At 61.6% G+C, this 451,654-nt stretch carries 422 protein-coding genes, 3 tRNA genes and 1 other RNA gene (2 of these 426 running past the window's edge); 211 read left to right on the forward strand and 215 right to left on the reverse strand.

Annotated elements, in window-relative coordinates:
• A protein-coding gene (locus PH603_RS03785) for a flagellin (protein ID WP_289504608.1) crosses the window boundary here: on the forward strand, positions 1-1,069 show its 3' portion. 89 nt of this gene lie to the left of the window's left edge; 1,069 of the gene's 1,158 nt are visible here — the last part of the coding sequence; the start codon falls outside the window, past its left edge; its stop codon occupies positions 1,067-1,069.
• A gap of 3 nt (positions 1,070-1,072) precedes the next feature.
• Here PH603_RS03785 and PH603_RS03790 read toward each other — a convergent pair whose 3' ends face one another.
• From PH603_RS03790 to PH603_RS03845, 12 genes are all read right to left on the reverse strand, one after another.
• The gene (locus PH603_RS03790; RefSeq protein ID WP_289504609.1) at positions 1,073-2,392 is read right to left on the reverse strand and encodes a bifunctional folylpolyglutamate synthase/dihydrofolate synthase; all 1,320 of its coding nucleotides are present in this window, start codon (positions 2,390-2,392) and stop codon (positions 1,073-1,075) included.
• A gap of 44 nt (positions 2,393-2,436) precedes the next feature.
• A complete protein-coding gene (gene accD, locus PH603_RS03795; RefSeq protein ID WP_289504610.1) occupies positions 2,437-3,312 on the reverse strand; it encodes an acetyl-CoA carboxylase, carboxyltransferase subunit beta in 876 nt (291 codons plus the stop codon).
• 44 nt (positions 3,313-3,356) lie between these two features.
• Complete coding sequence (trpA, locus tag PH603_RS03800) at positions 3,357-4,184, reverse strand: tryptophan synthase subunit alpha (protein WP_289504611.1); 828 nt, start codon at positions 4,182-4,184, stop codon at positions 3,357-3,359.
• A 9-nt stretch (positions 4,185-4,193) separates the two neighbouring features.
• Positions 4,194-5,411: a tryptophan synthase subunit beta gene (gene trpB, locus PH603_RS03805; protein ID WP_289504612.1), complete on the reverse strand. Its 1,218-nt coding sequence runs from the start codon at positions 5,409-5,411 to the stop codon at positions 4,194-4,196.
• Between the two features lie 47 nt (positions 5,412-5,458).
• A complete protein-coding gene (locus PH603_RS03810; protein ID WP_289504613.1) occupies positions 5,459-6,106 on the reverse strand; it encodes a phosphoribosylanthranilate isomerase in 648 nt (215 codons plus the stop codon).
• A gap of 97 nt (positions 6,107-6,203) precedes the next feature.
• Positions 6,204-6,638, reverse strand: a complete 435-nt coding sequence (locus tag PH603_RS03815; RefSeq protein WP_289504615.1) for a YqaA family protein — start codon at positions 6,636-6,638, stop codon at positions 6,204-6,206.
• Between the two features lie 2 nt (positions 6,639-6,640).
• On the reverse strand, positions 6,641-7,462 hold the full coding sequence (locus tag PH603_RS03820; protein ID WP_289504616.1) for a crotonase/enoyl-CoA hydratase family protein: 822 nt from the start codon (positions 7,460-7,462) through the stop codon (positions 6,641-6,643).
• 5 nt (positions 7,463-7,467) lie between these two features.
• Complete coding sequence (locus PH603_RS03825) at positions 7,468-8,121, reverse strand: B3/B4 domain-containing protein (protein WP_289504617.1); 654 nt, start codon at positions 8,119-8,121, stop codon at positions 7,468-7,470.
• A gap of 93 nt (positions 8,122-8,214) precedes the next feature.
• Complete coding sequence (locus PH603_RS03830) at positions 8,215-10,425, reverse strand: 3-hydroxyacyl-CoA dehydrogenase NAD-binding domain-containing protein (protein ID WP_289504618.1); 2,211 nt, start codon at positions 10,423-10,425, stop codon at positions 8,215-8,217.
• A 20-nt stretch (positions 10,426-10,445) separates the two neighbouring features.
• Positions 10,446-11,651 carry an acetyl-CoA C-acetyltransferase gene (locus tag PH603_RS03835; protein ID WP_289504619.1) on the reverse strand — a complete coding sequence of 402 codons (1,206 nt, stop codon included), beginning with the start codon at positions 11,649-11,651 and terminating at the stop codon, positions 10,446-10,448.
• 32 nt (positions 11,652-11,683) lie between these two features.
• Positions 11,684-13,477, reverse strand: coding sequence for an acyl-CoA dehydrogenase C-terminal domain-containing protein (locus PH603_RS03840; RefSeq protein WP_289504620.1), 1,794 nt, complete (start codon positions 13,475-13,477; stop codon positions 11,684-11,686).
• A 66-nt stretch (positions 13,478-13,543) separates the two neighbouring features.
• Complete coding sequence (locus PH603_RS03845; protein WP_289504621.1) at positions 13,544-13,984, reverse strand: MerR family transcriptional regulator; 441 nt, start codon at positions 13,982-13,984, stop codon at positions 13,544-13,546.
• A gap of 184 nt (positions 13,985-14,168) precedes the next feature.
• Between PH603_RS03845 and PH603_RS03850 the strand changes: the two genes are divergently transcribed.
• Together PH603_RS03850 and PH603_RS03855 are read left to right on the forward strand one after the other, a co-directional pair.
• On the forward strand, positions 14,169-14,534 hold the full coding sequence (locus PH603_RS03850; RefSeq protein ID WP_289504622.1) for an Mpo1-like protein: 366 nt from the start codon (positions 14,169-14,171) through the stop codon (positions 14,532-14,534).
• Positions 14,535-14,630: 96 nt separating this feature from the next.
• Positions 14,631-15,791 carry a PQQ-dependent sugar dehydrogenase gene (locus PH603_RS03855; protein WP_289504623.1) on the forward strand — a complete coding sequence of 387 codons (1,161 nt, stop codon included), beginning with the start codon at positions 14,631-14,633 and terminating at the stop codon, positions 15,789-15,791.
• Here the strand turns inward: PH603_RS03855 and PH603_RS03860 are convergent.
• Positions 15,757-16,605, reverse strand: a complete 849-nt coding sequence (locus PH603_RS03860) for a hypothetical protein (protein ID WP_289504624.1) — start codon at positions 16,603-16,605, stop codon at positions 15,757-15,759. The genes PH603_RS03855 and PH603_RS03860 overlap by 35 nt on opposite strands.
• 190 nt (positions 16,606-16,795) lie before the next feature.
• On the opposite strand from PH603_RS03860, the gene PH603_RS03865 reads away from it, so the two are divergent.
• Positions 16,796-18,700 carry an ankyrin repeat domain-containing protein gene (locus PH603_RS03865; protein ID WP_289504625.1) on the forward strand — a complete coding sequence of 635 codons (1,905 nt, stop codon included), beginning with the start codon at positions 16,796-16,798 and terminating at the stop codon, positions 18,698-18,700.
• Between the two features lie 54 nt (positions 18,701-18,754).
• Here the strand turns inward: PH603_RS03865 and PH603_RS03870 are convergent, their stop codons facing one another.
• The gene (locus PH603_RS03870; protein WP_289504626.1) at positions 18,755-20,305 is read right to left on the reverse strand and encodes a hypothetical protein; all 1,551 of its coding nucleotides are present in this window, start codon (positions 20,303-20,305) and stop codon (positions 18,755-18,757) included.
• A 213-nt stretch (positions 20,306-20,518) separates the two neighbouring features.
• On the opposite strand from PH603_RS03870, the gene PH603_RS03875 reads away from it, so the two are divergent.
• On the forward strand, positions 20,519-21,460 hold the full coding sequence (locus PH603_RS03875) for a sulfite exporter TauE/SafE family protein (RefSeq protein WP_289504627.1): 942 nt from the start codon (positions 20,519-20,521) through the stop codon (positions 21,458-21,460).
• A complete protein-coding gene (locus PH603_RS03880; RefSeq protein ID WP_289504628.1) occupies positions 21,457-22,206 on the forward strand; it encodes a TIGR02186 family protein in 750 nt (249 codons plus the stop codon). The genes PH603_RS03875 and PH603_RS03880 overlap by 4 nt, the downstream gene beginning before the upstream one ends.
• Here the strand turns inward: PH603_RS03880 and PH603_RS03885 are convergent.
• The 4 genes from PH603_RS03885 to PH603_RS03900 all read right to left on the reverse strand — a co-directional run bounded on the left by PH603_RS03885 (position 22,203) and on the right by PH603_RS03900 (position 24,925).
• Positions 22,203-22,439 (reverse strand): sulfurtransferase TusA family protein, encoded by a 237-nt coding sequence (locus tag PH603_RS03885; protein WP_289504629.1) that lies wholly within the window; start codon positions 22,437-22,439, stop codon positions 22,203-22,205. The two genes, PH603_RS03880 and PH603_RS03885, sit on opposite strands and share 4 nt — an antisense overlap.
• A 223-nt stretch (positions 22,440-22,662) precedes the next feature.
• Positions 22,663-22,887 carry a hypothetical protein gene (locus PH603_RS03890; protein WP_289504630.1) on the reverse strand — a complete coding sequence of 75 codons (225 nt, stop codon included), beginning with the start codon at positions 22,885-22,887 and terminating at the stop codon, positions 22,663-22,665.
• 179 nt (positions 22,888-23,066) lie between these two features.
• Positions 23,067-23,741 (reverse strand): dethiobiotin synthase, encoded by a 675-nt coding sequence (gene bioD / locus PH603_RS03895; RefSeq protein WP_289504631.1) that lies wholly within the window; start codon positions 23,739-23,741, stop codon positions 23,067-23,069.
• The gene (locus PH603_RS03900) at positions 23,738-24,925 is read right to left on the reverse strand and encodes an aminotransferase class I/II-fold pyridoxal phosphate-dependent enzyme (protein WP_289504632.1); all 1,188 of its coding nucleotides are present in this window, start codon (positions 24,923-24,925) and stop codon (positions 23,738-23,740) included. Before PH603_RS03900 ends, bioD begins: the two co-directional genes overlap by 4 nt.
• Positions 24,926-25,038: 113 nt before the next feature.
• Here PH603_RS03900 and bioB point away from each other — a divergent pair, with 113 nt between their 5' ends.
• Positions 25,039-26,019, forward strand: coding sequence for a biotin synthase BioB (gene bioB / locus PH603_RS03905; RefSeq protein WP_353507363.1), 981 nt, complete (start codon positions 25,039-25,041; stop codon positions 26,017-26,019).
• A 1-nt stretch (position 26,020) separates the two neighbouring features.
• On the forward strand, positions 26,021-27,277 hold the full coding sequence (locus tag PH603_RS03910; RefSeq protein ID WP_289504633.1) for an adenosylmethionine--8-amino-7-oxononanoate transaminase: 1,257 nt from the start codon (positions 26,021-26,023) through the stop codon (positions 27,275-27,277).
• Here the strand turns inward: PH603_RS03910 and PH603_RS03915 are convergent.
• From PH603_RS03915 to PH603_RS03930, 4 genes are all read right to left on the reverse strand, one after another.
• Positions 27,274-28,368, reverse strand: coding sequence for an acyltransferase family protein (locus PH603_RS03915; protein ID WP_289504634.1), 1,095 nt, complete (start codon positions 28,366-28,368; stop codon positions 27,274-27,276). The two genes, PH603_RS03910 and PH603_RS03915, sit on opposite strands and share 4 nt — an antisense overlap.
• 133 nt (positions 28,369-28,501) lie before the next feature.
• Positions 28,502-29,224 carry a Bax inhibitor-1/YccA family protein gene (locus PH603_RS03920; RefSeq protein WP_289504635.1) on the reverse strand — a complete coding sequence of 241 codons (723 nt, stop codon included), beginning with the start codon at positions 29,222-29,224 and terminating at the stop codon, positions 28,502-28,504.
• A 99-nt stretch (positions 29,225-29,323) separates the two neighbouring features.
• Entirely contained in the window at positions 29,324-31,855 is a 2,532-nt protein-coding gene (locus tag PH603_RS03925) for an ABC transporter permease (RefSeq protein WP_289504636.1), read from the reverse strand.
• Positions 31,852-32,595 carry an ABC transporter ATP-binding protein gene (locus PH603_RS03930; protein WP_289504637.1) on the reverse strand — a complete coding sequence of 248 codons (744 nt, stop codon included), beginning with the start codon at positions 32,593-32,595 and terminating at the stop codon, positions 31,852-31,854. Before PH603_RS03930 ends, PH603_RS03925 begins: the two co-directional genes overlap by 4 nt.
• A 131-nt stretch (positions 32,596-32,726) precedes the next feature.
• On the opposite strand from PH603_RS03930, the gene PH603_RS03935 reads away from it, so the two are divergent.
• The 4 genes from PH603_RS03935 to PH603_RS03950 are packed head-to-tail and all read left to right on the forward strand — an operon-like array spanning position 32,727 to position 34,916.
• Positions 32,727-33,347, forward strand: coding sequence for an arylesterase (locus PH603_RS03935; protein ID WP_434783316.1), 621 nt, complete (start codon positions 32,727-32,729; stop codon positions 33,345-33,347).
• A complete protein-coding gene (thpR, locus tag PH603_RS03940; RefSeq protein ID WP_289504639.1) occupies positions 33,344-33,904 on the forward strand; it encodes an RNA 2',3'-cyclic phosphodiesterase in 561 nt (186 codons plus the stop codon). The genes PH603_RS03935 and thpR overlap by 4 nt, the downstream gene beginning before the upstream one ends.
• Positions 33,901-34,623, forward strand: coding sequence for a Sir2 family NAD+-dependent deacetylase (gene cobB, locus PH603_RS03945; RefSeq protein WP_289504640.1), 723 nt, complete (start codon positions 33,901-33,903; stop codon positions 34,621-34,623). The genes thpR and cobB overlap by 4 nt, the downstream gene beginning before the upstream one ends.
• Positions 34,620-34,916 (forward strand): 4a-hydroxytetrahydrobiopterin dehydratase, encoded by a 297-nt coding sequence (locus PH603_RS03950; RefSeq protein WP_289504642.1) that lies wholly within the window; start codon positions 34,620-34,622, stop codon positions 34,914-34,916. The genes cobB and PH603_RS03950 overlap by 4 nt, the downstream gene beginning before the upstream one ends.
• On the opposite strand, the gene PH603_RS03955 is transcribed toward PH603_RS03950, so the two are convergent.
• Entirely contained in the window at positions 34,917-35,690 is a 774-nt protein-coding gene (locus PH603_RS03955; RefSeq protein ID WP_289504643.1) for a glutaredoxin family protein, read from the reverse strand.
• 59 nt (positions 35,691-35,749) lie between these two features.
• Between PH603_RS03955 and PH603_RS03960 the strand changes: the two genes are divergently transcribed.
• Together PH603_RS03960 and PH603_RS03965 are read left to right on the forward strand one after the other, a co-directional pair.
• Positions 35,750-36,151 carry a MerR family transcriptional regulator gene (locus tag PH603_RS03960; protein WP_353507364.1) on the forward strand — a complete coding sequence of 134 codons (402 nt, stop codon included), beginning with the start codon at positions 35,750-35,752 and terminating at the stop codon, positions 36,149-36,151.
• Between the two features lie 128 nt (positions 36,152-36,279).
• Positions 36,280-37,287 (forward strand): hypothetical protein, encoded by a 1,008-nt coding sequence (locus tag PH603_RS03965; RefSeq protein ID WP_289504646.1) that lies wholly within the window; start codon positions 36,280-36,282, stop codon positions 37,285-37,287.
• Positions 37,288-37,298: 11 nt separating this feature from the next.
• On the opposite strand, the gene nudC is transcribed toward PH603_RS03965, so the two are convergent.
• Positions 37,299-38,213, reverse strand: a complete 915-nt coding sequence (gene nudC, locus PH603_RS03970) for an NAD(+) diphosphatase (RefSeq protein ID WP_289504647.1) — start codon at positions 38,211-38,213, stop codon at positions 37,299-37,301.
• 101 nt (positions 38,214-38,314) lie between these two features.
• Between nudC and ffs the strand changes: the two genes are divergently transcribed.
• From ffs to recR, 5 genes are all read left to right on the forward strand, one after another.
• Positions 38,315-38,412, forward strand: an RNA gene (gene ffs, locus PH603_RS03975) — signal recognition particle sRNA small type.
• A 119-nt stretch (positions 38,413-38,531) separates the two neighbouring features.
• Entirely contained in the window at positions 38,532-40,295 is a 1,764-nt protein-coding gene (locus tag PH603_RS03980) for a DNA polymerase III subunit gamma/tau (protein WP_289504648.1), read from the forward strand.
• 11 nt (positions 40,296-40,306) lie between these two features.
• Complete coding sequence (locus tag PH603_RS03985; RefSeq protein WP_289504649.1) at positions 40,307-40,630, forward strand: YbaB/EbfC family nucleoid-associated protein; 324 nt, start codon at positions 40,307-40,309, stop codon at positions 40,628-40,630.
• Between the two features lie 27 nt (positions 40,631-40,657).
• The gene (locus PH603_RS03990) at positions 40,658-41,128 is read left to right on the forward strand and encodes an ABZJ_00895 family protein (RefSeq protein ID WP_289504650.1); all 471 of its coding nucleotides are present in this window, start codon (positions 40,658-40,660) and stop codon (positions 41,126-41,128) included.
• 7 nt (positions 41,129-41,135) lie between these two features.
• A complete protein-coding gene (gene recR, locus PH603_RS03995; protein WP_289504652.1) occupies positions 41,136-41,741 on the forward strand; it encodes a recombination mediator RecR in 606 nt (201 codons plus the stop codon).
• 155 nt (positions 41,742-41,896) lie between these two features.
• On the opposite strand, the gene hemH is transcribed toward recR, so the two are convergent.
• Positions 41,897-42,919, reverse strand: a complete 1,023-nt coding sequence (gene hemH / locus PH603_RS04000) for a ferrochelatase (RefSeq protein ID WP_289504653.1) — start codon at positions 42,917-42,919, stop codon at positions 41,897-41,899.
• Between the two features lie 156 nt (positions 42,920-43,075).
• Here hemH and PH603_RS04005 point away from each other — a divergent pair, with 156 nt between their 5' ends.
• Positions 43,076-43,267, forward strand: coding sequence for a hypothetical protein (locus PH603_RS04005; protein WP_289504654.1), 192 nt, complete (start codon positions 43,076-43,078; stop codon positions 43,265-43,267).
• A gap of 11 nt (positions 43,268-43,278) precedes the next feature.
• On the opposite strand, the gene PH603_RS04010 is transcribed toward PH603_RS04005, so the two are convergent.
• Positions 43,279-44,328 carry a succinylglutamate desuccinylase/aspartoacylase family protein gene (locus PH603_RS04010; protein WP_289504655.1) on the reverse strand — a complete coding sequence of 350 codons (1,050 nt, stop codon included), beginning with the start codon at positions 44,326-44,328 and terminating at the stop codon, positions 43,279-43,281.
• 138 nt (positions 44,329-44,466) lie between these two features.
• Between PH603_RS04010 and PH603_RS04015 the strand changes: the two genes are divergently transcribed.
• From PH603_RS04015 to argB, 4 genes are all read left to right on the forward strand, one after another.
• Positions 44,467-45,156 carry a cation efflux transmembrane domain-containing protein gene (locus tag PH603_RS04015; protein WP_289504656.1) on the forward strand — a complete coding sequence of 230 codons (690 nt, stop codon included), beginning with the start codon at positions 44,467-44,469 and terminating at the stop codon, positions 45,154-45,156.
• Positions 45,157-45,168: 12 nt separating this feature from the next.
• The gene (locus PH603_RS04020) at positions 45,169-46,458 is read left to right on the forward strand and encodes an MFS transporter (protein WP_289504658.1); all 1,290 of its coding nucleotides are present in this window, start codon (positions 45,169-45,171) and stop codon (positions 46,456-46,458) included.
• A gap of 100 nt (positions 46,459-46,558) precedes the next feature.
• Entirely contained in the window at positions 46,559-47,269 is a 711-nt protein-coding gene (locus PH603_RS04025; protein WP_289504660.1) for a lysoplasmalogenase, read from the forward strand.
• Positions 47,270-47,326: 57 nt separating this feature from the next.
• Positions 47,327-48,229 carry an acetylglutamate kinase gene (gene argB, locus PH603_RS04030; RefSeq protein ID WP_289504661.1) on the forward strand — a complete coding sequence of 301 codons (903 nt, stop codon included), beginning with the start codon at positions 47,327-47,329 and terminating at the stop codon, positions 48,227-48,229.
• Positions 48,230-48,239: 10 nt separating this feature from the next.
• Here argB and PH603_RS04035 read toward each other — a convergent pair whose 3' ends face one another.
• Together PH603_RS04035 and PH603_RS04040 are read right to left on the reverse strand one after the other, a co-directional pair.
• Positions 48,240-49,538: a DUF2336 domain-containing protein gene (locus PH603_RS04035; RefSeq protein ID WP_289504662.1), complete on the reverse strand. Its 1,299-nt coding sequence runs from the start codon at positions 49,536-49,538 to the stop codon at positions 48,240-48,242.
• Between the two features lie 17 nt (positions 49,539-49,555).
• On the reverse strand, positions 49,556-51,187 hold the full coding sequence (locus tag PH603_RS04040; RefSeq protein ID WP_289504663.1) for a sensor domain-containing diguanylate cyclase: 1,632 nt from the start codon (positions 51,185-51,187) through the stop codon (positions 49,556-49,558).
• Between the two features lie 115 nt (positions 51,188-51,302).
• On the opposite strand from PH603_RS04040, the gene PH603_RS04045 reads away from it, so the two are divergent.
• The 3 genes from PH603_RS04045 to dapE all read left to right on the forward strand — a co-directional run bounded on the left by PH603_RS04045 (position 51,303) and on the right by dapE (position 54,110).
• Complete coding sequence (locus tag PH603_RS04045) at positions 51,303-52,001, forward strand: pyrimidine 5'-nucleotidase (RefSeq protein ID WP_289504664.1); 699 nt, start codon at positions 51,303-51,305, stop codon at positions 51,999-52,001.
• A 118-nt stretch (positions 52,002-52,119) separates the two neighbouring features.
• Positions 52,120-52,965, forward strand: a complete 846-nt coding sequence (dapD, locus tag PH603_RS04050; RefSeq protein WP_289504665.1) for a 2,3,4,5-tetrahydropyridine-2,6-dicarboxylate N-succinyltransferase — start codon at positions 52,120-52,122, stop codon at positions 52,963-52,965.
• A gap of 8 nt (positions 52,966-52,973) precedes the next feature.
• Positions 52,974-54,110 carry a succinyl-diaminopimelate desuccinylase gene (dapE, locus tag PH603_RS04055; protein WP_289504667.1) on the forward strand — a complete coding sequence of 379 codons (1,137 nt, stop codon included), beginning with the start codon at positions 52,974-52,976 and terminating at the stop codon, positions 54,108-54,110.
• A gap of 54 nt (positions 54,111-54,164) precedes the next feature.
• Here the strand turns inward: dapE and PH603_RS04060 are convergent, their stop codons facing one another.
• The 6 genes from PH603_RS04060 to PH603_RS04085 form a co-directional block, all read right to left on the reverse strand.
• Positions 54,165-54,899 carry a hypothetical protein gene (locus PH603_RS04060; RefSeq protein WP_289504669.1) on the reverse strand — a complete coding sequence of 245 codons (735 nt, stop codon included), beginning with the start codon at positions 54,897-54,899 and terminating at the stop codon, positions 54,165-54,167.
• An 8-nt stretch (positions 54,900-54,907) separates the two neighbouring features.
• Positions 54,908-55,690: a cupin domain-containing protein gene (locus PH603_RS04065; RefSeq protein ID WP_289504670.1), complete on the reverse strand. Its 783-nt coding sequence runs from the start codon at positions 55,688-55,690 to the stop codon at positions 54,908-54,910.
• Positions 55,691-55,895: 205 nt separating this feature from the next.
• Positions 55,896-56,276, reverse strand: coding sequence for a GFA family protein (locus PH603_RS04070; RefSeq protein WP_289504671.1), 381 nt, complete (start codon positions 56,274-56,276; stop codon positions 55,896-55,898).
• 11 nt (positions 56,277-56,287) lie between these two features.
• A complete protein-coding gene (locus PH603_RS04075) occupies positions 56,288-56,776 on the reverse strand; it encodes a copper chaperone PCu(A)C (protein ID WP_289504673.1) in 489 nt (162 codons plus the stop codon).
• Between the two features lie 24 nt (positions 56,777-56,800).
• Entirely contained in the window at positions 56,801-57,775 is a 975-nt protein-coding gene (gene pip, locus PH603_RS04080; RefSeq protein ID WP_289504674.1) for a prolyl aminopeptidase, read from the reverse strand.
• A 172-nt stretch (positions 57,776-57,947) separates the two neighbouring features.
• Complete coding sequence (locus tag PH603_RS04085; protein ID WP_289504675.1) at positions 57,948-58,784, reverse strand: NTP transferase domain-containing protein; 837 nt, start codon at positions 58,782-58,784, stop codon at positions 57,948-57,950.
• 150 nt (positions 58,785-58,934) lie between these two features.
• Between PH603_RS04085 and PH603_RS04090 the strand changes: the two genes are divergently transcribed.
• On the forward strand, positions 58,935-59,996 hold the full coding sequence (locus PH603_RS04090) for an ATP-grasp domain-containing protein (RefSeq protein WP_289504676.1): 1,062 nt from the start codon (positions 58,935-58,937) through the stop codon (positions 59,994-59,996).
• A gap of 4 nt (positions 59,997-60,000) precedes the next feature.
• Here PH603_RS04090 and PH603_RS04095 read toward each other — a convergent pair whose 3' ends face one another.
• The gene (locus PH603_RS04095) at positions 60,001-60,813 is read right to left on the reverse strand and encodes a nucleotidyltransferase family protein (protein ID WP_289504677.1); all 813 of its coding nucleotides are present in this window, start codon (positions 60,811-60,813) and stop codon (positions 60,001-60,003) included.
• 27 nt (positions 60,814-60,840) lie between these two features.
• A complete protein-coding gene (locus PH603_RS04100) occupies positions 60,841-62,238 on the reverse strand; it encodes an MmgE/PrpD family protein (RefSeq protein ID WP_289504679.1) in 1,398 nt (465 codons plus the stop codon).
• A 151-nt stretch (positions 62,239-62,389) separates the two neighbouring features.
• On the opposite strand from PH603_RS04100, the gene PH603_RS04105 reads away from it, so the two are divergent.
• The 4 genes from PH603_RS04105 to PH603_RS04120 are packed head-to-tail and all read left to right on the forward strand — an operon-like array spanning position 62,390 to position 66,014.
• The gene (locus PH603_RS04105; RefSeq protein WP_289504680.1) at positions 62,390-63,565 is read left to right on the forward strand and encodes an ABC transporter permease; all 1,176 of its coding nucleotides are present in this window, start codon (positions 62,390-62,392) and stop codon (positions 63,563-63,565) included.
• Between the two features lie 10 nt (positions 63,566-63,575).
• Positions 63,576-64,400 (forward strand): ABC transporter ATP-binding protein, encoded by an 825-nt coding sequence (locus PH603_RS04110; RefSeq protein WP_289504681.1) that lies wholly within the window; start codon positions 63,576-63,578, stop codon positions 64,398-64,400.
• 4 nt (positions 64,401-64,404) lie between these two features.
• Positions 64,405-65,379 (forward strand): MlaD family protein, encoded by a 975-nt coding sequence (locus PH603_RS04115; protein ID WP_289504682.1) that lies wholly within the window; start codon positions 64,405-64,407, stop codon positions 65,377-65,379.
• Complete coding sequence (locus PH603_RS04120; RefSeq protein WP_289504683.1) at positions 65,376-66,014, forward strand: ABC-type transport auxiliary lipoprotein family protein; 639 nt, start codon at positions 65,376-65,378, stop codon at positions 66,012-66,014. The genes PH603_RS04115 and PH603_RS04120 overlap by 4 nt, the downstream gene beginning before the upstream one ends.
• A 22-nt stretch (positions 66,015-66,036) precedes the next feature.
• Here PH603_RS04120 and PH603_RS04125 read toward each other — a convergent pair whose 3' ends face one another.
• From PH603_RS04125 to phaR, 3 genes are all read right to left on the reverse strand, one after another.
• Positions 66,037-67,083: a hypothetical protein gene (locus tag PH603_RS04125; protein WP_289504684.1), complete on the reverse strand. Its 1,047-nt coding sequence runs from the start codon at positions 67,081-67,083 to the stop codon at positions 66,037-66,039.
• A 12-nt stretch (positions 67,084-67,095) separates the two neighbouring features.
• A complete protein-coding gene (locus tag PH603_RS04130; protein ID WP_289504685.1) occupies positions 67,096-68,292 on the reverse strand; it encodes an MFS transporter in 1,197 nt (398 codons plus the stop codon).
• 61 nt (positions 68,293-68,353) lie between these two features.
• Entirely contained in the window at positions 68,354-68,968 is a 615-nt protein-coding gene (gene phaR, locus PH603_RS04135) for a polyhydroxyalkanoate synthesis repressor PhaR (protein WP_289504686.1), read from the reverse strand.
• A gap of 179 nt (positions 68,969-69,147) precedes the next feature.
• On the opposite strand from phaR, the gene PH603_RS04140 reads away from it, so the two are divergent.
• The 5 genes from PH603_RS04140 to rraA all read left to right on the forward strand — a co-directional run bounded on the left by PH603_RS04140 (position 69,148) and on the right by rraA (position 72,119).
• Positions 69,148-69,324 (forward strand): hypothetical protein, encoded by a 177-nt coding sequence (locus PH603_RS04140; RefSeq protein WP_289504687.1) that lies wholly within the window; start codon positions 69,148-69,150, stop codon positions 69,322-69,324.
• Complete coding sequence (locus tag PH603_RS04145; protein WP_289504688.1) at positions 69,321-70,556, forward strand: alpha/beta fold hydrolase; 1,236 nt, start codon at positions 69,321-69,323, stop codon at positions 70,554-70,556. The genes PH603_RS04140 and PH603_RS04145 overlap by 4 nt, the downstream gene beginning before the upstream one ends.
• A 3-nt stretch (positions 70,557-70,559) precedes the next feature.
• Positions 70,560-71,270: a methyltransferase domain-containing protein gene (locus PH603_RS04150; RefSeq protein WP_289504689.1), complete on the forward strand. Its 711-nt coding sequence runs from the start codon at positions 70,560-70,562 to the stop codon at positions 71,268-71,270.
• A gap of 108 nt (positions 71,271-71,378) precedes the next feature.
• Positions 71,379-71,594, forward strand: coding sequence for an SMc00767 family acetate metabolism repressor (locus PH603_RS04155; RefSeq protein WP_289504690.1), 216 nt, complete (start codon positions 71,379-71,381; stop codon positions 71,592-71,594).
• 3 nt (positions 71,595-71,597) lie between these two features.
• Positions 71,598-72,119 carry a ribonuclease E activity regulator RraA gene (rraA, locus tag PH603_RS04160; RefSeq protein ID WP_289504692.1) on the forward strand — a complete coding sequence of 174 codons (522 nt, stop codon included), beginning with the start codon at positions 71,598-71,600 and terminating at the stop codon, positions 72,117-72,119.
• A gap of 9 nt (positions 72,120-72,128) precedes the next feature.
• On the opposite strand, the gene metW is transcribed toward rraA, so the two are convergent.
• Together metW and metX are read right to left on the reverse strand one after the other, a co-directional pair.
• On the reverse strand, positions 72,129-72,725 hold the full coding sequence (gene metW / locus PH603_RS04165) for a methionine biosynthesis protein MetW (protein WP_289504693.1): 597 nt from the start codon (positions 72,723-72,725) through the stop codon (positions 72,129-72,131).
• Entirely contained in the window at positions 72,722-73,870 is a 1,149-nt protein-coding gene (metX, locus tag PH603_RS04170; protein ID WP_289504694.1) for a homoserine O-acetyltransferase MetX, read from the reverse strand. Before metX ends, metW begins: the two co-directional genes overlap by 4 nt.
• Positions 73,871-74,026: 156 nt before the next feature.
• Here metX and hisC point away from each other — a divergent pair, with 156 nt between their 5' ends.
• Both hisC and PH603_RS04180 read left to right on the forward strand, forming a co-directional pair.
• Complete coding sequence (gene hisC, locus PH603_RS04175) at positions 74,027-75,127, forward strand: histidinol-phosphate transaminase (protein WP_289504695.1); 1,101 nt, start codon at positions 74,027-74,029, stop codon at positions 75,125-75,127.
• Positions 75,124-76,044 (forward strand): prephenate/arogenate dehydrogenase family protein, encoded by a 921-nt coding sequence (locus PH603_RS04180; protein ID WP_289504696.1) that lies wholly within the window; start codon positions 75,124-75,126, stop codon positions 76,042-76,044. Before hisC ends, PH603_RS04180 begins: the two co-directional genes overlap by 4 nt.
• Before the next feature lie 3 nt (positions 76,045-76,047).
• On the opposite strand, the gene PH603_RS04185 is transcribed toward PH603_RS04180, so the two are convergent.
• Genes PH603_RS04185 through ftsE form a run of 4 tightly spaced genes read right to left on the reverse strand, consistent with a single transcriptional unit; the run spans position 76,048 to position 79,253 of the window.
• Positions 76,048-77,007, reverse strand: coding sequence for a DUF2125 domain-containing protein (locus tag PH603_RS04185; RefSeq protein WP_289504697.1), 960 nt, complete (start codon positions 77,005-77,007; stop codon positions 76,048-76,050).
• 23 nt (positions 77,008-77,030) lie between these two features.
• Positions 77,031-77,594, reverse strand: a complete 564-nt coding sequence (locus PH603_RS04190; RefSeq protein ID WP_289504698.1) for a YdcF family protein — start codon at positions 77,592-77,594, stop codon at positions 77,031-77,033.
• A 10-nt stretch (positions 77,595-77,604) separates the two neighbouring features.
• Positions 77,605-78,495, reverse strand: a complete 891-nt coding sequence (locus PH603_RS04195; protein ID WP_289504699.1) for a cell division protein FtsX — start codon at positions 78,493-78,495, stop codon at positions 77,605-77,607.
• On the reverse strand, positions 78,492-79,253 hold the full coding sequence (ftsE, locus tag PH603_RS04200; protein WP_353507365.1) for a cell division ATP-binding protein FtsE: 762 nt from the start codon (positions 79,251-79,253) through the stop codon (positions 78,492-78,494). Before ftsE ends, PH603_RS04195 begins: the two co-directional genes overlap by 4 nt.
• Positions 79,254-79,431: 178 nt before the next feature.
• Here ftsE and PH603_RS04205 point away from each other — a divergent pair, with 178 nt between their 5' ends.
• A complete protein-coding gene (locus PH603_RS04205; protein ID WP_289504702.1) occupies positions 79,432-80,553 on the forward strand; it encodes an MJ0042-type zinc finger domain-containing protein in 1,122 nt (373 codons plus the stop codon).
• Positions 80,554-80,573: 20 nt separating this feature from the next.
• On the forward strand, positions 80,574-81,152 hold the full coding sequence (locus PH603_RS04210; RefSeq protein WP_289504703.1) for a phosphoribosyltransferase: 579 nt from the start codon (positions 80,574-80,576) through the stop codon (positions 81,150-81,152).
• 111 nt (positions 81,153-81,263) lie between these two features.
• Here PH603_RS04210 and lysA (PH603_RS04215) read toward each other — a convergent pair whose 3' ends face one another.
• Genes lysA (PH603_RS04215) through argH form a run of 3 tightly spaced genes read right to left on the reverse strand, consistent with a single transcriptional unit; the run spans position 81,264 to position 84,084 of the window.
• The gene (gene lysA, locus PH603_RS04215; RefSeq protein WP_289504704.1) at positions 81,264-82,523 is read right to left on the reverse strand and encodes a diaminopimelate decarboxylase; all 1,260 of its coding nucleotides are present in this window, start codon (positions 82,521-82,523) and stop codon (positions 81,264-81,266) included.
• 2 nt (positions 82,524-82,525) lie between these two features.
• Positions 82,526-82,639 (reverse strand): LPS translocon maturation chaperone LptM, encoded by a 114-nt coding sequence (gene lptM, locus PH603_RS04220; protein WP_289504705.1) that lies wholly within the window; start codon positions 82,637-82,639, stop codon positions 82,526-82,528.
• On the reverse strand, positions 82,636-84,084 hold the full coding sequence (gene argH, locus PH603_RS04225) for an argininosuccinate lyase (RefSeq protein WP_289504706.1): 1,449 nt from the start codon (positions 84,082-84,084) through the stop codon (positions 82,636-82,638). Before argH ends, lptM begins: the two co-directional genes overlap by 4 nt.
• 28 nt (positions 84,085-84,112) lie before the next feature.
• On the opposite strand from argH, the gene PH603_RS04230 reads away from it, so the two are divergent.
• The gene (locus tag PH603_RS04230) at positions 84,113-84,703 is read left to right on the forward strand and encodes a TlpA disulfide reductase family protein (protein ID WP_289504707.1); all 591 of its coding nucleotides are present in this window, start codon (positions 84,113-84,115) and stop codon (positions 84,701-84,703) included.
• Positions 84,704-84,805: 102 nt separating this feature from the next.
• Here the strand turns inward: PH603_RS04230 and PH603_RS04235 are convergent, their stop codons facing one another.
• The 7 genes from PH603_RS04235 to gluQRS form a co-directional block, all read right to left on the reverse strand.
• Positions 84,806-85,489 carry a glutathione S-transferase family protein gene (locus PH603_RS04235; protein ID WP_289504708.1) on the reverse strand — a complete coding sequence of 228 codons (684 nt, stop codon included), beginning with the start codon at positions 85,487-85,489 and terminating at the stop codon, positions 84,806-84,808.
• A 67-nt stretch (positions 85,490-85,556) separates the two neighbouring features.
• Complete coding sequence (locus PH603_RS04240) at positions 85,557-86,432, reverse strand: 3-hydroxybutyryl-CoA dehydrogenase (protein ID WP_289504710.1); 876 nt, start codon at positions 86,430-86,432, stop codon at positions 85,557-85,559.
• Between the two features lie 82 nt (positions 86,433-86,514).
• A complete protein-coding gene (locus tag PH603_RS04245; RefSeq protein ID WP_289504711.1) occupies positions 86,515-87,441 on the reverse strand; it encodes an electron transfer flavoprotein subunit alpha/FixB family protein in 927 nt (308 codons plus the stop codon).
• Positions 87,438-88,187 carry an electron transfer flavoprotein subunit beta/FixA family protein gene (locus tag PH603_RS04250; protein WP_289504712.1) on the reverse strand — a complete coding sequence of 250 codons (750 nt, stop codon included), beginning with the start codon at positions 88,185-88,187 and terminating at the stop codon, positions 87,438-87,440. The genes PH603_RS04245 and PH603_RS04250 overlap by 4 nt, the downstream gene beginning before the upstream one ends.
• Positions 88,188-88,356: 169 nt before the next feature.
• Complete coding sequence (locus PH603_RS04255) at positions 88,357-88,938, reverse strand: cob(I)yrinic acid a,c-diamide adenosyltransferase (protein WP_289504713.1); 582 nt, start codon at positions 88,936-88,938, stop codon at positions 88,357-88,359.
• 6 nt (positions 88,939-88,944) lie between these two features.
• Positions 88,945-89,142 carry an HIG1 domain-containing protein gene (locus PH603_RS04260; protein WP_289504714.1) on the reverse strand — a complete coding sequence of 66 codons (198 nt, stop codon included), beginning with the start codon at positions 89,140-89,142 and terminating at the stop codon, positions 88,945-88,947.
• 68 nt (positions 89,143-89,210) lie between these two features.
• Positions 89,211-90,068 carry a tRNA glutamyl-Q(34) synthetase GluQRS gene (gluQRS, locus tag PH603_RS04265; RefSeq protein ID WP_289504715.1) on the reverse strand — a complete coding sequence of 286 codons (858 nt, stop codon included), beginning with the start codon at positions 90,066-90,068 and terminating at the stop codon, positions 89,211-89,213.
• A 175-nt stretch (positions 90,069-90,243) separates the two neighbouring features.
• Between gluQRS and PH603_RS04270 the strand changes: the two genes are divergently transcribed.
• Together PH603_RS04270 and PH603_RS04275 are read left to right on the forward strand one after the other, a co-directional pair.
• Positions 90,244-90,816 carry an HNH endonuclease gene (locus tag PH603_RS04270; protein WP_289504716.1) on the forward strand — a complete coding sequence of 191 codons (573 nt, stop codon included), beginning with the start codon at positions 90,244-90,246 and terminating at the stop codon, positions 90,814-90,816.
• Between the two features lie 99 nt (positions 90,817-90,915).
• Positions 90,916-91,395: a hypothetical protein gene (locus PH603_RS04275; protein WP_289504717.1), complete on the forward strand. Its 480-nt coding sequence runs from the start codon at positions 90,916-90,918 to the stop codon at positions 91,393-91,395.
• 30 nt (positions 91,396-91,425) lie between these two features.
• Here the strand turns inward: PH603_RS04275 and PH603_RS04280 are convergent, their stop codons facing one another.
• The 3 genes from PH603_RS04280 to PH603_RS04290 are packed head-to-tail and all read right to left on the reverse strand — an operon-like array spanning position 91,426 to position 93,086.
• On the reverse strand, positions 91,426-92,019 hold the full coding sequence (locus PH603_RS04280; RefSeq protein WP_289504718.1) for a demethoxyubiquinone hydroxylase family protein: 594 nt from the start codon (positions 92,017-92,019) through the stop codon (positions 91,426-91,428).
• 3 nt (positions 92,020-92,022) lie between these two features.
• Positions 92,023-92,499: a disulfide bond formation protein B gene (locus PH603_RS04285; protein ID WP_289504719.1), complete on the reverse strand. Its 477-nt coding sequence runs from the start codon at positions 92,497-92,499 to the stop codon at positions 92,023-92,025.
• A gap of 8 nt (positions 92,500-92,507) precedes the next feature.
• Positions 92,508-93,086 (reverse strand): YqaA family protein, encoded by a 579-nt coding sequence (locus PH603_RS04290; protein ID WP_289504720.1) that lies wholly within the window; start codon positions 93,084-93,086, stop codon positions 92,508-92,510.
• 136 nt (positions 93,087-93,222) lie between these two features.
• Here PH603_RS04290 and PH603_RS04295 point away from each other — a divergent pair, with 136 nt between their 5' ends.
• The 3 genes from PH603_RS04295 to PH603_RS04305 all read left to right on the forward strand — a co-directional run bounded on the left by PH603_RS04295 (position 93,223) and on the right by PH603_RS04305 (position 96,001).
• Entirely contained in the window at positions 93,223-94,476 is a 1,254-nt protein-coding gene (locus PH603_RS04295) for a serine hydrolase domain-containing protein (RefSeq protein ID WP_289504721.1), read from the forward strand.
• Positions 94,477-94,774: 298 nt separating this feature from the next.
• Positions 94,775-94,859: transfer RNA gene (locus tag PH603_RS04300), tRNA-Leu, on the forward strand.
• A 494-nt stretch (positions 94,860-95,353) separates the two neighbouring features.
• A complete protein-coding gene (locus PH603_RS04305) occupies positions 95,354-96,001 on the forward strand; it encodes a PEPxxWA-CTERM sorting domain-containing protein (protein ID WP_289504722.1) in 648 nt (215 codons plus the stop codon).
• Positions 96,002-96,103: 102 nt separating this feature from the next.
• On the opposite strand, the gene PH603_RS04310 is transcribed toward PH603_RS04305, so the two are convergent.
• From PH603_RS04310 to pabB, 10 genes are all read right to left on the reverse strand, one after another.
• Positions 96,104-96,721 carry an energy transducer TonB gene (locus PH603_RS04310; protein WP_289504725.1) on the reverse strand — a complete coding sequence of 206 codons (618 nt, stop codon included), beginning with the start codon at positions 96,719-96,721 and terminating at the stop codon, positions 96,104-96,106.
• A 210-nt stretch (positions 96,722-96,931) separates the two neighbouring features.
• Positions 96,932-98,290 carry a tetratricopeptide repeat protein gene (locus PH603_RS04315; RefSeq protein ID WP_289504726.1) on the reverse strand — a complete coding sequence of 453 codons (1,359 nt, stop codon included), beginning with the start codon at positions 98,288-98,290 and terminating at the stop codon, positions 96,932-96,934.
• 16 nt (positions 98,291-98,306) lie between these two features.
• A complete protein-coding gene (locus tag PH603_RS04320; RefSeq protein ID WP_289504727.1) occupies positions 98,307-98,927 on the reverse strand; it encodes a TonB family protein in 621 nt (206 codons plus the stop codon).
• Positions 98,924-99,325, reverse strand: coding sequence for an ExbD/TolR family protein (locus PH603_RS04325; RefSeq protein ID WP_289504728.1), 402 nt, complete (start codon positions 99,323-99,325; stop codon positions 98,924-98,926). Before PH603_RS04325 ends, PH603_RS04320 begins: the two co-directional genes overlap by 4 nt.
• 58 nt (positions 99,326-99,383) lie before the next feature.
• A complete protein-coding gene (locus PH603_RS04330; RefSeq protein ID WP_289504729.1) occupies positions 99,384-99,803 on the reverse strand; it encodes an ExbD/TolR family protein in 420 nt (139 codons plus the stop codon).
• 21 nt (positions 99,804-99,824) lie between these two features.
• Entirely contained in the window at positions 99,825-100,349 is a 525-nt protein-coding gene (locus tag PH603_RS04335) for a MotA/TolQ/ExbB proton channel family protein (protein WP_289504730.1), read from the reverse strand.
• Positions 100,339-101,697, reverse strand: a complete 1,359-nt coding sequence (locus PH603_RS04340) for a MotA/TolQ/ExbB proton channel family protein (protein ID WP_289504732.1) — start codon at positions 101,695-101,697, stop codon at positions 100,339-100,341. The genes PH603_RS04335 and PH603_RS04340 overlap by 11 nt, the downstream gene beginning before the upstream one ends.
• Positions 101,698-101,699: 2 nt before the next feature.
• A complete protein-coding gene (locus PH603_RS04345; protein WP_289504733.1) occupies positions 101,700-102,464 on the reverse strand; it encodes a DUF3450 domain-containing protein in 765 nt (254 codons plus the stop codon).
• Positions 102,465-103,064: 600 nt separating this feature from the next.
• Positions 103,065-103,259, reverse strand: a complete 195-nt coding sequence (locus PH603_RS04350) for a hypothetical protein (protein ID WP_289504734.1) — start codon at positions 103,257-103,259, stop codon at positions 103,065-103,067.
• Positions 103,260-103,431: 172 nt separating this feature from the next.
• Positions 103,432-105,300: an aminodeoxychorismate synthase component I gene (gene pabB, locus PH603_RS04355; protein WP_289504735.1), complete on the reverse strand. Its 1,869-nt coding sequence runs from the start codon at positions 105,298-105,300 to the stop codon at positions 103,432-103,434.
• Between the two features lie 164 nt (positions 105,301-105,464).
• On the opposite strand from pabB, the gene PH603_RS04360 reads away from it, so the two are divergent.
• Entirely contained in the window at positions 105,465-107,837 is a 2,373-nt protein-coding gene (locus tag PH603_RS04360; RefSeq protein ID WP_353507366.1) for a thiamine pyrophosphate-binding protein, read from the forward strand.
• Here PH603_RS04360 and PH603_RS04365 read toward each other — a convergent pair.
• The gene (locus PH603_RS04365) at positions 107,830-108,219 is read right to left on the reverse strand and encodes an MAPEG family protein (protein ID WP_289504737.1); all 390 of its coding nucleotides are present in this window, start codon (positions 108,217-108,219) and stop codon (positions 107,830-107,832) included. The genes PH603_RS04360 and PH603_RS04365 overlap by 8 nt on opposite strands.
• 92 nt (positions 108,220-108,311) lie before the next feature.
• On the opposite strand from PH603_RS04365, the gene PH603_RS04370 reads away from it, so the two are divergent.
• Positions 108,312-108,905 carry an SRPBCC family protein gene (locus tag PH603_RS04370; protein WP_289504738.1) on the forward strand — a complete coding sequence of 198 codons (594 nt, stop codon included), beginning with the start codon at positions 108,312-108,314 and terminating at the stop codon, positions 108,903-108,905.
• On the opposite strand, the gene PH603_RS04375 is transcribed toward PH603_RS04370, so the two are convergent.
• The 3 genes from PH603_RS04375 to PH603_RS04385 form a co-directional block, all read right to left on the reverse strand.
• Positions 108,884-109,063, reverse strand: a complete 180-nt coding sequence (locus PH603_RS04375) for a hypothetical protein (protein ID WP_289504739.1) — start codon at positions 109,061-109,063, stop codon at positions 108,884-108,886. The two genes, PH603_RS04370 and PH603_RS04375, sit on opposite strands and share 22 nt — an antisense overlap.
• 100 nt (positions 109,064-109,163) lie before the next feature.
• Complete coding sequence (locus PH603_RS04380; RefSeq protein ID WP_289504740.1) at positions 109,164-109,517, reverse strand: hypothetical protein; 354 nt, start codon at positions 109,515-109,517, stop codon at positions 109,164-109,166.
• Positions 109,518-109,626: 109 nt separating this feature from the next.
• Positions 109,627-110,286 carry a hypothetical protein gene (locus tag PH603_RS04385; RefSeq protein ID WP_289504741.1) on the reverse strand — a complete coding sequence of 220 codons (660 nt, stop codon included), beginning with the start codon at positions 110,284-110,286 and terminating at the stop codon, positions 109,627-109,629.
• A gap of 229 nt (positions 110,287-110,515) precedes the next feature.
• Between PH603_RS04385 and PH603_RS04390 the strand changes: the two genes are divergently transcribed.
• Positions 110,516-110,965, forward strand: coding sequence for a hypothetical protein (locus PH603_RS04390; protein ID WP_289504743.1), 450 nt, complete (start codon positions 110,516-110,518; stop codon positions 110,963-110,965).
• 5 nt (positions 110,966-110,970) lie between these two features.
• Here the strand turns inward: PH603_RS04390 and PH603_RS04395 are convergent, their stop codons facing one another.
• The 3 genes from PH603_RS04395 to PH603_RS04405 all read right to left on the reverse strand — a co-directional run bounded on the left by PH603_RS04395 (position 110,971) and on the right by PH603_RS04405 (position 112,710).
• Positions 110,971-111,498, reverse strand: a complete 528-nt coding sequence (locus PH603_RS04395) for a hypothetical protein (protein ID WP_289504744.1) — start codon at positions 111,496-111,498, stop codon at positions 110,971-110,973.
• A gap of 74 nt (positions 111,499-111,572) precedes the next feature.
• Positions 111,573-111,872, reverse strand: a complete 300-nt coding sequence (locus PH603_RS04400; protein ID WP_289504745.1) for an SCP2 sterol-binding domain-containing protein — start codon at positions 111,870-111,872, stop codon at positions 111,573-111,575.
• Positions 111,873-111,942: 70 nt separating this feature from the next.
• Positions 111,943-112,710: a DUF748 domain-containing protein gene (locus PH603_RS04405; RefSeq protein WP_289504746.1), complete on the reverse strand. Its 768-nt coding sequence runs from the start codon at positions 112,708-112,710 to the stop codon at positions 111,943-111,945.
• 181 nt (positions 112,711-112,891) lie between these two features.
• Between PH603_RS04405 and PH603_RS04410 the strand changes: the two genes are divergently transcribed.
• Positions 112,892-114,232 (forward strand): EAL domain-containing protein, encoded by a 1,341-nt coding sequence (locus tag PH603_RS04410; RefSeq protein ID WP_289504747.1) that lies wholly within the window; start codon positions 112,892-112,894, stop codon positions 114,230-114,232.
• Between the two features lie 10 nt (positions 114,233-114,242).
• A complete protein-coding gene (locus PH603_RS04415) occupies positions 114,243-115,133 on the forward strand; it encodes a TIGR01459 family HAD-type hydrolase (RefSeq protein WP_289504748.1) in 891 nt (296 codons plus the stop codon).
• Positions 115,134-115,166: 33 nt separating this feature from the next.
• On the opposite strand, the gene PH603_RS04420 is transcribed toward PH603_RS04415, so the two are convergent.
• Both PH603_RS04420 and PH603_RS04425 read right to left on the reverse strand, forming a co-directional pair.
• Entirely contained in the window at positions 115,167-116,132 is a 966-nt protein-coding gene (locus PH603_RS04420) for a protein phosphatase CheZ (protein ID WP_289504749.1), read from the reverse strand.
• Positions 116,132-116,518, reverse strand: a complete 387-nt coding sequence (locus PH603_RS04425) for a response regulator (protein WP_289504750.1) — start codon at positions 116,516-116,518, stop codon at positions 116,132-116,134. Before PH603_RS04425 ends, PH603_RS04420 begins: the two co-directional genes overlap by 1 nt.
• 224 nt (positions 116,519-116,742) lie before the next feature.
• On the opposite strand from PH603_RS04425, the gene PH603_RS04430 reads away from it, so the two are divergent.
• Both PH603_RS04430 and PH603_RS04435 read left to right on the forward strand, forming a co-directional pair.
• Positions 116,743-117,171: a MaoC family dehydratase gene (locus PH603_RS04430; protein WP_289504751.1), complete on the forward strand. Its 429-nt coding sequence runs from the start codon at positions 116,743-116,745 to the stop codon at positions 117,169-117,171.
• A 15-nt stretch (positions 117,172-117,186) separates the two neighbouring features.
• The gene (locus tag PH603_RS04435) at positions 117,187-118,197 is read left to right on the forward strand and encodes a bifunctional riboflavin kinase/FAD synthetase (RefSeq protein ID WP_289504752.1); all 1,011 of its coding nucleotides are present in this window, start codon (positions 117,187-117,189) and stop codon (positions 118,195-118,197) included.
• Here PH603_RS04435 and PH603_RS04440 read toward each other — a convergent pair whose 3' ends face one another.
• Together PH603_RS04440 and PH603_RS04445 are read right to left on the reverse strand one after the other, a co-directional pair.
• Positions 118,198-119,307: a sensor histidine kinase gene (locus tag PH603_RS04440; RefSeq protein WP_289504754.1), complete on the reverse strand. Its 1,110-nt coding sequence runs from the start codon at positions 119,305-119,307 to the stop codon at positions 118,198-118,200.
• 133 nt (positions 119,308-119,440) lie between these two features.
• Complete coding sequence (locus PH603_RS04445) at positions 119,441-120,094, reverse strand: MliC family protein (protein ID WP_289504755.1); 654 nt, start codon at positions 120,092-120,094, stop codon at positions 119,441-119,443.
• Positions 120,095-120,428: 334 nt separating this feature from the next.
• Between PH603_RS04445 and ileS the strand changes: the two genes are divergently transcribed.
• The 4 genes from ileS (at position 120,429) to mutL (ending at position 126,245) form a co-directional block, all read left to right on the forward strand.
• On the forward strand, positions 120,429-123,266 hold the full coding sequence (gene ileS / locus PH603_RS04450) for an isoleucine--tRNA ligase (protein WP_289504756.1): 2,838 nt from the start codon (positions 120,429-120,431) through the stop codon (positions 123,264-123,266).
• The gene (lspA, locus tag PH603_RS04455; RefSeq protein WP_289504757.1) at positions 123,263-123,778 is read left to right on the forward strand and encodes a signal peptidase II; all 516 of its coding nucleotides are present in this window, start codon (positions 123,263-123,265) and stop codon (positions 123,776-123,778) included. Before ileS ends, lspA begins: the two co-directional genes overlap by 4 nt.
• A gap of 46 nt (positions 123,779-123,824) precedes the next feature.
• Positions 123,825-124,259 carry a DUF3035 domain-containing protein gene (locus PH603_RS04460; protein ID WP_289504758.1) on the forward strand — a complete coding sequence of 145 codons (435 nt, stop codon included), beginning with the start codon at positions 123,825-123,827 and terminating at the stop codon, positions 124,257-124,259.
• A gap of 111 nt (positions 124,260-124,370) precedes the next feature.
• Positions 124,371-126,245, forward strand: a complete 1,875-nt coding sequence (gene mutL, locus PH603_RS04465) for a DNA mismatch repair endonuclease MutL (protein ID WP_289504759.1) — start codon at positions 124,371-124,373, stop codon at positions 126,243-126,245.
• Here mutL and rsmD read toward each other — a convergent pair.
• Both rsmD and PH603_RS04475 read right to left on the reverse strand, forming a co-directional pair.
• Positions 126,242-126,793 carry a 16S rRNA (guanine(966)-N(2))-methyltransferase RsmD gene (gene rsmD, locus PH603_RS04470; protein ID WP_289504761.1) on the reverse strand — a complete coding sequence of 184 codons (552 nt, stop codon included), beginning with the start codon at positions 126,791-126,793 and terminating at the stop codon, positions 126,242-126,244. The two genes, mutL and rsmD, sit on opposite strands and share 4 nt — an antisense overlap.
• Positions 126,790-127,863, reverse strand: a complete 1,074-nt coding sequence (locus tag PH603_RS04475) for a pseudouridine synthase (RefSeq protein ID WP_289504764.1) — start codon at positions 127,861-127,863, stop codon at positions 126,790-126,792. The genes rsmD and PH603_RS04475 overlap by 4 nt, the downstream gene beginning before the upstream one ends.
• Before the next feature lie 82 nt (positions 127,864-127,945).
• Between PH603_RS04475 and PH603_RS04480 the strand changes: the two genes are divergently transcribed.
• The 3 genes from PH603_RS04480 to PH603_RS04490 are packed head-to-tail and all read left to right on the forward strand — an operon-like array spanning position 127,946 to position 130,180.
• Complete coding sequence (locus PH603_RS04480; protein ID WP_353507381.1) at positions 127,946-128,398, forward strand: nucleoside deaminase; 453 nt, start codon at positions 127,946-127,948, stop codon at positions 128,396-128,398.
• 51 nt (positions 128,399-128,449) lie between these two features.
• Entirely contained in the window at positions 128,450-129,721 is a 1,272-nt protein-coding gene (locus tag PH603_RS04485; RefSeq protein WP_289504766.1) for a mechanosensitive ion channel family protein, read from the forward strand.
• A 54-nt stretch (positions 129,722-129,775) separates the two neighbouring features.
• Positions 129,776-130,180 (forward strand): hypothetical protein, encoded by a 405-nt coding sequence (locus tag PH603_RS04490; protein ID WP_289504767.1) that lies wholly within the window; start codon positions 129,776-129,778, stop codon positions 130,178-130,180.
• A 5-nt stretch (positions 130,181-130,185) separates the two neighbouring features.
• On the opposite strand, the gene PH603_RS04495 is transcribed toward PH603_RS04490, so the two are convergent.
• The 13 genes from PH603_RS04495 to gloB all read right to left on the reverse strand — a co-directional run bounded on the left by PH603_RS04495 (position 130,186) and on the right by gloB (position 143,987).
• Positions 130,186-131,064, reverse strand: coding sequence for an alpha/beta fold hydrolase (locus PH603_RS04495; protein ID WP_289504768.1), 879 nt, complete (start codon positions 131,062-131,064; stop codon positions 130,186-130,188).
• Between the two features lie 24 nt (positions 131,065-131,088).
• Positions 131,089-131,382 carry an HNH endonuclease gene (locus PH603_RS16505; RefSeq protein WP_434783317.1) on the reverse strand — a complete coding sequence of 98 codons (294 nt, stop codon included), beginning with the start codon at positions 131,380-131,382 and terminating at the stop codon, positions 131,089-131,091.
• Entirely contained in the window at positions 131,379-132,149 is a 771-nt protein-coding gene (locus tag PH603_RS04500) for a hypothetical protein (protein WP_289504770.1), read from the reverse strand. The genes PH603_RS16505 and PH603_RS04500 overlap by 4 nt, the downstream gene beginning before the upstream one ends.
• Positions 132,124-133,053, reverse strand: a complete 930-nt coding sequence (gene gcvA / locus PH603_RS04505) for a transcriptional regulator GcvA (RefSeq protein ID WP_289504771.1) — start codon at positions 133,051-133,053, stop codon at positions 132,124-132,126. The genes PH603_RS04500 and gcvA overlap by 26 nt, the downstream gene beginning before the upstream one ends.
• A 137-nt stretch (positions 133,054-133,190) precedes the next feature.
• Positions 133,191-133,952: a phosphoadenylyl-sulfate reductase gene (locus PH603_RS04510; protein WP_289504772.1), complete on the reverse strand. Its 762-nt coding sequence runs from the start codon at positions 133,950-133,952 to the stop codon at positions 133,191-133,193.
• Positions 133,949-134,464, reverse strand: a complete 516-nt coding sequence (locus PH603_RS04515) for a DUF934 domain-containing protein (protein ID WP_289504773.1) — start codon at positions 134,462-134,464, stop codon at positions 133,949-133,951. The genes PH603_RS04510 and PH603_RS04515 overlap by 4 nt, the downstream gene beginning before the upstream one ends.
• Positions 134,451-136,106: a nitrite/sulfite reductase gene (locus PH603_RS04520; RefSeq protein WP_289504774.1), complete on the reverse strand. Its 1,656-nt coding sequence runs from the start codon at positions 136,104-136,106 to the stop codon at positions 134,451-134,453. The genes PH603_RS04515 and PH603_RS04520 overlap by 14 nt, the downstream gene beginning before the upstream one ends.
• Before the next feature lies 1 nt (position 136,107).
• On the reverse strand, positions 136,108-136,428 hold the full coding sequence (locus tag PH603_RS04525) for a DUF2849 domain-containing protein (RefSeq protein WP_289504775.1): 321 nt from the start codon (positions 136,426-136,428) through the stop codon (positions 136,108-136,110).
• A gap of 14 nt (positions 136,429-136,442) precedes the next feature.
• Positions 136,443-137,873, reverse strand: coding sequence for a siroheme synthase CysG (gene cysG / locus PH603_RS04530; RefSeq protein ID WP_289504776.1), 1,431 nt, complete (start codon positions 137,871-137,873; stop codon positions 136,443-136,445).
• Between the two features lie 386 nt (positions 137,874-138,259).
• Positions 138,260-139,648: a M20/M25/M40 family metallo-hydrolase gene (locus PH603_RS04535; RefSeq protein WP_289504777.1), complete on the reverse strand. Its 1,389-nt coding sequence runs from the start codon at positions 139,646-139,648 to the stop codon at positions 138,260-138,262.
• Between the two features lie 9 nt (positions 139,649-139,657).
• Complete coding sequence (locus tag PH603_RS04540; protein ID WP_289504778.1) at positions 139,658-141,055, reverse strand: M20/M25/M40 family metallo-hydrolase; 1,398 nt, start codon at positions 141,053-141,055, stop codon at positions 139,658-139,660.
• A 3-nt stretch (positions 141,056-141,058) separates the two neighbouring features.
• Positions 141,059-143,188 (reverse strand): prolyl oligopeptidase family serine peptidase, encoded by a 2,130-nt coding sequence (locus PH603_RS04545; RefSeq protein WP_289504779.1) that lies wholly within the window; start codon positions 143,186-143,188, stop codon positions 141,059-141,061.
• Positions 143,189-143,222: 34 nt separating this feature from the next.
• Positions 143,223-143,987 carry a hydroxyacylglutathione hydrolase gene (gene gloB / locus PH603_RS04550; protein WP_289504780.1) on the reverse strand — a complete coding sequence of 255 codons (765 nt, stop codon included), beginning with the start codon at positions 143,985-143,987 and terminating at the stop codon, positions 143,223-143,225.
• Between the two features lie 190 nt (positions 143,988-144,177).
• On the opposite strand from gloB, the gene PH603_RS04555 reads away from it, so the two are divergent.
• From PH603_RS04555 to PH603_RS04565, 3 genes are read left to right on the forward strand one after another with little or no spacing between them, the layout of a single operon-like run.
• Positions 144,178-145,146 (forward strand): glycosyltransferase family 2 protein, encoded by a 969-nt coding sequence (locus PH603_RS04555; protein WP_289504781.1) that lies wholly within the window; start codon positions 144,178-144,180, stop codon positions 145,144-145,146.
• Positions 145,143-145,538 carry a GtrA family protein gene (locus tag PH603_RS04560; protein ID WP_289504782.1) on the forward strand — a complete coding sequence of 132 codons (396 nt, stop codon included), beginning with the start codon at positions 145,143-145,145 and terminating at the stop codon, positions 145,536-145,538. Before PH603_RS04555 ends, PH603_RS04560 begins: the two co-directional genes overlap by 4 nt.
• Positions 145,528-146,937: a hypothetical protein gene (locus tag PH603_RS04565; protein ID WP_289504784.1), complete on the forward strand. Its 1,410-nt coding sequence runs from the start codon at positions 145,528-145,530 to the stop codon at positions 146,935-146,937. Before PH603_RS04560 ends, PH603_RS04565 begins: the two co-directional genes overlap by 11 nt.
• Here the strand turns inward: PH603_RS04565 and PH603_RS04570 are convergent.
• The 3 genes from PH603_RS04570 to folE are packed head-to-tail and all read right to left on the reverse strand — an operon-like array spanning position 146,927 to position 148,813.
• The gene (locus tag PH603_RS04570) at positions 146,927-147,709 is read right to left on the reverse strand and encodes a hypothetical protein (RefSeq protein ID WP_289504785.1); all 783 of its coding nucleotides are present in this window, start codon (positions 147,707-147,709) and stop codon (positions 146,927-146,929) included. The two genes, PH603_RS04565 and PH603_RS04570, sit on opposite strands and share 11 nt — an antisense overlap.
• A gap of 28 nt (positions 147,710-147,737) precedes the next feature.
• A complete protein-coding gene (gene hisI / locus PH603_RS04575) occupies positions 147,738-148,157 on the reverse strand; it encodes a phosphoribosyl-AMP cyclohydrolase (protein WP_289504786.1) in 420 nt (139 codons plus the stop codon).
• An 8-nt stretch (positions 148,158-148,165) separates the two neighbouring features.
• Entirely contained in the window at positions 148,166-148,813 is a 648-nt protein-coding gene (folE, locus tag PH603_RS04580) for a GTP cyclohydrolase I FolE (RefSeq protein WP_289504787.1), read from the reverse strand.
• 273 nt (positions 148,814-149,086) lie between these two features.
• Between folE and PH603_RS04585 the strand changes: the two genes are divergently transcribed.
• Positions 149,087-149,500 (forward strand): iron-sulfur cluster assembly scaffold protein, encoded by a 414-nt coding sequence (locus PH603_RS04585; protein ID WP_289504788.1) that lies wholly within the window; start codon positions 149,087-149,089, stop codon positions 149,498-149,500.
• A 57-nt stretch (positions 149,501-149,557) separates the two neighbouring features.
• Here the strand turns inward: PH603_RS04585 and PH603_RS04590 are convergent, their stop codons facing one another.
• The 4 genes from PH603_RS04590 to PH603_RS04605 are packed head-to-tail and all read right to left on the reverse strand — an operon-like array spanning position 149,558 to position 152,938.
• Positions 149,558-150,100: a DUF6680 family protein gene (locus tag PH603_RS04590; RefSeq protein WP_289504789.1), complete on the reverse strand. Its 543-nt coding sequence runs from the start codon at positions 150,098-150,100 to the stop codon at positions 149,558-149,560.
• A gap of 58 nt (positions 150,101-150,158) precedes the next feature.
• Positions 150,159-150,920: an alpha/beta hydrolase family protein gene (locus PH603_RS04595; protein ID WP_289504790.1), complete on the reverse strand. Its 762-nt coding sequence runs from the start codon at positions 150,918-150,920 to the stop codon at positions 150,159-150,161.
• A gap of 21 nt (positions 150,921-150,941) precedes the next feature.
• Complete coding sequence (locus PH603_RS04600) at positions 150,942-152,351, reverse strand: protein adenylyltransferase SelO family protein (protein ID WP_289504791.1); 1,410 nt, start codon at positions 152,349-152,351, stop codon at positions 150,942-150,944.
• Positions 152,348-152,938, reverse strand: a complete 591-nt coding sequence (locus PH603_RS04605) for a nitroreductase family protein (RefSeq protein ID WP_289504793.1) — start codon at positions 152,936-152,938, stop codon at positions 152,348-152,350. Before PH603_RS04605 ends, PH603_RS04600 begins: the two co-directional genes overlap by 4 nt.
• Positions 152,939-153,106: 168 nt before the next feature.
• On the opposite strand from PH603_RS04605, the gene PH603_RS04610 reads away from it, so the two are divergent.
• Both PH603_RS04610 and PH603_RS04615 read left to right on the forward strand, forming a co-directional pair.
• Positions 153,107-155,152 (forward strand): TonB-dependent receptor, encoded by a 2,046-nt coding sequence (locus PH603_RS04610; protein ID WP_289504794.1) that lies wholly within the window; start codon positions 153,107-153,109, stop codon positions 155,150-155,152.
• 91 nt (positions 155,153-155,243) lie between these two features.
• On the forward strand, positions 155,244-155,507 hold the full coding sequence (locus PH603_RS04615) for a hypothetical protein (protein WP_289504795.1): 264 nt from the start codon (positions 155,244-155,246) through the stop codon (positions 155,505-155,507).
• Between the two features lie 35 nt (positions 155,508-155,542).
• Here PH603_RS04615 and PH603_RS04620 read toward each other — a convergent pair whose 3' ends face one another.
• Entirely contained in the window at positions 155,543-156,478 is a 936-nt protein-coding gene (locus tag PH603_RS04620) for a fatty acid desaturase family protein (protein WP_289504797.1), read from the reverse strand.
• A gap of 87 nt (positions 156,479-156,565) precedes the next feature.
• Between PH603_RS04620 and PH603_RS04625 the strand changes: the two genes are divergently transcribed.
• The 5 genes from PH603_RS04625 (at position 156,566) to PH603_RS04645 (ending at position 162,513) form a co-directional block, all read left to right on the forward strand.
• The gene (locus PH603_RS04625; protein ID WP_289504798.1) at positions 156,566-157,159 is read left to right on the forward strand and encodes a GNAT family N-acetyltransferase; all 594 of its coding nucleotides are present in this window, start codon (positions 156,566-156,568) and stop codon (positions 157,157-157,159) included.
• Between the two features lie 150 nt (positions 157,160-157,309).
• A complete protein-coding gene (locus PH603_RS04630) occupies positions 157,310-159,052 on the forward strand; it encodes a peptide MFS transporter (protein WP_289504799.1) in 1,743 nt (580 codons plus the stop codon).
• Positions 159,053-159,235: 183 nt separating this feature from the next.
• Positions 159,236-160,672, forward strand: coding sequence for an amidohydrolase (locus tag PH603_RS04635; RefSeq protein WP_289504801.1), 1,437 nt, complete (start codon positions 159,236-159,238; stop codon positions 160,670-160,672).
• Positions 160,669-161,928: an amidohydrolase family protein gene (locus tag PH603_RS04640; protein ID WP_289504802.1), complete on the forward strand. Its 1,260-nt coding sequence runs from the start codon at positions 160,669-160,671 to the stop codon at positions 161,926-161,928. Before PH603_RS04635 ends, PH603_RS04640 begins: the two co-directional genes overlap by 4 nt.
• A gap of 72 nt (positions 161,929-162,000) precedes the next feature.
• Positions 162,001-162,513 carry a GNAT family N-acetyltransferase gene (locus PH603_RS04645; RefSeq protein ID WP_289504803.1) on the forward strand — a complete coding sequence of 171 codons (513 nt, stop codon included), beginning with the start codon at positions 162,001-162,003 and terminating at the stop codon, positions 162,511-162,513.
• A 15-nt stretch (positions 162,514-162,528) separates the two neighbouring features.
• Here PH603_RS04645 and PH603_RS04650 read toward each other — a convergent pair whose 3' ends face one another.
• From PH603_RS04650 to PH603_RS04730, 17 genes are all read right to left on the reverse strand, one after another.
• The gene (locus tag PH603_RS04650; protein ID WP_289504805.1) at positions 162,529-164,052 is read right to left on the reverse strand and encodes a serine hydrolase; all 1,524 of its coding nucleotides are present in this window, start codon (positions 164,050-164,052) and stop codon (positions 162,529-162,531) included.
• A 50-nt stretch (positions 164,053-164,102) separates the two neighbouring features.
• Positions 164,103-165,035 (reverse strand): hydrogen peroxide-inducible genes activator, encoded by a 933-nt coding sequence (locus tag PH603_RS04655; protein ID WP_289504806.1) that lies wholly within the window; start codon positions 165,033-165,035, stop codon positions 164,103-164,105.
• Positions 165,036-165,717: 682 nt separating this feature from the next.
• Positions 165,718-166,698, reverse strand: a complete 981-nt coding sequence (locus PH603_RS04660; protein WP_289504807.1) for a type II secretion system F family protein — start codon at positions 166,696-166,698, stop codon at positions 165,718-165,720.
• A gap of 3 nt (positions 166,699-166,701) precedes the next feature.
• The gene (locus tag PH603_RS04665) at positions 166,702-167,691 is read right to left on the reverse strand and encodes a type II secretion system F family protein (RefSeq protein WP_289504808.1); all 990 of its coding nucleotides are present in this window, start codon (positions 167,689-167,691) and stop codon (positions 166,702-166,704) included.
• Positions 167,692-167,700: 9 nt separating this feature from the next.
• Positions 167,701-169,422, reverse strand: coding sequence for a TadA family conjugal transfer-associated ATPase (locus PH603_RS04670; protein ID WP_353507368.1), 1,722 nt, complete (start codon positions 169,420-169,422; stop codon positions 167,701-167,703).
• Between the two features lie 41 nt (positions 169,423-169,463).
• A complete protein-coding gene (locus PH603_RS04675) occupies positions 169,464-170,693 on the reverse strand; it encodes a CpaE/TadZ family protein (RefSeq protein WP_289504810.1) in 1,230 nt (409 codons plus the stop codon).
• A 13-nt stretch (positions 170,694-170,706) separates the two neighbouring features.
• The gene (locus PH603_RS04680) at positions 170,707-171,366 is read right to left on the reverse strand and encodes a CpaD family pilus assembly lipoprotein (protein WP_289504811.1); all 660 of its coding nucleotides are present in this window, start codon (positions 171,364-171,366) and stop codon (positions 170,707-170,709) included.
• A 25-nt stretch (positions 171,367-171,391) separates the two neighbouring features.
• Positions 171,392-172,849 (reverse strand): type II and III secretion system protein family protein, encoded by a 1,458-nt coding sequence (locus tag PH603_RS04685; protein ID WP_289504812.1) that lies wholly within the window; start codon positions 172,847-172,849, stop codon positions 171,392-171,394.
• Complete coding sequence (cpaB, locus tag PH603_RS04690) at positions 172,849-173,901, reverse strand: Flp pilus assembly protein CpaB (RefSeq protein WP_289504813.1); 1,053 nt, start codon at positions 173,899-173,901, stop codon at positions 172,849-172,851. Before cpaB ends, PH603_RS04685 begins: the two co-directional genes overlap by 1 nt.
• A 150-nt stretch (positions 173,902-174,051) precedes the next feature.
• Positions 174,052-174,552, reverse strand: a complete 501-nt coding sequence (locus PH603_RS04695) for an A24 family peptidase (protein WP_289504814.1) — start codon at positions 174,550-174,552, stop codon at positions 174,052-174,054.
• Between the two features lie 146 nt (positions 174,553-174,698).
• Positions 174,699-174,896: a Flp family type IVb pilin gene (locus tag PH603_RS04700; protein WP_289504815.1), complete on the reverse strand. Its 198-nt coding sequence runs from the start codon at positions 174,894-174,896 to the stop codon at positions 174,699-174,701.
• A 380-nt stretch (positions 174,897-175,276) separates the two neighbouring features.
• Positions 175,277-175,846: a TadE/TadG family type IV pilus assembly protein gene (locus PH603_RS04705; RefSeq protein ID WP_289504816.1), complete on the reverse strand. Its 570-nt coding sequence runs from the start codon at positions 175,844-175,846 to the stop codon at positions 175,277-175,279.
• A complete protein-coding gene (locus PH603_RS04710; protein ID WP_289504817.1) occupies positions 175,833-176,396 on the reverse strand; it encodes a TadE/TadG family type IV pilus assembly protein in 564 nt (187 codons plus the stop codon). Before PH603_RS04710 ends, PH603_RS04705 begins: the two co-directional genes overlap by 14 nt.
• A complete protein-coding gene (locus PH603_RS04715; RefSeq protein WP_289504818.1) occupies positions 176,393-177,799 on the reverse strand; it encodes a Tad domain-containing protein in 1,407 nt (468 codons plus the stop codon). Before PH603_RS04715 ends, PH603_RS04710 begins: the two co-directional genes overlap by 4 nt.
• Positions 177,800-178,007: 208 nt before the next feature.
• Positions 178,008-178,460: a TadE/TadG family type IV pilus assembly protein gene (locus tag PH603_RS04720; protein WP_289504819.1), complete on the reverse strand. Its 453-nt coding sequence runs from the start codon at positions 178,458-178,460 to the stop codon at positions 178,008-178,010.
• Positions 178,457-178,960 (reverse strand): TadE/TadG family type IV pilus assembly protein, encoded by a 504-nt coding sequence (locus PH603_RS04725; RefSeq protein WP_289504820.1) that lies wholly within the window; start codon positions 178,958-178,960, stop codon positions 178,457-178,459. Before PH603_RS04725 ends, PH603_RS04720 begins: the two co-directional genes overlap by 4 nt.
• 5 nt (positions 178,961-178,965) lie before the next feature.
• A complete protein-coding gene (locus PH603_RS04730) occupies positions 178,966-180,276 on the reverse strand; it encodes a pilus assembly protein TadG-related protein (RefSeq protein WP_289504821.1) in 1,311 nt (436 codons plus the stop codon).
• A 154-nt stretch (positions 180,277-180,430) separates the two neighbouring features.
• On the opposite strand from PH603_RS04730, the gene PH603_RS04735 reads away from it, so the two are divergent.
• Positions 180,431-181,411: an alpha/beta fold hydrolase gene (locus tag PH603_RS04735; RefSeq protein ID WP_289504823.1), complete on the forward strand. Its 981-nt coding sequence runs from the start codon at positions 180,431-180,433 to the stop codon at positions 181,409-181,411.
• Here the strand turns inward: PH603_RS04735 and hisN are convergent.
• Positions 181,408-182,199 carry a histidinol-phosphatase gene (gene hisN, locus PH603_RS04740; RefSeq protein WP_289504824.1) on the reverse strand — a complete coding sequence of 264 codons (792 nt, stop codon included), beginning with the start codon at positions 182,197-182,199 and terminating at the stop codon, positions 181,408-181,410. The two genes, PH603_RS04735 and hisN, sit on opposite strands and share 4 nt — an antisense overlap.
• A gap of 95 nt (positions 182,200-182,294) precedes the next feature.
• Between hisN and PH603_RS04745 the strand changes: the two genes are divergently transcribed.
• Positions 182,295-183,425 (forward strand): NAD(P)/FAD-dependent oxidoreductase, encoded by a 1,131-nt coding sequence (locus tag PH603_RS04745; protein ID WP_289504825.1) that lies wholly within the window; start codon positions 182,295-182,297, stop codon positions 183,423-183,425.
• Positions 183,426-183,440: 15 nt separating this feature from the next.
• On the opposite strand, the gene PH603_RS04750 is transcribed toward PH603_RS04745, so the two are convergent.
• Together PH603_RS04750 and PH603_RS04755 are read right to left on the reverse strand one after the other, a co-directional pair.
• Positions 183,441-183,680, reverse strand: a complete 240-nt coding sequence (locus PH603_RS04750) for a GlsB/YeaQ/YmgE family stress response membrane protein (protein ID WP_289504826.1) — start codon at positions 183,678-183,680, stop codon at positions 183,441-183,443.
• A 41-nt stretch (positions 183,681-183,721) separates the two neighbouring features.
• Positions 183,722-183,913 (reverse strand): YqaE/Pmp3 family membrane protein, encoded by a 192-nt coding sequence (locus tag PH603_RS04755; RefSeq protein ID WP_289504827.1) that lies wholly within the window; start codon positions 183,911-183,913, stop codon positions 183,722-183,724.
• Between the two features lie 146 nt (positions 183,914-184,059).
• On the opposite strand from PH603_RS04755, the gene PH603_RS04760 reads away from it, so the two are divergent.
• Positions 184,060-185,466, forward strand: a complete 1,407-nt coding sequence (locus PH603_RS04760; protein ID WP_289504828.1) for a methyl-accepting chemotaxis protein — start codon at positions 184,060-184,062, stop codon at positions 185,464-185,466.
• Positions 185,467-185,529: 63 nt separating this feature from the next.
• Here the strand turns inward: PH603_RS04760 and PH603_RS04765 are convergent, their stop codons facing one another.
• Entirely contained in the window at positions 185,530-186,372 is an 843-nt protein-coding gene (locus PH603_RS04765) for a sterol desaturase family protein (protein ID WP_289504829.1), read from the reverse strand.
• Positions 186,373-186,491: 119 nt separating this feature from the next.
• Between PH603_RS04765 and PH603_RS04770 the strand changes: the two genes are divergently transcribed.
• The gene (locus PH603_RS04770; protein WP_289504830.1) at positions 186,492-187,394 is read left to right on the forward strand and encodes a LysR family transcriptional regulator; all 903 of its coding nucleotides are present in this window, start codon (positions 186,492-186,494) and stop codon (positions 187,392-187,394) included.
• A gap of 54 nt (positions 187,395-187,448) precedes the next feature.
• Here the strand turns inward: PH603_RS04770 and typA are convergent, their stop codons facing one another.
• Positions 187,449-189,278 (reverse strand): translational GTPase TypA, encoded by a 1,830-nt coding sequence (typA, locus tag PH603_RS04775; RefSeq protein WP_289504831.1) that lies wholly within the window; start codon positions 189,276-189,278, stop codon positions 187,449-187,451.
• A gap of 492 nt (positions 189,279-189,770) precedes the next feature.
• Here typA and PH603_RS04780 point away from each other — a divergent pair, with 492 nt between their 5' ends.
• Positions 189,771-190,427, forward strand: coding sequence for a PEP-CTERM sorting domain-containing protein (locus PH603_RS04780; RefSeq protein WP_289504832.1), 657 nt, complete (start codon positions 189,771-189,773; stop codon positions 190,425-190,427).
• Between the two features lie 59 nt (positions 190,428-190,486).
• Here the strand turns inward: PH603_RS04780 and PH603_RS04785 are convergent, their stop codons facing one another.
• From PH603_RS04785 to PH603_RS04795, 3 genes are all read right to left on the reverse strand, one after another.
• A complete protein-coding gene (locus PH603_RS04785; protein ID WP_289504833.1) occupies positions 190,487-191,308 on the reverse strand; it encodes a substrate-binding periplasmic protein in 822 nt (273 codons plus the stop codon).
• 105 nt (positions 191,309-191,413) lie between these two features.
• A complete protein-coding gene (locus PH603_RS04790; protein WP_289504834.1) occupies positions 191,414-193,660 on the reverse strand; it encodes a methyl-accepting chemotaxis protein in 2,247 nt (748 codons plus the stop codon).
• Between the two features lie 216 nt (positions 193,661-193,876).
• Positions 193,877-193,952 (reverse strand) — tRNA-Val (locus tag PH603_RS04795).
• Between the two features lie 253 nt (positions 193,953-194,205).
• Here PH603_RS04795 and PH603_RS04800 point away from each other — a divergent pair.
• From PH603_RS04800 to PH603_RS04815, 4 genes are all read left to right on the forward strand, one after another.
• Positions 194,206-195,135: an N-formylglutamate amidohydrolase gene (locus PH603_RS04800; protein ID WP_289504835.1), complete on the forward strand. Its 930-nt coding sequence runs from the start codon at positions 194,206-194,208 to the stop codon at positions 195,133-195,135.
• A 730-nt stretch (positions 195,136-195,865) separates the two neighbouring features.
• Positions 195,866-197,998: a proprotein convertase P-domain-containing protein gene (locus tag PH603_RS04805; RefSeq protein WP_434783318.1), complete on the forward strand. Its 2,133-nt coding sequence runs from the start codon at positions 195,866-195,868 to the stop codon at positions 197,996-197,998.
• A gap of 450 nt (positions 197,999-198,448) precedes the next feature.
• Positions 198,449-199,489 carry a UDP-2,3-diacylglucosamine diphosphatase gene (locus PH603_RS04810; RefSeq protein ID WP_289504836.1) on the forward strand — a complete coding sequence of 347 codons (1,041 nt, stop codon included), beginning with the start codon at positions 198,449-198,451 and terminating at the stop codon, positions 199,487-199,489.
• 44 nt (positions 199,490-199,533) lie between these two features.
• The gene (locus PH603_RS04815; protein ID WP_353507382.1) at positions 199,534-200,652 is read left to right on the forward strand and encodes a glycosyltransferase family 4 protein; all 1,119 of its coding nucleotides are present in this window, start codon (positions 199,534-199,536) and stop codon (positions 200,650-200,652) included.
• A 9-nt stretch (positions 200,653-200,661) separates the two neighbouring features.
• Here the strand turns inward: PH603_RS04815 and PH603_RS04820 are convergent, their stop codons facing one another.
• On the reverse strand, positions 200,662-201,351 hold the full coding sequence (locus PH603_RS04820) for a helix-turn-helix domain-containing protein (RefSeq protein ID WP_289504839.1): 690 nt from the start codon (positions 201,349-201,351) through the stop codon (positions 200,662-200,664).
• A 126-nt stretch (positions 201,352-201,477) separates the two neighbouring features.
• Between PH603_RS04820 and PH603_RS04825 the strand changes: the two genes are divergently transcribed.
• The 9 genes from PH603_RS04825 to PH603_RS04865 all read left to right on the forward strand — a co-directional run bounded on the left by PH603_RS04825 (position 201,478) and on the right by PH603_RS04865 (position 207,844).
• On the forward strand, positions 201,478-202,077 hold the full coding sequence (locus PH603_RS04825; RefSeq protein ID WP_289504840.1) for a hypothetical protein: 600 nt from the start codon (positions 201,478-201,480) through the stop codon (positions 202,075-202,077).
• Positions 202,078-202,421: 344 nt separating this feature from the next.
• Positions 202,422-202,892, forward strand: a complete 471-nt coding sequence (locus PH603_RS04830; protein ID WP_289504841.1) for a hypothetical protein — start codon at positions 202,422-202,424, stop codon at positions 202,890-202,892.
• The gene (locus PH603_RS04835) at positions 202,828-204,117 is read left to right on the forward strand and encodes a DNA-packaging protein (RefSeq protein WP_289505637.1); all 1,290 of its coding nucleotides are present in this window, start codon (positions 202,828-202,830) and stop codon (positions 204,115-204,117) included. Before PH603_RS04830 ends, PH603_RS04835 begins: the two co-directional genes overlap by 65 nt.
• On the forward strand, positions 204,117-205,274 hold the full coding sequence (locus PH603_RS04840; protein ID WP_289504842.1) for a phage portal protein: 1,158 nt from the start codon (positions 204,117-204,119) through the stop codon (positions 205,272-205,274). Before PH603_RS04835 ends, PH603_RS04840 begins: the two co-directional genes overlap by 1 nt.
• Positions 205,267-206,205 carry an HK97 family phage prohead protease gene (locus PH603_RS04845; protein WP_289504843.1) on the forward strand — a complete coding sequence of 313 codons (939 nt, stop codon included), beginning with the start codon at positions 205,267-205,269 and terminating at the stop codon, positions 206,203-206,205. Before PH603_RS04840 ends, PH603_RS04845 begins: the two co-directional genes overlap by 8 nt.
• 9 nt (positions 206,206-206,214) lie before the next feature.
• On the forward strand, positions 206,215-206,673 hold the full coding sequence (locus tag PH603_RS04850; protein ID WP_289504844.1) for a hypothetical protein: 459 nt from the start codon (positions 206,215-206,217) through the stop codon (positions 206,671-206,673).
• A gap of 171 nt (positions 206,674-206,844) precedes the next feature.
• Positions 206,845-207,087 carry a hypothetical protein gene (locus tag PH603_RS04855; RefSeq protein WP_289504846.1) on the forward strand — a complete coding sequence of 81 codons (243 nt, stop codon included), beginning with the start codon at positions 206,845-206,847 and terminating at the stop codon, positions 207,085-207,087.
• A gap of 2 nt (positions 207,088-207,089) precedes the next feature.
• Complete coding sequence (locus PH603_RS04860; RefSeq protein ID WP_289505638.1) at positions 207,090-207,461, forward strand: phage major tail protein, TP901-1 family; 372 nt, start codon at positions 207,090-207,092, stop codon at positions 207,459-207,461.
• On the forward strand, positions 207,461-207,844 hold the full coding sequence (locus tag PH603_RS04865) for a GTA-gp10 family protein (RefSeq protein WP_289504847.1): 384 nt from the start codon (positions 207,461-207,463) through the stop codon (positions 207,842-207,844). The genes PH603_RS04860 and PH603_RS04865 overlap by 1 nt, the downstream gene beginning before the upstream one ends.
• A gap of 203 nt (positions 207,845-208,047) precedes the next feature.
• On the opposite strand, the gene PH603_RS04870 is transcribed toward PH603_RS04865, so the two are convergent.
• Positions 208,048-208,416 (reverse strand): hypothetical protein, encoded by a 369-nt coding sequence (locus PH603_RS04870; RefSeq protein ID WP_289504848.1) that lies wholly within the window; start codon positions 208,414-208,416, stop codon positions 208,048-208,050.
• Between the two features lie 90 nt (positions 208,417-208,506).
• Positions 208,507-209,124: a hypothetical protein gene (locus tag PH603_RS04875; RefSeq protein WP_289504849.1), complete on the reverse strand. Its 618-nt coding sequence runs from the start codon at positions 209,122-209,124 to the stop codon at positions 208,507-208,509.
• Between the two features lie 36 nt (positions 209,125-209,160).
• On the opposite strand from PH603_RS04875, the gene PH603_RS04880 reads away from it, so the two are divergent.
• The 23 genes from PH603_RS04880 to PH603_RS04990 all read left to right on the forward strand — a co-directional run bounded on the left by PH603_RS04880 (position 209,161) and on the right by PH603_RS04990 (position 232,540).
• Complete coding sequence (locus PH603_RS04880) at positions 209,161-209,967, forward strand: hypothetical protein (protein ID WP_289504850.1); 807 nt, start codon at positions 209,161-209,163, stop codon at positions 209,965-209,967.
• Positions 209,968-209,971: 4 nt separating this feature from the next.
• Positions 209,972-210,586: a hypothetical protein gene (locus PH603_RS04885; protein ID WP_289504851.1), complete on the forward strand. Its 615-nt coding sequence runs from the start codon at positions 209,972-209,974 to the stop codon at positions 210,584-210,586.
• Positions 210,583-211,233 carry a hypothetical protein gene (locus PH603_RS04890; RefSeq protein ID WP_289504852.1) on the forward strand — a complete coding sequence of 217 codons (651 nt, stop codon included), beginning with the start codon at positions 210,583-210,585 and terminating at the stop codon, positions 211,231-211,233. The genes PH603_RS04885 and PH603_RS04890 overlap by 4 nt, the downstream gene beginning before the upstream one ends.
• A gap of 9 nt (positions 211,234-211,242) precedes the next feature.
• Positions 211,243-211,668 carry a DUF6950 family protein gene (locus PH603_RS04895; RefSeq protein ID WP_289504853.1) on the forward strand — a complete coding sequence of 142 codons (426 nt, stop codon included), beginning with the start codon at positions 211,243-211,245 and terminating at the stop codon, positions 211,666-211,668.
• Positions 211,669-211,671: 3 nt separating this feature from the next.
• Complete coding sequence (locus PH603_RS04900; protein ID WP_289504854.1) at positions 211,672-215,019, forward strand: phage tail protein; 3,348 nt, start codon at positions 211,672-211,674, stop codon at positions 215,017-215,019.
• Positions 215,016-215,618: a hypothetical protein gene (locus PH603_RS04905; protein ID WP_289504855.1), complete on the forward strand. Its 603-nt coding sequence runs from the start codon at positions 215,016-215,018 to the stop codon at positions 215,616-215,618. The genes PH603_RS04900 and PH603_RS04905 overlap by 4 nt, the downstream gene beginning before the upstream one ends.
• Positions 215,619-215,629: 11 nt before the next feature.
• Positions 215,630-215,923 (forward strand): DUF6127 family protein, encoded by a 294-nt coding sequence (locus PH603_RS04910; RefSeq protein ID WP_289504856.1) that lies wholly within the window; start codon positions 215,630-215,632, stop codon positions 215,921-215,923.
• Between the two features lies 1 nt (position 215,924).
• Positions 215,925-216,389 (forward strand): hypothetical protein, encoded by a 465-nt coding sequence (locus PH603_RS04915; RefSeq protein WP_289504858.1) that lies wholly within the window; start codon positions 215,925-215,927, stop codon positions 216,387-216,389.
• On the forward strand, positions 216,386-216,859 hold the full coding sequence (locus PH603_RS04920; RefSeq protein WP_289504860.1) for a lysozyme: 474 nt from the start codon (positions 216,386-216,388) through the stop codon (positions 216,857-216,859). The genes PH603_RS04915 and PH603_RS04920 overlap by 4 nt, the downstream gene beginning before the upstream one ends.
• Entirely contained in the window at positions 216,843-217,493 is a 651-nt protein-coding gene (locus PH603_RS04925) for a 4'-phosphopantetheinyl transferase family protein (protein ID WP_289504861.1), read from the forward strand. The genes PH603_RS04920 and PH603_RS04925 overlap by 17 nt, the downstream gene beginning before the upstream one ends.
• 63 nt (positions 217,494-217,556) lie before the next feature.
• Positions 217,557-218,399 (forward strand): 3-deoxy-8-phosphooctulonate synthase, encoded by an 843-nt coding sequence (kdsA, locus tag PH603_RS04930; protein WP_289504862.1) that lies wholly within the window; start codon positions 217,557-217,559, stop codon positions 218,397-218,399.
• A gap of 5 nt (positions 218,400-218,404) precedes the next feature.
• Positions 218,405-218,908 carry a KdsC family phosphatase gene (locus PH603_RS04935; RefSeq protein WP_289504864.1) on the forward strand — a complete coding sequence of 168 codons (504 nt, stop codon included), beginning with the start codon at positions 218,405-218,407 and terminating at the stop codon, positions 218,906-218,908.
• Between the two features lie 9 nt (positions 218,909-218,917).
• On the forward strand, positions 218,918-219,661 hold the full coding sequence (gene kdsB / locus PH603_RS04940) for a 3-deoxy-manno-octulosonate cytidylyltransferase (protein WP_289504865.1): 744 nt from the start codon (positions 218,918-218,920) through the stop codon (positions 219,659-219,661).
• A 3-nt stretch (positions 219,662-219,664) separates the two neighbouring features.
• The gene (locus PH603_RS04945; RefSeq protein WP_289504866.1) at positions 219,665-221,734 is read left to right on the forward strand and encodes a capsule polysaccharide biogenesis protein; all 2,070 of its coding nucleotides are present in this window, start codon (positions 219,665-219,667) and stop codon (positions 221,732-221,734) included.
• A gap of 15 nt (positions 221,735-221,749) precedes the next feature.
• On the forward strand, positions 221,750-222,739 hold the full coding sequence (locus PH603_RS04950; RefSeq protein ID WP_289504868.1) for a glycosyltransferase family 2 protein: 990 nt from the start codon (positions 221,750-221,752) through the stop codon (positions 222,737-222,739).
• A 128-nt stretch (positions 222,740-222,867) separates the two neighbouring features.
• Positions 222,868-223,770: a sulfate adenylyltransferase subunit CysD gene (gene cysD, locus PH603_RS04955; protein ID WP_289504869.1), complete on the forward strand. Its 903-nt coding sequence runs from the start codon at positions 222,868-222,870 to the stop codon at positions 223,768-223,770.
• On the forward strand, positions 223,770-225,689 hold the full coding sequence (gene cysN / locus PH603_RS04960) for a sulfate adenylyltransferase subunit CysN (protein WP_289504871.1): 1,920 nt from the start codon (positions 223,770-223,772) through the stop codon (positions 225,687-225,689). Before cysD ends, cysN begins: the two co-directional genes overlap by 1 nt.
• Positions 225,690-225,705: 16 nt before the next feature.
• Positions 225,706-226,917 (forward strand): capsule polysaccharide biogenesis protein, encoded by a 1,212-nt coding sequence (locus tag PH603_RS04965; RefSeq protein ID WP_289504872.1) that lies wholly within the window; start codon positions 225,706-225,708, stop codon positions 226,915-226,917.
• 271 nt (positions 226,918-227,188) lie between these two features.
• Positions 227,189-228,196, forward strand: a complete 1,008-nt coding sequence (locus PH603_RS04970; RefSeq protein WP_289504873.1) for a KpsF/GutQ family sugar-phosphate isomerase — start codon at positions 227,189-227,191, stop codon at positions 228,194-228,196.
• 46 nt (positions 228,197-228,242) lie between these two features.
• On the forward strand, positions 228,243-229,025 hold the full coding sequence (locus PH603_RS04975; protein WP_289504874.1) for an ABC transporter permease: 783 nt from the start codon (positions 228,243-228,245) through the stop codon (positions 229,023-229,025).
• A complete protein-coding gene (locus PH603_RS04980; protein WP_289504875.1) occupies positions 229,022-229,672 on the forward strand; it encodes an ABC transporter ATP-binding protein in 651 nt (216 codons plus the stop codon). Before PH603_RS04975 ends, PH603_RS04980 begins: the two co-directional genes overlap by 4 nt.
• Positions 229,673-229,722: 50 nt before the next feature.
• Entirely contained in the window at positions 229,723-230,904 is a 1,182-nt protein-coding gene (locus tag PH603_RS04985) for a KpsE/RkpR family capsule polysaccharide export protein (protein ID WP_289504877.1), read from the forward strand.
• On the forward strand, positions 230,897-232,540 hold the full coding sequence (locus PH603_RS04990; protein WP_289504878.1) for a polysaccharide biosynthesis/export family protein: 1,644 nt from the start codon (positions 230,897-230,899) through the stop codon (positions 232,538-232,540). The genes PH603_RS04985 and PH603_RS04990 overlap by 8 nt, the downstream gene beginning before the upstream one ends.
• Here PH603_RS04990 and PH603_RS04995 read toward each other — a convergent pair.
• Entirely contained in the window at positions 232,501-233,088 is a 588-nt protein-coding gene (locus PH603_RS04995) for a hypothetical protein (protein WP_289504879.1), read from the reverse strand. The genes PH603_RS04990 and PH603_RS04995 overlap by 40 nt on opposite strands.
• On the opposite strand from PH603_RS04995, the gene PH603_RS05000 reads away from it, so the two are divergent.
• A complete protein-coding gene (locus PH603_RS05000) occupies positions 233,089-233,778 on the forward strand; it encodes a sulfotransferase family protein (RefSeq protein WP_289504880.1) in 690 nt (229 codons plus the stop codon).
• Positions 233,779-233,791: 13 nt separating this feature from the next.
• Here PH603_RS05000 and PH603_RS05005 read toward each other — a convergent pair whose 3' ends face one another.
• From PH603_RS05005 to galE, 4 genes are read right to left on the reverse strand one after another with little or no spacing between them, the layout of a single operon-like run.
• The gene (locus tag PH603_RS05005) at positions 233,792-234,391 is read right to left on the reverse strand and encodes a hypothetical protein (protein ID WP_289504881.1); all 600 of its coding nucleotides are present in this window, start codon (positions 234,389-234,391) and stop codon (positions 233,792-233,794) included.
• Positions 234,388-236,112, reverse strand: coding sequence for a hypothetical protein (locus PH603_RS05010; protein WP_289504882.1), 1,725 nt, complete (start codon positions 236,110-236,112; stop codon positions 234,388-234,390). The genes PH603_RS05005 and PH603_RS05010 overlap by 4 nt, the downstream gene beginning before the upstream one ends.
• Positions 236,109-237,239, reverse strand: coding sequence for a glycosyltransferase (locus PH603_RS05015; RefSeq protein WP_289504883.1), 1,131 nt, complete (start codon positions 237,237-237,239; stop codon positions 236,109-236,111). Before PH603_RS05015 ends, PH603_RS05010 begins: the two co-directional genes overlap by 4 nt.
• A 16-nt stretch (positions 237,240-237,255) precedes the next feature.
• Positions 237,256-238,248, reverse strand: a complete 993-nt coding sequence (gene galE / locus PH603_RS05020) for a UDP-glucose 4-epimerase GalE (RefSeq protein WP_289504885.1) — start codon at positions 238,246-238,248, stop codon at positions 237,256-237,258.
• A 149-nt stretch (positions 238,249-238,397) separates the two neighbouring features.
• Between galE and PH603_RS05025 the strand changes: the two genes are divergently transcribed.
• The 6 genes from PH603_RS05025 (at position 238,398) to PH603_RS05050 (ending at position 248,530) form a co-directional block, all read left to right on the forward strand.
• The gene (locus tag PH603_RS05025; RefSeq protein ID WP_289504886.1) at positions 238,398-239,633 is read left to right on the forward strand and encodes a glycosyltransferase; all 1,236 of its coding nucleotides are present in this window, start codon (positions 238,398-238,400) and stop codon (positions 239,631-239,633) included.
• A 243-nt stretch (positions 239,634-239,876) separates the two neighbouring features.
• A complete protein-coding gene (locus PH603_RS05030) occupies positions 239,877-241,670 on the forward strand; it encodes a calcium-binding protein (RefSeq protein ID WP_289504887.1) in 1,794 nt (597 codons plus the stop codon).
• A gap of 234 nt (positions 241,671-241,904) precedes the next feature.
• Complete coding sequence (locus PH603_RS05035; RefSeq protein ID WP_289504889.1) at positions 241,905-243,617, forward strand: type I secretion system permease/ATPase; 1,713 nt, start codon at positions 241,905-241,907, stop codon at positions 243,615-243,617.
• Position 243,618: 1 nt separating this feature from the next.
• A complete protein-coding gene (locus tag PH603_RS05040; RefSeq protein ID WP_289504891.1) occupies positions 243,619-244,992 on the forward strand; it encodes an HlyD family type I secretion periplasmic adaptor subunit in 1,374 nt (457 codons plus the stop codon).
• Positions 244,993-245,017: 25 nt separating this feature from the next.
• Positions 245,018-246,544 (forward strand): DUF6212 domain-containing protein, encoded by a 1,527-nt coding sequence (locus tag PH603_RS05045; protein WP_289504892.1) that lies wholly within the window; start codon positions 245,018-245,020, stop codon positions 246,542-246,544.
• 6 nt (positions 246,545-246,550) lie between these two features.
• Complete coding sequence (locus tag PH603_RS05050; RefSeq protein WP_289504893.1) at positions 246,551-248,530, forward strand: glycosyltransferase family A protein; 1,980 nt, start codon at positions 246,551-246,553, stop codon at positions 248,528-248,530.
• Positions 248,531-248,539: 9 nt separating this feature from the next.
• On the opposite strand, the gene PH603_RS05055 is transcribed toward PH603_RS05050, so the two are convergent.
• Positions 248,540-249,319, reverse strand: a complete 780-nt coding sequence (locus tag PH603_RS05055) for a Stf0 family sulfotransferase (protein WP_289504894.1) — start codon at positions 249,317-249,319, stop codon at positions 248,540-248,542.
• Positions 249,320-249,462: 143 nt separating this feature from the next.
• Here PH603_RS05055 and PH603_RS05060 point away from each other — a divergent pair, with 143 nt between their 5' ends.
• Entirely contained in the window at positions 249,463-250,161 is a 699-nt protein-coding gene (locus PH603_RS05060; protein WP_289504895.1) for a sulfotransferase, read from the forward strand.
• A gap of 12 nt (positions 250,162-250,173) precedes the next feature.
• Here PH603_RS05060 and PH603_RS05065 read toward each other — a convergent pair whose 3' ends face one another.
• Genes PH603_RS05065 through rfbC form a run of 6 tightly spaced genes read right to left on the reverse strand, consistent with a single transcriptional unit; the run spans position 250,174 to position 259,336 of the window.
• Positions 250,174-253,518 (reverse strand): rhamnosyltransferase WsaF family glycosyltransferase, encoded by a 3,345-nt coding sequence (locus tag PH603_RS05065; RefSeq protein ID WP_289504896.1) that lies wholly within the window; start codon positions 253,516-253,518, stop codon positions 250,174-250,176.
• A gap of 10 nt (positions 253,519-253,528) precedes the next feature.
• Complete coding sequence (locus tag PH603_RS05070) at positions 253,529-255,892, reverse strand: glycosyltransferase family 2 protein (RefSeq protein WP_289504897.1); 2,364 nt, start codon at positions 255,890-255,892, stop codon at positions 253,529-253,531.
• Positions 255,893-255,908: 16 nt separating this feature from the next.
• The gene (rfbA, locus tag PH603_RS05075; protein WP_289504898.1) at positions 255,909-256,790 is read right to left on the reverse strand and encodes a glucose-1-phosphate thymidylyltransferase RfbA; all 882 of its coding nucleotides are present in this window, start codon (positions 256,788-256,790) and stop codon (positions 255,909-255,911) included.
• A gap of 34 nt (positions 256,791-256,824) precedes the next feature.
• Complete coding sequence (gene rfbD / locus PH603_RS05080; protein ID WP_289504899.1) at positions 256,825-257,712, reverse strand: dTDP-4-dehydrorhamnose reductase; 888 nt, start codon at positions 257,710-257,712, stop codon at positions 256,825-256,827.
• Positions 257,713-257,716: 4 nt separating this feature from the next.
• A complete protein-coding gene (gene rfbB, locus PH603_RS05085; protein WP_289504900.1) occupies positions 257,717-258,766 on the reverse strand; it encodes a dTDP-glucose 4,6-dehydratase in 1,050 nt (349 codons plus the stop codon).
• Positions 258,767-258,772: 6 nt separating this feature from the next.
• Positions 258,773-259,336, reverse strand: a complete 564-nt coding sequence (rfbC, locus tag PH603_RS05090) for a dTDP-4-dehydrorhamnose 3,5-epimerase (RefSeq protein WP_289504901.1) — start codon at positions 259,334-259,336, stop codon at positions 258,773-258,775.
• 137 nt (positions 259,337-259,473) lie between these two features.
• Here rfbC and PH603_RS05095 point away from each other — a divergent pair, with 137 nt between their 5' ends.
• Both PH603_RS05095 and PH603_RS05100 read left to right on the forward strand, forming a co-directional pair.
• The gene (locus PH603_RS05095; protein WP_289504902.1) at positions 259,474-260,628 is read left to right on the forward strand and encodes a glycosyltransferase; all 1,155 of its coding nucleotides are present in this window, start codon (positions 259,474-259,476) and stop codon (positions 260,626-260,628) included.
• Positions 260,625-262,076 carry a mannose-1-phosphate guanylyltransferase/mannose-6-phosphate isomerase gene (locus tag PH603_RS05100; RefSeq protein ID WP_289504903.1) on the forward strand — a complete coding sequence of 484 codons (1,452 nt, stop codon included), beginning with the start codon at positions 260,625-260,627 and terminating at the stop codon, positions 262,074-262,076. Before PH603_RS05095 ends, PH603_RS05100 begins: the two co-directional genes overlap by 4 nt.
• A 21-nt stretch (positions 262,077-262,097) precedes the next feature.
• On the opposite strand, the gene galU is transcribed toward PH603_RS05100, so the two are convergent.
• The 3 genes from galU to PH603_RS05115 form a co-directional block, all read right to left on the reverse strand.
• Complete coding sequence (gene galU, locus PH603_RS05105; protein ID WP_289504904.1) at positions 262,098-262,967, reverse strand: UTP--glucose-1-phosphate uridylyltransferase GalU; 870 nt, start codon at positions 262,965-262,967, stop codon at positions 262,098-262,100.
• Between the two features lie 3 nt (positions 262,968-262,970).
• Entirely contained in the window at positions 262,971-264,242 is a 1,272-nt protein-coding gene (locus tag PH603_RS05110; RefSeq protein WP_289504905.1) for a phosphoglucose isomerase-related protein, read from the reverse strand.
• Positions 264,243-264,411: 169 nt separating this feature from the next.
• Positions 264,412-265,341 (reverse strand): LysR family transcriptional regulator, encoded by a 930-nt coding sequence (locus tag PH603_RS05115; protein WP_289504906.1) that lies wholly within the window; start codon positions 265,339-265,341, stop codon positions 264,412-264,414.
• A gap of 112 nt (positions 265,342-265,453) precedes the next feature.
• Here PH603_RS05115 and PH603_RS05120 point away from each other — a divergent pair, with 112 nt between their 5' ends.
• Complete coding sequence (locus tag PH603_RS05120) at positions 265,454-266,071, forward strand: pyridoxamine 5'-phosphate oxidase family protein (protein WP_289504907.1); 618 nt, start codon at positions 265,454-265,456, stop codon at positions 266,069-266,071.
• 17 nt (positions 266,072-266,088) lie between these two features.
• Positions 266,089-266,571: a nuclear transport factor 2 family protein gene (locus PH603_RS05125; protein WP_289504908.1), complete on the forward strand. Its 483-nt coding sequence runs from the start codon at positions 266,089-266,091 to the stop codon at positions 266,569-266,571.
• Positions 266,572-266,608: 37 nt separating this feature from the next.
• Here PH603_RS05125 and glmS read toward each other — a convergent pair whose 3' ends face one another.
• The 4 genes from glmS to PH603_RS05145 all read right to left on the reverse strand — a co-directional run bounded on the left by glmS (position 266,609) and on the right by PH603_RS05145 (position 272,461).
• Positions 266,609-268,429, reverse strand: coding sequence for a glutamine--fructose-6-phosphate transaminase (isomerizing) (glmS, locus tag PH603_RS05130; RefSeq protein ID WP_289504909.1), 1,821 nt, complete (start codon positions 268,427-268,429; stop codon positions 266,609-266,611).
• Between the two features lie 3 nt (positions 268,430-268,432).
• Positions 268,433-269,791 (reverse strand): bifunctional UDP-N-acetylglucosamine diphosphorylase/glucosamine-1-phosphate N-acetyltransferase GlmU, encoded by a 1,359-nt coding sequence (glmU, locus tag PH603_RS05135; protein ID WP_289504910.1) that lies wholly within the window; start codon positions 269,789-269,791, stop codon positions 268,433-268,435.
• Between the two features lie 91 nt (positions 269,792-269,882).
• Positions 269,883-270,914: a phytanoyl-CoA dioxygenase family protein gene (locus PH603_RS05140; RefSeq protein ID WP_289504911.1), complete on the reverse strand. Its 1,032-nt coding sequence runs from the start codon at positions 270,912-270,914 to the stop codon at positions 269,883-269,885.
• Between the two features lie 20 nt (positions 270,915-270,934).
• Complete coding sequence (locus PH603_RS05145) at positions 270,935-272,461, reverse strand: S10 family peptidase (RefSeq protein ID WP_289504913.1); 1,527 nt, start codon at positions 272,459-272,461, stop codon at positions 270,935-270,937.
• A 205-nt stretch (positions 272,462-272,666) separates the two neighbouring features.
• Here PH603_RS05145 and PH603_RS05150 point away from each other — a divergent pair, with 205 nt between their 5' ends.
• On the forward strand, positions 272,667-273,836 hold the full coding sequence (locus tag PH603_RS05150; RefSeq protein WP_289504915.1) for a hypothetical protein: 1,170 nt from the start codon (positions 272,667-272,669) through the stop codon (positions 273,834-273,836).
• Here PH603_RS05150 and PH603_RS05155 read toward each other — a convergent pair.
• From PH603_RS05155 to PH603_RS05165, 3 genes are read right to left on the reverse strand one after another with little or no spacing between them, the layout of a single operon-like run.
• Positions 273,833-275,119, reverse strand: coding sequence for a hypothetical protein (locus PH603_RS05155; RefSeq protein WP_289504916.1), 1,287 nt, complete (start codon positions 275,117-275,119; stop codon positions 273,833-273,835). The two genes, PH603_RS05150 and PH603_RS05155, sit on opposite strands and share 4 nt — an antisense overlap.
• An 11-nt stretch (positions 275,120-275,130) precedes the next feature.
• Positions 275,131-276,675: a GSCFA domain-containing protein gene (locus PH603_RS05160; RefSeq protein ID WP_289504917.1), complete on the reverse strand. Its 1,545-nt coding sequence runs from the start codon at positions 276,673-276,675 to the stop codon at positions 275,131-275,133.
• A 56-nt stretch (positions 276,676-276,731) separates the two neighbouring features.
• A complete protein-coding gene (locus tag PH603_RS05165) occupies positions 276,732-277,643 on the reverse strand; it encodes a LysR family transcriptional regulator (protein WP_289504918.1) in 912 nt (303 codons plus the stop codon).
• A gap of 147 nt (positions 277,644-277,790) precedes the next feature.
• On the opposite strand from PH603_RS05165, the gene PH603_RS05170 reads away from it, so the two are divergent.
• The 6 genes from PH603_RS05170 (at position 277,791) to mmsB (ending at position 287,358) form a co-directional block, all read left to right on the forward strand.
• The gene (locus PH603_RS05170; protein WP_289504919.1) at positions 277,791-279,296 is read left to right on the forward strand and encodes a CoA-acylating methylmalonate-semialdehyde dehydrogenase; all 1,506 of its coding nucleotides are present in this window, start codon (positions 277,791-277,793) and stop codon (positions 279,294-279,296) included.
• 86 nt (positions 279,297-279,382) lie between these two features.
• Positions 279,383-282,208, forward strand: a complete 2,826-nt coding sequence (locus tag PH603_RS05175) for a M16 family metallopeptidase (RefSeq protein WP_289504920.1) — start codon at positions 279,383-279,385, stop codon at positions 282,206-282,208.
• Positions 282,209-282,292: 84 nt separating this feature from the next.
• Positions 282,293-284,227, forward strand: coding sequence for a S9 family peptidase (locus tag PH603_RS05180; RefSeq protein WP_289504921.1), 1,935 nt, complete (start codon positions 282,293-282,295; stop codon positions 284,225-284,227).
• Between the two features lie 9 nt (positions 284,228-284,236).
• On the forward strand, positions 284,237-285,376 hold the full coding sequence (locus tag PH603_RS05185; RefSeq protein ID WP_289504922.1) for an acyl-CoA dehydrogenase family protein: 1,140 nt from the start codon (positions 284,237-284,239) through the stop codon (positions 285,374-285,376).
• A gap of 3 nt (positions 285,377-285,379) precedes the next feature.
• Complete coding sequence (locus PH603_RS05190) at positions 285,380-286,450, forward strand: enoyl-CoA hydratase/isomerase family protein (RefSeq protein WP_289504923.1); 1,071 nt, start codon at positions 285,380-285,382, stop codon at positions 286,448-286,450.
• A gap of 17 nt (positions 286,451-286,467) precedes the next feature.
• The gene (gene mmsB / locus PH603_RS05195) at positions 286,468-287,358 is read left to right on the forward strand and encodes a 3-hydroxyisobutyrate dehydrogenase (RefSeq protein ID WP_289504924.1); all 891 of its coding nucleotides are present in this window, start codon (positions 286,468-286,470) and stop codon (positions 287,356-287,358) included.
• A gap of 4 nt (positions 287,359-287,362) precedes the next feature.
• Here the strand turns inward: mmsB and PH603_RS05200 are convergent, their stop codons facing one another.
• Positions 287,363-288,076, reverse strand: a complete 714-nt coding sequence (locus tag PH603_RS05200; RefSeq protein WP_289504925.1) for a helix-turn-helix transcriptional regulator — start codon at positions 288,074-288,076, stop codon at positions 287,363-287,365.
• A gap of 264 nt (positions 288,077-288,340) precedes the next feature.
• Here PH603_RS05200 and PH603_RS05205 point away from each other — a divergent pair, with 264 nt between their 5' ends.
• The 4 genes from PH603_RS05205 to astB are packed head-to-tail and all read left to right on the forward strand — an operon-like array spanning position 288,341 to position 293,493.
• Positions 288,341-289,597 (forward strand): hydrolase, encoded by a 1,257-nt coding sequence (locus PH603_RS05205; protein WP_289504926.1) that lies wholly within the window; start codon positions 288,341-288,343, stop codon positions 289,595-289,597.
• Between the two features lie 32 nt (positions 289,598-289,629).
• Positions 289,630-290,682 (forward strand): arginine N-succinyltransferase, encoded by a 1,053-nt coding sequence (locus PH603_RS05210; RefSeq protein ID WP_289504927.1) that lies wholly within the window; start codon positions 289,630-289,632, stop codon positions 290,680-290,682.
• Between the two features lies 1 nt (position 290,683).
• Positions 290,684-292,159 (forward strand): succinylglutamate-semialdehyde dehydrogenase, encoded by a 1,476-nt coding sequence (gene astD, locus PH603_RS05215; RefSeq protein WP_289504928.1) that lies wholly within the window; start codon positions 290,684-290,686, stop codon positions 292,157-292,159.
• Positions 292,156-293,493 (forward strand): N-succinylarginine dihydrolase, encoded by a 1,338-nt coding sequence (gene astB, locus PH603_RS05220; RefSeq protein WP_289504929.1) that lies wholly within the window; start codon positions 292,156-292,158, stop codon positions 293,491-293,493. Before astD ends, astB begins: the two co-directional genes overlap by 4 nt.
• Before the next feature lie 13 nt (positions 293,494-293,506).
• Here the strand turns inward: astB and PH603_RS05225 are convergent, their stop codons facing one another.
• Positions 293,507-294,100: a PAS domain-containing protein gene (locus PH603_RS05225; RefSeq protein WP_289504931.1), complete on the reverse strand. Its 594-nt coding sequence runs from the start codon at positions 294,098-294,100 to the stop codon at positions 293,507-293,509.
• Between the two features lie 152 nt (positions 294,101-294,252).
• Between PH603_RS05225 and msrP the strand changes: the two genes are divergently transcribed.
• On the forward strand, positions 294,253-295,203 hold the full coding sequence (gene msrP / locus PH603_RS05230) for a protein-methionine-sulfoxide reductase catalytic subunit MsrP (RefSeq protein WP_289504932.1): 951 nt from the start codon (positions 294,253-294,255) through the stop codon (positions 295,201-295,203).
• Positions 295,203-295,841: a protein-methionine-sulfoxide reductase heme-binding subunit MsrQ gene (gene msrQ / locus PH603_RS05235; protein WP_289504933.1), complete on the forward strand. Its 639-nt coding sequence runs from the start codon at positions 295,203-295,205 to the stop codon at positions 295,839-295,841. The genes msrP and msrQ overlap by 1 nt, the downstream gene beginning before the upstream one ends.
• Here the strand turns inward: msrQ and PH603_RS05240 are convergent.
• Positions 295,813-296,175 (reverse strand): hypothetical protein, encoded by a 363-nt coding sequence (locus tag PH603_RS05240; RefSeq protein ID WP_289504934.1) that lies wholly within the window; start codon positions 296,173-296,175, stop codon positions 295,813-295,815. The two genes, msrQ and PH603_RS05240, sit on opposite strands and share 29 nt — an antisense overlap.
• Positions 296,172-296,630, reverse strand: coding sequence for a MaoC family dehydratase (locus tag PH603_RS05245; protein ID WP_289504935.1), 459 nt, complete (start codon positions 296,628-296,630; stop codon positions 296,172-296,174). The genes PH603_RS05240 and PH603_RS05245 overlap by 4 nt, the downstream gene beginning before the upstream one ends.
• 69 nt (positions 296,631-296,699) lie before the next feature.
• On the opposite strand from PH603_RS05245, the gene PH603_RS05250 reads away from it, so the two are divergent.
• The 5 genes from PH603_RS05250 to PH603_RS05270 all read left to right on the forward strand — a co-directional run bounded on the left by PH603_RS05250 (position 296,700) and on the right by PH603_RS05270 (position 300,441).
• Complete coding sequence (locus tag PH603_RS05250) at positions 296,700-297,617, forward strand: DUF3108 domain-containing protein (protein WP_289504936.1); 918 nt, start codon at positions 296,700-296,702, stop codon at positions 297,615-297,617.
• 119 nt (positions 297,618-297,736) lie between these two features.
• The gene (locus PH603_RS05255; protein WP_289504937.1) at positions 297,737-299,032 is read left to right on the forward strand and encodes a metal-dependent hydrolase family protein; all 1,296 of its coding nucleotides are present in this window, start codon (positions 297,737-297,739) and stop codon (positions 299,030-299,032) included.
• A 127-nt stretch (positions 299,033-299,159) separates the two neighbouring features.
• A complete protein-coding gene (locus PH603_RS05260) occupies positions 299,160-299,525 on the forward strand; it encodes an ArsR/SmtB family transcription factor (RefSeq protein WP_289504938.1) in 366 nt (121 codons plus the stop codon).
• On the forward strand, positions 299,494-299,937 hold the full coding sequence (locus PH603_RS05265; protein ID WP_289504939.1) for an SRPBCC family protein: 444 nt from the start codon (positions 299,494-299,496) through the stop codon (positions 299,935-299,937). Before PH603_RS05260 ends, PH603_RS05265 begins: the two co-directional genes overlap by 32 nt.
• 27 nt (positions 299,938-299,964) lie before the next feature.
• Positions 299,965-300,441 carry an SRPBCC family protein gene (locus tag PH603_RS05270; RefSeq protein ID WP_289504940.1) on the forward strand — a complete coding sequence of 159 codons (477 nt, stop codon included), beginning with the start codon at positions 299,965-299,967 and terminating at the stop codon, positions 300,439-300,441.
• A 74-nt stretch (positions 300,442-300,515) separates the two neighbouring features.
• Here PH603_RS05270 and ychF read toward each other — a convergent pair whose 3' ends face one another.
• From ychF to PH603_RS05285, 3 genes are read right to left on the reverse strand one after another with little or no spacing between them, the layout of a single operon-like run.
• Entirely contained in the window at positions 300,516-301,619 is a 1,104-nt protein-coding gene (ychF, locus tag PH603_RS05275) for a redox-regulated ATPase YchF (RefSeq protein WP_289504942.1), read from the reverse strand.
• Positions 301,619-302,311: an aminoacyl-tRNA hydrolase gene (pth, locus tag PH603_RS05280; RefSeq protein WP_289504943.1), complete on the reverse strand. Its 693-nt coding sequence runs from the start codon at positions 302,309-302,311 to the stop codon at positions 301,619-301,621. Before pth ends, ychF begins: the two co-directional genes overlap by 1 nt.
• 42 nt (positions 302,312-302,353) lie before the next feature.
• Positions 302,354-302,971 (reverse strand): 50S ribosomal protein L25/general stress protein Ctc, encoded by a 618-nt coding sequence (locus PH603_RS05285; protein WP_289504944.1) that lies wholly within the window; start codon positions 302,969-302,971, stop codon positions 302,354-302,356.
• 257 nt (positions 302,972-303,228) lie between these two features.
• Here PH603_RS05285 and PH603_RS05290 point away from each other — a divergent pair, with 257 nt between their 5' ends.
• The 3 genes from PH603_RS05290 to PH603_RS05300 all read left to right on the forward strand — a co-directional run bounded on the left by PH603_RS05290 (position 303,229) and on the right by PH603_RS05300 (position 305,664).
• On the forward strand, positions 303,229-303,945 hold the full coding sequence (locus PH603_RS05290; RefSeq protein WP_289504946.1) for a hypothetical protein: 717 nt from the start codon (positions 303,229-303,231) through the stop codon (positions 303,943-303,945).
• 71 nt (positions 303,946-304,016) lie between these two features.
• Positions 304,017-304,859, forward strand: a complete 843-nt coding sequence (locus PH603_RS05295; protein WP_289504947.1) for a type 2 periplasmic-binding domain-containing protein — start codon at positions 304,017-304,019, stop codon at positions 304,857-304,859.
• An 85-nt stretch (positions 304,860-304,944) separates the two neighbouring features.
• Positions 304,945-305,664, forward strand: a complete 720-nt coding sequence (locus PH603_RS05300; protein ID WP_289504948.1) for a CPBP family intramembrane glutamic endopeptidase — start codon at positions 304,945-304,947, stop codon at positions 305,662-305,664.
• A gap of 63 nt (positions 305,665-305,727) precedes the next feature.
• Here PH603_RS05300 and PH603_RS05305 read toward each other — a convergent pair whose 3' ends face one another.
• The 4 genes from PH603_RS05305 to lgt form a co-directional block, all read right to left on the reverse strand.
• Positions 305,728-306,660 carry a ribose-phosphate pyrophosphokinase gene (locus PH603_RS05305; protein ID WP_353507383.1) on the reverse strand — a complete coding sequence of 311 codons (933 nt, stop codon included), beginning with the start codon at positions 306,658-306,660 and terminating at the stop codon, positions 305,728-305,730.
• 150 nt (positions 306,661-306,810) lie between these two features.
• Positions 306,811-307,572 (reverse strand): purine nucleoside phosphorylase YfiH/LACC1 family protein, encoded by a 762-nt coding sequence (locus tag PH603_RS05310; RefSeq protein WP_289504950.1) that lies wholly within the window; start codon positions 307,570-307,572, stop codon positions 306,811-306,813.
• A gap of 43 nt (positions 307,573-307,615) precedes the next feature.
• A complete protein-coding gene (locus PH603_RS05315; protein ID WP_289504951.1) occupies positions 307,616-308,677 on the reverse strand; it encodes a class I SAM-dependent methyltransferase in 1,062 nt (353 codons plus the stop codon).
• Positions 308,677-309,510 carry a prolipoprotein diacylglyceryl transferase gene (gene lgt / locus PH603_RS05320; RefSeq protein WP_289504952.1) on the reverse strand — a complete coding sequence of 278 codons (834 nt, stop codon included), beginning with the start codon at positions 309,508-309,510 and terminating at the stop codon, positions 308,677-308,679. Before lgt ends, PH603_RS05315 begins: the two co-directional genes overlap by 1 nt.
• A gap of 143 nt (positions 309,511-309,653) precedes the next feature.
• On the opposite strand from lgt, the gene PH603_RS05325 reads away from it, so the two are divergent.
• The 3 genes from PH603_RS05325 to proC all read left to right on the forward strand — a co-directional run bounded on the left by PH603_RS05325 (position 309,654) and on the right by proC (position 311,749).
• Positions 309,654-309,920 carry an accessory factor UbiK family protein gene (locus PH603_RS05325; RefSeq protein WP_289504953.1) on the forward strand — a complete coding sequence of 89 codons (267 nt, stop codon included), beginning with the start codon at positions 309,654-309,656 and terminating at the stop codon, positions 309,918-309,920.
• Positions 309,921-310,233: 313 nt separating this feature from the next.
• Complete coding sequence (locus PH603_RS05330; protein WP_289504954.1) at positions 310,234-310,746, forward strand: type III secretion system chaperone family protein; 513 nt, start codon at positions 310,234-310,236, stop codon at positions 310,744-310,746.
• A gap of 175 nt (positions 310,747-310,921) precedes the next feature.
• Positions 310,922-311,749: a pyrroline-5-carboxylate reductase gene (gene proC / locus PH603_RS05335; protein ID WP_289504955.1), complete on the forward strand. Its 828-nt coding sequence runs from the start codon at positions 310,922-310,924 to the stop codon at positions 311,747-311,749.
• Positions 311,750-312,134: 385 nt separating this feature from the next.
• On the opposite strand, the gene PH603_RS05340 is transcribed toward proC, so the two are convergent.
• Positions 312,135-313,028: a LysR family transcriptional regulator gene (locus tag PH603_RS05340; protein WP_289504956.1), complete on the reverse strand. Its 894-nt coding sequence runs from the start codon at positions 313,026-313,028 to the stop codon at positions 312,135-312,137.
• A gap of 137 nt (positions 313,029-313,165) precedes the next feature.
• Between PH603_RS05340 and PH603_RS05345 the strand changes: the two genes are divergently transcribed.
• Entirely contained in the window at positions 313,166-313,471 is a 306-nt protein-coding gene (locus PH603_RS05345; RefSeq protein WP_289504957.1) for a hypothetical protein, read from the forward strand.
• 58 nt (positions 313,472-313,529) lie between these two features.
• Here the strand turns inward: PH603_RS05345 and trxB are convergent, their stop codons facing one another.
• Positions 313,530-314,477, reverse strand: a complete 948-nt coding sequence (trxB, locus tag PH603_RS05350) for a thioredoxin-disulfide reductase (protein WP_289504958.1) — start codon at positions 314,475-314,477, stop codon at positions 313,530-313,532.
• A 170-nt stretch (positions 314,478-314,647) separates the two neighbouring features.
• On the opposite strand from trxB, the gene PH603_RS05355 reads away from it, so the two are divergent.
• On the forward strand, positions 314,648-316,141 hold the full coding sequence (locus PH603_RS05355; protein WP_289504960.1) for a serine hydrolase domain-containing protein: 1,494 nt from the start codon (positions 314,648-314,650) through the stop codon (positions 316,139-316,141).
• Positions 316,142-316,156: 15 nt separating this feature from the next.
• Here PH603_RS05355 and PH603_RS05360 read toward each other — a convergent pair whose 3' ends face one another.
• The 6 genes from PH603_RS05360 to PH603_RS05385 all read right to left on the reverse strand — a co-directional run bounded on the left by PH603_RS05360 (position 316,157) and on the right by PH603_RS05385 (position 320,952).
• Complete coding sequence (locus tag PH603_RS05360; protein ID WP_289504961.1) at positions 316,157-317,335, reverse strand: alpha/beta fold hydrolase; 1,179 nt, start codon at positions 317,333-317,335, stop codon at positions 316,157-316,159.
• 56 nt (positions 317,336-317,391) lie between these two features.
• Complete coding sequence (locus PH603_RS05365; RefSeq protein WP_289504962.1) at positions 317,392-317,904, reverse strand: YybH family protein; 513 nt, start codon at positions 317,902-317,904, stop codon at positions 317,392-317,394.
• Positions 317,905-317,991: 87 nt separating this feature from the next.
• Positions 317,992-319,284: a hypothetical protein gene (locus PH603_RS05370; RefSeq protein ID WP_289504963.1), complete on the reverse strand. Its 1,293-nt coding sequence runs from the start codon at positions 319,282-319,284 to the stop codon at positions 317,992-317,994.
• Positions 319,259-319,798 carry a hypothetical protein gene (locus PH603_RS05375; protein WP_289504964.1) on the reverse strand — a complete coding sequence of 180 codons (540 nt, stop codon included), beginning with the start codon at positions 319,796-319,798 and terminating at the stop codon, positions 319,259-319,261. The genes PH603_RS05370 and PH603_RS05375 overlap by 26 nt, the downstream gene beginning before the upstream one ends.
• A gap of 71 nt (positions 319,799-319,869) precedes the next feature.
• Positions 319,870-320,232, reverse strand: coding sequence for an MmcQ/YjbR family DNA-binding protein (locus PH603_RS05380; RefSeq protein ID WP_289504965.1), 363 nt, complete (start codon positions 320,230-320,232; stop codon positions 319,870-319,872).
• Between the two features lie 114 nt (positions 320,233-320,346).
• Positions 320,347-320,952, reverse strand: a complete 606-nt coding sequence (locus tag PH603_RS05385) for a peroxiredoxin (RefSeq protein WP_289504966.1) — start codon at positions 320,950-320,952, stop codon at positions 320,347-320,349.
• A 24-nt stretch (positions 320,953-320,976) separates the two neighbouring features.
• On the opposite strand from PH603_RS05385, the gene PH603_RS05390 reads away from it, so the two are divergent.
• Together PH603_RS05390 and PH603_RS05395 are read left to right on the forward strand one after the other, a co-directional pair.
• Positions 320,977-321,204, forward strand: a complete 228-nt coding sequence (locus tag PH603_RS05390; protein WP_289504967.1) for a hypothetical protein — start codon at positions 320,977-320,979, stop codon at positions 321,202-321,204.
• 9 nt (positions 321,205-321,213) lie between these two features.
• Positions 321,214-321,684 (forward strand): GNAT family N-acetyltransferase, encoded by a 471-nt coding sequence (locus PH603_RS05395; protein WP_289504968.1) that lies wholly within the window; start codon positions 321,214-321,216, stop codon positions 321,682-321,684.
• A 10-nt stretch (positions 321,685-321,694) separates the two neighbouring features.
• Here the strand turns inward: PH603_RS05395 and PH603_RS05400 are convergent, their stop codons facing one another.
• Positions 321,695-321,907, reverse strand: coding sequence for a DUF4287 domain-containing protein (locus PH603_RS05400; protein WP_289504969.1), 213 nt, complete (start codon positions 321,905-321,907; stop codon positions 321,695-321,697).
• Positions 321,908-321,943: 36 nt separating this feature from the next.
• Complete coding sequence (locus PH603_RS05405) at positions 321,944-323,512, reverse strand: PAS domain-containing protein (RefSeq protein ID WP_289504970.1); 1,569 nt, start codon at positions 323,510-323,512, stop codon at positions 321,944-321,946.
• 405 nt (positions 323,513-323,917) lie between these two features.
• Between PH603_RS05405 and PH603_RS05410 the strand changes: the two genes are divergently transcribed.
• A complete protein-coding gene (locus tag PH603_RS05410) occupies positions 323,918-324,397 on the forward strand; it encodes an Lrp/AsnC family transcriptional regulator (RefSeq protein ID WP_289504971.1) in 480 nt (159 codons plus the stop codon).
• Positions 324,398-324,470: 73 nt separating this feature from the next.
• Here PH603_RS05410 and greA read toward each other — a convergent pair whose 3' ends face one another.
• Positions 324,471-324,944 (reverse strand): transcription elongation factor GreA, encoded by a 474-nt coding sequence (gene greA, locus PH603_RS05415; protein ID WP_289504972.1) that lies wholly within the window; start codon positions 324,942-324,944, stop codon positions 324,471-324,473.
• Positions 324,945-325,143: 199 nt separating this feature from the next.
• Positions 325,144-325,839: a winged helix-turn-helix transcriptional regulator gene (locus tag PH603_RS05420; protein ID WP_289504973.1), complete on the reverse strand. Its 696-nt coding sequence runs from the start codon at positions 325,837-325,839 to the stop codon at positions 325,144-325,146.
• Positions 325,840-326,025: 186 nt separating this feature from the next.
• On the opposite strand from PH603_RS05420, the gene PH603_RS05425 reads away from it, so the two are divergent.
• The 3 genes from PH603_RS05425 to PH603_RS05435 all read left to right on the forward strand — a co-directional run bounded on the left by PH603_RS05425 (position 326,026) and on the right by PH603_RS05435 (position 328,338).
• Positions 326,026-326,247 carry a tautomerase family protein gene (locus tag PH603_RS05425; RefSeq protein ID WP_289504974.1) on the forward strand — a complete coding sequence of 74 codons (222 nt, stop codon included), beginning with the start codon at positions 326,026-326,028 and terminating at the stop codon, positions 326,245-326,247.
• Positions 326,248-326,278: 31 nt separating this feature from the next.
• Entirely contained in the window at positions 326,279-327,424 is a 1,146-nt protein-coding gene (locus tag PH603_RS05430) for an acyl-CoA dehydrogenase family protein (protein WP_289504975.1), read from the forward strand.
• 149 nt (positions 327,425-327,573) lie between these two features.
• Positions 327,574-328,338, forward strand: a complete 765-nt coding sequence (locus PH603_RS05435) for an outer membrane protein OmpK (protein ID WP_289504976.1) — start codon at positions 327,574-327,576, stop codon at positions 328,336-328,338.
• 59 nt (positions 328,339-328,397) lie between these two features.
• Here PH603_RS05435 and carB read toward each other — a convergent pair whose 3' ends face one another.
• Both carB and carA read right to left on the reverse strand, forming a co-directional pair.
• Complete coding sequence (carB, locus tag PH603_RS05440) at positions 328,398-331,649, reverse strand: carbamoyl-phosphate synthase large subunit (protein ID WP_289504977.1); 3,252 nt, start codon at positions 331,647-331,649, stop codon at positions 328,398-328,400.
• A 32-nt stretch (positions 331,650-331,681) separates the two neighbouring features.
• Complete coding sequence (carA, locus tag PH603_RS05445; protein ID WP_289504978.1) at positions 331,682-332,863, reverse strand: glutamine-hydrolyzing carbamoyl-phosphate synthase small subunit; 1,182 nt, start codon at positions 332,861-332,863, stop codon at positions 331,682-331,684.
• 287 nt (positions 332,864-333,150) lie between these two features.
• On the opposite strand from carA, the gene PH603_RS05450 reads away from it, so the two are divergent.
• The 6 genes from PH603_RS05450 (at position 333,151) to PH603_RS05475 (ending at position 341,058) form a co-directional block, all read left to right on the forward strand.
• Positions 333,151-333,606 (forward strand): GatB/YqeY domain-containing protein, encoded by a 456-nt coding sequence (locus PH603_RS05450; RefSeq protein ID WP_289504980.1) that lies wholly within the window; start codon positions 333,151-333,153, stop codon positions 333,604-333,606.
• 295 nt (positions 333,607-333,901) lie between these two features.
• Positions 333,902-334,543 carry a PEP-CTERM sorting domain-containing protein gene (locus tag PH603_RS05455; RefSeq protein WP_289504981.1) on the forward strand — a complete coding sequence of 214 codons (642 nt, stop codon included), beginning with the start codon at positions 333,902-333,904 and terminating at the stop codon, positions 334,541-334,543.
• A gap of 369 nt (positions 334,544-334,912) precedes the next feature.
• Entirely contained in the window at positions 334,913-335,818 is a 906-nt protein-coding gene (locus tag PH603_RS05460; protein ID WP_289504983.1) for a LysR substrate-binding domain-containing protein, read from the forward strand.
• 109 nt (positions 335,819-335,927) lie between these two features.
• The gene (gene dnaG / locus PH603_RS05465; protein ID WP_289504985.1) at positions 335,928-337,829 is read left to right on the forward strand and encodes a DNA primase; all 1,902 of its coding nucleotides are present in this window, start codon (positions 335,928-335,930) and stop codon (positions 337,827-337,829) included.
• A gap of 45 nt (positions 337,830-337,874) precedes the next feature.
• A complete protein-coding gene (gene rpoD, locus PH603_RS05470; protein WP_289504986.1) occupies positions 337,875-340,112 on the forward strand; it encodes an RNA polymerase sigma factor RpoD in 2,238 nt (745 codons plus the stop codon).
• Positions 340,113-340,119: 7 nt separating this feature from the next.
• Positions 340,120-341,058, forward strand: a complete 939-nt coding sequence (locus PH603_RS05475) for an aspartyl protease family protein (RefSeq protein WP_289504987.1) — start codon at positions 340,120-340,122, stop codon at positions 341,056-341,058.
• Here PH603_RS05475 and PH603_RS05480 read toward each other — a convergent pair.
• Both PH603_RS05480 and PH603_RS05485 read right to left on the reverse strand, forming a co-directional pair.
• Positions 341,055-341,897, reverse strand: coding sequence for a flagellin family protein (locus PH603_RS05480; RefSeq protein WP_289504988.1), 843 nt, complete (start codon positions 341,895-341,897; stop codon positions 341,055-341,057). The two genes, PH603_RS05475 and PH603_RS05480, sit on opposite strands and share 4 nt — an antisense overlap.
• A gap of 28 nt (positions 341,898-341,925) precedes the next feature.
• The gene (locus tag PH603_RS05485) at positions 341,926-342,756 is read right to left on the reverse strand and encodes a flagellin (RefSeq protein ID WP_289504989.1); all 831 of its coding nucleotides are present in this window, start codon (positions 342,754-342,756) and stop codon (positions 341,926-341,928) included.
• Positions 342,757-343,014: 258 nt separating this feature from the next.
• Here PH603_RS05485 and PH603_RS05490 point away from each other — a divergent pair, with 258 nt between their 5' ends.
• The 3 genes from PH603_RS05490 (at position 343,015) to PH603_RS05500 (ending at position 343,802) form a co-directional block, all read left to right on the forward strand.
• The gene (locus PH603_RS05490) at positions 343,015-343,236 is read left to right on the forward strand and encodes a hypothetical protein (protein ID WP_289504990.1); all 222 of its coding nucleotides are present in this window, start codon (positions 343,015-343,017) and stop codon (positions 343,234-343,236) included.
• Positions 343,237-343,281: 45 nt separating this feature from the next.
• Positions 343,282-343,632, forward strand: a complete 351-nt coding sequence (locus PH603_RS05495; protein ID WP_289504991.1) for a hypothetical protein — start codon at positions 343,282-343,284, stop codon at positions 343,630-343,632.
• A gap of 93 nt (positions 343,633-343,725) precedes the next feature.
• Positions 343,726-343,802 (forward strand) — tRNA-Ile (locus tag PH603_RS05500).
• A gap of 42 nt (positions 343,803-343,844) precedes the next feature.
• Here the strand turns inward: PH603_RS05500 and PH603_RS05505 are convergent.
• Positions 343,845-344,600, reverse strand: coding sequence for a type 1 glutamine amidotransferase domain-containing protein (locus tag PH603_RS05505; protein WP_289504992.1), 756 nt, complete (start codon positions 344,598-344,600; stop codon positions 343,845-343,847).
• A 302-nt stretch (positions 344,601-344,902) separates the two neighbouring features.
• Here PH603_RS05505 and PH603_RS05510 point away from each other — a divergent pair, with 302 nt between their 5' ends.
• From PH603_RS05510 to PH603_RS05520, 3 genes are read left to right on the forward strand one after another with little or no spacing between them, the layout of a single operon-like run.
• Positions 344,903-345,457, forward strand: a complete 555-nt coding sequence (locus tag PH603_RS05510) for a TetR/AcrR family transcriptional regulator (protein WP_289504993.1) — start codon at positions 344,903-344,905, stop codon at positions 345,455-345,457.
• Positions 345,458-345,508: 51 nt separating this feature from the next.
• The gene (locus PH603_RS05515) at positions 345,509-346,684 is read left to right on the forward strand and encodes an efflux RND transporter periplasmic adaptor subunit (protein ID WP_289504994.1); all 1,176 of its coding nucleotides are present in this window, start codon (positions 345,509-345,511) and stop codon (positions 346,682-346,684) included.
• Between the two features lie 6 nt (positions 346,685-346,690).
• The gene (locus PH603_RS05520; RefSeq protein WP_289504995.1) at positions 346,691-349,804 is read left to right on the forward strand and encodes a multidrug efflux RND transporter permease subunit; all 3,114 of its coding nucleotides are present in this window, start codon (positions 346,691-346,693) and stop codon (positions 349,802-349,804) included.
• A gap of 24 nt (positions 349,805-349,828) precedes the next feature.
• Here PH603_RS05520 and PH603_RS05525 read toward each other — a convergent pair whose 3' ends face one another.
• Entirely contained in the window at positions 349,829-350,443 is a 615-nt protein-coding gene (locus PH603_RS05525; protein ID WP_289504996.1) for a DUF2306 domain-containing protein, read from the reverse strand.
• A gap of 107 nt (positions 350,444-350,550) precedes the next feature.
• Positions 350,551-351,333 (reverse strand): MipA/OmpV family protein, encoded by a 783-nt coding sequence (locus PH603_RS05530; RefSeq protein WP_289504998.1) that lies wholly within the window; start codon positions 351,331-351,333, stop codon positions 350,551-350,553.
• A gap of 261 nt (positions 351,334-351,594) precedes the next feature.
• Here PH603_RS05530 and PH603_RS05535 point away from each other — a divergent pair, with 261 nt between their 5' ends.
• On the forward strand, positions 351,595-352,461 hold the full coding sequence (locus tag PH603_RS05535) for a LytTR family DNA-binding domain-containing protein (RefSeq protein ID WP_289504999.1): 867 nt from the start codon (positions 351,595-351,597) through the stop codon (positions 352,459-352,461).
• On the opposite strand, the gene PH603_RS05540 is transcribed toward PH603_RS05535, so the two are convergent.
• Positions 352,458-353,453, reverse strand: coding sequence for a LacI family DNA-binding transcriptional regulator (locus tag PH603_RS05540; RefSeq protein WP_289505000.1), 996 nt, complete (start codon positions 353,451-353,453; stop codon positions 352,458-352,460). The two genes, PH603_RS05535 and PH603_RS05540, sit on opposite strands and share 4 nt — an antisense overlap.
• Before the next feature lie 160 nt (positions 353,454-353,613).
• On the opposite strand from PH603_RS05540, the gene PH603_RS05545 reads away from it, so the two are divergent.
• From PH603_RS05545 to PH603_RS05575, 7 genes are all read left to right on the forward strand, one after another.
• Positions 353,614-354,807: a Gfo/Idh/MocA family protein gene (locus tag PH603_RS05545; protein ID WP_289505001.1), complete on the forward strand. Its 1,194-nt coding sequence runs from the start codon at positions 353,614-353,616 to the stop codon at positions 354,805-354,807.
• Positions 354,804-355,823, forward strand: coding sequence for a sugar phosphate isomerase/epimerase family protein (locus tag PH603_RS05550; RefSeq protein ID WP_353507369.1), 1,020 nt, complete (start codon positions 354,804-354,806; stop codon positions 355,821-355,823). The genes PH603_RS05545 and PH603_RS05550 overlap by 4 nt, the downstream gene beginning before the upstream one ends.
• A gap of 91 nt (positions 355,824-355,914) precedes the next feature.
• The gene (locus PH603_RS05555; protein ID WP_289505002.1) at positions 355,915-357,621 is read left to right on the forward strand and encodes a GMC oxidoreductase; all 1,707 of its coding nucleotides are present in this window, start codon (positions 355,915-355,917) and stop codon (positions 357,619-357,621) included.
• Positions 357,621-358,253, forward strand: a complete 633-nt coding sequence (locus PH603_RS05560; protein WP_289505003.1) for a gluconate 2-dehydrogenase subunit 3 family protein — start codon at positions 357,621-357,623, stop codon at positions 358,251-358,253. Before PH603_RS05555 ends, PH603_RS05560 begins: the two co-directional genes overlap by 1 nt.
• A gap of 2 nt (positions 358,254-358,255) precedes the next feature.
• Positions 358,256-358,900 (forward strand): 3-keto-disaccharide hydrolase, encoded by a 645-nt coding sequence (locus PH603_RS05565; protein WP_289505004.1) that lies wholly within the window; start codon positions 358,256-358,258, stop codon positions 358,898-358,900.
• A 56-nt stretch (positions 358,901-358,956) separates the two neighbouring features.
• Complete coding sequence (locus PH603_RS05570; RefSeq protein WP_289505005.1) at positions 358,957-360,168, forward strand: nucleoside permease; 1,212 nt, start codon at positions 358,957-358,959, stop codon at positions 360,166-360,168.
• A 138-nt stretch (positions 360,169-360,306) separates the two neighbouring features.
• On the forward strand, positions 360,307-362,004 hold the full coding sequence (locus PH603_RS05575) for an MFS transporter (protein ID WP_289505006.1): 1,698 nt from the start codon (positions 360,307-360,309) through the stop codon (positions 362,002-362,004).
• Between the two features lie 76 nt (positions 362,005-362,080).
• On the opposite strand, the gene PH603_RS05580 is transcribed toward PH603_RS05575, so the two are convergent.
• Positions 362,081-363,352: a hypothetical protein gene (locus tag PH603_RS05580; protein ID WP_289505007.1), complete on the reverse strand. Its 1,272-nt coding sequence runs from the start codon at positions 363,350-363,352 to the stop codon at positions 362,081-362,083.
• A gap of 178 nt (positions 363,353-363,530) precedes the next feature.
• Between PH603_RS05580 and PH603_RS05585 the strand changes: the two genes are divergently transcribed.
• From PH603_RS05585 to PH603_RS05625, 9 genes are all read left to right on the forward strand, one after another.
• A complete protein-coding gene (locus PH603_RS05585; protein WP_289505008.1) occupies positions 363,531-365,162 on the forward strand; it encodes a carboxylesterase/lipase family protein in 1,632 nt (543 codons plus the stop codon).
• A 152-nt stretch (positions 365,163-365,314) separates the two neighbouring features.
• The gene (locus PH603_RS05590) at positions 365,315-367,585 is read left to right on the forward strand and encodes a TonB-dependent receptor (protein ID WP_289505009.1); all 2,271 of its coding nucleotides are present in this window, start codon (positions 365,315-365,317) and stop codon (positions 367,583-367,585) included.
• Between the two features lie 8 nt (positions 367,586-367,593).
• Complete coding sequence (locus PH603_RS05595) at positions 367,594-369,345, forward strand: carboxylesterase/lipase family protein (RefSeq protein WP_289505010.1); 1,752 nt, start codon at positions 367,594-367,596, stop codon at positions 369,343-369,345.
• Positions 369,342-370,934 (forward strand): AMP-binding protein, encoded by a 1,593-nt coding sequence (locus tag PH603_RS05600; RefSeq protein WP_353507370.1) that lies wholly within the window; start codon positions 369,342-369,344, stop codon positions 370,932-370,934. Before PH603_RS05595 ends, PH603_RS05600 begins: the two co-directional genes overlap by 4 nt.
• 122 nt (positions 370,935-371,056) lie before the next feature.
• Positions 371,057-371,686 carry a TetR/AcrR family transcriptional regulator gene (locus PH603_RS05605; RefSeq protein WP_353507384.1) on the forward strand — a complete coding sequence of 210 codons (630 nt, stop codon included), beginning with the start codon at positions 371,057-371,059 and terminating at the stop codon, positions 371,684-371,686.
• A gap of 107 nt (positions 371,687-371,793) precedes the next feature.
• Positions 371,794-372,687: an SDR family NAD(P)-dependent oxidoreductase gene (locus PH603_RS05610; RefSeq protein ID WP_289505014.1), complete on the forward strand. Its 894-nt coding sequence runs from the start codon at positions 371,794-371,796 to the stop codon at positions 372,685-372,687.
• Positions 372,688-372,801: 114 nt separating this feature from the next.
• Positions 372,802-373,599 (forward strand): DODA-type extradiol aromatic ring-opening family dioxygenase, encoded by a 798-nt coding sequence (locus PH603_RS05615; protein ID WP_289505015.1) that lies wholly within the window; start codon positions 372,802-372,804, stop codon positions 373,597-373,599.
• A gap of 96 nt (positions 373,600-373,695) precedes the next feature.
• A complete protein-coding gene (locus PH603_RS05620) occupies positions 373,696-375,075 on the forward strand; it encodes a serine hydrolase domain-containing protein (protein WP_289505016.1) in 1,380 nt (459 codons plus the stop codon).
• 191 nt (positions 375,076-375,266) lie between these two features.
• Positions 375,267-376,085 (forward strand): MurR/RpiR family transcriptional regulator, encoded by an 819-nt coding sequence (locus PH603_RS05625; protein WP_434783319.1) that lies wholly within the window; start codon positions 375,267-375,269, stop codon positions 376,083-376,085.
• On the opposite strand, the gene lysA (PH603_RS05630) is transcribed toward PH603_RS05625, so the two are convergent.
• A complete protein-coding gene (gene lysA, locus PH603_RS05630) occupies positions 376,082-377,365 on the reverse strand; it encodes a diaminopimelate decarboxylase (RefSeq protein WP_289505019.1) in 1,284 nt (427 codons plus the stop codon). The genes PH603_RS05625 and lysA (PH603_RS05630) overlap by 4 nt on opposite strands.
• An 86-nt stretch (positions 377,366-377,451) precedes the next feature.
• Between lysA (PH603_RS05630) and PH603_RS05635 the strand changes: the two genes are divergently transcribed.
• Positions 377,452-379,008: a serine hydrolase gene (locus tag PH603_RS05635; protein WP_289505020.1), complete on the forward strand. Its 1,557-nt coding sequence runs from the start codon at positions 377,452-377,454 to the stop codon at positions 379,006-379,008.
• 17 nt (positions 379,009-379,025) lie between these two features.
• On the opposite strand, the gene PH603_RS05640 is transcribed toward PH603_RS05635, so the two are convergent.
• Genes PH603_RS05640 through PH603_RS05650 form a run of 3 tightly spaced genes read right to left on the reverse strand, consistent with a single transcriptional unit; the run spans position 379,026 to position 382,701 of the window.
• On the reverse strand, positions 379,026-380,120 hold the full coding sequence (locus PH603_RS05640; protein ID WP_289505021.1) for a dipeptide epimerase: 1,095 nt from the start codon (positions 380,118-380,120) through the stop codon (positions 379,026-379,028).
• A 25-nt stretch (positions 380,121-380,145) separates the two neighbouring features.
• Entirely contained in the window at positions 380,146-381,534 is a 1,389-nt protein-coding gene (locus PH603_RS05645) for an SH3 domain-containing protein (RefSeq protein ID WP_289505022.1), read from the reverse strand.
• A gap of 9 nt (positions 381,535-381,543) precedes the next feature.
• Complete coding sequence (locus tag PH603_RS05650) at positions 381,544-382,701, reverse strand: DUF819 family protein (RefSeq protein WP_289505023.1); 1,158 nt, start codon at positions 382,699-382,701, stop codon at positions 381,544-381,546.
• Between the two features lie 294 nt (positions 382,702-382,995).
• On the opposite strand from PH603_RS05650, the gene PH603_RS05655 reads away from it, so the two are divergent.
• Positions 382,996-385,920 carry a TonB-dependent receptor gene (locus PH603_RS05655; RefSeq protein ID WP_289505024.1) on the forward strand — a complete coding sequence of 975 codons (2,925 nt, stop codon included), beginning with the start codon at positions 382,996-382,998 and terminating at the stop codon, positions 385,918-385,920.
• Positions 385,921-385,998: 78 nt separating this feature from the next.
• Here the strand turns inward: PH603_RS05655 and PH603_RS05660 are convergent, their stop codons facing one another.
• A complete protein-coding gene (locus PH603_RS05660) occupies positions 385,999-387,072 on the reverse strand; it encodes a S66 peptidase family protein (protein ID WP_289505026.1) in 1,074 nt (357 codons plus the stop codon).
• A 199-nt stretch (positions 387,073-387,271) separates the two neighbouring features.
• Between PH603_RS05660 and PH603_RS05665 the strand changes: the two genes are divergently transcribed.
• Both PH603_RS05665 and PH603_RS05670 read left to right on the forward strand, forming a co-directional pair.
• Positions 387,272-388,519 carry an NAD(P)/FAD-dependent oxidoreductase gene (locus PH603_RS05665; RefSeq protein WP_289505027.1) on the forward strand — a complete coding sequence of 416 codons (1,248 nt, stop codon included), beginning with the start codon at positions 387,272-387,274 and terminating at the stop codon, positions 388,517-388,519.
• Positions 388,520-388,568: 49 nt separating this feature from the next.
• Positions 388,569-389,975, forward strand: a complete 1,407-nt coding sequence (locus tag PH603_RS05670; protein ID WP_353507371.1) for a Na+/H+ antiporter NhaC family protein — start codon at positions 388,569-388,571, stop codon at positions 389,973-389,975.
• Between the two features lies 1 nt (position 389,976).
• Here PH603_RS05670 and PH603_RS05675 read toward each other — a convergent pair whose 3' ends face one another.
• The 3 genes from PH603_RS05675 to PH603_RS05685 form a co-directional block, all read right to left on the reverse strand.
• Positions 389,977-390,441: an Lrp/AsnC family transcriptional regulator gene (locus PH603_RS05675; protein ID WP_289505028.1), complete on the reverse strand. Its 465-nt coding sequence runs from the start codon at positions 390,439-390,441 to the stop codon at positions 389,977-389,979.
• Positions 390,442-390,517: 76 nt separating this feature from the next.
• Positions 390,518-392,482: a serine hydrolase domain-containing protein gene (locus tag PH603_RS05680; protein WP_289505029.1), complete on the reverse strand. Its 1,965-nt coding sequence runs from the start codon at positions 392,480-392,482 to the stop codon at positions 390,518-390,520.
• A gap of 29 nt (positions 392,483-392,511) precedes the next feature.
• Positions 392,512-394,704 (reverse strand): TonB-dependent receptor, encoded by a 2,193-nt coding sequence (locus PH603_RS05685; RefSeq protein ID WP_289505030.1) that lies wholly within the window; start codon positions 394,702-394,704, stop codon positions 392,512-392,514.
• Positions 394,705-394,840: 136 nt separating this feature from the next.
• Here PH603_RS05685 and PH603_RS05690 point away from each other — a divergent pair, with 136 nt between their 5' ends.
• The 3 genes from PH603_RS05690 to PH603_RS05700 are packed head-to-tail and all read left to right on the forward strand — an operon-like array spanning position 394,841 to position 397,894.
• Entirely contained in the window at positions 394,841-395,506 is a 666-nt protein-coding gene (locus PH603_RS05690) for a helix-turn-helix domain-containing protein (RefSeq protein ID WP_289505031.1), read from the forward strand.
• A 55-nt stretch (positions 395,507-395,561) separates the two neighbouring features.
• Positions 395,562-396,899, forward strand: coding sequence for an MFS transporter (locus PH603_RS05695; protein ID WP_289505033.1), 1,338 nt, complete (start codon positions 395,562-395,564; stop codon positions 396,897-396,899).
• The gene (locus tag PH603_RS05700) at positions 396,896-397,894 is read left to right on the forward strand and encodes a dipeptide epimerase (protein ID WP_289505035.1); all 999 of its coding nucleotides are present in this window, start codon (positions 396,896-396,898) and stop codon (positions 397,892-397,894) included. The genes PH603_RS05695 and PH603_RS05700 overlap by 4 nt, the downstream gene beginning before the upstream one ends.
• Positions 397,895-397,906: 12 nt before the next feature.
• Here the strand turns inward: PH603_RS05700 and PH603_RS05705 are convergent, their stop codons facing one another.
• Both PH603_RS05705 and PH603_RS05710 read right to left on the reverse strand, forming a co-directional pair.
• Positions 397,907-398,488 carry a hypothetical protein gene (locus tag PH603_RS05705; protein ID WP_289505036.1) on the reverse strand — a complete coding sequence of 194 codons (582 nt, stop codon included), beginning with the start codon at positions 398,486-398,488 and terminating at the stop codon, positions 397,907-397,909.
• 74 nt (positions 398,489-398,562) lie between these two features.
• The gene (locus tag PH603_RS05710) at positions 398,563-399,639 is read right to left on the reverse strand and encodes a sensor histidine kinase (RefSeq protein WP_289505037.1); all 1,077 of its coding nucleotides are present in this window, start codon (positions 399,637-399,639) and stop codon (positions 398,563-398,565) included.
• Between the two features lie 194 nt (positions 399,640-399,833).
• On the opposite strand from PH603_RS05710, the gene PH603_RS05715 reads away from it, so the two are divergent.
• Entirely contained in the window at positions 399,834-400,346 is a 513-nt protein-coding gene (locus PH603_RS05715; RefSeq protein ID WP_289505038.1) for a nuclear transport factor 2 family protein, read from the forward strand.
• Between the two features lie 147 nt (positions 400,347-400,493).
• Here the strand turns inward: PH603_RS05715 and PH603_RS05720 are convergent, their stop codons facing one another.
• Complete coding sequence (locus PH603_RS05720; RefSeq protein ID WP_289505039.1) at positions 400,494-401,300, reverse strand: LytR/AlgR family response regulator transcription factor; 807 nt, start codon at positions 401,298-401,300, stop codon at positions 400,494-400,496.
• A gap of 292 nt (positions 401,301-401,592) precedes the next feature.
• On the opposite strand from PH603_RS05720, the gene PH603_RS05725 reads away from it, so the two are divergent.
• Positions 401,593-403,926, forward strand: a complete 2,334-nt coding sequence (locus PH603_RS05725) for a TonB-dependent receptor (RefSeq protein ID WP_289505040.1) — start codon at positions 401,593-401,595, stop codon at positions 403,924-403,926.
• 131 nt (positions 403,927-404,057) lie between these two features.
• On the opposite strand, the gene PH603_RS05730 is transcribed toward PH603_RS05725, so the two are convergent.
• Positions 404,058-405,218 carry an alkaline phosphatase family protein gene (locus tag PH603_RS05730; protein ID WP_289505041.1) on the reverse strand — a complete coding sequence of 387 codons (1,161 nt, stop codon included), beginning with the start codon at positions 405,216-405,218 and terminating at the stop codon, positions 404,058-404,060.
• Between the two features lie 183 nt (positions 405,219-405,401).
• Here PH603_RS05730 and PH603_RS05735 point away from each other — a divergent pair, with 183 nt between their 5' ends.
• Positions 405,402-405,731, forward strand: coding sequence for a DMT family transporter (locus PH603_RS05735; RefSeq protein ID WP_289505042.1), 330 nt, complete (start codon positions 405,402-405,404; stop codon positions 405,729-405,731).
• A gap of 136 nt (positions 405,732-405,867) precedes the next feature.
• Positions 405,868-406,575, forward strand: coding sequence for a pirin family protein (locus tag PH603_RS05740; RefSeq protein WP_289505043.1), 708 nt, complete (start codon positions 405,868-405,870; stop codon positions 406,573-406,575).
• An 80-nt stretch (positions 406,576-406,655) separates the two neighbouring features.
• Here PH603_RS05740 and fghA read toward each other — a convergent pair whose 3' ends face one another.
• Positions 406,656-407,492, reverse strand: a complete 837-nt coding sequence (gene fghA / locus PH603_RS05745) for an S-formylglutathione hydrolase (RefSeq protein WP_289505044.1) — start codon at positions 407,490-407,492, stop codon at positions 406,656-406,658.
• Between the two features lie 171 nt (positions 407,493-407,663).
• On the opposite strand from fghA, the gene PH603_RS05750 reads away from it, so the two are divergent.
• A complete protein-coding gene (locus PH603_RS05750) occupies positions 407,664-408,773 on the forward strand; it encodes an S-(hydroxymethyl)glutathione dehydrogenase/class III alcohol dehydrogenase (RefSeq protein WP_289505045.1) in 1,110 nt (369 codons plus the stop codon).
• Positions 408,774-408,836: 63 nt separating this feature from the next.
• On the opposite strand, the gene PH603_RS05755 is transcribed toward PH603_RS05750, so the two are convergent.
• Positions 408,837-409,400: a TetR/AcrR family transcriptional regulator gene (locus PH603_RS05755; RefSeq protein WP_289505046.1), complete on the reverse strand. Its 564-nt coding sequence runs from the start codon at positions 409,398-409,400 to the stop codon at positions 408,837-408,839.
• Positions 409,401-409,499: 99 nt separating this feature from the next.
• Between PH603_RS05755 and PH603_RS05760 the strand changes: the two genes are divergently transcribed.
• On the forward strand, positions 409,500-409,958 hold the full coding sequence (locus PH603_RS05760; RefSeq protein ID WP_289505048.1) for a (2Fe-2S)-binding protein: 459 nt from the start codon (positions 409,500-409,502) through the stop codon (positions 409,956-409,958).
• A gap of 4 nt (positions 409,959-409,962) precedes the next feature.
• A complete protein-coding gene (locus PH603_RS05765; RefSeq protein ID WP_289505049.1) occupies positions 409,963-412,200 on the forward strand; it encodes a xanthine dehydrogenase family protein molybdopterin-binding subunit in 2,238 nt (745 codons plus the stop codon).
• Positions 412,201-412,211: 11 nt separating this feature from the next.
• Here PH603_RS05765 and PH603_RS05770 read toward each other — a convergent pair whose 3' ends face one another.
• Together PH603_RS05770 and PH603_RS05775 are read right to left on the reverse strand one after the other, a co-directional pair.
• Positions 412,212-414,161, reverse strand: a complete 1,950-nt coding sequence (locus tag PH603_RS05770) for a glucosidase family protein (RefSeq protein WP_289505050.1) — start codon at positions 414,159-414,161, stop codon at positions 412,212-412,214.
• 140 nt (positions 414,162-414,301) lie between these two features.
• Entirely contained in the window at positions 414,302-416,569 is a 2,268-nt protein-coding gene (locus PH603_RS05775) for a TonB-dependent receptor (protein ID WP_289505051.1), read from the reverse strand.
• Between the two features lie 225 nt (positions 416,570-416,794).
• On the opposite strand from PH603_RS05775, the gene PH603_RS05780 reads away from it, so the two are divergent.
• Complete coding sequence (locus tag PH603_RS05780; protein ID WP_289505052.1) at positions 416,795-417,793, forward strand: LacI family DNA-binding transcriptional regulator; 999 nt, start codon at positions 416,795-416,797, stop codon at positions 417,791-417,793.
• On the opposite strand, the gene pgmB is transcribed toward PH603_RS05780, so the two are convergent.
• Positions 417,784-418,443 carry a beta-phosphoglucomutase gene (gene pgmB / locus PH603_RS05785; RefSeq protein WP_289505053.1) on the reverse strand — a complete coding sequence of 220 codons (660 nt, stop codon included), beginning with the start codon at positions 418,441-418,443 and terminating at the stop codon, positions 417,784-417,786. The genes PH603_RS05780 and pgmB overlap by 10 nt on opposite strands.
• Positions 418,444-418,449: 6 nt before the next feature.
• The gene (locus tag PH603_RS05790) at positions 418,450-420,795 is read right to left on the reverse strand and encodes a glycoside hydrolase family 65 protein (RefSeq protein ID WP_289505054.1); all 2,346 of its coding nucleotides are present in this window, start codon (positions 420,793-420,795) and stop codon (positions 418,450-418,452) included.
• A gap of 124 nt (positions 420,796-420,919) precedes the next feature.
• Here PH603_RS05790 and PH603_RS05795 point away from each other — a divergent pair, with 124 nt between their 5' ends.
• Positions 420,920-422,173, forward strand: a complete 1,254-nt coding sequence (locus PH603_RS05795; RefSeq protein ID WP_289505055.1) for an MFS transporter — start codon at positions 420,920-420,922, stop codon at positions 422,171-422,173.
• 19 nt (positions 422,174-422,192) lie between these two features.
• On the opposite strand, the gene PH603_RS05800 is transcribed toward PH603_RS05795, so the two are convergent.
• The 6 genes from PH603_RS05800 to PH603_RS05825 all read right to left on the reverse strand — a co-directional run bounded on the left by PH603_RS05800 (position 422,193) and on the right by PH603_RS05825 (position 427,458).
• Positions 422,193-423,332 carry an ABC transporter permease gene (locus tag PH603_RS05800; protein ID WP_289505056.1) on the reverse strand — a complete coding sequence of 380 codons (1,140 nt, stop codon included), beginning with the start codon at positions 423,330-423,332 and terminating at the stop codon, positions 422,193-422,195.
• Positions 423,329-424,294: an ABC transporter ATP-binding protein gene (locus PH603_RS05805; protein ID WP_353507385.1), complete on the reverse strand. Its 966-nt coding sequence runs from the start codon at positions 424,292-424,294 to the stop codon at positions 423,329-423,331. Before PH603_RS05805 ends, PH603_RS05800 begins: the two co-directional genes overlap by 4 nt.
• Positions 424,294-425,214 carry an HlyD family secretion protein gene (locus PH603_RS05810; protein ID WP_289505059.1) on the reverse strand — a complete coding sequence of 307 codons (921 nt, stop codon included), beginning with the start codon at positions 425,212-425,214 and terminating at the stop codon, positions 424,294-424,296. The genes PH603_RS05805 and PH603_RS05810 overlap by 1 nt, the downstream gene beginning before the upstream one ends.
• A 59-nt stretch (positions 425,215-425,273) precedes the next feature.
• Positions 425,274-425,957: a CerR family C-terminal domain-containing protein gene (locus PH603_RS05815; RefSeq protein ID WP_289505060.1), complete on the reverse strand. Its 684-nt coding sequence runs from the start codon at positions 425,955-425,957 to the stop codon at positions 425,274-425,276.
• A gap of 140 nt (positions 425,958-426,097) precedes the next feature.
• On the reverse strand, positions 426,098-426,709 hold the full coding sequence (locus PH603_RS05820) for a 2-hydroxychromene-2-carboxylate isomerase (RefSeq protein WP_289505061.1): 612 nt from the start codon (positions 426,707-426,709) through the stop codon (positions 426,098-426,100).
• Positions 426,710-426,714: 5 nt separating this feature from the next.
• Entirely contained in the window at positions 426,715-427,458 is a 744-nt protein-coding gene (locus PH603_RS05825) for an SDR family NAD(P)-dependent oxidoreductase (protein WP_289505063.1), read from the reverse strand.
• Positions 427,459-427,537: 79 nt separating this feature from the next.
• Here PH603_RS05825 and PH603_RS05830 point away from each other — a divergent pair, with 79 nt between their 5' ends.
• Positions 427,538-428,008: a winged helix-turn-helix transcriptional regulator gene (locus PH603_RS05830; protein ID WP_289505064.1), complete on the forward strand. Its 471-nt coding sequence runs from the start codon at positions 427,538-427,540 to the stop codon at positions 428,006-428,008.
• 6 nt (positions 428,009-428,014) lie between these two features.
• Here PH603_RS05830 and PH603_RS05835 read toward each other — a convergent pair whose 3' ends face one another.
• Positions 428,015-428,908, reverse strand: a complete 894-nt coding sequence (locus PH603_RS05835) for a LysR family transcriptional regulator (RefSeq protein WP_289505065.1) — start codon at positions 428,906-428,908, stop codon at positions 428,015-428,017.
• A 169-nt stretch (positions 428,909-429,077) separates the two neighbouring features.
• Here PH603_RS05835 and PH603_RS05840 point away from each other — a divergent pair, with 169 nt between their 5' ends.
• The 4 genes from PH603_RS05840 (at position 429,078) to PH603_RS05855 (ending at position 435,684) form a co-directional block, all read left to right on the forward strand.
• Positions 429,078-430,292 carry an efflux RND transporter periplasmic adaptor subunit gene (locus tag PH603_RS05840; RefSeq protein WP_289505067.1) on the forward strand — a complete coding sequence of 405 codons (1,215 nt, stop codon included), beginning with the start codon at positions 429,078-429,080 and terminating at the stop codon, positions 430,290-430,292.
• Positions 430,293-430,451: 159 nt separating this feature from the next.
• Positions 430,452-433,634, forward strand: coding sequence for an efflux RND transporter permease subunit (locus PH603_RS05845; protein WP_289505068.1), 3,183 nt, complete (start codon positions 430,452-430,454; stop codon positions 433,632-433,634).
• 11 nt (positions 433,635-433,645) lie between these two features.
• Positions 433,646-435,088, forward strand: coding sequence for an efflux transporter outer membrane subunit (locus PH603_RS05850; RefSeq protein WP_289505070.1), 1,443 nt, complete (start codon positions 433,646-433,648; stop codon positions 435,086-435,088).
• Between the two features lie 173 nt (positions 435,089-435,261).
• Positions 435,262-435,684: a Cif family virulence factor gene (locus PH603_RS05855; protein WP_289505071.1), complete on the forward strand. Its 423-nt coding sequence runs from the start codon at positions 435,262-435,264 to the stop codon at positions 435,682-435,684.
• A gap of 111 nt (positions 435,685-435,795) precedes the next feature.
• On the opposite strand, the gene PH603_RS05860 is transcribed toward PH603_RS05855, so the two are convergent.
• Both PH603_RS05860 and PH603_RS05865 read right to left on the reverse strand, forming a co-directional pair.
• Positions 435,796-437,361 (reverse strand): HAD-IB family hydrolase, encoded by a 1,566-nt coding sequence (locus PH603_RS05860; RefSeq protein ID WP_289505073.1) that lies wholly within the window; start codon positions 437,359-437,361, stop codon positions 435,796-435,798.
• Between the two features lie 99 nt (positions 437,362-437,460).
• Positions 437,461-438,654, reverse strand: coding sequence for a hypothetical protein (locus tag PH603_RS05865; RefSeq protein WP_289505074.1), 1,194 nt, complete (start codon positions 438,652-438,654; stop codon positions 437,461-437,463).
• Positions 438,655-438,839: 185 nt separating this feature from the next.
• Between PH603_RS05865 and PH603_RS05870 the strand changes: the two genes are divergently transcribed.
• Genes PH603_RS05870 through PH603_RS05880 form a run of 3 tightly spaced genes read left to right on the forward strand, consistent with a single transcriptional unit; the run spans position 438,840 to position 441,481 of the window.
• Positions 438,840-439,370, forward strand: a complete 531-nt coding sequence (locus tag PH603_RS05870) for a PepSY domain-containing protein (RefSeq protein ID WP_289505075.1) — start codon at positions 438,840-438,842, stop codon at positions 439,368-439,370.
• 37 nt (positions 439,371-439,407) lie between these two features.
• The gene (locus PH603_RS05875) at positions 439,408-440,085 is read left to right on the forward strand and encodes a winged helix-turn-helix domain-containing protein (RefSeq protein WP_289505076.1); all 678 of its coding nucleotides are present in this window, start codon (positions 439,408-439,410) and stop codon (positions 440,083-440,085) included.
• A 1-nt stretch (position 440,086) separates the two neighbouring features.
• The gene (locus PH603_RS05880; RefSeq protein WP_289505077.1) at positions 440,087-441,481 is read left to right on the forward strand and encodes a sensor histidine kinase; all 1,395 of its coding nucleotides are present in this window, start codon (positions 440,087-440,089) and stop codon (positions 441,479-441,481) included.
• Here the strand turns inward: PH603_RS05880 and PH603_RS05885 are convergent.
• Both PH603_RS05885 and PH603_RS05890 read right to left on the reverse strand, forming a co-directional pair.
• Positions 441,478-445,533, reverse strand: coding sequence for a translocation/assembly module TamB domain-containing protein (locus PH603_RS05885; RefSeq protein WP_289505078.1), 4,056 nt, complete (start codon positions 445,531-445,533; stop codon positions 441,478-441,480). The genes PH603_RS05880 and PH603_RS05885 overlap by 4 nt on opposite strands.
• Positions 445,530-447,311: an autotransporter assembly complex protein TamA gene (locus PH603_RS05890; RefSeq protein ID WP_289505079.1), complete on the reverse strand. Its 1,782-nt coding sequence runs from the start codon at positions 447,309-447,311 to the stop codon at positions 445,530-445,532. The genes PH603_RS05885 and PH603_RS05890 overlap by 4 nt, the downstream gene beginning before the upstream one ends.
• 165 nt (positions 447,312-447,476) lie before the next feature.
• Here PH603_RS05890 and PH603_RS05895 point away from each other — a divergent pair, with 165 nt between their 5' ends.
• The gene (locus PH603_RS05895) at positions 447,477-449,432 is read left to right on the forward strand and encodes a sialate O-acetylesterase (protein ID WP_289505080.1); all 1,956 of its coding nucleotides are present in this window, start codon (positions 447,477-447,479) and stop codon (positions 449,430-449,432) included.
• 187 nt (positions 449,433-449,619) lie between these two features.
• Here PH603_RS05895 and PH603_RS05900 read toward each other — a convergent pair whose 3' ends face one another.
• Positions 449,620-450,771, reverse strand: coding sequence for an endo-1,4-beta-xylanase (locus tag PH603_RS05900; RefSeq protein ID WP_289505081.1), 1,152 nt, complete (start codon positions 450,769-450,771; stop codon positions 449,620-449,622).
• 11 nt (positions 450,772-450,782) lie between these two features.
• On the reverse strand, positions 450,783-451,654 hold the end of the coding sequence (locus PH603_RS05905; RefSeq protein WP_289505082.1) for a glycoside hydrolase family 3 N-terminal domain-containing protein. 1,522 nt of this gene lie beyond the right edge of the window; only the last 872 of its 2,394 coding nucleotides appear in the window; its start codon lies off the right edge, out of view; its stop codon occupies positions 450,783-450,785.

Here is a 451,654-nt window from a genome sequence, read left to right on the forward strand (position 1 = left end):
CGTCAACACCGGACTGAAGGTCGCATCCTCCAAGGATAACGCGGCTGTTTTTGCTATTGCCCAAAGCATGCGTGGCAACGTCGCTGGCCTGCGCGCCGTTCAGGGGTCGCTGGACCGTGCTCTGTCCACGCTTGATGTGGCCATCGCTGGCGGCGAAGCCATTTCTGACCTTCTTATCGAAATGAAAGAAAAAGCGGTGGCTGCCAAGGACCCGGGCCTTGATGATGACAGCCGAACTTCGCTCAATGACGATTTCGCGCAGCTGCGTGACCAGATCGACAGCATTGCCAGGAATGCCAGCTTCAATGGCACCAATCTTCTGTTGGGTGACTCGCTGTCGGCGATCACCGACGAAAGCGGATCGACTGCTAATACAATTTCGGGAACCTTCGGCGACCTGAGCCTTTCGGGGCTTGGCCTGAGCGCCGCGTCGATTGCGTCGACGGGTGGCGGGGGCTCGGCCTATACGACGACCAGTATAGCCTCAAGCATCACGGGTTTTCCCTTCGCAACCTATCTTACAGGCAATACCGACGGTGCCACTCCGTATACGGATATTTTCGATCAGATTTTCATCGATGAGGGCTGGATCAGCAGCGGTACGGTACTTTCGCGGATTGATGGATCAACCAAGCCGAGCGACGTTAGTCCGGATTTGTTGGCCTGGTTTGCTGGCGACGACACGGGTTGGACTATCACGTCGTCGGTCGGCCTCAGCAAGATCGACCAGACGAATGAATATGTGATTGATGGCGGCTCCTATCTTGCGAGCCTGAGCGGCGGCTCGAGTGGCGCAGGGTCGGTTGCAGCCGCCATTGAAACAGCAATCGACACCGTGAATGCCGCGCTTTCCAAGCTTGGCTCCACGTCCAAGCGGCTTGAAATCCAGAAGGGCTTCACCACCAAGCTTTCGGACGGCTTTGAAGTGGGTATCGGCAATCTGGTGGATGCTGACCTCGCCAAGGAAAGCGCCCTGCTGCAGGCCTTCCAGACCAAGCAACAGCTGGGCTTGCAGGCGCTTGGCATTGCCAATCAGGCGCCGCAGTCGGTTCTTGGCCTCTTCCGCTAAGCCTCAGTCCGGGTAAAGCCCGGCGTGCCTGAGCACGCGACCTGCCAGATACAGCGATCCCGCAATCATCACGAACGGCGTCTCGCCCGGCTTGGTGGTGGCCGATACCATTGCAAGCGCCGCTGGCACGTCGCGCGCCACGGTGCCGCTGATGCCGATATCGGTTGCGGTGGCGGCGATATAGGCGGGGTCGACGGCGGCGGTTTCGCCTTCGATCGGCACGGCTATCACGCGGGAGACAAGCCCGGCGAGCGGCTTCAGGAAGCCTGCCACGTCCTTGGTGTTGATCATGCCCATCACGAGTGTGACCGGGCGGGTCACAGGCTCTGCGCCCTGCAGCACGGGGCGCAGAATGCCGGCAGCGGCGGGATTGTGGCCGCCGTCCAGGATGAGCGTGGCGCCCTCGGGCAACAGCTTGTGCAGGTTGCTGCCGGCAAGGTCTTGCAGGCGTGCGGGCCAGCGCACCCAGCCCATGCCGGCGCGGATCGCGGCTTCGGGCAAGCGCAGGGCCTTCTGTGTGCGGGCAATGGCGACGGCGAGTCCGGCGTTGTTGATCTGGTGCAGGCCCTTCAGGGACGGCAGCGGCAGGGTCAGCTTGCCCATCTCGTCGCGGTAATGGAAGCTGTCGCCGGTCTCCGCGGGTGCTGCGTGCCAGTCCGCCTTGAAGAATTTGACCGGTGCTTTCAGGCCCTGCGCCTTCGCCTTGATCACCTGGTTCGCGGCACCAAGCTGCGGGCCGACGAGCACTGGAACGCCAGCCTTGATGATGCCGGCTTTTTCGCCGGCGATTTCCTCGATCGTTTCACCCAGATATTGCTGGTGATCAAAGCTCACGGGCGTGATGGCGCAGGCGATGGGCTTGTCGATCACGTTGGTGGCATCAAGCCGCCCGCCAAGGCCGACCTCGAGGATGCAAAGGTCAGCCGGCACGCGCGAGAAGGCAAGGAAGGCGGCGGCGGTCGTCACCTCGAAGAAGGTGATGGGATCGCTGCCGTTCGCGGCTTCGCATTCTTCAAGAAGGGTGGTGAGGGCGTCTTCCTCGATCAGTTTGCCAGCCACGCGGATACGCTCGGCAAAGCGGACGAGATGCGGCGAGGTGTAAACATGCACACGATAACCGGCGGCTTCAGCGATGGCGCGGAGCGTGGCGGTTGTCGATCCCTTGCCGTTGGTGCCGGCAATGTGCACGACGGGCGGCAGCTTCTTTTCAGGGTTGCCAAGACGGTCCAGAAGGCAGGTCAGCCGGCCGAGCGACAGGTCGATCAGCTTCGGATGCAGATGCATGAGCCGCGCAAGCACGGCGTCGCTGCCGGTCGTATCCATCTGGGCGGGCCCCCGTTCAGGCGGAAGATCGGGCGGGAATGCCCCTATTCCGCAGCGGCGCGGCGACGATACTGGCCGCCCATGACAAGTTTGAGAAGGGTTGCAAGTTCGTCCTTCAGCGCGTGACGGTGCACCACGCGGTCGACCATGCCGTGATCCTTCAGATACTCGGCGCGCTGGAAGCCTTCAGGCAGCTTTTCGCGGATCGTCTGTTCGATCACGCGGGGGCCCGAGAAGGCGATCATGGCGCCGGGTTCAGCGATCTGGATATCGCCAAGCATGGCGTAGGAGGCCGAAACGCCGCCGGTGGTCGGGTCGGTCAGGACAACGATGTATGGCAGGCCCGCGTCGCGCAGCATCTGCAGCGCCACGGTGGTGCGCGGCATCTGCATCAGCGACAGGATGCCTTCCTGCATGCGGGCGCCGCCCGAGGCCGTGAACATCACGAAGGGCGCGTTCTGTTTCAGCGCCTGGCGGGCGCCGGCGATGATGCCATCACCCACGGCCATGCCCATCGAGCCGCCCATGAAATAGAAGTTCTGCACGGCGACAACCGCGTCGGTGCCGCCGATGGTGCCCGAGGCCACCTTGATGGCGTCGTCATCGCCGGTATCGGCGCGGGCGGCCTTCATGCGGTCGGTATATTTTTTGGAATCGCGGAATTTGAGCGGATCCTGCACCGGGCGGGGCAGGCTCATCAGCTCGAACTGGCCGTCGTCGAACAGGGCATTGAAGCGACCGGCGGGGGGCACGCGGTCATGATGATCGCAGTGGCCGCACACATACTGGTTGGCCTCGAAATCTTTCTGGAAGATCATCTGGCCGCAGGCTTTGCACTTGTGCCACAGGTTGTCCGGCGTCTCGCGGGAGCTCAGCACCCGCTGGAGTTTCGGTTTCACATAGTTGGTAAGCCAGCTCATCGACGGTACCCCTCGAATACTTTAACGCGGTATCTTTTCGGCTCTCAGGGCTTGCGGCCCCGGGCCACGCCCGCTTTCAGCCCGGAAACGAATCCGAGCACTTCGCGGACGAGACCATCTTCCGGTTTGCCCGCGGCGTCAAGTCCTGCCTCGATCCGCGATACGATGGCGGACCCCACAACGGCAGCGTCAGCATGGGCTGCCACCTCGGCCGCCTGTTCGGGCGTGCGGATGCCGAAGCCCACGGCAACCGGCAGGTCGCTTTGCGCCCGGATACGGGCAACGGCGGCGGCGATATCGGTGGAAGCCGCCGATTTCTGGCCGGTCACACCTGCAACCGATACATAATAGACGAAACCGCTGGCGCCATCGAGGATCGTGGCGAGCCGTGCGTCTGTGGAGGTCGGCGTGGCAAGGCGGATGACGCTGAGGCCGGCGGCGGTTGCGGGCTCGCGCAGTTCGGCATCTTCCTCGGGCGGCAGGTCAACGATGATCAGCCCGTCGGCGCCCGCATTCACCGCGTCCTTCACAAAGGCATCGATGCCATAGGCCATGATGGGGTTGAAATAGCCCATCAGCACGATCGGCGTCGTGATGTCGCCCTTGCGGAAATCACGAACGAGATCAAGCGTGCGGACCATGCTGGCGCCTGCCTTCAGCGCGCGACCCGCCGCTTTCTCGATGGCCGGGCCATCGGCGGACGGGTCCGAGAAGGGCATGCCGAGCTCGATAATGTCGGCGCCTGCTTCAGGCAGACCCTTCAGGATATCGAAGGTGGTGGCATGGTCGGGGTCGCCCGCCACGATGAAGGGGATAAGTGCGGCGCGATTTTCGGCCTTGAGGGCGGCAAAGCGGTCGGTCAAGCGGGTCATCGGCGGTCCTCAGGCGATATCGGCGCCAAGCGCCTTGGCGACGGTGAAGATATCCTTGTCGCCGCGGCCGGAAAGATTGAGCACGATCACATGATCCTTCGGCAGATCGGGCGCGATACGGATGATATGGGCGATGGCGTGGCTCGATTCCAGTGCCGGAATGATGCCTTCAAGCTCGGCAGTCAGGCGGAAGGCGGCGAGCGCCTCGTCGTCGGTTGCCGACACATAATTCACACGGCCCGCTTCGTGCAGCCACACATGCTCCGGCCCGATGCCGGGATAATCGAGCCCGGCAGAAATCGAGTGTGCCTCGGCGATCTGGCCGTCCGGCGTTTGCAACAGGTAGGTGCGGTTGCCGTGCAGCACGCCCGGTGTGCCGCCGGTGATGGAAGCGGCATGCTGGTCGGTATCAACCCCGTGGCCGGCGGCTTCCACGGCGTCCATGGCAACAGTCGGCTCATCAAGGAAGGGGTGGAACAGGCCCATGGCGTTCGACCCGCCGCCGACGCAGGCGACCAGCCGGTCCGGCAGGCGGCCTTCGGCTTCCATGATCTGCTCGCGCGTCTCGATGCCGATGATCGACTGGAAATCGCGGACCATCATCGGATAGGGGTGCGGCCCGGCCACGGTGCCGATGATGTAGAAAGTGTCGTGAACGTTGGTCACCCAGTTGCGGAGCGCCTCGTTCATCGCGTCCTTCAGGGTCGCGGAGCCCGAGGTCACGGGCTGCACTTCAGCGCCCAGAAGCTTCATGCGGAAGACGTTCGGCTTTTGCCGCTCGATATCCACCGCCCCCATGAAGACGGTGCATTCAAGCCCGAAGCGGGCGGCAACGGTGGCGGTGGCCACCCCGTGCTGCCCGGCACCCGTTTCGGCGATCACACGGGTCTTGCCCATGCGCTTGGCCAGAAGCACCTGCCCGATGGCATGGTTGATCTTGTGGGCGCCGGTATGGTTCAGCTCTTCGCGTTTGAAATAGACTTTGGCGCCGCCCAGATGCTCGGTCAGGCGCTCGGCATAATAAAGCGGGCTCGGGCGACCGATATAGACGCGGTTGAGCTCGGCAAGCTCCGCCAGAAACGCAGGGTCTTCCTTTGCCCTCGCATATTCCTTCTCGAGATCAAGCAGGAGAGGCATCAGGGTTTCGGAGACGTAACGGCCGCCAAACTGGCCGAAATGGCCGCGTTCGTCGGGGCCTGTCCTGTAACTGTTCGGGGCGTCCGCCATCGTTTCGTCCTTCGGGGAGAGAGGGTCGCGCTGGGTTTATGCCATGCCTAGATAGGGCTTTTGGCAGCTTTTAGGAAGGCCTCAATCTTCTCTGCCGACTTTTCGCCGGGCGCGGATTCGACGCCGGAGGAAATATCAAGCGCCGGGGCATTGCTCGCCCGGATGGCCTCGGCCACATTATCAGGCGTCAGGCCGCCCGCGAGGAACCAGGGCAGGGCGATATCCTGGCCTTTCATCAGCTCCCACGGGAAGCTTACCGCGTTGCCGCCGGGCAGCGCGTCCGGCGTGGCCGGGGGCTTGGCATCGAAGAGCAGCGCATCGGCATGGCCGTACCAGCGCCGGGCGTCGGCCACATCAGCGACTGTGGCCACCGGCAGGGCTTTGATGACATTGAGGCCGAACCGGGCGCGCACGAGGCTCGCGAATTTGGGGGTCTCGTCGCCGTGCAGCTGGATCCAGTCAAGATCGAGCGCATCGACGGCGGCACTGAGGAGCGCGAAATCAGGATCGACAAACACACCGACGCGTTCGGGCCCATGCGGCAGGCGGTCGCGCAGGCGCACGGCGTCTGTCATTGTCAGGTGGCGCGGGGAGCGCTCGAAAAACACAAAACCGAGGTAATCGGCACCTGCCCGGGCGGCGGTCAGGGCGTCTTCAGGGCGCTTCAGCCCGCAAATCTTCACACGTGGCGGCATAGGTCTCTGTCGGTGTCCAGGCTGTCAATTCTTGTTGGTTGGGGCAGAGCCTAGTGGCGGCACCGCAACCCGCGCAAGCGAATTGTGACAGTTCCGTTCAGCCCGCAGGCACAAGGGCAGCGATCACAAGATAACGCCCAAGTTTGGCGACAATGAGGAGAGGCAGCACCACATAGAAGCGTTCGCGCATCACCCCGGCCACCAGCACCAGCGGATCGCCGATGAAAGGCACCCAGCTGAGGAGAAGCGTCCAGCGGCCCCAGCGGGCATAGGTGCGCCGGGCGCGGGCAAGCGCTTCTTCCTTCACGGGGAACCAGCGGCGGTGGCGGAAATGTTCGATCCCGAGGCCAAGGCCCCATGTGGTGAGGCTGCCGAGCACATTGCCGACGGTGGCGACGGCCACAAGGGCCATGACCGGCGCGGCGCCGCCGGCGATCAGGCCGGCGAGCAGGGCTTCAGACTGGGCGGGCAGGATGGTCGCAGCCAGAAAGGCGGCCAGGAAGAGGCCGCCAAGGGCTGAAAGCTCGGTCAAGATCAGCCTGCCAGCAGGTCTTTGAAATCGGCCGGCTGTTTGGTCATGGAGGCGGCGGCCGCCTTCATCAGGTCTTCCCCGATCAGCATGCCGGCATTCCATGTGGCCACATATTCAAGCCCGTCCTCGATTGTATGGTTGCGGGCATGGTTCATCACCGCCTTGGTGCCGACCACCGCAAGCGGGCTTTTGGACGCGATAAGCGCGGCCATTTCCTGCGCGGCGGCCATCAGGGCATCGCGGCTTTCATGCAGGTGGGTCACCAGCCCGCGCGACAGGGCCTCGGCTGCTTCTACCCGGCGACCGGTGAGGGCCAGTTCACGGACAAGGCCATCCGAGAGCACATGGCGGGCGCGTTGCAGGGTGCCGAGGTCGGCGACAATGCCGACATCGACTTCCTTGATGGCGAACCAGCTGTCGGTCGTCGCGATGCGGATATCGGCCGCGGCGATAAGGTCGATCCCGCCGCCGATGCAGGCGCCGTGGACGGCGGCAATCACCGGCACGCGGCAGCGTTCCACCACGCTCATGGCGTCCTGCAGCCAGTGGATGCGGCGGCGCAGGCGGTCGCGCGCACGGGCGGGGTCGCCGCTCGTGTCGCCCATCACATTGGCGGTATCCATGAGGTCAAGCCCTGCGGTGAAATGCTTGCCGTTCGCATTCAGGATCACGGCGCGGATCGAGGGATTGTCGTCAATGGCTGCGAACACCGCCTGCATCTCGCCGAAATAGGCGGCGTTCATCGCATTCATCTTGTCCGGCCGGTTCATGGTCACGGTGGCGACGGGGCCTTCGATCGTCAGGGTCAGCGTTTCGTAGGTCATGGCGGTCAGGCTCCTTCAGGCAGGCACCAGGTTTCAATGAGATGCGCGGCCAGCTCGGTCGCGGTGCGGATATCGTCCTTCGGGCTGTTGAGGCCATAAAGGACGAACAGCATGATGTCGGTATCTCCGTCCACAGCAGTGCGGAGGCTATCCATATAGGGGCTGCCGAAGGGGCCTTTTTCATCGAAAAAGACCGGCAGGCCATCGATATTCACTTCGCTTTTGCCGACGGTTTCGTAACTCTCGCCGGCGTCGCCGACGCGCAGCATGCAGTCGCCGACGATCCATGAAATGTCATAGACCCCGGCGGAAAAGCCGGTCTTCAGCGACACGAGATTGCACACATCCACCACATTGCTGATGGACGGGATTTCAAGCGCTCCGATGGCGCGGCGGATCAGCCTTTCGGCAGAAGGGCGATAGCGGCTCGGGTCCTTGCCGCAGCCCTTGAAGGCGCGGCGCGTGGCCTGAACTACAGGGTCACTGGAGGCCGCCTCGCCAAGCATCGACTGGCGGCGCGCGTCTGCCGCTTCAGCGACAGCCGCAACCAAAGGTTCAGGCGAGGGGCGGATGGCCACAGGGGTGACGAAAGTGCCAAGGCAGACATCGACGCCGTAATCGGCAAATTCCGGATCGATCGAGTAGATGAATTTGCTCACCGGTTCGCTCCGTTCGTGCTGGCCCGGAAACAGGGCAGGGCCGCAGCATGCGGCCCTGCAGATGCTTAATCAAGGGTGTTTGCGGACACGCCCTCAGGCTGCAAGCTTGCCGCGCGGGTCGCCCTTCTTGTAGAAGGTCTCGCCCTTGGCAGCCATATCCTTCAGGAGCTTCGGCGGCGTGAAGCGGCTGCCGTAGGCTTGCGCCAGACGCTCGGCCACGGCCACGAAATTGGCCACACCCATCGTGTCGATATAGCTGAAGGGACCACCGGTCCAGGGCGCGAAGCCCCAGCCGAAGATGGCGCCGATGTCGCCGGACGACGCATCGATCAGCACACCTTCCTCGAAGCAACGGGCAGCTTCCACGGCCTGACGCACAAGAAGGCGGGTCTTCACTTCATCGACACTCGGCTGGTCAGCGGAAACCGGGAAGTGGTCGGCGAGGCCGGGCCACAGATGCTTCGGCGAACCGTCAGCCGGATATTCGTAGGAACCCTTGCTGTTCTTGCGGCCGAAACGCTCCAGTTCCACGACCATCTTCTCGACAAAGGCATCGGCCGGCGACGCAACATAGGCCGAGCCGAGGGCTTCACGGGTTGCCTTGCCGATCTTGTAGGACAGATCGAGCGCGACTTCGTCGCCAACCGCCAGGGGTCCGACCGGCATGCCGGCCATTTTGCCTGCATTGTCGATCAGTGCCGGGGTCACGCCTTCCTGCACCATGCAATAGCCTTCCATCACATAGGTCCCGAAGCAGCGGCTGGTGTAGAAGCCGCGGCTGTCGTTAACGACAATCGGGGTTTTCTTGATCTGGGCCACATAATCGAGCGCGAGGGCGCGGGTTGCATCGTCGGTTTTCTCGCCGAGGATGATTTCCACGAGCGGCATCTTGTCCACTGGCGAGAAGAAGTGAATGCCGATGAACTGGTGCGGGCGGGTGAAGTTTTTGGCCAGCCCCGAAATCGGCAGCGTCGAGGTGTTCGAGGCGAACACGATATCCTTGCCGATCACGGCTTCGGTTTTCTCGGTCACGTCTTTCTTGATCGACGGGTCTTCGAACACGGCCTCGATGATCAGGTCGCAGTCGGCGAGGTCATTATAGTCCGACGTCGTCTGGATCTTGGCGAGGAGGGCTTCGCCCTTCTCTTTCGAGACCTTGCCGCGCGACACACCTTTTTCAACGAGCTTGCGGCTATAGTCCTTGCCCTTCTCGGCAGCGGCTGCGTCGCGGTCCAGCAGGACCACGTCCATACCGGCCTTGGCGGACACGTAAGCCACGCCCGCACCCATCATGCCGGCACCGAGCATGCCGAGCTTCTTGACGGTTTTCCGCTCGAAACCAGCCGGGCGAAGCGAGCCTTTCTCGACCGCACCCTTGTTGATGAAGAGCGTGCGGATCATGTTGCCGGCTACCGGGTCTTTGAGAAGCTTCAGGAAATATTTGCTCTCGATGCGGATCGCGGTGTCGAAATCGACGACGCCGCCTTCATAGAGGCACGACAGGATCGCCTGAATGGCCGGGTAATTGTGCTGGGTCTGCTTCTGCGCCATGGCGTTGGCACCGATGAAGGTTTGCACTGCAGCCGGGTTCATGGCGCCGGCGCCACCCGGATATTTGAAGCCTTTCTTGTCCCACGCGGCAAGCGCCGACGGGGTTTTCTTGACCCAATCCTTGGCGGTTTCAACAACCTTGTCGGCGGGCACCACAGCCTGCACGATGCCAAGGCCCTGTGCGGCAACGGGGTTGAAGGGTGCACCGGTGGTGATGGCTTGTGCCGCCCCCTGAATGCCGATGATGCGCGGCAGGCGCTGTGTGCCGCCACCACCCGGCAGAAGGCCGACCTGGCTTTCCGGCAGACCCAGCTGCAGTTTCGGATCGTCGGCTACCACACGGTGGTGGCAAGCGAGGACGAGCTCGAAGCCGCCGCCGAGGGCGAGGCCGTTTACAGCTGCCGCAAAGGGCTTGGTGCCTTCAAGGGCCAGTTGCTTCTTCGGTTTGCCGCCGGTTTCCATCTTGCGGAAGATGCTGTTCAGGCGGAAAGCGTTTTCGAACTCCTGTTCCAGCGTCATCGGCTTGTCGCCCGACGAGGCCAGCATGTTGAGATCGGCGCCCGCGAGGAAAGCGGGCTTGCCCGAGGTGATCACGGCACCCTTGATGGCAGCATCGCCAAGCACCTTGTCGACGGCTTCGTCGAGGTCGGCGATCAGGTCGGCGTTGAACACATTCATGCTGGCGCCGGGCAGGTCGATGGTGAGGAGGGCGATGCCGTCGCCGTCAACCTCGAAACGGATGGTCTTGCTCATGGTCTTAAACTCCCCCGGTATCAGACGCGTTCGATGATGGTGGCGGTGCCCATGCCGGCGCCGATGCAAAGCGTGACAAGTGCGGTCGACTTGTTCGTGCGCTCCAGCTCGTCCAGCACGGTGCCGAGGATCATGGCGCCGGTGGCACCAAGCGGGTGACCCATGGCAATCGCGCCGCCGTTCACGTTCATGATCGAATGGTCGACATTCAGGGCTTCCATGAAGCGCAGGACGACCGCCGCGAAGGCCTCGTTCAGTTCGTAAAGGTCGATATCCGATGCCTTCATGCCGGCTTTCTTCAGCGCTTTTTCAGCGGCGAACGAGGGGCCTGTCAGCATGATCGTGGGCTCGGAGCCGACCGATGCCATGGCGCGGATGCGGGCGCGCGGCTTGAGGCCGGCTTTGGAGCCTGCGTCTTTGGAGCCGACAAGCACAGCAGCCGAACCATCCACGATGCCCGACGAGTTGCCCGCATGGTGCACGTGATTGATCCGCTCCACTTCCGGATAGCGCTGCAGGGCGACGTTATCGAAACCGATTTCACCCATCTGCACGAAGGACGGCTTCAGGGCGCCAAGCGACTGCATGGTGGTCTCCGGCCGCATGAATTCGTCATGGCCAAGCACGCTCATGCCGATCACGTCCTTCACGGGCACGATCGACTTGGTGAAGCGCTTTTCATCCCACGATTTCTTGGCGCGGACCTGGCTTTCAACGGCGTAGGCATCCACATCATCGCGGCTGTAGCCATATTTGGTGGCAATGAGGTCAGCCGAGATGCCCTGCGGCACGAAATAGGATTTGAAGGCCACAGACGGATCAACCGGCCATGCGCCGCCGTCCGACCCCATGGGTACGCGGCTCATACTTTCCACACCGCCGCCGATGGCGAAATCGGCTTCGCCCGACATGACCTTGGCAGCCGCGATGTTCACGGCTTCAAGGCCTGAGGCGCAGAAGCGGTTCACCTGGAAGCCTGCGGTCTGTTCCGAATAGCCGGCATTGATGGCCGAAACGCGGGCGATATCGGCGCCCTGTTCGCCCACGGGCGACACGCAGCCGAGGACCACGTCATCAACCAGCGAGGTATCGAGATTGTTGCGGTCCCGCACGGCTTCCAGCATCTGGGTCGACAGCTGGATCGGGGTGATTTCATGCAGCGCGCCATCGGCCCGCCCCTTGCCGCGCGGGGTGCGCACGGCATCATAGATGAAAGCTTCGGTCATTGGGTCTCTCCCTCCTCAAGGATTGTATCGGATCAGAACGCTTCGGCGGCGAGCGCCATCAATTCTTCCGACCCGGACTCGATTTCGGCCAGAAGCGCACGGGTTTCGGTCATGCGGCGCTTGATGTAATAGCGTGCGGTGACCAGCTTGTTCTCATGGAAGGTGGGGTCGTCCGTACCGTCTTCAAGGGCGGTTTTTGAGACCCGCGCCATCTTGAGCCACATATAGCCCAGAATGACATGACCAGCGAGGTGCATGTAGGGCGTGGAGGCAGCACCGGCATTGTCCGGGTTCGCCATCGCATTCTGCATCAGCCACAGGGTGGCGCGCTGCCAGCTGGCGAGCGCCTTTTCCATCGGCTCGATGATATCATCAAGGCCGCCGGCGGTTTTGTTGGCGGCGATTTCCTCGCCGATCAGTTTGAACAGCATCTGGATGGCCTTGCCACCTTTGGAGGGCAGCTTGCGGCCCACAAGGTCCAGCGCCTGGATGCCGTTGGCGCCTTCGTAAATCTGGCTGATGCGGGCATCGCGCACGAACTGTTCCATGCCCCATTCAGCCACATAGCCATGACCGCCGAACACCTGCTGGCAGGCCACGGACGATTCAAAGCCGCGGTCGGTGAAGACACCCTTGATGATGGGGGTCAGGAGACCGACCAGATCTTCGGCTTCGTCGCGCTCTTCCTCGGTCGGTGCATTATGCGACTGGTCCACCAGAAGGGCGGCCCAAAGCGCGATGCCGCGGGCGGCTTCGGCGAAGGAACGGGCGTTCATCAGGTTGCGGCGCACGTCGGCGTGCACGATGATCGGGTCGGCCGGCTTGTCCGGGAACTGCGGGCCCTTAAGGCTGCGGCCCTGCAGACGGTCTTTCGCGTAGGCCACGGCATTCTGGTAGGCGACCTCGGCATGGCCAAGGCCTTCCACACCCACACCAAGGCGGGCGGCGTTCATCATGATGAACATGGAGCGGAGGCCCTTGTTCGGTTCGCCGATCAGGTAGCCGGTCGCTTCGTCATAGTTCATCACGCAGGTCGAGTTGGCGTGGATGCCCATCTTGTGCTCGAGCGAGCCGCAGATGACGCCGTTGCGTTCGCCAAGGCTGCCGTCTTCCTTCACAAGGAATTTGGGCACGATGAAGAGCGAGATGCCTTTGGTGCCTTTGGGGGCATCGGGCAGGCGCGCGAGCACCAGGTGGATGATATTGTCGCTCATGTCATGTTCGCCGGCCGAGATGAAAATCTTGGTGCCGGTGATCTTGTAGGTGCCGTCGGCCTGCGGGTCGGCCTTGGTGCGCAGCATGCCGAGGTCGGTGCCGCAATGCGGCTCGGTCAGGTTCATGGTGCCGGTCCAGAGGCCTTCCACCATCTTCGGCAGATAGGTCTCTTTCTGCTCCTGCGTGCCGTCGATGCGGATCGCCGCCATGGCGCCGTTGGAGAGGCCGGGATACATGGCGAACGAGTGGTTGGCGCCAACCATCATTTCCTCAAGGCAGATGCCGAGGACGTGGGGCAAGCCCTGCCCGCCAAACTCGGGGTCGGCGGTGAGGCCGGCCCAGCCGCCTTCCACATATTTGGCGTAAGCTTCCTTGAAGCCTTTCGGCGTCGTCACGTCGCCATTGTCGGCGCGGATACAGCCTTCCTGATCGCCCGAAAGATTGAGGGGCTGAAGTTCGCGTTCGGCGAACTTGGCGGCTTCCTCGAGGATGGCCGAAACCAGGTCCGGCGTCGCATCCGCGTAGCCCGGCAGGTTCGAATAGTTGCCGACCTGCAGAACGTCGTTCAGCAGGAACATCATGTCTTTGACGGGGGCCTTGTAGCTTGGCATGGCTCTTTCCTCAGGGTCTGGTCAGTCTGTTTCGGTTCTGGAGAGGGTATCGCGGGCGGCTTTCACTCAGCCGTCCCATGGATTTCGAAGCTGCGGCGGCTCGCCCGTGTCCTTGAGGACCCATCGGCCGCCGGGGGCAGACACCAGATTTTCAAGCGTGTCGCAAAATCCGGTCAGTTCGGTGATCGTCTCGTCGATATCTGCGCGCTGGGCCTCGAGGGCGGCGATCCGCTCCCGGCATTTGGCAAGGGTCACCTGCCGCTGGGTCTCGCGCCCGTCCCCCAATTCGTAAAGCTGTAGCATATCGGCAATTTCGGAGAGGGAGAAGCCAACCCGGCGGCCGCGCAGGATCCACGCGATCCGCACACGGTCGGCAGCTGAATAGGTGCGGTTCTGGCCAACGCGCGCCGGCGCCACGAGGCCTTGTTCCTCGTAGTGCCGCAGCGTGCGGGCGGTGATACCGAACTCCGCAGCCAGATCCTTGATACTGTAGGCAAGCTCGCCCATGGGGCCTTCAATTCCCTTTCCCATCCGGCAGTGACGCTACTTTACGTTAACGTAAACGTCAACACGCGACGCAGGCGATTGCCTTGGGGCTTGAATAGGCTTATGTTTTTAGACGGGAGAGTTTGATAATCCGCGAGGCGCGGCGATGAAAACCGCGCGACTCGGACACCAAGGAGGGGTTTCGATGAGCAGCAACCGGTTCACGTCATTCAAGGAATTTTTCCCTTATTATCTGGCCGAGCATTCGGTGCCGACCTGCAGGGCGCTGCATTATACGGGCACGCTTCTTGGCACCGGCGTGGCGCTTTATGCGCTTGTCACCATGCAGTGGTGGATGCTGCTTCTGTATCCGCTGATCGGCTATGGCTTCGCCTGGGTCGGCCACTTTTTCATCGAACATAACAAGCCCGCCACCTTCACCTATCCGGGCTGGAGCTGGATGGGCGACTACAAGATGCTGTGGCTGTGGATGACCGGCCGCCTGAAACCCGCGCTTGAAGAAGCCGACAAGCTTTACGCGGGCGGCACCGGGGCCGTGAACCGGGTCTGACGTCGCTTCACCGCGCGACTGCAGCGGTCTGTCGCCAAACTGTCGTCTCCTTTGCGCCGCCGTGCGAGCGTCCTGCCTGTGGCAAAGGGGGCATTTATGCACGGATCGGTGAAAACAAGGGCTTTCAGTGGTGTGCTTGCGGCGTTGGTGTGGTTTGCTGCGCCAGCAGAGGCGGCTTGGGCGGCGGATTCCGAACCGATCGTCAGCGAGGCGGCAACTTTCAAACTGGAAACCGTCGCAGAGGGGCTCGAGGTCCCCTGGAGCTTCGCTTTCCTGCCCGATGGCCGCGCCCTGATTGGCGAGCGCGAGGTCGGACGGCTCAGTATTCTTGACCTGACGAGTGGCACACGGGAGCCCGTTGAAGGGCTGCCGGACATGCTTCGCGATGGTTCCATCAGTGCCGGGCTTTTTGACATTGTGCCGCATCCCGATTTTGCCACCAACCGGCAGATATATCTGGTGCATGCGGTGGGCAGCATCGAGGCAAGCGGCCTTGCCATTACGCGTGCTGAACTGGAAAACGACAAGCTTGTCCACTTGCAGCAACTATTTGAAACCGGGCCTCGTCTGGCGGGGAAGTGGCACTTCGGCGGGCGGCTGGTGCTGCAGGGTGGCTATATGTTCCTGACCACGGGGGACGGTTACGAGTTCAAGGCGCTGTCACAAGACCTGTCGACCCATGCGGGCAAGATCATCCGGCTTCATGATGACGGCAAGGTGCCAACCGACAATCCTTTCGTGGGCAAGCCCGATGCTCGCCCGGAAATCTGGGCCTACGGGCTGCGCAATCCCCAATCCATGACGCTTCAGCCGGCGACGGGCGCCTTGTGGACGGTTGAGCATGGTCCACAGGGTGGTGACGAGGTGAATGTCATCAAGCCCGGCCGCAATTATGGATGGCCCGTTATCACATATGGCGAGGAATATGGCGGTGGTCCCATCGGTGATGGCATCACCCACAAGGAAGGGATGGAACAACCGCTATATTATTGGCGGCCCTCAATCGCGCCGAGCGGTGCCACATTCTACACCGGGGCCAGCTTCCCGGGTTGGCAGGGCAGCCTGTTCGTCGGGGCACTGGCGCAGACCCACCTCAACCGCCTTGTCGTCGAAGATGGCCGCGTGATCCACGAGGAGCGTTTGCTGGCAGATCAGGGATGGCGCGTACGCTTCGTGGTCGAAGGACCTGACGGATGCCTTTACATCGGCAACGATGATGGACTTATCGTTCGCCTGCGCGCTGCGGCGAATGACTGACCGGGTGATTTGCGGTCGCATCGACACCATAGCGCTGGAGCAGCTTTGACCATTCCGGGCTTTCCGTGAGTGTCCTGAGGCGCGCCTCAAGGTCGGGCCGCGTGGGCGGGATCATGGCTTGCAGCATATAGCTGGAAAGCGGGGTGGTGACTTCCTGCACATATTGCAGTTCGGTGGCGATATCCGCCCGGTGCCGACGAGCAAAGCTGATGGTTGAACGCATGATGTAGGTAAATTCCGCCCGGTCGGAAAGTACGCGTTTCAGCAGGGCATGTGTGCCCTCGCCGTCCTGCCGGGCAACGAGGCCTTCTGTCACCATACGATCCAGCGGTGGTGGCAGGCGGTGCCCGCGGGTAGCCGCAATTGTCAGCCCCGTGAAACTGGAAGGCCGCGATGGATCGACCATGATCCCCGGCTTCGCCAGAAGAATGTTGGCATCGGGATACAGATCCACCCACCGGAACCGGGTGTCGGCATCCTCACCCCATCCCCATGCAGGTGTGGCCCAGAGGACGATCCAGCCATCTTCACATGAGACGCCTTCAGCCGGGCAATTTCCGGATATCCAGCTTTCGAGATTGCGATTCAGCCGTACCCGCGAAAGGACAACAGCTTCGTAGCTCAGGCCGTCGTTTTCTGCGGCCTGAAGCATCGTTGTTACGTCGGCAGTGAGGCCCGGAAGCCCCGGCAGGTCCTGCAAGACATTGAAGGGCGGCTGCTCGTGATAATCGAGAATCCGGACGATTTCAGCCCTCGCGGCAGAGGCAGCAAACAAAAGCAGGAACACAGCGAAGATCGTCGATTCTTTTCTCATAGTCCGTTTTGTCGCTGTTGCCTGATTGCGGGTCAGGGTTGGTCTTTACGGGTCGGGAGTCAAGATAAGGCGACAGTTTGAACCATAGGGCTGTGAAAATGCCTTAAATCTTCCCATTCATTGACATGAATCCGCCCTTTCAGGTAGCCATAATACAAGCATTGATCGCATTTTGCGTTGGAGCTTTCCCATGCGCATTCCGCCTATCTCCCTTGTATTGCTGGCGCTTGTTGCCGGCTGCGCGTCGATGCCGACGCACCAGCTGCCGGGCGTTGAACCCTCGGCACCGTCCCTTCTTGTCGGCGAGGAACTACCGGTTTGCCAGGCGTTCGTTCGCTCCTGGCAGACGGTCCATGCCGGGCCGGGGCTCGCTGAAGAATGGGACTTCGATCCACGCCAGATATTCGGTGACGCCAGTGTCACCTCTGTGCCGGATGCCCGGAAAGAGAATGTTCGGAGTACGCTGTATGGTGTTTCACGGACATTCCCGATCGACTTTGACGGCGATGGTGACATGGAAATCATCCATATGCAGGGTGAATCCTATGGCTGGCGGCTTCGCGGAGCCAATTTTCTGCTGTTCGAGGACTGGCCCACATTCTGGGCGACAGCTGAGGAGCGGGGAACGCTTCATTACAAGTTCCGGGACCGGGTGAGGAAAACCTATCGCGGCAGGGGAACGGGCCTGAGGCCCGAGGAAAAGGCTGAAATCGAGCGTCAGGGTGTTTGGGCCAACGGGCTTGAAATATATCCACCTAAAGAAAAGCGCGAATTTGTCCAGAATCTGCTGAGCCTGCGCGGGGCCGAACGTGCTGTGCTGATCAATGATAATGGCGTCTTATACACTATGAGCGCGCCTTACATGGGCTTCAGTCACCGTTACAATCTCTCCGAACTTCATCGGTTGAACGGTGCCGATGGGCCGATGCTTGCCTGCAGGGTTCAGGTGCTGCCGACCTATGAAAGCCTCGCTGCGTTCAAGGAGCAGTCGGCCTTCTACCATATCCTCAGTCGCATGTATGCGGCGGGAAGCGGCAGTGCATGTCAGGGGTCGATGGGCTGGACGGCGCAGCCGCTGGAGCATCCTTTCCTGATGGCGTTTCACCGGCCGCAGGCGATGCAGGCAGAACATGAACGAGAGAATGACAAGGTGGAAAGCCTTCGGCCTGACGTGCGCCAGATGCTGCTGATGACATGGGGTGCATCGGACCCGCAAAGCTGGCAGGTATATCTGAGGCTGAAAGATGCCAGCGCCGAATTCATCGCGCAGCTGGCAGCATACTACAGGCAGCATTTCCCAGCTCTCGCGGAGGGGGCAGAAGGCCACGCGGCAGAGGCCTACAGGCTGATCATCGACAGCCTGATCTATAATCCCGCAAGGATTGACGGCGCTGACTACAAGTTGCTCGGCAACAAGGCCATTCCGGCGCAGGGCGTGCGGGACGACGACAGTCCGGCCGCAATCGCACGTGCCTTCAATCACTATTACCGGACGGAACGAGGTGGCTCCAGTTCACCTGCGGCGATTGCGGCAGCGCTTTACACAAGGCAGGATGTAAAGGAAATCGAGGTGCTGGTGAAGGCAATGCGCCAAAGGTGGCTCCTGTCCGCACAGGAGAACGCACGTCGCCGCAACGAACCCGAGCCGACCGAGCTGCTGCCCTTGCCATCGGAAATTGTGCTCGCGAGTCTCGGCGACGTCGTGTTGATGGATCTGATCGCCCGCGAGGGGGGTGATTTCAAGGCACCGACCAATCATTTCGGCAAAACACCGCTGATGTATGCCGCGCAGGCAGACGATGCGGTTTCAGTGCGCTATCTGATCGCGGCGGACGCCGATATCAACGCGCGCACGAAGAGCACCGACCGCTGCAACGCCCTCAGGCAGGATCACCGTTCGGCCTTGATGTATGCCGCAGAAAACGCGGGAGAAGAGGTCATTCGTCTTCTTGTCGGGGCGGGCGCAGATACAAGCGTGAAGGATAGCCAGGGCAACGGTTTGCAGTGGTATCTCGCCCGTAACCAGATACTGGGGGATGCAGCCAAGGCCCGGATGGCTGCTGTGTTGGGGCCACCGCAGCCGCTCAGTCGTTGATCGCTGTTTCCTGCATTTTCTGCGCATCAACGTGGGCTGCGGAAAACGCGTGTCTTAGTGTTTGTTCTTGCCCCAGGCCCAGTCTTTCTGCTGGGTGAAAAAAGGTACGACTGGTGCGAAGCGCGTGTCGGGACTGGCGCTGCGCCAAGCTTGCCATAATGCGACCTGGTCGGCGAAGAAGAAGCAGAAGCGTTCCGGGTCAGCCAGCGATCGCCGCATGTGGAAATATAGTGCTTGCGCGGTAAAACGCGCAAAGTCCCGGCCTGCTGCCGTGGCATTGACGCTGAAATTGCCTGCGGAGATCGCCTCCCATGGTAGCCGCATCGGGCGCCGGGCCTTGCCCAGAACCCCGGCCACCAGCTGCACATCGGCTTCCTCCGGAGCGGAGAAGCAAGGCGCTTGCATCAACTGTCCATCGATATCTGCTACCGCGATGCGGGCGTAATGATCCAGATACCGGTGCAGGAACAGATAGCGGGCCCCGGCGAAATACCCGGTGCGGGCGTCGCGCTGCCAGCCGGACATGTCCACCGGATCGACGGTGATCCTGATCTCCATCCCTGCATGTTGTGCCAGCAGCTTTTCATCCGGCCGAAAGCCAACACAATGAAGGTGAAGGCAGGTCCGGCCCAGAACCCTTTCTGCCGAGGCAAGAAAGGTTTCTCCGTACCGCCTGAAATATTTCTCGTCTGTGGAAACCAGTACTGCGTCTTGTTCGGGTATCGCCCGGACCGGGGGCGTTTCGCAGGCCAGCCACAAATCGTCCGGCAGGGCAGCGGCCGCCAGGGTGGTCGGGGCAACCAGCATCCGGTGCGGCTGGAAGATGCCGATGCAACACCCTTGTGAAGAGGCAGCATCGGCAAAGGCTGCTTCGGCAGCGATCAGGTCCCCGGCTGACTGCGCGGCGATCGCACGGTGAAGCGGGATTGTGGTGTTGGTGGCAATGCGTTGTATCCGGCCTTGGATCCATGCCTGCAGTGTGGCAAGGCTTTCCCGGGCTCTGCGACGCAAGGCAGGGCGACTGGGCCTGCCGTGACCTGTAATATAGGGCAACAGGCGCCGATAACGGGCGAGCAAGGCAAAGTCGGCGACGGTGGAAACCTGGTGGGGCAGCAATAGCTGGCGGTCTGGACTGGCCAGCATGCGGCACGCAGTTTGTTCAAGTGGCCGCCACAATCGCATGACCCGGAGTTGCCAAGCCAACTCATATTGGAGTTGCAGGTCGAGTTTCGAGGTATGCAGAATTCGAAGTCGAGCAATAAGTGGGGCTGACCAGTCGGCTTCATACAGCCGAATTGCGACCCCCACTGCACATACAACTACCTCTAGCGGGGCTTCGGGCGTGCAGAAGCGGGCGACGAGCTGGCGTGCGATCTCGCCGACGTTCTCCTCTCCCTGATACCTTGCACTCCAGTTCGGGTAGGGAGGTCCAACCGTCACCCGTGCACCGACATCATCTGATTCGACGACGTGAAATTCCCGAAGCAGGGTTGTCAGGGCTTCCGGATCACTGATCGTGGCTGCCCGATGGAGGGCTGAACTGCAGGTATTGGCGTCGGTTGAGGACAGAGACATAAGCAAGCCCGTTTGAGTAGGGTCCGGCATAACATGCCTTCTGATTGTATGTCGAGGCACGTTCTTGGCGAGTAGCTGGAAACGAAGCAGGCCCCGGAGCGTGGCATGGAGGCCGCAGGATGTGCGAAAAGCTGGCCGGGCGGCCCGCAACCGTTTGCATCCGCGCGGTTTTTTCGGTAGGACAGAAGGACGATCCCGTTCTACCCGGCGGCCGCGATCCGGTCGCTACGCGCAGGGTCCCCGATGCCGCTTTATCTGCCCATCGCCGAGCTTTCGATGAACATCTTCCTCGTGGTTTCCATGGGGGGTGCTGTCGGCTTTCTGTCGGGCATGTTCGGGGTCGGTGGCGGCTTCCTGATGACCCCATTGCTGATGTTCGCCGGCGTGCCGCCAACCGTGGCGGTGGCAACAGGTGCGAACCAGTTAACGGCGGCGAGCGTGTCGGGTGCGATGGCGCACTGGCGGCGCGGCGGGGTTGACCTCAAGATGGGGCTGGTGCTGACGGCCGGTGGCGCGGTCGGCGCCTTTGTCGGCGCTTTCCTCTTCAAGCTTTTGCGCGCGGCCGGGCAAGTGGACCTGATGATCTCGCTTGCCTATGTCCTGTTCCTTGGCGCGGTTGGCGGGCTGATGTTTGTGGAAAGCGTGCGGGCGATCCTGCGCGCGCGGGCCGGCACCCCGCCCCCGATGAAGCCGCGCGAGGAACGCCACAAGGCCTGGATCCACAAACTGCCGTGGAAGATGCGGTTCAAGAAATCGCGGCTTTATATCTCGGCCCTTCTGCCGATCGGGATCGGCTTTCTGGTCGGTATCCTGTCCTCGATCATGGGGGTGGGCGGCGGCTTCATCATGGTGCCGGCGATGATCTATCTCCTTGGCATGCCGACGGGCGTGGTGATCGGCACCTCGCTTTTCCAGATCATTTTCGTGACAGCGCTGACCACCATCTTCCATTCGGTGAATACGCAAACGGTGGATATCCCGCTTGCCATCCTCCTGCTGATCGGTGCGGTGACAGGGGCGCAGATCGGCGCCAAGGTCGGCATGCGGCTGAAGCCCGAACAGATGCGGGCGCTGCTGGCGCTTATCGTGCTGCTCGTGGGCCTGCGCATGGCGGTCGATCTGGTGATCGAACCCGATGAGCTTTACAGCATCAGCGATATGGACGGTGCGGAGGAGCGGCCATGAAACGCTGGCTCACGCTCCTCGCCCTTCTCGCTTTCAGCGCGCCGGCATCCGCGCTGGTGACCGATATTTCGGAGCGGCGGATCGAAATCCGCTACAGCTTCAACGGCGCCGATCTCATCCTCTTTGGCGCTGTCGGCTCCACGGTGCTCGGCTCGGATACCTCCGGCATCGATATCGTCGTTGTGGTGCGCGGGCCCGAAGCCCCCACCAAGCTCCGCCGCAAGGATCGGGTTGCCGGCATATGGGTGAACCATGCCTCGCTGACCCTGCCGTCTGCCCCCGGCTATTATGCCGTGGCGGCCAACCGGCACTTGGCGGACATCGCCACCCCTGACCTGTTCACGGCCTCCGGCATCGGTTTTTCAAACCTGCGGCTCGCCTACAAGGGCGGTCCGGGGAAGGCTGAAATGGCACCTGATTTCATGAGCGCCCTGAAGCGCCTGCGGGCTGAGGACGGGCTCCTGAGGGAAGAACTGGACGCCGTGAAGATCATCGGCGAAGGGCTGTTTCGCACCAATGTGCGCCTGCCTGCCAATGCGCCCGTTGGCCAGTATCAGGTGGATGCCTTTGTCTTTCAGGACGGGCAACTGCAAGCCCGCAACCGCATCGACATGACGGTCGACAAGGAAGGCTTCGAACGCGCGGTTTATAGCTTCGCGCACGAATGGCCTTTCTTTTACGGGCTTACCGCTGTGCTGATCGCCCTGATGGCAGGGTGGGTCGCCGCGCTTGTCGGGCGGCGCTAGCCGGCGCTTTCGCCCGCGCCCTTTTCAATATCGAAATGGTAGATGCCGTCCTTCACCTCGGCCATCAGTAGCCGATGGCCGGCGATGGTGCAAAAAGCCGGGATGTCGTTCGCCGTCGCCGGATCGGAAGCGGTCAGGTGGAGCCTGTCGCCGGGCTTCAGGTCGTCAAGCGCGCGCCGCAGCCGCAGTACCGGCATCGGGCACTTCAATCCTCGCGTATCAAGTCCGTGCATTATCTTTATCTGGTCCAATCGTCCTCGTCCCTTCAGCTTAGACCCCGAAAGGTCAACAGGGGATTAATAGGCGCGGACAGATGAAGCGGAGATGAAGGGCGTTTATGCACGCCAGAAAAGGAAGAGGCCGGCATGGGTCGTGCCGGCCTCAAGGACAGGGTCATGCGGGTTCGGGTGCTGAGTGACGCCCCTGTCCAAACGGGTTGATCGGAAAACGCGAAGCCTAGTGCAGGACGGCTTCTTCGCCGACGATGGCTTCGGTGGCCTTGGCATTCAGATGCTCGTGGATCGAAAGCCAGATATCGAAACCTTCGTCGTCGCCCAGCGCCTTCATCTTCTGCAGGGCCTGATCGGACATGAAGAAGGCATGGCTGCCGAAGTTCTTGAGGAGGTTTTCAGCCACGATGCCGTAATAGATGTTCGGGTCGAAAGGCAGGGGCTGTTGCATCGTGCGTCTCCTCATGGGCGGTTGGATCGTGCCGATAGAGGAGCAACAGGCGTGCCAACTTGGCACACGGCAGAAACGCTGGATCGTTCGCGGGTCGGTACAAACCGGATTGTCAAAATCTGCCGGGCGGGCGGCAAGGATGGCGGGGCAAAGCTTGCCTTGTAGCCGGGGACCGTCCCTCAGCTGAGGAGATGGGTCAGGTCCGGCGCGTGCGTCCAGGGCTTGTCGCCCTTGAGGCGCGGCAGGGCCATCACCGGCAGGCGCACAAGCTTCGAAAGCGCTTCGGCGCTTTCGTAAAGGTCCGGATGGCCTTCACCCGCACTTTCGCTCATCACGATGGCTTTTACCGCAAGGCCGCGGGTTGCCATGGCCTCAAGCGTGGCGATCGAGTGCGACAGGGTGCCGAGATAGCTGCCGGTGACCATCAGGCTCGGCAGTTTCAGGTCAGCGATCCAGTCAGCGACAAGGGTGCGACCGGAAAGCGGTACGAAGGCCCCGCCGACGCCTTCGATGAGCCGGATGCCATCCAGCGCGAGGAAGCCGCTGCACACCTTCAGGAGGTCGCCATAATCAAGCGTGCGGCCCTCGGCTGCTGCGGCCATCGTGGGCGCGAGCGGCGCTTTGTAGCGGAAGGGCGACAGCGCATTCAGGGTATCAAGGCTGGCGGGCAGGCCGAGCGCATCAGCGATGATGCCGCTGTCGCTTGTGGCCCAGTCATCATCCGTGATGCCGCTGATGATGGGCTTCAGGGCACGGACCTTTTCACCCGCAGCGCCAAGCTGATGGCAAATCGCTGCGGTCACCAGCGTCTTGCCGATCTCCGTGCCTGTGGACGTGATGAAAAAGGCGCTCATTCGGCGGCCTTTGTGAGCGCGGAGAGCCCAAGCGCGCGAACGGCGGCGATCAGCCCCGTCACGTCCTCGTCCCTATGGCTTGCCGAGAAGCAGAAGCGCAGCCGCGAGGTGCCCTCTGGCACGGTCGGCGGGCGGAAGGCCGTGACCTTGTAGCCGGCCTCGGCAAGGGCTGCAGACGCTGCCATGGCATCCGCCTCGGCGCCGATGACCAGCGGCACGATGGGCGTTTCGGGTGCGGGCAAGCCGAGTGCTTCGGTGAAGCGACGGGCCAGCATCACGGGGCGGGCGACCATCTCGGCGTCCGCTTCGATCAGCTCCAGTGCCTTCAGCGCGGCGGCGACCGTACCGGGCGGCAGGCCGGTGGTGTAAACCAGCGAGCGGGCACGGGTCTTCATCAGGTCGATAACCACGCGGCTCGCGGCCAGATAGCCGCCATAGCCGCCGATGGCTTTGGAAAGCGTACCCATCTGTAGGTGCACAAGGCCTTCAGCGCCCATCGCCGCCACGGCACCACGGCCAGCGCCGATAGTGCCAAGCCCGTGGGCGTCGTCGCTCATCAGCCACACATCATGGCTGGCGCAAAGCTCGCCGAGCGCCTTGAGGGGGGCGATATCGCCGTCCATCGAGTAAACGCCGTCTACCACCATCAGGGCGCGGTCGAACCGGCTGCGCTCGGCGTCAAGGATTTCCGCGGCGTGGGCCACGTCATTGTGGCGGAAGAAGCGGACAGTGGCGCCCGAAAGCTTCAGCCCCGCATGGATCGAGGTATGGATCAGTTCGTCCGCGAGGATGACGTCAGATTTGCCCACGAGCGCCGGGATGATGCCGCTGTTGGCGAGATAGCCGGAGCCGAAAACGATGGCGGCTTCCATGCCCTTGAAGTCAGCAATCTTGGCTTCGAGTTCGGCATAAAGCGGATGGTTGCCAGTGACGAGCCGGCTGGCGCCGGAGCCTGCGCCGTAGCGCTGCGTGGCTTCGACGGCAGCGGCCACCACAGCCGGATGCGTTGAAAGGCCCAGATAATCGTTATCCGTGAAGCTGATCATGTCGCGCCCGCCGGCAGTCAGCGCCATGGCGGGGCCGCGGGCCGCGCTTGTCAGTTCGCGGCGGCGGTTCGTGGCTTCAAGGGCCTTCAGCTTGGCGTTCGCGAAAGCATCGAGGCTGGATGTGGGCTTGTGGGTCATGCGCACCGGCTTAGGCGCTTGTCTCCGAGCCGTCAAGCACCCCCTTTTCACTTGACTATGCGCTGGCCGAGGGGCAAGGGTGCCCCGAGTTGCCGGCCTGTCGGAGACACGAGATGAATGCACCCACCCCCATCGATCCTGCAATCGCGCCCGTTCGCCACGACTGGAAGGTCGAGGAGATCGAAGCCCTGTTCGCGCTGCCCTTCATGGAACTGATGTTTCAGGCGCAAACGGTGCACCGGCTGTATCACGATCCGAACAAGGTGCAGCTTTCGCAGCTGATCTCGATCAAGACGGGCGGCTGCGCCGAGGATTGCGGCTATTGCTCGCAGTCGGCCAAGCATTCGAAAACAACTGGCCTTTCGGCCTCCAAACTTCTGGAAGTCGAGCGCGTGATTGCGGCGGCCAAAAAGGCCAAGGAAAACGGTGCCTCGCGCTATTGCATGGGTGCGGCCTGGACCAGCCCCAAAGACCGTGACATGGATACGCTTGTCGCTATGGTCGAAGGCGTGAAAGACCTTGGCATGGAAACCTGCATGACGCTTGGCATGCTTGATGACCATCAGGTTGGTGCGCTCAAAACCGCAGGCCTCGATTACTATAACCACAATGTGGATACGTCCGAGGAATTCTACGGCGAGATCATCACGACCCGCACCTATCAGGACCGCCTTGATACGCTCGAACGCGTGCGCAACGCCGGCATCAATGTGTGCTCGGGCGGCATCGTCGGCATGGGCGAAAGCATCCGCGACCGTGCCGGTATGCTGAAGACGCTCGCGAACCTGCCGAAGCATCCCGAAAGCGTGCCGATCAACATGCTCGTCGCCGTGCCCGGCACGCCGCTCGAACATGTTGAAGCGCTTGATCCGTTCGAGTTCGTGCGCACCATCGCGGTTGCCCGGATCGTGATGCCGAAATCGGAAGTTCGCCTGTCGGCCGGTCGCCAGACCATGAGCGAAGAAACGCAGGCCCTGTGTTTCCTCGCCGGTGCCAGCTCGATCTTCTACGGGGAGCAGCTCCTGACCACGGCGAACCCGGAAAACAGCCGCGACCGCAAGCTTTTCGACAAGCTCGGCCTGCAGCCCGCCTGAAATGGCAAACCCCGGCTGGTATGATGAGGGCCGCCCGCACCTGTGGCTGCCCTATACCCAGATGAAAACGGCGGTGCCGCCGCTCGCGGTAGCTGCCACCAACGGCGTGACGCTGACGCTCGCTGACGGCCGCACCCTTGTGGACGGCATCGCCAGCTGGTGGACCGCCGCCCACGGCTATAACCATCCCCACATCATCGAGGCCGTGAAGGCCCAGTATGATGTGATGCCGCACGTGATGTTCGGCGGGCTAGTACACGCGCCTGCCGCCAAGCTTGCCACGCGGCTCGCCAATCTTTTGCCCGGCGATCTGAGCAAGGTCTTCTTCGCGGAATCGGGCTCGGTGAGCGTCGAGGTCGCCATGAAAATGGCGCTGCAGTATCACCTCAATCGCGGCGAACGCCGGCCGAAATTCGTGCATTTCCGCAAGGGCTATCACGGCGACACCTTCGCGACGATGGCGGTGTGCGATCCGACCGAAGGCATGCATGCCAAGTTCGCCGGGATGCTGGCGAACCATCTGATCGCTGACCTGCCGCGCACGGCAGCAGAGGCCGAGCGTTTTGCCGACTGGCTGAAGGCGGAAGCGCATCAGGTCGCGGCGGTCATCACCGAGCCGCTCGTTCAGGGCGCGGGCGGCATGATCTTCCATGGTGGCGAGACGCTGCGCTGGCTGCGCGAGGCCTGCGATGCGGCGGGGGTTCTCCTGATCCTCGACGAGATTTTCACAGGCTTCGGACGTACGGGCGCGATGTTCGCGTGCGAAGCCGCCGGGATCGTGCCCGAAATCGTCACACTGTCGAAAGCGCTGACCGGGGGTGTCTGCCCGCTATCGGCCACCATCGCCACGGCGCGCGTGTATGAGGCCTTCCATTCGGACGAGGGCAGCCACGCGCTGATGCACGGCCCCACCTATATGGCGCATGCGGCAGCCTGCGCGGCGGCGAACGCCAGCCTCGACCTCTTTGAGCAGCATGACCGTCTGTCTCAGGCGAAGGCCATTGAAGCGCAGCTGAAGGCCGAGCTTGAACCTTGCCATACCCTCCCGGGCGTCAAGGATGTGCGCGTGATGGGCGCCATCGGCGTGGTGGAACTGGAAGCTGGCCGCAACCTTGAAGCCCTGAAGCCGAAGTTCGTGGCAGAAGGCGTGTGGATCAGGCCCTTCGGCAATATCGTCTATCTGACCCCCGCGCTCACCATCGGTGCCGATGACCTGTCGAAATTGACGGGCGCTATTTTCAGGGTCCTGTCGGCCTAGACCTTCAATATCCAGCCCTGCCGCCGCATCACGGCCACCGGCGCCCATGTCAGCACGATCACGAGTGCATAGGGAAGAAGCGAGGCCGTGCGGTCGGGCAGGATTGTGGTGCCGAGGTCATAAAGCGCCTTGGCAGCGCCGCTCGCCAACACCGGCCCCATCAGATAGGTGTGCAGCACATAGGCGGTGATCGCATTGATGCCGTAAGCATGCGGGAAGGCGATGATGGCGGGCCGCCAGCTTTTCATGTCCAGCGCCCACAGAAGCACCGCGAATACGATCAGCGTGGCGCCGGAGGTGACGGCGACGAAGCTCGAGCTCCAGATCGATTTCACGATGGGGAAGGCGAAGGACCAGGCGATGCCGAGGACGAGAAGGGCAGTGCCCGCGAGTGCCAGCCGTGCCACACGCTGCGCGTCCGCCTCGCCCGTTTTCACATAGAGCCCGGCGAGCACGCCGATCAGCGCCTGCGCGAGCGTCGGCAGTGTGCCCATCAGGCCTTCGGGGTCATAGGGCAGCGGGGCCGTCTTGGCATAGACATGGGCGCCAAGGATCAGGCGGTCCAGATAGCTTGAAAAATCCTGGCCGGGCACATGGAGGTTCGCCGCGCCCGCATCCGGCACCGGCATGAGGCACAGGCCCCAGTAGGCGACGAGCAACCCGGTAGCGGTTGCTGCGATCTGACGGGGGCTCAGCTTGATGAAAAGGATGGCCGCCAGCACGAACGTGATGCCGATCCGCTGCAGCACGCCCATGATGCGCAGGTCATCCGGCAGGCCGACGAAGCTGATGGTAAGCAGAAGCCCGATCAGAAAAAGCAGCGCCCCGCGCTTCAAAAGGCGTAAGGCCAGTTCGCCGGTCAGCCCCTCGCTTTTCGCCGACGACAGCGCGAAGGGGATCGAGGCGCCGACCATCAGGATGAAGGCGGGGAAAACGAAGTCCGCAAGCGTGAGACCAACCCAGTCGGCATGCAGGAGGATCGGGAAGGCGGGAAAGGCCCCGGCGCCGACCGCCGCGCTGTTCACCAGCACCATGCCGATGACGGTGAGGCCCCGCAACACATCAAGGCTCATCAGGCGTTGTTTTGACATCGTTGTCTCCCCCGGTTTCCGCGGAGATTATCGCATGTGATCGGGGTTGGAAAGGGGCGTTGCGCACGAGGGCTGCCACAAACAAAAAGCCCGGCCGGAGCCGGGCTTTCGCGTAGTCTTCTGTCCGCTGTTCCTATTCGCGGCTGGTGCCAACGAAGCGCAGCAGCATCAGGAACATGTTGATGAAGTCGAGATAGAGGCTGAGGGCACCCATGATAGCGCCTTTGGCCTGCAGTTCGCCGTGGCCGGCGAGCTCGAAATAGCTGTTCTTGATGCGCTGGGTATCGTAGGCGGTGAGGCCCGCGAAGATCAGCACACCGGCAACCGAGATGATGAAGTCCATCATCGTGGATTGCATGAAGAGGTTCACGAGGCTCGCCACGATCAGGCCGATCAGGCCCATGATCAGGAACGTGCCCATGCCCGACAGCGACTTCTTGGTGGTGTAGCCATAAAGGCTGAGACCACCGAAGGCGACGGCGGTGATGAAGAAGGTGCGCGCGATGCTCTCGCCCGTGTAGGCAAGGAAGATCGTCGACAGGGACAGACCCATCACACCCGCATAAGCCCAGAAGAGCATCTGCAGGGCGCTGGCCGACAGGCGGTTCACGCCGAAGGACAGCACCATCACGAAGACGAGCGGTGCGAACATCACGATATAGGCCTGCGGGCCGCCGAAGATGGCCGTCAGCAGCGTTTCGGACTGGCTGACGAGCATGGCGACGATACCGGTCAGAAGAACGCCGGAGGCCATATAGTTATAGACCTTCAGCATGTAGGCGCGAAGGCCGGCATCAAACTCGGCTGCGCCCGTGCGGGCGCCGGTCTGATAGACAGTGTCGTAACGGTTGTTCATTTTTGCTCCCCAAATATTCAAGGACCGTTTGACGGTAATATGGGGTGGGTCCGGCCCCCCTGCAAGGGAAACCGGACACACTTCATACCGATTTTCCCTCTATTCGTCGCGCAGTACCCGGTTTGGCGGCACCGCAAGCGCCCGCGAGCTGGAGATAAGGCCGAGCCCGATGGTCACCACTAGGCCCGCCGCGAGCGTGCCAAGGACAGGCGTCCACAGCAGCTGGAACTTCATGTCCCAGACACTGGTGACAACCAGCCAGCCGGCGATGCTGCCAAGCCCTAGCGCGATGGTGGCGGTGAGAAGGCCAAGAAGCAGATATTCCATCAGATAGGCCATCAGCACCTGCCGGCGGACAGCCCCCACCATCTTCAGGATCACGCTTTCATAGACCCGCTGCCGGAACCCGGCTGCGATGGCACCGGCCAGCACCAGGATACCCGCCACGATGGCGACCACTGCAGTTACCCGGATGGCGAGCCCGATATCCTTCAGCATGGCATTGACGGTGCCGAGCACCTCTTTCATGCGGATCGCGGTGACGCCCGGATAGGCGCGGGTGAGGGTGCGGTGGGCCAGTTCCTCGGCGTCGGTCGCCGCCTTCAGCGTTGCCATATAGGTATGGGGCGCGGCTTTCAGCGTATAGGGGTCAAACAGGATCACGAAGTTGAACCCGAAGGTGCCCCAGTCGATCTGGCGCAGCGAACGGACCTTCGCCGTGATGTCCCGGCCCATGATATTGATCGTGATCGTATCGCCGATCTTGAGGCCAAGCCCGATGGCTTCCTCGCGCCCGAGGCTCACTTCCGGCTCGCCCGAATATCCATCCGGCCACCAGTCGCCTTCGACAAGCGTGGAGGTATCCGGCAGGCTGTCGCCGTAGGAAAGGCCGCGGTCGCCGCGCAGGATCCATTTGAACTCGGGATCGATGACCGCTTCTTCCGCCGGTACGCCGTTCAGGGAAACCACCTTGCCGCGCAGGTTCGGCACCAGCATCACGTCCTCGACACCCGGCACACCCTTCGCCGCCGCTTCGAACGCGTCGCGCTCGTGGCTCTGGATATCCAGCATGAAGAAGGCCGGGGCTTCGGACGGCACTTCATCCTGCAGCTGTTTCGTCAGGTTGCCTTCGATGAGCGAAAGGCTCGCGAAGAGGGTGAGCCCAAGCCCCATCGACAGGATCACGGCGCTCGTGGCCGCACCCGGCCGGTGCAGGTTGGCAATCGCCAGCCGCAGCAGGGCCTTGCGCGGACGCGGGCTGTTGGCAGCGAGTTTTTCAACCAGTTTGGCAAGGCCAAGGAGCAGGGCGAACGCGACAAGGCAGGCCGCGGCAAAGCCGGCTGCCATTGTCTTGTTGCCGGCGAAACCGACGGCAAGGGCCGCGATGCCAACGCCGGCAAGTGCGATCATCAGGACATAAACGAGCCTTGGCCGTTTGCGGTCCGGTGCCACAAGGGCCCGGAACAGGCGCACCGCCGGCAGGTCCCGCGCCTGACCGAGCGGCCATGCGGTGAAAGCTGCCGTGATCAGGAAGCCGTAAAGCCCGGCTGTCAGCAGCGGTGCCGCAAACACGCCTGCATCCGGCTTCACCGGCAGGCTTTCGGGCAGGAAGTTCGCAAGGACACCCGGCAGCATCGCGCCGACCACCAGGCCGATGGCGATGGCACCGGCGGCAATCAGCATGATCTGCCACAGATAGGTCGCGAAAATGAGCCCGCCTTCGGCACCGAGGATCTTGAAGGTGGCGATGGTGCGGGTTTTCTGGTCCATATAGCCCTTGACCGCATTGCCGACGCCGACACCGCCGACGACGAGCGCCGAAAGGCCGACAAGGGTCAGGAACATACCCATCTGGTCGACAAAGCGCCGGAGGCCCGGGGCACTCGTCGTCCGGTCAATGATCCGCCAGCCGTCAGTTTCGAACTCGTCCTTGATCTCGTCCCGAAGCGCCTTCAGGTCGGTCGCGGGGGCGACCCGCAGCTTGTAAAAGTGATCGATCAGGCTGCCCGGTACCACGAGGCCCGAAGACATCAGCGCCTCATGCGAGATGATCACGCTCGGCCCCAGCTGGAAACCGAGGTTTGCTTTATCGGGCTCGCGGGTGATCATGGCGCGGATGTCGGCGGTCAGGTTGCCGATCCGCAGCCGGTCGCCGAGCTTCACGCCCAGCCGGTCGGCCACCAGCGGATCGACCGCAATACCCCAGACATCGCCGTGGCGTTCGGTGATGGTCGGCGTTTCCAGCTGCGGGGTCGTCTCCAGCCGCCCGTAGAGCGGATAAAGCGTATCGACCGCGCGAAGCTCGATAAGCGTTGCCTCGCCCGCTTCAGACCGCGCCATGGTGCGCAGCCGCGCGGACCGGCTGAGCGAGCCCTGGGTGCCTGCCCAGTTGATGAATTCGGGGCTCGCCTCCTGTTGGAAAATGCGGACCTCAAGGTCACCCCCAAGGATCGTCTGGCCCTCGCGGGCCATGCCGTCCTCGATGGCTTTGGTCAGCGAGCCGACAGCGGCAATCACCGCGACCCCAAGGGTGAGGCAGGCCGCAAAGATGCGGAATCCGCGCACGCCGCCCCGAAGTTCGCGCAGTGCGAAGCGGAGCGAAACCGGCAGCCCGGTATGTCGCGAGATCATTTGGATTTCCCGAGCTTGAGATCGCTGGAGTCGGTCTCGCCGACGGTTGCCGTGTTGCCGGTATCGTCGACAATCTTGCCGTCACGCATCGAGATGACACGGTCGCAGCGGTCGGCGAGCTTGGCATCGTGAGTGACGAGCACCAGTGTCGTACCCCGCCGCTTGGCGAGATCGAAGAGCAGGTCGATGATGGTGCGGCCGGTGGCGCTATCGAGGTTGCCGGTCGGTTCGTCACCGAAAAGGATCGGCGGTTCGCTGACAAGGGCGCGGGCGAGCGCCACGCGCTGTTGCTCGCCCCCTGAAAGCTGGGCCGGATAATGGTCCATCCGGTGGCCGAGGCCAACCGCGTCCAGCTCCTTCGCGGCGCGGTCGAACGCGTCGTTGACGCCGGCAAGTTCCAGCGGCACCGCCACATTCTCAAGCGCTGTCATCGTCGGGATCAGGTGAAACGCCTGCATCACGATGCCGACACGGGCGAGTCGGTGCCGGGCAAGCTCGTCTTCGTCCGCGCCCGAGAAGGCAAGGCCGTCGACATCGACGTCGCCGTCCGATGCCTGCTCAAGCCCTGTCATCAGGCTCATGAGCGATGATTTGCCCGAGCCCGAAGGCCCGATGATCCCGACCGTTTCGCCGCGCGAAATGGAAAAGGATATATTTTTCAAAATATTGACGGGACCTGCGCCGGATTCGAGCGTCAGGCTCACGCCAGAGAGTTGAATGATTGGGGTTCTATCAGCCATTGTCATTTTCTTTCCTCGCTGCCACCTTTACGGAAACGAACCGCCCCCGGATCGGTTCGTCCCCTATAAAAAGGCTAGGAGTGACGCCGTTGCCGGTCAATCGACTTCCCCGATTTTTTTGTTTTCTCGTGATGACATTTCTGTGTGTCGCGCCGGTTTCTGCGGTTCGCGCCGATGCGGAGGGTCCAAAAATCATGGCGTTCGGCGACAGCCTGACTGCGGGTTATGGCCTGCCGGCGGGGCAGGGCTTCACGGATCGGCTGCAGGTATGGCTGCGCGAGAACGGCCTGCCCGAGGCGAAAGTGATCAATGCCGGTGTGTCGGGCGACACAAGCTCGGGCGGTCGGTCGCGGCTTGAATGGGCGCTCGCGGGGGTGCCGGGCGGCAAGCCGGATCTGGTGATCCTCGAGCTTGGCGCCAACGACGGCCTGCGCGGTGTGACGCCGACGATCACGCGGGAAAACCTGACGGCCATGGTCGCCGCCTTCAAGGAGAAGGAAATCCCCATCCTGCTCGCCGGCATGCTGGCCCCGCCGAACCTCGGGCCTGATTATGCCGCCGTCTTCAACCCGATCTATCCGACGCTGGCGGAGCAGGACGGCGTGACGCTCTATCCCTTCTTCCTCGACGGCGTGGCGGCGGACCCCACGCTCAACCAGTCGGATGGCATGCACCCCAACGAGGAAGGCGTAGCGATCATTGTTTCGAAAATCGGCCCCGAGGTCCTCAAGCTGCTGACGGAGGCGCCATGATCCGCCTGTTTGTCGGCCTTGAAATCCCGGCGCGCCTGCGACCCGCCCTGCAGATTGCCCGCGGCGGGGTGGAGGGCGCGCACTGGCAGCGGGACGATCAGTTCCACATGACGCTTGCCTTCATCGGCGAGGTGGAAGGCCATGTATACCGCGAGATTATCGATACGCTGAGTGGCATCAGCTTCACGCCTTTCGAGCTTGCCTTCGAAGGCGTTGGCGTGTTTGGCAAGCCCAACCAGCCGAAGGCCCTGTGGGCGGGGGTGCGTGACCCGGCACCAATCATCCATCTGCATGAAAAGATCGCCCACGCGCTGGAGCGGATCGGCGTGACGGTCGACCAGCGTCGCTACAAGCCGCACGCCACCATCGCGCGTTTCGGCAAGGGCAGCCATGCCCGTGTGGCCGAATGGCTTTCGAACAACGAGCTCCTCAGGTCCGATACCGAGCTTGTCTCGCAGTTCGTGCTTTTCTCCAGCCGGCGGACCAGCGAAGGCGGCTTCTATGCTGTCGAGGAACGGTTTGGCCACGATTATGACGATGAAGACGAGGGCGAATGAGCGTGCCACGCTACGGCCATATCGTGGTGCTTTCGGGGGCCGGGCTCAGCGCTGAATCGGGCCTTTCCACCTTCCGCGACAATGGCGGGCTCTGGGACAGTCACCGGGTCGAGGACGTGGCAACGCCCGAGGCCTATGCCCGCAACCCCGATCTGGTACAGCGCTTCTATAACGAACGCCGGGCGAAGCTCGCGGACGTGCAGCCGAATGCGGCGCATAGGGCGCTTGGCCGGTTGCAGCAGGCATTTGACGGGCAGGTCACCCTCGTGACCCAGAATGTGGATGACCTGTTGGAGCGCGGCGGTGCGCGGGACGTGATCCATATGCACGGCGAGCTGTTGAAAGTTCGCTGCGTCCCTTGCGGCACCGTGCATGGCTGGCGGGATGACTGCACCCAGGCCACGCGCTGCCCTGCGTGTGGCGCGGCACCCGGCATGCGCCCTGATATCGTCTGGTTCGGGGAAATGCCCTATCATCTGGACCGGATCTACGCAGCCCTTGGCGACTGTGACCTGTTTGTCTCCATCGGCACCAGCGGCAATGTCTATCCTGCTGCCGGCTTCGTGGCCGAGGTGCGCCGTGCGGGTTATGCCCATACGGTTGAAATCAATCTTGAACCTTCGGCGGGGGTCAGTTACTTCGCTGAACGTCGCCACGGCAAGGCGGGCGAAATTGTTCCCGACTTTGTCGAAAGCCTGCTCAAAGGAGAAGCGCCATGACCCGCCCGACCCTTCTGCCCGATGCCGCCCGCAAGGAAGCGCTCGAGGGCCTTTCCGGCTGGACCTATGACGCGCCCGCCAAGGCCATCTCCAAAACCTTCAAGTTCAAGGATTTCAGCGAGGCCTGGGGTTTTATGAACCGCGCCGCCTTGAAGGCGGAGGTGATGGATCACCATCCCGAATGGTTCAATGTCTATAACCGGGTCGAGGTGAAACTGACGACGCATGACGCCGATGGCGTCACGCGCCTTGATATCGAACTTGCGGCTGCGATGGATGCCTTTGCCGGCTGATCAGCCAGCGAGAAGGCCAATTCCCGTCCAGCGGGCCCCCATCCAGAGGGCCATGGCGACCATCATCAGGTTTTCGGTCAGCGAAATGAAGCCGAGCGGCACACTGCCCGAGCCGCCGACGCAGGCACATTTCAGGTCCCGCCGGTCGATATAGACCGCCTTGAACACCGAAGCTGCCCCGATGGTGCCGATGAAAAGCGCTACCGGCACCGACAGCCATGTCAGGACACCTGCCAGCATCAGGACACCCGCCGCCCCTTCTGCGAACGGATAGATATAGGCATAGGGCACCCAGCGCTTTGCCAGCAGGTCATAATTCAGGAACATGCTGGAGAAAGTCTCCACATTCTGCAGCTTCAGCATGGCGAGCATGATCATGCTGATCGCGATGAACCATTCCAGCGCGTGCAGGGTGAAAGGGTTGCCAAAGGCAATATGGCTGACCGCCAGCGCCATCAGTGCCGTCATGCTGAAAAGCGCGATCACGGGCGTGTAGCTTTTGGCGTCCGGGTCGGGGACATGCTTGCCGAAATGGCGGCGCAGGTCGTCATAACCGCCGATCCGCTGGCCACCGATGAAGGTTTGCGGCGTGGTCCGCACGCCGTGTTCGGCCTTGAAGGCATCTGTGGCGTCGCGGGTGGTGAGCCAGCGGTCATCGACCTCGAAGCCTTGGCTTTTCAGCAGGTGTAGGGCTTTCAGGCCGTAGGGGCAAACATGATGGTCCATCACCATGCGGTAAAGGGTGGCTGTTGGTTTCTGTGTTTTCGCTGTCATGATCTCGGCTTTCTTATGATGGCTTGAGCTTCATACGGGACGAGCGTAACATCCGTACTATGGTACGGAGTCAAGGCATGAATTTGACCATCGGAAAATTTGCGAAAACGGCAGACGTGGGCGTGGAAACGATCCGCTTCTACCAGCGCAAGGGCCTTCTGGAAACGCCGGAAGGCTTTGGTGGCATGCGCCGCTATGGCCCTGAGGACGTGCGCCGCCTGCGGTTCATCCGCAAGGCGCAGAAGGCTGGCTTCACGCTCGAGGAGATCAAGGAACTGATCGACCTCGACGCTGGCGAGGACCGCCAGCGGGCGCGGGAACTGGCGAGGGCGCGAATGGCCAAGCTGGACGAACAGATTGCGGAACTGGCGCGGGCGCGCGACAGCCTGAAGCGGCTGGCCACAGCTTGCTCGGGCAGTGACAAAGGCCCGTGCCCGATCCTCGTGGCGTTCGACGACTGAACTGCCTGTCCCTGTCGGGAAGCCGTCGCCACGCCGGGAAAAAAGAGATCCAACTTTATATGATCATTGACAGAATCTGACCCCTTGGCTTCCAATCGACTTTCGTTACAAGTGAATTGGGGGCGTGAATGTCGAACGACTGGCAGCGGAATCACGAATTTCTGGCCACACTCAGGCAATATTATTTCCTCGCGTCCATTTTTGGAGAGCAGGGCGCCTGGATCATCATCCGTATCGCGGGCTATCTTGGGGCGGGGTTCTTTGTAGGCCTGATTGGTACAACCAGCGGATACTGGGACTTCGAGGTTTTTGCGGCACTCTGGCTCGGGCTGCCGGGTAGCTACTATGTCCTCAGGATACTGTTCGATCGGGGAAGCGTGCCCCTGCCGGAACCCCACAAAAACGGTCGCACATTGGGCGACTATCATATGGCAACGCCCGTTCGCCATTTCCCGGGTGGCACCGTGCTGCGGCTTGAAGACGGGGAAGACGCAACCTTCAAGCATGGCGAATTGCCGTTTGAACCTGTGCAGGTGCGGATCGTTCTGATCAATCCCTCGGGCACCACGATGGTTGAGCCCGATCCGACGCCGAAGGAAGACCAGCTTGGGGCAACCGAAAGGCCGGCCACGTTCAAGGAACTCTACTGGTGTACGCTCCTGACGCTCGTAGCCTTCTTTTTTGTTGTCGGGGGGATCGTCGAGGCAATCGAATACGAGCGATTCATTGAAGGATGGGTGATTTTCGCAATCGTCGGCGCCCTGATCGGCGGGTATCTGACGATCGGGCTTTTCTTCGACCTCTTCAATTACCGGCGCAAAGTAGCGCTGAGAATGGATTTCGAACTTCAGCAGGCCTTGGCTGATGCGGCCACACGAACGGAAATCCTGAAGGAAACGGAGGAAGACCTGAAGGTGCAGGCCGAATGGACGGGCTTTGTTGGCGCGCTCACAGGGCTTGCCTTCCTTCTGTTCGCAATCGGCGCGGGTCTGGCGTTGACCGGAAGCAACGCAAAGGGATCGAATGGTGCCCTGATGTCGTTCTTCCTTGTGATCTTGCCTGTCTTCCTCGCCATGTATTACCGCTACCGGCAGGCCAAGGTGGCATTCGGCAAGCTGAAATCGGGCAACGACTGAAGGGCCGGTCCTCAGCCTTCCTTCACCCACGCGGTGATCAGGTCGCGGGCGATGGCGATGGTGGGGGGCAGCATGAAGGTGGGGTCCATGCCCTTGAGGCCTTCCTTGGCCTCGGCTTTCGTCACCCAGCGTGCTTCCACCAGTTCCGTCATATCGAGCGTGACTTTATCGTCCGCCACATCGGCGATGCAGCCGATCATCAGGCTTGAAGGGAAGGGCCAGGGCTGGCTCGCCACATAGCGCACGGACGTGGCTTTCACGCCGGCTTCTTCCATCAGTTCGCGGGCGACGGCCTCTTCGATCGTTTCGCCGGGCTCCACGAAGCCCGCAAGCGCCGAGAAGAAACCGGGCGGCATCTTGGCGTTGCGGGCGACAAGCGCCTTGCCGCCATGGAGTGCCAGCATGATGACGACGGGGTCGGTGCGCGGAAAATGGCTGGCGCCGCAGCCGCGGCACTGGCGTTCGTAACCTGCCTTCACCATATCGGTGGGCGCGCCGCACTGGGCGCAGGCGCGGTGGCGCTGATGCCAGTCGAGCATGGATTTGGCCTGCGCGAGGATGCCAAGCTCGGGGTCCGGCCAGCCGGCCTTGAGGCCGATGCCGCGCACGTCGCGGAACTTGAGGCCGGCGAGCGGCAGGTCAGCGTCCATCGCTTCGGTCGGCCATAGGATGGCGTAGCGTTTGGTGCCGTCTTCGGCGATGCCGAGGAACAGGGTTTCTTCCGCCGGATAAAGCCCGATGCCGATATAATCGAGCCAGGCAAGGCCGCCGGCATCGAGGGTGAGGAAACGGTCGCCCGCCATCACGGTGAACCGGCTGCCGATCTCTTTCGGCCCGTCACTCATCAGCGCAGGGTCACCGCGCAGCTGGTCCGCGCGGTCGAGCGGGTTGCCGGAATAGAGCGTCTGGATGGCGGCAAGCGACATGGGGGCACCTCGGCGGGGAGAACAGAAAATCTTGTCGGGCGCGAGCCTAGGCCCTGAAGATTCTCCTTGCAAGCGGGGTTATCAATCCCCATATAAGCCCTCGGGAGAGCCAGCGGACTGGCCCCTCGCCAATCCGGTCAGGACCGAAAGGTAGCAGCCGTAACGAGTAAGGTCGGGGTCGTTTGGCCCTCCCACCCCATCCCCCGAAATCACATCACGCGGCCACGCTGCAATCCGCCCTTTGCGGGGGCGCGATTAGCTGCTAGTCATGACCCGAACCCGTCCGTCCGATCATCAGCTTGGGGACCTCGCGACCGTATGGCCAAGGCACCGACCACCGCAGAATACCGCGTTCTGGCGCGCAAATACCGGCCAAGCGACTTCGATGCGCTGATCGGCCAGGAAGCGATGGTGCGGACCCTTTCGAACGCCATCGAAAGCGGACGCCTCGCCCATGCCTTTGTGTTGACCGGGGTGCGCGGGGTGGGCAAAACCACCACCGCCCGGATCATCGCCAAGGCGCTGAATTGCACGGCCACCGACGGCCCCTCGATCAACCCCTGCGGCAAGTGCGAATCGTGCACCGCCATCGCCGAATCGCGGCACGTTGATGTGCTGGAAATGGATGCCGCCAGCCGCACGGGCGTCGATGATATCCGCGAGATTATCGAAAGCGTTCGCTACGCGCCGGTGTCGGCCCGCTACAAGATCTACATCATCGACGAAGTCCACATGCTGTCGAAGAACGCCTTCAATGCGCTTCTGAAGACGCTCGAAGAGCCGCCGGCGCATGTGAAATTCATCTTCGCGACCACCGAAATCCGCAAGCTGCCGGTCACGGTGCTGTCCCGCTGCCAGCGGTTCGACCTGAAGCGGGTGGAATCGGATGTGCTGGTTGCCCACCTCAAAAAGCTTTCCGAAGCTGAAGGCAGCAAGATCGATGAAGGCGCGCTGAAGCTGATTGCGCGCGCCGCTGAAGGTTCGGTCCGCGACAGCCTGTCGCTCCTTGATCAGGCGATTGCGCACGGCGCGGGTGAAGTGAGCGAGGATCAGGTTCGGTCCATGCTCGGCCTTGCCGACCGCACGCTGGTGCTTGATCTCTTTGAAGCCGTCATGAAGGGCGATGTGGCAGCGGCCATCGGCCAGCTCCGCGCGCAGTATGATCGCGGCGCCGACCCGGCGGTCGTCATGTCCGATCTTCTCGAGGTCACCCACTGGCTGACCCGCCTGAAAGTGACACCAGAGGCAGGCGCCGACACACTCGTTTCGGAAGCGGAAAAATCGGTCGGTGGGCGGCTTGCCGAAGGGCTCGATATGCCGCACCTGACGCGGGCATGGACGATGCTTCTCAAGGGCCTTGGCGAAGTGAAAATGGCGCCCTCGCCGATTGCGGCGGCCGAAATGGTGCTGATCCGCCTCGCTTACGCCGCCAACCTGCCGTCGCCTGCTGACCTTGTAAAGCAGATGCAGTCGGGCGGTGGCGCCCCCGTGCGCGGCCCTCAGGCCCCGGTCGGCGGCGGCAATGTGACCGCAATGGCGGGTGCGAGCGTCGGTGGCCCTGCGAACGGCGGGCCGACCATGAGCCGCACGGCAACGATCCTTGCCTTCCAGCCGGGCAGCGACGGCGACCACCCGCAGCATCCGATGCCGATCAGCTTCGAGAAGATGATCGCGCTTTTCGAAGCGCAGCGTGAACCGGTGATCGCCGTAACGCTGAAGGATCAGGTACGGCTTGTGGACTATGCGCCAGGCAAGGTTGTCCTGAATCTAGGCCCCAATGTGCCGCCGACGCTGTTCAGCCAGATGAAGGTCTGCCTGAAGCGCTGGACGGGTAACGACTGGATGATCAGCACGTCGAGTGAAGGCGGCGCCCAGACGGTGAAAGAACAGGAGCAGGTCAAGGCTGCGATCATGAAGGACGAGGCGCTGGCCGAGCCCCTTATCCGGTCTTTCCTTGGCCTTTTCCCCGATGCCGAGCTGCTGGCTGTGCGCGAAACGCGCCTCGCGGACCTTGATGTGCTCGACGAGGAAGCAGATGATATGCCGGGGGTCGAAGACGAACCCGGCGAGTTCGATTTCTGAGGAGTAGGCAGATGAAGAACCTGTCGCAGATGATGAAAAAAGCCCAGGAAATGCAGGCCAAGATGGCCGACATGCAGGCCGGGCTTGATGACCTGACCGTTGAAGGCGTGGCCGGCGGCGGCATGGTGAAGGTCACCCTTACGGGCAAGGGCGACATGAAGGCGATCAATATTGATCCCTCGCTTTTCTCGGGCGAGGAAGCCGAAGTCCTTGAGGACCTGATCATGGCCGCCCACGCGCAGGCCAAGGCCAAGGCCGAGGAAGCGATGAAGGCCCAGATGGCGGAACTGACCGGCGGGCTCGGCCTGCCGCCGGGCTTCAAGATGCCCTTCTAAAAGGGGCGAAGACGAGGGGGAAGAACGATGGGCGTTTACACGCAGCAAACGGAACGCAAGCGGCCGCTTGTCCTGATTTATGGCGGCTGGTTCACCGGGCTTTATATCGCGCTTCTCGTCCTCGTGAATTTCCTCGCCTTCGGGCTCGGGCTTGATCTTGGGGTGCTGGGCGGCCTGCTCACCGTCATCATTGCGGCCTTCGGCACCGGGCTCGTTTTCGTGCGGCGGGAAAAGACGGCGCTCGAAAAACCCGTGCAGATGCGCATCGCCATCTTCGGGATCGTGGCGGCGACCATCTTTTCGCTCCTGATGAGCTTTATCGTGCTGCCGAAAATCTCCGGCACCGGCGCCAATCCCTTCACCCAGTTCGACGGCATGTTTGAAAGCTTCGTCTGGGTCTTCATCATGCTGCTGATCACCGGCATCAATTTCCTGCTGATCCATTATTTCCTCGGACTCGGCTCGGCGAACGCCAAGCCGGCCTCGGACAAGGCCTGACGCCAGCATGCCCCGCTCCCACGGCGCCGACATTGATGGTCTGATCCAGCTGCTCTCGCGCCTGCCGGGGCTGGGGCCGCGGTCGGCCAAGCGCGCGGCCTTGCAGATGCTGAAGAAGAAAGACAGCGTGATGGTGCCGCTGGCCCGTGCGATGGCCGATGTGGCCGAGCGGGTTGTCACGTGTGGCACCTGCGGCAATATCGATACCCACGATCCATGCCATGTGTGCGCCGACGCGCGCCGCGACCGCGCCACTATCTGCGTGGTCGAGGATGTCGCTGACCTCTGGGCGCTCGACCGCTCCGAAAGCTTCCGGGGGCTTTATCATGTGCTTGGCGGCACGCTATCGGCGCTTGACGGGGTGGGGCCGGAGGACCTGAATATTGCCGGGCTCCTCGCCCGGGTGGACGTCGGTGGGGTCAGCGAGGTTATCCTCGCGCTCAATGCCACGGTCGACGGCCAGACGACGAGCCACTATCTGGCTGAACGCCTGAAGGCGTCGGGCGTGAAGGTCACGGCCCTTGCCCACGGTGTGCCGGTTGGCGGGGAACTGGATTATCTGGACGATGGCACCCTCGCTGCAGCACTCCGCGCCCGCGGATCGGTTGGATAAAGGGGCATGGCCCCGCCAGTGATGACACAGCAAGGGTCGTCCGTCGGCTTCAGCAATTTCCGCATGACATAGCCTTCCCTTTGCCATCACCCGTTCAGGCTGAACCGGGCGTGGGGCGAAAGGAGGGCGGTTTCGGGGCAGGCTTGGCCGCCGGGTCAGATCCAGCCGGCGAGTTCTTCCCGCGTCAGCGTTTCCAGCAGCGAAATCCCGGCAGGATCGGCATTCAGGCAAGGCACATAATCGAACTTTTCGCCACCTGCCGACAGGAACGTGTGGCGCAGTTCCATATTGATTTCCTCAAGCGTTTCAAGGCAATCGGCCAGGAAGGCCGGGGCCAGCACCAGGATGCGCTTCACGCCTCTCGCGGCCAGTTCCTCCACCTTGCGGTCGGTATAGGGGCCAACCCATTCGGTGGGGCCGACGCGCGACTGGAAGGTCGAGATCAGGCCCTCGCCCTTGGCGCCGAGGGCCTCTTTCAGCAGCCGTGTTGTCTTGAAACATTGGCAGGGATAGGGGTCGCCCTTGTCCCAATAGGCCTTGGGGATCGAATGATAGGAAGCGAGGATCGCCTCGGGCTGCCAGTCGAGGCCGGCAAGCGCGGTTTCGACACTCGCTTTCAGGCCGCCGATATAGTGCGCGTGATCATGGAAGGCGGGCATGGTGCGGATCGCCGGTTGCCAGCGCATCTTTTTCAGGATGCGGAAGGCTTCGTCGTGCACAGAGGCCACCGTCGTGGCGCTATATTGCGGGTAGAGCGCGAAAATCAGGATACGGTCGCAGCCCTTGGCTTTCAGTTCTTCAAACGCCCCTTCCATCGAAGGATTGCCGTAACGCGCTGCCCATACCACATGCGCGTCGTCGCCCATGGCGGCGGCCAGCCCTTCGGCCTGTGCACGACTGATGGTGCGAAGCGGCGACTCGTCCGCTTCCCGGTTCCAGACCTTGGCGTAAGCGCGCGCCGACCGCGCCGGGCGGAAGGTCAGGATCGGGCCGTAAAGTACCGGCAGCCACAAGGGTTTCGGCATTTCCACCACGCGCGGGTCCGACAGGAACTCGGCCAGATAGCGGCGTACGGCGCCGTAGGTCGGCGCGTCCGGCGTGCCCAGATGGACAAGCAGCACACCCACCTTGCCTTGGGGGTTTGCGGGATGATCGGCAGGGCGGAGAGGGTCGGTCATGAAACTTTTCCGGGCTGAGTATCGTGCGGATTTCTTTACGGCTTTTACGGCCTGAAGGCCAGCGCCGGATCACATTTCAGGCCGCAGATTCGCGTGCCGCGTGCCGATATGATAGGCTTTATCCATCAGGACCAGCAGAAAAAAGGAGGGACCAATATGCAAGAACAGAATGCTCACACCTTCGCCCGCCGCCTGTTTGACCGGATGGGCCACCGGGCCGAAGCCTATGTCGCCCAGAAGATCGAAGAGCTCGACAAGGTATCGGACGACCAGGGCGTTGCCGACTGGCAGCGCGTGCGCCGCGCCATGCAGATCATCCGCCAGGAAGAGCTGCGCCAGATTCACTGACGCCTGACGCACTAGCGCAGGATGCGCACCAGCATCGCGCCCGGCTCGCGCCGCGGGTCGGTCGCGACCGACAACACATGCCCTTCGTGCGGCGCCCGGTAAGTCGCGATTTCACGCCCGAACGGGTCGTAAAGCGTGGCGAGCAGCTGGCCCTGTTTCACCGGGTCCAGAAGCGCCACATGGATGACCGCAAGCCCCCCCTCATCCGTCGTTACATTGCTGTAACTGGAGCCGACAATCGGTTGCCGGGCGGGCGGCATGGCGCGCCCGGTGATCATCTCGGCGCGGCGCATCAAGTTGATGATGCCATCGTGCGCACGGGTGGTAAGCGCGGGATCGAACCGTTCCGGCATGCCGATCTCGAAAGTGACGGCGGGAATGCCCGATTTCATGAAGGTGGTTTCCACCGTGCCGCCTTCGCCCGGATCGTTCTTGATCATGTCGGGCATCAGGTCGAACGCCATCTGGCGCGCCACGGCGTTTGAAAAATCGGCAAACACGAATAGCGGATAGGCGGTGCCGCGCGTCTGGGTATGCAGGTCCACCACGCGGTCGACCTGACCGGCCATCACGCCGTGCCAGAGGTCGGCGGCGTAACGCTCGGCCGCGTCGCCCTTCATCTCGCCGGGCATGGTGCGGTTCAGGTCGGTGCGGAAGCCCGATCCCGATCCCGATATGAAATGACGGTTGCCGGCCTCGAGCCCCGGCTGATTGAGCCCCGGCACCATCAGAAGCGTGCCTTTCAGTGTTTTGGGGTCGATCCCTGCGGCAAGCTCATGGATCACGCGGATGCCGGCAAGCTCGTCGCCGTGGATCGCGGCAAAGAGCCCGAGACGCAGGCCGGGCTCGGCGCCTTTCAGCACGATGACCGGCACCAGATACGGCTGGCCGGAGGCGCGCGCCGCGACGGAAAGATAGAAATCATGACGCCCGGTGGGAAGGCCCGCAGCCTCGATTTTATCGACCACGGGCACGTCCTTGCCGGGCACAGCGGCAGCGCGGGCAGGGGCGGCGAAGGCGGCGGCAAGGGCCAGAAGGGCGATCAGATATCGTATCGTCATGAAAAGGCTTTCGAGGTTTCCCGTCCATGGTAGCCCGAAAGCGCTGCATGGCAAGTATGCACGACCCACTTTGGGGTTGCCTTGGGTGCGGCCCGCGTGCCTAATGAACCATAGACACTGGATTTTCAGGAAGGACCCATGGGCGCCAACTGCTGCTCGGCCGAGGTGAAGTTCGACGGGATGAGCCCGGCCTATCGCCGTGCGCTTGTCGCCGTGATCGTCATCAATGCCGTGATGTTCGCGGTGGAGATGCCCTCTGGCTTCATCGGCAACAGCCATGCGCTGAAGGCCGACGCGCTCGATTTCGCAGCTGATACCGCGACCTACCTGATCTCCCTTCTTGTTATCGGCAAATCGCTGAAGGTGCGGGCAACCGCCGCGCTGGCCAAAGGCATCAGCATGGGCCTGATGGGGATCGGTGTGCTTGTCGCCACCGCCTGGTCGGTTTTCGTGACCCACGAACCGGTGGCCCCGGTGATGGGGTCAGTGGGGTTTGCCGCGCTCATTGCCAATGTGGCAAGCGTGCTGCTGCTCGTCCGCTTCAAGGACGGCGACAGCAATGTGCGCTCGGTGTGGCTGTGCAGCCGTAACGACGCCATCGGCAATCTGGCTGTTATCCTTGCTGCCTCGGGCGTGTGGGCGACCGGCACCGGCTGGCCGGACCTGATCGTCGCCGGCCTGATGGCGAGCCTTTTCCTGTCGGGCTCGGTCGCCGTCGTGCGCCACGCGCGGGAAGACATGGCAACCGCCCGCGCGGCCAAACAGCCGCCGCATGACGGGCACGATCATGAAGGCCATGGCCACCGCCATGGCTCCCCCGCGGAATAGGCCCGCAGCATCGTGGCGGGGAGCGCTTTCCATCTTCTGAAAGAACGGGGCTTCCTTTCGCTGTTCGTCACCCAGTTCCTGGGCGCCTTCAATGATAACCTGTTCCGGTCGGCGCTGATCATGCTGATCACCTTCCGGCTGGCGAACGATGTGGATGTGGCGCCGGCGATCCTCAACAATCTGGCGATCGGGCTTTTCATCCTGCCCTATTTCCTGTTCTCCGCCTTCGCGGGCGAACTGGCCGACAAGTTTGAAAAGGCGCGGCAGGTGCTTTTCATCAAGCTATGGGAAGTGGGGCTCGCCCTTTTCGGCGGCGTTGCTTTTCATATGGCGAACCTGCCATTCCTGATGGCGGTGCTGGCCGGCCTCGGGCTGCAGTCCACCTTCTTCGGCCCCATCAAATACGGCATCCTGCCTGATCTGGTGAAACGCGAGGACCTTCTTGCCGCCAACGCGCTGATCGAGGCGGGAACCTTCATTTCGATCCTCCTTGGCACGCTTGTGGGCGGGCTTCTGATCCTTACCGATGAAGGGATCGAATCTGTCACCACCCTCGTGCTGGTGGTTGCGGTGCTTGGCACCATCAGCGGTGCCCTTGTCCCGAAAATGGGGGCAGCAGCCCCGCATATCCGCATCACCCCGAATATCTTCGCCTCCACCCGGCGTGAGCTGAAGGCAGCGTGGGCGAGCGATATCGTGCGCCCCGCCATCATCGGCATCAGCTGGATCTGGGCGCTTGGCTCGATTTATCTGACCCAGCTTCCTGTGCTGGTGCACGACAGGCTTGGCGGGGACGAAACGGTCGTCACCCTGTTCCTTGCCGTCTTCTCGCTCGGCATCGGGGTCGGATCATTCCTTTCGAACCAGCTTCTGCGAGGCAATGTCTCGGCGAAACTCGCGTTGCCGGGCCTCGGGCTTCTGGCCGCCTTCTCGCTGCTGTTGCCGCTTGTGGTGCCCGCCATGCCGCCGCTCGGTGCCGCCCCCCTTGATTTCACCGGCTTCCTTGGGCTTCCCGAAGGCTGGATGGTGCTTGCGCTTGTCACCCTCACCTCGCTTGCGGGCGGGCTTGTGATTGTGCCCCTTTACACGCTTCTGCAGGAACGCACCCCGCGCGAAGGGCGGTCGCGGGTGATTGCGGTCAATAATATCGTCAACAGCGGCTTCATGGCGGGCTCGGCAGGCATCGCCGCGCTTCTGGCCGCTTCGGGGCTCGACAGCCTCGGAATCCTGATCGCGACGGCCGCAGGCAGCCTCCTCGCGATCCTGCCCTTGAAGCCTCTCGACAAGCGGCTTCAGGCCTGACGGGCAACCTGCGGTTGGGCTGCCTACAAATGGCCTTAAATCAAGGTCTTGCAACCGCGCGCCGTGGCTGACACAATCCGCCGCAAAAGGGGGCCTGCGAGTGACCAGGATTTTTGCCAAGAAACGTTCCGCGTTCCATTCTGTTGCCATCCAGCTGGTGCTTGGCCTGTCTCTGATCGGCGCCGTGCTTTATGGCCTTGGTACCTACCCTCTTGCCGATGATCCGCTCATCCATCTGATCATGAAAGCCACCGGTGTTGGCTTCCTTGCCGCTTATGCGGCCCTGAATGCGCGGGCGAGCGATCACTGGATACTGGCGGCGGCGCTGGTGGCTTCCACCTTCGGCGATGTGCTTCTCGAAGGATCGTTCCTGCGCGGCCTTGGCGCCTTCCTTGTCAGCCATATCATCTATGTGCTTCTTTATGCCCGCAACCTGCGCGGCAAGGGCGAGACCGGGCTTGTTCGTGTGGCGATCGTGGCGGTCGTCTGGCTCGCCAGCGGCGCGGTTGCCTATTTCCTGATGCCCTCGCTTGGCGAGATGCGCTGGCCGGTCGTTGCCTACAGCGGCGTGATCACGCTGATGGCGTCCCTTGCCATCCTCAGCCGCTATCCCTTCTGGCTCACCGGGATCGGCGCGCTTCTCTTCCTGTCGTCCGACACGATGATCGCGATGGACCGCTTCCTGCAGGTGCCGCCGCCCTTCCCGCATGCCATCTGGGTCACCTATTATGGCGGCCAGCTTCTGATGGCCATCGGCGTGCTGCGCGCGCAGGCGCCGACCGAGGTTCGTGGCGGCTACAGATTTGACTAATGCGCCACAGGGTCGCATAGTCGCCAACTTATTGGCGCCAAAATCAAGACCGGACCCATGATCACCGTGACCACCGACCAGCAAACCCTGCAGCGCAAGGCAGCAACCCTCATCGAGGCGCTGCCCTATATGAAGAAATATGCCGGCGAAACTTTCGTCATCAAGTATGGCGGCCACGCCATGGGAGATGCCGACCTCGCAAGGCAGTTTGCTGAAGATGTTGTGCTGCTTAAACAGGTGGGCATCAATCCGGTGATCGTGCATGGCGGCGGCCCACAGATCGGCAGCATGCTGAAGCGGCTCGGCGTACAGAGCGAATTCATCGATGGCCTGCGCGTGACTGACGCCGCAACCGTCGAGATCGCCGAAATGGTCCTTTGCGGCTCGATCAACAAATCGATTGTGGCGGATCTGAACGCAGCAGGCGGTCGCGCCATCGGGCTTTCCGGCAAGGACAGCGACATGGTTCTGGCGCGCAAGGTTTCGCGCACCAAGCGCGACCCGGACAGCAATATCGAACAGGTGATCGACCTTGGCTTCGTGGGCGAGCCCTGCATGGTGGACCCGACCTTCCTGAAATCGAGCATGGCGGCGGGCATCATCCCGGTGATCGCGCCGATTGCCATGGGCGAAGACGGCAAGACCTACAATATCAATGCCGACACGATGGCGGGCGCCATCGCGGGGGCGCTGAAGGCCCGTCGCTTCTTCCTGCTGACGGATGTGGCCGGTGTGATGGACAAGGAGAAAAATCTCCTGACCGAGCTTGGCCAGACCGATATCGAAGAGCTGATCGCGGACGGCACCATTTCGGGCGGCATGATCCCGAAGGTCGAGACCTGCCTGATGGCGGTTGAAGCCGGGGTGCGCGGGGCGGTCATCCTTGATGGCCGCGTGACCCACGCGATCCTTCTTGAAATCTTCACCGAACGCGGCGCCGGCACCATGATCCGCGCCTGAGGCGCGGGTTTCAGGGCTGGTCGAGGAAATAGCTGAGATGCCAATCTAGCTCGTCGGCATCGATCGGATAATTGCGTCCGTCTTTCGGATGCAGCAACTGGGCTGAAGGCACCAGCGCGAATTTCACCTGCAGTTCATAAGCCGTCCGCATCGACAGTTGGGCACGCCATGCGAGGGCGGTGACAGCGCGGCCGGATTTCGAATGGATGATGCGGCGGATGGTGGCAACCGGCAGGTCGGACGCCAGCGCTAGGCACTGGATCAGCAGTTCGCGCCGCCCGCTTTCGATCTGCTGGTGTACGAACTGGTCGTTGATCGCGCTGCGTTCATAAAGATCAAGCGCCGTTTTATAAAGCTTTGCTTCCTCGTCCTCGCCGACCCGTTCGCCGGCCAGACGCTCGCGCACGCGGTCCAGCAGGTCTTCGGCGTCGGCTTCGGTCAGCGCGCTGCCGTCCACCATCGCATGGACAAGGGCGGAGGCCACAAAGCCTGCGATGCGCTTCATGGCACGGATCGACAGCTGCGGCCGCATGGCTAGCGGCTGGTGCAGCGCCTCCACACCCTTCGCCTGATCGATGATCTGGTCGAGCGTGGCTTCGCGGATCTGGGCATTCTGGTTGGTCAGCAGTGCAGCAATCGCCGGAATATCGAGCGTGGCGGCGATATCTTCCGACACACCTTCCGACACGACGGCACGGCGCGCGATGGCAGATAGCGCCGCGCTTGATGCGCCTGCCGCGATGATCTCGCGCAGGTCATCGTCATTCAGGAGCGGCGAATATTCGAGGATCGGGGCGGCGACCATGTCTTCGATATCGCGGGCGAGCTTGTCGACCATCGGTTTCGGGACATTGGGGCTCGTCTTGATCTCGTCAGCGATGATGGCGCGGACCTTCGGCAGTTGGTCAGCCGCCAGCGCTTCGAGCACATCGATGGCGCGTTCGCGGATCGCCGTCTGCTCGCCGGGGGCAAGGCCCGGGACCAGCCGGGCAATCTTGCGGGCAAGTTCAAGCCGGACTTCGTCGTCCTCGTCGGCCACCAGTTTTTCGTCGGCATGGATCGGGGTCGAGGGGTTCGAAGCGATGATCTGACGGACCTGCGGCGAGGCATCGTCGGCGAGATAATAAAGCACTTCGGGCCGCGCATCGGTGCGTGCCGCCAGCGCCTTGCGTTCGCCAAGGCTGCCGTCCTTCAGGATCTGCTGTTCCTTTTCAGACGTCAGTGCGGGCGGCAGCACGGCGGGTGCTTCGGCCTTGCCCTTGCCGCCATCCTGCCCCATCAGTGATTTCAACCGGTCAAACAGACCCATAAACCCCAACCCCTAGCTCAATCGAGGACAGCGACGGCAACTTCGCCGCGGCCCGCCTTCTTGACCTCATATAGTGCATGATCGGCCTTTTCCGCCAGCCGGTCGAAATCGGCCCCGCCGCCCGGCTTGCTTTCGCAGACACCGATCGAGGCACCAAGCGCCAGATCGGGCTGGCCGAGCGCGGCTTTCACGCCCTTCATACAGTCGATCAGTTGCCGGCCTTTCTCGGCGCCCACGTCTGCGCCCACACCTTCAAGCCAGATGACGAACTCGTCGCCGCCGTAGCGGGCGGCAAGGTCGGTTGGCCGGATGATGGCGGTCAGCGCCTTCGAGAAGGCGACCAGCGCCTGATCGCCCGCTGCGTGGCCGAGCGTGTCGTTCACTTCCTTGAAGTGATCAAGATCGACAAAGACAAGGCACCCGTCCGATCCGGTGCGGGACTGGTTTGTCAGTCGCCGGTTCACCATGTCGCGGAAGGCGCGGCGGTTGAGAAGCCCGGTCAGCTCGTCCGAAGATGACAGCCGCGAAAGCTTCTCCACAAGGTCGGCCTTGGCGAGGGCGGCGGTCAGCATGCTGCCGATACCGGCCAGAAGCTCGCGTTCCTGATCGGCCCACGGGCTTACGCCTGTGTCGCGCGACAGAACGACCGCCCCTTGCGCATTACTGCCCTGCGACAGGTGCAGCAAAAGATGGCTGCGGCCAGGGGCATCCAGCTCGAAAACTGCTGTGTCGGGCTTGGCGGCAATCGCGGCGGCGATCCAGTTTTCGGAAAGCTCGACCTGCGTTTCACCGGCCACCCCGGCGAGGAGGAAGGTGCGGCCAACCTGTTCGAACACCCACACGGTATCGGCGCGGAAAAGATCGGCGCAGAGGCGGGCGGCGCGGTCGCGCAGTTCATCGGCGCCGACGACCTCGTTCAATAGTTCGGCAATCCGCTGCAGCATGGTGAGGCGGAGGTTGGTGACGCGCATGGCGCGGTCGGCGTCCACCCGTTCGCTGACGTTTCTTACAGTACCGCGCACACCGGCCGGGCGGCCGTCGCTGTCGGTCACCGGCTCCACCGCGAAATCGGCATAAAGCCGGTCACCGAAGGCATCAATGGGAAGTGCCTCGAACGTGCGTGCGCTGCGGCTCATGAACGGATTGTGTGCGGGGCCGGCGCTATCCGGCCAGAAGATCGGCCGTGCGTCGGCGCCGATCCAGTCGTCGGTTTCCTGCCCGAAAGCATGGGCCGGGCTCACGAAACGGAAGCGGCCATCGGTATCCACCTCGAACGACAGATCGACGGTGCGGTCAAGGAGCCCCTTGAGGAGCGCGCGGCTGTGGATGAGCGCGTCCGTTGTGCGGTCGGCGAGCGTGGTTTCGCGCGCTACCAGCAGCACGCCTTCGGCTTCGGGGATAGCAACAAGCCAATAGTTGCCGGTTGCCTCGCCGGTCAGGCGGTCCTCGGCGGGCAGGCCGGTTTCCATCGCGCGGCGGATGACCCGCATCACGGGTTCGGATTGGCTGGCATAGGCAAAAGCGAGGATATCAGCAGAGGCCGAGCGCTCGACAAGGCGGCCGTCAGCGGCGAGCCTGAGCGCGATGATGTCGGCCGATTTCAAAGCTTTCGGCCCCGGATTTTGCCTGTTTCCGGCGGTCTGGGTCATGCCTTCTGCTTCCCGTCCCATTGTTAAGTGCACCTTAATCGGCACTGCGATAGGATCAGATACTAGAGGGCAAATCAATGCCATAGAAGCCCCTGATGCGAGACGCGAGGAACTTATGAACGAATATAACGCCGCCCTGCACCCCGACCAGCGCGATACCTGGGTCTTCGATCTCGACAACACCCTGTATCCTGCCGAGTGCGATCTTTTTTCGCAGATCGACCGCAATATCGGCACCTATGTGGCGGACCTTCTGAAGCTGTCGCCCGAAGATGCCCGCAAGGTTCAAAAAGGCTATCTCCTTGAGCATGGCACCACGCTCAAGGGCCTGATGGTAAACTATAGCGTCGATCCGCATCATTATCTGGCGGCGGTGCACGATATCGATTTCTCGCCGATCCGGCCGGACCCGCACCTGAAGGCGGCGATCGACCGGCTGCCGGGCAAAAAGTATGTCTTCACCAATGCCGACCGGCCTTACGCCGAAGAGGTGCTGCAGCGCCTGGGGCTCGTTGACACCTTCAGCGGCCTTTTCGATATCCATGATGCCGAGTTGCACCCGAAGCCGGTGATCGAGACCTATCACCAGTTCCTGAAGGACCACGGTGTGAACCCGGCGCGGGCTGTGATGTTTGAGGATATGGCGCGCAACCTGATCCCCGCCCATGCGCTGGGGATGGGGACTGTCTGGATCGACACGGGCTCCCCCTGGAGCCGCGCGGATCATGACCCGGCCCTTATCCATGCGGAAACGGACGGCCTCACCGGCTGGCTTGATGCCTATAGCCGCGCGGTTGAAAAGCACCATAGCTGACCATAAGCGTAAGCTCAGCTTGCCAGCCTGAAAACCCAAGGTGACGTTGACTTGGGGGGCAGCATCGCTATTGTCGTCGCACCCTGAGAAAATCCCTGTGCGCCGAGGATAGACGCCCATGTCCCTTCACGAGCTTGAAGCCACCATCGATGCCGCGTTCGACGAGCGCGACACCATCACCTCCCACACCCGCGGCGCCGTGCGCGAAGCGGTTGAGGCTGCCCTGACGCTGCTGGATAACGGCGAAGTGCGCGTGGCCGAGAAACAGGACGGCAAATGGGTGGTCAACCAGTGGCTCAAGAAGGCGGTTCTGCTGTCGTTCCGCCTGAATGAGATGGAACTGATCAAGGGCGCGCCCGGCGAGGCCGCCTACTGGTGGGACAAGGTGCCGTCCAAATTCGATGGCTGGTCCGATCGTCACTTCACCAAGGCCGGCTTCCGGGCCGTGCCCGGTGCCATCGTCCGCCGCTCCGCCTTCATCGGCAAGGGTGCCGTCTTGATGCCCTCCTTCGTGAATCTCGGCGCCCATGTGGGCGAGGGCACGATGGTGGATACCTGGGCGACCGTCGGCTCGTGCGCGCAGATCGGCAAGCATGTGCACCTCTCTGGCGGTGCGGGCATCGGCGGCGTCTTGGAGCCCCTGCAGGCCGGCCCCGTGATCATCGAGGATAACTGCTTCATCGGTGCGCGCGCCGAAGTTGCCGAAGGTGTGGTTGTCGAGGAAGGTTCCGTCCTTTCCATGGGCGTGTATCTGGGCGCTTCCACCAAGATCGTTGACCGCAATACCGGTGAGGTCTTCATGGGCCGCGTGCCTGCCTATTCGGTCGTCGTGCCCGGCACGCTGCCCGGCAAGCCGTTGCCGGATGGCACGCCCGGCCCCAATCTTTACTGCGCGGTGATCGTGAAGCGGGTGGACGAGAAAACCCGTTCCAAAACCTCGCCGAACGAACTCCTGCGCGACTAGGCCGAAAAATGATTGATCCGGTTGCGCTCTCGCAAGCCCTGATCCGCCAGCCGAGCGTCACGCCCGATACGGGCGACGGCCTTGATGTGCTGATCCGCGCGCTGGAGCCCCTCGGCTTCACCTGCCACCGGCTGGTGTTTGAGGAAGAAGGCGAGGAAGCGGTCGCCAACCTGTATGCCCGCATCGGCGAGGGTAGCCCGCATCTATGCTTCGCCGGGCATACCGATGTGGTGCCCGTGGGTGCGCACGGCCAGTGGTCGGTCGACCCCTTCGCGGCAGACGTGAAAGACGGCCAGCTTTACGGGCGCGGGGCGGCGGATATGAAATCCGCCATCGCCGCCTTCGCCGCCGCCGTTTCGCGGCGTTTGGCGAGGGGTGACCTGAAGGGCAGCATTTCCTTCCTCATCACGGGGGACGAAGAAGGCCCGGCGATCAATGGCACCCGCAAGGTGCTGGATTGGCTCAGGGCGCGCGGCGAGGGCATCGATTTCTGCGTGGTGGGTGAACCCACAAACCCGCAGGCGCTCGGCCAGATGATCAAGATCGGGCGGCGTGGCAGCCTGCATGGCATCATCCGGGTGGCGGGCGTGCAGGGCCATGTGGCCTATCCGCATCTGGCGCACAATCCGATCCCTGATCTGGTGAAAATCCTCTCGGAGCTTACCGCCGAACCGCTCGATCAGGGCAATGCGCATTTCCAGCCCTCGAACCTCGAGGTCGTGAATGTGCATGTCGGCAACGAAAGCCACAATGTGATCCCCGCCGAGGCGACGGCGCGCTTCAACGTGCGCTTTTCGTCCGATTTCACGCCCGATGCCCTGCAGGCGGAACTGACCCGCCGCATGGACCGCGCAGGCGTGAAATATGCCATCGACTGGTGGGTTTCGGGCGACAGTTTCCTCACCGAACGCGGGCCGCTGACCGACGCCGTCGTGGCGGCGGTCGAGGCCGTGACGGGCCAGACCCCGGAGCTGTCCACCACCGGCGGCACCTCGGATGCGCGCTTCATCAAGGATATGTGCCCGGTCGTGGAATTCGGCCTCGTGGGCGCCACCATGCACAAGATCGACGAGCATGTGGCCGTCGCCGACATCGAAGCCCTCGCCAAGATTTACGAGGGCGTTATCGAGCGGCTGGTGGGGTAGTAATCGGGATCACCTATTAGCTTTCATGGTTTAGATATTGACAGAGAAGCATGTTTATCTTGCGCGAGGGGCAGGCGGCTCTTGATCGACGGCAGTTGTTAGCCGGGCAATCTCTTCGCTTACTTCATTAGGCGAGCGTCTGGGGCGTCCGTGATCTGCAAAACAGTCAAAATCATGGGCCAGCTTGAATATGGCGTCCATTAAGTCTCGATAGTTCTGTTCGACTTCAGTAATTGCCGGTTCAATGGGGTCAGGTAAAACGGGCCACATAAGCCCTCTTTCATTTGGAGGGGCTGTCAAAAACCAGTGATTAATTCTATTGTGATTTATAATTCTAAATAATTTTTCAATATTTTTCCGCATCTTATGATTAAATAGTTCATCTGATTCGGAGCTAATTTGTCTGTAGATAGGATAGTGTTTACGGATATCGTTTGCACATCTATTTAATTCGTTCAAAAGTTTGTCTGGGTCTCGGTGAAGACGGGCGGATCTGGACATTGAATAAAGTTCATCAGAAAGCCGACACGCCAAGTCAATTTTACGTTCATTTTGCTCCATGCGGCTCTTTCTGTTTAATCGAAGGTCCGCCAAACGCGCCGCGTATATGGCTAGCAATACGGTCGCGAGGACTTGTGCCCAGTCCGAAAGTGACCCTAGTTTATCGGCATCCCAAGACTGCCAAGGCCATTGGAAGCCTACGGCGCCGATCCAATGCCCAATTATCAGGGCTATGCCTATATAGAATGAAATGTCGAGTGGGCGACGGCCTAAGGGTTCATTGTCCATTCTTTTGATCACTCCTCCAAAACCAGATCGAGCTTTGTCTTGCCCCAGATCAGCAGCAGGCTGTCTTCAAGGGCCACGTTCGGGCCGTGCGGGGTGTGGTTCGCGGCGTAGCTGAAGTGGCCGGGGGCGGCGATGGTGTCGCCGAACTGCATCCGGCCCGAGATCAGGTAGGTGCCGTGGTCGCCATTGGTGTGATGGTGGCGGGGCTCGCGGAAGCCTTTCGGGAATTTCAGCAGGGCAATACCGCCCCCCGTTTCCGGGTAGCTATAGAGGCGTGCAGCCATCATGCCTTCGGGGAAGCCTTCGGCCTTCACCGGCTGCCACTCGACAGTGCTCGTATCCACCGCCACGATGGGGGCGCCCGGCGTGGCGGGGTCACCGAGATGCAGGTCCAGGGGGCCATCGGCCCAGCGCAGCAGCTCGGTTTCCTCCAATGCGTCATTCGGCCCGTGCGGGGTGCCTGCCGGGAAATAAACGAAGGCGCCGGGGCCGACGATCCTGCCGCCCGAGTTCAATTTGCCTTTCAGGATGAAGCCCGTGTGGCCGCTGGTGGTGTGATAATGCCGGGGCTCCAGATAGCCCTTCGGGAATTTCACGATGGCCACACCCGGCGTGCCGGGGGCATCCTGAAAGATGAAACGCTGGGTCAGGCCCGGCGGGAAGGCGCTGGCGCCCGCCGGCACCCACGCGAGGGTGCTTGTGTCGATCTCGACCGTGGTGGGCCAGTCGTCACTGCGTGCCGGAAACGAAAAAGCCGCCACAAAGGCGGCGGCCAGAAACAGATGTTTCATCCCTGATCCCCCTTATGCCCGTGGGGCGAGCATAGGTAATCACAGGGGTGGTGTCTATCGGGGAGAGCTTCTGGCTCCGTTCGGTCTGAGGAGGGCCGTGAGGCCCGTCTCGAAGACCGCGGCGAGTTTCCATGCCCTTCGAGACGCCCGGCGCCATGGCGCAGGGCTCCTCAGGGCGAACGGCGGAATTGCCTGCGGACGCGTGTCAACGAATGCTTTCCACATTCTGCTCCCAGTTGGCGCCGTCGAAGGGCACCACGGTCATCTCGGTTACCGTGTCGCCTTCAAGGCAGCCGGCGTGGACGCTGTAGGCGTGCGGGTGGCTTCTCGGCACATAGAAGCTTTTGATGCCGCAGGTCTTGCAGAAGAAATGGCGGGCGGTGCGGGTGCCGAAATTGTATTCCGCGATATTTTCCCACGGGGTCAGCAGGCGGAAATCGGCCTTTTCGACAAACAGGTGCAGGAAGCCCGTTTTCTTGCAGATGCTGCAGTTGCAGGCATGCACTTCCATCGTCGCGGGCGCGTCGATTTCGAACCGGACGGCGCCGCAGTGGCAGCCGCCGGTGTGGGTCACTTTATCGGTCATTTGAACTTTGCTTAGTGCTTGTGGTGGTCGCCGTGTTCGCCGTGGCCGCCCTTCATGCCGTCCATGCCGGTGACGGTGACGATAACCGGCACGTTGCCGGCCTTGTCGAAGGTCAGCGTTACGGGGAAGACATCGCCTTCCTTCAGGGGCTCGGTGAGGCCGATCAGCATCACGTGATAGCCGCCGGGTGCGAACTCGATGGTTTCGCCCGGCGCGATGGGCAGGCTTTCAAGCATGCGCATCTTCATCACGCCGCCTTCTTCGCTCGACTGGTGGATTTCAGCGGCCTTGGCGCGCTCGGTCGCCACGCCGGTCAGCGTCACCATTTCGTGGCTGCCGTTTTTCACAGTCATGTAAACGGCACCGGCGCGGGTCATGGTGCCCGTGGTGCGTGCCCAGGGATGTTCCACCATCACGCCGTCATGATGGCCGTCCTCGTGCGCGAGGGCGGGGGCGGCGAGCGAAAGGCTCATGAAAAGGGGGGCAAGGAAACGGCGCATGGGATGGCTCCTCAAAGGTGCGTATCAGGGAAGGATCAGGTTGTCGGTCGCCTTGATCAGCTCATGGCGGATGCCGGGCTCGAAGGCGGAATGGCCGGCGGCGGGCACCACTTTCAGCGTCGCCCACGGCATGGCCTGTGCCAGCTCGAAGGCGGAAACCGGCGGGCAGATGGCATCGTACCGGCCTTGCACGATGGTGGTCGGCACATGGGCCAGCCGGTCGGCATCGCGCAGGATCTGGTTGTCGGTTTCAAGGAAGCCCTTGTGGACAAAATAATGGGCCTCGATCCGCGCGAAGGCGAGGGCGAACTCGGGGTCCACCGACAGGCGCTGCTGGCCTTCGTCGGGGATCAGCGTCACCGAACTGGCCTCCCAAAGGCTCCATTCCTTCGCGGCCATCAGGCGCTGGCCGGAATAGTCGGGGTCGGTCAGGCGGCGGTGATAGGCCGCGATGATGTCATCCTGTTCGTCATCGGGGATCAGGGCGCTGAACCTTTCCCACGCCTCGGGGAAGATGGCGCGGGTGCCGTATCCGTAAAACCAGTCGAGCTCGCGCTGACGCATCAGGAAGATGCCACGGAGCACCAGATGCGTCACCCGGTCGGGGTGCGTTTCGGCGTAAAGGAGCGCGAGGGTCGAGCCCCAGCTGCCACCAAACAGCGCCCAGCGCTTGATCGCGAACTTTTCGCGGATCAGTTCCATATCCGCGACGAGATGCCAGGTCGTGTTGTTTTCAAGGCTCGCATGCGGGCGGCTGCGGCCACAGCCGCGCTGGTCAAACAGGATGATCCGGTAGCGCGCGGGATCGAAGAAGCGGCGCTGCATCGGGCTGGTGCCGCCGCCGGGGCCGCCATGCACGAAAAGGATCGGATAGCCATCCGGGTTGCCGGACTGCTCGACATAAATCTCGTGGCCATCGGGCGTGCGGATATGTTCCCGCGCGAAGGGCTCGATGGCGGGATAGAGGGGGCGTCTCTCTTCTAGCGTGAAGGCGTCCAAGCCCTGCTCCTTGTCGCTGCGGTCTATCCTGCAGCATAAAAGCGGGGAAGGCGGGGCGCAAGCGCACTTGCGACCCTTGATCTGCATGACGTGCCCCTCAATTGCCGGGCGGGCTCTAGGTGCGTTGCGCGCCCCTCAAGCGCCGGGCGGGCTGATTGGGGGCGTCGCCGCTTCAGGCTGCCACGCTGCGGTCGCCTTCGCGTTCCTTGAGGCGGGCCTCGATAAATTCGTACGAGACAAGGTCGTCAGCATCGATGGGCGCATCGGCGAACGGCAGGCGCACGCAGTGGGCCTTGATGCCGAATGCCTTGCCGGCGCGCTTCTCGAGCCCCGACAGCGTGGTGAGGCCGTAGCGATACAGAAGGAACGACCACAGGCCGACCATCGGCAGCAGCGCGCGGCGCTTCTTCTTGTTGCCGAACTGGCCGCCGGCGCGGAACAGCTCGATGGCGCCAAGCGCCCTTTCGGTGACCACTGAATAGATATTGCAGTTGGACCAGATGGCATCGCGGAGCACATGGCGGCCGGTGATCTTGCCGGTGCCGGGATAGGTTTGCTGGATGAGGGCGTCATCCGTCATGCCCCATGCGGCTTCGGCGCCGGTGTTGATGATGTCCTTCAGGAAGTAGGACACGATCTCGGCCGAATGCAGGCAGTTGTCTGCGGTCGTGATAAAGAGCGGCAGCGCCGACGGGCCGCCCAGTTCGTCAATCGCGCCCACCACGCTCTGCGACAGGGTCTGGCGGCTGGTGGTGAAAACGATCCGGCCCGCATCATGCAGCTTCTTCACGCCGGGGAGCGCGAGGGCGATGGCAGGGTCCTCGATCGAAACGGCGATGCGGTCGACCTCCGGCACATCGGCGAGATAGCCGACGACGCGGTCAAGCATCGGGGTGCCGTTGACCGGCAGGGTGCATTTGTGGCTGACGCCAAAGTGCGAAGCGAGGGCATTCACGATGCCCGGACGCTGGGCGGCAAGCACCAGCGCTGTAAAACGGAGGGTGGTCATTCTGGCTGTCCTATTGTCCCTTTTTTGGGACTTTCCTAGTGCTTGACAGGGTGAAGGGCAAGCTCTATTGCGCTTTCCTTAGCCTCCAGTGACTTATGCTTGCCAAATTTTGTGGCCTGGCTGACACACATGACACAAAGGAACGCCGATTTGTCCGGTATTGCGCTCGAGCACCTGCTTTTCGAAGGGGGTGCCCCCCTCCGTCTCAAGCCTGAAGACAAGGCACGCCTGAAGGTCCTGTTCCTGGCCAAGCATGCGCTCGCCGGCGGCCAGTTCGATAAAACCGACGGCACGCACTCGATGTATCATGATGAAATCAAGTCTTGCCTTGAGGGGCTCGGGCTCGATGTGGTGGCGTCGAACAGCTATGAAGCGCTGTTCCATTCAAAGATCGACCAGAATTACGTCTTCACGCTTTTCAACCGCGGCGGCTTCCGCAACAGCGAGATTCTGGCTTCGTGCCTGTGCGAATATCTGGGCGTGCCCTATATGGGGGCCGCTCCTTCGATGCGCGGTTTTGCCGATGACAAGCATCTGGTGAAAACCATGTACCGCGATCAGGGTATCCCGACGCCCGAGTGGCAGATTTACCGCACCGCCGACCAGTCGGCCCCGGCCCCGGATTTCAAGGCCGAACGCTATGTGGTGAAGCCGAACAACAGCTCGGCCTCCTATGGGCTCGCGCAGGGCACCGACTGGGAAGAGCTGAAACCGCAGGTGCTGGCGCTTCTCGCTGAAAACCATGATGTGATCGTCGAGGAATATGTGCCCGGCATCGATGTTTCGGTGCCTGTGGTAGCGGCTGGCAAGCCGTGGATCCTCTATCCGATGATGAACCCGGCCACCGAAGGCGAGTTCGTGGTGACCTACGAACAGAAGCGCGGCTTTGCCTCGGTGCCGCCCATCGAGTTTTTCAAGGATCATGAAAAGTACCCGGCCCTCGTCGACTATACGCAGCGGGTCAATGCGATGGTCTGGCCCTATGATTATGCCCGGTTCGACTATCGCATCGATCCGACCGGCAAGGTCTGGGGCTTCGAGTTCAACGTCTCGTGCAACCTTGGCGCCAAGCGGGCGATCTGCCAGTCGGCCAAACTGCTCGGCTATGAGCAGAGCGATATTGTCGAATCGGTGATTGCAAGCAGCCTCGAGCGTCAGCGCTTCATGTTTGAAGCTGCGCTCGAAGGCCGCAAGATCCGCTACAAGACGTAAAAGCCTATTCGGCCGCCATCCGGCGCGCTGTCAGGATTTTCTCGGCCAGCTTCACGTCACCCGGATTATCCACATCGATGGGGGCATCCGCATAAGGCATGCGTACCACTTTCACCGTGGCGTGCCAGCGGTGCGACAGAAGCTTCGCAAGGCCGTGGATGGTTGCGAGCCTGAAGCGGTACAGAAGCATGAACGACAGGCCGAACGCCTTGCGGATACGTTCCGGCCGTTTGCCGAACTGGCCGCCGCCTTCAAACACCTTGGCGGCGCCGAGCGCGCGAACCGAATTCAGCGCATAAAGATTGCAGCTCGACCAGCCGCCGTCCTTCAGTTCGTGGAAGGCGCGCTTGCCCTCGGGGTAGGCTGCCAGAATGTCTGCCGCCGGTGTCATGGCGACGCCGACGTCTGCCGGGTCCCGCGCCAGTTCAGCGCAGAAGTGATCGATCATATCCGGCGTGTGCAGCGGATTATCGCCCGTGGTGATGACAAGCGGATAGGGATTGCTGATCACGGCGACACCGGTGGTGACCGACGCGAAGAGATTGTCGGCGCTCGGCACGAAGGCGATCCGGCCTTCATCAAGCCATGCCTTCAACTGCGGCACGCTTTCCAGAAGTTCCCTGCTTTCGATGGAAACGAAGATGCGGCCGACGGACTGCGCCGCGATCAGGGTTTCGACAACCCGTTCCAGCATCACCTTGCCGTCCAGGCTGATCAGGCATTTGTGGCTGACCCCCTGCAGTTTCGCCACAGCGTCTTCCGCGCCCCGCCGGCTGGCCGCCAGCACGAGCGCGGTAACGGTACCATTTTTGCTCATTTCGGTTCTCTCCCTGCCCCTCATGGGTCAAACCAGTTGTTTGTGAAGTTCCCTCACTGGCATGTCGCTGTCCATCTCTTTCAGCATGGCCTTCACCTTGTCCCGGCGGTCGGCGTCCAGAAAACCTGCAACGCAGGCATCGAACTTGTCCCATAGTTGCGCTTCTGTGAGCGGATGGATCGTGCTGCCGACAGGGAAATCAACCTCAGTTGATACCGTGCGGCCGTCTTTGAGTGTTACATGGACCTGCGTGGAAAACTCGGATTCGAGCTTTTCGACATAATCCTTCCGGACGAGGGGCAACAGGGCCGTCACCTCGGGGCGGGCGATGGCCTCAAGCTCATAATCGCCAAGACCGGCGTTCCCGGTGAGAAGCCCGACCGCGAGGCCATACTCTAGGCTGAATTTGGCTTCGGCAGATGTCACCGGGCGCTCATACATCAGGTTGCGGAGGTGCGCGGCAGGGGCGCGGACCAGAATATGGTCCACATCCGCCGGGCCGAAGCCATGCTTGGCGCGCAGTTCCAGAAGCCCATCGAGCGCGCGGTGGACGCTGCCGCAGTTCGGGAAGCGCTTCACCTTCAGGCCGTATTTCTCGATCATCAGCGGATTGCCGATGTCCCTGGCGCTGAATTCGACCTTCTGGCCATATTCATCGATGTTTTTCATGCGCTCGCGGAGTTCAGCCACATCGGGGCCGACCATCAGCGCGCCCATCCCGTGGGGGCCATGCAGCGTGTTGGCGCCCGCTGTGATCCCGGCTTCTGCCATCAGGGCGGCTTCCACGGCGCCGCGGGCTGCGAGGCCGGCGTGCAGGGGCTTTGTCATGGTGCCGAACTGGCTCATGAAGCCGCCGGCGAGGCTGGTGGCGATGCTGACGGCGTGCGCGGCGCGCTCGGCATCAAGCCCGATCAGACGGGCGACCCCGGCGGCTGACCCGACGGCGCCGACCGTGGCGGTGGCATGCCAGCCGCGGCTGCGGTGGAACGGGTTCACCCCTTGCCCCACCCGGCCGATGATCTGCAGGCCGACGATATAGGCGTCGATGAGCGCCGCACCCGTCATGCCGCGCGCTTCGGCCACAGCGAGAAGGGCCGGGGCCAGCACGGCGGTGGCGTGTGCCTTGGCGGGATCGAAATTGTCATCGAAATCGAGCGCGTGCGCGGCTGTGCCGCCGACAAGGGCGGCCATCGGTGCCGAAAGGCCTTGCCCGTAGCCGACGGTGCGGCAATCGCCGCGGCCCCAGTCGGCCGCCAAGGGGATCAGGCGGCGGGTCACGTCTTCGTGGGCGCCGGGCACCATGCAGGCAATCACATCGATGAAAGCATCGCGGGCGCGGGTGCGGGCGAGCGGCGACCAGGCATCAGGCGTTTCTGCCGTCCAGCGGGCGATCGCGTGCAGCGGGTTATCTGGATCGAATGTCATGGAATATATAGGATTTTTCTGATTGTTCGTTATGATGCGTGAAGCAGTCCGATTTTAGTCCATTGCGGGTAAGGAATAAAGGCCGCACGCACACTGATGGCGCGTTGGCAGAAACCTTTCGAGGAGAATCATCATCGCCGCCGCACCGGAAGTGGATGCCACTAGCCCGGCCGCCGATGCCGGACCGCCGCCCGACACCTTCGTGTGCGTGGGCGATGCAGGGCCGACATGTGTCGTCGCCCTGAACGGTGCATGGACGCTCGCCAATGCGGAAGTGATCGACCGGCACGTGCGGGCAGCCCTCCGCTATGCCGCGCGGCAGGCCGGGGAGCGACCGATGATGATCGACTGCAGCGGTATCGACACGCTGGATACGACCGGCGCCGTCCTCATCCGCCGTTTCGCCGCATCGCTGGAGGAAAAAGCACCGGCGATGGTGACCGGCATTGCGGCGCGCCACAAGCGGCTTCTGGAAGTTATCAACTGCCGCCAGCCGGCTGTTGCCATCGCGCCCGACATGCTGCCGTGGCACCTGCGCCTTCTGGAGGATGTGGGCATCGCGAGCATGCGGCTTGCGAACGAAACCGCGAACCTCCTGTCCTTCATCGGCAACGTGCTTGTCCGCTTCTTTGGCCTGTTCCTCAATCCTTCCCGGCTTCGGGTCACGGCCCTTGTTCACCAGATCGATGTGGTGGGCGTGCGGGCGATGGGGATTGTGGGGCTTATTTCCTTCCTCATCGGTGCCGTGATGGTCAACCAGGGGGCGGTGCAGCTGGCCAAGTTCGGGGCCGATATTTTTGTGGTCGACATGCTGGGCATTTCGCACCTGCGCGAGCTTGGCATCCTCCTCACCGCCATCATCGTGGCCGGTCGGTCCGGCAGTGCTTTCACCGCCGAAATCGGCTCGATGCAGCTGCATGAAGAAATCGACGCGATGAAGACGATCGGCATGAACCCGATCGATGTGCTGGTGCTGCCGCGCCTGATGGCGCTGATGCTGGCCTTGCCGCTCCTCGGTTTTTACGCCGACATGGTGGGGATTGCCGGGGGCTCGCTGATGGCATGGGTGCAGCTTGGCATCAGCCCCGCCAACTTCTTCATCTATTTCCGCGAGGTGATCTCGATCGACCATTTCATCGTCGGTCTTGTGAAGGCGCCCTTCTTTGCCGCCGTGATTGTGGTCAGCGGCTGCTATCAGGGGCTGACGGTTGAAGGCAGCGCCGATTCGCTGGGCCGCCACACCACGCGGGCGGTGGTCGAATCGATCTTTCTGGTGATCGTCCTCGACGCGCTTTTCTCGATTTTCTTCACGGCTATCGATTTGTGAGGGGCAGGGCATGACAACCGAAACCGACCTGATCGAAAAACCTGAAGCGGAGAGCGACGTGCCGGCTATCCGCGTGCGCGGACTGGTCACGGGCTTCGGCCCGCAGATCGTGCATGACCATCTGGACCTTGACGTGAAACGCGGCGAAATCCTCGGCGTGGTCGGTGGCTCGGGCACTGGTAAATCGGTGCTTCTGAAGGCCATCATCGGACTGATCACGCCGATGGACGGCGAGATCGAGATCAACGGCGTGAACCAGCATCGGCTGGTGGGTGATGCGGCACAGGCGGCCCGGCGCGAATGGGGCGTGCTCTTTCAGGACGGGGCGCTTTTCACCTCGCTGACCGTTGCCCAGAATGTGCAGGTGCCGCTGCGCGAGCATTTCCGGCTGGCGGAAGACCTGATGGACGATATCGCCCGCTCCAAAATCTCGATGGCGGGCTTGCCGCTTGATGCGGCGTGCAAATATCCGTCCGACCTTTCAGGGGGCATGCGCAAGCGTGCGGCCCTTGCCCGGGCGCTGGCGCTTGATCCGTCGATCCTCTTCCTCGATGAGCCGACGGCAGGGCTTGACCCCATCGGCGCCTCGGCTTTCGACCAGCTCATTCTCGACCTCAAGGCAGCCCTTGGCCTCACCGTCTTTCTCGTGACCCATGATCTTGATACGCTGCACACGATCTGCGACCGGGTGGCGGTGATCGCCGAGAAGAAGGTGCTGACCATCGGCACGCTTGATGAGGTCGCCCGCTTCGATCATCCCTGGGTGCGGGACTATTTCTCCGGCCCCCGTGCCCGTGCCGCCGGCATCACCTCCGGCAAAGCGAAGGAAGTCTGACGTTATGGAAACACGCGCATCCCACGTTCTGGTTGGCGGCTTCGTGCTCCTTTTCATCGCGGGGCTCATCGGCTTTGCCATCTGGCTCGCCAAGGTGGATCTGGACCGGGAATATACCGATTATGACATCTATTTCGATGGCACGGTTTCGGGCCTCTACAAGCGCGGGACCGTTTACTATCTCGGTATCCCGGTCGGTGAAGTGCGCGATATCACGCTGGCGCCCAACGACCCCCGCAAGGTGCGGGTCTGGGTGCGGCTCGATGGTGACGTGCCGGTGAATGAAGGGGCGACCGCGCGGCTCGAGTTTCAGGGGCTCACGGGGGTTGCCTATGTGGAAATCAAGGGCGGGGACCCGAGCCGCCCGGTGATCGAGGCGATGGACGGCGCGCCGCGCCCGGTGATCCCGTCCGAAGCGTCGGCCTTTCAGGAGCTTTTCGAAAGCGCGCCGAACCTGATCAACGAAGCGATCATGACCGTGGTGCGCCTGCAGATGCTGCTGTCGGACGAGAATCTGGCGAGCGTGCGGGACACGCTGGCCAACCTCAACAAGGTTTCCGGCAATGTGGCCGCGGCAAGCGAGGATATCGGCGGCCTTCTGGTCGATACCCGCGCCACGCTGCAGGCCGCGGCAGTGGCGGCTGAAAACCTTGGCAAGCTGGCGGACAGCGGCAATGCGCTCCTTGAATCCGATGGCAAGCGGATGGTCGACGAGGCCGTCGCCACGATGGAAACGGCACGCGCCATGCTCGCCCGGATCGACGGGCTTGTGGCTGCCAACGAAGGCACCGTGACCCAGTTTGTGGGCGGCACGCTGCCTGAGGTATCGCGCATGGTGATGGACCTGCGCCGTGCCAGCCGCAACCTTTCGCGCCTCATCGGGCGGATCGAACAGCGGCCCGGCGATGTGCTGTTCGGACCGGGTCCGGAACAATATGACATGAAGAATCGCCCGAAACAGGAAGGGGACGATCAATGACCAGCCTCAGGACGCTTTCGCTTGTCTCCCTTCTGGCGCTGGGTGCCTGCGCCCCGCTCATCAACCTTGGTGGCAGCGAACCGGCGACGGCATACGGACTGCGCTATCCCGGCGGGCGGGCGCTGGCGGCCGAAGGGGCGCCGGTCATTTATGTCGACGAGCCGGTGATGACCGAAGGCCTTGGCGGGCGCGACATTGTGGTGCGCGGCGCCGACGGCAGCCAGAGCGTGCTGAAGGGTGGTCGCTGGACGGCACCGGCGAGCGACATGGTGCGCTATTATCTCGTTCAGGCTTTGGAAGACCACACAGGTGCCCGCATGATCGGCGAAGGCGGGCTTGATATCAATGCCGCCTGCCGCACCCATATCACCGTCTGGCATTTCGAGATGGTGCCGGGCGCGGGCGGCACGCCGGACAAGGCCGTGGTCGGCCTCGAGCTATCGCTCGTTCACCTTGATACCGGTGAGATGCTTTTCCGCAACCGGTTCGACCGCACGGCCGATATCACCGGTAACGAGCCATCTACCGTGGTTGCCGCCTTCCAGTATGCGATGGAAGGCCTCTCGGGCGAACTTGCTGAAGGCATGAAAGACAAGGTCGCGGCTTGCGGGGTGGAAACCGCACCGGCAGGCTGAATTTCTGCAGGCGGTATGGCTGTCAGCGTAGGCGGGCGGCGAGGGCGCTGATCTGGCGGTCCATCCGGTCGAGCCGCTTTTCCTGCTCCACCAAGAGGCCACCAAGCAGGTTGGTGATACTGTCGAGATCGAGCGATGCGGCGGCTTCTTCGAGGCTGATATAGGGCTTTTCCCGCGCAGGGAAGAGCGGGCCATCGATGCAAAGCTGGCGGGCGAGAGCATCGTTTTCCGCGGCAAAATGACCGGCGATTTTTGCAGTCAGGGCCGGCGGCAACAGGGTGCGCGCCGTGCCTGAAAGGCGGACATCTTCCTCAAGGGCCGCAAGCGCGCCGACGATCTGGTCCGAGAAGGATTGAGGGGGCTTTAGCCGGTTCAGGCGCAGCAGCAGCGGCAGATATTTGTGCGGCAGGCTGGCGTTGATTGTCTCCGCGGGCTGCTCGAGTGTGGCGGGGTCAACACCGAGGTAGGCCGAGGCGGTGGCAAACAGGTCGTCCGCCGGATAGCGGTGCACGCGCACATTATCTTCCCCCGCGATGGCCTGCAGGCCTTTCACGAAGGTGCCGAAATGGAGGTGCAGGAAATCCTTGTAGATAGCGCCGATATAGCTTTCGGGGTCTGCCGTCAGCGCCCGGCGTTTCACATGCTGCACATAAAGCGATTCGAGATAGGCCGCCTGGTCGCGCACATAGAGAAGGATCTTGAGCCCGTATCCTTGCGCGGCGGCGACGTCCGCCAATCGCTGCATCTCGGCGGGTTCGATATCAGAGAAGAACTCGCTTGAAAGCAGCAGGTCCCGGCCTGCGCCATTACCCAGCATCTCGGCGAAAAGCTTCAGCTGGGCGTCGCGCGTATCGGCGCGCTGCATGAAATTGCTTTTGGGCAGCAGGCTGCGCGCGAGCCACACGCCGTTGCCGGACGTGATAAGGCCGGCCTCTGCGCGCTTGCGGTTGCCCGTATCGGGGTAGCGGATGCCGGCAGCGGCAAGCTTCTCGGCGTTCCGCGCGAAATAGACCTGCAGGGCCGATGAGCCTGTCTTGAAAATGCCGATATGCAGGTAGCAGGTATTCATCGCCTTCGTCCCTTAGCCCTTCGTTTCGATGCGCTGCGCACTGCGCTTGACGGTCAGCCAGCCCCACACTGCGAGGGTGAAGGCGGCAAGGCCCACAAAGGCATAGGGAAGTGCCGGGTGCGCGTCCGAGAAAAGGAGGCCTGCCGCCAGCGGCCCGGCGACACGGCCAAGGGCCGCGACCCCGTTCGAGAAGCCGAGCGCGGTGCCCTGTGCCTCGGGCGGGGTGCTGTGCGAGATCATGCCGTTGATGCCGGGGAAAGCGACGGTGAGCCCGAAGGTGATGAGGCTGAGGCCGATGAGCGTGGCGATCACATGCGGCGGGGAGATCAGCACAACGAGCGTGCCGGTCACCGCGATCAGGGCGCCCGTCTCCACCACCTTTCGCTCGCCGTAGCGCTTGAACAGGCGGCCAAGCGTGCCCGACTGGAAGATGGCAATCGACAGGCCAAGGAACATCAGGAAGCCACCGACCTGACGCTGGGTCCAGCCGTGGGCCGCTTCCATCCAGAAGGGGCTGATCGAGAAGTTGGCGCTTTGCGCCATGGAGGCCACCAGAAAGACGGAAACAAGCAGGATGAAGCCCGGCCCCTTCAGTATGCTTGATAGCGACGGTTTGGGCGTGGGGGCGGCGTCTGCAGCCTTGGCCGGTGCGTCCTTGCGTTTGGAGGGGTGCGTTTCCGGCATCACGACAAGGGCGAGGATACCGGCAATGCCCGAAAGGGCAGCGGCAGCCAGCGCCGGCAGGAAGACCGAACCGGTGCCCCCAAGGCCCGAAAGAAGCCCGCCAAGGCCGGGGCCGAAGGCGAAGCCGAGCCCGAAGGCGGCGCCAAGCTTGCCCATGGCGGCGGCTCGGTCCTCGTGGCTCGTGATATCGGCAAGGGCCGCGGAGCCAATCCCCACGTTGCCGCCCATCGCACCCGATAGGGCGCGGGCCACAAAAACCATGGCGAGGTTCGTTGAAAAAGCCAGAAGCACATAGGCGCAAAGGCTGCCGAAGAAAGTGATGGCAAGCGCCGGGCGGCGGCCGATCCGGTCCGAGAGGTGCCCCCAGACCGGGCCCATCACGAAAGAGCAAAGCGAATAGATCGAGAGAAGGGCTGTGCCGGTGAGCGCATCGCCGCCGAATTCGAGCGTCAGGAACGGCAGGATCGGCACGATCATGCCGAAGCCGACCAGATCGACAAAGATGGCGAGAAGGATGACGATCATAAGCGCGCACGGCCCCCGGGGTTCACAAGGCCCCATGGGGCCGGATGGCCTTCTATAACCCTTAACGGGTCAGCGCGTCGACCTTGCTTTTGAGGGCAGCGAGTTCGGCCTGAAGATCCTTCAGTTCCTTGTCCTTCTCGCCGGTTTCTTCTGCGGCGGGCGGGACAGGGGCGTTGGTGTCTTCCTTCATCGAAGGGCCGGTGGTGCCATAGGCGCCGGGGGAGAACATGCGCATCGCCTGCTGGAACATCGCCATATTCTGGCGGGTCATTTCCTCGACAACCGGCATGAAGTTCGCGGAGCCGCCTTCGATGCTGAAGGCCTTGCGCATCTGTTCCTGATTCCGGGTCAGGTTTTCCATGGCATGTTGCAGATAGCCCGGCACCACAGCCTGCAGGCCATCACCATAGAAGGAGATCAGCTGGCGCAGGAACGGCAACGGCAGCATGGTGCTTTCGTCTTTCTGTTCCTTTTCGAAGATGATCTGTGTCAGTACGCTGTGGGTGATGTCTTCGCCCGATTTGGCGTCAACCACGACAAACTCTTCGTTATCCTTCACGAGATCGGCCAGATGATCGAGCGTGACATAGCTCGACGTCGCTGTGTTATACAGCCGGCGGTTCGCGTATTTCTTGATAATGATCGGGTCGCCCGGTTGCCGCCCTTTGCGTGCCATAACCATTCCTCTTCCTGTACCTTCGGCTCGATGCTGCAGCGAATGCTGCGCCCGGCCGATTAATTTGCGGCCAGTGTACCGGTCTTCGCCGCACTGCCGCAACAAAAATTGTGCGACCGCACAAATATCGCGGTGGCGGAGAGACGCTTGGCTTCCTATAGTGTTAGCCGGAGGACGCGATGGCGAAGAAAGGCGACAGGGACGAAGGGCATTCGGGCGATGCAGCTGCACCTGAAACGGTGCTGGCGACCCTTTTCCTCGACCTTTGGCAGGCCAATCTCAAGGCCTTCGCGCTGGACCAGCAACGCGATGACGATGCTGCGGGTGATGCGGCTGCGAAGGAGAGCGGGCAATGACCGACGGCCTTGAGTTTGCAGCCATCATGGCGCGGGCGTCGCGGGGGCCGCGCCCCATGCCGCTGCATCTTGCCAATGCCTTCGGGCTATGGGCCGGCGCCACGCCCGCTGCGGGTGCGCTTTCCGCAGGTGCCCTGATGATCCACCCGAGCCTCGCAGACGGTTTTGCCTCGCTGCGTGCCATGGTCGAGAAAAGCGGTGGCTGGCCGGCCTTCGTCGGGGCGGTCGCCATGGAATCGTCCACCCGCACCGCGCAGTTTCTGGAAGGGGTGAACCGCTATCTCACCCATCCCTATAACCGGCCCGAAAGCGACGTGGCGGTGGCGGCGGAAGTCGGCACCATGCAGCTTCTGGATTATGGCGGGGACGGCACCCCTGTCCTGATGATCCCGAGCCTGATCAATCCCCATTATGTGCTGGACCTGATGCCGGGCCGCAGCATGGCGGCCTATCTGAAGGAACGCGGCTTCCGGCCTTTCCTTGTTAACTGGAACGAACCGGGCGATGACGAGACCCGCTTCGATACCGGCACCTATGTGATGGCGCGGCTGATGCCGGCGCTTGGTACTGTGGCGGCGGTGGCGGGCGGACCGGTGCCGGTGATCGGCTATTGCATGGGCGGCACGCTCGCCATGGGGCTGGCCGCGCGGGCGGGCGGGATGCTGTCGAAGCTTGCGCTTCTGGCGGCGCCCTGGGATTTCGAGGTGAGCCGCGCCCACGCTGGCCGCCGCATGGCACCGACGCTGACTGCCATGGTGCAGGGCATGCCGCTGCAGGCGCCGGTGAGCGTGGATTATCTGCAGGTCTTTTTCGCGAGTCTTGACCCCACCCTTGGCGACAACAAGTTCCGCAAGTTTGCTGCGATGGATCAGGACAGCGATGCCGCCCGCTTCTTCGTGACGCTGGAGACATGGGCCAACAGCGGCGCGTCTCTCGCACGCCCGGTGGCCGAGGAATGCCTTGGCACCTGGTACGAAGGTAACGCGCCGGGGCGCGTCAACTGGATGGTGGCAGACCGGCCGGTGGACCCGGCAGAGGTAACTGCGCCTGTCTTCGTGGCCGCCCCGAAGGCCGACCGGCTGGTGCCGCAGGAAAGCGCGCTCGCGGTGGCGAAAAGCCTGCCGAACGCGGTGACGCATGATCCGGGTGCGGGGCATGTGGGCATGGTGGTGGGCTCCCGGGCCAAGGCCGGCCTCTGGGCGCCGCTCGCCGACTGGCTGAAGGAGGGCTGATCGATGGTGCGGCCTGATGTCCTCAGCCTTTCGCGGTTTTACCGCACGCCGCTTGGCCTCAGTGCTGCGCAGGTGCTGGGCGATACGATTGCCCGCCTGTCGGACGTGCCGGAAGGCGGTACTGTTGTCGGTCTCGGATTCGCGCCGCCAGTCCTTGCCCGGTTTGAGGATCATGCCCGGACCGTTGCCCTGATGCCGGCCCGCCAAGGTGTTTGCCACTGGCCGAGCCACGCGAAAAGCCGCACCGTGCTTGTCGATACCCAAAGCTGGCCGATTGCCGATTCGTCCGCCGATATGGTGATCCTGATCCATGCGCTGGAGCATGCGCAGCTGCCGACCCAGCTTCTGCGGGAGGCATGGCGGGTGCTGGTGCCGAACGGGCAGGTCGTGGTGGTGGTGCCGAACCGCCGCCGCATGTGGTCGGCGCTGGACCGCACGCCGTTCGGCTATGGGCGGCCCTATTCGAAGGGGCAGCTTTATACCCTGATGGAAGATCACATGCTGCCGCCCGATGGCTGGACAACGGCGCTGATGGTGCCGCCGCTTGCTTTGCCCGGCATCGGTCGGCTGTTGCGGCTCGGGGAAAAGCCGTTTCGCCTGATGGGAAAGAACCTTGGCGGCGCGCTGATCGTACACGCCCGCAAGCATGTTTACGGGGCGCTGCCGAAGGGCAAGGCTGTGAGGGCAGGGGTTGAGGCCGTCTCCGGCATTTAGTGGAATCACAAGTTCCGAAAGGCTCTTGCAAGCGCCTGATGCGGCCCATAAGGTCGGGACAGGAAGGGTTGCCCGGATGGTCGGGCGCCAGAGGACGAGGAGACGACGATGACAAGCGACGATCTGAATGACGGCCCCAGCATGGGCACCGATCAGGAAGCCGCAATCCGCCGCGTGGCAAACGCTCTGCACCGGCTCAATGATGCGGTGATCGGCGCGGTCCAGCAGGGTGTCACCGTCGAACTGATGCGCGCCTCGCGCTATCACAACGAGGCTGGCGCCTGGGGCGACATGCTGGTGCCCATCATCCACAAGAAGGACTGAGGCATGGCTGGCAAGCAGCAGCAAAGGCCGCTCTTGCCGGTGCCGCGCCTCGCCACGGCTGACGTGTGCGATGCGATGGGCGACGCCGTTCAGGTCGTTGCCCTGCCTTTCAGCGATTACGGCGGCCGGCTCGATTTCGCCGGCCCCGTTGCCACCGTCCGCACGCTTGATGACAACAGCTTCGTCAAATCCATGCTGGAAACACCGGGCGAGGACCGGGTTCTGGTGGTGGATGGCGGCGCCAGCCTGCGGTCGGCCCTTGTGGGCGGGAACCTTGCCGGGCTTGGCGTGAAGAACGGCTGGGCCGGGATCATCGTCAACGGCCTTGTGCGCGACGCCCATGAACTGATCGCCGCCGATATCGGCATCAAGGCGCTGGGGCTTTATCCCAAAAAGTCCGAAAAGCTCGGCCGCGGTGAAACCGGTGTAGCCATCACCATGGGCGGCGTGATCATCGAGCCCGGCATGTGGCTCACCGCCGACACGGACGGCGTGGTCGTCACGAAGTCGATCCCGTCACTCTGACGGGATCGCTTATTTTTCCAGAAGGAACAATGCCTGCTCGGCCATCAGGTTGGCGAGTTTCGGCCCCATGTCGAGCCGGCGGCCGTTGCGCATATGCGGCACAAAGGAACGCACCTTCAACCCTTCGGACTCGGCGAGGTCAAAGAGGTCGAGGATCGTGCAGAAATGGATGTTGTCGGTATTGTACCATGTTTGCGGCATGGACTTGGTGACCGGCATCCGGCCCCGGAATAGAAGGTCGGCACGGACCTTCCACTGGGCGAAGTTCGGGATGGTGACGATGGCTTGCCGGCCGATGCGCAACAGATCAAGCAGCACTTCGCGCGGGCGGTGAACCGCCTGCAGGGTGCGCGACAGGATCACCAGATCGAAGCTCTGGTCCGGATATTCCTCAAGATCATTGTCGGCGTCGCCCTGCACGACAAACAGGCCGCGCGAGACGCATTCATTGACGCCCTTCTGGCTGAGCTCGATGCCGCGCCCGTCGATGCCGCGCTCGTTGACCAGATAGTCAAGGAGCTCGCCGTCGCCGCAGCCGACATCCAGAACCCGCGCGTTGGCAGGCACCAGATCGGCGATCAGTTGCAGGTCTTTCCTGATCGTCATGCGCCTGTCCCCCCGGTCAGGCCGCGGGTGCGGGCAGCGGCGGCGATGAAGCCTTTCAGCATATGGTCCATCTCCGGCACATCGAGAAGGAAGCTGTCATGCCCGTGCGCCGCTTCGATCTCGGCGAAGCTGACGGGCACGCCGGCAGCGTTCAGTGCATGCACGATGCGCTTGTTTTCAATCGTCGGATACAGCCAGTCGCTGGTGAAGCTGATCACGCAGCAGCGCACATGGGATGCCCCCTTGAAGGCGTCGGAAAGCCGACCGCCATGCCGGCCCGCGATATCGAGATAATCAAGCGCGCGGGTGACATAAAGGTACGAGTTGGCATCGAACCGGTCCACGAAGGTCGAACCCTGATGGCGCAGATAGCTTTCCACCTGGAAGTCGGCATCGAAGCCGAAGCTGACGGCCTCACGGCCCTGCAGGTTGCGGCCGAACTTGGCGGTCAGTGCGTCTTCCGAAAGATAGGTGATATGGGCGGTCATGCGCGCAACGGCGAGGCCCTTTTCAGGCCGCGCGCCGGTATCGTAATAGCGGCCGTCCTGCCAGTTCGGGTCCGCCATGATGGCCTGACGCCCGACCTCGTGGAAGGCGATATTCTGCGCGGTATGGCGGGCGGCGGTTGCCAGCATCACGGCTGCATGCAGCCGGTCCGGGTAGGTTGCGATCCATTCCAGCACCTGCATCCCGCCCATTGATCCACCGATGACGGCCATGAGGCTTTCGACATTCAGGTGATCCAGCAGGGCGGCCTGCACGCGCACCATGTCGCGGATCGTGATCACCGGAAAATCGGTGCCCCAGGGCTTGCCGGTTGCCGGGTTTTCTTCCCACGGGCCGGTGGTGCCAAGGCAGCTGCCAAGCACGTTCGAGCAGATCACGAAATAGCGGTCGGTATCGATCAGTTTGCCGGGGCCGACGATGCGTTCCCACCAGCCGGGTTTGCCGGTGATCGGATGGTCGCTCGCCACATACTGGTCGCCGGTCAGCGCATGGCAGATGAGGATGGCGTTCGAGCGCGCCCCATTGAGCGTGCCGTAGGTCTCGTAGCCCACGGTGACAGGCGACAGCATCGCGCCGCCATCGAGCGCGAGGGGCGTGTCCTTGAAGAGTGTCGCTGTCTTGCCTGCTGCGGGTCGCACGGGGCCGGTATCCTTGATGGTGTCGAAAGCTTGCCTCCATAAAGCGGGGGCGCGGCGAAAAGTCAACGCGGAGCTTCACTTTGTCTTTGCCAAGGCTGGGTATGGCGGCTAGTTCTATTGGCGTTTTGACGCCCGGACACCTTGAGGAGACCCGACATGAGCGCCCCGAAGCCCCACAGCTGGATCATGGACCTTGCTGCCTATGTGCCCGGCCGCGCGAAGGTCGAGGGCGTCAAGGAAACCGTCAAGCTGTCGGCCAACGAATGCACGAGCGGCCCGAGCCCGAAGGCCGTGGCGGCCTACACGGCGGCGGCGAGCCAGCTGCTGCGCTACCCCGATGGCGGCTCTACCGAGCTGCGCGAGGCGATTGCGGGTGTTTACGGCCTTGATGCCAGCCGCATCATCTGCGGTGCGGGCTCGGACGATATCCTCACCGTGCTGATCCATGCCTTCGCCGGCCCCGGCGACGAGGTGATCTTCAGCCAGTATGGCTTCATGGTCTATCCGATCCAGACAAAGGCAGTGGGCGCCACCGGCGTGGCCGTGCCGAACCTGAAATGGGCGGCGGACGTTGATGGCATCCTCAAAGCCGTGACGGCGAAGACCAAGCTTGTGTTCGTCGACAACCCCAACAACCCGACCGGCGCCTATCTGCCGATGTCGGAAATCGAGCGTCTGCACGCCGGCCTGCCCGAGCATGTGGTGCTGGTGGTGGACAGCGCCTACGCCGAGTGCGTGACGGCTGAAGATTACGACGCCGGCGCCAAGCTCGTGGAGCGGTCGACCAATGTGATCATGACCCGCACCTTCTCGAAAATGTATGCGCTCGCCGGCCTCAGGGTTGGCTGGGGCTACGGCGGCCCGGCGATCATTGATGCGCTCAACCGCATCCGCATGCCCTTCAACGTCAACCTGCCGGCGCAGGTAGCGGCGGTTGAAGCCGTGAAGGATCAGGCGCATCTGGCCGAATCCGTGGCCTACAACGCTGAATGGCGCGACAAGCTGACGGCGGAACTCGTCGCCCTTGGCCTTGATGTGGTGCCGAGCCAGACAAACTTCCTGCTGCTCGGCTTCCCCGAGGAGAGCCCCTTCACGGCGGGCGAGGCGAACACATATCTGAGCGAGCGCGGCTATCTGCTGCGCTGGCTGCCCGGCATGGGCCTCCCAAATCACCTGCGCCTGACGATCGGCGCGCCGCACGAGAACCGCACGGTGGTGGAACTGCTGCGGGCGTTCCTGAACGGATCGCCTGAATGAGCGACAGCCACTTTGATACCGTCGCGATTGTCGGCATCGGCCTGATCGGCTCGTCGCTTGCCCGTGCCGTGGCGCGCGGCAAGCTTGTGGGCCGCATCGTCATCGCCGACCGCGACGTGGCGGCGCTCGCCGAAGCCGAACGGCTGGGCCTCGGCCAGGCTTATGAAAGCGATGTGGCAGACGCAGTGAAGGACGCGGACCTTGTGGTCCTGTGCGTGCCTGTGGGCGCGATGGAGGCGATCGGCAAAGCCATGGCCCCGACGCTGAAGCCGGGTGCCATTGTCTCTGACGTCGGCTCGGTGAAGGCGAGTGTCCTGAAGGCGCTCTCCGCCACGCTGCCGGCCCACGCCCATATCATCCCCGGCCACCCGGTTGCGGGAACCGAGAAATCAGGCCCCGGTGCCGGCTTCGCGAGCCTCTTTGATGGCCGCTGGTGCATCCTCACCCCGCCTGAAGGCGGGGATGCCGCGGCTGTTGCGAAACTCAAAGGCTTCTGGGCCGCCATCGGCGCCGAGGTCGAGATGATGGACGCTGCGCACCATGATCTGGTGCTTGCCATCACCAGCCACGTGCCGCACCTGATTGCCTACAATATCGTGGGCACGGCCTCGGACCTTGAAACGGTGACCGATTCCGAGGTCATCAAATATTCGGCAGGCGGCTTCCGGGATTTCACCCGGATCGCGGCATCGGACCCGACCATGTGGCGGGACGTGTTCCTGAACAACAAGGAAGCCGTGCTTGAAATGCTTGGCCGCTTCACCGAAGACCTGACAGCCCTGCAACGGGCGATCCGCTGGGGCGACGGCGATGCGCTTTTCGAGCTTTTCACCCGCACCCGCGAAATCCGCCGCCGCATCATCGATGCCGGGCAGGATAGTGCGGCGCCCGATTTCGGACGCCCGCACGAGGAATAAGGCTTATTTCGCGATTGGCGTCATCTTGCCGACGAGCACCCCGTCGGCGCTGATGCCCCCGCCTTGCAGCATCACCGAAACGGGCCGGACGGCCGGCTGGTCGGCGAAGGCGTTTTCAGCCCCCTTCATCAGGAGGCCGGCACCGGCGAGGGCTGCGGCGGCGCTACGGCCATCCGTTACCTTCAGGCTGAAGCTGCCAAGCGGCATGGCATTTTCGTCAAGCGTGATGCTGCCGCTGCCTTGAATCCGGCCTTTGGGGATGGTGAGATCGATCTCGCTGAAGTCGATGAGGCCACCGGCGTTACCCCAGCCTTCAAGATCCTTCTTCGACCAGCCTTCGGGCGGGGTGCCGGATGCGGTGCCAAGCAGAAGCAGGCGACCATTTGCGGTGTCTGCCGTGATCCGGAAATCGGTGCCTTTTTCTTCATGCAGGCCGGTGGCGGCGTCAGCTTGCGGTGCATGCAGGCGCGCCGAGATCAGCCAGTTGGTGAGGGTTGCTGGTGTTACCATATAGGGCGCTTCGACGAGGCTGAAATCGCTGGTGTCGCCGCTCGAATCGATGGCGATAATCTCGCTGCCGTCATCGTCCTTGCGCCAGCTGCCGCGGATCTTGTCATCGGTGAAAGCGATCCGCCCGCCGCCGACCGAGGCCTTCACGCCTTCGGCTTCGCCCATCCAGTGACGCGGGGTCCAGAGATGGCTGATCAGCGTCACCTTGTGCGCCCGGAAAAGGACTGCCTTGCCCTTGCGGGTGATTTCCACATCCTTGGTATCGAGGACGATGCGATAGGGGAAGCCGGTGACGACCACGTCCGAAGCCTTCACCTCGTGCCCTTCTGATGACCAGCGGTTGAAGGTGGCTTCCACCGATTTGGCGGCGCCCATGGCGCTGGTCCACCACAGGCCGCTATAGCCGAGGATGAGGAAAAAGAGGGCGCCGATAAGATATTTCAGGCGGTTCATGGGGCGGTCTCCTTGCGGCGCGATCAGATGCCGGCGGCGTCGCTCGCCAGTGTGAAGAGATACTTGTGATATTCTTTAAGCAGATAAGTTGTCGAAACTGCGGCCTGCACGGGATAGGCCTCCACGCGCACTTCCGGCATGGCGCGCCTGAGGACGATCAGACTGCGCGGCATATGATAGGCGGCGGTAACGAGCACCACCCGGTCGAACCCGTTCTTGCGCGCCCAAAGCGCAGTTTCGCGTGCGTTGCCAAGGGTGTCGGTGGAGGTGCGGTCAAGATCGACACAGCATTCATACAAGGGGGCTTCTTCGCCCGAGATAGCACTGAGTTCGGCCCGGAGGACGGCGGGGTTGACGCCCGATATCAGCAGCCGCGCGCCCGGATTGGCCTTGAGGATGGCAAGCCCCACATCGATACGGCGCGCACCGCCCGTCAGCACCACCACGGCGCGGGCGTCGGGCATGGCAGCGGGTTCGTCAACGAGCGCGCGAGAGAGGAAATAAAGGAAGCCCGAAAGCCAGGCAACCAGCGCCACGAACAGGATTGTGCCGACAAGGCGGGAGAAAACGGATCTGTTGCGGGTCATGGCGAGGGTTTCACACCAGTTCCAAAAGGGCCCGCCGCACCGTGATACGGGCCGTGCCCATGGTGACGGCACCGGCGATCACCGGCAACAGCAAAAGCCACCACAGCACACCGGAGCCCGGCAGCGATGCAGTGAGAAGGCCCTGACCCATCTCTTCCGCCAGATGCAGGAGGGCGAGGATCACAAGGATCGCCATGATGATCCCGCCAAGCCCGCCAACAAGGCCGTGAAGCAGGTAGCGCCGGTCGAAGGCACTGGCGATCATGCTGTCCTCGGCGCCCATCATATGCATGATCTCGATACTGTCTCGGTGGGTGGCAAGACCGGCCCGGCAGCCGAAAATGACAATGGCGACGGTCGACAGCACGATCAGCACCACGATCCCGACAAGCAGCAGGCGAAGGGCGGTGACAAGCTCGAGGATCGAAGCCATCCAGGCCTGATGATCATCAAGCCGCGCGCCTTTCGCGGTTGCCCGCAGGCGTTCGGCCAGCCCTGCCGTGTTCACGGCACCGGCCTTGTCGAGTTCGACATGGATCAGGGTCGGTACCGGCAGGCCGGCATCGATGGGCAGGTCACCAAGCCACGGCGAAATCAGCGCCATCACATCGGCGTCCGCCATCACTTCGGCCTTGGTCACCCCGGGCGTGGCGCGCAGCATCTTCAGCGCGTCCTCGGTCTGGCGAGCCCGGACGGCGGCATCGGCGTCCACGATCTGTACGGTCAGCGTGGTGGCCAGCCCCTCGGACCAGCGATCAAGTCCTTGGCCCAAAGCGAGGCCCATGGCGGTGGCAAGGCCGGTGAGGAAAAGCATGACGCCAATCACCCACGGCAGCAGGCCGTCGCCCGCCTGATCCTTGGGCAGGAAAACCGGGGTTTCGCCGAAGAAGGGCAGGTTCATGGCTGTGCCCCCGTTTCGTCGGGGTCGGGGTCGCGCGGTTTGCCGCCGGCGAGATAGGTCATATTGCCCTTGTCGAGCGACAGGACAGGCGCGCCGATTGTCTCCACCAGATGCTGGTCGTGGCTGGCGATCACGATGGTGGTGCCGATCTTGTTCAGTTCGACAAAGAGATGCATCAGTCGCATGGCCATTTCGGGGTCGACGTTACCGGTCGGCTCATCCGCGACCAGAAGATCGGGCTTGTTGATCACGGCGCGGGCGATAGCAACGCGCTGCTTTTCCCCGCCGGAAAGCGTGGCGGGGCGGGCGTGCATGCGGTCCTTCAGGCCAACCCATGAGAGAAGCTCTTCCACATGATCGGCAATCTGGATGCGCTTGGCGCCCTTGATCTGCAGGGGCAGGGCCACATTATCGAAGGCGGACAGGTGATCAAGCAGGCGGAAATCCTGGAACACGACACCAATACGGCGGCGGAGGCGCGGCAGTTCCTCGCGCTCGATCCGGGCAAGGTCTTTGTCGAAGAAATGGATAAGCCCGCGCGACGGGCGGCGCGCCAGATACAGGAGCTTCAGAAGCGAGGTTTTGCCAGCGCCCGAAGGCCCGACGAGAAAATGAAACGAGCCGCGCTCAAGGCGGAAGGTGATGTCCGACAAGACTTCACCGCCCATGCCATAACGCATGCCCACATTCTCGAAACTGATCACACAAGGCTCCCTTGAAGGCCCTAGGACGGCGACTTCAGACGCGGAGAATTGCATATGGGGACGCTGGCGTAAAGAGAGGTACCGAGAAGCCCCGGCTGCTGCCCTTTTTGCATGCAGTTTCTGGCAGTTGGAGCATGGACAGTATAGCCGCGAATAGGGTATGCCTAAAGGCAAGAGGCGGGTGTGTTTCGCGTTTGGCCTGCCGGTCGATTTGCCAAGGGGTAGTATCCTTATGATCCTGCAGTGTCCTTCGTGCGACGCCCGCTTCAAGGTTGGGGCCGGTGCGATTCCGGCGGCGGGACGCAAGGTACGCTGTGCGCGGTGCATGCACGAATGGCACGCCCTGCCGGGTGAACTGAAGGAAGCCCCGAAGCGCCCGGCCACGCCGCCGCAGCCCCGCCAGCCCGAAGCCCCGCGTGCCGCCGAAGCTGCGCCTGCTTCGCGCCCCGCGCCCGATGAAGCCGAAACTGCGATGGCGGCGGCCTCCTCGCCGATGGATTTCGAGGACGAGGATACAACCGACGCCGAAGTGGTGGACGATCCCAACCTGCCGCCGCCGGGTGCGCCTGTACAAGCGAACAACAAGCCGCTTTTCTCGGCTGATGCCTTCGCCGCTGCCATGAAGGAAGCGGGCGGCGAGGTTGAGGAACGGCCAAGCCTGACCAAAGAGGGCTTCGCTTCGCGCCGCAAGGATGTGCCCGAAATCCGCGATGAATATGTGGAAAGCGACGATGACGAGGATGATTTCCTCGCCCGCCGCCGGGCAGAGCAGCGCCGCCAGTCCGAAGTGGACCGTGCCGGTCGCCGCCGCCGTTTCATCCTGTTCTTGTGGGTGCTTCTTTTCCTCTTCTGGGGCGGGCTCGCCGGCGCCATCTTCCTGATGAAGGACACGGTGAAGGAAATCTGGCCCAAGTCCGCCGCGATCTATAGCTGGATCGAAGGGCAGAATGACGCGGAAGCGCTGAAGGAAAAGCTGGAGGCCGAAGGCAAGCCGCTGTCGAAGCCGATCACCGAGGCGGTGACCGTGCTCGGGGCTTTCCTCGAATCCAGCAGTGTCGAGGAAGTGAACGGCGAACAGGTCCTGATGGTGAAGGGCTATGTGGAAAACCAGGGCGCGCGGGCGGCCACGGTGCCGCAAGTTGAAATCCGCATTGCCGACGGCAGCGGGCAGGTGGTGGACCAATGGGTGGTGAACCCGCCGGGCCAGATCATTGCACGAGGCGGCAAGGTGCATTTCTCCTCGCCGCGCAGCCCGATCCCGGCCGGTGCCGCGAGCGCCGAAGTGCGGGTTCTCGATGGCACCCGGTCGACCGAGGCGGCCGATACCAGCAATCTCTACGAACGCGGCCACTGAGCCACGAAGGGGAAACGGGGATGGGTAAAAGAACAAGAAGCGGCGCCGAGTTTTTCTTCGATTGGGACCGCGCCGGTGAAGCCCACCACGGCGTGGAGCCGGTTTTCACTTCCGACGAGATCATTGAACGCGTTGAGGAGCTGGCGGCGAGCCTGCACCGCTGGTTCGAGGAAGAGCCGGTCGCACAGGTGATCATGAACGGCGCCATGATGTTCGCGGCTGACCTTACCCGCGCCATGTCGGCCCGGGGCACCGTGATGGAAATGGATTTCATCCAGGTCGCCAAGAACCGCCGGGCGGGCACGGTTGACCTTGTGGCCGCTTCGAATCTGCCGGTTGATGGCCGCGAAGTGCTGATCATCGATGACATCTACGAGACCGGCAACACGCTCGCCTTCGCGCATGCGCATTTCAAGGCGCTTGGGGCTGCCAATATCACGAGCGTGGTGCTACTGGATAAAAGCCAGGGCCGGCAGACCGTGTTCAAGCCCGATTTCGTCGGCTTCGAATGCCCGGATATCTTTGTGATCGGCTACGGGATGGACGTGGCCTACCGTTACCGCGAGCTGCCCTTCATCGGGAAAATGGGCCGGGCCTGAGCCTTTCAGGCGCCCTTCGAGACGCGCTGTCGCGCTCCTCAGGGCGAACGGTTGAGTGGCCCGTTCGGTCTGAGGAGAGGCATAGCCTCGTCTCGAAGACCGTGGCAGACGTCAAATCCAGTCCGGCACCTTGTCCATGGCGATCAGGTCTTCGACCTCGACACGTGGGCGCACCACGGCATAGGCATCACCCTTTACAAGCACTTCGGCCACAAGCGGCCGTGAGTTGTAGGTCGATGACATGACGGCGCCGTAAGCGCCTGCCGATTTGATGGCGACAAGGTCACCGGCCTTCAGGCGCTTGGTGGCGCGACCGGTGCCGAACACGTCCGAAGATTCGCAAACAGGCCCCACGAAATCGGCGGCGAAGCTGTCGCCCGCCTGATCCTCCACCGGCACGATATGATGGAAGGCATCATACATGGCGGGGCGCATCAGGTCGTTCATCGCTCCGTCGAGGATATAGAAGGTGCGGTTGTCGCCGATCTTCTCGTACAGCACGCGGGTGAGGAGGATGCCGGCATTGCCCGCGATCAGGCGGCCCGGTTCCAGAATGATGCGGCAATCGAGCCCGGCAAGCACATCGCGAATGAGGGCGCCGTAAGCTGCCGGTGCGGGCGGGGCGGCAACATCGGGGTCATAGGGGATGCCAAGGCCGCCGCCGAGGTCGATATGATGGATATCGTGGCCGGCAGCCCGCAGCGATTTGACAAGCTCGACCACGCGCGCGAAGGCGGCGCGGAAGGGTTCAAGCTCGGTCAGCTGCGAGCCGATATGCACGTCCACACCGGTTGCCTTGATGTTGGCCATCGTCCGCATGCGTTCATACAGCATGTCGACCTTCTGCCAGCTGATGCCGAACTTGTTTTCAGCCTTGCCGGTGGAGATTTTGGCGTGGGTCTTGGCGTCCACATCCGGGTTTACCCGCACTGAAACGGGGGCGACAACACCGAGGCTTGCGGCCACGGCGTTCAGGGCCTCGAGCTCCGGTTCGCTTTCGATATTGAACTGCAGGATGCCTGCCTCAAGGGCGAGGCGCATTTCATCCGCGGTTTTGCCGACGCCGGAAAAGACGATCTTTTCAGGCGCGATCCCAGCGGCCAGCGCGCGCTTCAGTTCGCCGCCCGATACAACGTCGGCGCCCGCACCGGCTTTCGCGAGGGTCGCCAGCACCGCCTGGTTGCTGTTGGCCTTGACGGCGAAGCAGACAAGCGGATCAAGCGGCGCGAAAGCCTCGTGGAAGACGTTGAAGTGGCGTTCAAGCGTCGCAGATGAATAGACATAAACGGGCGTGCCGACGGCATCCGCGATGGTGCGCAGGTCCACGTCTTCGGCGAACATGACGCCGTTCCGGCTGTTGAAATGATCCATGCTCAGCGGCCCTGCGAGATCTGCGTGCTGCGGGTTGGCGGCTCAAGGTCGCCTTTCTTGCCGCAGGCTGTGAGCATCAGGGTGGCGGCGAGCACGAGCGTGACGGTGCGGATCATTGCAGTTTCTCCCGGAAGGCCGCCACAGCCTCGCGCACGCGGGCGGGCGAGGTGCCGCCAAAGCTCATGCGGCTTGAAACCGAGGCATCAACGGACAGGACATCAAAGATGCTGGCATCGATGCGCGGATCAACCTTCTGCATATCGGCAAGCGGCAGCTGATCGAGCGTGATGCCCTTCTCCTCGGCGATCTTCACGATGGTGCCGGTGACATGATGCGCATCGCGGAACGGCATGTTCAGCACGCGGACGCACCAGTCGGCAATATCGGTCGCGGTGGAGAAGCCACCGCCCGCTGCTGCCTTCATGGCTGCAAGGTTGGGCTTCAGGTCATCGATCATGCCGGTCATGGCGGCAAGCGACAGTTCGAAATCGTCTACTGCTTTGAAAACGCGTTCCTTGTCTTCCTGCATGTCCTTCGAATAGGCGAGCGGCAGGCCCTTCATGACGATCAGAAGCCCGGTGAAGGCACCGGCCATGCGGCCGACCTTCGCACGCACCAGTTCGGCGGCGTCCGGGTTGCGTTTCTGCGGCATGATTGACGAACCGGTCGAGAAGGCGTCCGAAAGCTTCAGGAAGCCGAAGGGTGCGGTGGCCCAGAGGACGATTTCGTCCGCGAGGCGCGACAGGTGCACGCCGGCAATCGCGAGGTCCGCGAGCATTTCAAGCGCGAAATCGCGGGCCGAGACGGCATCAAGGCTGTTGGCCATCGGCCGGTCGAACCCGAGCGATGCGGCGGTCATGTGCCGGTCGATGGGGAAGCTGGTGCCGGCAAGGGCGGCTGCACCCAGCGGGCTTTCATTCATGCGGGCGCGGCAATCGGCCAGCCGGGCGCGGTCCCGCCCCAGCATCTCGGCATAGGCCATCAGGTGATGACCCAGCGTGACGGGCTGGGCGGTTTGCAGGTGGGTGAAGCCGGGCATCACGGCATCTGCATATTTGTCGGCCTGGGTGACAAGCGCGGTCAGCAGGGCCTTGAGGCCTGCGTCCATGCGGTCAAGCGCGGCGCGGGTCCACAGGCGGAAGTCGGTTGCGACCTGATCGTTGCGGCTGCGGGCAGTGTGGAGGCGCGCGCCGGCATCGCCGATCAGCTGGCGGAGGCGGCTTTCCACATGCATATGGATATCTTCAAGCACGTCATCCCAGACCATCCGGCCGGCTTCGATCTCGGCCTGCACCTGATCGAGGCCCTTGTGGATCGCGTCGCGGTCGGCTTCGGTGAGGATACCGTTCGCAGCCAGCATGCTGGCATGCGCCTTCGACCCCGCGATATCCTCGCGGTACAGGCGCTTGTCGACGCCGATCGAAGAGTTGATTTCCTGCATGATGGCAGACGGGCCGGCGCCGAAGCGGCCACCCCACATCGACTGCGCGTCGCCCTCACCTTTTTGCGAGTGGTCTTGCGGGGTGGGCGCGGGCGCTTTATGGGTTTGATCGTGGCTCATGACTTCAGGTCCGATAGAGGAGTAGACGATGGGATCGAATGGCAAATTGGTGCGCGGCATCCTTCTGGTGGGCGTGCTGGCGCTGCTTGGCTGGGCATCCTATCGGCAGTTCATGCCCGCGACAATCTCTGATCCGCTTCAAACCTATATGACGGGCGAGATGTCACGCCTGACATTGCAGGCAACCCCCCGCAAGGTGAGCGAGCATATCGTGATGCGCGAAGATGGCAGCCCCATCAAGCTTTCGGACATGACGGGCAAGGTGATGCTGATCAACCTGTGGGCCAGCTGGTGTGCCCCGTGCCGCGCCGAAATGCACGAACTGGCCTCGCTGCAGGCCCAGCTGGGCGACGATATGTTTGAAGTGGTGGCGGTGAACGTGGACCGTGGCGGTATCCCGGCGGCCAAGGACGCGCTGGCCGAATGGGGCGTCGAGGGCCTTGCCTTCTATGCCGATCCGAAAATGACGACGGCCATCGAACTGGCGAACGGTGCCCTGCCGACGAGCTTCATCATCGACCGCGACGGCAATGTGCGCGCCTATTTCCTCGGCCCCCTCAAATGGGATGCGCCCGAGGCAGTGAAACTGTTTGAGGCCCTGAAGGCCGGCACGGTCTGAGGGGCACCCTTCGAGACGCGCTGCCGCGCTCCTCAGGGCGAGCGGTGCTTCATAGATCAACGTTCGGTCTGAGGAGGGCCGCAAGGCCCGTCTCGAAGACCGCTACTCGCTGCCCAGCATATTGGTGGCGGGGTCGATTTCATCCATAGCCACCACCATCGTTTCGGCCCTGGCGGCGTCATACCATTCGCTGACACCGGGGTGCGAGCGAACGGCCATGGCGTAGGCCATGGCGGTGGGGCTGAGGCTGATGCCATAGGTGAGGAAACGGCCGACAACCGGGGCAAACATCATGTCTGCCGCCGAGAAACCACCGAACAGATAGGGGCCGCCGTCGCCAAACTTGTCGATGGCTTCGGACCAAAGCGCATCGATCCGTTTCACGTCTGCCGCCACAGCGGGCGAGAGCTTGAGGCCGGTGTATTTCGCCTTGGTGTTGAAGGGGGCGGCGCGGCGTAGGGCCATGAAGCCCGAGTGCATCTCGGCGGACATCGCACGGGCGAAGCCGAAGGCGGCGTCATTTTCCGGCCACCAGTATTTTTCAGGGGCAAGCCGCGCGCAATAATCGATGATGGCGAGCGAATCCCACACCTTGGTGGTGCCATTGTGGATAAGGGCAGGCACGAAGCCCGAGGGGCTATAGTCCCTGATCTTCTCGTGAAATTCGGGCGTATCGAGCGGCAGCAAGACTTCCTTGAAGGCAAGCCCGGTGTGCCGGACCGCAAGCCAGCCCCTGAGCGACCAGCTGGAATAGGTCTTGTTGCCGATAACGATCGTAAGCGCCATGGAAGCCTCCCTCATACAGGGAGGCAACCCTAACGCATTTGATTAAAAAGGGAAGGAGGCGATTGGATTACCGCGTCGGGGTCGGCTCGCCTTCGCCGCGATAGTCATAGAAGCCACGGCCCGATTTGCGGCCAAGCCAACCGGCTTCCACATATTTCACCAGAAGCGGGCAGGGGCGGTATTTGCTGTCGGCGAGGCCTTCATACAGCACCTGCATGATCGACAGGCAGGTATCGAGACCGATGAAGTCAGCGAGCTGCAGGGGGCCCATCGGGTGATTGGCGCCAAGCTTCATGGCGGTGTCGATGGCTTCCACATTCCCCACGCCTTCATAAAGCGTGTAGATCGCCTCGTTGATCATCGGCAGCAGAATGCGGTTCACGATGAAGGCGGGGAAGTCTTCGGAAACGGCAGTGGTTTTATCCAGCCTGTCGCAGAAGGTTTTGAAACGCTCGAAGGTTTCATCGGTGGTTGCGATGCCGCGAATAAGCTCCACCAGTTTCATCACCGGTACGGGGTTCATGAAGTGAACGCCCATGAAATGCTCGGGCCGGTCGGTGGTGGCGGCGAGGCGGGTGATGGAAATGGACGAGGTGTTCGAGGCGATCAGTGCATCCTTCTTCAGGGTCTTGCACAGCTCCTTGAAGATGGAAACCTTGACCTGCTCGTTCTCGGTGGCGGCTTCGATCACAAGATCGCAGTCCGACAGGGCCGGGATATTGTCGGCAAGCGCAATGCGGCCGAGTGCGGCTTTCATGTCTTCGGGGCTCAGTTTGCCCTTGGCGACCTGCCGGCCGAGATTCTGGTCGATGGTCTCGAGGCCCGCTTTGGCGCGGTCCATCGTGACGTCGGAAAGGACGACCTCGAGCCCCGCGACTGCTGCTACGTGTGCGATGCCGCTGCCCATCTGGCCGGCGCCGATAATCCCAACCTTGTCAACCATGCTAAATCTCTGTTCCGGACCCTGGTATGTTTTATATCATATGAAACGGGGCCGCCCCATGAGGGCAGCCCCGCTATCTTTTTCAGAGAGCCTTTTCGAGCGCCGGAAGGGCTTCGAAGAGGTCGGCGACGAGGCCGAAGTCTGCAACCTGGAAAATCGGTGCTTCTTCGTCCTTGTTGATCGCCACGATGATCTTGCTGTCCTTCATGCCGGCAAGGTGCTGGATCGCACCCGAAATGCCGACCGCGACATAAAGCTCCGGCGCCACGATCTTGCCGGTCTGGCCGACCTGGTAATCGTTCGGCACGAAGCCGGCGTCCACTGCAGCACGGCTGGCGCCGACAGCAGCGCCGAGCTTGTCGGCAACAGCGTCGATGAGCACGAAATTGTCGCCCGAGCCCATGCCACGGCCACCCGATACGATGATCTTGGCGGAGGTAAGCTCCGGACGGTCGGACTTCGAAAGCTCGGCGCCCACGAACGAGGACTTGCCGGTTTTCTCAGCCGCGCCAACTTTCTCAACCGAAGCCGAACCGCCGGTGGCGGCAGCTTTGGCGAAGGCGGTGCCGCGAACGGTGATCACCTTCTTGGCGTCCGACGATTTCACGGTCGCGATGGCGTTGCCGGCATAGATCGGGCGCTTGAAGGTATCGGTGTCGATCACTTCGAGAATGTCCGAAATCTGCGCCACATCAAGGGCAGCAGCCACACGCGGCGCAAAGTTTTTGCCGGTGGTGGTGGCCGGCGCGATGATCGCGTCGTAGGAACCGGCAAGCGAGATGGCGAGGTTCGCGAGTTCCTCGGCGAGCGGATGGGCATAGGCCGCATCGTCCGCGAGGAGAACTTTCGAAACGCCTTCGATCTTGGCGGCGGCGTCGGCGACAGCCGCGCAGCCTGAGCCGGCGACAAGCGCATGGACTTCACCGAAGGCCTTGGCGGCGGTGACGGTGGCGAGGGTCGCGTCCTTCAGGGCCGCATTGTCATGTTCGACGATGATGAGGGCGGTCATGCGATCACTCCCTTTTCCTTGAGCTTGGCGACGAGTTCTTCAACGCTCGCGACCTTGATGCCAGCCGAGCGCTTGGCGGGTTCTTCCACCTTGAGGGTGGTGAGGCGCGGGGTCATGTCCACGCCGTAGTCCGCCGGGGTCTTCTCGTCGATGGGCTTCTTCTTCGCCTTCATGATATTCGGCAGCGACGCATAGCGCGGCTCGTTGAGGCGGAGGTCGGTGGTCACGATGGCCGGAAGGGTGAGCTTCACGGTCTCGAGGCCGCCATCCACTTCGCGGGTGACATCGACATCGCTGCCATTCACCACGACTTTCGAGGCGAAAGTACCCTGCGGCCAGCCAAGCAGCTGGGCGAGCATCTGGCCCGTCTGGTTGCAATCGTCGTCGATGGCCTGCTTGCCGAGGATCACAAGACCCGGGCCTTCGGCTTCAACGATGGATTTCAGGATTTTCGCAACGGCCAGCGGCTCGGTCTCGCCGTCATGTTCGACGAGGATGCCGCGGTCCCCGCCCATGGCGAGCGCGGTGCGAATCGTTTCCGTGGCGCCCTTGGGGCCAACCGAAACGACGATGATTTCTTCAGCCTTGCCGGCTTCCTTGAGGCGGATGGCCTCTTCAACGGCAATCTCGTCGAAGGGGTTCATCGACATCTTGACGTTGGCGAGCTCGACGCCCGACTGATCGGATTTCACACGGACCTTGACGTTGTAATCAACGACCCGCTTAACGGGGACCAGGATCTTCATGGAGTTGCCTCTCCCTAATTATTGTGCGGGGCAGCATTTCTGCCCGTACCTCTTTCAAAGCTTCCCCCCGGAAGCCGCACGAAAGAGCCTCAAAAGAAATGGGACCAACAGCGTTATCCCAAGGCCCATGCTCTGTCAATGCAGTGCAGCAAACATTAGTTAGGGGCCCTTACCGATGGGCGCCGGGCACCCACAGGATATCATTGTGGCCGTTGCCATTCAGCACCCGGCCGAGAACGAAAAGATGGTCCGACAGGCGATTGAGATAGCGGATCGCCGCCGGGTTGATCGGCATCTCTTCGGCGGCTGCCACCGTCAGCCGTTCGGCGCGGCGCACCACGGTGCGGGCGAGGTGTGCGAAGGAAGCAGCAGGCGTGCCGCCGGGCAGGATGAAGCTCGTCAGCGGCTTCAGGCCTTCGTTCATCGCGTCGATCTCGCGTTCCAGCCGTTCAACCTGCGCTTCAATGATCCGGAGGACCATTTCGGAGGGCGTGAAATCATCGCCCGGTGTGGCGAGATCGGCGCCGAGGTCAAAGAGGTCATTCTGGATGCGCATCAGCATGGCATCCGCGGCCTCGGCAGATTCGCCGGTTTCCAGCGCCTGCCGGATCAGGCCGATGGTGGCGTTTGCCTCATCGACCGTGCCGTAAGCCTCGATCCGGATGTCATGCTTTTTGAGGCGCGATCCATCGACGAGCGAGGTTTCGCCCTTGTCACCGCCGCGGGTATAGATCTTGGTCAGCTTCACCATGCCGGATCAGCCTGCCGACGCCATCAGCGCGACGATGAAAAGGAGAAGAATGGTGATGCCCTGTGAGGCGACCCGCGCCTGCATCAGCTTGTTGCCGTATTTTTTGTTGAAGTCGCCGCCCTTGGCCATCGCCGTGACCCCGAAGATCAGGATGCCGAGCGTGATGAGCGCGAAAATGAGGGCGAGGATGATGAGGAATTTCATGGTTCGATACTTTCCAGACTGGCTTTTCGGCCACTATAGGCGGCACCTCAGGGCTGGCAAGGCGAAAGCTAGGTGCCGGGCCAAAGTGTCGCAGGGTCCACGCCCGCCTCGCGGAGCGATTTCAGCGTAACCGAGAGGTTGCGTTTGGCGAAGCGCTGGCCGTGTTCATCCAGCAGCAGCGGGTGGTGATGATAGCGCGGTGTGGGCAAGCCCAGAAGCCGCTGCAACAGCACATGGATATGGGTCGCCTCGAAAAGATCGACCCCGCGTACCACGTCGGTGACACCCTGCAGGGCATCGTCATGCGTGACGGCGAGATGATAGCTCGTGGGCGTATCCTTGCGAGCGAGGACGACGTCGCCGTGCATTTCGGGCTTCGCATCCTGCCAGCCTGCGTGTGCGTCATGCCAGCGAAGCGGATCGCTGCCAGCCATGGCACTGGCGGCGGCAACATCCAGCCGCCAGGCGTGGGCATCGCCTGCCGCAAGGCGGGCTTGCCGTTCATCAGCGCTCGACCCCCTGCAGGTGCCGGGGTACAGGGCGCCGTCCGGCCCGTGCGGAGCCGACGGGGCCCGGGCGATTTCCTCGGCGATTTCCTTCCTTGTGCAGAAGCAGGGATAAACCGCCCCCATCGCCTTCAGCTTTTCAAGGGCGGCGGCATAGTCATCCATATGCTCGCTTTGCCGGCGGACAGGGGCGGGGTAGCGGATGCCGAGCCACGCCATATCCGCGTGGATCGCCGCCACGAATTCATCGCGGCAGCGGGTGGTGTCGATATCCTCGATCCGCATCAGAAAAGTGCCGCCGCCGGCCTCCGCAAGCTTCCATGCGGCGAGCGCTGAATAGGCGTGGCCCTTGTGCAGATGCCCCGTGGGGCTCGGCGCGAAACGGGTGATCAGGGATGTGTCGTGTTGGGCCAAATTCATGCTAATATCATCAGGTCAATCGAACATTCAGCTACTGAATATAGTTGTTTGTAATGACCGTGTAACACTGTATCTTGATTCTCAAGATGTCGGAAACGGCCTCGCCAGAACCGGAGCGAGGCGCCAAAGCCGGCGATCGGCGCCGGCTCTGTTCCGACTGATGGGGGAACAGGGAATGGGTGTCAACTTTCTGCCCCGCACGATGTCACCGGACAGTTGCCCGGCGCTGGTGCTGAATGCCGACTACAGGCCGCTCAGTTACTATCCGCTCAGTATCTGGCACTGGCAAACGGCTCTCAAGGCCGTTTTTTTGGATCGTGTGACCATCCTTTCCGAATATGACTTCGCCGTTCACTCCCCCTCCACCAGCCTCAATCTCCCGAGCGTCATCGCGCTGAAAAAATATGTCCGTCCGCCGAAATTTCCGGCCTTCACGCGGTTCAATGTGTTCCTGCGGGACCGGTTTTCCTGCCAGTATTGCGGGGCAATCGAGGACCTGACCTTCGACCATGTGTTGCCGCGGCGGCTGGGCGGGCGCACCAGCTGGACGAATATCACCACGGCCTGCGCCCCCTGCAATCTCGCCAAGGGCGGGCGTACCCCGCAGGAAGCCCATATGATCCCGCACGAATGGCCGGTCCGCCCGACCAACAGCCAGCTGCATGAAAATGGCCGTCACTTCCCGCCCAACTATCTGCACGAAAGCTGGCGCGACTATCTTTACTGGGATGTCGAGCTCGAAACCTGAGCCTTTCCCCCCTTTCTCCCACACCCGCGAAGGATTGCCCTGCCGTGCCCCGTATCGAGGCATGGGTAAGGGTGCATCATGGGATGAAAGGAAACGACCATGACGATCGGCAGTATCGGGAATTCCCCGACCGGGGCACCGCCCCAACCCCCGCGCAACCAACCACTGACGGATGACCAGAAACAGCAGGTTTCAGACCTGCTGGCGGCGTATGATTCCGAGAATCTTTCGGAAGAAGATGCCAAGACCATCCTGGAAACGCTGAAGGAAGCGGGCATCCGGCCAGGCAAGGATCTGGAATCCGCCTTTTCGGATGCGGGTTTTGACCTGCGCAGTGTGGCCGATACGGCGGGGCTGAAGCCGCCGCAAGGCGGCCCGCAGGGTGGAAAACCGCCGGCGCCACCTGCTGAGGGCGAAGAAACGTCGCTTAACACCGAAGGCCTGCAGACACTGCAGGATATCCTCGACAGCTATGATCTTGAAAATCTGAGCGACGAGGATGAAGCCACGATCATCAAGGCGCTTGCCGATGCGGGCCTGACCGGTGTGGCGGGCGATCTATTCTCGACCAAAGCCTGATCAGGCCTTCGCCGTGCTGCCTGTGGAATGTCAGACCCGTTTGGCGAGCCAGATGGCAGCGCGGCACCCGACCTTGATGGCGCCGGAGAGGGCAGCGTAGCCCGGGGTTTCCGCGGCGCCATGTTCGATGGCGGTTTCGCGGTGTTCGGCTTCCTCCGCCTGGAACTGGGCGATGGTCTTTTCGAAATCCGGGTCGGCGTTTGTGGCGGTCAGCCGGTCACGCTGGGCCTGATAATGGCCGTCGATCACTTCTTCCACAGCCGCCGTGCAAGCCATGGCGGCCTTTTCGCCCATCAGCGCGGTGGCTGCCCCAAGCGCGAAACCGGCTACATCCCAGAAGGGGGCAAGGGCAGTCGGGCGAACGCCGCGGTCCTTGATCAGCTTGTTGAAGCGGTCAAGATGCACCTCTTCCTGCGCCAGCATATGGCGGATCATCGCCGATTTTGGGTGACGGTCGCCGAGCACCGCAAGCTGGCCCTGATAGATGCGCACCGCGCCAAACTCACCGGCATGATCCACCCGCACCATACGGTCGATTTCTGCCGTCATCGACCTGTCGCCGGGTAGCGGGCGGGGCGGGTCGAAGGGTGTGTCATCCGTCATGGTGTCAGGTTTTTCGGTCATGCTTCAGTCCTTCCGGCGGGCCGCACGCAGGCTGAAGAAGGCAAGCGCAAGGCCGACCATGGCATTATAGCCCGCCATGGAAATGCCGAACAAGCGCCATGCTGCCGCATCGCAGCGTACCAGCGGTGCATCCTGCAGGGCGGCAAGGGCATCTTCGACACTGCCGGTCAGATCCAGCGCGCCGCTGCAATGGGCCGGACCATCCCACCATTTGTTTTCCACCCCCACATGGAAGGCGCCGATGGCGCTGGTGGTGAGGAAAAGAAGCGCGAAAAGCCACATCAGGCGCTGGTCGCCCGCGCGGCCTAATAGGAGCGCCACAAGGCCGAAGGCAATGGCGGCCATATAGGGATAGCGTTGCCACCAGCACATCTCGCACGGCGGATAGCCCGCGAACTGGAAGCCGTAGGCGGAACCCAGCACGATGATGGCAGCAAGTGTGGCAGCGGCGACAGGGTAGCGATCAGCGAAGGCGAACATGGGCGGTCTCAGACAAATTTCAGGGCAACGAATCCGCCGATCAGCAGCGCCACGAAAAGGGTGAAGACAAGCGACAGCCGTTTTTCGACAAAGGCACGGATGGGCGGCCCGAACTTCCACAGGAGCAACGCTTCGGCAAAGAAGCGCGGCGCCCGGGCCGGAATGCAGGACAGCATGAACAACAAGGGATCAAGCCCCGCCACACCGCTTGCAATCGTGATCACCTTGAAGGGGATAGGGGTCAGCCCGCCAATCAAAACAATGAGAACACCATATTCGGCATAATAGGCTTCGAACGCTGAGAACTTTTCAGCGTAGCCGTAAAGCTCGATAAGTGGCAGCGCGACGGCCTCGTAGAGAAAATGGCCGATCAGATAGCCGAGGCCGGCGCCGATCACGGACGCAATCGTGGCGATGAGCGCCAGCCGCCAGGCGCGGCTACGGTCGGCGATGATCATCGGCATCAGGAGGATATCGGGCGGGATCGGGAAGAAGCTCGCTTCCGCGAAGCTCAGGCCAGCGAGCCATTTTTCCCCCGAGGGGCGGGCGACACGGTCCATCGACCAGTCGTAAAGGCGTTTCAGCATGAAGTGTCCCGTCTTTGATGTGGCGATGAATATGCCGTCTGGCGCGACCCTAAGGCGGCTTGTTCCCATGGTCAATCGACACTATCGTGCCTTAACCATATCGGGACTTGGTGATCATACAGGGGGAGGAAGATCGATGCGTCTTGTCCGTTTCATTCTGTTGCTTTTGTGGGCGCCCGTGGCCGCGAGTGCGGCCACCCTTGAAGGCGTGCCGAACGCCGCACCTGCCAGTGAAGGCATGTCTGCCGAGGCGCTGGCGGCCATCAAGCCGCATTTCGAGGCCTATGTGAAGGAAGGCAAGCTTGGCGGGCTCGCGACGCTTGTTTCCCGCAACGGCAAGATCGTCCATTTCGAAACCTACGGTGACCGCGATGTCGCGGCGGAGGATCCGGTTCGTGCGGATACGATCTATCGTATCTATTCCATGACCAAGCCGATCACCGGTGTGGCGTTGATGATGCTTCATGAGGAAGGCAAGTTCCGGCTGGATGACCCGGTGGAGAAATATATCCCCGGCTTCAGGAATGCCCGCGTCTTTGTGAGCAAGGATGAAGCCGGCGAGGTGGTCACCGAACCCGCGAACCGGCCGGTGACAATGCTCGATATGATGCGGCATACGGCCGGACTTACTTATGGCGTGTTCGGCGACACGCCGGTTGACCAGATGTACAAGGAATCCGGCATGTTCAACCCGGAGACCTTCCCCAATGACGGCGACAATTTTGCCCTGTGGGCAGAGCGGCTGGCGGCACAGCCGCTTCTTTATCAGCCTGGTGAAAAGTGGGTCTATTCGCTGGCAGTGGACGTGCAGGGCTATCTCGTTGAAGTGCTTTCGGGCATGCCGTTCGAGGAATTCCTTCAGAAGCGCCTTTTCGGGCCGCTCGGCATGAAGGACACCGGCTTCCAGGTAACCGCCGACAAGGTGGACCGGTTTGCCGAAATCTATACCCGCGAAGAAGGCAAGGCTGGCGTGGTGCCTGCGCGCGGCGGTCTGTTGCGGGACTACACCGCAAAGCCTCCTTTCCCCTCGGGCGGCGGCGGCCTTGTCTCCACCATTTCGGACTATTGGCGTTTTGCCCAGATGATGCTGAATGGCGGCGAGCTGGACGGCGTGCGCATTCTGAAACCTGAAACCGTGGCCCTGATGACCGAAAACCACCTGCCGCCTTCGATCCCCTCGATCAGCGATGTTGGCCAGCAAGTGGGCTTCGGGATCGATTTTGCTGTGAAGGGCGGCGAGTTCTACTGGAGCGGCATGGCCAACACCTTCTTCTGGGTGGATAGGGACCATGATGTGGTTGCCATCGTATTGACCAACTATGTGCCGTTCGGTGCCTATCCGATCCGGGCGGAGTTCCATGATTTGGTGACGGCGGCGATCAAGCCCTGACGGGCTTCTGCTTGATGTTATGAAAAGGCCGGACGGTTGGGTCGTTCGGCCTTTTCTTTTTTTTGGCCGGATCGTTGGCACACAACCTGCTTGGTCGTTCACGTCCGGGAAGTGGTGGCCTCGCAGGCAGGCAGATGTTTGATCTCAGGCGATTTTATCCGTGGCCACCTTTTCCGGGCAACCCGGCATGGCTTGCCGGACGCGGTCGATTTGCCGATTCTCATGAAGGCTGGGACACGCCAAACTCAGCTTGACGCCGGAAGGTCTGCCGCTATGATGCCGCGACCTTCATGGGTGTGCCCCCGTGGCGGAATCGGTAGACGCGCTTGACTCAAAATCAAGTGTCCTTGGACGTGTCCGTTCGAGTCGGACCGGGGGCACCAAACAACTTTCCGAATTATACCTTACATATGAAGCACGCCTCAGTTGAGACCTTCGGGAAGGGCTGGAACGGCCAGCTATGAGCGACTCCTGATACAGGTCGAATGGCCGATTCGCCAGGACCCGGCATGCTCCCGTCCCAGAATGAGACAGAGTTGCGGGTAGGGCAAAAACGGGTGATTCATAAAATTTTAAGCTTATTCAAGCAGTTAACGAATTGTTAACTTTTTGTGGCCAGTGCGGATAAATCCCTGATTGGTCTAGGGTTATTTTTTCTGTTAGGATGCGACCAACCTGACAGATAATCAGGTGCAAATTTACTGAAAGCTCCCGGTATCGAGTAGAGGGGACGGGCATCCCCCCATCATCAGGCATGAAGACAAGCGGCGCGCGTCGCGTGTCGCATTGTGTTGGTGTCCTGCGCTTCGTGATCTGATCCGGATGGTCCGGTCGATAGAAGGGCGCTTCAAATTAAAATGCTTCAAGGAGGCTGAAGATGAAAAAACTGATTGCCACTATGGCACTCTCCGCTGGGCTGGCGATGCCGGCTTCGGCAGCTATCAATATCGTTCCCAACGAGCCGGTAACTACGGTTGCATGGAATAACAACTACGAAGACGATATCAACGCATGGGCTGGCGGTCTTGCTGACTTCTATGGCGGCGCGGGTCTTTTCTCGACGTCCGCCGGTACGCTCCATTTCTACTTTATGGCTGCGGAGAGCGCTTGGAGCGACACGTTTACGGCTGACGGTGGTGCGGTAAATTATACAGAAACCGAATCGTATTCTGGTTGGGGGCCGGCCACTTGGGTAGGCTCGATGGCGATAGGTGCAGGTTGGATTACCGATCTCCATTTCTCGGCGCCCAAAGGAACTTTTTCGGGCGGCAATACCGCAGATGTTGGCGTAGATGGTGAATTCGGCATCATCAGCATGGGCGGCACTCTGGGTCATGACGAGCTGCTGTTTGCATTCGATGATACCTGCTGTGACAGCGGCATCGACGACAACCACGATGACATCATCATTCTCGCCAAGTTCATTTCGGCTGTTCCTGAGCCGGCAACCTGGCTGATGATGATCATGGGCTTCGGCCTTGTTGGTCTCGCTGCTCGCCGTCGTTCGGCAATTGCTACGGCTTGATTTTAGCCGGCAATTAGAATTTGTGAATCGGGCGCCAACAGGCGCCCGATTTCTTTTTGGTTCTTTGCTTACGGTTATAGGTCACCCGGCCGACGGCCAGCCTCAATCGCTACCAAGTGCGAAAGTAAATTTATACTGCACACCAGTAGCTGGTACGGCAGTGCCATCAACGACACGGGGCTTGTATTTGAATTTCATCGCCGCGTCCCGCGCTGCTCGCTCGAAATAGCCGGCGGGTTCAGCCTCCAGGATGATGATGGACCGAGGATCAACGGTCCCATCGGGATTGACGGTCAGGCTGACGACAGCATATCCCTCGATACCAAGTGCAAGTGCCTTACGTGGATAGACAGGCTGGACCCTGACGATTGGAAGGGCATTGCCATCCGCAAGTCCGCTCAAGGTAGGCCCCAAGTCTTCCGTTGCTGACGGCACATGAGGTGGACTAATGCCGACCTTTGTGGGGTCATTGGGTACGCCGGGAATCGGCTCCGGCTCAATTTTTGGCGGTACCAGTTGCTGCGGTATTTTCACGGACCAGTCCGTTTTGACGGGCTCCGTTTCATCGATGTCCTCAAGAATCCGAGGCATAGGTCGCGCCGGACTGTCGTTCAAGCCCAGATCATCCCTGAATACAACAAGGCCCTGCATCAGGAATGCAAGGCCGAAGGTTACCGCGGATGCGCCGATCATGGATGAAGAGAGACGTGCAACTGTCATAAGGCCTCCTCTCAAAAAGAGCAGTGCGTTTGACGGCAGCGTCTCGCACTGCAGACTATAATGATAATTGATTGCAACTGATCCTGCCAGCTATTTTGTGTTCATCGAACGCGCATGATCTGGACAAAGAACCGGGTATTTGGCCCAAACAAAAAAAACGGCGCCCGAAGGCACCGTTTCCATAAACTTTTATGGCAATATCGAAACCGATCAGCCCTTGCCTTCCAGCATGTCTTCACGAGCCTTTTCGGCCTTCATGTAGGCAATCCACTGATTTGCAGTCTTGCGGTCACGGTCGGCCTTGGCGAGCTTCAGTGCAGCACCGAAAGATGCTTCGGCTTCCTTGAAATGCTTCAGCTCGGTATGGGCCTGGCCAGACTGCATCTGGGCCGTCAGCAGCTTGCGATCACGCTGTTCGCCGGCACGCTGGCCGGAGAGGGCCTTGATCGCACCGTCGAAGGCTTCAAGGGCTTCGGCATACTTGTCCAGTTGCATCAGCACCTGGCCAGCCTGCAGCCAAAGATCACCGTCGTTGCCTGCCTTTGCAGCAGCTTCAAGCGGGGCCACTGCCTTACGCCATTCCGACGCCAGCATGTAGGACTGGCCAAGCAGCTTCTGATTGTCGCCGGTTTTTTCGATACGCTTGTCCTTGAAGCCCTTTTCAAGAATCCAGGCAGCCTTGATAGGAGCCTGACGGGCGATCTGGATTTGCGCAACGTTGACAATCTGCTGAGGCTTGTCGTCGAGGAAGCCTTGCTTGTAGGCAGCTTCGGTGAGCGAGAACGAAACAGTTTCCTGTCCCAGTTCGCCGAAGATGCCGGCAAGTTGGGTCCAGTAAACAGGTTTCGGCCAGTTGATCACGAGGATCTCGAGGATGTCGCGGACTTCCTTGAGATTGCCTTGCTCCCACTGTGCGCTCATCAGCAGCTGGTACCAGCTCTCTTTGACTTCAACACCGCCGCCCGAATTCTGGGCATCGGTAATGGCGCGGTTCACATATTCCACGCATTTCTTGTAGTCGCTGAGAGCATAGTGAAGCTGACCGATGAAGAGGATCTGGGTCGCCCCCACAACCTCAGCACGGGTTTCCCACTGCTTCACGAATTGCAGGGCCTTCGGGTAGTTTTCCTCGGCGAAATAGAGCTGTGCCAGACCGAACATGATCTGCAGCTCCAGTGCTTCGGGGATCGATTCGGCATACTTCAAGATCTGTTCGTAAGCACGAATGGTTCCCTTGGTATCGTCCTTCTCGAACGCCAGCATGGCATTGATCTGCCAGGCTACCGCACGTTCGTAGTCGTTGATCTTTTCGCGGGCGAGAACCTCGCGAAGGATCCCTTCTGCCTCGGCATAGCTTTTGGCATCGATGGCTTCCTGGGCTTTCTGGATCTGCTTGTGCACATCCAGGCTCAGGGCCGGTACCTTGCGCGACTTGGCTGCCGGCTTCGGAGCTTCCTGGGCCATCGCGGCCGAGGAACCGATAACCGGAACCGCTGCGGGCAGGGCTGCAAGAAGGGCAGCGGCTGCTACAGTGTAAGGCAGGGTTTTGATCGTCTTGATCATACGCATGACAGTCTCCCGTGCCTTAATTGTCTGCAAGATCGAAGGTGAAACGGTATTTCACACCAGTCACCTGCTGTGCCTTGCCGTTCACAACCTTGGGCTTGTATTTGAATTTCACGGCAGCTTTCTTGGCAGCCGTTTCAAAATAGCCCTTGGGTTCTGCTTCGATGATGACGATTGATTCTTCCGGCACAGTGCCGTCTTCATTCACCGTCAGTTCAACGATCACATAACCCTCGACACCACGTTCCTGGGCACGACGCGGATACTGCGGCTGCACGCGGACGAGCGGCAGATAGTCGCCGTCCGAGCTCGGCCCCAGATCGATCGAACCAAGGTCCACACCGGCACCAAGGCTGGATTTGCCAATGCCGACGTTGAGAGTGTTCGGACCAGAAGTCTGCACTTCGGTCGTCATCTGCTCCGGAGCTTTTTCGACTTCAGGCGGCTTCTCGACTTTCCGTTCCATCCGCTGAGGCGGCTGGTCCGGAATGTCTTCCACCACGTCGATGAAGCGGAGCTGTTTTTCTTCTCCGAGGTTAACGTCGTCACGGAAGCTGACCAGACCCTGCATCAGGAAGAAGAGGGCAAAGGTCACGCCGGTAGCGATCACCAGGGAGGAAGCGACGCGTGTAATCATCATTGAGCCTCCGTTGCAATCGCGATGCGTTCGACGCCGGCGTCACGCACCGCGTCATATACTTTTAGCACAAGACCGGCCTTCGATGCGACGTCTGCCTGAATGGCCACAGTCCCTTTCGGGTTCTCGGCATGCAGTTTTTCGACGTTGGTACGAACGGCGGTAATGTCGATCTTCTGGCGGTTGAGCCAGATTTCATCGTTCGGCTTGACCGCGATCAGGATGCTGACCTGCTTTTGCGTAAGGCCCATTTCGGCCTCAGGCTTCAGTACATCAGTCCCGGATTCTTTCACGAACACCGCGGTGACAATGAAGAAGATCAGCATGATAAAGACGACATCGAGCATCGGGGTGAGGTCGATGTTGGCTTCCTGGCTGTTCTTCTGTGCGTGGTCTCTCATCAAACTTCTCCATATCGCCCAGCTGGGCGGCGGCACCCGGGGGCGCCGCCGGGCCATGCTATTTCTTGGGCGTCACCACGATCTTCTGGCCAGGGATGCCAACCGCGAGAGCCGCGTCATAAATCCGGATAACGTTTCCGGTATGCGCGCCTTCCATCGGCTGAATGACGACTGCTGCCTCCGGACGCTCCACACTTTCCTTCTTGATGATCGACGATACCGAAGAGATATCGACGGTCCGGAAGTCGTGGGTAATCCGGTTGTTGTTGTCGATGGTGAAAGCGATTGCGCGCTTTTCATCATCGGGCGGCGGCGGGTTGTCACTCGCAGGCGTATCCTCGGGCTTGTTGATCTCGATACCGGATTCTTTCACGAAAGAAGCCGTTACGATGAAGAAGATCAGCATGATGAACACGATGTCGAGCATCGGAGTGAGGTCGACTTCGGCCTCCTGAGACCCCTTGGTAAATTTACGCATGGGTTGGTTCTCCGCTCTCTACTAGTGATCCATCGTCAGGCTGTCTTCCAGCCGTTCGGATTCACGGGCTGCACGCCGTTCAATGTAGGTGCTGAGGAACACGCCAGAGAGCGCAGCAACCATGCCGGCCATCGTGGGGATCGTTGCTTTCGAAACACCCGCCGCCATGGCGCGGGCGTTCGACGACCCTTGGGAGGCCATCACGTCGAATACCTCGATCATGCCCGTAACGGTACCGAGAAGCCCGACAAGCGGGCACACGGCAACGAGGGTCTTGATCATGGAGACACCCGACGTGAGGTTGTTGTTGATCTCCGAAATCATGGCCGTACGGATCTTGTGTGCGTACCATGATTTACGTTCGTGACGTTGTTCCCAGGCATCAACCACACGCTGTTTCTGTTTCTTGAACTCCAGCGTGAAGTACCACATGCGCTCAATAATCAGCACCCACATGATGAACGTGACTGCCAGGATCATGTACAGGACGTCGCCGCCCCGTTCCATGAACTGTGCAATCGCGCCGAATGCCTGATTAAGCAGCATGCCCGTGCTCTTTCTCGGCGTGGACGGCGATGATGCCAGCCGACTGTTCCTCGAGCACGTGGATCACGGATTTCGAAGCACCAGCCACGAACGCATGCAGCAGCAGCGTCGGGATAGCAACAACGAGACCTTCCACAGTGGTCACGAGGGCTTGCGAGATGCCCGAGGCCATCATGGTCGGGTCGCCGGTGCCGAACAGGGTGATCGCCTGGAAGGTCGCGATCATACCGGTCACGGTACCGAGGAGACCGAAGAGCGGGGCCACGGCGGAGATGAGCTTGATGATGGTCAGGAAGCGCTCGAGAGCCGGCGTTTCCTTCAGGATCGCTTCGTCGAGTTTCAGCTCGAGGGTCTCTACGTCAACATTCTTGTTGTTGGCGTAAACAGCGAGCACACGACCAAGCGGGTTGTTGGTGTTCGGGGTCGACGATTTCATCTGGGCCGAAACCTTGGCTTTCACAGCGAAGAGATACAGGAACTGCACCACTGCGAGGAAGACGCCAACGGCACCAAGCGAAAGGGTCACGTAACCGACGACACCACCCTGGTCAACGCGTTCCATCAGGGTCGGCTTTTCGACTTCGAGGTTCAGGATCTGGCCGCGCGACGGGTCAACGCCGATAGCAGCAAGGCCCGAGGTAGCCGACTGGAAGCTGTCAACGGTCGACATGAAGCGGCCGGCCGGCTGACGCTGCAGTTCTTCAACCGCGCCGTCGTTTTTCAGGGTGTAGAATTTGCCTTCGCCGACGAGACCGAAGTCACCGATACGGGTCAGCTTGATGGTCGAGGTGTTGCCGTCAACGCCGCGGACTTCTTTGTCGAAGGTCACGACTTTGCCGGATTCGATGGCTTCGAGCATCATCTGGGTCGGCCATGCGCGGATTTCATCCAGGCTCGGCAGTTCAGCAGTGTCGGAAGCTTTGTCAACGAGGGTCTGGATGCCGGTGAGGCGATCAGCATGGTCAACGGAGACGTGGGAGGTCTGGATCACCGACTTGGCGTCGCCCGCAGCTTGCTGCAGAACGCCGAACAGTTCCTGCAGCTGACCGAGACGGTCACGGCGGATCTGAACCTGGGCGGTGATTTCGGTTTCGTTGGCACGGCGCTGCTCTTCCAGACGAGCCGATTCGGCTTCGAGTTGAGCTTGCGTGCGACGCTCGGCGTCCAGCATCTGCTGCTGTTCGGCACGGCGCTGGGCGAATTCAGCCTCGCGCTGCTTGTGTTCGGACGATTCGGCTACGCGGCCTTCACGAACCTTGTTGAGCAGCGAGTTGAGGTCTGCGGATTGCGCCTGGGTGACGGTCGAGAAACCGGCAATCAGGGCTGCTGCAGTAAGAATCTTCTTCATTGTTATTTCCCCTCCGGTGCTGCGACCGGCAGAACGAGAACGTCAAGCGGAACCTGACGGCGGGCCATTTTCTGGAGTTGCTTCACGGCGTTGTTGTATTCGCCGTCAAGACGATCCCACTTGCCGCCTTTCGAATCCCAGGCGTAGGTCTCGTTACCGTCTTTGGTCTGGTAGTAGAAACCGACGCGGCCGATACGAACGAAGTTGACCGAACGGCCAGTGTCGTCGAGGCCTTCATAGGCGTTCACGGTACGGCCGTACTGGACTTCAGCCTTGTAGGCTTCGAGAACGAGGCGGAAACGCTCCGGATCATTCACGTTGGGGTCGTCCATAAGGTCGCGCAGCGCGGTGATGCGTTCAGCACGTTCTTCAGCCTGGAAGGGCGCGTCCGCTTTCACGAACTCGTCGAGATTTTCGATCATTTCCAGCATGAGCGGGGTGATCTGACGCTTGATCTCGTCAATCTGGCCGATCGAATTCTTGATCCGCTCGATTTCCTTGATCTGGTTGTCGATCACACGCTTCTGCTGCGCATTGTATGCGCGCAGACCGGCGTTGGTCTTCAGGACGCTGCGATAGTCGCCGGCGAGCTTTGCCGTCGCGTCTGCAATGCCATCAATCTTCTGTTGCGAAGCTTGAGCGATTTGATTGGCCTGGTTCACCTCGTCGACGATCGACTTCAGACGAGCATCCTGCTGCGCGTTGGCCACGGATGCTGCCAGAAGGACCGAGGCTACTGCAGCCGTCGAGACAGCTATACGTTTCACTTTAGCCTTATCCATTTTCTGCCCACTTGGGTTCTTCACTGAGCCGCGTAATTGCGACGGTTTAGACGATACCGCTTGTTTGCCCTCCGGGGGCGCCCTCACGGTTATGCTCGGGGAGTATGACGATAAAAAAGATTCCGGCAGGAAGGCTCCTGCCTGAACACCGTTTTATCATCCTAAAGGTTTTCCCGTACCCTCTCCCTTTGACTGCCGATGACCCGTGGAGTGATCGTTGTCACCCCGTCATCAATCCGCCACCTTTGTAGGTTCATTGGTAGCGACTGTGCTCGTTAACATCCCTTCGGCAGAGTATCAACCAGGCCTTGGTGAAACCAATTGGTGGCAGATGGGGCTCCAGCCTCCGGGACCGAGACGGGTGGACCGGCTCGGGGCCTATCATCCAAGAATCTTCTGCGATTCCAAGCAAAAATTTTATTTTCCTGCCCGGAGAGGGGGGTTCCGCGAAATTTTAAGTCGCGGGAGGGATTTGGCATGAATGGCGCGCAGGCCGATGGGGGCGTGCCGGATGGGGGCAAGCACAAAAAGGCGCCCCCCGCGAGGGACGCCAGTTTAGGAGGATGAAACTCTATAGAAGTGCAATCAGTGCTTGCGGCGATCCATGTCAATCAGCGCTGCCAGAACACCATGCCATTGGTTTTCTTCGCAAATCTGCAGCGCCTGATCAAACCCGAGGTGGCGGGAAAGATTGGATGCGAGGGTCCGCGTATGATCGGAGATGTTGCTCGCATCGAAGTCCGCGTGAAGGTTCTGCGACACTTTTTGTACTGAACGCATTGACCAGCCTTTGACGTTACAGGCCGCACTCGCGGCTAAACTAAAATCTTACCGAATCCGGGGGATTTGACCCCGCTTGCTTGGTCTCAAGGTAGCGGCGAACACCTAAATTTCCGGTTAATGCGAATCGCTTTTATGACGTTTATGACAAGAGGCGCAGAAATCCGCCATTTCATGGCGCCAGCCGCACCGCGCGCAGGCCTCTCAGCGCATTCGCTATATATAAGGAATCAGCCGCGTAAAGCTCATCGCGCCTGATGGGGCGCACGGTCACCGGGTGGCCGTCGGCTGCACGGTCATCAAGGAAAGCAGCGCGGAAAACGCCGGGCAGCAGGCCTTCTTCCACGGGCGGGGTGATCCACTCGCCGTCCTTGACGATGAAAACATTGCTGATGGCACCTTCGGTCAGGCGCCCGTGCTCGTTGCAAAACAGCGTGTCGGCGTGCCCGGCCGCGACGGATTCGCTCGTCGCCTTATTATATAAGGAGCGATGCGTCGTTTTATGGAAGAGGAACGGGTCCGCTGAATTAACCGATTCGGCGCCAAGCGCGACGGTCGGGACGACACCTTCCGGTGCTGGCGTGAAGGGGGCGCTCGTCACGCTCACGGCCCCGTCAGCCCTGAGGAGCAGCCGTACCCGGTGCAGGCCACCCCGGCCTGTCATCAGGATTGAATGCTGATCCAGCGAGGCCATCACTTCGTCGCGGTCGAACCGGAAATCGAAATAGGCCGCACTGGCGGCGAGCCGCGCCAGATGTCGGGGCAAAAGGGCATAGCCATGCCCGGCTTCCCAGCGAATCGTCTCGATCAGGTCGAACGTAAGCGAGGGGGTTTCGAGGAACCGTGCCTTCAGCAGGCATTCCTCGAACTCGGCCTCGGGGTCGCTGTCGGCCACGATGCCGCTGCCCACCGGGAATCGCCCGCGGCCTTTCGTGTCCATCACGATGGTGCGGATCGGCACATTCAGCATCCAGTCCGCGCCGCCGTCCATCCGGTGGCTGAAATGGCCGATCGCCCCGCAGTAAACTCCGCGCGGTGCGGCCTCCAGTTCGCCGATGATTTCCTGCGCCCTGATCTTCGGGGCACCCGTTACCGAACCGCACGGGAACAGCGCCCGCACAAGGCGCGACGGTGTGAGATGCGCGTCCGCCGTGGCCCGCACGGTCGATGTCATCTGATGCAGGGTGCGGTAGCGTTCAACAGAGAAGAGATCGTCCACCGTCACGCTGCCTGGGGCCGCGATGCGGCTCATGTCGTTGCGGATCAGGTCGACAATCATCAGGTTTTCCGCCCGGTTCTTTTCATCGTGCGCGAGCGCATTGGCGATCGCGGCGTCCTCGTCAGGGGTGCGGCCACGCGGTGCCGTGCCTTTCATGGGGCGACTCGCCAGCTCGTTATGGTCGCGGGCGATCATCAGCTCGGGCGACAGCGAAAGGATACGGTAGCGGGTCCCGGCATCATCGAGGTCACCCGTATCTATATAGGCGCCATAAGGCACGGGCTGGCGACGACGCAGCTTTTCATAAAGCGCGAGCGGGTCACCGGCGAGATCCCCGTGCATCGGGAAGGTCATGTTCACCTGATAAACGTCGCCTGCCTCGATATAGTTCTGGATGCGGCCGACAGCGGCTTTGTGGCTGACAGCCGCGAAGGGGGCGGCATCCGGGCGCATCAGGTTGCGGCGGGCCGGGCCTTGCCGCGCGGCGGTCAGGGCATCCGTCACATGGCGCGAATCGAGGCTGATCCGGTTCTTTGTCGCGATCATCCAGATGAGCGGCTCATCGGGCATGGATTTCGTGGCGGCTGCCACGCGCGGCTCGAAGGCAGCCGCGGCTTCATAGGCGATCCAGCCGGCTACATGCAGGCCGGCAGCATAGGCCTTGTCGATGGCGGCAAGCGCCGCCGCCACCTCATCCAGCCGCTCGGCGACGATAACCTCTTCCGGTTGTATGAATGCAAGCGAGCGCCCCGCCCGGTGAAACGGGCGGCTATCGTCCAGCAGCACCAGAGGCGCCGATCTCAGGTCGAGTGGCCGTATCAAGTTTTTGGATCCCATGATTTTCGCGGGCATACTGACTGGAGACAGGCAACAGGGAAGCTGGGCCCGCTGTCGCTTCCGGATGGACTTTGTTGAACAGGGCCCTTATCTGACACTCGATACAGGCCGTCAACCAGTCCCAATCCTTCACAGGCGACGAGAAAATAATGTCTATGAAAGCGCAAAATGTAGCAATCGTTGATCGGAATTCTCCGAAAATTGATCGCGATACGCTCAGCCATATTCTGGATTTGCACGACCGCGTTCAGTGGCTTTCGGCCTGGACGATCCATCATGCCAACACGATTCGCGAAAGCCGCGACGGTATCAAGGTTGGTGGCCACCAGGCCTCTTCCGCCTCGCTCGCCGCTGTGATGAGTGCCCTTTATTTCGGTGTGCTGACGCCCGAGGACCGCGTTGCCGTGAAGCCGCATGCGAGCCCGGTGTTCCATGCGATCCAGTATCTGATGGGGCGCCAGTCGCTTGATCAGCTGCAGCGCTTCCGGGCGCTTGGCGGCGCGCAGTCCTACCCGAGCCGCACCAAGGATCAGGACGGGGTCGATTTCTCGACCGGTTCCGTAGGGCTTGGCGTCGCCGTCACGGCTTTTGCCTCGCTCGTGCAGGATCACATGCTCGACAAGGGGCTTCTCTCCGCCGACAAGGCAGGACGCATGATTGCCCTGATGGGGGACGCCGAACTCGACGAGGGCAATATCTATGAGGCGCTTATCGAGGGCTGCAAGCATGGCCTTCGTAACTGTTGGTGGATCATCGATTATAACCGCCAGAGCCTTGATGCGATCTCCAGCGACCGTATGTTCACCCGCTTTCAGGACATTTTCGAGGCAACAGGGTGGCGCGTTATCACCCTGAAGTATGGCAAGAAGCTGGAGGCTGCCTTCGCGCGCCCCGGCGGCCAGACGCTTCGGGACTGGATCGACGCCTGCCCGAATGACCTTTATGCCGCGCTTACCTTCAAGGGCGGTGCGGCATGGCGCGAACGCCTGAAGGCCGATATCGGCAGCAAGCGCGGCATCAAGGCGATCCTTGATGATCATGACGACGATGGCCTGCATGCGCTGATGACCAACCTTGGCGGGCACGATCTTGAGCTTCTGCTTGAGACCTTCCTCGGGATCGACAGCGACCAGCCGGTTTGCTTCATCGCCTATACGGTGAAGGGGCACGGCCTGCCGCTGCAGGGCCACAAGGACAATCACGCGGGGCTGATGAACCCTACCCAGATGGCCACCTTCCGCGAGCAGATGGGCGTACCCGAAGGCCGCGAGTGGGAACCCTTTGCGGGCAAGGATGACAAGGCCGAAGCCTTGCAGGCCTTTATCGATCAGGTTGCCTTCAACCGTTCAGGCGAGCGGCACCTGAAGGCGCCGGTCATTCCGGTTGGGGACGATTTCCCGACCGTCGAGCGCGCCAAAATGTCCACGCAGGTGGCCTTCGGCAAGATCATGAACGACCTTGGCCGCGGCAAAGGTCCGCTCGCTGACCGTATCCTGACGACGAGCCCCGATGTGACAGTATCGACGAACCTTGGTGGCTGGGTGAACCAGCGCGGCATTTACAGCCGCACCGCGCGCGAGGACCGTTTCAAGTCGGAAAAGGTCCTGTCGCCGCAGATCTGGTCATCCAGCGAACGCGGCCAGCACATGGAATTGGGGATCGCCGAGAATAACCTCTTTATCGCGCTTGCCGCGATGGGGCTGGCGGGCTCGCTGTTCGGCGAGCGGCTGCTGCCCGTCGGCACGCTTTACGACCCCTTCATCAACCGTGGCCTCGATGCCCTGAATTATGCCTGCTATCAGGATGCCCGCTTCATGCTGGTGGCGACCCCATCGGGCATCACGCTGGCGCCCGAGGGCGGGGCGCACCAGTCGATCCATACCCCGCTCATCGGGATGAGCCAGCCGGGCCTCGCCTATTTCGAGCCGGCCTTCACGGACGAGCTGGCCGCCATCATGCGCTGGGGGTTCGAGCATATGCAGAAGCCCGAGGGCGAATCGGTCTATCTGCGCCTGTCGACCCGGCCGCTGGAGCAGCCGGAACGCAATGGTGACGGCTGGATTGCTGACATGCTGAAAGGCGCCTATTGGCTGAAGGAACCGGCGGAAGGGGCGGAGCTGGCCATCGTTTACACAGGCGCCCTGGCCCCGGAAGCGATCGAGGCGCACGCAGCTCTTTTGGAAGACGTGCCGGGGGCTGGCCTTCTAGCCGTAACTTCGCCCGATCTGTTGCATCGTGGCTGGACGGCGAGTGTGCGCGCGCTTGGTGCAGAAGCCCGGCGTGAGGAAAGCCATGTGGACCGGTTGCTGTCGCGCCTCGCGAAGGATGCCGCCCTTGTGACGGTGATCGACGGTGCGCCGACGGCGCTATCGTGGCTCGGGTCGGTCCGGGGGCAGCGGGTGCTGCCCCTCGGGTTCGAAAAGTTCGGTCAGTCGGGCGATATCCCCGATCTTTACGCCACCTACCGGCTTGGCGTTGACGCCATCCTCGATGCGGCGGCGAGCGCCATCGTCCTCAGATGACGCCGTAGCCTTTTAGGAGGGCGGCGACGCTGCCAACCAGAAGGGCAATGAAGGTGAGGAGCGTGCCGACAAAGCGCGACATGTTCGGGGCTTGGCCACGGGTCAGGCCCCAGCCATGCAGGTAGCGCCCGACCACGGTCATCACCGCAACGGCAAGCACGATATATTTGCTGGCATGGCCATATTCGAGAAGGCCGATCAGGATCAGCAGGACCGGCGCATATTCAACAAGGTTGCCCTGGGCGCGGATGGCGCACAGGAGATCGCTGCTGCCGCCGTCGCCGATCGAGGTTTTGGTGCGACCGCGCCATTTGGTGACATTGGCAGACAGAATGAGCAATAGAAGGCCGATGAAGCCGGCGCTGATGGTGGTGATAGGCATGAGAGACTCCCCCTCTGGTCCCGGTTGCGTTATGTGTGGGGAAAGCCTATGCCGCAACTGGCATACGGTCAATGAAAGGCAAGAGACACCAGATGCTTGACGGCTGGAACCTGTATCACAAGTCGGCGGTTTTCGCCCTTTGGGGTTTCGGCGCGCTTGCCGTTGCCCGTGCGGTCATCGCAATCGATGGCGGCACCTATGAGGTGACGGCAACCCGTACGGTGGCAGCGTCTCCGGAGGCCATCTGGCCGTGGGTCACGCAGACCGAGAACCGCACGCGCTGGCAGGCCAAGCTGGTGGACATGACCCCGCTGATGGGCGACCCCGCTGAGGTGGACAGCACTCGCATGCTGTTCTGGCGTGAACGCTATCGCCACTGGACAGCGATCGAGGCAACCCGTGAGGTACTGCCCGGACGGCTGTACAGGACGGTGCAGCAGTCGGATGCCGACACGCGCATCCAGCGGGTTGAACTGGCGCCGGCAGGTGACTGCCAGACCGAGGTCACGGTGACCGAACAGATTCGCCCCTCGTCCTATACGGACAGGGTGATGTCCTTCCTTGTGTCGGGGGATGATGAAGCGCGGCTCGAGGTTTCGCTCGAGGCACTTGACCGCTGGCTTCAGGACAGCGGCGCGGGGTGCGCGGCCCCGGCGACGGAGGCTCAGAAGGGCTCGACGTCGTAGTCGCTGAATTCCCACTCGCTGGCCGTTTCCATCTCGGCGGAGAACAGGTTTTCGGCAGCAACCAGCGCTTCTTCCTCGCTGTCGGCCTCTACCGTCGTCACCCAATAGAAGGTGCCGCGCTTCAGCTCGGCCTGCAGGGTCACTTTCATCTTAGCCATGCCTGTTATCCTCTCGTTGCGGCGCGCCACTTAGCACGAGAAACGCCGCCCCGTCAAACAGACAGGCGGCGTTTGGCAGGATTGCAGGTGGGGCGGGTGATCAGCCCTGCGCGCGGCGATAGGCGCGGATGGCTTCGTTCAGCTTGATCTGAAGATCACGGCGACCATCGTGCAGGGCGTTCGAATCTTCCGTCCAGCGCGCATACTGGTCTTTCGTCATATAGGGCGAAAGCTTCACCATGCGCTCGTCCATGCAGGCGAGATAGGCATCGACGGAATTCGAATAGGCAATCACGGTGTCGCGGGCGTCGCGCAGTTCGTCCGTGGTCAGCGCGCCGCCATCGCCCGGAATCGAAGGCACTGTGAGCGGCGGCTCTCCGCAATTTTCAGCGGCAGCGGGCACGGCGCCAAGGCTGACGGCGAGGAGGGCGAAGGCAAAGGTCGAACGCTTCATGCGGCTGTATCCCGGATACTGTCTTCGAACGGAGACCGGCATTTTATCGCCGGATGGTCGGGGCGGCAAGAGATGCGAGCCGCCCCGGACTGACTTTTCAAGCCGCCGCTCAGGCGTCGGCTTTTTCTTCCTTGGCATCCGCGGCAGGTGCTGCGGCTTCGCCGGCCTCGGCTTGCGCTGCTGCGACCTGTGCCTGCATGGCTTCCATCATGCGGGCGCGGGCTTCGTCTTCAGCCTTGGCGCGCTCGGGGAACATCTGGCGGAAGATGGCGTTCACGCGGTTCGCCACATCGCCGATGGCCTTGGCAACAGCTTCAAGATTGTAGCCGACGCCACGGAAATAATAGGTTTTGGTATCGGGGTTATAGGCGCGGTAGATCACGTCTTCGGTCACACCCGAACCATCCTGGAACGGGTTGCCGACGAAATCGATGACAACGCGCTTGCCCTTGGTGGCGGCAATCCATTCCTCGATCTTCTCGTCGGAATGTTCCCAGATTTCGCTGAGGCGGCGGTCATTCAGCGGATGCTTTTCATCCAGCCCCAGAACCTTGCGCAGCGCTTCGCCGCGGCCGCGGGCGCGGGCACGTGCCGGCCACAGCAGGCTGGCGATCTGGCTGCCCGGCATCAGAATCATCTGGCCGGCGAACAGGACGCCCGGACCGGCGCGGTTCGTCATGGCCTGGTTGAAAAGATTGAACGAGGCTTCGGTATGCATGATCTGGTTCCGAAGCTCGTGGATGTAGATGGCAAGCGTATTGTTATCCATGGACTTTCTTTCAGCTCGTCGCCGGCGCCTCATGGGGGCGCCGGTATTCCCCTTGTATCTTAAGCGGCGGCTCTTCCCAGTGGCCGCCTGCCCGATGGTCGATGAGCGATAGCACAGGCCCGAGGGGAAAGGCCAGCCGCGATTTCGGTCTTTTCGGCGGAATCTGCGGCGTTGAACGGTGACGGCTGCTTCTGTACACTCGGTGCGGGTCAAAATTTACGGGTGCGCCATGACCGGGTCTGTGCTGGCCGGGCAGCAGAATTTCAATGTGCCATCAGGCGCATCGAGCGGACGTGATCGCAGTGTCGGCGCGATCCGTTCGATCTTTGACCTCGGGCGCGCCGAGCCCGAACGGCACAATCCTTCCGATTTCCATCGAAGCTTCGGCCAGGCGGCATCCGAAATCGCCTACAAGGCCTCGCTGCAAACCGCCGAATCCGTCGAGCTTCCCTATCTGGAACAGCGCCCCGGCGGCGGGCTCCTGTCAACCTCCGCCCAGATACTGCTGGCTGAAACCCGCACGCGGGAAGCGGGCGCCAAGGCGACCGTTGCCTTGTTGCCATCAGGGAGTTTCCGGGAAGCGGGCGACACTGCAACGGCAGGACGAGCGCTCGGCGCCTACCGGTCGGCGCAGGCGCAGGTGGACGCGACCATCCGGTCTGGCTTCGGCCTCGGCTGAGGGGGCTAGCGGGCGAGCCGCTCGTTCAGCATCCGCGACCAGCGGGCCATGCGGTCGGCATGGTCGGCCTTGCTGCTGTCGCCGATAGGTTGGCGGCTGTACATCACGAGGCCCGAAAGGCCCGGGCCCATATCGATCACCTGCACGGTCACGACCGCCGGGAAATCGGCACCCGGCAGGCGCTCCAGAAAATCGAACTGGCTGGTGGCGAGATCGAAGCGATGGGTCCGCACGGTCGGGTTATCATCGGTGAAATCGGCCAATACCTGGCGCAGGCGCGCAGCATCGGCCTCAAACCGCAGTGTCGGGCCGTCGGCAGCGGCAGCCGTGCAGGTGGCCTCGTCACACATCAGGAAACCGTTCTGGTCGGGCATGTAGGCAAGCGTCGCGAAATCGACGGGTTCAAGGTTGCCCTCGCGGTCGCCGAACAGCGTGTCGCCGCCGCCCATCTGCACCATCATGTAAAGGACAACGAGGCCCACGACGACGATAAGGCTGACGAAGATGGCAATCTGGCGAAATCGGTCGATCATGGGCACGTCCTGAAAATGAAAGACCCGGCGCCGTTGCCGGCCCCGGGTCGAGACTTGATTGGCTTGAAAGCCTTTTAGCCGAGAATGCTGCCGAGTTGAAGTGCAAGGCTCATGTCGCCTTCGACACGGAGCTTGCCCATCATGAAGGCCATCTGCGGATTGAGGCTGCCATCGGCGATCTGCATGAAATTCTCTTTCGAGACTTTCACGGTGCAATCGGCCTCGGAGTTGGCATTGTCGACAACGGTCGGCGACGCCTTGCCATCGATGCGCACAACGCCGTCATCGCCGAAGTCGAACTTGATGATGGCGGCGAGCGGCGAATGGCTGCCGACCTTGCCGCGGATATTGTCGGTGATCTGTTCCAGAGTCATGGTTTCCTCCCTCGCTGGAAATAGTATGGACGTATATTGGACGCCGGGGTCCAGAAATCAATATGAAAGCTCAGTTGCCTTCTTCTTCCGTGGTTTCCGTCGTTTCCTTCTTGCCGGTGATACCGCCGATAAGGCCGCCGAGCTTGTCCTTTATCTTGTCCTTGTTCTTGTCGAGCGCGCCCTGAAGCTGCTTTTCGACCCCTGCTTTCACAAGCGCTTTGGTTACCTGCGGCTCAATTACCGCCATCAGGTGCCGGGCGAGTTCGGAAGGGCTGAGGCCTTTCTCGTCGGTGCCGATATCGGTGAGGCGGATGTCGGCGAGCTTGATGGTTTCGTCAAGCGGCACAGGGCCGTCTTTGGCGGATACGATGATGCTCGGGTTGGTCAGCGTGAATTCCCGGACTGTCAGCGTGATATCGCTCTGGCTTGAACTGCTGCCGGAGGTCAGCTTGTCGGCAAGGGCTTGCAGGTTGCTTTTCTTGCCGATCATGCGCACGTCGATCACAGGGCTATCGATATTGATGCTGTCAACGATGACATGGGAATTGAAGATCGTGTCGGTATCGACTTTCATCTTGAAGTCACCGACGGATAGCATCGGGCCTTCGGGGAAGTCGGGTGCGCGGAAGCCTTCGGGCTGGCCGATGGCAAGGCCTGAAACCCCGGCGCCGCCGGTGAAGGGGGAGAGGCTGACGCTATCGACCGTCAGCGAAACCGTGAGGGCTTCGGAGCCGTAGGTTTCAGCCCCAGATTTCGCGATCGCGCCCATCCGCTGGTAAAGAATGAAGCCGCCAATGGCGACAATCACGACAAGGCCGATGATGATTTTCTTGAGCATGATCAGGCTCCCTTGTTGTCCGCACGCATGGTTGCATTGTTTTGGGGCGCTGTTAAGGCTGAATGACAGCGCGGGGTGATATCGCGCCGGATAAAGGCCTTAACGCGCCGGGGCTTTTATGCCAGCATGACACCGACAAGTCGCCCCGATGCAGGGGGCACCCATCGGGGGAAGGGCGCTTATGGCTCCGGTAACACAAGTTCTGCTTTATATTTCATACGCCGTCCTCGGGCTCGCTGCAGCCCTTTTGCCGCCCCGGCTTGCCGGTGTGGACGAACAGGTCGCGACCCTCCTTGGCGTTTTCGTTTTCTTCGGCGCGTGGCAGGCCCATGCATGGTTCATCGCCCATCGGCTCGAAACCGCCGACAAGGAACGGATCAACCGGCTGGAGGATAACGCGACCATCCTGCGGCACGATCTGGAACGCACCCGCCGCCGGCTTGAAATGCAGCGCGACGGCACCAGCGAAAAAAGCGAGGAACTGGTCAGCGAACTGCGCATCCTGCACACGCTTCTCGATCAGGTCATGAAGCGCGAGGAAGCCCTGCAAAGCCAGATGCGCGCTGTGGCTGCCAAAACAGACGCCGGCCCCGTGCTTGAACTGGATGAGCTGTCGGTCAATGAAGACCGTATCGCCGCCGCCCAGCCGGAAGAAGACAATGGCGGGCGCGTTGAGCCCTGGTTCGATGAGGAGGATGCCGAGGAGGTGAAGGCCGAACTTTCGGGCGAGATTGCGCTCAGCACGGCGCGCGGCGGCCCCGAGGTGCGGTTGATCCGGCGCGAGGAAACACTCCTCAGTGTGATCCGTTCGTCGCTCTCTGAAAACCGGGTGGACCTTTACTTGCAGCCCATCGTGGCGCTGCCGGGTCGCCAGAACACTTTCTATGAATGCTTCTCTCGCGTGCGGGACGAGGAAGGCCGCGTGGTGCTGCCGGCCCAGTATCTGCGTATCGCTGAAGAGAAAGGCCTTATCGGCACCATCGATAACCTCTTGCTGTTCCGGCTTATCCAGCTGGTGCGGCGGCTGGGGCCGCGCCGGCCCGAGGTCCGCTTCTTCTGCAACATGTCGCGCTTCTCGATGGCGGACGCCGAGTTCTTCCCGCAGTTCGTGGATTTCATGACGTCCTCAAGCGAGTTTACCAAGCGGCTGGTGCTGGAGATCAACCAGTCGGACTATCAGACGCTGGACCGCGAAGTGCGCGGGCGGCTGGCGTTGCTCGCACGCCGGGGCTTCGCCTTCTCGCTCGATCAGGTCATGTATTTCGACGAGGATTTCGCAAGCCTTGCCGACAATGGCTTCAAATTCATCAAGGCAGACATGCAGGCGCTTTCCGCCCAGTATGAAATCGGCGACCTGCCGGGCGTGAAGGCGCGGCTGAAGCGCGAAGGGCTGAAGCTGATCGCCAGCCGGGTGGAGGACGAGGCAACCGTCCTGATGGCGCTCGACGGCGAGATGGAACTGGCGCAGGGCTATCTGTTCGGCGAGCCGCGCCCGGCTGCTGATTTTAACCGCGATTTCTGAGGACGAACGGGTGACGAAGACGAACGGACAGGCGGTGGACGTCTGGCACGGGCTGGAAGGCCATACTGACGGGCTGGATCTGGTGATATCGGACCTTTGGGGGGTGATGCATGACGGCATCGCGCTCAATGCTTCGGCGGTGGATGCAATCACCAACCTGCGCCGCGAGGGTATCAATACCGTTTTCCTGTCGAACGCGCCGCGCCCGCGCACCCATGTGCGCGAACATCTGATTTCGATGGGGCTGCCGAAGGAACTTGGCGACTTCATCGTCACGTCGGGCGGGCTTGCCCGCGACGAGGTACGCCGCGACTGGGTGGGGGCGAAGCTTTATCACCTGGGGCCGCGCAGCGACCATAATACGATCGAAGGCCTGCCGGTGACGCTTGTCGACAAGCCGGGCGAGGCCGATGTCATTCTGGCAACGGCGCTCGATTTCAATGACCTTGCCCCGCATAAGGCATGGCTCAGGCCTGCTGCTGAAAAAGGGGTGCCGCTCCTGTGCGCCAATCCCGACCGGATCGTGCATGTGGGCAATGACCTTTACCTTTGTGCCGGGGCGGTGGCCGATCTTTATGAAGACCTTGGCGGTCCTGTTCACTGGTTCGGCAAGCCGACCGTGGCAGCGATGCAGGCCTGCCTCACCGAAGCCGGGATGCCTGCTGAAACGCCGGGCGGACGGATCCTGATGGTGGGGGACAGTTTGGTCACAGATATCGCCGGTGCCCGTGCGGCTGGCTATGGTTCCGTACTGATCGGCGGTGGCATCCACCGTGACGAGATGGCACCCTTCTCGCAGGCGCTGCGCCACCGGCAGCCTATCCCGCACACCGCGTTCGAAGAGGTGTTCGGACGCGGCAAGGCAGTGCCCGACGTGCTGATGCTGCAGCTCGCCTGGTAGGTTTTCTTCGCAAATGATGGAGTGGCGACGCCCTTAGCTGAACAGGGCGTCGATATCGTCCTGGCTGACCTCTTCGCCGGCCGGCAGGTCGATCTCTTCTTCCTCGTCGGAAGCAGCTGCGGCTGCGGTGGCAGCAGCAACGGTTGCGGCGGCCGCGGCAGCCTTTTTTTCTTCCTCGGCCTTTTTCGCCTCTTCCTTGGCGGCGAGGTCGGCAACCGGATCGAAATCTTCCTCGAACATCTTGTCGAGCTGACGCGGCGGCACCGGCTTCGGCGGTTCGGGCTTCGGCGCTGCCGGCTTGGCGGCAGCAGGCTTCGGTGCGGGCGCAGGTGCGGGCTCGGGTTCAGCTGCCGGTGCGGCTGCAGTCGGCGACATCAGCGCGTCCACAGCAGACTGGTCGATGCCTTCGCCGCGCAGCGCAGGGCCATGCAGCAGGCCCTTGTCGCCAGTCTCTTCCGGCTCGACCACGCGTTTCACGTCGTCTTCGGTAACGCCCAGAAGGCCGCGAAGTTCCATCACGCGCTGTTCGATATGGGCGAGGGTTTCAACGACTTTCGAGATGCGCTGGCCAGTGATGTCCTGGAAGCTGCAGGCTTCGAAGATGCGCATCACGGCGTCATTGACTGTATTCTGGTAGGCATCCATGTCGCTGGTATCGAGCGCCATGATTTCCTCAGCCGCCGACATGATCGTGTTGGTGGCTTCTTCAGTGTGCTGGACGATGGCGTCAAGCTCGAGCCCGGCGCGCGGGATGCGGCTGTTTTCAAGGTCGCCCGGCTGCAGCGAGGCGATTTCCACCCGTGCATTCTGGATATATTCGCTGAGTGCGCGGCATTCGCGGTAGATCGAGGTATCGATCGACCGGAAGAAGGCATTCATCGTGCCGATCAGCACTTCGGTCACCGATGCGACATCGGTGAGCGAAAGGGAAGAGGTACGGTTCTTCCGCAGGTTATCGACTAGAAGCTCGATTTGCCGCGGAAGTTCATCAGCAAGCATCAGAAGTCCCCAAGGACAGCAACCAGTTTCTGCTTCAGCGTCGCAGCGTTGAAGGGCTTAACGATATAGTTGTTCACGCCGGCCTTCTTGGCGGCGATCACGTTATCGGTTTTGGATTCGGCAGTAACCATGATGAAGGGCGTGTTCTTCAGCTGGTTGTCGGCGCGCACTTCCTTCAGAAGCTCGTAGCCGGTCATCGGCTCCATGTTCCAGTCGGAAATGATCAGGCCATATGCCTTGGCGCGGGCCTTGGAAAGGGCTTCGGCGCCGTCGGTTGCCTCGTCCACATTGTCGAAGCCGAGCTGCTTCAGCAGGTTGCGCACGATCCGGAGCATCGTCTTGTAATCGTCGACGATAAGGATTGGCATATTCAAATCAACCGCCATGATTTTTCCCTTTAGATCACAGATAATGGCCCATTGGACGATCCGCGCTCAGCGCGTCCGGGATCGCCCCGAAATGTCTGGTGATCGGACCCTAGCGCCGTCCCCGTGAAGAAACGGTTAACTCAAAGAAATCATTTCCGCAATCGCTTCCCTTTCATTCCGGCCAACTTTATGCAATTCAGGCAGGCATGGGTGTCGGGAACGATGATCGAGGAAAAGCCGGTATGCCGATCAACCAGTATTTTATCGAAGACCTCGCTGTGGGCCAAACTGAAAAGCTCAGTCGCACCGTCACCGAAGCGCTGATTGGTGCCTTTGCCGAGGTTTCGGGGGATAATAATCCGGTCCATCTGGACGCCGCCTACGCCGCCACGACCCAGTTCAAGGAACGGATCGCCCACGGCGCGCTTGCCAGTTCTTTCATCTCGGCGGTGCTCGGCACCCGGCTTCCCGGCATCGGCGCTATCTATGTCAGCCAGACGACGAAATACCGGGCGCCGGTGAAGATCGGCGACACGGTGGAAACAATCGTCACCGTTCAGGAAATCGACCTTGCACGCAAACGCGTTACATTCACGACCGACTGTTTCGTTGGCGAAACAAAAGTGGTGACCGGCGAAGCGACCCTGATGGTCGCCAGCCGCGCGGCCTGAGGCGGGGAGGGCGTTTTGCGGCTGATCCGGCATGCGGATGAAATCCCGGCAGCAGCCCGCGGCTGTGTCGTGGCGCTTGGCAATTTTGATGGTTTCCACCGGGGCCATCAAGCGGTTATCGGCGAAGCGGGGCGCCTTGCGCGCGCCATGGGGGTGCCGCTTGCCGTGATGGTGACCGAGCCGCATCCTGTGCGCTTCTTTGCCCCCGATACACCGCCCTTCCGCCTGACCCCGTTCCGGGAGCGCGTGCAGATTCTGGAAGATTTCGGTGTCGACTCGCTCCTTGTCCTGCCGTTCGACAAGGATCTGGCCGGCATGAGCGCGCAGGACTTTGTGCAGGATATCCTGATCAAGGGCCTTGGTGCCCTGCATGTGGTGGTTGGCTACGATTACCGCTTTGGCAAGAAGCGCGGCGGCGACACCGCCCTCCTCGGCTGGATGGGCGAGATGGAAGGCTTCGGCCTGACTGTCATGGAGCCTGTCACTGTCGGGCTGGAAGGCTTTGCCGGCGAGATTTACAGCTCCACCCTTGTCCGCAATGCCCTGAAGGCGGGCGAGGCACGCCGGGCAGCCGCCCTGCTCGGCCACTGGTGGTCGATCAACGGGCGGGTCGCAAAGGGCGACCAGCGCGGTCGCACCATCGGTTTCCCGACAGCGAATGTCGAGCTTGGCGACAGCCTGGAGCCGAAGCTTGGCGTTTATGCGGTGCGCGTGATTGTCGAAGGCGAGGACGGCTTCTATCAGGGGGTTGCGAACATCGGGCGCCGCCCCACGTTCGACAAGCGCGACGTGCTTCTGGAAGTTCACCTGTTCGATTTCAGCGGGGATCTCTATGACCGCCATGTCAGGGTCGAGCTCGTCGCTTTCCTCCGGGAAGAGCGCAAGTTTTCAGGCCTTGATGCCCTGAAGGCCCAGATACTGGAAGATGCCCGCACCGCTCGGACCGTTCTGGCCGAGCCCGAGAATGCCCGTTCGCATCTGGGTGTACCCACGCTCGCGCGATATCTGGCCGAGCATCCGGCCTGATCAGATCGTCACGCACTCTTCCTTGCGGGGCAGGTAGAGCGAGACGGTCGTGCCCTTTTCCTTTTCGGATTCGATTTCGATCCGGCCGCCGAGTAGCCCGGCGAAGCGTTCGACGAGTGCGAGGCCAAGCCCCGTGCCTTCAACGGGCCGGGCAAGGCCTGTCTGGATCTGCACGAAAGGTTCGCGGGCGCGGCGGGCTTCATCGTCCGTCATGCCGATGCCATTGTCGGCCACCGAGACCTTCAGCCAGCGCCCCAGCGTCTCGCTGGTGACACTGATCTTGCCGCCTTCATTGCTGAATTTGGCCGCGTTCGACAGAAGATTGATCAAGATTTGTCGCAGGAGCCGTCTGTCCGTGCAGCAGGTGAGGTCGGCATTCGTGTGGTTTTCGAGCGTCAGACTGCGCCGGTCGGCAAGCGGCTCGATATAGGAAATGCATTCCTCTGTCATCGCCTGCACGTTCAGATCCGCCATCTCCACCGACAGCTTGCCGGCATCGACGCGAGAGAGGTCCAGAATATCGTTGATCAGTTCCAGAAGATGGTGGCCGGAGCGCCGGATGATATCGATATATTCGGCGCGGCGGCCTTCTTCGAGCGGTATGTCCTTCAGCTGCATCACCTCGGCAAAGCCGATGATGGCATTGAGCGGGGTCCTGAGTTCGTGGCTCATGGTCGCAAGGAAATCGGCCTTCGCCTGATTTGCTTCCTCGGCCTTTATGGCAAGCGTGCGCATCTCGGCAAACATGGCGCGCAATTCTTCTTCGGCCTGCTGGCGGCGTTCCACTTCCACGCTCACGGCGTGAACCGCCGGTAGCCACGAGAGAAGGCCGACGGCCAGAACGATGGCGCCAGGCGAATAGAGAAAAATCAGCCAGTCGGGGTTCAGTTCCGATGTGCCGAAGGCCCACTCGGTGACAGCGATCCCCCACGGCATCACCTTGGCGTAATCCACAAACGAGGCCAGCACGAGAATAAGGGAACCAAATAGGATGAAGCGGAAGCCGTTATCAATCCGCGAGAAAGCTGCCCGCTTGCGCAGGAACATGACGGGCACTGCCGCAAGCGTCAGGAACAAAAGGATACTGGGGTGCCAGATCTGGTCAATCATGGGGCTTCAGGTACCGTTTCAATAGACTGCGAATACGCAATCAGGGTTCCCCAAAAACCGTGACTTGCATCATGTTTGCGCGGAATTTACCCGAAAATGATTGCCAAACCCTGAATGCGAGCCGGAGAAGCTTCTAGTGCAGCGGTCTGCCGCAGCCGGTGAGTTTCTGGCCGTCGAGCATGATGGTCACGGCGGTCTCGAAGGCGTCGCCGCTCATTGTGTCGGTGCAGCTCGCCGATACAAGCTCGATATCGATCATATGATCATCGGTTTCGACCGTATAGCGCGCGGCGAGGCCTTCCGGGCTTTCGGCGAAAACCGGCAGGGAGGCGTCGATGACGGTGGCGCCGTAATCGGTCACAAGATGCAGCTGGTCGCCATTGCTGATCTCCAGAAGCCAGCCGGACTCGTTGCCGGTCGCGCGGAAGTCGACCCCGTTCAGCTTGGCATGTTCCCACACCGCGGCGCGGGCATCGTTCACGCATTCAAGCCGGTTGCCATCCTTCAGCATCATGATGTCGCGGCCCTTGGCCCAGGCTGTCCATTGGTCGTTGGTGTAGCGCACGCCCGACGCGGCTTCGGCCTGCGGCAATTCAAGGGTCTCGCTGTCGAGGAAAAGCCAGATTTTGCCCGGCACTTCACGCACCACCATGCGGCCGGCGCCATCGCAGTTCAGCACCCAGGTCGCGGTGGCTTTTTCGTCGGGGAGTTTCTCGCCTTCAGGGCCATCACAGGCGGTCAGCGAAAGGGACAGGGCGGCGATCAAGGCAAGGGTGCGGGGTTGCATCGGTATCCTCCTTATCAGGGGGATAGTCATGCCTGCCGAGCATGGCATTTTGAAGGCGCCGCGGGAGGCTGAAACAGGCCCGCCAGCCCCTTGCTTTGCGGCGTCCTTTCCGCTCGACACCCCGCGCGCGCACTGTTACAAAAGCCGCCATGTTGACCGGCCCTGCCAGATGGTGCAGCCGCCCGGACGCCGCAGTCCGTGCCGCGACGCGAATTATTGGCCCGGCGCTCCGTTGAGGGCGGCCGGGTAATATGCTTTTTCACCGAAACCAGTGACTTTCGGGCTGCGTGGCCGTTGGCCGGCGCGCCCTGTGACCCAGAGGAATATCGAGACCATGTCCGCCGACACCAAACGCGACTTCAAGGACACCGTCTTCTTGCCGACCACCGACTTCCCGATGCGCGCGGGCCTGCCGCAGCGCGAGCCGGAATTCCTGGCCAAATGGACCGCCGAGGATATCTACGGCCAGCTCCGCAAGGATGCCAAAGGCAAAACCAAGTTTGTGCTGCACGATGGCCCCCCGTACGCCAACGGCAACATCCATATCGGCCATGCGATGAACAAGATCCTTAAGGATGTGATCGTCAAGTCGCAGCAGATGCAGGGCAAGGATGCGCCCTATGTGCCGGGCTGGGACTGCCACGGCCTGCCGATCGAATGGAAGATCGAGGAAAAATACCGCAAGAAGAAGATGGACAAGGACGCGGTTGACCCCGTTGAGTTCCGCCGCGAATGCCGCGAATTTGCAGCGGGCTGGATCGATGTCCAGCGCGAGGAATTCAAGCGCCTTGGCGTGTTCGGCGACTGGGACAATCCCTACCTCACCATGGATTTCGGCGCGGAAGCCAAGATCGTCGAGGAACTCCTGAAGTTCTCGATGTCGGGTGCGCTTTATCAGGGCTCCAAGCCTGTGATGTGGTCGCCGATCGAGAAGACGGCGCTCGCTGAAGCCGAGGTTGAATATCACGACCATACCTCGACCCAGATCGATGTGGCCTTCCCCTTCGTGAAGGCACCGAGCGCTGACGTTGAAGGCGCGCGGGTGGTGATCTGGACGACGACCCCGTGGACGATGCCCGGCAACCGCGCTGTCTGCTTCGGTCCCGAGATCGACTATGCCGTGATCGAAGTGACGAAGGCGGGCGAAGCGACCCTTGCCAAGGAAGGCGACCGCCTGATCGTGGCCGAGGCGCTGATGGTCGAATTCGTCAAGCGCGCCCATCTTGAGGACTATCTCGTCATCGCCCGCTTCAAGGGCGAGGCGCTGGCTGGCGGCATGCTGGCGCACCCGTGGCGTGGCAAGGGCTATGATTTCGACGTGCCCCTCCTGCCCGGCGACCATGTGACGACCGAGGCCGGTACGGGCTTCGTGCACACTGCCCCCGGCCACGGTGACGACGACTATCTGGTCGCGCACGTCAAGTTCGGCATCCCGGTGCCGCACACGGTGGATGCCGACGGTCGCTACTATGAGCATGTGCCGATGCTGGCGGGTGAGCATGTTTACAAGGTCGCGGACCGCGTTTGCGAACTGCTGACCGAGGCCGGCGCGCTGATGGCGAAGGGTGTGCTGTCGCACTCCTACCCGCACTCGTGGCGCTCCAAGGCGCCGCTCATCTTCCGCAATACGCCGCAATGGTTCATCTCGATGGAGAAAACCGGCCTGCGTGACAAAGCGCTGAAAGCCATCCGCGAGGATGTGAGCTGGTATCCGGCCATCGCCAAGAACCGTATCGAGGCCATGGTCGCCGACCGCCCGGACTGGGTGATCAGCCGCCAGCGCGCCTGGGGTGTGCCGATCACCATCTTCGTCCACAAGGCAACCGGTGAAATCCTGAAGGATGAGGCCGTCAACGCCCGCATCATCGAAGCCGTGAAGGGCGGCGGTGCCGACGCGTGGGTGGCTGTCCCCGCGCAGGACTTCCTCGGCAACGATTATAACGCCGCTGATTTCGATCAGGTCTTCGACATTCTCGACGTCTGGTTCGACAGCGGCTGCACGCACGCCTTCACGCTTGAAGGCCGCGACGATCTCGCGTGGCCGGCTGACCTTTATTTCGAAGGGTCGGACCAGCATCGCGGCTGGTTCCAGTCGAGCCTTCTCGAATCCTGCGGCACGCGCGGCACGGCGCCTTACAAGGGCGTGCTGACCCACGGCTTCACGATGGACGGCGAAGGCCGGAAAATGTCGAAGTCGCTCGGCAATACCGTGGCGCCGCAAACGATCATCGACCAGTACGGCGCCGATATCCTGCGCCTTTGGGCGGTGTCCGTTGACTATCAGGAAGACGTGCGGATCGGCGACCAAATCATCCAGGGTCAGGTGGACGCTTACCGCAAGATCCGCAACACGCTTCGGTACCTTCTCGGCAACCTCGCCGGTTTCACCGAAGAGGAACGTCTGCCGCATGCCGAGATGCCGGAGCTTGAGCGTTTCATCCTGCACCGCGTGGCGGAGCTCGATACGCTCATCCGCTCGAAATCGGCTGTGTATGAATTCACGCCGGCTTTCACCGCGCTTTATCAGTTCTGTATTGTCGATCTGTCGGCCTTCTATTTTGACATCCGCAAGGACTGCCTCTACTGCGACGATCCGGCGAGCACGCGCCGCCGGGCGGCCCGCACCGTGCTGGATGAAGTCTTCATGCGGCTTGTCACCTGGTTCGCACCGATCCTCTCCTTCACGGCTGAGGAAGTGTGGCTGTCGCGCTTCGGCACGGCTGCACCGAGCGTGCACCGCCAGCTGTGGCCGGCAACCCCGACTGGCTGGGCCGACGAGGCTTTGGCCCAGAAATGGACGAAGGTGCGCCGCCTGCGCCGGGTCATCAACGGCGCGCTCGAGGTTGACCGCCGCGAGAAACGGATCGGATCGAGCCTGCAGGCATCGGCCACCGCCTATGTGTCGGATGCGGCCTATGTGGACGCGCTCAAGGGGCTTGATCTAGCCGAGATCACCATCACCTCGGCAGCCGACCTGAAGCTCGCCGACGCGCCTGCTGGTGCCTTCAAGCTTGAGGACGTGACCGACATCGCGGTTGTCACCGGGCTCGCCGGCGGCGAGAAATGCGGACGCTGCTGGAGCGTGAAGCCGGAAGTCGCGGAAGAGGGCGATCTTTGCCACCGCTGCGATGAGGCCGTGGCCGCCCATGATGCAAGGAACACCGCCGCATGAAATCGACCGTCTATTTCAGCCGTGCCATCTTTGGTGCCCTTGCCGTGCTCGTCATCGACCAGCTGGTGAAAATCTGGATCCTGCAGGGGCTGGACCTGCCCGCGAAAGGCAGTGTCGAGGTCACCTCGTTCCTGTCCTTCACCATGATCTGGAACAAGGGCATCTCGCTCGGCATCGGGCTTGATGAATGGGTCGGCAAAAGCGGGCTCATCATCCTGACGCTCATCATCACCGCGATCCTTTTGCGGTGGCTGACGAAAACCGAGCGAATCCTTGAAGTCGTCGGCCTGTCGCTTGTGATCGGCGGCGCCATCAGCAACCTTCTCGACCGCTTCATTCATGGCGCGGTTGTCGATTTTGTGCACCTGCATGTCGAAGATTACAGCTTTTATGTCTTCAATGTTGCCGATGCCGCCATTACCTTCGGGGTGATCTTCATGATCTACGACGGCTTGCGGAGCTCGCCCGAAGCGCCTACAAAAGCGAACGGGAAACCTGCGGGTCCTCAGTAAAAGGAACGTGACGCCCGATCACGGGACGTCCGAGGGAGATAGATACATGAAATTCGGTTCCATCGTCGCGATTGCCTTCTGTGGTGCGACCCTCGCCGGGTGCGGCATCTTTGGCGGCGACGGCAAGCTTTCCCCGGATGAGTTCGAGGTTGTGGATCGCGCCCCGCTCGTGATTCCGCCTGAATCCGATCTGCGCCCGCCGCGTCCCGGCGAGCCGCGCGCCCAGGAAATCGATCCGGGCCGCCAGGCCTATGAAGCGCTTTTCCCCGGTGCGACCCTGACGCCGCAACCGCCGAAATCGGGCGGCGAGCTGACGCTCCTGCGCCGTATCGATGGCGGTGACCCGGATATCCGCTCGAACGTGGCCCAGAAGGATCTGGACGTGGTGAAGAAGCGCCTGCTGCTTGCCGATCTTCTGGACGCCGACGACCGCACCTACCGCCCGGACAATGTGACCGTGGAGCGCGTGCAGGGCAACTGAGCCCCAAGCACCAATGTTTCCGAAACAAGGGCTGCCCGATGGGGCGGCCCTTTTTCATGCCTCACATTCTTTCGCTTTGCCGAGCCCGCTGCGGCTTGCTAGGGTCGCGCCATGCCTGACACATCCCGCACCAGCCTGCCCGAGAAGGCAGGGATCATCCGCCTCCTTTCCGAACGCACGATCAACCGGATCGCCGCGGGCGAGGTGATCGAACGCCCGGCGAGTGCCGTGAAGGAACTGGTTGAAAACAGCATCGACGCCGGCGCCACGCGGGTGGATGTGGTGCTTCATGAAGGCGGCCGCAGCCTCATCGATATCAGCGACAATGGCATCGGCATGGACGCCGGTGAACTGGCGCTGGCGGTGGAGCGGCACGCGACTTCGAAGCTCAAGGACGATGACCTTGTCCATATCATGAGCCTCGGTTTCCGGGGCGAGGCGCTGGCCTCTATCGGCGCGGTGGCGCGGCTTACCCTGTCGTCCCGTGCCCAAGGGGCGGCGGAGGCATGGAAGGTGCTGGTGGAAGGCGGTCGCAAGGGGCAGGTGTCGCCCGCGGCCCTGTCCGCTGGCACACGGATCGAGGTGCGGGACCTGTTTTTCGCCACCCCGGCGCGGCTCAAGTTTCTGAAAACCGACCGCAGCGAATTTCAGGCGGCGGTCGATATCATCAAGCGGCTGGCGATGGCGCACCCCGAGGTCGCCTTCAGCCTGTCGGACGGTGACCGGGTGGCCTTCCGGGCACCTTCGATCGGCGCGCTTGCGGGCGACGCACGGCTCGAACGGCTGGGTGCCATTCTCGGGCGCGAGTTTCAGGAAAACGCCATCGAGATCGATGCCGAGCGCGAAGGGCTGCGCCTGACCGGTTATGCGGGCCTCCCCACCTATTCGCGCGGGCAGGCGACGCACCAGTATCTGTTCGTCAATGGCCGACCGGTGAAGGACAAGCTGCTGACGGGTGCGGTGCGCGGCGCCTATCAGGATTATCTGGCGCGGGACCGGCACCCGGTGCTGGCGCTGTTTCTGGATGTGCCGACCGAATTTGTCGATGTGAACGTGCACCCCGCGAAAGCCGAGGTGCGTTTCCGCGATGCCGGACTGGTGCGCGGGCTGATCGTCTCGGCCCTTCGTCATGCGCTGGCAGATGCCGGCCACCGGGCCTCCACGACCGTTGCGGGCCAAGCGCTTGGCTCGCTGCGGCCCGTTGATGCCCTGCCGTGGGGGCGGGCGGCGGAGCGGCCTTCGCTGCCATCGGGTTTTGCCGCCGCCTTCGACGCGCAGGCGCCGCGCTTCGCGCTGAATGAGCCCGCCGCCCAGTTCAGTTTCAAGGCGAGCGACCCGGTAATGCGGCCAAGTGCGCCCGAGGTGCCAGCAGGCGCGCCGATGCAGGCCGAGGCACCGGCACCTGATTATCCGCTCGGTGTGGCGCGCGGGCAGGTGCATGGCACCTATATCGTCGCGCAAACGGCAGACGGCATCGTGATCGTCGACCAGCATGCCGCGCATGAGCGGCTGGTGTATGAGCGCATGAAGGAAGCAATGGCGGCGACCGGCGTGGCCCGGCAGGCGCTGCTGCTGCCGGAGGTCGTGGAGCTTGAAGAAGGCCCGGCGGCGCGGCTTGTGGCGCGGGCGGCTGAGCTTGAGGAAATGGGCCTCGTGATCGAACCCTTCGGCGAGGGTGCCATCGTGGTGCGCGAAGTGCCTGCGATGCTCGGCAAGATGGACGTGAAAGGCCTGATCCGCGACCTCGCCGATGAGCTGACCGAGATGGACGAAGCCCTATCGCTGAAAGAAAAGCTTGGTGAAGTGTGCGGCACCATGGCCTGCCACGGCAGCGTGCGCGCCGGCCGTCGCCTGAGCGTCGAAGAAATGAACGCGCTCCTCCGCCAGATGGAAGCCACCCCGCATTCCGGCCAGTGTAACCATGGCCGCCCCACCTATGTGGAACTCAAACTTTCCGATATCGAGAAGCTGTTCGGGCGGCGCTAGGCGCGCATTACGAAAAGCGTGCGCTGCTGGCCTTGGGATCGGTCGTCGATCAGCGTCAGCGTGTCCGGCAGGTCCATCGGGTCGTCGGTCGCTTGCTCGATCACGATCACGCCTTTCTCCGCCAGCCAGCCACCTTTGAGGATGGCATCAAGCGTGGGGCGGACGAGGCCTTCGCGGTAGGGCGGGTCCATGAAGATGATGTCGCACGCGGCGCCAGCGGGCGGCAGGGCGGTGGCACTGCCGCGAATGATGGCGGTCATGTCGTCGGCCTTCACCGCGCGGATATTGCGGGCGAGGAAGCCAAGCGCCGTTGGGGCTTTTTCAACGAAGGTGGTGTGGGCGGCCCCCCGCGACAGGGCTTCAAGCCCCAGCGCCCCGGTGCCGGCGTAAAGGTCCAGCACGCGGGCCTCCAGCATGTCGGGATAGCGGCTGTGTTGCAGCATTGAAAAGACGCGCTCGCGCATCCGGTCGGTCGTCGGGCGCACGTCCTTGCCCTCGGGCACTTCAAGCGTGCGACCGCGGAAACGCCCGGCGATGATGCGGGTCACGGCTTGGGCTTCCGGTCAGGCCGCGGGCCTGTTTTGGCGGGGCCAGCCTTGGGGCCGGTGCTACGCGCGGATGCAGGCTTCTGGCCGTCGCGTTTGGGCGCACCTCGGGCGGGTGCCGGCTTGGTGGCCGACTTCGGCACGCCGGGCTTGCCCTTGCCGCGGTTCGGACGCTCGGTCTCGTCGCGGTCACGCGCCCGATTTTTCGCCCATTTCTTCGCACCCGGCTTCACCGGCTTCGGCTTGGCTTTCGCCCATTTCGAAGGGTCGCGCGGCTTGCGCGGGGCGACCACGCTGCGGGTTTCCGTTTTGAAGAAATCGGACAGCACGTCATGGAGCTGGGCGTCCGTCACCTGCGCCACCGCACCGTCCGGCAGGGTGCCGAGCGTGAAGGGGCCATAGTGGGTGCGGATCAGCCGGTTCACCGCAAGGCCCAGATGCTCCATCACCCGGCGCACTTCGCGGTTCTTGCCTTCGCTGATCGCAACGGTCAGCCACGAATTGGCACCCTGGCTTTTTTCCAGCTTGGCGTCGATGGCGCCGTAATGGATGCCATCGATGGTGACACCGTCAGCAAGTTTGGCCAGCGCCTTTTCGTCCACCCGGCCATGGGCGCGCACGCGGTAGCGCCGCACGATGGCATTGGCAGGCAGTTCCAGCCAGCGGGCGAGTTCGCCGTCGTTGGTGAGAAGAAGGAGGCCCTCGGTATTCATATCCAGCCGGCCGATGGAGATGACCCGGCCCATATGCTTGGGCAGTTGGTCAAACACCGTGCGGCGGCCTTCCGGGTCCTTGTGGGTCGTCAGCGTGCCCTTGCGCTTGTTATAGCGCCAGAGGCGGGTTTCGCGCACCTCGCCGACCTTTTCGCCGTCCACCGTGACGCCTTCGAGGCTCATCACATTGAGGGCGGGGCTTTTCAGCGTCTGGCCATTCAGCGCGATGCGGCCTTCGCCGATCATGCGTTCGATATCGCGGCGCGAGCCGACACCGGCGCGTGCCAGTGCCTTGGCAATGCGTTCGCCGCCTGCGTCTTCGGTGCCGTCTTCCGGCGAGATGTCGTCCCTGTCGTTCATGGCGCGCACCATATGCTTTTGCCGGTATTGTCGCAACTTAATCTGCTTGACGCCACGGGACGTTGCCCGCACCTTCCCGGCCATGAGCTTTGCATCACCCCATATGGACGCCGCGCTGGCGCTTGCCGAAGCGGCAGCGGAAGCTGGCGAGGTGCCGGTCGGGGCCGTTGTCACCGGCCCCGACGGGCAGGTGATTGCGCGCGCCCATAACCGGGTCGTCACCGACCATGACCCGACCGCCCACGCCGAGATGCTGGCGATCCGCGAGGCGTCGGCAGCGCTTGGCAGCGAGCGGCTGGAGGGCTGCGACCTTTATGTGACGCTGGAGCCCTGCGCCATGTGCGCGCAGGCCATCGCATTCGCCCGCATCCGGCGGGTTTATTATGGCGCATCCGACCCCAAGGGTGGCGGTGTGGCGCACGGGGCGCGCATCTATAACCAGCCGACCACGCACCACAGGCCCGAGGTCTATGACGGCATCGGCGAGGCACGGGCGGCCAAAATTCTGAAAGACTTTTTCAAGGCGCGGCGCTAAACTCCTGTCATGCAAGGGGAAACGCCAGAAGATTCCGGGGGAATCGATGCTTTGGGCGATGACCTGGCCGGCCTGATCGATCAGGCATGGGCCTTCGCCCGGGAAAGCGTCTTCAAGCTGGACCGGATCATCGAGGCGGCAGCTGTGGTTGCCGCTGTGCTCCTTGCCTTTGTCCTGTGGCGGCTCGCCCGCAATGCGGTGATGAAGGCCTTCGGGGACCATGCCTTTGTCCAGAAACTGAGCCATCTGCAGCTTGGCTCCGTGGCGCCGATGGCGCTGACGCTGTTGCTGATCTGGACGGCGCAGCTGCTGCTCGGGCAGCTTATCAAACATACCTATGTGCTTGATCTCTCTGCCAGCCTGATTGCGGCATGGGTGGTGATCCGCATTGCGGTCAGCGTGATCCGCAGCCGCGAGATTGCCCGGCTTGTCGCCTTCCTTGCCTGGACGGTGGCGGCGCTGAATATCGTCGGGCTCCTGACCCCCATTGCGACGGTCCTTGATACGGCGGTCATCCCTTTGGGCGACGGCGGGATCAGCCTTCTTGATATCATCACCGGCATCACCACCTTCGCGCTCCTTATCTGGGGTGCGCTGGTGCTGTCTCGCCTGATCGATGGCCGTATCCAGGCAATCCACGGCGTCCCGCCAAGCGCGCGGGTGCTGATGAGCAAGACAAGCCGGATCGTGCTCTTGACCATCGCGGTCCTGACCTCGCTGAATGCCAGCGGCATCAACCTGACGGCCCTTGCGGTTCTCGGCGGTGCGCTGTCGGTCGGTATCGGTTTCGGCTTGCAGAAAGTGGTCGGGAACTTCATTTCCGGGCTCATTCTATTGATGGACCGGTCGATCAAGCCGGGTGACGTGATCGAGGTCTCTGGCACCTACGGCATCATCAACAAGCTGGCGGCACGCTACACATCGGTCATCACCCGGGACGGCACTGAATATCTGATCCCGAACGAGGACATGATCACCCAGCCGGTGGTCAACTGGTCACACAGCGACCTTCTGGTACGGCGCCGGGTACCCTTGCAGGTGTCTTACGAATCCGACCTGCCGCTCGCCATGAGCCTGATGGCGGCGGCCGCGATGGAAGAAGACCGCGTGCTGAAGGTGCCTGAACCCCGCACGCTGCTGCGCGGGTTCGGTGAAAGCGGGGTGGATCTGGAGCTGCGCTTCTGGATCAATGACCCGCAAAACGGTGTCGCCAATATCTCGAGCGCGGTGATGATGCGCATCTGGGACAAGTTCCACGCGGAAGGGATCAGCTTCCCCTATCCGCATATGGTTGTGGATTTAAGAAAAGAGGCTGGCGAGTAAGGGGTTACGACAGACGTTATATCAACCCGGTCTTTCAAGAGGGGGAGGGACTGAATGAATATCGGACGTTTTATCCTGTCAACAATAGCTGCCTATGTCGCCTTCGCGGTGCTCTTTACCGTGGCGATGACTTTCGTCTTTCCGGGTGCGATGATCGCTTTTGCCGATCTGATGCGCCCGCAGGACGACCCGATGATGATGTGGGCTTATCTCGGCCATATGGTGCAGACCATCGTGCTTGTCTGGTTCTTTGAAAAAGGCTTCGGCACGAAGGACCTGATGAAGGGGGCTGTCTTCGGGGGCATGTTCGGCATCTATGTCGCCGCAAGCAGCTTCGTGATGTATATGTCCTTCAAATGGCCGACCGAATATATGGTCACCCAGCTGATTACCGATGTGGTGATCTTTGCACTTGTCGGCGTGGTGCTGGCACTTCTCCACAAACCGCAGGAAGCCTGACGGGATCAGGCTTCGATCTTGTGAAACGCCAGGAAGTGCCGGACCACCGCGTCCGGCGCTTCCACTTGCGGATAATGGCCGATGCCTGAAAGCTTGGTGACCCGGAGCTTGACGAGGATGCGTTCCAGCCCTTCGATCATGTGGCGGCCCGATACGGGGTCATCAAGCCCCCAGATGGCGGCCATCGGCACCGTGGTGCCTTTCAGGGCGCCGACCCAGCGGGTTGCCTGTTCGCGCCGCTCGGCAATATAGCGGATGCGCCGCGCGATGGCGCCGCGTCCGTTGCGGCCCATCATGCTTTTCCAGAAAATATTCAGCTCTTCTTCCGTGGGGCGGGTCTCTGCGCCAAAGACATTGGCGAAGGCCTCAAGGAACTTCTCCTTCGCCACCATGCGGGCATAGATGGGGCCGAGCCACGAGGCGAGCTTGATCTGCGCTTCGACCGGCCGGTGCAATGCCGGGATCAGGCCGCCGTTCAGGAAACAGGCCGACAAGAGTTTGCAGGTGGCGGTGCGCTCCAGCTGCCGGGCGATCAGGTCCTGAAGGATGGTGGCACCCACATCATGGCCAAGGGCGTGATAGCTGGTGTGGCCAAGCGACTGGAGAAGGGCATCCATCGCCTCCGCCGTTTGCCGCACGCTCGCCGCACTGCCGCGCGGGTTTTCGCTGAAACCGCAATCCGGCATGTCGGGGATGATCAGGGTGAAATGCCTTTCAAGCGCGGACGCGACCCAGGCCCAGTCGTGACCAGAGGTCGGGAAGCCGTGCAGGAGCAGAAGTGCGGGGCCGGTGCCGCTCACCCGGTAGAAGATCCGGTGGCTGCGCCATTTGAACCGCTCGCCCCCTTCGGCCCAGGTGTCGAGATCGATCGGTGGCGGCGTCATGGAAATCCCCTGATGGTTGCAGTTTCAGCGGCGCCCCTTTCGGGGCTCGGTCCGCCGGTAAAAGTCGGGTGGCTTTGTGCCGACCCACGAAACAAAGTCTATGATATCCGGCTCGGCTGACAAGGCCTCGATGGAAGAAAGACGCCGGGCGAGCTCTGTGTCGCTGAAAATTGTGTGTATTTTGCGATGGCAGATCGGGTGCAAAGGCACCATGTCGCGCCCGCCTTTTGATTTTGGCACCAGATGATGCCATTCCACCTTTTCACCGAAAGGCCGACCGCAAAGCGGGCAGTTTTCAAAGCCGGAAGCTTTGCTCAAGGCGTGGCATCTTCGGGAAGGCGACGCAGGCGGCCTGCCTCATGCAGGCGCTTGGCCGCTGCCTCCAGTTGCGGCAAGGCCCATTCCATATCGCGGCTTATCACATGCTGGAAGGGTAGAGAGCGGAACGTGCGGATATCCAACCGGGCGAGATCGTGGTTTGTCAGGGCCTCGAACGCGCCTGTGAACAGCAGGGCATATTGTACGCGGTGGCTTTCAAGCAGCGGCAGTAGCTGGCGGGGCTTTTCGTAGGTGACGGGCTTCAGCCGGAATTGCCGGGCGATATTCTGGAAGGCGATTATCTGGCTCGGGATGGCGACCCGCTTGTCGGCGATCAGGGCTTCGAGATTGGCAGTCCGGGGCACCGAATCGGCGTTCAGTGCGGCCCAATAGATCTCAACGTTGAGGAGCGGCGTCGAAACCGCCACTATCTTGGGGTGACCGATGGCATAGCCCGAGAAACGCAGTGCCTCGCCGTCGAATGCGCCGGTGACCAGGCCGATTTCGCTGCGCGGCAGGGGTGCGTCGATCAGGGTGACACAAAGGCCGGCCTCGGCATAGAGCTCGCTCACCAGTCGCCTCACGGTGCGGGCTTCGACATGGGCTTCCGCGGGAATGGCGATGCGGAAGCAGGGCTTTTCCTCTTCTGCCGCGCTCACCGGCGAGGCCAGCAGGGAAAGGCAAAACAGCAGGCTGCCGAGGAACGATTTCGGAACCGTCGTCAAAGGGCGGGAGGGTAGGTTACGCCGCGTAATTGCCGTCTTCATCTGGACGCTGGGTCTCTTCCTTCAGCCAGTCGATGAAATCCTGGACACGTTCACTTTTCGCCTTGTCGGCGGGATAGACAATATAATGGGCAAAGCCCACAGGCACCGCCTCGCCAAACAGGCGGACAAGTCGGCCGGCTTTCAGGTCCTCGGCGGCGATGGCGGACCGGGCGAGCGCAATGCCGCGCCCGGCAACCGCTGCCTCAATCGCCAGCGAGTGGGTGTTGAAGTGAAGGGCAGGCATGCCGTCCATCAGTTCCACGCCGGCAGCGCGCAGCCACATGGCCCACGAAGGGGCGCTGTCGTCCTCGCTGAAACTGTCATCGTGGATCAGGGTCTGGGCGGTCAGGTCTGCGGGTTCATCGAGCCTGATCCCGGAATTCAGGAGATCGGGGCTGCACACCGGGAACACGGTTTCCCTCAGCACTTCCTCGGCCACAAGCCCCGGATATTTGCCGGCGCCGTAGCGGATCGCGAGATCCACGTCCTCGGCCTTGAAATCGGTCAGCGCGAGCGAGGCCGAGATTTTCACGATGGCATCGGGGCGGCGCTCATAATAGCTCGCCAGTCGCGGCACCAGCCATTTGGAGGCGAAGGACGGCGACACGGCCACCTTGATCACGGTCGAGGATTTGGAGCTTGTCAGCACGCTCACCGCTTCCTCGAGCTTTTCGAAAGCTTCGCGGAGCGGGGTCAGGGAAAGCTGCGCAGCTTCGGTCAGGACCAGCGAACGGTTGGTGCGGCGAAACAGTTCAACGCCGAGCACATCTTCGAGCGAGCGAATCTGCTGGCTGATGGCGGCCGGGGTAACGGCCAGATCGTCGGCGGCGCGTTTGAAACTCATGTGACGGGCAGCGGCATCGAAGGCACGCAGGGCGTTGAGGGGCAACATCGAGCGTTTCATAAGGTGCTGGCCTTCTCGCGAGCTTGTCGTTTCGGATTAGATATTCTTATTCCAGGCCATCATAAGAAATTGCCGAAGCGAGGTCCAGCGGGGAAATGAGGTGCTCTCAAAGGCTTGATGTAGCGGCCCCTTCGGGGTCAGAGGCCGCTTGAATCATAGCTCGCAAGAGCTGCATTTTCCTGAAAGCTCAGGTGAATGCCGCACTCGGTCTTGGCCTGTCCGCGCCAGCGACCGGCGCGGTCTTCCTCGCCTTCGCCCACGCGGTCGGTGCAGGGCATGCAGCCGATCGACCGGAAGCCTTCAGCGACGAGCGGATGCTCGGGCAGGTCATGCGCCTTCATGTAGGCGGCGATATCGTCCTTCGTCCAGTAGGCGAGCGGATTGACCTTCACGCGGTTGTCGCCCGCCTCGAAATGCGGGAGAGCAGCGCGGAGGCCACCCTGGAAGCGCTTGCGACCCGACGCCCAGGCGTCATAGCCCTCGAGCGCTTTTTCAAGCGGCACAACCTTGCGGATGAAGCAGCAGCCGTTGAGATTCTGGCTCCAGAGAATGCCCTTGGGGTCGCGTTCAGCCAGATCGGATGCTTCGGGTGTCAGGGTGATGACATTGGTGAGGCCAAGGCTTGCAATCAGCGTATCGCGGTAGCGCTTGGTTTCCCCGAAAAGCTTGCCGGTATCGAGGAACAGGATGGGGATGTCCTTCGAGACTTCGGCAGCCAGATGCAGGAGCACCGCCGATTCAGCCCCGAAGGACGAAACGAGGGCGAAACGGTCGCCGTAGCGGGCGAGCGCTGCGCGGATCACTTCACGCGGGTCTTCGGTTTTCACCTTGTCTGCCATATAGGCAGCTTCGGCATCCGCATCGAAAGGTGCGGCTTCTATGGCAGCGAGTGCGGTCACGATACCCTCCGGGCCCCGGCCTGATCGTGGCGCTGGCGCAGGACGCTGATGCCGCCTTGCGTGTCGCTTTGATAGACATGTTTGTAACGGTTGACGGCGCGGACAAAGGCCTCGCGGCGTTCTTCCGGCACTTCGCTGGTGTTGAAGCCTGCGCGCAGCAGGAACTGGGCCTGATCCGGGATCACATGGCCGATGGCGCGGATGTCGCCGTTGAAGCCATAGTCCTTGCGCAGGCGCACCGCGAGCGAGAAGCCCCGACCGTCGCCGAAGCCGGGGAAACGGATGGCTGCGAAGCTCGCATAATTGCCGATACCGGCAAGATCGCTGTGCGGCGTATCGGTTTCGATGAGCGCACCAATGCGGACACCCTTTTCTTCGAGCAGGCTGCCGGCCTCGTCCTTCAGGCGGCCGAGCGGCACCAGCCACTCGCCTGCCTCGTCGGGCAGGGCGCCGTCCTCGAGAATGCGCCAGACGGTCACATCTTCGCCGGTTTGAAGATCAACGTGCGCCATAAACGGCCTCCTTGAATACATCGGGGCCGAGGCGGCGATAGGCGGCGAGGAAAGTCTCGCCTTCCTTGCGCTCGCCCATATAGGCGGTAACCACCTTTTCAACCGCGTCGACAATGCCATGCTCGTCGAAGCCGGGGCCGAGGATGGCGGCTTTCGACGCGTCTTCCTCACCCGAGCCGCCAAGCAGCAGCTGGTAATTTTCCTCGCCTTTGCGGTCCACACCCAGAATGCCGATATGGCCTGCATGGTGGTGACCGCACGAGTTGATGCAGCCCGAAATCTTGATCTTCAGCTGGCCGATATCTTCGAGCCGCTTCAGGTCGTCGAAACGGTTGGTGATGGCCTGCGCGATGGGGATCGAGCGGGCATTGGCGAGGCTGCAATAATCAAGGCCGGGGCAGGCGATGATATCGGTAAGGAGCCCGACGTTGGCGGCGCCAAGGCCAGCGGCATCCAGCTTCTGCCAGATGGCGACAAGATCACGCTTCGCCACATGCGGCAGGATCAGGTTCTGCTCGTGGCTGACGCGGACTTCGTCCTGTGAATATTCTTCTGCAATGTCCGCCACGAGGTCCATCTGGGCGTCGGTTGCGTCGCCCGGGATACCGCCATGCGGCTTCAGGCTGATCGTCACCGACACATGGCCCGGCACCTTGTGGGCGAAGGTGTTGTTCTTCACCCAGGCGCGGAAGCGGAAGTCGGCAGCGGCGAGCGCATCAAGCCCGGCGTCTTCGTCGGCAAGCACGGGCAGCGGCGGCGGCGCGAAGAACTGGCGGATACGGGCCACTTCTTCGGCAGGCACGTCGATGAAGCCGGCCCGGATGGCTTCGTACTCTTCCTCGACAAGGCGCTTGAATTCCTCGGTGCCGGTATCTTCGACGAGGATCTTGATGCGGGCCTTGTATTTGTTGTCGCGGCGGCCCTGCTCGTTATAGACGCGCAGGATGGCCTCGAGATACGACAGCATCTCGCTTTCGGGGACGAAGTTGGCAATTGTCTTGGCGATGACGGGCGTGCGGCCCATGCCGCCGCCGACCAGCACTTCAACGCCCAGCTCGCCCGTTTCGTTCTTTTTCAGCACAAGGCCGATGTCGTGCCACTTCACGGCGGCGCGGTCTTTCGGCGCGCCGGTGATGGCGATCTTGAACTTGCGCGGCAGGAACGAGAATTCGGGGTGGAAGGTGGACCATTGCCGGATGATTTCGGCCGTCGCACGCGGGTCGGCAACCTCGTCATGCGCCGCACCGGCGAACTGGTCGGTCGTCACGTTCCGGATGCAGTTGCCGCTTGTCTGGATGGCGTGCATCTCGACCTCGGCCAGATCGGCAAGGATATCGGGCGCGTCGACCAGCTTCGGCCAGTTATACTGGATATTCTGGCGCGTGGTGAAATGGCCGTAGCCCTTGTCATACTTGCGCGCGATATGGGCAAGGCGGCGCATCTGGCGGCTGTTCAGCGTGCCATAGGGCACCGCGACGCGCAGCATATAGGCATGCAGTTGCAGATAAAGGCCGTTCATCAGGCGCAGCGGACGGAATTCTTCTTCCGTCAGTTCGCCCGAAAGGCGGCGTGCCACCTGATCGCGGAATTCCTCGACCCGGGCATTGACCATTGCATGGTCGAAAGTGTCGTAAGCGTACATCTCAATTTTCCCAGAAAGGCGAAACCTGATAGCCGAGGTCGGTGCGTACACTCGGCCCCTTGGCTTGCATCTGCGTTTTGATATGGCCGGGGCGCACGCCGCCTTCGCCAACGTCGGCGGCGACAACTTCAACCGCCAGCACCAGATTGGCTTTCACATCGGCGTTGGCGACAGCGAGAAGGGCCGTTACCTCGTCCTCGTCATGGGCGACGATGGAATGGGTCGGCTCCACCGCCCAGCCTTCAGCTGTCAGGAACAGGGCGCGGCCATCCGTTAGCCGGTTGGCGACGATCATTTGCGGACCGGAAAGCTTTTTAGCCATGGTCTTTTTCCTTCTCAGGCCGTGGCGCGTTCGGCGTCGACTGCATAGCCGATGCCGTGCGCGGCAATGTTGAGATCGGCGGCGCGGTAGACGACCTCGCCGATGATCAGGAGCGCCGGGCTGGCGACGCCGTGGCGGGACACGATCTCGGCCAGATTGGCGAGCGTGCCATAGAAGCGGCGTTCATCGGCGCGGGTGCCGTTTTCGATGACGGCAACCGGGGTGGCGGCGGAAACACCTTCACCGATCAGGCCTGCCGAAATCTCGGATGCGGACTTGAGGCCCATATAGACGGCAAGCGTGCGGCCTTCGCCGGCGAGACGCGCCCAATCCTTGAACTGGCCGTCTTTCAGGTGGCCGGTGACGAGCGTGATCGACGCCGCATAGTCGCGGTCGGTGAGCGGGATCTGGGTGCGCGCGGCGATACCCGAAAGCGCGGTCACGCCGGGGATCACCTCAACCTGGATGCCTTCCGCGCGGAGGGCCTCAAGCTCTTCACCCGCACGGGCGAAGACCATAGGGTCGCCGCCCTTGAGGCGCACAACGCGGCGGCCCTTCAGGGCGTGGGTGATCATCGCGGCATGGATGCCTTCCTGCCCGATGCCATGGTCGCCTTCGCGCTTACCGACGAACACCAGTTCAGCGTCACGGCGGGCGAGGGCTAGCACATCGCGGGAGACGAGCCGGTCATAGATGATGACATCAGCCTGTTGCAGGGCGCGGTGCGCCTTGATGGTCAGGAGGTCCGGATCGCCGGGGCCTGCGCCCACAAGCTGGACGCGGCCGGCCCCGGCTGGCTTGGAAAGCTCGGTCGCGCGGGCACGGTGGGCGGCATCGATCAGGCAGCGTTCGACGGTGGCCTGATCGAGGTCGGCAAATTCGCCGGCGCGGTCATAGATATCGTCCCAGAAAAGACGGCGGGCGGTGGCATCGGTGACGATGGTTTTCACGCGGGCCCGCACAGCACCAGCAGCAAGGCTGAGCGTGCCAAGGGACGGCGGCAGAAGGCGTTCAAGCGCGGCCCGGAGGCGGCGCACAAAAACGGGGGCAGCGCCGCCCGACGAGAAGGCAACATCAAGGCTGCCGCGGCTGAAGCGGGCGGGGGTCGTGAAGCTCGATTTCGCGGGCACGTCGATCACATTGACCGGCAGGCCGCGATCACTGGCAGCGCGGCGGGCGCGCTCGGCCGTCAGGTCGTCTTCGGGGCTGATGTAAACAAGCGTATGGCCTTCGATATCGGCGATCTCGAAAAGGCGGTCGTGGGCCGTGACGGCGTCACCGGCAAGGCCGGCGGCCTCGATGGCGGCGGTTGCGCCCGGCGCGATCACGGTGAGGCGGGCGCCCGTATCCTTCAGGAGGCCGACCTTGGCCATGGCGGCGGCATCCGATCCGACGATCAGGATTCGCTGGGCACTGGCGGTCAGGAAAACCGGAATGCTGGCCATGGTTTCATCTCCTCGGTGCCGCTTGCCGTTCGGGCCATCGCGGCGTCACTCGCTGAACAGGTTTGAGCGCTGTCGTCACTCGGGTTCCGTTTGTGGGGCGGCTTGCATGCCTTCAGGAAAGCATAACTTGCCCCGACACTGCCCTATGTAGGCCGTGCCCTGCTTTGTCGCAAACGAGAAGATATTGGGGGCTTCGCTAGAAAAAATTTATCGCGAAACCGTGATGTATTGCGAATTGAAAGAATTAAAATCTATAAAATATGGAAAAACGAAAAGAAATATCACCGCAATGAAGCGACTCAGGATATCGGTTCGGCGGCGGCGAGGTTCCGCGAAAAAGCCGTGGGCGTTACCCCACGGCTTTAGAGAAGCTAATCCGACAAGCCTTACTTGGTCAGCGTTGTCAGCACCCGGTACATCTGGTCCAGCGCCACCGGAATTGTGGCGACCGGCACCCGCTCGTTCAGGCCATGCGAGAAACCGTCGCTGTTCTTCATATAGATGCTTTCAATCCCGTAGGTCGGCATGCCGGCAGCGCGGTAATGCATGCCATCGGTGGCGCCCGGCGACATGGCCGGAATGATCGGCAGGCCGGGGAAATTGGCATGCACGGCATCGGTAACCGCCGTCATGATATCATCCCGCAGCGGCGAGGCCGGGCTTTCGGTACTTTCACCCCGCTGGGTGAAGACAACATGATCGTCATTCACGGCCTTCTGGAGGCGTTCCTGCGTCAGCGCCACGCCTTCGCCGGGGAAGATGCGGCAGTTGACGGTGGCCACGGCCGATTGCGGCAGGGCGTTTTCAGCGTGGCCGCCCTCCAGCATCGTGGCGACACAGGTGGTGCCGGTGACGCCCACATAGCTCGCCTGCTTGCGGAGGGTCGCAACGGCTTTCTTGTCCTTCGGGTTTTTCGCGAAGGCGGTCATGGCCGCACCCAGTTCACCGCCGGTGAGCGGACCCTGGGCCTTGAAGAAGCCAAGGGTGATGTCGTTCGTATTGACCGGGAAACTGTAGTTTTCGATCGCCGTCAGGGCCTTGGCCAGCCGGTAGATGGCGTTCGACCCCGTAGGACGGGAGCTGTGGCCGCCCGGATCGGTGACGGTCAGATGGAAGGTGGCGTAGGTTTTCTCGGCTGCCTGCAGGCTGTAGCTCAGCACCTTGCCGTCCTCGCCGATGGTGCCGCCACCGGCATCGGCATTCAGCACGAACTCGGCGTCCGTTAGGTCGCGGTGCTCGTTGGCGATGGCTTTGGTGGTGACCATCGAGGATTCCTCGTCGCCTGAGAAGGCGATAACCAGATCGCGGTTCGGCACATAGCCTTCGGCCTTCAGGCGCAGGAAGGTGGTGACAAGCGAGGTGACACCAAACTTGTTATCCACGATGCCGCGACCGAAGAGATAGCCGTTTTCCTCCACCATCGTGAAGGGATCGCGTTCCCAGTCCTCGCGCTTGGCCTCAACCACATCCATATGGGCAGCCAGGAGGATCGGCTTCTTGCCCGCCGAGCCATCGCCCCGGTAGCGCACCACAAGGGCCGCCGTCTCACCGTGCGGCAGGATATGGATATCCTCGGCTGCAAAGCCGCCGGCCTTCAATTGGTCGGCGAGGTAGGCGGCATAAGCGGGGACCTGGCCGTGGCCTTCAGCGGTGTGGAAGGTGATCGATTTTCCAAGGATTTCCTTGAAACGTTCGTTCCAGTCCGTGTCGGCAGCGAAAGCCGAGGAAGACAGGAGGGCGGCCACTGAGGCCGCCTTCAGAAGGGTCGAAATCATGAGATTATCCTATTTCTTGCTGCCGAGATCGGTCATCAGGTGATGCCAGTGATCAAGCGCGAGCGGGATCGTGGCGGCGGGCAGCCGCTCGTTCAGGCCGTGGGCGAACATATCGGACATCTTCATATAGATGCCGCTGACGCCATAGGTCGGCCAGCCGGAAGCGCGGTAGTGCTTGCCGTCGGTGCCGCCCGATTCCATTTGCGGCAGGATCGTGAGGCCGGGATAAGCCGCATGCACCGAAGCGGTGATCGCATCCACCACATCATCGCGCAGCGGCGAGGCGGGCGAGGCGGTGCCATCCCCCAGAAGCTTCCACTGGATCGCATCGTTGCCGGCGACCTTCTTGAGGGTCGCGAGCGTTTCCTCGGCCTTGGTGCCGGGGAAGATGCGACAGTTGATGGTGGCGGTTGCCGCCTGCGGCAGGGCGTTTTCAGCGTGGCCGCCCTTCAGCATAGTGGCGATGCAGGTGGTGCCGGTGGTGCCGACATATTCAGGGCTTGAACGCAGCACGCCGAGGGCCTTTTTGTCCTTCGGGTTCTTCGCGAAGGCCGTCATGGCCGCGCCGGCCTCACCGCCGACGATGGGGCCGAGCGTGGCGAAATAGCGCGTGGTGATTTCGTTCACTTCGGCCGGAAACTCGAAGGCCTCGATCTTTTTCAGCGCCGTCGCGAGATCATAGATCGCATTGTCCTTGCGGGGACGCGAGCTGTGGCCGCCGGGATTGGTGACGGTCATCTCGAACGAGGCATAGGTCTTTTCCGCCGCCTGGATCGCATAGGCGACCGGGGTGCCATCGGGCGCGAGCGCGGCGCCGCCGGCGTCAGAGTTCAGGATATATTCGATATCGATCTTGTCGTGATAATCGTAGGAAAGCGCCTTGGTGGTTTCCATGCCGCTTTCCTCGTCGCCCGTGAAAACAAGCACGAGATCGCGGGTCGGCACAAAGCCTTCGGCCTTCAGTTTCAGGAAGGTGGCGACAAGGGTGGAGACGCCGAATTTGCAATCCAGCACCCCGCGGCCGAACAGATAGCCGTCTTCCTCAACCATCGTGAAGGGGCTGCGCTCCCAGTCTTTGGGGTCGGCGTCCACCACATCCATATGGGCGGCGAAACCGATGCCCTTTTTGCCGGACGATCCGTCGCCCTTGTAGCGCACAATCATCCCGGCGGTTTCGCCCATGGGGATGATCGTGATGTCTTCATCGGTGAAGCCGCCCTTTTTCAGCTCGTCGGCCAGATAGGCCGCAAGCTTCGGCACATTGCCAAGGCCTTTCGAGGTTTCGAAGGAAACGGCAGTGCCAAGGATTTCCTTGGTTTTGGCGATGTCGGCATCGCTTGCCGCCTGCGCGCCGCCTCCGATGAGGAGGGCGGCGATGGCGGCGGTATGCATCAGGCTTTTATACACGGGTCAGTCCTTAAGTTTCTGCAGGGCATAGACGGTTTGCAGGGCTTCGCGGCGCGCCAGTTGCGGCAGGTTCGCGGAGCCGGCATGGCCGCCTTCCATGTTTTCATAATAAAGGACCGGATAGCCGAGGCTTTCGAGCTTCGCGGTCATCTTGCGGGCATGGCCTGGATGAACGCGGTCGTCCTTCGTCGAGGTATAGACGAACATTTCGGGGTATGGCTTGCCGGCCTCGATATGCTGGTAGGGGGAATATTTGGAAATATAGTCCCACTCTTCCGGGATATCGGGGTTGCCATATTCACCCATCCACGAAGCACCGGCCAGAAGCTTGTTGTAGCGCTTCATGTCAATAAGCGGCACGCCGCAGATGATGGCGCCAAAGAGATCAGGCCGCTGGGTCAGCATCGCTCCCATCAGGAGCCCGCCGTTGGAGCGGCCCTGAATCCCGAGATGCGGGGTGGAGGTGAGGCCCGAGGCGATCATGTCTTCCGAAATGGCGATGAAATCGTCATAAGCGCGCTGGCGGTTTTCCTTCAGTGCGGCCTGGTGCCACGCCGGGCCATATTCGCCGCCGCCCCGGATATTGGCGAAGGCAAAGGCGCCACCGTTTTCGACCCACAGTTTCGACACGCCGGACAGATATTGCGGGGTGATCGAAATTTCGAACCCGCCATAGCCGAACATCAGGGTCGGCGTGGTGCCGTCCATCGGGGCATCTTTCGGGCGGATCAGGAAGTAGGGCACCTTGGTGCCATCCTTCGAGGTCGCGAAATGCTGCTCGGCGACCAGATTGGCGGCATCGAAACGGGCTGGCAGGCTTTGCACCGTTGCCACCGCGTCACCGCCTTCAGCGTCGAGCGCATAAAGCGTCGTCGGCATCAGGAAGCTTTCAACGGTGAAGAGCGTGGCATCGGTATCTTCATCGCTCGTCAGGCTGGTGATCGCTGCGTTATCCGGCAGGTCAACGCTCGTGAGCGCGAAACCGTCCCCTTCCAGACGCGCGACTTTCAACCGGGCTTTCACATCCTCGATCGCGGAGACAAGAATGCGGTCGCGGCCAAGGGCGATGCTGTTGATCGATTCCTTTTCGGAAGGCGAGAAGATGGTGGTGAGGCTGTTGCCGGCGGTGCCGCCAAGGGCATCCGAAACCTTCAGCGCGACCAGATCACCGGCCTTGGCCGATGCGCCTTCAGGTGCCCAGTCAGCGCGCAGGGTGAGGATCACCCAATCGCCGACATAGCCTTGCAGCTCGATCGTGTGGGGCAGTTTCAGTTCCTGCGGTTTGCCGTCCACCAGCAGCCAATGGGCTTCGGTAAAGAAGTCGGGTGCCGAGACGATGCCGATATGCTCGCCGTCCATGCGGTGCGACGAATAGGCCTGCGACGATACATCGTCGACGCTGCCCTCAAACACCAGTTCAGCACTATCGAGCGGGGTGCCGCGCTTCCAGCGGCGCACCTGGCGCGGATAGCCGGAGGTCGTGAGCGTGCCTTCGCCGAAATCGACGGAAACGAGCAATGTGTCGGCGTCTTCCCAAGTTACGCCGCCCTTGCTTTCGGGGGTTGCGAAACCACCATCGACAAAGGCTTTGGCCTTCAGGTCGAACTCGCGGCGCACGGTCGCGTCGCTGCCGCCGCGCGACAGGTTGAGGATGCAACGGTCACCGAAGCAGCTCTTGCCTTTCCAGACCCAGTTCTCATGCTCGGCTTCCGCCAGCGCGTCGAGATCGAGAAGGGTTTCCCATGCCGGGCTGCCGCTTTTGTAGCTTGCCCAATCGGCCACACGCCACAGGCCGCGGACATTCTTGTCATCCTGCCACAGCTCATAGACCTTGCCGTGCGAAAGGCTCGCCGGGGTGATCTTGTCGGACGATTCGTAATCGGCCTTCAGGGCATCCACGAAGCCCTGATAGCGCGGATCGGCATCCAGCACCTTGGCGGAGGCGGCGTTCTTTTCAGTGACCCATTCAAGGGCCTTTTCGCCTTCCACTTCCTCCAGCCACAGATAGGGATCGGTGGCCTCGGTCATGGCGGCAGTCTCCGGCGTTTCGGATTTTTTGGTGTCGGCAGCCGGTTCACAGGCGGCGACGAGGCATGCGGCGGCGGTGGCGGCCAGCAGGCGTGCGATGGTCATTGGTGTCCCCCCAAATATTCTTATGGTCGAGCGGTCAGAAGTGATCCTTGCGCGTCCTGACTTCCGCGAAGATGCGGGGCAGCGGCGCGCCGATCATGCCGACCGTATCCTGCAATTCTTCGCTTGCGGCGCGCAAGAAGGGATTGGTCGCTTTCTCTATACCAATCGTTGAGGGCACGGTGGCGCGCCCCTCGGCCCTCAGCGCCTTCACCTCGTCCATGCGGCGGCTGAGGGCGGCGTTATTCGGCTCGATGGTCAGCGCGAAGCGGCCATTGGCTTCAGTATATTCATGGGCGCAGAAAACGCGGGTTTTGTCGGGCAAAGTTATAAACTTCGACAATGAAGCCCACATCTGGTCAGGCGTTCCCTCGAAAAGGCGCCCGCAGCCCATCGAAAACAGGGTGTCGCCGCAAAAAAGGGCGTCGTCATCCCCGAAATGATAGGCGATGTGGCCGGAAGTATGGCCCGGAACGTCAAAAACACGGGCTTCGTGGTCACCAAGGGCGACAATGTCACCGTCCCCTACCGCGATATCAAGCCCCGGGATGCGGTCGCGTTCGGCGGCCGGGCCGATGATGCGGGCCTCATGCGCCACCTTCAGGGCGAGGTTGGCGCCGGTATGGTCGCCGTGGTGATGGGTATTGAAAATATGGGTCAGGGCCCAGCCCCGCTCCGTGAGGGCGGCTTCCACAGGCTCGGCGACCGCAGGGTCGACCACCGCCGTCTCGCCGCTCACCGCGTCATGCAAAATATAGACATAATTGTCCCTTAGGACGGGAATCTGGACGATCTCAAGCACACCGAACTCCTTCGCAGAGCCTCCCACAGGGCCTGCATGCTACGGGCAAAAAGCCCCCTGGCGCAACGGGATAAACCCGATGTGATAGCGCCGCTCACGAAGGGGGCAATCTTGACCCCCAAAGGGGAAACGGATAGCTTGCACCGAACGTTCCGGCCGGTTGCCGGACCCTCAAGCGGATGCCATTTTGATGACAGCCCCTGCCTTCCTTTCCAAGCCCCGTATTGCCGTGATGGCCCCGTGCCTCAATGAAGAAGCCGCCATTGCCAAGGTGATTGCGGATTTCCGGCGCGAACTGCCTGACGCCACCATCTATGTGTTCGACAACCGATCGGAAGACCGCACCCGCGAGGTGGCGGCCGAGGCCGGCGCCGTGGTGCACAAGGTTTACAAGCGCGGCAAGGGCAATGTAGTGCGCCGCATGTTCCGCGAAGTGGACGCCGACATCTATATCATGATCGACGGTGACGCGACCTATGACGCCCCGTCGGTTCACAAGCTGCTCGAGATATTCGAAAGCGAGCGGGCCGATATGGTGTGCGGCGCGCGGGTGAGCGACGAGGAAGCGGCCTACCGCTTCGGCCACCGCTTCGGCAACCGCATGCTGACGGGGCTTGTCGCCTCGGTCTTCGGGGCGGACCTACGCGACATGCTCACCGGTTACCGGGTCATGTCCCGTCCCTTCGTGAAATCCTTCCCGGCCCTGTCGCAAGGCTTCGAGATCGAAACCGAGCTGACGATCCATGCGATGGAGCTGGACCTGAAAGTGATCGAGGTGGACACCCCCTATATGGAGCGTCCGGCAGGGTCGGCGTCGAAGCTGCACACGATCCGGGATGGCATTCGTATCCTCCGCACCATCCAGTGGCTGGTGCGCGCCGAGCGGCCGTTGCAATTCTTCTCGACGCTTGCTGCCATTTTCGTGGCGGCTGCCGTTATCCTTGGCATTCCGGTGCTGATGGAGTTTCTGGAAACCGGTCTTGTGCCGCGGCTGCCGACCGCCATCGCCAGCATGGGCCTGATGATGACGGGGCTCCTGAGCCTTTTCACCGGCCTGATCCTCGCGATGGTCGCCATGGCGCGAAAGGAAGTGCGGTCGCTTGCCTACCTTGGTGTGCCGCGCTTCGGTGACGCGCCTTCCGCAGGCCGGGGCGCATGACAACGGACGAACGCGCCGTCCTTGGCGAGCTTTTCCGCTTTTCCATCGTCGGCGGTATCGGCTTTGTGGTGGATGCCGGAATGCTTTATGCCCTGCTGCCTTTCTGCGGTTTCTATCTCGCGCGGGTGGGGTCGATCCTTGCGGCGGCGAGCGTCACCTGGTGGCTCAATCGCCGTTTCACATTCGAGGCGCGCCGCGAAATGGCGGCCCACCACCAGTGGGGACGGTTCCTTGTGGTGACCGGCATCGGCGGGCTGATCAATTTCAGCGTCTATTCGCTGCTTGTTGCCTCGCTGCCCGTGGTGGCAGCCTTACCGATCATCGGGGTGGTGGCCGGAACGCTCACTGCCCTTGGCTGGAATTTTACCATGAGCCGCCGTCATGTTTTCTAGGGTCAGCCCAACCTTCCTCGCCGCTTTCCTGACGGCGACAATCGCTTTCTTCCTGTTCCTCGGGGTGAATGGCGGGCTCATCTTCTTTTTCGATAGCTGGGGCTATTTCGGTGGTGCCGAGGTGCTGTTCAAGCATCTGCGCGGGGTGGACCTGACGGGCGGCCTCTCCTTCCTCGGGCGGTCGATCTATTACGGTCTTTTGATGCAATGGGAACTGCGCCATGCGCCGTTCGCCCCCGTGCAGATCCTGAGCACCGCCCATATGCTGGCGCTGGCGGCAGACGTGATGCTGGGGCGTGACCGGCCCTGGGTGGCGGCTGTCATTACGGCGGTTGTGGCGCTTCTGACACCTTTGCCCTTCTTCGTGATCAACGCGATGCCGGATGTCTATACGGGGCTTGCGGTTCTCGGCGTCGCGCTTGTCCTTGTGTACGGCGAGCGGATGAGCAGGGTGCAGCGGGCGGGTGCTGTCACGGTCATGATCCTTGCCGTTCTCTTTCACCAGACGCACCTCATCCTCGTTGGCGGATTTGTGGCCATCGCGCTGCTGGGGTTTGCGGCCCTTGGCCTTTCCCGGCGGATCAAGCGCCTGAAACCTTTCACGGTGCGGCTGGTGCCGCTTGTGATCGTCGTGCTTGCCGGGATCGGCGGAGACGTGGCGTTTCGCGTGGGGATGGAAGGCATCCAGGGTGAGGCTCCGATGCGCCGGCCTTTCATCCTTGGCCGCATGATCGCCGACGGGCCGGGCTACCGGTACCTGAAAGCCAACTGCCCCGAGGAAGGCTGGGTGATGTGCGATCACATGCAGAACCTGCCGATCAATATCGACTGGTTCCTGTGGTCGGCCCATCCAGACCGGCGGGTCTATACCGCGATGACGCGTGCCGAGCGCCGTCAGCTGGAGCAGGAAGAGTTCACCCTCGTTGGCCGTATCATCGCGGCGGAGCCCGGCGCGGTGCTGGCGTCCGCGGGCCATAACTGGCAGCGCCAGCTGGATATGTTCACGGTTGAAGATTTCTACTATGGCCAGATGGTGCCGGGGATCGAGAAGAATTTCGGGCCACTTGCGGGCGACATCCGCGCCCAGCGGATCGTGACATCGAAGCCGCTGCTCGCCAGCCTTTCCCGCCTGCAATTGTGGATCGTCTATGGGGCGCTTGTCGGCATCCTGTGCCTTTCCATCCGTCCGCGCGATGGCGGCGGGGAAGATGACAGGCTGTTCCGGCTGTTTGCCGGGCTTCTGGTGTGCGGGCTGCTGATGAACGGGGCCCTGTGCGGCATGCTGTCGGAACCCCATCACCGCTATCAGGCGCGGGTTATCTGGCTGCTGCCTTATGCTGCGATGCTCTATGGGGCGCTCTGGTGGCGCTGGCGGCGGCGGATGGGGATTAGCGCCTGAACCAGGCGCCGACTTGCAGGGTGATGGTCGTGCCGTCGCGGTTTTCTCCCTTGGGCGCCAGATGCCAGTCCCAGCGGGCGACCTCTGCCCCCGGCCAGTCGGCGATCAGGTCCGCGGGGACGGTTTCATAAGCCCGGGTTCCGAGCGCATCGGCTTCTTCCCGCATCACATCCGTGATCAGCAGCACCGGGCAATCGGCAGCCTTCAGGGCATCGAGATGCGCGGCGATGAGGGCGCGCCGGGTGTTCTTGTCCTCCTCGCTTTCGGGCGGGCTGTCGATGAAGGGCAGGGCAAGCTGCGACAGCAGATTGACGCTGACGATCATGCCAGCCCCCGCAACCGGCACGGGGGCAAGCGCGGGTGCCTCGACCGCAGCGCCGTCCCGCGCCTTGGCGTAAGGCCGGATCAGGCCGGTCACGTCATGCAGTTCAAAGCCGAGATTGTCGTATTCTTTGAGCGCTTTCCGCATCGCGGGCAGGCGCACGGCATCGATCAGCAGCGCGCCTGAAGGATGGGCGTCAAGGGCACCGAGCGGCAGATCGAGCCCGAGCCCGGCGCCCAGCACGACAACAGGCTCGGCCGGATCGGCGAACTCAAGGTGGCTGGTGATGATATCCCGCGTGCGGGTCAGGTGCGGTGCCCATGCCTCGGCCTGCCGACGGTGCCGCGCCTGAATGCCAATGGCTTCGTCGACAAGCCCCAGGGCCCGCGCGCCGGGCACGGCAGAGGCAATGAAGCGGGCAAGATGGTCGGCAATCATGGGCGCGATCATATCCGGCGCCAGATCGGTGCGGAAGCGGCTATTTCGTCAGCTTCTGGGTGAGCACTACAGGGCCGTCCACGGCCTCACCCACGGGGAGGGCACGGTAGAAGCAGCTTTCATAGCCGACATGGCAGCAGCCGCCGCCAGCTTGCTCGACGACCAGCCAAAGGCTGTCCTGATCGCAATCGGTGCGGAAATCGATCACGCGCTGAATCTGGCCGGAGGTGGCACCCTTGTGCCAGAGCTCGCCCCGTGAGCGGCTCCAGTAATGCGCTTCGCCGGTGGCGATGGTGCGCTCGACCGCTTCCTCGTTCATCCATGCCTGCATCAGCACAGTGCCCGATGCGGCATCGGTGGTGACAACGGGAATGAGCCCGCGCTCATCATATTTGAGCGCGAGCGTCAGACCATTTTCGACCGCAGCACGGTCGCTTCTGTCAGCGTTTTTGATGGCCATCAGGCGTCTCAGGCGCCACCACGCGGTTGTTGCGCGCGGACGAGATCCCAGAACTGGCGCTCGACACGCTCTTCCTTGAACACGCCGCGGAACTGGCGGGTGGTGGTGAACACGTCGCCGTGCTTCACACCCCGGCAGGTCATGCACTGGTGGGTGGCATCGACAACCACCGCGACGCCCTTGGGCTTCAGGTGCTTTTCGATGGCATTGGCGATCTGGGCCGTCATCGTCTCCTGCGTCTGCAGGCGGTTGGCATAAGCCTCCACCACGCGGGCGAGCTTGGAGATGCCGACGACCGAACCATCCGGCATATAGGCCACGTGGGCCGTGCCGGACACGGGCACCATATGATGCTCGCAGTGGCTTTCGACCTTGATGTTGCGAAGCACCACCATGTCGTCATAGCCTTCGACTTCGGCAAAGGTGCGGGCGAGGATTTCGGCAGGGTCTTCCTTGTAGCCCTTGAAGAATTCCTCATAGGCCTTCACCACGCGCTTGGGCGTATCGAGAAGGCCTTCACGGGTGGGGTTGTCACCCGCCCAGCGGATCAGGGTACGGACCGCGGCTTCCGCCTCGGCCCGGCTGGGGCGAGATACGGTTCCTTGCGGGAATACCTTCAGTTCAGGGTCTTCGACCCTTTCAAGTACGGCATCCATTCGGATATCCTTTCGTCTTCGGAGGGCCTCGTGGTAACCGCCTGCCTTCCGAAATGGGAAGTTGGCGGTGCGTTGAACCAGAGACCGAAATGCCTGTCTCCCCTTTTACGCAGGCCATCCGACGATGGATGACCGGCCGGGCGAAACAGGCCGAAGGCAGCAGCGCGCTACCTGCCCTGAGTGTGCCTCCAAGCGGCGGCACACACAAGTGTGTTCATATATGGGGGCGGATGGCCCTTGTGCAAGGCTCAAAGCGGCTTTAAGGGATTGGCCATGGCCGAGCTTTACACCAAGGAAATCCTGCGCCTCACCACGCGCATCCCGCTGACCGAGCGTCTGGCGGCGCCCGATATCACGGTGGTGAAAACCAGCCGCCTGTGCGGCAGCCGCCTCACCGCTGACGCGAACGTGAAGGACGGGGTGATCACCCATTTCGGGCAGGAGGTGAAGGCCTGCGCGCTCGGCCAGGCCACAGCCGCCATCGTCGGGAGCCACGTGATCGGGCTCGATAAAGCCACGTTCGAGGATATCAACACCCGCTTCCGCCATATGGTCGCCACAGGGGAAGCCGATTTCCCCGAAGCATGGGCCGACCTCGCCCTCCTCGCCCCCGTCAAGGACCACCCCGGCCGCAAGGGCAGCGTGATGCTGCCGTTCGACGTGCTGGCGGAAGTGTTTGGGGTTTAGCAAGCTTCCAAGTTCTAAGCTTTTCGCCCTTGGATTGGTTGATTGCTCAACCCATTCTTATCCTTGTTTGGCTGGGTTCGGTTGCTCGTCAGGCAGTGCGGTTGTTTGCAGCTGAGGTGGTTGTTCGTTCGCTGGGGGCACAACGAAGACCGGTACAACTTTTTCCCCTTTTGAGAGGGCATCAATAAATTTAAGCGTTTCCATTTGAAGTGCGGCCCGTTCAGCAGCGCCGCCGGGGAGGTAGCCGCCTTGCATAATGTCAAGTTGGTCAAATTTTAGACCAATGGACTCAGCTATGCGTATGTAAAGGTCTGTGAAGACCCTGGGAAATTCAGACGACTGATTATTGTTGATGACTCTCATAAACTCCCTAAAGGATTTCATGATCTTTTCGTCGTCGTTGAAATCGATCTCTATGATATTGATGGCTCTAAGAAAATCACCCGACGTTATGTCAATTCGACCAATCATGAGTCCCTTGAGAATTTCTCGCTGACGAAGTTTTGTCTCACGCCGGTCTTGCAGGTGATGTCCCACCCAAACCGCAGCGATTGGTCCGACAAGAATAGCGACCAGAGTCAATATCTCAAAATTAGTCATCCCACGATGGTCCTGATTGTTAGCGCACTAATCCCCGAGATTAGATCACATACTGCGCTCACTCGATATACTGGCTCACCCATGCCGAGATGATTTTTGCGACATAGATGCCGTCCTCGGCGCGGTCCATCAGCAGGTGGTCGGCCTTGTCGAGCGAGACGAAGCTTTTGGGGTGTTTGGCGGCATCGAAGATGCGGCGGGCGTGATCGACGCTGACGGTGGCATCGATGGGCGAGTGCATCACCAGAAGGGGCTTTTTGAGCCTTGCGATATGGTCGTGCACGGACTGCGCCCGGACATCTTCGATAAACTGCTTTTTGATGCGGAAGGGCCGGCCTGACAGGTTCACCTCGGCTTCGCCTTCGGCCTCGATCGTCTCCAGATGCTGGCCGAACTGTTTGAGCACATTTTCGCTGTCCGCCGGCGCGCCGATGGTGGCGACCGCCTTCACCTCGGGCACGCTGCCGGCGGCGACAAGCGTGGCGGCGCCGCCGAGGCTGTGGCCGAGCATGATGGCGGGGCCGGCGAGCTCTGCCCGCATATGGTCAGCGGCCGCGATCAGGTCGGCGACGTTTGACGAGAAGTTCGTGTTGGCGAAATCGCCGTTCGATAGGCCTAGCCCGGTGAAATCAAACCGGAACAGCGCGATCCCTTCGGCGTTCAGCGCACGGGCGATGCGGTTGATGGCGTTCAGGTCTTTCCCGCAGGTGAAGCAATGGGCGAACAGCGCATAGGCGCGGGGTGTGCCTTCGGGCGCGTCGAGCTTCGCGGCGAGATCATGGTCCTGGCTGCCCTTGAAGATGATTTTCGTGGCCGGCATCGCGCGTCTCCCCTTGTTGCTTCAGTTGCCGAGGGCTTCCCCCATCAGCCTGATCCGGTCGATCTTGTCGTAAAGCGGCTGCCAGTCGTCATGAATGGCGATCTCGGCCCAGATGGCTTCCACTTCCTCGATCAGCATGGTGCAGGGCTCGCCCCGGAAATATTCATGCCCCGTTACATTTGCGCGCCGCGGCGTGGCGGTCATGAGGGCGGCGCGGACGGGGGCGAACTTTTCGGTGTCGTAGCGCGCTGCAATCGGGCTCGCCTTGGCGCGGGCCTCGCTCAAGGGGCCGCCGTACCAGTCGAAGAAGAAGCGCTCGTAGGGGCATTTCTCGGACACCATGAAATCGCTCATGGCGGCGAACAGGGCGTCGGCCACGCTGTTTTCCATCGGCTTCAGGCCAAGGCGGCGGGTGAGGCGGGTGCGCAGGGCTTCCATATAGGCTTGCGGGAAGGCGGCGAGCACGCTGCGCAGCTCTTCCTCGGGCGCGATATCGGCGAGCGCGCCGCCCAGCTGGTAAAGGTCCCAGTGGATGGCATCGGGCTGGCGGCCATAGGCATAAAGCCCGCTTTCATCGAAATAGGCGGCGGTGAAGCCGAGGTCCATTTCGGGCAGGAACCGCCACGGGCCGAAATCGAAAATCTCGCCCGTGATGTTGATATTGTCGCTGTTCAGCACGCCGTGCACGAAGCCTGCAGCCATCAGGTCGGCGGCGTTTTCCGCCGTGCGCGCGGTGGCGTAGGCGAGGAGCTCCAAGGCGCGCTCGGTGGCGCTGCCCTTGGGTTCAATGCCGGCGTAGGTTTTGAGGCTGTAATCAACGAGCCGTTCCAGCCGTTCGGTATCCGAGAAGAAGGCGTGGCGCTGGAAGGTGCCGATGCGGATATGGCCGTGGGTGAGGCGCACGAGCACGCTCGAGCGCGTCGGCGAGGGCTCGTCGCCCCGGTGCAGGCTTTCGCCCGTCTCGATGAGGCTGAAGGTGCGGCTGGTGTTGGCGCCGAGTGCTGCCAGCATTTCGGTCGCTATGATCTCGCGCACCCCACCCTTGAGCGTCAGTCGCCCGTCGCCCGAACGGCTGTAGGGTGTGGTGCCGCTGCCCTTGGTGCCAAGGTCCAGAAGCCGCCCTTGTGTGTCGCGCATCTGGGCAAAAAGGAAGCCGCGGCCATCGCCGATATCGGGATTGTAAACCCGGAACTGGTGGCCGTGATAGCGCTGGGCCAGCGGCTCGGCGAGGTTGCCTTCAAGCGGGGCGAAACGCCCGAAATGGCGGAGCCAGTCTTCGTCCGACAGGTGATCCAGCCCCACTTCCGCCGCCGCCCGGTCGTTCCTGTAGCGCAGGACCGTCTTCGGGAAATCCGCCGCCTTCACCGGGTCGGCAAAGCCGTCGCCAAGCGAGAGGAAAGCGGGATCGGGGCGGTAGGGGGTTTTTGTCATGCTGTGGGCCAGCCCCAGGTGACGACCTCGTCCAGATCGGGGCGGGGGCGTTCTTCCGGCATGGCATCCTGGCGGCCAAGGAAGATGAAGCCGGCGATCTTCTCCTGCGGTTCGAGCCCGAGGCCATCGGCAACGGTGCGGCTGTAGGCGCCCCAGCCGGTGAGCCACGATCCGACAAAGCCCGCCGCGTGGGCGGCCACCAGCAGGTTCTGGCAGGCAGCGCCCACCGACATATCCTGTTCCATCAGCGGAATGCGGTGCGTGTCACGCGGCGACGAAATGGCAATCACAAGCGTCGGGCCCTGCGTCGCGTAGCCCTTCATCTTTTCGGCCACCGTTTCGCTCGTTTCCTGTTCAAGCACCAGCGCGCGGGCGATGAGGTCGCCAAGCGGGGCGCGGTCGTCGCCACTGAGCACGATGAAGCGCCATGGGGTGAGCTTGCCATGATCCGGCACGCGGGTCGCCGCCTTCAGGATCGCTTCCATCTCGGCGCGGTCGGGGCCGGGGCCGACCATGTCGCGCGGCTTGACCGAGCGGCGGCGCATCAGGAATTCGAGGGTGGCGGAACAGGGCTGGTTGAAACTCATCGGCTCGCTTTCGTCGGTCTGGCAGTCTGCGGTTGTTACTATAGCTAGGCTACCTTCCCTTCGCAGAAAAGGGGCGATTGAAATTGCGTGGCATCCGCGTGCCTTGATTGACAGGCGGAAGGTGCGCTTTAAGGTGGCGAGAATATCGCCAGTATCATGGAGTGCCGCGTGCAGCGCCTTGTTTTCCCGAGCCTTGTCAGCCTTGCCGTATCCGTGGTCCCCGCGGCTGCAAGCGAGATCGATACCGTGGCAGTCGTCGGCCTCAGGCTACCGGTGGAGACGACCGGAATCACGGCGACGCGCTTCACGGCGGCGGAAATCGAGGAAATGCCGGCGCTGAGGCTTGATGACCTGCTGCGCAGCATGCCGGGTGTGGGGCTTTTCCGCCCCGCGGGCAGCCTCAGTGCACACCCGACAACGCAGGGGCTGAACATGCGCGGCGTGGGGGCGAACGGCGCGGGCCGTGTGCTTGTGATGCTGGACGGTGTGCCGCTATCCGATCCGTTCGGTGGCTGGGTCAACTGGTCGGCCATCGATACGGCGGACCTGCAGTCTGTTTCCGTGATGGCGGGCGGCACGCCCGGCGTGTTCGGCGCGCAGGCGCTTTCGGGGGCGGTGCTGATGGAATCGCGGCGGCCTGAAGAAACTGGCGGTCGCGTCGCGGGTTCCTACGGCAGTTTCGATACACAGGATATCGGCGGCAGGCTTGATGTTGCGGGGGAGCGGGCAAGCCTGACCCTCACCGGCGGGCATCTGGCGACCGATGGCTTCTATCTGGTGGATGCCGACCGGCGCGGGGAAGCGGACAAACGGGCGGAGCATTCAGCCGATCACGCCTCCCTCCGTGCCAGTGCCGATGTCGGCCCTGCCACAACGCTTGATTTCGCACTGCGCTATGAAGCCGAAGACCGGCTCAACGGCCTTGCCGGTGCCACCAACCGCACCGAGGGCTGGGCGGGGTCGCTGCGGCTGGTGCATGGCATGGCGGAAGGCCGCGCTATCGAGGCGATGGTCTATGCCCAGCGCAAGGACTTCGAGAATGTGTTCGTGGCCGTGCTGGATGACGCGCGCGAACTTTCGCGGCCCGTGCTTGACCAGTATGACGTGCCCGCCCGTGGCTATGGCGCGCTCGTGCGCTATCGCATGCCGGGGCTGGAGATCGGTGCCGATGCCCGCCTGATGGAGGGCACGGTCAATGAATATTTCCGCAACCTCGGCGGCGGCTTCACCCGTGAACGCACGGCGGGCGGCGAGCAATCGATCCTCGGCCTTTACGGTGAGGCGACCCATGTGGCGGACAAGCTGACGCTCAGTGCCACGGCGCGGCTGGATCGCTGGCGTACCTATAACGGCGAGCGGGTGGAAAGTGACCTGGCGACCGGTGACCCGGTCCTGACGCTGGATGTGCCCGACAAGGACGGCTGGGTCTGGACAGGTCGGCTGGGGGCATCTTACGCCGCCACCGACGCGATCGAGATGAAGGCGTCGGCCTATCGCACCTGGCGCCTGCCGACGATCAATGAATATTATCGTCCGTTTCGGGTCGGGAACGATATCACGGAAGCCAACGCCAACCTGACGCCCGAAACGCTTTATGGCATTGAGGCCGGTGTGGCGTGGCGGCCGCTTGCCACTGTGCGGGGAGAAGTGACGCTGTTTCGCACCTGGCTCCATGACGGGGTCGGCAATGTGACCATCGGGGTCGGCCCCGGCACCTTCCCGGTTGCCGGATTCATTCCCGAGGGCGGGACGCTGCGCCAGCGCACCAATATCGACCGCAGCGTGACGGACGGCGTGGCGATATCGGGCGAGATGACACTCGACACCAATCTCTTCCTGTATGGCGCTTACCAATATGCCCGCGCACGGGTGACGGCGGCGGCCACGAGCCCCGATATTGTGGGCAAACCCCAGCCGCTGACACCGCGGCATACACTGACCGGCCGGGCCGTGTGGCGCGAAGGGGACGTGCGGCTGACCGTTGAGGGACGCTATGCCTCCGGCCAGTATGACGACGACCTTGCGACCCGGCGGCTGAAATCGACCCTCCTGTTCAATGCAGGTGCGGCGTGGCAGGCGGGCGAGGCCGTGACCTTGCGGCTGGACGCCGAGAATCTCTTTGACGCGCGGGTCGTCTCGGCGCTTTCGGCAGCCGGCGAAGAGACGCTTGCCGCCCGCCGCCTTGTGCGGGCCGGGGTGGAGCTGCGTTTTTAGGGCTTGCCGTTCCCGGGCTTTGTCTCTATCGTCCCTATATCAATTCGATATAACAATCGTTCAAACGATGTGACGACGACAGGAGGACACAATGAAACTTGCCCACGCCCTTATTCTGCCCGCAATCGGCCTTGCGCTTGGTGGCTGCGTGATCAATGCCGGTGACGGCCATGATTACCGCCGCGACTGGAAGTCAGAGCGCTATCCCGGCGGCTATATGACCGTGACGCTGAAAAACGGCGACACCGAGACATTCGGCTGCCAGAAGGATATGGAGCCTTATGTGCTGAAGAATTCCGACGGCACGGCAGACGCCTACGGTTGCAAGCCGCTGAACGCACCAAGCCCGAACTGAGCGTACGCCTCAGGCGAACAGGGTGAAAGGCGGCTTCAGGCCGCCTTTTCCGTTTTCAGCCCGGCATTGAGGCGCAGGATATCGAGATAGCCTTTACGGATTTCCATCCGCTCCGTAATGCCCTGTGCCTTCAGGATATCGTGCAGCTCCGGCAGGCGGTAGCAGGGCACGTAAGGCATCAGGTGATGCTCGATATGATAATTCACCCAGTAAGGCGCGAAGAAAGCCCGCTCGATGGGGTTCGCAAGCGTCGTGCGGCTGTTGCGCAAGGGGTCGGCGAGGTCCGGCACGGTGGCATGTTCGGCGATATTTCGCACGCGCAGCGCCAGCGGATAGCTGGTCATCAGCGGCAACAGCCATAGAAGCAGGAAGATATCGATACGCCCAAGCCCCGCGAGGCAGACGAACAGCAGCGCATGAAAGGCGAGCGGACGGCTGTAATAGTGCCACACGCCGGCCCATCCGGCTTTCGCTTTCACAAACCGGAACAGGCCGATCTGGCCGCGCCAGAAGGCGATGCCGGTGATATCGCGCAGGAATTTCCGCCCCATGCTGGTGCGGCTCACCGGGAAGGGCGTGTACAGGAAGTTTTCGGGGTCGTCATCGGTGCGGGTGAAGCGGTGATGCGCCATGTGCCGCTTGCGGTAGGCGCCCATATCAACAAGCACCGGGGCACCGGCTGCCCATACCGCGAGCGTTTCGTTCAGCCGCCGCGTGCGGAAGAGCATGCCGTGGCTGCCTTCATGCATCAGGATGGCAAGGCCCAGCTGGCGCCCGCCAACGAGGAGCCAGCCAATGAGCCATGTGGCCGGATTGGGGACAAAGGCATAAAGCGCCCAGGCGGCAATGATCACACCCCAGCAATGTACAAGAAGCCAGAAACCCATCAGGTCTGACCGCTGACGCAGGCGGTGCGACTGTTCGCTCGTCAGGATGTCCGACGGCTTGAGGGTTTGCCACTGAGTTGACATACGCTTGTTTCCCTCTCCATTTCCCCGTTGCCATTGTCGCAAAGGAAGGCAATGCTGGCCAGAATAAAAAGACGGGGGAGTCCAGCAATGTCGTCGGCGATTGTGGAACTGGGGCAGCACGAGCATGACCTGATCGGCGATATCATCGCGGACGGCTTTGCCGATGATCCGGTCAATCTCTGGGCCTATCAGGGCACATCGGGCATGCGGCCTGTGTTCACCATGCTCGCCCGTCACCTGTATCTGCCGCGCGGTTACGGCCACAAAACGGCTGACGGATCGGCGGGTGCCCTGTGGCTGCCGCCCGACAGCTCGTTCGACCTGCCCCTGTGGCCGTCGGTGCAGGTGGCCGCGACGCTTTTGAAGCATGGCGGCATGAGATCGGTCGCCAATATCCTGAAGCTCGATGCCTTCATGAAAAGCCGCAAGCCCAAGGCGCGCTATCATTATCTGTTCGCGATTTCGGTTCGTGCCGACCGGCAGGGGCAGGGCCTTGGCGGCGCCCTGATGCGCGAAGGCCTGAAGCGGGCGGATGCTGACCGGTTGCCGGCCTACCTTGAAAGTTCGAAGGCATCGAACGTGCCATTCTACCGCGCCCATGGCTTCGAGGTGATCGAGGAAGTGGTGCCGGCTGCGGGCTGCCCGCCCATGTGGCGCATGTGGCGCGAAACAAGGCCCTGAATCAGGGTTTATTGCCAGATCGTTACCGATTCCGCTTTTACCCGCCGGGCTTCTGTGGTTTTTAAAGCTCAGGCCGGGCGGCTGACCGATTCCGCGGGGGGCGGACGGAGCGAGACCACGGCGACAATCAAAATAACTTTCGGGGATGATATGGCTGAAACTCACCTTTCCGAACGTGCCGGTTCGCAGGAACGCGAATTTCTTGGGCATCCGATCGGCCTTGTGGTCTGCTTCCTGACCGAGATGTGGGAGCGCTTTTCCTACTATGGCATGCGCACCATCCTGGTCCTTTATCTTGTAAAATATCACCTGTTCGACGCCGGCAAGGCGAGCATGATTTACGGCGCCTACGCCGGGCTCGTTTACATGATGCCCATCATCGGCGGCTACCTTGCCGACCGGTATCTCGGCAGCCGCAAGGCGGTGACCTACGGTGCCATCCTGCTGGTGGCCGGGCACAGCCTGATGGCCGCCCACGGCCCGCACGCCGAACGGTATCTCACCATTGATGGCAACGAATATCAGGTCGAGTTCGTCGAAGCGGCTGAAAACAAGACGAGCGAAGCCGAGTTCATCACCATGGACGGCACGCGTTACCGCGTGGACGCGGTGAAGGACGAAAGCGGTCGTTCGGCCGGGATCAATCTCGTGGCCGAGGGGCAGGATACCCGCCTGATCGCGACGGCTGACTATGACATCCGTATCAAGCAGCACAGCGAATATCTGAGCATCTTCTTCCTTGCGCTCGCGCTGATCATCACCGGTGTCGGCTTCCTGAAAGCCAATATCTCGACGATTGTTGGTGCGCTTTATGGCCCGAAAGACCCGCGCCGCGACGGTGGCTTCTCGATCTTCTATATGGGGATCAACCTCGGTTCGGTGCTCTCCACCGCGCTTGTCGGTTATGTGGGCGAGAAATACGGCTGGAACTACGGCTTTGGCCTTGCCGGCATCGGCATGCTCTTTGGCTTGCTCGTCTTCCTTGGCGGCCAGAAGCTTCTGGAAGGCCGCGCCGAACCTACCAATCCGGCGATCCTGAAAGAGAAGTCGCCGATTGGCATCAACAAGGAATGGACCATTTACCTGAGCGGTATCCTGATGGTCGCCCTTGCATGGTTCCTGATGCACTATCAGGACTTCGTTGGCCAGCTTCTGGGCGTTTCGGGCTTCGTGATGGTCGGCATCCTTGTGCTGTACAGCATCATGAGCTGCGAGAAGGAAGACCGGCAGCGCCTGTGGGTCGCCACCTTCCTGATCGTGTTCCAGATGTTCTTCTGGGCGCTGTTCGAGCAGCAGGCCGCAAGCCTGACGCTGCTTGCCGATCAGCAGTTCGACCTTGATTTCCTTGGCATCACTTTCCTTGCATCGCAGGTACAGTTGCTGAACCCGCTGTTCATCGTGATGTTTGCGCCGGTGATGGCATGGCTCTGGGTGAAGCTGAACCACAAGAATGCCGAGCCCTCGACCCCGGCCAAATTCGCCATCTCGATGCTGCTGATCGGCCTTGGCTATGTGGTCTTTGCGTGGGGCATGGGGCTGGATGACAGCACCGAGAAGAGCTTCCTGTGGATGGTCTTCATCTATCTCTCGCTGACGCTTGCCGAGCTTTGCCTGTCGCCCGTTGGCCTGTCGATGGTGACGAAGCTGAGCGCGCCCCGTATCGTCGGCATGGTGATGGGAACTTGGTTCCTGTTCACCGCCATGGGCAACTATGCGGCGGGCTGGATCAGCTCGCTTGCCGGTGCTGCCGAACACGGTGCTGACGCAGGCCTCCTTGATATGACGGCAACGATGGATGTTTACACGACCATCGGCCTGATCGCGATCGGGGTTGGCGCCTTCATCTTCGTGATGACGCCCCTTCTGAAAAAGGGCATGCACGGCGTCCACTAAGTGGCGTTTTGATGCGAAAATCCGGCGGCGGGCCTTTGGGTCCGCCGCTTTGTTTTTGGGCATGTGTCAAATCTGCGTGCGGTAAACCAATGTTTACCACGGAAGTAGGTGACAGGCCGCTCGTGCCATTGCTACGCTGCACCGCGAAGTGCCCGGAAAGGGACCTCACAGGGAGGCTAGAAAATGACACGTTGGAAAGCGTCGGCGCACCGCCGACTGGCTGCCGGTATTGCCGTTGCCGCCGTGGCTGCGACCCTCGCGGCCTGCTCACCGGAAGGCGAGCGTCAACCCTTTGTCGGGATCGACAAGGACCCGTTCCCGTCCACCTATACCCCGCTTGAAAGCCAGACGACGCTGATCGTCAATGCCAACATCTATGACGGTGTGGGCGGCGAGATCGAAGGCGGCGCTATCCTCATGGAAGGCGGCAAGATCAAGGCGATTGGCCAGTCCATCGCAGCGCCCGACGGCGCCAGGGTGATCGATGCAGCCGGTCGCTGGGTCACGCCCGGTATCATCGACGTGCACAGCCACCTCGGCGTTTATCCAAGCCCCGGCGTATCGTCGCATTCGGACGGCAACGAAGTAGGCGAGCCGGTGACGGCTGACGCATGGGTCGAGCATTCGAACTGGCCGCAGGACCCGGGCTTCTGGCGCGCGGCAGCGGGCGGTATCACCGCGCTGCAACTGCTGCCGGGTTCGGCAAACCTTGTGGGCGGTCGTTCGGTCACGCTGAAAAACGTTCCGGGCCGCACCGGGCAGGACATGAAGTTCCCGGGTGCGCCCTATGGCATGAAAATGGCCTGCGGCGAGAACCCGAAGCGGGTTTATGGCAGCGGCGACCACAATGTGCTGCACCGGCCTTCGACCCGCATGGGCAACGTGGCGGGTTACCGTCAGGCCTGGGCGGATGCCCAGAATTATTCGCGCGAATGGAAGAAGTACGAAGCCGACTATAAAGCCGGTAAGAACGTGCTGCCGCCGAAGCGCGACCTGAAGCTCGAGACGCTCGCGGGCGTGCTTGACGGCGAGATTCTGGTGCATATGCACTGCTACCGCGCCGACGAGATGGTGACGATGATCGACGTGATGAAGGAATTCAATTACCAGATCGCGTCGTTCCAGCATGCGGTGGAAGCCTACAAGATCGCCGACAAGCTTGCCGAGAACAAGATTTGCGGCGCCATGTGGGCCGACTGGTGGGGCTTCAAGATGGAAGCCTTCGACGGCATCCGCGAGAATATCCCCTTCATGCATGAAGCCGGTGCCTGCGCCATTGTCCATTCGGACGACGACATCGGTATCCAGCGCCTCAATCAGGAAGCCGCCAAGGCACTTGCGGACGGCCAGCGGGCCGGCGTGAAAGTGACCAAGGCAGAAGCCTGGCAGTGGCTCAGCCTCAACCCGGCCAAGTCGCTCGGTGTTGGTGACAAGACCGGTTCGCTTGAGGTCGGCAAGGATGCCGACGTCGTGCTGTGGTCGGCCAACCCCTACAGCGTTTATGCCAAGGCGGACGTCACCTTTGTGGACGGCGCCGTGACCTATGACCGCCATGACCCGGCGAAGCGTCCGGTTTCGGACTTTGAGCTCGGCCAGCCCGGTGAAGGAGACATGAAATGAAGATGATCCGTTCCATGCTCGCCCTGTCGCTGCTGGCAGGGGTTTCGGCGGCGGCCATGGCCGAGAATATCGCAGTGACCGGCGGCACCGCCTACACCAAGGGTGGCTATGGCAAGGTTGAAAACGCAACCGTGCTGATCGCTGACGGCAAGATCCAGTCGGTGACCGCCGCTGGCGAGGTGCCTGAGGGCTACAAGGTGATCGATGCCGCGGGCAAGATCGTCACGGTTGGCCTGATGGTTTCCGAAACCACGCTTGGCCTCACCGAGGTCGGCTTCTCGGCCGGTATCGATGATGGCAGCGCCAAGGGCGACGCGTCGATCCCGCTGGACGCCGCCGATGGCATCAACCCCGACAGCGTCCTTATTCCGGTGACCCGGATCGAAGGCGTGACCCGCGCTTACACTGGCCTTGAAGGCTCCAAGGACATGTGGCTTGGCCAGGGGGCAGTGATCCATCTCGGCAACGGCCCGGACCTTGTGGTGAAGCGTCATGCAGCCCTCGGGCTTGAGCTTGACGAGGGCGCCGCGTCCAGCAACGGCGGCAGCCGTGTGGCGCTTTGGTACTCGGTACGCTCGAAGCTCGACGGCGCCAAAGCTGGCGGCAAAGAGGACAAGGACGACAAGGACAAGAAGGAAGCCAAGCCCGACCCCGAGAAGGATGCACTGACCCGCGTCCTGAAGGGCGAGCAGCCGCTTCTGGTTCAGGCTGACCGCGCCTCGGACATCCGCAAGGTGATCGAGCTGAAGAAGGCTTATGGCGTCAGGGTCATCCTCGTGGGTGCAGCCGAAGCCTGGCGTGTGGCCGATGAACTGGCCGCCGCGCAGATTCCGGTGATCGTCAATCCGGTCCAGAACCTGCCGGGGTCGTTCGATACGCTCGGTGCCACGCAGGAAAATGCTGCGCGTCTCCATAAGGCGGGTGTCAAGATCGCGCTTGTCGGCCTTGGTACAGACAATGCGCGCCTGATGCCGCAATATGCGGGCAATGCGGTGGCGAACGGCCTGCCGTGGGAAGCTGCGATGGACGCCATGACGGTGAACCCGGCCGAGATGTTCGGCGTGGCGGACAGCTATGGCACGCTCGAAGCCGGCAAGGATGCCGATGTGGTTGTCTGGTCCGGTGATCCCTTGGAGCTTTCCTCAGCACCCGATCACGTGCTGATCAAAGGCGAGGAAATCCCGCTGGTGAGCCGCCAGACCAAGCTTGCCGCGCGGTATCATCCGGTAAGCCGCGCGCCCGAATACAAGCGCTGAGGACGAAGGTCCGATTGCGCTGACAAGAAGGGGCTGCTGCGGCGGCCCCTTTTTTCAGTGGAGGGAGGAACGATGAGCGAAGCTGACAGCAAGCTGCATGTGAAGCCGGTGCCTGATGAGGACGCGGAAGCCTTCCGCGCCATGCTGGATGAGCCGGAAGTGGCCCGCAACACCGGCAGCATCCCCAAACATCCCGACATGGCCTGGACGCTGCAGCGCCTTGCCGATCGCCGCCGTATCGAGGCGGAAACCGGCGAGATGGTGGATCGGGGTGTGTATCTGGGTGACACGCTTGTGGGCATGGCGACCTTCTTCCGCAACAAGGCGGGTGAGATCGAGATCGGCTATCTGGTGCATGCCGACTGGCGGGGCCGTGGCATCGCCACCTATGCCTGCCACTCCGCCATCGCGCTTGCCCGGTCGTTCGGGCACACGGGGCTTCTGGTGGCCGCCTATGCCAAGGACAATCCCTCAAGCGGACGGGTGCTTGAAAAAGCAGGCTTCACGCCGAACGGCGAAGGCAGTTTCACCTCACTCGGCCGGGGCGGCGATATCGATTGCTGGCGGATGCGGCTGGAGCCCTGAGGCTCCCGCCCTTCATCATTCCTTCTTGTCTTTTTCGGGAGTTGTCGGCGCCTGCAGCGGGATCGGCGCATTGAGACGCTCCAGTACCCGCACCGCATTCATGTTCGTCGGATCGATCTGCAGCGACTTCTGATAGTTCGCGATGGCGGCATCCTTGTCGCCAGAGGCCAGCTTGGCTTCGCCAAGGCTGTCCCACACATTGGCCGAATTCGGATAGTCGCGGGTGTTGAGCTCGAAAAGCGTGAGCGCCTCGGCGGTCATGCCCTTGAACAGCAGCTCGTAGCCGACCTTGTTGATGATCAGTTCGGTCGACAGCGTCTGGAAATTGGGGTCGGCGCGGAAGGCGTCATAGCGCGCCAGCGCGTCTTTCGTCTGGCCCGACCGCATCAGCACATAGAGCCGGTCACCGATCATCTCGAGCGGATTGCCAAACTGCGGGTCGTAGATGGAGGCGATGCCTTGCGCCAGCGTCGGCAGCTGGAAGGGCAGGTGCGAGCCGTTGATCTGCAGGATGATGGTGACTTCCTTGGCCTTGCCGTCGCGCGGCACGAAATGGCGGATGTCGCCAAGGCCTGCACCGTTCGCGCCGAAGACCTCGAAGCGCGGGGTTGCAGCATATTCGAACAGCGGAGTGAAGGGCTGTGGCCGGTCGCCGTCCGTTTCGGGCGTCATGGCAGCCTTCAGCGTCTTCTTCGAAAGGATTTTGCCGGACAGCAGCAGGCGCATCCAGTCGGCGATTTCGGCTGAGGAGGCATTGAGGCCAAGGGTCGCAAATTCAAAACGCGGCAGGTCAAGATCGCTGCGGCGCTCGAGCGTCAGGCCTTCGGGGCCGGGCGGCAGGGCCTGATAAATCTCGGACCGGTTGGGGATCAGCACGCGGCTGCCGCCATAGGCCGCATCCGTCAGCTGGTAGCGCTCGAAAATCTCGCTTTTCATGAAGCCTTCAAACGGGCGGCCCGATGCTTTTTCAACGACAGCGGCGAGAAGCAGGTCTTCAGTGCGGCTGATGCCGGCTCGGGTGCCGGGCTCAAACGCGAGCGGGGCACGCGCGGCGACCAGCACAGCTTCATCGGCGCTTGCCGGTGCGCGCCCGCCATTGAACGACGGGTTGGCATAGTCGGCGAGGCCGGACCGGCGGGTCAGCAGGTGACGCACCGTGATGGCCTGCCATTTGGCGGGCAGGGCCGGCAACAGCACCCGGATAGAATCGTCAAGCTTCAGCTTGCGGTCCTCTACGAGTTCCAGCACCGCTGCCGCATTGAAGAAGCGGGTCATGGTGGCGAGCGGGAAGCGCGTGTCACGGTTCACCGGCACCTGATGTTCGATGCTGGCCGTGCCGTAGGTCTGCACATAGGAGGTTTTGCCGTCCACCAGTACAGCAAGGCTCATGCCCGGAACGCCGTAGCGTTCGATGGCGAGGCGCAGGTAGGCATCCAGCTCGCGGTCCGGCGTTTCGGCGCGCGCGAGGCCGGGAAGAAGGACAAGGACGCTGAGTGCCAGAATAGCGGCGAGGCGGAAACGGTGGAGAGTGGCGGTCATGGAAATTCCCGGTTTGTGCAGGCCAATAGCTTCGATTGTGGATGACGGTATCATGCGGCCCCCCGGGCGCGATCACTTTTCGCCTCTGACGGGCGCATAACGCGCTGGATGGTGCGGCCAAGGGCTTCGAACGTGGTGGCGCGCGGGTTGGTATGCCGCCAGATCAGGCCGATGGTGCGCACCGGCGTAGCGTCCGAGAAGCTTGCCACTTCGACGCCCGCGTCTGCTGCCAGGCCGGCTTCCACGGCCATACCGGGCAGCAGCGTGATGCCGTGGCCTGCTGCCACCATCTGAACGATGGTGTGCAGACTGGTGCCGGCAAGGGCGGCCTCTGCCGACTTGCCCATCAGGGCACAGGCAGCAAGGGCGTGATCGCGGAGGCAATGGCCTTCTTCAAGGAGCAGCAGCTTTTCCTGCGAAATCTGGTCGCGGCGGATCGTCTTCCCCGGCGCCTTGCCCGGTGGATAGGCCGCCACGAAGGGGTCCTCGAAAAGCGGCATCTCGACAACCTCGCCGCAGGCATAGGGCAGGGCATAAAGCACGAGGTCGAGGTCGCCGGTGCGGATCAGCTCGCAGAGCTCGGACGATTTATCCTCGCGGAGATGCAGCTCGATCCCCGGCAGGTCGGCCCGGATCGCCGGCATGATCCGCGGCAGGATGAAGGGCGCGATTGTCGGGATGATGCCGAGGCGCACGATGCCGGTCAGCGGATCCTTGGCGGCGGCGGCCATGCTGGTCAGGTCCTCCACGTCGTTCAATATCTTCTGTGCGCGGCGCACCACTTCCTGCCCGATGGCTGTGAACATCACGTTGCGTTTCGTGCGCTCCACAAGCTGCGCGCCGAGGAGACTTTCGAGCTCCTGGATACCGGCAGAGAGTGTCGATTGTGTGACGTGGCAAAGGGCGGCGGCCTTGCCGAAATGGTTCGTGCGGTGCAGCGCCGTCAGATACTTGAGCTGTTTGAAGGTGGGCGGAAATATCATCGACTTTACCGATCAGAGTGAGAGGTTCAATTCGTTGGATCGATTATAGGCAGGTCCGGCATACTTGCCAACAAGAAGACAAACACAGGTCGATGATCAACGACAGCGACAAGACGATCAGACCAGAGCTTCCCTGCAGCACAGGACGCAGGGTGATGAAGCGCAGTGCCGGGATGTCCTGAAAAGGCTTCCTCGCTGGCCACGGCAGGACCAAGGCACTGCGGCCGAGGGCGGCGGAGGACAGGAAATTTGTGCGGCAAAGTATACAAGCGCTGCAGCAAAGTGATCCGTTCGCCGACATTTGCGTAAGAATCAACAGCCCCCCAGCCGGACCCGTTTGCCCCCTTGCTAGCCCGGGGTCCGGCACAGCCGGGGCGGCGCGTCACCGGGTAACCGGTGGCGCTGCCGCCCCGGATGCTTTCCCGGCCAATCCCCAGAATTCCCACGGTTTTTGCAAAAAAAATGGCCGGGTATTAAAACCCGGCCCGAGTCACGACAGCGAGGATATTGCGGTCACGCGAAGCGCGTCCGCAATATGGAGCAAGCGCAAGGAGCGCTCGCTCGCACCTCTAAATTTACATCTATGTATCGCCGGGTCAATGATTCTCTGTGCTGAACAGGGGATTAACCATGTTTAATGTGGCGGAATTGTGCGCATTGCGCGCGAAACTCCACTTCGGCGTCACCGGTTGATGAAGTTATCCGACATCCGGCAGGCCGCAGGGCCAATCAGCACCACAAACAGCGCAGGCATGATGAAGAGAATGAGCGGTACGGTCATGATGGCCGGCAGGCGCGCGGCTTTCTCTTCCGCCTTCATCATGCGCTCGTTCCGGAACTCGGCCGACAGCACACGAAGTGACGTGGCAAGCGGAGTACCGTACCGCTCGCTCTGGATCAGTGTGGTGACCACGCCGCGCAGTGCCGGCAGGTCAACCCGTTCGGCCAGGTTCAATAGTGCCGTGCGGCGCTCGGGCAGGAAGCCGAGCTCGATGGAGGTGAGGCCGAACTCTTCGGCAATCTCCGGCGTGGCACGGCCCATTTCCTTCGCGACCCGCTGCAGGGCGGTATCGAGCGTGAGGCCGGCTTCCGCGCAGACGACCATGAGGTCAAGCGCGTCAGGCAGGCCCTTGCGCAGGGCTTCGGTACGTTTCAGCTTGGCGTTCGTCACCAGAAGGTCAGGGAGCTTGTAGCCCGCGAATACGGCACCGATGGAATAAAGCGGATAGAAGGCTTTCTTGTCCGGCAGGACGCCGAGGCCATAGAAGAAGAAGACGGCAAGCAGGCCGAAGAGCATCGGCAGCACCAGCCGCGCCACCTGATAGGCGACAAGCGCCTCGTTCGAGCGGTAGCCGGCTTGCACCAGAAGGGCCTGGGTCTTCTTGGCCTGTTCGTTCTGCAGAAGCTTCAGCTTGTCGGCGAGGACCCGCATCAGCCCGCCCGAATCCGCCTTCTTGACCTGTGATGTGCGGCGCTTGGTCGTGACAAGGCCGGCCTTCAGCATCTCGCGGCGGTCCTGCAAGGCTTTCACACGGCCCTTCATCGGGTCGCGAACAAGGGCTGCCTGATAGACAGCGAACATCACCACGAAAGCGACAAGCCCTGTCATGATCGACAGGAGGTCGATCATGTTGATGCCAAGAATATCTTCAATCGCCTGCACGCTTCACACCTCGAAATTGACCATGCGGGCCATGATGAAGACCCCGACACCCATCCAGACGAGCCCGGCAATCAGGGCAATCGTACCCTTTGGGTTGATGAACAGTTCCATCGCGTAGCCGGCGTTCACGGTCATCAGGAGGCCGAACATGATGAAGGGCAACAGCCCCACGATCCATGCGCTGGCCTTGGCTTCTGACGACAGGGCTTTGATCTTCAGCTTCATGGCGTGGCGCTGGCGCAGGATGCCACCAAGGTTGGCGAGCGTTTCGCCAAGGTTGCCGCCGGTTTCGCGCTGCACGACAAGGCTGATGACAAAGAATTTGAACTCGGCCGTATCCAGCCGGTTGGCTGTATCCCAAAGGGCATCTTCAAGCGTGCGACCGACGCGCATCGAATCCGCGATGCGCTGGAACTCGGTGCCGGTGGGTGCCGTCAGTTCGCGCCCGATGTTGGCGATGCACTCATTGACCGGCAGGCCGGACCGCAGACCGCGGACCATCAGGTCGATGGCTTCGGGGAACTGGTCGGTAAAGCGCCCAATACGGCGCTTCATCATGATGCCAACCACGAAGTGCGGACCGCCGACACCGGCAACCACGCCGAACCCGAGGGCCAGCACGAAATTGATGCCAAGAATGAGGGCGACAAGCAGCGTGCCGATCGCGATACCGCCGCAGATCATGGCATAGCGGCCGAGCGTGATGGTGAGGCCGGCTCGCACAAGGCGGGCCTGCAGCTCTTCTTTCTTCGGCATCATGTCGGCAAGGATGCCGGCTAGCCCCGTTTCTTCCTGTCCGACCCGGATCGAACGACCGGACTGCGGACCACCGCGCGCGCCTGCCACGAAACGCGCCTTGAAACGATCAAGCTTTGCCTGCGTTTCCTTGCGCGTCTTGCCAAGGAGCATGGTGAAAAGCAGACCGCCGCCCACCAGCACGAGCATGGTAAGCCCGATGACGATCAGCATGATTTGGGAGTTCATGGTTTCCATAGCGCCCCCTTACCCGTTCATCGCGTCCATGAGGGCGCGGCCAAGGCCGAAATATTCTGCCTTCGGCAGGAAATGAGGGCGAACCCCGGTGGATTTGAAATCGCCGACCAGACGACCGCTTTCGTCCTCGCCCGTGAATTCGAACTTGAACAGATCCTGCGTGGTGATCACGTCGCCTTCCATGCCCACCACTTCGGTAACGTGGGTGGTGCGGCGGCCACCGTCGCGCATCCGCTGCACCTGCACGATCAGGTCGAGCGACGAGGAAATCTGCTCGCGGATCGCCTTCGTGGGCAGGTGAAGGCCTGCCATGTTGACCATGTTTTCAAGGCGGGTCAGGGCCTCGCGCGGGCGGTTGGCGTGGATGGTGCCCATCGAGCCGTCGTGGCCGGTGTTCATGGCCTGCAGCATGTCGATGGCCTCGCCGCCCCGAATCTCGCCAAGGATGATACGGTCCGGGCGCATGCGGAGGGCGTTTTTCACGAGGTCGCGCATCGTGATCTCGCCCTGGCCTTCAAGGTTCGCAGGGCGGGTTTCAAGACGCACCACGTGCGGCTGTTGCAGTTGCAGCTCGGCCGCATCCTCGATGGTGACGACGCGCTCGCCCTTGTCGATCATGCGTGACAGGGCGTTGAGCATGGTGGTCTTACCCGAACCCGTACCACCCGAGATCAGGATATTCAGGCGGCAGGCGCCGGCGATTTTCAGAAGTTTTGCAAGCGGCGGCGAGATACTCTTGAAATCGAGCATCTTGTCGAGCGTGATCTTGTCTTTCGCAAATTTCCGGATCGAGATCGAAGCGCCGTCGATGGCGAGCGGCGGAATGATCACGTTCACGCGGCTGCCGTCCATCAGGCGGGCGTCGCAGATCGGCGAGCTTTCATCGACGCGGCGGCCAACAGCCGACACGATACGCTGCGCGATGTTCAGCAGGTGCTGGTTGTCGCGGAAGGTGACGTCGGTCAGCGCCAGCTTGCCCTTGCGTTCGGCGTAGACCTGCCTTGGGCCGTTCACCATGATATCGGTGACAAGCTCGTCCGCGAGCAAGGGCTCGAGCGGGCCGAGGCCCAGCATATCGTCAAGCAGCAGGCTGACGAGGTCGCGCTGCTCGGTCAAGTTCAGGTGGATCTTTTCCTGCACCAGCAACTCGCCGACGACTTCGCCGACCTGTTCGGCAAGCTCGGGGCGCGGCAGTTCGGCGGCGGCGGCGGGGTCGATATGCTCCATCAGAAGCGGCTGGACCTTTTCCTTGGCCTCAATGAGCGTCTGTTTCTTGCGGCCTTCCTTCTCCTTCGCGGCAGAAGGGGCTGCGGTCATCTCGTCGCCAATGGAGCCGATGGTCGATTCCACCTCGTTGAGGAGGTAGGTGACGATATCGGCGCTTTCCTGCGAGCTTGGCTCCAGCCCGGCATTGGCGGCGAGCTCCGCCACGAATTTGCTCAGCCGTGTGGTGATTTCGGCCTTTGTCGACATGCGGACTTCGTCCGCCGTCAGCAGATCACGCAGGCGGCCTTCGGCGAGGGCGGCGAGATAATCAACGATATCGCCGGACGGGCTCGGAGGCGGCGGCAGGTCGTCGGCGGGTGTGTCGAAAACGGGTTCCTGCGGTTCGTCGAGCAATGCAGAAGCATCGAAAGACGCGGGCGCGTCGGATTGTCCGGGCTGCCCCTTGCCGAAGCCGCCGGGCCGCCCGAATGTCCGCTGTCTTTTCCCGAATGCCGTTGCTTTCATACCTGCCTACCGTCTACTGCCACAGACGAACCGTCAGTCCATCACCGTTTCAGCAATTTCCCGATCCACGAAGCCTTCTTGGCCTTATCGCCGCTGGTGCCCGCATCGAAACGACGGGAGAGCGCGGCCAGCGCCTGCGACATTTTGGAGCCCGGCACCGCATCCATGATCACCGTCCCTTTGCGCGAAGCCATCAGAAGGCTTTTTGCATCAAGCGGGATGGAAACAGCCACCGATGCCTCGATCGAAGCTTCGAAGTCCTTGTCTTCCACTTCATTCTGGCCCGGCACGGTCATGGACGCAACCACATGGAGGGTCGCATCGGGCTTCACCGATTTGATGTGGGACATCAGGCGGATACAGTCGCGGGCCGAACGCAGGCTGAAGTCGGTCACCAGCACGATGTCGGTCGCCGAATTCAGAATATCGGAATGGTCTGCGAGCGCCCCGCGCGGCAGATCCACCACCACGGTGTTGTAATTGTCCGAAAGCGCCTTCACGAGATGGTCAAGGGCGCCCGCATCAGGTTCCCGCAGGGAACCAACGGGGGCTTCGGTGCCGAGGATCGAAAGCCTGTCGATCGGCTTCACCACGGCGCGCTCCAGGAACAGGCCATCCACCCGGCTCGGGTTTTCCAGCGCATCGGCAAGGCCGCGACCGGGCTCCAGATCGAATAGGAGCGCGCTGACGCCGAAATAAAGGTCCATATCGAGAAGGACGGTCTGTTCGCCGCCCTGGGCACGGTCCCACGCGAGGTTTGCCGCAATCGTGCTGGCACCAAGGCCACCGCGCACGCCGATCACCACGATCTGATGCTTGTCGCCGGGGGCTTTCTGGGCCTGTGCCGGCTCTTCCTCAGCCACCGCAAGTGCATTCAGGGCCGATACGACCGATTCACGCAATTGCGCCGGGTCAAGCGGCTTGACGAGATAGTCGTGCACGCCAGCGCCGATCAGGTCGCGGTAAAGTGTCACATCGTTGAGTGTGCCGAGCGCCAGAACCATGGTTTCCTGCTGGCATACTTCAGCCAGCGCCTGCATGTCGGCGCGCGGATCAACCGATTCGGACAGGTCGACGATCAGGAACTCGGGCACCGGCATGGCGCCAAGTGCACGCACGGCACCAGCGATGCCGCCGCCGAAGATCATGTCGACCGCAAGACCCTGTTCGCCCGCGATGGGGGCAAGGAGCTTGCCGGTCAGGTCATCGCACACCCACGCGCCAAACTGTTCGCGATCGAGGGCTGCTTTCTTGTTGCCTGCTTTCTGCATCTCACGCTTTCCCCTAGTTACCGAAGAGCGAATTCAGCGCGCGCGAAACGGTGGTGTTGTTGCCACCATCTGCTGCCGCTTGCTGGTGCGTCTTCGCCCGACCGGTTGCCTGCGGGTTCGGTTGTGCGCCGTCCGGTTTCCTGCCACCGACCAGATCGGCAGGGTCTGCCACCATCAGCGCAAGGTTCGCATTGGTTGCGCAGCCGAAGCCCGACGAGGTGTTGTTGAACTGGTTGTCGCTTTTTGTATCGACCCAGTTGTTGCACGAGGGCGGTGTGACCACGTGCCGCTCGACATAGAGAACGAGGTCGCCGGAAGCGGGTGTTGCGCCGAAGGCTGCGAAGCCTTGAACTTCAAGGCCGCGGGCGCGAACGAAATCGGCAATCGCGCCGATCCGGTCTGGTGATGCGGCGGCGGCACCATCAAGGAAGAGGCGGTCGCCATACCCGGCCTTGATGCCATCAAGGAAGGCGCCAAGGGCGACATAGGTGACGTTGGACGGTGTTGCCGTGCCATCGCTTTCCGCGTTGATCACATGGGTCAGGCGCACCATCTGCACTTCGGCGCGGACGGGCGCGTCGATTGCGTGGGGCACCTGTTCCTGACCGCCGCAGGCGGCAAGGCCCAGGAGCGAGCCGGAAATCATTCCGAGGCGGGCGATTTTATGGATCATGGTCATTTCCCTGTCCCTTCCTCACTCAATTGATCTGGAAGCCAGCGCGTTCCTTGCGGGAAACGCCGGTCTGCTGGTCCATCGGGGCAGCCTTGTCGCCGGGCTTGGCGATGTAGGCCTGACCGCTGGTGATGCGGTCGAGATCGCCCTTGGCTTCGAAACCATCGGTCGGCAGAACGATCTGGCGGTCCGAAACCGGCTCCACAAGATAGGGCGTGACGACGATCAGAAGCTCGGTCTCGTTGCGGCGGAAATCGTCGCTCTTGAAGAGGGCACCAAGGATCGGAATATCACCAAGGCCCGGATATTTGGTGGCGTCCTGCGTGGTGCGGTTCTGCAGGAGGCCCGCAATTGCGAAGGATTGGCCGCTGCCAAGTTCGACAGTGGTCTGTGCCCGACGGCTTGAGATTGCGGGTACGCTGATGCCGTTGATATCGATGGCGCCGGCGGTTGAAAGTTCACTGACCTCAGGCGAGACCGCGATGTTGATGCGGCCGCTGTCGAGCACGGTCGGCGTGAAGGCAAGCGACACACCGAACTGGCGGAACTGGATACCGAAGGCGCCGCCCGTGGAACTCGGGACCGGGATCGGGAATTCGCCGCCAGCGAGGAAGCTTGCCTGCTGGCCCGACTGGGCTGTCAGGTTCGGTTCGGCCAGCACGCGCAGGAACCCGTTTTGGTCGAGCGCGTCGATGGCGAAATTGAGGTCAATCCCGTGGGCGCCGTAATTGAAGACGGTGCGGGTGCCCGACTGCGGGAAGGCAAAGGATTGCACCGGCAGACCGGTGACCGGGTCAGCGATGGTGCTGACATAATCAGCACCCTGCGCGATGCCGAACAGGAAGTCGGTGCCGAAGAGGCTTTCCCAGTTCACGCCGAACTGCTTCATCGCAGAGCGCGAGACTTCGGCAATGCGGACCCGCAGGTTCACCTGCGTCGGCTGCACAACGCCGATCCGGTTGAGGATGGTGAGCGAACCGCTGCCGAACGAGGTTGCGAGGTTTTCGGCCAGTGCCGCTTCCTCGGGGCTCGAAACCGTGCCCTCGAGAATGAGGCTGTTGCCGAGGATGGCGGTTGCGAGCCTGTATTTCGGCAGCATCCGCTTCAGCGCGACATTGAGCGATTCCAGATTCTGGGTCGTCTCGATATGCGCCGAATAGATGGTGCGGTCTTCACTGTCGAGCGCGAAGAGCGAGGTCTCGCCGCGGTTCTTGCCGAAAACATAGACCACGCGGGGCGATTTCACCTGGATGTCGGCGACGGTCGGGTCAGCGACGAAAATTTCGGTCGCGGGACGGTCGAGCCGGATCAGGCGGCCGCGCCCGATTTCGAGCGAGATTTTGGAGCCTGCCGCCGGGGCGACGATCGAGGCGCCTTGCTGGCGCTCGGTCTGGTCGCCGTCAGCGAGGACGGGCAGGGCCATGAAGGGCACGACGAGCGCGGCCTTGCAGGCGAGTTTGAGGGTAGAGAGCCGCGTACGCATCAGTTGGCTCCTTCGTCATCTGCCGGCGCGTCGCCGTCGTTGATTTCCTGGCCACCTTCGGTCGGTGTACCGACAAGCGAAGCGCCACTCGAACCTGTGCGTTTCACGGGCATGCCCTCGCCGGAATCGAGCGGAACCATGCGGGTAGCAGTGCTGCCGCGATAAACTGTGATGATGTTGTCGTTGGCGACATCCCCCATCTTCGGCATGAAGTTGCCGATATCCGAATCGACGGCGTAGGAGCCGCTGACATCGCGGGGCTGGTCGCCATCGGGCACGCCGTTGGCGGCAAGGCTGCGCAGCGAAAGCGACAGGTCACCGATTTCATCAAGCACCAGAATGCGCTCCACCATTGCGGGCGGCAGCTCAAGCGTTGCCGAGCTCGGCGCTTTCTTCTTCTTGCCTTCAACAGGACGGGCTTCGCTTGCATCATTGAGGGCCAGCATGCGGATGTTTTCCATCACCGTTTCGCTGACCGTATGCATGCGGCGAATCTGGCGACCGTTTTCGTAGGCGGTGCGCTGCACATCATGAGTGAGGATCACATCGACCCGGTCGCCAGGCTGGGCGAAGCCGCCAACGCCGGTGTAATTATTGACCTGCACCGTCATGGCGCGCATGCCCGGGGTCAGGGCCGCTGCCACATAACCGCGCTCGCCCGGGGCCACAAGCGAGGTCCGGGTGATCGGCTCGCCTGCGGCGAAGCCCATGCGAACGACCTTGCCGCTTGTCTTGTCGCGGTCGCGCAGCTTGGCTTTTTCTTCGTCCGTTTTGGCTTTCTCGATCGTCTTTTGCGCGGTGGCAGCATTGGTGCTGCCTTTCGAGATATAATTGACGTCGATGCCGCTATCCGGCCAATCGCGCCAGATGACATCGGTTGCGGCCAGAATGGTGCCCGGCGGCAGGTCGCGCGCAGCGACCAGAACCTGCACCTTCGGCGCCTCTTCGACGGGGCGCTGGGTCTGTCCTGCCAGATAGGACCGTGTGGCCATTACCACCAGAAGCACACCCAGTGCCGCGACGGCCAGAAACAAGATCGCGCGGATATTCATGATAGGAACCTCCTCGGTCCGGCATGCCGGAGAGCATCTGCCAATGCTCTTTCAGCTCTTGCCGCGCTGCCATGACCGCCCCCAAGGCTATCATATCGCACGGATATTGCCGAAATCATGCGCCCCATATAGTTAACATTGCGTTGGGAATTAGCTAAAAAGCGCGCGAACATCGCCGATCTCCACCCATAAGCCTGCGCAGGCAATTGCAACGCCATAAGGCACTTGCGCCGCCCGCGGGTCCACAGCCACACCGGTGCGACGCATCCATGAGCGGATTGCCATCACCAGCGCCAGAAGGCCGCCTGTCATCGCCATCACGAAGGCGAACAGGAAGGCCTGGCCACTGCCCACAAAAAGCGCGGTCGCCGCAATCAGCTTCACATCCCCGCCTCCCATTGCACCGGCCGCGAAAAGCGCCAGGGTGACAAGGAAGAATGCCGCTGCCACAGCAACAGGGATGAGGAAAGCTTCAAGGGCGGGCACGCCCGATAGCCAGTTCAGGAAAGCGTAGGGGAGGAAAAGCAGCGCCAGAACAAGCGTTAACTTGTTCGGTATGCGCCGCTCGCGAATGTCTCCGAAGGCGGCGACCAGCAATAGAATGCCGACCGCAGCCTGAAGGAGAAGCTTGGATATGATTATCCCGTCCATGCCTGCCTGATTTCCCCTGATGGGGACCGGCCTGCCCTTCAAGGGCTTGTTCCGGTCCTCAAGGAAAAGGCCGCCGGAGACCTTTATCTCCAGCGGCCTTCCGTTCTTAGAAAGCGAAACGCATTGCCTGATGCGCCGGCCGATTATTACGGCGTCGGAGCTGCGGCTTCTTCGGTAGCGCCTTCGATCTTGGTGCCAACGTCGCCAAAGAGGTCGTCGAGGGCGGTGCCAAGAGCGGTGAGGGTGCCGACGAGTACTACTGCGATCAGGGCGGCGATAAGGCCGTATTCGATTGCGGTGGCGCCTTCTTCGTTCTTGCGAAGCTTGCGGATAAGTTTGGTCATGTTTGGTCTCCAGCTGCCAAGTTTGGATAGCCCCACTATGCGAGGGAGAGTTAAACAAAAGGTTAATGCGTTTAAAAACCCCCCTTCGATATCAAATAGTTAGCCAGCATTTAGTGTAAATAACAAGGAAAATTTTAGACAAGTTGGTTAACCATTACGAACTAAGGAGAATTGAGGGTGGGTGCAGGACCGGCTTGTCAAATCAAGGCCTGTGGCAACCTGCGGCCGGAGCCTGGCGAAAATGCTGCGGCAGGGGGCAGGGAGCCCGCCAGTGCGCGACTCGGTATCTGAAAGCGACTATCTGATGGATAAATAGGGAGAATCGCCTGACGTTGCAGGCAGCGATTCGCGCAGAAACAACGATAGATTCAGGGATGGAATCAGGGAAGGACGGCTTGCAGCGAGCCGATCCGCGGGCGGAAATAGGCGATGCGGTGCAGGGTCGTTGCTCCGAACACATCAAAGATGAGCGGTTCATACCGGTAGAAATACTCGGTGATGATCACCGTTTCATTCGGGTTGACCTCAATGTCATAAGGCATGGTGATATGGTCACCTTCCTCCCCGAGCGTGCTTTCCACCGAAAGTGTGCCGGATCCTTCACGCTGCCAGAAGATGCTGGGCGTTTCGCCTTCCACCTCGCTGATCGCGGTGATGATCATCTTTGATTCATCGGCCACCGGATAGGGCGTCATGATCTGCGGGACGGCTTCGAAAATGTCGGTCACGACGCTTTCGTAGATCTTTTCATCCCGCGTGGTGAGGTCAGCGATCGCCACCACGGTATGCTGCATCTTCAGGTGCAGCAAAAGATAGTTGCTGGCTTCCAGCGTGCCGGATGCGAGCGTCAGGTAAAGCGGGATACCAAGCGCTGTCTCGGTGAGGATCGAGGCGCCTTCCTCGACGCGCAGGCGGCGCAGCAAATTGCGGGTGCATTCAATAAGGTTCATTGCGCACCGCCACAGCTGCTTCTGCAGGAAGGGCCTTGGCGATCCAGGGCATCATCCCGGTCAGGCTTTCCACGCTATATTGCACCCGGTAAAGCACGATGTCGCCGGCGTTGCCGAGGCCAACCGTGCCGACGTCTTCGTCCCACTCGCCATTGCCATTGATATCGGTGAAGGGTTCGCCTTCATCGTAAACCTCGTTGGCATTCTCATCGAGATAGGGCTCGGATTCGCCGATGTCTTCGAAGTTTTCGTAGACGAGGGTGTTGATCTCGACGGCATCCATGTCTACCCGACCGAAGGTCTGGGTGGCGATCATCTCGCGAACCACATCGTCGCGCGATACACCCTCGGTCTCGTTACCGGTGATGCCGAAACGCGATGCCTTGAGCACGGCATGCTCAAGCGCCGAGGCGACGAAATAATAGTTGGCGATCTCGAGCGTGCCGACGATCAGCGACAGGACAACAGGCAGCGCCAGCACCATCTCGACGGCGGCGACGCCGTCGTCTTGTTGCCTCAGGGCCGTGAGGGTGCGGCGAAGCCGGATCATTGCGAAAGCCTCAGGTTCGAAAGCTGCTTGCCGATGGTATCGAACACCTCGGCCAGTTCTTCATCATTCGGTGCATGATAATAGAAACTCGTGTTCGATGCACAGGTCCGATACAGCGATTTGGTCTGGCTATTTGGCGATGAGCCAAAGGTGATCGTATAGAGGATGATGCCTTCGGCTTTCATGTCGGCGCAGGTGTTCGCCAGTTTGGTGTCGAGAATGGTCTGACCGTCCGGCAGACTGTAAACACCCATGTCGTTGAGGCGGCCGTAGGCGGTATAGTCCGACCCGTCCGGGCCTGCGGTTCCGCTTGTCGTGGTTCTCAACTTGCTGCCATCCATATAGTAGCGGTAGTTCCAGTCATAGAACTGGTTGGCGCCGTCGGTGAGCAGCACCACAACCTTGTTCATGAAGGGCGTATTGTAAGCAAGCGGTAGGTTCGCCGGCGAATCACCGCCCCACAGGCCGCGCCAGCCGGGGCTGATCACGCGCCAGCCCCACACAAGGCCGAGGTTGCTGGCCGTGCCGCCGCGGTGCCAGGGCAGCATTTCGTCGATCGCTGCAAGGACTGTCGCTTTAGAGGCAACAAGCGGCGTGATCGCCGGGCCGCAACCAAGGTTCGGGCCGCGACCGTCATTCTGGGCATTGTTTCCTTCATTGAGGAAATATTTTCCCGACGACGGGTTCCACATATTGTCCGTGCTGTTTGCCCAGTACATAGAGGTGAAGGGTGCATCATCCGGCGTTTCGTCGGTCTCGTCACCGTCGCCCTCGCGGGCCATGACGCAGCCTTTCCAGGAGGACGGGGAATATTTTCCGTTCGCGATATCATTCCGGCTGTCCCAGGTCAGCCAGTCGCTGTGCTGGGAGCCGATATTGACCATTGCCGTATAGGGGACAAGGCCAACCCACAGGTTGGGGTTGGTGTCATTGTCGCCGTAGACGGTTTCGACGAGGTCAGCTGCAGCATTTTTCATCGCCGTGATGGCGGTGCCGCGCATCGAGCCGGTATTGTCCATCACCAGCACCAGTTCCATCCCGCGGGTTTCGCGGGTGATCTCGGTGCTCGCATTCACGTTGATCTTGTCGTAGCCGAAAAGCCGCATGAAGGTGGTGGCGACCTTCGCCGTGCCGGTCACCGTGATGACCTTGTTGTTCGGCGAAATGTCGATGTCGAAATCGGGGTCGATTGCCACACCGCCGGCGGCGGACATGTTGGCATAGAAGAAATCGTTGGCGTCGGATTCCATCTGGTCTTCGTACATGGCGTGACCAGCGGCAAGGCCGGCGGAATCGAGCGACTTCTGCAGCACATCGTGCACGTAGAACATGCGGGTGGCGTCGATCGCGAGCCCGGCCGCACCAATACAGGTGATAATCCCGCTTGCGATAATCGGCATCATACTGCCGCGTTCGTCCCGCCCGAGCGATAGGAGCTTCCTGCGAAACGAGTGTCGTTTCAACTCTGCCATGGTTCGTCCTGCCTTTCGGGTCCTCCTGCCAGAGAATCCCGTGCCGTCAGTGTGGTGCAGCAACCGGAGGACGTAAAGGAACGAATATAATTGTAATCAAATGCGAGAAATCAGCAGGGCAAGGCGAGGTAACCGATTGTCAGGTCTCGGGGATTTCTTCGGTGATGAAGCCCTGTGACTGTCCTGTAAGTTGAAAGCCTCCCTGATCACCGGCAAGGAAGGCGTCCACCGGCAGAATCGGCTTGTACTGATACTGGATCTCGACCGAGACAAGGCGGGTGTTATCGACCGGGTCGACAGGGGCCGTCACGATGATCGCGTTCAGATTCTCAGGCGAGAGGCCGATCAGGGCGTCTGCCGCCGTTGCGGTGACATCGTCCGTGGTCGCATCGTAATTGACGAGGGCGTAACGGGTCGCTTCCTGTGCGGCGAAGGAGATGATGCTTTGGGTCATCGCCATGCGGGCCACTTCCACCAGGAAAATGATCATGGCGAGATAGATGGGCAGGGTCAGCGCAAATTCGATTGCGGCGACCCCGCGCTCGTCACGCAGGAATTTGGACGCTGATTTTCTGTCGGCCTTCCGGGTCAATTCAGCCTCGCTACAACGTCTTCCTTGAGATGGATGTCATCGGCGATGCCCATGATGTTGAACATCATCGGATAAGTCTCGCTGATTGCGACCTTGATATAGGCGGCGCGGAGCGTCGCATCGGGGCAGCTCAGGTCCTCGCCCTCTTCGCTTGTGCATTCCACATCGGTGTCATCATCGGGGCACCGGCAATACATGGAAACATCGATCTGCCGGTCGCCGGCCGTGGTTTCTGCGGGCGCTGCTTTTTCCACGGCATTGATGATGGCGGTAAAGTCGCCGCTCTGCGGTTTGCGGACGAGGGCATATTGCATGCCGGAGCGCGCGGCGTTCGCCAGCCCCATATTATGGGCAGCAAGCAGGCCATAGTCGAACACGCCAAGCCCCACCACCAGAAGGATCGAAAGGATCATGCCGGTTTCAACCGCGATGGCGCCTTTCTCGTCGCGCCGCAGCCTGCGGATCATGGCCTTCATCAGCCGGGAGTTTTCTTTTTGCATGTCGATCACTCCACCAGTTGGACCCGTTCCTGACGCTGCAGGGCGCCAAGGCCGAGGGCGGCGCAGGCTTCTTCGCTGTTCCCGAGGTTCGAGTTACCAGTAAATTCGATCTTCTTCGATACGACCAGAAGGCAGGCGTCTTCCGTGGATGCACCGCCCGTGAAGCTGACCTTCGCGCTTGGCGCATAAATGGCACCGTTCAGGTTCATCGTCGCGCCGCCGTTGAATTTCAGCAGCGAATTGGAATCGTTATTGTACCTGTCCTGGAAGAAGAGAATGCTGTTCCAGTCGCCGGATGTCGGCGCGGTCAGGTCGACGATTGCGCCGCCGTTGACGGTGACGCTGCCGGCCTTGTAGCTGCCCTGCGAACTGAGGATGATGGTAACGCCTTCGCCGAATATTTCGGCGCCAGCGTTGGCGATGAAGTCGGCCGCCTGATTGCCGGTCGTGTACAGGTGATACACGCCAGGCTCGAAGGTCACGCCAGCTTCCTTTATAACAATGTCGCCACAATAAACACCGGGTGAAAGGGTCTCGTAGGGCTCGGCCACCTTGCCGGGATAGTCGCAGCCGGAAACGTCGGGCACCACGAGATCCTCATAGGGGTCTTTTGAGGCCGCGGCATAGGGCTCGATCACCGGAATGGTGACATTCTCCTCATGCTGGATATTGATCTCGCCCACTGCTTGCAGCGAGTTCGAGATCAGCTCGGCGTTGCCTGTCACCCGCACGGCGGGGTTGGCGGTGCTGTTGGCGATGGCGCCGCAGTCGGCGGTCACATCAGAGTCGCCGAGGAAATCGAGCGCATATTTGGCGCTCGGGTCCAGCGCGATGATGCAGTTCTGGCCGATCTTCAAGGCTGCTGCCACGGCGCGCCCGCGCACTGTCAGCGTGAATTCACTGCCGATGAAGGAATAAAGCGCCGACACGAAGTAAAGCGGGGCTTCCCGCGCCATGACGGCTTCGACATAGCCATTGCTGCCTTCATAGTCGCCGCTTACCGGCGGCATGCTGAGGCTCAGCGTGTCGCGGGCGGGGTCCAGGCCGTTCTGGCTGAGGAAATGCTCGACCTGATCGTCAAGGTCGGTGTCGTCGAAATAGGTTTGGGAATGGGCGCCATCGATGGCCGCCATGTCGGCAAGGTTCTGGACCTGCCGCCGTTCCATATACCAGTAGGACAAATCCAGCCCGAGACCGGCAAAACCCAAGATGAGCGGCATCATGATCGCCGTCATCGTAAGGGTGCCGCCCGAATCGGCCTGAAGAAATTTATGAAGCCATACCAAACCGGATGGTCTATTTTCTACTTGATACATTGCCTGCCTCGAAGCTCAACTGCCATTGCGCTTGATCAAGCCGATATTAGGTTCATCATCTTGCGATGAAGTAAACAGATCGTAGCAATTTTTTCCAAAATGGGAGAATCTGTTAAAAATGAATACTTCTCATATACATTCGGGTGACCTTGGGTTGAGTGGTTCCCTTGCCGAGCGCCTGGCTGCAGCCCGCCCGCTGCGCCGCACCGCGCCTGAGGGTTTCACGCTCACCTTCGCGACGGCACCCGATGGCGCACAGATTCGCTACGGTCTCGCGCCGGCGCTGCGGCCCGAGGCGCGGGGCACCGTGCTTTTTGTGCCGGGGCGGACCGAATTCATCGAAAAAGCGTTCGAGGACATGCATCTGTTCCACAGCCTTGGCTATGCCATGGCCGGGATGGATTTGCGCGGGCAGGGGCTTTCGCACCGCGAATGCGCGGACCGCGAAAAGCATTATGTGACGAGCTTCGACATGCATGTCGGCGATATGGACGCGGTGATTGATGCACTGGTCGCTGCCGGTGCGCCGGGGCCGTTCTTCTTGGCCGCGCATTCTGCGGGCAGCCATGCCTCGCTGCGCTATATGCATGACCATGGGGCCCGGATCGACAGGGCTGTCACAGTATCTCCGATGGTGCGGATTTTCTCCGGCGGCCTGCCGGTCTTCATGATGCGCGGCCTTGCTGGGCTGATGTGCCGGATGGGCAACGAGAACGGCTATGTGCCGGGCCATGAGGCCTTCAAGGAGGGTCGCTGGGGTTGGCGCGCCAAGCTGACCCATGATGATGAACGCTTTCTGGATGAAGATCACTTCATCCAGACCGTTGACCGTGACCTTGCGGTGGGCGGCGCCACATGGCGGTGGCTTCTGGAGGCCGTCAAATCAACCGATGTGCTGAACAGCCCCGGATATCCGGAAGCGATCAGGAACCCCGTGCTGATGCTGCAGGCGGGTGAAGACCAGATCGTTGACAACAAGGCGATGAACGCCTTTGCGGCGCGCATGCCGGACTGCCGTCTGGTGCGGATCGAAGGCGCGATGCACGAGATGTACAAGGAAACCGACCGGGTGCGGGCCGAGCTTTGGGCCGCTATCGTCGATTTCCTCGATCTTGGCAACGAGTTCCCGGCCTAGCGGGCGAGAAGCCCGCTGACGGGCGCGAGGAGGTCGGGGTTGCCGAGGGCCAGAAGGCGCCCCCCGGCCCAGTCGTTGCCACCTTCCCAGTCGCTGGCATGGCCGCCTGCGCCCCGGATCACCGGGATAAGGGCTGCCATGTCGTAAATCTTCAGGCCCGCCTCAGCGACAATATCCATATAACCGAGCGACAAGATAGCATAGGCGTAGCAGTCGAGGCCGTAGCGCACGAGCCGGCATTCGGCTAGAAGCCGGTCATAGGCTTCGCGGTCCTTGCCTTTGAAAAGGGCAGCGTCGGTCGTCGAAAGGGTTGCTTCCTTCACATTGGCGCACGGGCGCGTCCGGATCGGTTTGCCGTTCAGGAAAGAAGCGCCGGGCGTGCCGAGATAGCGTTCCTTGAGGTAAGGCTGGTCGATCACACCAATCAGCGGTTCGCCTTCGTAGAGAAGCCCGATCAGCGTGCCCCATGTCGGCAGGCCGGAGATGAAGGCACGGGTGCCGTCCACCGGGTCCAGCACCCAGGTGAAGGGGGAGCGCGCTTCCTTCACGCCGTGCTCTTCGCCGATGATGCCATGATCGGGGTAGCGCGCTTCGATCAGGGCGCGGATGGCTTCCTCCGCATTCTGGTCGGCAATCGTAACGGGATCGAAACGGGCGCCGTCTTCCTTGTTGACGATATCAACTGGGCGGCGGAACCAGTCCATCGTCACCTTCGCTGCGGCGTCGGCCGTCTCCCCGGCGAAAGCGGCAAGCTCCTGGATGAGTTGGGCGGACGGGGATGCGGTCATGGGGTGGCTCCGGGCTTGGGGCGTCACAGGGGGGTGACTTGATTTCGCCTTCTCTATAGATCACAAGAATGGCCACGGGAACTATGAGTTACAAAATGCGTGAAACGGATATCCTGATCATCGGCGGCGGCATCGCAGGGGCGGGCGCCGCTTATTTCCTGTCGTCGCACGCGCGGGTCACGCTTGTAGAGGCCGAGGCACAGGCAGGATATCACACGACGGGCCGGTCGGCGGCTTTCTATGCCGAAACCTACGGCGGGCCGAAACTGCAGCCGCTGACGACGGCTTCGAAGCCCTTCTTTGTGGCGCCTCCCGAAGGTTACACGGATGTGCCGCTGGTGGGACCGCGCGGTGAAATCCAGCTGTTCCGGGAAGACGAACGCACCGTGGCCCTGAAGGCCTTTGCCGACAAGCAGGCTGCGCTGCCTGCTGTCCGCATGATCGACCGCGACGAAGTGCTGGCCTTGGCGCCGTTCCTTGATGGCAGCCGGTTTGCCGGCGCAATCTATGATCCCGAATGCCGCGATCTGGATGTGGCGGCACTGCATCAGGGCTATCTGCGTGGGCTGCGGAAAGCGGGCGGCGACATCCTGCTGGACGCGGGGGTCGAAAGCCTGCGCCGTGAAGGCGGACGCTGGATCGCCACAACGCGGGCGGGCGAGATTGCGGCCCCGGTCATCGTGAATGCGGCAGGTGCCTGGGCTGACAAGGTGGCGGCGATGGCGGGGCTTGCTCCTCTTGGCATTATGCCCCTTCGGCGCACTATTGTGACTATCGAGAACCCCGGACTTGAGGGTTTCAGACGCGCGGCGCCGGTGACGATGGATATCGGGGAAAACTGGTATTTCAAGCCGGAAGGGGAAGGTTTTCTTCTGTCCCCCGCCGATGAAACGCCAAGCGAACCGTGCGACGCCCAACCCGAAATGGAAGACGTTGCGCTTGCCATCGACAGTTTCGAGAAAGCGGTGGGCGCGAGTGTATCAAAGCTGCGGTCGAAATGGGCGGGGCTTCGGAGCTTTGCGCCCGACCGTGCACCGGTGATCGGCTTTGATCCGCGGGCTGAAGGCTTTTTCTGGTCCGCCGGCCAGGGCGGTTTCGGCATCCAGACATCGCCGGCATGGTCGGCGACTGCGGCCTGCCTCTTGCGCGGTGTGCCCTTGCCGGATGCCTTTGTGGCGGCGGGGGTCGACCCCGAGGTCTATGCCCCCGCGCGGCTCATTCCCTAAAGGTTCTGAAGGGCCTCAGCCCTTCGCCTTGATCTTGCTCGATAGCCAGATCAGTACAACGGCGCCGACGGTGGCGGTGATCAGTTCACCGATGAAGCCGCTGGCGCCAAAGCCGATCAGGCTGAACAGGAAACGGCCGACAAGGCCGCCCAAAAGCCCGAGGATGATATTGACGATGATGCCGTAGCCGGCACCTTTCATGAACTGGCCGGCCAGAAAACCTGCAAGGCCGCCGAGTAGAAGCGCGTACAACATTATTCTCCTCCCCCTTGATTAAAATCCGTGGTCCAATCCGGTCAGTAACGACCGCCGAGTTCGCGGCGCATTTCCTCGTTCCGGTACTGGCTGAGGCTGTAAACCGCCCAGATTGCCGCCACCGGCCAGCCGATCAGCGTGAGCCACAGGATCAAGCAGAAGATGCCCTGAAACGGACGACCGATCGTGAAAAAGACGAGCGGTGGAATAAGGATAGCGAGCAGAAGCCGCATGAATTGTCTCCTGATTATGATGTTGCTGTCGTGCGATGACAGGATGCCTCCAAGTGTCGGACGGTGCAAGAGGCTTGCCTTTCGGCGCGGAGCCAATAAGATTCACGCGAATGTCATAAAAAAGCACTGAGTTGATCGGGGGGAAAATGATCAATCTGATGCGGCGTGTCCGCTTGCTTTACCGCATCTGGGCCATGTCTGGCCTTGGTATTCTCGGTATTTTCGCGATGGTCGTCCTTTATAACTGGGCGATTGAAGACCTTCTTAAAGGCGCTGGCAAGGTTGCCGTCGATCTGTTCGATCAGGACAAGATCATCGTTTACGGCGTCACCGCCGTGATGGTCGGCATGATTTCCTGGCTTGGCTATCTGATTACTCAAAGCTTCCTGCGACCGCTCGCGGCGCTTGAGGAAGACCTTCTGGCGCTTGCCGAAGGGCGGATTGCCAAGGAAGTCGACGGGATCGACCAGCAGGATGCGCTTGGCGGCATGGCCCGTGCGGTCGAGAAGCTGCGCCAGCGTGCGCTGGAGGCCGACCGGCTGGCCGCCGACGCCGAAGCCATGCGCGAGGAGCGCGAGGCCGAAGAACGCGCCCAGCAGGAAATGGAGCGCGCCCGCGAGGAACGCGACCGGCTTGCCAAGGAAGCGGAAGCCAAGGCCCGTGCCGAGGAAAACCGCCGCCTGCAGATGCAGCTTGCGGACTCGTTCGAAAGCGAAGTCAGCCATGTGATTGAGGCGCTGGCAACGGCAGTGACCGAACTGCAATCGGCATCGGAAACGATGGCAAGTGCGGTGGGCGAAACCCAGCGCGAGGTTGGCACCGCGGCTGGCGCCAGCGATCAGGCCCGCGACAATATGGGGCAGGTGGCCTCGGCTGCCGAAGGCCTGTCGTCCGCCATCGGTGAAATCCGTGGCCAGGTGCAGGAGGCGAACGGCATCACGAGCGAAGCGGTGAGTGCCGCCGAAGGTGCACGCGGGCGCGTTGAAACGCTTGAGGGCGCTTCAGGCCGCATCGCCGAGGTCATTACACTGATCAATGATATCGCCGAGCAGACGAACCTTCTGGCCCTCAACGCCACGATCGAGGCCGCGCGTGCGGGGGAAGCAGGCCGTGGCTTTGCGGTGGTGGCGAGCGAGGTGAAGAACCTTGCCACGCAAACGGCGGGTGCCACCAAGGAGATTGAGGCACAGGTTGCAGCGATGCAGACCGCCACGCGCGACACGGTGGACGCCGTTCAGGGCATCCGCACGGCAATCGAGCGGGTGAATTCGATCAACTCCGCCATTGCTGCCGCCGTCGTCGAGCAGGAAGCCTCCACCGGCGAGATCAGCCGCAGCGCGAAAAGCGCCAGCGACGGCACCGAGATGCTGTCGGTGAGCGTGGGCCGCGTGCAGGATATGGCGGAGGAAAGCACCGGGGCGGCCGAGGTCGTTTCGCGGTCTTCCGATACGCTTATCGAGCAGTCGAGCAATCTGGAACGCTCGCTGCAGCGGTTCCTCGTGCGTCTGCGCGGCGCTGACGAGGAAAAAGAAAGCGACCGCAAGGTCGCCTGATCCGCTACTGCATAGGAATCGAAAAGGGCGCTCCGCGGGGTCTCGGGGCGCCCTTTCCTTTCATCAGGCCTCCTGCGGGGAAGAATTCGCAGGGGCTTCCGATTTAACGCCGTTGCTGGCGCCGACGACCGGCCACATCAGTTCCTGTTGCCAGCTGACATCGGGCAGACCCTCGATGCCAAATTGTTTGGGATAGCGGCGGGTGATGTGCGCGGTGCCGAAAAGCACATCCCAGAAGAACAGCAGGTTGCCGTAATTGCCCTTGTAATTGGTGACGCCGTCTTCCTTGTGCAGCCCGTGGTGCGCGGAATGGGTGGCAGGGGTGGAGATGGTGCGTTCCACAATCCACATGACCTTGTCGAGCGCGGGGATCTTGTAGAGCCACTCGTCCCACCGCACGCTGGAATGCGCACCGAAAATGACGCTGAGCTTGACGATCAGATACCAGGGGTAAACGGCTTCAAGGCCGAGGAAGACGAGGGCCGCGGAAATCCAGAGGCCCGGCATCAGCGCATAATAGAAGATATTGTTCCGGTAAACGATCCGGATGCTCATATAGGGTGCGCTGTGATGGGCGCGGTGCAGGTTATAGAGGAAGGGCACCGAGTGCGACAGGCGGTGCCACCAATATTGGGTCATGTCGTCGCCCACGAGGAACAGCAGCACCATTACCCAGATCGGTAGCGTGGAAAGGACGCCAGCGTACTCCGCGAACCAGTGATGGCCCATCCAGTCCACCGCAAACAGTGTGGCGGGCACAGTGACAGCCATGATGATGGTGGTGGAAATCACCTCCATGATCCAGTCACGGCTTGTGGCTACATCCTTGTTGAGAAAACGGCCGGCGATGATTTCGGCGATCCCGAAGCCGACGAATATCAGCATTATGACGATCTTTTCGTCCATCACATCTATCCCTTCCCGGGCCCGGAAAGGCCCACTCTCCCTTAAAGGATAGAATAGCGCTGCCATCAGATGAAAATTAGTGATAAAAAAGACAGTATAAATAACTATAGGTTATATGAATGCTGGAACTGCGGCACCTGAAACATCTGGCCGCCATCGTGGATCATGGCGGGCTTGAGAAGGCAGCGGAAGCGCTGGGCCTTACGCAGCCTGCGCTGACCAAAAGCGTGCGACGGATGGAAGATCTTCTGGGCGTGCCGATGTTCGAGCGCGCGGGAAGGCGGCTGGTGCTGACCCCCATCGGCGCTGAAATCCTGGGGGACGGGCGGCGGCTGCTGCGCGAGGCCGACGATGTGGAGCGCCGCGCGAGCCTGTGGCGGCAGGGGCAGGCGGGGCGGGTGACGGTGGGCGTGGGACCAGCGGTGCAGGCAGGCTATGTGCCCGAGGTGCTGCGGCGCCTGTCGACCGAAGCCATCGAAGGCTCGTTGCTGATCGAAACCGGCCACGCCGAAAACCTGCTGCCCCGCCTGATGGCGGGCACGCTCGATTTCGCCGTTTATGATTTCACCGTAGACCCGCACGACCCCGATATCGTGGCCACCCCCCTGAAGGCTGACCCTATCGTAGCGCTGGTGCGCAGCCACCATCCGCTGATTGCCAACCCGCCGAAAACGGCGGCTGACCTGATCGTCTGCCCCATGGGCAGCGTGCCCGCCCCGCCGGGGCTGAAAGGGGTGGCAGATGCCCTGACCGGCCCGGCGCGTGCGGCAGGGCGCATGACGCTGGAGTGCGACAGCTATGTGGCGCTGGTGGCAGCTGCGAAAACCAGCGACCTCGCCGTCCTCACGCCTGCACGCGTGGCGGCGCATCTGGCAGGCGATGAGGCGGAAACGGGCCTCGCTATCGTGCCGCTCGATTTCCTTTCCGCCACCACGCGCCCCCAGATCATCCGCCGCCGTCACCGCCCGCAAAGCCCGCTCGCCCGGCGGGTGATGAAGCTTTTTGAGGAAGTGGCGGGATAAAGAAGAAGGGCGACCCGAGGGCCGCCCTTTTCAATTCTGATCTTGCCTTGACGCTTAGGCGTCTTTCGCCTTTTTGCGCTCGTGCGGCTTCAGGAAGCGTTTGCGCAGGCGGATCGATTTCGGCGTCACCTCGACGAGCTCGTCGTCGTTGATATAGGCGAGCGCTTCCTCGAGCGGCAGTTTGCGCGGGGTCGTCAGGCGGACGGCCTCGTCCTTGCCGGCGGCGCGGATGTTGGTCAGCTGCTTGGCGCGCTGCACGTTCACATCCAGATCGTTGTCGCGGCTGTGCTCGCCGATGATCATGCCTTCATAGGTCTCGTCACCGGTTTCGATCATGATCACGCCGCGCTCTTCAAGGTTCCAAAGCGCATAGGCAACGGCCTTACCGGCGCCGTTGGCGATCAGCACACCGCGCTGGCGGCCGGCGATCGGGCCCTTGTAGGCGTCGTAGCGATCATAGATGCGGTTCATGATGCCCGTACCGCGCGTATCGGTGAGGAATTCACCGTGGTAACCGATAAGGCCGCGAGCCGGGGCATCGAACGTGAGGCGGACCTTGCCGCCGCCCGAGGGGGCCATGCCCTTCAGTTCGGCTTTGCGCAGGCTCATCTTTTCCACCACAACGCCCTGATAGGCTTCGTCCACGTCGATCTGGACGGTTTCGTAAGGCTCGAGGCGCTTGCAGTCTTCGTCCATCTTGAAGAGAACGCGCGGGCGCGAGATGGCAAGCTCGAAGCCTTCGCGGCGCATGGTCTCGATGAGGACGCCAAGCTGAAGTTCACCGCGACCGGCCACTTCGAAGGCATCGTTGTTTTCAGCTTCGGTGATCTTGATTGCCACGTTGCCTTCGGCTTCGCGCATCAGGCGGTCGCGGATCACGCGGCTCGTCACATGCTTGCCTTCACGGCCAGCGAGCGGGCTGTCGTTCACGGCGAAGGTCATGGCGAGGGTCGGCGGGTCCACCGGGTGGGCGCGCAGCGGCACGGTCACTTCCGGCACGGCGATGGTATCGGCCACGGTTGCGATCTGCAGGCCGGCGATGGCGATGATGTCGCCCGCTTCGGCTTGCTCGACCGGCACGCGCTCAAGGCCGCGGAACGACAGGAGCTTGGTGATACGGCCGGTTTCCACAACCTCGCCGTTACCATTGAGCGCACGGATCGGGTCGCCGATATTGATGCGGCCGGTTTGCACACGGCCGGTCAGTACACGGCCCACGAAGTTATCGCGGTCCAGCAGGGTAACAAGCATCGAGAAGGGCTTGTCGACCGAGCCGTCGGTCGTCGGCTTCGGGGGCTCGACATGCTCGACGATCTTGGCGAACAGCGGATTGAGGTTTTCACGCTTGTCGCTCGCGAGGTCGTTGACGGCCCAGCCATCACGGCCCGACGCATAAAGGATCGGGAAATCGAGCTGCTCGTCATTGGCGCCAAGGGCCACGAACAGATCGAAGCAGGCGTCGGTGGCGGCATCCGGATCTCCGTCCGGCTTGTCCACCTTGTTCACCACCACGATGGGCTTCAGGCCGAGGGCGAGGGCCTTCATGGTCACGAACTTGGTCTGCGGCATCGGGCCTTCGGCGGCGTCCACCAGAAGCACCACGCCATCAACCATCGAAAGGATGCGCTCCACCTCGCCGCCGAAGTCGGCGTGGCCGGGGGTGTCGACGATGTTGATACGGGTATCGTTCCAGACCACCGAGGTACATTTGGCGAGAATGGTGATGCCGCGCTCGCGCTCCAGATCGCCGCTATCCATGGCGCGCTCGGCAACGCGCTGGTTGTCGCGGACGGTGCCGGACTGGCGGAAGAGATTGTCGACGAGCGTGGTCTTGCCATGGTCGACGTGGGCGATGATCGCGATATTGCGGATCGGCTTGCTCATGGGAGAGGTCTTTCAAATGCGGAAAGGCCCCGGTCACAGCCGGAGCCTCCCCTTTATGCTTTGCGGCGCCTTATACGCGCCTTGGCCCCATCCGGCAAGCCCTGATGGCCTCGTGGCCGATTCGCACGGTGCAGCGCAGCAGAGATACACGCTTTAGGGGAGCGTTTCATATTGAAACAGGGCGGATTTCCGCCATTTGATCGGCATAAATAGCTAAAATTAAAGCAAAATATTGACTTGTTCGCATGCGCAGCATATGAATCGCGCCAACCTGAACGGCGGGTGATGACCCGGCGATTTGACAGAGGCGATCAGTTGACGTTAACAAGAAGTTAACGAACAAGCCCGCTGAAGCGGCGCTCCCAAGAACAGGCATGTGAGATCAGGCTCTGCGATGTGCGATGGCACGGCGCAAGAGACGAGAAGTGTGTGCCGGATCGGCGTGAGCCCCGGATGTGTTGTAACCCCCGCGTAAGCGGAAAGGATACCGAGATGAACAAGATTGCGACCTTCGGCCTTGCAGCAGCCCTCCTGATCGGTCAGGCAGCGCATGCAGCCACCAATTTTGTGACGAATGGCAGCTTCGAGGCCGGCCACACCGTTGTGGGCGCCAACTGGCATGTGTTCAACACGGTCGGTGCGTGGGAAACCATTGATGGCGCCGGGATCGAGATCCAGGGCAGCGGCGTCGTGACGACGGCGCAAGACGGCAATTTCTATGTCGAGCTGGATAGCGACACCACGAACGGTGGCCTGCCGGGCGAATCCACCAACACGACGATGGGCCAGTGGCTGACGCTCGGCCAGGGTTCGTACCAGCTTTCTTTCTGGTATCGGCCGCGCACGTCGGTGCTGGGCGACAATGGCATCCTCGCCTCGATCAACGGTTTTGACGTCAGCGCCAACACGGCGGCTTCCAAGGGCACGGCGTGGGAACAGTATCTTCTGGATTTCACTATCGGCACCGGTGGTGACTATCTCCTCAGCTTCGAAGCCCTTGGCAATGCCAACGAATATGGCGGGTTCATCGATAACGTGATTGTTTCGGCGATCCCGGAGCCGGAAACCTGGCTGCTCGTGATGCTCGGCTTCGGCCTTGCCGGCACCACGTTCCGCCGCCGCAACCGGATGGCTGTGAAGCTCGCCTGAGGGCGCTCGATACTTCTGAATGATAAAAGGCCGGGCTGATCAGTCCGGCCTTTTGCTTTCTAGCGCTGCGGTTTGACGGCGATGCCGTCGGAGGGGCGGCCCACCGGCAGATGGATATCGACCGGGACTCCTCGGCCTTCAAAGAATTCGGCGAGGCGGCCATTTTCACGCAGCCGCAGAAGTGCAGCAGAAATGGCGGCGATGAAGGCACGTCCCTGCATGGAGGGGCGGCACACGACACCGATGGTCGCGGACACCAGCATCAGGTCGGGATTATAGGGCGGCAGCTCCTCGCCGAGCGCCTGAAACACAAAGGCCGCATCGGGCAGGGAGGCGGAGATATAGTCGACCCGACCGGTGAGCAAGAGCTTGGCCTTCGCCGTTTCATCAAGCGAAGCCATGTAGCGGGCCCCATAGGGGGCCAGCACCTCGGCAATGCGCGAGCCCATCGGGTGCCCGATCAGCTTGCCTTGCAGGTCTTCGAGCCGTGCGAGCGGGGCGCGTCCGGGCTGGGAGAACAGATGGGTGACGACCCGCAGGAGGGGTTCGGACGCCTCGAGGCTGATTTCGAGCTGCTCATCAAGCCCGTTCGGGCGCATGATCGGCGTGTAGGCAGGGTACAGACATCCGTCTTCATCGCCCTTCAGGCTGCCGACGGCGCGATTGTAGGGCATCACTCGATAGTCCGGACCGAAGCCGGCCTCCGAGAGCACGAATTTCATTAATTCATTATAGAAGCCCGTGCCATCTGCCTTCAGTGTCAGCCCCCAACCCGTGGCATAAAGATGCTGGGCCGGGTGATTGGCGTGCGCCGACACGACCGGCGCAGAATCGGCGACCGCCGCAGAAGAGGTGCTTCCTCCTGCGGCGGCAAATAGCATGAGCAACCCTGTTGCCTGATTGAGTGCGCGCATGAACATGCGGCCAGCTATAGCCCGGACCCCTTGAGATTCCGTTAAAATGCAACGGAACTGAAACATATCCGCTCAGCTGTTCGCAATCTCCTGAATGCGCGTGAGGAATGCCTCGATTTCCTGCTTCAGAAGTGCGGTGCTGGAGGCAAGCTCGGTCGCCGCACCTGCCACGGTGCTCGCCGATTCCTGCGTACGCTCCGACCCCGCTGCGACACCGGAGATATTGGCGCTGACCTCATTGGTGCCCTGGGCGGCGTCCTGAACGCTTCGGGCGATTTCCTGCGTGGCAGCCTGTTGTTCCTCAACCGCCGCCGCCACGGCGGACGCAAGTTCTGCCGTGGTGCTGACGGCCCGGCGAATTTCGTTCATCGCATCGGATGCCGATTTGCTCTGGCTTTGGACCGCATTGATCTGTTCGGCAATCTGCTCGGTTGCCTTGGCCGTCTGGCTGGCGAGTGATTTGACTTCACCGGCGACGACCGCGAAGCCCTTGCCAGCGTCGCCCGCACGGGCGGCCTCGATGGTGGCATTGAGCGCCAGAAGGTTGGTCTGTTCGGCAATGTCATTGATCAGGTCGATCACATCGGTGATGGCCTGCGAGGCGGCGGCAAGCTCTTCCATGATGGAAGCGGTGGAGGTCGCCTTTTCGGACGCCTGCATGTTGGCGGACGTGGAGGCTGCCATCTGTCGACCGATCTCGACAATCGAGGCGCCGAGTTCTTCGGTTGCCGCCGCGACCGTTTGCACATTCACTGTTGTCTCTTCGGCGGCAGACGCAACAACGGCGGACCGGGCATTCGTTTCCTTCGCGGTTTGCGACATGAATTCCGAGGTACGGCTGAGGTCATCGGCGGCACCGGAAACACCGGCCAGCTGCTCGCGGACCTGATCCTCGAACGCACGGATGGCGTCTGCCATCGCCTGCGCTTTGGCGGCGCGGGCTTCGGCGCGGGCCGCTTCCTCGCGCGCCGCAGCGCGTTCGCGCTCCATCTCGGCCTCGCGTTCGGCGGCTTCCCGTGCGAGGCGCTCCTTCTCGGCCTTGTCGGCCTCGTCGCGCAGGCGGGAACGTTCGATCATGCCGCGTTTGAACACATCGACGGCCTTTGCCATGTCGCCGATTTCATCGCCCCGCGCGGTGTGGGGGACAGCGACAGATGTATCGCCCTCGGCCAGTGCCTTTGTCGCATCCACCATGTTGCTGATCGGGCGGGTAAGGCCGCGCACGACAAAGAGCGAAATGGCGGCCATCAGCACGATGGCGCCGAAGGCGATCAGGATCATCATGGTGCCGGTGGAGACGATGGCGGCGCGGGCCTCTTCCGCATCAATCTCGCCGATGATGGCCCATTTGGCGCCAAGGAAGGTGATAGGCTCATAGGCCGAGGCAACCTCGACCCCGCGATAATCCTCGATCCATGCGACCCCGCTTTCGCCCTGCAGGGCGGCGCGGACAGAAGCGGTATCGATCTTCTGCTTCAGGATCGTGCTTTCCTTGGCGAAGCGGCTGTCGGTGCGCATCAGATAGTCCGCGCCAACCACATAGGTTTCGCCGGACTGGCCCATACCTTCGGATGACTGGAGGATGCCGTTCATCACATCAATCGCCATCTGGAAGGCGAGGACACCGATCTTGGCGCCTGTCGCTGGGTCGATCACCGGATATGCGATGAAGCTGGCGGGGGCGCCGTTGCTGGGGGCGTAGGATTCGAAGTCCGTGAAGCTGACGGCATCGTTGCCACCGGCCATGGCCGCCTTGAAAACGCGGGCGAGGCCTGTGCTGCTGTAGCGACCGGCGCTCAGGCTGGTGGCGAAATCATTTTCCTTGAAGACGGTATAGACAACTTCGCCTGCGGCATCGATCAGGAAAACATCATAATAGCCGCGCGTTTCCTGAAGGCTCAGGAACCAGGGATGATACTGGCCGTGCGCTTCGGAATAGGGCGAGCCATCACCGGCCTCCACAAGTTTCGATCGTGCGCCGGCGCCCTGGCTGTTGTTGGTGATGTAAAGCGACTGGAGCGTGCTTTCGGCATTGCTGCCAAACGCGCCATAGCCGGCGGTCATTGCCTTCAGGGCATCGACCACGAGCGGGCTTTCGGCGGTTACCGAAATCTCTTGCTCGGTCGTCTTCAGATAATGCTCGAAGAAGGCCCGTTTGGAGGAGACAACGGCCTGCAGCCTGTCGCGGATGATGACATCAAGTTCGCTTCGTATTTCAATGAAGCCGGCGCCGGTGATGCTGGCGGCAAGAAGCAGCAGGAAGAGAACGACGGCGGCCGGAAGTTTGACGGCGATTCTCATATTGTCGAAATAACGCATGGTTCCCCTCCCTCATGGCGGTGACATGGATGCTGGATGCGTATCTCTGGACGTGTAGGCCTGACCGTCGCGACTGTTGCCGGCGGCCATCTGTTTGTTGGCGCCACACTAGGCTTCAGGAATTGATTTTTTGTTAAAATTTGATGAGTTACAGGCTGCGCGGGAATTCCTGCGCAGTATGCAAGTTCAGATTGAAGTGTGATTGGGGAGGGAGAATGGTGGTCGGTACTGGGCTCGAACCAGCGACCTTTACGATGTCAACGTAACGCTCTACCAACTGAGCTAACCGACCTTGCCATTCAGGCGCCCGGCTTGGGGCTGCTGTGAGCCATCAGGCCCGCAGGACGAAGCGGTGTCTACACAATCGGGCATCCGGATGCAAGCCCAAATCTGTGTGCGATTGTGCGCCTCAAAACTGCGCTACCATGTCCTTGAAGTGACTGACTGTTTCCAATTGACACAGAATTTGGACCGAAATCGTCAATCATTTTCAATTTTCATTTAATTCATGACTTTAGGGTGGAACGGGCGTACCGTTCGCCGTCATGGCAAACAGCGATCCATTGCAGTTCGAGGCGATCCGGGGGGGCGAGGTTCCACCACCCTTCCATTTGCATCGCCCGAAGGATGCCGAACGCCCCTTTCTGATTGCTGTGCCGCACAGCGGGCGCTTCTATCCGTCTTCCCTCGTGGACGCTTCGCCGCTTGACGGTACGGGCCTTCGCCAGAGCGAAGATGCCTATGTCGACCATATTTTTGCAGGTCTGCCTGAAACGGGTGCCACGATGATCGTGGCGACGCATGCGCGGGCCTATGTCGACCTCAACCGGGCGGCGGACGAGCTGGACCCTGATATGTTCCACCCCGTGCTTGACGAGGCCACGGTGCGCCGCACGCCGCGGGTGAAGGCGGGGCTCGGCACCATTCCGGCTATCGTATCGCGCGGGGCGCCGATCTATGCAGGGCCGCTGCCGGCGCGTGAAGCCCTGCACCGGGTGCGGAGCGTGCATACGCCCTATCACGCCAAGGTGCGCTCGACACTGGATCAGCTGCGTGACCGGCATGGGCGTGCCATTCTCGTGGACTGCCATTCGATGCCATCGGCCGAGAATGTGAGCGGCGGTCGTCGCTTCGGCTGGGGACCGGCGCGGTCCTGGCCTGATATCGTGCTGGGTGATTGCTGGGGCGAGGCCTGCGACCGCGAACTGACGGCGCTTGCCGAAGATATCTTCCTGCGGGCCGGTTTCACCGTACGCCGCAACGTGCCCTATTCGGGCGGCTATGCCACCCAGCATTACGGCGCCCCGCGCAGCGGTGTGCATGCCTTGCAGATCGAACTGTGCCGCGGCCTTTATATGGACGAGGCAACCCTCGAACCCCTGCCGGCGATGCCCGAAGTGGCAGCCCGCCTTGGCAACGGCCTCGCCGAACTGGTGCGCACCTACGACACCGACCTGCGCCTCGCCGCCGAATAACATCCCGCTACCATTTCCCTCGAAAGGGTGACAAGCGCCGCCACTTGTCCTGATTGTATGTTTCTGCAATTTTGAGATGCAGATTGTTACAGATGCCCGACTTGGTCAGGGCATGTTTCAGGATCATCGTATGGCTGGTTCCAGTTTCAAAATCCCCCACGGGCCCTTCGCCGGAACGGTACTGCCCTTCAACGATCCGCTATTGCCGTTTCAGGCGAATGTGCTCGGCTACGCGCTCCAAACCGACGGTAGCGTCAAGGAAGTAGCCCACATCAACGTCGTGACTGTATGGGACGAATATTCGGGCAAGGGTGTCCTTATTGGAACACACGAACGGCCCGACATGACAAATTCAGACTTGAACGCAAACCTTGCCTTTAAAAGTGCAGGAGACGCCCTCGGTTACCATGGCTCTATGACAACCGGGGTGTATGGCTCAGCCGCGAGCAACGACATAGGTGCTGTTGGTATTGCCTTCGAAGCCGGAATCGGTGGCACAAACTCACCAGAGCTATTTGATGATCGCAGCGGGTTTCATCAATTCAACGTGCGCGTAGCTGATGTTGTAAACTATTCAAGCAAAGGATTGGGATTCTTCTCTGGCGCATGGAACGCTAACGTAAGTCTCGACTTTGCCGAAGAAACGTATCAGATCATTGCCAAGGCCAGAGATGGGTTGGGCAGTATTTTGGTCAATAGCGCCGGCAACGAGGGTGACCAGGATAGCTCGTTGAATGACGGTATTGACGCCTTCTCCTTCGAGCAGATTCTGGTAGGCCGGGTGAATGGTAGCGGTCTTACTTTTCAGTCCAACTTCGGCTCCAACCTCCACATCACGGCCCCTCTGGTTTCAAGCTTCAAAGATCAGGCTGTCCTGACCACCGATATCAGCGGGGACGGCGGCTATGTCTATTCCGTCGGCGGTATGGCGGCGGGCAGCGAAGGCCGGCAATCGGCCGATGTGCATTTCTCCGGTTTCGTGAATGCCGGTTACGACCTCTCCGAGCTTGGCCTCGATAGCGGCGATTATATGTGGGGAACGGGGACCAGTTCCACGGCCCCTATCGTTTCGGGCGTTGTGGCGCTGATGCTGGAAGCGTCGGAGAACAATATCTTCGGCAACGAACTCGGCTGGCGGGATGTGCAGGAGATCCTCGCCATCACGGGCAAGCATACCGGCAGCGGGCTCGGCAAGGCGGCCTCAGGGAACGAACATCGGCCATGGACGGTGAACGGGTCCGATATGGTGAACGGTGCTGGCCTCCATCATTCCGATGATTATGGCTTCGGGATCATTGATGCCCATGCAGCGGTGCGATTGGCCGAGACCTGGGGCATGACGCATACGAGCAGCAACCAGAAGACGGTGGAGCTATCCAAGAATCTGAGCAGCAGCTTCAGCTACGGCAAGCCGGTGAGTGTCGAGTTCACGGTGTCGTCGGGCCAGTCGCTTGATCTGGATGTCGCCCAGCTTGCCTTCACGCTCAGGCACGATGACGTGCGGGAACTGCAGATCACCCTCGTCTCGCCGGATGGCACCAAATCTGTCCTCATTGACACCCCCGGCCTCACCTCGGGCGACACCTACAAGTTCCACGAAAAGACAAACTTTGACTGGCAGGCCACCAGCCGTGCCTTCTGGGGCGAGGAGAGTGCAGGCACCTGGACGGTAATCGTCGAGGATATGGTCGATAACGGCAATGGCGGCGCGGTATCGGAACTGACCTTGATGCTGCAGGGCGACACGGCCAGCGACAACGACACCTATTATTTTACCGACGACTGGCGGCTGATGAAGGCCTATACGGGCAAGCTCGCCGTGATCGGGGATGGGGCCGGCACGGATGCCATCAATGCGGCGGCCCTGATGGAAGGCGTGATGATCGACCTCAGACCCGGCCAGACGAGCCTGATTGGCGGGGAAGCTGCCTTCAAGGTGGCGGCGGGTGCGGTGATCACCAGTGCCATCGGCACCGATCAGGCCGACCGGCTGATCGGCAGCGCACGAGCCGACACGCTTTATGGCATGCAGGGCGATGACAACCTGAACGGCGACGCCGGCAATGACACGCTGATCGGGGGTGCCGGGAATGATGTGCTGGTCGGCAAGGCCGGCGCCGACCGGATGGAAGGCGGCGACGGCAATGATCAGCTCTGGGCCGGGGCCGGGGACGACATGGCTGATATTGTGCTCGGCGGCAGGGGCAACGACACCCTTGGTGGCGGGTCAGGCAATGACCTGCTGGTCGGTGGATCGGGTACTGATCTGATCTTCGGCAGCATCGGGGACGACACCATCTGGGTGGGGGACGAGAACAGCCAGTCCGAGACCACATCCAACACCGCATGGGGTGGGGACGGGAATGACCGTATCCATGGCGGGGCAGGCGCCGACACGCTCGCCGGCGGCAAGGGCGATGACACCCTGATCGGTGGCGACGGAAACGATATCTTCTATGGCGGCAAGGGTGACGACAACGACACCGGCCGCAACGATGTGATCGAGGGCGGGGCCGGCAACGATACGATCTATGGCGGCGTCGGCGCTGACGATCTTGATGGTGGCACCGGCAATGACCAGCTCTGGGGCGGGCTTGGCAATGATACGCTGACCGGCGGCGGCGGGGACGACACCTTCGTCTTCCAGTCCGGCACCGGCAGTGACACCATCACCGACTTCAAGACAGCCGACGACATACTGGACCTTGCCGGCACCAGCGCCGCCATAACCACGACGGCCGCGCTCAAGGCCGCTGCCAGCAGCGTATCAGGCGGCATTACCATTGACCTCGGCGGGGGTGACAGCCTGACGCTCAAGGGGCTCACGATGGGCGACCTTGATGATGTGGTGTTCGCGGGGTGAAGGGCCTCTGTTCCCTTGGGTGAAACTGGCGTATATGGTGCTGGCGGCTTCAGTGGCGGCAAAAGGCTTGCCGCGCGAAACCGCCAAACTCCATGGCCAAAGCCCAAAAAAAAGGCCACGCGCGAAGCGTGGCCCAGGCTCAGGGAGGAAACGCCCACGGAGGGCATTAGCGGGTCACCCCGCCACCTACTAAGATAGAATCTCGGTAGGCAAATGCAAGATCAGCCTAGCTCACGAATTATTGAGGACCGGTTAAAAGGCCCCAACATATTGATTCCGAAAGAATAAAAATTTCTCCAGAATCGAAGTTCCAAAGACGAATCGTTGCGGGTCCGTACCGCTTTCATGGAATGGAAGGCTTGATTGCGGCGGCGACTCAAGATTTTCACCGTCATAAATTTGTCAACTCGCTGAAATCTATATGTAATGGCGCTCTGGCATACGGGAGCCATGAAAGCAGCGCATGGTTCGAATAGCAGTTTCCCCGCCCTTGCCGGCCAGCCGGCTCAATCCCGATTTGACGATGACGATATCCTGGCCTTCACCGCCATCGAAGGTGGCGGGCTCGCTGCAGCCCTGGGCGCCAGCGCGCTCCTGAGGGGCATCGACGGCGACCGCGCCGGCCACGAGGATACGCACGATGCGGATGACAATCACGCCAGCAATATCCGCCGCAAGGGCAAGCGCCACTTCCGGGCGGTTTTCGTGTCGGATGTTCACCTCGGCACCCGCTCCTCGCGCGCGGACCTGTTGCATGATTTCCTGAAATCCATCACCTGCGAGAAACTGTATCTGGTGGGCGATATTGTCGATGGCTGGCGCCTGAAAAAATCCTGGTACTGGGATACGCGCCACAATGACGTGATCCGCCGCGTGCTGAAGATGGCGAAATCCGGCACCGATGTGATCTATATCCCCGGCAACCATGACGAGGGCCTGCGCGGCTTCGTTGGCCACAATCTGGCGGGTGTGAGCCTGCAGATGGAAGCCGTGCATGAAGGCCTTGATGGCCGCAAATTCTGGGTCATCCACGGCGACGAGTTTGACGGCGTGGTGAAATATGCCCGCTGGCTCGCCCATGTGGGGGATCATGCCTATTCGCTGCTGCTGAAGCTGAACACCGCCTTCAACCGGGTGCGCCGCTCGCTTGGCTACCCCTACTGGTCGCTGTCGGCTTACCTGAAGCACAAGGTGAAGAATGCCGTTGAATATATCGGCAAGTTCGAAGAGGCGGTCGCTCACGAGGCCGGTCGCCGTGGTGTGCAGGGCGTGATTTGCGGCCATATCCACCATGCCGAACGCCGCATGATCGGCGACATCGAATATCTGAACGATGGCGACTGGGTGGAAAGCTGCACGGCTCTTGTCGAAACCGATGCAGGCGAGTGGGATATCATCCGCTACGCCGATGAAGTGGCCGCCGAAGAAGCCGCCCGCCCGCCGCGCGAAGGCCGCAAGCGCCGCGCCGCGCGCGACAAGGTTGCCGCATGACGGCCCCCTTCGCCCCGCGCCCCGATGGGGTGAAACGTGCGGCGATGCGTATCTGTATCGTCACTGATGCATGGCACCCGCAAGTGAACGGCGTGGTTCGCACGCTGGATACCCTGCGGCGCACGCTCCGCGCTGAAGGGCACCGGGTTTTCATGCTGTCGCCCCGGCATTTCACGACGGTGCCGTGCCCGAGCTATCCCGAGATCCGGCTTTCCCTGAATATCCCGTTCCGCGTGGCGGCGATGATCGAGGGCTTCCGGCCGGACGCCATCCATATCGCGACCGAAGGTCCGCTTGGCTGGGCCGCACGGCGTTATTGCCTGAAGCACGGCCTGCCCTTTACCACGGCCTATCACACGGCCTTCCCCGATTATATTGCCGCGCGGACCCATCTGCCGGCGTCGTGGTTTTACCCGCTGTTCCGGCGTTTCCACGGGGCGAGCAAGGGCGTGCTTGTGGCCACACCTTCGGTACGCCGCGACCTTGCAGATCATGGCTTCGAGCGGCTGGTGCCCTGGAGCCGCGGGGTGGACACATCAGTTTTCTATCCGCGCAGTGATGCCGAGGCGGCAGAAATGATCGCCCGCGTTTGCCCGGGCGTCGACCTTGCCAGCCTGCCGCGCCCGATCCAGCTCTATGTGGGCCGGGTGGCGGTCGAGAAGAATGTCGAGGCCTTTCTGGCGGCTGATGTGCCGGGTACCCGGCTTGTGGTCGGCGACGGCCCAGCGCTTGCCTCGCTGAAGCAGCGTTTCCCTGATGCCATCTTCACCGGCGCGCTGTTTGGTGATGATCTCGCAACCGCCTACAGCCTTGCCGATGTTTTCGTGTTCCCGAGCAAGACCGATACCTTCGGCCTTGTGCTGATCGAGGCGCTCGCCTGCGGCACGCCGGTGGCAGCCTACCCCGTGCAGGGGCCCGTTGATGTGCTGGGGCCCGAAGGCCGTGGTGGCGGTGCCTTGCCAGTCGGGGTCAGCCCGGCGGCGCGGCCTGCGGCCTGCCTTGATGATGATCTCGCCACCGCCATTCGCGGCGCATTGGTCTTTGACCGTGACGCCTGCCTCGATCTTGCCCGCCGGTTCAGTTGGCAGACGGTTGCCCGCCAGTTTGTGGCGTCGCTTCAGGGAATTTCCTGCTTTGCCGAGGAAGCCCGCCCGGCGGCGTGAGGTGCTGGGCTAGTCCGAATAGCGCCGCGTTACCCACAATACCCCCGCGACAATATCGCCGGTGCCGACACTGTCGGCACCTGTGCTGTCGGCGCGCGCGCCGGGCATCAGGCGGAAAGGCCAACTTTCGTAAGCGGGGTTCGGTTTCTCGGGCAGGGGCACGAGCCAGTCCTCGCCGCTCGCGGTGCGGTGATACTGGCGGGCTGCGATGCGGCCGCCCGGGCGGGAAACCAGCAGGATCACGCCCGGCGTCATCGGGAAGAAATGCTTGCGCGGGTCGGCAGCGATGATGAGGCTGCCGGGCCGGATTTCCTGCGCCAGGCTATCGTCCCCCATCAGATAGCAGGAAAGCCCCTCCGGGCTTGTCGCATCAAGGGGGACGGCGACTTCGCGCAAGGCCATATCATCGGGCAGGGGCTCCAGCACACCGCTGCCTGTCAGGCGACCACGGATCGGCAAGGTGGCATGCGCGCCTTCCTGCGTCGGGACGGGCGCACCGGCGGCGAGGCTGAGGAGCAGGGCGCGTACGCTCATGCCCAGCATCTCGGCCATCGGGATCACTTCATCCGACTGGACCTCGCGGGTGCCATTAACGATATCCGAAATGCGCGGCGGTGGCAGGCCGAGGGTCTCGGCCAAGTCCTTCAACTTGAAACCCCGCTGTTTGAGGGCGTCTTTGATCCAGGGCTGGGTGCGCATGGCGCTATAATTATGGTTCTCGTAAAAAATGTCATTTACTATGGTCGTAAATGACGATAATAAAAATACGAATAACGAAAATAATTGATCAAATCAAGCCCGGATCAAGAATGAGGACCGACAGCCATGCAGAATCTGATCGACACTGCCATCCGTGCCTTGGCGCACGACATGCCCGTTAAAACCGATGCCAGCCTGACAGCCGCCTTTCTCGAGGTGCGGATGATCGATGCGGTCTGGACGCTGCGCCGGATGCCCGACCGGGAGGCCGGTCTTCTCTATTCCCGCCAGATCCTGTGGCCGGACATGAAGGTGGACCGTCATACAGCAGTGCCGGCAGCGCTGGGGCGTGTAGCTGCTGCAAAACGGATACCGGCAGAGCCGCGGTCAATCGACCTGATGCAGCCGGTGCTGGACCTGTTGCGCCTGCTGCCGGATGTCGAAGATCGCAGGATCGTCTTCTGGGGCGCCTGGCATCAGGACGGCGTCCGGCAGGAGCGTATGCCCTGGGCCAAAGTTCGGCGCAGCCTGTCCGGGCATCTGGGGGCGGAGAGGGCAAAGGGCCTGTCGCGCTGGACGTTGAAGAGGCGTTATGACGATGGCCTTGGCTGGATCGCCCGGCTGCTCATCCGCGCGGAAACGGGTAGCATCACGGACACGTTAACGAATTCGGAAAAAAAGGCTTGCGTAGGCGCGGCCCATCGGGCACCATCCGTCAAGCCATAGTGACCGAATGCGCCCGCCGAAGGGGTTTCCCCTGAGGCGGGCTTTTCTTTGTGGAATCCGGCACTTTTCGGCCCCGATTCAGCCATTTCGGCCTCGCAGTCTCCCAAATATACAATCAAAGATTTCATTGAACGCTTTCCGCGTGCAATTCTGCCTTGGTATCGAGTCGTCAGTGATTTTGGCGCAGTTCAATAAAAAATACGAAATTCGAAAATTTATCTTGCACCCTTTGCGGCATTTTGCTACATAGTGATTATCAGATTGGAAATGTGCGCCCGCCGAGAGCCTGATAGCTCCCGGCGGGCGTTTCCTTTTCCGACTTTGCTTCCGGTGGTGACATTCCCATGACCCTCCCCCCTGCAGCGTCACCACCGGGCCGGGCGGCGCGGCGACAGGCTTATCTGATCGCCCGCGCCGCCGGCGAAACCCGTTCGGGGGCAGCAGCCTTTGCCGGCGTGTCTCCGTCAACCGTCCGGCGGTGGTCCCGCACCGATCCCGCCTTCAGGGACGCCGAGACGGCGGTTACCACCGGCGCGCTCGATGCCCTTGAGGCGGAAGCGGTGCGCCGCGCCCTTCACGGTGTCGAAAAGCCGGTGTTTCGGGGCGGTGAGCAGGTGGCGACGGTAACCGAGCTTTCTGACGGGCTGCTGACCCTTCTTCTGAAGCAGCGTTGGGCTGAGCGGGAGACTGAAAGAGCAGCGCGGCAACGCACCGGCCTGCAGGATATGGAAAGGCTGAGACGTGCCCTTTATGAAAAGCTCGCTCGCCAGATTCTCGCGCCCGGCGCTGAAGAAACTGATCCGGGGGCTGAGTGACGAGGAAACTGCCCTCCTGTTTTACGATTGGCCCTTCTGGGCGCGGCCCGAACAGCTTGCCCCGGCGGGTGACTGGCGGTGCTGGCTGGTGCTGGCCGGGCGAGGCTTCGGGAAAACGCGATCAGGGTCCGAATGGGTGCGCGGCCTTGTCGAGGGCGGTGCAGCGCGAAGGTTAGCGCTTGTGGCGCCGACGCTGGGTGATGCGCGAGCGGTGATGGTGGAAGGTGAAAGTGGCCTTCTCGCGATTTCGCCGCCATGGGCTCGCCCGGTGTTCGAGCCCTCGAAACGTTTGCTGACTTGGCCGAACGGGGCGGTTGCTACGCTGTTCGGTGCTGAAGAGCCTGACCGGCTGAGCGGTCCACAGTTTGACGCTGCGTGGTGCGACGAGCTTTGCGCCTGGGGGCGGGCGGACGAGACGCTCGACATGCTGCGGTTCGGACTGCGGCTGGGAGATGCCCCCCGGCTGCTTGTTACCACCACACCCCGCCCCATGCCGCTATTGAAGCGGCTGATGGCGGACAGGGCGACAGCGGTGACGCGGGGGCGGACCCGGGACAATAGCGCCAATCTTGCTGCCGGGTTCCTGGATGAAATCACCCGCAAATATGGCGGCACGCGACTGGGCCGGCAGGAACTGGACGCTGAAATTCTGGAAGATACGCCGGGCGCGCTTTTCGCCCGCGACCGGATCGAGACGCTGCGGGTTTCTGGTGTGCCCGAGATGCAGCGGATTGTCGTGGCGCTCGACCCGCCTGTCACGTCTGGCGAGACAGCGGACGAGTGCGGACTTGTGGCCGCCGGGCTCGGGGTGGATGGGCATGGTTATGTGCTTGCGGACCAATCGTCACGCGGGCTTACGCCGCTTGAGTGGGCGGCGAGGGCGGTGGATCTTTACCACGAATTGCAGGCCGACCGGATTGTCGCGGAAGGCAATCAGGGCGGCGATCTTGTGCCGGCCCTGATCGGACAGGTGGACGCGAGCGTGCCGGTGAAGCGGGTGCATGCCCGCGTTGGCAAACGGCTGCGGGCTGAACCCGTGGCGGCCCTTTATGAACAGGGCAGGGTGCACCACACCGCCTGTTTCCCCGCCCTTGAAGACCAGATGGCCAATTTCACCGGCAGCTTGCCGGGCGGCGCGAGCCCTGACCGGCTGGATGCGCTGGTCTGGGCGCTGACCGACCTGATGCTGACCCAACCCGTCAACCTGAACATGAGGATGCTTTGATGCGATTCCTTTCGCGATTGCGCGCCCTGCGGCCCGAGGCAAAAGCGGCGCCGAAACCCCTTCTGGCCCGGACACTGCCGGGCGATGCCGTCGCGACCCCGCGCCGATATGACCGTCTGGCGAGCGAAGCCTATCAGCAGAATGTCGTCGCCTACCGGGCGATCAATCTGGTCGCGCGCGGGATGGCATCGATCCCGCTGGAGGTGATGGTGGGCGATGTGCCGATGGACCGACATCCGCTCCTTGATCTGTTGCGGCGCCCCAATCCGAAGCTGAAGGGGGCAGGGCTTCTGTACCAGATGGTCGGCTTCTACCTGATCGCCGGCAACAGCTATGCCCTGAAGATCGGCCCCGATGGCCGCCCGCCGGGCGAACTTTGGCTGATGCGGCCCGACACCATGTCGGTGATTGAGGGCGCAGACGGGGTCGCCAGCGGATACCGGCAAACCGTTCTCGGGCGCCGGCAATCCTTCGAGGCGTCGGCGATGCTGCACTGGAAAAGCTTCAATCCCTTGTCGGACTGGTACGGCATGGCGCCCCTGGAGGCGGCGGCGATGGCGATCGATGCCCACAACGAAGGCAGCCGCTGGAACCTCGCCCTCATCCAGAATGGCGGAACCCCCTCTGGCGTCCTCTATCAGGAGGACGGCGGGGTGCCGCTCACCGAGGCGCAGTTCGCCCATCTGAAGACACAGGTGGAAGAACGCCACATGGGGCCGGTGAATGCCGGTCGTCCACTGCTGCTGGAAGGCGGGCTTAAATGGCAGCATATGGGGCTGTCGCCGAAGGATATGGATTGGCAGGCCGCCAAGAATATGAGCGCGCGGGAAATCGCGCTCGCGTTCGGCGTGCCGCCCCAGATGCTCGGTATCCCGGATGCCCAGACCTATTCCAACTATGCCGAGGCCCGGCAATCCGTGTGGGAAGACACGATCATTCCGCTGGCTTCGGAACTGGTCGGTGAGCTTAATGCCTGGCTCGCACCAGAATATGGACCGAACGTTCGGTTGATAATGGATCTGGACGAGATTCCGGCGCTGGAGCCGAAACGGCAAGCAAAGTTCGACCGGCTGACCCGGGCCGATTTCCTGACCCGCAACGAGAAGCGTGCTGCCCTTGGCTATGGCCCCAACACAAAGGAAGACATGGATGCATGATGTGATCGATCTGAAGCTCGAGGCGAAGGCAGCGGGACCGGCCGGCACGTTCGAGGGCTACGGCGCCGTGTTCGGCAATGTGGACAGGGACGGGGACCGTCTGGCAAAGGGTGCCTTCGCCGAAAGCCTGAAAGTGCGCATGCCGGCGCTCTTGTGGCAGCACAATGCCAAGGAGCCCATCGGTTGTTTTGACCATGTGGCGGAAGATGCCCGCGGCCTGCATGTGAAGGGGCGCCTTTCCATGGAGGGGCGGGGCAAGGAAGCCTATGACCTTTTGAAAATGGGTGCGCTCGACGGGCTTTCCATCGGATTTGTGACCCGCGAAGCCAGCCGCGACGTTGCGGCCGGTGTCCGCACCATCCTGAAGGCCGATCTGATGGAAATCTCCCTCGTCACCTTTCCCGCGAACGAGCTTGCCCGTGTGGCTGCAGTAAAATCAGCACCGGAGATCAGCAGTCCGCGCGGATTGGAGCATTTTTTGAGGGAAGCCGGCCTTACACGCATGCAGGCCAAGGCGGTGACGGCGAAAGGGTATAAAGGACTGGCCCGCTCGTCTGACGACCAGAGCGCCATGATTGCAACCATGATGGCGCGCCTTGCGCGCAAGGATGCAGGGGTGGTCAGCGTTGAAGCGCCACCCGGCCAATTTGGCGCCTGGGTGCGGCTGCCGGCCACCGGCTTCGGCCGTGAGGATTTCGACTATCTGGTCAATTTCTCCGGCGCTGGCGAACTTGTAGGCGCGATCGAGCTGGAGGTGGCTTATCAGGGCTTGCATGGCCCGGCTACTGCCCGCACTATCGCCGGAGGGTTGAGTGCGCCTTCCGGTAGCCTCACCCTGCGCCTGCCGGGTGGTAGCTGGCAGGAACCACAGGTGCGGGCCCGAAGCCTTGCACCATTCGGCCAGAATATAAGGGTGACCTATTCGGGATAAGGGGGACTTATGAAGTTGCAGGCTCTGGCGACAACACTTGTGCGGTTTATTGCGCTGTTCTTTTCACTGCTCGCATTCCAGGGGCTTGTCTCCGGTTTGCTTATCAGGGTTGGCCATGATGCTGCAGCTGGCCAGTACAGCTGGCAGCCGCAATTTGATCTGTTCCAGCTCGCGCTTGGCATTGCCCTTTGGGTTCTGGCGCCCCGTATCGCGCTCCTGATGCAAGGCGGAGTGATGGCGCCGGACATTGAGGCAACGCCTGATCGCCTCCTCAAGGCTGGCGCGTTTCTCCTGGGCCTTTATTGGCTGATCCGCAGCCTGCCGACGGCACTATGGACGGTCTTTTACGGCCCGGGCATGGGGCAGGGAGTGCTGTTCACGCTGGTGACGCCGGAAATGCTGACGGCCCTCATGGGGGCAATTGTGATGCTGGTTTCAATCCGGCAGCGGACCAAAGACTCTTCCTGACTGAAACAACATTTTCAGATTTGAACGAGGGCGCCCCACCGGGCGCCTTTTTTGTTTTCCGGGCTTGCCGTTGCCTGCGCGAAGCAGTGGACGGACCCGGTGCCGGCGAGTGTGACGGGATGTCGCTTTCAATGGCTCTTGTCATTCCGAACAACATTGAAGGACAGATAGATGGAACTCACCGATCTTAAATCGGCAGTTGACGCTTATGCGGACGCCGCCGAAACCGGCCTCGCTGCGCTCGAAACGCGGCTTGGCCAGATTGAAACCAGACTGGCGCGCCCCGGCGCCGTGCCGGAGGTGAAAGCGGCAACCGAAGCCGCTACGGCGCACAAGACCGCCTTCTTCGACGGCTTCATCCGGAAGGGTGACGACGCAGACCTGAGGGCATTTATGGTAAGCTTCTGCTGCTGAAGATCAGGAACGGCGCGACCTACGAGGCCGCAGGTGGTTTCCGCACCAACAGTTTCACCTTTTCGGGTGAGACAATTGACGTGACTTCGAAGGATTCGGGTGGTTACCGCGCACTGATGGCAGGCGGCACCCGGGCACTTTCCACATCCGGTTCCGGCGTTTTCGTGTCAGACGATATCGTCAAGATGCTCAATACCAAAATCGCTGCCGGCGAGCTTGTTGACTGCGAACTCGTTGTGCCTGGCCTTGGCAGCTACAGCGGCATGTTCGCCATCAAATCGCTGGAAATGAGCGGCGAACATAACGGGGAGGTTACCTATTCAATCAGCCTCGACAGCGCCGGTGTCGTTGCATTCACAGCGGAGGCTGCGTGATGGCGCGGCAGATTTCCGGCGAAGTGAGCCTGAAGGTCGGGCGGCAGGTAAGGCGCTTGCGGCTTGAGATCGGCGGTATTCTGGACCTTGAAGATCATTTCGATATGGGTTTGGTGCCGCTCTTGACCACCCGTCTGCCGGAGTGCCGCCTTGGTGATCTGGCGGCGCTCCTTGTTGCCATGACGGGCGGCGCGCCAGCGGATGAAGGCGCCCGCCGGACGGCAGCAGCTGACATCCATGAAGCGGGTATTGCGACAGCCGCAAAAGCCATTGCACGATGTCTCGAGCTTACTTTTTCGGGAAGCGAATGCTCGCCAGTGGTTGAGGAGAGCGTCGGAAAAAAGCCGGTACGGGGCCGGAGAGCACCATCACACCCGACATGATGCTGGCTATGGGCTATCTTGGCTGGTCCCCTGATGTGTTCTTCTCTGCGACACTGCCCGAGCTTCTATACGCCATTGCCGGTTGGCAAAGAGCGCGGGGAATAGGGCTGGGTGCAGGATGTCAGATCCGCGCGCAGCCATCCCCTTTGACGCAAGCGGAGCTAGCGGCCCTGATCGCTGGCGCGGGTTCCGGGGTTTAGAGGCTATTCGTCGCGATTGGCACGCAGGCCGGAGGCACTTGTGCGGGTGGGCGCGCCAAGGATGGGCTCGCGGCGGCCGGGCTGGGGTTGCGCCGTTGCTTCTTCAGCAAAGGCTGCGGGTTGATTGCGCGGCGCTTCAGGCCGTTGTGGCAGGGTGGCGCCGGGCTGTTGGTGGCGGCGTCCTTCGAGGGCTTCACGCAAGGCTGCGATCTCATCGACGAGGGCCGTCATTTCTGACGAAACTTTTTCAAGGTGTTTCTTCAGGCCGAAGATGGCGAACGGAGCGAATGCCCAGAAGACAGCCGCCATGATCAGAACAAAAACAGCGATCCCCATGCCGGTTTCGCCAATCAGATTTTCGAGAGTTGCCACGTTGCGCTCCTGGCTGCGGCCCCTGGCCGCGCTACTGTGCGGACCATAACGTCAGTAGGGCGGGAATTCAATGCCGGCAGGTCATGGCTTTTAGTTGGCAGGTGTGTTCCGATGCTGTGCAAGCAGCATCTGGAAGCTTTCGAAAAAGCCTGCAGGGATGTCGAAATTCTTTGTACCACTGCGCCCTGCGATCTGGATTGAGAGGCCCGTGCCGCCAAGGCGGGCAAGATCGTCTTCGGTGAGCTTCAGGGCCACATCCTCATTGACTGAGCATTGGATAAGATTCCGGCCACAGGCTTGAATCTCGGCTTCAGTACATTTGCCGCCGTCGCGAGCCGTGCATGAAACGGCATCTCGGCTGAGGACTTGTAGCGGCAGTTCAGCGCCGTTCACGTAGGCCCGATCAAAATAGTTCCAGTTGTCGCTCCAGAGGATGAAATAGAGCTGCATATAGTCCCGCCGTGCCGCTGCATCGGTTTGGCCGCGATCAGCACGCAGAAAATATCGATCATAGTTGCCGAAGCCGTTCGAATAAATGATCGCACTTTTTAGATGCGTGGTTTGCTGATGTGCATCGAATTCCACGGAAGAATGCTTGAGGACGAGCGCAGGGTCCGTCGCCGCGCGCTCGGCAACATACTCACCTCGTGCCATGCAGCCAGCCAGACAGCCCGCGACAAGGGCGGTGAGAAACAAGCGGAACGGCATCAGCGTCTCCCCTACAGCAATATGCAATCCTGAATAGTGTTAGCGGTGGACTTCCCGCCATTCAAGAAAAAAGAACATAGAGCGAACACATGTCGCCATCAGAACGAGGACGAGATCATGAATGACAGCATCGAAATTGGTGCATTTGGGCAGACCATTGCCGAAATGCTGGAGAACGGCTTTGTGACCCGAGAGCTTGAGAAAGCAGCGCGTGTGCTGGCAGAGGCAAGTGCCGTTTTTTCGACCCTTGCCCGAAGTCTCAGTGGGGGCGCGTCATCGGCTATCGCGGAACATAAGGCGCGTGGCAGCAACCAGTCCGGCACCGGAACGCCGGATGACGCCGCACAGGAGCAGCCGAAAAAGGAAGCATCCACCCGGTCCACCGAGAAGGGGCTGCTTGAGATCAAACTGAACGTGCTGGAACTGATTGATGACCTGCAGGCGGCATTCCGGAAGCTCGGTACGTCTGTTCTGGAAACACTGGTGCAACCGGTCAATCAGGCAATCTCGACGCTCGCGTCCAAGGCCTTCGACAGGCTTCTGCAGGCAATTCTTCCGGGCTTTTTTGGATTCGGCAAAGCCGGTGGCGGCCGGCTGCAGCCCGGCACACCGACGCTGGTTGGCGAGCGCGGGCCGGAACTTGTTGTGGCCCACCGTCCGGCAACCGTCATAAATGCCGCCGACACACGCGGGTCCATTGGACCGGGTGTGACTGTGCAACAGACGCTGAATTTCGACCTCGTACCGGCGCCGACGATTGGCGCGATGATCGAGAACGCCATGCCCGCCATTGTGGAGGCATCGAAAATGGCGGTGCTTTCCTCCCTGCGGCGCGGAGCGTGAGCCGATGAGCATCATATATCCCCTCGTCATGCCCTCGTCACCGACGCCGAGCGCGGTGGAGCTTTATATCGACCGGAACCAGACAAAGACAGAAAGCTACAGCCGCCTGCTGCAGGTACAGCGCGCCCCCGGTGATCGCTGGACGGGAAAACTGACGATGCCGCCGATGACCAAGGCGCAGGCGACCGATTGGCTCGGTTTTTTCGATGCGCTTGATGGCTTCGTCGGCACCTTCTGGATGCCGCATCCCGATTTCACTGTGGCGAGCGGTGGGGCGGGTGGCATCGCCAGTGGCCGTGTGAAGGGGGCAGGACAGCTTGGCGCGAGGATTGTGACGGACGGCTGGGGAGCGAATGTTGCCGGGCTTTTACGCCGCGGCGACGTGATCCAGATCGGTAATCATCTGCACAGGGTGACGAAGGATGTGGGGAGCGATAGCGGTGGCAATGCCACGCTTGATATCGCGCCGGCCATCTACACGGCTCCTGCGGATAACAGCGCGGTTGTCACCGATGGTCCCAAAGGCCTGTTCCGATTGGCAGCGGGGTTTGTGGCACCGACGAGCGATCAGATGAACCTTTTCACCTTCAGCTTCGCCGTGGAAGGAGCGCTGGAATGACCGATCCGCGATTTGGCGTTGAAGGCACAGCCGCACTTGGCGGGCCGGAAGTGATGCTTATCCCCATCGTGTGGCTCGATATCGAAGGCGACCCGGTGCGCGCATGGGGTGGCATCGGGGACCTTCAGTGGAATAGCCAGACCTGGACCGGGATCAGCCAGATGGGCGATATCGGGCCGATCAAGACCGGGGTGAAGAATGCGATGCCGGGCCTGTCGCTCAGCCTGAACGGGCTGCCGGCGAACCTGCTGGCGGATGCCAGGTCGGCGGCCTATCGCGGGCGGCGCGGTTATGTGTGGCTCGGGCTTTTTGATCCTGAAACGCTCGCCATGCTCGACGGTGATGCGGCCCTGATGTTTGCGGGCGAAATCAGCGCCATGAACCTTTCAAGCGGGCCAAAGGAAGCGCGCATCACGGTCGAGATCGAAAGCCGGATGGCGCTGCTGAGCCGGCAGATGACCCGCTACCGGACGCAGGCCGATCAGGTGCGGCGTCATACGGGTGACCGCTTTTTCGAGTTCGTGCCGGCGGTCCTGAACAAGACCATCTATTGGGGGCTTGAGGCCTCGAAAGCCGCGACCGGTGGCGGGGCCAAGACCGCCGGCATCTACGGCGGCGGTTTCAATCCGGCTGTCAAACTTCGCTAGGGGCACTCCATGCAACGTTATGCTGACTGGCCGGTGCGCTTGCGCGCCGCCATCAAGGCTGCCGAGGGGCAGCCTTTTCATTATGGGCGCCATGACTGCTGCACGGCGGCGGCGGGCGTCATCCTCGCCGTCACCGGCACTGATCTCATGAAAGGCTGGCGTGGCCGCTACCGGAGTGCAGCCGGGGCTGCGCGCGTGATGGGGGGCGCAAGCCTCCTTGAAACCGTCGCGCCAGTCTTTGGGGCGGCGGGTGCCGCGCCCATCCCGCCCGCGATGGCAACAGCCGGGGATCTGGTGCTGACCGACAAGGCGCAGCATGACGCCTGCAGGGGCCAAGCCCTTGGCATCTGTATCGGCGCTGGTGCGCTCTTCCCCGGTGAGGCCGGCTGGATATCGCTGCCTGTCAGCGCCTGCATTGCCGCCTGGAGGGTTTGAGAGATGGGAAAGATTGTAAAAACCGCGCTGTTCGTGGCGGCGGTCGCGATTGTGACGGTTGCGACAAATAATCCCTGGCTCGGGGTTGAGCTTGGCAAGGCATCGTTCCTTGGTCTCAGCGGTTATGCAGCGATTGCGGCATCGGGCGCCGTGCTGGGCGCAGGGCTTGGACTGCTGTCGAGCGTGCTGGCACCGAGTGCGCGCGACATGGGCCAACAGGCCGATGCCAAAACCCCGATCACCAACAGCGTCGATACCCGCAAGGCGATTTACGGTCGGGTGCGCGTGGGGGGTGCCGAAGTCTTTATCGAGGAATATGACACATCTGCCGGCAACGACATCCCGAACGACACGCTCGTTTTTGTGCGGGCGGTGGCGGATCATCCCGTTCATGGCTTTGGTCAGTTCATGCTGGGGGATCAGGCTGTCAGCTTCAGTGCTGGTGCTGCGACCGGCGACCTTGCCGGGAACCTGTGGCTATATACCCATGACGGTCGCCAGACGGTGGCGGAGCCTGCGCTGGTGGCGGCTAGCCAAGGCTGGACAGCCGCGCACAAGGAGCAGGGTATCGCCTATTATGCCGTCAAGGCACTCTATGATAACGCCAAATTCCCATACGGCGCGGGGGAGCTGCGCCGCTGTTCCATCGATGTGCTTGGCAAGCGGCTCTATGACCCGCGCAAGGACAGCAGTGTCGCGGGCGGATCGGGGGCCCACAGGCTGAACGATCCCGCCACATGGGAATATTCAACCAATCCGGCGCTGTGCATTCTCGATTTCCTCCTTGATCCCGACGACGCGCTCGGTAATGCCGTCCCTTCGGAGGAAATCGATATCCCGGCTGTCGTGGCAGCAGCATCGATCTGCGATACAAGCATCGGCGTGAAGGTAGGTGGCGCAATCCCTCGCTACAGCCTCAACGGCCTGATCGACAGCGCCCGGCCCAAGCTTGAAAACCTGCGTTTGATGCTGACGGCCATGAGCGGGCGTATGCAGTGGCTGGGCGGCAAACTGGTGATCCATGCGGGGAGCGCCGGCTATGCCACTGCCGTGACCTTCGGTGACGATGATATCATCGCCGCCACCTTTTCGGCGATGCTGCCGTCCGGCCAGCGCTACAACGAGGTGCGCGGCACCTTCATCGATCCGACAGCGGGGTTTGAGCCCGCCGAGTTTCCGGCTTTTGTGGATAGCGCCGCACAGGCCATGGAGGGCGAGGTTGTCCTTAACCTGCATTTGCCGCTTTGCCAGGATCACCGCGAAGCCCAACGCCACGCCAAGATCGCGCTTGGGCAGGCCCGGCAAGCCGTGATGACGCTGGAGACAGGCGCCAAGGGCTTGCTTGTCAAGCCGATGGATGTGGTGATCGTGCACCATTCCGGGCTCGGGTTCGATGCCAGCAGCGAAGATTTCCGTGTGGTCGAACATGAAACAATGCCCCCTGCTGCGGGCAAGCCGCTCACTGTGCGGCTCGGGCTTATTGCCGAGGACGCAGCGATCTACAGCTGGAATGCCGCGACCGAGGAACTGGACAAGAATGCCAATCCCTCCCTTCGCAGCATCAGCGGCCGGGAAGTTTCGGCGGTGACCGGGCTTACGCTCAGCCCCGTTACCCTCACCAACACCGATGGCAGCGAAACGGCGGCGATCAATGTTGGCTGGAACGCGCCGGGGCCGGCGGTTGCCTCCACCCTTGTCGATGTTCGCAAAGTGGGTACGAGCGTTTGGCGGGCTGGCGGGTCGGCCCTGCGCGGCGACAATGACGTGCTTCTGGAAGTGCCCGAGAAAATGGCGCTCGAGGTGCGTGCCCGCCACGTACTGGGTAACGGGCTCATCGGCCCGGCGGCCAGTGGCACGGTCACTAGCCCCGATGTGGCAGGCAGCGGTACGGTCGTGTGGGAAGATATTGATGGCGACGGCAAGCCAGACGACTGGGCGGACGTGACAGCCGACAACCAGTTCTTCCCCGACCCCGATGCCCTGTGGGATTTCGGTGGCGTGAGCGGTGCGGACATCGACTGGACCGGCCACAATGCGACGCTCACGCTGGAAAGCCGGTATCTGAGTTTTGCGCGGATTGCGGACAATAATTCCTGCGGTATCGACAGCGACAGCGACCTGAAGATCAACGGCGGCACCTATCCACTGGTGCAGGTGCGTGTGCGGCGACCGGAAGGCTCGGCGGTTGCCAATGCCCGGCCACGGCTTCTGTGGAAGCGAACGGGCGACACCAATTTCAGCTATTCAGACCGTATCTATACGCTGACAACGCGACCGTTGGTGAGCCCCGATGGCTGGACGACCTATGTGTTCGACCTGTCATTCGATCCGGACTGGACCGGGCACACAATCCGCCAGTTGCGGTTCGAGCCTGATAGCAGCCCGAACGAGGACGCCTTCCTGATCGATTATATCGCTGTCGGGCGGGTGGGGCTTGGCAGTGCCGGTGACGCTGCTGCGGTTGGCAATCTGTTTGATCAATATTACACCGCCGCCTTCCCGCCTGTGGACAGCGAGGCCGAAAGCAATTTCGGTTCGATATCGCTCGCAGCCGAGGGACTGGCAGCTGGCGACACGATCAGCTTTGGCTGTGATGTGCTGACGGGTGGTGCGCGCAAGGGCGGCTGCTACATGGTTTTCCATGATAGCGGCGGCGATGCGGTCAAGGCTGTGTCTTCAGGTGTTGTGGATACGGGTGGCGCGTGGCGGACCGTCTCGCGTGGCGGTATCACCGTGCCGGCAAATGCGGTGTCGGCGTCCCTGCGTGTTCAGCGGCAGAACGGGGTGGAGCTGACCGGTACGGTTGCCGGACGGCGACCGTTCCTTTGCAAGGGCAGCGAGCCCCGCCCGCCGCTGCCGACCCGGTCGGATGTGGAAGAAGGCGCCACCCGCAACACGGGGTCGCTCGCTGACAAGGATCTAGCCACCTGGAACGAACTCGTCGCCGGGGCTGCCACCAGCGTGGTGATGATGCCGATCAATTTTTCCGGCCCGATTTCGACCAGTTCACCGAAAGCTGTGATCCAGGCATTTCATCCGCTCGGGTCTTATGTCCGCTGGGCCTTCTCGGGCTATTTCCGCACCAGCACGTCCAAGACCTGCACGGTGCAGATTTACCGCAAGGTGCCAAGCACGGGCGGCGATTTCCTCGAGGGCGCCGTCATTTTCGAAAAGACGGTGACCTTCACCACAACGCCGACCTTCCATCTGTTCACGGGGATCGACAGCGCGGCGGGCGGCAATGCGACCGAACCGCAGTCGTCCTACGGTATCGTCATCACGCCCAGTTCGGGATCGACGACGCTGACGGCGGTGGACGGCTCCACTTTCCTTGAGGAGTACCGTCGATGAGCGAAGCGCAATTCCAGATCCAGTATGATCTGGCAACCGGGATTATCGCCCTGTGCCAACCCTGGCCATACCCTGCGCCGATGACGCCACCCGCCGGGGTTGGCATATTGCTGGCCGGGCGTTTCGTTGACCCCTACCGGGAACGCGTTGACATCACCGCTGATCCGCCAGTGCCTGTGCTTGTGGTTGAAGACCCTGGCGCGCTTCTGGCCGCCGCGAAACGGGAGGCGCTTGACCGGATCGATGTGGAAGCAGGCGAGGCGAGGCGGCAGATCGGCAGCCCCGGCTATGCGATCGACGCGACCTATAAGGCGAAGGAAGAAGAAGCCCGCCGTTATGCTGCTGAAGTGGAGGCGAGCGGGAACCCCGACGCGCATCTGGCTGACTATCCCTATATCGCCGCAGGCGTTGGCATCGATGCGGCCACACCCGCCGGCGTGGCGACACTTTATCTGGCGATGGCAGCCGAATGGCATGGCTTCAATGCAGCGGTCGAGGCCGTCAGGATTGCTGCGAAACAGGCGGTGGCAACTGCTTTAAGTCCCGCTGAGGTCAAGACACTCGTGAATGCCATCGTCTGGCCAGAATCCGCAATCTGAGGAAATGAAAAATGGAACAATCCGGTCCCTTCGAAAATGCCGACGGGCTGGTGGTGCTGAGCCCCGAAAGCCTTGAGGCCATGCTGGAACGTGCCGCCACGCTGGGCGCCCGCCGCGCGCTTGAAGGGGTGGGCCTGCATGACGCCGACGCCGGCGAGGATGTGCGCGATCTGCGCAGTATGCTTTCCGACTGGCGACATGTGCGGGCGGGTTTCATGCGCCAGTTGGGGCGGGTGCTGTTCTGGGCCTTCATCGCGCTTGGCGCGGTGATGAGCGCCCACAGCGGCTGGTTCGGAGGCAAATGACATGGTGCTTGAAAGCCTGATCGGCGGAGCGCTCACCCGTCTTGCCCCTGAAATCATCGGCCTTTTCCGCTCGAAAGCCGACCGGGAACACGAATTCAGAATGGCCAAGCTCGGTTATGATGCTGCCGAGCGGCAGGTTGATATGCGGATGGCCGAGCTTGCCGTGACCGAACGGACGGGTGAGCTGAATGCCATGATGGAAGCGATCAAGGCGCAAGGGAAGCGAACCGGTATCTGGATCGCGGATGCGCTGTCAGCGCTCGTTCGCCCACTTGTCACTTACTGGTGGATGCTCCTTTACACAGCGTACAAGGCGGCAACCCTGATCGCCGCCTACCGCACTGAGGGCAGCGTTGTTGCCACACTTCTGGGTGCATGGACGGAGGCCGACATGGCGATCCTTTCATCCATCCTAGCTTTCTGGTTCGTGGACCGCGCGCTCAGGCGGCAGGGCAATCTACGGTGACGGAGGGGCCTGATTTCATCAAGCGGTTTGAAGGCTTACATGACGGCGACCGACGCACGCCGCTTCTTGAGCCGATGCGTGACCCGGTCGGAATCTGGACGCTCGGCTGGGGGTCGATTTACGATATCCGGGGCTTCCGGGTGGGTGTGGCGACACCGGCAATATCGCGGGACGAGGCAGAAGTGTTGCTTCAGCGGGATTTCTGCGCCGCGTCCGAGATGGCAATCAGGCTTTCACAACCTGCTGAGCTGGCGAATGCGCAGATTGTTGCGCTTGGCTCCTTTGTCTATAACGTGGGCGCGGCGGCCTTTCATGCCTCGACCTTGCGACGCAAGGTAAAGGAGAATGATGCAACCGCTGTAATGGAGTTCGGCCGCTGGATTTTTGCGGGCGGCAGGCGTCTGCCGGGGCTGGTTCGTCGCAGGGCTGCCGAGGCAGCGCTTTATCTGGGGAATGACCCGTTTGGCTGATATCGAGATAAGGCTTGCGCCCGTGCCGGATGGCCCCGCTGACCTGTCGCTTCTGAGCGCGACGGAGCGGGAGCGGCATGTCGGCATGGACCCGGGCGCGGGCCGAGCCTTTGCTTGCGGGCGGGCGTTGTTGCGCCAGATGCTTGGCGCGGTGCTGGCGCTGCCACCTGAAAATGTGATGCTGACGCAATCGGGGGCAGGGCGCGTGGCGCTGGTGTCTGCCGGGGCCGCAGGGCCGCATTTCTCGGTGAGCCATACGCAATATGAAGGCCGCGCCTGGGTGACAGTAGCGGTCAGCCGGGATTTGCCCGTCGGCATCGATATCGAAGCGCCGGGCCGCGCGCTTGATTGGCGGCGCACCGCCACGCGGCGCTATCATCCGGATGAAATGCAGAGGCTTGCAAGCCTGCCCGAAGGCGAAGCCCGGCAAGCTTTTTTTGATTTATGGACGCAGAAGGAAGCCTTGGTGAAGCTGCGCGATGGCAAGCTTTTGCCAACCCTTGCCGCCCTGGTGCCCGCAGATGTCTGGTCGGTGACCCGCAGGCTTTCGCCGCTGCCGCTGACGTGTAGCTTGGTTGTTGACGGGCCTGAGGAAAGATCGGTCGCATGGCATTTGCCCGGGGACAGGGCGTAGCGCACGCTTGCGCTTTTACGCCTGACAGGATAGCCATGCAGCTTGAAGGAGATTGATGCCCCCATGCGTCACGCTGTCATGATTGGCGAGGAAATCGCCGTCGCCAACGAACGGCCGTTTGTGCTGTTCGGCGGAATGAATGTTCTGGAAAGTCGCGAGCTTGCCCACGAGGTCTGCGCCCATTTTGTGGCTGTGACCCGGGAGCTTGGCATCCCTTATGTTTTCAAGGCGTCGTTCGACAAAGCGAACCGGTCGTCGATCCATTCGTTCCGCGGACCGGGGCTTGATGAAGGCCTGCAGATTCTGGCTGACCTCAAGTCGAAATTCGGCGTGCCTGTCATTACCGACGTGCATGAGCCGCATCAGGCGGCGCCTGCGGCTGAAGTTGCCGATGTGATCCAGCTACCCGCCTTCCTCGCCCGCCAGACCGATCTTGTTGTGGCGATGGCGGAGACGGGTGCGGTCGTCAATATCAAGAAGCCGCAGTTTCTGGCGCCGCACGAGATGCGCCATATCATCAAGAAGATCCAGGACGCGGGGAACGAGAATATCCTTCTCTGCGAACGCGGCAGCAGCTTTGGCTACAATAACCTGATCGTCGATATGCTGGGCATGGACAGCATGAAATCGATGGCGCCGGTGATCTTTGACGCGACCCACGCCCTGCAGCGCCCCGGCGGGCGCGAGGACAGCGCTGATGGTCGCCGCAGCCAGGCAACCGCCCTTGCGCGTTCCGGCATGGCGCTTGGTATCGCCGGGCTCTTCATCGAAAGCCACCCGGACCCGACACAAGCGAAGTGTGACGGCCCGTGTGCGCTGAAGCTCGACAAGCTGAAACCCTATCTGCAGCAGATGAAAGCCATTGACGACCTCGTCAAAGGCTTCGCGCCGATTGTGACGGACTGAGCCGGATGGTGAAGCTTTTCGTCCTTGATGTTGATGGGGTCCTGACTGACGGGACGCTCCATTACAGCGCGGACGGCGAGATCATCAAGGTCTTCCATGTGGAAGACGGGCTGGGGCTGAAACTGCTCGCCAAGCTTGGTATCGAGGTGGCGGTGATTTCGGGGCGCCGGAGTGCGGCGCTCGAACGGCGGCTTGACGATCTGGGTATCCGCCGCCGGCGCCTGAAGGCATCGGACAAGGTGGCGGCGCTCGGCGATATCTGTGCCGACACGGGCGTCACGCTTGCCGACTGTGCCTTCATGGGCGACGATCTCGTTGATTTGGCCGTGATGAAGGCTGTGAAGCTTGCCATTGCGCCGGCGAATGCGGTGCCCGAGGTGAAGGCGATTGCCCATCATATCACGCAGCGATGCGGGGGGCAGGGCGCGGCACGCGACGCGTGCGAGTATCTGGCCGGGCTCGCAGGCACCAGCCTCGCCGCACTTTTCGATGGCAAGGCAACGAACTGAGGGCGCCTGATGAAAGTTGTCATACCTGCCCGCTACGCCTCGTCCCGCCTGCCGGGCAAGCCCCTTGCCGATATCGCGGGCAAGCCGATGATCCGCCATGTGGTCGACCGCGCACTGGAGGTGGCAGCACCGGCTGACGTCTATGTCGCGACCGATGATGACCGCGTCGCTGCCGCTGTCGCCGCATTCGGCGGGCAGGCCGTGATGACGCGCGCCGACCATGTGTCGGGCACGGACAGGATCGCGGAAGTCGCAACCGCGCTGGGCTGGGCTGAAGACGAGATCGTGGTGAATGTGCAGGGCGACGAACCCCTGCTGCCTTCGCCCTTCATCCGCCTTGTCGGTGCAGCGCTTGAGGCGGACGCGACCGCCCATATGGCGACATTCGGTTGCCCCTTCACTTCGGCGGCTGATGTGGCCAACCCCAACATGGTCAAGATCGTGATGGCGGGCACCGGCCATGCCAGCTATTTCTCGCGTGCAGCAATCCCGTTCGACCGCGACGGCGGCGGCATCGACCTCGCCCGCTTCCCCTACCTTCGCCATATCGGGCTTTACGCCTACCGTGTCGCGACGCTGAAGCGACTGACTGCGCTGCCGCCGGCACCCACAGAATCGGTTGAAATGCTCGAACAGCTTCGTGCGCTTTGGCATGGCATGGCGATCCGGGTGGAAGTGATCCCGGAGGCACCGCCGCCGGGCGTGGATACGCCCGAAGACCTTGAAGCGGTACGCCGCCTTCTTGCGGGCTAACGCATGACAGGCCGTATCCTCACCCCCATCACTTCCACGATGGCCAAGGACAAGGCGATCCGGAAGCTTCTGGGCGCGCCTGTCCGGCGCGGCCACTGGGGTGCGCGGGCCGGCGACACACTCGCAGGCTGGGGTGTGAAGCTGAACGGCCAGCATATCCGGGCGAAGGCGGCCCGCACCGGGCTGCCTTACATCACGCTTGAAGATGGTTTCATCGGCTATCTGACGCACCCGAGCCGCGATCCGCGCCGCCTGAGCCTGATCGTGGACCGGCAGGGCATCTATTATGACGCCAGCCGCCCGAGCGAACTGGAAGCCATCCTGAATGCCGGTGACGCCTTTCCGGCGAGCCTTCTGGGGCGCGCCGAGGCAGCGATGGCGCTTATCCGGCGCTGGCGACTGTCGAAATATAATCAGGGCCGGTTCGAGGTCAGTCCTGAAACGCAAGCCCTGATCGAAAGCCACAAGGGCCCGATGGTGCTGGTGGTGGACCAGACAGCGGGGGACCTGTCGATCGGGCTTGGCGGGGCCTCCGCCGAGACCTTCACGGCGATGCTGGAAGCGGCGAAAGCCGAGAACCCCGATGCGCTGATCCTTGTGAAAGTGCACCCCGACGTGCTGGCAGGGCAGAAGAAGGGTCATTTCGGACCTGAATCGAATGTTGCGAATGTGCGGCTGATTGCCGATGACTGCGCGCCGCTCGCGCTTATCGAACGTGCCGCGAAGGTCTATGTAGCCACCAGCCAGATGGGGTTCGAGGCGCTGATCGCCGAAAAGCCGGTCGTATGTTTCGGCCAGCCTTTCTATGCCGGCTGGGGCCTCACCGATGACCGCCAGCCCATCGCGCGCCGCACGGCGAAGCGCAACAGGGCCGAGCTTTTCGCCGCCGCCTGCATCGGATACTGCCGCTATATCGACCCCTATACCCGCACGCCGGTTGAGCTTGAGCATGTGCTTGATCTGCTTGTTGCCGAGCGCCAGGTGCCCCGCATCACGGCGAAGACGACCTATGCCGTTGATTTCAGCCTGTGGAAGCGCGGCTTCATTGGCAATTTCCTGGAGCCGGGGGCAGGGCGCGTGCGCTTCGTTTCCGAGGTGGCGCTGGCGAGCATGACCTTTGCGCCGGATGACGCAATTGCGGTCTGGGGGCGCAAGCTTGACAAGCTGGTCGAAACCCTGCCGGGCCATGTGCCGGTCTGGCGGATCGAGGATGGCTTCCTGCGTTCAGTGGGGCTCGGCAGCGATCTTCGCCGTCCGTCGTCGCTCGTCGTTGACGGAGAGGGCATCTATTATGATGGCGGGCGCGTCAGCCTGCTCGAAACCTTCCTCTCCACCCACGAATTTTCGGACCGCGATCTGGCGCGCGGGCGGGCATTGACGGACAAGATCCTGTCGCTGCGGCTATCCAAATATAATGTAGGCTCGCGCGGCAGCCTCGATTTCAAGGCGAAGGCCGCGGGCCGCAAGGTGATCCTGGTGCCGGGGCAGGTGGAGGGTGATGCCTCGCTTCGCTTCGGGTCACCCGAGGTCTCTGCGAACGGTGCACTTTTGCAGGCGGTGCGGGCGGCAGAGCCTGAGGCCTATATCGTCTATAAGCCCCATCCGGACGTGGTGAGCGGCAACCGCGAGGGTGCGGTGGCGCCCGAAATTCTGGCTTCCTGTGCGGACGAGATCGTGGATGCGGCCGATATCATCGATTGCCTTGAGGCGTCGGCCGAGGTGCACACGATGACGAGCCAGACGGGCTTTGAAGCCATCCTTCGCGGCATGCCGGTTGTCACCTATGGCATGCCCTTCTATGCGGGCTGGGGGCTGACAACCGACCGGATGGCGGCTTCCCTTGTGCGGCGGGGTCGCGGTCTGCCGCTTGAGGCGCTCGTATATGCTGCGCTCGTTGCCTATCCGCGTTATGTGGAATGGCCGTCCGGACGCTCGACAAGCCCCGAAGCGCTGACCGAGGCGATGGCCAAAGCCGCGAAGAAGGGCAAGCGGGTGGCGGCGCGCGGGCCGGTCGACAAATTGTTGGGCAAGGGGCGCAAGCTGCGCTATCTCCTCTCCGCGCTTCTTAAATAGACAGAGGAACACTCGGTGCCGGGCAACCTTTCCACCCGCTGGCGCAAACTGATGACGCATCCGGTCGGCTATTGCCTTGATAGCCGCTTCGCGCCCTTGCGTGCGCTCGGGGCCCGGATGCGCGATAGCGAACGGGCGCGGCTGCTGGCGGCGGGGGCCGCAAATGCTGATGTGTCGGTCACCGTGGTGATGACGGCCTACAATACCGGTCACCTGATCGAGAAAGCCGTGCGAAGCGTACTTGACCAGAGCCACGCGAACCTGCGGCTGATGGTGATCGATGACGCCTCATCCGACGAAACGCCCGATATCCTGTTGAAGCTGGCGGCTGGCGACCCGCGCCTCATTGTTGTACGGTCCAGCCGCAATCACGGTACTTACTGGTCGAAAAACTGGTGTCTCGCACAGGCTGACACCGATTTCGTGGCCTTCCACGACAGCGACGATGTGTCAGACCCCGACCGTATCCGCATCCAGCTTGGTTATATGCTCGGCAACCCGAAAGCCATGGCCTGCACCGTGCGCTGGCAGCGGGTGGACGAGGATGGCCGGCTATTCACCGTTGACGGGAAGACGGACCGCAATGCAGTGATTTCCACCATGATCCGCCGCCAGCCGGTGCTTGAGAAAGCCGGTTTCTTTGACTGTGTGCGGATCGCGGCGGACACCGAATTTCAGTACCGGCTGCGGAAGCTCTTTGGCTACGGTGCCGTCCATAACCTGTATCACGTTCTTTATACCGGCTTGCTGCGCGCGGGATCACTGACGACGGGCGTGGGCTCGGGCTTCACATGGGAAGCCGATGGCATGCGGCTGGACCGCACGCTTCATGGCAACCGCGCGCTTTACCATCAGACCCACACCGACTGGCATGCGTCGGCTGACATAGCCGCACTCCGCTTGCCCTTCCCACCCGCCGGGCGTCCGTTCCCGGTGCCGGCTGATATCGTGCGCGGGGCGGATGACCCTGATGCGTCCGCCGCAGCCATTGTCACGCCTGTGTGATGGAAGGCAGCAAAGGTTGGCGGCCCATAAAGATTTTTTCGCTTTCTTCACTTTGCTGCACTGCGCTACAACCCCCGAACATTTTGCGGCTTTCCGGGCCGCGTCCTCTCAGTAAGACCGGGTAGCACATGAAGACGCTGACACACCTGAAGCGGCTCGAGGCCGAAAGCATCCAGATCATGCGGGAAGTCGTGGCTGAGGCCGAAAACCCCGTCATGCTCTATTCCATCGGCAAGGATTCGAGCGTGATGCTCCATCTTGCGATGAAGGCTTTCTATCCTTCCAAGCCGCCGTTTCCGGTGATGCATGTGGATACCACCTGGAAGTTCCGGGAGATGATCGAGTTCCGTGACCGTTACACGGCCGAACTTGGCCTCGACCTGATCGTTCATATCAATCAGGAAGGTGTGGAACAGGGTATTGGTCCCTTCACGCATGGCTCGGCGGTTCATACCGACATCATGAAGACGGCTTCGCTGAAACAGGCGCTCGATAAATACGGCTTCGACGCCGCCTTCGGTGGCGCGCGCCGTGACGAGGAAAAGAGCCGCGCCAAAGAGCGCATCTTCTCCTTCCGTTCGGCCCAGCACCGCTGGGACCCCAAGAACCAGCGCCCCGAGCTGTGGTCGATTTATAATGCCCGCAAGTCGAAGGGGGAAAGCATCCGCGTCTTCCCGCTGTCAAACTGGACCGAGCTGGATATCTGGCAATATATCCATCTGGAGCAGATCCCGATCGTGCCGCTGTATCTGGCGAAGGAACGCCCCGTCGTTGAACGCGACGGCACGCTGATCATGGTGGATGATGAGCGTATGCCGCTGAAGCCAGGTGAGGTGCCCGAGATGCGCACGGTGCGTTTCCGTACGCTCGGCTGCTATCCGCTGACGGGTGCCGTTGAAAGCCACGCGGCGACGCTGCCGGAAATCATTCAGGAAATGCTGCTGACGACCACATCGGAGCGTCAGGGCCGTATGATCGACCATGACGCCGCCGCGAGCATGGAGAAGAAGAAGCAGGAGGGCTATTTCTGATGTCGCACCAGTCCGACCTGATCGCCACCGATATCCATGCCTACCTGAAGGCGCAGGAAGAGAAATCCCTGCTGCGCTTCATCACCTGCGGGTCTGTGGATGATGGCAAATCCACCCTCATCGGGCGGCTTCTCTATGATTCCAAGATGATCTTCGAGGATCAGCTGGCAGCCCTTGAAAACGACAGCAAAAAGATGGGCACACAGGGGCAAGAGATCGACTTCGCCCTTCTGGTCGATGGCCTCGCCGCCGAGCGCGAGCAGGGCATCACCATCGATGTGGCTTATCGCTTCTTCTCGACCGACAAGCGCAAATTCATCGTGGCCGATACGCCCGGCCACGAACAATATACCCGCAACATGGCGACGGGCGCCTCGACCGCCGACCTCGCCATCCTGCTGATCGATGCGCGCCGGGGTGTGCTCACCCAAACCCGCCGCCACAGCTTCATCGCGTCGCTTCTGGGCATCAAGCATGTGGTGCTGGCCATCAACAAGATGGACCTGATGAATTATTCCGAGATCGTGTTCCGCGATATCGAGGCGGAGTATCGCACCTTCGCGGCGGAGCTCGGCGATCTCAATATCACGGCGATCCCGATGTCGGCGCTGAAGGGTGACAATATCCTCACCCCGAGCCCCGAGATGCCCTGGTACAACGGCCCGACGCTAATGCATCATCTGGAAACCGTTCAGGTGGAAGACGCGCGCCAATCCGGCCCGTTCCGCCTGCCGGTGCAATGGGTGAACCGTCCGAACCTCGATTTCCGGGGTTTCTCGGGCACCATCGCGGGCGGCACCGTGAAGCCGGGTGACCGGGTGAAAATCCTGCCGTCGGCCGTGGAAACCACCGTGAAATCTATCGTCGTCCATGGCGGCGATCTGGACGAAGCTGTCGCTGGCGAAGCTGTCACCCTGACGCTTGCCGATGAAGTGGATGCCAGCCGCGGTGACGTGATCGTCGGCAAGGACCATCCGGCCGAAGTAACCGACCAGATCGAAGCCAAGATCATCTGGATGTCGGACGAGCCGATGCTGCCGGGCCGTCCCTACCTGATCAAGACCGCGAACCGCACACTGCCGGGCCAGATCAGCGACCTGAAATACAAGGTCAATGTGAACACGCTTGAGCATACGGCTGCGAAGAAGCTGGAGCTGAACGAGATCGGCGTCTGTAACGTCAGCCTTTCCGACCGGATCGCTTTCGACCCCTACGCACAGAACCGCGACATGGGCGCCTTCATCATCATCGACCGCCTAACCAACAACACCGTTGGTGTTGGCATGATCGACTTTGCGCTCCGCCGTGCGTCGAACATCCATTGGCAGGCACTGGATGTGAACAAGGATGCCCGCGCCGAGATGAAGCACCAGCGCCCGGCGGTGCTGTGGTTCACCGGGCTGTCGGGGTCAGGTAAGTCGACGATTGCCAACATCGTCGAGAAACGCCTGTTTGCCCGTGGCCGCCATACCTACATTCTGGACGGTGACAATATCCGCCACGGCCTCAACAAGGACCTTGGCTTCACCGATGCCGACCGCGTGGAAAACATCCGCCGGATCGGCGAGGTGGCGCGGCTGATGGTGGATGCGGGCCTTGTGGTCCTCACCTCTTTCATCTCGCCCTTCCGGGCGGAACGCCGCATGGTGCGCGAGCTGGTGGCGGGCGGTGAATTTGTCGAAGTGTTTGTCGACACGCCGATCGAGATTTGCGCCGAGCGTGACCCCAAAGGCCTTTACAAAAAAGCGAAGGCCGGCGAGATCAAGAACTTCACAGGCTTCGACAGCCCCTATGAAGCGCCGGAAGTCCCGGAAGTTCATGTGAAGACAGCCGAGAAGTCGGCCGAGGCTTGCGCCGACCAGATTATTGCGTACCTTGAGGCAAACGGCTATCTGAGCGCCAACGGCAAATCGACCTGAAAGGCCTGACCGCCCCATGACCACACCGGCCCCTCGACGCATTCTCCTGCTGCAGGGGCCACTGGGGCCGTTCACCGCCTACCTGATTGCCGAACTGCGCAAATCCGGGGCCGAGGTTTTTCGCCTCAACCTCAATGGCGGCGACGCGCTTTATGGCGGCTTTTTCGGCGGCTACGAGGTCGCCGCGCCTTATCGGGGAAGGGCCGAGGACTGGCCCGATTTCCTGACCCGTTTCCTTGCCGATAACAGGATCGGCACGGTGGTTGCTTACGGCGATTGCCGTTTCTACCACCGGGTGGCGCGCGAGATTTGTGCGGCTCAGGACTTGCGCTTCTTCGGACTGGAGGAAGGCTATATCCGGCCGGGCTATGTGACGCTTGAAGAGGGCGGTAACAATGGCAATTCGCGCTTTCCGGAACGCTTCGCGGCGGGCGAGACGAGTGCTGCCGACATGCCGGCGCCGGATGCCGGCCCTTCCACCTTCTGGTCGCAAGCCGGGTACGCTTACAGGTACTATGGCGGCAAGTTCTTTCGCGGCGACCTGTTCCCCCATTATGTCCACCACCGCCCGGGTGCCTGGCCCTATGAAGTCTATTGCTGGGGGATGGCCGCACTGAGGAAACAAATTTACCGGCGGTCAGATGCACGGCTCGAAGCGCGCCTGCACAGCGACCTGTCGGGACGTTTCTTTCTGGTGCCGCTGCAGGTCGCCATTGATGCGCAGGTCCTCTATCACAGCGACTTCGCATCGGTTGGGGCTTTCGTCGAGACGGTTGTCGCGAGTTTCGCCCAGCATGCGGGCCGCGATGATCACCTTGTGCTGAAGCACCACCCGATGGACCGCGGCTTTTCGCACTATGGCCGCCTGATCCGGCGTCTGATCCGTGCCCATGGGCTTGAGGGCCGCGTGCATTATTGCTTCGATCTTGATCTGGACCGGCTGTGGCCGCATGTGAAGGGCTGCGTCACCATCAACAGCACGGTCGGTTTCTCGGCACTGAAAGCAGGTGTGCCGACGGTAGCGCTCGGGCGGTCGATGATGGCAGTGCCGGGAATGGCGCAGACGGGGGGACTGGACACCTTCTGGACGTCACAACTAAAGGTGGAATCAGGTGCAGTGCAGGCGTTTGTTTCGCACCTGATCGCAGAAACGCAGGTGCCGGGCAGCTTCTACCGTAGAGACAATGTGACAGCAGCACGCGTTGCTGCAAAATTGCTCGCGGATTAGCGCTTGCTGCACTGCAAAAAAATTGTCATCTTAAGCATATTGCCTCAGTGAATATCTCATTCAGGCGAGGTTCATGAAGGCGAGAATAGAAAGTCGACAGGCAATTGCTGCAAATATTTGCCTTCTGTTGTTAAACAGAATCGCTTGTGGTAGCGTGCCAATCGCTCGGCCCACGCCCGAAAGGCAAGGGCTCAACAGGGTAGATAAAAGACCTGAAAAACAAAAGGTTGATGGGACGATCTGCCAAATAATAAAGGCTTAGGGATCTTTTATGAAGACCTCCGCGGATCATAATGTTTTAGAACTTCCGAACAGCATCAAAGCCGATTTCGGGATGACCATCGAGAATATCGGCGCGTCATTTCTCAAGCAAGGACAGGCCCTTGAAAGGCTCGCACAGGCATATGACGAGGATGCCTACCGCGATGCCGTAAGGCTGATGCTGAATACCTCAGGCCACCTGATCGTTGTCGGCATGGGCAAGTCTGGCCATGTGGCGCGCAAGATATCCGCGACGCTGGCTTCCACGGGCACGCCGTCCTTCTTCCTGCACCCGGCAGAGGCGAGCCACGGTGACCTCGGGATGGTGACCAAGGGCGACACGCTCCTGATCATTTCCTATTCCGGCGAGACGAACGAGATCGTCCAGCTGCTGCCGTCGCTCAAGTCGTTCGGCAACAAGATCATCGCCATCACCGGCGTGCGCAATTCGACGCTTGCCCGCGCCGCAGACGTGGTGCTCGAGATTCCGGTCACTGAAGAAATTTGCCCGAACAATCTCGTGCCGACGACCTCGATCGTGGTCACTGTTGCTATCGGGGATGCACTGACGATTGCCCTGATGGCCCTGCGCAACTTTCATGCGAAAGATTTTGCCCGTTACCATCCCGGCGGGTCGCTTGGTCGCCGCCTTCTGAAGAAGGTGGGTGATGTGATGCTGGCAAATTCGGTGCCTGTCGTCACCCCGCAGATGGTGCTGATCGAGCTTGCCGCCGAAATGGCCGGTGGCCCGGCTGGCGTCGCCGTGGTGGTCGATGAGGACCACCGCCCGGTGGGGATTGTCACCAAAGGCCAGCTGGCCGTTGCGCTGCGGGTGACGCGGCGTGTGCGCGAGGTTTCCGCCTTCCAGTGCATGAGCAAGGAATTCTCCACGATCCAGCAGGACCAGCTCGTTGATGATGCTGAAACCATGATGCGTGCCGACGAGGTGAAGTTCCTTGTGGTGATCGATGCTGAAGGTCGTTATGTTGGCCTTTACAAGCACGAAGAAGAGCCGTGATAGCCGCGTGAAGGCCTCCGGCTGATCCGGAAGCGACTGTCGGCCCATGAGAAAGCGTTCCGCCCTTTCAATCCAGAAGGACGTCATCTTCGCCATATTCGTGCGCGAAATTGTTTCGCGCTTCAGCGGATATGCGTTCGGGGCCGTCTGGCTTGTGCTTGAGCCGCTGATGATGATGATCATCTTCATCATGATCTTTGGTGCACGCGGGCGCGGCGAATTCGGCTATGCGGAACCCCCTGTCTTCATCATGGCGACCTTCCTGCCTTTCCGGATGCTGTGGCAATCCACCATGAGGAAAAATCTGAGCGCGCTTGGCGAGGCGCGGGGCCTGATGGGCTTCCGCCAGGTCCGGCTATTCGATGTTTTCATGGCGCGGGCACTTGCCGAAGCCGGGCTTTTCTGTGCTGTTGGCCTTCTTCTCATCACCGGTTTCTGGTGGGTCGGTTTCGACCCTTGGCCCGATGATATCCTCGAGGTCCTTGCCGTATCTTTTGTCCTTTGGCTGTTTGCTGCCAGTTTCGGCATGATTGCCTGCATGGCCAGCAGTGTGGCCAAGGAAGTTGAGAAGGTGATCGGCATTATCACGATGCCGCTGCTTTTCATTTCAGGTGTCTTCTTCCCGATGACCGCCGTGCCGGATTCGTACCTGAAGCTGCTTTCATGGAACCCGCTGGCGCATGCAGTGGAGATGATCCGCGAAGGCTGGTTCGCAAACTATGTGAGCCCGATGGCAGATCCGGGCTATCTGATCGATTGGACGGTCATCTGCATGGCCCTCGCGATGGCGACATACAGGCTTAACTGGCGACGGGTTATCGCCTCATGATCCAGCTTGAGAATGTCTCCAAATATTTCCCGACACGCTACGGCCCGAAATATATTTTCCGCAACCTCAACCTGCGTATTCCCGATGATCGGGATGTTGCCATTCTCGGGCAGAATGGTGCCGGCAAGTCAACGCTGTTGCGCCTGATCGGCGGGATCGATTTTCCCTCTTCGGGGCGCATCGTCAGCGACCGGTTTGTCAGCTGGCCGTTGGCGCTCGGTACCGGCTTCCATCGTTCCATGACCGGCCGCGAGAATGTGCGTTTCGTGTGCCGCATCCATGGCATCCGCGATACGACCGATATCGAGGAATTCGTGAAGGATTTCGCGGAGATCGGTGAGAATTTCGAGCTGCCGGTTGGCGGCTATTCGTCGGGGATGCGGTCGAAATTCGGTTTTGCCGTGTCCATGGGTTTTGATTTCGATACTTATCTGATGGATGAAATTCTGGCAGTGGGTGACGCAGCCTTCCGGCGCAAATGCCGCGAGGCTTTGATGGCAAAGCGGGAAAGCTCGAACATCATCCTTGTGTCACACGCCGAGGAGAGTATTCGCGAACACTGCAATGCGGCAATTTTGCTTGCATATGGCAGGGTGGAATTTTACGAGAGTGTGGAGCGGGCGCTCTACCGTTACCAGCGTCTGTAGGGATGCAGCCTCCGGTTCGGAGGCGTAACCGGACGCCCGATGGGGAATTCATGATGTCATCGCTCGAGAAACTGAAGGGTGCGGTCGCACAGCGGCTGGATCGGCGCGGCGAAACGGCGCTGCGCCGTTCCGTTGTGCCCGATATCCGCCGCCGCATGATCGGCCTTGGCAGTTATCGCTGGGTTCTTGTGCTTTTTGCCATTGCTGCCTTTTACTATGTGGCGATGGCAAGCAATCGCTATGTCGCCGTGGCCGGGGTCTATGTGAAGGCTTCTCAGTCCGAAGGCGGCGACGTTAGCCAGATCGGCCTTCTGAGCGGTCTTGGTAGCAACCATCAGGATTCGACCCTCCTGCAGGACTTTATCCATTCGCAGGACATGCTCAGGAAACTGGATGAGAAAGTGGGCCTGCGCGCGCACTATAGCTCACGCGACTGGGACTTCATCTCGCGGCTTGATGATGATGCGACGGTCGAGGACTTCCTTCAGTATTATCAGGATCATGTCACTGTACAGCTGAGCGGCGACAGCGGTGTTCTCACCGTCGAGGTGCAGGGCTTTGACCGTGATGCAGCGCTCCTCATTCTTCAGACAATCATCGCCGAGGCAGAAACATTCATCAACGATGTCGGCCATCAGGTTGCGCGAGCTGAAATTGACTTTGTGGAAGGCGAGATGAAGCGCGCGCAAGAGAGGCTCAATGCCGCGCGCGAGCGCATGCTCGACTTCCAGTCAACCAACAAGATCATCAGCCCTGTGGTTTCGGGGCAGGCGCTGCAGGGCGTGGTGAATGAACTGAGTGCGCAACTTGTCCAGCTGAAGGCGGAAGAACGCGCCTACGCCGACTACCTGAATGATGACGCGACCCAACTGATCAGCACGCGTAACAGAATTGCCGCAATCGAGGCCCAGATCGAAGCCGAGAAAGCAAAACTGACGAGCGGTGCCGAAGGGGCGCTGAACGAACTGACGGCCGATTACCAGGAAATGGAAATCGATCTGCAACTGGCTACCAATATCTATCAGGCGACCCTCGTGGGCTATGAAAAGGCCCGTGTGGAAGCTTACCGGAAGCTCAAACACCTGGTGGTGGTGCAGGCGCCGGCCCGGCCCGACGAGGCCCTCTATCCGCGCATTCTTTACAATCTGACGACCTTGTTCGTCCTATTGAGCCTGGCTTACGGGATTATCATGATGACGATTGCCACGATCCGGGAGCACCGGGATGTTTAAACGCCTTCTTGTCTTCTTCGCATTCCTCTCGGTTTTCGGTCTTTCCAGTACAATCGCGACAGCGCAAACAGCGCCGACCACGCCCGAGGCGGCGCAGGTGGCCGAGCAGTCGCTTGAAACGATCTCCGATCCGAATGAAACGGTCTTCGGGGACTGGATTTTCAAGGGCATGTTTGCGCAGCAGTCCTTCATCGGGTTCAATCCGAACTATCTGATCGCTGTTGGCGACAAGATCCAGGTTCGGCTCTGGGGCGGTTATGAGTTCGCCGGCGGGCTGATTGTTGACGCACAGGGGAACGTGTTCCTGCCAGGCGTCGGTCCGGTGAAGATCGCAGGTGTGCGCAACGAAAACCTGAACGAGGTCATCACAGGGGCGATCAAGAAAGTCTACCGCAAGAATGTGAATGTCTATGCGAGCCTTGAAGGTGCCGAACCGGTGAAAGTCTTTGTCACCGGTTTTGTCCGCCAGCCGGGCCTCTATGCAGGTCACGCGTCGGACAGCGTTCTCTACTTCCTCGACAAAGCCGGCGGCATCGACCCCACACGGGGATCCTTCCTGAAGGTTGATATTCTTCGGGGGGGCAGCGTTGTTCGCACGGTCAACCTTTATGACTTCATCCTGTCAGGCGCCATGCCGGCCATGCAGATTCACGACGGCGATACCGTGGTGGTGAATGCCGTGCAGGGGCAGGCCGGGGTTTTCGGCGAGGTTCAGAACCCGGCACTTTTCGAATTCAATGGCGGATCCATTCCTGTCGAGAAGCTGCTCGCCTACGCACGTCCTTTCCCGCAGGCAACCCACATCCGTATCAGCCGCAACAATCTGCAGCGGGCTGAAGTGGAATATTTTGCGCTGGCCGAAGTAGCCGGCCGCACCATCAACCCGGGCGATGTGCTTGATATCGTTTCGGACAAGAATCCGGGTACGATCAGCGTCCGGGTGGAAGGCGAACATCTTTCTTCGAAGGAGTTTATCCTCCCGTATGGGGCGACCCTTGGCGATGTGCTCAAGCAGGTCCATTACGGCTCCGACGCGGAAATGGATGCCATCCAGCTGATGCGCAAGAGCGTTCAAAAGCGTCAGAAAGAGATGCTGGAAGCGCAGCTGGTGGCGCTTCAGAGCAGCGTTCTCACGGCTCGCTCCAATACCGTAGAAGAAGCGGCATTACGCGCACAAGAAGCCAATCTGATCCTCCAGTGGGTGGAGCGGGCCCGCAACATTGAACCCAAGGGCCAGGTGGCGATTGCAGGGTCTTCGGTGCGGGACCAGATCCTTCTGGAGTCCGGCGATATCATCCGTATCCCGCGCAAGAGCGAGCTAATCCTCGTGCACGGCGACGTTCTGTTCCCGACGGCGATCGCGTGGCGCGACAATTTCACGGCGGCCGACTATATCGAACAGGCTGGCGGCTTCACGCAGAAGGAAAGTGCCTCGAACGTGCTTCTCCTGCACCGTGACGGCACATTCGTGAAGCTGGACCGGGGCACCCTGAACAGCAAGCGGCTGGGCCTGAAGCCGGGCGATGAAATTTTCGTCCTGCCGCGCGTTGCGACGAAGAATGTCCAGATTGCCAAGGATATTATCGAAGTCCTGTATCAGCTTGCGCTGTCGGCCGGCGTTGTCTTCGGCATCTGATGAAAGCGGGGAAACGAGCACAGCCGGCGGTGGTTGGCGATCAGTTCGATGCGCTGATGGCGAGCCTTCAGGCATGGGGTGTGCCGAGCCTTTTCCGGCGGCTGGAATCGATCGACCTTCTTGTCATCGATCAGCAGCTGCAAAGCGCCCTTGAGGCATTTGTCGGTGCGAAACTGACCTGCCGGGTTGTGCGGCCTGAAGAGCTGGTCGAGAAAAAGGCGCTGGGACGCATGCGGCGTGCCTACGTCTTTTCGCTGGTTGACGAGTGGGCCATTGTAAGGAAATTGCGGGGGTGGTTCCCCGGGAAGATTGTGCTTTCTGTCCAGTATGATCTGGGGCCTGCTGGCGCTTTGCGGCCGGTTCGTCAGCGGCCGCTTCCCGAAAGCAATGTCGATATGGAGGCACCGCCGCTTGTCATTCTGTCCAGCCCTGGCAGTGATGCGGAATATCTGATCAACCTCTTGCAGGTTGGCGGGCTTGGAGATTTCCCGGAATATCTGGGTGGCCCGCTTGTCAATCTGCTTCCCATGTTGAAAGGGCGGTTTCATTTGCCGCGCTTCCTGATGGGGTCGGTGATGCGCCAGCCCGAGCAGGGCCCGTTCCAGATGTTGGTGCAAACAGACGTTCTCGATGCGCTTTATGATATTGGAGCCCTGTCGACGGAACGCATGCTGAAATGGTTGAATTCGACCAAGGCGCGGGTCATCTATTTTGTGCGTCGGGACAAACTGATGCAGGCGGGCCTTGTGGGTGCGCTCGCCGATAGTCACTTCCGCTCGGTGTGGAAGATGCCGCCGGCGCAGAGACTTAAGTTCGACGGCGAATCTGTGGACTTCGCAGCGACGAACCGGCTGCTGAACCGGATCATGGAGCATGAAGCGGAACTTGAGGAGCGCCTTGAGCCTTTCGATAACGTGAAGATGCTGACGCTTGAAGACCTGATTGCCAGGCCGACGGACGTGTTGAAAGACATTGGCATGTTCCTTGGACGGCCTGTTAGCATTGCCGACGATCTGCCGTCTTATGCGAGCGTTTATAATTCGATGCCCAACATGCTGCGAAGCATCGTCGGTTTTCGCTATGAACTGATTGACCGCCTTGGCCTGCATATCAACGAAGCGGGTTCGGTACTTGGGCTGGCAGATGAATTGTTCAAATTCGGCAAAACAATGCCAGCCGAGCCACGACGGCTCGGACGAAAGCCGGACACTGTGAAAAGGTGGCGGAAGACCCGTTAGGGTCGCGCGTAATTCAGGCTGCGATGACCTCAACCCGGCTGACAGCAAGGCTGCGACCGGCTTCGGTATCATCACCCTTCAGGCCGGATCGGTCCGTTTGAATAGTCAGAAGGTGGCACGCGGCACCGGGAGGCATTCGGGTCGGGGCAATTGCACCGTCATAGGTCCACCCTTTCAGCCCCTTCCGGCGAAAGGCTCCCTTCACGGGATTGCCATCAAGCCATACACTGGCTTCCTTCAGGCACCGCCCGCGCACCAGACCGGTACCGGTGATGCGCAACCGGGCGCCAGCAGAGAGATCCAGTCGCAGCATGAGGCTCGCCATGCGGTCCATCCAGCGGTGCCGGTTACCCCGTCCGTCGGACTCCAGCACCGACCAGCCGGCTCCGAAAAAAGTGTCGGCCTCGGCCAGAATATCGGCAACGCCGGGCAGGGCTGCTTCATTCGTGACCGTAAACGGTGCAACGGCCTGCGCGCGATCATGATGCCGGGCAAGAATGCCGAGTGTAGCGTCGACATAGGCCAGGGCCGCCTTCGGGAATCGCGGCTTCAGCGTTGGTGTGCTGAGGGCGGAGTAGGGCATTTTCATGCTATTGTCTTTGTCTTCGGTCATCGTGTCATCCATAGCCCGGTATTGGCCAGCCATCGGGTCATCTGTGCCTGTGGCGAGACCTGACCTTCGGCTGAATGTATCAGCCGCAGTCTGAACTCAGCCAGGCCGCATGTGTCTACTGCCACGGTGTCTTGTGTGCCTGGCGGAAGATCAAATGTACGGTCCATGCTGGCGATCCGTACGCTGGTCTCGCCCCTGTTCTCAAAGTAAACGGGCCGGTCGCCACCGGCAAGCAGCAGACACCGGATGGCAAGGCCCCGGTGATCGAGCATCCAGAGCGTGCCGCCTTCCGCGCAAGCGCGCCACGAGGCATCACCGGTTGCCACACTGGGCTGCAGTAACAGCACTGCGCCGCCTTGCCACGGCGCAGCGGCACAGGAAACGGTATCAATCGCGCGAAGCCCGTTTCTCTGATGCTGCAGGTCGGCGTCCGTTCCTATGACCGGTGCCTCGAAGCCGAGCCGTGCGAGCAACCCGGGGACGGGAAGCCCCGTCGTTTCCCCCAGCCGTTTCGCAAGCGCCGCCGCAGCGAAACGGGGCGAGGTGATGGCATCCGCGTCTGGCCAGATATTGGCCATCACGGCCGGGCCGGGGGCGGCACCGATCAGCATTGTGCGACCTTTGGGCGGTACTTGGGAAAGCGTGACGGCACCGGTTGCCTTCACCGCGACCGGCGCTTCGGCTTGCGTTGAAGCTGGCGTTTTGAGGGCAGATAGAAGTCGGGTCACATCGTCCGTATTTGTCAGGCCGCTCAGCCACGCATGCAGGGTGGTGGCGCGTGCCTCGGCAAGTGAGGCATCGCTGGCGAGCGCGCCGATGGCCGCAACGAGCTGGTGGTGGGCATCCGCATGATCAATTCTGACCCCCACATCCGATGGCATATGGGGTGAAGCATGCACCAAGGGGACGCCAGCCTCCGCTGCCGTGCGGACAAAGGGCGACCATGCAGGGGCCGGATCGGCGTGCAGATGGACAGCAATAGTTGCGCCTGCCAGCCCGGGTGCATGTGGCGCAGATGTGAGGCGTACAGCCCATCCGAGACGGCGAATGGCATCGACGGCGGCTTGAAGGGCTGATGATGTTTCGGTGCAGGCGATCACGATCTCACGGACGGCGTTTGGCGCGCGCCTTTTTTGCGGCGCCAGCGGTGGCGCCTTCAGCACTGTTGTGGAAACGCCCTCTGCTGCCAGCAGGCTGGCGATATGGGGGCTGGCAGTGAACACGCCATCTGCAAGGTCAGCGGCAGGCTTCAGCGCCGGCATGGCCGCTGCGAGGCCATCGGTGAAGCGGCGCCGATTGACGAGCGCTTCGGCGAGCACATCGCCTTCCTCGTCATAGGTCGCCACCAGCAAGTTGGCGAAGCCGTGGGGCCACTCACCCCGGCGTTTGAAATCATCGACAAAGGCTTCGAAAAGCGTGTCGGTGAAAATCATTAGCGCGCCGGGCCGGGCGCGCAGCGCCTGAAAGAGAATGCCCCCGGCTGTGTCCCGGTCGGCCAGATGCAGGCGGGACAGGCGGCTGAGCGTTTCGTCAGCCAGATAGTGCCGCCAGTGCATATAGGTTGGCCCGCCTTCAGGGCTGTCGGGCAGGAGATCCAGATCGTCCCCCACGCACCAGACATCGGCATGACGGGCAAGGGTTTCGCCAAGGGCTATGTTGCGTGAGGCGGCCTCACTGCCCGAGCTGTCGAAGCTGCCGATGAGGACAAGGGCGCTGGTCATGCGGCTTTCCCCCGTGCGTCGCCGAACAGGCGGATCAGGGTTTCCCACTGGCGGCCTTCGTAAGTCTCAAACAGCTGCCGCCCGGCGAGGCCGAGTTCGATGATGTCATCCAGTTTATCCACCAGGCGAGCGAGGGCAGCGCCGTAGGCTTGCATATCGGCCAGCCGGTGGCCGGGATGGACGGGGCCAAGGCCGGTCATGGCATCTTCGGTGGCGAGGAGCGGTTTGCCGAAGGCGAGCGCCTCGACCGATTTGATCTTCAGCCCCGTGCCGCCGATATTGGGGTTAAGGATCAGGTCCATCTCCCGATAAAAGTCGGCGGGGTCGGCGATGAAGCCGAGCCGCCGGAAGCCGCTGGCTTCCCCCGGTGCTGTTTGCCCGATGGCGCCGGCGAGACAGAAGTCGTGGGCGGCGGTGAGTGCCGGGTGGACGGCCAAAACGCGGTTCAACTCAGCGAGCGTATGCTGGTTCACGAAATTGTCGCTCGCCATGAAGCCGATCTTCAGCCGTTTCGGGTTGGCGGGGGCCTCAAGCGGCAGGAAGCGGGGGCTTTCGATATGGCCGAGGATTTCAACGCGCGCCTTGGTGCGACGGGCAAGCTCGGCTGCCTCCACATCCTGGATGGCGAGCACCGTACCGGCGCGGTTAAGGCCTTTGCCTTCAAGCGCCGGGCTCGTTGAATACCAGCTCGCCTCCATGCCGCCGTCGCGCAGGCGTTTGTGGCGGCCACCGAACAGGTCGTGGGTGTCGATGAAGGTTGGGATGCCGGCGGGCACACCGGTTAGCCATTTCGAAAACCATACATAATTGGCTAGGCAGGCGCCGATCTGCCAGCGGTCCATGATGCGGGCGGTGACGGCGCACAGCTCGTCCACATACCATTCATCAAGCCCGTGGTGGCGCCAGCGCGGCGGGCGGCGCTTGCCCTTGGCTTCGATGATATGGACATGGTCCCACGCCTCGCGCATCGCATTTTCCTGTGCCGCCGTGAGGCCCTCGAGGGTCGCATGCACGAAATGGATCGTGTGGCCCAGTTCCTTCAGGGCCCTCAGCAGGCGGAACACCCGGGCGCGGTTGCCGTGGTTCTGCGGGTGCGAGGGAATGGGCGAGGTGACAAGGATATGCAAGGATGTCTGCCCCGTCTCAGGCTGCTTTCGCCTGCGCCTGCAGGAAGCGCCAGGCGTGGGCGATCATATCGTCAAGCGCGGGCCAGTCGGGTGTCCAGCCAAGCAGGGTGTGGGCGAGGGCAGGGTCGGCAACCAGCACCGGCGGGTCACCGGCGCGGCGGGCTTCCTCGATCACCGGGACCGGATGGCCGGTCACGCGGCGGGCGGCTTCGATCACCTGCCGCACCGAAAAGCCGCTGCCGCTGCCAAGGTTGAAGGCCTCGACCGCCGGGCGTTCGCCACCCGCTTCCAGTCGCTGCAGGGCGCGCACATGGGCGGTGGCAAGGTCGGCCACATGCACATAGTCGCGCACACAGGTGCCGTCAGGGGTGGCATAGTCGGTGCCGAACACACGAATGGCATCGCGCTTGCCAGATGCGACTTCCAAGACCAGCGGGATCAGGTGGGTCTCGGGCTCATGCCTTTCGCCCGCGCGACCCTCCGGGTCGGCGCCTGCTGCATTGAAATAACGCAGGGCAATCGCCTTCAGCCCGTGGGCGGTGGCGGCATCGCGGATCATGCATTCGACCGCCCATTTGGTCTGGCCGTAAGGGTTGACCGGCGCCTTTGGCAGGTCTTCCCTGAGCGGCGCGTTACCGGCCTGCCCGTACACGGCAGCGGTGGAGGAAAAGACAAGCCTGCCCACGCCGTGATCCTTCATGGCGGATAGGAGCGCGAGGCTGCCGCTGACGTTGTTGTCGTAAAAGGCAAGCGGCTCGCGGACGCTGATGCCCGCCTCGATCGATGCCGCGAAATGGATGACGGCGGCGATATCATGGTCGCCAAACACCCGGTCCAGCAGGGCGCGGTCGCGGATATCGCCCTTGATGAGGCGCGCGTCGCCCACCGCGTCGGCATGGCCGTTTGAAAGGTCGTCAATCACGACAGGCGCGTAGCCCGCAGCCTTCAGGGCAAGAAGCGTGTGGGAGCCGATGAAACCTGCGCCGCCGGTCACAAGGATGGTTGTCATGGGGTCTCCTGCCGTTCAGGCCCGATGCCTGCTTGCTGCATGGCCTATCAGGCAGCCGGGATGAACGCAAGGCGTTGCGTGTCGCCGGAATGTAGGCTACGAGCCAGCAGAAGATCGGCTCATGGCAGAGAAGGAAGGGCTCCATACAGATGCGCATCCTGTTCATTCATAACAATTTCCCCGGCCAGTATCGGCGGATTGAACGATATTTTCAGGATGACAAGTCGGTTGACATGCGCACGGTGACGCTGAAGGCCAACAAGCAGGATATCAAGCTGCGCCAGTCGCGGTTCGAGCCGCACCGGGCCGCCACCAAGGGCATCCACCCGGCGGTCCTTACGACCGAGCAGGCGGTCCTGATGGGGCAGGCCGCCTATTCCGCCATGTTGAACCACCGCAAGGAAGGCTGGCAGCCGGACATCATCCTGTCGCACGCCGGTTGGGGCAGCGGCATGTTTGCCAAGGACGCCTTCCCGGATGCCAAACAGCTCAGCTATTTCGAATGGTTCTACCACGCCCATGGGTCAGACTTTGAATATATGCGCGGCAACGAAGGCATCGACGCCAATGACGAGCTGCGCCTGCGCATGAAAAACACGCCGCTCCTGACCGAGCTTGCGTCCATGGACTGGGGCCAGTGCCCCACGGCTTTCCAGCTTTCACAACTGCCGACTGTCTTCCACTCTCGAATCACGCAACTGCATGACGGGGTGGATACCGACTATTTCGCGCCGGACGCCAAGGCCGTGCTGCAGGTGGGCAAACTGCGCCTCACCGCCGACGACGAGGTGATCACCTATGTTGCGCGCGGGATGGAAGAATATCGCGGCTTCCCGCAGTTCATGGAAATGGTGTCGATGCTGCAGAAGCGCCGGCCCAACCTGCAGGTCGTGCTGCTGGGTGACGACCGGGTGGCATACGGCGCCAAGCGGAAGGACGGCAAGACGTTCAAGCAATGGGCGCTCGAGACTTTCGAGCTTGATCTTTCCCGCATCCATTTCCTCGGGCTGCAGCCCCTGGGCATCTTCCGCACGCTGATGCAGATATCGAAAGCGCATGTCTATCTGACCGCGCCCTTCGTGCTTTCCTGGTCGATGCTGGAAGCCATGAGCACCGGCGCGCTGATCGTCGGCTCTGAAACCGCCCCGGTGCAGGAGGTTATCACGCACGGTCAGAACGGGCTTCTTGTGCCCTTCCGCGATCCTGCAGCGCAGGCTGCAGCAATTGAGGAAGTTCTGAACCGGCAAAAGGACTTCGCGCCGCTTCGCGAAGCGGCTCGCCAGACCATCCTTGAACGCTATGACACCCGCCAACTACTGCCGAAATATGCGCAATTGATTCAATCTGTTGCAAATGGGTCACAGTTTCAGGGGGCAGCGCAATAAAATGTGCGTGTCGTGATCAACGCATATTGAAAATTGCCGTCAACGATGGTCATCTTCGTGTCGATTCAGGCGGCATATGCCGGGCACCATTCATGACAAATGGTTCTCGACTAGGAATTATGCAGTTGACATCAACGGCTCCCTCTCGCTAGAGGTGGCTGTAGGGGGCATGAAAGCGAACCGCTTTGTGTAAGCATTCGGCCTCGGTTTGAAAAAACGAGATGCTTTTTCAGGAGGAAAGCTATGGCAACTTGGAACGGTACGTTGGGCGATGACGTCTTCAACGGTACGGACGCAGATGACATCGCGCGTGGCGGTGCTGGCAACGATAACATTGCTGGCGGCCCGGGCGACGACAGCCTTCTCGGCGGCGACGGTAACGACACCGTAACCGGCGACGCGGGCAAAGACACCATTCTTGGTGGCGCTGGTGCAGACACCCTGCACGGCGGCGACGGCAACGACGAAATCACCGGCGGCGCTGGTGCTGACTCGATCGACGCCGGTGCTGGCGACGACACCATCTTCGGTAGCATTGCTAACGATGCTGACGACACCATTCTCGGTGGCGACGGCGACGACACCTATGTTCTGTCGGACACCCTCGGTGCTGGCGACCTCGTAGTTATCGGCGGCCAGGTCGTCGTTGACGCTGACGCTTCCGGCACGCTGACGGCTGGCGACATCCTGCTGGATGGCGTTGAGTTCGTGCAGGCTTCTGGTGCGACCATCGAAATCGCTGATACCGATCTGGACTTCACCTACGACATCAACATCGACATCACCGATGGCGTTGACGACACCGACTTCTCGGTTGGCGAAGTCTTCCATTGGAACGGCACCACCATCTCGGCTCCGGGCGCATTCGCTGTTGCCGCGATCAACGGTGAAGCTGTTGCTGACGGCGACGAAATCACCCTCGCCAGCGGTATCGTGCTGACCTTCGACGCCGCAAACGGCGAAGTTGATGTCGACATGCCGGATTCGGCTCGTAACGAGCTCGAAGACACCGAAGAAACCTTCACGGTTACCTTCTCGGACGGCGGCACCCCGGCTACCACCTACACCGCGACCATCACCATCACCAACACGGCTGATGCTGATAACTTCGTTGCTGGTGAAGGCGACACCGACCTGTTCGGCACCGACGCTGACGACACCCTTACCGCTGTTGCATACGACGACGACGTTCTCATGAACGGTCGTGGTGGCGACGACGTTATCCTTGCTGGCGCAGGCGATGACACGATCAACGCTGGCGACGGCGATGACTCGGTTGAAGCTGGCAACGGCGACAACGTGGTCTGGGCTGGCAAAGGCGACACCGGCGACGACACCATCAATGCAGGCACCGGCGATGACACCATCGGCGGCGGCGCTGGCAATGATGAGATCGATGCTGGCAACGGCGCGAACCTTGTTTACGGCGCTGCAGGTGATGACGACATCACCACCGGCACCGGCGCTGACGTTGTTTGGGGCGGTGCTGATAACGACACCATCAGTTCTGGCGCAGGCAACGACGAAATCGGTGCTGGCACCGGTGATGACTCGGTTGACGCAGGTGCAGGTGACGACGTTGTATACGGCGGCGCTGGTGCAGATAGCGGCGACGACACCATCTTCGGTGGTGCTGGCGACGACACCCTCTGGGGTGGTGCAGGCGACGACACCCTCCGTGGTGGCGACGACGAAGACTATCTCGGTGCTGGTTCGGGCGACGACAGCGTCAACGGCGGTGCAGGCGATGACACCATCCTCGGCACGGCTGGCGACGACACCCTGGTTGGCGGCGCAGATGACGACCTGTTCATCTTCCAAGCTGGCATGGGCGCTGACGTGATCCTCGACTTCGATGATGCCGGCAACGACGTGATCGACGTTTCGGCCTTCGGGATTGCCAACCTGTCGGAAATCCTCGAAATCGCGACGGAATCCGGCGGCGACGTTATCCTCAACTTCGGTGGCGGCGACATCCTCGTGCTCGATGCAACGACGCTTGGTTCGCTCACCACGGCAGACTTCGTCTTCGCCTAAGCGAAACACGATACGACTTTCGAAAGGGGACCCACGGGTCCCCTTTCTGCTTTTGGGGACTATTTGAAGTTCCCTGACACCGGTCTTGATCATCGACAGCGGCAAAACCCTGTGATAGGTACCGGTGTGATCCGCCCCGCCAGATGCGCGGGCCGGGCGTTTGGCCATTATGTTGGGCAAGGCTTGTGAAAGCGCTTTGGTGCGCCGCCTCCAACGGCAAGGACTGGACCATTCATGAGTTTGCAAGAAGACTTCCAGGCAGCACAGGTTGACCTCAAAAAGGGCCTGAAGCTGGCTGCCGGCTATTCGTTTGTGGGGAGCCTTTGCCTGCTCGCCATGCCGCTGTTCCTGTTTCAGGTCTATAGCCGGGTCATCGCGTCGCACAGTATGGAGACGCTGATTGCGCTCGCCTTCATTGTGATCGTCGTGCTCATCGGCTACGCCATTTTCGATGCGGCGCGGCAATATTATCTGGCGCGGGCCGCTGTGAAATTCGAAGGCCAGCTTGCAGGCCTCGTTCTCGCGGGCGAAATGGCTCGCCAGATGGATACCAACCGCCAGACGATCAATGATCTCTCGACGGTGCGTTCAACGATCGCTTCTTCCGGTTTCGGGTCGCTTTTTGACCTGCCGATGATGCCGATCCTTCTGATCCTCATCTTCTTCATCCACCCGGTGCTGGGCGTGGTTGTCCTGTTGGGCGGGGCGGCACTCATTGCGGTCTCCGCCTTCGGACTTATACGGACTACGCCGTTGAACAAGCAGCTGACGGAAGAGATGCAGGCAGCCAGCCGCGCCCTTGATGACCAGCTGAATTCGCAGGAACTCGTCCGTGCCCAGGGCCTCTACCGCGAAAGTGTGCGGCGCTGGGGCGGGCGTTATGGCAAGATCCTGAACAGCTATCTTGATACTGTCGTCACCAACCAGGTCTTCGCGTCGGCCACCAAGGCCGGCCGTCAGATCCTGCAGATCCTGATCATCGGGTCCGGTGCCGCGCTCGTTCTCAGCAATGAAGCGTCAGCCGGCATCATTTTCGCCACCTCGATCATCGGCGGCAAAGCGCTCGCGCCCGTAGAAGCCCTGATTGCCCAGTGGCGTCAGCTTAAAGGCGGTCACGAATCGTGGAAGCGCCTGCAGGCGCGTCTTGAAGAACTGAGTCTGCCTGAAAACCGCACGCCGCTGCCGCGCCCCAAGGGTCGCATCACCCTCGACCGTGTGATCTACAGCCCGCGCCCTGGCATGCCGCCGATCATTAAAAGCGCCTCGGTGCAGATCGCCGGTGGCGATACCGTCGCCATGATCGGTCCGTCTGGTGCCGGCAAATCGACGCTGGCCCGCCTGATCGTCGGCTATCTGGAACCTACCCTCGGGCGCATTGCGCTCGATGGACAGGAACTTGGCGTCTGGGATCCTGTGGCGCGCGGCCTGCACGTTGGCTATATGCCGCAGCAGGTCAATTTCTTCGAGGCGACAATCCGCGAGAATATCGCGCGCCTGCGCCTTGATGATGATCCGACCCTCGCGGTTTCCACGGCGCAAAGCCTGGGTATTCATGACATGATCATGCAGTTTCCGATGGGGTATGACACGTCGATTGCGCGGGGTGTCTTCTGGCCGTCGGGCGGTCAGGCGCAGCTTATTGCGCTGGCCCGCGCCTTTTATGGCAACCCTTCGGTTCTGGTACTTGATGAGCCGAACGCAGCGCTCGACCAGATGGGCGAACGCATCCTCCATCATGCGATCAAGAGCGCCAAGCGGCGCGGCATGACCGTGATCGTGGTGACCCAGCGTCCGTCGCTTGTCCAGCATGTGGACAAGGTGATCATGATGCAGGGCGGCGAGATCAAGGATTTTGGCCCGAAAGACGAAGTGCTGGCACGCAACGGCGTGAAACAGGCACAGCGCATTTCGGTCAGTGCCGCCAACGAGGCGGAAGGACAAGCCTGAGATGACGACAAGCAACAATACAGTCGCGAAAATGGTGCCGATGCCGGCGACAATCGAGGATCAGTTCGATCGCAACGGCCTCACCGATTGGGCGGCGAACGTGCAGGATACCCATGGCGGTCTGGTGACGGTCGCCAAGATCACATTCCTGGCGCTCGTGGTGATTGGCGGCATCTGGGGTTCCACGGTCAAGATCGGCGGGGCTGTCATCTCCGGGGGGCGCGTTATCGCCGTGGACCGCAACCGCGTTGTCCAGCACCTTGAAGGCGGCATCCTGAAAAGCCTTGATGTCCGCGAGGGCGATATCGTCAAGGCAGGGCAGGTTGTGGCCCAGCTGGATGACACCCGCTCGGCGCCTGATCTTGCGAACTATCTGGTCCAGCGGGTCATTCTGGAAGCACAGCTGGCGCGCCGCCGCGCCGAGGTGAACCTGACCGATACGATTGACTTCGCGAAGATCGAAGGGACAACGATCGCCTTGCAGCCGCGCGTTCAGGAAGCGATCGCCAGCCAGCAGGGCGAGTTCAAAGCACAGCGCGATTCCATGCTGGCGGACCTTGATATCATCGACACAAGAATCCAGTCGCTGCGCAAGGATATTGTCTCGACGGACGAACTGATCGGCGCGCTGAACAGCCAGAACGTTCTTTACAACAAGGAACTGAATGACTTCCGCGAGCTGCTGGACAAGGGCCTGATCCGCCGGACGCAGGTTTACGCCACCGAGCGCAAGGTGACGGAAATGAACGCGAATATCGCGATCAAGAAGCTGGAACGCAACCAGATCCTCAAGGATATCGATGGTCTGGAGAGCCAGAAACGGCAGGTCCAGCTGCAATATGTTGAAGAGGCGAGCCGCCAGATCAGCGAGCTGCAGCGCAACCTCAACACGCTGGACGAAGCAATCACCCGCCTGCAGGATTCGGTCGAACGCGCCCGGATCAAGTCGCCGGTTGATGGTACCGTCTTCAAGATCACGGCCCGCACGCTCGGTGCCGTTATCCAGCCCGGCCAGCCGATCATGGAAATCTTCCCGAATAACGACAAGCTGACGATCGAGGCCTATGTCAATGTGCGGGATATCGAGCAGATTCATAACCGGCAGAAGGTGAATGTCGTCTTCCCGTCGAACCGGCTGAACCCCAGCCAGACGATCCCGGGCGAGGTAACCTATCTTTCGGCGGATGCGGTGATTACCGAGGCCAATCCTTCCGGCAACTATATCGCCCACGTTCAGGTGGACCCCGGCCAGACCGATCAGGATATCCTGCCCGGCAACCTTGCCGAGGTCTATTTCGTGACCGAGCCGAAGACCTTCTTTGCCTATATGTTTGAACCGATCACCCGGTTTGCCTTCAGGACATTCAAGGGTTGATGGTCGCTTGGGGGGCGACGGGGGTATGACAGAGCTGAAGCTCACGGCGGCTGCCGCAGCGGTACTGTATGGCCATCAGCAGACCATCCTGTTTGATGACGGGATGGTTGCCCGCTATGGCCGCCTAGTGCGCATGGCGGGGATGGCTGTCGTGCTTGGCACGTCTGACGGTCGCTTCTACCTGGCGAACGAGAAGCCGGCGGATGCCACGATGGCCTTTTACGGCGTTCCCGCCAACCTGCGGCTGGTGGTTGCCGGACGCGGCTTCCGGCGTGTTCTTGGCAGGATCGAAGATGCATATGAAGAAGCCGGTGCGCACTTGCGCCCGGTCTTCCATTCGCTGCGCCTCTGGCCCCTCGCATGGGTTGGCCTGTATCGTGCCCTGGTCAAGGCGCAGGCCGCCGCGGTACGGGATACCGGGGAGCGGACAGCAGACCTGACCCGACAGATCGTTTTCCTGCGCGAGCAATCCGAAGACCGCGCGCTGCAGGTGGAACTGGCGCGGCGCATGCTGGCGGGCGCCGGCATCGATAGCCATTTCCCGGTTTTTGAAGCTGCCGCCGACGGCGAAAGCATTGGCCCCGGCCATGACGTTGATTGCCTTTCCTTCAGCCAGATATTGCCGGTGGGCATCGGGGCAGCGGGCCGCATCGTGCTGCCGGTCTTTGCGCCAGAAGAAAAGCCTTCTGCGGGGCAACTTGTCGTGCGGGTCCTGCGCGCGGCGGATGACGCGTGCCTCGCCAGCCATGAGGTTGAATTTGCGGCGGTGGACACGGATTCCATCACGCTTGACCTGCCGACAGCGGGGCCGGTCGTTTACGGGGACCTGATCCTGAACGTTGAGTGGCAGCCTGCGGGCAAGACGGCGGGTAAAGCTGTGCCCCATTTCCGCCTCGCGACCGCGCACGCCAACCGCTTCGGCGCAGACGGGCGCACGCTTGGCCTCGGCATTTTCCGGCGGCTCGACGGCGATAGTGAAATGCCTCCTGCCTCGCCGGCGGTGATGCCGGTTCGCCGCATCACACCGGTGCGCTTCGCCGAGGTTATGGACAGCGTCGTCATCCCCGGTGGCCGGGAAGCCATGGTGGCAGCGCATGCGAAATCCGGCATCATGGCTGTGCGCTTTCATGAAGATGCCGGCTTCCTGCAACTCCACCCGGCGCCCGATCGGCCGTCCTGCGTTGCTTTTACCGCCGTTTGTCCGTCCGCATGGATGCAGATCACAGCGCGCATCGCAAATGCCAGCACAGCAGCACCCGCCTACCGTTTCGTGCTTGCCCATGTGCCGCACGGTGCAGGCGGAGATACGGTGCTGATGGGCCGGATCGCGGCAGCTGCGTCGGAAGGCGGTGTTGTGCCTGACGTTATCTGGGCAGCGGAAGTGCTGAAAGGCGGCGACCATGGACGGCTAATTCTTAGCCAACCTGCGGGCCGCGGTGCAGTTGGCGATATCGTCTGCATGGCCCTGCCGACAGATGGCGGCGTTGCCTATGGCTGGTGTCGCTGGCATAGCCTCGATATCGAATCTCTCCCCGCTACACAGCTGGCCTGAGCGCCCATGCAGGAAGCCGCCCTCACCAGATCGGAAAAAACCTTGCCCGTCGGGGTGGTGATCCCTGCCTACGGGCACCCGCAGTTTCTGGCAGAAACGATCGCCAGTGCGTGCGAGCAGACCTGCAGGTTTGATCATTATGTGGTCGTGGTGGATGACGAGTGCCGCTACGAAGATACCCGCCGCGTCACGCAGGAGCTGATGGCACTTTATCCGGGCCGTCTGTTCTATCTGCGCCAGCCCAATACGCGGCTGCCCGGCGCGCGCAACGCCGGTATCCGGTTCCTGATGGATTTGCTGCCCGACCTGGACGCGATCTTCCTGCTGGATGCCGACAACAGGCTCGCGCCCTGGGCTTTGCAGCGCTACCGCGACATTCTAGGGGATGATCCGGCGGTTGGCTGGGCTTATCCGGATATTGCATTCTTCGGCATGAACCGTGTGGATGGCGGCGTCGATATCCGGGAAACAGCGCCGGAATATTCCCGGCTCAAACATCTCGTCAGCAATCTTTGTGAAGCGGGTTCCATGGTGCGGGCCAGCCTGTTCCGTGATGGTGTCTTTTTCGACGAGGCCATGAAATACGGCCTTGAAGACTGGGACTTCTGGCTTTCAGCTGTGGAAGCCGGATACACGGGCGTAAGGGCGCGGGACTGCGGCTTCTTCTATCGCCGCCGGCCTGAAAGCATGATTGCCGACGCGCAGCGCCACAGCTCGGTCTGGCTCGATAAACTTCAATCCAAACATGCGTCGCTCACCACACCCAGGATGCTGGTAAAGCTGGAGCATGAGGAGGCGCCGGCCTTCGCCATATGGCTTGTTGACACTGGCGAAGTGATTCTGACCAGCGACCCGATGGCCAAGGGCCGTACGGTCAGTCTTGAAGCATTTCAGGATGAATGCCGCGCCTGGCTCGAAAAGCCGGACGAGACCTTTGTGCCGACACATCTGATCGCGATGGACGCAGCCGTATGGGAAACGCTGCGGACAACCAGCCGGATGCTCCGCCTGCTTTTCTGGCAGATCAGGGATCATAGCGATGCACCACGCTATTACAGGTTCGGCAATGCGGCGTCCTTCAGCCTGATGCGCGGTGGGGCAGCACCGGAACGCGCGGTTTTTGCCGTATGGGCAATGGATACCTTTAGGCAAGCCGTTGCGGCGGGCGTGATGACCGGCCCATCGGCTGGCGGCATCGTCGCAACACCCGAAGGGCTTGAGGTGGAGCTTCCGACACAGGATGGGCTCCACTTGCATCTGGAGGGGCTTTTCAAGGCGCTTCTGCCGAAGAGGCAGCAATTGCATGCGCGTGGCCGTCGTTTCTCAGGCCCGTTCGCCCAGACTGTCAGGGAAGAACTGCAGCAACTGGCGAGTTTCTCGGCTGGCCATCATCCCTATCCCTGTCTGGTCGAGGACCGGCGGCGCGTGGTGGTGGTGGCGGATATCGGCGATGTCATCACCCGCCGCTATTGGAACGGCTGGGGACGGCTGGTGGAGGCCTTGTCACCGAAGGCGGATCTGGTGCTGGCGGTTGAAGGCTCGGGCACGTTCGATATCCGTCATCTTGGCAAGCTGGATCATTTCAGGCCTTTCACCGAAGTGTTGCCGATGAAATGGAGCGACGAGCCGGATGAATATGCCCTCTATATGGGGGAACGCCTGCCTCACGAGGGTGGCATCGTACGCACACTTGCCGTGCCCTTCCAGCAGGCAGATGCGGTGATCGCCGCCGGTTCCGTCCGCAGCCTTGAGCTCTTTGGCCTTGTCCGGTCGCAAGGCGTGCCGGGTTATGTCTATCTTGATCCCGAACTGGCCGTCGTCGGGGCCGACGGGGACGGCAGCCTTGCGGTTGTTCGCGCGCTTGAGCATGCGATCGCGGGTATCTGGACAGATGATCAGGATGTGCGCGACGCGCTTATCGCGGGCGGCGTACCGGGGGGCAAGATCACCTCAGTCCATCGGGGGCTTCAGCCCCTCAGCGAATGAGGCTGAACGTCACTTGCCCGAAGCGTCGGCAATGATGCGGTTCGTATAGGCTTCGAACCATTCATCGTTCCGCGCGTTCGACAGGCGGACCATCTTGCGTTCAGCAAACTCACCTGCCAGCTCAATCCCGGCAAAGGCCGCCAGCCGCTGCAGATAGCCGGGGAAGTCTTTGCAGTTCTCTTCATAATGCAAGGTCAGGGGCTCGATACCCCAATCGTGGAAGAAGCGCTGCCACAGCAGGTTTTCTTCAACGATGGCGGTGATCTTGGCAGCAAGGGCATGTTCGTTGAACCGCGCCTGCTGGTTATAATCGGCCTTGTAGCCCTTCATCAGGTTGCCGGCGAAATGCTTGTCGTCGGCCTTGGCGGTGGCATGGTTGACGCCGGTCTGTGTCGCCATCTCGCGGGAAATGGCCTGCCGCACCAGATCGTCACGCCGCAGCCATACCCAGACTGCGTCTCCGAACATCGCCTGCACATGCGGGAACGCCTTCCCGTCGGTATGCACGGGGGCGCCCTCAAGCCCGGCGAGGCAGGCGTCGACCTTGCCGATCTGATTTGCCATCAGCTTCACGGCGAAGACACCGTTCTCGCTCGTCGCGCGCTTGATGATGCCGCCAAGGCTTTGCGGCCAGTTGGCGTCGCTTTTTGCCGGGTTCCAGGGCAGGAAATATTCCTCGGGCTGCCCAAGGACGCCAGCATTGCGCATGTCTTCGCAGATCATGGTGGAGCCGCAGCGCTGGGTGGCGCACAGGATGATCTTCTTGGCCGGCAGTTCAGGCAGTTGCATTCTTCGGGCAGTCCTCAGTTCATAACAGGGCGACACCATACAGTTGCCGGCGATGACGGGCAAACCCAAAGCGTGTGAATTGCTGTGGTCATCAGGCGTGGTGGCGTCTATGAAGGGGCAGGACTGATAGCGCCCGGAAACGAATGATGCCTGCAAACCTCACGCCCAACGATCCCCTTTGGCCATCCAAGGGCTTTGTCTTCATCGTTTCGTACGGGCGTACGGGTTCGACCCTGTTGCAGGCGATGCTGCAATCGATCGACGGTTATTTTATCAGGGGCGAAAACTGGAACACCCTGTTTCCGCTGTATCGCAGTTACCAGCTGGCGCGCCATGCGAAGGTCCGGCAGGGCCAGAAGCCGTTGGAGCCAAGCCGCCCATGGTACGGTGCCGACGAGATAGTGCCCGAGGAATACGGGCAGGCGCTGGCGCAGCTTTTTGTGCATCAGATCCTGAAGCCACCGGCGGGGCAGCGGGTTCTGGGGTTCAAGGAAATCCGTTTCACCAACGCCAAGGGCGACGAGTTCGACCATTTTCTTGATTTCATGACCCGTGTGTTCGCGCCGGCCAAGTTCATCTTCAATACGCGTAGTGCGGACGATGTGGCCAAGTCCAAATGGTGGGCCGATCTGCCGGAAGACAAGGTGCGGGCGACCATCGCAGAAGCCGATGGCCAGTTCAGCCGCTACATGGCTGCGCATCCCGACATCTGCTATCACGCCCGCTACGAGGACTTTTCGCAAGGAGCACACGCCTTTGCGCCGATTTTCGAGTTTCTGGGCGAGCCTTTTGACGAGGCAAAGGCAGCGGACGTCCTCGCCCGCCAGTACGCCAGCTGGTAAGCCTGATCTTTCCTAGAACATTTCGCTCGTATCGGCGAGCGTGCCCCGGAGCATCCCTTCAAGCCGCGCGCGTGTGATTTTACGCTGATGCTCCAGTGCTGCTTCCGGCACGTCGTTCGCGGCGGCCCATGCGGTATCCGCCTTGTCGAATCCGGCAATGGCTTGTTCCAGCTGCTCCGGCGACCGCATCAGTTCGTAGCCGAAGAAATGCTTGAAGAAGGCGCTTTCAATGAAATGCCGTTCTTCGGTGTCCGCTTCGTTGAAATCGTGGCTGTGATAGACCACTGCTTGCGGCGCATAGACCTTGGCATAGCCTGCCTTGATAATGGCTTCAGCCCACAGCTGGTCTTCGCCGAACTTGGTGCGTGGATAGGGGATTTTCTCCCAGATCGTACGGCGGAAGCAGCTGTTGTTGTCGCTGTAGAAATGCAGCTTCTGCCGCCACGATGGGTCTTCTGCGGCATAACGGTTGGCATCCGTCGCCTTGTCGAGCGCGAGCGGCAGCCGGTCGAACCCCGTGAAATGCGCTTTCATGTCCCGCTTCGTGAAGGGGGTGGCATCAGGCCACGCCAGATGCTTGCCGAAGACGCCTGCGGCATCCGGATAATGTTCAAGCGCGGTCACCAGATTGAATAGCCAGCGGGTCGAGGCGGGCAGGGCATCATGGGTGAGGTAAGCGATGAATTCGCCGCTTGTCAGCTCGGCGCCAAGGTTGCGCGTATCGCCGTGATTGAAATCCTGCTTGTTGATCTGGTGCAATTTCACGGTCGGATATTTACGCACGATATTCAGCGTGTCGTCCTTCGATCCGCTGTCGATCACCAGAATTTCGAACCGCCACGGCGCCTGTTGTTCAAGCACGGCTTTCAGAACCTTCTCGAAATCCGGGCCGGGGTTGAGCGTCGGGATCACCACCGATGCCTTCATCGGCATCATGGTTGCCGGGGGCTGGACGGCAACACCATTCGTGCGCTCCCAAAGGCCCGCACAGATGGCCTGTTCCACTTCGCGGGCGGCATTTTCCCAAGAGAAATGCTCGACCCAGCGCATTGCCGCCGCAGCCTGCTGCGTACGCGCGGCCGGGTCGTCAATCAGGCGCTCCAGTGCATCGGCGATGCTCGCCGGATGCGGGGCCGCGAACGAGACGGTCTCGACCGGGAAGATCGCCCGCGTGCTTTCCACATCCAGTTCCACAAGCGGCAGGCCGCACGCCATCATCTCCTGCGGCACCAGTGAATAGTTGGTCGCCGAAAAGACGAGGCCGATATCGGATGTCCGGAACAGGTCGGCGAGCGCCTCGGGCGTCGTCACGCCATGATCTCGGAACACGAAAGGCGCTGCGTCAAGCTGCAGGTCGGCACCGAAGAAATCCACCTCGAACGCGATGCCGCGGCGCGCCAGTTCTTCAAGCGCCAGCATCGCGAATTCTACTGCGCGCCGTGCCGTGAAATGCCGGGCATAAACGGCGATGCGGGGCACCTTGTTCTGCGTCCGCGCGGCAGGCGGGTAATAGACGCTGCGGTCGGCGGCCAGCCAGAAATGGCTGGCTTTGCGGCCATAGCGTTCGCCCATCAGGCCAGCGAGCCACGGGCTCGCGCAGATGCAATACAGGTCCTGCCGGTAGGTTTCTTCCGCCGCCAGATAGCGTGCCCCCATCGGGTGGAAGGCCGGTTCGAAATCTTGCACGAAATAGAAACGCTGCTTGAAATGGGTGGCCGACATGACCGGCCATACCGACCAGCAATCGGTGGCAATCAGGGCGTCGCCCCGGGCTTCGGCAAAGCTGCCGTCAATAAAACGCACTTCGCCGGCAAAGTGCTGGAAGTGCTTGACGATTGTCTCGTAGGCCTCGGCTGGGGTTTTGTGCTTGGACGGATTGTTGACCCAAATGGTCACCCGGTGCCCCATCAGCTCCAGCAGATGGGTCATGCGGAAGATCGTCATGTGGCCGCCGCCGCCGATCGCGAAATCGGGCACCACCCAGTGGATATCAAGCGCCATCGGGTTGAAGGCACCTTCAGGCTCGGCAAGTGGCCGTACGGGATAGCGAACCATGTCGCGCATCGGCTCCAGCCCTGGCAGCTGGGCTGACGGGTCCGTTGCTCCGCTTCCCTGCATGTGATCGGCGGCTGTGGGGAATGCGCGTCCTTCGTGGATGCCGATCGTCAGATAGTGCGCGAGCGGCTCGGCAGCGCCGATATCGGGATTCTTCGCGCGGTACAGGCCAGGGTCGAAAATGCGGCTCGGGCGGTAACCCTTGGCGGCACCTTCGCGGATATAGTGCGCCAGCGGGTTTTCGTCGCCGATTTCGCTGGCATGCAGGGCCTTGTACCAGCGGCTGTCGAAATGCGGGTTCGGGCGCCGGCCTTCGTTGCTGCCGTGGAGGAGATATTGAACGAGCGGATCAATCTTCGCCCAGACAGCATCGGGATACCGCTCAAGATACCATTCCGCATCGAAAAGATCGGAAGCGAGCAGCAATTCGTAATCGCGCCTGACTTGATCTGATGCACCCTCGGTGAGGGCCGGACAATAGAGCGCCGCGTTGGCCACAGCACCATTGCGCATGAAGTGGCTGAGGGGGGCAAGGCCGCTTTCCACCGCTTCGGGACGATGGTTCAGGTATAGGGACGGGCTGAACCGGCGGCTCGGCGCATTGCCTTTGGCGGCCCCTTCGCGGATGAAATGGGCAAACGGATTGCGGCCGCCGATTTCCAACCGGTAGGTCTGGAGATACCAGGCGGTGTCGAAATACCGGTTGGGCCAACGCCCGGCAGGCACACCCTTTTCAACATAATGGGCAACCGGATCGACCGTTGTGGCGTCAGCGTTGCGGCGCGTGTACCAGTCACTGTCGAAAAGCCCGGAGGTGCGGATGGCGAGATAGTCTTCAAGCTTCGCGGCACCATAGCTGCCGGAAAAGGCCTGGCCGAGTACGATGGCACCCGCCGTGCTGCCTTTGGCCAGATAGTGGGCGAGCGGGTCCTCATCCTTGCCGATCATGGTTGCATTGAGCGTGCGGTAGCAGCTCGCCGAAAACTCGGCGCACGGGTCTTTGCTGCTGCTGCGCCAGTGCCGGGCATAGTGCCTGAGGGCACGGCCCTTACCGGCCTTGCCGTTTTTCATATAGCGGTCGGCATACCATACCGGATCGAACCACCGGTTCGGTCGGATACCCTGCGCTTCACCCCAGACGACATAATGAAAAACGGGGTCGAGCCCGCAACGCCGCACATCGGCGTTCTCGGCAAGATACCAGTCGCGGTCGAAAAGGCCGGTCGCGATGACCTGACGACGGAGTCGCGCCCGCTTGAAATATCGGCGCAGTTTCTTGAGCGGGCTGTCGGACGGATGCATGGCTGACTGGTTACTCTTTTGGCTGGATTGGCGCTTCGATCGCCTGAAATGCCTTGCCCTGACGAGCAAAAAGCGACGGATACCAGGGGTCGCCGGCAAAGGTGGCGCCCCACTTGGCCCTCATATGGTCGCGTTCTGCTTCCTCGCGGGCGCTTTTGGCGCGGTCCTGCGCGTCATACCCCCGGCTTTTCGACTCAAAATGCGACAAGGTCAAGGCAGGAACGTACAGGGTGGCAAGGCCGGCGGCCCCTGCTTTGAAGCAGATTTCATAATCGCTGTAACCGATACCGAGGTCATCCTCGTCAAATCCACCGATGCGGTCGAACACATCGCGGCGACAGCCGAGGAATGCCCCGAAGACGGCAAGCGTGCGATGCGGGCGGCGGGTGCGGTCCAGATACAGGCCATCATCGCAGGTGTCGCCCATGCCTTCCTGCGCTCCGTCCACCACAGAATGGAAGATCACACCGGCATGCTGGATCGTGCCGTCTTCATAGAGAAGCCGCGCGCCTACGATACCAACCTCAGGGCGGGCGAGATAGCCTCGCAAAGTCTGGTCCCAGCCCTCCGTCAGCGCCAGCGTGTCATTATTCAGGAACAGCAGATAATCAGCATCGGTTGCCTTTGCGGCTGCGTTGTTGAGCGCCGACCAGTTGAAGGGCCGGTCATCGCGGATCAGCTTGATACTGCCTTTGCGGGCAGCTTCAGCGAGCCAGGCGAGGGTGGCCGGGTCGTCGCTGCCATTGTCGACAATGATGATCTCTGTATGGGCGTCGTGGCCAAGCGTGCGGTGCAGGCTTTCAACACAGGGGCGCACGAGATCAAGCCCGTTCCGGGTCGGGATGATGATCGCAAGCTTCGGCAGGGCGGGGTCTGCTTCCCATTCGATTGTCAGGCAGTCGTCGATAGCACCGCCGAAAATGTCACTATGGGGGTGCACTGTGGCCTTGCGGCGCGTGCGGGCGAGGTGTGCGGTCACTGCCGCCGGGTCTGCCTCGGCGCGCGGTGCTGTGCCAAGGTGCCACGTCACACCGGGCGCGGAGGCCAGCGCTTGGGCGCCGCCTTCTTCGAACGCGCGCAGCATCAGGTCTTGCCCGCTCGTCAGCCCCTTCTGCTTCACCAGAAACTCCCGACGCACCAGAAGGGCGCGGCCGCTGTCATTGCGTGAAAGCAGCAGGTCATGGTCGAACGCCGCGAACAGGCGAGGGGCGATATAGCGCCCGTCGGCGGAGATATGGTCGTGATCGGGATAAAGCACCAGCGCATCCGGCTGGCGTTCGATCATGGCGGCGAGGTGGGCAAGCGCGCCGGGCTCCAGTTCATCCTGCGCATGCAGGGGCATCACCCAGTCGGCGGCTATATCGCCGGCCGCGTTCGCAAGGGCCTCCCAGTCGGGCACATCGCCAACCGGCAGGGTGGCGATCCAGCCGGCATCGCCACCAGCGGCCAGCTCCGGGCGGTAAAGGGCCGCATACAGATCATAGTTCGCGAGCGGGAAGCGGCGAAACTGGTCAACGCCCGGCAGCGCCCCGGTGATATGGGTCAGCAGCTCCAAAAAAGCGGCATCCCGGGTGTCTTTCTGCGCCAGTAGCGTCTGTCCGATATCGGCCAGGCGCTGCAGATGGCCAATGGTAGTGATCTCGTCGCGGTGGATTTCCGTAGCCGGCATGATCGGGCGGCCCGTGCGGCGGTCGTGCGCTGTCAGCAGCAGAGTGGGCGCCCCGTCCAGCCGGCGCGGGACACCGACAGTCTTCTCGAAACCGAAACGTCCGTGGCCGCCGTGAATATCCTGCAGGTCACGCCGCATCCTGTCAGGACGCGTGGTGCCGACATAGGCGCCGTTCAGGAAGAAATCGAGTTCGAGCACAAGGTCCGGATCATCGGTCGCCACAGCCCAGCCACGCACGGTCGATCCGCTTACCGTCTCGATCCGGGCGAGGGTCGCGGGCTGACTGTCTCCATGACGGGCGAGCCGGTCCATCATCCGGGCATAGGCCTTGCCGTCACGCGCCGCAACGAAGGCGCGCCTTGCCCTGTCGCCTTCGAAGGAAGCGGCAAGGAGATCGGCCCAGCCGAGATCGGGCGTAGCGTCTTCGGCATCGAAATGCCGCGCCAGTCCCTTCAGCACCATCCTGCGGGCAGTGATGGGCAGCCATTCGTGGGGCAAGGACAGGCCTTCCTCCAGTGCCAGAAGGACAGCATCGCGAAACTCGTTTGTGGCGATCAGGCGTTTGGCGACACCAAAGGGGGTGTCCTCTTCACCGTTGATCCGGGCGAAGTCCTTCTCGCTTGGCTCCCTGCCAAGGCACCAGAGATAGAGATACCGGACATCGTCCGGACCAAGCTTCCGGCGGCCTCTGAACCAGCGTTTCATGGAAGGAACCTGGCCCTCAGAAGCCGGCTGCCGGGCCGAACTTGAGGAGCGACTTCAGATACTCGCCGTAGCTGTTCTTGTAGCTCGCCGCCAGTTTTTCGAGCGTGGCGTCATCGATGAAGCCGGAACGCCACGCTACTTCCTCGGGGCAGGCGATCTTCAGGCCCTGACGGGCTTCGATCGTCTGAACGAAGGTGGCAGCCTGCAGGAGGCTGTCGACGGTGCCGGTATCGAGCCATGCGGTGCCGCGCTGCAGCTTGATCACATGCAGGTCGCCGCGCTTCAGGTAGGCGTCGTTCACGCTCGTGATTTCAAGCTCGCCGCGTGCGGAGGGCTCTACCGTCTTGGCGATATCGACGACATCCTTGTCGTAGAAATAGAGGCCGGTAACAGCAAGGTTGCTCTTCGGCTTGGCGGGCTTTTCCTCGATGGAGATAGCACGGCCCGAGGCATCCATTTCCACCACGCCAAAGGCGGTCGGGTCACCCACCGGGTAGGCGAACACATAGGCGCCTTTTTCCACCTTGCCAGCCTGCTTCAGATACTGGGTGAAGCCGGCGGCATAGAAGATATTGTCGCCAAGGGCGAGCGCGCAGGCATCGCCGTCCACGAACTTTTCGCCAATGAGGAAAGCCTGCGCCAGCCCCTTGGGCTCGGGCTGCACGGCATACTCAAGGCGAATGCCCCACTGGCTGCCGTCGCCCAGAAGGTCGCGGTAGAGGGGGGTATGTTCGGGCGTCGAGATGATCAGGACTTCGCGGATACCGGCCAGCATCAGCGTGGTCAGCGGATAATAGATCATCGGCTTGTCGTAAACCGGCAAGAGCTGCTTGCTGATCGACTTGGTGATCGGATAAAGCCGCGTGCCAAGCCCGCCAGCCAGAATGATGCCCTTCATGCTTCCCTCCGGAAAATTGAATGCCGACGCGAGACTAGCCGACTTCGCCCGTCTCGACTAGGCGTTTGACGCAGGCGTCGGTACTGGCCTCCCATGCGGGCAGGCGGACGCTGAAAACGGTTTCGAGCTTGCCGCAATCGAGCCGGCTGTTGGCCGGGCGTTTGGCGGGTGTCGGATAGTCAGCCGTGGTGATTGCATTCACCGTTGGCGCCTTCTGACCGGCGATGTGTTCGCCCGCTTCGAAGATGCGGGTGGCAAAGCCGTGCCAGCTGATACTGCCTGTGCCTGCCAGATGATAGATGCCGGCCTTGCCCTCGGTGCCCTTTTCAAGGACAGCGACAAGGGCGGCGGCTATATCCGGTGCATAGGTCGGGTTGCCGACCTGATCGGCCACCACGCCAAGCGTGTCGCGGGTGGCGCCAAGCTTCAGCATGGTTTTCAGGAAATTCTTGCCCCAGGGGCTATAGACCCATGCCGTGCGGAAGACGAGGGCATCGGGGTTCACCTGCATCACTGCCTGCTCGCCGGCGAGCTTTGACCGGCCATAGGCACCTGTGGGGCCTGTCGGGTCGGTTTCCACATAAGGTGCATCCTTGGTGCCGTCGAACACATAGTCCGTGGAGATATGCAGGAATGGCAGCCCGCGCGCGTGGGCGATGGCGGCAAGCGCGGCGGCACCATCGGCATTGATGGCGGTTGCCTCGTCCTCATCCGTCTCGGCGGCGTCCACCGCCGTATAGGCGGCGGCATTGATGATGGCGTCGGGACGGAAGGCAGCCACAGCTGCATCCATCGAGGTCGGGGACTTCAGGTCAAAATCCGGGCGGCCGAAGGTTTCAAGCGTCAGGTCCTCACGGCCTTTCGCCAGTTCTTCAAGCGCCAGCGCGACCTGACCCGATTTTCCCGCCACAAGGATGCGCATGCGATTACTTGCCTTTCAGAAGGCCGCGGCGTTCCTGCGCCACCTCGCGCAGCGGGCCCCACCACCATTCGTTATCGAGATACCACTGGATGGTCTTCCTGATGCCGGTCTCGAAATTGTCGCCGGCGCGCCAGCCGAGCTCGTCTTCAAGCTTGGTGGCATCGATGGCATAGCGGGCATCGTGGCCCGGCCGGTCGGTCACGAAGGTGATCTGCTCGGCATAGGGTTTGTTCTTGGGGCGGATTTCATCGAGGACAGTGCAGATGGTTTTCACCACATGCAGGTTGGTACGCTCGTTACGGCCGCCCACATTGTATTTCTGGCCCAGCCGGCCTTTCGCCATGATGGTGTAAAGCGCACGGGCATGGTCTTCCACAAACAGCCAGTCGCGGACGTTGGAACCGTCGCCGTAAATCGGCAGCGGGGCGCCATCAAGGGCATTCAGGATGACAAGCGGAATGAGCTTTTCCGGGAAGTGATACGGCCCGTAATTGTTCGAGCAGTTCGAGATCACGACCGGCAGGCCGTAAGTCTCGTGCCAGGCATTCGCCAGATGGTCAGCCGATGCCTTCGATGCCGAATAGGGGCTTGAAGGATCGTAGGGTGTCGTTTCGGTGAAAAGACCGTCTGCACCGAGCGAGCCATATACCTCATCCGTCGAGACATGCAGGAAGCGGAAGGCGGCTTTGTCGGCTTCGTTGAGACCCATCCAATAGGCCCGTGCGGCTTCCAGCAGCTGGTAGGTGCCGACGATGTTGGTCTGGATGAAATCACCGGCTGCGGTGATCGAGCGGTCCACATGGCTTTCGGCAGCCAGATGCATCACGGCGTCCGGCTGATGCTTGGCGAAAATTTCGTCAAGCGCCGCACGATCGCAGATGTCGGCTTTTTCGAACGTGTAAAGCGGGCTGTCCTCGATCTCTTTCAGGCTCGCCAGATTGCCGGCATAGGTCAGCTTGTCTAGATTGACGACCTGATGGCCGAGGTCCTTGACAAGATAGCGGCAAACCGCCGAACCGATGAAGCCGGCACCGCCGGTGACGATGATTTTCATGTGGGGTCAGCCTTTATAGACAAAGGGATTGTCGAGGTCTTTCAGCCGCGGCAGCTTCCTGTCCTTGTCAGAAAGGATCGCTTTTGCGGGGTCGATCGGCCACTCGATGCCAAGGTCCGGGTCATCGAAGGCGATACCGCCGTCGCAGCCTGGCGCGTAGAAATCGGTAACCTTATAGAGAAACTCGGTATCGGGCTCGAGGGTGCAGAAGGCGTGGGCAAAGCCGCCCGGCACCCAAAGCTGGCGCCAGTTGTCCGCCGACAGCTCCACCGATACATGCTGGCCGTATGTGGGCGACCCCTTGCGGATATCGACCGCTACATCCAGCACCCGGCCACGAGAAACGCGGACAAGCTTGCCTTGTGTGTGCGGCGGCGTCTGGAAATGCAGCCCGCGCACAACGCCCACATCGCGCGACAGCGAATGATTGTCCTGCACAAAGGTCACGCCCGGTACATGCTCGTTGAACACGCGGGTCGAGAAAGTCTCGGAAAAGAAGCCGCGATCATCACCAAAGCGTTTCGGGGTAAAGAGAAGGACGCCGGGCAGGGCCAGTTCTTCGACGGTCATTGAGCCTCCAAGAGCGTTTGGTGACAAGGGGTTCGGGACTTTATAGGGGATGCCGCGGGGGAAGGAAAGGGGGCAAGGGCCTTGCGCCGCGCGCGGCGACAACTTATGAGATAGGGACCTCGACAGGGCAGGCATGGATGCTCAAACGCAAACTCAGGAAAAAGCCGGTGGCCAAGGCCTCCGCGCCGGTGGCAACACCCGGCGCGACGGTGCTGGGCGTTTATCCGTATGCCCGCCGAAACCCTTTCCAGCGGATGCTTTATGCTGATCCGGGCTGCCATGATGTTGATATCATCATGCTCGCCCGCCCCGATGAACTGGAAGCCATCGCTGCGGGTCGTCCTGCCATCGCCCATTATCACTGGGTCCATAGCCTGTTCGACGGTATGAAATCACCCCGTGCGGTGGCGAAGGCCGCGAAACAGTTTATCGCGCACCTTGATGCGCAAAAGGCGGTCGGCACCGGTATCGTCTGGACACTTCATAATGTAATGTCGCACCGCAGCCGCTGGCCCGAAGAAGAGTTGATGGTGCGCGAAGCGCTCGCTGCGAAGGCCGATATCATCCATGTGATGAACCCGGATAGTGCGGCGATGACCGGGCCCCTCTACCGGCTGGACCCCGAGCGTGTACAGCATGTGCCCCACCCGAGCTATTTCGGTGTCTATCCGGCCTATCAGGCGCGCCCGGTGGCGCGGCGGTCGCTGGGGCTGAAGGACGGCGAAATTGCGCTCTTGTTCTTCGGTATGATCGAGCCCTACAAGGGGTTGCGCACTTTCCTTGCCTCCCTCGATACACTGCAGGACCGGCTTGGCGGGCGTGTGCGGGCGCTCATTGCCGGGCGACCGTCCGACAAGGACTTTCTGGCCGAGGTTGAAGAAACAGTACGGAAGCGGAATGATATACGCCTTCATGCTGAAGCCGTTGATGATCAATCCGTTCAGACATGGTTCAGGGCGGCGGACATAGTGATGTGCCCCTATCCGCGCGGCCTCAATTCCGGGGTGGCGCAAACGGCCATCAGTTTCGGTCGCCCGGTGGTGGCGTCCGCCGGATTGCAGCCGACCTTGCCGGACATTCCGGGTGCGGTATCGGTGTTTGATCCCTCGGCGCCTGATACATTCGTGACGGCGACGTTGGCGGCGGTGAAGGCGGCAGCGCGGCCCGAACTGGAAGCCGAGCTGCTCGAATGGGCGGCGCGACTCGCACCAGAATCTGTTTCAAGGCGATTCTTCGCCATGCTAGAAACGGCAGGACTGCTGCCGTCGGACGACCGGGAGAATAAAGCGTGACCAGACTGTCGGACCATGTGGGGAAGATCCAGCCGGTGATCCTGTCGGGCGGGTCGGGTTCGCGCCTGTGGCCGCTGTCGCGCACGCACTATCCCAAGCAGTTCCTGCCGCTCTATGGCGACAAGAGCCTTTTCCTGCAAACGCTGGAGCGGGTGTCGCATTCCTACGGTTTCCGCGATCCGATGGTGATCGCGAACGAGCATCACCGTTTCATCGTCAACGAGCAGGCCGCCAAGGCCGATGTGGCGCTTGGGCCGTTCCTGCTGGAACCCGTTGGCCGCAATACGGCGCCTGCCATTGCGCTCGCGGCCCTCAGGATTGCCGAAAGCGATCCCGAGGCGCTTCTGCTGGTGCTGCCTTCCGATCATGTGATTGCCGACGTACCGGCCTTCCACAAGGCGGTTGCCAAGGCTGCTGCCGTCGCCGCGGAGGGTCGCCTTGTCTGTTTCGGGATGACGCCGACGCGGGCCGAAACCGGCTACGGCTATATCGCGGCAGGCAAGCCGGTCGCCGGTCATGAAGGGGCCTTCGCGATTGACGCCTTCAAGGAGAAACCCGATGCGAAGACGGCTGAAGGCTATCTGAAATCGGGCGGCTACAGCTGGAACAGCGGCATGTTCATGTTCCCGGCGGGCCTCATCCTTGATGAATTCCGTGCCCACGCGCCGGCTATTCTTGATGGAGCCGTCAAGGCGCTTGCGAGTGTGCGGCATGATCTAAATTTCGAACGACTTGGCGAATCCGAGTTTGGCGCGATTCCCGCCGATTCCATCGACTATGCCATCATGGAAAAAACGGCGCGGGCGGCTGTGGTGCCCGCCAGTTTCGGCTGGTCGGACGTGGGCAGTTTCGGCGCGCTTTGGGATATCGCCGAGAAGGATGCCGGCGGCAATGTGACGCACGGCGATGTGATTGCCGAGGCCTGCCGTAACAGCTATTTTCACACCGATGGCCGCATGGTTGCCGCCCTCGGGCTTGAAGACCTGATCGTTGTCTCCACCGAAGATACCGTCCTTGTCGCCCACAAGGGGCAGGACCAGGATGTGAAGAAACTGGTGGAACGCTGCAAGGCCGAAGGCCGCAGTCTTGTCGACCTGCACACCACCGTCTATCGCCCGTGGGGCAGCTACCGTTCGATTGCAGTCGGCCCGCAGTTTCAGGTGAAGGAACTGGTCGTGAAGCCCGGCAAGAAACTGAGCCTGCAGATGCACCATCACCGCGCCGAGCATTGGGTGGTGGTCGAGGGGACGGCGACGGTCACCCGCGACGAGGATATCCTCACCCTGCATGAAGACCAGTCGATCTATCTGCCGCTCGGGTGTCGCCACCGGCTTGAAAACCCGGGCAAAATCGATCTCAGGCTGATCGAGGTCCAGTCGGGCAGTTATCTCGGTGAAGATGATATCGTCCGCTTCGAGGACGATTTCGGCCGCCTGAAGGACAAATAGGCGGCCGAAACAGGCTTTCAGTTATTTCAGCGTGACGAGCGGGGCAAGCCGGGCGGCGAGCTTCGGGTCGTCCATGGCCATCGAAAGGTTGGCCATCAGCCAGCCGACCATACTGCCGCAGTCAAACCGGGTGCCCGAGAAGCGCACGGCGTGGAAGGGCTGCTTGCCGATCAGCTTGGCCATCGCGTCGGTCAGCTGGATTTCGCCGCCGGCACCGATTTCCTTCGACGACAGCAGGCCCATGATCTCCGGCTGCAGGATGTAGCGGCCAACCACGGCTTGCGTTGAAGGGGCGGCTTCCGGCAGTGGCTTTTCCACAAGGCCGGTCACTTCGATGCAGCGGTCGCTTTTCTGGTCGCCGGGGGTGATGACGCCGTATTTGGAGGTGTCCTCGCGCGGCACTTCCATGGTCGCCACAAGGTTGCCGCCGAGCGTTTCGTACGCCTCGACCATTTCCTTCAGGGCGCCGTCCTTGCCCTTGATCAGGTCATCGGGCAGGGCAACGGCGAAGGGTTCATTATTCACCAGTTCCCGCGCGCACCATACGGCATGACCAAGGCCGCGCGGCCGCATCTGCCGGACATAGGCGATGCGGCCTTCTTCCAGAAGCATGCTGCGGGCAACTTCAAACGCTTCATCCTTGCCGCGCTCGCGCAGGATATCCTCAAGCTCGTAGGCATGGTCGAAATGGTCTTCCATCACCTGCTTGTTGCGGCCGGTGACCAGAATGACGTCCTCGATCCCCGCCTGCCGTGCTTCCTCGATCGCATACTGGATCAGCGGCCGGTCAAGAACCGGCAGCATTTCCTTCGGGATGGCCTTGGTGGCCGGCAGGAAGCGGGTGCCGAGGCCGGCAACGGGAAGCACAATTTTGCGGACGGGACGGGGCATATGTCACTCCAGTTCAGCGAGATACTTGCGGGTCAGGATCTTGCTTTCCTCCACAGCTGGCTGGTCGAAGGCATCCACACCCATCAGGTGTGCCATGACCACGGTTTCCAGCATGAAGGACATGAACAAGGCCCCGATATTCTCTTCGTCCAGCGCGTTGATCGTCAGCTGGCGGATGATGCGGCCACGGGCGCGCAGGGCATCCTGCGTGGCGCGCGCCTGACAGGTGACCGTATCGCCGATGGTGCGGCCGGCCATGTAATCAAGGCCGTTATCCTTGGCGGCTTTGGGGTCCAGCCGCGGGCCTTTGCCGTAGCTCGGCACCACAATGAAGGTCGAGAATTTGTCGTCCGGGCCATCCAGAAACAGCTGCAACTGGCTGTGCTGGTCCACGGGGCCGACAGCGCGAATGGGCGTCGTGCCCTTGCCGTCCTTGCCAAGGCTTTCAGCCCAGAGCTGGCCGTGCCAGCGGGTGAAGGCGCGCAAGGCATCGGCATAGGCCATCAGCAACACCTGCGTCACGCCGCGATGCTCGGCAAGCGTATGGGTGAGCGCAGCGCCGATGACGGCGGCGGTCGTTTCCGGCACGCTGCCGACAGCCTTGTAAATCTCGTGCGCGCCGTGACGGAAGCCTTTCACCGAAAGGCCCGCGGCGGCAACAGGCACCATGCCCACGGTGGTCAGCACGCTGAAGCGGCCGCCCACATCCAAGGGATGCTCCACAATGTGCGAGCCCAGTGCTTCGCCGTAAGCACGCAGCGCACTCGGCTTCGGCTCGGTGATGAAGCTGAAATGATCCTTCAGCGGGCGTTTCGTCTGCGGCTCCAGCCAGGCACGGAAGGCCAGAAGCTGGGCGAGCGTTTCCGCCGTGGTGCCGGATTTCGAGATCGACAGGACATGCGTCTCGTTCGGGTCGAGCGTCGCGAACAGGCGGTCCATCTCGAACGGGCAAAGGCTGTCGGGGGTATGGACCGTCACACCGGTCGAGGGACGGTAGCGTGCAATGGCAAGCGCTGCCTGCGCGCCAAGGCTCGATCCGCCGGTGCCCAGCACCACAAGCTCCTTGAAGCCGCGCTGGATTTCATGCGCGAGCGCCTCGATGGCGGCATGATCCTGATCTTCGCCGGTGCGGCGGGCAAACGGGGGCAGGGCATCCATGGCCAGCGCCCGGGCATAAGCCGAGGCCTTTTCGAGATTCTTGTCGAACGCGTGCTTCAGCCCCACGTCATCAAGAAGGTCATCAAGCGGGCGGCTGCCGAAATCCATCGTGAACATTATTGGTCTCACTTCCCTTGAGTCTGTAAATGACAACGTTGCCATTCAAGCTCTTCTGCGGCTTTTGTGCAAGCTGTCTTTTACTCGGGACACCATGATCGAACGAACATGTTGCAGCACCATAAAGGATGATCAAGGAAAGTGCCATAGGGTCCGAGAGGGAACGGCATCAAGGACTTGGAGGAAGGTCCCATTCCTCGAAAAGGCGCACGGGATGGGCCTTGAATCGCGTGCGCGCTGCGTCCAGAAAGGCGTTCAGGCTGGCGGACGCGATCCGGCGAGGCGGGTAGATCGCGCTGACGGGCAGGGGCTCCATCGCAAGTTCGGTCAGCACGGGGATGAGCCGCCCGGCCCGGATGCTTTCGTGCAACTGATAGGACATGGCCCTGACGATGCCCCGGTCTGCTTCCGCGGAGGCAACCGCCGCATCGGCGCTGTTGACCAGCAGGCGCGGTCGTACGCGCACCGTTGCGGCCGATTTCCCGAAGCGCCATTCATTGCTGCTGCTGCCGTCGATCCCGTCGAAGGCGATAAGATCGTGCGAGGCCAGCTCTTCGGGCGTTTGCGGCGCACCGCGCGCGCGCAGGTAGGCGGGGCTTGCGGCCAGCATGCGGTTCACGGCACCAAGCCGGGTGGCGGTCAGGCTGCTGTCCTGCAGCGGCCCGATCCTGACGGCGACATCGATTGCCTCCTCGGCAAGGTGGGCGTTGCGGTCCGAGAGGATCAGCCGCACCGAAAGGGCCGGATGCTCGGCGAGCAGCTGGTTCACCACCGGCAACACATGCAGGCGCCCGAAAACGATGGGTGCCGCCACCGTCAATGTCCCTTGCGGGGCTGCATTCACGCCGCGAACGCGGGCTTCGGCCAGATCGATATCTTCGAGAATCTGGCGGCAGCTTTCGAGATAAGCCTCGCCGCGTTCGGTCAGCCGCACTGTCCGTGTGGTGCGGTGAAAAAGCACGAAGCCGAGATGGTCTTCAAGCGCCGCAACCGCGCGGGAGATGACGGAGGTCGATAACCGCAGGCGCCGGGATGCCTCGGCGAAGTTGCCGTGGGTCGCAACGGCCGCAAAGGCCCGCATGCTTTCCAGCCGGTCCATATATTATCCCGAATATCACAATAATGATTTTCAGAATGGCATAATTATCATCCATTCAGCAATGACGTATCTATCGGCAAACGGAAAAGCCAATCGGAGAAGGAGAAGGCAAATGGGCTATCTGTTTCTCGAGACCTTATCGACCTCGACGGTGCAGGCCGCGCAGGATGCAAACGGCGCTGGCAACTTCTGGCAGACCTTCAAGGGCGACCGGCAGTTTGATGCTTTCACGGACGCCGAGGCCGACTTCCTCGCCCGGCGGGACAGCTTCTATATGGCGAGTGTGTCGGAAAGCGGCTGGCCCTACGTGCAGCACCGGGGTGGCCCGGCGGGCTTCCTGACGCTTCTGGATGAACGCACGCTGGCATTCGCCGACTATCGCGGCAACCGCCAATATATCACGCTCGGCAATATTGCCGGGAATGACCGGGTAGCCCTGATCCTGATGGACTATCCGAACCGTCGCCGGCTGAAGATTCTCGCGCATATGGAAGTGCGGGATCTGGCCGCCGATCCCGACCTTGCCGCCCGGCTGGCGCAGCCCGGCTACAAGGCTTTGCCTGAACGCGCCTTTGTGCTGCATCTCCATGCGTTTGACTGGAACTGCCCGCAGCATATCACGCCCCGATTCACGACAGCGGAACTAGAAAAACTGCTCTCCCCCGTCCATGCGCGGATCGAGGCGCTGGAAGCCGAAAACGCTGCCCTCAGGGCAGCGCTCAAAACATAACAAAAAGGACTCATAAAATGATAGCGAACCCCGAAATCCGGCCGCCCCTGCCGCCCTTCACCGAAGAAACAGCAATCCAGAAAATCCGTGCCGCCGAGGACGCCTGGAATAGCCGCAACCCGGCACGCATTGCGCTTGCCTACACGCCCGATAGCCGCTGGCGGAACCGCAGCGAGTTTGTCTCGGGCCGCGAAGCCATCGTTGGCCTTCTCACCCGCAAGTGGGAAAAGGAACTTGAATACCGGCTCATCAAGGAGCTTTGGGCCTTCACGGACAACCGCATTGCCGTGCGCTTTGCCTATGAATGGCGCAACGAGGCCGGCGACTGGTTCCGTGCCTACGGGAACGAAAACTGGGAGTTTGACGAAAACGGCCTGATGCGCGAACGCCACGCCAGCATCAATGATGTGGCAATCAGCGCCGACGAACGCCTGTTCCACTGGGATATGGCGGGCCCCCGCCCGGCAGACCATCCGGGCCTCAGCGACCTGGGGCTTTGATCCGATGAAAAACGGGGCGGACATTCCGCCCCGTTTTTTATTCCACCGTCACAGCCTTCGCCAGGTTGCGGGGCTGGTCGACATCGGTGCCCTTTTCGACCGCCGTGTGGTAGGCCAGCAGCTGCACCGGCAGGGCATAAAGGAACGGGCTCGTCAGGTCGCTCGCCGATGGCATCGCAAAGCTGCCGTGCATCTCGTTTTCCGTGAAGGCAGTCAGGTGATCGGAGACAAGGATCAGCCGCCCCTTGCGGGCCATGATTTCCTGCAGGTTCGACAGCGACTTGTCAAAGAGGCCGTCAGACGGCGCAAGGCCGATCACCGGCACATTTTCGTCAATCAGCGCGATGGGGCCGTGCTTCAGTTCGCCCGCTGCATAGCCCTCGGCATGGATATAGCTGATTTCCTTCAGCTTCAGCGCGCCTTCCATGGCAATCGGATAATGGATGCCCCGGCCGACGAACAGGATATCCCGCGCCTTGGCGAGCTTGCGGGCGATATCCACAAGGTCCTCCTGATGATGGAGGATCTTCGCCATCTGCGAGGGGATGCGCTCGAGGTCCGCGACCATCTTGGCCTCTTCCGCTTCGCTCACATGCCCCTTGGCGCGGCCAAGTGCCACGGCGAAGGAGGCAAGCACCGCAAGCTGGCAAGTGAAGGCCTTGGTGGAGGCGACACCAATCTCCGGGCCGGCATAGGTGGGCAGCACTACGTCCGCCTCGCGCGCCATCGTCGATTGCGGCACGTTGACGACCGCCGCGATATGCTGGCCACCGGCCTTGGCATGGCGCAGGGCGGCGAGCGTGTCCGCCGTTTCGCCTGACTGCGAGATGAAAAGCGCAAGGCCGCCCGTTTCATACACGGGGTCGCGGTAGCGGAACTCGGAGGCGATATCGACGTCCACTCCAACGCGGGCGAATTTCTCGATCCAGTATTTGGCGACCATCCCGGCATAGAAGCTGGTGCCGCAAGCGACGATGGTGATGCGCTTCACGCTGCCAAGATCAAACGGCAGGTCGGGCAGGCGCACGCTGCCGGTATTCGGGTCCAGAAGGCGGCCAAGGGTCTGGGCCACCACGGTCGGCTGCTCGAAGATTTCCTTCTGCATGAAGTGGCGGTGATTGCCCTTGTCCACAAGCGCGCCGGTGAGGTGCGAGATGGCGATGGGCCGCTCGACCGGTTTGCCACTCTCGTCGAATGTCTTCAGGCTGCCGCGCTTGGCGATCACCCAGTCACCTTCCTCAAGATAGATGAGGCGGCTGGAAAGCCCGGCAAGCGCCAGCGCATCCGAGCCGAGGAAAACCTCGCCGTCGCCGAGGCCGACAACCAGTGGGCTGCCGCGACGGGCACCAAGGAGCAGGTCTTCTTCCCCGTCCACGAGAACGGCAAGCGCGAAGGCGCCTTCAAGGCGTTCGAGCGTGGCGGCGAAGGCTTGCTCGGCGGGCAAGCCGCCATCCAGATAGCGGGTGAAAAGGCGGACAACAACTTCGGTGTCGGTTTGCCCTTCGAACGTCACACCGGCAGCGGTCAGTTCGTCGCGCAGCTCACGGAAGTTTTCGATGATGCCGTTATGGACAAGGGCGGCCTTGTGCGTCATGTGCGGGTGGGCATTCACCTCGGTCGGTTCGCCGTGGGTCGCCCAGCGGGTGTGGCCGATGCCGGCATTGCCTTCCAGGGGATCGGCGGCCAGAACGTCGCGCAGGGCCGCGAGCTTGCCAACAGCGCGGCGGCGCTCCAGCTTGCCACCCTTGACGACCGCGATGCCGGCGGAGTCATAGCCACGGTATTCAAGCCGGGAGAGTGCCTCCACAAGCCCGCCGGTGACCGATGCCTTGCCGAGAATGCCGATAATGCCGCACATGGGTTACTTGCCCTTCTTTTCGGCTTTGCGGGCTTCCGACTTTTTGCGGAAGCGGGCCGCATAGCCCTCGATCTGGTTTTGCGAAGCGCGGGTCAGCGCCAGCGCATCGGCTTCTACCGTTTTGGTGATCACACTGCCAGCCCCGACGATGGCGCCGTCACCCACTTTGACGGGGGCCACCAGCGCCGTGTTCGAGCCGATGAAGGCGCCCGCGCCGATTTCGGTGCGGTATTTGAAATAGCCGTCGTAATTGCAGGTGATGGTGCCGGCACCGATGTTCGCCTTGGCGCCCACGGTGGCGTCGCCGATATAGGAAAGGTGATTGACCTTCGCGCCGGGCTCGATATCCGCCTTTTTGACCTCGACAAAGTTGCCGATCTTGGCGCCCTTGCCGATATGGGCGGCGGGCCGCAGGCGGGCAAAGGGGCCGATCACGGCGTCAGCTGCCACGGTCGCGCCTTCAAGGTGCGAAAAGGCGTGGATCACGGCACCCGTGGCCACCGTCACGCCGGGGCCGAACACCACGTTCGGCTCCACCGTCACGTCGGGCTCAATGATGGTATCGTGCGAGAAAAAGACGGTTTCGGGGGCGACGAGCGTCACGCCGTTCGTCATCATCTCGCGGCGCTTGCGGGCCTGGAAGGCGGCCTCGGCAGCAGCGAGGTCGTTGCGGTCGTTGATGCCAAGGACATCGGCCTCATCGGCCACCACCACCGCCACATTGCGGCCATCGCCGCGCGCGGCGGCGACTAGGTCGGTCAGATAATATTCGCCGGCGGCATTGGCGTTGGAAAGCTTGTCGAGCCAGCCGAACAGTTTATTGCCGTCGATCACCATCATGCCGGAATTGCAGAGGGTGATGGCACGTTCTTCCTCCGTCGCGTCCTTATATTCAACGATGCGTTCAAGCGTGCCGTCGCCGCCCCGGACAAGCCTGCCGTAACGGGCTGGGTCTGCGGGTTCGAACCCGAGGACGACGATGCCGGGATTCGCCGAACTCGCCCGCGCGGCCATCATTTCCTGCATCACATTCAGCGGGGTGAAGGGCACATCACCGAAAAGGACGATCACGTCGCCCGCAAAATCCTTCAGCGCCTCGCGGCATACCATCACGGCATGCCCGGTGCCCAGCTGTTCCGCCTGCGTTACGAACTCGAGCCCCGGCAGGGCGGCTTCCACCTGTTCCTGCAGCGAGCCGACAACCACGATGCGGCGTTCGGGCGACAGGCCGTCGAGCGTGCCCAGCAAGTGGCTCACCATCGGCAGGCCGCCGATCGGGTGCAGCACCTTGTGGAGCCCCGATTTCATGCGGGTGCCTTTTCCGGCGGCGAGGATGATGGCGGCAGTATGGTTTTTGGACATGATGTTCCGAAAATTAACGATAATTCCGGGGGCAGTCTATGCTTGGGTAGCCTGTTTCTAAAAGGGCTTTTTGACAGGATCGGGGCAAGGGTCAGAGATTATCGAACATCTTGTCCGCCGCAATCCGGTGCCATGTTGCGCGGCGGCCTTTGGCTGCGGCCTTCTTGTCCTGGTGGCGCCACCATGCCTTGAGGGCGGCATTCTGCGCCTTCGCATAGGCGGCAACCGGCAGGCCGGGCAGGGGATTGAAGGGATTGTGGCGGCTGTAGGCCCAGATTTCGAGCCGGCTGGCGCCTTCCTCGGCTTGCCCCCGGCCATGGAAGCCGTTGGTGAGCCCGATGACGAGCGTGCCGGCCTTCACGGTAAGCCCTTCAGGGGCGGGCAAGCCAAGCTCGACTAGGTCCTCCGGGTTGGCCCGGAAGGAGCCTTTTTCGGAATAGCCGTCGTTGAGCCGTGCGGCCACAAGCGACCGGCGATATTCCCATTTCAGGCGCCGCCACGTCAGCGCTGCCGAACCGCGCACATAGGTGAAGGGGCCTTTCTCGGGCGTCACATCCTCAAGGAAAAGCCAGGCTTTCATCGTCGGGTGGAAGGTATCGGAATGCATCACCTTCTGGGGGTCGGCGGTGCCGCTCAGCGATCCGTTGCGGATACGCTGCACATAAAGGATCGAAGGCGTTGCCTTGGCTCCGGTATATGCCAGCCAGTCGGTGAAGCGCTTGTCCGAAACCGTTGCAGCAAGCGCTGGCGCCGAGGCAAGTGTTTCGTCGTCGAGAAGGATACGCTGGGTGGCGGTGTCGCCCTGCACCATCTGGCGCGGCTCGCCGGGGCCACGGGCAAGGTCGGCCCGGATAGCGGCAATTGTTTCAGCGCCGATGAAATCCTCGACGGCCACAACGCCGTCCCGGTGGAAGCGGGCGCGCAGCTCTTTCGGCATGCGGCCACGAAGCATGAACCAGCGGAAATTGGTGGCGGCGTGGGAGAGAAGCACCCTCAGCGCATGGAGCCCCAGAAGATTGAGGACCCGTGCGCCGAGGATCGGGTTTGCCTTGAAGGACTTTGCCTCGCCGAGGAGGCCGAGAAGCCAGCCCGGCCACAGATGGAGTTTCAGAAGACGAGGCATGGTGTCCTTCAGGCTGTTTCCTATTGCTTGTCGTACGCTTCGATGAAGGACCGGATATCATCCAGGAACTTCAGGCGCGACGGCTCATGCACATACATCATATGGCCCGATTCGTAATAGGTGAAAGCAACGCGGTCCTTCACGATTTCGGGTTGGGCCAGCGCATTCTCGGCCCCGTAGAAGGGGGTCGCGAAGTCATAATAGCCCTGGGTGACAAGCACATGCATGTCCGGATTGTGGCGCATGGCGGAACCAAGCATCGGCACCACGTTCACGAAGCGGCCACCGTTCGGCAGCTCCTTGCCCCAAACGTTCCAGTTCCAGCCCCAGTCCTTTTCGCCGCGTGCGCTGTTGTTGTAGCGGCGATCGGTCAGCTTCACGCCGAAGAAGTTTTTCAGCTGGTCGTTGATGGCGACAGTGAAGGCATTGCCGGTGGCGTCCGAGAAGGGGTCGCTTTCGAAGAACTCGCCGGCTGAATCCGGCTCGTCGCCGAGATAGCGGCTGTCAAGGCGACCGACCACCTTGCGTTCGTCGCGCATCAGCTCCTTGAAGAAGCGGAAGACTTCGATCCGCAGGTTGGTTGCCTTGATGTAGTTTTTCTCAAGGCCGGTATACTGGTGCAGCTTGTCGATGATGCGGGCTTCCTCGTCCGCGCTCAGGCGGTTGCCGGCCATGAGGGCGGCGGCATAGTCGGTGCTGGCAAACGCGCGCACTTCATCAAGGAAGGCTTCAAGGTTGGCGGGCTTCGACGGCAGCTGGTTATGATACCAGGCGGTTGCCGCGTAGCTCGGCAGGAAGGACACATAAGCCTGCACGGCACCCGGCTGGAAGCGGCTCTGGTGATAGTCAAGCACCGCCGAGATCAGCATGATGCCATTGAGGCCGATATCATGATCGTTGGTCAGCTTGTCGGCAACAACGGCTGAGCGCAGCGTGCCGTAGCTTTCACCGGCCAGAAACTTCGGCGAGTTCCAGCGATTGTTTTCGTCAATCCAGGTGCGGATGAATTCGGCGATCGAGCCGCCGTCTTCCAGAACCCCCCAGTGTTTCTTGGGGTCTTCGTCGCCGAGCGGGCGGCTGAGGCCGGTGCCGACCGGATCGATGAAGACAAGATCAGTCACATCGAGGACGGTTTCCGGGTTGTCGATGATCCGGTAGGGCGCAGCGCCATCGTCAGCCGGGTCCGACGGCACGACCACCCGGCGCGGGCCGAACACGCCCATATGCAGCCACATGGAGGCCGAACCGGGACCGCCGTTATAAACGAAGGTGACCGGACGGGTCGACGGGTCCTTCACGCCGTCCTTCAGGTAGGCGTAGGTGAAGAAGGTGGCCACGGGCTTGCCCTTGGCGTCGCGGATATAGGTGTCCCCCGCAACCGCCTTGTAGGCGACCTTAACGCCGTTGAATGTGCCCGATTTCGACGAGCTGAAAACGGCAGGCTCCGGGATGGCTGGTGCGGCGGCAGTTTTGGCCTCTTCCGCGAACACCGGGTTTGTCAGGCTGATGGCCGAAAGGCCAAGCGCCACGATGCAGCTTCTGATCATGTGTTCCCCCACTTGATTATGTGATCGTCTGAACATTCAGTCTCCAAGGTTGAATGCCACCGGTGGCCCGGAGTCAAGGCCCCGCGCATGACAATAAGTTTAGTTGAGGGGCTTTTGTCGGCGGGGGCTTTGATGTTGCGAGATGTATGGAGCTGGGCTAGGGTCCGCGGCGTTTTGTCGTCTGTCCGGGGCCAAAGGATTCTCGATGTCGCCTATCCTGCTTACAATGAAGCATCTGTCGCCGATTATCCTTGCAGAAAATGGCCCCGTGCTGCGGGAGGCGCCGCGCCCGCCGGAGCTGCAACAGCCCGGATATGATGCAGCTTTCGACAAGAGGACGCTTTTCTACGATACGTTCATACCGGCCGGCGGACGCAAAGTGCGTCTTCTGGGGCCATCGTTGTTGAACCTGGAAAGTGAGCTTGTCGGCAGCCGGATTACGGTTACGCGCGGGGACACCTATTTGGAACATGTGGTCCAAGAAGATGATATCGTTTCGCTGCGCAAGATTTTTCGCATGGATGTGCCTTTGCCTCAAAATGAGGCGGGAGATGTTTTCCTGAAGCTGGAATCAGCCCGTCTTGGCACCCATGAAGTACAGGTGCGTTTTAACCGTGTCCCTGCGTTCACTGGCCGGAAGGTGCTTTTCACCCTGTTCAAGTATGAGCCGCTGGCATGGATACGGGACTGGGTCGAGTTCAACATCCGCTACCATGGCGCCGATGCTGTATTGCTCTACAACAACGATTCACCGCTTTACACCACCGAAGAGATAGCTGCAGGAATAGCGGATATTCCGGGGCTGCGGGAGGCGGCTGTAGTTGAGTGGTCATTTCCCTATGGGCCGGGCGCCTATAAGGATTCAAAATGGGATTCCAACTTTTGCCAGTTTGGCGTCTTCGATCATGCCCGTTGGCGTTTCCTGGTGCGTGCCGCAGGCGTCCTGAACACAGATATCGACGAGTTGCTGGTCACACATGACCACCGGTCGATTTTCGACATCTTGGAAGAAACCCCCTCCGGATTCCTGCGATTTGAAGGAAATTGGGTCACAGGCGCGCGCGAGCTAGATATGGCGCGGCCGGTCGAGGAACGACGCCACCGGGACTATGACCTGATGGGCGGTGATAGTTGGGATGACAGCTTCTCCGGCAAATGGGCAGTAGTGCCCCGCAAGACGCGTCCGAGGCAGCAATGGTGCACGCATTTCATCACGGGGAAAGATAACCAGTTCGTGCCCCGTGAAGAAATGTTCGTCCGCCATTTCTGCAATATCAATATGAACTGGAAGAAAGACAGGTCCGGCCCCCTTCTGAACGAACGGTCGGATACTGCCCTCATCGAAGCCTACAGGCGCGTCGGGTGGCGCGATTAGCGCTGAGGTGTGCCAGCGTCCGTCAGCAGCGAAGCAAGTTCATTGAATTTCGGATGGCGCCGGGTTTGGGCTGGGGCATTGTCCAGAAGTGCTGCCGCTGCAGCATCACCCAGATGTTTCCGGTTCAGGTCGAACGTCAGCTTGAAGGCTGGCCAGTTGAAGGGATTGATTGCTGCCGCACGGGCTGAAAGCTTCGCTGCGACCGTGCCATTTCCACACCGTTCCTCGATCCGCGCCAGAATGAAAAGGCCGTCAGCATGCTTAGGCACCAGTGCAAGGCAGGCTTCGGCTTCCTGGCGCGCGCCTGGCACATCATCCTTCCGCAACAGATAGAGGGCGGCGTTGGCGCGATTGGTGGCGGCTGCATAGTCCGGCATTTTCTGGGATGCAGCGTCGGTGATCAGGCTGGCAAGCCGGGGTGACATGCCGGGAGTTGCAGCGGCATGCATCTCTGCGGCACGAATCTGGCGCATGGCGACCAATGCATCCACCAGCAGGTCTTCGGCTTCTGCCTGGCTATGGGATTTGTCACTGTTTTCCCTCAGGCCCTGCATGCTTGCGGCAAGCAGATCAGGATCATAGCCGAAGGGGTTGAGCGGTGCGCCAACGGTCACTGTTTGCTCCAGCGTGGCGCGGGCGAGGCGGGCATCAAGCGGATTGGCAGCTTCGACTTCCGCGGGTGTCAGGTCGCTGGTGTCGACCGCTTCTTCATAGACCCGGCGCCGCTCGGCATGCAGGGGAACACCGAGGTCACCGAACAGGAGACCGGCGTGCGTATCGAGTTTCGCGGTATTCATCACATACCGGAAATGCCGCAGGATCGTTTCCACCGCCCCGATGCCGTAACCGGCGTCATCGCCTGCGAGCGGCGCGAACTGGCGGTACAGGGTCTGCGCCAGCGGGTCCGGCCGCCGGGTCCTGAAATAGTCGCGCAAGGAAACAGTTCGCCCGGTGCGGGCAAGGCCGCGCAGGTGATGTTTATATTCCGAAACCAGATGGGTGAAAGGGTCGCGCAGGACACAAAAAAGGACTGGCACTTTTGGCCAATCAAGCGCAAGCAACCGGTGGTCGACGCCGTGGCCGGCGATCAGCCTGAACGACGTAAGGTTCGGGCCTTTCTGGCTTGCAGGGGCAAAAAACCGGTCCACCCATGCGGCAGGGCCGTAGGTGCGGCAGTTTTCTGGCCCGAGATGCGCTTGCAGGTGTGCGAGCAGGGTGGTGCCGCCTGTCTTCGCCAGGTGGAGCCCGATATGGGCTGGTCCCTTGTGAGGGGTGGCGGTCATTGGCGGGCCGCTCACCCGGCGCTCGCCCGCCGCGCCAGCCGTTCCTGGATTTCGGCATGTCGCTTCAGAGCTACCGGATTGTTGGGGGCAATGGCGAGGGCCGCCGCAAACGCGGCCAAAGCCTCTTCATCCCGTTTCTGTGCCATGCGCAGGCGCCCGAGCAGAACATGGGTATAGATGCGATGCGGGGCCTCGACAGTCAGGATCGCCAGCATGTTTTCCGCCCCGGCCAAATCGTTACTCGCCAGAAGGCAGCGAACGTAATTGAGCTTCATCTCGACTGGCGTTTCCGGATCCTGCACTGCCAGTTTCAGGTGCCGCTCGGCAGCAGGCGTGTTCTTGTCGCCGAACAACCACTGGCCCTTGATACCATTCAGCGCAGGATGTGCGGGATGGGCCGCGAGCGCCCTGTCGATGGCCGGTTCGAGGTCAGCCCTGTCCTCAGTTTCCTGCAAGAGGGTCACAAGCCGGGCAACGAGGTCCGGATTATCGGTTGCCGCCTCAATCTGCCGGTAGGCGTCTTGAAGGACTTCATCGCTTGGCCGCGTGCCATGCCGCGAATGGACATGCATGAGGATCGAGTCTCTGGCCGATTCCGGGAAATAACCGGCAATCAGGTTGCGGACGATCTGACCGACGAACTCGTCGGAAACATGCCGCTTGTCTTCCTGCCAGATATCCCAGGTCTTGGTGATGGTCGCTGCCTCATAGCTCGGGAAATAGTCGACCCTGTCGAACTTTGCCGTCACATCGGCACAGACGGTGCGCAGGAGCGATTTGCCATGCGTTGTGGCGAGGATGACGTCATGGCTCGCGAAAGTGCGCCCCAGCGGCACGGGCGATGTGGTGATCATCACCTTCACATCCGGGTTCAGGGCACGAACACGGGCAATGCTGTCCTCGATAAACTTGCGGGACTCCTCGAACGACAGGACATGCAACTCGAACCGGCCGAGCGTGTCGCCGAAGGTCCGCTTGTCCGGCATCTGCTGGATATAGACGCCGGTTTCCTTGTCGTACCATGCTTCGATGAGGCCAAGGGTGATGATCAGCCCTTCTGCCGTGAACATTGTACGAAACACATCGTAAAGCTCCGCGCGTCGTTCCAGAAAGCGTGCCTCGGTGACAGGCGTGAAGCCCTGCAGGTTGGTGTCAACAACCATGCCTTCATCCACCCGGATCGCAAACCGCATCGCGAGGGCAGGGTCGAACGTGTCGCCATTTTCGAACTGGCTGGCGGCCCAGTCGATCTCCTGCCAGATGGCCGGCGGCGTGAATTTGTTCAGGATGCCGTTGGCGCGGTTCTTCCACTCGGTTTTGGGTACGGAGAAGCGAAGGACCGGGATATCGTAACCCAACACATCAAGCTTCTCTTCGATATTGCGGGCAAAGCAGCTGCCAATGGTGAAAAGGCTGTCCTTGGCGCCGAACTGGAAGCTCGGGGCCAGTTCCGGGAAAACGAGCCCGTCCAGGCGCTTCAGGCTGTGCTGCCATGAGGCTGTCCTGTTGCGGGCAGTATTCAGGGCGTCGTCATAGCTGATGGCTTTGCTGGGCATCGCGGGTCCTTTCCGGTCTCTCACCCGCAGGTGATACAGGGGCCGGTGCCGATTGTCTATTGGCCGCTGCGGTTCTCGCCGCCGTTCAGGACGGCTGTATCCGCCCTGACAAGTTCCTTCAGGAAGCCGGCAAGGGCCGTCAGGCGCGGGTGATCGGCAATCTCGGGATGGACCACGAAATAGAGGCTGCGGGTGATGGACACGTCTTCCTTCAGGACCGGTGTCAGGCCCTTGATGCGGTCCGCGAGGAAGCAGGGCAGGAGGGCGATTCCCATGCCGCTTTCGGCGGCCATCGCCTGACCGGTCACACTTGTCGAACGGAAGACCACACGCGGGTTGCTGACCGAGCGGTCCAGAAGCTTCAGTTCACCAACCGAGAGAAGATCGTCCACATACCAGATGAAATGGTGAGGGGCGAGGTCGGCAAGCCGCACGATCGGCGGGTGGCTGTTCAGGTAACTGGGGGCAGCGTAGAAGCGCAGGCGGTATTGGCCAAGCTCGGTTGCGTTCAGGCGGCCGATGGTCGGCTCCGACAGCGCCACGGCAGCGTCCGCCTCCCGCCGGGTGAGCGACAGATGCCGGGTCTCTGCCACCAGTTCCAGTTCTATCCCCGGATAGCGCTGGTGAAAGGGCATAAGGCGGCGGGCCAGATACTGGCTGCCAAAGGCCTCAGGCGTGGAAAGCCGGATGGTGCCTGTGGGGGTCGAGCGGCTGGCGTCCAGCGTGTTGACGAGGGCATGGCCCGCGTTTTCCATCGCTTCCGCATGATAGAGAAGCCGGCGGCCTTCTTCGGTCAGGATGAAGGTGCGGTTGCGCCGGTCAAACAGCGCGACGCCAAGGTCGGCTTCCAGGGCCTGCAGGCGCCGCCCCACTGTGGTGTGATCGACGCCAAGCCGTTCGGCAGCCGCCACCATCTTGCCGCGCCGGGCAACTTCCAGAAAGTAGCGAAGGTCATTCCAGTCGAACATGGCACCCCTTGTGTGCAAAAATGCAGATTAAATACTGCATAACTTCGTGATGACCTGCAAGCCTGCATGCGATACGGTCCCTGTCATTCCGGGGTGTGGCGCGTGGGGCGCCAGCCTTGATGCGACAGATGACAGGAGGGTTTCCCCATGTATGACATTCATCATTATGCCGATGGCAAAATCGTCGAAGGTACGTCCGGCCGGTTCGGCAATATCTTCAACCCGTCGACGGGTGAAGTGCAGGGCCGCGTGGCGCTGGCCTCGAAAGCCGAGGTTGAAGGCGTGATCGCGGTTGCCGAAAAGGCGGCTGAAGCATGGGGCCGTGAATCGGTCGTCAAGCGCGCCCGCGTGCTGCAGAACCTCGTTCATATCCTGTACCGCGAGAAGGACGCCCTCGCCGAGGCACTGTCGCGTGAGCATGGCAAGGTCTTCTCGGACGCGCAGGGCGATGTGCAGCGCGGCCTTGAGGTTGCTGAATTCGCGCAAGGCATCCCGCACCTGATCAAGGGCGAGTATTCGGATAACGTTTCGACCGGCATCGACATGTATTCGATGCGCAAGCCCCTGGGTGTTGTGGCGGGCATCACCCCCTTCAACTTCCCGGCCATGATCCCGCTGTGGATGAGCACCGTTGCCATCGCCTGCGGTAACGCCTTCGTCCTGAAGCCTTCGGAGCGTGATCCGTCGGTCCCGATGATGCTGGCCGCCTGCTGGAAAGAAGCGGGCCTGCCGGACGGTGTGTTCAACGTGGTGAACGGCGACAAGGAATCGGTTGATACCCTGTGCACCGACCCGCGCATCAAGGCGGTTTCGTTCGTCGGCTCCACCCCGATTGCCCAGTATGTCTATGCAACGGGCACGGCGCACGGCAAGCGCGTGCAGGCCATGGGTGGTGCCAAGAACCATATGATCATCATGCCCGATGCCGATCTTGATCAGGTGGCTGACGCCCTTATCGGCGCGGCTTACGGTTCGGCTGGCGAGCGCTGCATGGCGATTTCGGTAGCGGTGCCGGTTGGCAAGGCTGTAGCCGACAAGATGATCGAAATGCTGAAGCCGCGCGTTGAAGCCCTGAAGGTTGGTCACTCGATGGACCCGCTCGCCGAAATGGGCCCGCTGGTCACCGCCGAGCACCGCGCCAAGGTGAAAGGCTATATCGACCTCGCCGAGCAGGAAGGCTCGAAGCTCGTCGTCGATGGCCGGTCGTTCCAGTATAATATGCAGGGCTTCGAGAAGGGCTTCTATATGGGCGGCTCGCTCCTCGATAACGTGAAGCCCGGCATGCGCTCCTACAAGGAAGAGATTTTCGGCCCCACCTTGCAGGTGCTGCGGACCGAAAGCTTCGATGAGGCTGCAAGCCTGCCGACCATCCATGAATATGGCAATGGCACCTCGATCTTCACCCGCGACGGCGATACCGCCCGCGAATATGTGAACCGCGTCGAGGTCGGCATGGTCGGCGTCAACGTGCCAATCCCCGTGCCGCTTGCATTCCATAGCTTCGGCGGCTGGAAAAATTCGGCCTTCGGCGACATGAACCAGCACGGAATGGAAGGCGTTCGCTTCTATACCAAGGTGAAAACTGTAACGAGCCGCTGGCCCACGGGCATCCGCTCGGGCGCAGAGTTTGTCATCCCCACACTGAACGGCTAAGATGCGGCGGTCCGGAACGGCCGGGGGGCCGTTCCGGTAATGCCAACATCCGGATCAACAAGACCGGAACGACAGTGGGGAACCTTATGAAAAGCCTGAAAACGCTCCTTCTGGGCGCCGTTGCGCTATCGGCACTCGCCGCCTGCCAACCCGCCGCCAACAACGATAATGCCACGGCGGACAAGCCGTCGTCCGAAAGCGCGGCACCTGCCGGTTCGCTGTCGGGCATGAAGGTTGATATCCCGTACGAGAAATTCACGCTGCCGAACGGCCTGACCGTGATCGTGCATGAAGACCGCAAGGCGCCCATCGTTTCGGTCGGCGTCTGGTATCATGTGGGCTCGAAGGATGAACCTGCCGGTAAAACCGGCTTTGCGCACCTTTTCGAACATATCATGTTCAACGGCTCGGAAAACTTCGACGGCGAGGTTTTCGTGCCGCTCGAAAGCATCGGCGGCAAGGACCTGAACGGCACCACCTGGTTCGACCGCACCAACTATTTCGAAACGGTGCCGACCCCGGCGCTTGATGTAGCGCTGTTCCTCGAATCCGACCGCATGGGCCACCTTCTGGGCGCCGTGACGCAGGAAAAGCTGACCAACCAGATCGGCGTCGTGCAGAACGAGAAACGCCAGGGTGATGCCCAGCCGTTCGGCAAGGTTGAATATGCCCAGCTTGAAGGCCTGTTCCCGCCCGGCCACCCCTACCGCCACTCCACCATCGGCTCGATGGAAGACCTGTCGAACGCCAGCCTTGATGACGTGAAGGCGTGGTTTGCCAAATATTACGGCGCCGCCAACACCGTGCTCGTGCTGTCGGGCGATATCGATGCCGCGACGGCCAAGCCGCTTGTCGAGAAATATTTCGGCGACATCGGCGCCGGTGAGCCGCTCACCAAGATGAAGTCGTTCGTCCCGGTGAAAGAAGCCAATCAGGTCGAGGAAATGATCGACCGCGTGCCGAACACCCGCATCTACCGTACGTGGGCGGTGCCGGGTCGCGGCGACCGCGATGCCTATCTCCTTGATCTCGCCGCTGGCGTGCTGGCCGGTGGCAAGAACAGTCGCCTCTATCAGGAACTGGTGTACAAGAGCCAGCTTGCCGCCAACGTTTCGGCGCATATGCAGCCCTTCGAAATCACCAGCCTGTTCGAAATCCAGGTCGATATGAAGCCGGGCGCCAGCCCCGAGGATGTGGCCAAGGCCGAAGCGATCCTCGATGAGGTGATGACCGAGTATCTGAAGAACGGCCCGAAAGGCGAAGAGCTTTCCCGTGCGCAGACCGCCAGCATCGCCGGTACCGTGCGCGGGCTCGAAAGCATCGGCGGCTTCGGCGGCAAGGGTGTGGCGCTGGCCCAAGGCCAGCTTTACACCGGCAACCCGAACTTTGTTGCCACCATCGTTGACTGGCAGGCCAAGGCTGGTACGGCGGATGTTGCGAAAGCAAGCCGCGACTGGATCGGCAAGGGCTATTACCAGCTGACCGTGAAGCCCTATGACACCAGCTTCCGGACGATTGCGACCGATCTGGACCGCAAGAAGGGCCTGCCCGAAGTTGGCGACATGCCGAGCCTGAAGCTGCCGGCAATCCAGCAGGCAACGCTCAAGAACGGCATGAAGCTCGTACTTGTCGAGCGTCACACCGTGCCGGTCGTCGAAGTTGCCTTGCAGTTCGATGCGGGCTATGCGGCGGACGCGGGCGCCAAGCTCGGCACCGCCAAATTCACCCTGTCGATGCTCGATGAAGGCACCGAAAGCAAATCCGCGCTTGAAGTGGCGGAAGAGGCTGAAAAGCTTGGCGCCGAGATCGGCTCGAGCTCCAACCTTGATGTCAGCCAGGTGCGCCTGTCGGCCCTGAAACCGAACCTTGATGCCTCGCTTGACCTGTTCGCCGATGTGGTGCGCCACCCGGCCTTCTCGGATGAGGAACTGGACCGCCTGCGCGGTCGCTGGCTCGCCGGGATTGCGCAGGAAAAGGCTGACCTGATGCCGATCGCCCTGCGCCTGCTGCCGGGCCTTGTTTACGGTGCCGACCATGCCTATTCGGTGCCCTATTCGGGCTCGGGCACGGAAGATTCGATCAAGACGCTGACCCGTGACGATCTGGTGAATTTCCACCAGAACTGGCTGCGGCCCGATAATGCCACCGTCTTTGTTGTGGGGGATATCGGCTTCGATGAAGCCATCAAATCGGTCGAGAAGGCCTTTGGCGACTGGGCGGCACCTGCCGTGCCGAAGCCCGCTAAAAACCTTGGCGATGTGGCTGCGCCGACGGGCAACCGCGTGGTGATCATCGACAAGCCGGATAGCCCCTCGACGATGGTGGTGGCGGCCAAGCTGGTGCCAGGCACCGGGGCTGAGGATTCGCTCGTTCTCGATACCGCGAACGATATCCTCGGCGGCGAGTTCACGGCGCGCATCAACATGAATATCCGCGAGGACAAGGGCTGGTCCTACTATGCCTATTCCTCCACGCTTGCCGCGCGCGGGGAACGCATGTGGATCGCCTATTCGCCGATCCAGACCGACAAGACGGTCGACGGCCTGAAGGAAATGCTGAAGGAAGTCACCGATTACACGAGCAAACGTCCGGCTACCGAAGCCGAACTCGACAAGATGAAGGACACCCGCATCAATGCGCTGCCGGGTGCCATCGAAACGTCGGGCGATGTGATGGGTGACCTGCTGCAGAACGACCGCTTCGGTCGTCCGTACAATCACGCCGAAACGCTGAAGGAACGCTTCAGCAGCATGGACCTTGAAACCATCCGCGCCGCTGCCGACACCTATCTGAAGCCCGAAGGGCTGACCTGGGTGCTGGTGGGTGACCGCGCCAAGATCGAAAAAGGCGTGCGTGAGCTCGGCCTCGGGGAAGTCAGCTTCCTCGATGTGGACGGTAATCCGGTCGAATAGGCCTGAAATATCTGCCTTTGGGCCGGCGGTACGCCGCCGGCTCTTTATCATGGGAAACGGGTCCAGCGTGACCGGGGGATTGATATGAAGCAGGCATGGTTTGTGGGGATGATGCTGGCGCTTGCCGGCGGACAAGTGTGGGCGGACGATTGGCCCTATCCTGAGGATACACCCACCCCGGTACCGGTGAGCGTCGGTGTTGCCGGTGACTATCCAGCCGATATCAGCCGCTTCCTGATGGCGCGCGGCGCGCGCAGTGTGGCGCCCAACACCGATGGCAACGCTGTTGCCTATGTGTCTTCGGTGACCGGCGTGCCGCAAATCTGGATCGCGCCGACGGCGGGCGGCCAGCCGCACCAGCTGACCTTCGGCGGTGGCGTCACCTTCTTCCGCTGGCATCCGGATGGCATGCATCTTCTGTACGGCGCTGACAATAACGGCGACGAGCGCGAGGCCTATTATATGATCAGCACGGACGGCAAGTCCGAACGGGTGATCCTGCCGGCCTCCGATGCCTATCGCGCATTCGGTGATTTCGACGGCGACGGCAAACGCATCGTCTATGCCTCCACCGAACGCACGGGGCGCGATTTTGATATCTATGTCGCCGACCTTGATACCGGTACGGCGAAGCTCGTGTATCAGGCCGAGTTCGGCTTCATGCCGCAATCATGGCAGCCCGGCACCGATACGGTTGTGGTTGCCGAAACGCGTGGCGAGGACGCCGCTGACGTGCATCTCCTGAACGTGGCAACGGGCGAGATGAAGGCGCTTTACAAGCCGAAGGTCGCGGCGGCCTACACAGGCTTCAACTGGACACCCGATGGCAAGAAGCTTTACTTCGCTTCGAATGTCGACGGCGAATATGCGCAGGTGATGGTCTATGAGCCCGCCAGCGGCAAGACCGTGCCCTTCGCCCCGGCAGCAGCCAAGGGTGTCGATGTCGACGAGGTCGCTATGTGCGGCGGTGGGCGTTACCTCGCCTGGACGACCAATGAAGGCGGCTACAGCAAACTTCATCTTTACGATTTCAAATATCAGCGCGCCGCGGGTGTGCCCTATCTGCCAGATGGCGTGATGTCGCTCAACTGGGCGCTCGGGCATCATTCAGCGCTCGCGATTACAGTGAACGGCCCGGCGAGCCCCGGCGACAGTTTCGTCTGGCGTGTCACGGATGGCAGCATGGACCGTGTGCTGACGCCCGATATGGCCGGGCTTGATGCCTCCCGCATGGTGCGGCCGGAAGCCATCTCCTTCAAGGCGCGCGATGGTGTCACTGTTCACGGGCTGCTCTATCTGCCGCAAGGTGTCGCGAAGCCGCCCGTTGTGGTGGACGTACATGGCGGCCCGACCGCGCAGGCGCGGCCCGAATGGGCGTCGGCAACCCAGTATCTCGTGGGGCGCGGTATCGCTGTCCTTGATATCAACGTGCGTGGCTCCACCGGTTACGGCAAAACCTACACACGGCTCGACAATCAGGAAAAGCGGCTGGATAGCGTCCGCGACCTGGCCGATGCGGTGGCGTGGCTGAAGAAGGATGGCCGGGTGGATGGCACCCGTGCGGCGGTGATGGGCGGTTCCTACGGTGGCTATATGGTCAATGCCGTGATGGGGCTTTATCCGGGCACCTTCCGGGCCGGCGTTTCCATCGTTGGCGTATCCGACTGGGTCCGCGCGCTGGAGGAAGCAAGCCCCGGCCTCAAGGCCTCCGACCGTATCGAATACGGCGATATCCGCGAGAAGAAATGGCAGGATTTCTATGCCGTCAACTCGCCCATCAACACGGTCGGCAAGATCGAAGGCGCGATGATGTTCAGCCACGGCGTCAACGACCCGCGTGATCCGGTCACCGAATCCGACCGGATGGTGAAGGCGCTGCGGGACAAGGGCCAGACGGTGGATTACCTGCGCTGGCCCGATGAAGGCCACAGCGTGCGGAAGCTGTCGAACCGGCTGATCATGTATCGCCGTGTCGCCCACTTCCTTGAAACGCAGCTGGGTGTGAAGGGTCAGGAGTAAGAGGGACCGATGAATTTCGAACTGACGGAAGACCAGCGCGCCATTCAGGATATGGCGGCCGCTTTCACGCGCGACCGGATCACCCCGTTCGCCGCTGAATGGGATGAAGCCAAAGTGTGGCCCGCCGACGTGGCGAAGGCCGCAGGCGAGCTTGGTTTCGGCGCCATTTATGTGGACGACGAGCATGGCGGCTGCGGGCTGACACGGCTTGAATCCGTGCTGGTGTTCGAACAGCTGTCGCAGGGCTGCCCGTCCACCGCCGCGATGATCTCGATCCATAATATGGCGACATGGATGATCGATACCTTCGGGAACGATGCGCAGCGCGCCCGTTTCGTGCCCTCCCTCGCGAGCCTTGAAAAGATGGCATCCTATTGCCTCACCGAACCCGGTGCGGGCTCGGATGCTGCGGCCCTTAAAACCAAGGCGGTGAAAGACGGGGACCATTATGTGCTCTCCGGCGCCAAGGCCTTTATCTCGGGCGGCGGGGCGAGCGACGTGTATGTCGTGATGGCCCGCACGGGCGAGGATGGCCCCAAGGGTATTTCCTGCTTCGTGGTCGAGAACGGCACACCGGGCCTTTCCTTTGGCGCGCAGGAAAAGAAGCTTGGCTGGCACAGCCAACCGACGGCTGCCGTGATGTTTGACGATTGCCGTATTCCGGCTGAAAACCTGATCGGCGGCGAAGGCAGCGGCTTCCGGATCGCCATGCAGGGGCTGGACGGCGGGCGGCTGAATATCGGCGCCTGTTCGCTTGGCGGTGCCACTCGCGCACTGAATGAAGCCATCGCCTATGTGAAGGAACGTCGCCAGTTCGGTCGCCCGATTGCCGATTTCCAGGCGCTGCAGTTCAAGCTCGCCGATATGGCGACCGAACTGGAAGCTGCCCGACTGCTCCTTTATGCCGCTGCCCAGAAGGTTTCCGCGAAGGCTCCGGACGCCACGATGGCGGCGGCGATGGCGAAACGGCTGGCGACCGATACCGGCTTTGACGTTTGCAACGCCGCCCTCCAGCTGCATGGCGGCTATGGCTATCTGATGGATTATCCGATCGAGCGCCTGCTGCGCGACCTGCGCGTCCACCAGATTCTTGAAGGCACCAACGAAATCATGCGCGTTGTCATTTCCCGCGCGCTTCTGAAGGACTGATTGATGACCACCGAACCTGAAGTCTTGTTTGAAATCAAAGGCGGGATCGGCCTCATCACGCTCAATCGCCCGAAGGCCCTGAACAGCCTGACGCAAGGTATGTGCAACGCCATCCGTGCCGGCCTGAAGGACTGGGAACGCGATCCCCGCGTCCATGCTGTCGTTGTGGTGGGTGCTGGCGAGAAAGCCTTCTGCGCCGGCGGCGATGTGGTCAAAGTGTCCACAAGCTACAAGGAAGGCACCGACGACTGGCGCGGTTTCTTCCATGACGAATATCTGATGAATGTCGCCATCGACGAATTCAAAAAGCCCTATGTCAGCCTTGTGGATGGCATCTGCATGGGCGGCGGGGTCGGCGTTTCCATCCCCGGCGATTTCTGGGTCGCGACCGAAAAAACACTGTTTGCAATGCCCGAAACCGGCCTTGGCCTTATCCCGGATGTTGGCGGCGGCTGGTTCCTGCCGCGCCTGCCGGGTGAAGCGGGCATGTATCTGGCCCTCACCGGCGCACGCCTGAAGGCGGCAGACCTGTTCGCGCTTGGCATCGCCACGCATGTGGTGGCCTCTGCTGATGTGCCTGCCCTCGTGCAGGCGCTTGCAGACGCCGACATCCACTGCGGCAACTGCGTGAAAGGTGTGCTCGCCAAATTCCACAAGGAACCTGACCCGGCGCCGCTTGCCGCACACATGGACCAGATTGACGAGATTTTTGCGGGCTTCAGCGTCGAGGATATCATTGCGGGCCTCAAGGCCGATGGCGGCGAATGGGCCGTAAAAGAATATGACCTTTTGCTGACCAAATCACCCACCAGCATGAAAGTGACGTTCGAACAGCTGCGCCGGGGTGCGGCTGCCGAAACCTTCCGCGAAGTGATGCTGATGGAATACCGGATCGTCACCCACATCCTCGCAGGCAACGATTTCCACGAAGGCGTGCGGGCTATCCTGATCGACAAGGACCAGAAGCCGGTCTGGTCACCCGCTACCCTCGCCGATGTCAGCGACAAGGCGGTGGCCGCCCATTTTGAACCCCTCGGCAGCGCGGCGGAACTTGATCTCGCCCGCCTTGGCTGAAGGAACGGAGAAGAAGAATGACAAAAATTGCTTTCATCGGGCTCGGCCATATGGGCCTGCCCATGTCCAGAAATCTCCTCAAAGCCAGCTTTGACGTAACGGGCTTCGATCTTGTCGCCACGGCGGTCGCGTCCTTCGCGGAAGCAGGCGGCAAAACGGCAGGGGCTATTGCCGACGCGGTGAAGGACGCCGATGTTGTCCTCACCATGCTGCCGTCGGGCGCCATCGTGAAATCGGTTTACGAAGGCGAAGGTGGCGTATTCGCGCATGCCAAGGCTGGCGCGCTTCTTATCGACAGCTCGACCATCGATGTGGCAACCGCCCGCGAGGTTTCAGCGAAGGCTGTGGCCAAGGGCTTTGACATGGTCGATGCGCCTGTCTCGGGCGGTGTCGGCGGCGCGACGGCCGGCACGCTCGCCTTCATGGTCGGCGGTACGGCAGAAGCCTTCAAACGCGCCGAGCCGGTGCTGGCCCCCATGGGCAAGAAGATCGTGCATGCCGGGGCATCGGGCAACGGGCAGGCCGCCAAGATCTGCAACAACATGCTTCTGGCCATTTCGATGATCGGCACGTCCGAAGCCTTCAATCTTGGCCGCGCGCTCGGCCTTGATGATCAGGTCTTTTTCGATATTGCGTCGAACGCATCCGGTCAGTGCTGGTCGCTGACGAGCTATTGCCCTGTACCCGGTCCGGTGCCCGCGACTCCGGCCAATAATGACTATAAGCCCGGCTTTGCCACGGCCCTGATGCTGAAGGACCTGCGTCTGGCGATGGAAGCTGCAGGTGGGGCAGGTGCCAACACGCCGCTCGGAAAACTGTCAGCTGAAATATATACCGCCATGGACGCGGACGGCCATGGCGGTGTGGATTTCTCGGGCGTGATCAAGCATCTCGCCGGGAAGCTTTAAGGGATCAGACGGCGCCTGCTGTCATCCAGCCGGTGGCGGGCTGCATGAAGCGCCCGTTATCCTGCCCCGTCGCACCATAACGGATCACCGCCTGCGTGCGGTTCGAAACGCCAAGCACCTTGAAGATCGCATGCATGTGCGCCTTCACGGTGCCTTCGGCGATATCGAGCCGGGCGGCAATTTCCTTGTTCGGCAGGCCGTCGGCCGCCATTGCCAGAATCTGCTTCTGGCGGAAGGACAGGCGGCCGAGATCGACCGTTTCTTCCTTCAGGCGGTAGCCGTTCGTACCGGTGCGGTGGCCGCGCATGGCGGCGCCCACGTCGGGGCGCGCCGGCTGTGTTGCCGTGTGGCCGATATGGTCGACCGGCAATTGCAGTGCCCGGCGGATCGTCTTGATGATCATGCCGACGGGGGCAGAGCGCGGCACGCTGAGGCCGGTGCCGGCGGTATCCAGCGGAATTTCCTGGCCTTCGGTGATGGTGACAAGGGCGGCATCCGGGTACAGGCGCCGCACCAGCTTGATAAAGTCGGCAGCGCCGCGGCCAAGGCTTGCCGGGCGGACAACGACCAGTGAAATGTTCGACGTGCCGGCAGCAGCAGTGACAAAGCTGTGCTCGGTGCCGACCTCGATGACACTTTCAAAAGTGGCGGAGGCCCGCACCACTTCTTTCAGGCTCAGTCGGTAAAGTTCTTCGCTATCAGCGATCAGGGCTTGCATCGTTAATTCCTCGCTTTCGTGTTTGGTCCGGCGTTTTTGCCGGCCGCCCCGGGTGGGTCCCGGATGCGGTCCCGTGTCAGGCAACGAAAGTGTATCGGAAACCTTAGGGTTTCTGCGGGGGATGCGATGAAATGTGCGAAGGGCGCGATGAACCGACGCTATAAGCCGTTTCGCGGGCACGGCTTGACCGGCACGCCGGCATAGTCTAGCGAGGAAGGGAGGCATCGGCGCCACTTCAAAGGCCCGATGCGGGAGAGGAATTTCATGCTCGGGACCCTGACCCAGGCGGCAGCAGCACGCCGCATCCTGGATGAAGTGGACAACCGCACGGACGCGCTCATTGGCGTGCTCACGGACTGGTCGGCAATCAACAGCGGCAGCCGCAACCTCTATGGCCTTCTGCGGATGGAAAAGGCCATTGTGGCGCATGCGGCAACGCTTGGCGCCGAGGTTTCCTATGTGGACCTGCCGGACACCGAAATGGTGGAAAGCAATGGTCGGGTGGCGAATGTGCCAAACGGTCGGGCGATCCGGCTGATCAAACGCGGCACCGCCAATCGCCGCGTGCTGCTGACCGGCCATACAGACACGGTTTTCCCCGAAAACAGCGCTTTCCAGAAAGCCGAATTCCTGAGCGAAACGCACCTCAACGGCCCCGGCGTGGCCGATATGAAGGGCGGCATTCTTGTGATGTTGTCGGCGCTGGAAGCCTTTGAAAAATCCCCTTACGCAAACCAGCTGGGCTGGGAAGTGCTGCTTTCTCCTGACGAGGAAACCGGGTCGCTCGCAAGCGCCGGCCTTCTCGCCGAACGTGCCCGCACCGCGCATATCGGCCTCACTTACGAGCCCGCCCTTGCCGATGGCACGCTCGCCGGGGAGCGCAAGGGCAACGGCAATTATACGCTGGTGGTTGAGGGGCGCGCCGCCCATGCCGGTCGTGATTTCGACAAGGGCCGCAACGCGGTGGTGGCGCTTGCCAGCCTGATCGGGGAATTCGCGGACCTCACGGGTGGTCGCCCCGGCATCACGGTCAATCCGGCGGTCATCACCGGTGGTACGGCCACCAATGTGGTGCCGGACCATGCCCAGTGCCGCATCAATGTGCGCCTCGCCCGGCCTGAAGACGCCGAGTGGCTCGAGGACCGGTTCGATGAAATCCTTGGCCTCTGGAACGCCCGTGAAGGCTACCGGGTGCATCTGCACGGCGGCATCAATCGCCCGCCTAAAATCCTTACCCCCGCCAATCTGGCGCTGATGGAGCTGATCCGCGACTGCGGCGCCGATCTTGGTTTCGAGGTCAGATATGTGCCGACCGGCGGCTGCTGCGAGGGGAACAATCTGGCCGCTGCGGGCCTGCCGAACGTGGACACGCTCGGTGTGCGCGGCGGCAATATCCACAGCGCCGACGAATATATGCTGACCGACAGCCTGCCCGAACGCATCCGGCTGTCGGCACTCATTCTGATGGCCATCGCCGACGGGCGGCTTGATGGCTATATCGAGCGAGGCGCCGGCGGCTAACGACCGGCGCCCAATATGAAGGGGAGAAGGGAATGATCGTTGTCAGACCGGCAGCGCCAGGGGATATCGACGGCCTGATGGCCCTCGCGAGCAAAGCAGGGACGGGGCTGACGACGCTGCCGCCCCATGCCCCGACGCTGGAAGGCAAGATTGCCGATTCGATCATGGCGTTCAGCCACCCGACAGGGCTTGGCGAACGGCTGAAATATTTCCTCGTGATGGAAGACACCGAGACCGGCGCCATCATCGGCACCAGCGCGGTGGTGGCGGGCATCGGGCTCGACAAGCCCTTCTATTGCTACCGGCTCCTCCATATCACGCAGGCGTCGAACGACCCGGAGATGCGGATCGATACCGAGCTTCTGCAGCTGTCGAACGATTTTGTCGGCTGCACCGAGGTCGCGACCCTGTTCCTTGACCCCGAGCATCGCCGGCCCGGCCTTGGCAAGCTGCTCGCCAAGGCGCGCTACCTGCTGATCGCCGCACACCTTGACCGCTTCGCCGACCGGGTGTTTGCTGAAATCCGCGGCTGGGTGGACGAGAACGAGAACAGCCCTTTCTGGGAAGCCATCGGCCGTCAGTTCTTCGGCATGAGCTTCACGGAAGCCGACCGGATCAACGGGCAGGGCAACAGCCAGTTCATCGCCGACCTGATGCCAAAGTTTCCGATCTATACCGTGCTACTGCCGGAATCGGCCAAATCGGTGATCGGTCGCCCGCACGATGGGGCGCGCCCCGCGCTGAAGCTTCTGGAACAGGAAGGCTTCCACTTCTCGGGTGCTGTCGACATTTTCGATGCGGGCCCCGAGGTCGAGGTCCACAAGCGCGGTATCTGGACGGTGCGTGCGTCCGAGCGCGGTACACTTGCCGGCTGTGTTGACGGCCAGCCGGGTGAGGGCGCCTATCTTGCCGCCAACCCCAGCCTTGAAGGCTTTCGCGCCACGCTCACCAATGTGGTCGATACCGCAAGCGGGCTCTGGATGCCTGACGCGGCGGCGAAGGCCCTTGATCTCGCCAAGGGGGACGAGTTCATCTTCGCGCCCCTCAATCGCGGCGAGCGCAAAGTGAACAGGGAGCGGAACTGACATGGCACATCTTATCAACGGCAGCTGGATCGAAGGCAGCGGTACGCTTTTCACCTCGATTGATCCGTCGAACGAGGAAACGGTGTGGACGGGTTTTGCCGCGACCGAAGCCGAAGTTGCTGCTGCCGTCGCTGCGGCCCGCGACGCCCGCGACTCATGGGCCATGACCCCGCTTGCTGACCGCATTGCCACCGCAGAACGCTATGCCGCCATCCTTACGGAAGAAAAGGCAGCGCTTGCCGAGCTGATCGCCCGCGAAGCCGGCAAGGTGCTGTGGGACGCCGAAGGCGAAGCCACAGCGATGATCAACAAGGTTGGCATTTCGGTGCGCGCCCACGAGGAACGCACCGGCACCAAGGAAGCGGTCAACGGCCTGATCCGGTCGCGCCTGACCCACCGCCCGCACGGGGTGATGGCGGTGTTCGGGCCCTATAACTTCCCCGGTCACTTGCCGAACGGCCATATCGTGCCCGCCCTCATCGCTGGCAACACGATTGTCTTCAAGCCGAGCGAACTGACGCCAGCGGTGGCCGAGTTTATGGCCAAGGCTTGGATGAAGGCCGGCCTGCCGGACGGTGTTTTCAACCTTGTCCAGGGGGCGCGCGCCGTGGGCGAGGCGCTTGCCGGCGACCCCGGCATCGACGGGCTTCTGTTCACCGGCAGTGTGCGCGGCGGGCAGTCAATCGCCCGGACGCTTATAGACCGGCCCGAGGTCATCCAGGCGCTTGAGATGGGCGGTAACAACCCGCTCATCGTGCATGAGGTTAATGACCTTGATGCGGCTGCGGTGCTGACCATCCTTTCGGCCTTTGTCTCCTCCGGCCAGCGCTGCACCTGTGCGCGCCGGCTGATTGTGCCGGTGGGGGAAGCGGGCGACCGTTTCCTCGCACGGTTGATCGCCGCCATGAAGGGTATCCGCGTTGGCAGCTGGTCCGACACGGCGGACGTCTTCATGGGGCCGGTTGTCAGTGCGGCAGCGGCCGACATGGTGCTGAAGGCGGAGGGCGACCTGATCGCAAAAGGTGCGAAGGCCCTTGTGGAATGCGCTGAACTGCCGCGCGGCGAGGCCTTCCTGTCGCCCGGTCTTCTGGATGTGACCGATGTGAAAACCCGACCGGACGCAGAGATTTTCGGGCCGCTTCTGCAGCTCATCCGCGTGCCTGATTTCGAGGCGGCGGTGGCGGAAGCCAACAACACCCGTTTCGGTCTCGCCTCGGGCCTGATCTCGGATAGCCGCGCGCTGTTTGAAAGCTTCTATCCGCGCGCCCGTGCCGGGATCGTGAACTGGAACCAGCAGCTGACCGGTGCGGCCTCCACGGCCCCCTTCGGCGGGATCGGGCTTTCTGGCAACCACCGCCCGAGCGCCTATTATGCTGCGGACTATGCCGCCTATCCGGTGGCGACGATGGAACAGGCCGAAGGGCGTGTGGCGGTCGCTGCCAACCCCAAGGGCCTTGTGTTTGAAAGGGCCGAATGATGGCGTTTACAGAAGCGAACTTTGACGGCCTCGTCGGCCTCACCCACAATTACGCAGGCCTTTCCTACGGCAATGTGGCATCGGCCAAGAACAAGGGCGGTGTCGCGAACCCGCGGGAAGGGGCGTTGCAGGGCCTCGACAAGATGGCCCATATGAAAAGTCTTGGCCTCGTGCAGGGTATCCTGCCGCCGCACGAACGCCCGCACCTGAAAACCCTGCGCGCCTTCGGCTTCACGGGCTCGGACGCTGAAATCGTGGCGAATGCTTACCGCGCCAGCCCGATCCTGATGGCGAATGTGGCCTCCGCCGCCGCCATGTGGACGGCAAACGCCGCAACTGTTTCGCCGTCACCTGACACAACAGACGGCCGCACCCATTTCACGCCCGCGAACCTTGCTGCCATGTTCCACCGGTCGATCGAGGCGCCGACGACCGCCCGAGTGCTGAAACGCCTGTTCCCGGAAGGGGACCGGTTTACCCACCATGAGCCGCTGATCGGCGGTACGCATCTGGGCGACGAGGGTGCTGCGAACCACAACCGCTTCTGCGCCGATCACGGCTCGGAAGGGGTGGAGCTGTTTGTCTATGGCCGCAGCGCGTTTGAAACGGCCAAGGAACTTCAGTTCCCCGGGCGGCATACGGTCGAGGCCTGCCATGTGGTCGCCACGCACCACAAGCTGAAGCCCGGCAAGGTGCTGATGGTGAAGCAGAATCCGGTGGCGATCAACGCCGGGGCCTTCCACAATGATGTGGTTGCCGTGTCGAACCGCGACGTCTTCTTCTTCCATGATCAGGCGTTTGAGGATAGCGCGGCGCTCACCGGTGCCATCCAGAAGGCCATGGGTGATACACCCATGCATTTCGTCGAAGTTGCCTCGTCAGACGTGCCGCTTGAAGACGCGGTCAAATCCTACCTTTTCAACAGCCAGCTTGTCAGCGTGTCCGGCCGCGAGGGCATGACACTGATCCTGCCCACTGAAGTCGCCGAGACGCCGTCGACCAAAGCCTATGTGGAAAAGCTGATCGCCTCGGGCGGGCCGATCAAACATGCCGACTATATGGACGTGCGCCAAAGCATGCGTAACGGCGGTGGCCCTGCCTGCCTGCGCCTGCGTGTTGTACTGTCGGACGCTGACCGCGCGGCCATGGGCGGTCGCGCCCTCATCGATGATGCGTTGCTCAGCGACCTTCGGGCATGGGTGAACAAACATTACCGCGACCGGCTGATGCCGGAAGACCTGGGTGACCCGAAGCTCGCCGAGGAATGCTTCGCAGCCCTCGACGAACTGACCCAGATTCTCGATCTTGGCAGCGTTTACGACTTCCAGCTTTAAGCGGAGAGGCGGCTCAGGCGACTTCGGCGAACAGCCGACCGCCCATCGGCGACCCAAAGCCGAGATCGGCAAAATGATAAGATGCGCCTTCATCCCGCAGGAGGCGCATTTCCACCCCGGTCTTGCTCATCATGTGCGGCGGCAGGGCGCGGGAGGCACCAATGATGAAGCGCGGCTGGCCGCTGGCGTCGGCAAGCGGCAGGTGGATCGAGCGGTAAAGGATCGCTTTCCCGCTTTTCTTGTCGTTGATCAGGACTTCATGGCTGCCGGCACACCGGAAGGTGCGCAGCGCCAGGAAATAATCCATCTCGCCTTTGGTGAGCAGGCTTTCCGGCAGATCATCAATCTTGAGGCCTGTCAGGTTGCGGCCGAAATGGGCGCTGAAGGCAGTGCCGGCCAGACGGATCTGCAGTTCGCCCGCGTCGGTCCACTCCAGCATGAAGATGTAAGGCAGATACCGCGCGATTTTCATCGGCGTGAAAGCAGCCTTTTCGGGAATGCGACGCCCTGTAGCGGCCACGCTTTCCGCGCTGAGGTGAAGCCAAAGGTCGACGAGCGCCTTCGCTGCTTCATCCTTGCATAAGATACTCAGATCAATCGGTGTCATTACCGTCAACTCGGATACTACTCTAAACATAAACAGACATGCTGGGTGTTATACGCTCCCAATCCCTCACAAAAAGTAAAAGGATTCGTTATTTGGCCTTGAGCGCCATGAAGACTAGGGTGGGGCAAGTCATCCAGTAGAGGAGCGAAGTCATGTTTCGCCGGTCAAGCCCTTGGCAGGAAAAGGAAAGTGAAGTCACGCCGCAGTCGGTTTATGTGAACCGGCGGCAGATCATGGCGGGGGCTGGTGCGCTTTTTGGCCTCACGGCCCTCGGCGGTATCGCGGCATCAGCGCGTGAGACTCGCACCCTTGCCCCCCTGAAGGCGATGAAATCGGATTTTGATCCGGGCGAGGAGCTGACCCCTGAAGGCGCGGTCACCAGCTACAATAATTATTACGAGTTCGGCACCAACAAGGATGACCCGGCGGCCGAGGCCTGGCGGATGAAAGTGACGCCGTGGACCGTGAAGGTCGATGGCATGACCGACAAGCCCGGCAATTATGCGCTCGAGGATATCGTGGATTACAACGCCCTTGAGGAACGCATTTACCGGCTGCGCTGCGTGGAGGCATGGTCGATGGTGATCCCGTGGCTGGGTGTGCCGCTTGCCCCCCTCATCCGCAAGCTGGCCCCGCAATCCGGCGCCAAATTCGTGCGCTTTGAAACGCTTGCCGATAGAAGCCAGATGCCCGGTATCCGTTGGCCGGTGATCGACTGGCCCTATGTGGAAGGCTTGCGGATGGATGAAGCGCTGAACCCGCTCGCCTTCCTCGCAGTCGGCTTTTATGGCAAGGAACTGCCAAACCAGAACGGTGCGCCCGTGCGCCTTGTGGTGCCGTGGAAATACGGTTTCAAGTCGATCAAGTCGATCGTGCGGATCAGCTTCACAGACGATATGCCCCGCACTGCCTGGATGAAATCGGCACCGAGCGAATATGGCTTCTATTCGAATGTGAACCCGGAGGTTGACCACCCCCGCTGGAGCCAAGCGCGTGAGCGCCGCATCGGTGAATTCGGCCGCCGTGAGACCCTGATGTTCAATGGCTACGGCGAATGGGTTGCGGACCTCTATCGCGGCATGGACCTTCAGAAGAATTATTGATGCCGAAAGTGCCAATGAATTTGCTGCGGTTCGGGCTTAAGCCACTGGCGTTTGTGGCCATGCTCGCCCCCTTTCTGTGGCTTGCCTACAGCTGGTACTTCGCCTTTCAGGGGCTGCCGAACGGGCTTGGGGTCAACCCGCAGGAAGCATCGAACCGCTTCACCGGCGACTGGGCCTTGCGTTTCCTGTTGCTGACGCTAGCGGTGACGCCATTTTCGAAGCTGATCAAAAGCCCGAAGCCGATCCTGTTCCGTCGCATGATCGGGCTTTATGCGCTCTTCTATGCGCTCGCGCATGTCACCAGCTATGTCTGGCTCGATCTTTATTTCGCGTGGGATGATATCTGGGCCGATATCCTGAAGCGCACTTATATCACCGTGGGGATGGCGGCACTCTTGCTCCTCATCCCGCTGGGCGTCACCAGCACGAAAGGCTGGATCCGCTGCATGGGCAGCCGGCGCTGGCGCAAGTTGCACATGGCGGTTTACGGGATCACGCCTCTTGCCGTGATCCATTTCTTCATGATGCGAAAGGGCATCCAGATCGAGCCGCTGGTGTACGGCGCGATCTATCTGGTGCTGATGGTGCCGCGTGTGAAGGCGCGTCTTGTCACTCGCCGAAAGGCGAGTCCGGCATAACGACTTCCATGTTGCAGGTCTTGGCAGCTTTCATGCCTACCTCGGCCATGACCTGTGCCAAGCGCCCCATGTCCGTCATGTCAACGATGCCGCTCATCATGAATTGGGCCATGGCATTCGGATTATCTTTCAGCTCATTCGCCTTCAAGGACATCAGCGTGAAGGTTTCATAGTCCTTGGCGGACAGGCCCTTTTTCATTTCTGCGTGTGCGCAGCGGCATTTGCCAAGGTCGCGGTGTTCCTCAACGCAGGCCTGAATGAGGGCTTCCTCGTTGCTGGCAAGGGCGGCACCGGAGAAAAGCGACAGGCTGATAGCAAGGGTCAAACGGATCATGATTGTGTCGGGCGGCGCAGGATCATCATGGTTGCCGTGAAGTCCATCACCACCTCTCCTTTCTGGTTGAGCGTTTCAATAAGTGATTTTGACAGCCCGAGATTGGGCCGCGTTTCGGAGGGACGGGCATCAAGCACCGTCGTCCTCACACTCAATACTTCGCCGACCTTCACAGGCTGGCGCCACCGCAACTGCTCGACGCCCGGGCTGCCCATGCTGGCCGTCCCCCGGCCCATCAGGTTTTTCACCATCATCGACATGGTCATGGCGCAGGTATGCCAGCCGCTGGCGCACAGCGTGCCGAAAACCGACTTCTTGGCCATTTCCTCATCCAGATGAAACGGCTGGGGATCGTACTTGGAAGCAAACTCGATCACTTCATCACGGGTGACCTCATAAGACCCGAAGGTCTCGACACTTCCGACAACGAGGTCTTCCAGAAAGATTTTGAACATTCTATCCTTCTCCCTTGAGAAGCGAGAGCGTGGCGACGCGCCCGCCTTTCGTCAAGCAAGGAAAGAAAAATGACAGCGAGTTTCAGACCCCTTTTTATCGGTGCCGCGGCGGCAAGCCTGATGGCTGCCCTGCCGGTGCGTGCCGAAACACATGAGGCATCCTACGAGTTCCGCTGGGGCGGGCTCCTGATCGGTGAAAGCGACGTGCGCCTGACAACCGATGAGGACAGCTACAAGATCGAAACGACCTTCCGTACGCGGGGTCTTCTTTCGCTTTTCTCAAAAGGGGAAAGCCGGGCGTCGGCCACCGGCGATATCCTGCCCGATGGTACGCTGGCGCCTGACCGGTATGTTTCCGAAGGCCGCTGGGGCGGGGACGATTACCGCCGCATGATCCGCTACGACGATACAGGCCGGGTGGCCGGTATCGAGCAGGACTGGCCGGAAGAATGGCTGAAGGACGACAAGCGCGAGCCCGTGCCCGAAGACCAGCAGACGGGGCCTGATCCCCTGTCGCTGCTGGTGGCAGCGGTCAGCGGTGCCACCTTGCCGGGCGGCGTGGAAAGCGACCGGGTGTGGCGCAGCTTTGAAGGCCGCAGCGTGATTGATTTCCGGGTGCGGTGCCTTGACGGCATGGACGAAGTGCCGGAAAGCCGCCACAGCCCGATTGCAGGCGAAGCGGTGGCTTGCGGCCTGACGAGCGAGATCGTGGCCGGCAAGCCCATCGAGACCGAGAAGGAACGCAAAAAGCGCGAAAAGCGCGAGGCCAAGGAACTGGCCGCCAAGGACCGGGGGCATGACGACGAACGCGATGGCACGCTGGAGGGCGACCTTCGTGGCCTTCGCCTTTGGCTGCAGCGCGACGAGGTGGCGGGTCTTTGGTTGCCGATCCGGGCGCGCATGCGGTCCGGCTGGGGAACGGTGCGGATGATCATGGTGGCGAGTGAAGTCTCCGATTCCGGGGCTGAGTCCGTCGCTTCGCGCTAGGCGCTAAACTTTCGTCACGAATCTTCACGTCTTTGTGAATAGGCCGGTCGCTTAACCCCTTGGTTCGCGAACCGGCTGTGGCAGACTGCCGCGCAAGTTTTCAAGTGGGAGGAAATACCATGAAAAAATTGATGAAACTGGCCGCCGTCGCCCTGATGGCCGGCGCTTCGACCGCCGCCATGGCGGAAACCACCGTGATCCACGCCGGCGAGCTTCTGGCGGTGCCCGGCAAGGCGTCCCTGAAGGCGCAGACGCTGGTGATCGAGGACGGCAAGGTGAAAGCCGTGGTTGACGGCTATCAGGATGCCGCCAGCTTCGGTGCCGACGCCAAATATCTGGACCTGAAGGACCGGTTCGTGATGCCGGGCATGATGGACATGCATGTCCACCTGCAGGGCGAACTGGGCGGCGATCGCTACCGCAATCAGGTACTGCTGTCGAAAGAAGACGTCGGCATGCAGTCGATCATGTATGCCCAGCGTACGCTTGACGCCGGCTTCACCACGGTGCGGGATTGCGGTTCGGATACCGACCAGATGTTTGCCTTCCGCGATGCCGTGGAAAAAGGCTGGGTCATGGGGCCGCGCATCATCGCGGCTGGCCATGTGGGTATCACCGGCGGTCATGTTGACGTGGATGGCATGAACCACGAACTGCTGGACCTGTATACCAACAAGGAAGAGCTTTGCGACGGCGCCGACGATTGCACCCGCGCCACCCGCCACGCCATCAAATATGGCGCTGATCTTATCAAGATCGCGTCCACCGGCGGCGTGCTTTCGGATATCGCCACCGGCACCGGCCAGCAGATGACGGACGACGAGATCAAGGCGGTGGTTGAAGCCGCCCACGCCATGGGCCGCAAGGTGGCAAGCCATGCCCACGCGGCGGCGGGCATCAATGCTGCCCTCCGCGCCGGGGTCGACAGCATCGAGCATGGCTCCTATGCTGACGATGAAACCTTCAAGCTCTTCAAGAAAACCGGCGCCTATCTGGTGCCGACCCTTCTGGCGGGCCAGACGGTTGTGGACCTTGCCAACAACACCGATGTCCTCTCCCCCGCACAGGAAGAGAAGGCACTGGCAGTGGGCGAGGCCATGAAGGCCAATATCGGCAAGGCCGTGAAGGCCGGCGTGAAAATCGCTTACGGCACCGATAGCGGCGTTTCGCACCACGGCGACAACGCGCGCGAAGCCGTGCTGATGGTGGAAGCCGGGATGACCCCGATGCAGGTGCTGGAATCGGCAACGGTGGCGGCGGCAGACCTGATCGGCAAATCCGACAGCCTCGGCACGCTGGAGCCCGGCAAGGCCGCTGATATCATCGCCACTTCGGCCAGCCCGCTTGGCGACATCAAGGAACTTCTGGATGTCGACTTCGTCATGAAGGGTGGCAAGGTCGTGAAGCAGAAATAAGAAGGCATCCGCCTTCGGAAATCCGGCCCCGGCAGGCGCGTGCTTGCCGGGGCTTCTTTTTGGCTTGACGCGTAACTAAATGGTGACATATAAAAACGTCACTAAAAGGTTACACATAAGGAAAGCCATGTCACAAGCCGCCGATCAAGCCAGCCCCGATGTCTTCGCCGCCGTTGCCGACCCGACGCGGCGGGGGATTGTCGAACTGCTGGCGCTGAGCGACCGGACGGCGGGAGAACTGGCAGCTGCCTTCCCGGCCCTGTCACGACCAGCCGTTGCCAAGCATATCTCCATCCTGCAGCGCGCGGGACTGGTGGAAACCCATAGCGTGGGGCGCCAGCGCGTCAACCGCCTGAAGCCCATGGGCCTCAGCGATGTGATCACCTGGACCGAAACGCTGAACCGCTATTGGGACAGCCGTCTCGATACACTGAAAGCACTCGCAGAAGAGGAAGCACGACATGCAGGACATCGTACGCAAGATCAGGATTGAAGCCCCGGTCGAGATCGTCTGGCGCTATCTGGTGGATGCTGAAAAGCTGCAGCGCTGGCTGATGCGGCTTGAGGGCGAAATCGCGCCGGGCAGATCGTTCCAACTCATCTATGACGGTCCGACGCCGGATGGCACGACCTGCTTCGTCCATCCTTGCACGGTCACGGAAATGACGCCGCCCACGCGCCTCGCCATGACCTGGACCTACAGCGGCCTTCAGAATGTCGACACCCTTGTCAGTTTCGATCTGAAGGCCGACGGCGACGCCACCGAACTGACCCTCACCCATGCCGGGTGGGACAAGGTGCCCGAAGCCGTCCGCGCCGCACAGCATGCCGATTACGACGGCGGCTGGGCCGAAGGGCTTGAGGATCTGGTACGGCAAGTGGCCGCCGACCGCCGGAAAAACTGAAATCACCTGACAGCACAGGAAATCATCATGCAGGATATTACACGCAAACTCTGGATCGATGCCCCCATCGAGACCGTCTGGTCATACCTCGCCGACCCCGTGAAGCTGGGGCGCTGGCTGATGCGGGTCGATGGCCCGCTGAAGGCGGGGGAACGCTTCCGCTTCGTCTATGACGCGACAAAAATCCAGTGCGGGGACGGGGAAGTCGCCTGTCACGTCAGGGAGATGACGCCGCCCCGCCGGTTCGTCTTCAACTGGACCTTCACCGAGATCGCAGGCGTCGATACCCTGGTGGCAATCGATCTGGCGTCCGTCAACGGCGGCACCGATCTCACGCTCACCCATTCAGGCTGGGGCGCGGTGGCCGAGGCCGTGCGGGCAGAGCAGGTCGAGAGCCACAGCGACGGCTGGGCGGAGCATCTGGCGATCATGGAAGAACTGATCACCGGCAAGTCCGTGGTCGGCTGGGAAGACAGGATGCTGGCCGCACTGAAGGCAGGCTGACAGCGCATCATGCCAAAGCAAAAGGGCCGGGGAATTTCCCGGCCCTTTTCTGTATCGAAAGTCTGTGACTTGCCTCAGTTGGCGAAGCGGAAGTGGAGGACGTCGCCGTCTTTCACCACATATTCCTTGCCTTCAAGGCGCATCTTGCCGGCGTCCTTCGCGCCCGTCTCGCCGTTCAGGGCGATATAATCGTCATAGGCGATGGTTTCGGCGCGGATGAAGCCTTTCTCGAAATCGGTATGGATCACACCGGCTGCCTGCGGGGCCTTGGTGCCTTTTTCGATGGTCCAGGCGCGGGCTTCTTTCGGGCCAACGGTGAAGTAGGTGATGAGGTGCAGGAGGTCGTGCCCGGCGCGGATCACGCGGGCAAGGCCCGTTTGGCCAAGGCCGAGGGTCTCGAGGAATTCGGCTTTTTCGGCTTCATCATCAAGCTGGGCGATTTCGGATTCGACTGCGGCCGAGATCACCACGCACGCCGCACCCTGTGCGTCCGCCATGGCTTTCACCTTTTCGGAGAACTCATTGCCGGTGGAGGCTGCGTCTTCCTCGACGTTGCATACATAAAGGATCGGCTTGGTGGTCAGAAGCTGCAGCATTTCAAGCGCGCGGACTTCGTCCTCGTTCGCGGGTTCCACCTTGCGGGCGGGCTCACCGGCTTCCAGCACCTTGATGGCCTTTTCGATCATCGCCATGGTGACGATGGCTTCCTTGTCGCCGCCCTTCACCTTGCGGGTGAGGCCGTTGATGCGGCCTTCAAGGCTTTCGAGGTCCGCGAGCATCAGCTCGGTCTCGATCGTCTCGGCGTCGGCCACGGGGTCAACACGGCCATCAACGTGGGTGATGTCATCGTCTTCGAAGCAGCGCAGCACATGGACGATGGCGTCCACTTCGCGGATGTTGGCGAGGAACTGGTTGCCAAGGCCTTCACCTTTCGAGGCACCGCGCACGAGGCCGGCGATATCCACGAACGACAGCTGGGTCGGGATGATTTCCTTGGAGCCTGCGATGGCGGCAAGCTTATAAAGACGCTCGTCCGGCACCGGCACCTGGCCGACGTTCGGCTCGATGGTGCAGAAGGGATAGTTGGCAGCGGCCGCAGCTGCCGTTGAGGTCAGCGCGTTGAAAAGGGTCGATTTACCGACGTTCGGCAGGCCGACGATGCCACATTTGAAACCCATCACTTGTCTCCGTTCTTGAAGGCCCGGAGTGCCGCCGCGAGCGGCCCGTCGGGTTGTTCGTGTTTATAGTCTGCCTTGGGCTTCGCCGTCTCGGGCGCCGCTACGGCTTTTTTCTCGGGCTTCGGCGGCTGCAGGTGACGCGCCACATCGGTCATGAAACGGACCGGGTCGCGCTTTGCCAGCCAGCCGCATTCGGCAGCCACGGCATCCAGAAGCTTGTCGAGCTCGTCTTCTTCCGCCTTCGCGAAATTGCCAAGCACATGGCCGGTGACCCGTGACTTGTCGCCGGGATGGCCGATGCCAAGGCGCACGCGCATGAAGTCGGCCCCGATATGCTGGTCGATCGACCGGATACCGTTGTGGCCTGCGGCCCCACCGCCCGTCTTTACCTTGATCTTGGCAAAGGCGAGGTCCAGCTCGTCATAGAAAACCACCACGTCCGCAGGTGTCAGCTTGTAGAAGCGCATGGCTTCGCCCACCGATTGGCCCGAGCGGTTCATGAAGGTTTGCGGCTTGATCGTCAGGATTTTCTCGCCCCCGATCATGCCTTCCGAAACAAGCGCGTTGAAGCGGGTGCGTTCGGGCGAAAAAACATGGCGGCGGACAATCCTGTCCACCGCCATGAAACCGATATTGTGCCGGTGGTTCTGATACTCGCTGCCGGGATTGCCGAGACCGACGAACAGCAGCATGAGTCAAAACCCTCCAGCCGGGGTTGCCCCCGCGATCCGCGATTACTCGCTGGCTTCTTCTTCGCTTTCAGCCGCAGCTTCAGCCGAGCGCATGCCGCTCGGTGCCACGATCGAAACGATGGTGAAGTCGCGGTCGGTAATGACCGGGGTGCAGCCTTTCGGCAGCTTCACGGACGATATCTTCGCGGCTTCGCCGATGTCGAGGCCTTCAACCGACACTTCGATGAATTCCGGGATATTGTCAGCCGGAACATGGAGGTCGATGTCGTGACGGTTGTGGTTGATGGTGCCGCCACGCTTCAGGCCCGGCGACTTCTCTTCGCCGATCACATGCACGGGCACGTGAACAACGACGGTCGCGCCTTTGGCGAGACGCAGGAAGTCGATATGCATCGGGACGTCCGAAACGGGGTGCAGCTGCAGGTCGCGCGGCAGAACCTTGGTTTTCTTGCCGTTCACGTCGATCTCGTAGGTGTGCGACATGAAGCCGCCACGGTTGATCAGACGAACGATCTCGTTCAGGGCAACCTGAATCGACTCGGGTTCTTTCTTGTCACCGTAAATAACGGCGGGGACCATATTTTCGCGGCGTGCTGCACGGGAGGCTCCCTTGCCAACCCGGTCGCGAGCTTCCGCTTTCAGCGAAACGATTTGTGCCATGGCACTAGCTCCGAATTCGTTGTGCGCATACGGGCCAATCCCGCATACGACCGCCGCTTCCTCCAGGGATGCAAGGGCGGGTTCCCCGGCCCTTCGGAATGAGGGGACGAGTCGGGGCGCGGTGTATCCCGATTCCGGGCTGAAATCAAGGATAAAGGCCGTGAAACCGGTTGACGGAGCGGCTTGCGCATGCTTCGTTGCCCGACTGCCGATCGGTAACCCCGGTGTGTGCGGGGACGTTTGGTTGGGGGACTGACGTGTTTGGCGTGTTGAGGCGTCTTTTTATTGTGCTGGTGTTTGCCAGCCCTGTTGTTGCGGCTGACCCGGCGATTCTCCGGGTTTTTACGCATGGCGAGGGCGTTTACGGCATGGTGCAGCGCGATGGCACCATCAAGGGGCCGGGGGTAGACCAGCTCGCCTGTGCCTCGGAAAAGCTTGGCATTCCCTACGCCCTTGAAGCGACGTCCATGTCGCGGTCGGACCGGCTGCAACAGCAAGGCCTGCTCGACATATGGTTCCCGACTTACGATACCGGCGAGCCCCGCCTTGACGGCCGGGTTGTGGGTCATCTTGGTGACATGGCAATCTACTGGTATCTCAGGAAAGACAGCGCGCTTCTGCCGGATGACCCCGAATTCTGGGCCAAGGCGCGAATCAGCGCGTTTCCGGGCTCGTATCCCGACCGTTATATCCGCCGGCGCTCCAATATGGTTGTCAACGGATCGGACGATCCTGATACGATGGTGATCAACCTGATGGCCGGACGGTTTGATGCGTTTCTGGCGGCTGATATCCGACCGGTCCTGAGCGTGGGGATCGAGCGGCGTGCCGCTGGCCGGGTAGGGCTCATCCTGCATTCAAAGTTGCCGATGCGCTTTGAAGTATCGCCCGAGTTCGCCGCCGCCCACCCCGGTTTCATGCCACGCCTGAAGGCCGCGTTTGACGCCTGTGTCGACCAAAGTCGGGTGCAGTAACAGCGGCCTGTCCTTGATTTGTCAGGCGCTCGGGCCCACATTCAGATCATGTAAGGCTGTACCGGAGTCCAATGCCATTGTCGGCCCTCCGCATCATATTTCTGACGCTTCTTTCGCTTGCTGTAGCGCACACCGCCGCTGCGCAAGACGATCATCCCGCGCCGCCCGCCCCCATTCCTGTTGTTGTGGCGGGCTATGAATTCGAACCCTATGTCACGGCGTCGGGTGGGCTGACGCCCGATCTTGTCGCCTTCCTCAACGAGGCGCAGGCAACCTACCGGTTCGAGTTTCTCGTGATCCCGGCGCAGCGCCGCTACCGGATGATGGAAACGGGCAAGGTTGACGTCCTCTTTTTCGAGATGCCACGCTGGGGCTGGGCAGAAAGCGGCGTGGCGGTTGAGGCAACCCCCGTTCTGATGAATGACGCCGAAATTTTTGTCGCCCGCCGCGAGCAGGCATCAAACCCAGGCTTCTTTGAGACCATCGCCCACCACCGGATTGCGGCGGTGCGTGGCTTCCACTATCGATTCGCCGGATTCGAGGCGGATTCGGCAACTTTGACATCGAAATTCGACCTGCAGCTGGTGGATAGCCAACCAGCGGTCATGCGCCTGGTGGAAGGCGGTATGGCAGAAGTCGGCATCGTGGCGCGCAGCTTCCTGATCGGCGAGATGCTGCAGCGACCCGCCCTTTTGAATGCCATTCTGGTCAGTCCCGAGGTCGATCAGATATTTCGCCTGCCAGCGCTGACACGGAAGGACGGGCCGATCAGTGCGGAGGCGCTGACGGCACTTTTGCAGCAGTTGCATGATGACGGGCGTCTGCCGCATTTCTTTGCCACCCGTGGTCTTGGGCCGCTTTATGTGTGGCCGGGTGATGCTGATGCGAGCCCGAATGGCAGCCCAATTCCTTGACATGAAAGTCTCTTCCTGTGTCTCCTGACGGGCGACAGCGACGTCCAGCAAGCCGCAAAGGCACGGACGCAGAGAGGAAACAAACATGGAAAACAATAGCCCCGGCAGCCAGTCGCTGCCCCGGGCGACCGGTCATTTCGATATCGGCGCCCTTCTTGATCTCATCATCATCCTGGCGGTGCTTGTCACCGTAAAATGGGCGCTCAGTCCGCATACCCAGCTTTTTGCAGGGGCTGGCTCCACCACATCGGCCATGATCGTGGGGACGCTGCTGTTGCGGCGGCGCGGGCTCCGCTGGGCCGATCTCGGCTTCCGGCGCCCGGAAAGCTGGTTGAAGACGCTGGGGCTCGCCGTGCTGGTTTTCGGCATCTATATCGTGGCGCTCAGCGCCATGCAGGGGGTGGCCGACCATTTCTTTGAGGATGTAGGCACCAGCGGCCGGTTCGATCACGTGGAAGGCAACCTTGTTGCCTATCTGATCCTCATGGGTGTCATCTGGACCCATGCTGCCTTTTTCGAGGAACTGATCTACCGGGCCTTTTTCATCAACCGACTGGGGACCGCCCTTGGCGGCAGCCGCGTGGCACTCCTTGTTGCAGTCGTTCTTTCCGGCTCCTTCTTCGGATACCGGCATCTTGTGTACCAGGGCATGCACGGCGCCCTGATGACTGGCGCGGTCGGGGTCGCCTTCGGGCTCGTTTACCTCTGGTTCGGACGGCGCAATATGTGGCCGCTGATCATCGCGCACGGCGCGGTCGATACAATCGGTATCACAGCCCGTTTCCTCGGGATGATGGACGACTGAGGCAAAAGAAAAGCCCCGGCGGATATCCACCGGGGCTTTCGATTTCCAGCGCTCACCTGTCGCTTAGTCGAACAGGCTCGACACACTCGTTTCGTGGGCGATACGATTCATCGCTTCCGCCAGAAGCGGCGCCACGGTCACAACGCGGATCTTGTCGTGGACTTTCACACCGTCGCTCGGGCGGATCGAATCGGTGATCACCAGTTCGTCCATCGTGCTGGCGGCGATGCGGTCGAGCGCGGGGCCCGAAAGTACGCCGTGGGCGACATAGGCCGAAACCGATACCGCACCGGCGTCGGCCAGTGCCTTGGCGGCGTTGCAAAGGGTGCCGGCGCTGTCGACGATGTCGTCGACGAGCACGCAGTGATAGCCTTCGACCTCACCCACAATATGCATCACTTCCGATACACCGGCGCGTTCGCGGCGTTTGTCGATGATGGCGATTGGGGCATCAAGGCGTTTTGCATAGGCGCGCGCACGGACCACACCGCCAACGTCGGGCGATACGATCATCGTTTGCTTGCCTTTGTATTTTTCCTTCAGGTCGCGCACCAGAACCGGCATCGCGTAAAGGTTATCCGTCGGGATATCGAAGAAGCCCTGGATCTGGCCGGCGTGCAGGTCCATCGTCAGCACGCGGTCAGCGCCCGCGGTGGTGATGAGGTTGGCAACGAGCTTGGCCGAAATCGGGGTGCGGGGGCCGGGCTTGCGGTCTTGCCGGGCATAGCCGAAGTAGGGGATCACGGCGGTGATGCGGCGGGCACTTGCGCGCTTCAGGGCGTCGATGGAGACAAGCAGCTCCATGATATGGTCGTTCGTCGGGTAGCTCGTCGGCTGGATGACGAAAACATCCTCGCCCCGGACGTTTTCATGAATCTCTACAAACACTTCCTGATCGGAGAAGCGACGGATCGCCGCCTTCGTCAATGGCATGTTCAGATAGGCCGCAATCGCCTCCGCAAGTTCGGGGTTGGCGTTTCCGGTCAGGATCTTCATACCCATCGGCTGGCCTCCGTGTCATGGGTGTGGCGGTATCGGATTTCGCCCCCGTTTATCAGTGCCGCCCGGCGCTGTAAAGCCGCACGACCCCTGCACAACAATATTGCGGGAAAATGACGTGGGGCACGTGTCCCACGTGTCCCATTTTCAGGGACGGGGCAACATGATGGCCGATATCTGCCGTCCGTAGTCCGACTCAGCCCTGTGGGTTGTGCGGCGGAAGGAATAATGGTCGGCGCTCGGGTAAGTATCGATATCCACAAAGCCGGCACTCACGCCAAGGCGGTCGAGCCGCGCGAGGATATAGCCCGGCAGGTCGAACTGCAGATGATCCGTATCCTTGCCGGGCAGGAAGAAGGCACCCGTAGCAGTATCTGCTTTGTCGCAAGCGTCGCGGAAGGGCAGGGTGACCTCGTAGCTTGCGGCATGAATGCAGGGCCCGAGCGCGGCCTTGATACTGCTGCGGCGGGCGCCCAGCGCCTCCATGGCGTCGAGTGTGGCTTCCATCACACCGCCGACGGCACCCTTCCATCCGGCGTGGGCGGCACCGATGACACCGGCATCCAAGTCCTCGAACAATACGGGGCCGCAGTCCGCCGTGAGGATGCCAAGGATCAGCCCCGGTACATTCGTCACCATGGCGTCGCCGTCCGGCCGGTCGTCGCCCCAAGGCGTCGTCACCCTGATGCAATGGGCGCCGTGCACCTGATAGGTGCTGACCACCGGCGTGTCGGCGCTGCCGGAAAGCGTTGCTGCCACCCTGCGCCGGTTTTCCGCTACCAGCGCCCGGTCGTCGCCCGAGCCCAGCCCGCAATTCAGGCCCGCAAATACCCCTTCAGACACACCGCCCCGGCGGCTGAAAAAGCCGTGGGGGGAGGAAAGGATCGAACGGTCTGGCTGGGTGCTCATGGCCATATCCTGCTTTTCAAATCATGGCAGCGTCAAGGCGGCGTCAAAAACCCGGGGGCGGGGTCAGGTCCGGGGACTGCACGGCAAGGGCCTTGAACAGGGTGCCCATCTCGTCGGGGGCCGTCAGGCGCTTCAGGTCGGCAAGGATGCGGGCGGGATCGCCGCTCGCCGCCAGTGCCTCGGCGCGGGCCCCGATGCCGAGGGCCATCAGGAAGGCGCCTTGGTCAGTGATGCGGCTGGCGGCGGCGCCCTTTTCCTCCGCCGCGCGGGCGAGGGCGGCGAAATCGACATGGGCGGTCAGGTCAGCGGCTCCCGGCTCCGCGAAGGGGTCGGTGTAGGCGTGCGCCTTCAGGGCCTGAAAGGTGTCGCCCGCCGCACTTGCGGCATAGCCATAATCGAGTGCGAGGAATGCGCCGCCCTGTTCGGCGATCATGGCGGAAAGTGTGCCCATGACGCTCACGCCCATCGGGCAGACCTCAGCAATGGCGCCGTCCTCGGCGCTTGCCGTGACGGCGGGATGGATCAGGCCCGCCATCGGGCTCGCCGGGCCCGGCACGAAACCGAGCCTGCCCCCGTCTTCGCCCACCAACCGCTCGCGCCAGATGCTGCCCGTGCGTTCGAACTGGTGGATCGGCAGCGCATCAAAAAACTCGTTGGCGATGATCAGGAGCGGCGCACCGCCCGGCAGGGTGAGGATATCGTCATGCCATATAGCGTCCGGCACCTTTTCGGCCTGCAGGGCGCGCAGCTGGCGGCTTGCTTCAACGAAGTGGATGCTTGCTGCCGCCCGGAAGCCCGGTACACGGGCGGCGGTGCGCAGGATATCGGCCATCAGGGTGCCGCGGCCGGGGCCAAGTTCCACAAGGCTGATGGCGGCAGGGCGCCCGAGCGCGATCCAGCGATCAGCGAGCCACAGACCGATCATCTCGCCAAACATCTGGCTGACCTCGGGCGCCGTGATGAAGTCGCCGTCGGCGCCAAACACCCGTTCCTTCTGATAATAGCCATGCACGGGATGCATCAGACACGCCGCCATATAGTCGGCAAGCGTCATGGGGCCGAGCGTGCGAATACGCGATACAAGCTCGGCCTTCAGGGCAGTCATCAGGCCTGTCCACCCTTGCGCTTCTTGTAGGTCACGCCCATCCAGATCAGCCAGCCGGCGAAGACCAGCATGGGGGCCGACAGCATCTGGCCGCGCGAGATGCCGTCCACAAGGCCGATATGGGCGTCGGGCTCGCGGAAGAATTCAACCGTCATGCGGGCGAAGGAATAGCCGATGAAGAAGCAGCCGGCGATCACGCCTGGTTTGTCTTTCGGCAGGCGCGTCTTGTGGAACAGGATCTGCAGGATGATGAAGAGCACGAGGCCCTCGAGGGCGGCTTCATAAAGCTGGCTCGGGTGGCGAGGCAGGCCGGTCGGGTCGTCGGGGAAGATCATCGCCCATGAAACATCGGTCGTGCGGCCCCAGAGCTCGCCATTGATGAAGTTTGCAAGCCGCCCGGTGAGCAGGCCAAGGGGGGCAACGATCGCCATCAGGTCCGCCATCTTCATCATTTCGATACGGTGCCGTTTCGAAAAGAAAACAACTGCCAGGCAAACGCCGATCAGCCCGCCGTGGAACGACATGCCGCCATCCCACAGCCGCAGGATGGCCATGGGGTCGGCCATGAATTTCGGCAGGTTATAGAAAAGCACATAGCCAAGCCGCCCGCCGGCGATCACGCCGATCGTGGCCCAGGTGAGGAAATCATCCACATGGGTGGGTGACATCGGCGCGCCGGGCCTCGCCATCAGCCGCCTGAGATACCACCAGCCGAACACCAGCCCGGCAATATAGGCGAGCGAATACCAGCGGATGGCCAGCGGGCCGATTTCAACAAGGATGGGGTCGATTTCCGGGAAGGCGATAAGGCCGATGCCGATAAGGTCCAGCATGAAAGCTCCTGCGGGTTGCTTCGGGCGCCATCATGGGCGAGCGGATTGCCAAGTCAAGCAATTGGAGCGCAAGCCCTGCTGCCTGTTGAAAAGCGCGCGCCGATGCGCCATATGAGGCAGGAGCCTTATGAGAGGAGCCGCCCATGCAAACGACCAGCAAATTTTTCGACGATTTCGCCCGTCTCGCGACCGGGGCGGCTGGTGCCATGCACAGCGTGCGCGGCGAGATGGAAGAAGCCTTCCGCGCCTGGCTCGACCGGCAGCTGGCCGGCCTTGATCTTGTCACCCGTGAGGAATTCGACGCGGTGCGCGAGATGGCTGAAAAAGCCCGTGCCGAAAACGAAGACCTCCGCGCCGAAATCGAACTTCTGAAGAAAAAGCGCACGACGGCGGCCAAAAAGACCGCCTGATCCGCTGCAGCGCGAAAAAATTTCTCCCGCAAGTCGTTTCTGAACGCCGTTTCCTAACGGCTTGAACTGCTTTCCGAATCACTTTTCATCCGATTCGCCGAATCGGAGTTTTCCACAGCTTTTCCGGGCTGGCGGCAAATTCGTCCTTGATCGGGTGACTCCGTGATGGCACGCTATATCTAGTGTTGTTGGTGGACGAGAAAGCCAGATATCGTGCTTCTGAGCCATAAAAATTGACACGTTGACCGGCACCGATTGGGCCTGCCGGGGCACGTCCAGACCGGCGGGTCGCATCTCTCAAGGGGGAAACGAGATGACGACACTCAATACAGAACACTCCGAAGTCATTCTCCACAATCCTGTCGACATCGTCGAAGAATTGGCAGCTGCTAATGACTGGGCTTACGAGCGCCAGGGCGATGACGAACTGACCCTGTTCATTTCGGCACAATATACCGATTTGCAGATGCGCATTTACTGGCGCGACGATTTCAAGACACTGCAGTTTGCCTGCATTTTCGACCTGAAGGTGCCGCCTGTGCGGCAACGCGACGTATACCAGACAATCGGGCGCATCAACGAACGCCTGTGGATCGGCCATTTCGAATTCTGGGCCGAGGAGGAAGCGCTTCTTTACCGGCACGCCAGCCTTGCCAATGATCCGCTGATCGGCGCGATCGGCGAGGAGCATATCGCCACCATCATCGAAACGGCCGTCGGCGAGTGCGACCGTTTCTATCCGGTGTTCCAGTTTGTGATGTGGGGCGGGCAGACGCCCGACCAGGCGATTGAATCAGCCATGCTGGAGTGTGCCGGCACGGCTTGAGTACCGAGTAACCACTTCTCCGGGGGAGTATTGGAGAAGGGTTCGCAACCCGCGCGTACAGAGTGGTGCAGAGTTGTACCGAGTGTGATCAAGGGAGTCGGGTTGCTGTACTGATCGGGCGGGGCTATGCTCCGCCCGATTTTACTTTGTGGAACAAGCACCGGAACAGCCCCTTATGCTCAGCACCTTCACGCCCGCTTCGCCCCTTCTCCTTGTCGGCTTCGGCAATATGGGCCGCGCGATGGTGGATGGATGGCTGCGTGCCGGACTTGATGCTGCCGCCCTTCATGTGATTGATCCGGTTTTCGCCGCGGCACCCGCGGGTGAACTGGTGGCGCACACCTATGCGGCGGCAAGCGAAGTGCCGGAAATCACCCCGCGTGCCCTGATGGTCGCGGTGAAGCCGCAAGCGATGGAACATGTGCTGCCGGGCCTCGCCCGTTTTGTGGGCGATGAGACGCTGGTCCTTTCGATTGCGGCGGGCGTAAAGATCGCGACCTTCGCCGAAGCCTTCGGGGCTGACTGCGCCATCGTCCGCACCATGCCAAACACCCCTGCCGCGATTGGCGAAGGGGTCAGCGGCCTTTGTGCGTCGACAGGCGTCACGGACGAGGACAAAGCCCTCGCCGAAGCCCTGATGGCAGCGGCGGGCCAAACGGTATGGGTTGCCGATGAAGCGCTGATGGACAGCGTGACGGCGGTCTCGGGCAGTGGCCCGGCCTATGTCTTCCATTTCGTTGAGGCGCTGGCAGCCGCCGCCGAGCGCGAAGGCTTCGACCCCGAAACCGCCATGACGCTCGCCCGGCAAACCGTGATCGGTGCGGCGGCCCTGATGAAGGCACAGGCCGATGTGCCTGCCGCTACGCTCCGTGAGCGGGTGACGAGCCCCGGGGGCACCACAGCCGCCGCCCTTGGCGTGCTGATGCCTGAAGCCGGGCTCACCGGCCTTTTGACCCGTGCCGTGGAAGCCGCCCGCAAACGCGGCGAAGAACTCGGCGGCTGACCCGCCACCTTCCCACCAGCATCTGATACCAACCCCAAAAAAATCGGGCCCGGAAATCCGGGCCCGTACAGGGAGAATTGGGAGGTAAATCAGAGTATCTCGATCTTGGATTTGAATGCTGGTCCCGGGAGGGAAGTGGGGGGGAGGGGAGGGTTCCCGGGACCAGCTTTCATGACGGAGGCATCACTGACGCCGTCAAACTTTTAGGTGCGGTGCACTCACTTGCGTATTGCGCCGCAGCACTTGAGACGGGTTATACGCAGGCGCAGCGAAACCGGAAATAGTTAATTTTGCGATCCAGATATGCGTTAAACGCATGGCTCAGGCGCAGAGATATTAAATTTTTGTTTAAGTGTCCAGCGCTGTCATAAAATTGCGCAAAGACCTACAGAATGTTGCTGGCATCGCGAATCTGGCGGATCATGAAGTCCCGGAAAAGGGCGACTTTCACCGAACTTTTTCGCTCCGGCGGGTAGCAATAATAGCTGTTGAAGCTGGTTCCCTCGACATCCGGCAGCACGCGGACGAGCTTTTTGCGGTCGTGAACCAGATAATCGGGCAGCACGCCGATGCCCATGCCGGCTTCCACCGCATGCAGCACACCAAGGAGGTTGTTGATCAGCAGCCGCGGCTGGCGGCGATGCGGGCCGGCACCCACGTCCAGAATCCAGTTCAGGCCGCGAATGGTCGGCGCCGTGGTGTTGCCGATGGTGATCAGGTCGTGCTGGTCCAGGTCCTTGGCGGTCACCGGCGTGCCGCGCTTGTCCAGATATTCGGGGCTTGCATAGATATGCGCATGGAAGGTGGCGAGCGGCCGGGCAATCAGTTCGGCCTGTTCAGGCTCGTGCAGGCGGATTGCCACGTCCGCCTCACCGGCCGCGAGGTCAAGATCGCGGTCATCGAGCGTCAGCTCGATGCGAATTTCGGGATATTCGGCCATGAACTGCGTCAGATGCGGGGTCAGCCACACCGAGCCGAAGGTGACCATGGTCGTCACCCGAAGCACCCCGGTGGGGCGCTGGCGCGATTCCATGATGGCGCGTTCGGTATTGTCGATCTGCTGCACCACGGCACGCGCGGTCTGATAGAGCTGCAGGCCTTCTTCGGTCAGCACCAGCCCGCGGGCGTGGCGGGTGAACAGGGAGACATTGAGGCTTTCCTCAAGTGCGCGAATCTGGCGGCTGACAGCTGACTGGCTGAGCTTCAGGCGTGCGCCGGCGCTCGTGAAGCTGCCGCATTCGGCAACCGTGTGGAAAATCCGCAGTCTGTCCCAGTCCATTCTGTCCTCCCGATAGGCCGGACGATGCCACCCTGTGCGCGGGTGTGCAAGCGATAGCGCGCTCACGGCTTGGCAGAAGGCCCGGAAATCTTTAGATTCGAAGGAGTTTCGTGTATCCGGGGCGGGGAGGCAATGCCATGTCGGACCGTGAAATGCTGAAGCAGGCGAGCGGCTTTTTCAAAAGCCATTATCCCGGCCTGATGCCCGAGGCCATTGTCGCCTTCCTTTTCATTGCCGGATCGGAAAAACAGCTGACCGTGGGGGATGTTGCCCGCGCACTCGGGATGACAGAACCCGATGCTTACAAGCATATCTCCCATCTCGCCGTCGGGCGCGGGGCCGGGCTTGTCCAGCTCGCCAATCTGGGCGAGGGCCGCAATGGCATTTCGCTCACTGAAACCGGCATGACGGCGCGGGCGGATATTCTGGAAAAGATGGGTTGAAACGCAAACGGGCGAGCCATCACTGGCCCGCCCGCTTCTGTTGCCTTGTCGGCGTGTCTCAGTGGCTGATGCCAGCCAGATATTTCTCGGCTTCAAGGGCAGCCATGCAACCCATGCCGGCGGCGGTGACAGCCTGACGGAAGACCTTGTCGGTCACGTCGCCCGCTGCGTAAACGCCGGGGATATCCGTCTGGGTGCTGTCCGGCTTCTTGATCAGATAGCCTTCCTCGTCCATCGGCAACTGACCTTTGAAAATCTCGGTCGAGGGCTTGTGGCCGATGGCAACGAAAATGCCATGGACATCAAGGTCGGTCGTATCGCCGGTCTTCACATTCTTCAGCCGCGCGCCGGTTACACCAAGGGGCTCGGTGGTGCCGACAACCTCATCCAGAACCGTGTTCCAGATGACCTCGATATTGGCGGTCTTGAACAGGCGGTCCTGCAGGATTTTCTCGGCGCGGAACTCGTCGCGGCGGTGAATGAGCGTGACCTTCGCACAAAGATTAGAGAGGTAAAGCGCTTCTTCGACCGCGGTGTTGCCGCCGCCGATCACCAGCACTTCCTTGCCGCGATAGAAGAAGCCGTCGCAGGTGGCGCAGGCGGAAACGCCGTAGCCGTTGAATTTCTGCTCGCTCGGCAGGCCCAGCCACTTGGCTTGGGCGCCGGTTGCGATCACCACCGTGTCTGCGGTGTAAACGGTGCCGCTGTCGCCCACGGCGCGTTTCGGCGTGGCCTTCAGGTCAACCTCGGTGATCAGGTCATAAATGATCTCGGTGCCCACATGCTCGGCCTGCGCGCGCATGGCTTCCATCAGTTCGGGGCCCTGAACGGCGCTCGCGAAACCGGGGAAGTTTTCCACATCGGTCGTGGTGGTGAGCTGTCCGCCGGCCTGCATGCCGGTAACCATCAGGGGCGAAAGGTTTGCGCGGGCCGCATAAATGGCGGCGGTATAGCCGGCGGGGCCCGACCCGATGATCAGCATCTTGCTATGCTTGGCGTTGCTCATAGTGCCTCCTTGGAATTTGCTGATGTTTACATAGCGACAGCACCCCGCCTTTGCCAATGGGGAAAGACGATCATCTTGATCGATTGCGCCAATCAGAGGCAGGCAATTGCAAAAGACCTGACAAAAGCAGCGCCGTTTTTTAAACTATAGCGAGCGAGGGAGGAGTATCCATGTCGAGAAGAACTGGAAGAAGCGCCACAGCGCTCGCCTTTGTGGCCATGGTCCAGATGGCCGCCGCCCCGGCCGGCGCCAAAGAAGAGAAGATATTCGACGAACAGGCAGATGCAGCGATTGCGGCGTTCACCAGCGAATGGCTTTCCGCCCAGCGCGACTATGAAGGCTGGCCGAGTGTGACAGCCGCGGTGATCCGTCAGGGCGAGATTGTCTATGAGGCCGGCTTCGGCTTCGCCAATCCGGCGACCGGCGTGCAGGCTACACCCGACACGATCTACAGCATCTGTTCCATCTCCAAACTGTTCACCGCCGTCGCGGCGATGGAGATGGTGGAGGCCGGCAAGATTACAGTCCTTGATCCTGTGGAAAAACATCTGCCGTGGTTCGTGCTGAAGCAGGGGTTCGCGAGTAGCGGCCCGATCACCATCGAGGGCCTGCTGTCGCATTCCTCCGGCCTGCCGCGCGAGGTCGACACGCCTTACTGGACTGCGCCCGAATTTCACTTCCCCTCGAAGGAAGAGGTGCGCAGTGTTACCTCCGGTCAGACGACGCTGTATCCCGCCCGCACCCAGTATCAATACAGCAACCTCGGGCTCACGCTTGTGGGCGAGATTGTCGAGGCGGTGAGCGGCGAGGATTATGACAGCTTCGTCCGGCGCACGATCCTCGATCCCCTTGGCATGAAAGACACGACAACGTCGGTTCCCTCCGCGCTGCATGGCACGCGCATGGCGGTGGGCTATGGGTCGGTGAAGCGGGATCGCAGCCGCGACGCGCAGCCCGTGTTCGATGCCGCAGCCATCGGCCCGGCGGCTGGGTTTGCCTCGAACGTCAAGGACCTCGCCAAATTCGCCCAGTGGCAGCACCGCCTGCTGACGGACGGGGGCAAGGAAATCATCGAAAGCCATACGCTGCGTGAAATGATGCTGCCGCACTGGGTGGACCCGGACTGGACCTTCGCGCGCGGTCTCGGCTTCCGCATCATGCGGGATGGCCCGCGCAATCTGGTCGGTCATGGCGGCAGCTGTCCCGGTTACCGCACCACGCTGCTGATGGACCCCGACAATGACGTGGCCGCAGCCGTGATGATCAATGCGGCCGGCGCCAGCCCCGAGCGTGTGGCTGCGCGGCTGATGGGCTTCTACCGCGAAGGCAGCATGAAAGCCGAGCCAAAGCGTGTGGCGAAGGCAAAGGGCGGCCACGGGCTTACCGTCAAGCCGGACCTTGGCGACTATATCGGCATCTATAATTCCCAGCCGTGGGGCGATGAATCCTATGTCGGCCTGTGGCGTGGCGATCTGGCGATCTTCAACCTGTCGTCCTCCGACCCGGTCGGGAACCGCGAGCGACTGTATTTCGTGGCCAAGGACCAGTTCGTGCGGGTCAAGGATGATGGAACGCAGGCCGAGCCCATCGTGTTCGAACGCGACACGGGGGGCAAGGTCATCGGCTTCATCCAGCACAGCAACCGGGCACGCCGGGTTCGCTGATCACTGGTCGGGGGATTATTCCCCCGTGCGTGCCATCAGGACCTTCAGGTCCTCGATCCAGAATTTCGCCCAGGTGTGGGTGCCGTGGCCCTGCGTTTCGGTGGTCTCGGGGATCATGCGGAACTGGATGGCCGGATTGCGCTTCACCGTCCATTCCGGATAGGGGAAATTGCGCGGATTGATGAAATCGTCGGCCGAGTTGATCCACATTGTCGGCGCCTTGATCTTCTCGATCCCCGGCCACGGGTTATAGTTGCGCGAACTGTCGAACTGATACAGGAAATCGTTGGCGTCGCGGCGTGCCATGTCGCTTTCCACTGCCGCCCGCACCGATGCCACTGCATGATCGCGGGTCGGGTTTTGCGTCTGATAGAACAATGGCCGCGAGCCTGCGATGAAGAGGATGGACGAGGCCGTACGGATGCCTTGTATGGGCTGGGTTTCATACTCGCCGCCCATCCATGCCGGGTCGCTGGTGATTGCATCCATCGCCAGTTGCCGCCATTGGCGGTTGATGCCGGCGATTTGCGTTGGCATGCATGCCATCGGCATCAGCGCCTTCGGGAAATCGGGGTATGTCTCGCCCCAGATGAAGCCGTGCATGCAGCCCATCGAGGTGCCGAAAATCAGCCTGATATGCTTGAGGCCGAGCCCGTCGGTCAGCAGCTTGTGCTGCAGCTCCACCATGTCGTCATAGTCATACTTCGGGAAGCGCATATGCTGCCCGTCCGAAGGTTTGCTGGATGCGCCATGGCCGATATTGTCGGGCAGGATGATCCAGTATTTGCTGATGTCGAACGGCTGGCCGGGGCCATACAAGAAATTGGCGAATTGCGGCACAAGGAATTGCTTGCCGCTGCCGCCGGTGCCGTGCAGCACCATGATCGCATTGTCGATCTCGCCCGCGGCGTTGCGATGCGGCTGGCCGAGCGTTGTATAATGGATACGGACCTCGGCCGCGCTTTCACCGCTCCTGAACTTGAAATCATGGACGATATGATCGCCCTCGCTGATCGGCCAGTCGACCCGTTCCGGCGCGGGCACCGGTGTGGGCTGCAGCGGCGGCGGGAAATCGCCCGCTGTGGTCGGCTTGGGGGCGGTCAGCGTGCCGGTCTCGCGGATCTGGTTGATCACGGGTGAGGCGTCAGCGGGACTTGAAGCCTGCAAAGCGGCGGCGAGGAAGAGTGAAAGCATGGTGGTTTTCCTGAATTACGGCTTTGAGGAAGGGTTTGGGGCGGTGCCCGGCGCCATCAGCGGGCGGGCACGCCTTCTGTGCCGGGTTCGCCGGCATGAGCTTCGAACGAGGAAACATGATTCATATTGATGACCCAGCGCCCGTCAATCTTGCGAAAGAGGCGTGTGTTGACGCCTTCTTGCGGGCGTTCGGCCCGTTCCAGATGGTAACGACTGATCAGCAGCGCGGCGTCGGGGGAATAGACCTCGACCGTGATGTCGTAGAAATGGAGCTCGCCCCGCCCGTGGGGTGAAGCGCCATAATTATTCACATAATTATCGAGCGCATCCTGCCAGCCGCCCTTGATGCGACCGCCCGAGACAAACCGCACGCCCGGATTTTCAAAACCGGCCATATAGCCTTTGAAATCGCCGCTGTTCCACGCCTTCTCCATGGCGGTGACGACAGCAATGATCTCGGCTTTTGCCTTTGCTGCCTCTTCGTCAGAAACTTGTGCAGCGGCAGGTGCGGCGAGAGACGCCACCGCGAAGATCATCGCCACCAGCAGGGCCATCAGGCGTTTCATCATGACTGTAATCCCCCAAATCTCGATCAGAAGAGGTAGCCTATATCATATGCCCAAGCATGCAAGGCGGGATGCCGCTCGTCACCCGGGCTAGTTCCCGGGGTGTTCGGTGATGCTGGTCCAGTCCCGGCGGGCGACGGCCATCGGGGTTTTAAGGCGGGGCGCGATGAAATCCCCGGTCAGATAATCGAAGCCCGCTTCATAGCCCGCCATGGCCATTTCAAGCGTCGAAAGGCCGTGCACATGGGTGCGCAGCCGGGCACGGCGGGCTGCATGGACGAAAAGCCCGAAACGGTCCTTGAGGGACGGTGTCGACAGGTTCCGCATATTGAGCGCAGAAAGCCCGATCGAGCCGATGCCAGCGGACTGAATGTCGGCGAAATGCGGGGTATATTCCGGCCCCGCGAGCATCAGCACCCAGCGGACACGCGCCTTCAACAGGTCAACGATCCGCTTCAGCGCCATCGGGTTGACGCCGACCGGGAACTCAAGCAGCTCGACCCCCAGCGTGCGGCGCGCGGCGGGGGAAATATTCTCGATGATGCTGAGAAAGTTCTGCAGCCGGTCCTCGCGGCTCGCGGTCGCGAAACTGAGCGGCAGGATGAGGGGCGCGATGACATTCTCGCGGTACAGGTCATCGGCCAGATGCAGGCTGTCGGCGGCGATCAGACAGTCGATGGCGTCGCGGTCCAGCCCCTTCAGGCGAGGGCTCATGACGATATAGCCATAACCGCGATAGCCATCGGGCGTGGCCGCCGATATCTGCACGATATGGCTGACAATGGCCTGGTGGCCCGAATCCCAGAAAGGCTGGAAAGCACTGTGGCTGATCTCGGGTGCTGCCTTGGCACCCTTCTTTTTGGCTGCGTCGTCCTCGCTTTCAAGCGCTTCGACATCGGCGGGAACCCGGTCCCGCAGATCGCCGATCATTTCAAGGAAGCGGGCTGACCGCATCAGGTCCGTGCCCTTCACCTGCTCGGTGATCACCTCAAGCAGCTGGTCGACCCCTTCGACGCCGATGAAATGCTCCAGCACACGGGCAACGATCCGGCCGAGGACGACATTCGCCTCATCAAGGGTCGTTTTCTCGAAAATCACCAGAAAGCGGGATCGTTCGGTACGCAGGCAGATATCGCCGGGGGCGAGATGTTCTTCCATCTCGGCTTCCAGCCGGTCGCAGACGCGGGCCTCGAACTTCTGCCATTTATCGCCAAGCGAGTTTTTGAAAAGGTCGGTCGCCATGATCCGCACGCGGCCGGTGGTGAGCGAACCTTGCGCGAGCGCAAGCTCGCTCAGCCGCTTCAGCTGCTCGCGCAGCAGGCGGTCCATCGCCTGGGTCAGCGCGCTGGATGTATCCTTACTGGTGGAATAGGACATCGGCATCGGGATCAACTCTGTACATACGGGTTTGCGGTTCGCCCCACACGCCGTTCACCATCATGCGGCTTTCAACGGTGTAAGCATCGGGGCCGTCCATCTTCATGAAGGTGCGCACGTCACTGGGGCCGCCTGTGGTGCCTTTGACGGTCTCGAGGATTTCGAAGCCCCCGTCCTTCGGCACGATGGTGCCTTCGGTATAGAAGCCGCCGGTGGTGGCATAACGGAAAACGATGGTGCGGGCCTTGGCGTCGTGATGGATCAGGGTCACACCGCCATAAACGCCTTCGTTGAGCGAATGGGTGGCCAGCGCCATATGGCCGCTCGCCTGCCATTCCCAGCGCACCACATCATTGAAGGTGGAGCCATCGGGATTGGTGCCGTTTTCCACACTGCGCCAGGTCTTGCCCATCAGCGGCGCGAGCGGCGCCAGCACCGGGTCAGCCGCCATGGCGGGCACGCCCGCTAGCGTGCAGGCAAAAAAGGCGACAGCAAGTGCAAGGTGCTTGAACCGCAGCATTGGACCCTCCCATCCGGACGGGATCAGACTAGGCCTCGCGGATAGCGGCTGCAATCCAAATTGGCGCGGGCTCACGCATCCGTGGCAACAAGGGCCGCCAGCTTTTTGGGCGCGACGGCGCGGTAGCTCTGGCTGATCCACTCAACCAGCATGTCGGTCGGGATATCATCGCCTTCTGCAAACCGGCAAGAAACCCAGCCGCTTTTCCCGAGGCCGTAACCGGTGGGCGCGGCAAAATCATGCAGCAGCGCAAACTCTGCCGATTGCGGCAGTTTCACCGAAATGGCGAGAGCACCGTCTTTCTGGAAGCTCAGGAAAACGAAGATCTTCTTGCGGACCTTGACGACCGTTTCGCCCCACGGATGGTCTTCCCATGCCTCGGGCAGGGAAAGCGCATGGGTGCGCAGGGCATCGAAGGTCGTGTCGAGGGTCATCGGGCGGCTCCGCTTCTGGCAGGCCAGTCTGGCGCGGGCTCCATCGGTGGACAAGGCACAAAAGAAAACGGGCCCCCATCAGGGAGCCCGTCTGATCTTGCCGCAGCGGGAAGCTTAAAGCTCGCCAGCGTGCTTCGAAAGGTAGCTCGCAACGCCAGCGGCGTCGGCTTTCATGCCTTCGTCGCCTTTGTTCCAGCCAGCCGGGCAAACTTCGCCGTGCTCTTCATGGAACTGCAGCGCTTCAACGAGGCGGACATATTCGTCCACGTTACGGCCGAGCGGCAGGTTGTTCACGGTCTGGTGCCAGACGAGGCCTTCCTTGTCGATCAGGAAGGTGCCGCGCAGGGCAACGCCGTCGGCTTCGATCAGCACGTCATAATCGCGGGCGATCTGCTTGGTCAGGTCGGCAACCATCGGGAAATCAACGGGGCCGAGGCCGCCTTCGGACGTCGGCGTGTTGCGCCATGCGGCGTGGGTGAACTGGCTGTCAACCGAAACGGCAACAACCTTGGTGTTCAGGGCCTTGAAGGTTTTCATGCGGTTGTGGAACGCAAGGATTTCCGACGGGCACACGAAGGTGAAGTCCAGCGGATAGAAGAAAACGAGACCATAGCTGCCTTTGAGGTAGCTTTTCAGGTTGAAGCTTTCGTTGATCGAGCCGTCTTCCATCACGGCCTGTGCGGTGAAGTCGGGGGCCTGTTTACCGGCGAGAACTGCCATGTTTTCCTCCATCGGGGTTGGAACTTGAAATCTGAATTCGGGCGGGGAAAGGCTTTCCGGGATGCCGGACAGCCCACCGGCGGCGGCCTGAAGGGCCACCACGCGCGCGCCTTACTCTATGATCTTTCAACCGAAAAGCAATCGTGCTCGTTCGATCAGTGTGATCGATTATCTCGATTTTTCGGCAGCCTTTCTGATGGCTTGTGCGGGCAGCTGCGCCTGACCATAATGGCGCGCAAAAGTGTTGGGTGAGGAACCGGAATGACAGCCTTGGAAATTGGCGCGCCGCGCGGGCCAGAAGAGATTGCAGCCGCCCGCGGCCTGCTTGTCGACTATATCGCCGAGCTCGACGAAAACCTGTGTTTCCAGGGCGTTGATGCCGAACTTGCCGATTATCCGGGCGGCTATGTAGCGCTTCTGGTGGCGCGGCTTTCCGGCAAGGTGGTGGGTACGGTCGCCCTCAAGGATCGCGGCGAGGGCAGGGTCGAGATGAAGCGGCTTTATGTGGGCCCGGACGCACGCGGGACAGGGGCCGGCCGGGCGCTCGCCATCGCCGTCCTCGAGGCCGCGAAGACACTTGGTTACCGCGAAATGGTGCTGGATACGCTGACGCGTCTGAAGCCCGCACTCGCCCTTTATTATGATCTCGGCTTCAAGGACTGCGGGGCTTATTACGACAATCCCCTGCCGGGCGTCGTGTATCTGTCGAAACAGCTGGGGGAAGACGCCTAGACGTTAAGGCTCAGCCTTTGTCTTCGGCGAGGGTGTGGGCGACAATCGCATTGGCATGGCCATGCCCCATGCCGTGCTGGTCCTTCAGCATGGCAACAAGTTCCATATGCTTGGCCGGCTGAGCCGCGCGGACAATATCTTTCCAGTGGGAAATCGGCTGGCCGTACTTCTTCTCGATAGAAGGAAAATAGGACGCCGGGCCTTTGATCTTCTCTTCGCTCATGGCTGACGATTGCTCCCCGGATTCTGACAGGGTGACCTAGCGGTCGAGTTGTTCGCGCAGGGACTTGGCGCAGGCTGCTGCGATATCGGCCTGCAGGCGCAGCTGCGGCTTGCCGTTCCGTGCGGCTTCGCTCAGGCGGCGGATCGCATCGTCGAGCGTATCGAGCGTGGCGCGAAGGTCGTCCTGCGTCATCGGCTCGGGTGTCGGGGCTGGAGCCTGTGCCTGCGGCTGGGCCGGCGCTTGCTGCTGCACGGGACGCTGTTCAGCGGCCGGGGTGTCGATCGGGCGTGACGGTGGCACGTCATGCTTCAGCTCGGCCCTGAGCATGGCGAAGGTATCGCCCACATGCCGCTCAGTTTCGGCATTCACTGCCGGGCGATGTTCAGCATCTTCGTCCGCCTCATGGCGTGCGAGCGGCTGCATGCGCAGGCCGGCTGCCGCGGTGCGGGGCTGCGGCGTATCGCTTTCGTCTTCGTCCAGGAAAAGCGGGTCTGCGGCAGTGTTCGTGTCGCCGCGTACGGGTTCGTCGTCCTCCATGGGCATCACCGGGGTCAAAATACCCTCGTAGCCTTCGAAAACGCCACCGCAAGGGCTGAACAGCGGCGTGGCTTCCAGCGTCCAGTAGCGATGATGACTGTCGAGGTTCGACAGATAAAGCGGCGCATCATGGATGGCGCTGCGGCGCTGCAGGGCGCGTGCGATCGGGTGGCCAAGCTTGGCATTCAGGCCAAGCAGGTCCAGAAGCGAGGAGCCGACAACATCGTCAGCTTCAATATCAAGGATTTGAAGGCCCTTGGGCGAAACGGCGGCGATCAGGCCGTCACGGTCGCTCATGAAGGCCCAGCCGCCGGGGCCGGGGTCCGGCAGTTCCCGTACGATCTGGCGGATCGGTGTGGCGCGCGGCGTATCGCGAACCACATCTTCCTGATCCAGCAGGCGCAGTTCATCGCGGGCAGTGGCGTCTTCGTCGCCTTCGGCGGCGCGGGCGATCAGGTCTTCATCGGTGCGCAGAATGCGCAGGCGTGCTGGCGCCCGGCCACTGGTGTCCGGATGAAGCTGGGTGATGGTTGCAGCAAATTCCTGCGACGGGCGCTTGATGCCAAGGTCGTCGCGCCACAGGGCGAGGGTCGACTGGCTGTCGTTCGCGCGGGCGGTCGGCGTGGCGCGGGCAAGCGCGATCCAGACATTCGCCGAAAGATCGTTGCGGGCGGCCAGTTCCTGATGGTGCTCGCGGCCTGTGGTTTCAATCAGCGAGATCATGTCGTCTTCGCTGAAAGGCGCACGGCGCAAGAGATCGGAGACCAGATTGGCGCGGTCGCGGCTGATACGGCGCACCAGATCCATCGGCGGCTCGGAAAGGCCGGCCAGAAGGTCGGCAGCGGTGCGGCGGGTTTCGGGATCAACGTGGGGGATCAGGGCTTCAAGGACATCAAGCAGTTGCGTGCGTGTAGGCTCCCTCGACGGGGCCTTCCCCGTCAGGAACAGATCGACCAGATTGCGGAAGAGCGTAGTGCGGTCTTCGCCGTCCCGTTCCCGGGCGTACGCCACAAGCTCCCTGATCCGGTTATCAAGCGCGTTCATGTCGAACGCGGATGCTTTAGCCACCGTTGTTGCCCATTATCCACTGATACACGCACCCCCGGCCTTCTATGGGCCGGATGGCATGAAATAACGTCCCTTGATCTTTGCCCCGCACCCGTTACCGGATGTTCTGGTATTGGAATGCGGCACAGACCTGAGAATGAGGTATGGCTGCATTCGCACAGCAGGAAACAAGACCCTCTCCGGGGTGCTCGAATCACTGCTCGCGGTATTCTATACGAATAGGCCGGGTGTGCCAGCGCTTATAGCATGCCGAAACAAAATTATCCAATTTTGGAACTTTATTTCTTCCAAGCATATCGCTAGTATAGCCTTGTTTCCGGGGAGGCTACCCCGGCTGCCTCGGAAGGGTCTGAAAATCCGGGGCCTTTTGTTGTTATTTTACCTTATTTCAGGGAGTCACTGGCCATGGGGCGCGTCAAGCTCGACAGTGTTGACCGCAAGATTCTTTCTGTGCTGCAGGCCGAGGGCCGCATCACCAATGTGGATCTTGCCGAACGGGTAGGCATCACCGCGCCGCCCTGCCTGCGCCGCGTGCGCGCGCTTGAAGAAGAAGGCTATATTCAGGGCTTCCACGCCGATCTCAACAAGGAGATGCTGGGATATGGCCTGACCGTCTTTGCGATGGTTGGCCTGCACAGCCAGGCGGACAGCGACCTGAAGGCGTTCGAGCAACAGTGCCAGAGCTGGCCGCTGGTTCGCGAATGCTACATGCTGAACGGCGAGATCGACTTCATCCTGAAGATCGTGGCGCATGACCTGTCGTCGTTCCAGCAGTTCCTGACAAGCTCGCTGACCGCTTCGCCGAATGTAGCAAGCGTGAAGACGTCGCTGACGATCCGAACCTCTAAACAGCTGCCGGGTGTACCCCTGCCGCCGGTCGACTGAGCCGCGCCGTCAGCCCAAACAAAAAGCCCGCCGGTTTGGCGGGCTTTTGCGTTTCTGCGGCGGTGTCGCCTGATCAGATGAACTTCAGGTCGGTCAGTTCATAATAGCGCTCGCCCGAGGGGGTTTTCACCTCGATCTCGGCGCCGACATTGCGGCCGATCAGCGCGCGGGCGATGGGCGACTGGTAAGAAATCTTGCCGGCCTTCACGTCGCCTTCGTCCGCACCCACGATCTGGTAAACGACTTCCTTGTCGTCTTCGTCGATCAGGGTCACGGTGGCACCAAACACGACCTTATCGCCCGAAAGCGAGGTCGGATCGATCACCTGAGCGCGCGAAAGCTTGCCTTCCAGCTCGATGATGCGGCCTTCGATCAGGCCCTGGCGTTCCTTGGCGGCATGATATTCGGCATTTTCCGAAAGGTCGCCGTGTGCGCGTGCTTCCTCGATCGCCTGCACAACAGAGGGGCGTTCAACGCTTTTCAGAGTCTTGAGCTCGGCTTCCAGTCTCAGATAGCCGTCTCGCAGCATCGGTACTTTTTCGTTCATAGGGGTCCGTCCAACTGGCACAAGAATGCGATGTTTTCCGCGCGGCTTTCGGGGGCCTTCGCCCGCCCGCGCCGCTGCGCATCCGTCTCTTATAAAGCACTGCGCCGACCCCAAGGGGCCGGCGCAGAACTACACTTCTAGCGCAGAACGCTATTTCAGGCAAGGAAAAGAGCTTCGGGCGGTCGCCCGTCGCCGGGTATCAGGCTGCGGCGCCGGAAACCGGCGGGCGCGGGCTTTCGGCGAAGATGCTGGGGCGCAGCCAGTCAAAGAGGTTGCGGGTCAGGCTTGAGGGGCCGACAACCGAAAGATCGCCGTCCTTGACGGCAGACCGGTAGCTCCTGTCACCCATCCATACATCGGCCATGGTGCGCACGCTGGACGACAGGAAGACATCAACGTCCCTGCCGGGATCCTTGATGCACACTTCCACCGTGTCGCGGTTGACGACCAGCCACCAGTTCTTCTGGGTTTCATAGTCCGGGAATTCGAAGCGGATGACCGTTTCATTGCCGGGCAGGCTTTCGGGCATAATGCTGCGTTCCAGATAATACATCAGGAATTCGGCGTCATAATCGCTGTCACTGAGGTTTCGGCGCGCCCAGCACAGGCCCCATTCCCCCATGGCGACAAGGACGGGCAGCATCTCTTCGGCTGCCTTGCTCGGGAAATATTCAAAGCCGCGTTGGCCGCCGATCTGGCGCCGCACGACCATTCCCTGATCTTCAAGGGCCTTGAGGCGCGTGGTCAGAAGGGCAGGGGAAATGAGGCCAAGCCCGCGCTGCAATTCATTGAAACGCCGCGCCCCCATCAGAAGCTCGCGGATAATCAGGATGGTCCACTTTTCGCCAAGTATTTCGTTTGCCTTGGCAATCGGGCAAAATTGTCCGTAACGCACACCGGTTCTCCCCTTATGGGATGGCAACGATACTCAGAAAAGTGAAGTGGTCTACTATAGAATCTGTAGTGCGTTACTTCAATGCGTGAACTATCGACTGCGCCGCGGTTTCCATAAGGTCGCTTCATCGCCGGCAATCAGGCCAATGGTGGCTCGCCGGGATCAGGCAACATGAGGAGAAATCAAATGCCGCTCGTAACGATTGACGTGATCAAGGATGTGTTTTCGCCGGCCCAAAAGCGCCGTATGCTCGAGAATGTGACCGAAGCGATGATCGCCATTGAAGGCGAAGCCATGCGCCCGGTCACCTGGGTTCGTATTCAGGAAGTAGAGCAAGGCGATTGGGCCATCGGCGGCCAGCCACTGGCTGCACGCGATGTCCATGCATTGGCGAAAGGCGCCGCGTAAGCGGCGTCTGTTCCAGACGGGGGGAAGCCCGATGAACCATCAAAGCAAAACGATTGATCTTCAGGCGATCCTGGCCGAGCTTGGCCCCCGGTTCGCTGAACGCTCGGCAGCCCTTGAGGCGAGCGACAGTTTCGTGTTCGACAATTATGCCGAGCTCAAGATGCGCGGCGTGTTTTCCGCGCAGGTGCCGACCGATCTTGGCGGCGCTGGTGTGAAATATAGCGAGGTTGCGGCTTTCCTGCGCGGCCTTGCCGGATATTGCCCTTCAACCGCACTTGCCCTGTCGATGCACCAGCATCTGGTATCGGCGGCGTCCAAGAACCACCGGGACGGAAAGCCGGGTGCGGCGCTTCTGTCGAAGGTGCTGGAAGGCGAACTGGTGCTCGTCAGCACCGGGGCCAATGACTGGCTCGATTCCGGCGGCGAGGCGGTGAAGGTGGAAGGCGGTTATCGCATCAACGCTTTCAAGGCGTTTGCAAGCGGGTCGCCGGTGGGTGACCTTGCCATCACCTCCTGCGCCTTCAATTGCCCGGTGGACGGCCCTTCCGTCATTCACTTCCCGATGTCGCTGAAGGCAGAGGGTGTGAAGCTGATGGGCGACTGGGAAAGCATGGGCATGCGGGCAACCGGTTCGCAGTCCATCCAGTTCAAGGACGTGTTCGTGGCGGATGCAGCCGTCGGGATGAAGCGCCCGCGTGGGCCTTTCCACCCGGCCTTCGCAGTGATCGTATCGGTTGCCATGCCGCTGATCATGTCCGTCTATGTCGGGATCGCTGAAGCGGCGGCTGCCATTGCCCGCAAGCAGGCGTCTCGCCGGCCGGCTGATGCCGTGGCGGCGATCCAGCTGGGCGAGCTTGAAAACCTGCTGACCACGGCCCAGCTTGCCGTCGATTCCATGGTGGCACTGGCGGACGACCTGAAATTTGCGCCGAGTGCAGAGCTTGCAAGCCAGGTCCTTGTAAGGAAATCGATCGCTGCAAACCATGTGGTTGCGGCAACCGAAAAGGCGCTGGAGGTGGCAGGCGGTGCCGGTTTCTTCCGCAAGCACGGGCTGGAGCGGCTACTGCGCGATGTGCATGCGGGGCAGTTCCATCCGCTGCCAGAAAAACGCCAGCAGCTTTTCACCGGCCGTCTGGCAGCCGGATTGCCGCCGGTCGAAAGCTCCTTCGGCAACTGAAGAATTCCACAGCGAGGAAATGGAAAGGGCGGCCCTGACGGGCCGCCCTTTCTGCGCCGGTTGCCCCAAGGGCTTGCTTACCATTCCTTAAGCCAACTTCCCTAGCATTGTAACCGGGGGCAGGCAGGCGGAAGAGAAGGGGTTCGGGCATGGCGGTCGTGCGCAAGGCATTGGCAATGCTCCTTTGTACGTTCAGCGTGGCGGCGGAAGCTGGTGACAAGCTGGTGCAATGGACGGACACCAGCCTGACAGCGCTTTTCGGCACCAATTTCAAGGTGACAGGCGACGACGCCACAACACTGACGTTCGAACACGCCAGCGGCTGGTCCTTTGGCGATCTTTTCATGTTTGTCGATGTCACCGACTATCACGACAATCCGGTGCGGGGTGGCAGCTGGTACGGCGAATTTTCACCGCGCTTCAGCCTGAAGAAGGTGGGGCTCATTAACCTGCCGGACGATGGCTTCCTGAAAGACCTGACAATTGCCACCACATGGGAAAAGGGCAAGAACGGGGTCGAGGCGCTGCTCATCGGCCCCGGCACGTCACTTGCCGTACCCGGCTTTGCCTTCTTTCAGGTGAATGTCTATGCACGCAAGGATACCGGCAAGGGTGCGGGGTTTGAAGATGCGCAGGTGACCGTCAGCTGGCGCAAACGTTTCAGTATCGGGCAGCAGGAGTTTGTGATCGACGGCTTCGCCGACTATGTGATGGGCTGGGGGCCGCAGGCGGCCAACCTTCATCTGGTGCCGCAGGTGAAATGGGATATGGGAAAGGCGATGGGCCTTGGTGACCACCGCCTTTACCTTGGGTCTGAAATCGATATCTGGACCAACAAATTCGGCATCCCCGACAGTGGCGCCTTCCCGACCGACCAGCTGGGGCTGAACCTGATCCTGAAAGCGCATTTCTGAAACGAAAAGGGCGGCACCGGATGGGCCGCCCTTTCGCATTTCGGTATGATGTCTTCGCGTCAGTCGGCGAAGTCCTGCAGCCTGCGGACATCGAGCTTGCCGGCACGCACAGCGCGCAGGGCTTGTACGGCGGCGCGGGATGCGGCCATCGTGGTGAAGTAAGGTACCTTCATGGTAAGCGCGGCCTGACGAAGGCCGAAGCTGTCCTTGATGGCCTGCTTGCCTTCGGTGGTGTTGAACATCAGCTGCACTTCGCCGTTCTTCATGACATCGAGCACATGCGGGCGCTGGCCATCGCCAACCTTGAAGACCGACTTCACGGCAAGGCCGTTGTCATTCAGGTATTTGGCGGTGCCGGTGGTGGCAACCACGCCGTAGCCCATTTCCAGAAGGTCGCGGACGAGCGGCACAAGGGCGTGCTTGTCGCTGTCTTTCACGGACACGAAGACCTGGCCTTCTTCCGGCAGCTTCACGCCAACGGCGAGCTGGGATTTGTAGAAGGCCATCGCGAAGGTGCGGTCAATGCCCATCACTTCGCCGGTCGATTTCATTTCAGGGCCCAGAAGGACGTCGACACCCGGGAAGCGCGCCCATGGGATCACCACTTCCTTCACCGCCACATGCTCGGTGATCGGGTCCTTGAGCTGGAAGCTCGAAAGCTTGGCACCGGCCATCACCTGGGCGGCAATTGCGGCAATCGGGCTTGCCACAGCTTTGGCCACGAAGGGCACGGTGCGGCTGGCGCGCGGGTTCACCTCGATGAGGTAAACTTCGCCGTTCTTCACCGCGAACTGCACGTTCATCAGGCCAACCACATTGAGCGCTTTGGCCAGAAGCCGCGCCTGACGCTTGATCTCGTTCACGAGGCCGACGGGCAGGCTATAGGGCGGCAGCGAACAGGCGCTGTCGCCCGAGTGGATGCCCGCTTCCTCGATATGTTCCATGATGCCGGCGATATGAACGGTTTCGCCGTCCGAAAGCGCATCGACGTCGACTTCGATGGCGTCTTTGAGGAAACCATCCACCAGTACCGGGCTGCCTTCCGAAACCTGAACGGCTTCGTTGATGTAACGGCGCAGGCCTTCTTCGTCATGCACCAGTTCCATGGCGCGACCGCCGAGGACGTAGCTGGGGCGCAGGAGAACCGGGTAGCCGACCTCGGTTGCCACGGCGAGCGCTTCTTCAAGGCTGCGGGCGAGGCCGTTTTTCGGCTGCAGGAGACCAAGCTTGTTCACAAGCACCTGGAAGCGCTCGCGGTCTTCCGCAAGGTCGATGGCATCGGGGCTGGTGCCGAGGATCGGGATGCCGGCTTCCTCGAGCGCTTCGGCGAGCTTCAGCGGGGTCTGGCCGCCGAACTGCACAATCACGCCCTTCACCTTACCCTTTTGTTGCTCGGTACGGATGATCTCGATCACGTCTTCGGCAGTCAGCGGCTCGAAATACAGGCGGTCCGAGGTGTCATAGTCGGTGGACACGGTTTCGGGGTTGCAGTTGATCATGATCGTCTCGTACCCGGCGTCCGAGAGCGAGAAGCAGGCGTGGCAGCAGCAATAGTCGAACTCGATGCCCTGACCGATCCGGTTCGGGCCGCCGCCGAGGATCACGATCTTCTCGCGGTCGGTCGGCAGGGCTTCGCACTCGGCCGCTTCGCCGTCGGCGAAGGTCTCGTACGACGAGTACAGATACGGCGTTTTGGCGTCGAACTCGGCGCCGCAGGTGTCGATCCGCTTGTAGGACGGGCGAACGCCGACCGTGTGGCGGATGTCCATGATCTCGGTTGCCTGCTTGGCCGTCAGCTGTGCGAGGCGCGCGTCGGAGAAGCCAAGCATCTTCAGCGCGCGAAGCTCTTTCGCATCCTTCGGCAGACCTTCGGCTTTCAGCTTGTTCTCGGCCTCTACGATGCGGGCGATCTGGCGGATGAACCAGGGCTCATAAAGGCAGGCGGCGTTGATATCTTCAACCGTCATGCCCTCGCGCAGGGCCTGTGCGATGCGCAGCAGGCGGTCGGGCTTTGCGATGCGCAGGTCGTTGCGGATCGGCGTATAGTCGCCCGAACCCGGCACATAATCGTCGAACTTCACTTCATTGAGGCCGGTGAGGCCCGTTTCCATCGAGCGCATGGCTTTCTGCAGGCTCTCCGGGAAGGAACGGCCAACCGCCATGGCTTCACCAACCGATTTCATCGCGGTCGAAAGCACGGCCTGCGCGCCCGGGAACTTTTCGAAGGTGAAGCGCGGGATTTTGGTGACGACATAGTCGATGGTCGGCTCGAACGAAGCGGGCGTTACGCCGGTGATGTCGTTATCAAGCTCATCAAGCGTGTAACCGACCGCGAGCTTCGCAGCGATCTTGGCAATCGGGAACCCGGTGGCCTTGGAGGCGAGCGCCGACGAACGGCTCACGCGCGGGTTCATCTCGATCACGATCAGGCGGCCGTTTTCGGGGTTCACCGCAAACTGCACGTTCGAACCGCCGGTTTCGACGCCAATCTCGCGGAGAACGGCGATCGAGGCGTTCCGCATGATCTGGTATTCTTTGTCGGTCAGCGTCAGGGCCGGGGCCACGGTGATGCTGTCGCCGGTGTGAACACCCATGGGGTCGACGTTTTCGATGGAGCAGACGATGATGCAATTGTCCGCCTTGTCGCGAACGACTTCCATCTCATATTCCTTCCAGCCGACGATGGATTCCTCGACAAGGATTTCGGTGGTCGGGCTGGCGTCGAGGCCTTTCGTGGCGATCTCGACAAACTCTTCCTTGTTATAGGCAATGCCGCCGCCGGTGCCGCCCATGGTGAAGCTCGGACGGATGATGACGGGCAGGCCGATCTTGTCCATCGCGGCGAGGGCTTCGTCCATCGTGTGGGCGATTTCGCTGCGCGGGCAATCGAGGCCGATCTTGGCCATCGCCTCGCGGAACCGCTCACGGTCCTCGGCCTTGTCGATGGCGTCGGCGGTGGCGCCGATCAGCTCGACATTATGCCGCTTCAGCGCACCGTTGGCTTCGAGCGCGAGAGCCGTGTTCAGCGCCGTCTGGCCGCCCATGGTGGGCAGGATGGCGCAGGGCTTTTCCTTCTCGATGATCTTCTCGACAACCTCGGGCGTGATCGGCTCCACATAGGTGGCGTCGGCAAGCTCAGGGTCGGTCATGATCGTCGCGGGGTTCGAATTCACGAGGATGACCCGGTAGCCTTCTTCGCGGAGAGCCTTGCAGGCCTGCGTGCCGGAGTAATCGAACTCGCACGCCTGACCGATGACGATGGGACCGGCGCCGATGATCAGGATGCTTTTAATGTCTGTACGCTTTGGCATGGTTCTTTTCCTGTTGTCTGGCGCTTCGGGGATCAGGCGGCTTTTTTATGGTTCAGGATCAGGGCCATGAACTCTTCGAACAGATAGAAACTGTCTTGCGGACCGGGGCTCGCTTCGGGGTGCTGCTGCACGCTGAAGATCGGCTTCGTTTTGTGGGCAAGGCCGCATACCGTTTTATCAAAGAGCGAGATATGGCTCACCATCACATCGGCCGGCAGGCTTGCGGCATCGACCGAGAAGCCGTGGTTCATGCTGGTGATCTCGACCTTTTTTGTGCGCAGGTCCTGCACCGGGTGGTTCGCACCGCGGTGGCCTTGCGCCATCTTGTAGGTGGTGCCGCCAAAGGCGAGGGCCAGAAGCTGGTGGCCGAGGCAGATGCCGAAGATGGGCAGGCCGGTGTCGATCAGCTTCTTGATAACAGGCAGGGCATATTCGCCGGTGGCTGCCGGGTCGCCGGGGCCGTTCGACAGGAAGATGCCATCGGGCTGGTGCTCCATGATCTCGTCGAAGGTGGCGGTGGCGGGCACCACGGTCACGCGAGCGCCGGTTTCGGCAAGGCAGCGGAGGATATTATGCTTGGCGCCGTAATCGACAGCCACGACATGGGCTTTCGGGGATTTGAGGTCGCCGTAGCCTTCTTCGATGGTCCAGCGGGTGCCGGTCCAGCTGTAGGCCTCTAGGCAGGTAACCTCTTTTGCCAGATCCATGCCCTTCAGGCCCGGCCACTGCTTGGCCTTCAGCATCAGCTTTTCGATATCGAACTTGCCATCCTTGGCGTGGGCGATCACGCCCGTGGGCGCGCCGCGCTCGCGGATGATGCGGGTCAGGCGGCGGGTATCGATACCGCTGATACCGATAAGACCCTGCTTGGCAGTCCAGGCTTCCAGATGCTCGGCGGCGCGGTAGTTGGCGGGCAGCGTGATATCCTCGCGGATCACAAGGCCGCGTGCTGCGGGCTTCTTCGTTTCCATGTCTTCGTCGTTGGTGCCGACATTGCCGACATGGGGGAAGGTGAAGTTGATGATCTGGCCGGCGTAGGAAGGATCGGTGAGGATTTCCTGATAACCCGTCATCGAGGTGTTGAAGCAGACCTCGCCAACCGTATCGCCCTCCACGCCAAATCCGCGTCCCCGGAACACTGTACCGTCAGCCAGAACAAGGACGGCGGTAATATCAGAGGAAGAATGGTCAGGCGAGCGGGTGGAGTCGGTCATAGCGGCAGGTTCCTTCCATGGCATCGGTGCTGACTTTTTCTTGCTAACACAGGCGTTTAAGCCCGGATTTGCAAGGGTCTGGCCAGCCGAGAGGGTGGCGCGAAAACGCGCTGGGGGGCGGCCAAATTGTCGGGACACTATAGAAAAGGGGTGGCGGGGTCAAGAAAAAGCTCAGAAAAAAAATTCATTACAAATCAATGACTTAATCAAAATAAACTCGTTTGCTCTGCTGCAGGTGCTAAGCTATTATCGGCGCTTCCGAAAAACAGACCAAAGGTCAGGGGCTAATGCTTAGGGACGAACTGAACGACGCCATGAAGGAAGCCATGCGCGCCAAGGACAAGCGCAAGCTTGGCACGGTGCGCCTCATCCTCGCGGCCATCAAGGAAAAGGATATCGAGCTTCGCGTCCAGGATGGGCCGGAGCGGAACGATGATGCCATCGTGCTCGACATTCTCGCCAAAATGGTGAAGCAGCGGCAGGACAGCATCAAGGCCTATGAAGAAGGTGGCCGTCTTGAACTCGCGGAGCAAGAACGCGAGGAAATCGAGATCATCCAGGAATTCATGCCGCGCCAGCTGTCGGAAGCCGAAATGAAGGCAGCCTGCGAAGCGGCCATCGCCGAGATCGGCGCCGAAGGCCTGAAGGATATCGGCCGCACCATGGCGGTGCTGAAGGACAAATATGCCGGCCAGATGGATTTCGCCAAGGCGAGCGGCATCGTGAAAGGCCTGCTGAGCTAATCCTCGGCACATAATCAAATCAAACGGATCAAGGGTGGTTTTACCGCCCTTTTTCTTTGCCTGAATTTGCCGCGCCGACCGTGTCGATTCTGGTGGCTGGTGCACATCGATTGGCGCGAACAAGTGCCGATTGAGGGAATGCTGGTGCCGGAAATGGCCGGTTTCCGCCCTGTTTTGCTCAAATGGTTAACATAAACTTAATGTTTATTGATATTCGGCATAAATGCAGAATATTAGAAATAACAGCAATAATGCTGAATTAAGCGACAAGCGAGAAACGCGAAGGAACACCATCATGAAAACCCTCCTCAGGGGGCTGCTGGCTGCGGCAGCGCTCAGCTTCAGTGCCAATGCGGCAAGCACCTATGAATTCACCCCGCCTAACGATCCCGAAGGGTCAGTGACGGCTGAAGAATCGAACGGATTTTTTGGCTATGGTCGCGGGGTCTTTTTTGAAATGGCTGACGACTTCGACCTGTCCAGCATCGGGCTCTTTTCCGATTTCACGAAGGTCAATGTCCTTTGGGACATTATGGAAGTCACCACGTTCAACCGTGCGCTTGGCGGCACGATCCTGCAGTCAGGCAGCGGCATCGTCTCAACCGACGGCCTTGGCTGGGTTGATTTCAATGTTGCCCCGCTGACGCTGGAAGCCGGCCACGCCTATCATGTGAACTTCAAATTCTATACGACGGCCCATCAGGTCTTCACCTATTATGAAGGCAATCTTCCCTCGTATGACGACGGCATCTTCCACAATATCAATGGCACAATGGGCTATATGCCCGAGGTGCCGAGCATGCCGGCCATCCGCCTGACCGGTGAAGGCGGTGTCATGCCGGGCATCCCGGAACCTGCCGCCTGGCTCCTGTTCATTCTCGGTTTCGGTATGGCGGGCATTGTGGCGCGCCGCCGCACGGCAATGCTCGCCATCTGAGCCTGTTGTCCCGCAGAATGAAAAACGCGCCCGTCATGGATGGTGACGGGCGCGTTTGCTTTTCAGGAACACAATGATCAGGAGGTCAGGATCCGGGCCGTATGATGAAGGGACGGTTGGCCGGTCCTGCATCCCCTGAGGTCCTCGCTGTCGCATGCTCGGGCCCGCCCTGCTACGGGGAGAATATCGTCTGCAGGAGCAAGGCCGAGGGCCATGCGAGCCCAAAAATTGCTTGGGCTTTGGAAGAGGGTGACTTTTTTCGTCATTTTGCTTCTCCACTGTCGCTATAAGCTTTATTTACTATAGAAATGCGGTGGCTCACAAATTCGTACATTTAAGTCTGAGCCTTAACATATCTAAGGAAAAATCATGGAATACCGGCTTCGCACCCTGTCGGGCCTTCTGGCGTTCGAGGCAGCGGCGCGCCACGGCAGCCTCACTGCCGCCGCGCAGGAGCTGGCGCGCACCCAGTCGGCGGTCAGTCAGCAGGTGAAGGGGCTGGAGGAAGAGATTGGCCTGCCGCTTTTTGTGCGCCGCCCGCGCGAGATCGTAACGACACCGGCGGGCCGCGAGCTTGCCGATGCTGTGACGGCGGCGCTCGCCGGCATCAACAGCACGATTGCGGGGCTGAAGCGGCGGAACGAGCCCAATGTGCTGCGGATCACCGTCTATCAGTCCTTCGCCATCAACTGGCTGATCCCGCGCCTTTCGAGCTTCAGCCAGCAACATCCCGAGCTGGACTTGCGCCTGAATGCCGATGACCGGCCCTTCGATCTGGTGGCGGAGGGATATGACCTCGCGATACGGGGGGGCTGGATTGACCGGATGCCGCCCAACACCGTGCCGGTGCGGGTGGAGCAGGTGATGCCCGTCTATGCGCCCGGCCTTACGAACGGGGATGACATCACGGTTGAAACCCTGATCCGCTATCCGCTTCTGGAGATCGAGGGGCGGAATTTCTGGACCGAATGGATGGAGCTGAATGGCATCCAAGGCCCGGTTGTCAGCGCAGGCAAGGCCTACAGTCATTCGGGCATGATGGTGCAGGCGGCGATGACGGGCGCGGGGGTGGCGCTTGCCCCCCTTACCATTGCGGCCGAAGCCCTGCGGCGCGGGCATCTGAAATGCGTGAAGGGCAAGCCGTTCAAAAGCGGTTACGGCCTTTATATGCTCACCGCCGAATGCCCGCCGCCGCCCAAGGTCGAATGGTTCACCGACTGGATCAGGGCCGAGATGGAAGCAATGGAAGCCGAGCTCTGCCCTTATCTCGCCTGATGAGGTGCGGGCCTATTGCAGTTGCGGTGGCAACGTCTATCCTTGTAAGGAACACCGCTTCAATGGGTAAGAACAAGGTTTCCGGGCATTCGCCGGGACGGGGGATCGGGTGCTAAGTCCGCAGTTTCTGGATGATCTGAAGCATCGCTTCACGCTTTCGGACGTGATCGGGCGCAGCGTGCGACTCGTGCGCCGCGGGCGCGAGCATACCGGCCTTTGCCCCTTCCATAATGAAAAGTCGCCGTCTTTCACGGTCAATGACCAGAAAGGCTTCTACCACTGCTTCGGTTGTGGCGCCCACGGCAGCGTCATCGATTATGTGATGAACACGCAGGGGCTGGAGTTCATGGAGGCGATCAACACGCTCGCGGCGGAAGCGGGCGTGGAGGTGCCGAAACTGACACAGGCTGAAGCCGAACGATCCAAGGAACGCGCCTCGCTTTCCGAAGTGATGCAGACGGTGGCCGACTGGTACGCCACCCAGCTGCGCGGGCAGGTGGGGCGTATGGCTTATGACTATGTGAAAGGCCGGGGCCTGACCGACGCCACCATCGACCGCTACGGCCTTGGCTATGCGCCTGAAGGCCGCACCAGCCTGAAGGAAGCGATGCGGGCGCGGGGCATCCCCGAAGACCAGCTGATCGAGACCGGCATGCTGATCGTGCCCGAAGGCGGCGGCGAAACCTATGACCGTTTCCGCGACCGGGTGATGTTCCCGATTGGTGATCGGCAGGGCCGGATCATCGCTTTCGGTGGCCGGGCGCTTTCGAAAGACGCCAAGGCCAAATATCTGAACAGCCCGGAAACGACCATCTTCCACAAGGGCGCCACCCTTTATAACTGGGCGAATGCCCGTGCCGCCGCGCACAAGACAGGGCAGGTGCTGGTGGTGGAAGGCTATATGGACGTGATCGCGCTCGGCCAGGCCGGGATAGACGAGGCCGTCGCCCCGCTTGGCACCGCGCTCACTGAAGAACAGATTTCGCACCTCTGGCATATGGCGGACGAGCCGGTGCTCGCCTTCGATGGCGACAAGGCCGGCTTCCGCGCGGCCGAACGCGCCATGGAACGTGCCCTGCCGCTGTTGCGCCCGGGCAAGTCGCTGCGCTTTGTGATGCTGCCCGAAGGTGAAGACCCCGACACGCTGGTGCAGAAGGAAGGGCGCGGCGCCATGGAGCGGCTGGTTGACAAGGCCGAGCCGCTCGTCAGCCTTCTGTGGCGCACGCTCACGGACGGTGTGCCCGCCGATACGCCCGAGCGCCGGGCGGGGCTTGAAAAAGAAATCTTCGTGCGGCTCGCCGATATTGCCGACGAGAATGTAAAAACGCTCTATCAGAAAGACTTCCGCAACCGGCTGTATGAAAAATTCCGCCCGCAGCGGCCGGAACGCCAATCCTATGGCGGGGGCGGCGGCTTTGGCGGGCAGGGGCGGAAGGGCTTCAACCGCGCGCCGCTTGCCACGGGGCTTCTGTCGCGCACGCGGATCGGCGCCGGGCGCGGTGCAGGGCCGGTCACCGACCGGCTGGAAAAGATCCTCGTCCTCACGCTTGTCAATCATCCCGAGCTTCTGGTGCGGTATGAGGAAGACCTCGCGCATATGGAATTCTCGGTGCCGGGGCTTGACGCGATCCGGAACCTTCTCCTAGACATGGCGGCTTCCGGCGACCCCCTTGACCGAGAGACGGTGACAACCCATCTATCGGGACGTGAGGAGGCCGGGGTCGTGCGGACGCTGATGGGCGAAGCCGGCCTCAGGAGCGACTGGTTTGCCTTTGACGCGGCGGCTTTATCGGATGCCCAGACGGGATTCGAGCACAGCCTGTCGCGCTATCGGCATATAACCGTCGCCTGGAGGGACTACCGGCAGGCCGAAGCTGATTACGCGGCGGACATGACTGAGGAAAATCACCGGCGGTTTGTAGCCGCGCAGGAAATTTTCCGCTCACTTGAGGAACGTGAAGCCTCGATCGCAGGTTACGGCCTCGAATCAAATAAGGTGCGCACGCTCTGATGTGCTATAGGTGCGATTCGCACCTGCTTTTTGGAGATTTAACGGATGGCACGGGACACGACTCAGGACGAAAATAAGGAAAGCGGCCGCGACGATTCGGGTGGCAGCCCCCTTAATGACGTCTCCGAGGCCGCCGTCAAGAAGATGATCGCCCGCGCGAAAGAGCGCGGCTATATCTCGTATGACGAACTGAATGCCACCCTGCCGACCGACGAAATGTCGTCCGAGCGGATCGAGGACATCATGACGATGCTCTCCGAGATGGGCATCAATGTGATCGACGGCGACGAACCCGACGAGGGTGAGGACGGCGAGCGCGCCAGCGACGACGACGAAGACGAGGCTGAAGAGACGCTTGACGCCGATTCCGGCTCGAACGACGACGAAGACGAATTCAAGACGACCGACAAGAAGGAAGCGGGCGACCGCACCGACGACCCCGTGCGCATGTATCTGCGCGAGATGGGCTCGGTGGAGCTTCTGTCGCGTGAGGGCGAGATTGCCATCGCCAAGCGGATCGAAGCCGGCCGCGCCACGATGATCGAAGGGCTGTGCATGAGCCCCCTGACCTTCCAGGCGATCATCACCTGGGCGGAGCGCCTTGAAGCCGAAGACATGCTCCTGCGCGACATCATCGACCTTGAAGCCACCATCGGCAAGGAGCCGGGTGCGGCCGAGCTCGAGGGCGAAGAAAACGGCGACGCCAATGCCAGTGCCGAGGCACCGGTAAAGGACGAAAAAGCCGAAGCCGAAGCCCGCAAGAAAGCCGAAGAAGCCAAGAAGGCTGAAGAGGCCCGCAAGGCTGAAAAGGAAAAGGCCGAGAAGGAAAAGGCTGAAAAGGAAAAAGCCAAGGCTGCTGCGAAGGCCCAGAAGGCTGCCGCGCGCAAGGCCCGTTCGTCGGACGACGATGACGACGAAGAAGACCTCGACGACGAAGACTATCTCGACGAAGAGGAAGAGGAAGAAGAAGGCCAGGAAGAACAGGCCGAGGAAGAGGAAGACGAGGACGAGGGCGCCATGTCGCTTTCGGCCATGGAAAGCCACCTCAAGCCCGAAACCATTGCCAAATTCCAGGCGATCACCGCGACCTACAAGAAATATGCGAAGCTGCAGGAAGCCCGTCTTGCCGCAGCGGCGCAAAGCGAAGACCTTTCCTCCCCGCAGGAGAAGCGTTTCGCCAAGCTGCGCGAAGAGCTGATCGGCATGGTCAGCGCGGTGAAGTTCAACGCCGTTCGTATCGAAGAACTGGTGGACGAACTTTATGGCCTGAACAAGCGCCTGATGAGCCTTTCCGGCCGCCTGCTGCGTCTTGCCGAAAGCCACAAGGTCAGCCGTCAGGCCTTCCTTGATGAATATGAAGGCAACGAGCTTGAAGAAGGCTGGGCCGACCGCGTGGCCGGCCTCAAGGGGCGCGGCTGGGCTGCGTTTGTCTCGGACGAGCGCGATGCCATCAACAATATCCGCGACCAGATCAGCGATATCGTCGGCCAGTCCGGCCTGCATGTTGTCGAATTCCGCAAGATCGTTCGCACCGTGCAGAAGGGCGAGAAAGAAGCCCGTATCGCCAAGAAAGAAATGGTGGAGGCCAACCTCCGCCTCGTGATCTCGATCGCGAAGAAATACACGAACCGTGGCCTGCAATTCCTCGATCTCATTCAGGAAGGTAACATCGGCCTGATGAAGGCCGTGGACAAGTTCGAGTATCGCCGCGGTTACAAATTCTCGACCTACGCGACATGGTGGATCCGGCAGGCAATCACCCGCTCGATCGCCGATCAGGCGCGCACCATCCGTATCCCGGTTCATATGATCGAGACGATCAACAAGCTTGTCCGGACCGGTCGCCAGATGCTGCACGAGATCGGCCGCGAGGCAACGCCCGAGGAGCTGGCAGAGCGTCTTTCGATGCCGCTCGAAAAGGTCCGCAAGGTTATGAAGATCGCGAAAGAGCCGATCTCCCTCGAGACCCCGATCGGGGACGAGGAAGACAGCCACCTTGGCGACTTCATCGAAGACAAGAACGCCATCCTGCCGGTGGATGCGGCGATCCAGTCGAACCTGCGTGAAACCACCACGCGGGTTCTGGCGTCGCTCACCCCGCGTGAGGAACGCGTCCTTCGCATGCGTTTCGGTATCGGCATGAATACCGACCACACGCTTGAAGAAGTTGGCCAGCAATTCTCGGTAACGCGCGAGCGTATCCGTCAGATCGAGGCCAAGGCGCTCAGGAAACTGAAGCACCCGAGCCGGTCGCGCCAGCTCAGAAGCTTCCTCGATACCTGAGGCACGCATGCTGAACGCTGTGACAAAATCTGATGGGAGGGGGCGCCGCTGGCGCTCCCTTCTGTGCTTTCTGGGGCTCGCGGCGGTCAGCCTGCCGGCCTTTGCCGACCCTTCGGCACCGGCCCTGCACCGCGACCGTTACGGGCGCTTCAATGTGGAAACCACAGTGAATGGCCGCGAAGGCTTCCTGTTCCTTGTGGATACGGGTGCCAGCCGCACCACCGTTTATCGCAGCCTGGCTGCCGACCTCGGCCTTCGCTCGCTGCCGCGCACGCAAACCATCATCACGGCGACCGGCACGCAGGAAAGCCTCGTCTATCCGATTGCTTCGATCAGCGCCTTCGGGCGCACCTTGCGGCCCGGCCAGATGGCAGCCTTGCCGGAGCGCACGCCCGGTCATCTGGCGGGCGTTCTCGGCATCGATATTCTGCGCGGCGCCATGATCGAATTCAATGTGAAGAAGCCCGCTGGCCGACTGCTGCCGCCGGGTTCGGCGCCTGGCGATGGCGGCTGGGTACGCATCGATGGCCGTCCTGTCGGTTATGGCTCGCTGGCGCTCGAAGTGGTGGTGGACGGCGTCACCATCCCCGCCTTCATCGACACAGGTGCCGGCCTCAGTGTTTTCAATCCGCCAGCTGGCAAGGCGCTCGGGAAAGACAGTCTTGTCCTCAACAAGAACGGCAAGCCGCGCCGCACGCCGGGCATCAGCGCGGGGGCGGGCAATATTGCCGGCTATCTGCGCGACGTTGGCGAACTCAATATTGGCGACCATAGGGTGACGACAGTGCGGGTGACCGAGGCCGACTTGCCGGTGTTCGACCTGTTTGGCGCAACCGAATTCCCGGCCATGATCTTGGGGATGGATATCCTCGCCAAGCAGGATTTTGCGGTGGACCTTGGCCATTGGCGCCTGTGGATCCGCCCGCCCGCTCAGAAGCAGGACTAGAAGCGCTCGCCTTCCGGCCGCGCGAACAGCGATAGCAGTGCGCCGGGCGTGCCGTTCGCGATGTTCGTGTCGGCCTGACCCAGAATTTCCCGCACTCGCTCTGCCGCTGTTTGCGCGTCTGTCAGCGTCAGCACGCCCGGCGCATCAGTGCTCGCGGTCGCGGTGTCTGCGTCAAAATTCAGGGCGAAGGATCGCACGCTTTGCAGCCGGTCGCTTCCTGCACCGATCGCTGTCAGGGCTTCGGCGGCATTGCCAAGGGAATCGTCGATGGCGGCGAGGCTCGCTTCCGCGGCGTCGGCACTGGTGACGGATGCGTCATCGGTCAAGGTCAGCACGTCGCCGCCGAGGCTGAAGTCGCGGCCACGCACCTCGATCCGCCCGCCGCCCAGCAACCCGGTCTCGGCACCTGCGGTTGCCTTGTCGCTGGCGAGCAGATTGGTGCCTTCGAACCCGGCGCCGGCGATGGCGTCCTTAAGGTCCGCTTTCAGACTGTTGAATTCGTTGGTGAGTTTGGCCCGATCCTTGTCGGCAAGCTCGGGGTCTGTCGCCTCGCGTGCCACATCCCTTAGTTTCGAAAGGATGCCAGCAGCCTTGTCCCCGCTCGCAAGGGCAGCGTCTGTAGTGGCGATGGCCTTGTCCAGCCGCTCCCGCACGCCTGCAACAGCGCCCGATCCGCCCAGAAGTGAAGGGTCGGGCCCGACGGTATCGACCGGAGACCGGCGGGTCGTGCCGGTCTCCGCAGGGCTCGTGGGATCAAGTTGATACAATGGCTTTGGCTGCCCGGTCGCTTGCGGATAGGCGGCAAAAAGCGTCAGATAATCAACATTGCCCACTGCCATGGGGTGATGACGCGATCAAGCGTCCTCCTTATTTCTGGAACAGGCTCAGGATCGACGACGGCTGGCGATTGGCGATATTGAGCGCCACGATGCCAAGCTGCTCGCGCACGCCGTTTGCCGCCTGCTGGGCCGAGGTCTTGCCAAGGTTGGCATCTACCAGATTGCCGATACCGATTTCGGTCGTATCGGAAAGCGCCTGGTTGAATTCGCGGGTCTGTTCCAGTCGCCGCGCGCCCGACCCGATGGTCGAGAGGCTGGCCGAAACGTTGCCGAGCGACTGTTCGATGGCGGCGACCGCATTGGCTGCATCGGCCGCCGTGCCGATCGAGGCGTCAGCAGCGAGGGTGACCTTGCCACCACCGAGGCTCAGGTCCTGATTGGCGATGGTGAAGGTTTCACTGCCATCCTGATTGGTAATGGCCGCGATGTCGCCGCCGCCACCTTCCACGGCATTGGTGCCATTGAAAGACGCGCTTTTCACCACCTGGCCGATCTGGTCACGCAGCGAAGCAAATTCGTTGTTGAGGGCCTGACGGCTGGCATCATCAAGGCCCGGATCGCGCGCCGCGACGGCCTTTTCCTTCAGCTGCAACAGCAGGTCGCTCACCTGATTGCCGGCGGCTTCCGCCACGCTGGCGGTTGAAAGCGCGCGGTCAAGCGAGTCGCCCGAGGCGCCAAGCCCACCCACTTCACCCAGAAGCTTCTGGGCGATGGCGAAGGTCGCTGCATCGTCTTTCGGGCCGTTCACCTTCTTGCCGGTGGCAATCTGGTTGTTGGTCGACAGGGTTGAGGACTGGCTGCGATTCAGATTCTGAAGGCCGCCAAGCGACGAAGCGTTCGTATTGATGGAATTGACCATGGGGCGTCACTCTCCTCTGAAATAACAGACATCGCCGGAACCAGATGGTTCGACGTGTCAGCACCCGTATTGACCCGATGCCGAGTATAGCAGAGCAGAAGGCCGGCAGGAAGATTTGGAGAAACTTTTACGGTTTCCGCCGGATTGCTGCCTTGCCTCTTGTAATTGGATTATATCGGTTTGATATTATGGTTTACCGTCAAAGAAGCCCGATTGCGGGCCAGGCGAGGCTGACAGCGAAGGAAAAGGGGAACACAGATGAATCCGTTTGAAATGGTTGCGATCATTGTGATCGTCGTGGCGGTTGCCGGCATGGTCCGCAGCCATCACCGCACGCAGGCCGCACGGGCAGAACGACCCGCAGGTCCGGATGCTGAAACGTCAGCACGCCTCAATGTGCTGGAGGAGCGTATCCGCGTGCTTGAGCGTATCGCGACCGACAAACGCTCCCGCCTCTCGGACGAAATCGACAGCCTTTAAGGGCGTCCGGCATCCGTTCAGGCTGGTGATACGGGAGGGCGGGCCATGCCCAGATTTCTAGCCGTTTATATGATGAAAGCGGAGAATGTCGCGCGCTTCCGCGAGCTCCCGAAGGCCGAGCAGGATGCCATCGATAACGCTGGCTTGCCGGCATGGACCGCGTGGGAGGAAAAGAACGCTGCGGCCCTCATTGACCGTGGCGGGATGGTCGGCAAGACGACCCGTGTTACCCGCGACGGTATCGGCCCCGCCTCGAACGATTTCTGCGGCTATATGATCGTGGAGGCTGCAACGGCCGAAGCCGCCGCCCGCCTGTTTGCCGATCATCCGCACTTCACCATATTCCCCGGCGACGGCGTGGACATCATGCCGTTCGTCACCGAACCACCCGCCTGAAGCACTGCCGGGTACTTGCGGGCGGCCCGTTTCCGAAATCAGATTTTGCTACCCACAGAGGCGACCATTTGCTAGGTAGCCCGTGCGTGGTAGGCGCCTGTAGCTCAGTTGGTTAGAGCTGGCCGCTCATAACGGCTTGGTCGGGGGTTCGAGTCCCTCCGGGCGCACCACGCGGCTTCGGCAGCGCCGAGCGCGCTGTTTTGCTTTCGACGCTATCTTGCATTCAATTGAATGATCATTTCCTTCGCAGCGAGCGCCGCCGACGGCAAAAACATTGTCGATACAATTCGGCTGTCGACAATTACGTCATGCTTGTCAGCGATATTTTCCTTGTTCACGACTGCCGCGCCATTGGCGCGTAGCTGATCTTCAACAAGGAACGGCAGCAGCGTGCCCTCCTTTGCCCAGGACTTTGTGATTTCGGTGGAGTTGGGGAAGCCCGCAACCCTTTTGCCGGCCACCATGAATTTGCCGTTGCTGAGTTTGACATTGGCAAAGGCACCCGGGCCGTGCCCGCAGCCACCGATGATGCCGCCGTTTTCATACACATCCCGCATTATCGCCAATAAGGCCTGATTGCTGGCGACATCAAACAGCGGGCCATAGCCGCCGCCAATGAAGACAGCTTCATAATCATCGGAATTGACCTGATCGGGCGATAGCGATGCATTCGCTTTATCCAGAAAGCCTTCATACTTGATCGTGTAGCTGCTGATGCCCAGTGGATCCATCATGAAGGATACCTTCCCGCCTTTCGGGGAGGCGAAATCGACCTGATATCCGTGGGAATAAAAAACATGGTAAGGCGGGGCCACCTCCCACAAATTGTTCCTTGCATCATGTTTTTCTGCGTCGCCCATATCGTCGACGTTGGATACCAGAATGAGTATCTTCCGGGGCTTTTCTTCCTGCGCGATTGCCGCTGCAGGGGCGAAAATTATCGCCAGGATAAGCAGTATTTTTTTCATTATGTTGGTTCCTCGCTGTTTGGGGGATGACCTGTCCCGATCTGGTCGTTCAATCCTCAAGTTTGGTTTAGCCCCATATGCCGCCCTGCTTTGGCGGGTGGCCGGGGTGGCTAGTCTAGGGGAATTGTGGCTGGAGAGCCACCAAACTCTCGAGGAAGTTCCGGGTCTTATGTCACGAATGGCTGCTACCGGGTCCTGTCGGTTTTCAGAAAAACTCGCGTGCCGACAATGGCGCCACACGATTCCGCTTGCATAAAAGAACGAACGTTCATATTTATATCGAGCCGAAAACAGGATGAAAAATGTCCCGGACCCGAAAGATCACGACAGACGATATTCTTGATGCCGCAGAGCGCGTGGTGGCCCGCCTTGGGGCTGCTGCGCTCTCCATCGATGCGGTGGCGCAGGAAGCCGGCGTCAGCAAAAGCCGGGTTGTCTATGATCACAAATCGAAGTCCGGCCTTCTCGAGGCGCTGATCGAGCGCCAGATCGGGCGGGAGCAGGAACGGCAGGAAGCGGCGATCAAGGCCGCTGCCGGCACACCGCATCCTGAACTTTTCGGCCGCATCGCCGGTGCCGAGCGCACCCTCAATGAAGTGGACAAGGCCGTTGCCATGGCCGTGTGCGCTTCGATGTCCGGCGAGCAAAAGGTTCAGGAGCAAATCCGCGACTGGATCGAGGCAGATTTGAAGGCGATGGCCGATGGCCCGCGCCCGAAGGCAGCCCTGATGGCCTATCTGGCGCTCGGAGGCTTTTGCAATACGGAATTTTTCAGCTTCTACCGCTGGGATGAAGCTGAGAAGCAGGAGATTCTGGAAGGCATACGCAAGATTTACATGTCCTTCCCGGAAGACTAGAGTGGACTCCCGAAGTCACCAGAGAGTGACTCGTCAATAAAGGAAACTTTCATGGACAGCAGGATAAAGGCACACCTCAAGGTGTGCTTGGTTTCGTCTTTCATCGTTTTTTCAGGCCTTGAAGCAGCGTCAGCGCAGTTTGGCGGGGAAATGCCCCCGCCGGCGGTGGGTGTTGTCGAGGTCAATGCTGCGACCGTGCCGGTTGTCAGCGAGCTTCCGGGCAGGATTGCCGCCACGCGTGTGGCGGAGGTGCGTCCGCAGGTTTCGGGCATCCTCAAGGCCCGTGTGTTTGAACAGGGCGCACGGGTGAAAGCCGGTGACGTGCTCTTCCGCATCGATCCCGCCATGTTCACGGTGCGGGTGGCCAGCGCCGAAGCCTCGCTCGAACGGGCAAAGGCAGCGGACGCCAACGCCAAGCTGCAGCTTGAACGCCAGCGCGTGCTTCTTGAAAAGAAAGTGGCGAGCCAGGCAGCCTATGACACCGCCGTTGCGGCATCTGCGCAGGCAGAAGCCGATGTTGCCTTCGCCAAGGCTGCGGTTGCCGAAGCCAAAATCAACCTTGCCTATACCGAAATCCGCGCCCCCATCAGCGGTATCATCGGCGGCGCGCTTGTCACCGAAGGCGCGCTGGTGACGGCGGAAGGGGCTGAAAGCCTCGCGCTTATCCAGCAGGTCGATCCCGTTTATGCCGATTTCACCCAGTCCGCCGACGAGCTTCTGGCGCTGAAGCGTGCGGTGGCCGACGGCCGGCTTGAAAGCACGGCGGAAGGCGACGCTCGCGTGTCGCTCGTGCTGGGCGATGGCACCGATTATGGCCGGGCGGGCAAGCTGCTGTTCTCGACCGCGAATGTCGATCCCGGTACTGGGCAGGTGACGCTTCGGGCCGAGTTCCCGAACGACAGCCGCGATCTGCTACCCGGCATGTATGTGCGGGTGAAGATCGAACAGGCCGTGCGTCAGGGTGCGATCACCGTGCCGCAGCGTGCCGTGTTCTGGACGGATACCGGCGCCCCGCAGGTTTATGTGGTGACCGCCGAAGGTGTGGCTGAGGTGCGGCCCGTCTCGCTTGGTGCTGCCAGCGGTTCCGACTGGGTCGTGGAAAGCGGCCTCGCGGACGGTGCGACCGTCATCGTGAATGGTGTCCAGAAGGTGCAGCCCGGCGGCAAGGTGATGGCCGAGCCCTGGTCGCGGCCTGAAGACAGCACACTCGCACAGCGTGCGGAGTAAGCGACAATGGCACAATTCTTTATCTCGAGGCCCATCCTCGCATGGGTCTTCGCCATCTTCATCACGCTTGCCGGGATCATCGCGATCCCGCAGCTGCCCGTTGCCCAGTATCCGAAGGTTGCCCCGCCGCAGCTGACGATTGCCACCTCCTATCCCGGTGCGTCGCCGCAGGAGATTTATCAGGCCGTCACCCGTCCGATCGAGGACGAGCTGAACGGTGTTGAAGGCCTGATGTATTTCGAATCCGCGTCCGATACCTCGGGCTCGGTTTCGATCACGGCAACCTTCTTCGCAGGCACCGATATCGATCAGGCATCGGTGGATGTGCAGAATGCGATCCGCCGGGTGGAGCCACGCCTGCCGAACACGGTGAAGCAGCAGGGCATCGCGGTTGATGAAGCCAGCACCGGCTTCTTGATGGTGGTTTCCCTGCAATCGACCGATGGCGCGCGCGACGAAGTGGCGCTTGGCGATTATGTGAACCGCAATATCATCGGCGAGCTTCGCCGGCTGGACGGCGTCGGCAAGGCCCAGCTCTTTTCGAGCCAGCGGGCGCTGCGCGTGTGGATCGATCCCGACAGGCTCGTCGGCTACAACCTGACGGCAGAGGATGTGAATGCGGCGATTGCCGCCCAGAACGCGCAGGTTGCCGCCGGCCAGATCGGTGCGCTGCCAAGCCCTGTAGTGCAGGACCTGACCGCGACAGTGATCGTCAAAGGCCAGCTTTCCACGGTCGAACAGTTCGGCAATATCGTGCTGCGCGCCAATGCGGACGGTTCCACCGTCAAGCTGAAGGATGTGGCGCGGGTCGAACAGGGGGCGGAGCTTTATAACTTCTCCAGCCGCCTCAATGGCCAGTCGAGTGCAGCGCTTGGTATCCAGCTGTCCACCACCGGCAACGCCATGGCGGTGTCGGCTGCAGTGCGCGACAAGATGGAGGAGCTTTCCCGTTTCTTCCCCGAAGGCGTGGAATACAAGATCCCCTATGACACCAGCCCGTTCGTTTCGGCTTCCATCAAGAAGGTGGTTGAAACGCTGGTGGAGGCGATGGTGCTTGTCTTCATCGTCATGTTCGTCTTCCTGCAGAACCTGCGTTACACGCTGATCCCGACCCTCGTGGTGCCGGTTGCCCTCCTTGGCACCTGTGCCGTGATGTATGCGACGGGCTTTTCGATCAACGTGCTGACGATGTTTGCCATGGTGCTCGCGATCGGCATCCTTGTGGATGACGCCATCGTGGTGGTTGAAAACGTCGAACGCATCATGGCGGAGGAAGGCCTTCCGCCCGAAGCGGCAACCCGCAAGGCAATGGGCCAGATCACCGGGGCGATCCTCGGGATCACGCTGGTGCTTGCCAGCGTCTTCATCCCGATGGCCTTCTTCCCCGGCTCGACCGGTATCATCTACCGCCAGTTCAGCCTGACGATGGTGGTCTCGATCCTCTTCTCGGCTTTCCTCGCGCTGTCGCTCACGCCCGCGCTTTGTGCCACCTTCCTGAAGCCGATCGAGAAAGGGCATCATCACAAGACGGGCCTTGGCGGCTGGTTCAACCGCACGTTCGAGCGGATGGCTGCCGGCTATTCGGGCCGTGTTGCCGGTATCGTGCGCAAGACCGGTCGGATGATGGGTGTCTATGTCGCGCTCCTTGTCGGGCTCGGTTACCTGTTCATGCAGCTGCCCACGGCTTTCGTGCCGGATGAAGATCAGGGCTTCCTGATCGTCGATATCCAGGGGCCGCCGGAAGCCAGTGCCAACCGCACGCTTTCGTCGATCAAGGAGATCGAGGCGATCTTCATGGCGGAACCCGCCGTTGACAGCGTGGTTGCGATCCAGGGCTTCAGCTTCTCAGGCAACGGTGCCAATGCGGCCCTCGCCTTCGTGCCGCTCAAGGACTGGTCCGAACGCGGCGAGGGCGATGCGGCGCAGGATATTGCCAACCGTGCGAACATGAAGCTTTTCGGGCTGAAGGATGCCCGTACCTTCGCGCTTTCCCCGCCGCCCATCGAGGGCTTCGGGGCAACCGGTGGCTTCTCCTTCCGCCTGCAGGATCGCGGCGGGCTGGGGCAGGCCGCCCTTTCCGCCGCCGCCGGACAGCTGATGCAGCTGGCGTCGCAAAGCGAAGTTCTTGTCGGTATGCGGGTTGAAGGCTTGCCGGATGCAGCGCAGGTGATGCTGGTGGTTGACCGCGAGAAGGCAAACGCGCTCGGCGTCACCTTCGCCGATATCAACGCCACGATCACCACCAACATGGGCTCGTCCTATATCAACGACTATCCGAACGCCGGCCGCATGCAGCGCGTGATCGTGCAGGCAGAGGCGACGAAGCGGATGCAGGTCGAGGATATCCTCGGGCTGAATGTCCGGAACGCCAGCGGTGATATGGTGCCCCTGTCGGCCTTCGCGATTGCCGAATGGCAGAAAGGTCCGCCGCAGATCATCGGCTACAACGGCTATCCGACCGTGCGGATTTCGGGTGCCCCCGCACCCGGCCAATCCTCGGGCGATGCTATGGCTGAGATCGAGCGGCTGGCGGCCCAGCTGCCGGAAGGCTTCGGCTATGAATGGACGGGTCAGTCGCTCGAGGAAATCAGCTCGGGTTCGCAGGCGCCGCTTCTGTTCGCGCTCAGCATCCTGTTTGTTTTCCTGCTGCTCGCCGGGCTTTACGAAAGCTGGTCGATCCCGCTTGCCGTGATGCTTGTGGTGCCGCTTGGTGTTGTCGGGTCAGTGATGGCCATGATGCTGCGCGACATGCCGAATGACCTTTATTTCAAGGTCGGGCTGATCGCCATCATCGGGCTCAGCGCCAAGAATGCGATCCTGATTGTCGAGTTCGCGAAGGACTATTTCGCTGAGGGCAAATCGCTGATGGAATCGGCGCTTGAAGCGGCCAAAATCCGCTTCCGCCCGATCATCATGACGTCGCTTGCCTTCACGCTTGGCGTGCTGCCGCTCGCCATCGCGACGGGGCCGAGTGCGGCCAGCCAGAATGCCATCGGCACCGGGGTGCTGGGCGGCATGATCACGGCGACCGTTCTTGCCATCTATTTCGTGCCGGCCTTCTTCGTGTTCGTGCTGAAAATGCTGAAGACGAAACGGCCAACCGAAGGCAGCGACGTCTGATCAAGGTTTCGGGGAAGTGATCCGTCACTTCCCCGCTTTCAGCGGACGGACAAGCCGATATTCCGCCACGATCAGGTTGGGTATCCAGCAGAGCCATGCAATGGCGGTGTAGGCAGTGTCAAACGCGGCCCCTTCCGCCCCGCCGGTGGCAACCATGAAAATCACCAGATAAAGCCTGAGCGTGACGGCCGCGAGGGTCAGCGCGAAGGAGCGGATCATCCATATCCGGTGCTGCAGCTGGTCGCGCCGGCTGATGGCGATCACCGCCATGACGGGTGTGATGATCCAGCCCGCCGCCAGCAACAGGAACCCGACTGAGGCAATCCCTGACGACGGTGAATTGAGCGCCAGCGCTATGCTGCCCGCTGCCCCAAGAAGGCAGGAGATGACATACAGCCACCCGGTGCCCCGGTGCAGGATCGGCCAGCGCGTACGCAGCCGGGCCGAGAACTGAAAGCCGCCGACCAGAAGTGCGAGCGGCGAAAACACGAAATGGAAAAAGGCGCCAAGCGTGTTGTGATGAAGGTGGAACCCCGCCGGCTCGCAGTCGTCGGGCCATGTGCCCAGAAAGAACCGCCAGGAAAGGACGGCGGTTGTGGCCGCCGCCAGCAGCATGAGGATATAGAGCCTTCTTGTCATGGGTCTTCTTTCGTTGCCGCGTGAGGGGCGGATCAGTCCGGCGGGGTTCGCGCCCCGCCACCGGCCCGCAGGGGCGCGGGTGGCGGCGAGGATGCTGCTTTGGGGGCTCAGAAATTGTAGGCGAGGCCGAAGCCGAGGGTCAGTTCGTAGTTCTTGTCGATCCCCGGATGGTCGCGGATGTCCTTGTCGAGATAGGCACCCTGTGCGAAGCCGATCAGCGTCCAGCTGTCCGAAAGGCTGTAAACGGTGGTGAGGCCACCCTGATAATTCACGACCGACCCTGAAAGGGCATAGAGGGGCAGGACAGGCTTGTCCTTTTCGATCATGCGGTCCTGCTGCTTCTGGGTGATGCCCCACATATGGTTGGCGAGCTTGCGGCTTTGCCATGTGACCCCCACCGACGGCGACAGGGTGAATTTGTCGGTGATCTGGAAATCATATTCGTAAGACGCCGAAAGTTCGGTGCCATTGTGGGTGTCGGTCACATCCTGCAGGGCCACGAGGTCCAGCCGGCCCATGCCACCACCGATGGAGGCGCGCAGGCCCATGTCGGCGGTCACCTTGTTGCGGCTTTCGCCGGGCAGCATGCGGGCGGCGGCAATCACATCAAGGCCGAAGCTGAGGCCTGCTTCCTCGTCCGGCTTGATCAGGTGATAGCCAAGTGCTGTCGCATCGATGAAGAAGCGGTCGCCGCGATAGGCAACATAGGGCACAGCCTGGAACTCGTTGTCTTCGGCAGCGAAGGGGGTGTCATAATAAAGCCCGATGGCGCCGACCGACCACCGCGGCGGGCCGCCGGCGCCGTCGTCGTCATCGCCGTGGGCGGGCAGGGCCGCGAGGATGGCCGCAACAGGCAATAGCGCCCATGAGGTGCCGGGATTGAAACGCATATACTGCTCCTTGTTCGCTCGTCATGTCTCGGGTTTGGGGGCAGACCCGCATCGGTGCCCCGCGGCCTGAATGGCGGGCAAAACCGGACGAAGAAAGCGCAATTGCGTGAGTTTGCCGTTTCTCTTCGTGAATTTGCCGGGGCATTGTCCGTGCTGATTTGGCGAACGCGAAAGGGTCATCGCGGGCCGCGCCAATTTGCGCTGGCAGGATGTAGCCAACCTCCGCTACGATCCCGTCAAAAGAAGCATGAGCAGCGAGTGATGACAGGCGAACGTCTTTTCAGATTGTGGGGCGCCCCCGATAACCGGAAGTCCTTTGCCCTGAAGGTGGCAGGGATGCTGGTGGCCGGTTTCACCCTTGGCACTATCACGCCCTATGACAGTGCCGGACTACCCGTCCCCCTGAGATATGCCTACTGGGTCTTTTCGGTGCTGCTGGGGCTTGCGGTTGCACGGCCAATCGCGGAATGGGTCATTCCGCGCCTGATCGAGAAGGGCCGCTCGGCGCTTTCCATCTTCATGCTCTTTTGTGCGGCAATTTCGGTGCCGATCTTTGTCTATGTGATTGCGGCGGATGTAGCGGTCTATTTCGGCGCCCAGCATCCGAATTCGCTTAGCTGGGGAAGCCTGCTGCACTTTCTAGGTGATGTACCGGTCCAGTATTTCGGCTCGATTCTCTTCGGTTATGCCTTCTGGTATTTTCAGGTTTTCATCATCGTGGTGCTGGTGTTTGGCGGGCTCGGCCTCGCGCTCGAACGATATGCAATGCCTGATGACGCACCGGCTGCGTTCCAGCCCGAAGCCGGGCATCTGTTCCTGCGCCGCCTGCCGGATGCCATCGGCAAGAAGCTCGTTTGCCTTTCGATGGAAGATCATTATGTGCGTGCCCATACGGAAAAGGGCGATACGCTCCTTTTCATGCGCATGTCGGATGCGGTTGACGAGCTGAAGGGATATCCGGGCGCGCAGGTGCACCGCTCATGGTGGGTGGCGTTTGATGCCATCGACCGCGTGGTGCGCGACAGCCGCCGTCATGTGGTGAAGCTCACGAACGGCGAGGCCGTGCCGGTATCCAAAACCTATCTGGATAATCTCGCGCCCTTCCTGCCGGAGCAGGAACGGGCCTAGGCCTTCGGGCGCCCCGCACTCTGGCGGATCACCATTTCGTAGGGGAGATGCTGGCTTGTCTCCGCCAAGTGTGCGCCTTGCAGAAGGCTGAGAAGCATCCCCATTGCCTTGGAGCCGAACTCCTCCGCCGGTTGGCGGATGGTGGTGAGGGGCGGTTTGCAATATTCGGCGAAAAGGATGTCGTCAAACCCGACGATGGAAATATCGTCCGGGACCTTCAGGCCCATTTCCCAGACACTGTGCATGGCACCGATGGCCATTTCATCGCTGAGGCAGAAAAGCGCGGTCGGTGGCTTGCCAAGCGCCATCAGCTGCGTTGCCGCGTGGCGGCCCGAACTGGCCGAGAAATCACCGCGCGCGATCAGGCCTTCATCGAACGGCAGGCCTGCGGCTTCAAGTGCCGCGCGGTACCCACGCAGGCGTTCCCGCGTGAGGCGGCTCTCCGATGGCCCCTTGGTAACGCCGATGCGCCTGTGGCCCAGCGAGACCAGATATTCTGTCATGGCGCGGGCCGCCCCCGCATTATCAAGCTGGATCTTGGGGATGCGGGCATCCTCAACACAGTCGCAGGCATTGACGAGCGGGATATCGGCTACCGCACCATTTTCCATCGGCAGGCGGCCATTCAGCTGGATCACCCCGTCCGCCAGCCGGGCTCGCACCATCGATGCGTATGAATCCTCGATCTCGCTTTCGCCGCGCGTATCGCCCAGAAGCACCGAATAGCCGGCTCGCTGCGCCGTATGCTCAATGCCGCGAATGACCCGCGAGAAAAAGGGGTTCGAGATATCGGGCACCAGCACCACGATGGTCTTTGACTTGCGGGTCGAGAAGTTACGGGCCGACATATCCGGCATGTAGCCGGTTTCCCGGATGGCGGCCTCCACCTTTTCCCGCGTGGCGGGGGAAACCTTGTCCGGGTTGCTCATGGTGCGGGACACAGTGGCGACAGATACACCCGCCAGCCTTGAAATGTCCCTGATCGTCGTCATCCCGTTTTCCCTATGGTCTTGAAGGCCTTGCGCCTGATTGGCCTGCATTCTGGCGACAACGGATTGAAAGATCAATCGAATGTGGTGGCTTGCGCGCAGAAATGTAACCGGTTACAGTCGGGCCTGTGGGAGTGATATCGCAAGGGATACGGGAGGCAGAATGATCCGCGCCAGAATACGCATGGGCATGGTCGGGGGCGGCGAAGGCGCCTTCATCGGCGACATTCATCGCATGGCGGCGCGGCTTGATGGCCAGATCGAGCTTGTGTGCGGCGCTTTCAGCCGGGACGCTGAAAACTGCCGCCGCACGGCTGCATCCCTCGGCCTTGCGCCTGAGCGCGCTTATGAAAGCTACGAGGCGATGTTTGTGGCAGAAGCAGCATTGCCGGCGGATGTCCGTATGCAGTTTGTGGCCATTGTCACCCCCAACCACCTGCACCTGCCGGTGGCGCTCGCGGCCCTCAAGCATGGCTTCCATGTGATGAGCGACAAGCCAGCGACCCTCAACCTCGCCGAAGCCGTAACGCTCGAAGCCGCGATCAAGGCCTCGGGCTGCCATTATGGCCTCACCCATACCTATCTTGGCTATCCACTGGTGCGGCAGGCGCGGGATATGATTGCGGCGGGCGAAATTGGCGCGGTGCGGCGGATCAGTGTTGAATATCCGCAAGGCTGGCTGTCTGCCCCCCTTGAAGGCAGCGGCAACAAACAGGCCGACTGGCGGACCGATCCGGCGCGCGCTGGCCTTGGCGGGGCGCTTGGCGATATCGGCACGCATGCCAGCAGCCTTGCGGAATATATAACAGGCGACCGGATCAGCCATGTGTGCGCCGATTTGCGCGCCGTGGTGCCAGGGCGGCGGCTTGATGATGATGTTGCGGTGCTTTTCCAGATGGAGCAGGGCGCGCACGGCTCGCTGATGGCAAGCCAGATCTCAGCGGGCGAGGAAAACGGCCTATGGATCAGGATATCGGGCGAGAAAGGCACGCTCGAATGGCACCAGATGGCGCCGAACGAATTGATCCTGCGCCGGCCGGGTGCGCCTGTCGCCACCTACCACGCCGGGGCTGAATTCGAGTATCTGACACTCGCAGCCCGGAGGGCTTGCCGCACGCCTTCGGGGCATCCGGAAGGCTATATCGAGGCTTTCGCCAACCTCTACCGCGATTTCGCCAGCATTGTGCGCGGTGACAAGCGGGCTTTGGACGATGCGCCGCTGCCGGGCATCGAGCTTGGCCTAAGCGCCATGGCCTTTGTGGAAGCCGTGGTGAAGAACGCGGCGGGCGACGAAAAATGGACGGATATCGGCGCGCTCGTCACCGCAGCGCGCCGCGGACAGGAGACAGACCGGTGAAAATGATCAAAGGCCCGGCGCTCTTCCTTGCCCAGTTTCTGGGTGACGAAGCGCCTTTCAACAGCCTGCCGGCCATCACCAAATGGGCCGCAAGCCTTGGCTATAAGGGCGTGCAGATCCCGACAAGCGATCCGGCGATCTTCAACCTGAAGCTTGCCGCCGAAAGCCAGGATTATGCCGACGAGATCAAAGGCATTTGCGCCGAGGCAGGTGTGGAGGTCACCGAGCTTTCAACCCACCTGCAGGGCCAGCTGGTGGCGTGCCATCCGGCCTATGCCGATCTCTTCGCGGGCTTCGCCCCCGCCGAGATGCGCGGCAAGCCCGAAGCCACCGCCGCATGGGCAACCGAGGAATTGAAGCTGGCGGCGAAGGCAAGCGCGCGCATGGGGTTGAAAAGCCATGCGACCTTCTCGGGCGCGCTGCTGTGGCACACTGTTTATCCGTGGCCGCAGCGCCCCGCCGGGATGGTCGAGGAAGGCTTCAAGGAACTGGCGCGGCGCTGGAAACCGATTCTGGACGCGTTCGAGGATGCAGGCGTGGATGCCTGCTACGAACTGCATCCGGGGGAAGACCTGCACGACGGCGTCACGTTCGAGCGGTTCCTGGAGGCGGTCGGCAATCACCCGCGCGCCAATATCCTGTATGACCCGAGCCATTTCATCTTGCAGCAGCTGGATTATCTGGCTTTCATCGATCATTACCACAGCCGCATTCGCGCCTTCCATGTGAAGGATGCCGAGTTCCGGCCGAATGGCAAAAGTGGCGTTTATGGCGGTTATCAGGGTTGGGTCGAACGGCCGGGCCGTTTCCGGTCGCTCGGTGACGGACAGATCGATTTCAAGGCCATCTTCTCGAAGCTCACGCAGTATGATTACGATGGCTGGGCCGTCGTCGAGTGGGAATGCTGCCTGAAGCATCCGGAAGACGGTGCTCGCGAAGGTGCCAAGTTTGTGGCCGACCATATCATCCGCCCGGCGCCCCGTGCGTTTGACGATTTCGCGGCAGCGGGCGGCTGAGGCAGATGCATCTTTCGTTCGGTTGAATTGACAGCTTTTTCTGTAACCGGTTACAGATTCTGCGGGAAGCAGGGACAACGAGGGGGAGTCCGTGAAACAGCCAACACCATATGACGTGATCGTTGTCGGCTCTGGCGCCGGCGGCGGCATGAGCGCCTATGTCCTTGCCAAGCGGGGGCTGAAGGTCCTGATGCTGGAAGCGGGCCGCGACTACAAGCCCGAAGAAGAAACCCCGATGTTCAATACGAACGCCGAGGCGCCGCTGCGGGGTGTTTCCACGCCGGACAAGCCCTTCGGTTACTATGACGCCACGGTCGATGGCGGCTGGACGGTGCCGGGCGAGCCCTACACGACCGCCCCCGGCGACCGCGAATTCATGTGGTGGCGCCCCCGCATGCTGGGTGGCCGCACCAACCATTGGGGCCGCATCTCGCTGCGCTTCGGGCCTTATGATTTCAAGCCCTACAGCCGCGATGGCCTCGGCGTTGACTGGCCGATCAGCTACGACGAACTGGCGCCTTGGTACGACAAGACCGAAAAGATCGTCGGCATCACCGGGGCGGGGCAGCTGGGCCTTGAAAACACGCCCGACAGCCCGCCCGGCATCCTCCATGATACCCCGACCCCGCGCCTGCATGAGATCATGATGACTCGCGCGTTCGAGGCGATGGGTATCCCCGTGGCACCGATGCGGGCGGCGGTGATCCAGAAGCCGATGGATGGTCGGTCAGCCTGCTTCTATGCCACCTCCTGCGGGCGGGGCTGCTCGATCAAGGCCATGTTCCAGACGACGACGGTACTGATCCCGCCGGCGCTTGCTACCGGCAACCTCGATATCATCACCGATGCGATGGTCTATACGGTGGACATGGGCAAGGACGGCCGCGCCAAGGGTGTGACCTATATCGACCGGGTAAGCGGCGAGCATAAAAGCGTGACGGCGAAGGCCGTGGTGCTGGCGGCAAGTGCGGCTGAAACGGCGCGCATCCTGTTGAACTCCAAAGACGGCCGCAACCCGGACGGGGTCGCCAATTCGTCGGGCACTGCCGGCAAGTATCTGATGGATACGGTTGGCACCGATAGCGGCGGCCATATTCCGATGCTTGAAGGCATGCCGTCCCGCAACGACGATGGCATGTCGGGCGCGCACATCTATGTGCCCTGGTGGGGATACCAGCAGCAGGCGCGGAAGGAACTGCCGTTCCCGCGCGGCTATCATATCGAGGTCGGCGGCGGCCAGCGGATGCCGGGCATGGGCATCGGCGACTTGGCTGACTATAGCGACGTCCCCTTCGGCGCGGGCCTGCGCAAACAGATGCGCCACTATTATGGCTCCGACATCGGCTTTGCCGGTCGCGGCGAGATGATCCCGAACGACGACTGCTATGCCGAGATCGACCCGGATATAAAAGACCGGTTCGGCATCCCGGTGCTGCGCTTCCACTGGAAATGGTCCGAGCATGAAATCGGCCAGGCGGCCCATATGCGCAAGACCTTCCACGAGATCATCGACCGGCTGGGCGGCAAGGTAACCTACGGGTTCGAAACCGACGGCGAAAAGGCGATTGCGGCGGGCGGCGAGATCATCCACGAGGTCGGCTGTGCCCGTATGGGCGACAATCCCAAAACCAGCGTCGTCAACAAATGGGGGCAGGCGTGGGATGTGAAGAATCTCTTCATCACCGATGGCGCCGTGCTGCCATCGAACCCTGACAAGAACCCGACGCTGACGATCCTGTCGCTTGCCATGCGCAACGCCAACTATCTTGCCGACGAAGCCGCGAAGGGGAATCTCTGATGTCACCCTATGTTTCGAAAATCGACCGCCGCACGGCGCTGAAATGGCTTTCGGCGGCAGCTGTCACGCTTGCCGTCGCCCCCACCATGGCGCGCGCCGCAACCTATGTGAAAACGCCGAAGGGCTATGGCACCGACCCGGACATGCTGAACCCCACATCGCCGTGGGACAGGATCATGACCGACCGGCAACTGCAGCTGACGGCGGTGCTGACCGATATTATCCTGCCGGCTGAAGGCGAGCATCCGGCACCGAGCGCCATCGGCGTGCCGGACTTTGTGAATGAGTGGGTCTCAAGCCCCTATGAGCAGACCAAATCCGACCAGAAGGTAATTTTGGAAGGCCTTGATTGGATCGACGCAGAAGCGAAAGGCCGTGGCGCCAAGGGCTTTGTGGAAGCGGATTCGGGTGTGCAGATGGCCATCGTCACCGCCATCGCGAAGCCGGATGCGAGTGCGGCCCACGCCTTCTTCAAACGGTTCCGCCATCTCACCCTTGGCGGATACTATTCCACCCCCGAAGGCTTTGCCGACATCGGCTATATCGGCAACGTGCCGATGGAAAGCTATCCGGGGCCGGACGCGACAATGAAAGCCATGCTCGAAGAGCGCATGAAAGCGATAGGAATCTGACCATGAAGAAACTGTTTCTGGCCCTCGCGCTGATCAGCGCACCCGCCATGGCCGATGACTGGCAAACGCTGGATGCCAGCCAGTGGCGTGCCTACAAGGGCGAATCCATTCCAGCCGGCTGGCACGCTGAAGGCGACACGCTTTCGATGGTGAAATCACCGGCGGGCGATATCGTCTCGAAAGAGACCTATGGCAGCTTCGAGCTGACGTTCGAATGGAAGATTTCAGCCGGTGGAAACAGTGGCGTCTTCTTCCATGTGCAAGAGTCGCCCGATCTTTCCCAGACCTATTTCTCCGGCCCCGAATATCAGGTGCTGGATAACAAGGGCCGCAGCGAGCCGCCGATCGAGCAGGCTGGCGGGCTTTATATTCTGTATGCGCCCGAGGCCGACTATACGAAGCCGGTTGGCGAGTTCAACGAGGGGCGTATTCTGGTTGACGGCAGCAAGGTGGAACACTGGCTGAACGGCCACAAGGTCGCCGCCTACGATATGGCATCTGACGATTTCAAGGCGCGGGTGGCCGCCAGCAAGTTTGCCAAATGGCCGGCCTTCGCCGCTTCGCCTTCGGGGCATATCGCCCTGCAGGATCACGGCGACCCGGTCACCTACCGCAATATCCGTATCCGCCGCCTGTCGGCTGAATAAGGACGCGCGAGGCGAGGGGCCTCGCGACCGTCACCGTCACCAAGGGGGAGGGGTGGATGGACACCAAACGCTACGCGCAGCTGAGCGCGATGATGTTCCTGCAGTTTTTCGTGTGGGGGGCGTGGTTTGTCACGCTTGGCACCTATCTCGCCGGGCTCGGCTTTTCGGGCGCCGAGATCGGCACCGCGTATCTGACGAACAATATCGGCGCGATCATCTCGCCCTTCTTCATCGGTCTGGTGGCTGACCGCTATTTCAACGCCGAAAAGGTGATGGCAGCACTGCACCTTTTGGGTGGTGCCGTACTTTTCTATGTGTCGGACCTCGCGACCACGAGCGCAATCATCATCGGGCTGCTGGTCTATAATGCCTGCTATATGCCGACACTTGCCCTCGTCAATTCCGTCGCCTTCAACCAGATGGCGGAGCCGGACGCCGAGTTTCCTCGCGTGCGGGTTTGGGGCACGCTCGGCTGGATCGTGGCGGGGCTTGCCATCACCTACGGGCTGACGAGCACCGGCAGCAATGTGGAAGCGACGGACCTGCCGATGAAGATGGCGGCTGCGGCCTCCATCCTGCTCGGCCTCATGAGCCTGACACTGCCCGCAACCCCGCCGGGCAAGGCGGGCCAGAAGGCAAGCCTTGGCGAAATCCTTGGCCTTGATGCGCTGGCGCTGTTGAAAGACCGCTCGTTTGCGATCTTTGCGGCATCGTCGCTGCTCATCTCCATTCCGCTCGCCTTCTATTATGCCTTCACGAACCTTTATCTGAACGAGCTGGGGATCGAGGGCGTGGCCGCCAAGATGAGCCTAGGTCAGGTGTCGGAGGTCGGCTTCATGGTGCTGATGCCCTTCTTCTTCCGCCGCCTTGGCGTGAAATGGATGCTGTTTGCGGGCATGCTGGCCTGGGTGGTGCGCTATGGCTTCTTTGCCACCGCGGCGACCGACGCCACCGTTGGGCTTCTGCTTGCTGGTATCCTGCTGCACGGGGTCTGCTACGACTTCTTCTTCGTCACCGGGCAGATTTATGTGGACCGCAAGGCGGACAAGAAAATCCGGGCAAGCGCACAGGGCTTCATCACGCTTATCACATACGGCGTGGGCCTTGCCATCGGCTCGAGCATTGCCGGGCAGGTTGTGGACCATTTCACGGTGGACGGTGCGCGCGAATGGGCGGCCATCTGGTGGGTGCCCGCGGGCTTCGCCGCCATCGTGCTGGCGCTTTTCACCCTTCTTTTCCGCGAAGAGAAAGACACGGCCGGGGCATAGTCCCGGCCGTTTGGCCATGGCAACGGGCATGCTTCGGCCGCCTCCCCAATCCGCCTGAAAAGATATTAACACGCTTGTGAGTGAATTTACTTTCTGCTACATCCTGCCCTGAGGGAAAATACGGGAGAGGAGAAAGCCATGTCGCTTGACGGGGACAAGGGTGCCGGCTCGGCTGCGGTCGGGGGAGCGCTGCCCAAGCATCACGAAGCCACGAAGAAAGAGAAGCTGGTTATCGCTGCCTCTTCGCTCGGCACCATGTTCGAATGGTACGATTTTTATCTCTACGGGCTTTTGGCGACCTATATCTCCAGCCATTTCTTTTCCGGTGTGAATGAAACCACGGCCTTCATTCTGGCGCTCGCAGCTTTTGCAGCGGGTTTTGCGGTTCGCCCGTTCGGCTCGCTCGTCTTCGGCCGGATCGGTGATCTGGTCGGGCGGAAATATACCTTCCTTGTCACCATGGGGCTGATGGGCCTTTCGACCTTCGCAGTCGGCCTGTTGCCGAATTACGATCAGATCGGCGTTGCCGCCCCCATCATCCTTGTCGGCCTGCGCCTGTTGCAGGGGCTGGCGGTTGGCGGCGAATATGGGGGGGCTGCGACCTATGTGGCCGAGCACGCCCCGAACAACCGGCGCGGCCTTTACACCAGCTTCATCCAGACAACCGCCACGCTTGGCCTTATCACTGCGCTGATGCTGGTGATCGGCCTGCGCACCGTGTTGGGTGAGGAAGCCTTTGGCGACTGGGGCTGGCGGGTGCCTTTCCTTGTGTCGATCCTCCTTCTCGCCATTTCGCTGTGGATCCGCATGAAGCTTGATGAAAGCCCGGTCTTCAAGAAGATGAAGGCGGAAGGATCGACCTCGAAGGCGCCGATCAGCGAAGCCTTCGGCAAATGGAAGAATCTGAAGTTCGGCCTGATTGCGCTTTTCGGTGCAGTCGCGGGGCAGGCGGTGATCGGCTACACAGGTCAGTTCTACACGCTTTTCTATCTGGAAAAGGTGATGAAGGTGGACCCGGCAACCGCCAATATCATGATCGCGACGGCCCTTGCCATCGGCACGCCTTTCTTCGTGATCTTCGCCTGGCTCAGTGACCGGATCGGTCGCAAGCCGATCATCGTGACCTCGTGTCTGGTGGCGGCCCTTGCCTTCTTCCCGATGTTCAAGGCGCTGACCTATGCGGGAAACCCGGCGCTTGCGGCGGCGGTGGCAAATTCGCCCGTCATGGTGCTGGCGCATGCCGAGGAATGCTCGCTGCAGTTCGACCCCGTCGGCAGCAACAAGTTCGACGCCACCAGCTGCGATATTGCCAAAACTTACCTCGCCAAGGGCGGCATCAACTATGGCAACGTGGACGCCCCCGCCGGCACGATTGCAATGGTGCGGGTGGGCGAGCGTGAAATCGCGGCACCTGACCCCGTCGGTATGACAGACGCTGGAAAGGCCGCTGCCATCGCTGCATTCGGCGCCGAGATGAAAGCGGCCCTTGATGCGGCGGGCTACCCCGAGAAGGCTGACCCCGAAGGCATCAATAAGCCGCTGGTGATCCTGATCCTTGTGGGGCTCGTGATCCTTGTGACAGCACCCTATGCGCCGCTCGCGGCATTGCTTGTCGAAATGTTCCCGGCGCGGATCCGCTATACCGCCATGTCGCTGCCTTATCATATCGGCAACGGATGGTTCGGTGGCTTCCTGCCGTCTGCCGCCTTCGCGATGGTCGCGGCAACGGGGGATATCTATTACGGCCTGTGGTATCCGGTGGCGATTGCGGCCATGACCTTCGTGGTTGGTGCGCTGTTCCTGCCTGAAACCTTCCGTCGGAATATCGACGACTAGGCCATTGGCGCTGCGCCGGGGCCGGGTTATCCCCCCGGCTTCGGACCTTGGCCCCGCGCGGCGCCTTCTTCTTTCGTCAGATTTTCAAGGCAGCCACCAGCAACCGCTGGAAGGCTGTCGTTGTTTCTGCGACCGCCGCTGCCACCACGCAGCGGGCGTCATCTTCCGCCACATGATGAAAGCGGTGTATCCCGAAGATGCCGGCAACCGACGGGTAGCCGGCAGCGATGATGCCGGTCAGTTCCCCCGCCGACAGATCCTGGCTCGAATAGGGTGCCTCAAGCCCCGAAAGGCCGGCGAACAGCTCGCGTGCTGCTGGCAGCAGGGCAGGGCTTGTGACCAGATAACGCTGTGCATCTGTACCCGGCAGCGGCATGGGCGCGCCGGTGATTTCGTGCCAGTCGCGTGCCGCCAGATTGGCGCCGAGATGCAGCCAGAAATCCGTCTCGGCCGGTTTTGGTGCCATCGCCTTCATCGATTCCTCGGCGCCCAGATATTCATATTCGTGACCGCTGTTGCAGACGAAGGCGAGGTTATGGCTGGTAACGGCCGCGGCTGCCCAGCGTGCGATTGCAAGCCAGGCGGCAACCCCGCCGCCCCGCTCGCCCGCACAGGTGAACCAGCCGGACCGCGGGGTCGATACGATCAGCCAGCGTCCCTTGCCGCGGTCGATCCGCCCGACAAAGTTGAAAGCCGGCCGCCGGCTGCTCTCACCTGTCAGATACAGCGTCGCTGTTTCGCCTGCCATGGCGGCTGCGAGGAAGGGGGCGGCGTCTTCAGGTGCGATCAGTGCCGTGGGGCCGGCAAACATCGGCTTGCGACCATCGGTATTCAGCGCGATCACCTTGCCGCTCGGGCCGTTGGTGATGATCACGGCTGCCACCGCCCCGGCGGCAAAGGCAGCCTTTGTCGGCGCCCAGATCGCCTTCGACAGGGCCGAGGACCAGCGACCATGCGGCAGGTCGATCAGCGCAATGGCGCCATCGAGCGGTGCACTGGCCCGCCCCGCGGCATCCACCCGAACGATCCGGGCACTTATCCCCTCCGCGCTCGTGGGCATCACAATGGGCTGCGGCCACACATTGGCTTTGGCGTCACCTGACACCAGCTCCGTGCGGGCGGGGGCAAAGGAAGGCACTGAAACGCTTTGGCGCTCAATTTCGAAACCGGCCTTGACCAGTTCGCCTGCCATCCAGTCGCCGCAGGCTTTGTCGCCGGGGCCGCCGGCCTGTTTGCTGCCGAAGCCGATGTACCGGATCAGATCGTCCGTCACGTTGCCGGTGATCGTGTCGTCTGCCTTGGTTGGTGCGGCGCTTGCCGTCAGGCCGCCCATGAAGGGCAGCATCATGCCACCGGCCAAAAATCCGCGCCTCGTTGGTCCCCTCACTGCTATGCTCCCCCTCATGGCGGTTGCGGGGCCTGTTCCGCAAATCACGCCTTGCACAAATATTAACTCGCATGAGAGTTTATATGAATGCGCAGGGGAGACAAGCGCACGATCTGCAACGGCAATGGGGGAGCCTGCCATGAAACTGAAGCCACTGCTTATCATGATGACCGCTTTTTGCGGCTGGACCGCGGCGTCGGCCAGCGCCGCGCGGCCCGAAGTGACGGTGGCTGAAGGCCGGCTGGCCGGCGTGACCGAGGCCGCGCTTCATATCTTCAAGGGCATTCCCTATGCACTGCCCCCGGTTGGCGAGCGTCGCTGGAAAATCCCGGAGCCGCCTGCAAGCTGGCAAGGTGTGCGGGATGCTGGCGCCTTTGGCCCGGCCTGCGTCCAACCGCCGATGCCGCAGGCAAGCGTCTATTTCGATCCGCCTGCAGCCATGGATGAAGACTGCCTCACCCTCAATGTCTGGGCGCCGGAAAAAGCGGAAAAGGCCCCGGTGATTGTGTGGATACATGGCGGCGCGCTGCAGCGGGGGCATACCTCGAGCCCGCTTTATGATGGTGCGAACCTCGCGCGCAAGGGTGTGGTTTTCGTGTCGCTGAATTACCGCCTTGGTGTGCTTGGCTGGATGGCGCATCCGGATCTCAGCGCTGAATCCCAAGACGGTATTTCCGGCAATTACGGCCTGACGGACCAGATCAGGGCGCTTGAATGGGTGCGCGACAATATCGTGGCCTTCGGTGGCGATCCGGCCAATGTAACGGTGATGGGTGAATCCGCTGGCGCACTCAGCGTTACCTATCTTCTCTCCAGCCCCAAGGCGCGGGGCCTGTTCCACAAGGCGATTGTCGAAAGCGCCAATATCCGCGCCGTTCCCAATCTGAAGGAAGCTGCCCATGGCATGCCTTCGGGGGAAGCAATCGGTGTTGCCGTGATGAAGGGGGTAGGTGCGGAGAGCCTGAGTGCGCTTCGGGAATTGGATGCGACGGCCATTACGCTCGCCTCGATGAAGGCGCGGTTCGTGCCGCAAGGCACGGCAGGCGGTCATGGCCTGCCGGCGCAGGTGGTGGATATATTCGATGAAGGCGCGCAGGCAAGGGTACCGCTGCTGATCGGGTTCAACAGCGGCGAAATCCGCTCGCAGCGCATCTTTGTGCCGAAGGCGCCTGAAACCGCAGCTGATTATGAGGCCGAAATCCGGGCACGCTACGGCGACCTCGCCGACGCTTTCCTGAAGGGTTATCCGGCGGATGACATTGCAAACAGCATGCTCGCCACCGTGCGGGATGCGGTTTACGGCTGGGCGAGCGAGCATCTTGCCCATAAGCAATCGGCAGCCGGGCAACCGGCTTATCTCTATCTCTTCGATCATTGCGACGCGGTCGCTGCTGCACGTGATCTGTGCGCCTTCCATGCCAGCGAACTGCCGTTTGTTTTCGGGCAAGCGGGGGCGGGTGGCACCGTCCCACCCAACTGGCCAAGGCCTGAGGGCAGCGAGGACGAAGCCTTGTCTGCCGCCATGATGGAGTATTGGGTGACCTTCGCGAAAACCGGTGTGCCATCAAGCCCCGGCCATGATGCCTGGAGGCCTTACGGCGACGACGAGGCTTTCATGCGCTTCGACGGCGTGCCGGTGGCGGGCCGCAACCCTGTGCCCGGCATGTTTGAAATGCAGGAAGAACTGGTCTCCCGCCGCCGCGCTGCTGGCCAACAATGGTTTATCAATGTGGGGGTTATTGCCGAGAAAGTCCCTGAAAAACACCCCTAACGCCTTGTTTCGAAAGCATCAAATCAAATATTCACACGCGTGAGAGTGAGTGTTGACGAGACGCCCCCCGGCGTGTCAATATCCAGCCTGCATCGGACTCAGGGGAGGCCGGTGCGGGAGGGGAATTTCAAGTTAGGGAGAGGGGAGGATCTATGAAAAAGATTCTGTTTGCCGTCACTTGCGCTGCTGCCGTGACGGCCGGTTCGACGTATGCCTATGCGCAAGCGGCCGGACAATCGGGCGCCGCTGAAACCGCCAAAGACGATCCGCTGTTTGACGAAATCATCGTGACCGCCACCCGGCGGAACGAAAAGCTGCAAGACGTGCCGCTCAGCATCACGGCCTTCTCGCAAGAGAAGCTGACCGAGAAGGGCATTGTCGGTTACGAGGGGCTGGCGCACGAAACGCCCGGCGTGGTGATGAACCGCCCGACCCAGAACTTCAACAACTTCACGGCGCGCGGCCTTGCCACCAACGGCTACAACGCCAACCTGCAAAGCACGGTCGCGATCTATATCGACGAACTGCCGATTTCCGCAAACGGCAACTCGACGATCCTTGACCCGAACCTTTACGACGTCGAACGCGTCGAGTTCCTGCGCGGGCCGCAGGGCACACTGTTCGGCTCGGGCTCGCTTGCCGGTGCCGTGCGTATCCTGAACAAGAACCCGGACCTTGACGAGTTCGAGGCATCGGCCCTTGTGGATTATGGTCTCACGGGCTCGGATTCCCTGCGCCAGCGCTATAACGGCATGGTCAACGTTCCGATTGTCGATAACGAGCTGGCGCTGCGTGTTGTTGCCTTCCGCCGCGACGAGGATGGTTATGTCGATAACGTCCTCACCGGTGTTGAAGACGCCAACGCCCACAAAAGCTGGGGTGGCCGCGCCATTCTGCTGTGGGAGCCGACCGAGAAACTGTCGCTTCGCCTGATGGCTTCGCACGAGGATAGCAAGCCCGAGGATTCGTCGCTGGTGAACCCGGCGCTTGGCCGCAACAAGCGCAATTCGGAGCGTCCTGACCTCTTCAATGCGAACCTCGACAATTACAACGCCACGCTGGATTACCAGTTCGACGGGGCGACACTGACGAGCTCGTCGACCTATTCGGAGTTTGACCAGACCTTCTTCGTCGATCTCGCAAACACCTTCGGCTTCACCATTCCGTTCCGGCTGGATGCTTCGGCCTACGACAAGATTTTCGTTCAGGAAACGCGCATCGTTTCCGATCCGGGCGAGAAGATCGATTGGGTCATCGGTGGCTTCTATTATTACAAGCGTCGGGACGTGGACTATGAGTATCGCGCGTCGGAAGAATTCCTTGCCGCACGCGGGCTCACCGGGCTTGACGGCGACACCTACCAGTCGTTCGGGGCACACACGAAGTCGAACGAACTCGCTGCCTTCGGCGAGCTGACCTATCATATTTCGGATGACCTGTGGCTCACCGGCGGCCTGCGCTATGGCAGCACCGACGTGCAATCCTTCACCGAGGAAGGCGGCTACAACAGCAACTATCTGGCGGCGGCACTGGGTGGTCTCACGGGCCCCCTGACCATCACGCCGGTGGTGGCGGCTGAAGGTGACAAGGCCAAGGCCAGTAAGCTTTCCTACAAGGCGAGCCTGTCCTATCGCATGTCGCAGGAAGTGACGACTTACGCCACGATCTCGACCGGCTTCCGTTCGCCCATCGTGAACGCCCGCGCAGGCCTTTCGAGCGTTGTGGACCCGAACGACATCATCATTCCTTACGGCGCATCGAGCGACAAGCTCACCAACTATGAGGTTGGCCTCAAGGGGCGCTGGCTGAACGGTGCGCTGACCGCCAACCTCGCGGCCTATGTCATCGACTGGAAAAACATCCAGGTGCAGGCAAACCGCGTGTCGGATTCGGTGCAGTTCGCCACCAATATCGGCGCGGCCCGCTCCAAGGGGATCGAGTTCGAGATTGCGGCAAGCCCCGCCGAAGGGCTGGACATCAACCTGAATGGCTCGTTCAACGACTCCAAGGTGGTCAGCCTGACGCCCGAAGAGGCCGCCATTTCGGGTGCGGTTGAAGGGGCACAGCTGGCGTCGCCGCACTTCCAGGGCTCGGCAACGGTGAAATACAGCTTCGATGTCAGCGATGACATGCAGGGCTTCGCCGCCGGCACAATCAGCCATGTCGGCAGTTTCCCCGGGCTCTTCCAGAATGTGCCGGGTCGCCCGAACCAGCAAAGCCCGACCTATGGCTTCACCGAAGCGTTCGAGAATGTGAACGTGCAGGTGGGGGTGAGCAAGGATAGCTGGATGCTGATCGCCTATGCCGAAAACCTGTTCGACAATAGCGACATCACCTATGTCCACCCGGAAAACTTCCTGGCCAGCCGGTTCGGGACCCTGCGGCCGCGGACCGTGGGCCTGCGCTTCAGCTATACTTACTGAGGTGCGTCATGAAGGCCTTTACCCCCGCGAGTTTTCACCCGAACGGTCTTCCCGCAAACGGTTCCGCTGCTGAGGCAGCGGGGCCGGGCCGGGGTGGCGCTCGACTTTTCTCAAGGGGGCTGACCCATGTTGTGGCGGCTGTATGTGCCGCAGCATGGGTTCACTTTGCCGTCCCTCTCGCCGTTGCCGCTGATGGCCCTGTCGTTCAGGCGCCCACAGGCCCGGTGAAGGGGAAGGCGGAGAGCGGCCTTCACATCTTCAAGGGTATTCCCTATGCCCTGCCGCCGGTGGGTGACCGCCGGTGGACGCCGCCCGTAGCGGTGCCGGTGTGGGAAGAGGTGCGCGATGCAGGCGATTTTGGCCCCGCCTGCATCCAGCCGCCTTCGCGCCCCGGCAGCATCTATTTCGAAAAACTGCGCTCGACGAGCGAGGACTGCCTGTATCTGAATATCTGGGCGCCGGAGAAAGCCGAGAAGGCACCGGTCTTCGTCTGGATCCACGGCGGCTCGCTGATCGCGGGCGCGGGCAGCCAGACGATGTATGACGGCGAAGCACTTGCCAAGCAGGGCATCCTTGTCGTCTCGATCAATTACCGCCTTGGTATCCTTGGCTATCTGGCGCACGCCGAGCTCAGCGCGGAATCGCCGGATCAGGTATCGGGCAACTATGGCCTTCTCGACCAGATCGAAGCCCTGCGCTGGGTCGGGAAGAATATCGCGGCCTTCGGCGGCGACCCGGCAAACGTGACGATTGCAGGTGAATCCGCCGGCGCACTGAGCGTCATGTATCTGATGGCAGCGCCGGATGCGCGCGGGCTTTTCGCCAAGGCTGTCGCGCAAAGCGCCTATATGGTCACGGCACCCAGCCTGAAGGAAAAACGTTACGGGTCCGAATCCGGCGAGGCTATCGGCGCCTGGATCGTGAACAAGCTAGGTGCCACGTCCGTGGCCGAACTGCGCGGCAAGGACGCGCAGGGGCTGGTCGATGGTGTCGGGCGGGCCGGTTATTTCCCGTTCCCGTCGATCGATGGCAAGGTGCTGCCGCATCAACTGGTCGAGGTGTTTGACCGCGGTGAACAGGCGCCCGTGCCGCTGCTTGCCGGCTTCAATAGCGGTGAAATCCGCTCGCTGCGTTTCCTGCTGCCGCCCCCGCCGGATGATGCTGCGGCCTATGAAGCAGCGATCCGCAAAGGCTACGGTGAGCTGTCGGATGAATTCCTGCGCCAGTATCCGTCGCGCCTGATCGACGAAGCCATGCTCGCCGCCACGCGCGATGCCATGTATGGCTGGACGGCGGAGCGGCTGGTGAGAAAGCAGGCCGAGATCGGCCAGCCCGGGTATCTCTATCTCTTCGATCACAGCTATCCGGCGGCTGACAAGCTGGGGCTTCATGCCTTCCATGCGGCTGAAATTCCCTATGTGTTCGGCACCACGCGGCGCATCACGGATGCCTGGCCGAAGATTCCGGGCACGACCACCGAAAAGAATTTGAGAGAAGCCATGATGGGCTACTGGTCCTCCTTCGCGCGGACCGGCAAGCCGGTAGCCGACGGCCAGCCGGACTGGCCCGGCTATGCCCCCGACAAGGGCTATATGTATTTTGCCGACAAACCGCACGCAGCCACCCATCTGCTGCCGGGCATGTATGAACTTCATGAAGAAGTCGTTTGCCGGCGCCGCGCCGCCGGTGACATAGCCTGGAACTGGAATGTCGGCGTGATTGCACCTCCCCTGCCACCCAAGACGACGGATTGCCAATGATACACGGCGCCATGCAGCCTTACTCGCTGACGCTCGATAAATTTCTCGATCACGCCGCAAAATGGCACCCCGACGCAAAGGTCGTGACCGCCCGTGAAGACGGGCCGGCGACCGGCGTGGGGTATGCCGACCTGCGGCGCCGGGCAGGGCGTATTTCCACAATCCTTGCGGGGCTCGGTATCGGGCACGGCGATCATGTGGCCACGCTTGCCTGGAACACGCAGGCGCATGTCGAGGCATGGTATGCCATCATGGGGATGGGAGCGGTGTGCCACACACTGAACCCGCGCCTCACGGCCAACCAGATTGCCTCGATGCTCGGCCAGTCCAAGGCACGGGTGCTGATCATCAGCGCTGACCTGCAGGCGCTGGCGAGCCAGATTGCCGAACGTGCCACAGCCATCCAGCATGTGTTGGTGATCGATGGTTCGACGCAGGGTTGGCACCTAGGTGGCGCAAGCCCGGACGTGACCGCGCTGGAAGCCGAAATCGAAGCGGCAACGGGCGAGGCTGAATGGGGGCAGTTTGATGAAAACAGCCCGTCCGGCCTTTGCTTCACATCCGGCACAACGGGCGCGCCGAAGGGCGTGAGCTATACCCACCGGTCGAGCTTCCTGCACACATTGCGCCTGCTGCAGGCTGACGTGCTGGCCTTGCGGGCCTCTGACGCCGTGATGCCGGTTGTGCCGATGTTCCACGCCAGCGCATGGGGCTTGCCGTTTGCGGTGCCGGCGGTGGGGGCCAAGCTCGTGCTGCCCGGCCGGCAGGCCGACGGGGCGAGTCTCGCCAAACTCATTGTCGCCGAAGGGGTGACGATTGCCGTAGGCGTGCCGACTGTTTGGGTGGGGCTCATCGATCATCTGGAAAAGACCGGCGGCGATGTGCCGAGCCTTGAGCGGATCATCGTGGGCGGCGCCCCGATGCCGCCCGCCCTGATGGCGCGGATCGAGGAACGGCTGGGCGTGACGATCCAGACAAGCTGGGGCATGACCGAGCTGTCGCCGTCCGGCACCTTCGCGCCGCCCGCTGACCCTGATCGCAAGGCGTCTGTCTCAGGCCGCCCCGCCATCGGCGTGGACCTGCTGCTGGCTGACGCTGCCGGGCGTCCGCTGGCCGAGCAGCGCGGTGTGGAAGGGCATTTGAAGGTGCGGGGCGCGGCTGTCGTTGAACGCTATTTCGGCTTTGATGAAGCGTCGACCGATGAAGACGGCTGGTTTGATACTGGCGATCTCGCGCGGATTGATGAGCGCGGCAACCTGACGATCACCGGCCGCGCCAAGGACCTGATCAAATCAGGCGGCGAATGGATCAATCCTTCCGAGATCGAGGCGGTGATCGGTGCGCTGCCGCAGGTGTCGCTTGCGGCTGTTATCGGCCGGGTTGACCCCAAATGGGGGGAGCGACCGGTGCTCTTGGTAGAGCTGCGCGAGCCGGATGCGATGACGGACGACGAGCTTCTGAAACCGCTGCAAGGCCGTGTCGCCCCCTGGTGGATACCCGATGCGGTGGTGCGCCTGCCGCAGATGCCGCTGGCATCTACCGGTAAAATAGACAAAATGCGCCTTAGAGAGATATATGGCGGTAACTAGACCTGCGGTTCCAGAAACCGTAGGGTCACGATACCGAAGACTGACGGAGAGGCGAAAGCGTGGCCGAGAATGCAGCAACAGCACGTAAACGCACGATCAAGGCGAAACAACGCGCCGAGATGATGGAACAGATCCTCGACGCCGCCGAGTATCTGTTTTCAAAGCATGGCTTTTACGGGGTGACGCTCAAGGATGTCGCCAAAAGCGTGGGAGTGCACCACACGCTCCTCAACTATTATTTCGACGACAAGAAGAACCTGTTCGATGCCGTCTTTGCCCGCCGTGCGGTGGTGACAAGCCAGCGCCGGATGGAGATGCTGGACGCCTACGAGAAGGAAGTGAACGGCAAGCCGACCGTTGAAGGCGCACTGAGGGCGTTCCTTGATACCGACCTTGATCTTTACATTCAGGGTGGGGAAGGCTGGCGCAACTATGCAGCCCTTGGCGCACAGGTCGCCAACACGCCCGAATGGGGCGCCGAAACCATGGACCGGCATTTCGATCCGGTGGTGCTGCGCCTGATTGACCTGCTGAAGAAGGCACTGCCCGATTGCTCCGACGAGGATATTTTCTGGGGCTATCATTTCGTGACCGGCGCCCTGATGCTGACGCTTGCCCGCACCGGGCGGATCGACAAGCTGTCGGGCGGCCTTTGCCGGTCGGAAGACTTTGTCGCGGTCAAGAAACGCATGGCGACCTTCATGGCCGCCGGCTTCATCGAAGTTTGCAAACAGCGCAAAGCGGAACGTTGATGCACTGAACCGGTCGGGGCAGGGCATGGGTGGATTGTTGTTTGGTCATTTTATTAACTCACAAGATAGCGAATAAAAATTCGATCCAGAAACGGGAGGAATGAGACATGAAACTGCAAGACCGCGTAGCGATTGTCACCGGCGCCGGCGGCGGGCTCGGGCGCTGCCATGCGCTGATGCTGGCAAGCCACGGCGCCAAGGTGATCGTCAATGACATGAACGGCGACAGCGCAAGGCGCGTGGCCGATGATATCCGCGCTGGCGGCGGCGAGGCCATCGGCGTGCAGGCGTCGGTCACGGATGAAGCCGAGGTTGCCGCGATGGTGACCAAGGCGATGAATGCCTGGGGCCGCGTTGATATCCTTGTCAATAATGCCGGCATCCTGCGCGACAAGAGCTTTGCCAAGATGGACATGGCCGATTTCCGGCTGGTGGTGGATGTGCACCTGATGGGTGCCGCCATCTGCACCAAGGCCGTGTGGGATATCATGCGCGAGCAAAGCCATGGCCGGGTGGTAATGACGACCTCGTCTTCCGGGCTTTATGGCAATTTCGGGCAGGCAAACTATGGGGCGGCAAAGATGGCGCTGGTGGGTCTGATGCAGACGCTGGCGATTGAAGGCGACCGCTACGGCATCCGGGTCAATGCGCTGGCACCAACCGCCGCAACCCAGATGACGGACGGCGTGCTGGCTGCCGACGCGCTCGCCAAGCTCGACCCCGCACTCGTCAGCCCCGGCCTTCTGGCGCTGGTGGCGGATGACGCACCGACGCGCGCCATCCTGTGCGCGGGTGCCGGCCACTTTGCCTGCGCCAACGTGACCCTCACGAACGGCGTTCAGGTGGGCGACAGCCCGCGCGCGGCGGAGCAGGTGATGGCAGCGTGGGATGCAATCATCGACCGGACTGGCGAGATCGTCCCGGCCTATGGCTTCACGCAGGCAGAGCGGGAACTGGCCGCCGCCGGCTTCGCACCGCAGACCCTGACCTTGCACGGATAGGGCTGACGGAAACCTTTGGCGCATGGGGCAGGCTTGGCGTGAACAAGTCTTTGTGTGTTGCCTTGAAGCGGGTGCAGGTGCACGCGATATCAGGGCGACCGAAGGAGTATCCCCATGCGTCAACCGGCTTACTATATCACTCACGGCGGCGGCCCCTGTTTCTGGATGGATTTCCCGCCGCCCCTTGGCCCCAAGGCGTATGAAAGCCTGCGGGTGTTTCTGGATGGGCTAATCGACAGCTTGCCGGCGCGCCCGAAAGCCGTGCTTGTGGTCTCAGCGCACTGGGAGGCCCCGGTGCCGACGGTGGGCAGCGGTGAGGCGCCGGGGATGCTTTTCGATTATTATGGCTTCCCGCCACATACCTATGAGCTCTCCTATCCCGCCCCCGGCAATCCGGCGCTGGCGGCGCGCGTGCAGGCGCTTCTTGCAGGCGCCGGGATTGCCTCTGCCAATGACGCCGAGCGCGGCTTTGACCATGCGGTTTTCGTGCCGATGCTGATCGCCGACCCCAAGGCGCAAATTCCGGTTGTCACCTTGTCCCTGCAGCAGGATCTGGACCCTGAAGCCCATCTTGCCATCGGCCGGGCGCTCAGTTCCCTCAGGGACGAAGGCGTGCTGATACTGGCGAGCGGCAGCAGCTACCATAATCTGCGCGATATCTTCCGGGGCGGCGAAGCGGCGTCGGTGGAATTCGATACGTGGCTCCGTGAAACGGCGGAGGCGGCACCCGAGGTGCGCACAGGGCGCCTGATCGGCTGGGAAGCAGCCCCCGGTGCGCGTGCCTGCCATCCGCGCGAGGAGCATCTCATCCCCCTGATGGTGGCGGTGGGTGCGGCCGAGCAAGAGCCGGGCACCACCGTCTATCACGCCCGGATCGGTGGCAAACCCTATTCCTGCTTCGCCTTCGGCTAGGCCTGATCCCCGCTTTCAGAATAATGTATTCTATGGATTGTACCGTTTCGGTATTTGTGTGAATATATTATTCAATAACGGGAAGTGGGGGAATATATGGCTTTCGTCAGGCGTTCGGGTTGGAAGGCTGCGTGTCTTGGCGCCCTGTTGCCGCTCGGCTTGATCGCGACGCCGGCGGGTGCTGTTGATCCGACGGCAGAAGAGGCGCTTGTCCGTATCTTCGATGGCTCGGTTGAAGGCTCCCCCGCGATGAGCGGGGTCGAGGTTGTGGTGCTGGATCAGGGCAAGGTCGTGTTCGACACAGCCCTTGGTATGGCCACGTTCGCGGATGACGGTGTCGCCACGCCGCTCACCACCGATCACAAGGTGCGTATCGCCTCGATCTCCAAGCTTGTCGCCACGGTCGGGCTGATGCAGCTTGTCGAGGCAGGCAAGGTGAACCTTGACCGTGATATTTCCGATTATCTGGGGTTCAGCCTGCGTAACCCCAATTTCCCCGATACCCCCATCACGCTTCGCCAGATTCTGTCGCATACGTCCTCGATCCGGGACGGCGATCAATATTGGCTGCCCCGCGGTCAGCACCTCCGCGATTTCTTCACGAAAGGCACGGAGCTTTATGATGGCGGCGCGCATTTCGCGGCCGCTGCGGGTGAGGCGCCGGGCACCTATTTCACCTATTCGAACCTGAATTTCGGTGTGGTTGCCGGGGTGATCGAGCGTGTCTCGGGCGAGCGGTTCGACCGTTACATGGCAGCCAATGTGCTGCGCCCGCTGGGCCTTTCCGCCAGCTACAATGCCTGCGACGTGAGCGGGCCGGAGCCTGAACATCTGGCCTCGCTTTTCCGCAAAAGCAGGGACGGCGGCGACACGTTCGCGCCGGACGGGCCGTGGCATGTCCAGCTCGATGGAGCGAAGGTCGCCTGTCACTATGGCATGACGGCGATCCCGCGCGGGGAAAGGGTGGTGATCGAGCATGAGGACTTCGTGCCCGGCGACAATCCGACCCTTTTCTCGCCGCAGGGCGGTCTCAGGGCCTCGGCCCATGATCTGGCCAAAGTCGCCCGCATGTTTTTAGGGCGGGGTGAGGTGGATGGCGTAAGGCTCCTGAAGGCCGAAACCGTCGACGCCATGTGGACGCCCGTCTGGACGTTCGACCGCGCAGCAGGGAACGGCAATACGACGGGCGAGGATGACCCCGCGCCCGGAGAAGTTGGCCCGATGCTTTCCTATGGCCTGTCGGTTGATCTGATTGATCCGGCAAGCTGGAACCTTGGCCCCGCGCAGGCGCTTGGCGGGCACCGGGGCGATGCTTACGGGCTTCTCGGGCTTTTCCTCATTGACCGCAAATCGGACAAGGCGCTGATCGCGCTGATGACCGGATTTGCTGACGATCCGGCCGCCCACAAGGGCGAAACGCCTTTCTATCGGCCCGAGGAAGAGATGCTGAAATGGTGGCTTCGCCACTTCAACTGAGGGGTGCAGATGCATCCCTTATCGGATGGTGCTTGAGTTGACCCATGAATCCCCCTAAACCGGTCAGAGACAACTTGGCCGCTGCGCGGCGACGGGGCAATGCCGCAAGGCGCCGCCCGGCCGCCACACGATCGGGGGGATCGGGTACAGAGATGGATTGTCTGGAAAGAATGCGACAGGCTTCAGCGGACATGTCGGCGAACGAACGCAAGCTTGCCGATTTCATACAGAAGAACGCCTCGCTCCTGCGGGACTATAGCTCGCAGCAGCTGGCCGAGGCCGTGGGTGTGAGCCAGTCGAGCGTTGTGAAATTCAGCCAGAAGCTCGGTTTCAAGGGTTATCCCGCCCTGAAGCTGGCGGTGAGCGAAGACCTTGCCCGTGCGATGCCGCAACAGGGCGAAACGCCGGCGAAGGCGCCGCAGCATACCCCGTCTGAAAGCAGCAGCGAGCATCTGACCCCGTTCGAGGAACTGGCCAAGGTGAAGGCCGATGTGCTGCGCTGGATTGCTGATCTGAACAGCGAGGAAAGCCTGATGAATGTGGTCCGCGCGCTCGAACGCGCCAACCGCATCCAGTTTGTGGCAGCCGGTAGTTCCGCGCTGATCGTCAAGGACTTCGCGCTGAAGCTGATGATCATGGGCAAGTCCGTGGTCGCGGAATCCGATCTGTTCATGCAGCGCGCCAACGCGGCCACCCTGCGTGGCGGCGATGTGCTGTTTGCGATCTCCGTCTCCGGCAACAACACCGCCATCACCGAGATGGTGGAAAAGGCCCGCGAGAACGGCGTCACCATCATTTCGCTGACGCATTATGATGTGAATCCCCTGAGCCTGCTGGCCCATCACACGCTTTTCACCTTCATGGAGAAAACGCCGCTCACCGTGCCGCATGTGGTGGCGCGGGTGGCGCTGCAGCATGTGATCGATGCGCTCTATCTGGTGATGTCGAGCCGCGATACGCAGGGGCGCGAACTGCTGGAGCTCAGCCAGCAGGTCTCCGAACATTTCTAGGCAAAGGCGATTGCCCGGTTGCTATCGAGCGCCATCATGTCGGCATGGCTTGGCCGCTCGCGGATGATGCTTGCGCTGCCGCCGTCCACCATCACCTCGGGCACCAGGGGTCGCGCGTTATAGGTGGAGGCCATGACGGCGCCGTAGGCCCCGGCATCCAGAATGGCGACAAGATCACCGGGCTGAAGCGGCGGCATCGGCCGTGCCCGTGCAAATGTATCCCCGGTTTCGCAAACGGGGCCAACGATATCGGCGGGCGATTCAGGGGCCCCCGTGCGCACCACTGGCACGATCCGGTGATAGGCATCATAAAGGGCCGGGCGCATCAGATCGTTCATCGCGCCGTCAAGGATCAGGAAACGGCGATCGCCGCCATGCTTTTCGTATATCACGCGGGTGAGCAACAGCCCCGCCGCGCCCACCAGCGACCGACCGGGCTCGACAATCAGGCGGCAACCAAGACCGCCCAGCCGCTCGCGGGCAAGTTTCGCAAGATCGGCAGGCGTGGGTATCGGGCCCGTATCTTCGTGGTAGGCAATGCCGAGCCCGCCGCCGATATCGATGGTGGAAAGCTTGATGCCCGCAGCCGCCAGCTGGCCGACGAATGCAGCGATCCGGTCGAATGTGAGGCCGTAAGGGGCAAGCGAGGTAAGCTGCGAGCCGATATGCACCGCCACGCCCTGGATATCGATGCCGGGCAGGGTTTTGGCTTCCCGGAACACGCCAAGCGCGCGGTTGAGCGCGATGCCGAACTTGTTCTCGGTCAGTCCGGTCGATATTTTGGCGTGGGTGCCGGCATCCACATCGGGATTGACCCTGATGGCAATCCGCGCGCGGCGGCCGAAGGCCATGGCAGCGGCTGATATCGCCTTCAGTTCGGGTTCTGATTCCACATTGAACTGCAGGATATCGGCGTTCAGCGCGAAATCGATTTCTTCCCGCGTTTTGGCAACACCTGAAAAGACGATGCGGCGCGCGGGGACGCCCGCCGCGAGTGCCCGGCGAAGCTCACCGCCCGAGACAACATCGGCGCCCGATCCCATGTCGGCGAAGGTGCGGATCACCGAAAGGTTGGTGTTGGCCTTGACAGCATAGCAGACAAGGGCGTCCATCCCTTCAAACGCATCGCGGTAACGGGCATAGGCTGCCTGCATCGCGGCCCTGGAATAAATATAGGCTGGCGTGCCGACCCTTTCGGCCAAGGCCGGAAGCGGGATATCCTCGATCGTCAGGATATCGTCGCGGTAATGGATGGCTGGACGTGATTTCTTGCTCGGCATGACGGGCCGCCTTATGGTGTTGGAATAAATTATTATCTATGGAATAATTCCGGCGAATACAAGCGTCATGACAGGGAGGACGACGAATGGGGGCAATTTGGCAGCGGCGCGCGCTGGCGGGTTTCATGCTGGGCGTGGCGGCATTCACCCTGCCGGCCAGTGCCGACGGGCTGGCGGAAGTGGAAATCGATACGCTCGTCACGTCCGCACTTCAGGAATTCGATACGCCTGGCATGTCGGTCGCCATCGTGGAAGACGGCAAGGTCACCTTCCTGAAGGGCTATGGCAGCCGTGATCTTGAGGCCAAAAAGCCTGTAACGCCCAAAACGCTGTTCCGGCTGGCTTCCACCACCAAGGCTTTCACGGCGGCGGCGCTCGCCATTCTGGTGGATGAAGGCAAGATCGGCTGGAACGACAAGGTGACCGACCATCTGCCGACCTTCCGCATGAAGGATCCGTGGGTGACGGATGCCTTCACCGTTCGTGACCTGCTCACGCACCATAGCGGGCTCTGGAACGGGGCGGGGGACATGCTGCTGTGGCCAGAGCCATCGAGCTTCACGGCAGCGGAAATCGTGGCGAGCCTCGCGACATTTGAGCCGCTGACCAGCTTCCGCTCATCTTATGCCTACAATAACGTCCTCTATATCGCGGCGGGTGAACTGGTCGCCGCTGTTTCAGGTGTGCCTTATGCCGACTTTGTGGAACGCCGCATCCTGAAGCCGCTCGGCATCGCCTGTTATTGGGGGCCGGTGCCCGCCAAGGCGCTGAAGGATGCAGCCGTCGGCTATGACATGGTTGATGGCAAGCTGATGCCCCATGTGCGGAACGGGATCGACCGTAACCCTACGGCTTCCGTGGCGGCAGGGGGCGGTGTCTGCAACGCCGAAGGCATGGCCAAATGGATGGTCGCGCAGCTTGATGGCACCCATGCGCCCTTCAGCGAAAAGCAGCGGGACGAAATGTGGGCGTCGCAGGCTCTTCTGCCGCTTTCAAAGCGGATGCAGGAAATAGATGGCACGGCGTTTCGTGCCTATGGCCTTGGCTGGCGGCTCGCCGATGTGAACGGTGTGAAGACGGTGTCGCACACCGGCACGCTGGGCGGCTGGCAGGCCTATGTGATGCTGGTGCCCTCGAAGAATCTCGGTATCGCGCTCTTCAACAATGGCTCGCACGAATATGCCCGCCAGTCGGTAATGCAGGGGCTGCTGAAGTCCTGGCTGGCGCCGGATGAAAAGCGCGACTGGGTGGCATGGTATGCCGCCGAGGAAGCGAAGGAAGAGGCGGAGGCAAAGGCCAAGCAATGGCCGGAGCCCGAAGTGTTGCCGCTGACCCGCCCGCTGGCGATCTATGCCGGTAGCTATGTGGACGATGTGATGGGCGATGTGACCGTGACGCTGCAGGACGAGCAGCTTGAAATCGCCTTCGCGCGCATGCCGGCGCTGAAGGGCACGCTGACCCCTATTCGTGACGGGCTTTTCCGCACAGTATGGACAGACCCGACGGCAGCAGGGCGCATCTATGTCGCCTTCCCGTCGGATGCCGGGGGCCAGGTGGTTGCCTTGACGCTCGATAACGCGGCGGGTGCGCCGAACCAGGCAGATGATTACGCCAGCCGCTATTTCAGGCGCCGGTCGGACTGACCGACGCCTGACGGCGATCAATCAAGCGGGATCAGGTTCTCGATCGCCTCGATCCCGAGGCCCGGTGTTTCATTCAGCTCGATATCGGGGCCGCGGAAGGTGGCTCCGCCGGTTACCGGGTTGAACTGGCAGAGCGCCGGACCATCAAGATCCACCTTGGTGATGACGCTCGATTTCGCGACCGCAAGGTGCGCGGCAGCGGTGACGCTGATCGACGATTCCAGCATGCAGCCGATCATGCATTTCACATCATAAATCTTGGCGATATCGGCAATCTTGATCGCGTCCGACAGCCCGCCGGTTTTCATCAGCTTGATATTGATGATATCGGCGGCCCCCATCTGGATCAGTTCGATCACCTCACGCGGGCCGAAGGTGCTTTCGTCCGCCATCACGGGGGTGCGGACACGCTCGGTGATATATTTCATGCCCTTGAGGTCGGCGCCTTTCACCGGCTGCTCGATCAGCTCGAGCTCGATGCCGGACGATTCCAGTTCATGCAGGGCAGCCACAGTTTCCCGCGCCGTCCAGCCCTGGTTGGCATCAAGGCGCAGCAGGCAGCGATCCTTCACGGCGGCATAGATGGCTTTCACGCGCTTGATATCAACGCCAAGGTCCTTGCCGACCTTGATCTTCAGCGTTTCATAGCCTGCGTCAGCCGCGCGGATCGAATCCGCCACCATCTTGTCGATATAGTCGACGCTGATGGTGATATCGCTGGCGATGCGGGGCTGTCCGCCGCCAAGCATCTTGTAAAGCGGCACGCCGTGCGCCTGCGCGAACAGGTCATAGACGGCGATCTCGACCGCGGCCTTGGCGCTGAAATTGTTGATGAGCGCTTCGCCGATGATCTCGTTGATCTGGTTCAGCTGGCTCACTTCCATGCCGGTCACCATGGGCATGATATAGTTGCGGATGGCATCGATGATCGATCCGTGGGTGTCGCCCGTGATGACCGCAGTGGCAGGGGCGGCGCCGTAGCCCACATGGCCCGTATCGGTTTCGATCATGATGACGATATCCTCGACATGATCGACGTTCCGGAGTGCCGTCTTGAACGGTGTGACGAGCGGCACCCGAAGCTTGCCCAGTTTGTAACCGATGATTTTCATGGAATGGACCTCAGATCATTGCGCCTCAGGGGCGGACCCGTTTGATATTATAAACAGCATCGATATAGAGCCGTTCGTTGGATAGGGAGAGCGGCAGCAAGGGCGTGATCGATACGCCGTTCAGGGTGCCGCGATAGAATGCGCCGTCCGCCTTGCTGTAGGCAAGGCCGGTGACATCATGGATGACGAAGGGCTCGGCCCCGTCGAAGCCCAGCACCATCATCACATGGCCGGGGATATAAATGAGGTCGCCAAGCTCAATCTTGCGGGCCTCGGCAACGCGCGCCTCGCGGCCAGTTTCCTTGTCGATGCGGGTGTTTTGGGCAAACACGCTTTTGCCCTGATCGCCGGAATTGCGCGGCATCAGGATGCCGAAAGACGCATAGACGGCGCCCACAAAGCCGGTGCAGTCGCGGCCATTATAATCGTGCCCCCAGCCGTAACGCTCGCCCACGAATTTGAAGGCCTGCTTCACGATATTGGCGTTCGTATAGGGCAGGTAGCCCATGTGAACATCCTGATTGCGGGCAATCAGTGCCTTCCGGAAGGCAAGGCTGCCATCGGCCTCACGCACCGGCAGTTCAACCATGTAGCCGAGATAGGGATTCTGGCCGTATAGCTCGGTCCCGCGGTCGGCTGCCGGCACCACTGGCAGGCGTACGCCCATATCGAGCTGCAGTTCGGAAACGCGGGGCTCTTCCGGATTGAAAACCGTATGGGCCCTGGCCCCGGTCACGACGAGGAAATCACCGTCCTTGCGATAGGCCAGCACGGCATCGCGGCTGCCGGTGGCAACAGCGTCCACCGGCACCCAGGCGACATATTGGTAGTTGGCGACAAGATACCATTTGCCGTCCTTGCTGGTGTGCAGCACGGCGACTTCATCGCCGGGGAAAACGCCGGTTTCCTGAAAGCGGTCGATATCGCGGTCGGTCGCCCCTTCGCTGAAGATGCGTTCAAGCGTCGGGTAGGTGCGCAGCGACGCGCGCTTCACCACAAGGCCGAACCGGACCGGGTTCTGGGCTTTCACATTGCCAAGCGCGAGGCTCGCTTCCCAGCGTTTCACATCGGCGTCCGTCACCGGCTTGCCGTCTTCATGGATGCGCGGCACGGATGGCGGATTGCTGATGCCGCGAATATAGGCGGTGAGGCTGGCGCGGCTGAGGTGTGACGGCAGGGCGGCCAGATCGCGCATGGTCGGGTCGTCGGCAATGGTTTGCCGGTTGATCGCCGTGATGGCGTCCACGTTCATGATCGGTGCGTCGGCATCCTCGCCCCTGATCCAGAAGGCAGGGTCCAGATGCTTTTCACTGACGCCGATCACGTCGCTCGCGAATTCATAGTCGCTCGCGGCAGCGGCACTGGCGATGCTGGCGGCAAGGGCGATACTCTGGATAAGGCTGCGCGGTCGCATGGAATATTCCTAGATCATGAGAGACAGAAGCTTGCCGACGAACAGGCCGCCGCCTGTGCCGACAATATAACCGAGAAGCGCCATCAGCACACCGATCGGGACGAGCGCTTCGGAATAGGCTGCAGCGAGGATGGGGGCCGAGGCCACGCCGCCGATATTGGCAAGCGACGCCACACCGCAGGAAAAGAGGTCCAGCCGGAAAACCTTGGCGGCAGCGGCCAGGCACAGGCCGTGGACAGCGAGCACCACAAGCCCGGCTGCGATATAAAGCGGTGCTTTGGTGAGCCCCGCGAAATCAGCCTGCGAGGCGATCAGCCCGATCATGGCGTAAAGGAGTACATTGCCAAGTTCGATGGCACCCGGCATGCGGCCAAGCGGCGTCATGGCAGCAAGCACACCGATGAGTGTCGCTATGAAGATGACCCAGGTGCCGGTCGAGAAGAAGGCACTGGTGGGCGCATAGGCAGCCAGCGCCTGCGAGACAGCGGAAACGGTAAGAGCCGCGCCCAGAAGGAAAAGGATCGAGGTCAGGTCGATGGGCTTGCCTGTCTCGGCTGCCGCGAGGCTGGCGCTGACCTTGTCGATCACGCCGCTGTCCGCGCCCGACCAGCGATTGAAGCGGTTTGCGAAGGGCACAAGCGCCAGAAGGATGACGACCCACAGCGCATAATCGACCGAATCCATCAGAAGGGTGTAGCCGATGCTGCTGTCCGGCACCTCAAGGGCGGCCTGAACGGCAAGCATGTTGCCGGTGCCGCCCATCCAGCTGCCGGAAAGGGCCGCAAAGGCCTTCCATGCGTGAGGCTCCAGCCAGTTCTGGAAAATCGCGAAGGCGACCACGAAGCCGATCATGATGCTGATGGTGGCGGCGGCAAAAGCCAGCAGCATGCGGGGGCCGAGCTTGACGATGCGGCGCAGGTCCGCCTTCGCCAGCAGCAGGAAGATCATGGCGGGCAAGAGGTCGCTCTTGAGTGTGCTGTTCACGGCGGAAACATCGTCCGTCCATGACCATAGCCCGAGGGACGCCAGCACCATCACGATGAAATAGAGCATGACGACGCCGGGCAGGTAATCGAACAGCCGATGCCGAGTCGTCGTCTCGGTAAGCCGGATCAGGCCCCCGATAGCCATCAGGCTGGCGATATAGGCAAAGCCCGTTTCGATCATGCGTCCCTCCCGGATATCCGGCGAATCCCTTGGCGGGCTGCCGCTGAGTTCGGAATTAATTATTCTTTTCCGGCCTCTCACAGTCCGTTCTAGCAGATCGGAAACGATGCGGAAAGCCATTAAATCAGCGGAAATGATGCCTTGGAATAGAAAATTCTTTACAGTCTTGTGAAATGCGAAGATAAATTATTCATCAACTATATTCCGGCCCGGTGGATAGCGCCGAGGCCTATTTCCAAGGGGGGAAATGAAATGTTGTCACAACAGTTGAGGCGGGCGTCCCTGGCGCTTGGAATGGGTGTCAGTCTTATCGGGCTGACGGCAGGTGGCGCGCATGCCGCCAACAGCGATGGCTCCATCCGTGGTGCCGTTGTCTCTGACAATCAGACACTGGCCGGTGCCACGATCACCGTAACGAATGCCGAAACCGGTTATTCCCGCACGGTTACCGCCGGCGCGGATGGCAGCTTCCGCTTCTCGCGCCTGCCGATCGGTACATACAGGGTAACCGCAGCCAAGGGCGGCTATGAGCGCACCGTGATTGAAGACGTGAAAGTCTCGATCGGCGGCACCACCTCGCTTGACCTGCAGATGCAAGTCGGCGGCGAGATGGAAGAAATCGTCATTTCTGCGAAGGAAGTCTCCGGGCTTTATCTTGCAGTGGCCGAATCCGGTCTGCAAATCGACGCCACCTCCATCGAACGCTTCCCGGTCGGCCGGTCGGCCGATGCAATCGCACTTCTGGCGCCCGGCGTGAACGAAGGCCCCTCCTTCGGCGGCATTTCGTTCGGCGGTGCGTCGGTCGGCGAGAATAATATCTTCATCAACGGCCTGAATATCAGTGACGTTGAAACCGGCGTCGGCTTCTCCGACGTGCCGTTCGAGATGTTCAAGGAATTCCAGGTGAAAACCGGTGGTTATTCCGTGGAATATGGCCGCACGACCGGCGGTGTGCTGAACGCCGTCCTCAAGTCGGGCACCAACGAATTCCATGGCGGCGCCAATGTCTTCTGGGAGCCCGATGACCTGCGCGGCAGCGCCAAGGACTTCTATGCGAAGGACGGCACTGCAACGATCTACCGCAGCGACGACAGCGAGAATAACCTCAATGGGAACATCTATCTGAGCGGCCCGATCATCAAGGACAAGCTGTTCTTCTATACGCTGTTCCAGCCGCGCCACAATACCGGCAGCTATTACAGCACCAGCGGCTCGTCGCTTTATGATTACAAGGATAATTCGGCCTTCTGGGGCGGCAAGGTCGACTGGTATATCGTTGACGGCCATTCGCTCGAATTCTTCGCTTTCTCGGATGAAAGCAAGACGCTCACCGACCGCTATGACGACGGCGACTATATCGAGACCGCGACTTCCAAGCGGGGCGGCATCAACTGGGCGGGCACCTATACCGGCCATTTCGGTGACGATTTCACGCTGAAAGTCCTTTACGGCCACAACAAGCGGAATTCCGACGACTTCACCAACGTGTCGTCCGAATGTAACCGCGTGCTGGACCGTCGGGGCGCTTCCAACGTCGAGATCGGCTGTACCTCGCAGCTGCGCGGCGACCATCGCATCAATTCCCGCGATGCGCTTCGTGTGGATGCCGAATATGAACTTGGCAATCACCTGATCCGCGGCGGTTTCGACTATGAGAAACGCACCACCTACATGGAGCGCGCCTCGGTCGGCCCGGATATGACGAGCTATGAAATCTTCGCCACCACGCCGGGCGCCAGCGTCAACAACGTGAGCGTGCCGGACGGTGTGGATGCCTATGTGATTGCCCGTCAGGAAATCCGCGGCGGCACGTTCGATGCCAAAACCTCGGCAGCGTATCTTGAAGATGTCTGGTCGGTGAATGACGACCTCACCGTCACCCTCGGCATCCGTTGGGACCGGTTCGACAGCAAGGACGCCGTCGGCGACAGCTTCATCAAGGTTGATAACATGTGGTCGCCGCGTGCGGCGCTTTCCTGGAACCTCGACGACGAAGGCCGCTCGCGCGTTTACGCAAGCGCCGGCCGTTATTATTTCCCGATCGCCAACGGCCTTGCCGCGCGTGAAGGGGGTGGCACGGTCGACACCCGCTACTATTATGCCTTCAACGGCCTTCAGGAAAACGAAACCTCGGCTGGTCTCACCAACGTCACCCCGATCCTTGGCGAGCAGCTTGGCACTGTTGTCCAGTTCGGTTCGGGCGAAGGCCGCGGCGCGGACATTCCCTTCATCGTCGATCAGGACCTGCAGGCGAGCCATCAGGATGAATTCATCCTCGGCTACGAACGCCAGCTTGACGATCTCTGGAGCGTCGGTGTGCGTGGTGTTTACCGCAAGTTCCGCAACGCCATCGAGGACATCCGCGTCTATGCCAAGGTTCCGGGCTGCGGCGAGTTCTTCAACGACTGGTTCTTCGGCAACATCGGCCAGCCGCTTACGGTTGATATGAACTGTGAAGACGGCACCGTGAAAACCGTGACGGTCGATCTCGGCAAGACCAACCAGTATGGCCTGAACGGCGAGGATATCGGCAGCCCGGTTGCCAAGCGCAACTACAAGGCTCTCGAGTTCGTCGTGAACCGCGAATGGGACGATGTATGGATGGCGCGCCTTTCCTATACGCTCTCCAAATCGTCGGGTAACTATGAAGGCGGCGTGAACTCGGATACCGGCAACGATATCCCGGGCTGGACCGAAATCGGGGACGAGGTTTCCTACATCATCGGTAACCAGGGCGATCTCGCGAACGATCACCGCCATGCTATCAAGCTCTGGGGTGCCTATGCCCCGACCGAACGGGTAACCTTCGGCGGCAAGCTGACGGCTATCTCCGGTGCGCCGATCAACGCCCGTGCCTATGGCAACCCCTACACGAGCGTGACGCGCTACCGCGAAAACTGGCTCTGCGTCCAGAACTGCCTTGACTCCGGCAATGGCTGGACCCCGGCTGATCGTGTGTTCGAGGAACTGACCCGTGGCAAATACGGCCGTCTGCCGTGGCAGGTCAAACTCGACCTCTCGGTTGACTATGAAATGGAAGTCAACGGCTTCGACGTGAATGTCGGTCTCGATGTCTTCAACGTCTTCAACACCCAGAAGGCGCTGACCTACGACGAGATGATCGAATCCTCGCTCGGCACCGAGAATATCGGCTTCCTGTCGGCGGATACAGCAGCACAGCCGCGCTACTTCCGCCTGTCGGCCGGCTTCAAGTTCTGATCTCCGAAACTATTCTCCAGTGGACAAAAAAAAGGGGCGCCTGCGGGCGCCCCTTTGCTTTGGGGTTGTCGGCTGTTTTCAGGCGACGGCGGGTTCCACCAGGCGGATGATGCCGGCGTCGGCATCGATCATGGCGCGCGCCCCGAGGGGCAGGGTGAAGTTTTCCTTGATATGGCCAAACTGGGCGCCTGCGAAAACCGGGATGCCGAGCTTCGCGAAATGCTGTTCGAACACTTCGATCAGCGTGAAGCCGCCAAAGGGCTCGGCCTCGTCCGGTCCGCAATCGGTGAAGCCGCCAAGCACGATGCCCTTCAGTCCTTTCAGGTGACCGCCGAGCGCCAGCTGGGTGATCATCCGGTCGACCCGGTAGATCTTCTCGCCGACATCTTCAAGGCACAGGATGCAGCCGTTAAGGTCCGGGAAATAGGGTGACCCCATCAGCGAGGTGAAGACGGTGAGGTTGCCACCCACAAGCCGCCCTTCCGCCTTGCCGGGCGTGATCGTGTGTGTGCGATTGGCGCGGGCGACGAGCGTGCCGTCGTTCCGGGGAACAGTGCGATATTCCACCTTCTCGCCGTCAAACATCAGCGCCTGCAGCATCTCGGCTTCGAACGTGTACCAGCTCGATCCTGCATTGGGGCCGTGATAGGTGACCAAACCGGTCTTGGCCGCAAGGGCCGCGTGAAGCGCGGTGATGTCGCTATAGCCCAGCAGGATTTTTGGATTGGCGCGGATCACCTCGAAATCCAGATAGGGCAGGATGCGCGCCGCGCCCCAGCCGCCGCGCAGGCAGAAGATGGCGTCGATGCCGGGATCGCGGAACGCTGCCATCAGGTCTGCAGCGCGGTTCTCGTCGGTGCCGGCGAGATAGCCGTAGCGGTCCATCGCGTGCGGGAATACCTTTGATTTGAGCCCCATGGCGGCCAGCGACTCCGTGGCAAGCGGCAAGTTGGTCTTTTCCCACAGCACGCCGGAAGGGGCGACGATCGCGACCGTGTCGCCGCGCTTCAGGCGTTTCGGTTTGAGGCCCGGTTTGGCGGGGCGTGCCGGTGATTTCGCGGCCGCCGTTGGCGCCAAGCTGCCCATCGTGGCGGCGGTAGCTGCAAGTGCGCCGGCGGCCTTCAGGAAGCCTCGTCTGCCGAGCTTTTTCATGCTATTCCCCTCACGTCTATTCGCGGCCTTGCGGTCGCAGGAATAAAAAATCACATTCGGGATCGATCCTAGCGGACCTGACTGCGAAATCCAGCTAAAGCCACCCATTCTGGCGATATTATTTGGAATATATTATTCTTGACAGGTGCGGGGCCAGCGTCTCTGATGCGCCGGAGAATATTGAGGGAGGATGCGGACCATGCAGGACCGCAATGTGACAATCGTGGGCGGCGGGATCATCGGACTGATGACAGCTTATCATCTGATGGAACGCGGCATTGCTGTGACCATCATCGATGCCGTACCGCCCGGCGACAGGGCACAGACTTCTTACGGCAATGCGGGCTCGATCTCGATCGGCAACGTGTTGCCACTCGGCAAACCGGGCTTCGTGATGGATGGCATCCGCATGACGCTCGATCCGGAATCGCCGCTGGTGATGCCCATATCCTACATGCCGCGCATCGCACCGTGGCTTTACAAGGTCTGGCGCGCCTCCGGCCGGGCAACGGTGGAGGCCAGCGCCAAGGCGTCCGCGCTACTCAGCCATGAATCGCTGGCGGCATGGCAGGCGCTTGTGACTGACCTGAAGCTCAGCGAGCTCGTGCGACCGGATGGCTGGTTGAAGCTCTATGAGACCGAAGCGAGTTTCGAAAAAACCGCCAAGGAACGCGCGCTGATGGATCGGTTCGGCTTCGGCTACCGCGTCCTTGACCCCGATGCGCTGGCGGAGCTTGAGCCGGGCATTGCGCCGATCTATCCGAAAGCGATCCTGCAGACCCAGTCGCTTGCCATCCGCAATCCGGGGCGCTGTGTTTCGGCGCTGGCGAGCCATCTGCTGGCACGCGGGGCAGCCTTCACATTGGGGCGGGTGACACATATCGAGCGTGCCGAGGGGGGCTATTATGTGAAAGGCGAGGGGATCGACCATCTGGCACGCGAGCTTGTGATCGCGGGTGGTGCCTGGTCCAACCGGCTTCTCAAGGGGCTCGGGATTCGTGTCCCGCTTGAAACCGAGCGCGGCTATCACCTGATGTTCGATGGCGGCGCCGGGCTTAGCCGACCGACCGTCAATATGAACCGCTATTTCGTCCTCTGCCCCATGGAGCAGGGCCTGCGCATGACCGCCTGTGTGGAACTCGCGGGGCTTGAGGCAAAACCCGATTATCGCCGTATCCGGCGGCTGGTGGCGCACGCGAAACGCATGCTGCCGGGCATGGCGACGGACGAGCGGGACCAGTGGCTCGGCTTCCGCCCCTCGATGCCCGATACCCGCCCGGTGATTGGCGAGGCCGGTGGCCACAAGGGGCTCTATCTTGCCTTCGGGCATGGCCATATGGGGATGACACACAGCGCGGGCACAGGCCGGTTGCTGGCCGGGCTTATCGCTAGCGGCGAGGGGGGCGACGTGCTCGCGCCCTTCGCGCCAGCGCGCTTCGGCGCCTGAAGGGATATCAGTTGCGGCGGGAGGGCGCCGCCCAAACGGGGGAAATGACTTGGGTTGGATGACGCTGCTACCGCCATTATTGGTTCTGGCACTGGTATTGTGGAAGAAGGAGGTCCTGTCGGCGTTGCTGGTGGGTCTCTTTGTGTCGGAACTGCTGCTTCTGGTGTCGGGGGGCGCTGGTGGTCCGGTGGCGTCGGTGGGATTGGGGGCCTTGGCCACCATCGACCGGATCGTCGCCGTGGTGGCGGACGCCGATAATGCCCGGGTGCTGGTGTTCGCCCTCCTCATCGGGTCGCTCCTCGCCTTCATGTACCGCTCCGGCGGGGTGGCTGCGGTGATCGACCGGGTGGTCGGCATGGGGCTCGTGAAGTCCCGCCGGCAGGCGCTGGGGCTGACCGCGGTGACCGGCACGGTCATCTTTGTCGAATCCAACCTCAGCGTCCTGGCCTCGGGGCTCCTGTCGCGCGGGCTTTATGACCGCTACGGCCTCAGCCGGGCCCATCTCGCCTATATCGTCGACAGTACTTCGGCCCCCATCTGTATCCTCATTCTCCTGAATGGCTGGGGCGCCTTCGTGCTGGCGCTTCTGGGCGGTTATGACCTCGGGGTCAGTTCGGCCTCGGTCCTCTGGGGCAGCGTGCCCTTCAACTTCTATGCCCTCATCACCCTCGCCATCATCGTCTATTCGGTGGCAAGCGGGCGCTTCCATGGCCCCCTTGGCCGGGTGAAGGCCTCGGAAGGCCGCATCGGTCCCGACGCCCATGAGGCAACGGACGGCGGCCATGAATATGCCCCGACCCGCTCCCGCTTCATGATCCTGCCGCTGCTCGCCATGATCTTCGGGATGGTCGGCTTCATGCTCTGGACCGGGAACGGGAGCATCGCGGCGGGTAGCGGCTCACGCTCGATCCTTTATGCCACCGTGCTCGGCTGCCTTGTTGCCTATCTCCTTCTGGTCATCGACCGGCGCTTCGGTCACAAGGAACTGGTGGAGATCGGCCTCAAGGGCATGAATGACCTGATGCCGGTCGTTCTGATCCTCCTGATGTCGATCGCCTTCGGGGCCAGCCTCAAGGCGCTTGGCACCGGGGCCTTCATCGCCGGGATCGTCAGCGACGGCATGGCGCCGATCCTCATCGCCCCGGCGCTCTTCATCGCGGGTGCGCTGATGTCCTTCTTTACGGGGACTTCGTGGGGCACCTTCGCGATCCTTGTGCCCATCGCCATGCCGATTGTGCAGACGCTCGGCCTGCCGCCCGCCTTCATCCTCTCGGCTGTTCTGGGCGGCGGGGTGTTCGGCGACCATTGCTCGCCGATCTCGGACACGACCATCGTCTCGTCGCTCGCCTCAGGCTGCGACCATCTCGAGCATGTCCGCACCCAGATCCCCTATGCCCTCACCGCCGCCGCAATCACCATCGTGGCATACCTCATAGCGGGAACGGTGGTGCTTTAGGTCAGGACGCGGAGCGACCGTAGGAGATCATGGTTTCGGTGCCGGACACCGCCGGGTGGCCGTTCACATAGGTGCGGCGGAAGGCTTCAAGCTGCGCCAGATCGCGGCCCCAGAATTCGACCAGAAAGTCGAACTTGCCGGATACCATATGCACCTGCGCCACATCACTGCAGGACATCAGGTCGCGGCTGTAGGAGCTGAGCATCTCGTGATGCTGGCTTTTCAGCTTCACCGCGATGAAGGCGGTGACGGGCAGGCCGATCTTTTCGCGGTCGATCACGGGGCGCCATCCCTTGAAAGCCTGTTTGCGTTTCAGGCGCTGCACGAACTGGCGGACAAGGCCGGTGGGGCTGCCGTCGGACGCGTCTTCGATCCGCGCCTGAAATACATGGTCACGGATAAGGCGGACAAGCGCGGCGCGCTCGTCGGCAGTCAGGATGTCGGCAGGCGGAAGGGTCCGCTCCATGGTCGGTCTTTCAGGCAGTGAAAACTCGGAGAAAAAGGGGATGGCCCCGGAAGGCCATCCCGAAAGGTAGCAGACGTCAGAAATTCAGGTCCAGCGTCAGGAAGCGGAAGCGCAGGATGATCCAGGCGACCGTCAACATGCCGAACACAATGAGCGCAGCCCAAAGCTTCACAAGACGGCCACGGTCGCCGTTCCACACAAGCCATGCGTTCCAGGCCGAAATCGGCACACCGGCAACGGCAGCAAGCGTGACAAGCTGCAGAACGCGCATCGGCATATCGAGCCGGCCATCAAGGGCGGAAAGCGACGAGTCCGTCAGCGACACAACCTGGAACCAGCCGGCAATCACGCCGAGTGCCACGAAGGCGAAGGCGCGGGTCAGGCGGTGGGCGACAAGTGCCTTGTCCTTGACCGGCAAATTGTAGCCATAACGGCGGCGGATAAGGGCGGCAATCGGCCACGAGAAGGCGGTCAGCACCAGAATGGCGAGCCCGCCCCCAAGGACCGGCTGGCCCCATTCCAGCGACAGCGAGGTCGGGACGGGTTCGAAGCTCAGGACGGGCGGCAGGTCGCTTGAAGAAAGGCGAACCACCTGGCCGTCCTTGACCGCTGCAGCAAGGCGGCTGGTGCCGCCGACTTCCTGCCAGACGAACGGCTCGATCTCGCGCCATTCTTTGGGTACGCCGGCTTCATCACGGAAGAAATCGGTGGCGATGGTGGCATCCGCATTCACGGTGACATGGCCTTGGCCGAGGATGTTGAAAAGCGACACCCAGCTCGTTTCCGGGCGGCGGCTGCTGTAATAGGCGCCGGCCATCAGGGCCGCATGTTCCTTTGCGGTTGCTTCATCCACGGAAGCATCGCTCGGCTGCAGCGGGCCGGAGAAATAGCGCTCAAGGAAACCGGTGCGAAGCGAATTGCGCACGGTGCGTGACGCACCGTTCTTGCCGCCGCTGTTGACCGAAATGAAAACGCCCACATTGCGGTCGGTGAACAGGGTCAGGTCCGAGTGGAAGAAGACGGTATCGCCGCCATGGCCGATGATCGTCTCGCCGCCCGCATCACTGTGATAGAAGCCGAGCGCCATGCCCTGCAGGCCGGGCACGGGCGTGAAGGCGGTGGCATGCATCAGGGCCGCCGTTTCGGGCGACAGGAGAACGCCGCCATCCGCCAGATGCGCGATCATGAACTTGGCCATATCGGTGCCGGTTGCGGACATCGACCCGGCGGGTGCGAGGCTGATGATCTCGAACGCTTGCGGTTCGCCCGAGGCTACACGGTAGCCTTGCGACATTACGCCCGCGTGGCCCTCAGGCAGCGGCTGGCGGAAGGACGAGTGCGTCATGCCGAGCGGTGCATAGATATGCTTCTCGACATAATCATCGAACGGCTCGCCCGAAACACGCTCGACGATATAGCCCGCAAGGGCCGCGCCATAGTTTGAATAGGCGACAATCTCGCCGGGGGCGAAAATCCGGCTCGGGGTCCATTTCTTGAGGATTTCACCAAGCGGGAAGGCGCTCGCCGGATTGTCGGTGATCAGGTATTTCACCGTCTCTTCAAAGCCCGTCGTGTGGGTCAGAAGATCGCGGACGGTGATCGGCTTGCCATAGGCCGGCGGAATTTCGAAATCGAGATAGGTATTGATATCGGCGTCAAGGCTCACCTTGCCGGCTTCCACCTGCTGCATCAGCGCCGTCCAGGTGAAAAGCTTGGATACCGAGCCCGGACGGAACAAGGTTTCGTCGGGGTCGACAGGCGCGCCGGTCGCCACGTCCGAAAGGCCAAAACCACGTTTGGTGAGGATTTCGCCGTCTTTCACCACCACGACAACCGCACCGGCAATATCACCGGTGGCGAGTGCATAGGGCATGAAGCCATCAAGCCAGATATTCACGTCATCCGCCGTCAGCGGATGCGTACCGGGGGTGGTCTCCACAGCGGCGACGGGCACCGCTGCGGTTTCTGTTTCTGTATCCTGTGCCAGGGCGGGCGCCGTTCCCAGCGCCCACATCAGGGCAAGGCTCAACCATTTACGCATTATATGATCCTCGCTGTATTTTCTTGTGGTCAGTATTGCAGGCTGAGCGACAGGCCGAAGGCACGCGGCCGAATGATCGAGGCTGCGATCCCGCCCATCGGTGCGCCAGACGGGCCACCAAGTGCGGTGAAGCCGCGTGCGTCGGTCAGGTTGCGGACATAGGCTTCAAGCGTAATGTTCTCGAAGGCAATGCCGGCATGCAGGTCCACCAGTTCATAGGACGGCATGGTGCGCTGCCCAAGGGTGGAGTCAAAGCCCGATTCCCGCGCACCGGTGTGGCGCCATGTGCCGCCAACCGAGCCGGTCAGCGTGTCCGAGAGCGGCCATTCATATTCGGCGCCAATCGACGACGAGAATTTCGGCACATAGGGCAGACGGTCTCCGTCCAGTGCGCCAGTCAGCGGGTCGGCATCTTCCGTCAGCTTGGCATCAACGTATGACGCACTGCCGGTGAAGGTCAGGCCTTCGACGGGGCTGTAGGTGGCCGAGAATTCAGCGCCCTGGCTTTTGGCTTTGCCGCCGTTCGAGTTGACGCCGAAGTTATCGACCTGCACCAGCACCTGAATGTCGGTCCAGTCGATATAGAAGAGCGAAGCATCAACCGCGAGGGTGCGTTCCAGAAGCTCCGCCTTCACACCAGCCTCATAGTTGGTGGTGTAATCGGGGGCGAAATCACGCGGTACGGATGTTGGTGCGGTCGGGGGCAGGGCATTCGGGCCGCCGGGGCGGTAGCCGCGTGCCACGCGCGCATAAAGGGTCGTGGTTTCGTTCGGCTTGAAGCTCGGCGCCACCGAGAAGGTGAATGCGGTATCCGAAGAGTCGCCGTCGAAGCTGGTGGCCGGGCCGGCGAGCGGGCCAGCCGTCGATTGCAGGTTCGTCTGGTCGTTGCTGCTGTAACGGGCGCCGACCGTCAGGTCGAGCTTTTCCGAGAAGCTGTAGGTGGCGCTTGCAAAGCCCGCATATTCCTTATAGTCGGAATCGAGGCCGACAAGGATCAGCTCTTCAAGGCCGGTGAAAACTTCACCCGTGCCTGCGTCGATCCCGTAAAGGACTTGGCCAAGGGCGTTTTCTTCTTCCGAATAATAGCCGCCAACAGTCCATTGCAGCGGGCCGTCACCAGTTGAATCTACGCGGAATTCCTGGGTGAAACGTTTCTGGCCCATGGTGGCGTCAAGGCCGGCGCCAAGTGGTGTGCCAAATACAGCCGTCAGGATCGGGCCATAAAGGGACGAGAAATCGTCCGTCTGTGTCTGGTCAAGCTTGCCATAGCTCGTGGCCGAGGTGAGGGTGAAACCTTCAAGGTCCCATTCCACCGTGCCGTTATAGATGCGGTATTTGATATCGTTATTCTGCGACAGCAGCCGGCTTTGCATCAGCTCACCGAACAGCGGAAGGTTGGTGGCGGGATCAGCATCAAACGAGTTGTCGCCGTTGCTTTTCAGATCCTGCAAGTTGGCCGAAAGTAGAACCGAGAAATTATCGGTCGGCTTGAACAGGAGGCTGGCGCGGCCGCCTTCCATGGTGCCGCTGTTGACATGCTCGTTGCCGTTCACATCATCGATGAAGCCGGCGTCCTTGCGGTGGAAGGCGCTGGCGCGCAGGGCAAGTTTTTCACCGAGCGGCACGTTGACGGCACCGCGCAGGGCATAACCGGTGTCGCCGCCCTTCATGCTTTCGACATTGCCTTTGGCAGCGGCTTCAAAGCCTTCAGTCGAGGGTTTTACAGTCACGAACTTCACAAGGCCGCCAAGCGAGTTGGCACCATACAGCGTGCCCTGCGGCCCGCGCAGCACTTCCACGCGTGCAACGTCGAACGGGTCAAGGTCAGGGGTGAGGATCGCGCCGTTCGCTAGGCCGGTGGCCGAGCCATAAGGCGTTTCATCCACATAGGTCGCAACCGTTGCGCCAACGCCGCCCGCGTTAATGCCGCGGAGAATCAGGCGCGTCTGGCCCGATTGGGTTGTGGTGAAGGTCGCGCTTGGCAAACGGGTCAGATAATCGTCGAACCGTTCGGCTTGCGCAGCGGCAAGGGCCTTGGATGATAGCACGGAAACGGATTGGGGCACGTCCAGAAGGCGCTGTTCGCGCTTCTGGGCGGTAACGATGATTTCTTCCAGTTCAAAAGCGTCCTCTGCGCCGCCTTCAGCCGCTTGCGCGACAGCAGGCAGGGTCAGTGCAATAGCGGCACTTGAGGCAAGAAGCATTCTCGACAGATGTAACACGGCAAGACCTCCCATAAATATGTGTGATTTTTGTTAAGCGTATCGCTGTTTTCAATATTAGCAACATTTTTCTCATTGTGATAATGATGAGCTGCCGCTTGCACACGGGCGCATCACATGCAGACTGGGGGCAAATATGGAAACGATAAGGGAAATCATGGCGGCTCACCCCGGAATTACTTTGCGCGACATCCGTACCGAACGCGCAATGACCCTGAAGGAACTGGCTGAAAAGTCGGGTATCCCGGTATCGACTCTTTCCAAGCTTGAAAACGGCAAGATGACGATGACCTACGACAAGCTGGTGCGGATCGGCATCGGGCTCGGGGTCGATCTCGGGCGGCTTCTCAGCACACCGCATACGGAGGCGCGGCCGGCGCCGTCCGCGCTCGGGCGCCGGTGTGTGACGCGGGCGGGCAAGGAAACCAGCGTGCTCTATAAGAAGCACCGGCATTTCTACCCGGCGTCTGAACTGCTCAACAAGCAGATGGTGCCGATGATTATAGACGTGAAAGCCCGCACTATGGAAGAAATCGGCGGCCTCCTTCGTCACACGGGTGAAGAATTCCTTTATGTGCTTGAAGGCACAATGGAGCTGCATAGCGAGCTTTATACGCCCCTGAAACTTTCGGCGGGTGATTCCGTTTATTTCGACAGCGGCATGGCGCACGCCTATATCCTGGCGGGCGAATCGCCGTGTCGTGTTTTGGCGGTTTGCGCCGGTGCCGGGGTTGATGCCCTTGCCGAAGCGGTGCTGAATACCACCGGACACGGCGAGGATTCGGGCGAATCTGACGACTGATTTTCAAAAAATTTCATATCTTGAAAATTTTTGGGTGTTCTGAAATGCTGCACGCATGATGAACACAAATTCCCCCATTCCGGCCTCGCCGGCTGAAACAAAAGGCTGGCCTTCGGCAACGCAGGGCTGGCTCACGGTCGCCGCCTTCTGCGTGGCGGCGATCCTTTCCTATACGGACCGCCAGATTCTCAGCCTGCTTGTCGATCCGATCCGGGGCGACCTACAGATCAGCGATACCCAAATCGGGCTGCTGCAGGGCATGGCCTTCGCGATTGTCTATTCTTTCGCCGGTATCCCCTTTGGCCGCATGGCGGACCGGACGGCGCGCCGCACAGTGATCTTGGCCGGGATCGTGGTCTGGAGCCTCGGCACGCTTCTTTGCGGCATGGCGGGATCGTTTGGTGAATTGTTCGCGGGCCGCCTGATCGTCGGGATCGGCGAAGCGGCGCTTGCGCCGGCGGCCACCTCGATGATCGGTGACCTGTTCCCGCAGGAGCGGCGCGGCGTGGCGCTTGGCGTTTTCATGATGGGCATGGTGGTTGGCGGCGGCGTTGCCATCGGCATCGGCGGTGGCATCCTGACGCTGGCAACGGCGGGTGCCTTCGAAGGCCTGCCATTCATTGGCGACCTGGCGCCGTGGCGGACTGCACTGGTGCTGCTGGCCCTTGCCGGCGTGCCGCTCCTTATCGGCCTTGCCTTCATCCCTGAACCCGCGCGTCGCGGGCTCGCTGAAGGGGGCAGCGGCGGCCTGCCGCTCCGCCGTACCTTTGAAATGCTGGCTGACCTGCGCTGGCGCATCCTGCCCCTGGTGCTTGGCTGCGCCATGATGGCTGTTGGCGATTTCGCGATGCTCAGCTGGGCACCGGCGCTGCTGTCGCGGAACTTCGCGATGGCTCCGGGCGAGATCGGCGCGCTTCTCGGCACGCTCATTGTCATTGCCGGAGTTATCTCCACCGTTGGCGGCGGTTATGTCAGCGACCGGCTGACACGCCGCTCAGGCGCCATCGGCCGCGTCCATCTGGCAGTGGCGGCCTGTGTGCTGGCGCTGCCCTGTTCCTTCATCTGGTTTGCGACCGGGCCGTATCAGGTGCTGGCGCTTGTATCGCTCTGGACCATGATTTCGACCGTCGCAGGCGTCACCGGTATCGTTGCCCTGCAGGAAAGCGTGCCCAATGAGCTGCGCGGCCTCAGCGTTTCCTTCATCGGCTTCGGCAACATTCTGGTCGGGCTCGGTATCGGTGTCACGATGATCGGCTTTGTGGTCGATAACGTGTTCGTCGACCCCCTCTCGCTCGGCAAAGCCCTCACGCTTTGTGTCACGCCCGCCGCCATCATCGCCATCTTCAGCTTCGCGCTTGCCGGGCGCGCCATCCGGAAGGCTTCTCACTCATGAAACCCCTCTCGATTTCCGCTGTGATGGACCCGATGCGCTTGCGCCAGCCCTTCCGCATTTCGGGCTATGTGTTCGAGGCCTTGCCCGCCGTTGTCGTCACGCTTGAGGATGGCACCTTCACTGGCCGGGGCGAGGCGGGCGGCGTTTATTACACTGGCGACGATACCGACCATATGCTGGCCGAGATCGAGCGTTGCCGCGATGGTATCGTCACCTGCGAAAGCCGTGAGGCGCTGCGCACGGTGATGCCTTCGGGCGGCGCGCGGAACGCGGTCGATGCTGCCATGTGGGAACTGGAATCGTTCCGCGCGGGTAAGCCCGTTTGGCAGCTTGCGGGCCTCGCCGAGCCGAAGCCGCTTGTCACCACCTTCACGCTTTCCGCTGATGATCCGGCAACGATCCTCCGGAATCTGGAAGGCTACCGGGACGCCAAAGCGATCAAACTGAAGCTCGATGGTGATTTCGCGGCGGATGCCGAACGCGTCGCCACCGTGCGCAAGGCGCGGCCGGACGTCTGGATGATGGTCGATGCCAATCAGGGATACTCCGCCAGCGGCCTTGATGCGCTCGTCGGTGTTCTGGCCGATCATGATGTATCGCTTCTGGAGCAGCCCTTGCCCCGCGGCAACGAGGCTGACCTTGAAGGCTTCAAGTCCCCCGTGCCGATTGCGGCAGATGAAAGCTGCCTCGACCTCAGCGAGATCCCGAACATCCTCGGGCGTTTTCAGGTGCTGAACATCAAGCTCGATAAATGCGGCGGGCTGACCGAGGCCTTGTTGATGGAACAGGAAGCACGGCGGCTGGGGCTGAAGGTGATGGTCGGCAATATGGCGGGCTCGAGCCTTGCAGCAGCCCCCGGTTTCCTGCTCGCACAGCGCTGCGATATCGTCGACCTCGACGGCCCGTCCTTCCTTGCGAAGGACCGCGATATCGGCGTCAGCTACAAGGATGGCAGCATTTTCTGCCCGACCGAGGTCTGGGGCGCGACGCTCTAGGTCGAAGCCCCTTCACTGAAGCGCACGCAACTTCTGTCGCAAGGCATCGGTATCCAGCTTGAAACGCCCTTCATCCTCTTCCGTCATGATCACGGATGTCTCGCCGAGAGGGCGGTTGGGGAACGTGCCGCCGCTCATGCGCCAGCCCTCGTCCGACCATGCCATTACGATGAATTCGGGCTGGGGCGGTTTGGCCCGCGCGTAACGCGACTTGATCAGGAAAACGATATATTTCAGCCCCGGGCGGAAACAATGACCCTGCTCGGTGCAGGGGATCTTGTCCGCAGTTGTGGCGACGACTGCGCTAATTTCATAGTCAAGGATCGGGCCATCGCGGCGCGCTGCCCGCGCCATGCCCCGCTTGTGTCGCTTGCGATTGATCCAGTGGCGAATGGCGGGATGGGTGAGGAGCCATTGTTCCTTGTAGCGCTTTTGCCGGAACGCCTCGGCCCATTCGCGGAAGACGGCCTCAGCTGCCGCGCGGTCTTCTTCCGTCGCGGTCGCCGGCCAATTTTCATCGGCATGCGCTTCGATGGCCCCGAGGCAGAATAGCATTGCCCCCAGGATCAGGCTGACTAATGGCTTCCGTTTCATTCCCGCATTTCTGCAAACCTCCCCATCTGCTTCAAGGCGGCTGGGATGAAAGCCGGTGATGGCGCCATGGAAGTTCAGGCAATCTCACCAGCCGGGAAGCGAAGGGTGGCGTGATATCGGCCGTCCTCGACGTCAGCTGTCAGGGTTCCTTGCTCGCCAAACAAGGCCGTCAGGCGCTGGCGGGTGGCGGCGTGGCCGACACCGTTCCCAGCTTCGCTATGCCCCATGTCGTTGAACACTTCGAACTGCACCATGCTGTCTTCGAGGCTGAGCCGAATGTCTATGCGGCAAGCGTCATCGCGGGGCTCAAGCCCGTGACGGATCGCGTTTTCAACAAGCGGGTGCAGCAGCAAGGGCGGGCAGGGGATAGAGCTCCAGTCGGCGGGCCCTTGCTGCAGATCGAGCCTCAGCCGATCCCCAAAGCGCAGTTGCTGTATGGCGAGATATCCTTCGATGAATTTCATTTCATCCGCAACACTGGCACCCGCGTCGCGGCTGGCCCGCACGGCATAGCGAAGCAGGTCGCTCACCTGGGAAAGCGCCGTGAGCGCCGGGGCACTTTCGCCCCTTCTTACAAGGGCCGACACACCGCTCAATGCATTGAACAGAAAATGTGGTTCCAGCTGCCCCTGCAACAGCGAAAGCCGTAACTTCAGATTCTCCTCACGTTCCAGTGCAAGGCTTCGTTCCCGTTCACGAATTTGCAGCCACGCGGCAATCGCGGCATGGAGCGCGAATGCACCGGTGACAATCATGAAATCGATCCACCAGCCCATCCGGCTTTGAACGAGCATGGTGTTCCCGATGTCGGCGAGGGGCTGGCCAGCAAAAAACAGTGTGACGACAGCTTCGTAAATCAGAAATGCGGGCAGAAAGACCAGTATGGTCAAGGCATAGACAAAGGCCATTCGGGCGGGCTTCAGGCTGGTATCCGGCCGCACAGTGAAATGGCGATGCAGCGCTGCGCTCAGCAGCACCAGCGGGAGAAAATAGAACAGGTTTTGGCTAAGATCGGCGAGGGTTGCCCCTGCACCACCACGCTGCATTGCATCTGCCGATTGGGCGAATGTCATGAAGATGGCGACCGCGCCCCATCCGGCGGCGCAGGTGAGGATAATCGCAAGCCAGCGGGTTGGCGTCTGTTGGGTCATACGCTGTCTGTACCTCACTGTCGGTCGGCTAACCACAGCCTTCGTGTCACCGTTTTGACGCTTCGTCCCTGATGGCTTGTCAGAATCCCGATCACACCATACCGGGAAAGGTGCCGGGTTTCGATGGCGGCGGACGCCCGGCCAGCAAGAACATGCCGCAGACAGGGAGAAAAGAGTTGATCAGGACAATGTTGATGAGCGTCGTGGCCTTTGCCCTTCTGGCAGTTCCCGCAACTGGCGCGGAGGAAACCCGGCCTACCTACTCGGGAACGACGGAAGTGACCGCACCGGTCGCTGACGCTTATTTCAAGGCCTACATCGCGCGGGATTGGGATGCGCTTGAGCCGCTGCTGGCTGACGCGGCGTCGTTTGAGGACCAAACGGCACGGCTGGTGTTCGGTGGCGTCGCCCGGGAAGGGCGCCTAGCCATGATGGACCTTTTCCGCAACGGCTATGCCTCGATCAAGGACATGAGCTTCAATCCCCTGCGCACCATCCATTCGGCTGATTTCGGCCTGTATGAAGGCGTGCTGCACTGGGAAATCGATGTGAACGGCGTGATCGTCATATCGGAAACACCCTTCGTCACCATCGTGAAAGTTCTCGAAGGCAAGGTGATCGAACATCGCGATTTCGTGGATTATGCCCCCTTCATTGCGGCCTGGAAACAGGCGAGCGAGGCGGCGAAAGCTGCGCCGAAAGGCTGAAGGGCTTCTGTTCCAAGCTCCGGGTTGCCGCATCTGAAAGTGTTCCTCCACAGTTGCGGTCATCCGGGCACTTCACGGTAGCCGGTACTTTTCCCGAGCCTGTGCTGTCTGCCGTGAGCAACTGGAACGCCGGATGATCGATGGGGATCAGTCCGGCGTCTTTTTGAGTTCTTCGCGCAATTCTTCGGCCTTGCGCGCACTGACCGGGACGCTGTCGCCGTTCGCGAGCGTCGCCCTGTAGGTGCCGTCGTTCATAATTTCCAGCGTTCGCACCAGGCTCCGCCTGATGATGGCAGTCCGGTGGACCCGCATGAAGTCGTCCGCTCTCAGGCGGGTTTCAATGGAGGCCATGGTGGCGCGGTGCAGGATGGTGCGCTCAGCGGTTACCAGTTCCACATAATTGGCCGAAGCCTTTATCCAAAGAATATCGTCTACGGGCACACGTTCCGTCTTGCCGATGGACCGCACGACGAATGCGCCCACTGGTGCAGGGGCAGCGCCTCGCTCTGCGGCCTCCCTATCGGCGATCAGCTGGCTGAGGGCGAAGGCCTGATTGGCACGATCCTTCATGGCGATCATTGCGCGTGCCCGTTGCAGGAGCTGGGCAAAGCGGTCATCGTCGAACGGCTTCAGCAGATAATCCAGCGCGAACAGGTCAAAGGCTTCGACGGCATGCTCGTCATAGGCCGTAACGAAAGCTATGAGGGGCGGGTTGTCACTGGCGCCGATCTCTTGCGCAAATTTCAGCCCGTTTTCGCGCCGCAACCGAATATCCAGAAGGACCAGATCAACCGGTCCTGCTTGTAGCGCCGCGCGGGCCTGGTCGCAGGTCTCGCACGCTGCCGCGAGCCGCCAATCGGGGTGGCTGCCAAGCGCCAGTTCCAGATTTTGCAAGGCATGGCGTTCGTCGTCGACGATCAGGACCCAGAGGTCGGCAGCGTGGGGCTGGGGCACAGGAAGTGTCTCTCCTTGGTCCGCGAATGCCTGCATGATGCGCGATTGTTGTTGGCCGGGGAAGGGGCGAAGCTGTGCCCTCGAAATTTTCGGGAACGACTGCAAGGATATCCGGCAATTTGCGGCTTTGATCGACCGTCTGGCCCTGTCATTTAACCTTCCATAAATGTTCAAGTTTTGGTCACCGAACCGTAATGGTTACCGGGCATTAACGCTGCACCCTCTTCGGCCACAAAAAGCCTTCCCAAAGCGAAGAGGTTTTTTTGATTCATCAGATCAAGAGTGCAGCACAATGAAAACTGACTTCAAAAAGGCGCTGCTTGGCGCGGGCAGCCTGCTCGCCTTCGCAGTAGCAGCTCATGCAGAGGAAACTTCAACGGTTGGCGGCGCGGCAGACGCAGCGATCGACGAGATCGTCATTTCGGCCCGCAAAACCACCTATGCCAACAACGCGACCGACGCAGTGATGATGGACCAGAAGCCGGCGGCTTCGAGCGTCCTCGCTGTTGTCGATAGCCTGCCCGGCATGTTCATCGCTGAAGGCGGCCCCTTCGGTTCGGACGACTGGTCGACCACTGTTTCGGTACGCGGCTTCACCGTCAGCCTCAGCGAACAGCAAGTCGGCATGACCATCGATGGTCTGCCGAATGGCAACTCCAACTATGGCGGTGGTGCCAAGGCCAACCGCTATATCGACAGCGAAAACATGGAACGCGCCGAAGTTTCGCAAGGGACGGCGGATATCGCCTCGCCCTCGCACGAAGCCCTCGGCGGCACTATCAACTTCGTCACCAGTGATCCCTTGGAAGAGCAGCGCTTCTGGGGCAGCGTCAGCATGGGCAACAACAATGCCCAGCGCTATTTCGCCCGCTATGACACCGGCGAGTTTGCCGAAGGCACGCGTGCCTATTTCAGCTATTCAAACACCCAGAACGATGCCTGGATCGGCAATGCCGGTGGCACCGAGCGCGATCACTTCGAAGCCAAGATCGTGTCGGAAATGGACCAGTGGAAATTCACCGGTCGCCTGTCGTTCGATGATGTGACCGAAGCCAACTATCAGCAGATTTCGCTCGCCGAGTTCGAAGAAAACCCGAACTGGGACCGCCTGACCGACGAAATCACCGGCATTCCCTATATCGACCAGGTTTATCGCCCGGTCTGGGGCACGCTGCGCCGCAACTGGTTCGCTTACGCGAAAGCCGAATATAACGGCGACAATTTCGACTTCACCGTTGCGCCTTACTATCACGACAACTGGGGTCGTGGTGACTGGGCACCGCCGTACCTCGTGGCTGTCACCGGCGGCGAGGAGCAATCGAACGGCACCATCTATGGCGGTTCGGCTGCAGGTTCCTACACCTTCGTGGATGCCAACGGCACGCCGCTTGCCCCGATCGCAGGCTGCACGGCCGTTCTGCCCTTCCCCTACGGCGGCAGCTCGCCGGCCAGCAACCCGGCTTGCTACGCGGCCGGTGCCAACCCGGTCAGCTCCTACCGTCACACTCACTATGGCAAGAAGCGCTACGGCGTGACGGCCGATGGCGCCTACCGGCTTGGTGAAATGAACACCCTGCGCGCTGGCCTGTGGTGGGAAAATAGCGATCGTCACGAATATCGCGACTGGCACAAGATCATCGATCCGCGCTCCAGCGTTCAGTTCGATGACGTTGCTTACTGGCGCCAGTATGACCGCGACTTCGATGTCGATACGCTGATGCTGTATGCTGAAGACACGCTGGAACTTGGTCGGCTGCAACTGCGCGGCGGCATCAAGAAATATCTGGTGGATCTGACCCGTACCGACAATTTCGGGACCCAGGCCCAGCAGGAAATTGAATCGGATAGCGATATCCTGTTCAGCGCCGGTGCGCTCTTTGCCGCCACCGATAACCTCGAAGTGTTCGCGGGCTTTGCCCAGAACTTCGCGGCGATCAAGGACGGCGTGATTGAAGGTGCTGCCAGCGTCACCAATCCGGAAATCCCGGATCTGGAAGGCGAAACGGCTGACAACTTCGATTTCGGCCTGCGCTTCGGCAATGGTGCGGTCCGCGCCACGATCACCGCTTACTATGTGAAGTTCAACAACCGCATCACCTTCGTTTCGGCTGGCGATCCGGTTGATGGTGTCGACTATCTTGAAGAAGGCGAAGGCGCCTACTTCAACGTCGGCGGTATCAAGTCGAAAGGTGTTGAAGCAAGCATCTCGGCTGACTTTGCTGAACACTGGAACATCTACGGCGCCCTGACGCTGAACGATTCCGAATATACGGAGACGACGGCGCAGGTTACCGAAGGCAACAAGGTGGCACTGGCCCCCGAGTTCCAGCTCGTTGGTACGCTTAGCTACTATAACGACGGTGTGCGCGCCGGTGTTTCGGCCAAGCATGTGGGCGAGCGCTACGGCAACTTCGCCAACACTGAAGAAGTGCCGAGCTACACTACGGTTGATGCCTGGGTCGGTTACACGATGCCGGAAGGCACCATCCAGGGCATTGGCGAGATCGACTTCAGCCTGAACGCCACCAACCTGACGGACAAGCGCTACCTCGGTGGCGGTGAACCCGGTGCCTACTTCATCGGTGCCGAGCGTCAGATTACGGCCAACATCGGCTTCAAATTCTGATCTTCGATCCCTCGGGTCCCCGTGGATCCGTGACCCTCATGGGCGGCTTCGGCCGCCCATCTTTTTTGGGGGCGGGGCAAAGAAAAAGGGCGGACCGGATGGCCCGCCCTTTGGTGACTGTGATGGCCGGTTTATTTGCCGCCGAGCATCGTCTCAATCGGCGCGCCGGCCTTCAGTTCCTTGTGGTCGGACGCATAATCCTTGTAGCCAAGGAACCGCGCGGAAGTGGCGGCAAGCTGGGAAAGTGTGACCTTCTCACCACCTGAAATCTCGCCCATCACCGGGCTGTCCGGGCCGATGACCGCCATCCAGACCTGATCGTCGCCTTTGAAATCGGTGATGATTTCGGTGCCGTCCTCAAGCGTCCAGGGGAAGCGGCCATGATGGCGGAAGTCTTCAAGCTTTTCGCTGCCGCGGCCATGGTCCACCGTGACGATCAGCGTGGTGCGGCCCTTGTAGCGGGTGTCCGACTGCAGGAAGGACCACAGCTCGCCAAGGAAGGTATCGGCGCGGTGCGCGGCGCGGGCATATTCGTCATACTGCCCGGCGTGGGCAAACTCGTCCGTATCGCCAAGGGCGATGTAAACGAAGCGCTGCTTGTCATCCTTCAGGGCCTTGCGGGCAAATTCCATGGTGAAGGAATCAAGCCGTTCTTCCGTCCAGGGGCTGTAGGTCATGGCCTGCACGCGGTTCAGCTGGACGGCTTCCTTGTCGCCGGATTTGCCGGCATAGGCATCGAAGCCCGAATTGACCAGAACCCCGGCGCGTTCCTCGTTCACGATGGCATCGAACGCATCCCATGAGCCGAAGGCGGCGATCTTGCCTTTATTCTCGGGCTTGCCGTTCAGCCATTCAAGGACGGTACGGTTAGGGTTCGGGACGCTGTCGTTGCTGTCAATCCGCGGGTCCGGGATGCCGGTGAGGATCTCGTTATAGCCGGGGTAGGAGAAGTGATAGGGGTTGGTGAGCGCGGCTTCGCTGCCCTTGTCGCGGTTGCCATAAAGCTGCCCTTCCTTGGCGACCTTGCCCCACAGGAAGGGCATCAGCTTCGTGCGGCGCTCGTCCTTCGATGCGGCATCGAAATCATTCTTGAAACCGTCAACATGCTTGGGGTGGGCGAGATATTTTTCGCCCTCCATATAAGCCGGATCGATCCCCCGGAACACTTCCTGCCAGCGCAGGCCATCGATGGTGACAAGCACCACCGTATCGGTCTTCGGGCCGGCATCGGCAAGGGCAGGGGCGGTCGCCGTGAGGGCGGTGAAACAAAGCAGGCTCAATATCTTGCGCACGGGGCTGGTTCCTTTCGGGATGGTCAGGCAAGCGGATGGGACCGAGCACACTGGCCCGGCATCGCGGCGCATTGTGGCCGGGCTTTGTGACAGATGGATTGCGGTTGACCGGACCAAGGTAACGCCTTCTGATAACGGACGCTGCCCGTTTCCGGCGCGGCATAACATTCGGGGTCTGACGCCATGCATTATCTCTATCTCGGTGCCGCCATCTTTTCGGAAATCGTTGGCACACTTGCGCTCAAATCGTCGGAGCAATTCACCCGGCCGGTGCCGACGCTTGTGATGGCGGTCGGCTATGGTATCGCCTTCTACATGCTGTCGCTGACCCTGAAGACGATGCCGGTAAGCGTTGTTTACGCCATCTGGTCGGGGCTTGGCATTTCGATCCTCACCCTCATCGATATCTTCTATTTCAAGTCGCCGGTGAACTTGCCGATGCTTCTGGGGATCGCGATGATCGTCGGCGGGGTGGTGCTGGTGGAAATGTACACAGGCCGCACTGGCGCCTGAAACGGTAACGAAACCGTCTCGATTTCCCTGCTGTGTTGCAAAAAAGGTAACGACAGGTCAGCAAGACTGGCGATTGTGCGCAACGCCCGGATGCCCCATCTCTGTCGCAACACAGTAACCTTATCGGAGACGGAAAATGATCAGTATCAGACGCAGCGAAGAGCGTGGCATTGCCAATCATGGCTGGCTCAACAGCCATCACACCTTCTCGTTCGGCGAATATTACAATCCGCGCCATATGGGCTTCGGGCCGCTCCGCGTGATCAACGAAGACCGCGTGATCGGCGGCGCCGGTTTCCCGACGCACCCGCACCGCGACATGGAGATCATCTCCTACGTGATCGACGGCGGGCTGGAGCACAAGGACTCGCTCGGCACCGGTTCGGTGATCCGGCCCGGCGATGTGCAGCGGATGAGTGCGGGCACAGGTGTGCGTCACAGCGAATATAACCATTCGCAGAAGGACCTTGTGCATTTCCTGCAAATCTGGGTGCTGCCGCAGGCTCAGGGCATCAAGCCCTCCTACGAGCAGAAGCATTTCAGCGCGGCCGAGAAAGCCGGCAAATGGCGGCTCGTCGGCAGCCCGACCGGGCGAGACGGATCGGTGACCATTCATCAGGATGTGAACCTTTACGCCACGCTTCTGGCGGACGGCGAGAAAGTCTCGTTCGAAGCCTCGCCCGAACGCATCCAGTGGGTGCAGGTGGTGCGTGGCGGCGTGTCGCTGAATGGCAAACGCCTGAAGGCTGGCGACGGTGCCGCCATCGAGGATGTCGCTGACATCGAGCTCGTTGCCTCGACGGACAGCGAAGTCCTGCTCTTTGATATGACCGCGAATTTCTGACCTGTAGCGTATCTGTCAGAAACCGGGCCCCGGGGTGAGTTCGACACTGTGTTCGTGTCGGCCCCGGGGTCCGATCTTTTTCAGCGCAGCCGTTTGGCATGCCACTCGATATGGTCGCCCATGAAGGTGGACACGAAATTGTAGCTGTGGTCATAGCCCGCCTGCAGCCGGAGGATCATCGGGATGCCCGCCTTTTCACACGCCTTGCGCAGCAGTTCGGGCTTCAACTGCTCGCTGAGGAAGCCGTCGGCGTCACCCTGATCCACCAGAAGCGCATCCAGCCGGGCGCCGCCTTCAATCAGCGCCACACTGTCGTGCCTTGCCCATGCCGCACGGTCGGTGCCCAGATAGCCGCCAAGGGCCTTTTCACCCCACGGGCATTGCATCGGGGCGGAGATTGGGGCGAAGGCCGAAACGCTTTTGAACCGGCCGGGGTTCCTCAGCGCGATGGTCAAAGCCCCATGCCCGCCCATCGAATGACCGGTTATGCCCTGCCGGTTCATGTCCGCCGGGAAATTGTCGGCAATCACGCGCGGCAGTTCCTGCGTGATGTAGCTATACATTCTGAAATGCCTTGCCCATGGCGCCTCGGTCGCATCGACATAGAAGCCCGCGCCCTTGCCGAAATCATAGGCTTCGTCATCCGCCACGTCGTCGCCGCGGGGGCTCGTATCCGGGCACACGACAATCACGCCCTGTTCGGCGGCGGTGCGGCGATACTCGCCCTTGTCCATCACATTCTGATGGGTGCAGGTGAGGCCGGACAGATACCAGAGGACCGGCAGCTTGGTGCCCGGTTCGTGGGGCGGCACATAAACGGCGAAGGTCATGTCCGTGCCCGTCGCCTCGGACGCATGGCGGTAAACGCCCTGCATGCCGCCGAAGCTTTTGCTTGTTGAGACGGTTTCAAGGGTCATGGGGTTCCTCCGTAAACTCTGGTGCTCTTTATGGCGTCTCTTGGTTACATCTGAAAGGTAGGATTGAAAAATGGCAATTGCTTGATTTGCTTCCCGGCCTCCTGTCAGTTATCAGTGTGAACGAAGCTGCATCCTCATGCAGTGCCACCCGATATCCCCAAGGACAGACCCATGAAAACACGCGCCGCCGTTGCCTTTGAAGCCAAGAAACCGCTCGAGATTGTCGAGCTTGACCTTGAAGGCCCGAAGGCCGGTGAAGTGTTGGTGGAAATCATGGCGACCGGCATCTGCCATACCGATGCCTATACGCTTGATGGCTTCGATAGTGAGGGGATTTTCCCGTCTGTCCTCGGCCACGAAGGCGCCGGCATCGTGCGCGAAGTGGGGGCAGGTGTGACGAGCGTGAAGCCCGGCGATCATGTGATCCCGCTTTACACGCCCGAATGCCGCCAGTGCAAATCGTGCCTTTCGGGCAAGACGAACCTTTGCACGGCGATCCGCGCAACCCAGGGCAAGGGCCTGATGCCTGATGGCACCACGCGCTTCTCCTACAAGGGCCAGCCGATCTATCACTATATGGGCTGTTCGACCTTCTCGAACTTCACGGTGCTGCCGGAAATCGCCGTCGCCAAGATCCGCGATGACGCACCGTTCGACAAATGCTGCTATGTCGGCTGCGGCGTGACGACCGGTGTCGGTGCTGTCACCAAAACCGCGAAGGTTACGCCCGGTTCGAACGTAATCGTCTTCGGCCTTGGCGGGATCGGCCTCAATGTCATCCAGGGTGCCAAGATGGTCGGCGCCGACATGATCATCGGGGTCGATATCAATGACGCCAAGGAAGAATGGGGTCGTCGTTTCGGTATGACGCATTTCGTGAATCCGAAGAAGGTTTCGGGTGATCTGGTCGCGCATCTGGTGGAACTGACCGGCGGCGGCGCTGACTATACGTTCGACTGCACCGGCAACACGGATGTGATGCGGACAGCGCTTGAAGCCTGCCATCGCGGCTGGGGTGAAAGCGTCATCATCGGGGTCGCCGAAGCCGGCAAGGAAATCAGCACCCGGCCGTTCCAGCTGGTCACCGGCCGCGTCTGGAAGGGTTCGGCTTTCGGCGGCGCCAAGGGCCGCACCGACGTGCCGAAGATTGTGGACTGGTACATGAACGGCAAGATCGAGATCGACCCGATGATCACCCATGTGCTGACGCTCGAGGAAATCAACAAGGGCTTTGACCTGATGCACGCCGGTGAAAGCATCCGCAGCGTCGTCGTCTTCTGATCGACCGGTTATCCAGGCAAAAAGCCCGGCGCCAGTGATGGCCGCCGGGCTTTTGTTTTTGTGTCAGGCGGCGCCTGCGAGCCGCAGGACCGAGACTTTCAGGATTTCAAGCAGGCCGACGAGGGCCTCCCGCGTCAGGCTGCTGTGCTTGTATCCATGCGCCGAGCTGCGGATGAAGGCGGGCATGTCGGCGATCTTCACGCCTGCTGTTTCAAAGTTCCGGGCATAGGGGGCGATCATCCCGGCGATCAGCGCTTCGAAGCGGCTGTTGGCTTCAGCGATCTCGCAGCGCCCGGCGGTGTTGAAGCCCTCGACGATGTCTTCAGCATCAGGTGCCGCGCTCATCATATCGAAGGGTGCGAGGATCATATGCGCGAACAAGGCATCGAGTTTGGCGGCGAGGTCAGGGGCAGTATCCACTGCCGCCTGCGTCTCGGCTAGCAGCGTATCCGAAAAATAGCGGATACCGGCCCGAAGCACGTCTTCCTTGCTGCCATAGCTGTTGTACAGCGTCTGGCGCACGATGCCGGCTTCGGCCGCGATGTCATTCATCGTGGTCCGTTTGTAGCCATAGCGGGTGAAGACCCGGATGGCTGCATCCAGAATTTTCTGCTCGCGTTCGTCCATGAAGGCATATTGACAATTTCTGTCCATGTGTCAATATGGACAAAATTACACTAAATGTCGTATTGTAAATAAAACCGAGTCCGACGCGAGGAGATGGGCATGGAACTGACAGTGAACGGGAAAACCCGCACGGTGGATGTGGAAGCGGACATGCCGCTTCTTTGGGTGCTGCGCGACGAGCTTGGCATCACCGGCCCCAAATATGGCTGCGGCATCGCCATGTGCGGCGCCTGCACCGTGCAGATCGACGGGCAGGCCGTGCGGTCGTGTTCCATCCCTGTCGGTGATGTGTCGGGCGAGGTGCTGACCATCGAAGGGCTCGGTAACCCCGATGCCCTGCATGCGGTTCAGGCCGCATGGATCGATCATCAGGTGGCGCAGTGCGGTTATTGCCAGTCCGGCCAGATCATGCAGGCGGCTGCCCTTCTTGCTGAAAACCCGAACCCCGATGACGCCGCGATCGATGAAGCGATGGCAGGGAACCTTTGCCGCTGCGGCACCTATCCGCGTATCCGCGCCGCCATCAAGGATGCGGCTGGCCGGCTGGCGGGGGAGTAAGGCGATGGGACGCATTGCATCAATCACCCGCCGTGCCTTCCTGCTTGGCGCATCCGTTGTCGCCGGGGGTGTTGTCTTCGGCTACTGGCAATATAAACGCCCTTACGACAATCCGCTGAAAGACGGATTGGGCGAGGGCGAACTGGCGCTGACCCCCTATATCCGGATCGACCAGTCGGGCGTCACGATCATCACCCCGCGCGCCGAGATGGGGCAGGGCGTGCACACCACGCTCGCAGCCCTTGTGGCGGAAGAACTGGATGTGGCGTGGGATGCCATCCGTGTGGCGCACGGCCCGGCCTCCAAGGCCTATTATAATGGGGCCGTGCTTGAAGAAGGCGCGGGCTTCGCACCGACGGATACAAGCCCGATGGCGGAACGCATGCGGGCCTTCATGCATGTGCCGGCCAAGCTCATGGGCTTCCAGATCACCGGCGGGTCGTCATCGGTCGCCGATGCTTACCAGAAGATGCGGGTGGCGGGTGCCGCTGCGCGCGAGGTGATGCTGGAAGCCGCTGCCAACAAACTGGATGTCGCGAAAGCCTCATTAACGACCGAAGACGGCCATGTGATTGCGGCAGATGGTACTCGCCTCAGCTATGTCGAGCTCGCCCCCCTTGCTGGCGATATCGAGCCGCCCGCAAACCCGAAACTGAAGCCGCGCTCCAGGTGGCGCTATCTCGGCAAATCGATGCCGCGGATCGATATGGTCGGCAAAAGCACCGGCACCGCGACCTTCGCGATCGATGTGCGCCTGCCGGGCATGCTGCACGCCACGGTGAAGATGAACCCGAAGCTCGGTGGCGGATTGGCGCGCTATAACGACACGGCGGCGCGCGCCATGCCGGGGGTGAAGCAGATCGTACCGCTCAACGGCGGCGTGGCAGTGGTTGCCACCAACACCTGGTATGCCTTCCAGGCGGCGGAGGCCATCGAGTTCGAATGGGCCGCCGCCCCTTATCCCGCCGATACGGATGGCCATTTCGCAGCCGTTGCGGCGGCGTTCGAAGGCGATCATGACAGCCGCATGCGTGACGACGGCGACGTGGAAGAAGCACTCGCATCCGGTGACGTCATCTCGGCCGAATACCGGGTGCCGTATCTGGCCCATGCGACGATGGAACCGCTGAATGCAGCGGCCCTTCTGAAGGACGGCAAGCTGCAGGTCTGGGCAGGCAATCAGGCGCCGACACAGGTGGTGGTCGAAGCGCAGAATATCATCGGCCTCGAGGAAAAGGATATCACCGTCCATACCATGCTGATGGGCGGCGGGTTCGGTCGCCGGGCCGAAATGGATTTCATCAAACATGCAATCCATGTGGCGAAGGCGATGGAGGGCACACCGGTCAGCGTGACATGGTCGCGCGAGGAAGACATGACCCATGATGGCTACCGACCGCTGGGAATCGGCCGTTTCCGCGCCAAAGTGGAAAACGGCGTGCCGAGCGCGCTCGATATCGCTGTCGCCTGCCCTTCGGTGATTGAATCGCAGATGGGGCGGCTGGATATCAATATCCCGGGGCCGGACGCCACCATCGCCCAAGCCACGTGGGAGCAGCCCTACGATATCCCCAACTATCGCTCCACCGGCTACCGCGCCAAGGCATTGCTGCCGGTCAGTTCGTGGCGATCGGTCGGTGCATCGCAGAACGGCTTCTATCATGAAAGCGCAATGGACGAGATCGCCCATGCAGCTGGCGTCGACCCCGTCGAGATGCGGCTGAAGCTGATCTCGCATGTGCCATCCCGCAAGGTGATCGAAGCCGTGGCTGAAATGTCCGGCTGGGGCAGTGCGCTGCCGGCGGGCCACGGGCGCGGTATCGCCTTCGTCATGGCGTTCGGCGTGCCGGTGGCCGAGGTGATCGAGGTCGCCTACGCGGACGGCGCCATTCGTATCCTCAAGGCCTTTGCGGCTGTGGATGTGGGCCTTGCGCTTGACCCTCGCAATGTGGAAGCGCAGGTGCAGTCCGGCATCAATTTCGGCCTTTCGGCTGCGATGACCGGCGAGATTACGGTGGCGGATGGCCGGGTGGAGCAGACAAATTTCGATACCTATGACGGTATCCGCATCCATCAGGCGCCGGAAATCACGGTCCGCATTCTGGAAAATGGTGACCGTATCCGGGGGATCGGCGAGCCCGGCACACCGCCTGCCGCCCCCGCGCTCGCGAATGCCATATTTGCCGCCACCGGCCAGCGTATCCGCGAGCTGCCACTAGCCAAGCATATCGACTTCGCCTGAGGGCGAGGTCGTCACTTCTGGCAGGTTGCGGGCGGGGTCACCGCCAGATAGACGCTGCTCCAAAGCTGCACGGCGTTCGATTCCGTCTGGTGCCCCGCGCTTTGCCCGAATGGCGTGACGCGATACTCGCCGTCTGCGTAGGACCATGACCAGAGCTCGGAATTCCGGATATCCCGTCCGGCATCGATGGCCTGCCAAAGCTGGCACTCGAGCGCGCCGAGGCGACCTTTGAGGGTGGCGGACAGATCATCCCGTTCGATCTGCCGCCGCAGCCCCACGGCCCACATGGCCTGCTGCCACGACCAGACAACCGCCCCATGATAATGGCCCGGCCCGAACAGCGGGCGTGTGGCGTCGTCGGCGAAGGCCGCATTGGCGACAAACATGCCAACGGGCGACAGAAGCCCCGCCGGGAAGGGCCGCTCCAGCACAGCAATCGCGGTGGAAAGCCGTTCGGCATCGGGTGCGCCGAACAGAAGGTCGAAGCCGTCGTCCGAATGCTGCACAGGAATGGGTTTGCCGTCGGCGTCCAGCGCCAGCGCATGGAAAGAGAAATCGCCATCCGGTAAGGTGGCGGGCACACCCGTTTCGTGCGCGTAAGCCTCGATCTTTTTGCGGGTGTCTGTGGTGGTCACCATGAACGGCTTCACGGCTTCGCGCCGCCAGATGGCGGCAAATCTGGTGGCCTCGCCTGACGGGCCGTCGATCAGGCCGCGCGCCTGCAGCCGGGCGATGGCCTCAAGGGCTGCCGGCATCAGCACGGCGTTCACATCGTAAGGATAGCGGCCATGCCCCAGCCCTTCCTCGCTGTCCCGCCAGTTACCGTCGAGCTCGCCCGCATGCAGCGCGATGAGGTTTGTGGTCATTGGTTCGGCAGCAAAGGGCTGCGCGGTAGCCAGTACGAAGCTGGCGTTACGGGCAAGCGCATCGCCGTAGCGTTCGCCGCTTGTGGTCGCGCGGGCGAGGAAGGCGTTGGCCTCCGCGTCCGTCAGTCTGTCCAGATAGTCGGCCAGCACCGGCAGCAACATCAGATTGTCATCGATCATGCCATAGTCATTCACCGGGCGGCTGCTCGCACTGCCGCTTTCCTTCAGGTTCATCAGCACGGCAAGCTCGCCGATGGCTTCTTCGTGCGCGACCTCGCCGTTTGTGTTCAGGCGTTCAATCACCGAACCCAGCACCGCCTCGATCGTGGGGTGGCCAAGGACTGGCAGCAGGAGCCGCACGGACAGGAGCGTGTCGCGCCCGAAATAGGTGAGGAACCGCCACGAGCCCGCCATCAGCTTTTCGCGCGTTGCCAGAAAGCCGAGCGCGTTTTTGAGGCGCGGATCATCGGCGGCCTTGTCGGTGAGAAGATCACCGCCCCTGATGGGGGTGAGCGGTGTGTCGCCGGTCAGGGCTGTGAGGGTGAGGTCGAGCCTGTTGCCGTCGCCCGCGAGCACGATGCCCTCTGGCGTTTCGGTGATCGTGCCGTTCGCGAGCGTCAGGCGCATTTCATAACGGCTTTTGCCATCGGCGCGCTCGCGCTGCCAGCGGATGGAGCTACCATTAATAACAGGTCTTGCTTCGCCGCGCGGGGCAATGCTGGCGGGGTTCACGGCTCCCCGCACGAAGCGCAGGCTGCCAAGGTCAGCGCGGGCGATGGTGAGCGCGGGCGCATCGGCGCTGAAGCGGGCTGTGATGCCGGTTGCATCTGTTTCCGTCAGTGCTTCAAGGGCGTGGGTGCGCGTGAAATGAACGAGGCGTTGGGGTTTCGCGAGAAAAATCCCGGCGCCGCTGTTGCCCGCCGGAAAGGCAACGATGATGCGCGGCTCAAGGCCCGAGGTCAGCAGCAAATGGCCGGTAACCTGGCCTTCGCTGATGAAGGCATTGTCGGCATTGCCTTCCAGTACGCTGAATTCGTCAGCCATCGTGGCAGTGGCAAGCCCGAGCGCAGCTACAAGGGATATCGCAAGACGCATCGTTCAACTCCTGTCGCTTCTGGCCCCGGCCATAAAAAAAGCGCTGCGACTGGAGATCCGTCGCAGCGCCGAGGGGCCCAATCCAAGTCGGATATGGTTGGGGGCGGGCAGGAGGGTTAGCCCGCCCCCGGCCTTTATGATCAGAAGTCGATGCCGACGCTGAACTTCACCGAGCGGGCGAGGATTGCGCGGCCGTTTGGGGCAGCGGCAGTCCGCGGGTCGCTCTCGGTCAGGCCGTGGCTGTTCGTCAGGTTGTCGGCATGGACCTGGAAGAAGAGGCCATTTTCAAGCGTCACAAGGACACCGGCATCGATCTTCTCGTAGCCTTCAAGCTTGTTGGTGTTGGCATTGTCGCCCCAACGGTCGCCGACCAGCTGGACGGCGCCGTAAAGGGTCGCCGTCGCGTTGCCGAACTCGATATCGTAGCTCGGGGCCATGCGCAGCTGCCATTTCGGCTGACGCAGGACGGTGTTGTCAACGTCGGCTGCCGTGGTGCTGTCGGTGATTTTGGCGTCCTGCAGTGTCCCGATGAAGGAGACGTTGAAGGCATCGTAGGTATAGTGGCCGTCAAGCTCGATACCCACCGACCGTGTCTTGAAGGCAGCGTTCGGGATATCGGCGCCAACGGTGGCCGAGAAGCTGTCGTTCTTGTTGTAGAAGACGGTACCGAAGAGACCGAAATTCTCGCCCGAGTATTTCACGCCGCCTTCAAGCTGCTTCACGCCGTTGATGTTGAGGTTGTTTTCGCGGACGTCATCGAAGTGCGGGAAAAGCGAGCCCTTCGAATAACGCGCAAAGACGCCGAGGTCGTTGTTGATGTCGTAGTTTACAGCACCGGTGTAGGACCATGCCTTGTCCTTCAGGCTCACCGCCATGTCGCGGGTGCCATCGGGATAGCCCGGGCCGCTGTCGAGGATATAGTCGATATCCAGCCATTCACGGCGCAGGCCTACGTCGAAACGCAGGTCCGGCGTTACCTGCCAGCTGTCCGCGATGTAAAGCGCGTCAGCGGTGGCGTCACCGGCGGATTCGATCCCGTAAGCCCAGCAGCCCGAATTGGAGCCACCGGCGGCAAGATCGGCGCAGGTGGTGTTGGCATCAAGGAAGTCACCATTTTGCACGTTATGCAGCGGGGTGAAGTTGCCGATGGTCCAGAAATCGTCGGACGACCAGGTGGCCTTGTAATAGCCGACCGTGAAGTCATGATCGCCGACCATCTTGTTCAGGCTGAGGTCGTTGGTGAAGGATTCGAGGTCCTTCTGCACAACCCAGTGGCCATAGTTCTGGACATATTCGGTGCCGGCGAGGACCTGACCGCCAAGCGTGGTGGCGGTGCCGGCTGCCAGATCCTGCACCTGGATCGCGCCGCCATCGGGCACAAGGCCATAGGTGTCGGCATTGCCCTTGGTGTAGGACATGTTATCGCGCACGCGCCAGCCATCGCCGAGGTCGAAATCGGCATTCAGGCCGGTCACGCTGCCGTCCCAGCCGCGGCCGTCGGCAAAGTCGAACGTCTCGCGGTCACCGTTCCCGTTGATCTGCAGTTCGCGGAAGCGCGTGGCGTTGCCAAGCTGCGAGAAATCGCCCAGGTCGTTGCCGGAGTTCAGCGCCATCGGCAGATACCACTGGCCATGGTCATCGGTGATGCGGGTGAAGAGATTGATCTCGCCGTTATCGAAAACCTTGGTCAGCTGGGCCGTGATCTGCTTGCCCTTTTCCGAGTTGAATTCGGCGTTGCGGATGCCTTCGGAGCTCTGGATATAGCCGCCGACCATATAGTAAAGGCGGTCAGCAATCGGGCCGGAAATGACGGCATCAACGCGGTTGAGGCCATAATCCGAGGTCGTGTATTTCACGCGGCCTTCGGTTTCCTCGCCACCCTTTTTCAGGTTGAAGTTCAGCGTCACGCCCGGTTCGCCGTTCGAGAAGACGGCGTTCGGGCCGCCGCGCAGGGCTTCGGCCGAGGCGATGGTTTCGTCAACGCGGAAGATCGAGCTTTGCTCGAAGAAGGAGAGCATCTCGGTGCCATAGATCGGCGCGCCGTTGATCGACATGGTGACAAACGGGGCGTCGCCTCCGCCGGGCAGGCCGCGCACGTCGATGTTGGCGCCGGCCACGCCGCCCGAGCTTTCCGCCCACACGCCCGGAACGAGCGTGAAGAGTTCGGCGGTGCTTTTGGTGCCGGCAAGGCTGATCGCCTCGTCATTCATCGTGGTGATGGCGAAGCTCGCGTCCTGCTTCTTGACGCCGGCGCCGCCGGGCGTGCCAAGGACGACGATTTCTTCAAGCAGATTGTCGCTTTCGCCGCCAGCAGCAGCTGCATCTGCGTCCTGTGCATATGCCGGTGCCGCGGCCAGTGCCGTGAGCAAGGCAAGCGTGGAAATGGATGTAGTTGTGACTGAGCGCATTTGCATGGCCCTCCCGTGCCAATTGTTTTCCCTCGCAGTGAGTGTCCGCATGCCTTCCCTCAAAGGCGAAACGCGCGGGCATCGCTGTCCGAAACTAGAGCTACGCCTCTTTGCAATCGATTGCAAGTGCTATTTCAATCGATTGCAAAGACTGGGCTTTCCCCCTCGACAGAGGCAGGGCTCGGCTTGTATGACTAAGGTATGAGTGGGGCCAAGACATTGACGATGGCTGATATTGCGCTTCTGGCGGGGGTTTCCGAGGCGACGGTTTCGCGCGCCCTGAAGGATAGCCCGCTGATCAACGAGCAGACCCGCCAGCGCGTGCAGGAAATCGCCCGCGAGAATAATTACCGGGTGAATGCCGCCGCGCGTAACTTCCGCCTGAAGACGACCAAGACGCTGGCCGTTGTGCTGCTGGTGGACCGCGAGTGGGGCCATGAACTTTCGGATGCCTTCCTGATGGCGCTGCTTGGCAGCATTGCCGACGAGGCAGCCCATATGGGCTATGACCTGCTACTTTCCACCAACCCTCAAAACATGACTGACCTCAGTGCCTTTTTCGTCGAATCGAAACGCGCTGATGGGCTCATCGTGATCGGGCAGGGGCGGAACGATCCGCGGCTCGATAGCCTTGCCCGCAGCAGGACGCCCTTCATCGTATGGGGTTCGGAAGTGCCGGGGCATGACTATGTCACGGTCGGCAGCGATAACCGTTCGGGCGGATATGAGGCGACGAAGCTTTTGATCCGCAATGGCCGCCGCCGGATCGCTTTCCTTGGCGATATTCGCCATCCCGAAATGGAAGACCGCTTCATCGGCTACAAGGAAGCGTTGGCGGAAGCCGGCCTGCCATTTGATGAAGCACTGGTGATCGCCACCGAATTTTCACGCTCCTACGGCTACGAGAAAACCGACAAGGCGGTGCTGGGCGGAAACTTGAACTGCGACGCCATCTTTTGTGTCAGCGATAATATCGCGCTTGGCGTGATCAAGCGCCTGTCGGAGGCCGGGGTGCGGGTGCCGGATGATATCGCCGTTGTCGGGTTCGATGATATTCCGGGTGCAGCCTACAGCATTCCCGGTATCACGACCGTGCGGCAGGATGTGCATGAAGGCGGGCGGCTTCTTGTCCGCAATCTCCTCGCGCTGATGAAAGGCGAGGAGGTCGGCCATTCGGTCATTCCGGTGGAACTGGTGATCCGCCAGTCCTGCGGTCAGGCCTGAGCGGCAAGTACCGCGAGGCCGTTTGCGGCCAGCGCTGATGTATCCGGCAGCACCAGATCAGCTTCCTTCAGGATCGATGCGTCCCCGATGCCGATGGCACGCATGCCGGCAGCCTTGATGGCGGTGACGCCCGCTGCCGCATCCTCGACCCCGATAGCGTCCTCAGGCGCAAACCCAAATGCATTGGCAACATCAAGGAAGATATCGGGTGCAGGCTTGCCGCGCGGGATGGCGCCTGCGTCCGCCACATAATGGAAACGGCCGGCGATGCCGAGCCCGGTGATCACCTCAGGGGCATTCTTGCTGGCGGAGGCAAGCCCGATGCGGATGCCGCGCGCGTCCAGCCAGTCGAAGGCCTCGAGGATGCCCGGCAGCAGGTCAGCCGGGCTTATGCCCTTGATGAGCGTCTTGTAATGGTCGTTCTTCTCGGTTGCCAGCCGGCCCCGCGTGGCGGCATCGAAGGTGCGATCTGACCGCGCGAGGATGAAATCGAGCGATTCCATCCGGCCCACCCCTTTCAGGTGGTGATTGTCATCCTCGTTGAAGGGAATGCCAAGGCCATCGGCCAGCGCTTTCCAGGCGAGGAAATGATAGTGGGCGGTATCGGTGATGACACCATCAAGATCGAATATGCAGGCGCGGTAGGTCATGTGTCTTCAGGCGTTCGGCAGGGTCAGGGGCTGGCCCGCCATGATGGTGTGGTCCTTGCCATAATGGCGCAGGGTAAGGCTTTCGCCGTCGGTCAGTTCGTAGGTCGTGCCGGCAGTGGCCACTGAAACCGCAAGGCCGCAGCCGCGGGCGCGAAGTGCGAAGCGATAGTCCTGCCAGTCTGAAGGCAGGCCCGGGCGGAAGGCGGGTGTGCCACGCTCGAACCGGAGGCCGGCGAAGCCATTGGCGACGCCCATCCATGACCCGGCCATGCAGGCAGCGTGCACGCCGTAATGCGTGTTGCCATGCAGGTTATCGAGATCCATCCGGCAGGTTTCCATGAAAAGCTTGTAGGCCGCGTCACGGTTGCCGAGCTCCGCGTTCGCGACCGCATAGATGCAGGTCGACAGCGTGGAATCGTGCGTGGTGATGGGTTCATAATAGGCAAGGTTGCGGCGCTTTTCTTCCATCGTGAAGCGGTCGGACAGAAGCACCATGGCCAGCACCACATCGGCCTGCTTCAGCACCTGATGACGGTAAATGGTCAACGGATGGAAGTTGAGTAGCAGCGGATATTTGTCTGCCGGTGTGCCGTCAAAATCCCAGACGGGGCGATTGAGGAACGTGTCGTCCTGCGCATGGATGCCGAGCTTCATGTCATAGGGCAGGTTCATTTTCGCGGCCGCTTCCGACCATTCGCCAAGCTCCTCGCTGGCGAAACTCAGGCGGTCAGCAAGTGTGGCGTAGGCGTCAGGCGCGTCTTTCGCCAGCCGCCCCATGATCCGCACGGCACCTTCCAGATGATGGCGGGCCATGGCGTTTGTGTAGAAGTTATTGTCGGCCATCGCCGAATATTCATCCGGGCCCGTCACTTCATGGATGCAGAAACGGCCACCGTCGTGGGCCGAGAAATGACCGGCCTCCAGCCAAAGCCGGGCGGTCTCGATCAGCAGTTCGGCGCCCATTCCGGCGGCAAAATCCATGTCGCCCGTTACCTCGATATACTGGATCGTCGCGTATGCGATGGCGGCATTGATGTGATACTGCGCGGTGCCAGCCGGGAAATAGGACGAGCATTCCTCGCCGCCGATGGTGCGCCAGGGGAACAGGGCGCCGCGTTTGTGCGCCATGGTGCGCGCCCGTGCCCGCGCCTGATCCAGATGGCGGTAACGGTATTCGAGCATCGCCCGCGCAATCGCCGGTCGCGTCGCGGTGAAGAAGGGCACGACATAGATTTCCGAATCCCAGAAATAATGCCCGTCATAACCGTGGCCGGTCAGCCCCTTGGCGGCAATGCTGCTCATGCCATTGCGGCCCGCCGACTGATAGAGGTGGAACATATTGAAGCGCAGCGCCTCGGCAAGGTCCGGCGCGCCATTGATCTCGATACCGGCGTCCGCCCAGAAGGTGGCAAGCTCGGCTTCCTGCTCGACGGCGAGTTTGTCGAAGCCGTCCCTTGCAGCGGCGGCGAGCGCGTTGCGCGTGCGGGTATCAAGTGCCTCGGCCTCCGCCAGCGGCCCATGGTCATATTGCACAAATTTGGTCAGGGTGACGGTCTGGCCCGGGGCCAGATGCAGGTCGAACCTTTGGCCTTCCACATGCGGTGTGGCGGCAGGCGTTATGGTGGCGTCCGCTCCTTCAACCATATGGCAGGCGGCAGTGGCGACGAGTGTATCGCTATCCTTGATCCGGTGCAGGAAGAAGCTGCCGTCTGTGTCCGTGCCTGAATCCATAGGGGTCAGGCAGTCGGTGATCGAAAGCTGCCCGGCGCGCGGGTCGCCGGCCCGGTCGGTGCCGCCATAGGCCGCATCAAGCGTGGAGGTCAGCGTGACGGCGCCGTCATAGTCGAACGAGGTGACGCTGTAGGTGATCGCCATCAGCCCGCGCCGGGTGAGGCTGACGAGCCGCTCGGTGCGGATATCGAAGCTGCGACCGCCCGTCAGTTTCCAACGCGTGGTCCGCGAAAGCCGCCCGCTGCGCAGGTCAAGGCTGCGGCTGAAATCAGTCGCCTCGCTGGTGCCATGCACGAAGCTTTCGCCGCAGGCGGAAAGATTGATGGCTTTGCCATTCGGCACCAGCACCATCTTGTTATTGTGGGTGGCGAAGCCGAACGCGCCTTCATCATAATGGATGGGTTCGCGGAAATAGACGCCGTTCAGGTACGTGCCTTCGATGGATTTGATGTCCGGGGCCACCGGTTCCTCGAAAGTGCCACGGGTGCCAAGATAGCCGCCGGCCAGCGCAAAAAGCGATTCCTGCACGGCAAGGCCTGCTGCGTCGAACCGTTCTTCACGGATGAACCAAGGATCGGACGGCGGAACACTGCCCGTCGCCTTTTTGCCGGCTGGTTGCACGCGAACTCTCCCTCCCGCATGGCAATGGAATCGGCCCCTATCATATCGTTCTTGCAATCGATTGCAATGCCGATATGATCGATGCCGGGAGACGGGTGGCCAAGGCCGCCGAAAGGGAGGCTATATGCATAACTGGCGCATCAAGTTTGCGCTGTTCCTGATCTATGTGGTTTTCGCCATGCTCTTGAACAGCGTCGGGACGGTCATTCTGCAGGTCATGGGCAACTATGATTTGCGGCACGTTGATGCCGCGATCCTCGAGGCCTTCAAGGATCTGCCCATTGCTGTTGTGTCACTTCTCGTCGCCTCGTTCCTGCCGCGGCTTGGCTTCCGCCGCGCGATGATGCTGGGACTTGCCATCGTCACCGGCGCCTGTATTGCCATGCCGCTGGTGCCGGCCTTCCTGACGACCAAGCTGTTGTTCCTGTGCGTGGGCGCGTCCTTCGCGCTTGTGAAGGTGTCGGTCTATGCGACTGTCGGGCTGATCACCGATGACGCGAAAGAGCATGCAAGCACCATGAACACGCTGGAGGGCATGTTCATGATCGGCGTGCTGATGGGCTACTGGATTTTTGCCCAATTCGTTTCGGTCGACGATCCGAAGTCGCAGGAATGGCTGAATGTCTACTGGCTGCTTGCCGGCCTTGCCGCCATCACCATCGTGGTCCTTTTCTTCACGCCCTATGATGAAAGCGGCAGCAAGCTCGAAAACGCGGGCCGGACACTCGGCGACGATTTTGTCGGCATGCTGCGGCTTGTGGTGCGGCCTGTGGCCTATGTCTTTGTGATTTCAGCTTTCCTCTATGTGCTGATCGAGCAGGGCATCGGCACGTGGCTCCCTACCTTCAACAAGGAAATCCTGCATCTGCCGACCGATATGGCGATCGAGGCCGGGATCATCTTCTCGGGCACGCTGGCCATCGGGCGCTTGTCGGCAGGGGCAGTGCTTGCGCGGTTTGACTGGTATCCTGTCCTGAATTGCTGCCTTGTGGCGATGGGCGTGCTGGTGCTTCTGGTGCTGCCGCTGACGCATGGGGTGATCGCTGACGCCAACATCACCTGGCTGACGGCACCGCCGGCGGCCTATATCTTCCCGCTGATCGGGCTGTTTATGGCGCCCATCTATCCGGCCATCAATTCGGTGGTTCTGTCCGCACTGCCCCGCCACCAGCATGCGGCGATGACCGGGCTGATCGTCATCTTCTCGGCGCTTGGCGGCACCACAGGGTCGCTGATCACGGGGCGCGTGTTCGGTGCCTTTGGCGGGCAGACGGCCTTCTATTTCTCGCTGGTGCCGATGGTCGGTATCCTGATCGCGCTTTATTTCTTCCGGCGCGAAACCCGGCGCACGGGTGAGGCCGTGGCGGGCGAGGCCTGAGTCTCGCCCTTGGCCGCCCCTAATCGAGCGTGCGGCGGTAGCGTTTCATGGCAATGAGCGTGATCGCTGCCATGAATACGAGAAGCGGCCAGACATGCGGCCATATCTCGGCCATGCCGCTGCCTTTCAACAGAATCCCGCGCGAGATATTGATGAAGTGGGTGGCCGGCATGATGTTGCCGATCACCTGCGCCCATTCGGGCATACCCCGGAAGGGGAACAGGAAGCCCGACAGCATGATCGAGGGCAGGGTCACCATCATCGACATCTGGATGGCCTGCGTCTGGTTTTCCGCCGCCGCCGATAGCGTGAAACCGATGGCCATGTTGCAGGTGATGAAGATGATAAGCGCGGCAGCCAGAAGCCACAGGCTGCCGACAACCGGCACCTGGAAGAGCGCCCACGCCACAGCCACGATGATCGCGGCCTGCACAAAGCCGATCACCACATAAGGCGTGATCTTGCCGACCATGACTTCCAGGGGGCGCACCGGCATCGCCAGCAGGTTTTCCATCGTGCCGCGCTCGCGTTCCCGCGTGATGGCAAGGGCCGTCATCATGATGCCGGTCATCGTCAGGATGATGGCAATCAGCCCCGGCACGATATTGTAACGAGTGAAGCCTTCGGGGTTATAGGCTCGGTGCAGGCGCAGCTCGACGGGCGGCTTTGCGGGGCGCAAGGGGGCGAGCGTGCCTTTCAGTTCCTCCTTCAAGACCCGGTCCATCATGCCGTTGGCAGCCGATAGCGCGCCCGAGGTGGCAACCGGGTCGCTGGCGTCGGCTTCGATCAGCAGTTTCGGTTTCTCGCCGCGCAGCAGGTCACGCTCGAAATTCGGAGGGATCGAGACGACAAACAGCACGTCGCCCCGTTGCAGCATTTCCTTCGCTTCGGCTTCCGAGCGCGGCTCATGGTCGATGGAGAAATAGTCGGTGTTCTTGAGGCCCGCCACAAAGGCGCGGGCGATGGGGCTGCTGTCCTGCGATATCACCGCCGTTGGCAGATGCTTGGGGTCGGTGTTCAGCGCGTAGCCGAACAGCAGCAACTGCATGATCGGGATCATCACGATCATGCGGAGCGTTACGGTATCGCGCTTCAGCTGGATGAATTCCTTGGCGAGGATCGCCCGTGCGCGGCGGAAGGAGAAAAGACCGTTTGTCATGCCGCGTCTCCCGGCGTGCCATTCTCAGCGCCTTTGAAGTTATCCTGCGCGTCTGCCATGTAGCGGATGAAGATATCCTCGAACGAGGGCTCGGCTTCATGCCAGCTAAGGCCTTCGCGGCTGAAATAGGGCTTGAGGGCGGCTTCAAGCGCCGCCTTGTCGGTGCCGCTGACATGCAGATTATCGCCGAAGGGCGCGACCGTTTTGACGGCCTTTTCGGCTTCCAGTTCCTTGGCAAGCGGCATCAGGTTCTGCCCGCGCACCACCCAGGTGGAAAGCCCGGCGCCCCGTATCACATCTTTCACGGTGCCCTGCGTGACAAGGCGACCATAGGACATATAGATGATGGCGTGGCAGCGCTCGGCCTCGTCCATATAATGGGTGGAGACAAGCACGGTCAGGCCTTCTGCGGCCAGTCGGTGGATTTCATCCCAGAATTCGCGGCGGGCCTTCGGGTCCACGCCTGCGGTGGGCTCATCCAGCAGCAACAGTTCCGGTTCGTGCAGGATGCAAGCAGCCAGCGCCAGCCGCTGTTTCCAGCCGCCCGAAAGCTGCCCGGCCAGCTGCTTTTGCCGGTCCACGAGATTGAGGTTTTGAAGTGCTGTATCGACCCGTTCCTTGCGGCGATCAAGGCCGTAAAGGTCGGCCACGAACTCGAGGTTTTCGCGGATGCTGAGGTCTTCCCAGAAGCTGAATTTCTGGGTCATGTAACCGATGCGGCGTTTCACCTCGGCGGCTTCCCCGACGATATCGAAACCAAGGCAGGTGCCTTCGCCGGCGTCGGGGGTGAGGAGTCCGCAGATCATGCGGAGGGTGGTTGTTTTGCCGCTGCCGTTAGGGCCGAGGAAGCCATAGATACGGCCACGCGGCACCTGCACATCGAAACCATCGACGACCTTGCGCCCACCGAAGGATTTGGTGAGGCCTCGGACGTCGATCACATTATCCGGGGCTGAGGTCATCATTCCTGCTCCAGCGTCACATCCACCGGCAGGCCGGGGCGCAGGGCAGGGCTTGGCGAGGTGGGCTTGGCCTCAACGAGGAAGACAAGCTTGTCGCGCGATTCCACGCTGTAGATCACGGGCGGCGTATATTCGGCCTCGGACGAGATATAGGAAATGGTGGCGTCAATCGTCCCGTTGCAGCCGTCACAACCGACGCTGATATGGTGGCCCATCGGCAGCTTTGGCAGCAGGGCCTGCGGTACATAGAAGCGCACCTTCACATTTTCGGGCGGCAGCAGGCTGACAACCGGCTGGCCGGCGGCAACATACTCGCCGGGGCGGAAATAGGTGTCCTCGACCATCGCACCCGCCGGTGCTTTTGGGGTGGCATCTGTCAGTTGCTTGTCGATGCGGGCAAGGGCCTGCACTGCGCGGTCGACCGATGCACGGGCGGCTTCGATCCGGTCGCTGCGGGCACCCAGCTGATCGGCTGTCAGCTTGGCGTCCAGTTCCTTCAGTTGCGCGCGGGTACTGATCAGGCGGGCCTCGGCGGCATCAAGGGATGACTGGCTGGCGGCACCGGTGGGGACCAAGGGCTTCAGGCGCACGAATTCCTTTTCGGCATTCACAAGATTTGCCTTCACCTGATCGCGCTGGCGGCGGGTGATATCAAGCTCTTCAGGCCGCGCCCCCTTGGTGAGGTCGGCATATTCGGCCTCGGCGCGGGCGAGATCGGCCGCCGCTGCCGCGCGCGCGGCGGTGAGGTCGGTCAGGTCCAGCGAGAAAAGCGGGGCGCCAACGGCAACCTGATCCCCGCGCGAAACCGAAAGGGTTTCCAGCAGGCCGCCGGTTGTGGCGGCAAGGCGGACATATTCACCTTCCACATAGCCATGAAGGGCCGTGTCGGCGGGCTCGCACCCGGCCAACACGGCGGTCATGACGACCAGTAGGCTTGTCCGCTTTTTTATTGTTGCCTCGTTTCTGTCGTGACGTTTTTTCATTTCAGAGCCTCGCGTGTCATGGCGATGATCGCGTCCGTCTGCTGCAGGATCATGGCAACGATGGTGGCGGCTTCCTGCGCACCATAGTCCTGCCATTGCAGCCGGCGGAGCGCCGTCGCCTTATGTGTTTTGAAGATAACGGCCTGCCCGAGTAGCGAATGGGCGCACAGGATCGCCCGCTCGTCGGCGGGGTCGGCCTTCACAAGGAAAGCCACAAGCCGGGTAAGGGTTTCGTGCATGGGGCGCATTGAGCCCTCATAGAGAAAATCGAAATTCGGGGTGGGGTCCAGTTGCTCGCGGATCAGGATGCGGGCGATGTAGGGCGACGCCCGCTCGCTGAGCAGGAAGCGTGCGAAATTCGACATGACATTATGGAGAAGGGCTGTGGCTTTCTCGTCAGTCATGTCGCCCGCCTTGAACCGTGCTTCCACCTCATCGGTAAAGCCGCTCATCACGCTGCGGGCCATGGTGCCGATGCTTTCGAGAATGGCGCGGTAAAGGCCTTCCTTGCCGTTGTAGTAATAGGCGATGGCCGAAATATTGACGCCTGCCTCGTTGGCAAGCGCGCGGGTGGAGGTGCCCTCGTAGCCATGCTCGCCGAACACTTTCACGCCCGCCATCAGCAGGCGTTCTTTCGCGTCGACCTGATCGGGCTTGGTGTTGGCGGCGGGGCGGGGCATGCGACTCTCCTTGGCGTGTCTCGGGGGTGAGTCGTACCACAATCACGCAATAAATCAATCGAATGATTTAATCGAGTGATTGAAAAAGAAAACGGCCCCGGAATCCGGGGCCGTCGGCATCGGTCAGGCTGCCGGGAAGATCACGGGGCAGGTGTCGTGAGGACCCTTTCGATCAGGTCCAGCCTGTCCTTGCCGAAGTAAAGATCACCGTTCACGACAAAGCTCGGGATGCCGAAGGCGCCATGGTCGTAAGCGGCTTGTGTGTTGGCCATCAGGCCTTCCTTGATGGCGGGTTCCTGTGCGCGTGCCATCAGTGCATCAGTTGGTAGGCCGGCTTCAGCCAGTGTGGCAGCGAGTATGGCGGGGTCATCAAGCTTGCGGGGGTCTTCCCACATATAGTGGAACATGGCTTCCATATAGGGGGCAAGGATGCCTTCGGCTTTGGCCGCCACAGCGCCCCGCATGATGGCCAGCGTATTCACCGGAAAATGCGGGTTCATGCGGAAGGCGGAAAGGCCGTGCCGTTTCAGGAAGCGTTCCATTTCCAGCCGTTCGTAGGCCATCTTATGCGGGACATTCGCATAGGCCATGAAGGGGGACTGGTTGCCGGTCATCTTGAAAAGCCCGCCAAGCAGCAAAGGCACTGGTCGGAAACTCACGCCCGTGCGCTTCTCAAGGCCCGGCAGCACGCGGTAGGCCATATAGGCGTTGGGGCTGCCGAAGTCGAAATAGAAGATGGCTTCGTTTTTCATGTTGCTCACCATGTTTCGCCGTAGGGGCGGAGATCAAGTTCATGGGTCCAGGCGTCGCGCGGCTGCTGGTGCAGTTGCCAGTAAGTTTCGGCGATGCTTTCGGGGTTCATCAGTATATCGGGGGGCAGGTTGGCGGCGACTTCGGCGCCTTTCATGGCGGCGATCCGCTCGCGCACGAAGGCCGTATCGACGCCCGCATCGATCACCAGATGGGCGACATGGATATTCTGCGGCCCCAGCTCCCGCGCCATCGATTGGGCAAGGAGCCGCAGGCCGGCCTTGGCGGAAGCAAATGCTGCATATCCCTTGCCGCCCCGCACGGACGCCGTGGCCCCGGTGAAGAAGATCGAGCCGCGCCCATGTACCAGCAGGCGGCGGGCGGCTTCCCGGCCGCTCAGGAAGCCCGCGAAGCAGGCCATTTCCCACACCTTGCGGAAAACCCGGTCGGTGGTCTCAAGGATCGGGAAATTCACATTGGCGCCCACGTTGAAGATGACCGCCTCAAGGGGTGCGCTGGCGTCCGCCGCATCCAGAAACGCCGCGACCTGATCGCCTTCGCGGGCGTCGAGCGTGTGGGGGGTGAAGCGCCCGCCCGCAGCGGTGATCTCGTCGGTAAGCACGGCGAGCTTGTCGCCGGTGCGGCGCCCTCCATGGACATGATAGCCCCCGGCGGCAAAACGCTTGGCGATAGCGGCGCCGATAAAATTGCCCGCACCGATCACGGCCACACTGGCATTGCGCTGATCCACGAAACCCTCCCGTTTCATAAGTTCACTTTTAAGACTGATAAATCTTGATTTAAGACTGAGTCAATGCAAAAAGAGCATCATGAAATGGAATGAACTCTCAGATCAGCATTGCTCGCTTGCCCGGTCGCTCGCCGTTCTCGGCGATCGCTGGACACTGATGATCCTGCGCGACGCTTTCCTTCGGGTGCGGCGGTTCGATGATTTTCAGGCGCAGCTCGGCATCGCCCGGCGGGTGCTGCAGGAAAGGCTTGCGGGTCTTGTGGATGCGGGTGTGCTGGAAAAAGTGCCATATCAGGAACGGCCGCTACGTCACGAATACCGGCTGACACAGAAGGGGCTGGACCTCTATCCCGTCATCCTCAGCCTCGTGCATTGGGGCGACACCTATTATGCGGGCGAGGACGGGCCGCCGGTGCGGTTCCACCACAAGTCCTGCGGCCATACGGCTGAACCCGTGCTCACCTGTTCCTGCTGCCGGGAAGCCCTGCGCCCCCGCGAAGTGCAGCCCGAGTTCAGCGAAGCCCTGAAGCTCGCGCTCAAAACCACCTGATAGCTTTCAGTTATCGGTCGCGACGGAGCTTGATAAAAGGTCGATCAGGTGGCGCAGCACCGGCGACATATGATCGCGCCGCCACACAAGATCGAGATGGGCATCAAGCCCCACGCCTTCCACCTTCCGCGCGATCAGTCCTTCGGGCAAGTCATCCAGAATATAGGAAACGCTGAGGAAGTGGCCGACGCCACTGAGCGCCAGCTCCACGCCAATGGTTGGATCCTGTGCCTGATAGGCCACCTCCGGCGCGCGGCCGCCGCGGGTGATAGCACCGATCAGGTCATCATAAAGGCCGGGATTCAGCCGTCTTGAAAAGATGATAAGCGGATCGTCGGCGAGGTCCGCTACAGTCACCTTGGCCTTGGCGGCAAGCTTGTGGTCGGCGCGAACGAGGACCACCCACTGGCCGCGCTGGAACGGGCGGGCGATCAGGCTGGGCTCGGTCACCGGCGAACGCGCCACGCCAAGGTCGATCTTGCCGTCAGCAGTGGCAGCGGCAGTCTCAAACGTATTCATCGCGATCATCGATATCCGCGCGCTCGGGAAGGTTTCGCGCACGCTTTGCATCAGGACAGGCAGGTGGCGCTTGGCGATAAACTCAAGCGCACCGATCCTGACATTGATCTTGGTCGATGGGTCGCCGGAATTGAATTTTGCCTCCAGCGCCTGCGCTTCTTCCAGCAGCGTGCGGACGGCAGGCAGGTAATTGCGGGTGGCATCGGTTGGCGCCACGCCGCGCGCTTCCCGGTGGAAGAGGGCAACGCCGAGGCGGGCCTCAAGTTCCTGAATTTGCTTGGTAAGCGCCGGCTGGCTGATGTTCAGCCGGTCAGCTGCGCGGCGGAAGTTCAATTCCTCCGCCACTGCCACCAGCGCACGCCATAACCTCAGCTCGACCATTGTGATAACCTATAGTTATCGAAACATAACGATATACGATTAGAAATCGTTATCAGATAGCCACATGTTATCGCTGCTCGTCAAGGTGAGTCTTGGCGCGCCCCAATTCCCCGCAGGCTCAAAAGGGCCGGTGACTACCAACAGAAAACGACAACGAGGACAACCCATCATGTTCAAACGCAGCAGACGTTACGGCCGTATCAGACCATCCACCTTCGCCATCGCCGCCGCGATGATCGCCGTTCCCCTTGCCGCTACGCAGCTGGCTTCGACCCGTGCGGATGCACCGGCCGAAGTGGCTGCCCCGGCAGCAACCCCGGTGACGGTGGCTCATCCGCTTGTGAAGCCCGTCAGCGAGTGGGACGAGCATAGCGGCCAGTTCCGGGCCATCGAAAGCGTCGAAGTCCGCGCCCGTGTTTCGGGCTATCTTGAGGACATCGGTTTCGAAGATGGCCAGATCGTCAAGAAAGGCGACCTTCTGTTCCGTATCGACCAGCGCCCCTTCCAGGCTGAGCTTGATGCGGCGAAAGCCGACCTGACGAGCGCCGACGCCGTTCTCGCGAACGCCAAGGCGGAATATGAGCGTGGTCAACGCCTCCTGGAGCGTGAAGCCCTGAGCCGCGAGGAAGCGGATCGTCGGGGTCGTGCACTGCGCCAGGCTGATGCGGCCGTTGCCGCTGCCAAGGCCCGTGTCGATCAGGCTGCACTGAATCTCGAGTTTACCGAGGTTCGTGCCCCGATCACCGGCCGCATCAGCGACAATTTCGTATCGGAAGGCAACCTGATTGCCGGCGGTTCGCAGGGCGGTACGCTTCTCACCACCGTCGTCTCGCTTGATCCCATCTATTTCGAGTTCACGGCCAGCGAAGCCGATTACCTGAAATATGTACGGGGTGCAGGTGACGCGAACGGTGTCGACATGCGCGACAACCCGAAGCCGGTGTTCGGCAAGCTGATGGATGAAGACAATTATGTCCATGAAGGTCGCCTGACCTTCCTTGACAACCAGCTTGATCCGTCGACCGGCACCATGCGCGGCCGTGCCACCTTCCCGAACCCCGATGGGGTTCTGGCACCCGGCATGTATGGCCGCCTGAAACTGCAGCATGCCACGAACGCAGCGGGCGTGCTGATCCCCGACACCGCCGTGCAGACCGACCAGAACGAGAAATTCGTCTGGGTGGCGGCGGGTAACAATACGGCGGAACGCCGTGTGGTTGAACTGGGGCCGGTCATCGAAGGCATGCGGCTTGTCCGCACCGGCCTTGATGGTGACGACCGCCTGATCGTTGGCGGCTCCCAGTTCCTGTTTGCAAGCGCACCGGTAGAACCCGAGTTCGCGACCAGCGAGGATAATCAACAATTGGCGGCAATCGGTCGCTAAGAGAGCGGACGGCCCGGACTTCTTCCCCCCATCCCCCCAGGTCCGGGCCGTTCCCTTAACTGAATTCCAACGTCAGCCGTGAGGCGCTCCGGACCATCCCCGTCCGGCGCGATAGGGTCCGGCTGGCCGTTTTGAAACCGAATGAGGACGGAGGCCAACATGAGGCTCGCCCACTTTTTTATCAACCGACCGATCTTTGCGGTCGTTATCTGGACGCTCGTGATGATCGTCGGGGCTCTCGGCTTCTCGTCGATGCCCGTTTCGCAATATCCTGATATCGCGCCGCCCACCGTGCAGGTGATGGCAACCTATCCCGGCGCTTCGGCCGCCACCGTGGCTGAAACCGTGGCTGCCCCTATCGAGGAAGAAATCAACGGTGTGGAAGGGATGCTCTATATCTCGTCCAACTCCACCGGCAACGGTGCGGCCACCATCACGGTGACCTTCCAGCCCGGTACGGACCTCGATATCGCGCAGGTTCTGGTGCAGAACCGCGTGGCGCTCGCCGAGCCCCGCCTGCCGGAACAGGTTCGCCGTCTTGGCATCTCCACCATCAAGGCAAGCCCCGATGCGCTCCTTGTGGTGCACCTTTATTCGCCCGATGACAGCCGCGACCAGCTTTATATTTCGAACTATGCCCGCCTGCAGCTGCGTGACCGTCTGCAGCGGATCGAAGGCGTTGGCCAGATCCAGATGTTCGGCCTGCGCGAATATGCAATGCGCGTGTGGATCGACCCTAACCGAGCGGCCGCGCTTGGCCTGACGGGCGGCGATATCGTGCGTGCGCTGCGTGCCCAGAACGTTGAAGTTTCGGGTGGTATCCTTGATGCCCCGCCGACCAACGAGCAAGGCGCGTTCGAGGTGAATATCCAGACGCTCGGCCGACTGCAGGACCCGGCCCAGTTCGAGGAAGTGATCGTCAAGACCGAAGCAAATGGCCGTCAGGTCCGTGTGCGTGATGTTGCCCGCGTCGAACTTGGTGCGCGTGAATATACGACGAACGCAAAGCTCGACGGCAAGCCGGCGCTTGCCATGCTGTTCAACCAGCAACCCGGTTCGAACGCGCTGGATACCGCCAATCGTGTCCTTGATACCATGCAGGAAATGTCTCAGACCTTCCCTGAGGGCCTGTCCTATGACGTGATCTGGAATCCGACGAGCTTCGTGTCGGAATCGATCGATGAAGTGGTGAAAACCATCTTCGAAGCCGCGATCCTCGTGTCCATCGTCGTGTTCATCTTCCTGCAAAGCTTCCGTGCCTCGATCATCCCGATTGTCGCCATCCCGATTTCGCTCATCGGTACGTTCGCGGTGATGCAGGCGCTGGGCTTCTCGCTCAACACCCTGTCGCTCTTCGGCCTTGTGCTGTCGATCGGTATCGTGGTCGATGACGCCATCGTGGTGGTGGAAAACGTGGAACGTAAAATCCATGAGGGCCTCACAGCGCGCGACGCCGCCTTCGCCACAATGGATGAAGTGGGCGGTGCCCTGATCTCGATTGCGCTTGTGCTGTCGGCCGTGTTCATCCCGACCGCCTTCCTTGACGGTATCTCGGGCGAGTTTTACCGCCAGTTCGCCGTGACCGTGGCGTCCGCCACGATCCTGTCGGCGGGTATCTCGCTTACCCTGTCGCCTGCCTTGTCGGCGCTTCTGCTGAAGCCGCGCAAGGCCGCATCCGAACTGAAAGCCTGGGAAAAGCCGCTGCATGTTTTCTTCGAAAAATTCGAAGCGGGCTTCAACAAGGCATCGAACGGCTATTCGTCGCTCGTGCGCAAATCGATCCGCCTGTCGGCCATGGTTCTCGTGGTTTATGGTGGCCTCGTGGCGCTTGCCGGGTTCGAATTCAGCACTGCACCCAAGGGCTTTATCCCGGCGGTTGACCAGAACTATGTGATCACCGTCATCCAGCTGCCGCCTGGCTCGTCGCTTTCGCGCACCGAGGCTGTAATGGATGATGTGATCAAGCAGGGCCTTGCCCACCCGCGGATCGCCCACGCAGCAGCCTTTGCCGGCTTTGACGGCGCCACCTTCACCACGGCCTCGAACGCTGCAGCTGTCTTCTTCACCATGGAAGATATCGGCAAGCGGGTGAACGAGGGCTATGACGTGAACCGCGTTCTGAACGACCTGCGCCAGACCTTCGGCGCCCGTCAGGATGCCTTCGTACTCGTCGTCCCGCCGCCGCCGGTGCGCGGTATCGGTAACGCCGGTGGTTTCAAGGGCTTCGTGCAAGACCGTTCGGGCCAGGGCTATGCCGCCCTTGCCGGTGAAACCTGGAAGCTGGCCGGTGCTGCCAACGCATCCCCGGAAGCAACCGCCGTCTTCACCATCTTCAATGCCTCGACTCCGCAGCTTTTCACCGATATCGACCGCGTGAAGGCGGAACAGATGGGTGTCAGCCTTGAGGATGTATTCGAGACGCTCGAAGTCTATCTGGGTTCGGCCTATGTGAACGACTTCAACGCCTTCGGCCGCACCTTCCGGGTGACCGCGCAGGCAGAGGACGAATTCCGCAAGACGCCGGAAGATATCGCCCGTCTCCGGACCCGTAACGCGAACGGCGACATGGTGCCGCTCGGTTCCGTCGTCACCTTCGATACGATGACCGGCCCCAACCGTGTGGCACGCTACAACCTGTTCCCGGCCGCCGAACTGCAGGGGGATATCACCCCCGGCTTCTCGACCGGCCAGACGCTCGATACGGTGGAAAGCCTTGCCGGCAGTACGCTCTCACCCGGTTTTGGCTTTGAATGGACCGAGCTTTCGTTCCAGCAGCGTCTGGCACAGGGCACCGAGATCATCGCCTTCGGTCTCGCTGTGGTCTTCGTCTTCCTTCTGCTGGCTGCCCAGTATGAAAGCCTGACGTTGCCGCTTTCGGTGATCCTGATCGTGCCGATGTCGCTGCTCGCGTCCATCACCGGCATCCTGATGCGGGGCATGGATGTGAACATCCTTGTGCAGATCGGTTTCGTCGTCCTCATCGGCCTTGCCGCCAAGAACGCGATCCTGATCGTGGAGTTTGCCCGCCAGCGGGAAGATGCCGGCCTCAGCCGCACCGAAGCTGCCATCGAGGCCGCCAAGCTGCGCCTGCGCCCCATCGTGATGACGTCCTTTGCCTTCATCCTCGGCGTCGTGCCGCTGATGATTGCCTCGGGCGCCGGCTACGAGATGCGCCAGTCGCTTGGTACTGCCGTCTTCTTCGGCATGCTCGGCGTCACGGCCTTCGGCCTCCTGTTCACCCCGGCCTTCTATGTGCTGACAAGTGCGCTTGGCGAAAAAGTCAGCGCCCTGATCGGCAAGCGTGAAGACCAGACCCCGGCAACGCCGCACGGCGAAGCCTGAGGAGTGGAACCATGAAAAAAGCAATCAGCAATATCGTTCTTGCCTCGGTATCGGCCCTGACCCTTGCCGCCTGCATGAGCGTGGGGCCGGACTACACGGCCCCGGCCACCGACAGCTACACGGCCCACGCGATTGAAATCGATGACGGCGCCGTGCCTGTGGCCACCGAACCTGCCGCCACCTGGTGGACCACGCTTGACGATCCGGTGCTCAATACCCTTGTCGAGCGGGCCTTCGAAGGCAACCGCGACCTCCGGGTCGCGGCGGCCCGGGTGGAAGCCTCACGCGCTCTTCTGTCGCTTGAACGCGTCAACCAGCGCCCGACCGGCGAGGTGACAGCGGGCTACAGCCGCAACCGCTATGACAATGTCACCGCCCGCGGGCTGGATCTGCCGGACACCAATCTTTATGCCGCAGGCCTCAGCGCCGGGTGGGAGCTTGATTTCTTCGGCCGTGTCCGCCGCCTGACCCAGGCAGCTGCCGCTGAAGCTGCTGCCGCCACTTATCTGCGGCGAGACGCCGAAGCGCTTGTCGCCGCTGAAACGGTTGGTGCCTATATCGACTATCAAGGGGCGATTACCCGCTTGCACGTGGCCGAACGGAACCTCGAGGTGCAGAACGAGACCCGTTCGCTCACCGAGACGCGGCTTGAAGAAGGTGTCGGCTCCCGGCTCGATGTTGCCCGTGCGCAGGCACAGGCGAAAACGACCGAAGCGCTGATCCCGCCGCTGCAGGCAGCCCGTGTGGCGGCTGAAAACCGTCTGGCCACCCTGATCGGTGCCCCTGTCAGCGAAGTACGCACCCTTCTGGCTGCGGACGGCAAGTTGCCGACCCCGCCCGCTGCCCTTGCCATCGGCGATACGGCGAGCCTCCTGAAACGCCGGGCCGATGTCAGGGCAGCGGAACGCTCGCTTGCGGCTGCCACGGCGCGAATCGGTGTGGCGAAAGCCGACTATTTCCCGCGGATCAGCCTGACGGGCACGGTTTCGACCACCGCCACGGCTTTTTCAAATGTCGGTGAGGGGGGTAGTTTTGCCTTCGCCGCAGGCCCATCTCTGACGTGGTCGGGTTTCGATATCCCGCGGGTCCGTGCTTCGATCAAGGTTGCTGATGCCAACACCGATGCGGCGTTTGCGACCTATGAGAAGACGGTCCTTGAGGCGCTCGAGGAAACACAGACCAGCCTGTCGGCCTATGGCCGCGAGCGGGTCCGTTTCGAGGCGCTGAGGGATGCCGCAGCCCGTGCCCGCGAGGCGGCGTCGATCGCCAGAACCCGCTATGACGCTGGGGCTGACGACTTTATCGACGTGCTGGATGCCGAAAGCCGGCAGCTGGCTGCAGAAGCCTCGCTTGCTGAAAGCCAGGCCGCGATGGCGGCTCGGTATGTGGGTGTTTATCTGGCGCTGGGCGCCGGATGGCAGACCACGGACGAGGGCGATGACCGTCAGGGTTAACCAGATAGACGGCTTCCCCTTGCCGTCTCGTGGCCGGTGCGGACCGGCGTTGCAGGTATCCCCTTGCATGCAACTAGGTCCGCGCCGGTCGCCTCCGAGGCCCGGAACGCGCGGGGGGATTGCTTTCCGGGCACACTTTGCTAAACCTGAGTTGGTTGAGGGGAGTGAGCGTGATGAGTGATAGAAAACAATTTGACCATGCCGTCCTCCGGTGTCTGACGAACTGCTGGATCAAAGGCCGCAATCCTGATGAGGAACAGCCGGTCTCCGTCCAGAAGATGCAGGCGCTTTATGCGGAAGGCACAGATGCACTCGATGTCGTACATGAGTACGAGGGCGAGCGCTTTGTCTGTCGCAATTTCGAGGAATACTGGACCCGCCGGCAAAATGCGATTGCCACCTACGGCGAATGTCGGGCGAGCCTGATTGGCGACCCGACCGTGGACGCCGCCGGTGATCTTGCCGTCACTTCCTTCTCCTACAAGAAGGAGTTTATCAACGAGCCGGGCCGGTCTGTCACCCAGCATGCCACCGTGGTGTGGAAGCGCAAAGACGGCGAATGGCGCATCGTGCGCGAGCATGTAACGACCGAATAACCTAGCGGCCCCGGTGCCCGAAAGAGAAAAGGGAAGGCCGCAGCCCTCCCTCTGTTGATCCGCCCCGGCCTGTTGCCGGCGAGGCGTTGATCCGATCCCGATTACTCCAGATTACCAGTAAGCGATCCGGTGGCCGCGTCTGATCGCGATGCCGCGTGTCTTGGCGTCCGGCGAGACAACGACCGGTGTATCGGCCCAGTCCAGAAGCGGCATGTCGGTGTGGTGGTCGCTGTAGAAAGTGACCTTGATCCGCTCCCGCAACATGGCGCCGGCATCCAGAAGCGTATCCTTCAGGAGGCGGGACTTTTCGTCGCCGTAGCAATTTTCGCCGTTCACCACAGGCGGTGTGTCGCCGCCGGGGAAAGCCGTGCGGGTGCAGACAACACGCTTGAAGCCAAGGGCGCGGGCGATGGGTTCGGCATAAAGATCGATGCTGGCGGTGGCGAGCACCAGATCGTCGCGGTCCATCTTGTGCATGGCCACAGCGATCAGGCCGCCGCCGCGCAGGCGACTGTCAAGGATATGGCGGGCGAAGCGGTCGGCCGCAGCCTCCACTTCCTCGCGTGTCATGTGGCGGAAGGCGGAAGCCAGCATACGGTTCTTCAGCGCCGTGCGGTCAATCCGCGTGGCCTTATAGAGGATCATGTGCCGCAGCAGACGCAGCATCAGGGTGCTTTTCGCGAAGAGGCCCGTGCGGGTGGACAGCAGGAACGGCGTGAAGGTGCCGCTGCGTGTCAGGGTGCGGTCCAGATCGAAGACCGCATAGTGGCGGTCAGGACCAGCGGCCAAGGTGCTTGCATCGATCTCAGCGCGGGTTTTACGAAGTTTCAGGATGCGCTCGGCAGCGTCGAAATCCTTCTGGGTATCCACGTCCATCGCAGCTTCTGCTTCTTTCAGCAGATGCGGGCGCACTGCGCAGCCGACTACGCGTCCGGCGCGGGTGAAGGCGTCCGTGATGGTGAAGCGGCGCATCACCATGCCGATGACATTGAGCCAGCCAAAGGATTTGATGACCTTCAGCGGCTTCTTGCGATGCTGTTCCACCTGTTCCCAGAAGGTCAGCATATTGTCGACCGTGTCGCCATTCAGGAAATAGAGATTGGCGCCGGTGGTATCCACGTCGCGGAATTTGTAATAGGTGCGGCGGCTTTCCGGATAGCGCGCCTGAATCACCTGCCGCGGCACCATGCCAACCGTCAGGCCTTCGTTGCGCTGGGCGGCACTCAGGAAATCGGTGGCGGCAGCGGGGGTCAGAAGCGGGTTATCTGCCGTGGTCAGGAGGGCGGCTTGCCCCGCTGGCACCAGCTTGCGGGCAGCGAGAACGCTGCGGCAAATGGTGGCGCCCGCCGGTACATGTTCCATCGGCAGGCCGCGGGCGGCGCGGCGCAAGGTGGCGTCGCCAGTCAGGTCTTCATCTGAAACGATCAGGAAGCGGTCGATATAGGCGGTACGGGCGAGCGTGCTGATAACATGGGCGAGCATCGCCTGACCGTCGATCTGCAGCATGGCCTTGCCTTGTCCGCCAAACTTCAGAGGGTCGCCCTCGCGGCGACTGCCGGCCAGAAGGATGGCTGCAACAGGATTGGCGACGGTGGCCGGGCGCAGGTCATGGACGGTGGCTGTTGCCATCCCTGTCCGGTTGACTTGGCCATACTCGGGCGCCAGTCCATCATGCATACTCGTCTCCTGAAAATCGTCTCTGGTTTGGTACGGGTTAAACTCTGTCAGTAGGGCATGGCGGCTTAATTGTGCCGACATTTGCTTTTTCAAATCTTTTTACACTTTTATGAAAGTGCGGGCCGCAAGGGAAGCAATTGCTTCGGCGGCACGTGCCGCACCGCCATAGGGGTCTGCGCCGAAGGTGGACCTGAAGGCCTCTTCCTGCCCTGCGCGGCGGCGCATTTCGTGCCAGGAAAGGTCGCCGAGGAGCGCATCAAGCTTGTCGATCTGGTCGATCACCTCGCCCAGATGCCAGTGGGCATAGTTCGGATCGTCGCGCCAGCAGGCGCCGTGGCTATTCAGGAAAATGCAGGGGCGGGGACGTTCAATGAACTCATAGACCTGACTTGAGGCATCGCCGAGATAGACGTCGGCGGCCCTTGTGTAGGTCATGTCCACACTCGCGAAGCTGCCTTCGTCGATCAGGATATTCGGATATTGCTTGTAACTATCCGGAATTTCCGGCGTGGCGCGCACGGTCAGCGGCCCGGTCGATACATGCAGGCGGCGCTCATACAGCATCACATGCGGTGCAACGATCAGGTTCAGATGTGGCCGTGCCGCGAAATGATCAAGGATCGCCCGCCCGTGGCTGTACCAGGACGACAGGAATGGATGGAAATGCGGATTATAGAGAACCGTCAGGTTGCGGTTGTTGAAGAGCCGCTTTTCATCAGCAGCCTTCACGGCATCGAACTTCGGATAGCCGACAATGCTGTGTTCGCCCTCGCGGATGATGCCCTCTGCCAGCATGCGGGCCTGCACGCGCTCGCCGCACACCAGCACATGGTCGAAGTCGCGGATGATTTTCTTGAAGCCGACGGCGCGGTCGCCGGCGCCGTGCTGCGAATAGACGAGCTTGGTCGTCTTCACGCCAAGCCGGGTCTTCAGGAAGATGCTTGTGGTTTCAGGCACCACCAGGATGTCCATGGCGGCAAGGTTTTTGCGGTGGCGCACCAGATTGCCGATGCGGCGCAGGGGCAGTGCACCACCGGTGAAGGCCTCAATGAGCGCGCCGACCCTCGATGGCGGCAGCAGATGCACGTGGATATCCTTCAACGCACTGGCGGGCAGAAACCGAGCGAGCTTGTCGCGCTGCGAGGTATCGGTCAGGAAGGCGTGGATTTCGAAATCGCCCGGCAGCGCAGCCAGTTCCGCAAGGATCGGGGCACTGTGCGGGATCTGGTGGATCTGCTCGTGGTTATAAAGAAACCCGATCCGGGCCGGGCGGTCGTCACTGTCGGGGCGCATGGCTCTTTCTGGTCTCTGAACAACTGGCTGCTGCGTCTTTCAAGCACCCGAAACTGGCTGGTGGCAAAGACAAACGCCGTCCATGACGAAAACCAAATGTTCGCCAAATCTTGCTGATACGGGGTCGCGGATAGGGTGCACTGACCCTGATTCATTGGTGTGCGTCATCCAAGGAGGAAACAGACTTGCTTTCGCCGCTCTACCGGCTTGCTGCTGCGCTTGTTGTCACTGTCGCCATCGGGGCGTCCGTTGCCTCGCAGATGGTACAGAAGACAGACACGGAAACACCCGTGCTGATCGGCGTGACGCGCGCGGTGGAAATCGCCGAGGCGGCACTGAATGCCAATCTGTTGCGTGCTGATCTCAATACGCGCGATGACAAGCTGACCTATCAGATCGATCTCGCCAAGGCCGGGGAATATTTCCGTGTCTGGATCGATGCGAAAGACGGCGAGCTTGTGAAGGCCGACAAGCCCTTCTCGTCAAATCTCTGGGCCGACCTTTTCGATGGTGGTCGCCTGAAGGCGGCGGCGACCATGCCACCCGCGGGTCCGCGCCTCCGCGCGCTCGAAGCCGAGGTTCGCGGCAAGGTGCAGCATGTGCGTTTTGACTTGGAAGACAATCGCGCCCAATATGAGATCGATGTCACGACAGGCGCGGGCACGGCGGAACTTGTGCTGGATGCCTTGTCGGGAGAACAGTCGCCGCGCCGCTGACAGGCCGCCAGGGTTCAAGTTTCTATAGAGGAAATCGGTGCAGATACTGCTGGTGGAAGACGACAACCGCGTGGCCGACCATGTGGTGAAAGGCCTGCGTGAAGCCGGCCATATGATCGAGCGGGTCGCTGACGGCAAGAAGGCGCTCTATATGACCGCTGCCGAAAGCTATGATGTCATCATCCTTGATCGCATGCTGCCGAATGTGGACGGCCTGACCATCCTGAAAACCATGCGGGCCGCCGAAGACAATACGCCTGTATTGCTCCTCAGTGCCCTTGGCGAGGTCGACGACCGGGTGAAGGGCCTGCGCGCCGGGGCCGACGATTATCTCGCCAAGCCCTTCTCCTTTTCCGAGCTTCTGGCGCGTGTCGAGGTGCTGGCACGCCGGGGGCCGGTCACGGTTGAGAAAACCACCCTCACCGTCATGGATCTCAGCATCGACCTGCTGGCCCATGAAGTGGTGCGCGACGGCAAGCGGATCGACCTGACAACCCGCGAATTCCGCATCCTTGAATATTTGGCCCGCAACATGGGCCGGGTGGTCACGCGCTCGATGCTTCTCGAAAAAGTGTGGGACTATCATTTCGACCCCCAGACAAACATCATCGACCAGCATGTCAGCCGCCTGCGCCAGAAAGTGGACAAGGGCTTTGCCGAACAGCTAATCCATACCGTGCGGGGCACGGGCTATATGATCCGTCCGCCGGTCTGACATGCGCACGTCCCAACCGAATTTCCTGACCTACCTGCGGTTCAGCTTCACTTTCCGCCTGGCAGTCATTTATGTCGCCATGTTCATGGTATCCTTCGGCATTCTCATCGCGCTCAGTTACTGGAGCATGGTGATGCGGCCCTATGATGATGTGCTCCAACGGGTGAGCGGCGAGATGGATGATCTTGCCTACGCCTATGTGGTCGGCGGCGAGGATATCCTGATCAATGCCCTTGTGAAGCGGGTGGATTTTCCGTCCGACCGCAAGGCGTTTCATGTGTTTCTCGACAAGGACGGCAACCGGCGCACGGGCAACCTGCCAAGCTGGCCGAACCCGCCGCAACTGGGGCCGGTCGAGATCGAAGCTGATCGCTATTTCGGTGGTGATGAGATCGATTTTCAGGCGCTGTCGCTGGACCGCGTTTTTGCCGATGGCGCCCGCCTGATCGTTGGCCGCGATATCGAGGACATTGCCGAACGCCGCGAAACATTGATCGAAGGTCTTGTCTGGAGCGGGGTGCTGGCCATCGTTCTTGGCGGGGTTGGCGGCATCTTCATGAGCATGGCGGTGGGCAAGCGGATTGAATCGATCAGCGATGCGGCCCGCAAAGTGATCGAGGGAGACCTCAGCGGCCGGGTCGAGATGACTGGTGCGAAGGACGATTTCGACCGGCTGGCCGAAACCCTGAACATGATGCTGTCGCGGATCGAAACCTCGATGGAGGCGATCAGCCGGGTGTCGGATAGCGTCGCGCACGAGCTTCGCCTGCCGCTGTCGCGCTTGCATGCCGATCTGGAAGATCTCGCGGCGGCGGCAGACAAGGGCCAGCCGGTTGCCGGTATGGTCGACACGGCCATTGCCGAGACCGACCGGCTGAAATCGGTGTTTGAATCCCTCCTGCGGATCGCCCGGATCGAAACGGGGCGGCATTCGATTGAACGGGAAGAGGTCGATCTCGTCCATCTCGTTAACGACGCGGTCGATCTGTATCAGCCTGAAGCCGAAGGCCATGCCTTGCATCTGGCTGTCGCATTGCCGGGCCAGATGATTGTGCGGGGGGATGCCAACCTTCTGTTCCAGATGATGTCCAACCTGCTTGATAACGCCATCAAGTTTGCGCGGCAGGGCAGCGTGATCGCGATCGATCTGACTTCAGGGGAAGGCGTCGCGCGGTTCATCGTTGAAAACGAGGGGGCAGGCATCCCGCCGGAGCACCGCCAGCGGGTCACCGAGCGCTTCTACCGGGTCGAAGATACCCCGTCGCAAGGGCTGGGCCTTGGGCTGACACTCGTGAAAGTGACGGCAGAAGCCCATGGCGGTCAGCTTGAATTTGCGGATACCGACCGGGGCTTTGCCGTGGTCGTCACATTGCCGCTATCCGACGTGCGCGACTAATATTCCCAGAACCATTTCAGCCGCAGACGGTTGCCGGGGGCAGCACCCGCTTCGCTTTCCAGAAGCAGCCGGTCGGTGAGGTTGATCTTCAGCCGGGTCGTCGTCTCGTTGCGGGTTGGTGCGGTTTCGACCTCAAGGTAAATATTGTCGGTCAGATATTTGCCGCCGGTGATCAGCGTTTCATCGCCGTTTTCCCCGCCGCTGATCACCGCCAGATTATCAAGACCCAGCCGGCGTCCGATCCCGCCTGTCAGGCTGCTGGAGCGACCACTGCGCAGTCCCTCTGCGGCGACCGCGAGTTCGGCGAACTGCAGCGCCGACATTTCACTGACCGACCGGCCGAACAGGATGCGGGCGAGAATTTCATCTTCGGGCAGTGCCGGGGTGGAGCTCAGCACAAAGCTTGGCGCCGAGGGGCGCCCGCTGATCTGCATGTTGGCGGTGATGCCCGGTGCCGGCAGTGTGGCGCGCATGGAAAGATCGGGGTCGATGCCCTTGCGGCCGCTGAAGGTGATGCGCCCGTCTGCCAGCGTGAAACGCTTTGAAGCGAAGGTGAAGGTGCCGTTCTTCAACCGCATCTGGCCGGTGATGCGGGGATCGGCTGACGTGCCCTTGACCTGCAGGTTACCCGTCCATTCGCTTTCAAGCCCGCGGCCGCTGAACTGGAAGCGGTCGGCGATATCGACCTTGAGATCGAAACTGGTGGGGGCTGCCTGCATCGGGGCTGTGGCGGCTGCTTCGCTGTCTTCGGCAATCCCGTTGACCTCGGTTACCTCGATTTCCACCACAGAAGGCGGCAGTTCGCGCGGCATGCGAACCCGCACGGGCCCGGTCTTGATGGTGCCGGTGAGGCTCGCCTTGCGGTTCTCGCGAACATAGGAAAGATCGGCGCTTGCTTTCGCGTCGAGGGTTTCGAGCTGCGCCACGTGGAAATCTGCAAGGCTCAGTTTCAGCGATCCCGGGAAATCGAAGTCGGGTGTCAGCGTGAAGGCCCCAACGCCTGAAAGCTTACCTTTCTCGCCGTCAGTGGCTTCAAGCCGGGTCAGTTCTACCCTGTCCTGCGTGCCGGTCAGTTCAAGCGCCGTGATATCGGCCTTGAGGCCGAGGCGTTCATACTCATAGCGCCCGTTTGTCAGGCTGATGCGGCCATCGAAGCGCGGGTCGTTTGCTGTGCCGGCGAGCGTCAGGGTGCCCTTGAAGTCACCCCCCAGATAATGATCGGGCCGCCGGGCAAGCGCCCAGAGCGGCGTGATATCACCCTTCCAGTCCAGCCGGGCGGCAACGGGCGCGTTGCCATCAAGCCTGACGACCGCACCATCAACCTGATAGGGCAGCCGGGCGGTGATCCGGCCCTGCTCGGCTGCGCCCTGCAGGATGCGTCCGGCGACGTTGAGCGTGCCTTCGGTGGCGGTTCCTTCCAGCTGCATGTCATAGGCATCGGGCCCAACAAGGTCGCCGCTCAGCAGGCTGACCTTGGCAAGCGTCAGCTTCAGCGTGCCGGTGAAATCCTCGGCTGAGGGCTGCGTGTCGATTTCAGCCGAAAGCGTGCCGCCCGCCACAAGCCCGGGGGCGAGAAGATTGAGCGCGGTCAGGTCCAGCCCGTTTGCTGACAGGCGGATGGCGGGCAGGTTGCCGCTATGGCCCATCACCTGACCCCTCACCGTGCCGCCCGCCAGCATCAGGTCGGGGATATCAAGCGTCCAGTTTTCGCCGCGCGTGAGGACGAGCGGGGATGGTGTCTCTGCCGTCATCTCGCCGTAGCGTGCCTTGAGGTTTGCCGTGATGGTCTCGCCTGCTGGGTTGAGGCCGAGCGTCGCTGAAAATTCCCGCACCCAGTTGCCGGCAGCTGCCAGCTGGATGGGTGTGGCTGCCGTCGAATCTGCGCTGAGATCAATGCGGTTGATCCGCTGGGCGCCCTGAACAAACCCTTCGGCTTTCAGTGTGCCAGCATAGGCGGCGCCGGTCAGGTCAAGGTCGAACGACCCTTCCGCTGTCCGCAGCCGAATGGGGAAGCGGCCGGGCACAAGGATGCGCAGCTTTTCTGCCGCCAGCGTCGCTGTCACCTTGCCGTTTGCATAGGTGGCATCAATATGCCCGCTACCGCGCACGGTTTCGGAACTCTTGGCCAGATTGAACTGCATGCTTGCGGCCATTTCGCCACCCTCCGGCTGGCTGAGGCTGCCCTTGCCGATAAGAAGTGGCGTTTTCAGCCGGATATCGGGCAGCGAAATGCCGCCTTCCAGATCGAAAGGCGAGGTGACGCCCACAGGCCCAAGCCGCGACTGGGCTGTCAGTGTGAAATTGCCCTTCGCACCACCGTTCAGCGTTGCATTCGCCTGCACATCGCTGAGCGTGATGCCATAGCCTTCCACCCGGGCGAGGGAGGAGCTGACTTGCAGGTCCAGCGCATCCACTGGCCCGTCGGCGGAAAGGGTGACGGTCAGTCCGTCAGGCAGTTCCACCGCATCGCCGGTAAGTGGCACCATATCTTTCAGCTCGACCGTTGCGGCGAGATTGATCCGTTGCCCGGTCGTATCATAAGCCCCTGCAGCCTTGGCGGCGATAAGCGGCGCGGTCAGCAGAGCGTCCGTGAAGTCGATCCGGCCATCCTCGAACGCGGCCTTCAGTTCCAGCCTCGGGGCGTCACCGATAAGCGCCGCGAGGCGGGGGTTGGCGAGCTTCAGCCCGTCCCCTGTGCCGTTCACGGTAAAGGCAAAGCCACTGCCCGCCGGTTCGGCTGAAAGCGCGACATCGAGGCGTCCGCCTGTGATCTGTCCGCCGCCAAATTCGGCAAGGAACGCGGGCAGCAGGGTGACGGTGCCGTTTGCAACAGCCACGTCCGCACCTTGGCCGCGGGCCATCAGCCCCTTCGCTGTCAGCCAGTTGGAGGCGAGATCGGAAACCGAGAAAGACCAAGTCTTGTCATCGAGATCAGCGCGCCACACGGCATCAAGTCGGTCGAGCGTCAAGGATCGGTCCATCAGGCGGGCCCGCTGATCCTGCGCCCTGATGGCGCCTTCCATCAGGCCGTTCTCAAGCCCAAGGGTGCCTTCCAGTGCGGGCTTTTCCAGCGCAAGGCTTTTCGCCACCAAAGCATCCGCCGCGAACTGCCAGGCGAGATCGAGCCTCGTGCGGGTGAGGGTCAGCTTGCCGGTGAGGAGTGGGCTGGAAACACGGATATCCTCGCGGGCCACCGCAGGCAGCATCACGCGGATATCGGCGGCATCAAGAAGCGGCTTTCCTGCAAGGTTGAAGGGGCCATTCACGGCCAGCGCGACATCGTCACCGTGCAGCGACAGCGCGAGCGTGCCGGCCCCCTTGTTGAACCCGTCGATCTTTGCGGCAAGCGTCAGGTCATGGGCGCGTTCGAGCATTATCCCGCCAAGCTCGGCAACAAGACCATCGGGCTCTGCCCTGATACCGCCGTCGATGGTGATAGCCCCGGCTTCAGCTTCGCTTATCGCGAGACTGATCCGGTCGCCCGTACCATCCGCGGCGAGCGTCAGGCGGCCGGCGAGTGTTTCAGGGTCCAGCTGGAGCCCCGCGGCCTGAAGACTGTAGGTGTTTTCCTCGAAGCGGACGTCCAGATCGACCTGCCCGACTTGCAGGCCGAAGGGCAAGGCAGGCAGTAGTGGCCCGCCCGGCGCCTTCTCGCCGCCCTTCGGCATACGGTTCAGCGTCATTGGGGCGCCGTCCAGCGCAGCGATCTCCAGCCGGTTGTCGGTCAGGAGGGCGACAGGCGACCAGTCAAGGCGCAACTCCGGCGCGTCAAGCCAGATGCCGTTTGCGTCTGCGATCGTCAAGCCTTGCGCTGTCAGGTTGGTGAAAGGATCGCCTTGCAGGCTGGCGATTTCGATATCGAGCGTTTCGCTGTCGAAACGACTGGAAAGCGTGCGGGCAAGCCAGTCAAGCCCCGGCGGTGTGCGCAGCCATATATAGCCGCCGGTAACGCCACCCGCGGCCAGCAACAGAAGAATGCCGAGCGCGAGCGTCAGCCGCCGCATCAGGCGGGGCAGGCGGCTTGGTGCCTTCATTGTTTCAGCCGCGCTCAAAAGCTTTGTCCTATGCCAATATAAAGGGTGATGGCGCTTTCGCCTTCGCGGCGGTCAAGCGGGGTCGCGATATCGATCCGGATGGGCGCGAAGGCGGTGTAATAGCGGAAGCCAAGCCCCGTGCCGAAGCGCAATTCATTGAACTGCGGCCAGCGGTCGGCATAGATGGCGCCCCCATCAATGAAGGCGACGACCCCCATCGTCTCGCTGAACTTGGCCCGCGCCTCGAACGCCATCTCAAATACGGAGCGCCCGCCGACCGGATCACCGTCGGCGTCTTTCGGGCCCAGCCCCTGATAGGAGAAGCCCCGGACGGACCCGCCGCCGCCGGCGAAGAAACGTTCGCTTTCGGGTATCTGGTCCTGCGACGGCCCGGCGATGGTGCCAAGGCGGATACGCCCGGCCAGCGTCAGCGGGCTTTCGGGTGAGGGCTTCCAATAGGTGGATGCCTTTATCTCGTTGATCAGGAACAGATAATTATCGTCGATCACCGAAATGCCGGGCTGCAGGCGCAGGTTCACGCGCACGCCGCGGGTGGGGTCCAATAGTGCATCGGTTGTGTCAAAGGCAAGGCCGAGCGGCAGGCCGGCGAAGACGAACGTATCGCCCGAGCCGTCCTCGCGGATGTCAGATGCCTTCACCTGCGCGCCTGCGGTGGCGATCAGGTGGCTGTTCAGCCGGCGCTCGATCCCGAGATAGGCTTCGCCGAGGTTGGAGGTATAGGCCGGAAGGTCCTCGCGACCGATTTTTCCGCGCGCCACCAGCGTTTGGCCGTAGCGCCGGAAATGCGGCTTGCGCCATTCGCTTGCCAGCGTCTGTTCGCTCTCCCCGGCGGTCAGGGTCAGCTTCAGCATGTTGCCGGTGCCGCCGATGTTGCGGTGGGTCCAGCTGGCTTCCAGCTCTGCCCCTTCGCCTGTCGAATAGCCGGCGCCAAGTTCGATCCGCCGGGGCGGGGCTTCCTCGGTTGTCACCACCACATCGATGGTACTATCGGCATTCGGCTCCGGCGCCCAGTTCAACAGGACAAGGCGAAAGAGCCCGGTCGCCTGCAGGCGTTTCTGATATTCGCCGAGCGCGGAGGGTCTGGCGATATCGCCGGCCTTCCAGGGGTGCAGCCGTTCCAGATAGCCGGTCTTGCTACGATCCAGCCCCTCAAAGCGGACGTTGCCGAAACGCAGTTCCGGGCCTGCCTTCAAAGGGTAGGTGACGGCCACGCTGCGGGCGGCGTGATCCACCACCACTTTGCGTTCATCCGCTGTGGCAAGCGGGTGACCTGCCTCCATCAAGGCATTCAGTGCGGCGTTTTCGGCTGCAACGATGGCGATGGATTCAGCGGGCGCCCCGATGGCCAGAATTGGCGCCGCCTTCTCGCGCGCCAATGGTTCGAGCGCGGCATCTGTATCGAAGGTCAGGCTGGCGACCGGGTAAACGGTGCCGGTGACAACAACAAGGCGAATGACGACCGCTTCGGGCGTGCGGCGGGTGCTTTCGTCCACGAGCGCGCCATAGAAGCCCTCGGCGCGGAGGATGCGTTCGAACATCGCGCGGTCGTCTTTCATCAGAGCTTCAATCCGCGCGAGCGAGCGGAAGCATTCGCCTTCCTCTTCCTGCAGGCGGGAAACGCTGGTGAGAAGCTCGCGCACTTCCTGCCGGGCGGCACCCCGGACCTGAAGGTTGAAATCGAGCTTCAAGCCGTCGTCGCACGGCGCTGCCTCGGCGGCCGCAGCGGTGAGCGGCCACAGGATGAGGGCAGCGATCCAGCTTTTCAGACGTGACACGCGCAAATCCTGATTGAAGGCAAACAGATAGGCCAAGCCTAAAAGGTGCAATGAATTGAGACAAGCAATGCTGCAGCGATGTGGCAGGAAAGCGGCGAAACCACAAAATGGTTGCGCTAACATTTTTCGGCGCTAGGCTGTTGGAACCAGTCCGGAGGGGGCCTGATGAAGCTGAAAACGATCGCCGCGGCGTTTGCTGCTGCCATGATGTTTGCCGCGCCCGCATTGGCGGCGGACCGCCTTTTCGACGATATTTTCACAAGCCATATGGTGCTGCAGCGCGAGCACCCGATTACGCTTTCAGGCAAGGCAGAACCGGGCACGCGGCTTGATGTGGCTTTCGCGGGTGATGGCCGGAAGGTGACAGCCGACAAGGCCGGACGCTGGTCTGCGACCTTCCCGTCACGCCCTGCGAACGCTGAACCCGTCACCGTGACCGTGAAGGCAGAGGGGCGCAGTGAAACGCTTTCGGACCTCCTGATCGGTGATGTGTGGCTGTGTTCCGGCCAGTCCAACATGAACTGGCCGGTCGAACGCGCACTGAACCCCGAACGCTATATCGAGGCCGAGCAGCGACCTGACCTTCGGCTTTTCACCGTGGCGCTGGCGAGCCATATCGTGCCGCAGGATGGGCTTCCCGGTGCGTCGGGCTGGCAGGTGGCGAGCGCCGAAACCGTGCGTAGTTTTTCTGCCGTTTGCTATTTCACCGCGCGCGACTTGCAGGCCGCGCATGATGTGCCGGTCGGCCTTGTTCATTCGTCGTGGGGCGGATCGCAGATCGAAGCCTGGATCAGTGCCGCCGGCCTGAAGGATGTGGAAGGGCAGGCAGAAGGGCTGACGCTTCTGAAGGATTATGCGAAAGACCCGGTCGCCGCGACGGAAGCGTACGGCAAGGGCTGGGAACGGCGCTGGACGGCGCAAGTGCCGGCCGGAACGCCGGGACCGTGGGTGAAGGACGGCGCGGGTGACTGGGTGCCGGTGCCGGCAGCTTTCGGGGACTGGAACCTGTATGGCGATCCGGCGCTAAAGGGCTTCACCGGCGCGGTCTGGTACGCCGCCGATGTCACCCTCACCGCCGATCAGGCGAAGGGGGCCGCGCGGCTGTCGCTTGGCGGGATCGACGAAACCGACATCGCATGGGTGAACGGCGTGGCTGTCGGCAACAGCTTCGGCTGGGGCACGCCGCGCACTTACAGGGTGAAAGCAGGGCTCCTGCGCGAAGGGCGCAACCGGATCGTCGTCAATGTCTATAATAGCTGGGCGGCAGGCGGCTTGACCGGCCCGGCGGAGGCCATCGCACTGACGCTGCCGGATGGCGCGCAGGTCCCCGTCACGGGCTGGCGTTACAGGATCGAACGGCAGATCGCAGACATGCCGGCCCCGGCGCCCTGGTATTCGATCAATGGCCTGACCGGGCTCCATAACGCCATGATCGCCCCGCTCGGCCCTCTGCCGTTGAAGGGCGTGCTCTGGTATCAGGGGGAATCAAACATCACAAAAGCCGCCAGCTATGAGCGGCTGCTGCATGCCATGATCGCCGATTGGCGCGGTCAGTTTGGTGCCGACCTGCCGTTCATCGTCATCCAGCTTCCGGCTTTCGGCAACCTGAATGCCACGCCGATGGAAAATGGCTGGGCCGGGGTGCGTGATGCCGAACGCCGCGTGGCGCAGGCGGACCCGGCAGTCGGCCTCGCTGTCACCATCGACGCAGGCGACAGGTTCGAGCTTCACCCGCCGAGCAAGCAGGAAGTCGCCCGGCGCACCGCCCTTATTGCGCGGCGGCTTGCTTACGGTGATGACACGGATATCCGCCTTGATGGCCGTTCGCCCCTGTCCGCGCGGCGGGACGGGGACGGGATAACGGTGGAGTTTGGCACGGAAGGCGGCGCGCTGACAGCGATGAGCGCAGGCGCCCCCTTCGGTTTCGAAGTCTGCGGCGAGGCGAAAAACAGCTGCGCTTTTGCACCCGCAAAGCGGGATGGTACCCGCGTGCTGATCGATGTGCCTGCGGGGCTGGTCGTCCGGCGCGTTCGCTACGCCTGGGGCGGGGCGCCTGTCGCCAACCTTTATGAAGCTAACGGCATGCCGGTCAGCCCGTTCGAGATTGCTGTGACACCCTGAGATTTGCGGGCGGCAATTGCGCCCCCCGCGCCCGAGGCACTTCCCTGTTTCGAGTAGTGCACTTCCCTCAGAAAAGGCGCCGCCGGTACTGCCGACGGCGCTTTTCTCTTTGTCGCAAAAAAGCGGCGGCCCCACGGATGCGGGGCCGCCGATGATCCGGCCGGGAATGCCGGGTCAGGGGTTCTGGTCAGCTGCGCGGGGTTGCGGCCCTCAGGCTGGCAGCGATGGCTTCATGCAAGGGCTTGGCCTTGAAATCATGGCCGTAGGGGCAGCCGCGCACCGGTGTGCCGTCGTCTCGCGGGCTGAAGCCCTGCAGCCACGAATAGCGGTCGCTGAGGCCCCAGGCGAGGACATCGCCCATTTCCTTGTAATTGAGCATCATGTCGAGATAGGCGCGGGCATAGGCCGAAACCCCGGCGTCGCGGGCGGCGATATCCGTGGGCAGGGCTTTGTCCTGCACATCGAACTCAGTGATGACGAGGCGGTAGCCCATGCCGACGGCTTCATCCACGAAAGCCTGCCATGCCTCTTCCTCGCGCCTGCCGATGCCCGTTTCGGGGTCAAGCGAATTGACGATCAGGTGCGATTGCAGGCCGAGCGTATCGACCGGGACATTCCGTTTGCGCAAGCCTTCAAGAAGCTTCAGCACGCCGGTGCGGTGCGCATCATTGCCGGCTTCCCAGCCCATATAATCGTTATAGACAAGTTCGGCATGCGGGGCATGTTCGCGGGCCATGTGGAAGGCCAGATCGATGGTCGCTTCGGCACCGCCCAGCGCCTTTGAAAGGGCGGTTTCTTCCAGCACGCCATCGGCATCATGCACGGCTTCATTGACCACGTCATAGCTGACGATGGCGTCACCGTAGCGCTTGCAAATGGTGGTGATATGATTTGTCAGCATCGCTTCCGCGGCCTGCACCGGATTGGCGCCGAAATCATGGGTCGCTTCCCAGTCGGGCATCCATTTGGACTTGTGCCAAAGGAGCGTATGACCGCGCACCGCCATGCTGTGGGCCTTGGCATAGTCGACAAGCCGGTCGAAGCCCGAGAAATCGAACGTGTCGGGTGTGGGGCGCAGCCACTGCCATTTCATCTCGTTTTCGGCGACCAATATGCCGCAGTCGGCCTCGATGATGCGGCGGTAACCGGGGTCGGCAAAGGGTCCGGCGTTGCTGCCCGGCTGGCCTTGCCCCACGGCGGTGCCAAAACGGCGGCCGGTGCGGCGGGCGAGGCTATCGAGCGAGGGTTCCGCCACCCCAAAAGCATGGGTCGATGCGGCGGCACAGGCAGCGGCACCCAGTAGCAGTTGAAGGCTTTGACGGCGGGTGATGTCGGTCATCGGTGTGGCCCTTACACGATCTCAAGCTCGGCGGACTTCAGGTCCACCGAATTCGGGCCGGCCATAATGTCAAAGAAGCCGGGTTCCACCACATGCTGCATCTCGCGGTTCCAGATGGCGAAGGCAGCGGGATCAAGGGTGAAAGTGACCTGTCGTTCTTCACCCGGCTGCAGGGTGACGCGCTTGAAGCCGCACAGTTTTTGCCGTGGTTGGGTAACGCTTGCCACCCTGTCGCGCAGATACAGTTGCACCACTTCATCCCCGGCCCGTATGCCGGTGTTTTTCACTTTCACCGATACGGTCACGCTGATGTCAGCCGCAATGCGGGGCACCGAAAGGACAGGAGCGCCAATCTCGAAGCTTGTATAGCTGAGGCCATGCCCGAACGGGAAAAGGGGCGAGCTGTCGTCAAGGAGATAGGCACGCCGCGCGCTGGGTTTCAGATTGTGGAAATAGGGTATCTGGCCTTCATGCCGAACGACCGTCACCGGCAGCTTGGCGCCGGGGTTGATATCACCGAACAGCGCTTCCGCCATCGCAGTGCCGCCTTCCTGTCCCGGATACCAGCATTCGAGGATCGCATGCGCCTTATCCACCACGTTCGGCCATGAAGGCGGGCGTCCGTTGATGGCAGTGACGACCACAGGTTTGCCAAGCGCGTGAAGCGCATCAAACAGCTCGTTCTGCTCGCCGACCAGATCCAGCTTCGTGCGGTCGCCAAGGTGGGTCTTGGCATAGCCTTCGCGGCTTGTCTGTTCGGTGTCACCAATCGCGAGGATGATGATATCGGCTTGCCGCGCCACCTTCACGGCCTCGCGGATGCGGCGGCGATTGTCTTCGGGCTTGGGCAGGATTACCGGATCATCCGATCGGTCATCGCTCA

Source organism: Gimibacter soli, from assembly GCF_028463845.1.
GTDB lineage: Bacteria > Pseudomonadota > Alphaproteobacteria > Sphingomonadales > Kordiimonadaceae > Gimibacter > Gimibacter soli.

What these genes read in the sequence shown, in the direction of transcription:
- PH603_RS03790 (WP_289504609.1), bottom strand. Translation starts at nt 2,392, where the DNA reads ATGGATACGACCGGCAGCGACGCCGTGCTTGCGCGGCTCATGCATCTG.
- accD (WP_289504610.1), bottom strand. Translation starts at nt 3,312, where the DNA reads ATGAGCTGGCTTACCAACTATGTGAAACCGAAACTCCAGCGGGTGCTG.
- trpA (WP_289504611.1), bottom strand. Translation starts at nt 4,184, where the DNA reads ATGACCCGCTTGACCGACCGCTTTGCCGCCCTCAAGGCCGAAAATCGC.
- trpB (WP_289504612.1), bottom strand. Translation starts at nt 5,411, where the DNA reads ATGGCGGACGCCCCGAACAGTTACAGGACAGGCCCCGACGAACGCGGC.
- PH603_RS03810 (WP_289504613.1), bottom strand. Translation starts at nt 6,106, where the DNA reads ATGCCGCCACGTGTGAAGATTTGCGGGCTGAAGCGCCCTGAAGACGCC.
- PH603_RS03820 (WP_289504616.1), bottom strand. Translation starts at nt 7,462, where the DNA reads ATGACCTACGAAACGCTGACCCTGACGATCGAAGGCCCCGTCGCCACC.
- PH603_RS03830 (WP_289504618.1), bottom strand. Translation starts at nt 10,425, where the DNA reads ATGAGCAAGACCATCCGTTTCGAGGTTGACGGCGACGGCATCGCCCTC.
- PH603_RS03835 (WP_289504619.1), bottom strand. Translation starts at nt 11,651, where the DNA reads ATGACCGAAGCTTTCATCTATGATGCCGTGCGCACCCCGCGCGGCAAG.
- PH603_RS03840 (WP_289504620.1), bottom strand. Translation starts at nt 13,477, where the DNA reads ATGCCAAGCTACAAGGCCCCCGTCAAAGACATGATGTTCCTGCTGAAC.
- PH603_RS03845 (WP_289504621.1), bottom strand. Translation starts at nt 13,984, where the DNA reads ATGGGCGAGCTTGCCTACAGTATCAAGGATCTGGCTGCGGAGTTCGGT.
- PH603_RS03850 (WP_289504622.1), top strand. Translation starts at nt 14,169, where the DNA reads ATGAGCAGCAACCGGTTCACGTCATTCAAGGAATTTTTCCCTTATTAT.
- PH603_RS03855 (WP_289504623.1), top strand. Translation starts at nt 14,631, where the DNA reads ATGCACGGATCGGTGAAAACAAGGGCTTTCAGTGGTGTGCTTGCGGCG.
- PH603_RS03860 (WP_289504624.1), bottom strand. Translation starts at nt 16,605, where the DNA reads ATGAGAAAAGAATCGACGATCTTCGCTGTGTTCCTGCTTTTGTTTGCT.
- PH603_RS03865 (WP_289504625.1), top strand. Translation starts at nt 16,796, where the DNA reads ATGCGCATTCCGCCTATCTCCCTTGTATTGCTGGCGCTTGTTGCCGGC.
- PH603_RS03870 (WP_289504626.1), bottom strand. Translation starts at nt 20,305, where the DNA reads ATGCCGGACCCTACTCAAACGGGCTTGCTTATGTCTCTGTCCTCAACC.
- PH603_RS03875 (WP_289504627.1), top strand. Translation starts at nt 20,519, where the DNA reads ATGCCGCTTTATCTGCCCATCGCCGAGCTTTCGATGAACATCTTCCTC.
- PH603_RS03880 (WP_289504628.1), top strand. Translation starts at nt 21,457, where the DNA reads ATGAAACGCTGGCTCACGCTCCTCGCCCTTCTCGCTTTCAGCGCGCCG.
- PH603_RS03885 (WP_289504629.1), bottom strand. Translation starts at nt 22,439, where the DNA reads ATGCACGGACTTGATACGCGAGGATTGAAGTGCCCGATGCCGGTACTG.
- PH603_RS03890 (WP_289504630.1), bottom strand. Translation starts at nt 22,887, where the DNA reads ATGCAACAGCCCCTGCCTTTCGACCCGAACATCTATTACGGCATCGTG.
- bioD (WP_289504631.1), bottom strand. Translation starts at nt 23,741, where the DNA reads ATGAGCGCCTTTTTCATCACGTCCACAGGCACGGAGATCGGCAAGACG.
- PH603_RS03900 (WP_289504632.1), bottom strand. Translation starts at nt 24,925, where the DNA reads ATGACCCACAAGCCCACATCCAGCCTCGATGCTTTCGCGAACGCCAAG.
- bioB (WP_353507363.1), top strand. Translation starts at nt 25,039, where the DNA reads ATGAATGCACCCACCCCCATCGATCCTGCAATCGCGCCCGTTCGCCAC.
- PH603_RS03910 (WP_289504633.1), top strand. Translation starts at nt 26,021, where the DNA reads ATGGCAAACCCCGGCTGGTATGATGAGGGCCGCCCGCACCTGTGGCTG.
- PH603_RS03915 (WP_289504634.1), bottom strand. Translation starts at nt 28,368, where the DNA reads ATGTCAAAACAACGCCTGATGAGCCTTGATGTGTTGCGGGGCCTCACC.
- PH603_RS03920 (WP_289504635.1), bottom strand. Translation starts at nt 29,224, where the DNA reads ATGAACAACCGTTACGACACTGTCTATCAGACCGGCGCCCGCACGGGC.
- PH603_RS03925 (WP_289504636.1), bottom strand. Translation starts at nt 31,855, where the DNA reads ATGATCTCGCGACATACCGGGCTGCCGGTTTCGCTCCGCTTCGCACTG.
- PH603_RS03930 (WP_289504637.1), bottom strand. Translation starts at nt 32,595, where the DNA reads ATGGCTGATAGAACCCCAATCATTCAACTCTCTGGCGTGAGCCTGACG.
- PH603_RS03935 (WP_434783316.1), top strand. Translation starts at nt 32,727, where the DNA reads ATGACATTTCTGTGTGTCGCGCCGGTTTCTGCGGTTCGCGCCGATGCG.
- thpR (WP_289504639.1), top strand. Translation starts at nt 33,344, where the DNA reads ATGATCCGCCTGTTTGTCGGCCTTGAAATCCCGGCGCGCCTGCGACCC.
- cobB (WP_289504640.1), top strand. Translation starts at nt 33,901, where the DNA reads ATGAGCGTGCCACGCTACGGCCATATCGTGGTGCTTTCGGGGGCCGGG.
- PH603_RS03950 (WP_289504642.1), top strand. Translation starts at nt 34,620, where the DNA reads ATGACCCGCCCGACCCTTCTGCCCGATGCCGCCCGCAAGGAAGCGCTC.
- PH603_RS03955 (WP_289504643.1), bottom strand. Translation starts at nt 35,690, where the DNA reads ATGACAGCGAAAACACAGAAACCAACAGCCACCCTTTACCGCATGGTG.
- PH603_RS03960 (WP_353507364.1), top strand. Translation starts at nt 35,750, where the DNA reads ATGGTACGGAGTCAAGGCATGAATTTGACCATCGGAAAATTTGCGAAA.
- PH603_RS03965 (WP_289504646.1), top strand. Translation starts at nt 36,280, where the DNA reads ATGTCGAACGACTGGCAGCGGAATCACGAATTTCTGGCCACACTCAGG.
- nudC (WP_289504647.1), bottom strand. Translation starts at nt 38,213, where the DNA reads ATGTCGCTTGCCGCCATCCAGACGCTCTATTCCGGCAACCCGCTCGAC.
- PH603_RS03980 (WP_289504648.1), top strand. Translation starts at nt 38,532, where the DNA reads ATGGCCAAGGCACCGACCACCGCAGAATACCGCGTTCTGGCGCGCAAA.
- PH603_RS03985 (WP_289504649.1), top strand. Translation starts at nt 40,307, where the DNA reads ATGAAGAACCTGTCGCAGATGATGAAAAAAGCCCAGGAAATGCAGGCC.
- PH603_RS03990 (WP_289504650.1), top strand. Translation starts at nt 40,658, where the DNA reads ATGGGCGTTTACACGCAGCAAACGGAACGCAAGCGGCCGCTTGTCCTG.
- recR (WP_289504652.1), top strand. Translation starts at nt 41,136, where the DNA reads ATGCCCCGCTCCCACGGCGCCGACATTGATGGTCTGATCCAGCTGCTC.
- hemH (WP_289504653.1), bottom strand. Translation starts at nt 42,919, where the DNA reads ATGACCGACCCTCTCCGCCCTGCCGATCATCCCGCAAACCCCCAAGGC.
- PH603_RS04005 (WP_289504654.1), top strand. Translation starts at nt 43,076, where the DNA reads ATGCAAGAACAGAATGCTCACACCTTCGCCCGCCGCCTGTTTGACCGG.
- PH603_RS04010 (WP_289504655.1), bottom strand. Translation starts at nt 44,328, where the DNA reads ATGACGATACGATATCTGATCGCCCTTCTGGCCCTTGCCGCCGCCTTC.
- PH603_RS04015 (WP_289504656.1), top strand. Translation starts at nt 44,467, where the DNA reads ATGGGCGCCAACTGCTGCTCGGCCGAGGTGAAGTTCGACGGGATGAGC.
- argB (WP_289504661.1), top strand. Translation starts at nt 47,327, where the DNA reads ATGATCACCGTGACCACCGACCAGCAAACCCTGCAGCGCAAGGCAGCA.
- PH603_RS04035 (WP_289504662.1), bottom strand. Translation starts at nt 49,538, where the DNA reads ATGGGTCTGTTTGACCGGTTGAAATCACTGATGGGGCAGGATGGCGGC.
- PH603_RS04040 (WP_289504663.1), bottom strand. Translation starts at nt 51,187, where the DNA reads ATGACCCAGACCGCCGGAAACAGGCAAAATCCGGGGCCGAAAGCTTTG.
- PH603_RS04045 (WP_289504664.1), top strand. Translation starts at nt 51,303, where the DNA reads ATGAACGAATATAACGCCGCCCTGCACCCCGACCAGCGCGATACCTGG.
- dapD (WP_289504665.1), top strand. Translation starts at nt 52,120, where the DNA reads ATGTCCCTTCACGAGCTTGAAGCCACCATCGATGCCGCGTTCGACGAG.
- dapE (WP_289504667.1), top strand. Translation starts at nt 52,974, where the DNA reads ATGATTGATCCGGTTGCGCTCTCGCAAGCCCTGATCCGCCAGCCGAGC.
- PH603_RS04060 (WP_289504669.1), bottom strand. Translation starts at nt 54,899, where the DNA reads ATGGACAATGAACCCTTAGGCCGTCGCCCACTCGACATTTCATTCTAT.
- PH603_RS04065 (WP_289504670.1), bottom strand. Translation starts at nt 55,690, where the DNA reads ATGAAACATCTGTTTCTGGCCGCCGCCTTTGTGGCGGCTTTTTCGTTT.
- PH603_RS04070 (WP_289504671.1), bottom strand. Translation starts at nt 56,276, where the DNA reads ATGACCGATAAAGTGACCCACACCGGCGGCTGCCACTGCGGCGCCGTC.
- PH603_RS04075 (WP_289504673.1), bottom strand. Translation starts at nt 56,776, where the DNA reads ATGCGCCGTTTCCTTGCCCCCCTTTTCATGAGCCTTTCGCTCGCCGCC.
- PH603_RS04085 (WP_289504675.1), bottom strand. Translation starts at nt 58,784, where the DNA reads ATGACCACCCTCCGTTTTACAGCGCTGGTGCTTGCCGCCCAGCGTCCG.
- PH603_RS04095 (WP_289504677.1), bottom strand. Translation starts at nt 60,813, where the DNA reads ATGAGCAAAAATGGTACCGTTACCGCGCTCGTGCTGGCGGCCAGCCGG.
- PH603_RS04100 (WP_289504679.1), bottom strand. Translation starts at nt 62,238, where the DNA reads ATGACATTCGATCCAGATAACCCGCTGCACGCGATCGCCCGCTGGACG.
- PH603_RS04110 (WP_289504681.1), top strand. Translation starts at nt 63,576, where the DNA reads ATGACAACCGAAACCGACCTGATCGAAAAACCTGAAGCGGAGAGCGAC.
- PH603_RS04115 (WP_289504682.1), top strand. Translation starts at nt 64,405, where the DNA reads ATGGAAACACGCGCATCCCACGTTCTGGTTGGCGGCTTCGTGCTCCTT.
- PH603_RS04120 (WP_289504683.1), top strand. Translation starts at nt 65,376, where the DNA reads ATGACCAGCCTCAGGACGCTTTCGCTTGTCTCCCTTCTGGCGCTGGGT.
- PH603_RS04125 (WP_289504684.1), bottom strand. Translation starts at nt 67,083, where the DNA reads ATGAATACCTGCTACCTGCATATCGGCATTTTCAAGACAGGCTCATCG.
- PH603_RS04130 (WP_289504685.1), bottom strand. Translation starts at nt 68,292, where the DNA reads ATGATCGTCATCCTTCTCGCCATCTTTGTCGATCTGGTCGGCTTCGGC.
- phaR (WP_289504686.1), bottom strand. Translation starts at nt 68,968, where the DNA reads ATGGCACGCAAAGGGCGGCAACCGGGCGACCCGATCATTATCAAGAAA.
- PH603_RS04140 (WP_289504687.1), top strand. Translation starts at nt 69,148, where the DNA reads ATGGCGAAGAAAGGCGACAGGGACGAAGGGCATTCGGGCGATGCAGCT.
- PH603_RS04145 (WP_289504688.1), top strand. Translation starts at nt 69,321, where the DNA reads ATGACCGACGGCCTTGAGTTTGCAGCCATCATGGCGCGGGCGTCGCGG.
- PH603_RS04150 (WP_289504689.1), top strand. Translation starts at nt 70,560, where the DNA reads ATGGTGCGGCCTGATGTCCTCAGCCTTTCGCGGTTTTACCGCACGCCG.
- PH603_RS04155 (WP_289504690.1), top strand. Translation starts at nt 71,379, where the DNA reads ATGACAAGCGACGATCTGAATGACGGCCCCAGCATGGGCACCGATCAG.
- rraA (WP_289504692.1), top strand. Translation starts at nt 71,598, where the DNA reads ATGGCTGGCAAGCAGCAGCAAAGGCCGCTCTTGCCGGTGCCGCGCCTC.
- metW (WP_289504693.1), bottom strand. Translation starts at nt 72,725, where the DNA reads ATGACGATCAGGAAAGACCTGCAACTGATCGCCGATCTGGTGCCTGCC.
- hisC (WP_289504695.1), top strand. Translation starts at nt 74,027, where the DNA reads ATGAGCGCCCCGAAGCCCCACAGCTGGATCATGGACCTTGCTGCCTAT.
- PH603_RS04180 (WP_289504696.1), top strand. Translation starts at nt 75,124, where the DNA reads ATGAGCGACAGCCACTTTGATACCGTCGCGATTGTCGGCATCGGCCTG.
- PH603_RS04185 (WP_289504697.1), bottom strand. Translation starts at nt 77,007, where the DNA reads ATGAACCGCCTGAAATATCTTATCGGCGCCCTCTTTTTCCTCATCCTC.
- PH603_RS04190 (WP_289504698.1), bottom strand. Translation starts at nt 77,594, where the DNA reads ATGACCCGCAACAGATCCGTTTTCTCCCGCCTTGTCGGCACAATCCTG.
- PH603_RS04195 (WP_289504699.1), bottom strand. Translation starts at nt 78,495, where the DNA reads ATGAACCTGCCCTTCTTCGGCGAAACCCCGGTTTTCCTGCCCAAGGAT.
- ftsE (WP_353507365.1), bottom strand. Translation starts at nt 79,253, where the DNA reads ATGCAATTCTCCGCGTCTGAAGTCGCCGTCCTAGGGCCTTCAAGGGAG.
- PH603_RS04205 (WP_289504702.1), top strand. Translation starts at nt 79,432, where the DNA reads ATGATCCTGCAGTGTCCTTCGTGCGACGCCCGCTTCAAGGTTGGGGCC.
- PH603_RS04210 (WP_289504703.1), top strand. Translation starts at nt 80,574, where the DNA reads ATGGGTAAAAGAACAAGAAGCGGCGCCGAGTTTTTCTTCGATTGGGAC.
- lysA (WP_289504704.1), bottom strand. Translation starts at nt 82,523, where the DNA reads ATGGATCATTTCAACAGCCGGAACGGCGTCATGTTCGCCGAAGACGTG.
- lptM (WP_289504705.1), bottom strand. Translation starts at nt 82,639, where the DNA reads ATGATCCGCACCGTCACGCTCGTGCTCGCCGCCACCCTGATGCTCACA.
- argH (WP_289504706.1), bottom strand. Translation starts at nt 84,084, where the DNA reads ATGAGCCACGATCAAACCCATAAAGCGCCCGCGCCCACCCCGCAAGAC.
- PH603_RS04230 (WP_289504707.1), top strand. Translation starts at nt 84,113, where the DNA reads ATGGGATCGAATGGCAAATTGGTGCGCGGCATCCTTCTGGTGGGCGTG.
- PH603_RS04235 (WP_289504708.1), bottom strand. Translation starts at nt 85,489, where the DNA reads ATGGCGCTTACGATCGTTATCGGCAACAAGACCTATTCCAGCTGGTCG.
- PH603_RS04240 (WP_289504710.1), bottom strand. Translation starts at nt 86,432, where the DNA reads ATGGTTGACAAGGTTGGGATTATCGGCGCCGGCCAGATGGGCAGCGGC.
- PH603_RS04245 (WP_289504711.1), bottom strand. Translation starts at nt 87,441, where the DNA reads ATGACCGCCCTCATCATCGTCGAACATGACAATGCGGCCCTGAAGGAC.
- PH603_RS04250 (WP_289504712.1), bottom strand. Translation starts at nt 88,187, where the DNA reads ATGAAGATCCTGGTCCCCGTTAAGCGGGTCGTTGATTACAACGTCAAG.
- PH603_RS04255 (WP_289504713.1), bottom strand. Translation starts at nt 88,938, where the DNA reads ATGGTGAAGCTGACCAAGATCTATACCCGCGGCGGTGACAAGGGCGAA.
- PH603_RS04260 (WP_289504714.1), bottom strand. Translation starts at nt 89,142, where the DNA reads ATGAAATTCCTCATCATCCTCGCCCTCATTTTCGCGCTCATCACGCTC.
- gluQRS (WP_289504715.1), bottom strand. Translation starts at nt 90,068, where the DNA reads ATGAATTTGGCCCAACACGACACATCCCTGATCACCCGTTTCGCGCCG.
- PH603_RS04270 (WP_289504716.1), top strand. Translation starts at nt 90,244, where the DNA reads ATGGGTGTCAACTTTCTGCCCCGCACGATGTCACCGGACAGTTGCCCG.
- PH603_RS04275 (WP_289504717.1), top strand. Translation starts at nt 90,916, where the DNA reads ATGACGATCGGCAGTATCGGGAATTCCCCGACCGGGGCACCGCCCCAA.
- PH603_RS04280 (WP_289504718.1), bottom strand. Translation starts at nt 92,019, where the DNA reads ATGACCGAAAAACCTGACACCATGACGGATGACACACCCTTCGACCCG.
- PH603_RS04285 (WP_289504719.1), bottom strand. Translation starts at nt 92,499, where the DNA reads ATGTTCGCCTTCGCTGATCGCTACCCTGTCGCCGCTGCCACACTTGCT.
- PH603_RS04290 (WP_289504720.1), bottom strand. Translation starts at nt 93,086, where the DNA reads ATGCTGAAACGCCTTTACGACTGGTCGATGGACCGTGTCGCCCGCCCC.
- PH603_RS04295 (WP_289504721.1), top strand. Translation starts at nt 93,223, where the DNA reads ATGCGTCTTGTCCGTTTCATTCTGTTGCTTTTGTGGGCGCCCGTGGCC.
- PH603_RS04305 (WP_289504722.1), top strand. Translation starts at nt 95,354, where the DNA reads ATGAAAAAACTGATTGCCACTATGGCACTCTCCGCTGGGCTGGCGATG.
- PH603_RS04310 (WP_289504725.1), bottom strand. Translation starts at nt 96,721, where the DNA reads ATGACAGTTGCACGTCTCTCTTCATCCATGATCGGCGCATCCGCGGTA.
- PH603_RS04315 (WP_289504726.1), bottom strand. Translation starts at nt 98,290, where the DNA reads ATGCGTATGATCAAGACGATCAAAACCCTGCCTTACACTGTAGCAGCC.
- PH603_RS04320 (WP_289504727.1), bottom strand. Translation starts at nt 98,927, where the DNA reads ATGATGATTACACGCGTCGCTTCCTCCCTGGTGATCGCTACCGGCGTG.
- PH603_RS04325 (WP_289504728.1), bottom strand. Translation starts at nt 99,325, where the DNA reads ATGAGAGACCACGCACAGAAGAACAGCCAGGAAGCCAACATCGACCTC.
- PH603_RS04330 (WP_289504729.1), bottom strand. Translation starts at nt 99,803, where the DNA reads ATGCGTAAATTTACCAAGGGGTCTCAGGAGGCCGAAGTCGACCTCACT.
- PH603_RS04335 (WP_289504730.1), bottom strand. Translation starts at nt 100,349, where the DNA reads ATGCTGCTTAATCAGGCATTCGGCGCGATTGCACAGTTCATGGAACGG.
- PH603_RS04340 (WP_289504732.1), bottom strand. Translation starts at nt 101,697, where the DNA reads ATGAAGAAGATTCTTACTGCAGCAGCCCTGATTGCCGGTTTCTCGACC.
- PH603_RS04350 (WP_289504734.1), bottom strand. Translation starts at nt 103,259, where the DNA reads ATGCGTTCAGTACAAAAAGTGTCGCAGAACCTTCACGCGGACTTCGAT.
- PH603_RS04360 (WP_353507366.1), top strand. Translation starts at nt 105,465, where the DNA reads ATGTCTATGAAAGCGCAAAATGTAGCAATCGTTGATCGGAATTCTCCG.
- PH603_RS04365 (WP_289504737.1), bottom strand. Translation starts at nt 108,219, where the DNA reads ATGCCTATCACCACCATCAGCGCCGGCTTCATCGGCCTTCTATTGCTC.
- PH603_RS04370 (WP_289504738.1), top strand. Translation starts at nt 108,312, where the DNA reads ATGCTTGACGGCTGGAACCTGTATCACAAGTCGGCGGTTTTCGCCCTT.
- PH603_RS04375 (WP_289504739.1), bottom strand. Translation starts at nt 109,063, where the DNA reads ATGGCTAAGATGAAAGTGACCCTGCAGGCCGAGCTGAAGCGCGGCACC.
- PH603_RS04380 (WP_289504740.1), bottom strand. Translation starts at nt 109,517, where the DNA reads ATGAAGCGTTCGACCTTTGCCTTCGCCCTCCTCGCCGTCAGCCTTGGC.
- PH603_RS04385 (WP_289504741.1), bottom strand. Translation starts at nt 110,286, where the DNA reads ATGGATAACAATACGCTTGCCATCTACATCCACGAGCTTCGGAACCAG.
- PH603_RS04390 (WP_289504743.1), top strand. Translation starts at nt 110,516, where the DNA reads ATGACCGGGTCTGTGCTGGCCGGGCAGCAGAATTTCAATGTGCCATCA.
- PH603_RS04395 (WP_289504744.1), bottom strand. Translation starts at nt 111,498, where the DNA reads ATGATCGACCGATTTCGCCAGATTGCCATCTTCGTCAGCCTTATCGTC.
- PH603_RS04400 (WP_289504745.1), bottom strand. Translation starts at nt 111,872, where the DNA reads ATGACTCTGGAACAGATCACCGACAATATCCGCGGCAAGGTCGGCAGC.
- PH603_RS04405 (WP_289504746.1), bottom strand. Translation starts at nt 112,710, where the DNA reads ATGCTCAAGAAAATCATCATCGGCCTTGTCGTGATTGTCGCCATTGGC.
- PH603_RS04410 (WP_289504747.1), top strand. Translation starts at nt 112,892, where the DNA reads ATGGCTCCGGTAACACAAGTTCTGCTTTATATTTCATACGCCGTCCTC.
- PH603_RS04420 (WP_289504749.1), bottom strand. Translation starts at nt 116,132, where the DNA reads ATGCTTGCTGATGAACTTCCGCGGCAAATCGAGCTTCTAGTCGATAAC.
- PH603_RS04425 (WP_289504750.1), bottom strand. Translation starts at nt 116,518, where the DNA reads ATGGCGGTTGATTTGAATATGCCAATCCTTATCGTCGACGATTACAAG.
- PH603_RS04430 (WP_289504751.1), top strand. Translation starts at nt 116,743, where the DNA reads ATGCCGATCAACCAGTATTTTATCGAAGACCTCGCTGTGGGCCAAACT.
- PH603_RS04440 (WP_289504754.1), bottom strand. Translation starts at nt 119,307, where the DNA reads ATGATTGACCAGATCTGGCACCCCAGTATCCTTTTGTTCCTGACGCTT.
- PH603_RS04445 (WP_289504755.1), bottom strand. Translation starts at nt 120,094, where the DNA reads ATGCAACCCCGCACCCTTGCCTTGATCGCCGCCCTGTCCCTTTCGCTG.
- ileS (WP_289504756.1), top strand. Translation starts at nt 120,429, where the DNA reads ATGTCCGCCGACACCAAACGCGACTTCAAGGACACCGTCTTCTTGCCG.
- lspA (WP_289504757.1), top strand. Translation starts at nt 123,263, where the DNA reads ATGAAATCGACCGTCTATTTCAGCCGTGCCATCTTTGGTGCCCTTGCC.
- PH603_RS04460 (WP_289504758.1), top strand. Translation starts at nt 123,825, where the DNA reads ATGAAATTCGGTTCCATCGTCGCGATTGCCTTCTGTGGTGCGACCCTC.
- mutL (WP_289504759.1), top strand. Translation starts at nt 124,371, where the DNA reads ATGCCTGACACATCCCGCACCAGCCTGCCCGAGAAGGCAGGGATCATC.
- PH603_RS04475 (WP_289504764.1), bottom strand. Translation starts at nt 127,863, where the DNA reads ATGAACGACAGGGACGACATCTCGCCGGAAGACGGCACCGAAGACGCA.
- PH603_RS04480 (WP_353507381.1), top strand. Translation starts at nt 127,946, where the DNA reads ATGAGCTTTGCATCACCCCATATGGACGCCGCGCTGGCGCTTGCCGAA.
- PH603_RS04490 (WP_289504767.1), top strand. Translation starts at nt 129,776, where the DNA reads ATGAATATCGGACGTTTTATCCTGTCAACAATAGCTGCCTATGTCGCC.
- PH603_RS04495 (WP_289504768.1), bottom strand. Translation starts at nt 131,064, where the DNA reads ATGACGCCGCCACCGATCGATCTCGACACCTGGGCCGAAGGGGGCGAG.
- PH603_RS04500 (WP_289504770.1), bottom strand. Translation starts at nt 132,149, where the DNA reads ATGAAGACGGCAATTACGCGGCGTAACCTACCCTCCCGCCCTTTGACG.
- gcvA (WP_289504771.1), bottom strand. Translation starts at nt 133,053, where the DNA reads ATGAAACGCTCGATGTTGCCCCTCAACGCCCTGCGTGCCTTCGATGCC.
- PH603_RS04515 (WP_289504773.1), bottom strand. Translation starts at nt 134,464, where the DNA reads ATGGCGCACGTTGATCTTCAAACCGGCGAAGATGTGACCGTCTGGCGC.
- PH603_RS04520 (WP_289504774.1), bottom strand. Translation starts at nt 136,106, where the DNA reads ATGTACGCTTACGACACTTTCGACCATGCAATGGTCAATGCCCGGGTC.
- PH603_RS04525 (WP_289504775.1), bottom strand. Translation starts at nt 136,428, where the DNA reads ATGGCTAAAAAGCTTTCCGGTCCGCAAATGATCGTCGCCAACCGGCTA.
- cysG (WP_289504776.1), bottom strand. Translation starts at nt 137,873, where the DNA reads ATGGCCAGCATTCCGGTTTTCCTGACCGCCAGTGCCCAGCGAATCCTG.
- PH603_RS04535 (WP_289504777.1), bottom strand. Translation starts at nt 139,648, where the DNA reads ATGATTTCGACCCTTCTGAAGGCGGCCTCAGTGGCCGCCCTCCTGTCT.
- PH603_RS04545 (WP_289504779.1), bottom strand. Translation starts at nt 143,188, where the DNA reads ATGACCATCGCACGCCTGCTGGCCGCCACCGCCGCCGCATGCCTCGTC.
- PH603_RS04555 (WP_289504781.1), top strand. Translation starts at nt 144,178, where the DNA reads ATGACAGCCCCTGCCTTCCTTTCCAAGCCCCGTATTGCCGTGATGGCC.
- PH603_RS04560 (WP_289504782.1), top strand. Translation starts at nt 145,143, where the DNA reads ATGACAACGGACGAACGCGCCGTCCTTGGCGAGCTTTTCCGCTTTTCC.
- PH603_RS04565 (WP_289504784.1), top strand. Translation starts at nt 145,528, where the DNA reads ATGTTTTCTAGGGTCAGCCCAACCTTCCTCGCCGCTTTCCTGACGGCG.
- PH603_RS04570 (WP_289504785.1), bottom strand. Translation starts at nt 147,709, where the DNA reads ATGATCGCGCCCATGATTGCCGACCATCTTGCCCGCTTCATTGCCTCT.
- hisI (WP_289504786.1), bottom strand. Translation starts at nt 148,157, where the DNA reads ATGGCCATCAAAAACGCTGACAGAAGCGACCGTGCTGCGGTCGAAAAT.
- folE (WP_289504787.1), bottom strand. Translation starts at nt 148,813, where the DNA reads ATGGATGCCGTACTTGAAAGGGTCGAAGACCCTGAACTGAAGGTATTC.
- PH603_RS04585 (WP_289504788.1), top strand. Translation starts at nt 149,087, where the DNA reads ATGGCCGAGCTTTACACCAAGGAAATCCTGCGCCTCACCACGCGCATC.
- PH603_RS04590 (WP_289504789.1), bottom strand. Translation starts at nt 150,100, where the DNA reads ATGACTAATTTTGAGATATTGACTCTGGTCGCTATTCTTGTCGGACCA.
- PH603_RS04595 (WP_289504790.1), bottom strand. Translation starts at nt 150,920, where the DNA reads ATGCCGGCCACGAAAATCATCTTCAAGGGCAGCCAGGACCATGATCTC.
- PH603_RS04600 (WP_289504791.1), bottom strand. Translation starts at nt 152,351, where the DNA reads ATGACAAAAACCCCCTACCGCCCCGATCCCGCTTTCCTCTCGCTTGGC.
- PH603_RS04605 (WP_289504793.1), bottom strand. Translation starts at nt 152,938, where the DNA reads ATGAGTTTCAACCAGCCCTGTTCCGCCACCCTCGAATTCCTGATGCGC.
- PH603_RS04615 (WP_289504795.1), top strand. Translation starts at nt 155,244, where the DNA reads ATGAAACTTGCCCACGCCCTTATTCTGCCCGCAATCGGCCTTGCGCTT.
- PH603_RS04620 (WP_289504797.1), bottom strand. Translation starts at nt 156,478, where the DNA reads ATGTCAACTCAGTGGCAAACCCTCAAGCCGTCGGACATCCTGACGAGC.
- PH603_RS04625 (WP_289504798.1), top strand. Translation starts at nt 156,566, where the DNA reads ATGTCGTCGGCGATTGTGGAACTGGGGCAGCACGAGCATGACCTGATC.
- PH603_RS04630 (WP_289504799.1), top strand. Translation starts at nt 157,310, where the DNA reads ATGGCTGAAACTCACCTTTCCGAACGTGCCGGTTCGCAGGAACGCGAA.
- PH603_RS04635 (WP_289504801.1), top strand. Translation starts at nt 159,236, where the DNA reads ATGACACGTTGGAAAGCGTCGGCGCACCGCCGACTGGCTGCCGGTATT.
- PH603_RS04640 (WP_289504802.1), top strand. Translation starts at nt 160,669, where the DNA reads ATGAAGATGATCCGTTCCATGCTCGCCCTGTCGCTGCTGGCAGGGGTT.
- PH603_RS04645 (WP_289504803.1), top strand. Translation starts at nt 162,001, where the DNA reads ATGAGCGAAGCTGACAGCAAGCTGCATGTGAAGCCGGTGCCTGATGAG.
- PH603_RS04650 (WP_289504805.1), bottom strand. Translation starts at nt 164,052, where the DNA reads ATGACCGCCACTCTCCACCGTTTCCGCCTCGCCGCTATTCTGGCACTC.
- PH603_RS04655 (WP_289504806.1), bottom strand. Translation starts at nt 165,035, where the DNA reads ATGATATTTCCGCCCACCTTCAAACAGCTCAAGTATCTGACGGCGCTG.
- PH603_RS04665 (WP_289504808.1), bottom strand. Translation starts at nt 167,691, where the DNA reads ATGGAAACCATGAACTCCCAAATCATGCTGATCGTCATCGGGCTTACC.
- PH603_RS04670 (WP_353507368.1), bottom strand. Translation starts at nt 169,422, where the DNA reads ATGAAAGCAACGGCATTCGGGAAAAGACAGCGGACATTCGGGCGGCCC.
- PH603_RS04675 (WP_289504810.1), bottom strand. Translation starts at nt 170,693, where the DNA reads ATGCAGAAAGCAGGCAACAAGAAAGCAGCCCTCGATCGCGAACAGTTT.
- PH603_RS04680 (WP_289504811.1), bottom strand. Translation starts at nt 171,366, where the DNA reads ATGATCCATAAAATCGCCCGCCTCGGAATGATTTCCGGCTCGCTCCTG.
- PH603_RS04685 (WP_289504812.1), bottom strand. Translation starts at nt 172,849, where the DNA reads ATGCGTACGCGGCTCTCTACCCTCAAACTCGCCTGCAAGGCCGCGCTC.
- cpaB (WP_289504813.1), bottom strand. Translation starts at nt 173,901, where the DNA reads ATGAATATCCGCGCGATCTTGTTTCTGGCCGTCGCGGCACTGGGTGTG.
- PH603_RS04695 (WP_289504814.1), bottom strand. Translation starts at nt 174,552, where the DNA reads ATGGACGGGATAATCATATCCAAGCTTCTCCTTCAGGCTGCGGTCGGC.
- PH603_RS04700 (WP_289504815.1), bottom strand. Translation starts at nt 174,896, where the DNA reads ATGACCAAACTTATCCGCAAGCTTCGCAAGAACGAAGAAGGCGCCACC.
- PH603_RS04705 (WP_289504816.1), bottom strand. Translation starts at nt 175,846, where the DNA reads ATGAACCTTATTGAATGCACCCGCAATTTGCTGCGCCGCCTGCGCGTC.
- PH603_RS04710 (WP_289504817.1), bottom strand. Translation starts at nt 176,396, where the DNA reads ATGATCCGGCTTCGCCGCACCCTCACGGCCCTGAGGCAACAAGACGAC.
- PH603_RS04715 (WP_289504818.1), bottom strand. Translation starts at nt 177,799, where the DNA reads ATGATGCCGATTATCGCAAGCGGGATTATCACCTGTATTGGTGCGGCC.
- PH603_RS04725 (WP_289504820.1), bottom strand. Translation starts at nt 178,960, where the DNA reads ATGCAAAAAGAAAACTCCCGGCTGATGAAGGCCATGATCCGCAGGCTG.
- PH603_RS04730 (WP_289504821.1), bottom strand. Translation starts at nt 180,276, where the DNA reads ATGTATCAAGTAGAAAATAGACCATCCGGTTTGGTATGGCTTCATAAA.
- hisN (WP_289504824.1), bottom strand. Translation starts at nt 182,199, where the DNA reads ATGACCGCATCCCCGTCCGCCCAACTCATCCAGGAGCTTGCCGCTTTC.
- PH603_RS04745 (WP_289504825.1), top strand. Translation starts at nt 182,295, where the DNA reads ATGCGTGAAACGGATATCCTGATCATCGGCGGCGGCATCGCAGGGGCG.
- PH603_RS04750 (WP_289504826.1), bottom strand. Translation starts at nt 183,680, where the DNA reads ATGTTGTACGCGCTTCTACTCGGCGGCCTTGCAGGTTTTCTGGCCGGC.
- PH603_RS04755 (WP_289504827.1), bottom strand. Translation starts at nt 183,913, where the DNA reads ATGCGGCTTCTGCTCGCTATCCTTATTCCACCGCTCGTCTTTTTCACG.
- PH603_RS04760 (WP_289504828.1), top strand. Translation starts at nt 184,060, where the DNA reads ATGATCAATCTGATGCGGCGTGTCCGCTTGCTTTACCGCATCTGGGCC.
- PH603_RS04765 (WP_289504829.1), bottom strand. Translation starts at nt 186,372, where the DNA reads ATGGACGAAAAGATCGTCATAATGCTGATATTCGTCGGCTTCGGGATC.
- PH603_RS04770 (WP_289504830.1), top strand. Translation starts at nt 186,492, where the DNA reads ATGCTGGAACTGCGGCACCTGAAACATCTGGCCGCCATCGTGGATCAT.
- typA (WP_289504831.1), bottom strand. Translation starts at nt 189,278, where the DNA reads ATGAGCAAGCCGATCCGCAATATCGCGATCATCGCCCACGTCGACCAT.
- PH603_RS04780 (WP_289504832.1), top strand. Translation starts at nt 189,771, where the DNA reads ATGAACAAGATTGCGACCTTCGGCCTTGCAGCAGCCCTCCTGATCGGT.
- PH603_RS04785 (WP_289504833.1), bottom strand. Translation starts at nt 191,308, where the DNA reads ATGCTATTTGCCGCCGCAGGAGGAAGCACCTCTTCTGCGGCGGTCGCC.
- PH603_RS04790 (WP_289504834.1), bottom strand. Translation starts at nt 193,660, where the DNA reads ATGCGTTATTTCGACAATATGAGAATCGCCGTCAAACTTCCGGCCGCC.
- PH603_RS04800 (WP_289504835.1), top strand. Translation starts at nt 194,206, where the DNA reads ATGGCAAACAGCGATCCATTGCAGTTCGAGGCGATCCGGGGGGGCGAG.
- PH603_RS04810 (WP_289504836.1), top strand. Translation starts at nt 198,449, where the DNA reads ATGAAAGCAGCGCATGGTTCGAATAGCAGTTTCCCCGCCCTTGCCGGC.
- PH603_RS04815 (WP_353507382.1), top strand. Translation starts at nt 199,534, where the DNA reads ATGCGTATCTGTATCGTCACTGATGCATGGCACCCGCAAGTGAACGGC.
- PH603_RS04820 (WP_289504839.1), bottom strand. Translation starts at nt 201,351, where the DNA reads ATGCGCACCCAGCCCTGGATCAAAGACGCCCTCAAACAGCGGGGTTTC.
- PH603_RS04825 (WP_289504840.1), top strand. Translation starts at nt 201,478, where the DNA reads ATGCAGAATCTGATCGACACTGCCATCCGTGCCTTGGCGCACGACATG.
- PH603_RS04830 (WP_289504841.1), top strand. Translation starts at nt 202,422, where the DNA reads ATGACCCTCCCCCCTGCAGCGTCACCACCGGGCCGGGCGGCGCGGCGA.
- PH603_RS04835 (WP_289505637.1), top strand. Translation starts at nt 202,828, where the DNA reads ATGAAAAGCTCGCTCGCCAGATTCTCGCGCCCGGCGCTGAAGAAACTG.
- PH603_RS04840 (WP_289504842.1), top strand. Translation starts at nt 204,117, where the DNA reads ATGCGATTCCTTTCGCGATTGCGCGCCCTGCGGCCCGAGGCAAAAGCG.
- PH603_RS04845 (WP_289504843.1), top strand. Translation starts at nt 205,267, where the DNA reads ATGCATGATGTGATCGATCTGAAGCTCGAGGCGAAGGCAGCGGGACCG.
- PH603_RS04850 (WP_289504844.1), top strand. Translation starts at nt 206,215, where the DNA reads ATGAAGTTGCAGGCTCTGGCGACAACACTTGTGCGGTTTATTGCGCTG.
- PH603_RS04855 (WP_289504846.1), top strand. Translation starts at nt 206,845, where the DNA reads ATGGAACTCACCGATCTTAAATCGGCAGTTGACGCTTATGCGGACGCC.
- PH603_RS04865 (WP_289504847.1), top strand. Translation starts at nt 207,461, where the DNA reads ATGGCGCGGCAGATTTCCGGCGAAGTGAGCCTGAAGGTCGGGCGGCAG.
- PH603_RS04875 (WP_289504849.1), bottom strand. Translation starts at nt 209,124, where the DNA reads ATGCCGTTCCGCTTGTTTCTCACCGCCCTTGTCGCGGGCTGTCTGGCT.
- PH603_RS04885 (WP_289504851.1), top strand. Translation starts at nt 209,972, where the DNA reads ATGAGCATCATATATCCCCTCGTCATGCCCTCGTCACCGACGCCGAGC.
- PH603_RS04890 (WP_289504852.1), top strand. Translation starts at nt 210,583, where the DNA reads ATGACCGATCCGCGATTTGGCGTTGAAGGCACAGCCGCACTTGGCGGG.
- PH603_RS04895 (WP_289504853.1), top strand. Translation starts at nt 211,243, where the DNA reads ATGCAACGTTATGCTGACTGGCCGGTGCGCTTGCGCGCCGCCATCAAG.
- PH603_RS04900 (WP_289504854.1), top strand. Translation starts at nt 211,672, where the DNA reads ATGGGAAAGATTGTAAAAACCGCGCTGTTCGTGGCGGCGGTCGCGATT.
- PH603_RS04905 (WP_289504855.1), top strand. Translation starts at nt 215,016, where the DNA reads ATGAGCGAAGCGCAATTCCAGATCCAGTATGATCTGGCAACCGGGATT.
- PH603_RS04910 (WP_289504856.1), top strand. Translation starts at nt 215,630, where the DNA reads ATGGAACAATCCGGTCCCTTCGAAAATGCCGACGGGCTGGTGGTGCTG.
- PH603_RS04915 (WP_289504858.1), top strand. Translation starts at nt 215,925, where the DNA reads ATGGTGCTTGAAAGCCTGATCGGCGGAGCGCTCACCCGTCTTGCCCCT.
- PH603_RS04925 (WP_289504861.1), top strand. Translation starts at nt 216,843, where the DNA reads ATGACCCGTTTGGCTGATATCGAGATAAGGCTTGCGCCCGTGCCGGAT.
- kdsA (WP_289504862.1), top strand. Translation starts at nt 217,557, where the DNA reads ATGCGTCACGCTGTCATGATTGGCGAGGAAATCGCCGTCGCCAACGAA.
- PH603_RS04935 (WP_289504864.1), top strand. Translation starts at nt 218,405, where the DNA reads ATGGTGAAGCTTTTCGTCCTTGATGTTGATGGGGTCCTGACTGACGGG.
- kdsB (WP_289504865.1), top strand. Translation starts at nt 218,918, where the DNA reads ATGAAAGTTGTCATACCTGCCCGCTACGCCTCGTCCCGCCTGCCGGGC.
- PH603_RS04945 (WP_289504866.1), top strand. Translation starts at nt 219,665, where the DNA reads ATGACAGGCCGTATCCTCACCCCCATCACTTCCACGATGGCCAAGGAC.
- cysD (WP_289504869.1), top strand. Translation starts at nt 222,868, where the DNA reads ATGAAGACGCTGACACACCTGAAGCGGCTCGAGGCCGAAAGCATCCAG.
- cysN (WP_289504871.1), top strand. Translation starts at nt 223,770, where the DNA reads ATGTCGCACCAGTCCGACCTGATCGCCACCGATATCCATGCCTACCTG.
- PH603_RS04965 (WP_289504872.1), top strand. Translation starts at nt 225,706, where the DNA reads ATGACCACACCGGCCCCTCGACGCATTCTCCTGCTGCAGGGGCCACTG.
- PH603_RS04970 (WP_289504873.1), top strand. Translation starts at nt 227,189, where the DNA reads ATGAAGACCTCCGCGGATCATAATGTTTTAGAACTTCCGAACAGCATC.
- PH603_RS04975 (WP_289504874.1), top strand. Translation starts at nt 228,243, where the DNA reads ATGAGAAAGCGTTCCGCCCTTTCAATCCAGAAGGACGTCATCTTCGCC.
- PH603_RS04980 (WP_289504875.1), top strand. Translation starts at nt 229,022, where the DNA reads ATGATCCAGCTTGAGAATGTCTCCAAATATTTCCCGACACGCTACGGC.
- PH603_RS04985 (WP_289504877.1), top strand. Translation starts at nt 229,723, where the DNA reads ATGATGTCATCGCTCGAGAAACTGAAGGGTGCGGTCGCACAGCGGCTG.
- PH603_RS04990 (WP_289504878.1), top strand. Translation starts at nt 230,897, where the DNA reads ATGTTTAAACGCCTTCTTGTCTTCTTCGCATTCCTCTCGGTTTTCGGT.
- PH603_RS04995 (WP_289504879.1), bottom strand. Translation starts at nt 233,088, where the DNA reads ATGAAACCGCCCTTTCAACATGGGAAGCAGATTGACAAGCGGGCCACC.
- PH603_RS05005 (WP_289504881.1), bottom strand. Translation starts at nt 234,391, where the DNA reads ATGACCGAAGACAAAGACAATAGCATGAAAATGCCCTACTCCGCCCTC.
- PH603_RS05010 (WP_289504882.1), bottom strand. Translation starts at nt 236,112, where the DNA reads ATGACCAGCGCCCTTGTCCTCATCGGCAGCTTCGACAGCTCGGGCAGT.
- galE (WP_289504885.1), bottom strand. Translation starts at nt 238,248, where the DNA reads ATGACAACCATCCTTGTGACCGGCGGCGCAGGTTTCATCGGCTCCCAC.
- PH603_RS05025 (WP_289504886.1), top strand. Translation starts at nt 238,398, where the DNA reads ATGCGCATCCTGTTCATTCATAACAATTTCCCCGGCCAGTATCGGCGG.
- PH603_RS05030 (WP_289504887.1), top strand. Translation starts at nt 239,877, where the DNA reads ATGGCAACTTGGAACGGTACGTTGGGCGATGACGTCTTCAACGGTACG.
- PH603_RS05035 (WP_289504889.1), top strand. Translation starts at nt 241,905, where the DNA reads ATGAGTTTGCAAGAAGACTTCCAGGCAGCACAGGTTGACCTCAAAAAG.
- PH603_RS05040 (WP_289504891.1), top strand. Translation starts at nt 243,619, where the DNA reads ATGACGACAAGCAACAATACAGTCGCGAAAATGGTGCCGATGCCGGCG.
- PH603_RS05045 (WP_289504892.1), top strand. Translation starts at nt 245,018, where the DNA reads ATGACAGAGCTGAAGCTCACGGCGGCTGCCGCAGCGGTACTGTATGGC.
- PH603_RS05050 (WP_289504893.1), top strand. Translation starts at nt 246,551, where the DNA reads ATGCAGGAAGCCGCCCTCACCAGATCGGAAAAAACCTTGCCCGTCGGG.
- PH603_RS05055 (WP_289504894.1), bottom strand. Translation starts at nt 249,319, where the DNA reads ATGCAACTGCCTGAACTGCCGGCCAAGAAGATCATCCTGTGCGCCACC.
- PH603_RS05060 (WP_289504895.1), top strand. Translation starts at nt 249,463, where the DNA reads ATGATGCCTGCAAACCTCACGCCCAACGATCCCCTTTGGCCATCCAAG.
- PH603_RS05065 (WP_289504896.1), bottom strand. Translation starts at nt 253,518, where the DNA reads ATGCATCCGTCCGACAGCCCGCTCAAGAAACTGCGCCGATATTTCAAG.
- PH603_RS05070 (WP_289504897.1), bottom strand. Translation starts at nt 255,892, where the DNA reads ATGAAACGCTGGTTCAGAGGCCGCCGGAAGCTTGGTCCGGACGATGTC.
- rfbA (WP_289504898.1), bottom strand. Translation starts at nt 256,790, where the DNA reads ATGAAGGGCATCATTCTGGCTGGCGGGCTTGGCACGCGGCTTTATCCG.
- rfbD (WP_289504899.1), bottom strand. Translation starts at nt 257,712, where the DNA reads ATGCGCATCCTTGTGGCGGGAAAATCGGGTCAGGTCGCGCTGGCGCTT.
- rfbB (WP_289504900.1), bottom strand. Translation starts at nt 258,766, where the DNA reads ATGAAAATCATCGTCACCGGCGGTGCCGGCTTCATCGGTTCGGCGGTT.
- rfbC (WP_289504901.1), bottom strand. Translation starts at nt 259,336, where the DNA reads ATGACCGTCGAAGAACTGGCCCTGCCCGGCGTCCTTCTCTTTACCCCG.
- PH603_RS05095 (WP_289504902.1), top strand. Translation starts at nt 259,474, where the DNA reads ATGCTCAAACGCAAACTCAGGAAAAAGCCGGTGGCCAAGGCCTCCGCG.
- galU (WP_289504904.1), bottom strand. Translation starts at nt 262,967, where the DNA reads ATGCCCCGTCCCGTCCGCAAAATTGTGCTTCCCGTTGCCGGCCTCGGC.
- PH603_RS05110 (WP_289504905.1), bottom strand. Translation starts at nt 264,242, where the DNA reads ATGTTCACGATGGATTTCGGCAGCCGCCCGCTTGATGACCTTCTTGAT.
- PH603_RS05115 (WP_289504906.1), bottom strand. Translation starts at nt 265,341, where the DNA reads ATGGACCGGCTGGAAAGCATGCGGGCCTTTGCGGCCGTTGCGACCCAC.
- PH603_RS05120 (WP_289504907.1), top strand. Translation starts at nt 265,454, where the DNA reads ATGGGCTATCTGTTTCTCGAGACCTTATCGACCTCGACGGTGCAGGCC.
- PH603_RS05125 (WP_289504908.1), top strand. Translation starts at nt 266,089, where the DNA reads ATGATAGCGAACCCCGAAATCCGGCCGCCCCTGCCGCCCTTCACCGAA.
- glmS (WP_289504909.1), bottom strand. Translation starts at nt 268,429, where the DNA reads ATGTGCGGCATTATCGGCATTCTCGGCAAGGCATCGGTCACCGGCGGG.
- glmU (WP_289504910.1), bottom strand. Translation starts at nt 269,791, where the DNA reads ATGTCCAAAAACCATACTGCCGCCATCATCCTCGCCGCCGGAAAAGGC.
- PH603_RS05140 (WP_289504911.1), bottom strand. Translation starts at nt 270,914, where the DNA reads ATGCCTCGTCTTCTGAAACTCCATCTGTGGCCGGGCTGGCTTCTCGGC.
- PH603_RS05145 (WP_289504913.1), bottom strand. Translation starts at nt 272,461, where the DNA reads ATGATCAGAAGCTGCATCGTGGCGCTTGGCCTTTCGGCCATCAGCCTG.
- PH603_RS05150 (WP_289504915.1), top strand. Translation starts at nt 272,667, where the DNA reads ATGTCGCCTATCCTGCTTACAATGAAGCATCTGTCGCCGATTATCCTT.
- PH603_RS05155 (WP_289504916.1), bottom strand. Translation starts at nt 275,119, where the DNA reads ATGACCGCCACCCCTCACAAGGGACCAGCCCATATCGGGCTCCACCTG.
- PH603_RS05160 (WP_289504917.1), bottom strand. Translation starts at nt 276,675, where the DNA reads ATGCCCAGCAAAGCCATCAGCTATGACGACGCCCTGAATACTGCCCGC.
- PH603_RS05165 (WP_289504918.1), bottom strand. Translation starts at nt 277,643, where the DNA reads ATGTTCGACTGGAATGACCTTCGCTACTTTCTGGAAGTTGCCCGGCGC.
- PH603_RS05170 (WP_289504919.1), top strand. Translation starts at nt 277,791, where the DNA reads ATGTATGACATTCATCATTATGCCGATGGCAAAATCGTCGAAGGTACG.
- PH603_RS05175 (WP_289504920.1), top strand. Translation starts at nt 279,383, where the DNA reads ATGAAAAGCCTGAAAACGCTCCTTCTGGGCGCCGTTGCGCTATCGGCA.
- PH603_RS05180 (WP_289504921.1), top strand. Translation starts at nt 282,293, where the DNA reads ATGAAGCAGGCATGGTTTGTGGGGATGATGCTGGCGCTTGCCGGCGGA.
- PH603_RS05185 (WP_289504922.1), top strand. Translation starts at nt 284,237, where the DNA reads ATGAATTTCGAACTGACGGAAGACCAGCGCGCCATTCAGGATATGGCG.
- PH603_RS05190 (WP_289504923.1), top strand. Translation starts at nt 285,380, where the DNA reads ATGACCACCGAACCTGAAGTCTTGTTTGAAATCAAAGGCGGGATCGGC.
- mmsB (WP_289504924.1), top strand. Translation starts at nt 286,468, where the DNA reads ATGACAAAAATTGCTTTCATCGGGCTCGGCCATATGGGCCTGCCCATG.
- PH603_RS05200 (WP_289504925.1), bottom strand. Translation starts at nt 288,076, where the DNA reads ATGCAAGCCCTGATCGCTGATAGCGAAGAACTTTACCGACTGAGCCTG.
- PH603_RS05205 (WP_289504926.1), top strand. Translation starts at nt 288,341, where the DNA reads ATGCTCGGGACCCTGACCCAGGCGGCAGCAGCACGCCGCATCCTGGAT.
- PH603_RS05210 (WP_289504927.1), top strand. Translation starts at nt 289,630, where the DNA reads ATGATCGTTGTCAGACCGGCAGCGCCAGGGGATATCGACGGCCTGATG.
- astD (WP_289504928.1), top strand. Translation starts at nt 290,684, where the DNA reads ATGGCACATCTTATCAACGGCAGCTGGATCGAAGGCAGCGGTACGCTT.
- astB (WP_289504929.1), top strand. Translation starts at nt 292,156, where the DNA reads ATGATGGCGTTTACAGAAGCGAACTTTGACGGCCTCGTCGGCCTCACC.
- PH603_RS05225 (WP_289504931.1), bottom strand. Translation starts at nt 294,100, where the DNA reads ATGACACCGATTGATCTGAGTATCTTATGCAAGGATGAAGCAGCGAAG.
- msrP (WP_289504932.1), top strand. Translation starts at nt 294,253, where the DNA reads ATGTTTCGCCGGTCAAGCCCTTGGCAGGAAAAGGAAAGTGAAGTCACG.
- msrQ (WP_289504933.1), top strand. Translation starts at nt 295,203, where the DNA reads ATGCCGAAAGTGCCAATGAATTTGCTGCGGTTCGGGCTTAAGCCACTG.
- PH603_RS05240 (WP_289504934.1), bottom strand. Translation starts at nt 296,175, where the DNA reads ATGATCCGTTTGACCCTTGCTATCAGCCTGTCGCTTTTCTCCGGTGCC.
- PH603_RS05245 (WP_289504935.1), bottom strand. Translation starts at nt 296,630, where the DNA reads ATGTTCAAAATCTTTCTGGAAGACCTCGTTGTCGGAAGTGTCGAGACC.
- PH603_RS05250 (WP_289504936.1), top strand. Translation starts at nt 296,700, where the DNA reads ATGACAGCGAGTTTCAGACCCCTTTTTATCGGTGCCGCGGCGGCAAGC.
- PH603_RS05255 (WP_289504937.1), top strand. Translation starts at nt 297,737, where the DNA reads ATGAAAAAATTGATGAAACTGGCCGCCGTCGCCCTGATGGCCGGCGCT.
- PH603_RS05260 (WP_289504938.1), top strand. Translation starts at nt 299,160, where the DNA reads ATGTCACAAGCCGCCGATCAAGCCAGCCCCGATGTCTTCGCCGCCGTT.
- PH603_RS05265 (WP_289504939.1), top strand. Translation starts at nt 299,494, where the DNA reads ATGCAGGACATCGTACGCAAGATCAGGATTGAAGCCCCGGTCGAGATC.
- PH603_RS05270 (WP_289504940.1), top strand. Translation starts at nt 299,965, where the DNA reads ATGCAGGATATTACACGCAAACTCTGGATCGATGCCCCCATCGAGACC.
- ychF (WP_289504942.1), bottom strand. Translation starts at nt 301,619, where the DNA reads ATGGGTTTCAAATGTGGCATCGTCGGCCTGCCGAACGTCGGTAAATCG.
- pth (WP_289504943.1), bottom strand. Translation starts at nt 302,311, where the DNA reads ATGCTGCTGTTCGTCGGTCTCGGCAATCCCGGCAGCGAGTATCAGAAC.
- PH603_RS05285 (WP_289504944.1), bottom strand. Translation starts at nt 302,971, where the DNA reads ATGGCACAAATCGTTTCGCTGAAAGCGGAAGCTCGCGACCGGGTTGGC.
- PH603_RS05295 (WP_289504947.1), top strand. Translation starts at nt 304,017, where the DNA reads ATGCCATTGTCGGCCCTCCGCATCATATTTCTGACGCTTCTTTCGCTT.
- PH603_RS05300 (WP_289504948.1), top strand. Translation starts at nt 304,945, where the DNA reads ATGGAAAACAATAGCCCCGGCAGCCAGTCGCTGCCCCGGGCGACCGGT.
- PH603_RS05305 (WP_353507383.1), bottom strand. Translation starts at nt 306,660, where the DNA reads ATGAAGATCCTGACCGGAAACGCCAACCCCGAACTTGCGGAGGCGATT.
- PH603_RS05310 (WP_289504950.1), bottom strand. Translation starts at nt 307,572, where the DNA reads ATGAGCACCCAGCCAGACCGTTCGATCCTTTCCTCCCCCCACGGCTTT.
- PH603_RS05315 (WP_289504951.1), bottom strand. Translation starts at nt 308,677, where the DNA reads ATGACTGCCCTGAAGGCCGAGCTTGTATCGCGTATTCGCACGCTCGGC.
- lgt (WP_289504952.1), bottom strand. Translation starts at nt 309,510, where the DNA reads ATGCTGGACCTTATCGGCATCGGCCTTATCGCCTTCCCGGAAATCGAC.
- PH603_RS05325 (WP_289504953.1), top strand. Translation starts at nt 309,654, where the DNA reads ATGCAAACGACCAGCAAATTTTTCGACGATTTCGCCCGTCTCGCGACC.
- PH603_RS05330 (WP_289504954.1), top strand. Translation starts at nt 310,234, where the DNA reads ATGACGACACTCAATACAGAACACTCCGAAGTCATTCTCCACAATCCT.
- proC (WP_289504955.1), top strand. Translation starts at nt 310,922, where the DNA reads ATGCTCAGCACCTTCACGCCCGCTTCGCCCCTTCTCCTTGTCGGCTTC.
- PH603_RS05340 (WP_289504956.1), bottom strand. Translation starts at nt 313,028, where the DNA reads ATGGACTGGGACAGACTGCGGATTTTCCACACGGTTGCCGAATGCGGC.
- PH603_RS05345 (WP_289504957.1), top strand. Translation starts at nt 313,166, where the DNA reads ATGTCGGACCGTGAAATGCTGAAGCAGGCGAGCGGCTTTTTCAAAAGC.
- trxB (WP_289504958.1), bottom strand. Translation starts at nt 314,477, where the DNA reads ATGAGCAACGCCAAGCATAGCAAGATGCTGATCATCGGGTCGGGCCCC.
- PH603_RS05355 (WP_289504960.1), top strand. Translation starts at nt 314,648, where the DNA reads ATGTCGAGAAGAACTGGAAGAAGCGCCACAGCGCTCGCCTTTGTGGCC.
- PH603_RS05360 (WP_289504961.1), bottom strand. Translation starts at nt 317,335, where the DNA reads ATGCTTTCACTCTTCCTCGCCGCCGCTTTGCAGGCTTCAAGTCCCGCT.
- PH603_RS05365 (WP_289504962.1), bottom strand. Translation starts at nt 317,904, where the DNA reads ATGATGAAACGCCTGATGGCCCTGCTGGTGGCGATGATCTTCGCGGTG.
- PH603_RS05370 (WP_289504963.1), bottom strand. Translation starts at nt 319,284, where the DNA reads ATGCCGATGTCCTATTCCACCAGTAAGGATACATCCAGCGCGCTGACC.
- PH603_RS05375 (WP_289504964.1), bottom strand. Translation starts at nt 319,798, where the DNA reads ATGCTGCGGTTCAAGCACCTTGCACTTGCTGTCGCCTTTTTTGCCTGC.
- PH603_RS05380 (WP_289504965.1), bottom strand. Translation starts at nt 320,232, where the DNA reads ATGACCCTCGACACGACCTTCGATGCCCTGCGCACCCATGCGCTTTCC.
- PH603_RS05385 (WP_289504966.1), bottom strand. Translation starts at nt 320,952, where the DNA reads ATGGCAGTTCTCGCCGGTAAACAGGCCCCCGACTTCACCGCACAGGCC.
- PH603_RS05395 (WP_289504968.1), top strand. Translation starts at nt 321,214, where the DNA reads ATGACAGCCTTGGAAATTGGCGCGCCGCGCGGGCCAGAAGAGATTGCA.
- PH603_RS05400 (WP_289504969.1), bottom strand. Translation starts at nt 321,907, where the DNA reads ATGAGCGAAGAGAAGATCAAAGGCCCGGCGTCCTATTTTCCTTCTATC.
- PH603_RS05410 (WP_289504971.1), top strand. Translation starts at nt 323,918, where the DNA reads ATGGGGCGCGTCAAGCTCGACAGTGTTGACCGCAAGATTCTTTCTGTG.
- greA (WP_289504972.1), bottom strand. Translation starts at nt 324,944, where the DNA reads ATGAACGAAAAAGTACCGATGCTGCGAGACGGCTATCTGAGACTGGAA.
- PH603_RS05425 (WP_289504974.1), top strand. Translation starts at nt 326,026, where the DNA reads ATGCCGCTCGTAACGATTGACGTGATCAAGGATGTGTTTTCGCCGGCC.
- PH603_RS05430 (WP_289504975.1), top strand. Translation starts at nt 326,279, where the DNA reads ATGAACCATCAAAGCAAAACGATTGATCTTCAGGCGATCCTGGCCGAG.
- PH603_RS05435 (WP_289504976.1), top strand. Translation starts at nt 327,574, where the DNA reads ATGGCGGTCGTGCGCAAGGCATTGGCAATGCTCCTTTGTACGTTCAGC.
- carB (WP_289504977.1), bottom strand. Translation starts at nt 331,649, where the DNA reads ATGCCAAAGCGTACAGACATTAAAAGCATCCTGATCATCGGCGCCGGT.
- carA (WP_289504978.1), bottom strand. Translation starts at nt 332,863, where the DNA reads ATGACCGACTCCACCCGCTCGCCTGACCATTCTTCCTCTGATATTACC.
- PH603_RS05450 (WP_289504980.1), top strand. Translation starts at nt 333,151, where the DNA reads ATGCTTAGGGACGAACTGAACGACGCCATGAAGGAAGCCATGCGCGCC.
- PH603_RS05455 (WP_289504981.1), top strand. Translation starts at nt 333,902, where the DNA reads ATGAAAACCCTCCTCAGGGGGCTGCTGGCTGCGGCAGCGCTCAGCTTC.
- PH603_RS05460 (WP_289504983.1), top strand. Translation starts at nt 334,913, where the DNA reads ATGGAATACCGGCTTCGCACCCTGTCGGGCCTTCTGGCGTTCGAGGCA.
- rpoD (WP_289504986.1), top strand. Translation starts at nt 337,875, where the DNA reads ATGGCACGGGACACGACTCAGGACGAAAATAAGGAAAGCGGCCGCGAC.
- PH603_RS05475 (WP_289504987.1), top strand. Translation starts at nt 340,120, where the DNA reads ATGCTGAACGCTGTGACAAAATCTGATGGGAGGGGGCGCCGCTGGCGC.
- PH603_RS05480 (WP_289504988.1), bottom strand. Translation starts at nt 341,897, where the DNA reads ATGGCAGTGGGCAATGTTGATTATCTGACGCTTTTTGCCGCCTATCCG.
- PH603_RS05485 (WP_289504989.1), bottom strand. Translation starts at nt 342,756, where the DNA reads ATGGTCAATTCCATCAATACGAACGCTTCGTCGCTTGGCGGCCTTCAG.
- PH603_RS05490 (WP_289504990.1), top strand. Translation starts at nt 343,015, where the DNA reads ATGAATCCGTTTGAAATGGTTGCGATCATTGTGATCGTCGTGGCGGTT.
- PH603_RS05495 (WP_289504991.1), top strand. Translation starts at nt 343,282, where the DNA reads ATGCCCAGATTTCTAGCCGTTTATATGATGAAAGCGGAGAATGTCGCG.
- PH603_RS05505 (WP_289504992.1), bottom strand. Translation starts at nt 344,600, where the DNA reads ATGAAAAAAATACTGCTTATCCTGGCGATAATTTTCGCCCCTGCAGCG.
- PH603_RS05510 (WP_289504993.1), top strand. Translation starts at nt 344,903, where the DNA reads ATGTCCCGGACCCGAAAGATCACGACAGACGATATTCTTGATGCCGCA.
- PH603_RS05515 (WP_289504994.1), top strand. Translation starts at nt 345,509, where the DNA reads ATGGACAGCAGGATAAAGGCACACCTCAAGGTGTGCTTGGTTTCGTCT.
- PH603_RS05520 (WP_289504995.1), top strand. Translation starts at nt 346,691, where the DNA reads ATGGCACAATTCTTTATCTCGAGGCCCATCCTCGCATGGGTCTTCGCC.
- PH603_RS05525 (WP_289504996.1), bottom strand. Translation starts at nt 350,443, where the DNA reads ATGACAAGAAGGCTCTATATCCTCATGCTGCTGGCGGCGGCCACAACC.
- PH603_RS05530 (WP_289504998.1), bottom strand. Translation starts at nt 351,333, where the DNA reads ATGCGTTTCAATCCCGGCACCTCATGGGCGCTATTGCCTGTTGCGGCC.
- PH603_RS05535 (WP_289504999.1), top strand. Translation starts at nt 351,595, where the DNA reads ATGACAGGCGAACGTCTTTTCAGATTGTGGGGCGCCCCCGATAACCGG.
- PH603_RS05540 (WP_289505000.1), bottom strand. Translation starts at nt 353,453, where the DNA reads ATGACGACGATCAGGGACATTTCAAGGCTGGCGGGTGTATCTGTCGCC.
- PH603_RS05545 (WP_289505001.1), top strand. Translation starts at nt 353,614, where the DNA reads ATGATCCGCGCCAGAATACGCATGGGCATGGTCGGGGGCGGCGAAGGC.
- PH603_RS05560 (WP_289505003.1), top strand. Translation starts at nt 357,621, where the DNA reads ATGTCACCCTATGTTTCGAAAATCGACCGCCGCACGGCGCTGAAATGG.
- PH603_RS05565 (WP_289505004.1), top strand. Translation starts at nt 358,256, where the DNA reads ATGAAGAAACTGTTTCTGGCCCTCGCGCTGATCAGCGCACCCGCCATG.
- PH603_RS05570 (WP_289505005.1), top strand. Translation starts at nt 358,957, where the DNA reads ATGGACACCAAACGCTACGCGCAGCTGAGCGCGATGATGTTCCTGCAG.
- PH603_RS05575 (WP_289505006.1), top strand. Translation starts at nt 360,307, where the DNA reads ATGTCGCTTGACGGGGACAAGGGTGCCGGCTCGGCTGCGGTCGGGGGA.
- PH603_RS05580 (WP_289505007.1), bottom strand. Translation starts at nt 363,352, where the DNA reads ATGATGCTGCCCTTCATGGGCGGCCTGACGGCAAGCGCCGCACCAACC.
- PH603_RS05585 (WP_289505008.1), top strand. Translation starts at nt 363,531, where the DNA reads ATGAAACTGAAGCCACTGCTTATCATGATGACCGCTTTTTGCGGCTGG.
- PH603_RS05590 (WP_289505009.1), top strand. Translation starts at nt 365,315, where the DNA reads ATGAAAAAGATTCTGTTTGCCGTCACTTGCGCTGCTGCCGTGACGGCC.
- PH603_RS05595 (WP_289505010.1), top strand. Translation starts at nt 367,594, where the DNA reads ATGAAGGCCTTTACCCCCGCGAGTTTTCACCCGAACGGTCTTCCCGCA.
- PH603_RS05600 (WP_353507370.1), top strand. Translation starts at nt 369,342, where the DNA reads ATGATACACGGCGCCATGCAGCCTTACTCGCTGACGCTCGATAAATTT.
- PH603_RS05605 (WP_353507384.1), top strand. Translation starts at nt 371,057, where the DNA reads ATGGAACAGATCCTCGACGCCGCCGAGTATCTGTTTTCAAAGCATGGC.
- PH603_RS05610 (WP_289505014.1), top strand. Translation starts at nt 371,794, where the DNA reads ATGAAACTGCAAGACCGCGTAGCGATTGTCACCGGCGCCGGCGGCGGG.
- PH603_RS05615 (WP_289505015.1), top strand. Translation starts at nt 372,802, where the DNA reads ATGCGTCAACCGGCTTACTATATCACTCACGGCGGCGGCCCCTGTTTC.
- PH603_RS05620 (WP_289505016.1), top strand. Translation starts at nt 373,696, where the DNA reads ATGGCTTTCGTCAGGCGTTCGGGTTGGAAGGCTGCGTGTCTTGGCGCC.
- PH603_RS05625 (WP_434783319.1), top strand. Translation starts at nt 375,267, where the DNA reads ATGTCGGCGAACGAACGCAAGCTTGCCGATTTCATACAGAAGAACGCC.
- lysA (WP_289505019.1), bottom strand. Translation starts at nt 377,365, where the DNA reads ATGCCGAGCAAGAAATCACGTCCAGCCATCCATTACCGCGACGATATC.
- PH603_RS05635 (WP_289505020.1), top strand. Translation starts at nt 377,452, where the DNA reads ATGGGGGCAATTTGGCAGCGGCGCGCGCTGGCGGGTTTCATGCTGGGC.
- PH603_RS05640 (WP_289505021.1), bottom strand. Translation starts at nt 380,120, where the DNA reads ATGAAAATCATCGGTTACAAACTGGGCAAGCTTCGGGTGCCGCTCGTC.
- PH603_RS05645 (WP_289505022.1), bottom strand. Translation starts at nt 381,534, where the DNA reads ATGCGACCGCGCAGCCTTATCCAGAGTATCGCCCTTGCCGCCAGCATC.
- PH603_RS05650 (WP_289505023.1), bottom strand. Translation starts at nt 382,701, where the DNA reads ATGATCGAAACGGGCTTTGCCTATATCGCCAGCCTGATGGCTATCGGG.
- PH603_RS05655 (WP_289505024.1), top strand. Translation starts at nt 382,996, where the DNA reads ATGGGTGTCAGTCTTATCGGGCTGACGGCAGGTGGCGCGCATGCCGCC.
- PH603_RS05660 (WP_289505026.1), bottom strand. Translation starts at nt 387,072, where the DNA reads ATGAAAAAGCTCGGCAGACGAGGCTTCCTGAAGGCCGCCGGCGCACTT.
- PH603_RS05665 (WP_289505027.1), top strand. Translation starts at nt 387,272, where the DNA reads ATGCAGGACCGCAATGTGACAATCGTGGGCGGCGGGATCATCGGACTG.
- PH603_RS05675 (WP_289505028.1), bottom strand. Translation starts at nt 390,441, where the DNA reads ATGGAGCGGACCCTTCCGCCTGCCGACATCCTGACTGCCGACGAGCGC.
- PH603_RS05680 (WP_289505029.1), bottom strand. Translation starts at nt 392,482, where the DNA reads ATGCGTAAATGGTTGAGCCTTGCCCTGATGTGGGCGCTGGGAACGGCG.
- PH603_RS05690 (WP_289505031.1), top strand. Translation starts at nt 394,841, where the DNA reads ATGGAAACGATAAGGGAAATCATGGCGGCTCACCCCGGAATTACTTTG.
- PH603_RS05695 (WP_289505033.1), top strand. Translation starts at nt 395,562, where the DNA reads ATGATGAACACAAATTCCCCCATTCCGGCCTCGCCGGCTGAAACAAAA.
- PH603_RS05700 (WP_289505035.1), top strand. Translation starts at nt 396,896, where the DNA reads ATGAAACCCCTCTCGATTTCCGCTGTGATGGACCCGATGCGCTTGCGC.
- PH603_RS05705 (WP_289505036.1), bottom strand. Translation starts at nt 398,488, where the DNA reads ATGAAACGGAAGCCATTAGTCAGCCTGATCCTGGGGGCAATGCTATTC.
- PH603_RS05710 (WP_289505037.1), bottom strand. Translation starts at nt 399,639, where the DNA reads ATGACCCAACAGACGCCAACCCGCTGGCTTGCGATTATCCTCACCTGC.
- PH603_RS05715 (WP_289505038.1), top strand. Translation starts at nt 399,834, where the DNA reads ATGAGCGTCGTGGCCTTTGCCCTTCTGGCAGTTCCCGCAACTGGCGCG.
- PH603_RS05725 (WP_289505040.1), top strand. Translation starts at nt 401,593, where the DNA reads ATGAAAACTGACTTCAAAAAGGCGCTGCTTGGCGCGGGCAGCCTGCTC.
- PH603_RS05735 (WP_289505042.1), top strand. Translation starts at nt 405,402, where the DNA reads ATGCATTATCTCTATCTCGGTGCCGCCATCTTTTCGGAAATCGTTGGC.
- PH603_RS05740 (WP_289505043.1), top strand. Translation starts at nt 405,868, where the DNA reads ATGATCAGTATCAGACGCAGCGAAGAGCGTGGCATTGCCAATCATGGC.
- fghA (WP_289505044.1), bottom strand. Translation starts at nt 407,492, where the DNA reads ATGACCCTTGAAACCGTCTCAACAAGCAAAAGCTTCGGCGGCATGCAG.
- PH603_RS05750 (WP_289505045.1), top strand. Translation starts at nt 407,664, where the DNA reads ATGAAAACACGCGCCGCCGTTGCCTTTGAAGCCAAGAAACCGCTCGAG.
- PH603_RS05755 (WP_289505046.1), bottom strand. Translation starts at nt 409,400, where the DNA reads ATGGACGAACGCGAGCAGAAAATTCTGGATGCAGCCATCCGGGTCTTC.
- PH603_RS05760 (WP_289505048.1), top strand. Translation starts at nt 409,500, where the DNA reads ATGGAACTGACAGTGAACGGGAAAACCCGCACGGTGGATGTGGAAGCG.
- PH603_RS05765 (WP_289505049.1), top strand. Translation starts at nt 409,963, where the DNA reads ATGGGACGCATTGCATCAATCACCCGCCGTGCCTTCCTGCTTGGCGCA.
- PH603_RS05770 (WP_289505050.1), bottom strand. Translation starts at nt 414,161, where the DNA reads ATGCGTCTTGCGATATCCCTTGTAGCTGCGCTCGGGCTTGCCACTGCC.
- PH603_RS05775 (WP_289505051.1), bottom strand. Translation starts at nt 416,569, where the DNA reads ATGCGCTCAGTCACAACTACATCCATTTCCACGCTTGCCTTGCTCACG.
- PH603_RS05780 (WP_289505052.1), top strand. Translation starts at nt 416,795, where the DNA reads ATGGCTGATATTGCGCTTCTGGCGGGGGTTTCCGAGGCGACGGTTTCG.
- pgmB (WP_289505053.1), bottom strand. Translation starts at nt 418,443, where the DNA reads ATGACCTACCGCGCCTGCATATTCGATCTTGATGGTGTCATCACCGAT.
- PH603_RS05795 (WP_289505055.1), top strand. Translation starts at nt 420,920, where the DNA reads ATGCATAACTGGCGCATCAAGTTTGCGCTGTTCCTGATCTATGTGGTT.
- PH603_RS05800 (WP_289505056.1), bottom strand. Translation starts at nt 423,332, where the DNA reads ATGACAAACGGTCTTTTCTCCTTCCGCCGCGCACGGGCGATCCTCGCC.
- PH603_RS05805 (WP_353507385.1), bottom strand. Translation starts at nt 424,294, where the DNA reads ATGACCTCAGCCCCGGATAATGTGATCGACGTCCGAGGCCTCACCAAA.
- PH603_RS05810 (WP_289505059.1), bottom strand. Translation starts at nt 425,214, where the DNA reads ATGACCGCCGTGTTGGCCGGGTGCGAGCCCGCCGACACGGCCCTTCAT.
- PH603_RS05815 (WP_289505060.1), bottom strand. Translation starts at nt 425,957, where the DNA reads ATGCCCCGCCCCGCCGCCAACACCAAGCCCGATCAGGTCGACGCGAAA.
- PH603_RS05820 (WP_289505061.1), bottom strand. Translation starts at nt 426,709, where the DNA reads ATGAAAAACGAAGCCATCTTCTATTTCGACTTCGGCAGCCCCAACGCC.
- PH603_RS05830 (WP_289505064.1), top strand. Translation starts at nt 427,538, where the DNA reads ATGAAATGGAATGAACTCTCAGATCAGCATTGCTCGCTTGCCCGGTCG.
- PH603_RS05835 (WP_289505065.1), bottom strand. Translation starts at nt 428,908, where the DNA reads ATGGTCGAGCTGAGGTTATGGCGTGCGCTGGTGGCAGTGGCGGAGGAA.
- PH603_RS05840 (WP_289505067.1), top strand. Translation starts at nt 429,078, where the DNA reads ATGTTCAAACGCAGCAGACGTTACGGCCGTATCAGACCATCCACCTTC.
- PH603_RS05845 (WP_289505068.1), top strand. Translation starts at nt 430,452, where the DNA reads ATGAGGCTCGCCCACTTTTTTATCAACCGACCGATCTTTGCGGTCGTT.
- PH603_RS05850 (WP_289505070.1), top strand. Translation starts at nt 433,646, where the DNA reads ATGAAAAAAGCAATCAGCAATATCGTTCTTGCCTCGGTATCGGCCCTG.
- PH603_RS05855 (WP_289505071.1), top strand. Translation starts at nt 435,262, where the DNA reads ATGAGTGATAGAAAACAATTTGACCATGCCGTCCTCCGGTGTCTGACG.
- PH603_RS05860 (WP_289505073.1), bottom strand. Translation starts at nt 437,361, where the DNA reads ATGCATGATGGACTGGCGCCCGAGTATGGCCAAGTCAACCGGACAGGG.
- PH603_RS05865 (WP_289505074.1), bottom strand. Translation starts at nt 438,654, where the DNA reads ATGCGCCCCGACAGTGACGACCGCCCGGCCCGGATCGGGTTTCTTTAT.
- PH603_RS05880 (WP_289505077.1), top strand. Translation starts at nt 440,087, where the DNA reads ATGCGCACGTCCCAACCGAATTTCCTGACCTACCTGCGGTTCAGCTTC.
- PH603_RS05895 (WP_289505080.1), top strand. Translation starts at nt 447,477, where the DNA reads ATGAAGCTGAAAACGATCGCCGCGGCGTTTGCTGCTGCCATGATGTTT.
- PH603_RS05900 (WP_289505081.1), bottom strand. Translation starts at nt 450,771, where the DNA reads ATGACCGACATCACCCGCCGTCAAAGCCTTCAACTGCTACTGGGTGCC.